Genomic DNA, 385,455 nt, shown 5'->3' with positions numbered 1-385,455 from the left:
CGGGCGCCGTGCACTGGGGCACGACCGAGATGCTGCTCAGTCAGCTCGGCATCGCCTCGATCGACGAACTGCCCCCGCTCTCTCCACTGCTCGCCGATGCCGACGGGATCACCGATGTCCTCTGACCGAACCGCCTCACCCCCCGCTCCGCCGTCGGCGTCCGACGGCGAACTCGCCGACGGTCCCTCCGGCGTCCGCCTGCAGAAGGTCCTCGCCGCTGCGGGTGTCGCCTCGCGTCGCGTCTGCGAGGACATGATCGGCGCGGGCCGGATCTCGGTCAACGGCACGATCGTGACCGAGCTCGGACGCCGGATCGATCCCGAGAACGACCTCGTGGCGGTCGACGGCGTGGCCGTGCAGCTCGACACCACGCGCCGCTACGTCATGCTGAACAAGCCGACCGGCATCGTCAGCTCGCTGCGCGACGAGCAGGACCGTCCCGACCTGCGCCGATTCACGGATCGCTACGAGGGGCGCCTGTTCAACGTGGGCCGGCTCGACTCGGACACCTCGGGGCTGCTGCTGCTCACCAATGACGGCGCCCTCGCGCACACCCTCGCCCACCCCTCGTTCGGCGTCTCCAAGACCTACATCGCCCTCGTCCGCGGGCGTGTGGCGCCCAAGGCCATCGCCCAGCTGACGGCGGGCATCGAGCTCGACGACGGCCCGATCGCCGCGGACCGCGCCCGACTCCTGCCCGATTCGCGGCAGAACGCCGAGCGCAGCCTGGTCGAGATCACCCTGCACTCCGGCCGGAACCGCGTCGTCCGGCGGATGCTGGATGCGGTCGGACATCCGGTCGTCGAGCTGGTGCGGCGCCAATTCGGCCCCCTGCACCTCGGATCGCTGGCCGTGGGCGAGCTGCGCGATCTCACTAAGGTAGAACTCGGCCAGCTGCTGACCCTGTCGCGGGGGAGCAGCTCCGCCCCGTGATCGCCGCCCGGCAGGAGACCTGAGTGACCGCCCGTACTGCCGGCCCCGTCCTCATCGTGGGCAGCGGGCTCCTCGGCGCCAGCATCGGCCACGCGCTTCGAGCCCTCGATGTCGACGTCGCCCTCGAGGACTCCTCGCCCTCCACCCTCGATCTCGCCATCGACTACGGCGCCGGTCGACGCGCCGAGTCGGATGAGAAGCCGGCCCTCGTGGTGGTCGCGGTGCCGCCCGATCAGCTGGCCGCCGTCATCGGCGCCGCACTCGTGCGTTTCCCCGACGCGCTGGTCACCGATGTCGGAAGCGTGAAGGTCTCGCCGCTGGCCGAGCTGGTCGAGAACGGAGCGCCCATCGAGCGCTACCTCGGCTCCCATCCGCTCGCCGGACGCGAACGCGGCGGAGCCATCTCGGCGCGCGCCGACATATTCCTGGGCAGACCGTGGGTGATCACGCCCCACGCGCAGACCACGTCGGCTCAGATCCACGCGATCGAGGCGCTCGTGCTCGACGTCGGCGCTGCACCGGTCCAGCTCAGCCCCGAGGAGCACGACCACAGCGTCGCGCTCATCTCGCACGTCCCGCAGCTCGTCGCCTCGCTGATGGCAGCGCGCCTGGTGGATGCGCCGTCCGCGGCGGTCGCCATCGCCGGACAGGGCGTGCGGGATGTCACCCGCGTGGCCGCCAGCAGCCCCGAGCTGTGGGTGCAGATCCTCACCGCCAACGCCGCGCAGGTCGGTCCTGTGCTGTCCGCCATCCGCGACGACCTGGCGACCCTCGAGGCCGCGATCGTCGCCCACGGTGCTCCCGGCGCGAGGCGGACCATCGCCGAGCTGCTGCGCTCCGGCAACACGGGCGTAGCTCGGCTGCCGGGCAAGCACGGCGGCGACGCCCGCTTCGCTCAGCTGGTGGTGCTCATCGACGACCGCCCCGGCCAGATCGCGAAGCTGCTCACCGAGGTCGGAGAGCTGGGAGTGAACCTCGAGGACCTGCGGCTCGAGCATTCGCCTGGCGCTCAGATCGGCATCGTCGAACTGTCCATCGTGCCCGAGGCACGCGACCGGCTCGAAGAGGAGCTCACGACACGAGGCTGGAGGATCGCCGGATGAGCGCCCACGAATCGACCCAGGAATCGACCCGAGAAGCGACTCAGGAGTCCGCACCGGTTTCGACGGGCGCGTCGCGCGCTTCGCTCGGCCACTGGACGCGGGTGGTCGTCGCCATCGACGGACCGGCCGGCAGCGGCAAGTCGAGCGTGAGCCGCGCCGCGGCGCGCGCGCTCGGCTACGAGTTCCTCGACACGGGAGCCGGCTACCGCTCGCTCGCCTGGCTCGGCCTGGAGCGGGGCACCGACCTGGAGGACCCTGAGGCAGTCGTCGGGCTCCTCGACGGCTTCGACTACGCCATCGGCACCGACCCCGACGACGTCCGCGTGCGCGTGGGCGACGTCGATGTGACGGCAGCCATCCGCGAGCCGCGAGTCAGCGGCGCCGTGAGCTCGATCGCCCGGGTGCCGCAGGTGCGGGTGCACCTCAACGATCTCTTCCGCAGCCTGCTCGACGCCCCCGGACGACCGGGGATAGTGGCCGAGGGGCGTGATATCACCACCGTCGTGGCCCCCGACGCCCCCGTGCGGATCCTGCTCACGGCCGACGAGATGGCGCGCCTCGCCCGCCGCGCGGGAGAGCTCGACGGGCAGTCCGACGCCGATGTCGCGAGGCAGGTTCTCGAGCGCGACCGACGCGACTCCCAGGTGGTCGACTTCATGACGGCCGCTGACGGAGTGCTCACTCTCGACTCGACCCAACTCACCTTCGACGAGACTATCGACGCGGTCGTCTCCCTGATCAGAGCTGCAATCGACTGATTTCGACGCCGGCTGGCGCTCGGCGCATCGGCGTGTCGGCGCTGACATTTCACCCCCGTGGGGGTGGTCTCCGACGGACCCCGCCGCCTAGCATGAAATCAATGGAGCCAGCGGCATGGACGACACCGTGACGACTCCCGACGCCGAGCGGGTCGTTGACACGGCAGCCGTCAGCGTGCCGCTTCGAGGCAGATACCACCTCGTCCAGCGCATCGGCCGCGGGGGCATGGCCACCGTCTGGCGGGCCCACGACGAGGCTCTCGATCGCGACGTCGCGATCAAGGTGTTCGCGCCGGGAGAGATCGGCTCCGAGGACATCCGCAAGCAGGAGGCGGAGGCCAAGATGGTCGCCCACCTCTCCCATCACGGCATCGTCACCCTCCTCGATGCGGGTGTCGATCACGCGGACCGACTGCGTCCGCGCATCTACCTGGTGATGGAGCTCGTCGAGGGGGTCGACCTCAAGCGCGCGCTCGAGGCGGGTCCGATGCCGCTCAAGGACATCGCCTACATCGGCCACGACCTCGCCGAGGCGCTGGAGTACGTGCACCACCAGGGCGTCGTGCACCGCGACATCAAGCCGGCCAACGTCATGACCATCGATTACGGCGGATGGAATAGCCGGCCCCGTGGCAAGCTGACCGACTTCGGGATCGCCATGCCGCTCGACCGCGTCGTGGGCGACGAGAACGGCACGACAACCGGCACCGCCGCCTACCTGAGTCCCGAGCAGGCCAATCTGCAGCCTGCCGTGCCGGCCAGCGACATCTACTCGCTTGGACTCGTCCTGCTCGAATGCTTCACCCGGACCGTCGCCTTCCCCGGCGACGCCGTCGGCTCCGCCGTCGCCCGGCTGCTCAACGATCCATACATCCCCGAGGATCTCGATCCCGACTGGCGGCTGCTGCTCAAGGCGATGACCGCGCGCGATCCCGCCGAGCGGCCGACCGCCAGCGAGGCGATGATCGCCCTGCGCGACCTGGTGATAGCCGCCATCAGCGGTCGTCACCGCACCAAGGAGCAGAGCGCCGGAGCGATCGAGGCCACCGAGGCCACTCGGATGGCCGCGGTCCGCGATCTCGGCATCCTCGACACTCCCCGTGAGGAGCGGTTCGACCGGATCACCTCGCTGGCCGCCCGAGTGCTGGCGACCCCCATCGCGCTGATCACCATCGTCGATGAGCAGCGGATCTGGTTCAAGTCGACGCACGGGCTGGCGCTGGAGCAGATCACCCGCGATCCCGGTCTGTGCTCGTCGGCCATCCTTCAGGACGACCCGTGGATCATCGAGGACGCACGCCGCGACGCACGCGCCTCCTCCAATCCGCTCGTCGCCGGAGAATTCGGCCTGCAGTTCTACGCGGGCGCCCCCATCATGGCCCCCAGCGGAGAGCGGATCGGCACCCTGTGCGTGCTCGATTTCGCGCCCCGCGCGATCACCGAGGACGAGGTGGCCACGCTGGTCGACCTGGCCGCGATGGCGTCGAGCGAGCTCGTGATCCGGGAGGCGGCCAGGAGCGCCTCACGCTCCTCGGTGATCGCCAGCGCCTGAGGCCGTTCGTGCAGGAATAGCCCCTGCGCCGCCGCGACGGCGGTCCTACGGCAGACTAGGGGCACCATGATTGACGACGACCGCGACTACGACACCTCTGACGACGACCTCGCGGCCCGTCTCGCCTCCCTCGACGACGACGCTGCTGCCGGCCGCGCGGCCAGCCTGCGGATCGGGCTCGGGGACTACGACCTCGACGACGAGGACCTCGACATCCTCGACCAGTCGGTCGAAGACCCCGACGAGGTCCGGTATCTCCCGGCCCTTCCCGTGCTCGCGATCGTCGGACGGCCGAACGTCGGCAAGTCGGCGCTCGTCAACCGCATCCTCGGGCGTCGCGAGGCAGTCGTCGAGGACACCCCCGGAGTCACCCGGGACCGCGTCTCGTACCGCTCGGAGTGGAACTCCCGCTTCTTCACCCTCGTCGACACCGGCGGCTGGGAGCCTGACGCCAAGGGCATCGACGCGTCCGTCGCCGCGCAGGCCGAGGTGGCGGTCGACCTCGCCGACGCCGTGCTGTTCGTCGTCGACGCCATCGTCGGCGCCACCTCGACCGACGAGCGGGTCGTGAAGATGCTCCGTCAGAGCGGCAAGCCAGTGATGCTCGTCGCGAACAAGGTCGATGACGCCGTCCAGGAGCCGCTCGTCGCCGAGCTCTGGTCGCTCGGCCTCGGTGAGCCGCACCCCGTCTCGGCCCTGCACGGCCGCGGCGTCGCCGACCTCCTCGACACCGCTCTGCGCGTGCTGCCCGAGGTGTCGGCCGTCGCGAAGGAGGAGGTCAACGGGCCGCGCCGCGTGGCGATCCTGGGGCGCCCGAACGTCGGCAAGTCCAGCCTGCTCAACAAGACGGCGGGGGAGGAGCGGGTCGTCGTGAACGAGATGGCCGGCACCACCCGCGATCCCGTCGACGAGCAGGTCGAGCTGGGCGGCAAGGTCTGGCGGTTCGTCGACACCGCCGGCATCCGCCGCCGCGTGCACCTGCAGCAGGGCGCCGACTTCTACGCATCGCTGCGCACCACGGCCGCGTTGGAGAAGGCGGAGGTCGCTGTGGTCGTGCTCGATGTCAGCGAGCCGATCAGCGAGCAGGACGTTCGGATCATCGACCTGGTCCTCGAGTCGGGGCGCGCGCTCGTGCTCGCGTTCAACAAGTGGGACCTGCTCGACGACGACCGTCGCCGCTACCTCGAGCGGGAGATCGAGCAGGACCTCGCTCACGTCGCCTGGGCGCCGCGGGTCAACATCTCCGCCCGCACCGGCCGGCACCTCGAGAAGCTGGTGCCCGCCCTCGAGCTGGCTCTGGAGAGCTGGGACACCCGGATCGCCACCGGCAAGTTCAACGCCTTCCTCGCCGAGCTCGTGGCCGCGCATCCGCACCCGGTGCGCAGCGGCAAGCAGCCGCGCATCCTGTTCGGCACCCAGGCCTCGACCCGTCCGCCGACCTTCGTGCTGTTCACGACCGGCTTCCTCGACCCGGGCTATCGCCGCTACATCCAGCGACGGCTGCGGGAGATCTACGGCTTCGAGGGCACCCCGATCCAACTCAACATGCGGGTCCGCGAGCGCCGCAAGCGCACCTAGACCCCGGACTTCACTCGGTGGCTGAGGAGGCCCCGCCGAAGGCAGGCCGTCTCGAAGCCCGGTTGCCGGAGAACGAGGCGGCCGGGCTTCGACGCGGACGCTTCGCGTCCGGCTCAGCCACCGATGGTCATTCGACGCGTCAGTCCTTCGGACCGCCGGCGACGTAGAGGACCTGGCCCGAGACGAACGACGCAGCATCCGAGCAGAAGAACGAGGCCGCGGCAGCGATGTCGGCAGGCTGGCCGACGCGGCCGACCGGGATCTCCTTGGCTGCGCCCGCCAGGAAGTCCTCGAACGGCACTCCGATCCGCTCGGCGGTGGCGCGGAGCATGTCGGTCGCGATGAATCCCGGCGCGATCGCGTTGGCCGTGACGTTGTAGCGCCCGAGCTCGATCGCGAGCGTCTTGGTGAAGCCCTGCATCCCCGCTTTCGCGGCCGAGTAGTTCGCCTGGCCGCGATTGCCGAGCGCCGAGGTGCTCGACAGGTTGACGATCCGCCCCCACTTCGCGGCGACCTGATGCGCCTGGACCGCACGCGTCATGAGGAAGGCGCCGCGCAGATGGACCCCGAGCACGGCGTCCCAGTCGTCCTCGGTCATCTTGAAGATGAGATTGTCGCGCAGGATGCCGGCGTTGTTCACGAGCACCGTCGGCGCCCCGAGCTCGGCTGCGACGCGACCGATGGCACCTTCGACGGCGGCGGCATCAGAGACATCGGCGCCGATGCCGATCGCCCGTGCACCGGTGGCGCGGATGGCTGAGACCGTATCGGCGGTGGCGGACTCGTCGAGGTCGATCACGGCGACGTCCAACCCGTCCTCCGCCAGCCGGACGGCGATCGCGGCGCCGATCCCACGGGCTGCTCCGGTGACGACGGCGACGCGTTCACGACTTGTTCTCTCGGGCATGCAGGGAGCGTAGTACCCGGGAATCAAGTCGGCGTGAGTAGCGTTGCACCCACTATGCCAACCACGACTCTCACCAAGGACACCCACGACGACGCCATCGCCGACGGCATCGTCCTCATCGACTTCTGGGCCGCCTGGTGCGGACCGTGTCGCCAGTTCGGTCCGATCTTCGAGGACCAGAGCGAGAAGAACCCCGACATCACCTTCGCGAAGGTGGACACCGACGCCGAGCAGGACCTCGCAGGGGAGTACGGGATCCGCTCGATCCCGACCCTCGTCGTCTACCGCGACGGCATCCCGGTCTTCGGCCAGCCCGGCGCACTCCCGGCCCCCGCACTCGAGCAGCTCATCGAGCAGGTCCGCGGCCTCGACATGGATGACGTCCGCGAGAAGTACGCCGCCGCCAAGGCAGCTCAGTAGGACCTCGCCTTCGGGCACACGAAAGGCGCACGGGCACGCGGAACTCCGCGTGCCCGTGCGCTTTTGACGTGCCCCGGCGGATGCTAGGCCGTGATGCGCTCCGCGTACACGATGCGGTTCGACACGTAGCTCGCGGCCGCCGTGTCACGAAGCGCCTTCCTCTCGGTGGCTGAGCCGGGCGCTTCGCGCCCGTGTCGAAGCCCACGCGAGCGGACCCGAGAACTCACCTCTATCAATAGTTGAAACTTGCCTCCGATCAGCCTGAATAGGCCCTTCCGATGTCGGTGGCTGGTGGTTGAGTGCAGGTATGGACGAGATGGCGGACAGCGGCTGGGATGACGCTCATCTCGCCCTGCTCGCCGACGACTTCGTCACCCCCGTGCAGGAGAGCGACGAGGAATTCTTCGTCTGGCTGGAGTCAAACCCCTTCCCGGTCGATGACCCGACCGACGAGGCAGTCGAGGTAGCCCCGCGTCGTCGGCGTCAGCAGTTCCTCGAGGGCATCAACCTCCTCAAGCTCGACGAGCAAGCCCTTCAGGTCGAGCGGATCAAGTGGATCGCAGCCGAGGCGGCAACCTACGCCCGGCAGGCTCCGAACCCGATCCAGGAGAACATCCAGGACCGGGTGTTCATCGCCGAGGTCGCGTTGACGTTGGGGTTGACGGAGTACAGCGCTCAGGCGTTGATCGCGCGGGCGAAGATCCTCACCACCGACCGCCGCGCCACCCTCGCCGCCGTCGATTGCGGCCGGATCACCCTCCGGCACGCGGAGTACATCGCCGACGAAGGGGCCGGGCTTACCGACGACCTCGGCACCCGCTTCGAGCGGGCTGCGCTGATCATGGCCGAGGGCATGACCCCGGCGAAGCTGAAGAGCGAACTCGGCAAGCTCCGCGAGCGCCTGCAGCCTGAGGACTCCGCCGAGCGGCACGCCGACGCGCTCCTCGACCGTCAGGTGCGGATCGCCCCGAACCGCGACGGAATGGGTGAGCTCTGGGCAAGCCTCTCGGGTGAGGACACGGTCGCGATCGACGCGAAGCTCGACGCCTGCGTCCGCTCCATCAAGAACGCCGGCGGAGAAGACGGCCGCACCGCCGCCCAGCTTCGCGCGGACGTCCTGGTCGACCTGATCCTCAACGACGAGTCCGGTGTCCGCAGCATCCGCCCCGTGGTCTTCCTCACCGCACCGGCCGCGACCGCTGTCGGCGGCGATCAGCCTGCCGAGCTGCAGGGCCAGGGTCCTATCGATGCGGACACCGCACGTGCCCTGATCGAGATGGCATCCGGCTTCTATCGCGTACTGGTCAGCCCCACCACCGGCAAGGTCGTCGACATAGACACCAGCGCGCGGCACATCCCGGAATCAGTTCGGCGCCTCGTCACCCTGCGCGACGGAACCTGTCGTTTCCCGGGCTGCAACCGCACCGCGGTCGGCCTGGAGTTGGACCACGTCGAGGACTACGCACGTTCCGGGTACACGGCGGCCGACAACCTGATCGCCCTCTGCCGCAAGCACCACAAGCTTCGCCACCTCGGCAACTGGACGGCCATGCTGCTCGCCGACGGCGACCTCACCTGGACCAGCCCATCCGGCCGGATCGATGTCACCCACCCGGCGAACCCGGTCAGCGTCCCCAAGCCGACGTCCATCCGCAAGAAGGAACGGCCACCGCAACCGCAGGCCCCGCCTCTCTGGGCGGGGTCGGTCTGGAACGTGCCACCGAACAGCGATACTTACACCCGCTTCATCGGACCCCAGCCCTTCTGACCGCTAGGCCTTCAGACCAAAGAGCCGCAGTCCCGCCGCTGACGGTCCGATCCAATCTCGACCTCAGCGGTGGCGCGGCGAACGGCGGCGTGCAGGTAAGCTATCGGAGGTCCTGGGCGCGTCCGCGCGCCACGGATCGGTATCGGGATGTGGCGCAGCTTGGTAGCGCACCTGACTGGGGGTCAGGGGGTCGCAGGTTCAAATCCTGTCATCCCGACAGATAAGCCCTGGTAGAAGGAAACTTCTACCGGGGCTTTCTTCGTTCCCGACCGCCTCGCCCGCTCTTTGAAGTTTCCGAAGCGTCGCGGGGTCAGCCGGGAACGGACTCAGGGTGTCTGCGCGCGGTGACCCGACCCTGCGGCCGTTGGCCCGGATCGGATCGCGTGGCAGAGTCCACGACTGTGAACCCAGCCGTGTCGAGAAGGTCAGTCAGCGCCTGCACCGACCATGAGTAGGCGGTGATCACGCTGTGGTCGAAGGCGACTCCCGCCGGTCCGTCGACGAATCCGATCACGAGGCTGCCGCCCGGCCGCAGGCAGCGCGCGAACTCCTCGAGGGGGCGGCCGATCATGTCGGGAGCGGTGTGGATGAGCGAGTACCAGGCGAGGATCCCTCCGACGCTCGCCTTCTCGACTTGAAGGTCCTCGGCGCGACCCACTCGGTAGCGCGACTCCGGGTAGCGGGTCCTGGCTCCTTCGATGAACACCGCGACCGGGTCGATTCCCTCGACGGCGGCTCCCCGCTCGTGCAGATGACTCGTCCACTGTCCAGGTCCGCAGCCGACATCGAGGATCGGGCCGTCGATTGCATTCGCCCACGCGTCGATGTAGGCGACGTCGCGTGAATCGGCGTGCTCGATGCTGCCCACCACGTCGATGTACTCCGTCGCGCGAGCGGTATAGGCGTCACGCACCTGATCGATCGTCACGCCACCCCCCCCCGACTCGGCATTCTGGCGACGTCAGGCTCGCAGGACCTTCTCCATCTTCTTCCCCTTCGCCAGCTCGTCGACGAGCTTGTCGAGATAGCGGATGCGCTGCATGAGCGGATCGTCGATCTGCTCGACTCGGACGCCGCAGATGACGCCGGTGATGAGGGAAGCCTTCGGATTGACCTCGGCGTCGGCGAAGAAGCCTCGAAGCTGGTGCCCTCGTCGAGATGACCCTGGAGGGCGGCCTCATCGAAGCCGGTCAGCCACTCGATGACCCGATCCAGCTCGCCCTGGGTGCGGCCCTTGCGCTCGAGTTTGGCGACGTAGAGGGGGTACACCGACGAGAAGCTCGTGCCGAAGATCCTGCTCACGTCACGAATGTACTGCTCGGGTCGGACAGCGCAACGGACGGAGATCCAGCCCGCCGACCCCCTGTCTCATGCACGAAGCGGTCACGGAGACAAGGGGTTTCGGCCGCATCTCAGAGGAACGTAGGAATGGTGGGAACACGGGGAGGCACCAGGTAGTTCACCTATGTGAGCTATACGCTGGGTATATAGCCCAGCTATGCGAGCCCGAGCTGTCCTCAAAAGGAGCATCAATTGTCCGACCTCAAGACCGACCAGATCGCGGACCAGATCACGGACTCGAGCGCGAACTCCGGTACTGGGGAGAGCAAGTGGACCCCCCGGCGTCGCGGCGAGAGCCGGGTGCGGGACATGCGCTGGCACCGAACCTCGTCGACGGATGCGTTCCCCGCCGAGCCCGAGTCGTTCACGGTGAGCGAGCTGCCCTCGCAGTCGTCGTCCGCTCCGACCGCCCGTCACGCGGTCGCCTCGGAGGAGAGCATGCGCTCAGGCGGCGTCAACGAGCTGATGGCTCCGCAGAACAACGTCCAGCGCATCATGTCGACCGGCACCGCCTGGTTCGCCGTCGCGGTGGGATCGACGGCTCTCGCGATCGCTCCACTGGTGTCCTCGGGATGGCGACCCGCCGGTCTGCCCGAGCCCATCCAGATCCTCTGGTGGGTCGGCGCGCTGGTCGTCACGCTGAGCATCGGGCTGATCGGCTGGTCGGGCTGCCCGATCCTCGAGGTGGACGTTCCCACCGCCGACCGCAACAAGACACGCACGATGCAGGTCGGGACCATGCTCTTCATCCTCGGCGGGGCGGCTTCCCTGCTCGCGGTGCTGCTCGGCCCGGTCCAGTAGCCCGAGCGCACGGCTCCAGCTGCGTCCTGCCTGGGGGCGACGGTCCCGGGGAATCCATGCTGTGTTTCGTTGCGTGACGCCCCAAATGGGACGCCGACGGAGCCCTGGTTAGCCTCGAACAAGCCGAGGAACCGTCCGCCCCTGTGCCACTGCGCACCGGTCCTGGATGGTCTCCTGGCGTGCACAGCGTCCACCGCGGCCGCGATCCCCGTCAGCAGGGACGCGCGCTGTCGAATTCCCAGAAGAGGCCCGCATGACGAAGTTCCGCACCGTGCTGATCGGAGCTGCCACGGCAGCCCTGCTCCTGACCACCGCCGCCTGCAGCAGCGGCGCCGACTCGAGCAGCTCCGCGACCGGTTCCGACAGCACCTCATCGGCGGCCCCGTCGAAGACCGACATCAAGATCGGCTTCAACCCCGGCCCCTACAAGGAGATGTTCGAGGGAGGCATCCTGCCGATCCTCGAGGCGCAGGGCTTCGACGTCGAGGAGGTCGACTTCACGGACGGCATCGTGGTCAACGCGGCCGTGGACTCCGGCGAGATCGACGCCAACATCATGCAGCACCCCGTCTACATGGACTTCGTCAATGCCCAGGAGGGCATCGACAACGCGGCGCTCGTGCAGGTGCCGACGCCCAAGATGGGCCTGTTCGGCGGCAAGCTCTCCTCGCTCGACGACGTCAAAGACGGCTCCACGGTCACCGTGCCGAACGCGCCGTCGAACCTCTACCGCGCTCTGCTGATCCTCCGCGACACCGGCTGGATCGACTTCGAGGACGTCGACGACCCCAACACGGCGGACCTGTCGATCATCACGAAGAACGTGCACAACCTGAACATCACGCCGATCGAGAACGCCCAGCAGGTGCCTGCTCTGCAGGACGTCGACTACGCCGTCATCCAGGGCAACTTCATCGTCTCGGGCGGCCTCGACTACGACGACGCCCTCGCCGTCGAGGATCAGCCGACGGAGTTCTCGAACATCGTCGCTGTCCGCTCGGCCGACGTCGACTCCGACTGGGCGCAGGCCGTCAAGGCGGCGTACGAGTCGCAGGACTTCATCGACTACATCTCGGGGGACGCCGCCTATGACGGCTACCAGCTTCCCGAATGGTTCAGTTGAGCTCTCGACAGCAGAGCGTCTCGACCCAGGCCCGCGCCGGCTCGGATGAAGGACGGATCGTCTTCGAGGGCGTCTCGAAGACGTTCACGCGAGGGGTCGCCCAGACGGCGGCCCTTCGCGGCGTTCAGCTCGAAGTGGCGCCGGGTTCGATCTTCGGCGTGATCGGCTACAGCGGAGCCGGCAAGTCGACCCTGATCCGGCTCGTCAACGGCCTGGAGAAGCCGACCTCCGGCCGGGTTCTGGTCGACGGCATCGACATCGGCGCGCTCAGTGGACGCGGACTCCGCGACGCGCAGAAGCGCACTGGGATGATCTTCCAGCAGTTCAACCTCCTCGAGACCGTCCGCGTGCGCGACAACGTGGCCATGCCGCTGCGCCTCGACGGAATCTCCCAGGCTGCCGCGCGCACGAGAGCTGACGAGGTACTCGACTTCGTGGGCCTGTCCGCCAAGGCGGACAGCTTCGCGGGCGAGCTCTCGGGTGGGCAGAAGCAGCGCGTCGGCATCGCGCGCGCCCTCGTGCGCAATCCGCGCATCCTGCTCTCCGACGAGGCCACGAGCGCCCTCGATCCCACGACCACCACCCAGATCATCGACCTGCTCCGCAGCATCAACCGGGAGTACGGCACGACGATCCTCGTGGTGACCCACGAGATGGATGTCATCAAGGACCTCGCAGACGAGGTCGCGGTCATGGCCGACGGGGAGGTCGTCGAGCAGGGCTCCGTGCTCGACACCTTCCTGCATCCGCGGACCGCGATCACGCGGGACTTCGTCACCACGGTGGTGCCTCAGGGCCTCCCCGACAGAGTGCTCGCCCATCTCGGCGGCGAGGGGCTCTGGAGGCTGCTGCTCGTGGACGACGAGGTCACCCAGCCCCTGATCTCCGACCTCATCACCGGGCTCGGCGTCTCGGTCAACATGCTGCACGCCGACATGACGGAGATCCAGGAGCACACCGTGGGCCAGATGATCATCAAGGTGACCGGCCCCGCCGAGAAGGTCACGGCAGCGCGTGCCTTCCTCGCCGAGCGCGTCGTGCACATCGAGGAGGTCGCCCAGTGAACCACGACAGATGGACCCTGATCACGCCGGACCTGTTCGGCACGGCGCTCCTGCAGACCCTTCAGATGCTCGGCGTCGCCCTGGTGCTCGGATCGATCCTCGGCGTCGCGATCGGCGCCGTGCTCGCGCTCACCCGTCAGGGCGGAGTGCTCGAGAACCGGCCGGTGAGCATCATCCTGGCGGCCGTCGTGAACGTGCTGCGATCGCTGCCGTTCATCATCCTGCTCTTCGCGATCATCCCCTTCACCCGCCTGGTGGTCGGCACAAGCATCGGCGTGGCCGCCGCGATCGTGCCCCTCACGGTGATGATCGCCCCCTACATCGGGCGACTCGTCGAAAACTCGCTGCTCGAGGTGCCCCGTGGGGTGATCGAGGCGGCGCGGTCCATGGGGGCAACGCCGTGGCAGATCTTCACCCGCTTCATGCTGCCCGAGGCGCGCGGATCGCTGATCCTCGCGGTGACCATCGCCTCGGTCGGCCTGCTCGATGCCACTGCCATGGCAGGCACGGTCGGCGCGGGCGGCATCGGCGACCTGGCCGTCTCCTACGGCTATCAGCGGTATGACGGCTTCGCCATGCTGATCACCGTGATCACTCTCGTCATCATCGTCCAGGGCATCCAGTTCCTTGGCACGAATGTCGCCCGACGGTACAGGAGGCGATGAGGATGGCGGTCTTCGGACCATCGCAGCGGGCGGCCGCACTGCCGCCGAATTTCTTCGGCACCATGGATCTCGAGATCCTGCGTCTGTCCGCCCAGCCCGGCCCGCGGATGATCGACGTGTCAAAGGGCAACCCCGATCTGCCGACCCCGTCGCACATCGTCGCGGCGATGCAGCGCGAGGTAGCCGAGCCGATTAATCACCGCTACCCGTCCTACGCCGGACGAGCGAGTCTCCGCGAGGCGATCGCCCTGCGCTACCGCGACGACCATGGGGTCGAGATCGACCCCGACCACCAGGTGGCGATCTTCCACGGCTCGCACGAGGGCATCATGGCGGCGATCCTCGCGCTGACCGATCCCGACACGAACGTCGTCCTGCCCGATCCCGGCTACCCGATGTACACGTCGGCGGTCGGACTCGCGGGCGGCCGGACAATCGCCCTGCCGCTGCTCGAGCCCGACTACCAGCCCGACTACGCGGCCGTGGATGCGGTGGATGAGGCTCGCGTGCTGCTGCTCAACTACCCGAACAACCCCACCGGTGCGCTCGCGAGCCGCGTGACGTTCGAAGGCGCGATCACGTTCGCCGAGCGGGCCGGTGCAGCCTTCCTGCACGATTTCGCGTACTCGTCGCTCGGCTTCGACGGTCGGGCGCCGCTCTCTGCCCTTGCTGTCGACACCGATCTCGACGTCACCGTCGAGGTGCAGACGCTGTCGAAGACCTACAGCATGGCCGGATGGCGCGTGGGCTTCGCGGCCGGCAACACCTCGATCATCGCCGCCATGAAGAAGTATCAGGCGCATGCGTTCAGCACCATGTTCGGTGCATCGCAGGAGGCGGCGGCAGTCGCGCTGTCCGGCGATCAGACCGTCGCCTCGGACCTCGTGGAGGTCTATCAGCGGCGACGCGACCTCGTCGTCGACGGATTGCGCGCGATCGGCTGGGACGTTCACGCGCCTGCAGGAACGTTCTTCGTCTGGGTGCGCATCCCCGGCGGCGGCGACGCGGTCGAGTTCGCCGGCCGCCTGCGCGAGGAGCAGCGGGTGGCCGTCGCTCCGGGGAACGGCTTCGGGCCGCGGGGGAGCGGGCACATCCGCCTCGGCCTCGTCCGCGACGAGGCCGATCTGCAGGAGCTGATCGAGCGCCTCGACACCTTCAGCCGGTCTCTGAGCCCGGGCAGCCGAACCACACGATGAAGAGGAACTGATGGCCGAGATCGAGAGCTTCACCCTGGACCACACCGCCGTGCTGGCACCGTACGTGCGCCAAATCGGCGTGGAGCACGGCCCGGGCGGCGGGACGATCACCAACTTCGATGTGCGCCTGGTGCAGCCGAACGTGCAGGAGATCCCGACGGGCGGACTGCACACCCTCGAGCACATGCTCGCCGGGCTGCTCCGCGACCGGATCGACGGCGTGATCGACATCTCGCCGTTCGGCTGCCGCACCGGTTTCCACCTGCTGATGTGGGGCGAGCCCGAGATCGCCGACGTGGTCGCCGCCCTCGCCGGCAGCCTGAGCTTCATCGCGGAGGAGGCGGCCGAATCGGACATCCCCGGCGTCTCGGCGCTGGAGTGCGGAAACTACCGCGATCACTCCCTGCATTCGGCCCGCGAGTGGGCCGCCGTCGTCCTGGACCGCGGCATCAGCCTGGACGCCTTCGAACGCGTCGGCGTCTGACTCGAACGGGACCCAGCGGATCTCGTTGGTCGAGTAGACGCGCCAGCGCCGTATCGAGGCCGGCCCTTCCACGTCAAGGTTCGCAACATTCGGACGGGCTCACAGCCGTCTGCCTAGTGTCGAAGGCATGACGAACACGCCGATCCCCGTCCTCGACCTCTCCCTGCTCGATCAAGGTCCCGAAGCCGTCGAGCGCTTCCACGACGAGCTGCGGCGCGCGACTCACGAGGTCGGATTCTTCACTCTCGTCGGACACGGCATCCCCGCCGAACTGCAGCAGCGACTGCTGAGCACGGCGCGTTCCTTCTTCGCGCTGCCCGATGAGGACAAGCTCGAGATCGAGAACCTCAAATCGCCGCATTTCCGTGGCTACGCACGGGTCGGCGGCGAGCTGACGAAGGGCAAGGTCGACTGGCGCGAGCAGATCGACATCGGCCCTGGCCGTGAGCCCCGCGAGCTGGGCGCCGGCGACCCGGCCTATCTGCGCCTCGACGGCCCCAACCAGTGGCCCACCGCCCTGCCCGAGCTGCAGCCCGTGATCGAGGAGTGGGAGGCGCGCCTCGGCCAGATCGGACGCCGACTGCTCGCCGCTTGGGCCGCCTCGCTCGGCGCCGACCCGGCTGCGCTGCTCGACCTCTTCGCCGATCAGCCCTCTGTGCACATTAAGGTCGTGCGCTACCCCGGGGTGCCCGACGACGCCGAGTCGCGCCAGGGGGTCGGCAGTCACAAGGATGCGGGGGTGCTCACGCTGCTCTGGATCGAGCCGGGGGTCGGCGGGCTGCAGGTGGAGCACGCGGGGGAGTGGCACGACGTGCCGCCGCTCGAGGACGCGCTGATCGTCAACATCGGCGAGCTGCTCGAGTGGGCGACGGACGGCTACCTGCGTGCCACGGTGCACCGGGTCATCGCACCGGCGGAGGGCAACGAGCGGATCTCGGTGCCGTTCTTCTTCAACCCGCGCCTGGACGCCTCCGTTCCGCGGCTCGACATCGATCCCGAGTACCGCGCCGAGGCGCGCGGAGTCGAACAGGATCCCAGCAACGTCATCCGGGCGACCTACGGCGAGAACGTGCTCAAGTCGCGCCTGCGCGCCCACCCCGATGTCGCCGCCATCCACCACCCGGACCTGCTCGCTCCCGCCGCGGCGCCCGTCGCCGGCTGAGAGCACCTCTCATCCGCGCCGATCCGATCCGGTGCGCGCGGTAGCTGCGTCCTCGCGCGGTATGCAGACCTGCCGCGCCAGGACGCCCGTACCGCGCGACCGGCTCGTGAGGACTGGGAGACTCGACGGATGTCCCTGATCCGCCTGAACGACGTCACCGTGAAGTACGAGAGCACCCAGATCCTCCGGGAGGCGTTCTTCCGGCTCGAGACCGGCGACCGCGTCGGCGTGATCGGCCGCAACGGATCCGGCAAGACGACCCTGCTCAAGCTCGTGCTCGAGCAGGTCGCCCCCGAAACCGGCACGGTGACGGTCGAGTCGGGTCTACGGATCGGCTACTTCTCCCAGTTCTCCGAGCTTGATGGAACCGCCACGATCGCCGAGGTGCTCGATTCGCTCTTCGTCGAGGTGCACGCGGTCGAGGACGAGCTGGCCGCCATCGACGCCGCCATCGCGGCGGACTCGTCGGCGAGCGCCGAGCTCGACCGCCTCATCGACCGCCAGTCCGAGCTGTTCGGCGAGATGGATCGGCTGGGCGGCTGGGACTACCACCGGCTCATCGATCAGGCGCTGACCACCCTCGGCTTCGCGGACGAGCATCGGACGATCCCCATCGACGACCTGTCGGGCGGATGGCGCAACCGGGCGGCCCTCGCAAAGATCCTGCTCGAGGCGCCCGATGTGCTCCTGCTCGACGAGCCCACGAACTACCTCGACGTCGCCGGAGTGGAATGGCTCGAGAACTGGTTCCGCGACTTCCGGGGCGCCGCGATCATCGTGTCCCACGATCGCAAGTTCCTCGACGCGGTCGTCACCCGCATCGTCGAGGTGGAGAACTTCCACCTGCACGAGTACGCCGGCAACTTCGACGAGTACGTCATCCAGAAGCAGTTCCGGCTCAAGACCCTCGAGGCGCAGTTCGTGCACGAGTCCGAGCTTCTGGCGTTCGAGGCGGAGGGCATCGCGGATCGACGCGAGGCCGCCAAGAACGCGGGCAAGGGCCTCGGCAAGCAGCTCGCGGGTATCAAGAAGAGCCGCGCGCCGCGGCCGGTGGACGAGATCATCACCGAGATCTACGGCGGCCTGCACGTCAAGGACGTGCTCTGCCGTGTCTTCGGCCTCGCCAAGTCCTACGGCGAGCGCACCCTGTTCAGCGGACTCGACCTCGAGATCAACCGCGGCGACCGGATCGCCGTGATCGGCTCGAACGGAAGCGGCAAGAGCACCCTGCTCACGGTGCTGACGGGGGAGCAGCAGCCCGACTCCGGACGCGTCGCGTGGGCGGCCGGCGCCAAGGTCGTCTCGTACAACCAGATCCTCGACGGGCTGGACCTCGACGACACCGTCAGCCACTCGGTGAACGCGATGCCCGACAGCCTGGCGCTGACCGCGACCCGCAAGTCCGTCGGCCGGTTCCTCGCCATGTTCCAGTTCTCCGAGGCGGACCTGAAGAAGCGCATCCGCGACCTGTCGGGCGGCCAGAAGGCGCGCGTCGCGATGGCGCAGTGCCTCATCTCCGGCGCGTCCGTGCTGCTGCTCGACGAGCCGACCAACCACCTCGACCTGCCCAGCGCCCAGGTGATGGAGCGCGCGCTCGTGCACTTCCCCGGCGCCGTCGTCGTGGTCAGCCACGACCGGTTCTTCACCGACAAGATCGCCACCCGCCGCCTCGTCTTCGGCGCGACGGGTGCGACCCAGGGTGAGATCCAGGTCAGCGCCGCCTGAACGGCGAGCCTTTCAGCCGTCGATCCGCCGGTACCGGTGGTCTTTGACCTGCTCGCTCAGCCGTCGCCAGGAGTGCGGGGCGAGCAGGGCCTCGAAGAGATCGGCGGGCACGTCGTAGTAGTCGTACAGACCGCCGTTGCGGAAGGCCACCCGCAGCGTGCCCGTCCCGTGGTCGTACCCGACAGCTCGGAGGCTGTCCGACTCGACCCGGACCATGTCCACGGTCAGCGCGTCTCCGGCGGCCTTCGCAGTCCGCGGAGCCACGAGCCGAATCGGGCGGTATGACGATCCGTGAATTCGTTGGCCAGGGCGAGGGTCTCGGCGAACATGTCGCCGCCGCTGTGGATCGACCAGAGCATGTCGTCGGCGCGCTTCTCCTGCTCCGCCGCCCGTTGGCGACGCTCTTCGGCATCCATCCTCTCGAGCCTAAGCCTCGGTCCGCCGCGAGGAGCGTTCCGGCCGGTTCCCTACGATGGACGGGTGACGATCACCGCTGCAGCAGACGGATCCGCCCTCGGGAATCCGGGCCCGTCCGGCTGGGCCTGGTACATCGACGACGACCGCTGGGCCGCCGGCGGGTGGAAGCACGGCACCAACAACATGGGCGAGCTCAAGGCCGTGCTCGAGCTCTTCCGGGCCACCGAGGGCGCCGGCGAGGATCTCCTCGTGCTCTGCGACAGCCAGTACGTCATCAACTCCGTCACCAAGTGGATGCCCGGCTGGAAGCGCAAGGGCTGGCGGAAGGGCGACGGCCAGCCCGTCATGAACCTCGACCTCATCAAGGAGCTCGACGAGGCAATCACAGGCCGGAAGTACCGCTTCGAATGGGTCAAGGGGCACGTCGGCCACGAGCTCAACGAGGCCGCGGATGTGCGGGCCCGTGCGGCGGCGGAGGCCTATCAGCGCGGGACGAGCGTGCCGGAAGGGCCGGGATTCGGCGTCACGCCCACCTCGCCGGAGCGCGCGACCGTGCCACCCGCCACAGTCGCGAAGGCGGCCAGCAGGGCGGAGGAGCGGGACGAGCCGGCGTCGCTGTTCGACTTCGACGAGCCTCAGCTGCACGAGCTGACGCTGCAGCTGACCTCCGAGGAGCACGGCCGGCTGCTCCGACGCGCCCGCGCCGAGGGCCGCAGCCCGGAAGAGCTTCTGCGCGGCCTCATCTAGACAGCGTCGCCTCCGCTTTCCGCCGCCGGCGAACAGGCTCGCGGATCGCATCGACAGGGAATGTTCGGAGCTCCTCAACGTTGACTTGAGTCGTAGGCACTCAAGTTTCAACCAGGAGGTCTGAATGCCCGAATACTCTGGACCCACGAACGGCAGCGAGTCGTTCGACGCGTTCCTCGCTCGCATCCTCAACGGCCAGCGCGCCGGTGCATCCGCGCGCTCGTTCGACCTCTCGCGACTGCTGAGCAGGCGCACGCAGGAGGTGCTGTCCCAGGCAGGCGACTACGCCGCGGCGCACGGTCACCCCCAGCTGGACTCCCTCCACCTCGTACTGGGCCTGCTGCACAGCGAGCCCACGGTCGCGTTGATCCAGCGCGTGGGCGCCGACGTCGAGACGATCGTCGCCGCCGTCGAGTCCCACCTGCCCGCCGATGGCGAGGCCGCCACCGAGCGTCCGTCCCTCACGGCGGCCGCTCAGCGCTCACTGTTCCAGGCGGCCCAGGTCGCGCAGGGCACCGGATCGACCTACGTCGACCCCGAGCACCTGCTGTTCTCGCTGACGCTCAACCAGGCGTCGGCCGCAGCCGCGCTGCTCGCGGCCTCGGGAGTCACCCCGATCTCGCTGCAGCACGCGGTGATGTCCGCCGCTTCCGGCGAGGGTGCAGCCGATGCGACCGCTGACGAGTCGGACACCCCGACTCTCGACGCGTACAGCGTCGACCTCACCGCCAAGGCCCGCGCAGGTCGGCTCGATCCCGTCATCGGCCGCGCCGAAGAGGTCGCGCAGACGGTGGAAATCCTGCTGCGCCGCACCAAGAACAACCCCGTCCTGATCGGCGAGCCCGGCGTCGGCAAGACCGCGATCGTCGAAGGACTCGCGCAGAGCATCGCCGACGGCGACGTCCCCGCGCTGCTCCGCGGAAAGCGCGTCGTCTCGCTCGACCTCTCCGCCATGCTCTCCGGCACCCGCTACCGGGGTGACTTCGAGGAGCGCATGACCAAGCTGATGGACGAGATCTCCGAGCACAGCGACGAGCTGATCGTCTTCATCGACGAGCTGCACACCGTCGTCGGCGCCGGCAGCGGCGGCGAGGGCGGAATGGACGCGGGCAACATCCTGAAGCCCCGCCTCGCACGCGGAGAGCTCCACCTCGTCGGCGCGACCACCCTCAAGGAGTACCGCCGGATCGAGAAGGACGCCGCGCTCGAGCGCCGCTTCCAGCCGGTGACCGTGGCCGAGCCCAGCATCGAGGACGCCGTCCTCATCCTCGACGGGCTGAAGGAGAGCTACGAGCAGCACCACGGCGTCGAGTACACGGCGGACGCCATCCGCGCCGCGGTCGAGCTGTCCGCCCGCTACGTCAGCGACCGCTTCCTGCCGGACAAGGCCATCGACCTGATCGACCAGGCCGGAGCGCGCCGTCGGCTGAGCTTCGGCTCCGGCCTCGACCTGGCCGCCCTCGAGGAGCGCATCGCCGACCTCGAAGCGGACAAGACCCGCGCCGTCGCCGAGGAGCACTACGAGGAGGCGTCCCGCCTGCGGGATGAGATCGAGGCGGCCCAGGTCCGTCTCGCGGAAGCCCGCGCGCTCGACTCCGCGAACGCCGCGGCGCAGCCCTCGTCGGTCATCGAGCGGGACGACATCGCCGAGATGGTCGCCCGCGCCACCGGGATCCCCGCGGCCCGCATGACGACAGAGGACAAGGTCCGCCTCGCCGACCTCGAGCACGAGCTGCACTCGCGGGTCATCGGCCAGCACGACGCGGTGGCGAGCGTCGCCCGCGCGGTGCGGCGCAACCGCACCGGGCTCTCGGACCCGCGTCGGCCCGTCGGCAGCTTCCTGTTCCTCGGCCCGACCGGTGTCGGCAAGACCGAGCTCGCGAAGTCCCTGGCGGTCTCCCTGTTCGGCGACGAGAACGCGGTGCTCCGCTTCGACATGAGCGAGTACGGCGAGCGGCACACCGTCAGCCGGCTCGTCGGTGCCCCTCCCGGATACGTCGGCTATGACGAGGCGGGGCAGCTGACCGAGCGGGTGCGGCGCAACCCGTACTCGATCGTGCTGCTGGACGAGATCGAGAAGGCCCACCCCGACGTGTTCAACCTGCTGCTGCAGGTCCTCGACGACGGACGGCTGACCGACGGTCAGGGTCGCACGGTCGACTTCCGCAACACCATCGTGATCATGACCTCGAACCTCGGCTCCGAGTTCCTGGCCAGTCGCAGCGGGGCGCTCGGGTTCGTCGGCGCGAGCGAGGCGTCTGCGGGCGGATACTCCTCCGAGAAGGACCTGCGCGACCGGGTGATGGGCAAGCTGCGCGAGGCGATGCGTCCCGAGTTCCTCAACCGGATCGACGAGATCGTGCTGTTCCGCAAGCTCGACCGGGTGCAGCTGCGCTCGATCGTGACGCTGCTGCTCGACGCCACGTCGGCGCGCATGCAGCGCCAGGGCGTGCAGCTCGAGATCACGGATGCGGCGATCGACTGGATCGCCGACGCGGGCTACGAGCCGGAGTACGGCGCCCGTCCGCTCCGTCGGGTGATCCAGCGCGAGGTGGACGATCGGATCGCCGACCTCATGGTGACCGAGCAGCTCGCGTCGGGCGATCGGGTGATCGTCGACGTCGAAGGTGGCGCGCTCACCGCGGCGCGTCAGCTCGACCGTGCGCTGATCGCGGCGTAGTCCGCACCAGCTCCCGGATCAGGAGGGCCGCCCATCGGGCGGCCCTCCCGCATCTCCCGCAGGTGCACGCAAGCGGAGATGCGGCTGATTCCGCGTGTTCGAGGGCGCTATCCGCGCACAGTCCGCTTGCGCGCATCGCCGCGGTGTGCGCACGTCCCATGCCCCATCGCGCGACGATCTGAGGACCTGATCTCGGCCTTCTTTCCACCTTCTCCGCCCCCGAAGAGCGCGGTGCCGGGAAGCGGGTCGGGCGGCTACCCTTATGGGATGCCTTCTTCAGAGCACGCCGAGCATGACGAGGCATCCACCTCCTCCGAATCTCCGCAGTCAGACACCCCCGAAACCACCGCAGTCGACTCCGACTCCACCGAGTCAGCCTCCGCCGCTGCTCCGTCCGCCGCTGCTCCGTCCGCCGATGGGGACCAGCTCACCTTCAACGACCTCGGCCTGAGCGACTCCGTCCTCAAGGCCCTCAAGGATGTGGGCTACGAGACACCGTCCGCGATCCAGGCGGCGACCATCCCGCCGCTGCTCGCGGGTCGCGACGTGATCGGCCTGGCCCAGACCGGAACCGGGAAGACCGCGGCCTTCGCGCTGCCCATCCTGTCCCGCCTCGACGTCTCCCAGAGCACCCCTCAGGCACTGGTGCTCGCACCCACCCGTGAGCTCGCGCTCCAGGTCTGCGAGGCCTTCGAGAAGTACGCGTCGCACCTTCGCGGGGTCCGGGTGCTGCCCGTCTACGGCGGCCAGGCCTACGGCACGCAGCTGTCCGCCCTGCGTCGCGGCGTGCACGTCGTCGTCGGCACGCCCGGCCGGATCATGGATCACCTCGACAAGGGCACCCTCGACCTGTCCGAGCTCAAGTACCTCGTGCTCGACGAGGCCGACGAGATGCTCAAGATGGGCTTCGCCGAAGACGTCGAGACGATCCTCGCCGACACCCCCGTCGACAAGCAGGTGGCCCTCTTCTCCGCCACGATGCCGGCCGCCATCCGCCGCATCTCGGGTCAGTACCTGCGCGATCCCGAAGAGATCACCGTCAAGAGCAAGACGACGACCTCCGCCAACACGACCCAGCGCTACCTGGTCGTCTCGTACCAGCAGAAGGTGGATGCCCTCACCCGCATCCTCGAGGTCGAGAACTTCGAGGGGATGATCGTCTTCGTCCGCACCAAGAACGAGACCGAGACCCTGGCCGAGAAGCTGCGCGCGCGCGGCTACACCGCCGCGGCGATCAGCGGCGATGTGGCCCAGGCCCAGCGCGAGAAGACCGTCAACCAGCTCAAATCGGGCAAGCTCGACATCCTCGTCGCCACCGATGTCGCCGCCCGCGGCCTGGATGTCGACCGGATCAGCCACGTCGTCAACTTCGACCTGCCGATCGACACCGAGTCGTACGTGCACCGGATCGGTCGCACCGGCCGAGCAGGACGCACCGGCGACGCGATCAGCTTCGTCACGCCGCGCGAGCGACGCATGCTCACCTCGATCGAGCGCGCCACCCGGCAGCCGCTCACTCAGATGCAGCTGCCGAGCGCGGAGGACGTCAACGCCACCCGGCTGAGCCGCTTCGACGACGCGATCACGAGCGCCCTCGAGCAGGGCGAGCGGATCGAGCGCTTCCGCGGGATCATCGCCCACTACGTCGAGCACCACGACGTGCCCGAAGCTGATGTTGCCGCGGCGCTCGCCGTCGTCGCACAGGGCGAGACCCCTCTGCTGCTCTCGCCCGAGGACGAGCGCTCGCAGCGCTACGAGCGCCTCGACCCCGATCGCGACGGCGGGCGCGACCGCGGCGACCGGCCCGAACGCGAGCGCCGCAGCCGCGGCTCCGACTCGTCGCGCGTCACCTACCGGATCGCGGTGGGTCGCCGGCACAAGGTCGAGCCTCGCCAGATCGTCGGCGCCCTGGCCAACGAGGGCGGCCTGCAGCGCGAGGACTTCGGAGCGATCGACATCCGTCCCGACTTCTCCCTCGTCGACCTGTCGGAGCTCTCGAGCGACCAGCTGAACCGGCTGAGCGGCACGCGGATCAGCGGCCGACTCATCGAGCTGCGTCCCGATCGCGGTGCACCCGGCAAGCGTCGCGACAGCGGCGACCGGCCGGATCGCGCTCCGCGGCCGGACCGCGACGATCGCCCGCCGCGCAAGCCGCGGCACGGCTCGTAGTCGAGCCGCGCAACTGGTCGGTCAGGCGGCTTCGCAGAGAGGCCGCCTAGCGTGACGGGTATGGCCCGCCGCACCCCTGAGCCCGTCTACGTCGTAGCGATCGGGATCGGGCGCGCGTTCTTCGCGGGGCTGAGGCTGAAGCGCCGGGCAACCGGTCTTGCGCACATCCCCTCGACGGGCGGCGCCGTATTCGCGATGACCCACTTCGGCTACCTCGAGTTCGCGCTGGTGGAGTGGCAGACCTGGCTGCACAACCGCCGTCGGGTGCGCTTCATGGCCACCAAGCGCGCCTTCGACAAGCCGCTCGTCGGCTGGCTGCTGCGGGGCATGAAGCACATCGAGGTCGACATGAAGGCCGGTGGAGATGCGTACGCCACCGCCGTCGAGGCGCTGAGGCGCGGCGAGATCATCGGGGTGTTCCCGGAGGCCGGCGTCAGCGCGAGCTTCACCGTCCGCGAGCTGAAGTCGGGCGCGGTCCGGCTCGCGGCCGAGGCCGGGGTGCCGGTGATCCCGGTGGCGGTCTGGGGCGGACAGCGTCTGCTCACCAAGAACCGTCGCATCCGACTCCGCGACCGGATCGGCGTCGAGGTCGACTTCGCGTTCGGTGCGCCACTCCTCGTTACCCCCTCGGACTCCGTCGCCGAACGGACGGCGGAGCTGCGCAGCACCCTCCAGGAGCTGACCGGCGGGCTCCAGCGCGACTACGCTCAAGACGGCACGGGTCAGTGGTGGCAGCCGCGCGAGCTGGGAGGAACCGCACCCACGGTCGAGGAGGCCGCGGCCGCGGATGAGGAACGCGATCGGCGCCGGGCGCTCGCGGAGTCGGAACGGGGCTGATCGCCGCCGTGCCGTTCGTGGTGCTCTCGTCGGACGGCGCGACGACGACGAACGGCGCCGGCCGCCGTTCGAGAACGGGGCCGACGCCGTCGGGTGAACGTGACGAGCCGGTGGGCTCGAAGCCGATCAGGAGGTCGCGGTGACCGCATCCCACGCGCGGTGGGTGGGCGACTCCTCGTAGCGTCCGAGGATCGCATCCATCTCGGCGCGATCCGAGGCCGAGCTGTAGCTGCGGAGCATCAGCTCGAGCTCGTGCTGCTGGGCGCGGGCGGCGCGGAGCACCCGGCGCTCGGCGCGGAATTCGGCGATGGCGGCGGGGAGCTGTGCGAGCCCCTGGAGGCCGTTGACTGGAAGCATTGTGTGTCCCTTTTCTGTATGTGTGAAGCGCCGTATCCAGTGTGACGAGCAATGACTCATGCGTCCAATGCCTAGTTGGCATGCAACATATGCCGTAGAGTCATGGATATGGACACGGATGCATTGCGCTGGTTCCAGCAGGTGGCGGACGGAACCACCGTCACCGAGGTCAGCGAGCTGGAGGGCCTGACCCAGCCCGGGGTCTCACGAGCGCTGGCCCGCCTGGAGCGCGACGTCGGCGCGCCCCTGCTGCAGCGAACCGGTCGAACCCTGCGGATGACCCGCGCCGGCGCGATCTTCAAGCGCTACGTGGACGTCGTGCTGCACGAGCTCGACGACGGGCTCTCCGCCGTCAATGACGAGATGTCACCCGACAGCGGCACCGTGGTCATCGCCTTCCAGGGCTCGCTCGGCACCTGGCTCATCCCCAATCTGCTGGCCTCGTTCCGCGCCGAGCACCCCGACATCCGCTTCGAGCTGAACCAGATCCGCGATGAGATCGCCGCGCCGAGGCTCCTCGCCGAGGGCGCAGACATCCTGATCACGACCACCTCTCCGCGCAGCGACGACGTCGGCTGGCGGCCTCTGATGGTCGAGCCGCTGCGTCTCGCCACCCACCGCGACCACCCGCTCGCCGAGCAGGAGTCGATCGCGCTTCGCCAGGCCTCGGCTGAGTCGTTCGTGACCCTCAGAGCGGCCTACCGGCTGCGTCGACTGACGGACGCCCTGTGTCAGGCCGCCGGCTTCGAGCCGCAGGTCGCGTTCGAGGGCGACGACGTGCCCACCCTCCTGGGACTCGTGGCCGCCGGGCTCGGAGTGGCCATCGTGCCCGCTCATCACACCGATGTGCTCGAGCGGCCGAGCGTGCGCTATCTCGAGCTCACCGACTCGGCGGCCTACCGCACGGTGAGCATCGGCTGGTCGACCACCCGACGGCTTCGCCCGTCGGCGGAGCTGTTCCGTACCCACGTGATCGCCACCGCCCGCCAGTCCTCCTGATCCGGGGGAGCTGCGGCGGGTCTGCGGCGGCCTCGACATCGGCCGCCGCCCTGAGCAGAACGGGGTGCGACCCGCACGACTCCTGACGGATACTCGTCCGATGCGGATCCTGATCCTGGGCGGCACCGAGTTCGTCGGTCGAGCGCTCGTCGCCGAGGCCGTCGCGGCGGGACACGACGTGACGATGCTCAATCGCGGCACGAAGCCGGCTATCGACTCGAGGGACGCGCAGATCACCACTCTGGTCGCCGACCGACGGGACGCGGCAGGTCTGAGGAGCGTGCTCGAGGGCGCGGGGGCCGGCTGGGACGCGGTGCTCGACACCTGGTCCTGGGAGCCGTACGCCGTGCGGGACACCGCCCGCATCCTGGAGCCGTTGACCGAGCGCTACCTCTACGTCTCGACACGGTCGGTCTATGCCGACCCGCTGCCGGCGGGCGCCGATGAAACGGCACCCGTCGTCGCGGCTTCCGCCGACGACGGCGACCCCGAAGGCTCTGACCCGGACCGGCTGACCGCCGTGGACCCGTCCCGCGACTACAGCCGGGTCAAAGCCGGCGGCGAGCGCGCGGTGCTCCAGTCCTTCGGCGAGCGCGCAACGCTGCTGCGCGCTGGGCTCATCCTCGGGCCGCACGAGAACATCGGCCGACTGCCCTGGTGGCTGGCCCGCATGGCCCGCGGCGGGGAGGTGCTCGCGCCAGGACGCCCGGAGTACGGCATCCAGTACGTCGATGCGCGCGACCTCGCCGCCTTCGCACTCCTCCTCGCCACGGCCGAGAACGCCGGAGGCGCGTTCGACGTCGTCTCTCCCGCGGATCGGTTCAGCATGGGGGAGCTGCTCCAGGCATGCATCGCTGCGGCCGCGCCGACCGACCGACCGACGCGTCTGCGTTGGGTCGACGAGGACCTGCTGCTCTCTGCTGGGGTGGCCCCGTGGATCGAGCTCCCGATCTGGCTGCCCCAGGGTGAGGATCATCAGGCGATGCACGAGAGCGACGTCAGCACGGCGGTCGCCGCGGGGCTGCGCCATCGTCCACTTCAGGAGACGGTCGCCGACACCTGGTCCTGGCTGCGATCGATCGGCGGGGCCGCTCCGCAGCGGATGGATCGCCCGGTGCTGGGCCTGGATCCCGAAAAGGAAGCCGCCATCCTCCGATCCCCGTGAGGTCGATTCCGACGCCTGAGCGGCCTCGCTCGTTCTTGGCGGACGCATAGCCTCGCTGATCCGATGGCCAGCCGTCGCAGTCTCGGCGCTTAGGGCTGCCGCCGATGCTCGGGGGATGAGCACAGACCCGACCTCGCCGCCCCGTGCGTCCGACGCGCCGTCGAGCGACATCACTCCAGCCGACTCCGAAAGCGACCCGCGACGTCGCCGACCACGGATCCGGGTGCGTCGCGCGGTCATCGCCAGCGCCACCGCCTTCGCGCTCGCTCTGGGAGGTGGAGCCTGGTGGGCACTCGAGCGATTCGTGATCCCGCACGTCGAGGTCACCGACGCCTCCGCCTACGAGGCCGCCAACTCCACGGTGGAGGCCGCATCGACGAGCGATGCAGACGCCGTCACAACCGCGACGAGCTACTCGTCCGATTACGCCGACGTCACCATCTCGACGGTGACGACCGGCTCGGGCGACAGCACCGTCACCTACTACGTCGCCGACGTCACCCTGAGCGATGCCACCGTGCTCCGCTCCGCCTTCGCGAACGACACGTTCGGCGAGAACATCACCGAGAACACCTCGGACATCGCGGCCGACAACGACGCGATCTTCGCCATCAACGGCGACTACTACGGCTTCCGGAGCACCGGGATCGAGATCCGCAACGGCGTCGTCTACCGCGACGAGGGTGCCCGCGAAGGGCTCGCCTTCTATACCGACGGCACGGTGCAGGTCTACGACGAGACCCAGACGACCGCGGCCGAGCTGCTCGCGGCGGGGGTCTGGAACACGCTGAGCTTCGGCCCCGCGATCGTCGAGGACGGGGCGGTCGTCGACGGCGTCGAAGACGTCGAGGTCGACACGAACGTCGGCAACCACTCGATCCAGGGCGAGCAGCCGAGGACCGCTGTGGGCGTGATCGACTCCAACCACCTCGTGTTCGTCGTCGTCGACGGCCGCAGTCCCGGCTACAGCGCGGGCGTCAGCCTTCCCGATCTCGGCGAGATCATGATCGGCCTCGGCGCCACCACCGCCTACAACCTCGACGGCGGCGGCTCCTCGACCATGTACTTCGACGGGGAGGTCGTGAATCAGCCCTCGAACGGCGGCGAGCGCGGCACCTCCGACATCCTCTACATCGCAGCGTCGAGCAGCTCGTGATCGTCCTCATCCCCGCCTACGAACCGGATGTGCAGCTCGTCCGACTCGTCGACCGGTTGCGCAGCGCGGACGATGCCGGTGCCGTCATCGTGGTCGACGACGGCAGCGGGCCCCGTTACAAGGCGGTGTTCCGAGCGGTCCAGCTGCTCGGCGCCGAGCTGATCACGCTCCCCGTCAACCAGGGCAAAGGCGCGGCGCTCAAGGCCGGGATCCGGCATGCGATCGAGCATCACCCCGGGCACGGCGTCGTCACGGCCGACAGCGACGGCCAGCACACGGTGGTCGACATCCTCCGTGTGGGCAGCCGCCTGCACGATGAGGCCGAAGCACGCGGATCCGGCGGTGCGCCGGATCCCATCGTCCTGGGCGTGCGCGCGTTCGCCGGAACCGTGCCCGCCCGCAGCCGGTTAGGCAATGCCGTCTCCGCCTGGATCTTCCGGCTGGCCAGCGGGTTCGCGGTCAGCGACACCCAGACGGGACTTCGCGGACTGCCGGCCTCCGCGCTGCGGTGGGCGCTGAGCGTCCCCGGCCGGCGCTTCGAATACGAGCTCGAGATGCTGCTCGGCTCGAAGGACGCGGGGATTGCGATCGTCGAGCTGCCCATCGAGACGGTGTACCTCGAGCGCAACGCCTCGTCCCACTTCCGACCGCTGCGCGACTCCGTGCGGGTGATGCGACCCATGCTCCGATTCGCCGCTTCGTCCCTTCTGAGCTTCGGAATCGACACCGTGCTCGTCCAGCTGATGTTCTGGCTCACGGGATCGCTGCTCGCGTCGGTGGTGCTTGCCCGGATCGGCAGCGGAGGCGTCAACTTCGCCCTCAACAGGGCCGCCTTCGGCGCACGAGGGGCGTCGCTGCGACGGGCGCTGACCTCGTACATCGCGCTCGCCGCTGTGCTGCTGGCGGCCAACTACGCCTGGCTCATCCTGCTGACGGGTGCCGGCCTGGCGCTCGTGCCGGCGAAGATCCTCACCGAGATCGCGCTGTATGTCGTGAGCTTCGCGGTTCAGCGCTGCGTCGTGTTCGCGCGCACGGCGAGCGGGAGAGGCCTCTCGAGGCGCTCCGCCCGATCCATGTCCGTGTCATCGACGGCTCATAGGAAGTCGAAAGCACCGGATGGCGGAATGGAGCTCGCGACCGGCGCTCGGACGCCCGTGCGGCCCACGATCCGACCCACCGTCCGGACGACCGCGCCAGCCGCCGCCCAGACCCTCGTACCGACAGCCACCAACCGGAGGATCCACCCATGACCGCAGAACTGACCGCCACCCTGATCATGATCGCTCTCGACCTGATCGCGATCGCCGGCCTCACCTCGCTCTACTTCCACCGGCACCGCCGTCGCGATCTCGTCGTCGCCTTCCTCGGCGTGAACATCGGCGTGCTCGCGGTGTCGCAGGTGCTCGCGACGACCGAGGTGGGCCTCGGCATCGGCCTCGGACTGTTCGGCGTGCTGTCGATCATCCGCCTCCGGTCGTCCGAGATCTCGCAGCGCGAGGTCGCCTACTACTTCTCCGCCCTGGCGATCGGCCTGATCGCCGGTCTCGCGCCCCTGGGCTGGGAGGCCGCCGCCCTCATCGCCCTGATCGCCGTGGTCATGGCGGTCGGCGACTCGCCCGCACTGCTGTCGCGCTACCGGCACCAGACGATGCGCATCGACCGGGCCATTCCCGACGAGGGGGAGCTGCGCGCCGTGCTGGAGTCGATGCTCGGCGGCACCGTGAAGTCGATGATCGTGCAGAACGTCGACCTGGTCGACGACACCACCGTCGTGGATGTCCGCTTCCGGGTGGGCGGCGCACCGTCCACCCCGCTGGACGACCGCCTGCCCGCCGGCCAGCGGTCCGCCGGAGCGCTCCGATGATCGGCGACCTGCGCTTCAGCACGGAGCGTCGGCTCGACAGCATCGATCTGGACCAGCTGGTGGCCGCGGCCGCCCTGCAGACCCGCGTGGACCGGAAGTACCTGCTCGGCGCCGCCGAGGCCGATCGCGTCCTCCGGACGCTGGCCGACAGCGAACCTGAGGCGAAGGTGCTCGAGATCGACGGCGAGCGCGAATTCGGCTACGAATCCGTCTACTTCGACACCCCCGACCTGCTCAGCTTCCGGATGGCCGCCACCGCGCGGCGCCGCCGTTTCAAGCTGCGCACCCGCAGCTACCTCGACTCGGGCGACACCTTCCTCGAGCTGAAGACCCGTGGTGCGCGCAGCGCGACCGTGAAGGACCGCATGCCGTACGAGCCGGAGCGCCGGGACGTGCTCACCCCGCACGCCCGGGACTACGCCGACAGCGGGCTGGCCGAGATCGGCATCGCTGATGCGGACACCCTGGAGCTGCAGCCCACGTTGATCACCCGTTACAGCAGGACGACGATCTACCAGCCGAGGAGCGGGAGCCGTGCCACGGTCGATACCGACCTGCGCTGGGAATCGGACGGCGGCGAGGTGCTCAGCCGCCCGCGGCTCGTGATCATCGAGACGAAGTCGGGTTCGCGGACCTCGGAGACCGACCGCATCCTCTGGTCGCTCGGACATCGACCCGCCACCGTCAGCAAGTACGGCACCGGGCTCGCCGCCATCCGCCACCTCACCGCCAACAAGTGGAACCGCGTGCTCCGCCGCTACTTCGACGCCGAGATGCCGCTCTCCAGGCAGCTCTCGGCGCACACCTCCGCCGCCGCCGTGCAGCCCCGCCATCCGATCACCGCCCGACCAGCGACCGCCGTCGCCTGACCCGAGGACACAACCATGCTTGCTCGACCAGGATCCACCAGAGCGGCGCTCACCGCCGCCGCCATCATCGCCACCGGAGGCCTCCTCGCCGGATGCACCGCCGTGGCGACCAGCACAGGAAGCACGAGCGCCGAGACCACCAGCGACGAGACCAGCACCGTCGTCGCCGCCGGTGACGTGACCGCGTCGGCCACCGCAGAGCAGGTGATGGCGGAGAACGAGGACGCCACCACCACCAACGACGACGAGTGGAGCACCGACGGCGCGACCACCATCGCGCTGACCGGGACCTCGGCGACGATCACCGGCGAGGGTGCGACCGTCGACGGATCGACCGTCACCATCACCGCGGCCGGCACCTACGTGATCAGCGGCGACCTCGACGGGCAGGTCGTCGTCGCGGCGGGGGAGAGCGACCTCGTCGCCCTCGTGCTCGACGGCGCCGACATCGCGAGCAGCTCGTCCGCGGCGATCTCCATCACCTCGGCCGACGACGTCGCGGTCTACCTGGCCGCCGGCTCGGCCAACAGCCTGAGCGACACCTCGAGCTACGCGGAGGACGCGGACGTCAACGCGGCCCTGTTCAGCGAGGCCGACCTCACCATCTCGGGCACCGGCTCTCTCGCGGTCACCGGAAACGGCAACGACGGCATCACGAGCGAGGACGACCTGGTCATCCTCTCCGGCGACATCACCGTGACCGCAGCCGACGACGGCCTCCGCGGCAAGGATTCGCTGACGGTCGAGGGAGGCACCATCTCCGTCGATGCGGGAGGCGACGGACTGAAGTCGGACAACGACCAGGAGGCCACGCGCGGCTGGATCGAGCTCACCGGCGGCGACATCAGCATCGAAGCGGCCGGAGACGGAGTGGCGGCGAAGACCGACCTGGTGATCACCGGAGGCGCCCTCGACATCACCGCCGGCGGTGGAGCGGACGCCGCTCTCGCTGACGACGCCTCGGCCAAGGCCGTCAAGGCGGGCGTCTACCTCGTCATCGAGGGCGGCGAGCTCATCTCCAGCTCCGCCGACGACGCCATCAACTCCAACGGCGTCGTGCACATCTCGGGTGGCACCCAGACGGCCTCCAGCGGCGACGACGGCATCCATGCCGATGTGGCCATCCTGCTCGACGGCGGCGGCGTCACCATCGAGCAGTCCTACGAGGGCATCGAGTCGGGCGACATCACGGTCTCCGCGGGGACGGTCGACGTGACCTCCGATGACGACGGCATCAACGGCTCGGCGAGCACCACGACGTCGACGGACGCCGGCGGCATGGGAGGAGGCGGCCAGGGCGACAGCGGCGAGCTGGTCACCATCTCGGGCGGCGACGTCACCATCCACGCGGAAGGCGACGGACTCGACTCGAACGGCTCCGCGGTCGTCAGCGGCGGAACCCTCACCGTCTACGGTCCCACCGGCAGCGGCAACGGGGCGCTCGACGTCAACGGCACCCTCACGGTGTCGGGTGGCACCGTCCTCGCCATCGGAAGCTCGGGCATGGCGGTATCGCCCGACTCCTCGTCCGCCCAGTCGTGGATCTCCGCGACCGCCAGCGGCTCAGCGGGAGACGCGGTGCAGATCGTGGCCGCGGACGGCACGGTGCTCGACGAGTACACCGCCGAGAAGTCGTTCTCATCGCTTGTCTACTCGTCCGCGGGCCTTGCGGACGGCGGCAGCTACACGGTCGTCGTCGACGGCACGACGGCCGCCACCGTCACGGAGGGCACAGCCGCCGCAGGTGGCGGAATGGGCGGAGGCGGAAACGGTGGCGGCGGCCCCGGTCGCTGACCGTACCGACTGCACGAGCTGCCCAGTTCTGCCGCATCCGGAGCCTCCGGAGCGGCATAACTGGGCAGCTCGCTGTCATCCAGTCGGTGAGGCGACCTACTCGGCGCGGCGCTTGGCGTCGGCCTTGTCGCGCTTGGCGGCCTTCTTCTCCTTGGGAGTCTTCGAGGCGGCAGTCTTGCCGGTCGACTTCTGGTTCTGGGACTTGTCTGCCACGGTGCGACCGCCTTCTGGAGCCGGACGGCTCGTCGGTTCGAGCGTAGCCCGAATCGTGTCGGCGGCCCGATCTAGGGTGATCCCTGTGAACGACTCGATCGAGCACTTCCAGCCGCAGGCCGACGCCTCCGAACTCGACGATCTGCGGTCGCGTCTGCGGGCCACCCGGTGGCCCGACGCGCCCGAGGACGCAGGCTGGGGGCTGGGCGCCGACCTCGACTATCTCCGGGAACTCGTCGACTACTGGATCGAGGAGTTCGACTGGCCGGCCCAGGAGGCGCTCCTCGCTCGGCTGCCCCGCTTCCGCACAGTGATCGACGGCCTCGGCATCCATTTCGTGCATGCCCGGGCCGTCGCACCCACGCGAGCGCCGCTCGTCCTGATGCTCAGCCACGGATGGCCCGACTCGTTCTGGCGCTATTCCAAGGTCATACCGCTGCTGACCGATCCGGTCGCCCATGGCGGGGATGCCGACGATGCCTTCGACGTGATCGTGCCCGACATGCCCGGCTTCGGGTACTCCGACCGTCCGACCGGAGCTCCGCTCGACTCCATCGGGGTCGCGGGCATGTGGACCCGGCTGGCGAACCGGCTCGGGTACTCCCGGTTCGGCGCGGCCGGCGGCGACATCGGAAGCGGCGTCAGCCGATTCCTGGGGCTCGATCACTCGGACAGCGTCGTGGCGGTGCACCGGACGGATGGGGGCCTGCCGCCGCTCGCCGCCGATCGCTCCGCCTTCTCCCCGGAGGAGCAGGCGTGGTTCGCGGACGTGGGGGCCTGGTCGGCATCCGAGGGTGCGTATGCCGCGATGCATCGCTCCAAGCCGCAGACCGCGGCCTTCGGGCTGACCGATTCGCCGGTCGGTCTCGCGGCATGGATCGTCGAGAAGCTGCGTTCGTGGAGCGACTGCCACGGGGACATCGAGAGCCGCTACTCCAAGGACGAGATCCTGACGAACGTCACGATCTACTGGCTCACCCGCACGATCGGGTCCTCGATGCGGATGTACAACGCGAACGCGCAGATCCCAGTCGAGCAGCTGCTGCGACGGGTGGAGGTGCCGTCGGGATTCGCGCTGTTCCCCGCAGACATCCTGCGCCCGCCACGGCAGTGGCTCGACCGGACCGCCGACACCGTCCGGGTCACCGAATTCGATCGGGGCGGACACTTCGCCGCGTTCGAAGAGCCCGAGGTCTACGCGCAGGAGCTGCGCGAATTCTTCCGGCCCTACCGGTAGCGCGAGCAGCGCCGAGGGCCGCCGCCTCGTCGTCGTCGCAGCGGGAGCGCGACGGACGGATAGCCTCGCCAGATGAGCGAGGTGCAGCGGACGGGAGGTCCCGGGGCCATCCGCCTGCTGGCTCGCCGCTTCCGAACTCAGCTCGCCGCGCAGCTCGGCATCGCCGCGGTCGTGCTCATCGTCTGCATCACCGGAGTGATCACGTCGATCGGTCTCGATCTCGCGTCGGCCGTCGGGGGCCGCGAGCTGCTCCGCGATGCGCCCGCCTCCCAGGCGTCATTGGCGGTCCAGACGGGACTCGCCGCCGATGGCTCCGCCCAGGACGCGGCCATGCGATCGGTCTTCGCGCAGAGGTTCGCCGGCATCCCGATCCAGATCACGCGCACCGTGTCGGTCCCGCCCGCCGATCTGATCTCTGGGGGAAACGGGACCGGTTCCGTTGATCCAGCCGCGCCCCGCGTGCTGCTCGAAGCCGATCCCGATCTGCTCTCCGCGGCGCGGGTCGTCTCGGGGGAGTGGCCGGCGGTCGAGCAGTCGACCGTGCCGGGGCCCCTGGCCGCGGCGGTCCAGGCGGATGCGGCCGAGCTGCTCGGCATCGGGGTGGGCGATCCGCTGGTCGTCGCGATCTCCTCCCGATCCGTCAGCCTGCTGGTCAGCGCGCTCTGGGAGCCGCGTGACCCGGCGGCGAGTCGCTGGCACGGCGATCCGGCTCCGGCATCGGGCTCGACGCTCGACGGCGTCGGTCCGGTGATCCTCGAGGAGAACGACCTCGTGACGGTTCCCGTTCCCGCCACCGTGCGGTGGGTCGTCGCACCGCGGATCGACGCCATCGAGCCCGGCGCCATCGATCGGCTCGCGCGTGCGTCCGACGCCGATGGAATCTCGGAGGACATCGATCGAAGCGGCGGCATCGGGGTGGGTGGGGTGAGCGTCGACGGCGGGCTCGCCGACAGCGCAGCCGCGACCGGTCAGGCTCTTGCCGGTGCCCGCGGCATCTCCGGCATCCCGCTGGCCCTCGTCGCTGCGTTGGCGATCGCCGCCCTGGTCCAGCTGGGCGGACTCCTCGCGTCGTCGCGCTCCACGGAGGCCGTCGTCGTGCGCGCCCGGGGCGCCTCGTCGCGCCAGCTGCTCGCCGCCGCGGTCCTGGAAGCGGCCGTCGTCTGTCTGCCCAGCGCCGCCGTCGGCGGCCTGCTCGGCGGAGTCCTGGGAGTGCCGGCGGCCGCAGCCATGCTGGGGACCGCGCACTCCGATCCGTCGTCGTCCGCGCTGGATTCGTCGCTGGGATCGGCGCTGGGACTGTCGATCGGACTGTCCGCGGCGATCGGTGTGCTCAGCGTCGTGGTGGTGGTGGCCTCGACGGGGGCTGGCTGGTGGTCGCGCTCGACGGGTGCCGCACGGGGCGTGCCCGCAGGCCGCGGACTCGCCATCGCCACCGCGCTCGCCGTGCTCGTGGCCGGTGTCGCGGTCGCCCAGCTGGTCGGCGCAGGACGGGATGCGGCGGGCGCGGTGGCGGCGGGCGCTCCGGTGCTGGCAGCCGTCGCGGGGATCCTGCTGCTGATCATCGCGGTCCGCCCGCTGGCGGCGGCCGTCGCACGTCGTGCAGCGGGGGCACGGGGTCTCGATGTGGTGACCGCTGCACGCCTGATCGCTCGTCAGGCGGGGGCGTTCCCGGCGATCCTGTTGATCGCGGCGCTCAGCTCGGGCGCGATGACGATGGGCGCCGGCATCATCGGAACGGCGGTGTCACTGGACACCCGCACCGCGGATGCGCTGGCCGGCGCCGATGTCCGCGCCTCCTACGCGGTCCAGGGCACGGTGTCGGATCGCAGCCGGCCGATCACCGCGGGAGCCGCGGGCGAGCTCGACGGCGTGCGCTCCGCCACCATCGCCCTCTCCACGACCGCGACGGTGGGGCCCGACACCTTGCAGCTCATGGCCCTGCCCGCACGCGCTCCGGCTTCCGGCAGCGGTCTCCGCGCGCTGGATGCCGGCACGCCGCTGACCGAGCTCCGGATCCTGGTGCGCACCGACGCGCCTGCCGAGCGCCCCGGCGCGGTGGCCATCTCGGCCTGGCTGGCGGACGACGACGGGGCGCTCGCCCGGGTGCCGCTCGGCGCCGCCGTGCTGTCCCTGACCCGGACGGCCGGAGTCGAGCTCTCGGCGCCCCTTCCGGCGGCATCCCCGCACTGGCGCCTGCTCGCGCTCGATGCCGAGCTGCAGGCGTCCCCGGGCGCGGCGCCGGTCGAGGTGACGCTGACCTCCTCCGATCTCGCCGTCGGCGAGATCGGCGCGGTCCACCTCTCCTCCCCGAGACCCTCTGCCCGGGCGCTCGTCCTCTCATCCGCAGTCGCCGAGCTGCCGGTCCGACTGAGCCGAGCCGCCGCAGCGCGCGCCGGGCTGCGAGTGGGAGACGGCTTCGAGGTCGCGCTCAGCACCGGCGCACGCATCCCCGCGCGTGTCGAGGCCCTCGCCGATCAGATCCCCGGGACGTCGAGTCCGCGTGCCGCACTCGTCGACCTCCCCACCCTCGATGCGGCCATGCTCGCCGCCACCGGGCCGATCCTCCAGGCCGCGGAGGTCTGGGTCGGCACCGACAGCCCCGACGCCGTGGCCGGCGCGATCGTGCGCAGCGCAGATCAGCCCGTCGACGTCGTGACGCGCCGCACGGCGTCGGTCGGGGCGGTCCTCGATCCGACGCTCGACGTGCTGCTCATCGGGATGCTCGCGGCAGGTGCGATCGGCGGCGTCGGCTTCGGCGCGGCGACCCGCATCCGCGCACGCCGCTCAGCAGAGGAGGGTCGGATCCTCGTCGCCCTGGGCCGCAGCCACCGGTCGGAGCGACGGTCGAGTGCGGCCCTGATCGCCGTCGTGACCGGCTACGGCCTGCTCGCAGGATCGATCGCGGGCGCCGCGGCCGCCGCGATCTGCGGGCCGGTGATCGCGCGATTGGCGGTTCCCGTCACCGCGCTGCCCGGGTCGGTGTCCTTCGCCGCGTCCGGCCTCGCCGGCGTCCTCCTCCTCGTCGTGCTGACCGCGCTGATCATCGTCCTGCAGTCGGGGGACGCCCCATCATCGGCGCGAGGTGGTCGGCGCGGGCGGCCGGCCACGGCGGGTCCATCATGAGCGGCGCCTCCTCCTTCGGATCCCTCTCGCTCGCCCGACGGATCAGCAGACGCGCGGCGGGACCGCTCGTGGCCATCGCCCTGCTCGCCCTCGTCGCCTCGGCAGCAGCGACCGCGGGCGTCCTCGTCGTCGGCTCGGCCATGACCGCCGCCGTGCGCTACGACCTCGACACCGATGCGGCACCGGCCGAGCGACAGCTCACCGCGACGGCTCTCGGCGGTCCGCAGTCCGGCCCGTCCGCCGATCCCGAGGCCAGCGGACTGGCACCCGCGGTGGATGCCGTGTGGGGAGACCAGCAGGATCGGCTGGCCGAGATCCGCGACTCGATGCCGTCTGCACTCCGTCAGGTGACCGATGAAGTCGAACAGACGACCGTCTTCCCCGAGGTGGCCGCCGCGATCCTCCCCGGGGCGCGGCCCGCAGTGCCGACCGAGCTGGCCCTCGGCGTCGACCCGCGGCTCGATCAGCGGGTCGAGCTGGTCGATGGCGAGTGGCCCGCGCCCTTCACCACAAGCGAGGGAGTGGACATCGTGCTCTCGGTCGCATCGGCGAACGCGGCGCGATGGCAGATCGGCGACGTGCGCAGCCTGTCCGAGCTCGGCGGGATCCCCACCACGGTCCGACTGTCCGGCATCTTCCAGGCACGGGATGCGGCCGACCCCTACTGGACGAACACGTCGAGCGTGCTGGAGCCGTCCTTCCGACTGTCGCCGGACGGCGGCACGATCGTCATCGCCCAGGGGTACGTTGATGCCTCGTCCTGGCCCGTCATGCCGACCTTCGCCGGTGTCGCCTCCACGAGCGTCTGGTTCGGGATCGACCGGAGTCGGATCACCACCGACGCGGTCCCGGCGATCCAACGGGATATTCGCCGCTTCACCGGTCAGGCCTGGCAGATCGCCCCCGCGACGGAGGAGCTCGACTCCTCGACGGTGCGGCAGCTGCGCTTCTCGACGGATGCCGCCGACCTCTTCGACCGCTCGCTCGCCCGGAACGCGGTCACGGCCGATGCGCTGGCCCTGCTCGGATCGGGGCCATTCGCCGCCGCTCTCGCCGCGCTGTTCCTCGCCGCCCGGCTGCTCGGCGTCCGACTCGCACCGTCTATAGCTCTGCTGCGCGCGCGCGGAGGCAGTCTGCTGCGCATCCGCGGGACGGTGGCGGGAGCGATCGCGCTCTGGGTGCTGCCGGCCACCGTCGTGGGTGTCGTGGCGGGCGCGCTGTTCGGCGACTCGTTCGCCGCCCGCGCGGCTCCGTCCGTCGGAGCCGGCGCGGAGGTGCTGGGCGAGGTGCTCGGCGGCGTGCCGGTCGAGCACATCGGTCCGGTCGCCGGTATCGCCGCGGGCATCGCCCTCGCGGTGGCGCTGGTCACCTGCCTGGGCTCGGCCGCGGTTCTGCCGATATCGACGGTGGCGGGCTCGTCGAGAGGGGCGCGGGGTCGGGTGCTCGTCGAGGTCGCCATCGTGCTGCTGGCCGTGCTGCTGCTCGTGCTCACCGGCCTGACCGGATCGCCGGTGTCCGGCAGCTCGCCGACGCTCGATCCGCTGCTCGCGGTGCTGCCCGTCTCGCTCGCCTCGGTCGCCGTAGTCCTCGCACTGGGAATCGGTCCGGCGCTGCTCGGCGGGCTTCTGCGGGCGGGCCGTCGCCGTCGTGGGCTGTTCGGACTGCTCGGCGCGGCCCGAGCGGTCCGCGGATCGGTCGCCGTGTCGGCCGGACTCGCGGCGCTGGTGATGGGCATCTCGGTGGCGCTGTTCTCCGGCGCCCTGCTCTCCACTCTCGAGTCGGGCATCGACGAGGAGGCCCGGGCGACCGTCGGCGCGGACATCGCCGTAGCGGAGCCGGCCATCACCCCTGACGGCGTGGCCGAGCTCGCCGAGCTTCCCGGCGTGGCCTCCGCCGCCGGGGTGGCATCCGTGCGGAGCCAGGAGCTCGCGGTCGGACAGTCGACCGAGAGGATCACCGTGCTGGTGGTGCCCGTCGCAGAGCTGCAGCGCGTGCAGCGGGGTGTGCCCGGCGCGGTCGGACTGCCCGCTCCGCTCGCGATCCCGGCGGGGGCCGAGCAGGCCGTGCCGGTGCTGCTGTCCGATCGAGCGGCGGATCTCGTGGGCGACGCGCCCCTCGCTCTCGGCGGCCGGACGCTCGACGTGCTCGGGGTCGTGCCCGGCGTCTCCCCGCTCACCTCGAACGAGACGTGGATCCTCGTCGACGCCGTCAATGCGGACGCGATCCTCGGCCAGGTCCGCAATTCCGACCGTGTCCTCCTCCGGCGGACCGACGCGGATGGCGGTACCGATAGGGCCGTGGATGGCGACCTGCTCGCTGCGATCGCCGACGCGCGGCCGAATGCAACGGTCAGCTACCCCGCGGAGCTGACTGCGGCTCGCCGGGGGAGTCCGCTCGTCGCGGCCCTGCAGACGGCCGTGCTGTCCGCCGCGCTGGGAGCGGGCCTGCTGTGCGCGGCGGCCGTGGTGATGACGCTCGCGCTGGGTGCCGGCGCGCGTCGCCGGGTGTCGTGGATCGTCGGCGCCTTCGGAGCTCCCCGAACCGCCGCGGGAGCGCTCGCGGCCTGGGAGGTCGGCCCGTCGGTCGCTATCGGACTGCTCACCGGCGTGCTCACCGGGGTGGCGCTGCCCTACCTGGTGCTCCCGCGGGTCGGCCTGCGACTGTTCACGGGGGGCGTCGACGAGCCGGCGATCGCACTCGACCCGTCCGTCACCGCCGCGATGGTCGGCGGCTTCGCGCTGCTCGTCGGAGCGACCGTCGCGATCGCCGCATGGACCGCAGGACGTCGGCAGGCTCGACCAGGAGGGCCGCCCGATCCGACCATGGGCGCGGCCGACTGAACCGGACTCCGAGGACGAAGCACGACGTGTCGGCGGACGGGTTCAGTCGTCGCTGTGCTGGCCGTCGATCATGTCGGCATCGTCGCCGTCCTCGCCGGCAAGCGCTTCGGCGCCGCGGCGCTCGTTGCTGATCCGCTCCTTCTCCTGGCGCACGCCGGCCTGAGTCGCGCGCTCGGTGACGAGCCACTTCGGCCGGTTGGTGAGCAGGTCGCTGATCTCGGCGGTGGTCAGCGGATCGTTCACGCCCGCTCGGGCGAGGCCCGATGTGGAGACGCCGAGCTTGGCCGCGACCACCTGGCGGGGGTGCGGGCCGTTCGCGCGCAGGTCGAGCAGCCACTGGGGAGGGTCCGCCGACAGCTCGGCGAGGGTGTCGCGGGAGATGACGCCGTTGCGGAACTCCTCGGGCGCCGCATCGGCCAGGATGCCGAGCTTCTTCGCCGCCGTCGCCGGCTTCATCGTCTGGGACGACTTCGACTTCGTCGTCTTCTGCGGCTTGTCGGCGGGTTCCGGTGCGGACTCGGGGGCTGTGGAGCTCATCCCGGAAGCGTACCGCCGGGCCCGGGCGCGAGGCGGCCATAGCCGGGCGGATACCCTGAAGGCGGTGCGGATCCTCCGCCCCCAGGGCTTCCGAGCCTCGGCCGGGTGGATCGGATCACGATGAGCGAGGCCGCGGGAATCGATGCCGACGATGATCCGCGGGATGATCCGCGGGCCGATCCGCAGACCCTCCGCTGGTTCATCGCCGTCACGGAGTCGCCCTCGTTCAGCAAGGCCGCGGCCGAGCTGGGCATCGCTCGCCAGAAGCTCAGCGCGGCGATGCTCGCGCTGGAGAGCGGTCCTGCGCTGTTCGATCGCGAGGTAGGCGGCACCGCGCTGACCGAGGCAGGTCGAGCGCTGCTCGGTGCCGCTCGCATCCGCGTGGCGGAGGCCGAGGCCCAGGCCGCCGCCTCTGCGGCCGAAGCGGTCGAGCACGCGCAGGCGCTCGAGACCGCGCCGTTCCCGATCACCCTTGTCGCCGGTGTCACCGTCTCGAAGTGGACCACGCGATGGGATGAGCGCAATCCGGCGCACCCGGTCGCCGTGATGCTCGTCGACGACGCCGCCCAGGCCCACGCGGTTCGCGACGGCACCGCCGCATGCGCCTTCGTCCGCCTGCCGATCGTCGCCGGCGGGACGCGCGACTCCGAGGTGCGACTGCACAGCATCCCGCTCTACTCCGAGGATTCCGTCGTCATCGCGGCGAAGGGCCACCTGATCGAGGCGGCGGACGTCCTGGAGCTGACCGACCTCGTCGACGAGCGCCTGCTCAGCCCGCCCCAATCCCTCCCGGGCTGGTCGGAGATCGCCAAGAATCCTGGAACGCCCGAGCAGCGCGACCAGCTTCTCGGGCTGACGCCTGCGCAGCTCATCGAGGTCGTGGCGACAGGGGCGGGGATCGCGGTGCTGCCGGCATCCATCGTGCGCACCTTCGGCCGGAAGGACGTCATCGCGCGCCCGCTGACCGGAGCCCCCCAGAGCACGGTGGCGATCGCCTGGCGCGCCGACGACGACTCCCGCGAGACCGAGCAGTTCGTCGGCATCGTCCGCGGACGGACGGAGCGCAGCTCGCGGGCCGAACCCACGCCACCGACCGAGCGCAAGAAGGCTCCGGCCGTCCGTCAGCGCAGCGCGTCCTCCCACGCCGCGCGCCGCAAGCGCCGCTGACTCGCCCGCCTGATCAGCGGCGGCGGCGGGTGCCGAAGATGCCCTCGACTACGCCGGTCAGGATCGTCTTGGTGACGGGCGAGCGGAGGATCTCCTCGATCGGCGACTTCTGAGTGCGCGAGCGCGACGAGGCCGAGGTGGTCCGGGTGCGTCCGGTCGTGCGGCTGGTGGTCTGGCCGCGCCTCATCTCGCGCTCCCATTCCGCCTGGCGCTGCTTCTTCTCCTTGGCGCGTTGCTTCTCCAGGGTGTCCCGCTGCTTTGCGAGCGCAGCATCCGCCTTGGCCCGATCGATCGCCGCCTGCTCGGCGGCGGCCGCCTCGTGGGCCTTCTCGAGCTTGGCAGTGAGGATCTCCCGCGCGGAATCCCGATCCAGCGCCGTCCCGTACTTCGCGAGCAACGGAGACGCAGCTACGGCGGCGTCGATCTGCGCGTCGGGCGTGGGCGACATCGACCCCTGGGGCGCGCGCAGGCGGGTCCAGGCGACCGGGCTCGGGGCTCCTCGCTCGTTCATGACGGTGACGATCGCCTCGCCCGTGCCGAGGGTGGTGAGGACCTCCTCGAGGTCGTAGCCCGAGTTGGGGAAGGTCGAGACGCTGGCCCGCAGCGCCTTGGCGTCGTCGGGTGTGAAGGCGCGCAGCTGGTGCTGCACCCGTGAGCCGAGCTGGGCCAGCACATCGCTCGGCACGTCCTTCGGGGTCTGGGTGATGAAGAAGATGCCGACGCCCTTGGACCGGATCAGGCGGACCGTCTGGGTGATCGAGGTGAGGAAGTCCTTCGAGGCGCCGGCGAACAGCAGGTGCGCCTCGTCGAAGAAGAAGACCAGCTTGGGCTTGTCGAGGTCGCCGACCTCCGGCAGGTCGTTGAACAGGTCGGCGAGCAGCCACATCAGGAACGTCGAGTAGAGCGCGGGCTGACTCTGCACCCCGGGCACCTCGAGCAGGCTGATGACGCCCTTGCCGTCCGCATCAACCTTGAGGAACTCGGCGGTGTCGATCTCGGGCTCGCCGAAGAACACGTCGGCACCCTGGTCGGCGAAGGTGATGAGCTCGCGGAGGATCACGCCGACGGTGGCGCTGGAGAGCCCGCCGAGGGTGGCGAGCTCGGCCTTGCCCTCGTCGCTCGTGAGGTAGCTCAGCACGGCGCGGAGGTCGGTGAGGTCGAGCAGTGGCAGTCCGGCGGAGTCGGCGTAGTGGAAGACGAGGCCGAGGCTCGACTCCTGGGTGTCGTTGAGGCCGAGCACCTTGCTGAGCAGGAGCGGGCCGAAGCCGGCCACCGTGGCGCGGATCGGCACGCCCTTGCCGCGTCCGCCGAGCGAGAAGTACTCCGTCGGGAAGGAGTCGCCGGTCCAGTCCTGGCCGATGCCTCTCGTGCGGGCGAGCAGCTTGTCGCTCGGGGCGCCGGCGGTGGCGACCCCGGAGAGGTCGCCCTTGATGTCGGCGGCGAAGACGGGGACGCCGTGGCTGGAGAGCTGCTCGGCGAGCACCTGCAGGGTGCGCGTCTTGCCGGTGCCGGTCGCGCCGGCGACGAGGCCGTGGCGGTTGGTCATCGCGATGGGGATCCGGACCGGCACGTCGGGGAGGGCGTCGCCGTTGACCAGCGCGCCCATCTCGAGCGCGGGTCCGTCGAAGGCGTAGCCCGCCCGGATCGCCTCGACCCGCTCGGCGGTCAGGGGGCCCGGCTTGCCGGTGGGTGCGGCGGCCGACGGCGTGGGCGGCGCGGACTGTGCCGGCGCTGGCTGAGCGCTCGGTGTCACTGTCGGTGTCGCTGTCGGTGCCTGCGTCCCGGCGCCCACTGCCACGGTCGCCGTCGCTGCGGCGGTCGCGGCGGCGGTGGCAAGCTCGCGGGCTCTGGCGACGGCGGCCTCCGCATCGGCCTGGGCCTTCAGTGCGGCCGCCAGTGCGGCCTCCGCCTCGGCCTGCGCTGCGCGTACCGGGTCGGGCTGGGGGTCGCTCATGGCCTGGATCCTATTCCCGTCGGGGTGTGCACGGATCCGGTACGGGGGCGCCTCCGATGCAGCAGAACTGGGCGGCTCGCGACATCCACGCCCCCGAATCCGCGTTCCTCCCGGATCCGCGCAACATCTCCTGATCCGTGAAAGTGGCAGGTAGGTCAGCGGGCGCGGCGGAGCTGGGCGAGCAGGTCGACTCCGCGAGCGTCGAGCACGCGACCGCCGATCCGGATTCCCACCGACACGAGCACCAGACCGAGGGCGACGCCGACGACCAGCGACGCCCAGCCCCACACGACGTCGCCGGTGATCAGGTTGACGATCGTGAGGGCGAGTTCGGGCAGGACGAGCAGGATCAGGATGCCCCAGGCGACGAAGGTCGCGAGGGAGTTCGTGAGGTTGGCCCCCTGGGGCGACTTGAAGGGGCTGTCCCCGGCCGCGGGCACCGGGAGCACGAGCCGCGCGGACGTGACGCTCGATACCCCGAGGCCGGTGAGGAACGTGCCGAGGGAGATGCCGAGCGTGGCCGGCACGGCAGCCCAGGTGTCCGAGATGAACGCGGTCACGAGGATCACCACGACGATGGCCGGCAGCCCGAACACGGCGAGCGCGACCGCGCGTCCCAGGCGATCGTCGGCGCCTCGCACTGCGGCGGCCAGGTGGGTGGCGAAGGCGGTCCCGTCGAAGGAGATGTCGGCGAAGATCGACAGCGACAGCAGGAACGCGACGACGGGGCCGGCGATGATCAGCAGGCCCGGGTTGTGGAAGATGTTGCTGTAGAGCACCAGCAGCGCCGGGATCAGCGGGATGAGGATCAGCTGGCGCAGGTAGCGCGGGTCGCGGAACCAATAGATCAGCGATCGCGCGGCGATCGCGCCCCAGACCGTGGCGGGTGCGATGCCGAGCAGGCCGGTGCTCCTGTGCCGCTCCGAGCGGGTGGCGGCGTGCGGCGGAGTGATGAGGGCGACGGCCAGGCTGAGGCGCCAGGCGAAGACGAGCACCACGAGCGTGGCCGCGCCGATGAGCGCGTGCAGGGCGGCGCTCGCCGCGTCGCCTCCGGCCAGATCGGACGGCACGGCCCAGATGGCGCCGAGTGGCGTCCAGGCGAGGGTGTCGGCCACTCGCGGCAGCGCATCGGCCGCGGTCCGGATGCCCTGAGCGGCCGAGCTGATGATCGGTCCGAGCAGGATCAGCGGGATGAGCACCAGCACGCCGGCGACCTCGCGGAATCGGCGACCCGACGCGACCGTCGAGGCGATCGTGGACACGGTGCGCGACGCGGCGATGCAGGTCAGGGCGCCCACGAGCCCGCAGAGGATGGCGACGACCGCGACGCCCGGCTGACGCCACCAGGTGCCTGCAGTGGCGATGCTGGCGAGCACCGTGATGATGCCGGGGATGCCCAGGATGGCGCTGGCCCCGAGAGCCGCGAGCAGGGTGTTGAGGGGGATCGGGAAGGTGACGAGACGGGACGTGTCCAGGGTCTGATCGATCCCCGCGGCGAACATGGGCACCAGGATCCAGGCGAGCACCACGACAGAGCCGGCGATCACGACGACTGTCCGGGCGATCTCCAGCGGTGCTGCGCTGAGGGCGAGGAGGCCGAAGCCGATCCCGGTGAGGGCGCCGAGGCCGTAGAGCACGCCGAAGATGAAGGCGACCAGCTGCCAGGGCGAGCGGCGGAGGCCGTTGCCGAGGACGAGGAAGCGCAGCCTTACGAGAGTCGCAACCATGCGGGTCCCTCGGCGTGATGGCGCCCGCCGACCAGGTCGACGAAGCGGTCCTCGAGCTCGGCGCCGTCGCGCACCTCGTCGATGGTGCCCGCCGCCAGCACGCGGCCGGCGGCGATGATCGCGACGTGGTCGCACATCCGCTGCACGAGGTCCATCGCGTGGCTCGAGACGATGACGGTGCCGCCGGAGTCGACGTAGCCGTGCAGCAGATCGCGGATGTTGGCCGCCGAGACGGGATCGACGGACTCGAACGGCTCATCCAGGACCAGCAGCCGCGGGGCGTGGATGAGCGCGCAGGCGAGGGCGATCTTCTTCGTCATGCCGGCGGAGTAGTCGACGACGAGGGTGCTCGAGGCCTCGGTGAGGTCGAGCAGGCGCAGCAGGTCGGCGGCGCGCTCGGTGACCGTCTCGCGGCTCATTCCGGAGAGCATCCCGGAGTAGCTCACCAGCTGCTCGCCCGTCAGCCGGTCGAAGAGCCGCACGCCGTCGGCGAGGATGCCGATCAGCCGCTTGGCCTCGAGCGGCTGCTGCCAGACGTCGACGCCGTGCACCAGCGCGGTGCCCGCGTCGGGGCGGAGCAGTCCTGTCGCCATCGAGAGGGTCGTCGTCTTGCCCGCGCCGTTCGGCCCGACCAGGCCGTAGAAGGATCCCGACGGCACCTCGAGGTCGACGCCGTCGACGGCCACCTTGCTGCCGAAGACCTTGCGCAGGCCGCGGATCGACAGCGCGCTGCCGCCCGGGGCAGCGGGTGCGGGAGCGGGTGCCGCGAGCGGGGCGGCGGCGAGCGGGGCGGCGGCGAGCGGGGCCGAAGTGCCCGCCGCGTCCGCTCCGGAACTCCGATCGGGAGAACTCGAGCCGGATGGGAACGACTCTTTCTCGGCCATGCACAGTCTCCTCATCGCATCGGATGCCGGGGTGGGGCCCCAACCTAACCGATCCGGCTGGTCGTCCGCGCTCCCGATCGGCGATCCAGGATCAGGAGTTGAGCAGGTTTTCTGCTGATCAGGCCTGATTTCCGCATTCGGCCGCTGTCATACTGTTCCCGTGCTCACGCCCTTCTCTCCCGATGCGATCGGCCTCGCCGTCGGCATCGGCGTCGTCGTCGTCATCCTGCTCATCGTCGTCATCTCCCTGCTGCGGGGCATCAAGGTCGCCAAGCCCGACGAGGCGATCATCGTCACCTCGCGGCAGCGCGTGGCGAAGGTCGGCAGCGAGGCGGGGGAGAGCGCCGGGCAGCGCGTCGTCTTCGGGTCGCGCGTCTTCGTCAAGCCGATCATCGAGGCGTACTTCAAGCTCAGCCTGCGCAGCCGCCAGCTGAACGTGCAGGCCACGGCTCAGACGCGCGACGCGATCACCATCCGGGTGAACGCGGTCGCGGTGGTCAAGGTCGGCGGCTCCGAGGCCATGGTGCGCGCGGCCGCCCAGCGCTTCCTCAACCAGCAGGATCAGATCGAGTCCTCCACCGAAGAGGTCCTCTCGGGTTCGGTCCGCTCCATCGTCGGCCAGCTCACGGTGACCGAGATCATCACCAACCGCTCCGCCCTGCAGGGTCAGGTGCTCGAGGCGGTCCGCGAGTCCCTCGACGTCCAGGGCCTGCAGATCGACACGCTGCAGATCAAGGAGATCGACGACGACAACGGCTACATCCGCGACCTCGGCCGTGGTGAGGCCGCGCGGGTCAAGCAGGTCGCCGAGATCGCGGAATCCGTCTCACGCCAGGCTTCCGAAGAGGCGCGGATCAACGCCGACCAGGCCGTCTCCGAGGCGCAGCGCCGACTCGACCTGCGTCGGGCGGAGATCCAGAAGGAGACGGACAAGGCGCGCGCAGAGGCCGCCGCCGCCGCCCCGCTCGCCGAGGCGATCGCTCAGCAGGCCGTCGTCTCCCAGCAGGAGGTGACCGCCGGCAAGCGGGTCGGCCTGCGCAAGCAGGAGCTCGACGCCGAGATCCGCGCGGCCGCCGACGCCGATGCGTATGCCGTGCAGAAGCGCGCCGAGGCGACCGCCGCGGCGTCCATCGCGAACGCCAACGCGGCTCGAGACGCTCGCAAGTCGGCCGCCGAGGCCATCGAGGCCGAGGGCATCGCGGACCGCAACCGTCGCAGGTCGGCCGCCGAGGCCACCGAGGCGGAGGGCATCGCCGACAAGAACCGCCGTATCGCCGCCGCCGAGGCCCTCCGAGCGGAGGGTGAGGCTGAGGCGGATGCCACTCGTGCGACAGGTGCTGCGCTCGCCGACTCGTCCCGTGCGCAGGCGGAGGCCCTCAGCGAGCGCTCCGTCGATCTGCTGCGTCAGCAGATCATCGCGAAGCTGCCCGAGATCGTCCGCGCCGCCGCCGAGCCGCTGGCAGGCATCTCGAACATGACCCTGATCTCGACGGACGGCAATGCGACCGGGCAGCTCAATCAGAGCGTCGCCGGACAGCTGGCCTCGTCGACTCAGCTGATCAAGGACCTGGTCGGCATCGACATCGCCGATCTCGTCAACGCCCGGGCGGCGGGCGACGCGGCGGGCACCGCCTTCGCCGCCTCCGACTCGGCCAAGGGCCGCCGAAAGCCAGCCACGCCGACCGAGGGAACACCGGCGAGCTGACCCTCTCCGCTGAGCTGCCCGATTCTGCCGCTCGGATCGCATTCCCAGCGGCAGAAGTGGGCAGCTCGACGGAACGGTGACGACATCGAGGGAGGGACGATGGCCGAGGCTTCCGAGGCGACGCGGGACAGCCGCTCGCCGTATCAGCTCGTTCTCGGCGATGAGCTCCCCGGGCTGCATCCTCGGCTCCGCGCCTACTTCGGCGCCATCCCCACCGGGCACGTCGGTCAGGGTCGCGGGCGGTTCAGCCGGGTCGGCACGCCGCGGCGCATCCTCTGGCCGATCCTCGCGATCCTGCAGGCGGAGGGCATCCTCTTCCCGGTCTGGCAGAGCGATGTGCTGTTCTCGGTCACCAACCGATCGACGACAGATCCGAACGGCAGCGCCGCGGTGGCGGCGAGCAGGACCTTCGAGCTCAAGGGCGGGAATCGCACGATGGTCGATGCCATCACGGTCGAGGGCTCAACGCTCGTCGACTACCTCGGAACCGGTCGCCGGTTCCGCGCCGAGCTCGTCGCCTCGGTGCAGGACGGAGCGCTCCGCCTGCGCTCCGATCGGATGGCCGTCCGCCTGGGTGGCCGCTATCGGCCGGTGCCCGAGATCCTCGCGCCCACCGTCCGCCTCACAGAGCGCTTCGACGAGGCCACCGATCGCCAGCACGTCTCCGTTGTGCTGGAATCGAGATGGCTGGGTCGGATCTACGAGTACAGCGGATCGTTCGCCTACGAGGTCGTGGCCGAGCGTGCGCAGCGTTCCGCGGGGGCAGGCAGCGGCTCAGCCGTCGGAGCCGGGACGGACACGGCGATCGACAGGGCGAGCCTGATCAGGGGGAGTGGCGATGAGTGAACGAGCACCGGTCGATCGGGTGGTCCTGGCGGGCGCATCCGGCTTCATCGGCGACTACCTGTACGCCGCCTTCCGGGCCCGCGGTGCAGATGTCGCGCGGATCGGCCGTCGCGGACCCGATGCCCGCTGGGGCAACACCGCCGCCCTCACCGACGTGCTCGACGGCGCGGACGTGCTCATCAATCTGGCGGGCAAGAGCGTCAACTGCCGCTACAACGACGCCAACCGGGCAGAGATCCTGCGCTCGCGCGTGGCGACGACCACAGAACTGTCGCGGGCGATCGCCGCATGCGACGAGCCGCCGCCGGTCTGGCTCAACTCGTCGACGGCCACGATCTACCGGCACGCCGAAGACCGGCCGATGACCGAGTCGACCGGCGAGATCGGCACAGGATTCTCGGTCGGCGTCGCCACCGCGTGGGAGGAGGCCCTGTTCGCCGCCAGCCTGCCCGGCACCCGACGGGTCGCGCTGCGGATGGCGATCGTGCTCGGCGACGGCAGCGCCCTGCTGCCGCTTCTGCGGCTCGCCCAGTTCGGCCTCGGCGGACCCCAGCTCGACGGGCGCTGGTTCGCCACCGAGTCGCGCCGGCGCAACGGCACCTTCCATGAGTTCCGGGCTCACGGCGGCGCGCAGAAGTTCAGCTGGGTGCACATCGCAGACGTGCTGGGTGCCATCGACTTCCTGCGCGTGCATCCCGAGCTCGACGGCCCGGTCAACGTCACGTCGCCTCACCCGTCCGATGGGCGCACGGTGATGCGCACCATCCGGGAGCTGGTCGGCGTTCCGATCGGCGTCCCATCGCCGCGATGGCTGCTCGAGATCGGCGCCAAGCTGATCAGCACCGAGACGGAGCTGATCCTCAAGAGCCGGTGGGTGGTCCCCGAGCGCCTGCTCGCCGCGGGGTATCGCTTCGAGTATCCCGACCTCGAGCCGGCCCTTCGCCAGATCATCGAACAGCGCAAGGCGTCGAGCTCCGCCGCCTGACCTGCCGATCGAGAATCGACAGCGCGCGTGCGCTCGGCCACCTTTCCGTTGCGTTCGGCCACCTTTTCCGCCGACGGCACGGGTTCTAAAGGTGGCCGTCACGGCGAAAGGTGGCCAAGTACAGGGAAGAGGTGGCCGACAGGTGCGCCGTCGAGCGCGGGTAGGCTTGAGGCATTCGAACATGAGGCCTGGATTTGGGCTTCACCGCACTCTGCGTGAGTGCCCGCATCCCTTCTCTCAAGGCGCTGTCATGGTCGAAGCATCCGCACAGTCCTCCTCTGATCAGCACCCGTCCGCCGGGTCCGCTCCCGTGGTCGTCGTGCGCGACGCGCTGTTGCGCCTCGAAGCGGGCGATCCCGTCTCCGAGGCCGATGCGACCATCCTGTTCAGCGCGCGCGGCCCCGAGCTCGAGCGCCTGCTCACGGTCGCCTCTGCGCTGCGCGATGAGGGATTGGATCGGTCCGGACGCGAGGGGATCATCACCTACTCGCGCAAGGTGTTCATCCCGGTCACCTTCCTCTGCCGCGATCGCTGCCACTACTGCACCTTCGTCGAGACCCCGGGGGGCCTCGCGATGCACGGCAAGCCGACCTACATGGAGCCCGAGGAGATCCTCGAGGTCGCCCGTCGCGGCGCCGAGCTCGGCTGCAAGGAGGCGCTCTTCACCCTCGGCGACCGTCCCGAGGATCGCTGGCCGATCGCCCGAGCCTGGCTCGACGATCACGGCTACGAGTCGACGATCGACTACATCCGCGCGATGGCGATCCTCGTGCTCGAGGAGACGGGACTGCTGCCGCACCTCAACCCGGGGGTCATGTCCTGGTCCGAGCTGCAGCGCCTCCGACCGAGCGCGCCGTCCATGGGCATGATGCTCGAGACGACCGCCGGCCGACTCTGGTCGGAGAAGGGCGGCGTGCACTACGGCTCGCCCGACAAGGACCCCGCCCTCCGACTCCGGGTGCTCGAGGACGCCGGTCGCTCCCGCGTTCCGTTCACCACCGGCGTGCTGCTCGGCATCGGCGAGAACGACGCCGAGCGCGCGGAGTCGCTCTTCGCGATCCGCGCCTCGCACGAGCGCTGGGGGCACATCCAGGAGACGATCGTGCAGAACTTCCGCGCCAAGCCGCGGACGGCCATGCAGAACGAGGCGGACCTCGCCCTCGAGGAGTACATCGCCGCGGTCGCCGTGGCCCGCGTGGTGATGGGCGCCGATGCCACGATTCAGGCCCCGCCCAACCTCACCGACGCGAACGAGCTCGGCCTGCTTCTCCGCGCCGGGATCGACGACTGGGGCGGCGTCAGCCCGCTGACCGCCGATCACGTCAACCCCGAGCGGCCGTGGCCCGACCTCGACGACCTCTCCGCCCTGACCGCGCTGAGCGGTTTCGAGCTGCGCGAGCGGCTCACGGCGCACCCGCAGTACGTCATGGCGGGGCAGGAGTGGGTGGATCCGCGCCTCCGCCCGCACCTCGACGCGCTCGCCGCCCCGTCCGGTCTCGCGGATGAGCAGGCTCCGGTCGTCGGCCGGCCGTGGACGACTGCACCGGCACTCCTGCCCCGCGAGCCCTCGGGTGATCGGCAGCTCGACGATGCGCTGGCCCAGGCGGCGGTGGATCCTGCCGGGCTCGCGGATGCCGGCTACGTCGCCCTGCTCGGCGCCCGCGGCGACGACATCGAGCGGCTGACCCGTCTGGCCGACGAGCTGCGCGCCCGGACGGTCGGCGACGCGGTGACCTACGTCGTCAACCGCAACCTGGACGCCGCGCTGCTCGTGGACGACGCGGTTGCTGAACCATCGACCGAGCGCACGAATGGATATCGTGAGTTCACACTCGAAGCGATGGCGGAGCTCGCCGCCGAGGCGTGGGAGCTCGGCGCCACCGAACTCTGCCTGCAGGGCCAGATCCCAGCGGGTGTTCGCGCCGGTCAGCTGGATGTCATCCGTGCCATCCGCGCCCGCACGCCGGACATCCACCTGCACGCCTTCCGGCCGGCAGAGCTCGCCGAGGGCGCCCGTCGTCGCGGAGTCGGGCTCGAGCGGCATCTGGCCGAGCTGCGGGACGCCGGGCTGGACAGCGTTCCGGGCACCGCGGCCCGCATCCTCGACGACGGGGTGCGCGCAGCGCTCACCGCAGGGACGGACATCCCCGTGCGCGACTGGATCGGCGGGATCGTCGCAGCCCATCGTGCCGGCCTGGGGTCGACGGCGACGATGGTCTACGGCCACCTCGAGACGCCCGCCCAGCAGGTCGCCCACCTGCGGACCCTCCGGAGCATCCAGGAGCAGACGGGCGGCTTCACCGAGTTCATCCCCATGCCGTTCCTGCCTCAGGAGTCGCCCGTCCAGGTGCCGGGTCTCAGCCGATCGGGCCCATCGGTCGACGAGAGCCGCGCCCTGCACGCCGTGGCGCGGCTGATGCTGCACGGCAGCATCGATCACATCCAGGTGGCATGGACGAAGCTCGGGCTGCACGCCGCGCAGCTCATCCTCCAGGGCGGTGCCGACGACCTCGGCGGACTGCTGATCGATGGCGCCCTCCGCCCCGAAGCGGGCGCCGAGGCGCACCGGACGCTGACGATCGCCGAGGTCGAACGGCTGGCCGCGGACATCGGCCGGCCCACCCGTCAGCGGACGACCACCTACGGTGAGCCCCCGGTGGAGCGCCTCGCGGCCGCCCGTCGACCCCGCCAGTCCGACACGGCCGCGTTCCGGCTGACCCGCTGCGCTCGCGCCGGCCGGCCGGCCCTGCCGGTGACGGAGCGATGATCGAGCGCTCGGGCTGGGGCCGTCCGGATCCGGTCGTCACCCGGATCGCCGGATTGGTCGCGCTGACGGTCGGCGAGGAGACGGCCCCGCACCGCGTGCCGCTCGTGCTGCTGCCCGGCGAGCTCGCCTCATCTCAGGATGAGTTCGGCCTGCTGCTTCCCCTGCTCGCCCGCACCCGCCGGGTGATCGCGCTCGACTGGGAGGTGCCCGCGGAGAGCGCCTCTGCGGAGTCCCAGTCCCAGTCCCGCGATGGGGCGATCGACGGCGCGGCCGACCAGGTGATCGCGGCCCTCGAGGCCATCGCTCCGGGCCGCCGGGTCGATCTGGTCGGCGTCTCCCTCGGCGCAACGATCGCGGCTCGGGTCGCCGCGCGCGATCGGGTCGCCCGTCTGGTGCTGATCGGCGGTTGGCTCGACGTCACGGAGCGCCAGCGCCGGTTCGCTCGGCTGCACGGCGCGGCGCCCGCCGCGCTGCGCGATCAGCTGCTCGGCTACGCGGCCTTCAGCTCGGCCGGTCTCGATGAGACCGCCTCGCACAGCATCGCCGGTTCAGCCTGGTCGGGCGCCCGGATGGCGCTGCTCGCCAGCGTCTCGCTCGCCGACGTCGTCGCGGGAGTCCAGACGCCGACGCTCGTGATCGGCTGCGCAGACGACGCCATCGTGCCTCGCGAGCAGAGCCGAGCGCTCTTCGCCGCTCTCGACGACTCGCGCTACGCGGAGCTCGACAGCGGTCACGCCGCGCTCGCCGAGCGCCCGATCGAGGTGCTGCAGCTGATCGAGGAGTTCCTCGAGGGCGACCCGCGCGGCACCGCGCGCCCTCAGCAGGCAGCTGCCGAGGGTGCTGTCGAGGGAGCACGGACGTGAATGCGGCGGCCCGCCCGCTCGGGTCTACGTCGCCGCAGGGATTCGTCGAGGTCGACACCCTCATCGTCGGTGCAGGAATCGCGGGCCTCGGCCTCGGCATCCGGCTCGCGCGCCGCGGGACGGCGTCGTTCCTGATCCTCGAGCGCGCAGACCAGGTCGGCGGCACCTGGCGGGACAACGTCTACCCGGGCGTCGCCTGCGACATCCCATCGCATCTGTACTCCTACTCGTTCCGCCCGAAGCCCGACTGGTCGCGATTCTTCGCTCCCGGAGCCGAGATCCAGGGCTATCTCGTCGAGGCCGCGCGCGACGAGGGGCTGCTGCCGCACCTGCGCTTCGGCACCGCGGTGCTCGGTTCCGAGTGGGACGAGGACGACGGCCGCTGGATGGTCCGCACCACCCGCGGCGACTACCGGTGCCGCGTGCTGGTGATGGCTGCGGGCCGGCTGTCGGAGCCGCGCATCCCCGACGTCGCCGGGCTCGACCAGTCCACCGGCAGGGTCTTCCACTCGTCGCGATGGGGCGACGCCGACCTGTCGGGCGCGCGGGTCGGCATCGTCGGCACCGGCGCGTCAGCGGTGCAGCTCATCCCTGAGGTGGCGGCTCGGGCCGAATCCGTCGTCGTCTTCCAGCGCAGCGCTCCGTATGTCGTTCCGCGGCAGGACCGGGAGTACACCGCCGCCGAGCAGCGGCTGTTCGCCCGCGCTCCCGAGTCGGCCGAGCGACTGCGCTCGCGGCTGTTCTGGTCGATGGAGCAGGGCTACGCCCAGCGGATCGGGATCTCCGGCCCCCTCGACGCACTGCGTCACCGCGCGCTCGCGCACCTCGGCGAGCAGGTGGGCGATCGTGGGCTCCGCGCCGCGCTCACTCCCGACTACGAGATCGGATGCAAGCGCGTGCTGCTCTCGGATGACTTCTACCCGGCCCTCAGCCGACCCACGGTCGTGCTCGAGGCATCCGCGCTCGAGTCGGTTCGGGGCGGCACGGCGGTGGCGGCGAGCGGGCGGATGCACGAGCTCGACGTGCTGATCCTCGCGACCGGCTTCGAGTCGACCGAGCCGCCGTACGCCCGCACCATCCTCGGACGTAATGGGGTCCCGCTCGCCGACCGCTGGGCGGACGGCATGGTCGCCTACGCATCGACCGCGGTGCACGGCTTCCCGAACCTGTTCATCCTCGACGGCCCCAACGCGAGCCTCGGCCACAATTCGGCGATCTATATGATCGAGGCGCAGATCGACCACATCCTCGACGCGCTGTCCGCGCTCGCCGACTTGACCGGCGGGGCGATGGCCGGCGGGGGCGGAGTGCTCGAGGTGACCCGAGCTGCGGAGGACGACTACATCGCCGAGCTGGACGCCGTGGCCGGTTCGACGGTGTGGCTGCGAGGGAAGTGCTCGAGCTGGTACGTCGACGAGCGCAGCGGCCGTCTCACCCTGCTCTGGCCCGACTTCGCATTCGCCTTCCGTCGGCGGCTGAGCCGGTTCGACGGCGCGGCCTACGGCATCGGCGAGTCAGTCGGCGACGGTGATGCCGATGCTGCTCGCGAGCAGCGGGGCGAGCAGATCGAGCTGGCCTGAGTCGACGATCGTGCCGCGCAGGTTCTGCACTCCCGAGACCTCGTGCAGCTCGACCCCGCGCAGATCAACGTCGAGCAGCTTCGCCTGACGCACGTCGAGCGAGCGGATGACGCATTTCTCGAAGACGATCCGCTGGGCCTCGGCACCCGAGAGGTCGAGCTCGTCGATGGTGCAGTCGGAGATGATCACGTCCGTCACTGTCGAGCCGCGGAAGTTGAGGTAGCCGAGCTTGCTGCTGGCGATCCGGATCGAGCGCCAGTTCGAGTCGTAGAGCTCGCCCGAGCCGATCCGGCTCTCGCTGATCCGCACGCTGCGCCAGGACGAGCGGGAGGCCCGCAGCACCGGGACGTCCAGCCGGTCGATGACCACGTCGGCGAGGCTGGAGCCGCGTAGCTGGAGGTCGCGCGACCGCGCTCCATCGAGGTGCACCTCCCGCAGGGTGACATTGGCCAGGTCATGACCCTCGAGGTCGACCTCGGAGAATCTCTGGCCGTCGGCGCCGCCGCTGTCGACGAGCTCGTCCAGCTCGCCGGGGGCGAGCGCGCCCAGCTTGAGGGAGTCGATTCTGGGCCGGCGGATCGTCGAGGAGGGCATCTCTCCCACGCTATCCCGCGGTGCGCCAGAGTGCCCCTATCCGAAGACCGTCAGGAGAGGATGCTCTTCGTCACGAAGCGGCTGTAGGCGAGGGCCCCGAAGACGATCACGTAGCCGAGCTGCAGGATCGCGTTGTCGCCGAAGCTCGACCAGAGGATCGGCTGGCGGAGCATGTCGACGACACCCAGCCAGTGATAGCTGAACAGCCATGGGTGCAACCAGGCGAGCTGGTCGAGCGAGCCGACCACCTGCGCTGCGACCGAGATGACGATCGTCGCGGCCATCGCGCCGACAGGGGTGTCCGTGAGGGTCGAGATGAACAGGCCGATCGCCGACAGTCCGATGAGCGAGACGCTGACGTAGGCCGACATGAGCAGCGCCCGCCCGAGCGACTCGCTGATCGACACGGTGTCGCCCGAGAGCAGGGTCACGTTCCCGAGTGGGAAGAGGATCGCGCCGATCACGGTGCCGGCCAGGACCACGACGAGCGGCGCCGCGATGCAGAACGCGACGGTGCCGAGGAACTTCACGATCAGCAGTCGCACCCGGCCCGCGGGGGCGACCAGTAGATAGCGCAGCGTGCCGTGACTGGCCTCGCCCGCGATGGTGTCGCCGGCGGCGACACCCACCGTCAGCGGCAGGAACAGCGGAATGCAGAGGATGAGGCCGGCGACACCGACGAACAGCCCGTTCTGGGTGATCTGATCGATGAACGCGGGTCCGCGTCCGCTCGAACCTGACGATGAGACGCGCACCGCGACGGCGATCAGGATGGGCACCGCTGCCAATGCCGCGAGCATGGCGATGGTTCGGGTGCGCCGGAACAGGATCGCCAGCTCGGAGGCGAGAAGGGCGAGCCCTAGCCCGCGGGGAGGACGGGCGCGGACCGAGGCCGTCTCGCCGGGCGCTGTGCTGGCGGACAGGGTGCTATCGGACACCGGGCTATCGGACACTGTGTCCCTCCGCGATGGCGAAGCCCTCGCCGGTGAGAGCCACGAAGCGGTCCTCGAGGCTGCTCTCCTCGACGGTGAAGCCGCGGACCGGCACGCCGGCGGCGACGAGCGCGGCGACGATGGCCTCGGGCTGGATGCCGCTCGTGCGGTGCCCAGGATCGGTCGCGGGAACCGGCGCGAGAACGACGCGCACGTCACCGTCCGCCGTGCTCTCGTCCGTTGCCACTGACGGCTCGAGGCCGAAGTCGGCGAGCACGCGGAGCGCACCGACCGGGTCCGTGGTCACGACTCGGATCCGTGAGACGTCCTGATCGCGGACGGCGTCGAGGGTGCCCTGCGACACGATCCGTCCGGAGCTCATCACCGCGACGTGCGAGCAGAGCTGCTCGATCTCGGCCAGCAGATGGCTCGACACGAAGACCGTGGTCCCGTCGGCGGCGAGTGATCGGATGAGGCTCCGCACCTCGCGGGTGCCTTGCGGGTCGAGTCCGTTGGACGGCTCGTCGAGCACGAGCAGATCACGCGGAGCGAGCAGCGCATTCGCCAGCCCCAGGCGCTGCTTCATGCCCAGGGAGTAGGCCTTGACCTTCTTGCCCGCCGCATGCCCCAGACCGACGCGGTCGAGCGCCTGAGCGACGCGGTCGCTGCGGGTGGCGCCGTCGACGGAGCGGTCGGCGGTGTCGAGGCGGTGAAGATTGGCGGCTCCCGACAGGAACGGGTAGAACGCGGGGCCCTCGACGAGCGCGCCGACCCGAGGGAGCACGGACGCCAGCGACGCCGGCATCGGCTGGCCGAGCACCGAGATGCTTCCGCTGGTGGCGCCGACCAGTCCGAGGAGCATCCGGATGGTCGTCGTCTTGCCCGCGCCGTTCGGCCCGAGGAAGCCGAAGACCGAGCCCCGCGGCACGGCGAGGTCGACGGAGTCCACCGCCAGGTGGGAGCCGAACCGCTTGGTCAGCCCGTGAGTCTCGATCGCGAGTGCCCCTGGGGCGAAGGCATTCGATCCGGCGTTCCCCGTCACGGGGTCAGTCGGCGGCCGCGGCCTGCAGCAGCGCGACGGGGACCGAGCCGGCCAGGATGCGCCCGTCGTCCGTGAGCAGGACGTTGAGGAGAGAGGTGCTGAGCACCCGCCCGCCGTCGACCTTCTCCGTGGCTGCGTCGAGGAGCGAGCTCGCCGATCCGCTCGGGTCGGCCGACTCCTCGGACGCTCCCGCAGCGAGATCTCCGACCGGGAGCTCGACGATCGACGCCCAGGCGTCGCCCGTCACCGTGACGTTCTTCGCAAGATCGCCGAGGTGCGAGTCGTGCTCGCCGTTCGCGCTCGTGCTGAGCGAGTAGGCGTGGGGGAGCTGCTCGTCGACGGTTGCTCCGGCAGGCGGAGTGAAGGAGAACAGGCTCGCATCGGGGGTGTCGAAGCTGATGTCGGAGAAGGCGACGGAGAAGGCGGCGGCGGACTGTCCCTTCGCGGTGACGGCGACGGAGAGCGGCAGACCGGTCTCCGAGTCCACGGCGATCGTGACGGCGGCGATCAGGGTGTCAGCGCTGTCCGGGGTGAGGACGAGATCGTAGGCGCTGCGTCCGGCGACGACCGAGGTGTTGTCGACGCTCACAGCAGTGCTCGGCTCGATCGCATCGAGGAAGTGCTCGGCCAGCGCAGCCGGGGTGGGGACCGTGTCGGTCGCGTCGCTCTGCGAGCCGTCCGTGCCCGCACTGCCGGTCGGGTCGTCGGGCAGCGCCAGGTGGGTCGCGGTGTCCTCGCTGGAGTCGTAGAACCACACGCCGTCGGGTCCGGCGATGATGTCACGCTCGGCCATGCTGTCGAGGATCTGCACGCGAGCGCCCTGTGCCTCGTCGAGGTAGACCCGCGCCGTGTGGCTGCCGGTCAGCAGCTCGAGAGCCGAACTGGCGCTGTCGCCGCCCGTCCCCGTGCCGGAAAGAGCCCCCGAGAGGTCGGGCAGGCCCAGCTCAGAGGTCTGGACGACGGTGCCGGAGAGCGCGGTGACCTCGTTCGAGCCGACCAGCTCGAGGACCTCCTGCGCGCTCTTCTCCGGCGGTACGCCGGCCGCGCCCGCGGTGAGCGGCACGGCGAGCGCGCCGCCGATCACGACGATGGGGGCGACGATGGCGGGGAGCCAGCGCCGCAGGGATCGATCCGCCATGAGCGCACCCTTCCGCTGATCTGCTGTGAAGGGCAAAGATACGCCCGAACCCTGACACTCGCCCTGGCGTGTCCGTTCCCGAGGTCGTAACGTCATCACTCTGTCTCCCACTCGAAGCCGCGCTTCAGTGCTGGATGACCGTGTCTCCGCACCTTCGGTGTCCGGATGACCGCAGAGGGTCGGAGCATCGCTCCGGCCCTCTCCTTCGTTCGGCGTCGAGGATGCTGTTCCATCTGCCGAGGTGGCGGAGCCGGTCCGTTACTCGATACGGCCCTGGCGGGCCTACTCGACCAACGAGTCGTCATGCCCGGGGTCGCCCGCGTGGGCTTCGACACGGGCGCTGCGCGCCCGGCTCAGCCACCGGAAAGTCGAGTGACTCGGTGGCTGAGCCGGCCGGAGGCCGCGTCGAAGCCCACTCGCGGGGGGGGCTTCGACACGGGCGCTGCGCGCCCGGCTCAGCCACCGGGAGCTCGAGTGACTCGGTGGCTGAGCCGGCCGGAGGCCGCGTCGAAGCCCGCTCGCGCCGGCCCTGCATCGCGGAGCGCCCGGCTCAGCCGCCGGCACCGCGTAATACGGCGACCACTGGGACATCCTCCAGGCTGATGCGCTTTAGGCTGGATGCGCTCGAAATCCGCTGCCGGAACGGACCGCGGATCCCCACTGTCGAAAACCGTTAGGCGCAGGCTCAAGATGGCACGCATCCACTCCTCGATCACCGAGGCGTTCGGCAAGACCCCTCTCGTCAGGCTCAACCGGGTCACGGACGGCGCCGGCGCCACCGTGCTCGCCAAGCTCGAGTTCTACAACCCCTCCGCCTCGGTCAAGGACCGTCTCGGCATCGCCATCATCGACGCCGCCGAGAAGTCAGGTCAGCTGAAGCCCGGCGGCACCATCGTCGAGGGCACGAGCGGCAACACCGGCATCGCCCTCGCCATGGTCGGGGCAGCGCGCGGCTACAAGGTCGTGCTCACCATGCCCGAGACGATGAGCGTCGAGCGCCGCACCCTGCTCAAGGCCTACGGCGCCGAGCTCATCCTCACCCCTGGCAGCGAGGGCATGAAGGGCGCCGTCAACAAGGCGGTCGAGATCGCCGGCGAGCGCGAGGGCGCCGTGCTCGCCAAGCAGTTCGAGAACGAGGCGAACCCCGCCATCCACTACGCCACCACCGGGCCCGAGGTCTGGGAGGACACCGACGGCGACGTCGACATCTTCGTCTCGGGCGTCGGGACGGGCGGCACCATCACCGGTGCAGGCAGGTACCTCAAGGAGCAGAAGGCCGACCTGAAGGTCGTCGCAGTGGAGCCCGAGGAGTCCCCGATCCTCAACGGCGGCGCCCCCGGACCCCACAAGATCCAGGGCATCGGCGCCAACTTCGTGCCGGCGATCCTCGACCGTGAGATCTACGACGAGGTCCTCGACGTCAACATCGCCCAGTCGGTGGCCATGGCCCGTCGGCTCGGCGCCGAGGAGGGCATCCTCGGCGGCATCTCATCCGGTGCCACCGTGCACGCCGCCGTCGAACTGGCCAAGCGCCCCGAGAACGCCGGCAAGACCATCGTCGTGATCGTGGCTAGCTACGGCGAGCGCTACCTCTCGACGGTCCTCTACGCCGATCTGACCGAGTAGGTGCCGCTCCGCGAAGACATCCAGACCGCTCGACGACGCGATCCCGCCGCGCGGAGCGGGTTCGAGGTGGCGCTGACCTACTCGGGCCTGCATGCCGTCTGGGGCCACCGCATCGCTCACCGGCTGTGGGTGGGCGGCTTCCGCCTGCCCGCGCGCATCGTCGCACAGCTGGTCCGCTGGCTGACGGGCGTCGAGATCCATCCCGGCGCGACGATCGGGCGGCGCTTCTTCATCGACCACGGCATGGGCGTCGTGATCGGGGAGACCGCGGTCGTCGGCGACGACGTGATGATCTACCACGGAGTCACCCTCGGCGGCACATCCTCGGAGCGGACGAAGCGGCACCCCACCCTCGAGGACCGCGTCGTGATCGGTGCGGGAGCCACGATCCTCGGCCCCATCACCCTGGGCGCCGACTCGGTCGTCGGTGCGGGCGCGGTGGTGGTGCGCGATGCGCCGCCTGCGTCGCTGCTCGTCGGTGTCCCGGCGGTCGCCCGCCGACAGAGCCACGACTACGCCGAATACTTCTACGACATCTGAGCCTTCTCCGACGCGTGCGCCCTCTACGACACGTGGGCTTGCAGGTCCTGCGCCTGCGAGATGCGCACGGTGTTGCCCGACGGATCGCGGAACGCGCAGTCGCGCGGACCCCACGGCTGATCGATCGGCTCCTGCAGCACCTCGGCGCCTGTCGCCCGCACCGTCTCGAAGGTGCCGTCGACATCGTCGGTGGTGAAGACCAGCAGGGGGAGGACCCCCTTGGTCAGCAGCTCCTGCATGGCGTCGCCGTCCTCCTGCGATCGCCCGGCGTGGGGCACCGAGAGCACGATTCCGAGGCCCGGCTGAGCCTCCAGGCCGAGGGTCACCCAGCGGTAGTCGCCGGAGCCGACGTCGTTCTGCACGGTGAGGCCGAGGGCGTCGCGGTAGAACGCGATCGACTCGTCGACGTCGTTGACGGTGATGTTGCAGTACTGGAGCGCGATGGTCATGCCATCGAGGCTAGGCCGCGAAGGAGCGAGCGGCTTCTCTGTTCCTGCTCGACTCTTCACGGCTCGACACCATCGTGCTGGAGTCGCGGCTGCCGGCCCGCACGGGGCGGGTATGCACCTTGGCGACGCAGGACGGCATCGCGTTGACGGCGTGATGCTCCCGTGCGCGATAGGCGGAGGGGCTCTCGCCGACGATCTCCGTGAATCGTGTGCTGAACGAGCCGAGCGAGGTGCAGCCGACCGCCATGCACGCGTCGGTGACGCTCGAGCCGGCGCGGAGCAGCGTCATCGCCCGCTCGATCCGTCGGGTCATCAGATACGAATACGGGGTCTCGCCGTAGAGGGCGCGGAACTGCCGGGAGAAGTGGGCAGGCGACATGAGCGCGGTCTGTGCCATCGTCGGCACGTCGAGCGGACGGGAGTACTCGCGGTCCATCAGATCGCGGGCTCTGCGCAGGAACACGATGCGCTGGAGCTCCTGCGGGGTCATGGGGGCGACGCTAGCAGGGAGCACCCCGTACGGCGCGCGAGCGGATGCGCCCGGCGCTTCAGGCGAGCGGCTCGAGGATGAACAGGGGGATCTGCCGGTCGGTCTTGGTCTGGTACACGTCGTAGTCGGGCCAGACGGCGGTGGCGCGCGCCCACCACTCGTCGCGCTCCTCGCCCGTGGCGAGGCGGGCACGGTAGTCGAGCGTGACCGGCCCGTCCTGCAGCTCCACGTGGGGCTCGGCGACGATGTTGGCGTACCAGGCCGGATTCTCGGCGGATCCGCCCTTGGACGCCACGACCGCGTAGTGGCCGTCGTGCTCGACGCGCATCAGCGCCGTCTTCCGGAGCTTGCCGGACTGCGCGCCGACCGTGGTGAGCACGATGACGGGCTTGCCGCGGAGCGTGTTGGCCTCGGCGCCGCCGGTGGCCTCGTACTTCTCCGCCTGGTCGCGGGCCCACTTGGAGGTGCTGGGCAGGTATTCACCGGTGAGGGGCATGCGTCCATTCAACCGGACTTGTCGCCCTGAACTTCCTGGGGAGCCGCTTCCTGGGGAGCCGCTTCCTGGGCGCGCGGCGCCCCCGTCGGCGGCATTGAGCAGTGTCACTCGGTGCGGCGGAACGCGTCCTGATACTCCAGGACGAATCCGTCCTCGTCGACCTGCACGGTGCGCCGGAAATCGCTGCTGCGCGACTCGTAGAGGTACTCGAGTTCGCCGGTGCGGGTGTACCGCTGAGCATCGAGCTCAACTCCGCGATCCGTCCCGAGCTCCGTGACCAGGACATAGGCGGTGACGATGTCAGCGGATTCGCCGATCGCGAGACCGAGCCGTCGGACCGGCAGGGTGTTGGTCATGGGCGTCGCGCTGATGTCCACGTCGACGGCGCCGTCTAGCCGATCGAGCGGCGCCCCGTCCGCGTCGATCCATCGGCCGTTCCCCTCGGAGCGCAGCTGCAGCGACCGACCCGTCTCGTCGTCGAACACGGTCACGGAGCGGGTCGTCCACCGCGCGTCCACCCGCACCTCGTAGCTGATGCGGTACACCGCCTCGTCGTCGCGGACGACGCTGCCGCGCAGCACCGCGCCCTCCTCGGCCATCTCGACCGTCGCCCGCTCGAGGCCGACCCCGTCCGTGGCGGTCCAGGCGAGGGACCGGACGGCGGAGGTCCTCACCGCCTCGTCGATCGGGTCGGTGCGCGGGTCCATCCACGCATCCAAGCAGACGCCGATGGGGGCGCTGTGTCGGAGCGGATGCCTACGATGGGACCACGCGGGGCCGGACGCACGCTCGACCCATGGCAGCCGGCTCTCCGGCCGCTGTGGGCGAGTCCTCATCACTCGACAGCACGAGGAGCAGTCCGTGTGGCATCCGATCCTCTCCGCGACCGAGGTCGAGCCGTGGCAGTGGCATCTGCTCGACTCCGGCTCGCGCCCGTACGCGATCATCGTCGCCCTGGAGATCAAAGGGGAGCGCGGCTACCGCGCGGTCACCTGGGCGCAGCATTCGAGCGAGCGGGAGCTCCTCGGCTACTACCGCTCCCTCAAGGCGGCCGTCGAGGGCGCCCACCGCAGCTACATCGCGGCGCACGCCCGTCAGGGTCCCGTCAACGGCAAGCGCTGATCGGGGTCGGATGCCGCTCGTCAGACCCGGCGGGCCAGGTGCTGGAGCAGGAACACGTCGGCGCCGGCGAGCCCCACGCAGATCATCCCGAGGCGATCGGATGGTGTGCTCCGCGGAGGTCGTCCTGCGAGCGCCGATGCAAGAGGGAGGATCTCGTCGCGGCGCCGTTCGAGGGCGGTCGGCAGCCGGTCGGCCTCCAGCTGCGCGGGGGAGTCGGTGAACAGGCGCTCCAGGTCGGCCAGCAGGCCCGGCGTCGGCACCGCAAGGACTCCGTCGATGGCGGGGACCGCATCGGCGAGCGCGATCACGGCGGCCCCCGGTGCCAGCGCGGACGCATCGATGGCGGCGTCGATGGCGGCGTCGGCGAGCGTCTCGGCGGTCAGGACCAGCACGATCGATGCCTGCGCCAGGGCGCCGAGGACCCCGTCCATATCCGCCCCAGCCACGGCGACCACCGCTGAGTCGGCGCTGGACGCGCGCAGATCTGCCGCCTCCGCACCGGCGTCGACGAGGCTGATGGCCGTGAGAGGACGGACCGAGGAGATGGCCGCGATCAGATCCGCGAGCTGAGGGTCGCCGCCGAGAACGGCGAGCGTCTCCGCGTCCGGTGCGGCCAGGGCGTCGACGGCGAGTGCGACGGTGGCGAGGCGGCGAAGCCGGGCGAGCTCCGAGCCCACCGCCATCGACAGCAGCTCGTCGGTCTCGCCGTCCCGCACCATCACGACCGAATCGACCGGTTCCCGCCCGCCCTGCGCACCGCTCGAGAAGGCGGCACCCTCGGTGGACGCGTAGCCGTACCAGCCGGCTCCACGGGCAACGCTGTGGATCGGACCTCGGCGAGGCCGACCCTGATCCGAGTCGGAATCCGCGTCCTCGTGCACACGTGCGGGGGCGATGAACGTGCCCGCCTCGGCATCGAGCATCGAGCGTCGGACCACCTCGAGCGCGGACCCGAGCGGCAGTCGACTCCTGATCTCCTCATCCGACAGCGAGACGGTCGTGCGTGAAGCTGCCTTCGGCGACGGGCGGGACATCTCGCCAGTCTCACGGACCCGGTCAGCTCGGCGGGCGAGCAGGCTCGGCGCGGCGGACGGCCGACCTTCAGGCAGGCGTCGAGGGTGCGCTGCTCACCGGATGGAGCGGAGCCCGGCGTGGGACGGCGCTGCCTCGGAGGCCGATCAGTCGCGCAGCGCCTCCACCAGTCGCTGCTTGTCGAGCCGTGAATAGCCGACCAGGCCTCGCTCCTTGGCCAGCGCGCGCAGGCGGACGAGCGTCCAGCTGAGGTCGGGGCCGTCGCCGGGAGGCGCGGGGAGTGGCGGTGTCGCTTCGACCGCGGTGAGGTGGGCGGGACTGGTCGGCTCGGCCGAGTCCGACGGCGAGGGGTTCGCGGCTGCAGCTTCCGCGGTGTCTGCGGGCTGCGTCGGGACGATCTCCAGAACGGGCGCGCTCGAGTGCTCGGGGGCGGAACCTTCCCCGTCCGCCGGGTCGGCTGTCGATCCAGCGGCTCGTCCGTCGGTCTCTCCATCGGCGGCCGGTCCGTTCACGGATCCATCGGCAGCCGGGTCGGGAACGAGGTCCGGCACGGCGACGAGCGTCGGCGCATCCGACGTCGCCTCGTGGGACTGGGCGTCGCCGGCCGTGGTGGAGGCAGTATCCGAATCGTCGGACTCGACGATGCTCAGCACCGGTGCGGACTTCGCCTCGAGCGCCGAGGCGGCAGCAGCCCGCTGCGACTCGGCCGCCTTCTTCGCCTTGCGCGCGGCCTTCGATGCCTCCGCCTTGGCCTTGACGGCTTCCGCCTTGGCCTGTGCCACGGCCTTGGCGGCGGCGGCCTTCGCGGTCTTCGCGGCGTGCTTGGCGATCTTCGCCGCCTTGCTCCGAGCCTTCTCCGCCGAGCGCTTCGCCTCGGCCGCGGCCTTCTTCGCGCGCTCCTTCGCAGCCTTCACATCCGCCTTCTTCAGCTCGTTCTTCCTGCCGCCCGGCTTCTTGTCATCCGGCTTCCTTGAGGCCGGCTTCTTGTCATCCGGCTTCTTCGCATCCGACTTCGCCATGGGGGAGTCCTTCGCTCGAGTTCACGGTCCGCGAGCCCGACAGGAGCTCGTGAGCGTCGGAATACGAGCCGACGGTCGCGGGACCTCTCATCGTAGAGGCGGGCTCCCCGCCATGGCAGAGAGCCTCGTCACGATCCGACGCCCACCGGCTCCCATCACGGGTTCGGTCCGCACCTGGGCCGATCGGTATCGTGACGGCATGGCGCGTGCGAAGCGACCCTCAGGCGTCGCGACCCCGGCGGTGGCCGAGCTGCTCCGCCTCGGCGTATCCCACTCCACCCACAGCTACGAGCACGATCCCGCACACCCCAGCTACGGGTTGGAGGCGGCCGAGGCACTGGGCGTCGATCCCTCGCGCGTGTTCAAGACGCTCGTCGTGCAGGCGGATGGCGAGCTGGCCTTCGGCATCGTGCCCGTCCCGTGCCGACTCGACCTCAAGGCGCTGGCCTCCGCCCTGGGCGCCAAGAGATGCGAGATGGCGCCGCCGGAGCTCGCCGAACGCCGCACCGGGTACGTCACCGGCGGGATCAGTCCGCTCGGCCAGAGGAGCAGGCTGCGCACGGTGCTCGATGCGAGCGCCCTCGAGCACGGCACCATCCATGTCTCGGGCGGCCGCCGCGGCTTCGAGGTCGAACTCGCGCCGGCCGACCTCGTCCACGCGCTCACTGCGTTCGTCTCCGTCATCGCCCGGGATTGACCGGATTGCACCGGCGATCGGCGGCGCGTCCGGACGCTCGGACCGGGCGGAACCGTCCGGCGCAAGGACCTGCGTCGGCGTGCATCCAGCCGCTAGGGTGAGGGCCATTCCGGACGGTCCCGAGCTCGAATGATCAGGGGCCGGAACGCCGGGCGATCCTCGATGGGCGGCGTCGAAGTGCACAGGACAGCTCGCGGCGCGGGCGGGATGGCGATGCTGCCATCCCTTGGAGCCCCCGTATCCGTGTCGGATCGCGACCAGTCTCCCGACATCATGCTCAAGTGGACGGGTTCGGGGGCGTCCATCGCGTACTTTGGTCTGGAGACCGATGACCCGAAGAATTTCGGTAGCGAGGTAGGCGTGGACTACAGCACCACGCACACATTCCCCTGTCAGAGCCGGCGCTACGCGCTTCTCGTCGAGGACGCGCACGGCGAATCGGTCACTCAATACGCAGACGTGGTGAACGAGGGGTACAAGGCATGAGCACTCCGGCAACGGACAGTGTGTTCGATGATTTCGACGACGCGCAGGACTACGTGATCGTGGCGCGCGTGGGAGACCGCGTGCGGATCGTGTCGAGCGGACGCCTCGAGGCGGTGTTCGTCGACCGCAGCGGCGCTCCCGGCGCCACGGTGCCCGAGGACGCGGCAGAGGTCGGCGTGATCGCGGCAGGCTTCGGCGGTGTGATCGTCCGGCCTCGCGGCCGCGGTGCGGCCGCCGCGACGCCTGCGCCCGAAGCTGCGGCGCCGGTGTCCGCGCCGACTCCCGCGCCCGCCGCTGCCGCTCCGCCGGTGACGCCGCCCGTCGCCCCGCCCGTGGTCGAAGCGCCGGCGTACTCGGCCTTCGTGCCGCCGTCGATCGACTCCAGCCTCATCGGTGCGCCCGCCCCAGAAGAGTCGGTCGGTGAGTCGGTCGGCGAGCCTGCCGGCCAGCCTGACGAGACGTACAACGAGACGTACAACGAGTCGTTCGGCGAGACGTACAACGAGTCGTCCGGCGATGCCGCCTCGAACGTCGGCCAGGATTCACGTCCGACGGACGTCCAGGAGAACTCGGCCGACGAGGATGACGACTTCTTCGACGAGTCCACCTCGTCGGGCATCGACTCCTCGACCCACGAGCGCATCCCCACCTTTGCGAGCGCGCCCGTCGCCGAGCCGCAGCTGCCCGCCGAGCGCGTGCAGTCCCTCGATGAGGTTCCCGACTTCGACGCGATCATGAACGGCGAGACCGTCATCGACCCGCGCGACGCGCAGCCCGAGGACGACGGGGTCAGCGCTCTCGCCGGACTGTTCGATCCGTCTCCCGCCTCCGCGCCCACTCCCGCGCAGTTCGACGCCTACGAGTCGCCGTACGACGCGGGGCCCGATGTGGAGGAGCCCGCCGACGACGACCTCGACGGCGAGTTCGGACCGGGCGAGACCGAGGCCTACGACCGGGCATGGAGCCCGAGCGTGATGCCCGGCGTCAGCGACTACACCCCGCTCGAGCGAGCCGAGCCCGCTCCGGTGAGCGATGACGAGGACCGGATCGAGGAGACGATCGTGCGCGGCGACCCGCTGCTGCGCTCGATCGCCGACGCGCCGGAGGAGAACCTCGCGGCGGCGACCCTCGTTCTCTCGACCGGTGAGCGCCTGCCCATCACGGGAACGATCCTGATCGGTCGCAGCCCCTCGATCCTCTACGCCTACGGCGACGAGCCGCGCCTGGTGACCCTCGATGTCGGCATGACCGACATCTCGCGGAACCACCTCGAGGTCCGCCTCGACGGCGATCAGGTGCTCATGCGCGACATGGGCTCGACCAACGGGACGCTGCTCACGCGGGCCGGCACACCGACCGTGCGGCTTCCGTCCGAGGCGCCGATCGTCGGCTTCCCCGGCGACGTCTTCGAGCTCGGCGGCGCCCTGACGGTCACCATCGTCGGAGTCTGACCGCCCCGCTCAGCAGTCGAGATGCCACTTTCCGTCCCCAAACCGCGGTTGTAGGGACGGAAAGTGGCATCTCGTGTCTGGCGTCAGCGCACCCGGTGCTGACGGGCTACTGGGCTGCGCTGGCCGTCGCGGTCAGGATGTCGACCACGAAGACGAGGGTCTCCCCGGCCAGGGCGTTGTCGCTGCTGCCCGCCTCGCCGTAGCCGAGCCCCGGCGGGATGACGATGAGCACCTGTGAGCCGATCGTCTGCCCGGTGAGGCCCTGCGAGAAGCCGGGGACGACGTTGGCCAGGGGGAAGTTCCGGACGCCGGTGGTCCACGACTCGTCGAACATCGTGCCATCCGACCACTTCTCGCCCACGTACTGGACATAGGCGGTCGCATCGGCGGTGAGGGCGGAGCCCGTGCCCTTCTTGAGCACCGTCACCTGCAGATCGGCGGGCGGGGCCGTGGCGGGGATCGCGATGCTCGGAGTGCCGTCCTCGGCGAGGCTGACGGCCGGCTGGCCTTCGACGACGGGCTGGTCGGCGCCGGTCGCGCGGATCGGCTTGACGTCGATCACCATGACGAGCGAGTCGCCTGGGCTGACGCCGAGGGTCTCGTTGCCCTGCTCGCCGAACGCCTCGGCGGCGGGCACCACCGACACGACACGGGTGCCCGTCGGCTCGCAGCCGAAGGTCTTGATGAGGCCGGTGAGGTAGGTGCTGGTGTCGACCGGGATGGCGGCCGGGTCGCCGCCGTCCATCCCGACCGTGTCCACGAGCTCGGCCGTCGTGCCGTCGTAGATCGAGTAGCCGATGATCGCCGTCTGGCCCGTCGTCATCTCGGGGCCGGTGCCGGTGACGATCTCGGTGCGCTCGGTGACATCCGCGGTGATCCCCGCGGCGAAGTCCACCGTGGGGGTGACGCCGAAGTCGCCGGTGACGGTCACCGACTCCGACGCGCTGCCCGAGGTCGCCTCGCACGCGTCGACGGCAGCCGCCGCGGTGGTCGTGGTCGTCGGCGTCGGCGCATCCCCTGACGAGCACCCCGCGAGGAGGGCGGCGACCGCTGCGACGGAGGCGATGGACAGGGCGGTGGAGCGGTGAAGACGCACGTATTCGCTTTCTGCTGAGGATGAGGGTGCCGAGGCACAGACTCGGACACACTAGGCGGGGTGTCTATGGAACGCCTGACCAGGCCCTGCCGGTCCGCAGGTCGGCGACGCTAGGCTGACGCCAGGATGAGCTTCTCGCGACGGACGTTCCTCGCCGGTGCGGCGGCCGGCTTCTCGGTGCTGGTGCTGACCGCCTGCGAGCCCGACCGCGTCACGCCCCCTCCGACGACCTCCGCCCCGCTGCCGAGCACGACTCCCACGGCCGTGCCGATCCCCGCCGACATCCTGCGCAGCGCATGGGCCGACGATCCGTTCTCCCGCGGCACCCACAGCTTCCTCGCGACGGGGTCGTCGCCCGACCAGCGGATCGCTCTGCGCCAGGCCATCGACGGTCGGCTCTTCTTCGCCGGCGAGGCCACCGACGACGACGCGCCCGGCACCGTGACGGGCGCCATCGCGTCCGGTGCGCGGGCCGCGAACCAGGCCGACGCATCCTCGCTGCCGAGCGACCGCATCGCCATCGTGGGAGCGGGCGCTTCGGGGGCCTCGGCCGCCGCCGTGCTGGCTGCGGCGGGCTACGACGTGACCGTCATCGAAGCCCGCGACCGGATCGGCGGCCGGATCCACTCGACGGCTCCCGACGGCTGGCCGGTCGGCGTCGAACTCGGCGCGGGACGCTTCGCCTCCGACCAGGACGCCGACGTGATCCGCTCCGTCGGCGACGGCGTGGCCCCCCTCTCCTCGCCGCCTGCGCTCTTCACGCCGACGGGGGAGACCGCCGAGGACCGAGACGCCGGCGCGTCCGCCATCGCCTCCGCCGCCCAGTGGGCGGCCGATCGGCCGGAGGACCTGGGTCTCGGCGACGCGCTCGACGGCTCCGGTGCGGGCAACCTCGCCCCGGGCGATCCACCGGCGCCGATCGACTACCTCACCGCCGAGCTGCGTCGGCGGATCACCGACTCCGTGGGAGCGGAGCCCGCCGATCTCTCGTCCTGGTACGGGCTCGACACCCTGCCTCCGGCCGCCGACACCGTCGCCCTTGGCGGAGTGTCCGAGCTGGTGACCGAGCTGCTGGGCTCGAGCGCCGTGTGGCTCTCGACCGCCGTGCTCTCGATCTCCCGCACCGACGACGCCGTGAGCCTCCGACTCGGCACCGGCGAATCGGTGACCTTCGATCGGGTCATCCTCACGGTGCCGCTCGGGGTGCTCAAGGCGCAGGCGATCGAGATCGAGCCTCCGCTGCCGTTCGATCAGCGGGCGGCGATCGCCGAACTCGGATTCGGCGACGTCGAATCCGTCTGGGTGCGCTTCGACGAGGCGTTCTGGTCGACGGATGCGGTGCAGTGGTCCGTGCTGGGCAGTGATTTCATCGTCACCGACTGGGTGAACCTGATGCCGATCACCGGATCGCCTGTGCTCATCGGCCTCGTCGGCGGCGAGGCGGCCTCGTCGATGTCGGCGCTGTCGGATGGAGAGCTGTCGGACGCTCTGATGACGGCCCTCGCGCCATTCGTCGGAGCCTGATCACCTCCAGCAGCGGGCGATGCCTGCTCGCGAGGATGAGCCCCGTGGCAACGGCCGCGAAGAGCGCGAGCGATCCGGCCGAGAACAGGAAGAACGTCCCGGGATACCCGGACTGGGCGGGGTCGAGGAAGAAGTACGGGTACCAGCCGACGAGCCTGCCGCGGATGCTGGTGATGATGCCCCACACGGTCGGATAGCCGATCACCAGAGACAGCACCCGCCAGCCCAGCCGGCCGCGTCCGGGCGAGAGCAGCCAGTCGAGGAGCGCGAACGACGGCAGCCAGAAGTGCAGAACCTGGTCGGACCATGGCACATCGATGCGGTAGCCCTGCGCGGGCCCCTGGGTGACGAGCAGGGCGAACACGATGCCGGCGACGATCACGAAGCACGTGACGGCGCCGCGTGCAGCCGTGAGAAGCCGGCCCTCATCCCGACCGCGGAGCGCGGTGACCCCCGCGATGGTGGCCACCACCACCGCGGCCATGTTGCTCTGCATGGTGAGGTAGCCGAAGAAGTTGACCGCGAAGAAGCTGCGGAATCCCAGCCCGTAGCCGAACCGCGAGACGAGGGCGATGACCCCGATCGTCGCCGCGAGGAGTCGGGCGATGCCGATCGCGCGCCGCGGGGACATGGTCGTCGAGAATACCGCGCGCTCGCACGGCGCTCTCTGGACACCCCCGCGCGCATCGACCGCGTCGACACGCTCGGACGCTCTTGCCCTTGATGGTCATTCGAACCTATATTCGAATCTCTCGCATCCATCAGCTCGGCAGCCGGAGGCCGATCGCCCGATCTCGGAGGTTCTCGTGAGCATCGAATCCGTGCGGTCCATCCCGTCCGCCGTCGAGGTGGCCGTATGGCTCGTCGACAATGTGCCCGTGCGACTGGTCTGGGATCAGGTGCGCTATCGGGTGACCGACACCCCGACCCCGCTCGCCGAGGACGCGTGGGCCGTGGAGCTCACCCATGCCGCCCGACGGGTCGTGGGATGGCGCTTCCAGGGCACCACATCGGGCGGCCACTCGCTGATGTTCGAGATCGCGGAATCCGAGCTGGACTCCGGCTGGGTCCTGATGCGCTGCTACGAGTAGCGCAGCGGACCAGCGACATCTCGCCCGCGATCTATGGGGTGGGCATGCCGCCGGTCACCGTGAGGGTGGTCCCGAGCACGAAGCTCGACTCCGGCGATGCCAGGAAGACGTACGCGGGGGCGAGCTCCGCGGGCTGGCCCGCGCGGCCGAGCGGCGTCTCGGAGCCGAATTCCGGCAGCTCCTCGGTGGGGACTCCGTCGGTGACCTGCAGGGCGCTCCAGGTCGGACCGGGCGCCACGACGTTGACCCGGATGCCGCGCGGAGCGAGCTGCTGGGCGAGACCCTTCGAGAAGTTGTTGATCGCGCCCTTGGTCGTCGCGTAGTCGATGCGCATCGGCGCCGGGGTGTAGGCCTCGAGCGAGGCGGTGTTGATGATGGTCGAGCCGGCGGACAGATGGGGCAGCGCCGCCTTGATGATCCAGAACATGGCGAAGACGTTGGTCTGGAAGGTCGCCTCGAACTGCTCGTCGCTCAGGTCCTCGAGTCGCTCCTGGACGATCTGCTTGCCGGCGACGTTGACGACGATGTCCAGTCCTCCGAGTCCCTCCACCGCGTCCGCGACGAGCAAGCGGCAGAACTCGGAGGTGCGGATGTCGCCGGGCAGGGGCAGCGCCCTCCGTCCCGCGGCCTCGATCTGCTCGACCACGTGGTCGGCGTCGGACTGCTCGGCGGGAAGGTAGGAGAGGGCGACGTCGGCGCCCTCGCGGGCGAAGGCGATCGCCACGGCCGCGCCGATCCCCGAATCGGCGCCGGTGATGAGCGCGCGGCGCCCGGTCAGTCGCCCGGTGCCGCGGTAGCTGTCCTCGCCGAGGTCGGGCACCGGCGTCATCCTCGATTGGAGTCCGGGCTCGTCCTGGTGCTGCTCCGGTGGGCTGATCCTCGGGTAGCGCGTCGTCGGATCGCTGAACACGTATTGATCGGGCGCTGTTTGATCGGGTGCTGTCTGGTCGCTTGCCATGTGTTCACCGTGGCCGCCTTTCCTGGGATCGGGGTGAGCGCCCCCGGCAGGGGGCCTTCCTGAATCGAACGTGACCGTCGGCCGTCACGAAGGCTGACCCACGGAGGGCGGACGGCCATCGTGCGTGTGACAGGCTGAAGCGTGAGCATTCCGTCCGACTCGGTGCTGCCTCAGGGCGCCCCGATGCCTCGACGCCCGCTGGGGTCGGGGGATGAGTGGGTGATGCTGCCCGACGGACGTCGATTCTGGGGTGCGTTCGGCGCCGCCGGACTCCTCGTGCACGCGCCCGATGCAGGAGTGCTGCTCCAGCATCGCGCCGGCTACAGCCACTTCGGCGGCACATGGGGACTTCCCGGCGGCGCGCGGCACTCGGACGAGTCCGCGGTCGAAGGCGCCATCCGCGAGGCCGCCGAGGAGGCGGGCGTCCCGGGTGACCGGCTCCGGGTGCAGTTCACCAGCGTGCTCGACCTCGACGTCTGGACCTACACGACCGTCGTGGCCTCGGTGGAGGAGCGCTTCGAGCCGGTGATCGGCGATGCCGAGAGCATCGCGCTCGCCTGGGTGCCCATCGACGAGGTCGACGACCTGCCCCTGCATCCGGGGTTCGCCGCCTCATGGCCGGAGCTGCGGGCTCAGCTGCGAGCAGCCCCCACGCTGATCATCGACGCCGCCAACGTGGTCGGCTCACGACCCGATGCCTGGTGGAAGGACCGGCCCGGTGCCGCGCAGAGGCTGGCTGCATCGCTCGAGCGCCTGGCAGCGCGGGGAGTCCCCGCTGCGCTGCTGGAGCTGCCAGGGCACACCTGGTGGCCGCGCCTCGTGCTGGTGCTCGAGGGCGAGGCGAAGCAAGCCACGATCCCATCCCCGAGTGCGTCCGGGAGCGCGGCGACTGGCGCATCGGCGGGCGGCGGCTCCTCCTCAGCGGGTCTGACCATCGAGCTGGCGTCGACGGATGGCGACTCGCGGATCCGCGAGCTGGTGAGCCTGGCCGCCGAGCACTCGGACTCCGTGACCGTGGTGGTCACGGCCGATCGTGCGCTCGCCGACTCGGTGCGGGCACTGGGTGCACGCGTCGTCGGCCCACGCGCGCTGCTCGAGCTGATCGACACGCTGGATAGCTGACAGCGTCCGGCACGCCACTCGCGTCCCGCATTCTCGAGGTGGCGCGGAAAACAGGATCAGGAAGGCCGACGGGTCCGGCATCTCCCACCAGGACCTGAACTCACCATGACGAATTCAGGACGAAGTGCCGTTCTCCGGCCATATCTTGTGAATCGACCTGCATTCCGCACTTCGGCCTGAATTCAGGAGACCCCACCCATCCGACGGCCACCCGACGGCCCAGGCTCGACGGCAGGCTCAGACGGAGGCGGGCTCCGCGACGGTCGCCTTCCAGGCGGCGAGACCGCGGACGACCTTGCTGCGATCGGCCGCCAGCAGCTGCATGGCGTCGTCGGGCACGAAGTAGTTGAGGGCGACCCAGCCGCGCACCTTCTCGCTCTTGTCGGCGGCGAGCTCGCGCAGCAGATCGCACGGGGTGGTCTCGTTGCGGGCGACGCATGCCCGCACACCCTCATCGGGATCGCGAGCGAGGAGCTCGAACAGGTCGGCGGGGGTGTTGCGGCTGCTCGCGACCGATTCGCGGATCCGCGGATTGGCGTTGACGGCGAGCAGGCGCAGGCGCTCGATCTTGCTCGGCGTCACGGCGGGGGAGAGATGCAGCAGCGCCGCGTCCCCGCTGGTGAGGCCCAAGCGCTGACCCTCGCGCATCTGGGCGCGCATGGCGGACGTGTTGAAGCGGATGCACGACATGCGTCGACGCTACCGGCGGCGTCCGACAGGGCGAAGGCATCGCGCGTGTCGAGCGTGTCGGCGGGGGGTCACGGCTCGCCGGCGCTGCGCGCGCGATCCACCAGCTCGCGCCATGGACCGTCGAGGTGGGAGTCGGGGATCGTCAGAGAGCGCCGCCCGCCACGGATCCGGTAGACGAAGCGATCGGCCGACCCGTCCGGTGCGGATGGTGGGGGAGGGGCTGCCGCGCTCACCAGCTCGCGCCACTCGGTCGCCTCCATCTGCAGGGTCCACTGGCGGCTGATGCCGGCGAAGCCGCCCGTGCGCGTGATGGTGATCGTGATCACGGCACGCCTCTATTCGGCCGGCTCGGGCAACGGGTGCGCCGGCTCGATGCCGACCGTGCGCCAGGCATCCACGACCGCCTCCCGCTTGAGGGATCCCTGCCCGAAGGCGGTCGTCGCGGCGGCGACGGTCTCACCCGCGAATGCGGCGAAGTCCGCGTCGGGCCGGAGAGTTGCGGACCGCAGCGCCGCCCACCAGACCGGACCTGCGCCGGTCCACGACGTGCCGCCGATCGCGGTCGCCGCGAGCTGGAACGCCCGGTTCGGGATGCCGGAGTTGATGTGCACCCCGCCGTCGTCGTCAGGCGTGTCCACATACTCGTCCATGTGGGCGGGCTGCGGATCCTTGCCGAGGATGTCGTCGTCGTAGGCCGTTCCGGGAGCTTTCATCGAGCGCAGCGCCACGCCCTCGACGCGGTCGGTGAACAGCCCGGCGCCGATCAGCCAGGTCGCCTGCTCGACGCTCTGACCCAGCTGGTGCTGCGCCACCATCGCCCCGAAGACGTCGCTCATCGACTCATTGAGCGCTCCTGACTGGCCCTGGTAGAGCAGCCCCGCCGTGAACTGGGTGACGCCGTGGGTGAGCTCGTGCCCGATGACGTCGATCGAGACGGTGAAGCGCCGGAAGATCTCGCCGTCCCCGTCGCCGAACACCATCCGCGTGCCGTCCCAGAAGGCGTTGTCGTACTCCTCGCCGTAGTGCACGGTGGCGTCGAGCGGCAGACCGCGGTCGTCGATGGAGTCGCGGTCGAACACCTCGTCGTACAGCGCGAAGGTGGCCCCGAGTCCGTCGTAGGCCTCGTCGGCCGCCGCATCGCCGACCGGCGCGGCTCCCTCGCGACGCACCACATGACCGGGCAGGGTCTCGGTCGACTCGGCGTCCGAGATCGTCCGCTGCGGGGATCGCGTGGCCGCCCTGAGATCTCTCCGCTCGGTGCCGAAGTCCCTGCCTCGGAACGCCTCGGGAGCGGCGTTCCGGGCGAGGCGGACCGGCATGCTCTCGACGAGCGCGCGTCGCGCAGCCCGTGCGACGACCGGCATCGCACGATCGTCGGCGCTCGCCGCGATCCGGGCCAGCAGGTAGGGCGGAACGATGCTGCATCGCATAAGGAGGACGCTAGTCCAGTCCTCCGACGACGCGAGAGCCACCGGCCGCCTGGCGTGCGCCCATCGAAACAGCGCCGCCCATAAGGTAGGGCATATGGATTCGGAGTCGAAGGCGGGCTCCGACGGCGATGCGGTGAAGACTCCCGCCGAGCCGGAGATCAGCAACCGGATCCTCACGGTCCCCAACGTGCTGAGCTTCTTCCGGCTCGCGCTCGTGCCCGTCTTCCTGCTCTACCTGGTCAACGGCAACGACTTCGTCGCGCTCGTCATCCTCGTCGTCTCGAGCCTCACCGACTTCCTCGACGGCCAGATCGCCCGTCGCTTCAACCAGGTCACCCGGATCGGCCAGCTCCTCGATCCGGCGGCCGATCGCCTCTACCTGCTCGCGACCCTGCTGGGTCTCGCATCCCGCGATCTCGTGCCCTGGTGGCTGGTCATCGTCATCGTCTCGCGCGACCTCCTGCTCATCGTGCTCGGCATCACGCTCGCCAATCACGGCTACGGTCCGCTGCCGGTCCACCACCTCGGCAAGGTCGCCACCTTCTGCCTCTTCTACGCGCTTCCGGTGCTCGTGCTCGGGCAGGCCTTCCCCGACATCCAGTTCGTCGCCAACCCCGTCGGCTGGGCGTTCGCCGCCTGGGGGGCCTTCCTCTACTGGTGGGCGGGAATCGTGTACGCCATAGAGACCGTTAGGGTATGCAGGATTCCCCGGGGCGAGTCGGTCTGACGGATCCGTTACCCTGGAGCGCAAAGAGGAGGTAGCCACATATGGTCGATCCGCGTGACAGGCAGAGCGGACCCGGTGCCGGTTGGCAGGGCGGTCAGCCCGGCCCTCAGGGGTCGGATCCGAGTGCTGGCGATCCTCGCAGGGCGTCACACCTCAGCACCGACACGACGGCGTCGTTCGGCGACGAGTTCCTCCAGCAGGTGGCCGCGCTGGATCAGCGCAGCAACACCGAGGAGCAGCAGGCGGTCGGAGCGCTCCCGTCGGGGTCGGCTCTCCTCGTCGTCCGTCGCGGCCCGAACACGGGTGCCCGGTTCCTCCTCGACGCCGACCTGACGGTCGCCGGTCGTCATCCGAGCGCCGACATCTTCCTCGACGACGTGACGGTCTCGCGTCGGCACGCGCAGTTCATCCGGCACGGCACCGTCTTCGAGGTCAAGGACCTGGGGAGCCTGAACGGCACCTACTTCGACGGCGTCCGCATCGACACCGCTCTGCTCACGGACGGGGCCGAGGTGCAGGTGGGCAAGTTCCGCCTCACCTTCTACGCATCGCGCCACGACCTCGCCGCTGCGGGAGCCCGCTGACCGTGTCGTCTCCGCTCGCTCGCTCGATCACGCCCGCTGCGGTTCCGCAGCAGCAGGCGCTGATGGGCATCGGGCAGGTGCTCGCGCGGCTCAAGCCCGAGTTCCCCGACCTCTCGCCGTCGAAGCTGCGCTTCCTCGAGGAGCAGCGGCTCGTCTTCCCGGCACGCACCGAGTCGGGCTACCGCAAGTTCTCCCCACGCGACATCGACCGGCTCCGCCTCATCCTCACGATGCAGCGGGACCACTACCTGCCGCTGAAGATCATCCGCACCCAGCTGGCCGAGCTCGACGCGGGTCGCGAGCCGACCATGCCCACGACGACGGCCGGGCCCTCGATGCTGAGCGGCGAGCGACGCTACCTGCGGGAGGAGCTGCTGCGCGAAGCCGGCGCCAACTCATGGCAGCTCGACGAGGCCATCAGCGCCTCGCTGATCGCGGCCGGCGACACCTTCAGCGACGATGCCCTCGGCGTCCTCCGCGCGCTCGTCGAGCTCGGCGACGTGGGAATCGAGCCGCGCCATCTGCGCGGCTTCCGCGCGTCGGCCGAGCGCGAGGTCGCCCTGCTGGAGACGGCCGTTCTGCCGATCATCAAGCGCCGGGACTCGTCGAGTCGCGCGCGCGGCGCGGAGCTGGCCCTCGAGCTCGCCGCGCAGCTCGACGTCGTGCGGGCGAGTCTGATCCGCAGCGCACTCGAGCGCATCGGCGGCTGAGCGCGCCCCCGATCGCGCAATCGTCGGTGTGAGCCGACGTCGCGTCGGCTAGGCTGGCCGAGCCCGAATTGGGGACACGAAAGCACCGCAGAAACGCGCGACACGCCCAACTCACAGGGCCGATGTCGTTGCCGGTGCCGCCTCGGGTCGATACCTTTGAGAAGTCCCCGGAAATGTGCGTAATCGCACGGAAGGCAGCTTCATGAGTGAACTCAGCCGTAGCGACGATCGCTACGACCTCGGGCTGCTGTTTACGGATGGCATGCCCGACCTCGATGACAACGAGGGCTACAGGGGAGCGATCGCGGCTCGCGCGGCAGGAATCAGCTACCGCCAGCTCGACTACTGGGCACGCACAGGACTGGTCGAGCCGACCATCCGCGGTGCAGCCGGATCGGGCTCGCAGCGCCTCTACGGCTTCCGCGACGTGCTCGTCCTCAAGCTCGTCAAGCGCCTCCTCGACACCGGCATCTCGCTCCAGCAGATCCGGACCGCCGTCGAGCAGCTGCGCGAGTCGGGTGTCACCGACCTGGCGCAGACCACGCTGATGAGCGATGGCGCGAGCGTCTACCTCTGCACTTCGAACGACGAGGTAATCGACCTCGTCAGCCGCGGTCAGGGCGTGTTCGGCATCGCCGTCGGCCGCGTGCTCCGCGAGGTCGAATCCAGCCTCGTCGAGCTCGACGCCCAGTCGGCCGATCCCAGTGACGAGCTCGCTGCTCGCCGCGCCAACCGCACCGCCTCATAGGCGCCGCCCCACAGATCCCACCCCGCGCATTGCGCGGCGCACCACCCGAGAGCGACGGCCCCAGCCGTCGCTTTCGGCGTTAACCGGGCGGCGCAGTCTGGAGTGCCCTGCTCGAAGACGATCGCTGGCGGTGGATCGTCGCTGGCCGACCCGATAGCGGCGGCCGACTCCGACACGGGCTGAAAGGCTGGACGCATGCCCCAGTACCGTGCCGTGTTCGATGCCGAGATCTCCTTCGTCAACGGCGGAGGCCTTTCGGCGCACGGCTTTCGACTCGACCTGCCGAGCGGGGACGTCGACCAGGCGCAAATCGGAGCACTGCTCGTGCAGCACCTAGGTCTCGCTCTCGTCGGATCGGTGAAGCTCTCGGGACTGCAGATCGTGGAGGAGGCGCACACGGGCAGCCGGGGCATCGTCGCTCAGGTCGATGCGCCCGCTCCGCGCCGACTCGTCGACCTCAGCCATGTCATCCGGGACGGGCTCGTCACCATGCCGGGGATGCCAGTGCCGCGGATGACCGCGCACCTGAGCCGCGAGGCTTCGCGCAGCGTCTACGCGGCGGGCACCGAGTTCGAGATCCCGCGGATCGAGATGATCGCGAACACCGGCACCTACCTCGACACCGCGTACCACCGCTATGCCGATGGAGGGGATCTGGCAGGCCTGCTGCTCGAGGGGGTGGTGGACGTGCGCATCGAGCTGATCCGCCTTCCCGGTGCGACCGAGCGGGGGATCCCCGCCGAGGTCTTCTACGACCGCGAGGTATCAGGAGCAGCGGTGCTGCTGCACACCGGGTGGGATCGTCACTTCGGCACCCCGGCGTACGGGGATCCTGCACCGTTTCTGACCGAGGCCGGCGCCCGATACCTGGTCGAGCAGGGCGTCGGACTCGTCGGCATCGACTCGATCAACATCGATTCGATGACCGCGGACGCTGCGGGGGAGCGGCCCGCCCACTCGCTGCTGCTCGCCGCCGGCATCCCGATCGTCGAGCACCTGACGAACCTCGGCGACGTCCCGCCTCGTGGAGCCACCTTCACCGCGGTGCCGCCGAAGGTCGAGGCCTTCGGCACCTTCCCGGTCCGAGCCTTCGCCACGATCCGCTGACCCACCCTTCACGGATCAGGCGATCTTCACGGATCAGGCGATTCCGCGACATCGAACACCGTTCAGGCGATTTTCGCCTGATCCGTGGTCGAAAGCCTGAACCGTGAAGATCACCTGAACGGTGGAAGAGGCGCCGAGCTGCTGGGCTAGCGGCGGGCCTTGGCCGGGGCTTCGCCGTACTCGCCCACGCGGCCGGTGCGCATCACGCGCTCGAGCAGCTGGTCGAACATCCGCGCCATGTCCTGCGCGCTCTCGCCCGGCCAGATGTGCAGGGGCTTCGCTGCGCCCTGGGCCTGCTGCAGCGAGGTGCGCTCGGGCAGCTGCGGGCTGAGCACGAGCGGCCCGAACATGTCGCGCAGCTCCTTGATCCGGAACTGGTGCTCGAGGGACTGCACGCGCGCCCGGTTGACGATGATGCCGAGGGGCTGCAGGCGAGGGGAGAGGCCGCGGCGGATCTCCTCGATGGCACGCAGGGCGCGATCGGCGGCGGCGACGGAGAACAGGCCGGGCTCGGTGACGACGGCGACGCGGTCGCTGGCCGCCCACGCGGTGCGGGTCAGCGCGTTGAGCGACGGGGCGCAGTCGATGAGCACGAGCTCGTAGTCCTGCTCGACGCCGGCGAGCGCCTCTTCGAGCTTCCAGATGTCGCGGATGCTCGGATGTGGGCCGTCGAAGTTGATGGCGGACGGACTGCCGATCATCACGTCGACCTTGCCGGCGCGGCCGCGGGTCCAGCCGCTCGGCGCGATCGCCGCCCGGACGACCTTCTCCTTGGGGGAGGCGAGCACGTCGGCGACGTTGAGGTGACCCTGCACCTGAATGTCCATGCCGGTGGACACGTCGGACTGCGGATCGAGGTCCACCACGAGCGTGCTGAGGCCGCGAGCGAAAGCGGCGGAAGCAAGTCCGAGTGTGACCGTCGTCTTCCCCACGCCCCCCTTGAGAGAGCTGACGCTCAGCACATGCACGGCCCCAACGATACCTTCAGTAGTCTGAGGAAACCTAAACCCCGACGGGCCAGCCGCGCACTCCGTTGAAGGTCGTCCGGGGACGACGAGAGGGCCCTCGTGTTCCGCAAGATCCTCGTGGCGAACCGTGGCGAGATCGCCATCCGGGCATTCCGCGCCGCGTACGAACTGGGCGCCCGGACCGTGGCCGTCTTTCCCTACGAGGACCGCAACTCGATGCATCGGCTCAAGGCCGACGAGTCGTACCAGATCGGCGAGCCGGGCCACCCGGTGCGCGCCTACCTCGACGTCTCGGAGATCATCCGGGTCGCCAAGGAGTCGGGCGCCGACGCCATCTATCCCGGCTACGGATTCCTCAGCGAGAACCCCGACCTGGCCCACGCGGCCAGAGACGCCGGGATCACCTTCATCGGACCCGGCTACGAGGTCCTCGAGATGGCCGGCAACAAGGTCGCCGCCAAGGAGTACGCCATCAAGGCGGGCGTCCCGGTGCTGCAGTCCACCCCTCCGAGCTCCGACATCGACCTGCTGCTCAGCCAGGCCGACGACATCGGCTTCCCCATCTTCGCCAAGGCGGTCGCGGGCGGAGGCGGACGCGGCATGCGCCGGGTGGACAGGAAGGAGGACCTGCGGGCCGCCCTCGAGGCCGCCATGCGCGAGGCGGACAGCGCCTTCGGCGACGCCACCATGTTCCTCGAGCAGGCGGTGCTGCGCCCTCGGCACATCGAGGTGCAGATCCTGGCCGACGCCGCCGGAACCACGGTGCACCTGTTCGAGCGCGACTGCTCGGTGCAGCGCCGCCACCAGAAGGTCGTCGAGATCGCGCCGGCACCCAACCTCACCGACGAGCTGCGGAACGCCCTGCACCGCGACGCCATCAAGTTCGCGGAGTCCATCCACTACGTGAACGCGGGCACCGTCGAGTTCCTCGTCGACACGGTCGGCGACCGCGCCGGCACGCACGTCTTCATCGAGATGAACCCGCGCATCCAGGTCGAGCACACGGTCACCGAAGAGGTCACCGATGTCGACCTGGTGCAGTCGCAGATGCGGATCGCGGCGGGGGAGACCCTGCAGGAGCTCGGCCTCGAGCAGAAGGACATCACGCTCCGGGGTGCCGCTCTGCAGTGCCGGATCACCACGGAGGACCCCGCCCAGGGCTTCCGCCCCGACACCGGCAAGATCACCACCTACCGCTCACCGGGCGGAGCCGGCGTCCGCCTCGACGGCGGCACGGTCGCATCGGGTGCGCAGATCAGCCCGCACTTCGACTCCATGCTCGCCAAGCTCACTTGCCGAGCGCGCGACTTCCCGTCCGCCGTCGCCCGCTCGAAGCGCGCGCTGGCCGAATTCCGGATCCGCGGCGTCACCACCAACATCCCCTTCCTGCAGGCCGTCCTCGACGATCCGTCCTTCGTCGCCGGCGACCTCAGCACGTCGTTCATCGACGAGCGGCCGAACCTGGTGCACGCCCGTCAGTCGAAGGACCGGGGCACCAAGATCCTCAGCTGGCTCGCCGACGTCACGGTCAACCAGCCGAACGGTCCCCGTCCGACCGGAGCGCATCCGGCCAGCAAGCTGCCCGACGTCGACCTCGGCCAGCCCGCTCCGGCCGGCTCCCGTCAGCAGCTGCTCGAGCTCGGCCCCGACGGATTCGCCTCCGCCCTCCGCGCCCAGACCGCGGTCGCGGTCACGGAGACCACCTTCCGCGATGCGCACCAGTCCCTGCTCGCCACCCGGGTTCGCACCCGTGACCTCGTCGCGGTGGCGCCCTACGTCGCTCGGCTGACGCCGCAGCTGCTCTCCGTCGAGGCATGGGGCGGGGCGACCTACGACGTCGCGCTCCGCTTCCTCGGCGAGGACCCATGGGAGCGACTGGCCAAGCTGCGTGAGGCGCTGCCGAACGTCGCCATCCAGATGCTCCTCCGCGGCCGCAACACCGTCGGCTACACCCCCTATCCGACCAAGGTGACCGACGCGTTCGTCCGCGAGGCCGCCGCGACCGGCGTCGACATCTTCCGGATCTTCGACGCCCTCAACGACGTCGACCAGATGCGACCCGCCATCGAGGCGGTCGTCGCGACGGGCACCGCCGTCGCCGAGGTCGCGCTCTGCTACACCGGCGACCTGCTCGACCCGGCAGAGGACCTGTACACACTCGACTACTACCTCGGCCTCGCCGACGAGATCGTGGCGGCCGGCGCGCACATCCTCGCCATCAAGGACATGGCGGGACTGCTGCGCCCGTATGCGGCGAAGCAGCTGGTCACCGCCCTGCGCGACCGCTTCGACCTGCCCGTGCACCTGCACACCCACGACACGGTCGGCGGTCAGCTCGCCACCCTGCTCGCCGCCAGCGAGGCGGGCGTCGACGCCGTCGACGTGGCCAGCGCGTCGATGGCCGGCACGACCAGTCAGGTCTCGGCCTCCGCGCTCGTGGCCGCGCTCGCCCACACCGAGCGCGACACGGGCCTCTCGCTGAAGGCCGTCGCCGACCTCGAGCCCTACTGGGAGGCGGTGCGCGCGCAGTACAGGCCGTTCGAGTCCGGCCTTCCGGGCCCCACCGGGCGCGTCTACCACCACGAGATCCCCGGAGGACAGCTCTCCAACCTGCGCCAGCAGGCGATCGCGCTCGGCCTCGCCGACCGCTTCGAGCTGATCGAGGACCTCTACGCCGCGGCCAACGGCATCCTCGGACGGATCCCCAAGGTCACGCCGTCGTCGAAGGTCGTCGGCGACCTCGCCCTGCACCTCGCCGCCGTCGGGGCGGACCCGAAGGAGTTCGAGGAGAACCCCGGGAGATTCGACATCCCCGACTCCGTCATCGGCTTCATGGCCGGCGAGCTGGGCGATCTGCCGGGCGGATGGCCCGAGCCGTTCCGCAGCAAGGTGCTCGAGGGCAGAACCGTCGACGTCTCGGTCGCCGAGCTCTTCGAGGAGGACAGTGCGGCCCTCGACTCCGACAGTGCGACGGTGCGCGCGACACTCAACCGGCTGCTGTTCCCCGGCCCGACGAAGATCTACGAGCAGATCCGCGAGCAGTACGGCGATCTCTCGGTCGTCGACACCGCCGACTACCTCTACGGCCTCGACCCCGAGCTCGAGCACACGGTGCGGATCGGCAAGGGCGTTCAGCTGTTCGTCGGCCTCGAGGCGATCGGCGAGGCCGATGCCAAGGGCATGCGCACCGTCATGACGACCCTCAACGGCCAGCTGCGTCCGCTCCCCGTGCGGGACAAGAGCATCGCGGTCGACATCACGTCGGCGGAGAAGGCGGACGCCGCCAACCCCGGGCACGTCGCTGCCCCGTTCTCCGGCGTGGTCACCGTCAAGGTGGCCGTCGGCGACGTCGTCACCGCAGGGCAGAGCGTCGCATCCATCGAGGCCATGAAGATGGAAGCGGCCATCACCGTCGGCGTGGCAGGAACGGTGAAGCGGATCGCCATCTCCACCACCCAGCAGGTCGAAGCGGGCGACCTGATCGTGGAGGTCGGTTCGGCCTGACGGCGCAGCGGTCGCCGAGGATCGGGAGCGGAGGATCGGGGCGGGAGCATCGGGGGCGGTGCATCGGGGGCATGGGTCCCGCGCGGCGGTATCACCCGGCACCCCATTTGATACCCCTCAGCGCGCGCCTAACCGCCTGTTGAGATAGGTGTTCTAGGCTGGCGTCGGGTCACCAACTCAACGTCTTCACGCATCAAGTTCTCTGGTCGCATCAACGGAGTAGGAACGGAAGGGCTGTCGCTGTCATGAACAGACGCAAGAAGCCTGAGGCCGCCGGGCAGCTGCTCGAGACCGAGAAGGCCTCCGCCGAGTTCGACGAGCTGGAGTTCGAGCGCCTGCACGGCGAGCTCGCCGAGGAGTCGGATGCCGCACTCGCATCGCGCCTTCCCGACAGCCTCACGGTCACCATCGACATGCCCGCCGAGATCGCCCACGTCGTCCCCGACGACGAGCGCGCCGTGAGCATCGACGACGTCGCCATCGCCCCCACCACTCTTCCCGCCACCCTCACCGGCGAGGTCAACCTGCGCGGCGCCCTCGAGTCGCAGGGACTGCCGACCACGAGCCTGCCCACCACCGGCGGACCCGAGTCGTCCGACGATGGCGACTCGACCCCGCCCGTCGATCCGTCCCCGCGCACCGCGCCGTTCCGTCGCACCGGCAGCGCCTACGACTCGCTGCTGGGCGGCCCGGTCTTCACGAGCCAGCTCGCCGCGACCGGCGAGGTCCCGCGGATGGACCGCCGCAACACCGGCGAGATCCCGCGCGTCGAGACCTTCCGCGCCGACCGCCGCCACAGCACCGGCGAGGTCCCGCGCCTCGAGCCGAGCACTCCGCCCGAGGGCAACCAGATCACCCGCCGCGACCACCTGCGCGGTGCCCGCCAGGAGGGACCCGAGTCGGCATCGATGCTGACCGCAGACCGCCTCATCACCGGGCACGCGAAGCGCCACCTGCCGACCGGTGGCTGGAACAAGTTCGTCTACGCGGTCACCTTCCACCAGCTGAACCTGGGGGATTCCGCCGCAGAGCGGGCCCGCAAGGAGCTCAACACCCGCATCGCCAAGCAGCTCGAGGGCGGCAGTCGCTTCGTGCCGATCCTCACCCGCAAGGGCGGCGTCGGCAAGACCACGGTCACCACCCTGCTCGGGATGGCGCTCGCCACCACCCGCGAGGACCGGATCATCGCGATCGACGCGAACCCCGACCGCGGCACCCTGTCCGAGCGCGTCACCAAGCAGACCCGCGCCACGGTGCGCGACGTCGTGCACCGCGCCGCCAGCATCACGGGATTCACCGACTTCAGCACGCTTGTGTCACGCGATGAGACGCGCCTCGACATCCTCGCGTCGGACACCGACCCGCTGCTGTCCGAGGCGTTCGACGAGAACGACTACAACGTCGTCGCCGACCTCGCGGCCCGCTACTACTCGATCGTGCTCACCGACTGCGGCACCGGCATCGTGCACTCCGTCATGCGGGCGACCCTCAACCGGGCCGACTCCGTGGTCATCGTCTCCGGCGGCAGCGTCGACGAGGCGCGGCTCGCCTCCGAGACCCTCACCTGGCTCGAGGCCAACGGCTACGGCGCGCTCGTCAAGAACGCGATCGTCGCGCTCAACACGGCGACCCAGGGCACCAACCTGGTGAAGCTCGACGAGATTGAGTCGCACTTCAAGTCGCGAGTCCGCGACATCGTCCGGATCCCGTACGACCCGCTGCTCGCGGCGGGCTCGGTGGTCAGCTACAAGGACCTCAAGCAGGTGACCAAGGATGCCGCGCGCACCCTCGCCGGTCTCGTGCTCGACGGTCTGCCCGCGCGCCGAGGTGCCTGAGCGGCCGATCCGGCTCTTCGGCGATCCGGTACTGAAGACGCCGTCGGCGCCCATCGGGCCGATCGACGACCGCGTGCGCGGCCTCGTCGCCGACCTCGTCGACTCGGTGCGGATCCCCGGCCGGGCCGGGGTGGCGGCATCGCAGATCGGCGTCAACCTGCGGGCGTTCAGCTACAACGTCGACGAGGTCGTCGGATACCTGATCAATCCGGTGATCACCGAGCTGAGCGGCGAGCCAGAGCTCGAGGGCGAGGGCTGCCTGTCCGTCCCCGGACTCTGGTACCCGGTGCTGCGGTATCCCACCGCCCGGGCGACCGGAATCGACCTCGATGGCAACACCGTCGAAGTGGTGGGCGAGGGCCTGTTGGCTCAAGCGCTGCAGCACGAGGTCGATCACCTCGACGGCAAGCTCTACCTCGACCGCCTCGACAAGGACAACCGCCGCGACGCCATGCGCGAGATCCGCGAGAGTGATTGGTTCTGACGGTCCCGGGACGCGCCAGCGTTCCAGGCCGTCATGCTGAGCGGTCGCGCACGCTTGCGCGACCGGACGAAGCATGGCCCGCGGACGCGCCAGCGTTCGCAGGCTCAATGGTGAGTAGTCGCGCACTGGGCCCACGGCGCACGCTTGCGCCGGGGATAGCGCGACGTATCGAACCATGGTCCCGGGACGCGCCAGCGTTCCAGACCGTCATGCTGAGCGGTCGCGCACGCTGGCGCGACCGGACGAAGCATGGCCCCGCGGACGCGCCAGCGTTCGCAGCCCTAGTGGTGAGTAGTCGCGCACGCCTGCGCGACGTATCGAACCATTGGCCGTGGTCCGGTCGAGCAGTCCAGCTGACGGACCGCAGATGGACGAATTCAGGTCAAGGGCGCTCTGGACGGTCCGTGGGACGTGCCGTCGGGTGAATCCGTCGCGTTCCCGGATGGCGTTCGTTGGTGACGTGAGGCGGATGGTGGGTGCGGCGCTGGCGATGTGACGCGAATGGTGGGTGCTCGGCGCGAACACCCACCATTCGGGTCAACTCACCGACTGCTCGCTCACAACGCGACGCTGCGGACAAAACGCGGGCGGGTACCAGCGCGTTTTGTCCGCAGCGTCGCGTTGAGTCCGCGGCGTCGCGGTCAGTGGGCGGCGGCTGCCTCGGGCTTGGCGGGCTTGTCGTCGTCCTTGTGGCCGCTGTAGAGCGCGTCGATCTCAGTCGCGAAGTCCTTCACGATAACGTGGCGCTTCGTCTTCAGCGTCGGCGTGAGGTGCCCGCTCGCCTCCGTCAGCTCGACCGGCAGCAGAGCGAACTTGCGGATCGACTCCGCGCGGGAGACGTGGCTGTTGGCCAGGTCGACGGCGCGCTGGATCTCGGCGAGCACCGCCGGATCCTTCGCCGCCTTCTCGAGCGACATCGATCCGTCGTGGCCGTTGTTCTTGAGCCAGGTGGGCAGCATCTCGGGATCGAGCGTCACCAGAGCGGCGATGAACGGCTTCTGGTCGCCGATGACGACGACCTGGCCGACGATCGGGTTGGCGCGGATCGGGTCCTCGAGCGCGGCGGGGGAGACGTTCTTGCCGCCGGCGGTGACGATGAGCTCCTTGCGCCGACCGGTGATCTTGAGGTGGCCGTCGGAGTCGAACTCGCCGATGTCGCCGGTCTTGAACCACTCGCCGTCGAACGCCTCGGCGGTGGCCTTCTCGTTCTTCCAGTACTCGCGGAAGAGGTTGATGCCCTTCGTCTCGATCTCGCCGTCGTCGGTGATCCGGATGGAGACGCCCGGCAGCGCGGGACCCACGCTGCCGATCTTGAAGCTGCTCGGCCGGCCGACCGTCATGGGCGCCGTGGTCTCGGTGAGGCCGTAGCCCTCGAGGATCTTCACGTTGAGGCTGCGGTAGAAGTGCCCGAGCCGCTCGCCGAGCGGCGCGGATCCGGACACGGCGAACGAGACCCGGCCGCCGAGCGTCGCCTTGAGCTTGCTGTAGACGAGGCGATCGAAGACCGCGAACTTGATCCGCAGGCCCAGGGGCACCGAGCCGGCATCGAGCGCCTTGGAGTGGGCGATGGCGACGTCGACGGCCTGGTTGAAGATCTTGCTCTTGCCGCCGGCCGCCGCCTTCTGCTCGGCGGAGTTGTAGACCTTCTCGAACACCCGGGGCACCGCGAGCAGGAAGGTCGGGTGGAACGAGCCCAGCGACTCGACCAGCTTGGTGGTGTCGGGCTGGTGGCCGACCTTGACGCCGCCGTGCACGCTGAGCACCGCGATGAACCGGGCGAAGATGTGCGCCGTCGGGATGAACAGCAGCGTCGCCGAGTTCGTGTTCACGACCTCAGGGATGGCGGCCGCGGCGTTGCGGCTCAGCTCGACGAAGTTGCGATGGGTGAGCACGCAGCCCTTGGGCGTGCCCGTCGTGCCGGACGTGTAGATGATGGTGGCGATGTCGGCCTCGGTGGCCGAGGTGCGGCGCTCCTCGAGCACCTCATCCGTGATCCCCGTGCCCGACTGGGAGAGCTTCGCGATGTCGCCGCGATCGATCTGCCAGACGTGCGTGACGTCGGGGAGCTCGGGGTGCACCTCATCGAACCGGGCGAACTGGTCGGGGCCCTCCACGAAGATCGCGATCGCCCCGGAGTCGCTGAGGTTCCACTGCACCTGCCAGGGGGAGGAGGTCTCGTAGACCGGCACGACCAGGGCTCCGGCGAACCAGGCGGCGAAGTCGATCAGCGTCCACTCGTAGCGCGTGCGCGCCATCAGGCCGATCTTGTCGCCGGGCTTGATGCCCGCGGCGATGAAGCCCTTGGCGAGGGCTCGGACCTGCTCGAGATAGTCGCGCGCGGTGACGTCCTCCCAGACGTCGCCCTTCTGGATGCCGAACAGCACGCAGTCGGGAGTCGCGGCGACCCGGTCGAGCAGGAGATCCGTCGCGTTGGCGGACGGCGTCTCTGCGGTCATGGTGGGCGCGTCGATCTGGCGCACGGCGACTCCTTCGTAACCGGATAACGGTGCACCGAGTCTACCGTGCGAGCATCCCTCGCGTCCGGAGGGCGCAGGAAGCATTCTCAGCGCCCATCAGGAGGTTAGGCTCGTCGCGTGCAAGCGATCGGGATCGATATCGGCGGAACGAAGATCGCCGGAGCAGTCGTCGATGAGCTCGGGGCCATCCTGATGGAGGACCGCGTGCCGACTCCCGCGGGAGACAGCGCGCTGCTCGAGGATGCCGTGGTCGCGATGGTGCAGCGGCTGAGCGCCGACCGGCAGATCGCCGCCGTGGGAGTCGCAGCCGCCGGCTTCATCGACGCGAGCCAGTCGCTCGTCTACTACGCACCGAACATCGCCTGGCGGCACGAGCCCTTCCGCGAGAAGCTCGAAGCGCGCCTGCACCTGCCGATCATCATCGAGAACGACGCGAACGCCGCCGGATGGGCTGAGTTCCGGTTCGGCGCAGGCCGCCTCTCGAGCGACATGGTCATGCTCACCATCGGCACCGGGGTGGGCGGAGCGATCGTGCACCAGGACCGCCTGTTCCGCGGAGGGTTCGGCGCCGCGGCCGAGCTCGGTCACATGCGCGTCGTGCCCGGCGGACTGCCCTGCGGCTGCGGCGCGCACGGCTGCATCGAGCAGTACGGCTCCGGCCGGGCACTGCTGCGGATGGCGGGCGAGATCGCCGACGCCGGCGGGATCGGACTGGGCCTCGCTGCCGCCCGCGAGCGGGACGAGGTGCTCACGGGATCCGCCGTCAGCGCCCTCATCCAGGAGGGCGATCCGGGAGCCCTCGCCGCGCTGCGGACGCTCGGCGGTTGGCTCGGAGAGGCGTGCGCCAGTCTCGCCGCCGTGCTCGACCCTCAGGTGTTCGTCTTCGGCGGAGGTGTCGCGCAGGCCGGCGACCTGCTGCTCGACCCCATCCGCGCCGCCTATCTCAACGTGCTGCCGGCGCGCGGCTATCACCCCGAGCCCGAGTTCCGGATCGCGGAGCTCGTCAACGACGCCGGCGTGGTGGGCGCCGCCGACCTCGCCCGCGCCCACTTCACCGTGCCGGGCGACCCCGACGCCTACTCGGGCGGCCAGGTCCTCTGACCCGCACCGCTCCGAGCCACCCCTCGGAGTGCGCGCTCCCGTAGGCTGGCGCGATGCTGGTCTTCTACTGGGTGCTGAAGAACATCCTCGTCGGGCCGTTCGTCAAGCGGACGTTCAACGCGTGGGTGGTCGGCCAGGAGAACGTGCCCAAGAAGGGCGCCGCGATCCTCGCGAGCAATCACCTCTCCTTCATGGACTCGATCGTCCTGCCGCTCGAGCTCAAGCGTCGGATCTCCTTCCTCGCGAAGTCCGAGTACTTCACGGGCAAGGGGATCAAGGGCTGGGCGATCCGCACCTTCATGCTCGGCACCGGGCAGCTGCCCATCGACCGCTCCGGCGGCCGGGCCTCCGAGGCGGCTCTCGACACAGGGCTCGCGGTGCTCGCGCGCGGCGAGCTGCTCGGCATCTATCCCGAGGGGACGCGCTCCGGCGACGGCAAGCTGTATCGCGGTCGCACCGGCGTCGCGCGGATGATCCTCGAGGGCCAGGTGCCCGTGATCCCCGTCGCGATGATGGACACGGAGAAGGCCATGCCCGTCGGCAGCAAGATCCCCAAGGTCCGCCGGGTTGGCATGGTCATCGGCAAGCCACTAGATTTCTCACGCTTCGCCGGGCTCGAGGGCGACCGCTTCATCCTCCGCTCCATCACCGACGAGATCATGTACGAGCTCGCCAAGCTGAGCGGCCAGGAATACGTGGACGTCTACGCCTCTTCTGTGAAGGGGACGCCGAAGGGCGCGACGGCGAAGGGAGCGGCGGCCACGAAGGCCGCCTCCTCCAGCGGACCGACCGCTCGCTGACGCAGCACCCCGATCCAGGCTCAAAGAGCACCCGCTGACGCGATCTCCGGTCAGCACCATCCGTCAGGACCCGACACCGGGTCCCACCGTTAGGACCACCGTGGCCCAGCCCACCGAATCGATCGTCTCAGCCAGCCCCGAGGTCCTCGCCGGACTCGACCACTGGCGGACGCTCCCCATCAAGCAGCAGCCCGACTGGGGCGACGGCACCGCGCTGGCCGCCGCATCGGAGGAGCTCTCCGTCCTGCCGCCGCTGATCTTCGCCGGTGAGGCCGATCAGCTGCGCAACCGGCTCGCCGCAGCGGCCGCAGGGCAGGCGTTCGTGCTGCAGGGCGGCGACTGCGCCGAGACCTTCGCCGGCGCGACAGCTGCCCAGATCCGCGAGCGGGTGAAGACCATCCTGCAGATGGCCGTGGTGCTGACCTACGGCGCCTCGGTGCCCGTGGTGAAGATGGGGCGGATGGCCGGCCAGTTCGCCAAGCCCCGCTCCTCGAACACGGAGACCCGGGGCGAGATCACCCTCCCCGCCTACCGCGGGGATCACGTCAACGGCTACGACTTCACCCCGGAGTCGCGCGCCGCCGACCCCGGCCGGCTGGTCAAGGGCTACCACACGGCGGCCAGCACCCTCAATCTCGTCCGCGCCTTCACCCAGGGCGGATTCGCGAGCCTCAAGGAGGTGCACAGCTGGAACAAGGGCTTCGCCGCCAATCCCGCCAATGCCCGCTACGAGGGTCTCGCCCGCGACATCGACCGCGCCATCCGCTTCATGGAGGCGGCCGGTGCCGACTTCGACGAGCTGAAGCGCGTGGAGTTCTACACCGCGCACGAGGGCCTGCTGATGGACTACGAGCGTCCGATGACCCGGATCGACTCACGCAACGGGACCCCGGTCGACACGTCGGCGCACTTCCTCTGGATCGGCGAGCGCACCCGCGATCTCGATGGCGCGCACGTCGACTTCTTCTCCCGCATCCGCAACCCCATCGGAGTCAAGCTCGGCCCATCGACGACGCCCGAGACGATGGAGCGGCTCATCGACAAGCTCGACCCCGACCGCGAGCCGGGTCGCCTGACCTTCATCGCCCGGATGGGCGCGGGCAAGGTGCGCGACGCGTTGCCGCCGCTGCTCGAGCATGTCAAGACGCTCGACGCGACCCCGCTTTGGATCACCGATCCGATGCATGGCAACGGCGTCACCACGCCGACGGGCTACAAGACCCGGCGCTTCGACGACATCGTCGACGAGGTCAAGGGCTTCTTCGAGGCGCATCGCGCGGTCGGCACCCACCCGGGCGGGCTGCACGTGGAGCTCACCGGCGACGATGTCACCGAGTGCCTCGGCGGATCGGAGCACATCGACGAGGCGACCCTCGCGACGCGCTACGAGAGCCTCTGCGACCCGCGGCTCAATCACATGCAGAGCCTCGAGCTCGCCTTCCTGGTCGCCGAGGAGCTCTCCGCCTGACCCCGCTCCGCACGGCGGATCCTTCGGTGGTCGAGTAGGGCGTTCACGCCCGTATCGAGGCCCTCGGATACTCGGTGGTCGGGTAGGGCGTTCACGCCCGTATCGAGGCCCTCGGGGATTAGAGAGTGGCGGTGAGGGTGACCGTGACGGTCGAGCCGCGGAGCACGGACTCGCCCTCGCCCGGATCGACGCTCGCGACCTGCACATTCGTCAGGCTGTCGGCGGCGGTCTGGTAGCTCGGCTCCAGTCCCGCGTCGATAAGCGCCTGCTTGGCGGTCACCCACGGGGTGCCGACGACCGCCGGGACGACGACCAGGTCCTGGCCCTTCGAGACGACGAGGGTGACCGATCCGCCGTCGGTGAGGACGACCGGGTTGCCGTCGGCGTCGACGGGGTCGTCCATCGAGATCACGTTGCCGGAGAGCACATCTCCGCTGTCGTCGAACTGGCGGGTGCGCTCGGTGGCGGTGATGCCCACCGCCGCGAGCTTCTGGATCGCCTCCGCGACCGGCAGGCCGGCGACATCCGGCACGGGGCCGAGCGAGACGCGGAGCCGCAGCGTGCCGTGGTCGGCGTAGTTGGATCCGCCCGGCACATCGGTCGTTCCCTGCGCGTCGAGGATCTGCAGGACGGTGCCCGCGGCGCTCGAATCGAACTGCTTGATCGACTCGCCGACGGAGAAGTCCGCGGCGAGCGACTTGTTCGCGGCGTCCTCGGACTGGCCGACGACGGTGGGCACGGGAAGCGGCTCGGGGCCCTTGGACACGATGAGGGTGATCACCGAGTCGCGGGCGCCGCTGCTGCCGGCGGGTGGATCGGTGCTCGAGACGGAGCCTGCGGGCACCTGATAGTCGAAGGCCTGCTGCTGCTCCGTGCTCACGGTGAAGCCGGCCTCGGTCAGCTCGGTCGTCGCCGCCTCCACCGTGCTTCCGGAGACGGACGAGACGGTGAGCATGGCCCCGGGGCCCGAGCCGAAGTACCAGCCGGTGCCGACGGCCGCGCCGACGAGCACGAGGACGAGGCCGAACAGCCAGAAGCCGCGCCGCTTCCCGCGGTGGGTCTCGGTCGCGAGCCGGTTGGCGGTCTCGAGGGCGATCGGCCCGGTCCGCCTGCTGCGGGTGAGGACGTTGGTCTCGGCGGCCTGCGCCGCGATGCTTCCGGTGCTCGCGGCGGCGCCGGAGGGGATGACCGAGGTGCGACCCGTCGCGGGGCCGGTGGGACGGCCTTCGCGGATGACGTTCTGGGTCTCGAAGAGCTGGTCGAGCATCGCGCGAGCGTCGCGCGGCCGGTGCTCGGGGTCGCGCGCTGTCGCCCAGAGCACCAGCTCGTCGAGCGCGGCGGGGACGGCGTGGTTCTTGCTGCTCGGCATCGGCACGGAGTCGTTCGCGTGCTGGTAGGCGATCTGCACGGGCTGGTCGCCCTTGAACGGCTGGTCGCCGACGAGCATCTCGAACATCATGATGCCGACGGCGTAGATGTCGCTGCGGGTGTCGGCGATGCCGCGGGTCACGAGCTCGGGGGAGAGGTAGGCGATCGTGCCGAGCAGTGCCTGGCCGCTCGCGGTGTTGGCCGTCGCGGCGCGGGCGAGACCGAAGTCGCCGATCTTGATGCGCCCGTCGTCGGCCAGCAGGACGTTCTCGGGCTTGAGGTCGCGATGCACGATGCCGGCCTTGTGCGCGGCGGCGAGGCCGGCGAGCACGGACTCCATGATGTCCATGGTCTGCTCGGGCGTGAGCTTGCCGTACTCCTTGAGCAGGTCGCGCAGAGTGATGCCCTGCAGGTACTCCATGACCAGGTAGGCCATGTCGGAGTCCTGGCCCTGGTCGAAGACGTTGACGACGTTCGGGTGCGAGAGGCGGGCGGCGGACCGGGCCTCCTGGATGAAGCGGTCGCGGAAGGCGGCGTCGTCGGCGAGGTGGCCGTGCATCACCTTGATGGCGACCCGGCGCTCGAGCCGCAGATCGGTGGCGAGGTACACCGTTGCCATGCCGCCGCGAGCGATGCGGGCACGGATCTGGTACCGCCCGTCAACGAGGCGGCCGACCATGGGGTCGATCTGGCTCGTGCTCACCTGATGAGTGTACGAAGCCCCCTCGGACACCGACCCCCGGCACGCCGCGTTGAGATGCCCGGCAGCCCGTATGGGGGTGGTCAGGCACGCGGATGCATCGAGAGTTCCCGGTTCATGGCATTGTTGTGGCGTGAGTTCGCCCAAAGACCGCGAATGGGTCACCCTTCCCGACCTCGCCGAGAGATTCTCCCTTCCGATCGGCAAAGTCCGTCGGCTGCTCGAGGAACGACATCTGATCGGTCTCCGCATCGACGGGGTGCTCCGCGTTCCTGTGGAGTTCCTCGACGACGAGGGGCCCCTCCAGGACCTGCGGGGCACGATCATCCTGCTCGGCGACAACGGCTTCTCCGACGATGAGGCGGTCGACTGGCTGCTCTCCGCGGAGGACAGCCTGGGCGGCGCGACGCCGGTCGATGCCCTGCGCGCGGGCCGCAAGGCCGAGGTCAGAAGGGTCGCCCAGGCCCTCGCCTGAGTCCCGCGGCGCGCAACGCGCCCGCAGGGACAAAACGCGCTGGCACCCGGACGCGTTTTGTCCGCAGCTCCGCGTGGTGTCCGCATCTACGCGTGGTGACCGGCCCGACTGACGCTGCCCGACCCGGCACTCACGCCATCCCCAGCCGCCTTGGACGCAACCACTTACCCAGGGCGACCCGCACGACCCACCAGGCTGCAGTATCGGGCCCGCCGCGGACCTCAGGAGGCGCGGTCGGTGGCGGCGCGCATGAGGGACGCCAGCTGCGCCTTGGCCGGTGCGGTCAGCGGGGCGCGTTCCAGGGCGAGGGACGCGCGAAGCACGTTGTCCTCGATCATCCGCTCGACCTTCTCGACGGCGCCGCTGCGGTGGATGCTCTCCTGCAGCAGCGCGATCTGGTCCTCCTCGAGCTCCCGATCGCCGAGCAGCTCGTCCATCAGGTGGCGGGACGTAGTCGGCATGGCGGTGCGGGCGAGGGTGATCAGCACGGTCCGCTTGCCCTCACGGAGGTCGTCGCCCGACGGCTTCCCGGTGATCGCCGCGTCGCCGAAGACGCCGAGCAGGTCGTCGCGCAGCTGGAAGGCGATGCCGAGCGGCACACCGAACTGGCGCAGCGAGTCGATCTGATGGTCGGTCCCTCCGCCGAGCGAGGCACCGAGCACGAGCGGCGCCTCCACGGAGTACTTGGCGGACTTGTAGAGGATCACCCGCTGGGCGCGGGGGAGGGCGTCCTCGTCGTCGACGGTCGGCCAGGCGCGCTCCTCGACGAGGTCGAGGTACTGGCCCGCGGTGACGTCGATCCGCATCTGCTCCCACTCGGCGCGAGCGGCGAAGGCTGCATCCCGGTCATCGGTGTAGAGCAGGCCCTCCGTCATCAGGTCGTCGCTCCAGGTGAGCAGCAGGTCGCCGAACAGGATCGCGGCCGCCGTGCCGAAGGAGACGGGATCGCCGGCCCATCTGCTCTCTTGATGCAGTCTCTCGAAGCGGCGATGCGCCGACGGCGCACCCCGCCGGGTGTCTGAGCTGTCGATCAGATCGTCGTGCACGAGGGCCGCGGCGTGGAAGACCTCGATCGCGCTGGCGAGCGAGACGATGCCCTCCAGCTCGACCTCCGACGGACCGTTCCCGAGCTCGGGCATCGGATCGAACGACGCCCCGCGGACCCCCTGCCAGCCCCAGTAGGCGAACAGCGCTCTGAACCGCTTGCCACCTCTGAGAAACTGCCGCGAAAAGGCCCCGAACGGGGCGACCTCCTCCGCGATTCCGGAAAGAATCAGAGAGCGGTCATCGATCAATCGATCCAGTCTCGACTGGACCAGGTCGACCAGGCGGGCGCTCTCGATCACACTGCCTAGCCTAGCCACGGCCAGGCGGCTACAATTTGGCTCTACCACGGGCCCGAACACCGGCAACAACGCCGACGGTGAGGAGCAGGACATGCCGCTCTCTGAGCAGGAACAGCGTCTTCTGGATGAAATGGAGCGAAGCCTCTACCAGAACGACGCGGACTTCGTCGCGTCTGTAGGAGGTGCAGCGCGAGGTCGGATGAGCTACACGTCCCTGGTCTCGGGCATCCTGCTCGCTGTCGGCGGCGTCGTCGTGCTCGTGGCAGGTGTCGTGTTCCGCCAGCCGTTCATCGGCGTCCTGGGCTTCGCGCTGATGTTCGCCGGCGTCCTCGTGGCCATCGGCTCGCCGCGCAAGTCCTCCACTCCGCACCACCTGCGCCCCGGATCGGGCCCCGCGCCCGCCGGACGTCGGTCGAAGTCGTCCTCCTCGTTCATGGATCGCCTCAACGAGCGCTGGGACAAGCGCCAGGGTGGCGGCCTGCGCTAGCCGGGAGCCCACTCCACTTCGCACCACTCTTCGACGAACAGCCGACCTTCGGGTCGGCTGTTCGTCATTTAACGACCGTTTTCCGCGACGTCATCGCCTGCCGCGGTCTGTCGATCCGGCATCGGTGCATTCCCGCGCTCCACTTCGCTCCCCGCAATACGGCGGGGCAGTTCCGCGGATTTCCGGGCGACGCGGCGCGCCACATCGTGCCTGACCCGCCCTCGGGGGGTACGCCCGCTATGGTGGGTGGACCGCAGTGGAGTAAAGTGGAGGGAGTTGGGGCACCAGGGATCGGTGGCCCGCACAGGCACCGCGGAGGGGATGGCGCTGGATGTTGCTCGGCACCTACACCCCGAAGCTCGACGAGAAGGGCCGCATCATCCTTCCCGCCAAGTTCCGCGATGAGTTCGAAGGCGGCGTCGTCATGACGCGTGGCCAGGAGCGCTGCGTCTACGTGTTCAGCGAGACCGAATTCGAGACGTTCGCCGATGGAATCCGCAGGGTGCCCGTCGGCAGCAAGCAGGGCCGCGACTTCCTCCGTCTGCTCCTCTCCGGAGCGCAGTCGGAGCAGCCCGACCGCCAGAACCGCATGACCATCCCGCAGAGCCTCCGCTCGTACGCGGGACTCGATCGCGACCTCGTCGTGATCGGAGCGGGCAACCGCGCAGAGATCTGGGACGCGCAGGCATGGGATGCCTACGTGACCGCCAACGAGGAGGACTTCTCGAACACCGCGGAGGAGGTGATTCCGGGACTTTTCTAGGCCACGCGCAGGATGCGCACGGCCTTCGCCCTCTCGCACGACCTCCAGCCGATCGATCGCCTTGACACACTTCCCCGGTGTCAAGTCGATCGAGCGGATGGGGATCGAGCGAGAGGGATCCTGGAGATCATGGAAGAGACTCCGCAGCACACCCCTGTCCTGCTCGAGCGCACGCTCGAGCTGCTGGCGCCCGGCATCGAGCGCATCGCAGCCACCGGCATCGTCCCGGTCCTGATCGATGGAACCCTCGGCCTGGGCGGCCATTCCGAAGCGATGCTCAGCCGCTTCCCGGACGCCCGCCTCGTCGGCATCGACCGCGACACCAGCGCCCTCGAGCTCTCCCGCGCCCGGCTCGCGCCCTTCGGTGACCGATTCATCGGCGTGCACGCCGTCTACGACGAGATCGGCGAGATCGCCGCCGAGCACGCCCCCGACGGAGTGGCCGGCATCCTGCTCGACCTCGGCGTCTCCTCGATGCAGCTCGACCTCGCCGAGCGCGGCTTCGCCTACTCCAAGGACGCCCCGCTCGACATGCGGATGGACACCACCCGCGGCATCACCGCAGCAGAGATCATCGCCGAGTACAGCGAGTTCGAGCTGCGCCGGATCTTCCAGGAGTACGGCGAGGAGAAGCTGGCGGGTCGCTACGCCCGCAAGATCGTCCAGCGTCGCGCGGAGCGTCCCTTCACCCGCTCTGCGGACTTCGTCCAGCTCATCGCCGACGCCACGCCCGCCGCCGTGCAGCGCGCCGGACATCCCGCCAAGCGGGTATTCCAGGCGCTCCGCATCGAGGTCAACGGCGAGCTGGCCGCCCTCGAGGCGGCCGTTCCCGCGGCCCTCGACTCCCTCGCGATCGGCGGCCGGATCGTCGTGCTCGCCTACCAGTCGCTCGAAGACCGCATCGTCAAGCAGGAGCTCCAGCGCCGCTCGTCCTCGACAGCACCCGCCGGCCTGCCCGTCGAGCTGCCCGAGCACCGGCCGGAGTTCAGCCTGCTCGTCCGCGGCGCGGGCCGCGCCACCGAGCAGGAGATGGCCGAGAATCCGCGTGCCACCCCGGTCCGGCTGCGTGCCGCCGAACGGCTGCGCATTCCGGAACGCGGTTCCGAACGGCGCTCGGACTCACGCTCCGACTCCCGCCCCGACGCGCGCTCCACGGATTCCGCCCGCGGCCGCCGACCCGCCCGCCCGCCGAGACCCGAGAGAGCATCATGAGCAGCAGCGTCGCCTACTCGCCCGTCCGTCGGCCGCTCGGCGCATTCGGTCAGACCGGGCCGGCTCTCGGAGCATCGGCATCCGGGCCTGCATCGGCGTCCGCCTCCGTCGCCTCCGGAGTCGCGGTCGATCTGCCCGGCCTGGACACGCTGCTCGATCCGTTCGTGCAGCCCATCCGACGCATCTCGATCGTCGCCGCACGCGCCAACCGCCGCGCGCGACCCAAGGTCTTCTACGCCGCCGTCATCGTGGCCGGCCTCGGGGTCGTCATGCTCTCGCAGCTGATGATGAGCATCGCCCTGTCCGACGGCGCCTACACGATCAACCGGCTGATGTCGGATCAGAAGTCGCAGGCCCGCTCGATCCAAGCGCTGACCGAGGAGCTCGGCACGCTCTCCTCTCCGCAGAACCTCGCCGCGAACGCCGAGTCGCTGGGCATGGTGCAGAACACCAACCCCGTCTGGCTCCGGATGTCGGATGGCGCCGTCATCGGCACCCCGACCGCGGCGGCCCCCGGGACGGGCGCCATCGGCGCCGCCGGCTCCCAGGTGCCCAACGAGCTGCTCACCGGCATCCCGCTGGTCACCGGGCAGTAGCGCGAGCGCACCGGCGCCCCAGACGGTGGCGAGGCCGACGGTGGCGAGGCTGATGGTGGCTCGGCGAGCGATGCGAGCCGCTGACGCCCCCTTCTCGACACCCCATCCCGGTTCCCGGCCGCTGGAGAGCCCGCCGGTACCGTGGAACGGCCGCCAGCTGCGGCGGACGGACGATCGGGGGGATCGGGCATGGCGATCTCACGCGGTCGTACTCCCGGCCGCACAGGTGGCGGGAGCACCGGACGCCGCTCCGTGCGGCGGCGGGCCGCCATGGCGATGGTCCTCATCGCCCTCTTCGTCGGCCTGTTCGCCGTTCGCCTGTTCGACCTGCAGGTGGTCCAGGCGCAGACCCTCAACGCCGCGGCGGAGGACAACCGCTCCGTCCCGCTGAAGATCCTCGGCATGCGCGGCGACATCTACGACGCCACCGGGGTCGTGCTCGCCCACAGCGTGCTCCGCTATGACATCACCGCGTCGCCCAAGGCCGCGGTCGGTCCGAGCGCGACGCCCGAGATCGCCGCAGCCAAGCTCGCCGAGACGCGGGCCGACGCGACGCGGATCGCCGCGATCACCGGCCAGAATCCCGACGACATCGTCGCCGCGCTCACCGATGCGGTCGCCGCCGACTCGGCGGCGGACTACGCCTACGTCGTCAAGCAGGTCGACGTGGAGACCTTCGAGGCCATCAAGGCGCTCGACATCCCGTGGGTCTACTACGAGGCCCATCCCGCCCGCACCTACCCCGACGGGGCGGTCGCGGGCAACCTCGTCGGCTACGTCGGCGCAGCCAACGAGGCGCAGGCGGGCGTCGAGCTCTCGGAGGACTCGTGCCTCGCCGCGTCGGACGGCACCGAGACGTACGAGCGCAGCGAGGACGGGGTGCGCATCCCGGGCAGCACCGTCGAGACGGTCGCCGCCGTCGACGGCAGCGACGTCGTGCTCACCATCGACGCGGATCTGCAGTGGTTCGTCCAGCAGACCCTGGCGAAGTACGCGCAGGAGTACGGCGCCGGCTGGGGCACAGTCGTCGTGCAGGAGGTCCGCACCGGCAAGCTGCTCGCCGTCGCGGACTATCCCTCCGTCGACCCCAACAACGTCGACGCGACCGCGGCATCGGATGCCGGATCCCGGGCCTTCACCGCGCCGTTCGAACCGGGGTCCACCTTCAAGACCCTGACGGCGGCCTCGCTGATCGATTCGGGCCAGGCGACCCCCTTGAGCCACGTCCTGGCGCCGTACCGGATCACCGACGACGGCGTCGACATCAACGACTCCGAATCGCACGGCACCTGGAGGCTCACCCTCACCGGCGTGCTCAAGGAGTCGAGCAACACCGGCATGTCGCGCCTCGGACAGCTGCTCAGCCCGCAGCAGCGCCTGGACTACATGACCGCCTTCCACCTCGGCACGACCTCGGAGGTCGGCTTCCCGGGCGAGGAGCCCGGCTACCTCGGCGACAACGCTCCCGACTGGAACGCGCAGACCGATTACGCCACGACCTTCGGCCAGGGCCTCACGACCACGGCCATCCAGACCGCCAGCATCTACCAGGCCATTGGCAACGGGGGAGTGCGGATGCCGGTCTCCCTCGTCTCCGGCTGCCGGGCCGCGGACGGCACGATCACGGACGCCCCGGCGACCGCCGGCAGCCAGGTCGTGTCCCCGCAGGCGGCCCGCGAGACGGTCGACATGCTCGAGAACGTGGCCACCAAGGGCTGGCTCGCCAGCCGCATCGCCATCCCCGGCTACCGCATCGCCACCAAGACCGGCACCGCCCAGCACTCCGACGGCAACGGCGACTACGCGGACACCTTCAACGTCTCGCTCGCCGGCCTCGCGCCCGCGGAGGACCCCCAGTACGTCGTCTCGGTCAGCCTCGGCGACCCGGTTAGGATGAACAACTCAGGCGCGACCGCGCCGATCTTCCGGGAGGTGATGGCACAGGTGCTCAAGCAGTTCCAGGTGATCCCGTCCGGTTCCAGCTCGCCGGACATCGACACCGACTGGTGACCGCAACCCTCCGCCCCGAGCACCCGGTGCCGCGTTCGCTGGCCCGGCTGGTCGACGACTTCGGACTGTCCGCCGACGGCGATGTCGACGACCTCGAGGTCACCGGCGTCACGATCGACTCCCGTGACGTCGCGCCCGGCGACCTGTACGTCGGACTCAAGGGCGCCCGCGTGCACGGCGCGAGCTTCGCCGAGCGGGCCCGAGAGTCGGGCGCCGTCGCGGTGCTCACCGACGAGGCGGGAGTGGAGTTCGCGGCCGCAAGCGGGCTTCCCATCGTCGTCACCGCCGACCCCCGCGCCGCCCTCGGCGACATCTCGGCGTGGGTCTACCGCAGCACCGAGCGGCCGCCGCTGCTCTTCGCGGTCACCGGCACCAACGGCAAGACGAGCGTCGTCTACCTGCTCGACGCCGTGCTCCGCCAGCTCGGCGTGAGCACCGGGCTGAGCTCGACCGCCGAGCGCCGCGTCGGCGACCACGCGGTCACCAGCGGACTCACCACCCCAGAGGCCACCGAGCTGCACGCCCTGCTCGCCCGGATGCGCGAGTCGGAGGTGCGGGCGGCCGCCATCGAGGTGTCCGCGCAGGCCATGAGCCGCGCCCGCGTCGACGGCATCGTCTTCGACGTCGCCGGCTTCACCAACCTCAGTCACGACCATCTCGACGACTACGCCGACATGGAGGAGTACTTCGCCGCCAAGCAGGTGCTCTTCGATCCGGATCGCGCCCGCCGGGCCGTCGTCTCCATCGACACCACCTGGGGCCGACGGATCGCCGACGAGTCGCGCATCCCGGTCACCACGCTGGCATCCGGCGGGCCGTCGTCGACGGTCGGCGCCGCGAACGGCGCTGCCGACTGGACCCTCACCGTCGGGCACGAGGACCGCCTCGAGACCGAGTTCACCATCACCGGCCCCGGCGGCCAGAGCCTCACCACGACCATTCCGCTGTTCGGCTGGTACATGGCCGCGAACGCCGCACTGGCGCTCGTGATGCTCGTCGAGGGCGGCTTCGAGCTCGCCGCCATCGATCACGCCCTGCAGCGCGACGGCGGCATCGACGTCTACATCCCGGGCCGCGCCGAACGCGTCTCGGGCGAGCAGGGACCCGCGGTCTACATTGACTACGGGCACACGCCCGACGCGTTCCTCAACACCCTCGACGCACTCCGTGCGCTCACGCCGGGCCGGATCATCATGGTGTTCGGCGCGGACGGCGACAGGGACAAGACCAAGCGGGACGACATGGGCAGCATCGCCGCCCGCGGCGCCGACGTCGTCGTCGTGACCGACTTCCATCCGCGCTACGAGGACCCGGCGGCGATCCGTGCCACCCTCGTGAGGGCGGCCCGGCGTGCGGTGCCCGACGGGGAGCTCTACGAGATCCCCGATCCCCGCACCGCGCTGCGGCATGCGGTGTCGCTGGCGGCACCGGGGGACTCGATCCTCTACGCGGGACCGGGGCACGAGGACTATCAGGAGATCGAAGGCGTGAAGTACGAGTACTCGGCACGGGATGACGCGCGGCTGGCGCTGCGCGAAGCGGGCTGGGACACCGACTCGTGATCGCGCTGACCCTCGCCGAGATCGCGGACGCCGTCTCGGGCAGATTCCTCCCGTCGGGCTCCGACGCGACCACTGAGACGATCGTCGACGGCCCCGTGGACACCGACTCCCGCGAGATGGTGCCCGGAGGGATCTTCGTCGCCAAGCCCGGCGAGGTCACCGACGGGCACCTCTTCGCCGACGCGGCCGTCTCGAACGGCGCGGCGCTGCTGATCGTCGAGCGCGAGCTCGACCTGCCCGTGCCGCAGATCGTGGTGCCCGACGCGGTCGCCGCCCTCGGCGCCCTCGCGACCTTCGTCGTGGCGCGGGTCCGTGCTCTCGGCCGGCTCAAGGTCGTCGCGGTCACGGGATCCAACGGCAAGACGACGACCAAGAACCTGCTGAAGACGATCCTCGAGCGCCGCGGCGAGACGGTGTCGGCGCGCGAGTCGTTCAACAACGAGGTGGGCGCTCCGCTCACCATGCTGAAGGTCACCGAGCAGACCGACTTCCTGGCCGCCGAGATGGGCGCCAGTGGGATCGGCGAGATCAGCCGGCTCATCCGGATGGTCCGCCCCGATGTCGGCATCGTGCTCACCGTCGGCCTCGCCCACGCCGGCGAGTTCGGCGGCATCGAGTCGACTCTGCGGGCCAAGACCGAGATGGTCCAGGATCTGCTGCCCGAGGACGTCGCCGTGATCAACCTCGACGACTCCCGTGTCGCAGGGATGGCGGCCGCGACCTCGGCGCGGGTGCTCACCTTCGGCCGCAGCGCCGCGGCTCAGGTGCGGGCGGACGACGTTGAATCCGATGCGACGGGCACGAGCTTCACTCTGCTGCTCCCGGACGACGAGCCGCGGCCCGTCCGCTTCGGCGTGCTGGGCGAGCACCACGTCACCAATGCGCTGGCGGCCGCTGCCGCGACCTGGGCGCTGGGCGTGCCGGGGGACGACATCGTGGCCGGGCTCGAGAGCGTCACCCGCGCCGAGCGCTGGCGGATGGAGGTGCTCCAGGGCCTCGACGTGACCGTCATCAACGACGCGTACAACGCGAGCCCCGACTCCATGGCCGCGGCGCTCAAGACGCTGGCTCAGATCACCCGCGGTCAGGGACGCGCCGTCGCCGTGCTCGGAGAGATGAGCGAGCTCGGCGAGCTGTCGGGTGAGGAGCACGACCGGATCGGGCTCCTCGCCGTGCGCCTCAACATCGACCAGCTCGTCGTCGTCGGCACGGGAGCCAAGCGCCTGCAGCTCGCCGCCGAGGCGCAGGGCTCGTGGGACGGCGAATCCGTCTGGGTCGAGACGCCCGACGAGGCCTACGAGCTGCTCGAGCAGACGCTCCGATCCGGCGACACCGTCCTGGTGAAATCGTCGAACTCGGCGCGGCTCCGCTTTCTCGGCGACCGACTGGGAGAATTGGCCTCGTGCAGGCGCTTCTGACCGCGGGGACCGTCGCTCTGGCGTTCTCGCTGTTCATGACCCCCGTCTTCATCCGGATCTTCAAGCGGTTGCACTGGGGACAGTTCATCCGCGACGACGGACCCGTCACCCACCACGCCAAGCACGGCACGCCGACCATGGGCGGACTGGTCGTCATCCTCGCGACGGTGATCGGCTACTTCGTCGGCAACCTGACCGCCGGCGAGAGCATCCAGATCTCGGGCCTGCTGGTGCTGTTCATGATGGTCGGGCTCGGTCTCGTCGGCTTCATCGACGACTTCCTGAAGACCCGCAATCAGCGCAGCCTCGGCCTCGGCGGCTGGGCGAAGATCGCCGGTCAGGTGATCGTCGCGACGGCCTTCGCGCTGCTCGCCCTGCAGTTCCCGAACGATGACGGGCTCACTCCGGCGAGCACCGCGATCTCACTGTTCCGGGACACTCGGTTCGACTTCGTGCTCCTCTTCGGCGCGATCGCCGGCGTGGTCGTCTACGTCATCTGGATCGCCGCGATCACCACGAGCACCTCGAACGGCGTCAACATCGCCGACGGCCTCGACGGCCTGGCCGCCGGATCGTCGATCTTCGCCATCGGGTCGTACATCGTGATCGGCTTCTGGCAGAACAACCAGTACCGCTTCTCCGAGAACCTCGATCCCGACGTCGTCTTCAAGGCGTACTTCGTGCGGGATCCGCTCGACCTCGCGATCGTGGCGGCGGCGATCGTTGGCGCGCTGATCGGCTTCCTCTGGTGGAACACGTCGCCCGCTCAGATCTTCCTGGGCGACACCGGCTCGCTCGGCCTGGGCGGCGCCCTCGCCTCCCTCGCGGTGCTCAGCCGCACCGAGCTCCTGCTCATCCCGATCGGCGGCCTGTTCGTCATCGTCGCCGGCTCCGTGATCCTGCAGCGGGCCTACTTCAAGATCAGCCGAGGCAAACGCATCTTCCTGATGAGTCCGCTGCATCATCACTTCGAGCTCAAGGGCTGGGCGGAGGTGACGGTGGTGGTGCGCTTCTGGATCATCGCCGGCCTGCTCGTGGCTGCCGGCGTCGGTGCCTTCTACCTGGAGTGGCTGAGCCGTGGTCCCGCAGCCTGATCAGGCTGCGCACCGACTGGACGGCCTGACCAGCTGGCGCGCGGACTGGGCAGGGCTGCGCGTGGTCGTGCTCGGACTCGGGATGACCGGGTTCTCGGTCGCCGACACCCTCGTCGAGCTCGGCTGCGAGGTGCTCGTGATCGCCGATCGTGCCACTCCCGAACGCACGCGGCTGCTCGAGGTGATCGGCGGCTCCCTCGTGCTCGATCCCGACGGCGCGACCGGGCCAGACGCCTTCGAGGACTTCGGGCCCGACCTCGTCGTCGTCTCGCCCGGCTATCACCCCGACCACCCGCTGCTCGCTCTCGCGGTCGATCGGGGCGTCGCGATCTGGGGCGACATCGAGCTCGCCTGGCGGGTGCGCGACAAGGTCGTGCGCGAGCAGACGGGCGAGCCCGCCGAGTGGGTCCTGGTGACCGGGACCAACGGCAAGACCACGACCGTCGGGCTCACCGTCGCGATGCTCCGCGCGGACGGCCGCCGCGCCGCCGCCTGCGGCAACATCGGCATCCCCGTCCTCGACGTCGTGCGCGACCCCAGCGGCTTCGACGTGCTCGTGGTCGAGCTCTCCAGCTACCAGCTGCACTGGATGGAGCCCGGCCCGGGGCGGGTGGCCCCGTGGGCCAGCGTCTGCCTCAACATCGCCGACGACCACCTCGACTGGCACGGCTCCGCCGACGCCTACGCGGCGGCGAAGGCCAAGGTCTACGAGGGCACCAAGGTCGCCTGCGTCTACAACATCTCCGATCCGGCGACCATGCGGATGGTCGAGGACGCCGATGTCGTCGATGGTGCGCGGGCGATCGGATTCAGCCTCGGCCCGCCCGGACGCAGCGAGTTCGGCATCGTCGACGGCATCCTCTGCGACCGCGCCTTCCTCGAGGACCGGATGAACACCGCCTTCGAGCTGACCACCGTGCACGAGCTCCGCGACGCGGGCCTCGGCGCGCCGCACGTGGTCGCGAACATCCTCGCCGCGAGCGCGCTCGCCCGTTCGCTCGACGTCGCCCCTCTCGTGATCCGCGATGCGCTGGCCGCCTTCTCCCTGGACCCGCATCGGATCGAGCTGGTCGCGGAGCGCGACGGGATCCGCTGGATCGACGACTCCAAGGCGACGAACGCGCACGCCGCGGATGCCTCTCTCGGGGCCTTCCCCTCCGTCGTCTGGGTGGTGGGCGGACTGCTCAAGGGCGTCGACATCGGCGCGATGGTGGCGGCCCGCAAGGAGCGGCTGCGCGCCGCGATCGTGATCGGCGTCGACCGCGCTCCGGTGCTCGAGGCGTTCGCGCGACACGCGCCCGACGTGCCCCTCCTCGAAGTCGAGGCGGGTCAGACTGAATCGATCATGCCGACCGTCGCCCGTCTGGCGGCCGGTGTCGCCCAGACCGGCGACGTGGTCCTGCTCGCCCCAGCAGCCGCTTCGATGGACCAGTTCACCGACTACGGCGACCGGGGCAGCCGGTTCGCGGCAGCCGTTCGAGACCTGCTGGCCTGACCCGCCGGGCTGGGTCCGGCCCGAGTCCGCTCGCCGGAGCCCATCCGATCCGCTTCGGCTCGGCCAGAAGATCCAGGAGAGGCAGCGCATGACCCGCACTCCTCCCGCGCCGCCTCGGGCCCGTCCCGATGGGCCGGACCTGCAGACGCCCGGCATCCGAGACGTGCAGCTGTCGACGGTCGGTCCGGAGTCCTCGACGGATCGCGAGACGTCGGACGTCGACGCGCGACCCGCGGGCTTCCGCGCCAGGATCGCACTGCCCGCCGCTCTGGCCGCGGACTCCAGCACCTACGTCCTGCTGGGCGGCACGACCCTCTTCCTCGTGGCGTTCGGCCTCGTGATGGTGCTGTCCTCGTCATCGGTCGAATCGCTCGCCAGCGGCAACACCTTCTTCGCAGCCGTCCTCACGCAGGGCATGGCCGCGGCACTCGGACTGCCGCTCATGCTCATCGCGTCCCGAGCGCCCACCCTGCTGTACCGCCGGATCGCCCCCTTCGCGATGCTCGTCGCCATGATCTTCCAGCTGCTCGTCTTCACCCCGCTCGGCTTCGGCTACGGCGGCAACCGCAACTGGCTCTCGCTCGGCGTCACCGACGTCCAGCCCTCGGAGTTCGCGAAGCTCGCTATCATCCTCTGGCTCGCCTCCACCCTGGCCTGGCACCAGCAGCGCCCGCACGGACCCGTCAAGCTGCTGATCAGGATCTCGCCCGTGCTGGTCCTGATCGGATTGGTCCTGGCGGGCAAGGACCTCGGCACCGTCATCGTCATGATGGCGATCACCTTCAGCGCCCTGCTCATCGCCGGGGTGCGCAAGCGCTATCTCGCCACCGCTCTCGTCGCGGCCGGCGCGCTCGCGGTGATCTTCTCGCGGCTGAGCGAATCCCGGATCAAGCGCATCGACTCGTGGCTCAACGGCTGCTCCAATTCGGCCGACTACCTCGACACCTGCTGGCAGGTCATCCACGGCCAGTGGGCCCTCGCAGCCGGGGGAGTGCTCGGCGTCGGGCTCGGCAACTCGAAGGCCAAGTGGTCCTGGCTGCCCGAGGCCGACAACGACTTCATCTTCGCGGTGATCGGCGAGGAGCTCGGCCTCATCGGCGCGGTCGTCGTGCTCGCCCTCTTCGTCGTGCTCGCGGTCGGGTTCGTGCGGACGATCGGCGGCACGTCCGACGGCTTCGCGCGCGTCGCCACCGGCGGGATCATGGGCTGGGTGCTCACCCAGGCCCTGCTCAACATCGGAGTGGTCCTCGGCATCTTCCCGGTGCTGGGCGTGCCGCTCCCGCTCATCTCATCAGGAGGGTCGTCACTGGTGTCCACCATGGTCGCCATCGGGATCGCGCTGTCCTTCGCGCGCCGGCTGCCGAGCAGGCTCGACGACCTGCCCCTGCCCGGTGCGGGCGGCGCTCTCCGCGCGTCCGGACCGATCCCGGGCGGTCGCCGATGACCACCTGGCTCCTCGCCGGCGGGGGAACCGCCGGGCATGTCAATCCGCTCCTCGCCGTGGCGGACACCATCCGCCGCCGCGCTCCCGAGGACACCGTGCTGGTGCTCGGGACCCAGGAGGGACTCGAGTCGCGCCTCGTTCCGGCGCGCGGCTACGAGCTGGTCGTGATCCCGCGTCTTCCGTTCCCCCGACGGCCGAACGGGGCAGCGCTGCGCTTCGCGCCCGCCTTCCAGCGCACGGTCGCCGCGGTCACCGAGACGATCACCGCGCGCGGCGTCGAACGCGTCGTCGGCTTCGGCGGCTACGCGGCCGCTCCCGGCTATCTCGCCGCTCGTCGCGCCCGCGTTCCGCTCGCGCTGCACGAGGCCAATGCCAAGCCGGGGATCGCCAACCGCCTCGGCAGCCGGCTCACCGCGGCCGTCGGAGTCGCGTTCCCCGGAACGCCGCTGCGAGGCGCACAGGTCGTCGGGATGCCGCTTCGCCGCGAGATCGAGACCCTCGACCGCGCCGCGAGCAGGGCCGAGGCGCTGGAGTACTTCGGGCTCGACCCCGAACGCCCCGTGCTGCTCGTCACCGGCGGATCGCTCGGCGCCCGTCGGATCAACGCGACGGTCGTCGGCTCCGCCGCTGCGCTGCTCGCGGCCGGCTGGAGCGTCCTGCACATCGTCGGCGGCAAGTCAGAGGTGAGCGATCCGAATCTCCCGCACTATCGGATGCTCGACTACTGCGACCGGATGGAGCTCGCGCTCTCCGCCGCCGACGCCGCGGTCTCCCGAGCGGGAGCCGCCACGGTGAGCGAGCTGACCGCGCTCGGCATCGCCGCCGTCTACGTGCCCTACCCCGTCGGCAACGGCGAGCAGCGCTTCAACGCCCGCGGAGTCATCGATGCGGGCGGGGGAGTGATCGTCGACGACGCGGCCTTCCTGCCCGGCTGGGTCGACAGCACCCTCGTGCCCCTGCTCGCCGATCGGCCCCGGATCGCCGCGATGGCCCGCGCCGCGGAATCGGTCGGTGTGCTCGACGGCGCGGACCGGATGACCGACCTCGCCCAGAGCGCGCGGGTCGGCTGATGCACTCGACCGCGGAACTAGGTTAGAGCGATGCCCCTCAAGCCCGACCCCTCCGTCCGCCTGCCCGAGACCATCGGCGCCGTGCACTTCATCGGCGTCGGCGGGTCCGGGATGAGCGGGATCGCCCGCATGTTCCTCGAGGCCGGGCACGCCGTCAGTGGCTCCGACAAGGCGGACGGCCCCTACCTCGACGGGCTGCGCGAGGCGGGCGCGGCCATCTCGGTGGGCCACGACGCAGCCCATGTCAGCGGGCTCTCCGCCGCGGCGCACGACGTCATCGTGGTCACCAGCGCGCTGTGGGTGGACAACCCCGAATACGTCTGGGCCAAGGAGCACGGCATCCTCGTGCTCCACCGCTCGCAGGCGCTCGCCTGGCTGGCCCGCGGCAAGCGGCTCGTCTCCGTCGCCGGCGCGCACGGCAAGACGACATCGGGCGGGATGCTCATCACGGCGCTGCTCGAGCTCGGCGCCGACCCCAGCTTCGTCAACGGCGGGGTGATCTCGTCCATCGGCCGCAGCGCGGGCACCGGCGCCAGCGACCTCTTCGTCCTCGAGGCGGACGAGTCGGATGGATCGTTCCTGTTCTACGAGACCTCCGTGGCGCTGATCACCAACGTCGACTCCGATCACCTCGAGCACTACGGCAGCGTCGGCGCGTTCGATGCGGCGTTCGGGATCTTCGCCGACCGGGCCTCCGAGTTCGTCGTGCTGTCCTCCGACGACTCGGGCGCGCAGCGGATCGCCGAGCTGATCACCAACCGACGCGTGGTGACGTTCGGCGAGAGCGCCGATGCCGACGCCCGGGTGCACGACATCGGCGCCGGCCCGACCGGCGTGGACTTCAGCATCGACTGGAGCGGCGTGAGCTACCCGGTCTCCCTCGCGGTCGCCGGCAGGCACAACGCCATCAACGCCGCGGGCGTCTTCACCGTCCTCGTCGGCATGGGGTTCGACGAGGCGGAGGTCGCACGCTCCCTGTCCGCGTTCGGCGGCACGAAGCGCCGCTTCGAGTTCAAGGGCGAGGAGCGCGGCGTGCGGGTCTACGACGACTATGCGCACCACCCCTCCGAGGCCGCGGCCGCCCTGGCCACCGCCCGCTCGGTGGTGGGGGAGGGACGCGTGATCGCGGTGCATCAGCCGCACCTGTTCAGCCGCACCCAGCTGATGTCGGCCCAGTTCGCCAGCGTGTACGAGGAACTGGCCGACTTCACGATCGTGCTCGACGTCGACGGCGCCCGCGAGGATCCGATCCCCGGGGTGAGCGGCGAATTCGTCTCACGCGAGTTCGTCGACCAGTCGAAGGTCGCCTTCCTGCCCGACTGGACCGAGGCGGCCGCCCGCGCCGCGGAGATCGCCCGCGAGGGTGACATCGTCATGACGCTCAGCTGCGGCGACGTCTACAAGATCGTGCCTCAGGTGCTGCGCTCCCTGTCGACGGTGCCCGCCGGCGGATGACCGAGTCGGAACTCGGCGGGGACGGGGGCGGGGACGGGGGAGACGGCACGGAGATCGACGCCGGCACGATCGATGGGGACGATCCGGGCGCTGCGCGTCAGGCCCCGCGCCGCGGGAAGTCGGGGACAGAAGGTCAGGGCCGCGATTCCGGCACCGGAGACACGGGCCCCGTGCGCGAACGGCAGCAGCAGGCGGCGGAGAGGCTCGCCAGCCAGGTGCAGGCGATCCGGCAGCGCACCGCCGACAAGGCGGAGGCCGAGGCCCAGGCGGCTGCCGACTCCCGCGCCGATGCCGCTGTCGCCCAGGCGGCGGCGGAGGCCAAGCGGTCACGACGCCCGGCCGCGGGGTCGTCCACCACCCCCGCCTTCTCGTCGAAGTCCTCGCCGCTGCCCGCTCCGACCCGCAGCCGACCGGATGGCGGGCTCGACGACGGCGCCACGGCGATCGTCACGGCTCGATCGGGCGGCTCGGCAGCCCGCGCCGCTGCGCCGACCAGGCCGCCTGCGGCGTCCGCTGCGCCGCCTGCCACGCCGTCGACCGCTACGCGGACAACCGCTGCGCCGTCGCCTTCGTTCGTTCCGCCGCCCTCTGCTGCTGCCCCTGCTGTCTCGACCGCGAGCTCTTCCCCGCGTGCGCCGGTGCGCTCCACGGCGTCGGCACCTGCTCGGAACGACGCTCTGCCGCCACCGCCGTCGAAGGCCCCGTCGACGGCCCCGTCGACGGCTGCGCCGTCCACGCCTGCGCGTGCTCAGAAGCGCGAATCAGCGCCGTCGCCTGCGCCCGGGGACGTCGAGACCGAGGTGGTCGCCGAACCGCTGCCGAAGGCGGGCCGCGCTTCCGGTCGGTCGCCGAAGCCGCCCACCATCCGCGCCGCGCGGTCACGCGGACGAACTGCCGCATCATCCTCCGCGACTCGTTCCTCAGCTCCCACCGATGACACATCGGCGACGACCCGCCAGCTCGATGGGCCCGAGACGGCGTCCGCCGACGAGGACGCGACAGAGGTCCTCGTCGAACGGCCGACGGTGCGGCCCGCTGATCGTCGTACGCCTGCTGCCTCGCCGCCGCCTCGCGTGCTCGCCCCCGACCCTACCTCCGACCCCGCCGCGGACGCCGATGCAGACGCCACCGAGCGCCTGGACGGACCGTCCACGGATGTCGGCGCGCTGACCGACCGCGAGGTGAGGGCATCGCTTCGAGCCGCCTCGCGCGCCCGCCGCCGAGTGGAACGGGGTGAGGTCCGACGCTTCACGCACACGGCCCGCCGTCGTCGCGCCATCGTGCTCGCGCTGACCGGTGCCGTCACGGCCGTTCTGGCGGTCGTCGCGATCAGCACGTTCTCTCCGGTGTTCGCGCTGCGCACCGTCGCGGTGGAGGGAGCCGCGCGGCTCTCCGCCACGGAGGTCGAGGCCGTGCTCGACGATCAGCTCGGCACGCCCATGCCGCTCCTCGACCGGTCGACGATCGCCGCCGACCTGGCCGGATTCCCGATCATCCGCAGCTACGTGCTCGAGAGCCGTCTGCCCGACACGCTCGTCGTCCGCGTGGTCGAGCGCACTCCCATCGGCGCCGTGCAGACCGCAGCCGGCTACGAGCTGGTCGATGCGACCGGGGTCACCGTGCAGACGACCGGCGAGCGACCGGCCGGCTTCCCGCTCATCCGACTCGAATCCGCCGGCAGCACCGGGACGACCGCGGTCGATCGGACCTCTGTCGGCTTCACGGCGGCGTCCTCCGTGCTGGCCGCGCTGCCTGTCGAGCTGCTCGGCCAGCTGGACTCGATCACCGCCCGGACGGTCGACGACGTGACGCTGCAGCTGAACACCGGCCAGCGCGTGGTCTGGGGGAGCGCCTCCGACTCCGCGACGAAGGCGGAGCACCTGACGGCCCTGCTGGCCCAGCACCCGACGACGGTGACCGAGTACGACGTCAGCTCCCCGGGCGTCGGGATCATCCGCTGACCGGTCCGGATCATGTGCACGAAAGCGGACGGATGTGCACGGAATTCCGTGCACATCGGGCAGGAACGTACACATGGAGGAGGGGAGGGCGCGACACACCACCCGCTCTTGGGGGACGTCGTCGGTCGGGGCGCGTAGCGTCAGCGGTGGGGGAAATGCATACCCGGCATAACTATAACCCTCAACTCAAACTTTAGGGTTATCGCTCCTTTCAGGTGCATACAGCGGAGGCCGCAATGACGAACAACCAGAACTACCTGGCCGTGATCAAGGTCGTCGGCGTCGGCGGCGGCGGCGTGAATGCGGTCAACCGCATGATCGAGCTCGGATTGCGCGGCGTCGAGTTCGTCGCCATCAACACCGACGCTCAGGCCCTGCTGCTCAGCGACGCCGACGTCAAGCTCGACGTCGGCCGCGAGCTCACCCGCGGACTCGGCGCAGGAGCCGACCCCGAGGTCGGGCGTCGTGCCGCCGAGGACCACGCCGAGGAGATCGAGGAGGCGCTCGCCGGCGCCGACATGGTCTTCGTCACCGCGGGGGAGGGCGGCGGAACCGGAACCGGCGGCGCCCCCGTCGTCGCCCGAATCGCCAAGGCCATCGGCGCGCTGACCATCGGCGTCGTGACCAAGCCGTTCAGCTTCGAGGGCAAGCGCCGTCAGTCGCAGGCCGAGCGCGGGGTCGACGCGCTGAAGAACGAGGTCGACACCCTCATCGTCGTTCCCAACGACCGACTGCTGGAGATCAGCGACCGCGGCATCAGCATCATGGAGGCCTTCCAGACGGCCGACCAGGTGCTGCTCGCCGGCGTCCAGGGCATCACCGACCTGATCACGACCCCCGGACTGATCAACCTCGACTTCGCCGACGTCAAGTCGGTCATGCAGGGCGCGGGCTCGGCCCTCATGGGCATCGGCTCGGCGCGCGGCGCCGATCGCGCCATCAAGGCCGCCGAGCTCGCCGTCGCATCGCCCCTGCTCGAAGCGAGCATCGACGGAGCGCACGGCGTGCTGCTGTCCATCCAGGGCGGATCGAACCTCGGCATCTTCGAGATCAATGACGCGGCCAAGCTCGTCCAGGAGGCCGTGCACCCCGAGGCCAACATCATCTTCGGCGCCGTCATCGACGACACCCTCGGCGACGAGGTCCGGGTGACGGTCATCGCGGCCGGCTTCGACGGCGGAGAGCCGCACCAGCAGCAGCACCGCGACGGTCGGCGCACCAACTTCGTCGAGTCCGCGTCGCCCGCCAGCACCGCTGCGGTCGCCGTCGCCACGGCCAACGCGCTCGCCGGAACCAACCTCACCGCTCCCGTGCTGACCGGTGCCGTCGCCTCGGGCCAGGGCAACGGCGGCTCGTCCAACGCGAGCAACCCCGACCCGGGCACGGGTTCGCAGGAGTGGGCGGCCGTCGCAGACGTCACCACCCTCACTCAGACCACCGAGATGGATCACGGCTACGACGAGGACGACAACGACCTCGACATCCCCGACTTCCTCAAGTAAGCAGGCACGGGAGTTGGAGCCCAGAAGCGTCGCCTTCGGAGATCGCGCGTCAGGCGCCCCTCTCCGGGATGACAGGATTCTGAGGTGACAGATCCCACCGCGCTGGCCGAGAGGCTGGCAGAGGTCCAGGAGCGGATCGCGCAGAGCGCGGTCCGCTCCGGCCGTTCCGCCGACGAGCTCACCCTCATCGTGATCACCAAGTTCCACCCCGTCGAGCTGGTGCGCGACCTCATCGACCTCGGCGTGCGGGACTTCGGTGAGAACCGCCACCAGGAGGCGCGCCAGAAGGCCGCCGAACTCGCCGCCGACCCCACGACGCCCGACGACCTCAGATGGCACTTCGTCGGGCAGCTGCAGACCAAGAAGGCCCGACAGGTCCGCGAGTACGCCTCCGTCATCCACTCAGTCGACCGGCCCGAGCTGGCCGACGCGCTCGGAAGGCGCACCTCCGATCGCGGCTCCGTGGAGGACGACACGCGGACGGACGTGTTCCTCCAGATCGACCTCGATGAGAGGTCCTCAGCTGACCCCAGTAGGGGTGGCGTGGCTCCCGCGGATCTGGCCGCGCTGACCGAGCGGATCGTCGCATCCGAGTCGCTCCGACTGCTCGGGCCGATGGCCGTGGCGCCGCTCGGAATGGAGCCGATCCGCGCGTTCATGCGGCTCCGGGAGCTCGCCGAGCAGATCCGCGCCGTCTCGCCCTCCTCGAGGTTCATCTCGGCGGGCATGTCCGGCGACTTCGAAACGGCCATCGAGGTCGGGGCGACACACCTCAGGGTCGGGACAGCCATTACCGGGTCCCGCCCGGCGCTCCCTTAATCTCGGGGAACACGCCACCCGGAGGAACCAGCTTCATGTCCAATCCCATCAAAAAGACGATGGTCTACCTCGGTCTCGCCGACGACGAGTACTACGACGACGAGCCCGATATCCCCGCCGCCCCCGCGGCGCCTCAGGCGGTGGCGCCGCTTCAACAGCGGGCTACCGTCACCGCGCTGCCCAAGCGAACGTCCCGCTCGGCACCTCCCGCCGAGATGAACGAGATCCTCACCGTCCACCCGCGTCAGTACCGCGACGCGCAGTCCATCGCGGAGAGCTTCCGCGACGGCATCCCGGTGATCATCAACCTCTCGCAGATGTCGGAGGCCGACGCCCGTCGGCTCATCGACTTCGCGAGCGGCCTCTCGCAAGGGCTGTTCGGAAAGATCGAGCGGGTCACCAACAAGGTGTTCCTGCTGTCGCCCGCCCACATCAACATCTCAGGAGACACGAACCCGGCCGACCCCGACCTCGACTAGCCCGCCTCGACCCGGCATCGCCCCCGCGATGCCACCGCGCCTCACGGGGCACCGTCCCTCTTCCCCGTCGGACAGCCCAACAGTCCGGTCGCCGTTTCCCCGACCGAGCTCCGCAGCATCAGCACCACCCCGCAGTACCGGCATCACCCGCTTCACGAACGAACAGCGCACGAGCAGTCCCGACAGGCAGTGACCGCGCTGAGCACCCCCTCCATTCCTGGAGACCCGCACCACCCGCACCACAAAATCCCCCCGACTTCCGGATGACGCAGGGCTGACGAGTCCCGCCGAATCCGAAGAGACGGGAAGGGCTGACGAGCCCTTCCCGTCTTCCTTCCCGACCACCGAACCGACCTCCGGCCCGTCGTGCTCCCGTCCTCCTCCTTCGGGCCTCGACTCGGTGCCGTTTGCCGCTTCCGGCGAGCGCTGTCCGGATCGCACCTGGTGAGCCCCGGATAATGGGCGGGTGACCTCAAGTGCGCTGGCGACCGTCGGCCTCATCCTCTACTTCGTGCTGCTGATCTACTTCTTCACGATGTGGGCCCGCTTCGTCCTCGACCTCGTGCAGGGGCTCTCGCGCGGCTGGCGCCCCCGTGGCGCCCTCCTCGTCGTCGCCGAGTACACCTACACCGTGACCGATCCGCCGATCCGATTCTTCCGCCGCCTCATACCGCCGCTGCGGGTCGGGCCGCTGTCGCTCGACTTCGGCTGGAGCCTCACGATGCTGCTCGTCATCATCGGCATGTACGCGGTCTCCTTCCTCCAGTGAGCCCGCGTGCGGCGCGCCCGGCACGATGATTTGTCGCCTCAATCCGTCGGCACTCAGGGCCGCTCCGATATCGTGTTCCTACGCGACCGCGGCCAAGGCGGATGATGTTCGAGAGACGGGGAGTCTCGCGAGGGGCAATCATCCGACGGCCGGATAGCGTCGCACCATCCCAACTTCATCCATTTCCTGCACTCATTCCCGCTTCCGAGCGAGTTCTTTCTAAGGTGGCAACATGGCCCTCACGCCAGAAGACGTCGTCAACAAGCGATTCCAGCCGACCAAGTTCCGTGAGGGGTATGACCAGGACGAGGTCGACGACTTCCTCGATGAGGTCGTCGTCGAGCTGCGCCGTCTCAACCAGGAGAACGAAGACCTCCGTCAGCGCCTGATCGCCAGCGAGTCCCGCATCGCCGAGCTGCAGCGCAGCGGCGGCGGCGGACCCGCCCCCATCACCGCCGAGCAGCCGGGAGCGCACATGCAGCCCGCCCCCGCACCGGCCGCCCTCCCGTACCCGACCGCCCAGGTCGACGCGAGCGCCATCGATCCCTCCAACACCAACAACCTCCTCCAGCTGGCCCGTCGCCTGCACGAGGAGCACGTCCGCGAGGGAATCGAGAAGCGCGACGCGCTCATCGCCGAGGGACACGCCACGGCGGCCCGCGTCGTCGCCGAGGCAGAGGCCAAGCAGCGTTCGCAGATCTCCTCGCTCGATCAGGAGCGCGCCCTGCTCGAGCACCGCATCGACGAGCTGCGCAGCTTCGAGCGCGAATACCGCCAGAAGCTCAAGGGCTACATCGAGGGGCAGCTGCGCGACCTCGACGCCTCCAACATCAACACGACCGGCAACTACGGCAACATGAACGTCAGTCAGCCGCAGAGCTACCAGGCCTTTGGGTCCTGAGGACGGCGCCGCTCCCGACGACGGCGGCGAGAGCCGCGACCCGATGAGCACGAGCCCGGTGGGCGACAGCTCTCTGGACAGCAGCCCCGCAGGCAGCAGCCCCGACACCGGATCCGGTGCCGGGGCTTCGGCTGTCCCCGGCGGCGATCCGGATCCAGCGGGCGGTTCGACCCGCACACGCGTCAGCCTTCGAGCCCTGCTCGTCGTCGCCCTCGTCGCGGTCGCCCTCTATGGTGCCGACCAGCTGAGCAAGGCGTGGGTGGTCGCCAATCTGGAGCCCGGCGTGCGCACCCCGGTTCTCGGCGAGATCCTGCAGTTCTTCTTCGTGCGCAACTCGGGCGCGGCCTTCTCGCTGGCGAGCGGATCCACCTGGATCTTCTCGATCATCGCCACCGCCGTCGCCGTGTTCATCATCTGGTTCGCGCGTCGGATCCGCTCCACCGGCTGGGCGGTCCTGTTCGGGCTGCTCCTCGGCGGCACCACGGGAAACCTGACGGATCGCCTGTTCCGCGATCCGGGCTTCGGCGTCGGGCATGTCGTGGACTTCATCAGCATCTACGGCTTCCCCGCGATCTTCAACGTCGCGGACATGGCCATCGTCGCCAGCATGGGCCTGTTCATCCTGCTCACCCTCCGCGGGATCGGGCTCGACGGCACTAGGGCCGCATCGACCCGTCGGCACCGCGGCGACGGCCCATCGGCGGCGAAGAGCGGCGCAGGCACGGGTGGAGCGCCGGAGCGCGCCGTCAGCCCCGAACAGCCGACCTCCGACGGCGTCTGAGATGGCAGAGGTCACCTCGTCGCGCAGCTTCCCGGTGCCCGACGGCCTCGAGGGCGAGCGGGTCGACGCGGGGCTCGCGAAGCTGCTCGGCTTCTCCCGCACCGTCTCGGCGGAGATCGCCGAGACCGGGGGAGTGCAGCTCGACGGCCGGGTCGTCGGCAAGTCGGATCGGCTGTCCGCCGGCTCCTGGCTCGAGGTGGAGTGGGTGGAGAAGCGGGCCGTGCAGATCGAGCCCATCGCCGTGCCCGACCTCGGCATCGTCTACGACGACGATGACATCGTCGTGATCGACAAGCCCGTCGGCGTCGCCGCGCATCCGTCGCCGGGCTGGACCGGTCCGACCGTGCTCGGCGCTCTGGCCGCCGCCGGCTTCCGGATCAGCACCTCGGGCGCCGCCGAGCGCGCCGGGATCGTGCACCGGCTCGATGCCGGAACGAGCGGGCTGATGGTCGTCGCCAAGAGCGAGCACGCCTACACCTTCCTCAAGCGCGCCTTCAAGGAGCGCGAGGTGGAGAAGATCTACCACGCGGTGGTGCAGGGACACCCCGATCCGACGGCAGGAACCATCGACGCGCCCATCGGACGCCACCCGCGATCCGACTGGAAGTTCGCGGTCACGGCCGACGGCAAGCCCTCGGTCACCCACTACGAGACGCTCGAGGCGTTCCGCGCGGCGACGCTGCTCGAGATCCACCTCGAGACCGGTCGCACGCATCAGATCAGGGTGCACATGGCCGCGCATCGTCACCCGTGCGTCGGCGACGCGATGTACGGCGCCGATCCCCGGCTGTCGGAGCGGCTGGGGCTCACGCGGCAGTGGCTGCACGCCATGCGACTCGGCTTCGAGCACCCGTCGACGGGGGAGCGGGTGCTCTTCGAGAGCACCTACCCTGCCGACCTGCGACACGCCCTGACCGTCCTCGAATCCGACTGAGCACTTCCACCGTTCAGGCGATTCTGGGATTTCGAACACGGATCAGGCGATTCTCACCTGATCCGTCGTCGAACGCCTGAACCGTGATAATCGACGCGCCGATGACGGTCGGAGGGGCCGCCGTCGGTGTCCGCGGCCCCGATTAGACTGCCCAGACTCCACCCGAACCCGACCCGTCCGCGTGCGCCCGAACACGCTCCCGTCGAGAGGAACCGCTGCTCCGTGGCCACCGGCACCGACTCGTTCGTCCACCTGCACGTCCACACCGAGTACTCCATGCTCGACGGCGCGGCCCGGGTGAAACCCCTGATCGATGCCGCAGTAGAGCAGGGCATGCCCGCCGTCGCGATGACGGATCACGGCAATGTGTTCGGCGCGTTCGACTTCTGGAAGACCGCCAAGGCCGCCGGCATCAAGCCCATCATCGGCACGGAGGCCTACCTCACTCCCGGCACAGCCCGTGGCGACAAGACGCGCATCCGCTGGGGCAACGGCGGCGAGGACGACGTGTCGGGTGCGGGCGCCTACACGCACATGACCCTGTTGTCCTCGACGACCCAGGGCATGCACAACCTGTTCCGCCTCTCGAGCCGCGCGTCGCTCGAGGGCTACTACTTCAAGCCCCGGATGGACCGCGAGCTGCTCAGCCAGTACTCCGACGGCCTGATCGCCACCACCGGCTGCCCGAGCGGCGAGATCCAGACCCGCCTCCGGCTCGGCCAGTACGAGGAGGCCAAGAAGGCGGCCTCCGACTATCGCGACATCTTCGGCCGGGAGAACTTCTTCGCCGAGATCATGGATCACGGCCTCGGCATCGAGAAGCGCGTGATGTCCGACGTCATCCGACTCGCCAAGGACCTCGACCTGCCGCTGGTCGCCACGAACGACCTGCACTACACGCATGCCCACGACTCGACCTCGCACGCGGCGCTGCTCTGCGTCCAGTCGGGCACCACGCTCGACGACCCGAACCGGTTCAAGTTCGACGCGGACGAGTTCTACCTCAAGTCCGCCGACCAGATGCGCCACCTGTTCCGCGACCACCCCGAGGCCTGCGACAACACGCTGCTCATCGCCGAGCGCTGCGACGTCGAGTTCGACCAGGACGCGAACTACATGCCGCGGTTCCCCTGCCCGGAGGGCGAGAACGAGGACACCTGGCTGATCAAGGAGGTCGAGAAGGGGCTGCAGTACCGCTATCCCGACGGAATCTCCGCCGAGGTGCGCGCCCGGGCCGAGTACGAGACCCGGGTCATCCTGCAGATGGGCTTCCCCGGCTACTTCCTCGTCGTCGCCGACTTCATCAACTGGTCGAAGAACAACGGCATCCGAGTGGGACCGGGGCGTGGATCGGGTGCCGGCTCGATGGTCGCCTACGCCATGCGGATCACCGATCTCGACCCGCTGCAGCACGGCCTGATCTTCGAGCGCTTCCTCAACCCCGACCGCGTCTCGATGCCCGACTTCGACGTCGACTTCGACGAGCGCCGTCGCGGCGAGGTCATCAAGTACGTGACCGAGAAGTACGGCAGCGACCGCGTCGCCCAGATCGTCACCTACGGCACGATCAAGGCCAAGCAGGCGCTCAAGGACAGCTCGCGCGTGCTCGGCTTCCCGTTCGGGATGGGCGACAAGCTCACCAAGGCCATGCCGCCCGCGATCATGGGCAAGGACATCCCGCTCACCGGCGTCTTCGACAAGAGCCACGAGCGCTACAAGGAGGCCATCGACCTCCGAACCGTCATCGAGACCGACTCCGATGCGAAGACCGTGTTCGACACCGCCCTCGGCCTCGAGAACCTCAAGCGCCAGTGGGGCGTGCACGCGGCCGGCGTCATCATGTCGAGCGAGCCGCTCGTCGACATCATCCCGATCATGAAGCGGGAGCAGGACGGCCAGATCGTCACCCAGTTCGACTACCCGGCCTGCGAGTCGTTGGGCCTGATCAAGATGGACTTCCTGGGGCTGCGCAACCTCACGATCATCGACGACGCGCTCGACAACATCCAGGCAAACCGCGGCCTCCGGCCCGACCTCGAGCACCTCGAGCTCACCGACCTCGACACCTTCGCGCTGCTCGCCCGCGGTGACACCCTCGGCGTCTTCCAGTTCGACGGCGGACCGATGCGCGCCCTGCTGCGCATGATGAAACCCGACAACTTCGAGGACATCTCCGCCGTCGGCGCGCTGTACCGACCGGGCCCGATGGGCGCCAACTCCCACACGAACTACGCCCTGCGCAAGAACAGGCTGCAGGAGATCGTGCCGATCCACCCCGAGCTGGAGGAGCCGCTCCAGGAGGTGCTCGGCACCACCTACGGGCTGATCGTGTACCAGGAGCAGGTCATGTCGATCGCCCAGGTGCTGGCCGGCTACTCGCTCGGCCAGGCCGACCTCCTGCGTCGCGCCATGGGCAAGAAGAAGAAGTCCGAGCTCGACAAGCAGTTCGAGGGCTTCAAGGGCGGCATGAACGCCAACGGCTACTCCGACGCCGCGGTCAAGACGCTGTGGGACATCCTGCTGCCGTTCTCCGACTACGCCTTCAACAAGGCGCACTCGGCCGCCTACGGGGTGCTCAGCTACTGGACCGCCTACCTCAAGGCGCACTACCCGGCCGAGTACATGGCCGCCCTGCTGACGAGCGTCGGCGACGCCCGCGACAAGCTCGCGATCTATCTCAACGAGTGCCGCCGGATGAAGATCCAGGTGCTCCCGCCCGACGTCAACGAGTCGATCGGCTTCTTCGCGGCCGTCGGCGACGACATCCGGTTCGGCCTCGGCGCCGTCCGCAACGTCGGCTTCAACGTGGTCGAGCAGATCAGGATCGCTCGCGAGGAGAAGGGCGCCTTCACCTCGTTCCATGACTTCCTGCGCAAGGTGCCGCTCGTCGTGGCCAACAAGCGCACCGTCGAATCGCTGATCAAGGCGGGCGCCTTCGACTCGCTCGGCGCCACCCGCCGCGGACTGCTCGAGATCCACGAGGACGCGGTCGAGGCGGCCGTCTCGATCAAGCGCAATGAGGCGAACGGCCAGGTCGACCTGTTCGGCGGCGTCTTCGACTTCGAGGACGAGCCCGACAAGGTGCCCGACCGCCCCGAGTGGGCCAAGAAGGACAAGCTCGCCTTCGAGCGCGAGATGCTCGGCCTCTACGTCTCCGATCACCCGCTCGCCGGGCTCGAGCTGCAGCTGGCCAAGCACGCCAGCAGCAACATCACCGACGTGCTGGCGGGCGAGACGGTCTCCGACGGAGAGACGGTCACCATCGCCGGGCTCGTCACCGAGGTCCAGCACCGCACGGCCAAGAACTCGGGCAATCAGTACGGGATGGTCGAGGTCGAGGACTTCGGCGGCACGATCACGGTCATGTTCATGGGCAAGGCGTACCAGGAGTTCGCGCCGGCCCTCGCCACCGACACCGTGGTGGTCGTCCGCGGCCGGGTGAGCCAGCGCGAGGACAGCATGAACCTCCACGCGTACAGCCTGTCGACGCCCGACATGGGAACAGGCCTCGGATCAGGGCATCTGACTCTCTCACTGCAGGACACGCGTGCCACGACCGACACCGTCAAGGCGCTCGGCGACGTCCTCATCCGGCACAGCGGGAACACCGAGGTGCGCCTGCAGCTGCTCGGCTCGGGCAACATGCGGGTCTTCGAGCTGCCCTACCGCGTCGACGTCTCCGCCGACCTCTACGGGGAGCTCAAGTCCCTCCTGGGCCCGGGCTGCCTGGGCTGAGGGGTGCGCGCCGGTCAACGACGCTTCTCCGGTTCGACCGGTCTCGAGACGGCCGTGAACGGCCTCCTCGACCAACGTCTGTGGCTGGGTGAATCGAGGCCGGTGATTCGCTCAGGCCCCCTCGTTGGTCGAGGAGTGCCGTCTACGGCGCGTCTCGAGACCGGTTGCCGAGTCCATGACGATGGCCGCTGGCGAGGGTTCGGCCGGTCTCGAGACGGGCGCGGGGCGCCCTCCTCGACCACCGAAAGGTGGCCACCCGTATCGAGGCCCTCGGGCGTCAGTCCAGCGGCCGCGGAGCGTGGTACGCGCGCTCGTGGTAGAGCAGCGGGGCGTCGTCCTCGCCGAGCGCTCCCTCTTCGATCTGCACCACGATCACCGCGTTGTTCTCCACCGGGACCCGTGCCACGATGCGACCCGCCATCCACGCGGTGGCGCCGTCGATGATCGGCAGGCCGTGCGGGCCCTCGTGCCAGTGGTCGCCGAGGAATCGCTCCTCTGCGGGGCCGGCGAGCTTCTGGGCGAGGTGCCGGCTGCGGGCGCCGAGCATGTGGATCGCCACCCACTCGGTGTTCTCGATCGCTCCGAACGTGCTCGCGATCCGCGCCATGTTGAAGCTCGCGAGCGGCGGGACCGCGGCGAGGGATGCCAGCGAGGTGGCGGTGAAGCCGACGGGCGTGCCGTCGGTGTCGCGTGCGGTCACGATGGACACCCCGGCGGCGTGCCGTCGGAAGGCCTGTTTGAAGGCGGCGACGTCGTCGGCCGCGAAAGTCTCGTTCATGTTCCTCGAAGTCAGCGTCGTTCGGGCCGTCCCTATTCCGTGCGGCTCCTCAAGCGTGTCAGATGCGCCGGTCCCGCGAGGATTCGTTACGCCCCGCTCGGGTCGCGAGCACAGAGGGGCCCGCAGCGCCCTCGGTAGACTGACCGCGCCATGATGCACTCCGTCGACCTCCGCGCGACCAGCTCCTCCAAGGCCGAGCTGGCTGCGATCATCCCTCGAGCGACAGTCGACCCCGCGTCGGCCGGAGCCGCGGCCGCCGCCCTCATCGACGATGTGCGCAGTCGGGGCGAGCTCGCCCTGCTCGACCAGGCCGAGCGCTTCGACGGCGTCCGTCCGACCCGGATCCGCATCCACGCGCGGGACATCGGCTTCGCCCTCGGCCAGCTCGACCGCGCCGTGCGCACCGCCCTCGAGGAGGCGATCGACCGGGTCCGCCGGGCGAGCGAGGCGCAGATCCCCGCCGGCGGCATCACGACCCTGGCGGAGGGCGCCGAGGTCGTCCAGCGCTGGCAGCCCGTCGGCCGGGTGGGCCTCTACGTCCCCGGCGGCAAGGCCGTCTACCCCTCCAGCGTCGTCATGAACGTGGTGCCGGCGCAGGTCGCCGGCGTCGGATCGATCGCGATCGCCTCCCCGCCGCAGCGGCAGTTCGACGGCTCCGTGCACCCCGTGATCCTCGGCGCAGCAGGACTCCTCGGGATCGACGAGGTGTACGCGATGGGCGGGGCGGGTGCGATCGGCGCCCTCGCCTACGGCGTGCCGGACCTCTCGCTCGATCCGGTGGACGTCATCACCGGCCCCGGCAACGTCTTCGTCGCGGCCGCCAAGCGACTGGTCCACGGCAGGGTCGGCATCGACTCGGAAGCGGGCCCCACCGAGATCCTGATCATCGCCGACGCCAGCGCCGATCCGCGGCTCGTCGCCATGGACCTCATCAGTCAGGCGGAGCACGACGAGCTGGCGGCCGCCATCCTCGTCACCGACTCGACCGAGCTGGCGGACGCGGTCGTCGCCCTGCTGCCCGAGCTGGCCGCCAGGACCGCCGCAGCGGAGCGGGTGGCCGTCTCGCTGTCCGCGGAGCAGTCGGCCATCGTGCTCGTCGACGACCTGACCGCCGCCATCGCCTTCAGCAACGCCTACGGGCCGGAGCACCTCGAGATCGTGACCGAGAGCCCCGAGCGGGTGCTCGACAGCATCGAGAGCGCCGGAGCGATCTTCCTCGGCGCGAACTCGCCCGTGAGCCTCGGCGACTACCTCGCCGGCTCCAACCACGTGCTGCCGACCGGGGGAGGGGCGCGCTTCTCGTCCGGGCTCGGTGCCTACACCTTCCTCCGACCGCAGCAGATCATCCGCTACAGCGAGAGCGCCCTCGCCGCGGTGCGCGACGACATCGTGGCCCTCGCCGATGCGGAGGGTCTGCCCGCCCACGGCGAGGCTGTGGCCGCACGCTTTCCGGACTGAGCGAAGGTTCGGTGCGGCCGGGTCCTTCGACTGAGTCCCGCTCCCGCTCTCGGTCCGATCGCTGGCGGTCCGAGACTCACCGACCGACCGTTCCGAGTGCTCGCTGAGAGCGTGACCGGCGCGCGGATCCCGCCGCCACCGGCTCGCCCGCGTCCCGTAGCCTGGTGGCACCATGCACTGTCCTTTCTGCCGCAATGCCGACACCCGGGTGGTCGACTCCCGGGTCAGCGACGACGGGCTCGCGATCCGCCGCCGCCGTCAGTGCCCCGAGTGCGGACGCAGGTTCAGCACCACAGAGACCGCCAGCCTCAACGTCATCAAGCGCAACGGCGTGCTCGAGCCGTTCAGCCGCGAGAAGGTCATGTCGGGTGTGCGCAAGGCGTGCCAGGGACGTCCGGTGACCGACAGCGACCTGGCCCTGCTCGCCCAGCGGGTCGAAGAGGCCATCCGCGCCACGGGCGCGTCGCAGGTCGAGGCGAACGACATCGGCCTGGCGATCCTCGCGCCGCTCCGGGAGCTGGACGAGGTGGCCTACCTGCGCTTCGCGAGCGTCTACCAGAGCTTCGACTCCCTCGACGACTTCGAAGAGGCCATCACCCTGCTGCGCGTCGAGCGCCCGGTGGGCGCCCCGCGCCCCGCCGAGCACGACTGAGCCCACCCTCCTACACCGCGGACGTCCGCGGCCTGACGACCTTCTGCCCCGGAGCTGATCGCGCCCGTGTACCGCCTGCTGTTCCGCCTGATCCTCGTCCGGATGGATCCCGAGCGCGCCCACCACCTCGCCTACGAGGTCATCCGGCTGCTGCCGCGCACCGGGCTCGGCTGGATCATCCGGCGTCTCTGCGCACCCGACGCCCGGCTGGCCGTCCGGACCCTCGGGCAGACCTTCCCGTCTCCGTTCGGCCTAGCGGCGGGCTTCGACAAGGATGCGCGCGCCATCCGCGGGCTCGGCCAGTTCGGCTTCGGCCACGTCGAGATCGGCACGGTCACCGCGCACGCGCAGCCGGGCAACCCGACTCCCCGCCTGTTCCGGCTCGTCGAAGACCGGGCGGTGATCAATCGGATGGGGTTCAACAACCACGGTGCGGAGGCCGCAGCCGAGGAGCTCGTCCGCACCCGCCGGGCCCCATCCCTGCCCGTGATCGGCGTCAACATCGGCAAGAGCCGTGTGGTCGAGGTCGACGACGCGGAGGCCGACTACCGGCGGAGCGCGAGGACCCTTGCGCCCCTGGCCGATTACATGGTGGTGAACGTCAGCTCGCCGAACACCCCCGGACTCCGCGGACTCCAGGAGCTCGACAGGCTCGAGCCGCTGCTCGTCGCGGTACGCGAGGAGATCGGATCGGTTCCGCTCCTCGTCAAGATCGCCCCGGACCTGCAGGACGAGGAGATCGTGCATCTCGCGCAGCTCGCGGTGCGACTCGGCCTCGACGGGATCATCGCGACGAACACGACCATCTCGCGCGAGGGACTCCGCAGCGATCCGAGTCGAATCGAGTCGGCCGGCGCGGGCGGTCTGTCGGGGCGGCCGCTCGCCGCTCGCGCTCTGGAGGTGCTCCGCCTGCTGCGCTCCGTGGTGCCCGCCGACCTGTGCCTGATCTCCGTCGGGGGAGTGGACACCAGCGCCGACGTCCGCGAGCGTCTCGCGGCAGGGGCGACCCTGGTCCAGGGCTACACGGCCTACCTCTACCGCGGCCCGTTCTGGGCGCGCGGCATCAATCGCGAGCTGGCGAAGTACGGCGAACTGACCCGCTAGGACGGGTCAGTCCATCGTCAGCTCGGGAACTCTCGGCGCTTGACCTGCGGCTTCGGCGTGCGAAGCCGGCGGAAGTACACGCTGCGCATCGCCGCGTAGAGGCCGAGGCCCTTGACGGAGACGTCGGCGCCGAACTTCTCCCGCACCTTGCGTCGCACCGTCACGGCCAGGATCAGCGAGTCGATGATCACGAGTATGAGGAACGCGTAGACCACGAAGATGCCGTAGAACTGCACCTCCTTGCTCGGGATCGCCGTCATGACGATGAAGATCAGCAGGACGGGCATGAACGCCTCGCCGATGCCGGTCCGCGCATCCACGTAGTCGCGGACGAAGCGACGGGTCGGACCCTTGTCCCGGGTCATCAGGTAGCGCTCGTCGCCGTTGGCCATGCCGATCCGCGCCTTGTCGCGCTCGACGGCGAGCTGGCTGCGCGACTGGCGACGCGCCTCCTTGCGGTCGGTCGGCACGAGCGGCCGCTTGTTGGCCGCCTCGCGCTCGCGGCGCGTGGGGGTGCGTACGCCCTTGCCGATGACCGGCTCGGCCGGTGCGGGAGGGGGAGTGTTGGACTGCTTGGGCACGGCGGGTTCCTCGAATTCTGGAGTACTGGAAGTTTACCAGCCAGCTGATCAGGTCTTTTGTGTAGCTAGCAGGGCCAAAACGGGGCTCCGTGCCAGATCTTTGCCAGATCTACGCGGTGTCGCGGTTCGTGTCATTCAGCTTCGCGGCTTGTGCGCTCATCTTCTCAGCCAGGGCTAGAACTCTTCACAGCTTGGCTCAATGCAACGTTCCCAACCGGTAGCTAGGGAGCCTCCTGTACCTCCTCTTGTAGCATCGCATTTGCCTGAAGGGCAGTGGCCACGGCTTCGAACTCTGCAAGGGATCGGGATCGGGGTCGGGGTCGGAGCCACTTCTTGGCTCTGGCTACAAGTGCTTCAGCTCGCCATGCGTCATTACAGAGCCCCCTATGTACTCCCGGCTAGGCGGATCAGAAGAACGACGCGATCCACTCCGGAGGCTGAAAGACGAGCTGGTCCGTGATGCGATCGAACAAAGCCTGCACGTCGCGCCTGATCTCTTTGGCGAGGCCTACCTCGCGTGCGGGCACTGTCCAGATCGCCAGCAGCAGCTTCTCGACCTCGAGCCGGTAGCCGGCGTTATCGTCTTCGTCAGTCCAGTCGTTCAGACGGTCAAAGAACCACAGGACGAGGTGATCGTCGGTAAGGGTCTCATCCTTCGAAACTGCGAAGTCGTCATCGTCCACGCTCTGAGCATGCAGGGTCAGTCGACCAACGCGAGGCAGTCAACGCCGGCGGGGTTCGTGATGGAGGCCAACGTGCCCGAGTACCAAGAGGTCGTGGGCTTGCAAAGCTCCCGGGTCCCAACGTCGCTCGTCTTAACCCACATCGCCTTCTTGTCGTAGTCCAGGATCAGCGTCTGGCCGGCTTGTTCTCCGATCACGTATCCGACCGTGGGCTCGCCCGCAATGGTGATCGCTTCGCGTGCCTGCCATGGCGTGTAGAGGGTGAAGAGGATCAGAAAACCGGCGAGGGTCGACATGATCCAGACCGGATTGAGCATGACTGAAGCTGGCTTCTTTGGGGGCTTCTCGCTCTTCCTCACCTTGCGCACGATGAACAGAGAAGCTGCGCCGAGGAACCAGCCGAATGCCACCGGGATGGACATTGAAAGCGCGACCAGGGGAGTGAGCGGTACCCAGATCAATGCTGTTCGGAGAGTCAGCAGAGGAGAGGCATCGTTCGAATTGCCGGCCCACAGCCATCGCCGAACGGCGGGCATAGTGAAGAGGAACGGCACGACTGTGGTGATGAAGTTGAACATCGTGGAGATCAGCACCTGCGTGCGGTTGGCCACCGAAAGTGTTGCAAGAGCAACCTGCACATCGAAGTTGCAGAAGTAGTAGACGCGAATCACCGAGAGCAGAACCAGGCCGGCTGATATCGCGAGAGCGGTGTTGCTGACAAGCAGCTTCTTTGAGACGGAATCGACTGTTTCCGCTCTGTGGGCGGGGGCTTCAGTGGACATCGGGACATCCTCACGGCTATGGGAACGCTATAAGGTGAAGCTAACGATGACCCCCGACAATGACTCGTTTCTCAGACCAGAGCGGCTGCCGATCCATCGTCATCCGGCTTCTGAGACTGCGCAATGATCCTGATCCATTCGCCTGCAGAGTGCTCATCTAGTAGCGAGGGGTTGCTCTCCAGGATCTGCATGACCGAGTCCTGGAACTGCTTCGGAGTGAGCTGATCAGTGGGCTTCGCTTCGAGGACGTTGCCTTCCTCGACGATCTCTGCTTTTTCAAGGATGCGGCGCTGCTGCTCGCTGAACTCTGCAGTACGAACCATCAGCCGGAAGCGCTCGTCCCATTCAGCGCGGCTCATGGTGACCTTGGCTTCAGAGATGGCGACCTCAACGCCGGTGCTCGAGGCAATGAACATGGCCGGCTCGACCGCAGCCTGGGGCTTAGCGGACTCCGCCTCTGTCGCCGGCCGCTTGATTGCCCTGGCCCATGCTTCCTTGATCTTGGGGATGCCCTTGTCGGTCATCCACTGCACGATGAGCGGCGTTACCTGCCGGACGATCTCCTGCACGAGCGCCTGGGTGATGGCAACAGCGATCTGCTGCTGCATCGGGCTTAGACGCGGCGCTGAATTGGACGCCGTACCTGGCGCAGAGGCAATGCGTTCTGATGGGGACGCCGAGTAAACAGGCATGAACACTGCTTGGTCAACGAGCTTGTGCGTTATGTCGCTATAGATACCACCGACGACGCCGCCATCGACGGTTCGTGAGACCCCGAAGTGGTGACCTTCTGGGACGTCTGCTTCGAACAACATGAGTCGACCCTATGAGCGCGGTTGCTCCGGGCACCATGCCTTACTTCTAGTGGGCCATGTCGGGTGCGCGATCGAAGCCACGTCGGTACGGTGCGGGGATGGCCTGGTCATACTGGCCTTGGATTCGGCGAGTGGAACCTACAAGCCGGCGATGATGGGAAGCCAGGCGTAAGGCGGTTCACCGACTTCGCTGGTAGAACGACTGTCGACCCGGCAGAGCCCTACCCGGGCATCCTGAAGATCAAAGTGCTGACTTACGGCAAGGAGGGCGGAGAGGTCTTCAGTCGCCTGGGTGCCAAGCTGCTCGATGGCCGGAAGTTCATCTGCAAGACCTCAGTGAACGGCACGGATCTTCCTTTCAGGATGATCGAGAAGCCAGTGAAAGCAGTTGCGACGTTTGCGCCTGATCGAGTCTCAGCTCTTGTAGAGGCCCTGCGGAACGGGGACCAGGCAACGAACGAGGCGGGTCCGCGCGTCTTCGAGGAATGGCTTCGTTCAAACAAGTATTGAGGCGGCCCGAGGTCAAGGTAGAGCGAGCACTCACGCGGAGCGGCGCAGGCCCCTCACCAGGGATCGCCCACAGCTTCGCTCTATGGCCTGGATCCTGGACTTGAAGTGCTCTCTGGTGACCTGGGCGTCGGGATGTGGCAGATCATGCAGCTCTCAGACAATGTCGTCTATATCGACAACGTCGGACTTCAGAATCAAGCAAGGAGGTCCGAGTCCCGGCCTACCATCGCACCACTACCTGTCGTCACCAAGCTGGAGATCATTACCCAAGAGGACGACCTGTCGGGGATTGCCGGCGGCAACCTCTTACTTAGGTCCAGCGGCGCCTACCTCGCGTCTAGATCCGGCACAACCGTCGGCCGTCTGCGGGTGCGCTTTGAGGACGGCCGCGTCCTCGTCATGAAGGCGAAAATGATTGTCTACGACAAGTTCTTAGCCAATCTTGTTGAAGCAGAGCAGGCGCCCGAGAGTGGCGAGCGCGATGACGTGATCGGGCTGATCACCAAGCTCGGCGCTCTACCTGCCGCTGGTGTCCTGACTGATGACGAGTTCTCGACCAAGAAGGCCGAGTTGCTCGCTCGGCTGTCAGTACGACTGGTACACCTGACGAGTGAAGAAGGCGTTCCTCCTCGGTGCTGGTGCCTCTGTCGATGCAGGCCTGCCCACCAGCGTGCAACTCACCCGCAGGATCTCAGATTCGATCGACGAAAAATACCAGTACCGAACGTTGGCGCGGGTTCTACATGTCGTCATCGGCGCACTCGTTCAACACGACACCGGGCTGGGTGGGAAGGCCTTCGATGGTGTTGATGTTGAACGTGTGTTTGCGGCCGTGCGTAGCCTCGAACACCGCCGTTCTCTCGATCTGGCCGCGTTCATTGGTAGCTGGAACCGGAATGTGGAAGCAATGTCGGACTCCTCCAGCATGCCGTCGGGATGGGGTCGCGAATTTATGAAGGCGCTGTCTGATCAGCACTTCGCGGCCCGAAATGTGGAGAAAGCATTTGTGGCCGGCGTGAAGGCGGTGACACAGGGCAGCAGCGATCGGACCTTCCAACGCCTCCAGGCCGCCATGCTCGACGCTCTGGTCGAGATCCTGCGAGTCGACCCCAACAGGGTGGACTATCTCAAGCCAATCGTGACCGCGAAGGACCTGGTCGGCATTGCCACGCTGAACTATGACCGGTCCCTAGAACTGGCCTGCGATGCCGCTGAAGTCACTCACGACACTGGCTTTAGCGCATGGAGGGGCGGTTACGACTGGAATTGGAACGGGATCCGGGATGTCCGCCTACTGAAGGTCCACGGGTCGCTCGACTGGACCATGTCGTCACTACAGAGAGATGGCATGCGTGTGAGGGGGGATTCCCTATCTCAGCTAGGAGAGTCGGCCAACGCGTCAAACGCGGTGAACGGTCAGCCGGCGGTTGTTTTTGGCCATGGATCCAAGCTGCGTGCGGATGGCCCATTCTTGGCGATGCTGGTCGAACTAGATCGCATGTTGGCGACGACCGAGTGGTTGACCATCATCGGCTACTCCTATCGAGACGACCACATAAATGCGGCCATTGCTCGCTGGCTGAATTCATCCGTTGCATCAAGGCTCACCATGATTGACAAGAATGAGAGGACCTGGGAATTCGTTAGCTATCCGCCGACGTTCGCGCGCGAAGTCTTGTCCGGCATCAAGGGTGGCGAACAGCTGGGTCAAAAGAAGCGGCCTCCACTGACGCACGACGTGATTGTCGAATCTGCCGCCGTAGGGCTATCTCAGATCGCCGCAGAGCTAGCTACCTAAATCAGTCCGAGTTGCTGAGCGAGTGCCGCGACTACGTTGAGCAGGTCTTCAAGCAAGTCGAACTCGGCTGCTTGCTCTTCTGTGGTCGGCCAGTTGTGCTTCATGCATCCAGGATCGAACCGACCTCGGACAGTGCCAGGCACAACCTTGTCCCTGCTAAGAGATAAGCCAGTCGTGCCTTCGGGCGTGCACAAGCAACGATGATTTACAGGTAATTGCGGCTCGTGGCGGTAACCAGTTTTAGGACCGCGTCGGCATGCAACCTGAACCTGACCAAGCAAGATGTGCGCGACGACAAGGTGTGGACAACCAGGGGAAACCGTTTTGAACAGCAGTTCCTCGAAATTCGTCGCCTTAGGATAACCCGTATGGCCAGTGACACCCCGGCAGCGGGCGGAGCCCGTCGCGCAGCAGCCCTCGAAGAGGCGGTCCTCTCGGGACTTCCGACCGCCATCGCCCAGCTGAGCGGCCTGGTGCGCATCCCGTCGGTCTCGTGGGACGGCTACGACCCCGCCTCGGTGGCCGCCAGCGCATCCGCCATCGCGGAGCTCGCGCGGGCGACCGGAGTCTTCGACTCGGTGGAGGTGCTGCGCGCCCCGATGACCGGACCGGAGGGCGGCGGTGAGCTCGGCCATCCTGCCGTGCTCGCGACCCGCGCCGCCCGCAACGGTCGCCCCACCGTGATGCTCTATGCGCACCACGACGTCCAGCCGCAGGGCGATGAGGCGCTCTGGGAGTCGCCGCCGTTCGAGCCGACCCTGCGCGGCGACCGGCTGTACGGTCGCGGAGCCTCCGACGACAAGGCCGGGGTCGCCACGCACCTCGCCGCCATCCGCGCGCTGCAGGAGGTGACCGGGGGAGACCTGCAGGTCGGCCTCGTCCTCTTCATCGAGGGAGAGGAGGAGTTCGGATCGCGATCTTTCCCCTCCTTCCTCGAGCAGCAGCGCGAGCGTCTGGCCGCCGACGTCATCGTCGTCGCGGATTCCGACAACTGGAGCACGACCGTTCCGAGCGTGACGGTCAGCCTGCGCGGCAACGCCGCGTTCAACCTCACCGTGTCGACCCTCGACCACGCCGTGCACTCCGGCATGTTCGGGGGAGCGGCGCCCGACGCCATGCTCGCCGCGATCCGCCTGCTCGCCACTCTCTGGAACGCCGACGGCACCGTCGCCGTGGACGGGCTCGCGACCTTCGACGGCATCGACGCGCCCGACTTCCCGGCCGATCGCTTCCGCGAGGAATCCGGACTGCTGGACGGAGTCCAGCCGATCGGCGGCCCCGACGGCAGCCGTTACGGCCAGATGTGGTTCGGTCCCTCCATCACCGTCACCGGAATCGACGCCCCCTCGGTGCGCGACGCATCGAACACCCTCGTCCCCACGGTCCGCGTGCGCATCTCGTCCCGCGTCGCTCCCGGCCAGCCCGCGGGCGAGGCATTCGCTGCGATCGAGCGGCACCTGCACGCCAACGTCCCCCTCGGAGCGCAGATCTCCATCGCCGACGTCGACAACGGCGAGGCGTTCCTCGTCGACACCAGCGGGTGGGCGTTCGCCGACGCCAAGGCGGCGCTCACCGACGGCTGGGGTGCGGAGGTCGTGGAGGCCGGCATCGGAGGATCCATCCCGTTCATCTCGGACCTGGTCCGCGTCTTCCCCGAAGCGCAGATCCTGGTGACCGGCGTCGAGGACCCCGACACCCGAGCGCACTCGCCCAACGAGTCCCAGCATCTGGGAGTGCTCCGGCGGGCGATCCTCAGCGAGGCGCTGCTGCTCTCCCGCCTCGACGAGCGCTCCTGAGACGCGCGACATTCGGCAGCCGGCACGGGGGCGGGGACATGCGGCCGACTCCGACAGCGGGTGAGCGCTCGTCGTTTACACTGATTCCCAGCAGTAGATGACTCCACCTCAGGCGTTTGCCCACATGGATTCCGACGAGAGGCACACAATGACCGACGTAGCGATCAGCGACCGTCCCGAGCTCGACACCCACAACGTCGGCCTGACCGACGGTGCCGCCGGCAAGGTCAAGAGCCTGCTCTCCCAGGAGGGCCGCGACGACCTGCGCCTTCGCGTCGCCGTCCAGCCCGGCGGATGCTCCGGCCTGATCTACCAGCTCTACTTCGACGAGCGCATGCTCGACGGCGACGTCACCCGGGACTTCGACGGCGTCGAGGTCGTCGTCGACCGGATGAGCGTCCCGTACCTCGATGGCGCGACCATCGACTTCGAGGACACCATCCAGAAGCAGGGCTTCACCATCGACAACCCCAACGCCGCAGGATCCTGCGCGTGCGGTGACTCCTTCCACTGATCTCCCAGTGACCGAGGGCCCGATCGTCTACGGACGGTCGGGCCCTTCTCGTACGGAGACACTGTGATGCGGACGGAACACTGCCGTGTGCGGCAGCGCTCCGTCCGCATGGCCGTGTTCTGCGCGCGCCCCCGTTCACAGGGAATCTGCGGGGGCGTCCAGCGAGCTCATAGGGGGCGCCACGCAGCTTCCGAAACGCCGCGTGTAGCGGCGGGGGCGCGAGCGACCAGATAGAGTTGCGGGTGTTCCAACTCCGTTTCTCGAGAGGTTTAGGGTGCGTTCGAGACGTCGACTCCGCTGGGTGACCATCCCGGTCGCGTCCCTGGTGATCCTGGCCCTGGCGGGCTGTACCCAGGCTCAGCTCCACGGGTTCCTGCCCGGCTTCCAGGAGGATCAGCCCGCCGTCACCAACCACGCCGATCTGGTGTCCGCCCTCTGGGTGAACTCGTGGATCGTGCTGCTGGCTGTCGGCGTGGTCACCTGGGTGCTCATCGTCGCCGCAGCGGTCATCTACCGCCGGCGCCGCGGACAGACCGGCCTGCCGGTCCAGCTCCGCTACAACATGCCGATCGAGGTGTTCTACACCGTCGTCCCGCTGATCCTCGTGCTCGGCTTCTTCGCGTTCACCGCCCGCGATCAGGCCACCATCGAGGCGCGCGACCCGAACCCCGACGTCACCATCGAGGCGTACGGCAAGCAGTGGGCCTGGGACTTCAACTACCTCGACGAGGACGTCTACTCCACCGGCATCCAGGGCCAGCCCAGCGAGGACACGGTCGGCAGCGGTGCCGGAGTCGTCCAGTCGCAGCTCCCGCTCCTCGTGCTGCCGGTCAACAAGTCGATCGAGATCCAGCTCAAGGCGCGCGACGTCATCCACTCCTTCTGGGTCGTCGACTTCCTCTACAAGAAGGACATGATCCCGGGCAAGACGAATTTCATGACCTTCACGCCGACGCGCGAGGGCACGTATTCGGGAAAGTGCGCCGAGCTCTGCGGCGACTACCACTCGCTCATGCTCTTCACGGTCAAGGTCGTCTCCGAGCAGGAGTACGAGGACTACATCCAGGGCCTCAAGGACGCCGGCTTCACCGGCCGCCTGGGCGACGACTACAACCGCAATCTCAACGAGCCCGGTGACGGCAGCTCCGAGGTTGTGGGATCCGACAGCTCGAGCACGGAGTAGCGAATGACATCGACTCTCAACCGGCCAAGCACCGGCATCCCCGCCGGCCAGGCCAAGGTCATGAGCGGACCCGGCGTCGGCCGCAAGGGCAGCGTCATCGTCAGCTGGATCACCTCCACGGATCACAAGACGATCGGCTACCTGTACCTGATCACGTCGTTCATCTACTTCCTGATCGGCGGCGTCATGGCGCTCGTCATCCGGGCGCAGCTGTTCGAGCCGGGCAACTCCTTCGTGCCGACGCACGAGCAGTACAACCAGCTCTTCACGATGCACGGCACGATCATGCTGCTGATGTTCGCGACCCCGCTGTTCGCGGGCTTCGCCAACGTGCTCATGCCGCTGCAGATCGGCGCACCCGACGTCGCGTTCCCGCGGCTCAACGCCTTCGCCTACTGGCTCTACTCGTTCGGATCGTTCATCGCGGTCGCCGGATTCTTCACCCCGCAGGGCGCGGCCTCGTTCGGCTGGTTCGCCTATGCGCCGCTGTCCAGCCTGACCTTCTCGCCGAGTCTCGGCGGCAACCTGTGGGTGTTCGGCCTCGGCCTGTCCGGCTTCGGAACGATCCTCGGCGCGGTGAACTTCATCACCACGATCATCACGATGCGCGCTCCCGGAATGACCATGTTCCGGATGCCGATCTTCACCTGGAACATCCTGGTGACTTCGCTGCTGGTCCTGATGGCCTTCCCGGTCCTCGCCGCCGCCCTGCTCGCTCTCGGTGCTGACCGCGTGTTCGGAGCGCACGTCTACGACGCGTCCAACGGTGGCGCTATCCTCTGGCAGCACCTCTTCTGGTTCTTCGGCCATCCCGAGGTGTACATCATCGCGCTGCCGTTCTTCGGCATCGTCTCCGAGATCCTGCCGGTCTTCAGCCGCAAGCCGATCTTCGGCTACCGCACCCTGATCTACGCGACGATCGCCATCGCCGCGCTGTCGGTGACGGTCTGGGCGCACCACATGTACGTCACCGGATCGGTGCTGCTGCCGTTCTTCGCCCTCTTCACGATGCTGATCGCCGTTCCGACGGGCGTGAAGATCTTCAACTGGGTCGGCACCATGTGGCGCGGATCGGTCACGCTCGAGACGCCCATGCTCTGGACCATCGGGTTCCTGATCACGTTCGTCTTCGGCGGCCTGACCGGCATCATCCTGGCGTCGCCGCCGCTCGACTTCCACGTCTCCGACTCCTACTTCGTCGTGGCGCACTTCCACTACGTCGTGTTCGGAACCGTCGTCTTCGCGATGTTCGCCGGCTTCTACTTCTGGTGGCCCAAGTGGACCGGCAAGATGCTCAACGAGCGGCTCGGCAAGATCCACTTCTGGCTGCTCTTCATCGGCTTCCACATGACCTTCCTCGTGCAGCACTGGCTCGGAGTGGTGGGCATGCCTCGCCGCTACTACACGTACCAGCCCGAGGACGGCTACACGTGGATGAACCAGCTGTCCACGGTCGGCGCCATGATCCTCGGCGCCTCGATGCTGCCGTTCCTCTACAACGTGTGGATCACCGCGCGACGTGCCCCTAAGGTGACCGTCGACGACCCGTGGGGCTATGGCCGTTCGCTCGAGTGGGCGACCTCCTGCCCGCCGCCGCGGCACAACTTCACGTCCATCCCGCGCATCCGCTCGGAATCCCCGGCATTCGACCTGCACCACCCCGAGGCGGGCATCCCGGTCGGGATCGGGCCGGCGAAGGATGCGCCCGATGCGCCGACCGTGGATCTGGCTTCAGGAAAGGTGAAGTAGCGACATGAAAGCGAATGTCCGCCTCTTCTTCATCCTCGGCGTCTTCTTCGTGGTGGCGTGTGCCATCTACACCGTGTGGACGATGCTCTACGACGCCCAGAACCTGGCGACCGACCCCTCGGGCGGCGCACCGCAGGCGCAGGTCGAGTGGGTCGGCACCGTCGGGATCGGCCTCACGGCGATCCTCGCGTTCTTCATCGCCTTCTACCTGAGCCGCTCGCACGCGGCGCAGGGCGGCGAGCTGCCCGAAGACCGCCTGGACGCGAACATCGACGACGGCGATCCCGAACTCGGCTTCTACAGCCCGTGGAGCTGGTGGCCCATGGTCCTGGCCCTGTCGGCGGCGCTCGGCTTCACCGGACTCGCGGTCGGCGTCTGGATCACCTTCATCGGCGTCGGCATCTTCGCGGTGGCGATCACCGGATGGGTCTACGAGTACTACCGGGGATACCACGCGCACTGACCCCATAGTCATGCACTGAAAGAGCGGCGGGGCCTTCGGGCACCGTCGCTCTTCTCGTCGAGACCGATCCGGTCAGTCGGCCGGGGTGATCACCCGTCGGTGCCAGGCGAGGACGAACGGCAGCACGACCAGCTCGAGCACCAGCGTGGCCTGGAAGACCGGGTGCGGGAGCCCACGGCGTGAGATCGACAGCAGGCGGGGAAGTCCGCCGAGGGCCGCGAGGGAGAGCACGAACCGCGTGATCTGCGCCCGCTGCTCGGGCGCACGGAGGGTCCACCAGAGCACGCCGCCGGCGGCCGCCCAGAACACGTTCACGAAGCGGTACTCGCTGTCGACGCTCGCCGTGGTCTCCGCGCCGCCGGGCGCCCGCTCCGGGCCGCCGAACATCCCGAGCGCCCCGGTGGCCACCGGGATGGCACCGAGTACCGCCAGAGCGGTCAGAAGGGTGGATCTCTCGCCGGCCTGCCGGCGTCGTCGCTCGCGTCTGCTCGTCATGACCTCACGCTAGTCCGGGAGGGCTGCGCTTCGTTCGACGTGCAGACGTCCGCGCAATCGCCCGTGCCGACCCCGTTCCCCCTGTCGGCGGTGCGCGCAGTGGGTGACAATGGGCGTCACGATGAGGAGATCGACGCGATGGAGCGGCGGTGCATCTTGGAGGATGCGGACCGCAGGCGCGGTCGGAGCCATGGCTCTGGCAGCGGCGGTCGCGTCGTGCTCGGGCGCTCCCGCAGCACCGATCCGGACGGTGATGGGAGGACCTCGGCCTGACGGCTCTGTGGAGTCCTTCGCACGGGTCATGACGTTTCCCCAGCTGCCGACGGCTTCGGTGCCGCGTTCCACAGCGGCCGAGCTCGACGCCGTGCTCACCTCCTCAGTGGAGCACGGGTTCCCCGCGGTGATGGCCGCGGTGATCGAGGCGGACGGACTGTGGTCGGGGGCCGCGGGCGCCGATGGTCCCGAAGGCCGGCCTGCTGCCGTCCATGACGAGTTCGCGATGGGAGGCATCACGCGGCTCTTCACTGCGGCGCTCGTCATGCGCCTGGCGGAGCGGGGCGAGCTGCAACTCGACGACCCGCTGTCGTCCTACCTGCCCGATGACATCGACAGCAATGGCGCGACCGTGCTGCAGGCGCTGCAGATGAGGTCGGGACTGCCGGACGGGTCACCGTCGAGCGGTGCGAAGCCGACCGCCGATCCCTCTCGTCCCTGGACTCGGGCAGAGCTGACAGCCGAGTTCCCTGAGCCGGCCGTTCCGGCAGGGAGGGAGTACATCCACTCGGACCCGACCTACACGATGCTGGGGCTGGCGGTCGAGACCGTCACGGGACTGCCGCTGGCGGAGGCGATCCGAACGTCACTGCTGGACCCGGCGGGGTCGTCCTCGTCGCTGCTGCTGCAGGGCACGGCCACGCCGACGCCGAGGCCGTGGGCGCTGCCGATCTCGGGGACGGACGAGCCCATCGCGACCTTCGGAGCGGGTGCCGCGCTGCCCAACCTGGCCGAGGCGACCTCGTCGCCGGGAGCCTCGGGGATGGCGGGAACCGCTCCCGATCTCGCCGAGTGGGCCTGGCAGCTGTTCGCGGGAAAGATCGTCTCGCTGTCGTCTGTGGACCGACTGATCGCGCTCGACGACGCAGGAACCGGGTCGGGCCTCGATGATCTGACCGACCACGGCCTTCCGGGTGCCTACGGACACATCGGGAGCATGGACGGCTACCAGTCGCTGCTGGCGGTCTTCCCGGGGGATCAGACCGTCATCGTCGTCTTCGCCACGCAGCGCGACGCGGCCGTGGAGGCGGTGGCCGCAGACCTCGAGGACGCACTCGGCCCCTGACACCAGAGGTCGTCGGCACCTCGAGGTCGTTGGCGCGGCTCACGGGTTCAGGGCCGCCAGCCGATCCAGGAACTCCGCCTGCGCGCTCACCAGCTTGTCGCGGGCGTCCTCGAGCAGGAACCATGCCACTCGATCCACCTCGGGAAAGGATGCGGTCCGCCCGGACCGCGGCGGCCACTCGAGCTCGAACTCGCCGAGCACGACGTCGGTCAGATCGGGGTCGCCCTCGACCGCCCAGACCTGCACGGTCTTGCCGCCACGCTGTCGGACGGTCCCGAGATCGTGCCTGATGCCGGCCGGCACGCCCAGGCCCAGCTCTTCGGTGAACTCCCGTGCGGCCGCATCGTAGGGAGTCTCGTCGTGCTCGATGAGGCCCTTCGGAATGCTCCACGCGTGCTCGTCCTTGCGCGCCCAGAACGGACCGCCCATGTGGCCGATCAGGACCTCGATGCTGCCGGCTGCAGACCGCCGGAACACGAGGACGCCCGCGCTCTGCACAGGATGCAGGGCGCGGGCGTCCGTCGTGTCGATCACAGGTCAGCTGCGGATGTGCGGGGCTCCACCCATCGCCTCGTCCTTGGCCTCGACCACGCCGTGGTCTCCATGGTCACCGTGGCTATGCGCGGCCTCGAGCTCAGTGCGGGTGACCGGAGCGATCCGGTCCTCGAAGAACCACCGGCTCACCGCGGCGCGGAGGCGCTGACTGGTCTTGATCTCGCCTCGGTCGTTCGGACGGAGCATGAGCGGCTGGTAGTCGTTGAAGCTGACCAGCTTCCAGCGCTCGTACGCATCGAGCTGGTGATGCACCTCGATGTACTCGCCGCCGGGGAGGCGGACGATGCGGCCCGACTCGAAGCCGTGCAGCGCGATCTCGCGGTCCTTCTTCTGGAGCGCCAGGCAGATCCGCTTGGCGATGAAGAAGGCGATGAACGGACCGATCACCGTCGTGAACTGGAGGATGTGGATCACGTGCTCCATCGCCATCTTGAAGTGCGTGGCGATGAGGTCGGAGGACGCCGCGAAGAACAGGCCGCAATAGAAGGTGATGCCGGCGGCGCCGATCGCGGTGCGGGTCGGAGCGTTGCGCGGACGGTCGAGCAGGTGGTGCTCGCGCTTGTCTCCGGTCACCCATCCCTCGAAGAACGGGTAGAGCAGGACGGCCACGATGAACAGTCCGAGCACGACGACGGGCAGGAACACGTTGAGCGAGAACGTGTAGTTGCCGAGCGTCCACTCCCATCCCGGCGGGATGAGTCGCAGGGCGCCGTCCGCGAACCCGATGTACCAGTCGGGCTGGGTGCCGGCGGACACGGGCGACGGGTCGTACGGTCCGTAGTTCCAGATCGGGTTGATGGTGAAGAACGCGGCCATCAGCATGATCACGCCGAAGACGATGAAGAAGAACCCACCGGCCTTGGCGGCATACACGGGGAGGATCGGGTAGCCGACGACGTTGTTGTTCGTCTTGCCCGGGCCGGGGTACTGCGTGTGCTTGTGCACGACGACGAACACCAGGTGCAGGGCGATCAGCGCGACGACGATCGCCGGCAGCAGCAGGATGTGCAGCGTGTAGAGGCGCCCGATGATCTGGGTGCCGGGGAACTCGCCGCCGAACAGCAGGTAGGAGATCCAGGTGCCGATGACCGGGATGCCCTTCAGCAGGCCGTCGATGATCCGCAGGCCGTTGCCGGAGAGCAGATCGTCAGGGAGGGAGTAGCCGGTGAAGCCCTCGCCCATCGCCAGGACGAAGAGCAGGAAGCCGATGACCCAGTTCAGCTCGCGCGGCTTGCGGAAGGCGCCCGTGAAGTAGATGCGCAGCATGTGCAGCACGATCGAGGCGATGAACAGCAGCGCCGCCCAGTGGTGCACCTGCCGCATCAGGAGACCGCCGCGGACGTCGAAGGAGATGTCGAGCGACGAGTTCATGGCCGCGGACATCTCGAGGCCCTTGAGCGGAACGTACGAGCCGTTGTAGACCACCTCGGCCATGGAGGCCTGGAAGAAGAAGGTGAGGAACGAGCCCGAGATGAGGATGACGACGAAGCTGTAGAGCGCGACCTCACCGAGCATGAACGACCAGTGGTCGGGGAAGATCTTGCGGCCGAACTCCTTGACGACGGCGGAGATGCTCGTGCGCTCGTCGAGGTAGTTGGAGATGGCGCCGACCGCGCCGCCCTGCGTTCCGGGCTGGACCTGTCCGGGCTGGACGGTGGAAGTCGGTGTCTCAGGCGTTGTCGTAGTCACTGCGACGCTCCCAGAATGATGGCCCTACGGGCTCGTGGAAGTCGCTTTGCGCGACCAGGTAGCCTTCGCTGTCGACCGCGATCGGCAGCTGAGGCAGGGGACGGTTCGCAGGACCGAAGATGACCTTCGCCTCCTGTGTGATGTCGAACTGCGACTGGTGGCAGGGGCAGAGCAGGTGATGGGTCTGCTGCTCGTACAACGCCACCGGGCAGCCGACATGGGTGCAGATCTTGGAGTAGGCGACGATGCCGTCGTACGCCCAGCCCACCTTCTCGGGAGAGGGGTTGAGGTCCTCGGGCTTGAGGCGCATGAGCAGCACGGCCGCCTTGGCCTTCTGCTCGAGCAGGTCCTCGGCGTCCTCGAGTCCCTCGGGGATGACGTGGAAGACCGACCCGATCGTCACATCCGACGCCTTGATCGGGATGCCCGTGGGGTCGCGGGTGAGGCGGGTGCCCTCCTTCCACATGGTGTGGGAGAGCAGCTCGGCGGGGTTGTTGCCGATGGGCGCCAGATCGCGGAAGAAGAAGATGGCGGGGAGCGGGAAGATCGCCAGCGCGCCGATCAGCGAGCCGCGGATCAGGCTGCGGCGGCCGAATCCCGACTCCTTGTTGGCCTGGTCGAAGATCTCGATGGCGCGCGCCCGGGTGGCGGCGGTGCCGCGGATGGGGTGACGGACGTCGACGCCCTCGTGGTCCATCATCAGGGCCTTGCCCCAGTGGACGGCGCCGATGCCGATGGTCAGCAGCGAGAGAGCGATGAACGAGCCCAGGAACAGGGTGTTCAGCCGGACCGATGCCGGGTCGTCCGGAACGATCGGGACCGCGAAGTAGGAGACGATCGCGCCGATGGAGCCGACGACCGACAGGTAGAAGAGCGCGGTGACGATCCGGGACGCGCGGCGCTCGGACTTCGGGTCGACGTCGGTGACGCGCTGGCGGTGCGACGGCAGCCCGGGGTTCTCGATGATGTCGCGGCTCACGACCGCGGTGCCGACGGGAGCCCCGTCGCCGTGCGATGTGGCAGTCGGAACGAGTTCGGTTCCGGAAATATCGGCAGCCATCTCGCGCCCCCTTTCGTCAGCCATCCGCGCCCCCTCAGTGTATGCCGGTTGCGTGCAGGACGGGGATGTTCAGTGAAGTCTCAGTTGTTGGATCGCCGGGAGTTCGAGCGACGGATCAGTTGGAGCGGGCGGTCAGCCAGACCGTCAGCGCGACGATCGTTCCGAGCCCGAAGATCCAGAGGAAGAGACCCTCGGCGACCGGTCCCAGGTTCCCGAGCTCGATGCCTCCGGGGGAGGGGTTGTCCTCGAGGTACTTGAGCGACGTGATGATGTCGCGCTTGTCCTCGGGGGTCAGGTTCGCGTCGTTGAAGACGGGCATGTTCTGCGGGCCGGTGACCATGGCCTCGTAGATGTGCTTGGCCGAGACGCCGGTCAGTGACGGCGCGTACTTTCCCTCGGTGAGCGCGCCGCCGGCTCCTGCGACGTTGTGGCACATGGCGCAGTTGATGCGGAAGAGCTCGGCGCCGTGGGTGGCGTCGCCGCCGCCGTCGAGGTACTCGGCCTCGGGCAGTCCCGGCCCCGGCGCGATCGAGGCGACGTAGGCCGCCAAGGCCGCGGTGTCCTCGGTGGTGAACTGTGCGGGCTTCTCAGGGGCCTGCGGTCCGGTGTTCTGCAGCGGCATGCGGCCGGTGCCGACCTGGAAGTCGACTGCCGCCGCTCCGACGCCGAGCAGCGACGGCCCCGCGCTGGTGCCCTGCAAGTTCATGCCGTGGCAGGTGGCGCAGTTGGCGGAGAAGAGCTTGGAGCCCCGGTCCACCTGGTCCTGCGAGGCGGCGACGGCCTCAGTGCCCGAGGAGGTGGAGTTGAACAGGGCGTAGGCGCCGCCGGTGAAGAGCAGGCCTATGGCGATCAGCGCGACGGTCGCGAGCGGGTGCCGGCGTCCGGTGCGGGTCGAACGTCGTCGACTCTTCTTCTGGGCTGCAGAGCTCACGGAGCGATTCCTACTTCAGGATGTAGATGACGATGAACAGGAAGATCCAGACCACGTCGACGAAGTGCCAGTAGTACGACACGACGATGGCGCTGGTCGCCTCGCGGTGGCCGAAGTTGCGCGCGGCGAAGCCCCGGCCGATCACCATGAGGAAGGCGATCAGACCGCCGGTGACGTGGAGGGCGTGGAATCCGGTGGTCAGGTAGAACGCGGATCCGTAGGAGTTGGTGGCGAGGGTGAGGCCCTCGCTGACGAGGGTCGCGTACTCGAGCACCTGTCCCGAGACGAAGACCGCGCCCATCGCGTAGGTGACGAAGAACCACTCGGTCATGCCCCAGTGGCGCGGGTTCCAGCTGGTCCGGTAGGGCTGGAGTCGCTCGGCGGCGAAGACACCCGCCTGGCAGGTGAACGAGCTGAGCACGAGGATGATCGTGTTCGTGGCCGCGTACGGCACATTCAGATCGCCTACCTGCTCGGCCCATAGGTCGGGGACCGATGATCTGAGGGTGAAGTAGATCGCGAAGAGACCAGCGAAGAACATGACCTCGCTGCCGAGCCATACGATCACGCCGACTGCTACGGAGTCGGGGCGATTGATGACCGGGGCGCTTGTCGACTGAAGTGCTGACGCGCTGCTCACATGTCCATTATGTCGGAAGAGGGGGCGGGTCACCGCGCTGTCCGCGCGTCGCGGCCCGCGAGTCGCCGCCGGGAATCGGACTGCTGCGTCGGTCGTGCGCCCCTGACTCATGAGTCGATCCGCCCCGTTCCGGGGATGCGCGCCTCGCGCCCCCGTAACGGGTGCATATCGTTCGCTCGGGCGGTGTGCAGTCCGCTCCCAGAAGCGCCATCGTCTTCCGCCGTTCAGCGACGCCGGCGAGGCCGGGAGGGTGCCGGCAAGGGCCACCGACGCGCTTCAGTAGCATCGGGAGCATGTTCCAGCCCCCCACCTGGCCCCTGCTCATCGGCACCCTCCTGGATGGACAGGATCTGAGCATCGCCGAGTCGACCTGGGCGATGCAGCAGGTGATGACGGGAGAGGCGACGCCCACCCAGCTCGCGGGGTTCCTGGTGGCACTGCGCGCCAAGGGGGAGACGGTGGACGAGATCGTCGGATTCCGCGACGCCATCCTCGACAACGCGACCCCGCTCTCGGTCAGCTCCGACGTCGTGGACATCGTCGGCACGGGCGGCGATCGGTTCAAGACGGTCAACATCTCGACCATGGCGTCGGTCGTCGCCGCGGCGGCCGGAGCCAAGGTGGTCAAGCACGGCAACCGAGCGGCGAGCTCCGCATCGGGCTCGAGCGATGTGCTCGCGGCACTGGGGATCGACCTGTCCCGATCGCCCGAGCGGGTGGCCGAGATCCTCGACGAGGTGGGCCTCACCTTCGTCTTCGCCGCGGCGTTCCATCCCGGCTTCAGGCACGCGGCCGTCGTGCGCGGCGAGCTTGGCGTGCCGACGGTGTTCAACTTCCTCGGCCCGCTCTGCAACCCGGCCCGCCCCGAGGCGAACGCGGTCGGCGTCGCGCGGCTCGAGGCGGTCGAGCTGATCGTGGGCGTCTTCCAGACCCGCGGAGCGACCGCGCTGGTCTTCCGCGGGGACGACGGGCTGGACGAGCTGTCGACCACCGGCCACTCGCACATCTGGGAGGTGTCCTCCGGTGCGGTCACCGAGCACGACATCGATCCCCGCGACCTCGGGCTGCCCCGGGCGAGCATCGCCGACCTGCAGGGCGGCAGCGCCGCCGACAACGCGGCCATCGCCCGCCGCGTGCTGTCGGGGGAGTCGGGTCCGGTCCGCGACATCGTGCTGCTCAACACTGCGGCCGCGCTCGTGGCGTGGGACCTGTCGCACGACCCGACCGAGGCCGACCGGCCGATGGTCGGGCGGCTCGCCGCTCGGATGACCGACGCGGCCACGGCCATCGACTCGGGTGCCGCGGCCGAGAAGCTCGACGCCTGGATCGCCGCCACCCGGCGCTGACGGACGCGCGAACTGCCCGGTTCTGCCGCTCGGACGCGCGTCCAGGCAGCAGAACTGGGCAGTTCGGCATCAGCCCCGCACCTCAGACGCGGGCTCGGACGATGTCCCGCAGTCGGCCGGCCAGCTCGATCGGGTCATCGAGATCCCGCGCGCCCACCTCGACGACCGTCCATCCCTCGGCCTCGAGCTTCGAGCGCCGCGTCAGATCCATGTGCCACTGCGCCGGATCGCGATGGTGGTCGCCCTGGTACTCGATGATCAGCCGCGCACTGCGCACCACCAGGTCCGCGCGGGCGAGGAAGCGCCCGTTGCGGTCGAGGATGTCGTCGTTCACCGTCAGCTCGTCCATGCCGGCCAGCATCAGCAGCGCCCGCAGCCGGGATTCCTGCGGAGACTCCGATCGAGAGTTGAGCAGCTGGCAGGCGGTGGCGAGCCGAGCGGATCCCCGCTGTCCCCGGCGCATCCGCACGTAGTCCACGAGCTCGTCGCGCTCCGGGCCGTCCGTGAGCAGGAAGTCGCCGGCCGCGACCAGGTCGTGGATGGCCAGCACCTTGCCCAGATCGAACCAGGTTCGGATCGGCGAGGTCACGGGCACGTCCCCCACCAGGATCCGCTCTCCGGGAGCGAGATCGAGGGAGTGGCCGCGGATGCCCCGCGCATGCGGCGCCCGCTCCGGACGCGGCAGGGCGACATCGACGTCGTCGGCGAAGGCGATCCGCGGCGGCAGGGGGATGCCGTGCAGCAGAGCGGCCGTCGCATGGCTGACGAAGGCCTGGCGGGGCAGCCGTTCGAGGTAGAGCCGGCAGCTGTCGAGCAGTGTCTGCGGCGGCTGCCGCGAGCGAACGCCCCACACCTCGCGGTGCAGGTCCCGCGCCCGCATCCGGGTGGGGCTCGCGCCGCGCCCGAGGGCTCGGGAGGTCGTGAAGGTCGAGTCGACGAGGTCGGGCGGGAGGGGCTTCGCGTTCGGCATGCGGGACACCGTGCCAGCGGAGGCGCCTGGAGCGCACGAGTTCTCCACAGGCCGGACGCCGAACTGCCCAGTTCTGCTGCTCGGACGGGCGTCCAGGCGGCAGAACTGGGCAGTTCAGGAGTGCTGATTGTGAGCAGCGGCTACTTCACGTCGTCGTCGACCCAGTCGAACGTCTTCGTGACCGCCTTCTTCCAGAGGCGCAGCTGACGGTCGCGCTCGTCGTCCTCCATGTTCGGAGTCCAGCGGCTGTCCTCCTGCCAGTTCTTGCGCAGGTCGTCGAGGTCCGCCCAGAAGCCGGTGGCGAGGCCGGCCGCATACGCGGCGCCGAGGGCGGTCGTCTCGGCGACGACCGGACGCACCACCGGCACGCCGAGGATGTCGGCCTGGAACTGCATGAGCGTGTTGTTCGCGATCATGCCGCCGTCGACCTTGAGCTCGGTGAGGTCCACGCCGGAGTCGGCGTTGACCGCGTCGAGCACCTCGCGGGTCTGGAAGGCGGTCGCCTCGAGGGCGGCTCGGGCGATGTGGCCCTTGTTCACGTAGCGGGTGAGGCCCACCAGTGCGCCACGGGCGTCGGAGCGCCAGTACGGCGCGAACAGTCCGGAGAACGCGGGCACGAAGTACACGCCGCCGTTGTCCTCGACCGTCTTGGCGAGCTCCTCGATCTCGGGGGCGCTGCTGATCAGTCCGATGTTGTCCCGCAGCCACTGGATCAGCGATCCGGTGACGGCGATCGAGCCTTCGAGCGCGTAGTGCGGCTTCGCGTCGCCCAGCTTGTAGCCGAGCGTCGTGAGCAGGCCGTTCTTCGAGTGGATGATCTCCTCGCCCGTGTTGAAGATGAGGAAGTTGCCCGTGCCGTAGGTGTTCTTCGACTCGCCGGTGTCGAAGGCGGCCTGACCGAACGTGGCGGCCTGCTGGTCGCCGAGGATGCCGGCGATCGGCACCTCGCGGAGCAGGCTCGACGACGATGCCGTGCCGTAGACCTCGGAGGAGCTGCGGATCTCGGGCAGCATCGATGCGGGGACGCCGAAGTCCTTGAGGATGCTCTCGTCCCAGCTGAGGCTCTCGAGGTCCATGAACAGGGTGCGCGAGGCGTTGGTGACGTCGGTGGCGTGCACGCCGCCGTCGGTCCCGCCGGTCAGGTTCCAGAGCACCCAGGTGTCGGTGGTGCCGAACAGCAGATCGCCGGCCTCCGCCTTCTCCCTGGCTCCGTCGACGTTCTCGAGGATCCAGACGATCTTGGTGCCCGAGAAGTAGGTGGCCAGCGGCAGCCCGACCTTCTTCTTGTAGCGCTCGACGTCGCCGTCGGCCAGGCGGTCGACGATCTTCTGGGTGCGGGTGTCCTGCCAGACGATGGCGTTGTAGACGGGCTCGCCGGTGTTCTTGTCCCAGACCACCGCGGTCTCGCGCTGGTTGGTGATGCCGATAGCCGTGATGTCGTGACGGGTGATGTTGGCCTTCGAGAGGGCCTGTCCGATCACCTCGCGGGTGTTGTCCCAGATCTCCTTGGGGTCGTGCTCGACCCATCCCGCCTGCGGGAAGATCTGCTCGTGCTCCTTCTGACCGGTGGAGACGATCGAGCCGGAGTGATCGAAGACGATCGCTCGCGTGCTGGTGGTTCCCTGGTCGATAGCGATGACGTACTCCGCCATGGCATAACTCCTTCGTTATTCGTCCGCTCGCTCGAGCGGCCTTGGGTGCGGGGCTCGGTTGGGTGCCGCATGGGTGTGTACGCGAGCCTTGCGCAGCAGACTGTGCGGCTGCAGGGCACGCGGAATGGAAACGGGCCGGGCGAATGCCCGGCCCGATGCCGTACTAGGGGAGGAGGACCAGCGACAGCCAGCCGGCGAGGAGACCACCGACGATGGGGCCGGCGATCGGCACCCAGGCGTAGGACCAGTCGCTGCCGCCCTTGCCCTTGATGGGCAGGATGGCGTGCGCGATGCGCGGCATGATGTCGCGGGCCGGGTTGATCGCGTAGCCGGTCGGGCCACCGAGGGACGCTCCGATCGCGACCACGAGGAGCGCGACGGGCAGCGCGCCGAGCGCGGCGAGGCCGGCAGGCGTGTTGGTGTCGGGATCGCCCGCCTTGCCGAAGCCGATGACCACGAACACCAGGACGAACGTGCCGATGACCTCGGTGATGAAGTTCCAGGCGTAGCTGCGGATGGCGGGGCCGGTCGAGAAGACGCCCAGCTTGGCTCCCGGGTCCTCTTCCGCGTCGAAGTGGTCCTTGTAGGCGAGCCAGACGAGCACGGCGCCGATGAAGGCACCGAGCAGCTGACCGAGCAGGTAGATGATCACGGTCACGAACACGTTGCTGCCTGCAGCCGCGGTGATCTTGCCCGCGGCGAGCAGACCGAACGTGACCGCCGGGTTCAGATGCGCACCGGATGCGTAGGAGACCGTGACACCGGCGAAGACCGCGAGGCCCCAGCCGAAGTTGATCAGCAGCCAGCCGCCGCCGAAGCCCTTGTTGCCCTTCAGGATCACGTTGGCGACGACACCGCCACCGAGCAGAAGGAGCATCGCGGTGCCCACGGTCTCTGACAGGAAAATGGTTCCCAGATTGGTATCCACTCCGACCTTCCTCATTGAGTCGTTGGATGCTCGCGCATCCGGCCGCGCCCTTGCGACCGTCTCACAGACTAGACCCGTATCGGGGGACAGGAAGCCCCTTGTGGCCGGTGGGTTGGGGTGTGGCGGCGGTCGGGCGTAGGTTGTGCTCGGCGGGCGTTCCGACGCCCGCTCCCCGCGTGTGCCGGGGAGCAGCCCCGGCAGACGACACGTCCCGATTCCGAAGCTCAGGAGCCATCAATGAAGAAGCTCATCAACGATCCCCGCGCGGTGGTCGACGAGGCGGTCGCCGGCATCGCGGCCGCCCACAAGGGCCTGCTCGTCGTGCAGACCGATCCCACCTTCATCGCACGTGCGGACGCGCCCACGAAGGGCAAGGTCGGGCTGGTCTCCGGCGGTGGAAGCGGCCACGAGCCGCTGCACGGCGGCTTCGTCGGCTACGGGATGCTCGACGCCGCTGTCCCGGGTGCGGTCTTCACCTCGCCCACTCCGGATCCCATCCTCGCGGCGACGAAGGCCGTCGACGGGGGCGCCGGAGTGCTGCACATCGTCAAGAACTACACCGGAGACGTGCTCAACTTCGAGACGGCCGCCGACCTCGCCTCCGCCGAGGACATCGAGGTCCGATCGGTGATCGTCGACGATGACGTCGCCGTCAAGGACTCGCTGTACACCGCCGGTCGGCGCGGGGTCGCCGGCACCGTGCTGGTGGAGAAGATCGCCGGCGCAGCCGCCGAGCGGGGCGATTCGCTCGATGCCGTCGCCGCGATCGCGGAGAAGGTGAACGGGCAGGTGAGGTCGATGGGGATGGCGCTGACCGCGCCCATCGTGCCGCACGCCGGCGAGCCGAGCTTCGACATCGCGGAGGACGAGATCGAGATCGGGATCGGCATCCACGGCGAGCCCGGTCGGGTGCGGATCCCGCTCGAGCCCGCCGACGCCATCGTCGATCGCCTGCTCGACCCGATCCTCGAGGACCTGCCGTTCCAATCGGGGGACAAGGTGCTGCTCTTCGTGAACGGAATGGGCGGCACGCCGCTCGTCGAGCTGTACATCGCCTTCCGTCGCGCTGCCGAGGTGCTCGAGGGCAAGGGCATCGAGGTGACCCGCACCCTGGTGGGCAACTACGTGACCTCGCTCGAGATGCAGGGATTCTCCATCTCCGTGCTCAAGCTGGACGACGAGCTGACCGAGCTGTGGGATGCGCCGGTGCAGACCGCCGCGCTGCGCTGGGGGCGATGACCGGTGGCACTGGGCACCGGATGGGTCGTCGACTGGGTGCGCGCGAGCGCTGAGGTTGTGAAGGAGCACCGCACCGAGCTGGTCCGGCTCGATCGTGAGATCGGCGACGGCGACCACGGCGAGAACCTCGACAGGGGATTCTCCGCGGTGGTGGCCAAGCTCGACGGGATCGAGGCGGACGCCACTCCCGGTGCCGTGCTGAAGCTCGTCGCGACGACTTTGATCTCCACGGTGGGCGGCGCCTCGGGGCCGCTGCTCGGCACGGCCTACCTCAAGGGCGCGGGTGCAGCCGGAGCGGCCACTGAGCTGGATGCCGACGCCCTGGTCGCGGTGCTGACCGCCGCACGGGACGGCGTCGTTCTGCGCGGCAAGGCGGAGTCGGGCGACAAGACCATGGTCGATGCCTGGACCCCCGCCGTCGATGCCGCAGCGGCTGCCCGCGACGCGGGCGGCTCGGAGGCCGAGGTCCTCGCGGCGGCCGCGGATGCCGCCGAGGCGGGGGCTGCTGCCACCGAGCCGTGGGTCGCCCGCAAGGGCCGTGCCAGCTACCTCGGCGAGCGCGCCATCGGTCATCGCGATCCCGGCGCGCAGTCGTCCTCGCTGATCCTCCGGGCCGCGGCGGACACGGCCGCCGCGCAGACCGCGGCAGCCACGGAGGGCTGAGCATGGCCGTCGGCATCGTCTTCGTCTCGCACAGTCCGAAGATCGCCGAGGGGCTCGTCGATCTCGCATCTCAGATGGCATCGAGCGCCCGCCTGATCGCCGCGGGCGGCACCGACGAAGGCGGGATCGGCACGAGCTTCGACACCGTCTCGTCCGCCATCGAACGGGCCGATTCCGGGGACGGGGTCGTCGTGCTCTGCGACCTCGGATCCGCGATCCTCACGGCAGAGACCGCGCTCGACTTCCTCGACGACGAGCTGAAGGAGCGCGTCCGGATCGCGGATGCTCCACTGGTCGAGGGGGGTGTGGCCGCCGCGGTCGCCGCGGAGGGCGGAGCCGAGCTCGCGGACGTCCTGGCGGCAGCCGAGTCGGCGCGGGGGAGCGCGAGGGAGGAGTCCGCCGTCGTCGGGGCCGCACCGGTGGCTTCCGGCTCGGTCCCTGCGGAGCATCCCGAGCCGGGCGGTTCGCTCCCGGACGCTCCGGAGGACCTGGTCGGCGACACCGTGTGGCTGGTCAACCGCGAAGGCCTGCACGCCCGGCCCGCCGCCGAGTTCGTCAAGCTCGCGGGCCGCTTCGATGCCGTGGTGACCGTGAACGGCGTCGACGCGAAGAGCCTGCTGCGCATCATGGCGCTCGGCCTCACCGAGGGCGACGCCGTCACGCTGTCCGCCACCGGCCCTCAGGCGTCGGACGCGGTCGCGGCGCTCGGAGATCTGGTCCGCTCGGGGTTCGGCGAGCTCTGACCCGCCGCCCCGGCGTCGCACTCGAAGACGCACGGGCACGTGATCTTCTCCGTGCCCGTGCGTCGTCGATGTGCCGTGCGGATCCCGCGGCTCGCTAGACGCTGGCCTTCTCCGCGGCGCGGAGGTCCTTCCGCAGGATCTTGCCCGAGGTCGACTTGGGGATCGCGTCGATGAAGGCCACCCGGCGCACCTTCTCGTGCGGCGCGACCCGCTCGGCGACGTAGGCGATGACATCGGTGTCGTCGAGGCTCTGCCCCGCCTGCAGCACGACGAACGCCTTGGGGATCTCCTGGCCGTCCTCGTCGAGGGCCCCGATGACCGCGGCGTCCGCGATCTTCGGGTGGGTGAGCAGCACCGCCTCGAGCACGGCGGGAGCCACCTGGTAGCCCTTGTACTTGATGAGCTCCTTGAGTCGATCGACGATGGTGTAGACGCCGTCCGCGTCGACGGTCGCGATGTCGCCGGTGTGCAGCCAGCCGTCCGTATCGAGGGTCGACGCGGTGGCCTCGTCGTTCCCGAGATAGCCCTTCATCACCTGCGGGCCGCGGATCTGGATCTCGCCGGGCAGGCTCAGCCCCGACTCCGGTGTCGGGATCACGGCCCCGGACTCGGGATCCATGAGCCGGCATTCGGTGTTGGGCAGCGGGATGCCGATGCTCTTGCGATCGATGTCCGCGCGATCGACCGGGACCGTATGGGTGACCGGGCTGGCCTCGGTCATCCCGTAGCCCTGGGTGACGACGCAGTCAAGTCGAGCGGCGACCGCGTTGGACAGCGCGCCGTCCAGCGGGGCCGCGCCCGAGAACACGACCTCGACCGAGGACAGGTCGTACTCGTCGACGAGTGGGTGCTTGGCGAGCGCGACCGCGATCGGTGGAGCGATGAAGAGCCAGCTCGTGCGGTACTCGCTGATGATCCGCAGGAACTCGGTCAGGTCGAAGCGGGGCATCGTGACGAGGGCGCTGCGCCCGGCGAGCGCGTAGTTGAGCAGCACGGTCATCCCGTAGATGTGGAAGAACGGCAGCACGGCGAGCACGCGGTCGTCGGCGCCGAGCCCGATCGCCTCGCGGCACTGGGCCACGTTCGAGACGAGGTTGCGGTGGGTGAGCATGACGCCCTTGGGGCGGCCGGTGGTGCCCGACGAGTAGGGCAGGACGGCGATGTGCTCCGCGGGATCGAACTGCACGTCCGGTGCCGGTTCGCCCTCGGACAGGAGGTCTCGGAGCGAGGGGTGGCCATCGGCACCGTCGAGGACGATGAGGTGGTCGGCGGCGAAGCCGAGACGATCGGCGGCGGCTGCGGCGTGGGGGAGCAGGGGCGAGACGGTGAACAGCCACGTCGCGCTGGCGTCGGTCAGCTGCGCGACGATCTCGTCGGCGGTGTACAGCGAGTTGATCGTCGTCGCGGTCGCCCCCGAGCGGAGGATCCCATGGAAGACGGTGGCGAAGGCGGGCACGTTCGGGCAGAGCACCGCGACGACATCGCCGACTCCGACCCCGCGTGCGGCGAGGGCGCCGGCCAGAGCGTTCACCTGGCCCACCAGCTGTCCGTAGGTGGTCTCCGCGCCGCTCGTCCCGTCGATCAGGGCGATCCGGCCGAGGTCGCTCTCATCGAGCGATCCGAAGAGGTAGTCGTAGACGCTGCTCGTCGGGATCTCGATCGCGGGCGTGGTGGTGGATGCCATCGGCTATCTCCTTCGATAGGCGCCCGTCGGATCGGCGCACCTCCCATGATGCCCCTCGCCACGGGCGAAAGAGGAACCGGTGGCCGCACGATTGCTGACAATCGACGCCGACTCAGCTTCGGCCGCAGGTCGTGCAGCGGGCGTGCAGCTGTTCGACGCGACATCGCGCACCGATGTTCGTGACCGGGCGGATCGTGCCGGCTAGTAGCCGATCCAGACGAACGGGATGAAGGCGGTGGCGATCGCGGTGACGAGGAAGATGGACATCCCGATGGCGATCAGGATCCACTGGGTGAGGGGTCGGCGCACGACCGCCGCGACGCCGAGCAGGAAAAGGGTGATCGCCATGAGTGCGGTGTAGAAGCCGAGCTGGTCGCCCTTGTCGCCGATGCCGTCGCCCTCCTTCCTCAGCTGCTCGGCCTCGTCGGACGCCGTGCCGTAGGTGCCGAACAGGGCCTCGCCGTACGCCTCGTCGGCCTGCGGGTCGTGCCAGAAGTCCGGCTCCGACGCGTCGAGTGCGGTCGCGGAGGTGATGGCGGCGTCGAGATCCTCGGAGACGCCGATGAAGTACAGCTGGTCGTACTGGGCGGCGGCATCCGAGGCGGTGACCGGATCCGCGCTCTGCTTGAGGACGTCGAGATCCGACAGTCGCAGGATGGTCTGGGTGTCCTGCACGTACTGCTGATTGCCCTCGAGGTAGAGCGACTCGGCCTCGGTGCCCTTCGCCTCGCTGCGGGAGATGCGGTCGTCGCTGGCTCCGCCGTAGAGGCCGGACTGGAAGGAGGTGTAGGCGGTGGCCACCGACACGATGCCGAGCAGGATCACGGTCACGAGCTCGACGTTGTCGAAGAGGCCACGACGCCGGGTCGCAGGTGCGGTCTGGGCCGCGGGGGAGGGGGCGAGCGGGAGCGGCAGCGGGTTGGTCTCGGGCGTGGGGGTGTTCGGAATGGACATGTGTCGTGGTCCTGTTGCTCGTCGGGAGGGCCTCGGAGGCGAGGGCCGCCCGAAGCGTATCGACGGACGGAGCCGCTGCCAGGCGGGTTCGATCCGGCGTGTCGCCGGACCTGAGCGTGAGGGCTCGGCGCCGCGCCGCCCGACCGCGGGGCAGCTCAGCCGCGGAGGAACCACTCCCGCAGCAGAGGGCTGATGGCCGTGGTCGCCACGTTGTGCATCTGGCCGGGCAGCTCGCGGAACTCGGCGTTCGGGACGGCGTCCGCGACGGCCAGCACGGCGGCGCGCATGTTCGGCTTCGCGCGGCCGCCGAGTGCGACGAGGGTCGGTTGGCCGATCGCTGCCAGGCGTTCAGCGGGGGCCACAAAGCCGTCCATGATGCGTGCGTCGTAGGGGATGGTGTGCCCGACGGCCTGCATCTTCCGCCAGATCCTCCTGTTGAGCTTCATGATGAGCCCGACGAACGCCGGCGCTCCGACCATCTTGGTCAGGAAGTACGTGACCGCATCACCCGGCCGCCCCGCTTCGACCAGCGCAGTGGAGTTCGCCACGTGGTCCGGCTCCGCCTCTGCCTTTCCGGTGGCGACGTAGGGCGGCTCCCAGACGGCGAGCCGGCTGATCGGCGCACCCGCCATCGCCGCCTCGAGAGCGAGCGCTGCGCCGGAGGAGGACCCGAAGACGAGGGACGGGCCACCGGTGACGGCGATCATCGCCAGGAGATCCTCGATCTCCCGCTGCACGGCGTACGGAGCGGTGTCGCCGCTCTCCCCGCGGCCGCGGCGGTCGTAGGCGTAGACGGTGAATGCATCCGAGAGCGCGGCGGCCACCGGACGCATCGGGCCGAAGTCGCGCGTGCACATGGCGCCGTCGACGAGCACGATCGCGGGGCCGCTTCCGGTCCTCTCGTACGCGATGGTCGTGCCGTCTGCCGAGGTCGTGGTCAGGGTCTGCGGAATGGTGGTCGTGTCGGTCATCGGAGGCTCTTTCGACGAGTGTGCGGGTCGGAGGGTGCAGGTCAGGGGAGTGAGGGGAGTGCGAGGTCGAGCTTCTCGAATGACTCGACCCAGCCGTCCTCGGTGAGGCGCTTGGCGGTCGGGTCGAACGGGCCCTGCCTCAGGGTGATCCGCGTGCGGTCCCCGTGGTCGTGGAACTGGATGCGCAGGCTGATCCGCTCCAGGACTCCGATGCCGGTGTCGGCGTGGATGGTCATCGCCAGCGCCTCGGGCGGGTCGTACTCGGTCAGCACTCCGTGGAATGCGTGCGCCCCGTCGGCATCGGCCATCGAGAGCTCGTAGCGGCCGCCGACCCGCGGCTCGACGGCCACGGAGTCGAAGGGCACGCTCACCCCGTGCGGCCCGAACCAGCGGGCGAGCAGGGCGGGCTCGCTGAAGAAGCGGAAGACCACCTCGCGCGGGGCGTCGAACGCCCGGCTGAGGAAGACCTCCCGGTCGGAGTGGTCGCCGGGGACGGAATCAGGGACGGAAGAGGGGTCGACGATGTTCATGGGTTCCTCGGATCGGCGGAGTCCGGTACGGCTCCAGCTGCGGTGCTCGAGTCGGACTCGGGTGCGGTGGGGGAGACGGATGCAGATGCGTCCGTCTGGAATGCGCGGAGTGCCTCGTCGAGGCGGTCGAAGCGGTCGGTCCAGAACCGTCGATAGCGGTCGACCCATTCGCTGGCCTCTCGAAGGCGATCCGCCTCGAGCCGGCTCATCCGCATGGTCGCGGACCGGCTGCGGGAGATGAGCCCCGCGCGCTCGAGCACCTGCAGGTGCTTGGAGATGGCCGGCTGGCTCATCGCGAACGGTGCGCCGAGCTCGGCGACGCTGGCCTCGCCCTGAGCGAGGCGCTGCAGGATGGCGCGTCGGGTCGGGTCGGCGAGGGCGCCGAAGACCTCGCTGAGGACGTCCTCTCGCGTATCCATAACCGAATAGTTATGTATGCGGGGAGCGATGTCAAGGCGCGCATGGCCGGGTGTCCCGAGCGCACCGGAGTCGGTCTCCGCCACAATCGGAGCGGTGAGCCTGATTCCCGACGCCCCCAAGCCCGTCATGGTCATGACACCCGACGGCATCTCGATCGCGACCTACGACTTCGGTGCCGGGAACATCGGCACGGGCGACTCCGGAGAGGGCGAGACGGGGGAGGAGCTTGGTGCGGACGCGCCGACCGTGCTCGCCGTGCACGGCTTCGCCTCCTCGGCGCTCGGCAACTTCCATGCCACGGGATGGGTGCGCGAGCTGCGCCGGGCCGGATACCGGGTGATCGCGATGGATCAGCGCGGCCACGGCTCGAGCAGCAAGCCGCGTGAGCCGACCGCCTACACGATGGAGGCGCTCGTCACCGACGTCCGGGTGGTGATGGACACCTATCTGCTCGACGACATCTCCTTCGTCGGCTATTCACTGGGTGCCCGGGTGGGCTGGCATGCGGCGCTGGCCTATCCCGTGGAGATCACCCGCGCGGTGCTGGGCGGCATCCCGGACGGCGATCCGCTGACCCGGTTCCGGGTCGACGAGGCGAAGGAGTTCCTCGCGACGGGGGTTCCCGTGCAGGACCGGCTCACTCAGGCGTACCTCACCATGGCCGGCCAGCTCGACAACGACCTCGTGGCCCTCGTCGCCCTGGTCGAGGGCATGCGCGGGGGAGCTCAGCCCGATCGTGCCAATCCGCCGGCGCAGCCGATCCTGTTCGCAGCAGGAAGCGAGGACGGCATCCTCGAGGCCTCACGGTCGCTCGCCGCCGCCACGCCCAGGGGCGAGTTCTTCCTGATCCCGGGCCGCAATCACTTCAATGCGCCGACCTCGCGGCACTTCCGCGATGCGGCGCTGGCCTTCCTCGAGGCGGACGAGCGGTAGGGCGATCGCAGGCCGCGCTCGTCGGTTTCGAGGCGTCGGGTCAGCCGGGGACGGGGATGGCGAGCAGCTGTGCGCGACGGGCGATGAGATCGCGAGCGTGCGCGTCGAGTCGGCGGTCCTCATCGGTCTCGAGCCGCATCGCCGGCACCGGAGCCGCCCTCCCGTCGACGCCGGGGATCACGAACACCGTCATGCACTGCGTGGTCAGCCGGCGCTCGCCGTCGATGAGGCTGCCCGCCCGGACGCGGACGCTGAGATGCATGCTGTGCGCACCGGTGTGGATGAGCCGGGCCTCCACCTCGACCAGGTCGCCGATGTGAACCGGGCTGTAGAAGTGGATGCCGCCGGAGTAGACCGCCACGGCATCGCGCCCCGCCCATGATGTGGCGCAGGCGAAGGCGGCCTCGTCGATCCAGCGCATGACGATCCCGCCGTGCGCATTGCCTCCCCAGTTGACGTCGGACGGTGCGGCGAGGAAGCGGAACAGCGAGCGCGGCCCCGTGCCCGCCTCGGTGTAGTCCTGCGCCTGCATCTCCTCGTGGATCGCTCGTCGAGCCTCGATGCGCTGGACCGCTCCACGGCTGAGGAGCTCGTCGTCGTCGTCGTGGGGGCTCCAGGGCGGCACCGCTCGCGAGGAGCCCGCGTCATCGACAGCCACGAACACCAGCAGGCAGTCCGTCGCGGCCGTGAACGAGCCGTCTCGGGCGTCGGCCGCGAGCACGGTCACCAGCACCTGCATGCTGCTGCGGCCGGTGTGGATGATCCGTGCGCGCGCCTCGATCAACTCGCCGGGCGCGATCGGGCGGGTGAAGTGCACGTTGCCGACGTAGGCCGTGACGCAGTACGAGGCGCTCCAGGAGACGGCGCAGGCGTAGCCGGCCTTGTCGATCCATTCGAGCACCCGGCCCGCCTGGACGGTGCGGCCGTCGGCGCCCGCATCGGTCGGAGCGGCCAGGAAGCGCAGAGTGATGCGGTCTTTCACGTCTCCACTGTGCAGGCGCGGAGCGGTCGGATTCCCGACAGCACGACGGCAAGAACGCCGGATCTTCGCGAGCGGCGAAGATTCAGCGGCGCGGAGCGGTGATCAGCTGGCGCGGCGCCGGGCCAGCGCGTCGCGCTCGGCCTTCAGCGAGATCGCGACCGGGGTGTCGAGACGCGGGTCGCGGATGTCGAGGAACGGGCTGTCGACGCCCGTCTTGGAGTAGACGAGCCCGGCGTATGAGTTCGCGGCGGAGCGCACGCGAGCGGAGGCCTTGTCGATGCGACCCTTGCTGACCTTCTTCTTGCCCGCGACCTTGGCGTGTGCGGTCAGCGCCTTCTTCAGCTCGGAGGCGGCCCGGTCGATCTTCTTGCTCATGGCTTCATTCTTGCGCATCGAGCCTTTCTCAGCTCCCCCCGGTTCGGGCCAGAGCGACACCTCGCCATTGCTCGGCCCGCGCCCGGCCGTTCGCTGGGCAGATGCTCCGTAGGCTCACGGGATGGCGCAGACCGTGCAGAAGTTCCTCGACGCGATGGCGCATCCTCGGCGGGCCGAGATTGATGCGCTTCGGGCGGCCATCCAGGGCGCCGCCGACGCGTCGGGATCGGTCTGGCCCGAGTCGGTGAAGTGGAACGCTCCGAGTTTCGCGACGGCCGGGGGAGAGCACTTCGTGACCTTCCGCATCCGTCCCGGATCCATCGTCCAGCTCATCCTGCACACGGGTGCGGCGAAGCGGACGGATCCGCTGCGGATCACCGTCGAGGATCCGCGGGCGCTGCTGACCTGGCTGGACGCGGATCGCGCCACCATCGCCTTCGCGAACGCGGACGAGACCGATGGCGCTCTGTCCGAGGTCGGCCGGATCGCCGGCGCGTGGGCCGCACAGCTCGGGCCGAGCGCGGCCGGATAGCCTGCCGCGGTGTCCCGAAAGTCAGCCTCCGCCGCCGTCGCCTCTCCGGTGATCGAGGACAAGACGTGCGCCTCCTGCGGGCGCCGGATCGAGTGGCGCAAGAAGTGGGAGCGGGACTGGGACTCCGTCCGCTACTGCAGCGCCGGATGTCGCCGACGCGGAGTCAGCGATCAGGACGACCGCCTCGAGCGGGCGATCCTCGACCTGCTCGCGGCCCGTGCGGCGACGGCCACCATCTGCCCGTCCGAGGTCGCCCGCGCCGAGGCGGGCAATGAGGATTCCGACGCATGGCGCGCCCTGATGGAGCCCGTCCGTCGCGCCGCTCGCCGACTGGTGGACCGCGGTGAGGTGGAGATCACCCAGCGCGGCTCCGTCGTCGACCCGTCCACTGCCAAGGGGCCGATGCGGATCCGCCGCAAGCGGCGCTGACCCTCACGCGGCGCTGCGGAGACGGCGGACTGCGGCGGACATATCGCGGTGCTGCGGACACAGCGGGCTGCTGCGGACAGAACGCGGACGGGCGCCGGCGCGTTTCGTCCGCAGCACCGCGTCACGGTGCCGAAGCGCGTCAGATCGAGCCGACCGACCGGACCGTTCTCCTCCAGTCGTCGAATGCGACGGTGCCGAGCACGGCGTCGGCCGCCGGAAGCAGGCTGCCGTCGCGCAGCGATCTGCCGAATCGACCCGGGAGGGCAACGGGGACCACCACCGCCGGTCGGCCGATCGCGGACAGATAGCGGCGCACCATGTCGGGCATCCGTTCGACCCTCGGCCCGGCGAAGTCCGGCGCGAGACCTCGTGGAGGTCCGGCGGCCAGGGAAGCGAGCGCGGCCGCGACCTCGGATGCCGCCACGGGCTGGGCGAGCATCGTCGGTACGGCCACGAGCGGCCCGAAGCTCATCCGGCCCACCATCTGCTGGGCGAACTCGTGGAACTGCGTCGTCCGCAGGATCGACCAGCCGACTCCGGACGAGGGATACGAGGAGGAGACCAGATCCTCCTGGACCCTCTTGCCCCGGTAGTAGCCGGCGTCGATCTGCCTCGCACCCACGATCGAGAGGGCGACGTGGTGGCGAACGCCGGACGAGCGCTCCGCCGCGAGCAGGTGATCCGTGGCCGCACGGAACCGTCGCATGCTCTCGACAGCGGAACTGGTCGCCGGACCGTAGGCGTCGATGACGGCATCGACTCCAGCCAGGGCCTTCTCCAGCCCGGCGCCGGATTCGATATCGACTCCGCGGGCCCGGCTGAGGACCACTGGTTCGTCGCCCTGAGCGCGAACCGCTGACACGATGTGCCGGCCGACCGTACCGGTCCCACCCGCGATGGCGATTCTCATCGCACGGGCCCTGTCGCCCCGCGCGCGGGGAACCCGCTTTCAGCCGTGGGTGGGCGCTCCGACTCGCGTCGCGGCGGGATCATCAGCAGGATTCCGAGCGCGAGGCTGATCCCGAGACTGAGCAGTGTGGCGATGCGATCCGTCGTGCCACCCTCGGGATGCAGGGCGTGGTAGCCGAAATGCAGGCAGCCGAACACGGTCCACCCGAGTCCCACCAGCCTGCCTGCGGCAGCCATGCGAGCGAAGAAGGCCGCGACGGTCAAGGTTCCGAGCGCCACGTACATCGCGCCGACATCACGGATCAGATGCTCGTTGAAGGGACCATCGATCGAGATCCAGGTGAAGCCGAAGCCCGGGAAGGATTCGTAGAAGCCCCTGGGGGCCACGGTGGCCCAGACGCCGACGTACGCGGCGAGGAGTGCGGTCGCGCCCAGTACACCACGACGCGCGGTGGTGTTGGGCCGGGCTGACGGGTGCGGCGAAGCATCCGGTGGGATTGCGGACGCGGGATCTGATGACTGGTGCATGCTTCTCAGACGACGCTGCTCGCCAGGATGTGAGGCGGCGCCTCACATCCGCGGGTACTGTCTCGTCGAATCGGTATGAACGGAGCAGGAGCGAAGGGCATGACCGGTCAGGATGTCGGGGACGCCATGGATGAAGCGGTCGTGCGCGAGCGTCGGCATCTGATGAGCCTCTGCTTTCGGATGCTCGGCACGATCGCCGAAGCGGAAGACGCCGTGCAGGAGACCTACAGCCGCTGGTATCGGATGAGCGCGCTCGAGCGCGACGTCATAGAGATTCCTCAGGCGTGGCTCACCCGGGTCGCCGGTCGCATCTGCCTCGACGTGCTCCAGTCGGCGCGCAGTCGGCGCGAGCGTTACGTCGGAGAGTGGCTGCCGGAGCCGCTGCCCGCGGCGACCTTCGGCGCTGCCCGCGCCGGCGCGACCGATCCGCTCGACCGGGTCAGCCTCGACGAGTCGGTGAGCACTGCACTTCTCCTCGTGCTCGAGTCGATGACACCGGCGGAGCGAGTCGCTTTCGTGCTGCACGACGTCTTCGCTCTGCCCTTCGACGAGATCGCGGAGATAGTGGGCCGGTCGCCTGCCGCCACGAGGCAGCTTGCGACCTCCGCTCGGCGGAGGATCAGCGGCGACCGGGCCCGGGAGGCGACCCGGAGCGAGCACGATGATGTGGTGCGTGCCTTCGCGATCGCCTGTCAGACGGGCGACATGGCAGCGCTGATCGCCGTGCTCGATCCTCGCGTCGCCGTTCGCTCAGATGGAGGCGGACGGGTCTCCGCCGCGCGTCGGCCGGTGCACGGGGCCGACGCCGTAGCGCGCTTTCTGTTCGGCATCCTCACGAAGCGACCCGGGATGCGCGTCAGCGAGCAGCAGACCGGGGACGGTCTCGCCTTCGCCATGTGGGAGGAGGGGCGGATCGTGGGAGTGGTCAACCTCGGAGTCCTCCACGGGGTGGTCTCGGAGGTGTGGATCATGCTGAACCCGGACAAGCTCACGATGTGGAGCGAGCTCAGCGATCCGTTCTTCGGCGCGAGTCCCACCTCTTGATGCGGCGGGCCGCCCGGTGGCAGGGTCGGAGGATGCCCATCGAAGTGCGCCCCGCCACGTCCTTCGCCGACGTCCGCACAATGGTGGGACCGAAGCGGCCGGACGCGGATGTCTGCTGGTGCCTCAGCTACCGGCTGAGTCCGAAGGAGAACACCGCTCTGCACCGGGAGCAGCGTGGCGCGCTGGTCGAGCGACTCGTGCGGCAGAGCGTTCCGCCCGGCGTGCTCGCCTACGACGGGGACGAGGTGGTCGGCTGGGCCGGGGTCCACCGCAGAGCCGACACCAGCTTCGCCACCAACCGGAGGATCCCGCACCTCGACGAGCTGGACGTCTGGTCGGTCTGGTGCATCAGGGTCCGGCCGGGACACCGCGGGACGGGCATCTCGCACCGCCTGCTCGACGGTGCCGTCGAGTTCGCGCGGAACCATCACGCTCCCGCCATCGAGGGCTATCCACTCGACAACAGGGGCGCCAAGGTCGATCTGACGATGGCCTACGTCGGCACGAAGAAGCTGTTCGAGGACGCCGGATTCGTCGAGGCAGCGTCCACGAACTCCGTGCTCAACGGCTTCCCGCGGATCGTGATGCGGAAGAGCCTGATGCGGATGGACCTGTCCTGAGCTCGTGACGCCGCCCCGAGCTAGCCGGCGGCGCGCCTGATGAGCTCGCCGATCAGCTTCTCGTCGTCCACGCTGAGCTCCGTCAGCGCGAAGGAGGTGGCCCACATGCTTCCCTCATCGAGACGGGCATCCTGCTGGAAGCCGAGTGTCGAGTAGCGGGTCGAGAACTTCGAGGCGCCCTGGAAGAAGACGATCACCTTGCCGTCCTTCGTCCAGGCGGGCTGTCCGTACCACGTCTTCGGCTGCAGCTCGGGGGCGACCTCGTTGACGATCTCGTGGATGCGCTCGCCGATCCTGCGCTCGGCTTCCGGCATCTCGGCGAGCTTCTCCCGGAGATCGGTCAGGCCGTCGACCTTGCCCTTCGAGCTGCGCGTCCTGCGCAGCTCCTTCGCCCGCTCCTTCATGGCGGCGCGCTCTTCGTCGGTGAAGGTGTCGGGTTCGTTGCTCATGCGGTTCTCCAGAGAGGGGAGCGGGCCGGGCAGGTCCGGTCGTCGAGCACAATGCTAGAGAGCGCCTGCACCGATCGCTTCTCCGTCTCGGATGGATCGTCGTTCGCCCGCTGTGTTCGCCCGATCCTTCGCTCACTCCGATCACCGCCGCCCGTCGTGGGCCTCATCGCTGTCCAGGAATCCACCAGATGACCTCGTCCCGCCGCATGGCGCTCGCCGCACCTCAGCTCGACGCCGTGGAAGCCGCACGAGAGATCGCCTCCGTAGGCGGCAACGCCGTGGATGCAGCTGTGGCGGCGGCAGCCGTTCTCGCGGTCGTGTACCCGCACATGTGCAGCGCGGGCGGCGACATGATCGCCCTCGTGCGCACGCCGGACGGCGAGGAGATCGTCGTCAACGCGTCGGGCGCCTACGGTTCGGCGCGGGATGTCGATGAGCTGTTCGCCGATGCGGCCGCCATGCCGATCGTGGGGGAGCGCACCGTCTCCGTTCCGGGTGCGGTGTCGGGCTGGGCAGCGCTGCTCGAACGGTGGGGGAGTCTGCCGCCGGCTCAGGTCCTCGCACCCGCCATCCGACTGGCGAGCGAGGGGATGCTCGTCGCGCCGGGCCTGGCCGATGCGCTGGAGGAGGACGCGGAGGCGCTCGCGGCGGACCCGGGGATCCGATCCGTCTTCTTCCCCGGCGGTCGGCCCGCACCTGTCGGCGCGCTCGTCCGCCAGCCCGAGCTCGCCCGAACGCTGCACGGACTGGCCACCGACGGTCTGGAATCGTTCTACGCGGGGCCGACGGCGCTCCGACTGGTCGACGGTCTCTCCGCGCTCGGCGTGCCGATCCGCGCCGAGGACCTTCTCGCGCATCGAGTCAGCCTCGAGGAGCCGCTGCGGGGGACCTTCGGACCGTTCACCGTCTCGACGGCGGGACCCAACTCGCAGGGCTTCTCGCTGCTGCGCACTCTCGGCGCACTCGAGGCGATCGGCCATGCGCGCGCGGATGTGGAGGCGGACGTGCTCGCCGAGCTGCTGCTCAGCGCAGACCGTCTGCGCGACGCCGAGCTCGCCGATCCGCACGTCGTCCCAGTGGACGTCGCGGGGATGCTCGACTCGCGGGCCCTGCGTGCGGCGGGGGAGTCGGCGATCGCTGCGGCCAGGGGAGGGGAGCGGCGGGACTCGATCGCGACCGCGCGGCCGGCAGGCGACACCGTCGCCGTCTGCGCCGTCGACGCGGAGGGACTCACCGTCTCGCTCATCCAGTCGGTCTTCCACTCCTTCGGAGCTCAGCTGCTCGAGCCGTCGACGGGGCTGGTGCTGCACAACCGGGCGGCGTTCTTCAGCCTGGACCCGTCCTCCCCGAATCGCGTCGCCGTCGGCAAGCGACCCGCGCACACCCTCATGCCGGTCCTCGTGACGCACTCCGACGGGACGATCGCCGCGCACGGGACCATGGGCGGCAAGGCGCAGGCGCAGATCCACGCCCAGCTGATCCTTCGTGTGCTCGAGGGGGCGACGCCTCTCGGCGCGGTGACTGCACCGCGGTTCGTCGTCGGCGGGATGGATGCGGGCAGCTCGGACGACCGTGTCTTCGCCGAGGCCGACCTGGAGCCCGAGCGCCTCGAGCTGCTGCGACGCGGTTCGATGGCCCTGGTCGTGGGGGAGCGCGGCGATGCGAGCGCCGGGCACTCGATGATCGCGCGGCGGACTCCCGGTGGCGTGCTCTCGGCCGGTGCCGATCCCCGCAGCGACGGGGGAGTGCTGCTCCTGTAGCGCGCTGTCGGAGGCAGTGACGATACTCGGGAGCACCCACCGACTCGAGAGAGGTCGCGCCATGTCCGGCATCGTCACCCCCGTCGACCCGCCCGAGCTGTTCCGCAGCCCGGCCTTCGCCCAGGGCATGATCGCTCCGCCAGGATCGCTGGTGTTCGTGGGTGGTCAGAACGGCACGAACGCCGAAGGCGAGCTGGCCGACGGACTCGGCCCGCAGACCGAGCAGGCGCTGCGTAACGTGCTCGCCGTCCTCGCGGCGGCCGGCACCGGCCCCGAGAACGCGGTGAAGCTGACGATCTACCTCGATCCGGCCGTCGACCCGAACGCCGCCTATGCCGCGTCTGCCGCGGTCTGGCGGCACCGGAGCAGTGTCACCGTGCTCGCGGTGGCCCCGGCGAAGCCCGGTGCCCTGGTCGAGATCGAAGCCGTCGCCGCTATCCCGCAGCCCTGACGGATCGGCGCGAGCCTCTTCGTCGTGACGCGGGCCCGAAGCTAACGGCCCCCCGCGCCCTCGAGCTCGCCGTGGAACGGATAGTCGGTGTAGCCGAGCGCGCCATCCGCATAGATCGTCTCGGGGACCAGCGAGTTCTGGGCGAGCTCCTCACGCCAGCGCCGTGCGAGGTCGGGGTTGGCGATCGCGGCGCGACCGACGACCACGGCGTCGGCGAGCCCGTCGGCCATGATGCCGACCGCCTCGTCGCGGGTGGTGGCCTCGGCGAAGCCGGTGTTCACGAAGAACGGACCACCGAACCTGGTCCGCAGATCCTGCACGAGGGATCCCGCCGGATCGGGGTGCAGGATGCTCACGAAGGCCAGGCCGAGCGGGGCGAGAGCGTCCATCAGGGCCCCGTAGACGGCCTCGACATCGGCGCGGTCGTCTTCGATCAGGCTCTGGATGTTGCGTTCGGGGGAGATGCGGATGCCCACCCGGCCTGCGCCGAGCTCGGCCGCGACCGCTTCGGCCACCTCGACCACGAGGCGGATCCGGTTCTCCGGGCTTCCGCCGTAGGCGTCGGTGCGCACGTTGGAGGTGGCGCCGAGGAACTCGTGCAGGAGGTAGCCGTTGGCGGCATGCAGCTCCACGCCGTCGAAGCCTGCATCCACCGCCTTCCGTGAGCCGTCCACGAAGGCGCGGACGATGCCCGGCAGCTCGTCGGGCTCCAGAGCGTGGGGGACCGGATAGTCGACCTTGCCGGCCGCGGTGCGGGTCTGGCCGTCGATGGCCAGCGCGCTGGGCGCCTCGACGGGCAGCCCCGAGATGTCGCTGTGCGTGGCCCGGCCCGCGTGCATCACCTGGGCGACGATGAGGCCGCCGGCGGCGTGCACGGCATCGGTGACCTTCCGCCAGCCGGCGAGCTGGGCGTCGGTGACGAGACCCGGCTGTCCGAGGAAGCCCTTGCCCGCGGGCGACGGGAACGTGCCTTCGCTCACGATCAGTCCGAGCGATGCGCGCTGCGCGTAGTGCTCGACCATCACGTCGGTGGGAACGCCGTGCACGTCGGCGCGGGTCCGAGTGAGCGGCGCCATGACGATCCGGTTGGCGAGATCGAGGTCGCCGGCGCTGAGCGGGCTGAAGAGGTCGGGCATGGAAGATCCGTCCGTCGAGCTGGAGCTGGTGGTGAGGTGATCGACGACGTCATCGGCGCTCTGATGCCAAGGAGCAGGGCGTCCCGGATATTCCTGGGGACCGGACGCAGTGTCTCGCTGGGTCGGTTCTCAGCACTCGACCTGACATAATGTGCATTATCGGACATCGGATTAGGCCGAGACGAGCGGGGTTCAGGCCGTGAGCTGACATAACGGCCGCGCTGCCTCTGATGCGCTGCGCAGGTCACCGATACGGTGAGCCATGGATATCGACCCCAACAATCCGATCGTCGGCTTCGGCCTGGTCGGCATCATCGCGATCGTCGCTTACGTGCTGGTGCTCGCCGGCATCGTCCTGATCGTGATCCGGATCGCCTACGCGGTGATCTGGCGTGCTGTGCGGCGCGGGCTCACCGAGTTCTACCGACAGCCGCCGCCAGCGGCTCCGTACGTCGCGAATCCGCCGATCGTGCCGCCGGGCCGCAGCGAGTGATCCATGCGCGGGCGACCACAGCCGGTCTCTCAGCCGCCACAATGATCTCGTGATGGATTCGGGCGCGGTCGGCACGATCATCTGGATCGTCTCATTCGTCGTCGTGACCGTGGCGGTCACCGGCTTCAGCGGCAAGCTCGGCTGGTCGGCGCCGGTCAGCCTCGTCGCCATCGGCGCCGTGGTGTCGTTCATCCCCGGCGTCCCGCATATCGAGATCGAAGCAGACCTCATCCTCTACGGGCTGCTCCCTCCCCTGCTGTTCGCGGCCGCCATCCGCACCTCGCTCATCGACATCCGCGCACGCGGCGACAGCATCCTGCTGCTCTCGATCGGCCTCGTCGCCTTCACCTTCCTCACGGTCGGCCTCACCGTCTGGGCCGTCGTGCCCGGCATCACTCTGGCGGCCGGGCTCGCCTTCGGCGCCGTCATCGCGCCGACCGACGCCGTCGCCGTGATGGCGATCTCGGGACGCCTCCGACTCCCCCGGCGGCTCGTCACCATCCTCGAGGGCGAGAGCCTGCTCAACGACGCCGTCGCGCTCGTGGCACTCAATGCATCGATCGCCGCCATCGTCAGCGTCGTCAACCCCGGCACGGTCGCCATCGATCTCGTCATCGCCGTCGTCGTCGGCGCGGGCGTCGGACTGCTGGTCGGATGGCTGTTCTCGGAGATCCGCAGACGGCTGAACTCCGCAGTGCTCGATACCGGCCTCTCGCTCGTCCTGCCCTACATCGCCTTCATCCCCGCGCAGCTGCTGCACGGCTCAGGAGTGCTCGCGGTCGTCCTCGCCGGGCTCCTCCTCGGCTACCGCTCCCCCGCCATCCAGTCCGCCGAGGCCCGGATCGCCGAGGGCATCAACTGGCGCACGATCCGCTTCCTGCTCGAGAACGCCGTCTTCCTGCTGATCGGACTCAGCCTCGCCGGCATCGTCGAGGCCGCGGTGAAGATCGCGCCCGATCTCTGGCAGATGATCCTGATCAGCATCGTCGTGCTCCTCGCCGTGCTGCTCTCCCGGGTGATCTGGGTCGGCATCTCGACGAGCATCTACCGGTTCGGCCCCGCTCGACTGCGCGAGCGCTCGTGGGGCTGGAACAACGGCATTGCGGTCGCCGTGGCGGGCATGCGCGGCGTGGTCACCCTCGCCGCCGTCTTCCTGCTCCCGGACGAGACGCCCGGTCGGGCACTGCTGCAGCTGCTCGCCTTCGTCGTGATCGCAGGCACCCTGCTCGGCGGCCTGTTCCTCCCCCGCATCATCCGACTGCTCAAGCTGCCGGCTCCCAACGCGATGCAGGAGCAGACCCAGCGACGGCTGCTGGTCGCCGAGGCCCGGGAGGCAGGCCTCGAGCGGCTGGAGCAGGAGCCGACGGACGACGACGACGATGCGGTCATCGAGCGGCTCCGGCTGGACTCGGAGTTCATCCGGGAGTCGGTGGACCTCCCCGAGGAGGGCTCGATGGATCGCCTCGCCTCCTACGCGCGACTGCGCCGATCGATGATCTCGGCGGAGCGGGAAGCGGTGCGGATCGCTCGGGCGGAGGGGCGCTACGAGGAGTACGCCGTGCGGGCGGTGCTCGCCTCCATCGACGCGGAGGAGCTCGCCCTCAAGGTGTCCTCTCCCCCGTCGCCGCCGCGCGAGAAGCTCATCACCCGTCCGCCGGAAGAGGCGCCTAGCCGTCGATCCGGCTCGGCTCGGGCACCCCGGGCTTAGAGCCCGGCCCCGGGACCGCAGGAGACGGCGCGACGCCTCGGCGTCGAAGCGATTCTCGGGTGAGCAGCTGAGCGAACGGCGCCCAGACGATCAGCGCCACCGCCGCCCCCAGCACAAGGCCGCCGACCGTGTCGGTGAGCCAGTGCGCACCGAGGTAGTTCCGGCTCAGCAGCATGGCCGCCGTCCAGATGACACCCGCGACCCACACCCACCAGCGCCAGAAGACGATCCCCAGGACGACCGCGAGGGTCGCCGCGTTCGCTGTATGCCCGCTCGGGAATGAACCGAAGTCGGCGGTCACCAGGATCTGCTCCGGACGGGGCCGGTCGACCAGGTTTTTGATCAGCTGCACCAGCCCTGCACTGAGCACGACCGCGCTCACGAAGTAGAGCGCGCCCCAGCGGCGCTTCAGCAGCAGGAGCAGCACGATGAGGGCGATCGGGACCACGAAGACTCCGACGATGCCGCCGCCCATGAAGTCGAACGCATCCGCCACCGCCACGAAGAACGGCGTGCGGTGCTCGTAGAGCTCGTCCATCCACTCGGAGTCGATGGCATACGGCACGACCTGGAACTGGCGGATGGCGATCAGCACCCCGCCGAGGATGACGAGCGCCACGGCGAGCAGCCCACTGATCAGCGGCCAGCGGCGCTGCACCTCGTGAGCGGTCCGATCCTGTTTCCTGAGCTGATGATCGGACGTCGTCGGTTCGGTGCCCGTCGGTTCGGTGCTCGTCTGATCCGTCATCCCCCGATCCTAGGAGGCGCCCCCTCTCAGGGGCATGCGACCCGGCTCATCCACGCGAACTGCCCAGTTCTGCTGCCTGCACGGCGTCTCGAGCGGCAGAACTGGGCAGCTCGGACGAGACCGAGGATGCGCTCTGACGGTCAGCGGGCGGCGAGTCGGCCGCGGATGAGGTCGAGCAGCTCGTCGGGCTCGATCAGGTCGGGGGTGCGCTCCAGATCCTCGAGCGTCCACCAGCGGTATTCGAGCACGTCGACCCGTTCGTCCTCGGTCCAGCCCTCGCGGGACGGATCGAATGCCTGCACCCGCAGCTCGTACCACTCATCGTGGCCGACCTCGTAGACGTGCCAGCGCTGGTCGGCCTCGAAGTCCCGACTCCAGAACGGCGGCGTGATCGAGTCGAGGACCAGCCCCGTCTCCTCGTGCATCTCGCGGATGGCCGCCTGGTCGTGATCCTCGCCGGGATCGACACCGCCGCCAGGGGTGATCCAGCGGGGTGGCACGTCGTGGGACTTGCCGTACTGCAGGAACAGCAGGATCCGGTCCTGCTCGTCGAAGACGAGCACCCGCGACATGGAACGGCTGAGACGGGGCACGGTGCGGCCCGTCAGGCGATCGGCGCGAAGCTGGACAGGTCGCCGACGTATCGGGTGTTGTCGGCTGGCACCGGATCGACGGCGGCGAGCGCCACCTCGGCGGCGAACTCCGAGACGTTGTAGAGGCGGCCTGCGGCCTCCTTGCGAGCACCGATGGCACCGGGCCGAGCACGCTCGAGCAGGGTGGCCGTCACGGTGCCCTCGATCATGTCGCCGGAGACGACGGTGAAGCCGATGCCGCGGGCGGCGAGCTCGCCGATGCGGGACCGCAGCGCATCCTCGCCGGCACGCTTGCTGCGTGCGACCGTCTCGTATTCGGGCATGGTCGGGGTCGTCGCGATGAAGTGCGCCTGGTGGCTGGTGACGAAGACGACGCGCGAGCCCTCTCCGAGCAGCGGCAGCGCCGTCTCGAGCACGCTGAGCTGCGCATCGCGGTTGAGCTGCAGCGCGTAGTCCTCTGCGGCACCCGACTCCATGCCTCCCGAGGCATTGAGGACGAGGATGTCCAGTCCGCCCCACGCGGCCTCGATCCGGCCGAACATCTCCGCGACGGCCGCGCGATCGGTCAGATCGGTGCCGATCGCGAGGGCGGTGCCACCCGCCGCCTCGATCTCGGCTACGAGCTTGTTGGCGCGCGGGGCCTTCTGGCGGTAGTTGATGACGACCGACGCGCCTGCCTGGGAGAGGTACCGGGCGGTGTCCGCTCCGATGCCGCGCGACGATCCGGTGACCAGTGCGCGCTTGCCGGCGAGAGACCCCGGTGCGAGCGGACCCCCGCTCGTCGTCGAGTCGGATGCTGCGTGCTGGGTGTCGGAGTCGCTGGCCACGGGATCCGACCCTAGCAATCAGCGGCCGCCCGTCGACAACCCAATCCTCATGCTCCGCGGCTGCACGGAGGATCGCTCGATTCTCCGGCGCATTTCGGGCCCTGAACAGGCCAGACGCGGTAGATTCGTTGCATGATGCCCGATCTCGTGCAGTACATGTGGATCGTCTGGCTCGTCTTCATCGTGATCTGCGTGATCATCGAGGTGATCACCCTCGAGTTCACCTTCCTGATGATCGCCATCGGCAGCCTCGGCGGCCTCGGCACACAGCTCGCAGGTGGCCCGTGGTGGCTGCAGATCATCGTCGCCTTCCTCTTCGCCCTGCTGCTGCTCTTCGTCGTCCGGCCGATCCTGCTCCGCGCGACGCGGAAGGGCGCCGACCTGACCCCCACGAACCTCGACGCGCTGAGCGGGATGGCCGGCCGCGTGGTGATCGAGCTCGGCGAGCACGGAGGTCAGGTCAAGCTCGCGAACGGCGAGACCTGGACGGCCCTGCTCGTTCAGGGTCACGACGCGGTGCCCCTCCCGATCGGCGCACGGGTGACCGTGGCGTCCATCAGCGGATCCACGGCCCACGTCCTGCCCGTACCTGTGGCATCCGCTCCGCCGCCTGACCCGAGCGGCCCCGTCACCCCGGATGTCGTCGCTCCGACTGCTGCCGCTCCAAATCCCGTAAACCCGAACGAAAGCAGTGCGACCTCATGATCGACATGGGTGGATTCATCCTCCAGCTGTTCCTGATCGCCCTGGTGGTGGTCGTGGTGATCTTCGTGATCGTCACTCTCATCAGATCGCTGCGGATCATCCCTCAGGCCTATGCGGGCGTCGTGGAGCGCCTTGGGAAGTACCACAAGACCCTCAGCCCCGGCTTGAACCTCTTGGTGCCGTTCATCGACCGGGTCCGGCCGCTCGTCGACATGCGCGAGCAGGTCGTCTCGTTCCCGCCGCAGCCGGTGATCACCGAGGACAACCTCGTCGTCTCCATCGACACGGTCGTCTACTTCCAGGTCACCGACGCCCGCGCGGCCACCTATGAGATCGCCAACTACCTCGGCGCCGTCGAGCAGCTCACCACGACCACCCTGCGCAACGTGGTCGGCAGCCTCAACCTCGAGGAGGCGCTGACCAGCCGCGACAACATCAACATGCAGCTGCGCGTGGTGCTCGACGAGGCCACCGGCAAGTGGGGCGTCCGCGTCGGCCGGGTCGAACTGAAGGCGATCGAGCCGCCCCTCTCCATCCAGGACTCGATGGAGAAGCAGATGCGCGCCGAGCGCGACCGTCGCGCGCTCATCCTCACCGCCGAGGGCACCAAGCAGTCCGCGATCCTCACCGCGGAGGGTGCGCGCCAGGCGGCCATCCTCTCGGCCGAGGGCGACGCGCAGGCCCAGGTGCTGCGCGCTGAGGGCGAGGCCAAGGCCATCAAGACGGTCTTCGACGCCATCCACCTCGGCGACCCCGACAGCAAGCTGCTCGCCTACCAGTACCTCCAGATGCTGCCCAAGCTCGCGGAGAACCCGTCGAACAAGCTCTGGATCGTGCCGAGCGAGCTGACGGAGGCTCTGAAGGGCATCGGAAGCGCGTTCGGTGGCTCGCTGGCCAGCGCGGCCGAGAACGCGTCTTCGCCTGTCCCGCCCTACACCCCGCCCGCCGCCGCGGCAGCCCCTCCGGCGACGCGCACCACGCCGCGCAGCGCCGAGTAGGTCGGGAGTGCGGGCCGCGCGTCGCGCCGGCAGGCCGTGGTTCGCCGGAGCGCTCCCGCGGGTGATCGCACACCGGGGGCTCGCCCTCGAGCACCCCGAGAACTCGATCGACGCCTTCCGGGCGGCGCTCGATGCCGGCGCCACCCACCTCGAGACCGACGCGCACGCCACCCGCGACGGCATCGCGGTGCTCGCGCACGACCGTGATCTGTCCCGCGTGACGGGCGACCCGAGACGGGTGGGTGACCTCACACGCGCCGAACTGCGCGGAATCCCCCGTGGCGGCGATGGGATTTGTACCCTTTTCGACGCCCTGCAGACCTTTCCGTCTGCCCGGTTCAACCTCGACGTGAAGGACCCGCGCGCTGTCCCTGGCGTCATCGATGCGATCCGCCGAGCGGGCGCCGAGGAGCGGGTGCTGGTCGCCTCCTTCCGCACAGCTCGACGGCGGAAGGTCGCGCGTGCGCTCGGCAACGTGCCGACGTCCGCGTCCTCGGAGCAGATCGTCCCCGCCGTGCTCGGAGCGTCACTGCATCTTCGTCCGCTCACCCGGGTCGCTCTCCGAGGGGTGGATGCGGTGCAGATCCCCAGGTCAGTGCTGGGTTTGCCGACCACCAGCCCGACTGCCATCGCCGCGTTCCACCGCGCAGGCGTCGAGGTGCACGTCTGGACGATCAACGACCCGGCCGAGATAGACGAGCTGCTCGAGCTGGGCGTGGACGGCATCGTGAGCGACCGCTGCGACCTCGTATTCGAGGCTGTGAAGCGCTTCCGCTAGCCGCGCGCATGCCCCTCCGAGCGCACTGGGAAGGTTCTGGGAATAGATCGGGCGGGAAGAATGTCCCCCGATTCCGGGTTCACTATAGGGAGAGATTCGCGAAGGGAGCGACACCATGGCAGATCGCAGTTTGCGAGGCATGCGGCTCGGAAGCCAGAGCCTGCAGAGCGAGGAGGGCGTCGTCTTCTCACCCCGCATCGTCGCCCAGTACCGCAGCAATGACGGAACCACGTTCGAGGTGACCTTCTCCGAAGAGGCTGAGGTGCCCCAGAACTGGACTTCCCCCAAGAGCGGCAAGGAGGGCGTGCTGCTCGAGGCCGACGGCACCCCGGTCGAGCAGGAGAAGGTGGAGCCCAAGGCTGCGCGCACCCACTGGGACATGCTGCTCGAACGGCGCACCCGCCCCGAGCTCGAAGAGCTTCTCGAGGAGCGCCTGACCTACCTACGAGCCCGTCGGGGCAAGCAGCGGGCCGCTTCTTAGACCAGGCTGAACATCGAAGGGCCGTCGCGGAAACGCGGCGGCCTTATTCATTGGTAGCTGCAATCGTTGGTCGAGTAGCGCCGGCCACGGCGCGTATCGAGGCCCTCGCCCCTCAGGCCACCGGTCGGCGACGCGGCCGCAGCAGTCCGGCCAGCAGGAGGGCGGCGAGCCCGAAGAAGGACACCAGCTGCTCCAGCTGTGCGCCGACCACCACCGCGGGGGTCTCCCCCGTGTGCAGATCGATCTCGTCGACGAGTGCCCCCGTGGTGAAGGTGGGCATCCGGTCCACCGTCGATCCGTCGGCGGCGACGATGGCCGTGGTGCCGACCGTCGAGGCGTTGACGACCGTGCGGCCCGTCTCGAGCGCCCGGATCCGAGCGATCGCGAGCTGCTGCACGCTCTCGTCGGTGCGGCCGAAGTCGGCGCTGTTGCTCTGCGCGAAGATCGCCTCGCCTCCGTCGGTCACGGACTGCCGCATGAGCGCATCGTCGACGATGTCGAAGCAGATGTTGACCGCCACCTGGACGTCGCGACCATCGACCGAGCCGAGATCGAACACGGGGTCGTTCGTGCCCGGCGTGTACTCGCGTCCGATCAGTCCGATCAGGTCGGGCGCGAAGGGCTCCCAGAACGCCCGGTCCGGCACGTATTCGCCGAACGGAACCGGATGGCGCTTGTCGTAGATGTCGGTGGCTCCGAGGGCGGGCTGCCAGAGCAGGGAGGAGTTGTAGATGGCGTTCTCGCGCTGGGTGATCGTGCCCAGGATGATCGGCGCTCCCGCCGCCTGACTGACGAGGTCGATCGCCTGCGCCGCGCCCGCGTCCTCGAGCGGATCGAGATCGGCGGCGCCCTCCGGCCAGACGATGACGTCGACGTCATCGCCGAGCACCGGGAGGGTCGCGGTGATGTGGCCGTCGAGGATCTCGCCCTGATAGCTGCGCTGGTCGAAGTAGCCGGACTTCGTGTTGCCCTGGATGGCGGCGACCTTGAGTGTGCCGTCGGTCGCCGTCTGCCAGTGCGGCACCGCCAGAAGCCCCGCCGTGGCGACACCCAGCGCGAGGAGGACGGCGAGCGCAGGGCCTGCCCTCCGCGCTCCGACGAGCCCGTGGGCGCCACGCGACGCGATGACGGCGGCGAGGATCAGCTCGATGGCGAATGCCACCAGCCAGACCATGGCGAAGCTCACCCCCGAGATGCCCAGCCAGGCGAAGAGGCCGGCGAAAGGGCTCTCGGACTGGGACATCGCGACACGACCCCAGGAGAACCCGCCGTACGGCCACACCGCGGAGATCGCCTCGCGCGCGGTCCAGAGGCCGGCGACGGCGAGCGGCAGCAGCCCGAGTCGCGCGATGCCCACCGAGCCCACCAGCAGTCGAGATCGGCGACCATCCCCCGGCGCAGCGCGATCAGGCCAGAGCTGCGGGATCCAGCGATAGGCGAGGGTGATCAGGATGCTGCCGACCCCCACGAAGAGCGCCTCGAGCGTCGAGAGAGCGAGCCACGGCACGATGCCGAGGAACAGCGTCGCCCACTGGATGTGCACGAGGTAGAAGCTGAGGCCGAAGACGAGGCCCACGAGGAAAGAGCCGCCGGCTCGCCGTCCGCGGAGCACGATCAGGACGAGGGCGATGCCCACGAAGGCGAGGGGCCAGACGCCGAGGTCGGGGAATGCTCCGTCCATCACCGGTCCGGCGAGCAGGGCGACGAGCACGGCGCCCCAGAGCGGAATGGGCGCGGGTGCGGCGGCCCGATCTCGGACAGGACGGCCCCGACGGGCCTGCGTCGTCGCCCGCGGATCGCGATCCACGGGCATGGTGACCGCCATCAGCTGACGCTCGAGTAGGCGACGATCCCCCGGCGGATGGCGTCGATCGCCTGACGCGCGGTGCGTGCCTGCTTGCCGTCCGCCACGACGGAGATCTGATCGAGCAGGTCGATGGTCTGCTTGGCCCAGCGCACGAAGTCGCCCGCCTGCAGATCCGCATCGCGCAGCACCAGGTCGAGGGCGCCGCCCTTCGCCCACATGAACATCGCCTCGGCGAGGCCGGGCGACGGCGGGTTGGAGCCGGGCAGACGGTTGTCCCGTTCGACGTCGTCGAGGCGGGCCCAGATGTCGCCGAGCTGCCCCCAGGCCTTGCGGAAGGGCCCTCGCGGCAGGAAGCGGTCGTTGGCGATGGCCTCCTCCCGTCTCGGCTCGAAGACCAGCGTGGTGGCGAGGGCGGCGAAGCTCGCGGGGTCGAGCTCGAGCCAGACGCCCCGGCGCAGGGACTCGGCGAGGAGCAGGTCGCGCTCCCCGTAGATCCGCTTGAGCATCACGCCGTTGCCCGTGAGCGTCACGCTGCCGTCCGCGCTCTCCTTGAGGTAGCCCTCGGCGAGCAGCACGTCCGTCACCCGGTCGAAGACCTTGGCGATGACGCCGGTGCGGGTCGAGATCTGACGGCGCAGGTCCTCGGTCTGCCGGTGCAGGCGCCACCAGCGCTCCGCCCAGCGCGACAGCTCCTCCCGACGTGGCGAGGAGTGCGCGGGATGCGACCGCATCCGCTTGCGCAGCTCGTGCAGCTGACGCTGCGACTTCTCCCGCTGATCCCGGGTGACATCGCGGTTGGACGCGTTGCGCTTCTCGAGCTCGCTGATCTCGCGCCGGATCGTGGCGTACTCGGTGACGTCGCCGCTCTGGCCCGACTCGTCCTTCATCGAGCGCTCGTAGCCGGCGAGCGACTCCTCCTGCTGGCGCACCTTGCGGGCGAGATCGACGACCGCTCGGTCCGCCTGGAACTGAGCGAAACTCGACTCCAGGATCTCGCGCGTGCGCTCACGGCCGAACTGCTCGATGAGATTGACGGCCATGTTGTAGGTCGGCCGGAAGCTCGAGTTGAGGGGATAGCTGCGTCGGGAGGCGAGCGAGGCGACGGCCTGCGGATCCATCCCGTCGACCCACTGGACGACCGAGTGACCCTCGACATCGATGCCCCGGCGCCCGGCGCGGCCCGTCACCTGGGTGTACTCCCCCGGCGTGATCGGCACCCGGGCCTCGCCGTTGAACTTCTCGAGCTTCTCGAGCACCACGGTGCGGGCCGGCATGTTGATGCCGAGCGCGAGCGTCTCGGTGGCGAAGACGACCTTGACCAGCTTGCGCTGGAAGAGCTCTTCGACGACCTCCTTGAACGCGGGCAGCATGCCGGCGTGGTGGGCGGCGACACCGCGCTGGAGCCCCTCGAGCCATTCCCAGTAGCCGAGGACGGCCAGGTCCTCGTCGAGCAGGGTGCGGCAGCGGTCCTCGACGATCTGGCGGATCTCATCGCGCTCGGCGGCCTCGGTCAGCCGGACGCCCGCGCGGAGCACCTGCTTGACGGCGGCGTCGCAGCCGACCCGGCTGAAGATGAAGAAGACGGCGGGCAGCATGTTCCGCTCGTCGAGCAGCCGGATGATCTCTCCCCGGTCCATCCGCCCCTGATCGGGCCGGCCGCCCTTGGAGTGGCGTCGGCCCACGTCCTGCGCCTGCCGCGAGGTGATGACCCGTCCGCCGTACTTGGCCATCTGCGCGAGCTCGGGATTGACCCGACTCGAGGCCGACGGACCGGTGGACCCGCCGGCGAAGAGGTCGACCAGCTTGGTGCGCATGAGCACGTGCTGCTCGAGCGGCACCGGGCGCTCCTCCGAGACGATGACATCGGTGTCTCCGCGGACGGCCTGCAGCCAGTCGCCGAACTCCTCCGCATTGGACACGGTCGCCGAGAGGGAGACGAGCCGGACGTTCTGCGGGAGGTGGATGATGACCTCCTCCCACACCGCCCCGCGGAACCGGTCGGCGAGGTAGTGCACCTCGTCCATGATCACGAATGACAGATCTCGCAGCAGGGCCGAATCGGCGTAGAGCATGTTGCGCAGCACCTCGGTCGTCATGACGACGATACGAGCGCCCGAGTTGATGTTGGTGTCGCCGGTGAGCAGGCCGACGTTCTCGGCGCCGTACTCGTCGACGAACTCGCCGTACTTCTGGTTGGACAGCGCCTTCATCGGTGCGGTGTAGAACACCTTGTCGCCGCGTGCCTGCATTGCGAGGTGGACGGCGAACTCGGCCACGACGGTCTTGCCGGCCCCGGTCGGGGCTGCGACGAGCACGCTCTTGCCCTTCTCGAGCGCTGCGCATGCGCTGATCTGGAAGGGGTCGAGATCGAAGGACTGGGCGGCGCGGAACGCCGCGAGTCCGGGGGCGTCCTGCCTCTGCCGAGCCATCGCGAATCGCTCGGCGGGACTGAGCTCTGTGCTCACTCCCCCATTCTCTCAGGCCCTGGCTGTGCGCAGGTCGCGTACTCGGCCTCGTCCCAGAGCGCGGAGGCGAGAACACTGCGCTGCGGACAGAACACTGCCCTAGACGACAGTGTTGTGTCCGCAGCGCAGTGCGCGACGATTCAGGCGACGAGCTCCGCGGTCAGTGCGGCCTCGCGTCGAGCGACCCTCCGGTCGTTGAGCACCGAGACGCCCGCCGAGGCCAGGTACAGCGCGACCATCGGCACCGCGAGGATGAACATCGAGAACACATCGGCAGCAGGCGTCGCGACCGCGCAGAACAGCACGATCACGAGGATCGCGACCCGCCAGCCCTTGAGGATCGAGATGCCGCTGATGACCCCGACCCGGTTCAGCAGGACGAGGAACACCGGCAGGATGAAGGCCACCCCGACGACGACGACCAGCTTGAGGATGAAGTCGAGGTAGTCGGACGCCGTGAGGAAGACGGTGTCCTCGATCGGCGCGAAGCCCACCATCAGGGTGACGATGTGCGGCCACACGTACCATCCCGCGGCGCAGCCTGCGAAGAACAGCGGAACGGCGGCGAAGAAGAAGCCGAACGTGTACTGCTTCTCCCGCTTGGTGAGCCCGGGCACGATGAAGCCCCAGACCTGCCACAGCCAGACGGGGGCGGAGATGATCACGCCGACGGTGATGGCGATCTGCAGCTTGAGGTCGAACGCCTGGGTGATGTTCGTGTAGTTGATCGTCGCGTTGTGATCCTTCGCGATCGCCACCATCGGCGAGCGCAGCAGATCCCAGATGATCTCGGACAGCAGATATCCGATGACGGCACCGACGATGACGGAGATCGCGGCGATGAACAGGCGTCGCCGCAGTTCGAGCAGATGTCCACCGAGCGACATCCGCCGCTCTTTGTCGGCGCCGCGAGGAACGCGGGCCATTCGCCTACTGCTTCGGGGTGGTGGTGCCCGAGTCCGTCGGCACCGACTGCGCCTGCGGCGTCACGTTGACGGCCGGCGGCTCCTCGGTGTAGACGACAGGCGTCTCGGCCTGGGCCTTGTCGGTCTCGTCCTTGTCGGTCTTGATCTCGGTCTTGAAGATCTTCATCGACGTCGCGATGCTCCGGGCGAGGGCGGGCAGCTTGGGGGCTCCGAACAGCAGGACAACGATGAGGAGGATGGCAATCAGGTGCCATCCGGTGAATGCGTTGCCGAAGATTCCCATGGGAATTTCTGTCCTCTCAAATCTGCTGACACGAGCACTCTACCTCTGGCCAGGCGATTCTCCCGGCGAGACTGCTTTCTCTCAGCTGAACGCCGCCTATGAGCAGCCACCTCGTCCTGCACGTCCTGGAACGGGCGGAGGATGCTCGGCACGAAGGAATCGGGTTCGAGGTCGCGTGCGGCATCGCCGAGGGCGGCCGTCTTGTCGCTCAGCTCGCCGAGCGCGTCGAGGGCCTTCATGGCCTTCTTGAACAGTCGCCAGCCGAGCAGGGCGAGCGTGCCGAGCAGGATCAGAACGAGCACGACCCAGATCAGCACCCACGACCACCACGGCATGATCCGACCCTACTTGTCGGCGGAAGAGCTGGAGGCTGCGTCCGACGAGGCTGCGTCTGTCGAGGAGGCGGTATGTGTGTACTGATCCAGCCCGCGCTGAGCCCAGTCGGCCACCGCGGCCCGCGCCTCGGGCGGGTCGAGCACGGTCGCGACCCCGGAGAGCAGTGCGATCAGGCGCTTCAGGCCGTGGAAGTGTCCCACTCGCAGAGTCGCGATCACCAGGTCGGCCGAGCTGCCCGGCGCGGTCCGGGTGCCGTCCGGCAGGTACTCCCCCAGCAGCGTCAGTGCACTCTCCGGCAGCTCGACCCGGATGGTGAGGTTGTCGGGCGAGGTCTCGAAGAGCGCATCGGACAGCTGCACGTCCGCGGCGACGGTGGACGAATCCTCGTCGGTGACGGTGAGCGCGCTCATCCGGTCGAGGCGGAAGATCCGCACCGCACCGCGGGAGTGATCCCAGCCGCGCAGGTACCAGCTCTGGTTCTCCGAGTCGATGCGCAGAGGGTCGACCAGTCGGCGCTCACGGTCGCCCTGGGCGCTGCGATAGTCGAAGGAGACGCGGCGCCGTGCCAGGAGCGCCTCGCGCAGCGGTGCCACGCGGGCATCTCCGCCGTCTGCCGATACGGCGACGGCTGCCGGTCCACCGGTCGAGCCGCTCGCCAGCTTGGCGGTCAGCGACGCAAGAGCGGCGCGGTCCGCGTTCTCCGGCAGCGACGACAGGTACTGCAGACCCGCGATGAGCGCGGCGGCCTCGCGGGAGGAGAAGCGGGGTGAGTCGTCGATCGCCACGTGGTGGGTGATCGAGATGCGGTCGTCCTCTTCGAACTCGTCCCAGTCGATGTCGAAGAGGTCGTCCGGGCCGTACTGGCGGCTCTCCCCCGGGACTCCGGAGATCGCGATCAGCCGCACGGCGGTGCGCATCTCCTCGGGGGTGACGCCGAAGCGGGCGGCGGCATCGGTCACGCTCACGCCGTCGTGCTCGATGAGGAACGGGACGAGAGACAGGAGGAAGGCCAGCTTGTCCTGAGCCTGCATCGGCCGGGCGCTCATCGGGTCGTCCTCGCGGCGGCCTGCCGCCGGCTCGCACGGGCGGACGTCGGTGCCGCGGGCGTCAGCGGAGATGCGCCGGGCGCTCCTGCAGCCTCGTCGCGCGCGGCGCTGTGCGCCTCCGCCACGGCGCGCAGCCGGGCGATCACCTGGTCGCGCATAGCGACGGGCCGGATCACGCGGACTTCCGGTCCGTACGAGGCGAGCTCGTCGGCCATGAGCACCTGGTCCGAGTAGTTGAGCGTGTGGGTCGGGAGCTCGCCGTCGGCTGCAGCGGTCGAGGCGATGGCGCGCGGAACGAAGCGGCTCTCGGCGTCGGAGCCCGGCTCCACCGCGATGACGACGGTGTTCAGCTGCAGCACGCGATCCAGCTCGGCGAGCGCCGCGGCGGCGGAATCCACCCCCGCCGGACGCTCGAACACGGTCCGAGTGGTGGTGACAGGCCCGACGATGCGGCTGAGCAGGAACGTCCGCGGCTCGTCCCGATCGCGGTCGATGGAGGACAGGTGCCAGCGTCCCTGATGCTGGACCAGGGCGAGGGGCGCGACGGTGCGCAGCAGCGCGGTGCGCTCCCCCGGCTTGAAGTACGGGAACTTGACGACCAGCTGCCGCTCGATCGCAGACGTGAGAGGTCCGAAGGCGGGTTCGCGCACCCTGACCCGCGGCGCGTAGCCGATGGTCGGATCATCGACGGCGATGCCGAGCGAGGCCAGCTTGAGCAGCGCTCGGTGCGACTCGCTGGACAGCGATCCCTCGCGCCACACCTCTCCGGCGAGGTTGAGCAGGGTCACCTCTTCGGGCGTGAACGAGACCTCGGACGGCAGGTCGTAGGCGCCCTTCGGGATCCGGTAGCGGAGGTTCTGGTTGTTGCCGGCATCCTGCGGCGACTCGATCGTCTCGAGGGGCACGCCCAGCTCGCGGATGTCGTCCTTGTCGCGCTCGAACTGCCGCTCGAGGCTCGCGTTGTCCCCGCGGACCTCGTAGCGCTGGCGGTAGCCCTGCACATTGGAGAGGATCTCGGCCTTGGTCAGGCCGTGCTCGGTCGCCACGAGCGCCAGCACCAGGCTGAACAGTCGCTCCTCGACGGAGATGGCATCGGCCGCCATGGACGCTCTAGCCCACGACCCCGAGGATGTCGATCACGAACACCAGGGTCGATCCGGCGGGGATGCTGCCGCTCGCCGTATCGCCGTAGCCCTCGCTCGGCGGGATTACGGCCAGCACCTGCGATCCGACGTGCTGCCCCACCAGCGCCTTCACGAAGCCGGGGATGGCCTGTCCGTCGGTCGCGGTGATCGCGATCGGCGTGCCCTTCTCCCATGAGGAGTCGAACACCTCACCGGTGTCCCAGAGCACTCCGGTGTAGTTGACGATGACGCTGTCGCCGTCCTTCACCACCTGGCCCTTGTCGCCCGTGATCAGGTCGACGATCTTGAGCGAGCTGGGCTTCGGGGAGGTCGGGATCTGGATGCCGGGGCGGCCGTCCGGGGCGCGGACGACCGCGGGCAGACCTGCGGTCGCGAACTGCAGCGTGCCCTCGGCCTTGGCCAGGTACGCGGCGGTGATGTCGACGACGATCACGATGGAGTCGCCGGCCGCAAGGCCGGTGGGCCGGTTGTCGTCGGTGAACGCCTCATCGCCGGGAATGGTGATGGCGATGCGCGAATCGACCCTGGCGCACTCCATCCCCTTCTTGAAGCCCTCGATGCCGAGCTTGTCGATGACGAAGGACGCGGCGTCATCGGCCGTATAGGTCGACTGGGTCAGCACGCTGCCATCGGAGCCGTTGAGGATCGTGAGGAAGGTGCTCACGTACTGACCGTCGCCGAGGGGCTTGCCGGTGCCTTCGATGAGGGTGCTCACCTGCGTGGTGTCGGGACGGAGCGGGGTCGGGAAGGACACCGTCGGCTGCGTGCCGAACTGCTCGGTCGCGGTCACCGTGTCGGAGGCGGCGCCCGACGTGGCGGCGGGATCGCAGGAGTCGCTGCTGGCGCTGCCCGTCGAGCACGCGGCGAGGCCCGCCGCGAGGGTGGCCGCCGTCAGGAGCGCGGCGACGGTGCGCGCGAGGCGCCGTGTCTTCGAGGTCATCGAGGGCTGCAATCCCTGGTTCGGTCGGCCGAGGCGGTGAGGCGCTGGCGCATGGTGCGAGAACGAGTGGTGAGGCGGAGTCGCGGATCCCTGCTGGGCCCGTTTGACCGTAGGGCAGTCTACTGGTCGTCGTCCTCGCCGGCTGTGCGGGAAGGCGCGTCGTCGCCCGTCCCATCCTGGGGGCCGTCGGCAGGGTCGATGTCATCGTCGATGCCCTCGTCGGCCGCATCCCCACCCCGCGCCAGGCTTGCTGCGGCGCCCGCGCGGGCTTCGCGGACGCGGCGGCGGAGGTTCTTCGCGCTCGTGGTGCGCTCCCCCACCGCCCCGGGGGTCCAGATCTCGACGTCGGAGTCGTCGTAGTCGGTCTTCGACAGGCGGCGCGGCGGCTGCGGCAGCACGGCGTCGGGCGCGAGACGTCGGGCCGTGATGAGGAAGCCGGTGTGCCCCACCATGCGATGGTCCGGCCGCACTGCGAGTCCCTCGACGTGCCAGCCGCGCACCAGGGTCTCGGTGGACTCGGGGTCGGTGAACCGCTCGGAGTCGCGGATGGCCTCTGCCACCCGCGACAGCTGGGTCACCGTGGCGACGTAGCAGAGCACCACGCCGCCGGGCGTCAGGGCGTCTGCCGCCACGTCGATGCACTCCCACGGCGCGAGCATGTCGAGCACGATCCGATCGACGGATCCCGGCTCGACCGCGCTGGGCAGCGACTCGACGAGATCCCCGACGACGACGTCCCAGTTCTCGGGCTCCTCACCGAGGAAGCCGACGACGTTGCCGCGTGCGACGTCGGCGAACTCCGCCCTGCGCTCGAAGGAGGTGAGCGAGCCGGTCGGGCCGATAGTGCGCAGCAGCCACAGGCTGAGCGCACCGCTGCCGACGCCGGCCTCGACCACTCGCGCACCCGGGAAGATGTCCGCCTTGCCGATGATCTGAGCCGCGTCCTTGGGGTAGACGATCGCGGCGCCTCGAGGCATGGACATGACGAAGTCGCTGAGCAGCGGACGCAGCGCGAGATAGCGGATGCCGACGGAGTTGGCGACGACCGAGCCGTCGGGCAGCCCGATCAGGTCGTCGTGACGGAGCACGCCCTTGTGGGTGTGGAACTCCTTGCCGGCGGCCAGGGTGATCGTGTTGAGCCGGGACTTCGGGCCGGTCAGCTGGACTCGGTCGCCGATCTGGAACGGACCGGAGAAGGTCATGACTGCACTCCCGCGCGGGTATCGGCGGCACCTGTCTCGGCGGCGCTTTCGGTTTCGGCCTCACGGTGGGATCCCGCTGCCCGTCCAGCCGACAGCACCTCGGCCAGGTCGGCGACGGTGCGACCCTCGAGGGTGTCCCAGACCGTCCAATGCGCCGCCGCGTCGTCCGGATCGGGCAGCGGCAGCACGAGCGGGATGCCGATCGAGCGCGCGCCGGACGCGACGGCGGCCGCCAGCCCGGTCGGCGAATCCTCGATCGCGATGCAGTCCTCGGGCGCCACGCCGAGCTGGGCGGCCGCGCTGAGGTACGCCTCGGGGTGCGGCTTCGAATTGGCGACGTCGGAGCCCGACACGATCACATCGAATGCGGCGTGGCCGTCGAGCGAGCTGATCGCGTCGGCGACGAGCTCAGCCATCCGGCGGATCGACATGGTGACCAGCGCGGTGGGCACGCCGGCCTCGCGCACGGCGGAGAGCAGCTCTCGCGCACCTGGGCGCCACGGGAGTGCGCCGCGGATCCGCTCCATCACGGAGTCGGTCAGGTGATCGATGATCTCCTGCGAGGTCCACGGCACCCCCGCGCGCTGCAGGACGGTGGCCGAAAAGTCGAGGCCCTGTCCTACGAGGGTCAATGCCTCCTCGTGAGTCCAGGTGCCGCCGAAGCGCTGAACGAGGAGCGTCTCCTCCGCCATCCAGTACGGCTCGCTGTCGATGAGGGTCCCGTCGAGGTCCCAGAGCACGGCGGCCGGTCGGTCTGCAGTCACGGGAAGCCAGTCTAGGAGCGGCCGGCGCGGCGCCGCGGCGCGCCCGCCGGGCGCGGGACGCTCACTCCGCAGTGCGGCTCCGGCAGGCGATGACCCGCGGAGTTCTATCCTTGAGGTCGTGTGCCGTCGGCGCACGACACGATCGGAAGGCGGCATTGCCCGTGGCAGAGAAGCGATTCGGCGAGGGCCGGATCCTCGTCGTCGCCTTCGAGGGCTGGAACGACGCGGGCGAGGCGGCCTCCGGTGCCGTCGCCATGCTGCGCGACGCCCTCGACCTCGAGGCGATCCACGACGTCGATCCCGAGCAGTACTTCGACTACCAGTTCACCCGCCCCATGGTCTACTCGGACGACGACGGGGTGCGCCGGCTCAAATGGCCGCAGGCGACCATGTACGGCCCCCAGGCCACCCGCGATCTCGCCGGCATGCCGTTCGGCATCGAGCTGCACCGGGTGCCCGAGACGGACGAGATCGTCGCCGAGCTCGTTCGCGCGGTCGAGCTCGACGAGGACGTCGACATGATCGATCCCGAGCTGATCGAGGATCTCGACGCGGTGGACGAGGTCGACGAGACCTCCGAGACCGAGTCCGACGACGAGACGGACGACGAGTCGGACGACGCTCGCCTCGAGCGGATGAGCGCCGAGAACATCTACGTGCTGCTCGGCAGCGAGCCGTCCCGCAGCTGGAAGAGCTTCACCGCCGAGATCATCGACAAGGCGCTCGCCGCCGACATCAGCGGCATCGTCGTGCTCGGCGCCATGCTTGCCGACGTGCCGCACACCCGGCCGATCTCCGTCTTCTCCTCCAGCGAGAGCGCCGACCTGCGTGCCGAGCTCTCTCTGGAGCGCAGCACCTACGAGGGCCCCGTCGGCATTCTCTCGGTGCTCGCAGATGTGGCCGAGGTCGTCGGCATCCCCACGGTGTCGATCTGGGCATCCGTGCCGCACTACGTGCACAACGCGCCGTCGCCGAAGGCCACCCTCGCGCTCATCGAGCGTCTCGAAGAGGTGCTCGGCACGCCCATCCCTCGAGGCGATCTCGAGGACGAGGCGACCGCGTGGGAGGCGGGGATCGATGCGCTCGCCGGCGAGGACGAGGACATGGCGGCCTACATCGAGCAGCTCGAGCAGGCGCGTGACACCGTCGACTCCCCCGAGGCGAGCGGCGAGGCGATCGCCAAGGAGTTCGAGCGCTACCTCCGCCGCCGCGGCGATGGGCGCGACGGCTTCGCCGACGGCCGGGACGGCTCCGTCGGCTGACCCGCGACTCTGACCCGCGACTCTGCCCGGCCGGCGTTCAGCCGATCGTCCGGCCGATCGTTCAGCCGACGAGGCTCGAGAGCAGCTCGGAGGTGGGCCGGTCGCGCAGCGACGCCCACTCGGGGTGCTTGGTCAGGTAGGCCGTGACGAACGGGCAGACGGCGACGATCCGCTTGCCCTTGTCGCGAACGTCTTCGAGGGCAGCCTTGATCAGCCGGCTGCCGAGCCCGTGTCCCTCGAACTTCTCGTCGATGACGGTGTGGATGAAGACGACCTGGTCGTTCCGGAGGACCACCTGGCTGAAGCCGGCGTAGGCACCGCCGAGTTCGATGATGTAGCGATTGGTGTCGGCGTCGAAGCGCACGGTGCTGTCCGCGGGCACACCGGCGGCGGCGTTCGAGGTGCTGTCGTGCGCGGTGGTGTCGTGCGCGGTGGTGTCGGTCATGGGATCTCCTTCTGAAGCGTCATTGCAGGGGACGGAGGCGGTGGGTGGAGGGCGGGGGCTGAGGGACGAGCTGAGGACGGGGCGTGGTCATCGGCGAGCACGCAATCGGACGGACGGCAGTTCGGGGGCGGGTAGGACCCGTGTCCAGGTCGAGGGGAACTCGCCGAAGCCCTCCGTCGGGAAGGCCTCCGCGTCGCCGGTCTGGATGGCGGCCGACGTCGCGGCCGCATGGCGGGCGACTTCTGCCTGCCAGTCGTCGCGGAACGACACGATCTCCTCGTGGCTGCGGCCGATGAAGTTCCACCACATGACGATGCTCTCGCCGAGCGGCTCCCCGCCGATCAGCAGCAGCCGCGCGCCACTCTCCCGTGTCTCGAACGCGAGCGGAGCGGCCAGCGGCGCCCGGTAGAGCAGATGCGCGGGCTCGCCGAGCTCGCCGTCGACCCACACGGGCCCTGCGTCCACCAGCACTCCGTGCTCGAACGTCGGATCCACCTCGAGCTCGAGCCGCGAGTGCGGGGGCAGCACGATCTCGGCGCCCAGCGTCGGGGTCCAGGTATGCACCGGCGAGCGCTGGTCAGCGAGATCGCCGAGGAACACGCGGACGTCCGCATCCCCGATGCGGACCTGCGGCGCGGCGTAGTTCTGGAACGTGCGCTGTCCGGACCGCTGGTCCTCGGGCAGGGCGATCCAGAGCTGGGCGCCGTGCAGTCGGGTGGTGCTGGGCGTCGAGTACTCCGAATGCGCGATGCCGGAGCCGGACGTCATCAGATTGACCTCGCCGGGACGGATGGTGAGCACCGTGCCGAGGGTGTCGCGGTGCTCCACCTCGCCCTCGAACATCCACGTCACGGTCTGCAGGCTCGTGTGCGGGTGTCCGTCCACCCGCATGCCGCCGGAGAGCGAGACGTCGTCGGGGCCGTAGTGATCGACGAAGCACCAGGCGCCGATCAGCGACCGCTCCCGCTGCGGGAGAGTGCGACGCACCGTCATGGCGCGCGGGCCGCCGAGGGGTACATCCCGGGGTGTGAGCACGTCGATGCGACGAGCAGGGGGCGCGTCCTCCTCGACCAGGAGGAGCCCGGGATCCCTGTCGAGATTGCTCACTCCCACATCATGGCATCGCAGGCGCCGCGATGTCATGCGGGGGTAGACGAATCGTTCTGACGTCCCCCATCGGGGCACGAAATACCCCGCTGGTCACCGATCGATCGGACTACTTCAGGCCACCCGAGCCATGTTCAGGCGGCGATCGCCCCTGTCGAGAGCAGAACGATCAGCGCGATCCCGAGCAGGATCCGGTAGATCACGAAGGGCAGGAACGAGCGTCGCGAGATGTAGCGGAGGAAGAAGGCGATGACCACCAGGCCGACCACGAACGCGACGACCGTCGCGAGGCCGGTCTCGAGCCCGCCGTACAGCTCGGGCAGGCACCCCGTCGCCGCTGCGGCGGCCGCGTCGCATGGCTCCTTCACGACCTTGTAGAGCTGGTACAGGCCGCTGCCGAAGACCGCGGGGATGGCGAGCAGGAACGAGTAGCGTGCCGCGGCCTCGCGGGTGTAGCCCATGAACAGGCCCGCGGTGATGGTGCCGCCCGACCGGGAGACGCCGGGGATGAGGGCGAGGGCCTGGGCGAAGCCGAAGATGACGCCGTGGGGCACAGTCAGCTGGTCGAGGGTGCGCACCCGCTTGCCCACGAGGTCGGCGATGCCGAGCAGGACGCCGAAGCCGATGAGCGTGCAGGCGACGATCCAGAGCGAGCGGAAGGTCGTCTCGATCGCATCCTGCAGGAGCAGGCCGAGCACCACGATGGGGATCGATCCGAGGATGATCAGCCATCCCATGCGGGCGTCGGGGTCGCTGCGGCGGACCCTGCGGCGTCCGTTGGGGCCGCGCACCTTGAAGAGGGCGAGGAACCAGCGGGAGAAGATCCGGACGAGGTCCTTCCAGAAGTAGACGAGGACTGCGGTCTCGGTGCCGAGCTGGGTGATGGCGGTGAACGCGGCTCCGGGATCGCCCTCTCCGGTCAGCGTCCCGATGATGCGCAGATGCGCGCTCGAGGAGATCGGCAGGAACTCGGTGAGCCCCTGCACGAGTCCGAGCAGCAGCGCGGAGAGGATCGACATGCCGCCTCCTTCGTTGGTCTTCCGCAGGAGGTGACCTGCCGCAGGAAGCCTATCGGCGCGCTTGCGCTCCTTCCGGACGCCGGGCGTGCGTCGTCGTGAACGTCGGCCCCGAGGGCTCGCGAGTTGGGCCCCACGGCGCACGCTTGCGCCGAGGGAACCGGTTCTGCCGCACGGACGGCCCTCCGAGCGGCAGAACTGGGCAGTTCGACCGCGGGAGCGCTACTCGAGCAGGCGCTTCAGCGTCGCCAGATCGGCCGCGATCGCAGCGGCGTCCGCTTCGTAGGCCGCGTCGTCCACTCCCGGGAGCCGGAACAGCGAGAAGACGACCTCGCTCCCCCGCTCGTTGGGCAGCACCCGCAACGGGTTGAGGCTGCGTGTGCCGTCGGGAAGGGTCACGGTGTGGTCGAGCACGCCGAACTCATTGTCGGGAGCCATCACGACGGTCACGGACCCCATGGGCGACTCGGCCACCCATTCGCCGTCGAGGAGCTCGATGGAGCCACCGAGTCCCGCTGCCCACCGGGGCAGGTTCGCGGGGTCGTGCGCGAAGTCGTAGACGTCGGAGGGCGCCCGATCGATGCTGATCCCGATGTGTCGGACCGGATTCGTCATGCGTCCAGTCTGCGACGGATGCAGCGAACTGCCCAGTTCTGCCGCTCGCGCGCCCGTTCAAGCGGCAGAACTGGGCAGCTGGTCAGGCCGGATTGCCCCCTCATCGGGGCGCTTGTCCTCCGAATGGAGGACACCTAGGGTTCGGCTATGAATCTCCCGAGAGTGGGCCGAACACTTTCAGGCGCCGTCGCGGCTGCTGGAGTGCTCATCGCGCTAGCGGGGTGCGCATCAATCAGTGCTCCGTCGGTGAACGCACCCACGGTCACTGCGCCGACTGGGTCCCCCGCTCCCACGACCGCGCCGTACGACCCGACCGAGCAGGTTTGGTTCTCGGGCCCGTTCGAGCAGGAGGACGACCAGGCCGCGGAATCCTCCGACCTGCTCGCGCCCGGTGAGCCCGCGCCGGACGGCAGCGAGGTGGTCGATCTGCCGGACGGCAGCACCGCAGGCGTCGCCGCAGGAGATCCTGTGCTCGACGCCGACGCACCCGGCGATGCGATCGTTATCGACCCCTGCCGACTGCTTCCTCTTGACGAGTGGTCGGCCTGGTCGGGAGACAACGGCGCCGATCGACTCGCACTCGATGCCGACGAGAGCTGCATCTATCTCACAGCAGACGATCTCGTCCGTGCCACGGTCACCGCTCTGCCCGATGCGGCCGGCCTCTCAGCCGACATGTTCTATGGAGCCGCGATCAGTGCCACGGCTTCCGGGGATGCTTCCGTCGTCGCCGGGTTCCCGACTCCATTCGCCTCCACCGCCTTCAGCGATGCCACCGGCACTCGCATCCTCGTGACCATCTACAGCCGCGATCCCGCGCGAACGGTCGACGACCTCGTCGACCAGGCAGCCGCCTGGGTCGCTCTCGGGGCAGGACGGCTCTGATGGCCGCGACTGAGGGGCGATTCCGTCGTCGCGTCGCTCGCGTCGTAGTGGCCGGCGCCGTGCTGGTTGCCGCAATGGGCGCGATGTTCGCCGCGCCAGCCGCGCCGGCGAACGCGTACGGCTCCGCGGCGCAGTTCCAGGTGTGGCTGACCTCCGGTCCGATCGTCACCAATACGAACACGACCGGCGATCTCTGCACCGTTTCCGCCAGCGTGCGAACCCAGGAGTTCGGCGCCAATCACGTCACAGGCTTCAAGATCAAGTACGAGCTGCGCTCGGCCTACGACCCCGGCTACCTCATCACCCGCGACTCGACCGGGTACACGAACTCGAACACCTTCCCGAACGACGCCCGCAGCTTCCGATGGGCGATGGGGCTCAACCCCGGCACCTTCGTCTACGGCGCGGACAGGGACTTCCACCTCTGGGTCAAGGTCGTGGCCGACCGCGGATGGCGCCGCGACTACACGGGCCACTTCGACCTCGGATCAGTCCTCTGCGCCACTGAGGTCGACGAGGACACCGGCAACGAGCAGCCGTTCTCCGAAGGGGGCTTCTGACCAAGGTTCCGGCTCGCTCCGGCACGCATCGGCTGTCAGTAGCTGCGGAGGAGCTCCGTCAGCACCCGGTGCCCGAAGTCGAGGGCGGCGAGCGGCACGCGCTCGTCGACGCCGTGGAACATGGCCGGGAAGTCGAGGTCGGGTGGCAGCTGGAGCGGAGCGAATCCGTAGCCGCGGATACCCAGCTGATCGAGGGCCTTGTTGTCGGTGCCGCCTGACATCAGGTACGGCAGGACGGTGGCTCCCGGATCGTGCTTCTGCAGCAGGCCGACCATCGTGTCGACGAGCGGACCGTCGAACGGCGTCTCCAGCCCGATGTCGGTGTGCATGGTCTGCAGCTCGACGTCAGGGCCGATCAGCTCGCGGACGCGGGCGAGAGTCTGCTCCTCCTCCCCCGGCAGGCAGCGGATGTCGATGAGCGCGCTGGCCTCTTCGGGGATCACGTTGTGCTTGTAGCCCGCGGTCAGACCCGTCGGGTTCGTGGTCACGCGGAGGGTGGCGAGGATGAATCCGGCCGCGGTGCCCGTGCGCAGGATGAGCTCGTCAGGGCCGACCTGCTCGGGGTCGACGCCGAGGATCTCGCCGACCCGGGCGAGCAGCTGCCGGGTCGTGTCGGTGAGCTGGATGGGCCAGTCCTCGCGCCCCAGCGCGACGACCGCCTCTGCGAGTCGGGTGACGGCGTTGTCGCGGATCAGTCGTGAGCCGTGCGCGGCGGGGGCGCGGGCGATCAGCTTGATCCAGATCAGCGCCTTCTCGCCGGTCTGCAGCAGGTACGAGCGCTGGTCGCCGAAGCTGACGGAGTAGCCGCCGACCTCGCTGATCGCCTCGGTGGCTCCGGCGAACAGGTGCGGGTGGTTCTCGACCACCCACTGCGATCCGCGGACGCCTCCGGCCTCCTCGTCGGCGAAGAACGCCACGACGAGATCCCTCGCCGGTCGCTCCCCCGCGCCGAGGATCTCGCCGAGCGCCGTGAGGATCATGGCGTCCATGTTCTTCATGTCGACGGCGCCCCGACCCCAGAGCATCCCGTCGCGGATCTCGCCCGCGAACGGATCGACGGTCCAGTTCGTCGGGTCGGCGGGCACCACGTCGAGGTGACCATGCACCACCAGCGCATCCGTGCCGGATCCGCTGCCGTCCACCCGCGCGATCACGGAGACGCGACCGGGCTCGGGCTCGAACAGCTGCGGCTTCAGGCCGAGGGCCGCGAGCTTCGCCTCGACGTACTGGGCGGCTTCGGTCTCGCCGTCGCTGCGCCCCTCGCCCCAGTTGACGCTCGGGAACCGGATGAGCTCCTGCGCGATGCGTGCGGTCGCGCTGAGCGCAGTGCTCGAGTCTGCGCTCGAGTCGGGGCTCGAGTCGGGATGGGACGGAGAACTGGCGCTGGCCTGGTCGGTCACCCGTCCACCGTACAAGGCGCTTCCGACGGTCGGTCTCGCGGCCGGATCAGCTCTGTCAGAGGGTGCCCTCGATGTGCGGGATGGCGATCAGCGCGTCATCGGCGTCGACCAAGCGCGAGATCTCGCTGCGCACGGTGGTCGAATCGAACCAGTGGAACCAGCCCGCGGTCTCCAGGAGGGACATGAGGGCGTCGCCGTCCGTGTCGACGTCGACCTGCCAGACGGACACCCAGCTGTGCGCCGAGCTGTGCGGGGCCTCGGCGTCGATCTGTCCCCAGCCGAGCGACTCGACTCCCGGGACCGCCGCGATCGAGCTGCGGATCTGAGTGATCGCCTCGGCGCGCTTGATCGGAGCGGCCTCGAAGAACGCCATGGTCGGCGTCCACAGCTGGATGACGAGATTCATGACTCGAGTCTGCGCGGTGGCGCCCCCGCTGGCTAGCGCTCGGCTCCGACAGCTCCGCGCTCGCCGGCGTCCCACCAGTGGAACAGTCCGTCGGGATCGTACCTCCCCTGCACCCCGGCGATCCGGGATGCCTTCTCATCGGACCACGCCGCGAGGGGGTGGCGCGCTCCGAACTGGTCGCCGGTGAAGTTGATGTTGGTCTCCGGCGCGAGCCAGGGTTCGAGCCGATCGAGCAGTGCATCCGCTGCAGAGGGCAGGTCGGCGAACCGCGTCGGATTGAAGCCGCCGAAGCCCATGGCGATGTGCACATCGCGACCCCCCACCGCCGAGTCGACGGCGGATTCGACGAGAGCACCGCCGTAGTGCCGCAGTTCCAGCATCGTGTACGGCGCGTCCGGCGCGGTGAAGGTCTCGAGGAGGATCGAGGCCGCTTCGGCGGGCAGCGCGGAGAGGAAGGCGCCGCGCAGCCAGCTCGGCCCTGGATCGGTCGGGTCGTTGTGGATCTGCCCGAGGTCCGTGCTGGCCAGAGGCCGGATGGCGTCCTGCTCGGCGGTCGCCAGGGCGCGGAGCGGGGCGGCCAGCCGCGCGCCCTCGTCGGGATCTCCGGGGTAGGCGAAGCGGAGCATGGCGACCTGACGCCCGCGCAGGAACGGCGGCAGGAGATCCAGATCCGGGAACTTCGCCACCAGCAGGCTGGTGGTGACCGCATCGGGAGCGCTCAGCGTCCATTCGGCCCAGCCGCGCAGGACCCGCTCGATGTCGTCGGTGCCGAACAGCAGCGCCCCGCCGTAGATGGTGCTGAGCTCGATGAGCCGCACCCGGATCTCGGTGACGATGCCGAGCTCGTACTTGCCGCCCCGGATCGCCCAGAACAGATCGGGGTGCGCGTCTGCGCTGACCTCGAGGATCTCGCCGGTGCCGCTGACGACGGTGGCGCCGACGACGTAGTCCGAGCTGTAGCCGAAGCTGCGAGCCAGTGGCCCGAGTCCGCCGCCCATCAGGTAGCCGACCACGCCGACGTTCGGCGAGGAGCCGGTGATCGGCAGGAGCCCGTGCTCGGCCGCAGCGGGGACGACAGCAGCCCACCGGACTCCCCCACCGATCCGCGCCACCTTCGCCTGGGCGTCGATGTCGACGGCGTCGAGCCGTCTGGTCGAGATGAGGATCTGGGCGTCGATGGGGTGCATCGCACCGTGTCCGGTGGTCTGCACCGCGACCTTCCAGCCGTGCAGTCGCGCGACCTGAACGACGGTTGCCACGTCCTCGGCATCGAGAGCCCCGACGGCCACCAGAGGGTGCTGGCTGACTGCCAGATTGAAGGCGGCCACCTCTGCGGCGTAGTCGGGGGCGTCGGCGGTGAGCACCGGCCCTCGCACGGAGATGCCGAGCTCCTGCGCGATGTCCTCGGCGGTTATCTGCACGGTCATGGGTTCTCCTTCGATGGAGCGCGGGCGCGATCTGCGTCGCCTGCTGGCGGGGCGGCGGCACCCAGCATCGTCCGGTCGGGGCTCCGGCTCAAGGGGCGGCTGCCCCAGCGTCGGATGCGCGCAATATCCTCCGGACATGATCGAGCGAGACAGAGCGGACGGGCCGGAGCTGATCCTCCGCCCATGGAGCGACGGGGACCTCGGATTGCTCCGACGGATCAATGCGCCCGAGATGACGGCGCACCTCGGCGGTCCCGAGACCGAGGAGAAGCTGCTCGCCCGGCACGCGCGCTACGTGGGCATCGAGGCGGCGGGCGAATCGCACATGTGGCGGATCGATCGCCTGACGGACCCGGGGGCAGCCGACCTGGGAGCAGCCGATGCGCGCAGCGTCGGATCGATCGGCATCTGGCCGTCCGACTGGCAGGGCGACCCGGGGTGGGAGACCGGGTGGAGCATCCTGCCCGAGTTCCAAGGGCAGGGCCTTGCCAGCGCGGCCGCGCGTGAGGTCGTGCGGCGCGCGCGAGGCTTCGCCCGCTTCGAGTGGCTCTACGCGTTCCCCGGGGTGGGCAACGTGCCCTCCAACGCCGTCTGCCGCAGTGCGGGCTTCGAGAAGGTCGGCGAGGAGGACGTGGAGTACCCGAAAGGCAGCCTCATGCGCGCCGGAGTGTGGCGGATCCGAGTCGGCTGAGCCGCTCACAACCTCCAACCGCCAGGTCGACGCGCCGACAGGATCCGTTTTTCGCGGCGCGCCGATCGATCGGGCGGGCGCGTCGCCCGCGCCAGGAATACATTCCCCCGCATGACTGTCACCGAAGATCCCCGATCGGTACCGGACAGCGACACGTCCGAACCGTCGACAACACTCGCATCCCTCTCCGCCCACCCCACCGAGCTCTCCGGCGAATGGGTCGTCCGCCCCGCGGCTCCCGTCGACACGGGCATCGCCGCCTTCGCCTGCATCCGCGAGGAGACCGGCGGGTACTTCCTCTACCCGAGCCTCCCCGGATTTCCCCGAAGCGGGCCGTTCGAGGCCATCCCCGATGCGCTCATCGAGCTCGCCGAGCTCCTGACCTCGGCCGGTCTGGCGGGAGACCCGCCGCGCTCCTGATCGGCCGACGCACGCAGGCGGCCGTGTCCGAGAGGGCATGCCGCTTCGTGATAATGTCTCTGTCGGCCCTGGCGATCCCGGGGCCCACTCGTCCGGGTGGCGGAAATGGCAGACGCGCTAGCTTGAGGTGCTAGTGCCCGTATAGGGCGTGGGGGTTCAAGTCCCCCCTCGGACACATCGGCTTCAGCAGAGGCCACACGAACTGGTTGAGACAGTGCAAAGGCTTCAGATCGGCGGAATACCCGAGGATCTGTGGCCTTTTCCATTTCCTGTTGGCTAACGATGTGAACGAGTTTGGCCACATTTTGAACACATTCGAAGAGGCCACTACCTGATCCAGGCGTGCCACTACGGACTCCAGATCCCGCTGCACTGCCTTCACGTTGGCGCCAGAGCTGATCGCGAGTGATGCGTCATTTCGTGACCTCTTGAAGCGCCCAGGAGTTGTCGTCGGGATCGGAGAAGTAGGCGTAGCGGAGACCGCCTCCCATGTCGCTGATATACGACACGTCGACCCCACTGCTCAGTAGCAGTGCTGCAAGCTAGGGCGAGATCGTCTACCACGAGATGGAGGCCCTGCGCCGGCGACGCGTTGCTGCCGAGCATTCCGGTCCCGATGACGATCGAGCGCGCTGAACCTGGCGGCGTCAGCTGGACGACGCGCATTCCATCGCCTGGCTCCACATCGTGATCGAGGTTGAATCCGACTTCGTCCACGTGAAAGGCCTTGCTGGGGGCGATGTCCCCCACCATCAGCGGAGTGAGTTCAAGGCGCATGTAAATGGCGACGCAATCCGCCTCTTCAACGGCGTGTGCTGGTTGAGCAGTGCAGTGTCGCACAGCAGAAAGGCGGGTCCCGCTGGCGACGCGATGTGGTTCCTTCATTGGTCACTACGTCGCCATGCCCGTCTCCGAGGGTGGGATGTTCAGGACGACTGTAAGCCCGTCACCCGGCCGGTTGTCGAGCGTGACGCTTCCGCTCGCTCTCGCGACGATTGCGGCAACGATGGCCAATCCGAGGCCAGCTCCTTCGCGGCGGGCACGCGCGTCATCGGCACGGGTGAAGCGCTCGAGCGCGAGCGGCGCGAATGCCGGATCAAGGCCCCCGCCGGTATCCTCAACGGATAGCTCCAGGCCCTCCGAGGCGAAGGAGATCCGCACCCTAATCTGGCCGGATCGGCCCAGAGCGGCGATGGAGTTGCTCAATAGGTTGTCGACCAACCGCCCGAAGTCTTCGTCCTGCACACCGTAATGTGTCGCGAGGTCCAACGCCTCACCTATTGCGTAGTGGACGACGATTGCTGAACCCGTAGTGCGGAACCGTACGCGCTCGACGGCCTCGGAAACTTCGCGCTCGAGGGAGACGCCCGTAGCTGAAGCAGCGGTGGAGGCCGCGGACTCGATCGTTGACAGCACAAGGAGCGAATTAACGAGCGACTCAAGCCGGGCAGCACTTCGCTCCGCGCCTTCAATATCGGCGACGAGCTGCTCGATCGACAACGCCTCAGTTCTCGCCAGTTCGAGCTGAGTTCGCAAAATCGCGAGTGGGGTGCGCAGTTCATGGCTCGCGTCCGAGACGAGCTGTCGTTCACGATCCGCCGAAGCGCGAAGCCGTTCGATGAGCTCGTTGAGGGTGCGCGCGAGCTGCGCGATCTCGTCGTTCGCCGCACCCACGGGAAGAAGATCCGATCCTGGCCCGGTGCTTAGAGTCTGCGCACTCTCGCGGAGGCGCCCGACGGGCGCGAGCGCGGCGGACGAAAGCAGCCAGGCAGTACCGCCCACAGCGAGGTCGATCACCGCGAGCAGGACGAAGAGGAGGTTGCGCAGCTGATCCGTCACCGTGTCCTCTTCGCTGGCCGCGCGCGCGGAGATGACCGTCCAGGTTCGGCCCGCAATCTGCACTTCCGTCGTGTACACCACATACTCATCGCCGGCCGCGAGCGTCGTGCTCGTCCCGTCGGCGACGTCCTGGTGGCGCACTGCCTCGCTCAGCTCTTCGGGAAGCGTGTCCACTTGGGCGACGCCGGCAGGATCGATGACGGCGACCAGCTGCCCAGGTCCTGCCGCATCGAAGCTATCTCCCGGTTCGTTCTGCAGCGCGACCACGAATGGAGCGGCGTCGCTCACGAGTACTTGAACCGTGCCGTCACGAGCGATTCGCTTGATCTGAGCGTTGACGATGATGCCCGCGATCACCGACAGCAGGATGGCGATTATTAGACTGCCGCCGGCGATCCGAGTGCGGAGTCCGACGCGACCGAACAGTGGCGTCCGACCGGACGTCGGCGCTCCTGCCGTCATGCTTCGGAGGTGACGAGCGAGAACCCCACACCCCGCGCCGTCACGATTCGCACGTCCGCGCCCGAGGCGTCGAGCTTGCGGCGCAGGTAGCTGACGTACTGGTCGACGATGTTCGGATCGATGTTTTCGGTTGTCCCCCACACCTCGCCGAGCAGTTGGGCCCGGCTCACCGTCTCTCTCACCTTCTCGGCGAGCACCCGGAGGACGTCGAACTCGGTGCGACTGACGGGTAGGTCCTTCTCCCCGCATCGAACGCGATGACGGCGGAGATCGATGACGACGGTCCCGACCTCCATCCGGGCGGGCGCGCTGAGAGCATCCCGGCGACGGACCGCGCGGACACGGGCAGCGAGCTCCGCGAAGGCGAACGGCTTGATCATGTAGTCGTCCGCGCCCGCGTCGAGGCCGCGGACCCGATCGTCGACTGCGTCACGGGCAGTCAGCAGAATGACTGCGGTGGTCTCGTCCCTCTCTTTGATCCGTCGGCAGAGTTCGAAGCCCGACATTCCGGGGAGCATGACGTCGAGAACGGCTAGCTCGAACGGGGATTCCAGCACCTCGCCGAGGGCAGTAACCCCGTCATGGGCGGAGACGACGTCGTGTCCTTCGCTGGTCAGTCCGCGTGAGACGAGGGCGGCCATCTCCGGTTCGTCATCGACGACGAGGATGCGCATGGCTGCTCCCTTCCGAGCGGACATCTCGCATCCTAGGTCGACGCCTCAGACCGTCGCCGCCGCCGCGGCCGCCGACCCTTGAACCTGGCGCCGCTGTGCTGCCAACCGCACCGATAGGTGGGCGACGAGGGCGACGATCACCGCTGCGAGGACGACACTCGTGATGGTGTATCCAAGACCGAGGCCACCATCTGCGGTCGGTGCGGACGTGAGGTCGCCGATCGAGGCTCCGAGGGGCCGGGTCATGATGTACGCCGCCCAGAAGCAGACCACCGCGTTGGCCTTGAAGACGAAGAACGCAATGGCGATCACACCGAGGTTGTCGGTGATCAGAGTGCCCACGAGGCTGATCAGGACCACGGTCAGCCAGTACACGACGGGCGCGTACCGCCTGGTGGCGAACTGCACGGCAAGGGCGATGGGGAAGAGCGCGCCGACGATGATGGTGGTCAGGGAGAGCCCGAAGCCGACCCAGAACAGGACACTGATCTGCGGCACCTTGGATGTCAGCAGAGCCGGCGATCCGCGCCCCGAGGGCGCTATGGGTTCAGACATCGTCTCCACCCTCTTGTGCCAGAGCTGAGAGCCACACCTCGAGGTCGGCGTGTGGGGTGAACCATTCTTCGGAAAGCGGCCGATCCGTCTGGACGCGCTGCGCGGTCGAATCGCATGGGGACGGACAGCTGGGCGTTGTTCCGCTGTCGATCGCCGATGGCGAGACTGCCGACGGCACCCCCGCAGCACCCGCTGGCCGACTCGCTAGCCGGGATAGCCCGCGTGCTCGAACGCGTTCGCGGGGCCGTTCACTTCGCGTCTGCGTACGCGGTGCACCGACCAGAAGATCACGATCGAGATCGAGGCGCCGAGCAGAAGGCCAGCAACGGTGTCGGAGAGCCAGTGCACCAGCAGATATGTGCGGCTCCAGGCCAGCAGCACCCCCCAGACAATCGCTAGCACCCACACCCACACTCTTCGGACGACGAGCGCGATGCCGACCGCCAAAGCCGCGGCCAGCGCGCTGTGACCCGACGGGAAGGAGTCGCCGCCCGCCGCGAGGATGGCGTCAAGGGGCCGTGCGCGACCCACGATCGCCTTGAGCGAGTCGAAGGCGATCAGCGACACTAGGAAGCTCGTCACCATCGATATGCCAATTCGCCATTCGCGCCGCGCGAAGAAGATGACCACCAGCACGACTACCACGGCCGTCACATCCAGCGTTCCGCCGACTGCATTCAGTGTGCCCGCCAAAGAGTCGGCGAACGGGGTCCGGATACTTGCCATCAGATCGTGCCACGACTGATCCGGTCCGACGGGTCCTCCCGCAGCCGCGAACCGGATGGCCAGTCCTGCTGTTAGGACCAGCAGAATCGCCAGGAAGGCAGCGCACACCGCCCTGGGGTGAATCTCGCGTCCAAATGGAACCATGCGTCGCGTCCTTTTCTCAGAACGCCAACGCTAGGAGGCCGGCTTGCGCCGATCGCTCGATAATCGCCCGCTGGGATGAGAGAACTCACACGATTCGATGCTGCCCAGGCGGTTGTCCCGAGATCCGATGTCCGCGTCCATTCGCATGGCCCTCTGCCTCTGACGGCGTTTCGCGCAAGCCTGCTTCCATGTCCGCCACGTCATCTGACATACGCGAATGCGCCCTCACCAACCCCCGCAATACCCGAATCGTGGAACCTATCTGGACACAATCCGGACACAAGCGAAGGCAGAAGTACCTGATCGAGCCGATTTTTGCTCAGCCAGAAAGGCTGAATGACGCGATCGCCCGGGTGTGGCCCGTTGGCATGGGACCGTGGGGGTGCTTCAAGTCCCCCCCTCGGACACATTGGCTTCAGCAGACGCCACAGGAACTGGTCGAGACAGCATCCGCTGACAGTGAAGAAGGCCCCGTCCGCATCGCGGCTCGGGGCCTTCTGCCTTCCCGGTGAGGGGCAATGCCTCGGGGACACAGCGTCAGTGGCCGATGCGGTCGCTGTCCACGCCCGCGTCCGGACCGTGCGAGATCGTGGCGATCTGGGTGAGGTCGTCGGCACTGAGCTCGAAGTCGAAGATGGCCGCGTTCTCCGCCATCCGCGCCGGATTCGCCGACTTGGGGATGACGATGAGGCCGTTCTGCACATGCCAGCGGAGCACGATCTGAGCCGCGGTGCGGCCATGAGCGTTCGCGATCTCGACGATGAGCGGATCGCGGGTCACCTGGCCCTCCTCGCCGCCGAGAGGCGACCACGACGAGGTGCGGATGCCGCGCGCCTCCCCATACGCTCGCTGCTCTTCCCGGGGCACGTACGGGGTCAGCTGGATCTGGTTGACCGCCGGCGTGACGTCGGTCTCCGCAGCGAGTGCGGTGAGGTGCGCCGCGGTGAAGTTCGAGGTGCCGATGGCACGGGTGCGTCCGTCGGCGAGCAGCTTCTCGAATGTCCTCCAGGTCGAGACGAACTGTCCGCGCTGAGGGAGCGGCCAGTGGATGAGCAGCAGGTCGACGTAGTCGAGCCGCATCCGGTTGAGCGCGGCGTCGAGACCGGCGATCGCCCGGTCATCGCCTTGAAACTCGCCGTCGAGCTTGGTGGTGACGAAGAGCTCCTCGCGCGGGATGCCCGTGCGTCGCATGCCCTCGGCGACCCCCGCCTCGTTCCCGTAGGCCGTCGCCGTGTCGAAGTGGCGGTAGCCCAGGTCGGCGGCTGCGGCCACGGCTTCGGCTGCCTGGTCGTCGTCCATCGGCCAGGTGCCCAGTCCGAGCTGCGGGATCGAGGTCCCCGAGTTCAGCGGGAGGAGCGGGATCTGATCCGTCGACGACATGTCACCAGGCTAGATGCAGCTCCCGAGACGATCACGGGCTGTCGCATCCCCTCCCGATCAACTAAGTTGACAAGCGGTCGGCGTCGACATCGGCGCTGACAGCCGAGATCGGAGACCCCATGGCAGAACCCCGCCCGCTCACCGCCCAGACCTCGATCGGCGACTGGCTCGATCACCCCGAAGGCGGCGCCATCATCCGTCAGCTCCTGGGCGCCGGAGGCTTCGACGAGGGCGCCCTCGCGCCGGTCCGCGGACTCGCCCTGCAGCAGCTCGTGGCGCTCAGTCAGGGACAGATGCCTCAGAGCGCGATCGACGACCTGGTGAGGGCCGCCAATGGCGGAGTCCTCCCCGTGGACGACTCACCGACCGGCTGGGCCGAGCGGATCAGCGCCGGCCGCTTCCAGGGCCAGACCGTCATCGTGACCGGCGCCGCGTCCGGCATCGGCCGCGCCACCGCCTCTCGGGTGGCCCGTGAAGGTGGACGGGTGATCGCCGTCGACATCTCCGGCGAGCGCCTCGCCGAATTCGCCGCCTCGCTGCCGGAGGCCGAGATCGTCTCGGTCGCCGGTGACATCACGAAGCAGGCGGACATCGACGCCATCGTGGCGGCGGCGGGCGACCGGATCGACGGGCTCGCGAACGTCGCGGGAATCAACGACGACTTCTCCCCCGCTCACGAGACGTCCGACGCCACCTGGGATCGCGTGATCGCGATCAACCTCACGGGCGGCTTCAAGCTCATGCGTGCCGTGCTGCCCGCGATGCTCGCGGCCGGCGTCGGCTCCATCGTGAATGTCAGCTCCGAGGCGGGCCTGCGCGGCGATGCATCGGGAAACGCCTACACGGTCTCGAAGCACGGCGTCATCGGCCTCACCCGCAGCGCCGCCTTCATGTACGGACTGCAGGGCATCCGCGTGAACGCCGTCGCGCCCGGTGGCGTCGCCACCGGCATCCCCTTCCCCGCCAACGTCTCGGAGGTGGGATCCGCCCGGCTCGGCCCGTTCCAGGCGACCATCCCGACGATCGCCACCGCCGAGCAGCTCGCGGCCTCGATCACGTTCCTGCTGAGCGATGACGGCGTCAACATCAACGGTGCGGTGCTGCCATCGGATGGCGGCTGGTCCGTGCAGTAACGGGCTGAGATACCGTGCGCCGGCGGCGGTGACCTCCTCCAGTTGGGGGCTTCGCCGCCGTCGGCCTATCCGCAGAATGACACGGAAGGATCGGCGGATGACCGCTTCGCAGACCATCGCCCGGATCGGACTCGGCGGCGCGCTCGTCTTCGCCGGCATCGGTCACCTGACCTTCGCCCGCGATGACTTCCGTGCCCAGGTCCCCCGCTGGGTGCCGCTCAGTGAGGATGCGACGGTGCTCGCCAGCGGCGTCGTCGAGATCGTGCTCGGTGCTGCGATCGCCTCGGGCATCGCGCACAAGCGGGTCGGCCGGTTCGCCGCCGCGTTCTTCGTCGCGGTCTTCCCGGGCAACCTCTCGCAGTGGCGCAATCACCGGGATGCCTTCGGCCTCGACTCGGATCTCAAGCGTCTGCTGCGGCTGCCGATGCAGGTGCCGCTGATCGCCGTAGCCCTGTGGTCGACGGGGGCGCTCGACGACTGAGTGGCTTCGCCGAGAGTCGCTGCAGGAGCTCTGCCCGCTAGAGGAGCTGTCCGCTCCCAGGGAAGACCTCGGGGGTCGCTCGGCGTCCGAGGTTGCGCACGAACGCACTGCCGGCGCCCTGAGACGCCTGCGAGTTCGGTCCGTGGGAGACCGGCACCCAGGTCAGCCCGGCGGCCGCGACATCCCACGGCGTGAAATCGTCGTGCTGCACCGGCTGCTGCTCGATCCGCTCGATCCGCTGCGCTTCGGCATGCTCGACAGGAGTCGGAGTCGCCTCCTGCGGCGCGATCTCATCGCGGCAGTCGAGCATGCCGACACGCATCTGGCGCTCGGTGTAGGAGCTCGGCGGCCGGTAGACGTGGATGGGCCACGGCATGGTGCTGCCGATGGATGCCGGAATCGGCATATTCGCTCCCCCCGTCGAATCGGTCCGTCCTGAAACGATAGCGATCGCGCAGGGCGATGTCTTTCCCCTGTTCAGGTGCCTCTATCGAGGCCGTGGCGGACGCGGCCGACGTCGCAGAGGCTGATCAGGCGGCCGCGATCGATCGCAGAGTCAGGAGGGCGGAGCGGATGGAGTCGCCGAGGCTCGACGGGATGTCGACAGGCTCCCCGCTGCCGGTCGGCTCGTCCGCGATCCAGCGCTCGAAGCCGATCTTGAAGACGGCGACCCCGGCCTCCGCGGCGAGGCTGGCGGTGGGCTCCCCTACTCCGCGATCCCGCAGTGCGTGCGCGGCCGCTGCGGCCAGGGCGGCGAGCTTGAGCAGCTCACGCTCCTGCAGGCTGGCATTCGCCGCGATGGCAGTCTGACGCAGCTGCGAGTACTCGCGTCGCTGCCCGATGATCTCGCCCGTGGCCGCCATGGCCTCGCCGACGATCTCGAGGGCTGTGAGATCCATGGCCGCCGAAGCGATGTGCTCGACCACGGTCGCCTGGAGGACTGCGGTCCCCTCGAAGAGCACCTCTCGCTTGTCCGCGAAGTAGCGGAAGAAGGTCCGCTCGGTCACGCCGGACCGCGCGGCGATGTCGGCGACGGTGGTCTGCTCGTAGCCATGCTCGACGAAGAGCTCCAGCGCGGCGGCCTGGAGGCGTCCCTTCGAGTCCGGCTCCCAGCGTCCCATCCCTCGATCCTATCGAGCGCGGGAACGCCGATGACAGCCCCTGACATGGGGTGATAGCGTGATGTCATCTTCTGACATGGATGAGAGAGGTCGGGAGCATCCCGGCACTGCGAGAGGACACGAACATGCGCGTATTCGTCACCGGAGCATCTGGCTGGGTAGGCGCTGCGACCGTTCCCCATCTGCAGGCCGCCGGCCACACGGTGACCGGACTCGCACGCAGCGATTCGTCGGCGAGTGCGCTCCGCGCCGCCGGGGTCGAGCCGATCCGCGGCAGCCTCGATGACACGCACGGTCTGGCGAAGGCGGCCGCGGAGTCGGACGGCGTTCTCCACCTCGCCTTCATGCACGACTTCTCCGACTATGCGGCATCTGGCCGCGCGGAGCATGCCGCCGTCACCGCCATGCTCGAGGCCTTGGAGGGGTCGGACCGACCCTTCCTGCTCGCATCCGGCATCGCGGGTCTGACCCGGGGGCGCGCGGCCACGGAGCAGGACCGCTCCCCCGCCCGCGGACCCGAATCTCCTCGTGGCGGCAGTGAGAACCTCGCCCTCGACTACGCCGAACGTGGTGTCCGCACGGTCAGCCTGCGCTTCGCACCGACGGTGCATGGTGAAGGCGATCACGGCTTCATGGCTACGCTGGCCGGCATCGCCCGGGAGACGGGGGTCGCGGGCTACATCGGCGACGGCTCGAATCGGTGGGCTGCCGCCGCGCGGGACGACATCGGACGCATGAACGCCCTCGCCCTCGAGTCGGCTCGCCCAGGAACAGCCATGCACGGCGTAGCGGAGGAGGGTATTCCCACTCGCGAGATCGCCGAGGCGCTCGGCCGCGCGCTCGGCGTGCCCACTCGATCGATCCCCGCACAGGATGCCGAAGCCCACTTCGGCTGGATGAGCCGATTCTTGGGCGGAGACCTGGTGGCATCGAGTTCCCAGACTCAGCGGCTGCTCGGCTGGAAGCCGAACGGACCGAGCCTGTTCGGTGACATCGAGGCAGGCTTCTATACGCCGTGAGAGTCCGGGATCCTGAGGATGAGCTCCCTCTATCAACTCGATCCGCTGTGCACTAGCCCTGCCGTTTCGTCGGAGTTATCGTTAAAGAGACGCCCCCAGACCCCGGGCTCGCCCATCGGTAAGCGGGATCAGAACGGGGTTGTGGTGGATCGCATTCATGTCGGCGCAGGGTTCTCCTTCGTCACCGCGGAGCGGGTGGCGCTCGCGGTGCTGGAATACTCTCGGAGGCTCTCGGAACGGGGCATGTTCGAGACTCTCGACGTCCCCATCCGTCGCGAGGACGGTCGCCGCGGCAGAGTGTCGATCCTGCTCGGCCCCACCGTGCCGCTCGTCTGCGAGTCGATCGAGCCGGCGATGCAGCGGGTCGATGAGGACGACTGGACGTCGATGCTGGAGCAGGAGACCGCGGACCTGCGCCACCTGTCTCCCGCCGAAGCACTGGACCTCGACGGACCCGACCACGTCATCAGAGATCTCGAGAACCTCTTCGACCTCTGAGGTCGTCGCGCCGGCCGCCCTGTTCGCGCGGTGGCCTGGATCGGATCAGAAGATGAGCGTGCGGTCCACGAGTCCCTGGGCGACCTCGCGCAGGGTGAGCCGGTTCGATCGGGCGTAGCGCCGCAGAGTCGCGAACGCGTCGTCCATTCCCAGATCGTGGGTGTGTGCGAGCACGCCCTTCGCCTGCTCGATCACCACCCGCGAGTCGAGGGCGTACTGCAGCTGCTGCCGCACCGCGTCCCCCTCACGCAGACTGCGCTCGTGCAGGATGCCGATGGCGGCCATATCTGCCATCGCCTGCGCCGCACGCAGGTCACGCCTGTTGAGCTCGCCTGGCTCGCGACGGAAGAAGTTGAGGGAGCCGATCACCTCGTCCCGAAGCCGCAGAGGCACCGCGATGGTCGAGAGGAAGCCTGCGTCGATGGACGCGATTCGGAACTCACCCCACGCGTCGGCGTCTGTGCGGAGGTCGGGCACCGCGACGATCTTGCCGGTCCGGAAGCTCTCGATGCAGGGACCGGACTCGGCGCTGAGGGCGATGGTCTCGATGAGAGCCCCCGCCTCACTGGTCGACGCGAGCAGGTCGAGCTCTCCCCCGTCGTCGGCGAGGAGCAGTCCGGCGTCATCGACGTCGAACAGCGAGGTCGATGTCTCGACGAGCATCTGGACGAGATCCACGACGTCGTAGCCGACCACGAGGGTGTCGGCGAGCGTCGCGAGGGCGTCCAGCAGGATCGCCTCGCGGGAGACCTCCGTCACGCGGGGTCCTCCGCCACATCGGATCCGTCGTCGCCCAGACGATCGTTGCCGGTGGAGCCGTCGGCGGACGGATCCGCGCGGGGGACCTCCGACTCGGCCGGCTCGGCGGAGGGAGACTGGGCGCGCGCGGATTCCCCGCGTGAGCCGGCGGGGGGCGCATCCGTGGAGCGATCCTCGATGAAGCCGGAATCCATGGAGAACACGGTGCGGCGCTCCACGATGTCGGTGGCCACCTCGGTCATCGGGCGGTTCTCGGAGAATGCCTGGCCCTGGATCAGCAGCTCCGCATCCTCTGCCGAGACGCCGAGCTGCGCGATGACGAAACCGGTCGCCTGGTGCACGATGCGCCGTGAGAACCGGTCGCCCTCAGCGGGTTCTGCGATCCCGGCCGTGCGGATGGCGCGACGGAGAACGTGGCGGCTGACGACAGCCGCGAGCTGCTCGGCTCGGGCGGCGTCCTCCCGGGCCAGCTCGCCGGCAGCGTCGCGGTAGAGGTCGATCGCGCCGAAGCGGAGCGGACCGACCATCAGCGGAAAGGCGAAGAGGGCGGCGACGGGCTCGCGCTGCATGGCGCCGAGGAAGGCCGGCCAATGCCGCACTGGCCGCCCCAGCAGGTCGGGCTCGAGGATCGGACGAGCGGATTGGATCGCATCCCAGCAGGGACCCTCGCCGAGATCGAACTGCAGCTCGTCGATCCGGGCGGCACGGCGATCGCTGGCATCGAGGGTCCGCGTGCCGAGCAGCGAGCCGATGGTGGACACCGATGCGCCTGTGACGGGAATGGCGTCGAGGAGCGGAGCGGCCAGACCGACGCTGTCATCTGCTATTGCGGCGATCGCCTTGGCGGCGGCCGCGAACCGGTCAGGCACCGAGACTCCGTGTGCACCTCATCGCTTCAGGATATCCACTCGCGCCCCCGCCGCCAGTTCGACCGTCCGCCGGAGGTGCGCATGCCGCCCCCTTCCGAGCCGCTGTCCTGACGCCGAGCCGCTGGGCGGGGCGTCAGTGCCAGAAGTCCTCGTGGTGCACACGCGCCTCGTGGGCGATGGACGGGCCCGCCACCTCCACGGCTCGGCTCCCCCGCGCGAACACCTCCCGGCTGGGCAGCAGCAGGGTCGGATTGTCGGGGTGCGAACCGGTGATCTCGTAGAGCTCCTCCTCCGACATGGCGTAGACCATGCGGCCGATGCCCGCCCAGTAGATCGCGCCCGAGCACATCGCGCAGGGCTCGCAGCTCGTGTAGAGGGTGCTGCCGCGCAGCTCTTCCGCGGTGAACCGCTGGCTGGCCGTGCGGACGAGGTTGGTCTCGGCGTGCCCGGTCGCATCGGACAGGGTGTTCACGGTGTTCTCGGCGTCGAGCACCTGCGTGCCCGTCGCATCCACCAGCACCGCCCCGAAGGGATGGTTGCCGTTCGCGACGGCGCTCCCCGACAGCGCGATGGCGGCCCTCAGGAACGTCAGATCGGATTCGGTCACGTTCGGGTCGGTGGGAGCCATGCGTCCATTGAACAGCACCTCACCGATGGGCTCAGCGGCGGGCCGGCTCAGCGAGCGGGATGCTCAGCGGCTCGCGTGGCTCTCCACCTCGGCGGCGAGCGCCTCGATCTCGTCATCGTCGAGGAAGATGTCGAGGGCGAGCAGCCGCTCCTGCAGCACCTCCGAGACGTCGGTGTCGACGCGGCCGAACTGGATGTCCTCGCGGAGCTCGGTCAGCACCGCCTGCAGCCGAGGATCGCTGTGCACCTGGGCGCGCTCTCCGGTGGCGGTCCGGGGGAAATCGGTCATGGCCGATTGTCCCGCTCGGGTCGGCGACGCGCTACAGCACGGTCGGTTCTCTCAGCCACCGGATCCATCCCCGCCCGCCATGACGTCCACGGACGTCGCGGATCCGCTCGCGGGGTCGGGGTCGGCGACGAGGTGCGTGCTGAGGAAGCGCACCATGGAGCCGATGAGCAGCGCTCTGCTCTCTGCGCGCCGGTACTCGTGGCCCTCGCCGGCGAGCTCGAGGTATTCGACCGGCCGGCCGCGCTCCTCGAGGGCGGCGACGATCTGGTGCGCCTCGCCGATCGGCACGTTCGTGTCGTACTGCCCGTGCGCGACGAGCAGAGGCACGTCGATCGCGTCGACCTGCGACATCGGCGAGATGCGCTCCAGGAGGGCGCGGTCGCGCTCGGGGTGCCCGTACTTCGACACGGCGGCCGCCGCGATCCACGGCTCCGTATCCCGGTAGAAGGTGACGAGGTCGGACATCCCGCAGATGTCGATGCCCGCCGCGAACTCGCCGGGGAAGAAGGCCAGCGACGCCAGCGTCAGGTAGCCGCCGTAGGAGCGGCCCGTGACAGCGATCCGATCCTCCGCGGCGATGCCCTCCTCGACGAGGAACTCGCGCGCGGCGAGCACATCGTCGAAGGCGTGCTGACGGAGGTCGACGTCGTCGGCATGCACGAAGTCGCGGCCGAAGCCCGAAGAGCCCCGGATGTTGGGGGCGAACACCGTTATTCCCGCGGCCGCGATCGCCTGATGCTGCGGTGCGAAGACCGGCCGCTCCTGAGACTCGGGGCCACCGTGCAGGCTGAGGATTCCCGCACCCGGCTCCTCGCCCTCGGAGCCGGCGGCACGGTAGAGCCATCCGGTGAGCTCCAGGCCGTCCCGTCCGCTGAACCGCTCGAGGGTCGGCACGACGAGCTCGTCCTCCGGCAGCGGGGCGACATGCGTGACGGGCGTCCATTCCTGGCTCGCGGTGTCGAGCAGCCACAGCTCGCGCGGACGCTTCGGGCCTTCGACGCCGAGCAGGACGGATCGGCCGTCGCGGCTGAGCACGGGCGTGGTGGCCACCAGCCCGGGAAGGCCGGACACCGGCGTGCGGACCCGGGTGGCGGTGTCTACGAGTTCGAGCTCGCTGGACCCGGCCACGTTCCAGACCAGCAGCAGCAGCCGACCCGCATCGTCGGCGTCGACCGCCTCGAGCTCCGCGTCGTCGCGGGCGGCCCAGGTGCGCGGCTCGCCGCGGTAGCCGTTGGGGCCGAACGGCACCCCGATCAGCTGGCGGCGCGGGAGCCCGACATCGGAGGCGAGGTAGACGAAGAGCGGGCTGGTGTCGCCCTCGGGTGCCGGGCGGATCAGCGCGGTCTCGGTCGACCCGGTGGCGCCGTGCGGAAGGAGCAGGAAGTGCTCGTCGGCCAGCCGGTCGACGACGGAGCAGAACTGCTGGCCCCGCTCGCCGTCGCAGACGACGATGAAGCGCTCCTCGAGCGAGAGGTCGAGCACGTGGATGAGCTCCCCCGCTGCGAGCGGATCCAGCCGTCCCGTGGCGGGGTCGGCGAGGAAGGAGCGCGCGGTCGGCGCATGCTCCGTCGGCGGGAAGGTGACGACCACCCGATGGCCGCTGCGAGCCCACGGGCCGAGCTCGGCGTGCTCGTGCTGGTCACCGGCGATCCGCCGTGCCTCGGTGCCATCGGGGTGCACGACCCAGACCTGGGTGCGCACGCCGCCGTCGGTCGCGACGGTGCAGGCGAGCCAGCGGCTGTCGGCCGACCAGGAGACGTTGATCACCGGATCGCCGTTGAGCTCGATCATCCGAGCCTGCAGCGGCTCTCCCGCCTGGTCGGCGGCCGATTCGTCGCGCTCGTGGATGTGATCCAGCTCCTGCACCCAGAGCTGCGGCACTCCCGTGCGGTCGCTGATGAACGCCACCCGGCGTGCGTCCGGAGTCATGGTGGGGCCCCAGCTGCCCCAGGCGGCGGCTAGGGTCGCGCCGAGCGCGGAGGCGCGCGCGTGCGGGGCTGCATTTCCGTGCGGCCCGCCGGCACGAATATCGGTGCCGTTCGCCTCGATGTCGTTCGCTTCGGTGGCTGCCTGCACCTGGCCCGTCAGGGTCGGTGCGGCGGGAGTCGTCGTCAGGGTCACAGCCATGGGTGGGTGTCCTCCTTCGTGATGTGGGCCCGAGCCGGCGATCGGCGTCTGCTGGTGGGCGTCAGGCGATCGGCGACGGCAGGGGCCGCGGATCAGCGGATGTCGTTGGCCTGCAGCCACATCTCCAGCAGGGCGAGCTGCCAGAGGGCGTTGGAGCCGAGGTTGGTGCGCGTCTCATTCGGCAGGGCCAGCATCGCCTCGATGGCGGCCGGCTCGAAGATGCCCCGCGCGACCGCCGCAGGATCCGTCAGCGCCGCGGTGACCCGATCGAGATAGGGGCCCTCGAGCTGACGGATGGCGGGCACCGGGAAGTAGCCCTTCGTCCTGTCGATGACCTCGTCGGGCACGATGCCGCGGCTGGCGCGCTTGAGCACTCCCTTACCGCCGTCCGACAGCTTCAGCTCGGGCGGAATGCGCCCGGCCAGCTCGACGAGCTCGTGGTCGAGGAACGGAACGCGGGCCTCGAGCCCCCAGGCCATGGTCATGTTGTCGACGCGCTTGACCGGGTCGTCGACGAGCATGATCGTGGTGTCGTTGCGCAACGCCGCGTCGACGGCGGTCGTCGCACCCGGGCGACCGAACTGCTCGCGGATGAAGGCGCTCGGCGCATCGTCCGCGATCAGCCAATCGGCGGAGACGAGCCCGCGCAGCTCGGAGAATCGCCGATCGAAGAACACCCGCGAGTACGCCTCCACAGCATCCGCGCGCGGCTGGTCGGCGAGCGGCGGATACCAGTCGTAGCCGCCCAGCACCTCGTCGGCGCCCTGACCCGACTGGACGACCTTGACGGTCTTGGCGACATCCTCGCTGAGCAGATAGAACGCTACGGCGTCGTGACTGACCATCGGCTCGCTCATCGCGGCGACCGCGCCGTCGATCCCCGGAAGCAGGCGGGAGCTGTCGATCTTGATCCGATGGTGATCGGCGCCGAAGCGCTCGGCGACCAGCGTGGAGTACTCGAACTCGTCGCCCGACTCCCCGCCTGCCGCGTCGAAGCCGATGCTGAAGGTCTTGAGGTCCGTCTGGCCGAGCTCGGCCAGCAGCGCCACGACGAGGCTCGAGTCGATGCCGCCCGACAGCAGCACGCCGACCGGCACATCGGCGACCATCCGGCGCTCGACCGCAGTCCGCAGGCTCGCGAGAAGGGCGTCCTCCCAGTCCCTCGAGGTCCAGTCGCTCTTGGACTCGTCGCGGGTGAACTCCGGCACCCAGTACACGTGGTCGCGGCTGCTGCCGTCTGGCTCGATCATCCGCACCGTCGCCGGCGGCAGCTTCTTGACCCCGTTGAGGATGGTCCGCGGGGCGGGCACGACCGAATGGAAGGTCATGTAGTGCGCGAGGGCCTCGCGGTCGATCGAGGTGTCCGTGCCACCGCCCGCGAGCAGCGCGGGCAGCGTCGACGCGAAGCGCAGCCGATCCCGGGTCTCGTCGAGGTAGAGCGGCTTGATGCCGAGCCGATCCCGGCCGAGGATCGCCCGGCCGCTGGCCTGCTCGACGATGACGAAGGCGAACATGCCGATGAAGTGATCGACGCAGTCGGTCCCCCACTCGGCGTAGGCCTTGCCGATCACCTCGGTGTCGGAGTGCGAGAAGAAGGTGTGGCCCTTGGCCTGCAGCTCGGTGCGCAGCTGCTCGTAGTTGTAGATGCAGCCGTTGAACACGACGCTGAGGCCGAGCGGGGCGTCGATCATCGGCTGCGATCCTGCCGCGCTGAGGTCGATGATCGACAGACGGCGGTGGCCGAGACCGACCGGCCCATGGGTCCAGATGCCGTCGCCGTCGGGGCCGCGGTGCACCATGCAGGCGCTCATCCGCGCGATGTCGCCGGCGTCGACGGATCGTCCGTCGAAGCGCAGCTCTCCAGCGAGTCCGCACATGGCTCAGGCTCCGTCCGGGTTCGTGGTGTCGGCGTGCTGCGCAACGTCGGAGAGGATCCAGGTGTCCTTGGCTCCGCCGCCCTGGGAGGAGTTGACGACGAGGCTGCCTTCCGGAGCGACGCGGGTGAGTGCGAGCGGAGCCAGCTGAGCCTGCCCCTCCCCCGTTCCGGTGAGGAAGACGAACGCGCGCAGGTCGACGTGGCGCGGGCCGAGCAGCTGGCCGCTGAAGGTCGGCAGCGAGGACAGGGTGACCACCTCCTGCGCGATCCAGTTCTCGGGATGGTCGGCGATCTCCGCACGGCGGGCCGCGACGGTCGCCGCCGTCGCGGCGGGGCCGATCAGCACCCCGCGACCGCCGTAGCCGTCCACGGGCTTGGTGACCAGCTCCCCGACTCTCTCCAGCACTCCGCGGCGCTCGGCCGCGTCGCTCGTGCGGTACGTCGGCACCGATTCGATCAGCGGCCGCTCGTCGAGGTAGTAGCCGATCAGCTCGGGCACGTAGCAGTACATGGCCTTGTCATCGGCGACGCCGTTGCCGGGCGCGTTCGCGAGCACGACTCCCCCCGCCGCGGCGACGTCCATGATGGCCTCGCCGATCCGCATCCCGCTCTTCGTGCCGATGTCGACGAGCTCGCCGTCCAGCCGCAGGTAGAGCACGTGGATCCGCTCGCGCGTCCCCGCATGCCGCACCACTCCGCCGTCGGCGAGCAGATCGTCGGGGCCGACCAGCAGCAGGTCGGCGGTGTTGGCCAGCGTCCGATGCTCGAACCAGGCGGGCGTGCCGACGCCGTCGGAGAAGAGTGCGACCACCGGCTCGGAGCTGCTGTCGCTGCCTCCTGTGCGGTCGGCGTGCGCGACGAGCGTCTCTCGAAGCGACAAGACGGCCAGGTCGGGGTCGATCAGCCCGGCGGGCCGCGGCAGATCGGGCAGGACCGCGTCCATCAGGTGCCGGGTCGCCGTGGCGAAGGCGAAGCCGCTCGGTGTGCGGACGTTGTCCTCGAGCACGCGCCAGCCGCCGAACTCGTTGCGGATCAGGTCGAAGCCCATGATCGGAGCTCGAACCGCGCCGCTCGGGAGTCGGGTCGCCTCTTCGCGCCACCCTGTGCCGCCGACCACCTGATTCTCGGGCACGATGCCGTCTCGGACCGCTCGGCGCTCGCCGTAGACGTCCTGCAGGAACGCCTCGATCGCCCGCGCGCGCTGGGTGAGGCCGGCTGACAGCTCGTTCCACTCGTATGCGCTGATCACGCGGGGCATCAGGTCGACGGGGAAGCGCAGCTCCTCGCCGTGCACGGTGAACGTCATGCCGTGCTCGTCGATCCAGCGGTCGCGCTCGCGCTGCTTCTGCTCGATGCCGCTGTAGCCGAGCTGCCGCCAGTAGGCGACGAGGTCCTGGTAGGCGGGGCGCGGCTGCGCGCCGGGGCCGACCGCCTCGTCTCCGGCGCGGACGGCATAGCGCGTGAGGGCCGGGATGGCGGGAGGCGGGCCCGAGGCGGGCCCGTGGGTCTCGCGGACGACGTGCTCGACGACGTCGTCGAGTTCGCCGCGCTCCGCGAAGATCGCCCTCTGCCGGTCGGCCGACGAGCCGCGTGCGAGCACGGCCCCGGCGAGCTCGGAGACCTCCTCCCAGTCCCCCAGCTCCTCGAGCTGCGGGCGGAGGCGGTCGAGGGTCGCCTGCACGGCCTCGGCGGCGACCATGGGTTTCGGGTGATCCGAGGCGTCGAGCAGCTTGCCGCGAAGCCCGCTGCGGGCCGCCTGCCACATGGCCGCCCGATGGATCGGCGCGGGCAGCGGCAGATAGGGCCGACCTGCCTCGATGTCGAGCTCCGCCGCGCGTACCGCCGCACGGAAGACTCCGGCGATGAGGATCGCGTCGTCGACGATGGGGCAGGCGTCGCAGACGCGCAGTTCGAGGGTCGGCGCATGGGACGACGGTCGGATGTCGAAGTAGGCCATCTTCGAGTCGGCGATGACGCCGGTCCCGATCAGGTCGGAGAGAAGCTCGTCGTAGGCGGCCGCGGAGGCGAGCGGCCCGGTCGCGCCGGCGCTCGGCCAGCGCTGCCAGATCAGGCTGCGGATGCTGGCGTAGCCGGTGTCGCTGCCGTTCCAGTACGGCGAGCTGGTGGAGAGCGCGAGCAGCACCGGGAGTTCGCGCTCCACCCGCTGGGCGATCTGCACGGCGACCTCACGGTCGGCGACTCCGACGTGGATCTGCAGCCCACAGATGAGCTGCTCATCCACCAGGAGTCGGTACTGCTCCTGCATCCGGCCGAAGCGGCCCGTACTGGTCAGCTCGAAGTCCGCGAAGACCGACCGCGGGGCCGTTCCCACCGCTGCGACGCCGAGGCCGACGGGTTCGGCCACGTCCACCACGCCTTTGCGCAGGCGGAGCAGCTCGCCGCGGAGCGCGTCGAGGCTGCGGACGACCTCGGTATTGGTCTCGACCGTGGTGCGCTGCAGCTCCGCGCCGTACGACTCGGGAGGCAGCTTGGCGAGCAGCTGAGGTGCCCGCGCGGAGAGCTTCCAGCTCTCGAGGTCGATGAGGTGGAGCTCTTCTTCCGCACCGAGGGTCAGTTCCGCGCTCACATTTCAACCCTAGGTGCGCCCCCTGGGCGCTCCGCGGCTGGGCCGTTCTCTTCACGCGGTCGTAACAAACCCCACACAAATGCCGCCAACCCGCCTCGGTACCTGAGCCGGGCGCGAAGCGCCCGTGTCGAAGCCCTCCGCCGAGGGTCGCCTCAGTCTTCCAACCAGTGCGGTCGACCGCGGCGCATCTCCCATGGCGCCTGGCCGCGCCCGTTCGGATTGGCTGAGCCCGGGTCCTGCACCGACGGGCGGTAGCCCTTCCGGCTCTGCGCAGGGAGGCCATCGAAGCGACCGTCGATGATCGCCTTCTTCTTCGCCCGAGACCATCCCTGTACCTGCTTCTCGAACAGATACGCCTCTTCGACATTGTCCGATTCGAAGGATGCGACGAGTGTGACGGGCGGGCGGGTCTTCGTGTAGGCGGCGCCGAGGCCGCGTTCATGATCGAAAAGGCGCTGGTCGAGATCGCGGGTGCTGCCGACGTGGTAGCTGCCGTCGGAGCACTCGAGGATGTGGGTCCAAGCCATGGGGCCGAGTGTGCTCGACGACCAGAGCTGCGGGGTGCCGGAATCCGGATCGGTGGACAACTTCGTCGTACGCGCAGGTGTGAGCGCCGGCGGTCTTGGTCGGCTGGGCTTCGACACGGGCGCTGTGCGCCCGGCTCAGCCACCGGGGCGTGTGGGAGTACTTGCTCCTTCGGTGGCTGAGTAGTGCCCCCGCCGGAGGCAGGGCCGTATCGAAGCCCGGTTGCACGGGGAGATCGGTGGGTGGGCTTCGACACGGGCGCTGTGCGCCCGGCTGCGGGAGTACTTGCTTCTCCGGTGGCTGAGTAGTGCCCCCGCCGGAGGCAGGGCCGTATCGAAGCCCGGTTGCACGGGTGAAGCGGTGGGTGGGCTTCGACGCGGGCGCTGTGCGCCCGGCTCAGCCACCGGGGCGCGCGGGCGTGCGTGCTTCTTCGGTGGCTGAGTAGTGCCCCCGCCGGAGGCAGGGCCGTATCGAAGCCCGGTTGCACGGGTGAAGCGGTGGGTGGGCTTCGACACGGGCGCTGTGCGCCCGGCTGCCGGAGTACGCACTTCTTCGGTGGCTGAGTAGTGCCCCCGCCGGAGGCAGGGCCGTATCGAAGCCCGGTTGCACGGGCAAAGCGGTGGGTGGGCTTCGGCGCGGGCGCTGTGCGCCCGGCTCAGCCACCGGGTGTGCAGGAAAGCACCTCGTCATCTCGAGGCCGGCACGGCCACCTGGGACCGAGGTTCGGAGGTTCCGCGGCGCTCGATGACGAGCGTCGCGGACCCGATCCTCCGGTGAGCTCCCGACGGGAGGAGCGGGGCCGGTGAGCGGGACCCGACGCCTCGCTCACCTGGGGAAGTACCTGCGGCCCCGCGGGCTCACGGGAGATACTCTGCCCCGGCGGGCTATCAGGACGGCAAGAGCAGTCGAAGATGGAGCCATGAGCTCAGATGCCGCAGTCCACGACGCCGACCGCCGCATCCGACCGGCGCTCGCGGCGACTCGGCGCCAGCTCATCGTCTCCCTCGTCATCGCCATCCTGCCCGGGCTGTCGCTGTCACTCATCGGCCTCACCCATCCGATGTACCTGACGGACGACAGCGCGATGCAGTGGCGCGGACTGCACGTCGTGACTCTCCCGCTCTTCCCGCTGCTCGCGCTCGCCCCGTGGTGGATCGCGCGGACGCACTCTCCCGTCCTCGCCGTGGTGACCGGCCTGCTCGGCTACGTCTTCGCCGCCGGCTACACCGCCCTCGATGTGCTGGCGGGGATCGGTGCGGGCGGACTGCAGCTCGACAACGGGGGCTCGGGCAAGGGCGTGCTCTACGACCTTGCCGATGCTCTCGCGACGCCCGGAACCATCGCGCTGCTGCTCGCGGCGATGATTGCGGCCAGCGTCGTGCTCTTCCGCGCCCGATCCACGCGCGCGCGGCTGCTCGGCGTGCTCGGCGGCGTGCTCGTCGTGCTGGCCGCGATCTCGTTCGTAGACAGCCACATCTACTGGCCGCGCGGTGGACTCACCATGCTCGCCTTCGCCGTCGGCTGGGCGCTGCTCGTGCTCGCCGAGCGGCCACGCGCTTCGGAGCCCGCGGCGTGAGGACCCCCTACCCTCGACGGCCCCTGTCCTACTCCCCCGTCGGAGCGACCCGATCCGCCGACTTCGAGAGCAGCTCGATCCCCGGGTACCGGTCGATCGCGCGCACCGCGCGCGTCGGCTCGGGGCAGGCGGATTGGGATGAGGCGAGGCGGCAGGTCTTCGCCTGGGCGCTGCAGACACGGGCCGGCATTCGCCTGCGAGGTCCGCTCGGCGCACCGCGTATTCCGCTGCAGGACGGCGACCTCATCCAGCTCCGGTTCGGCGTCGGACGCCTGGCCTTCCGCTTCCCTGCCGTGGTCGTCTGGACCGTGGACGAGCCGCACCTGGCCGGCTTCGCCTACGGCACCCTGCCCGGCCACTCGGAAGCCGGAGAGGAGGCGTTCCTCGTCGAGCGCCGCGCCGACGACTCGGTGTGGGTCGTGATCAGGGCCTTCTCCCAGCCGTCGAACCTGTTCTGGAAGCTCGTCGATCCAGCCCTCCGCATCGTGCAGCGGATCTTCACCGATCGCTATCTCCGCGCGCTGAGGCGCTAGCTGGAGAATCGCCGTCGCGGAGTTCGACGCACCTGGGGCTCAGGACGGCAGTCGCTTCCAGCGCGAACCTGGGCCCTTGGTGATCCACCACTCCGTCACCTCGGCGCTCGCCGCCGTGCTGGCCGCGACGTGCTCGCCGATCTGCCGTGCGAGATCGTCCTCGTCCGCCGAGAATCGGACAGTGATCCGCGCCTGCCCGCCGACCAGGTTGACGCTCGAGGCTTCCAGCGTCGTCAGAAGCGCTGCCGCGTCCGCTGCTCGCGGCTCCAGCTCGTCGGGGCGCACTCCCGGTGCGAGGCGGCCGATCGCCATGATGACCCGGTAGGACGGCACCGCTGTCGCATTCCCCTCGGCGTCAGCCGGCGATGCGTGCGGACGACGCCGAGACCGGCCCGGTGGGCAGCAGCGCGGCGGCGCCCGGCGCGGCGAGGGTGAGCACGGCGCGGACGATCCTGTGGCTCTCCTGCAGCCGCTCTTCTAGCGCGTTCAGCCGGACGGCGACATGGACCTCGTCGTCATTGCCCGCCAGGTCGATCGCCGCGACGACGAAGACCCTGCTCGGCCCGACGTACTCGATGTGCAGGTAGCTGACGAGGACGATCTCCTCCATGTCCAGGAGCCGAGTGAGCGCGGCGTTGCGGACGCGCGGGTCCACGGCCTCGCCCACGATGAACCGCTGGTTCTGGCGGATGAGCACGATCGCGATGACCGCGAGCAGCAGGCCCACGAGGATCGACGCGACTGCGTCCGGCACACCGGAGCCCGTGAGCTGGTGGAGCAGGATGCCGACGAACGCGATCACGAGGCCGATCAGGGCGGCGGCGTCCTCGAAGAAGACCGCACGGACCGTGGGATCCGAGGTGTTGAGCACGAAGTCGAGCACCTCGGAGTCGGTGTCGGTCGCGCCAGATCGGACCTGCCGAAGAGCCTGGAGGAAGGAGACACCCTCCAGGACGAAGGCGATGCCGAGCACGATGTACGAGACCGCGAAGTCGCTCGCCGGCTCCTCGTCGACGAGCTCCTGGATGCCGTGCATGATCGAGACGATCGAGCCGACGGTGAACAGCCCGAACGCCGCGAAGAGCGACCAGACATAGGCGTCGCGCCCGAAGCCGAGCGGATGCCGCTCATCCGACGGACGCACCGCGCGCTTCCCGGCGATGAAGAGGAACACCTCGTTGCCGGTGTCCGCCCAGGAGTGCGCCGATTCGGCGACCATCGACGCGGAGCCGGTGATCATCGCCGCGACGGTCTTGGCGACCGCGATCAGCGCGTTGGCGGCGAGCGCGATCAAAACGGTGAGGGTGGACTCGCCACCCGCGGACTTCTTGTCGTCAGCAGAGGGGGCGGCGGTCGTCACCCTCTCAGTGTGGCCCCTCGTCGGATCACTTCTTGCGGATCACTTCTTGCGGAGCGACTTCGCCGAGGTGGTCCGGTTCGCCTTCTTGATGGCGGTCACCAGCTGCGGCTTCTTCATGGTCGTGCGCCCCTTGATGCCGAGCCGCTTGGCGACCTTCACCAGGTGGTCCTTCGACGCATTGGCGTCGACCCCCTCGGCGGACTTCGCCTTCGTCGAACGCCCGCCGGCGGCCTTCTTGTCGGAGGGGCCCTTCTGGAACTTCTTCTCCCAGTGGTCGCCGACCTTCTCGAAGCTGTGCTTGAGCGAGGCGAGGGCGGTGCGGTGGGCGCGCTCGCCGTCGCCGTACTCCTTGACCGCGGACTTCAGCGTCTCTGAGTAGGTGTCCTGCGCCTTCTTGGGCGACCGGCGGATAGTGGAGGGGAGCTTCTTTCCAGGCATGAGACCAGCTAACTCCTGGTCAGAGGGCTGATCAATGGAGATTTCCTGAGAAGCGCGGCGGCTCCGCTGCGCTCAGCGGCTGCTCTTGCGGCCGAAGATCGCGCCGTAGATGAGCAGGACGATGATCGAGCCGCCGATGGCGAGGGCCCAGGTCTGCAGGGAGAAGAAGTCCTCGAGCGGTGCATCGAACAGCAGTCCGCCGAGCCAGCCTCCGAGGAAGGCGCCGAGCACGCCGAGGATGAGGGTGACGAACCACCCTCCGGCCTGCCTGCCCGGGATGATCAGCTTGGCGATGGCGCCGGCCAGCAGGCCGAGGATGAGGAAGCCGAAGAAGCCCATGGTGTTCCGTTCGTCAGGAGCGCGCCGGCGCGATCGTCGCCGACAGCTGCGCGCTCGGGTGGTCTCCCCCGAGCCTGGCATTCATTCCGGATCGCTCAGCGCCGCCACGCCTTGGGCCGCCACGCCTTGCGCCGCCTCGCCATGCCCCGGTGCGGCGAGAGCGGTGATCCGCCGCTGACGCATCGCGAGGAACAGCGGGAACATGCAGGCGAACGCGGTCACGCCGGACAGGACGATGTACAGCCAGGCGTGACGCATGCCCAGCCGGCGCGCTTCGAGGACGATGAACGCGCTGCCCGCGACAGCCGCCACGAGCAGATCGACCGTCAGCGATGACACCGATGGTCCGCTGTTCACCCAGTCGCCGACGAAGTCGCGCATCTGCACGATGGCGAGCGCGTTGAAGCTCCAAGTGCCGACGAGCCCGATGATGCTGAGGACCAGGAAGACGACGGCTGCGGGACTCCAGTGCTGCTTCCAGCTGTTCGACATGCCCCAGTGTCCCTCAACGATGTCCGCAGCAGTGTCCGCAGCCGTGTCCGCAGCACTGTGCGCACCGAGGTCTCGGTTCGAACCGGACGATTCAGGCGGTGAGGTCTCGACGCTGGACTGCCCAAGTCGCCACGGCGATCAGGGCGGCCGCGATCGCGGTGAGCACGCCGATGTCGGCCCATGCACCGCCCAGGTCGTCGGCCGGGAACGGGACTGTCGGCACGTGTCTGATCGGGCTGGCCTCCAGCGCCGCGTCCGGCAGCTGAAGGAGATCGCCGAAGAGTCCGATGACCACTCCGATCGCGAAGAGCGCCCAGGTCGCCGCGATCGAGATCCGCGGCAGCACCGCGAGCGCGACTGCCCCGATGCTGACGAAGACCATGGCCATCGGCAGCTCGACGAGCGCCTGACCGATCGACTGCGCGCCGAGGCCCGGCTCCCGCATTGCAAGGAACGCCGCCCATGCGGTCAGGCCGGTGACGACGATCACGACCGTCGTGGAGGCGGTGGCGACGCCGGCGGATGCGAGCAGCCAGCCGCCGCGCCGGGGTGGACCGCTGAGCAGGAGCTCCGCCCGGCCGCCGGTCTCCTCATCGCGCAGCCGGAGCATGGCCTGCAGCCCGGCCGCGGCCGCGAGGATGCCGACGAGGCTCATGATGGCGGCGATGAACGCCGTAACGACATCGTCCCGACTCGTATGGGCGAGGCTCTGCAGCACGTCGTTGATCGCCGAGTTCTCGAAGGTCGCCGAGCCGACGGAGTTCGCCAGGGCGCCGCTGACCGCGCCGAGCACCGCGGCTCCGACCGTCCAGCCGAGCAGCGATGGCCACTGCAGGCGCCAGGCGAGGCCCAGCGTCGACCCGAGCAGCCGTCCGGCGGAGGCGGGCCTCCGGCGCTCGGGCAGGAGGCTGGCGCCGAGGTCGCGGCGTGCGGCGATCACAAGCGCTGCGCCGCCGGTCAGCACGGCCAGCGCCAGCGACAGGGTCAGCGGACGCAGGTCGTCTGCGGTGAACGCGAAGGCCTGCTCGCCCCAGCCGATCGGTGACAGCCAGCTCGGCCAGGCAGCCGAGAGCGTGAGGCGGTCCAGGTCGGGCGTGCCGAGCGCATCGCCCGCCCCGCGGAGGGCGTAGGCGATGAGCACGAGGGTGGCGCCCAGGCTGTTCGCGGCACGCGAGCTGGCGGTGAGCTCGCTCGCCAGCAGGCCGACGCCGAGGAAGGCGAGACCCGCGGCGACGAGCGCCGCAGCACCGACGAGAGAGCCGCCGAGGGGCAGCCCGGCGGCGGCGAAGCCGGCCGTCGACAGCACGCCCAGGAGAAGGTTCGCACCGACCCCCAGGATGATCGTGCTGAGTATCGGCGTCATCCGACGAACGGGCGCAGCCGTGATCAGCTCCCTCTGGCCCCGCTCCTCCTCGGCACGACCGTGCCTTGTCGCCAGAAAAGTGTTCATCAGTCCCACCGCCACGGCGAGGAACGCGTAGACCTGGAAGTAGACCGCCGAGCCGAGCTCCACCCCGTTCGGCACTCCGCGCAGCGCGATCAGTGCCGGGGTGGCGAGAGCCAGCTGCAGGATCTGCCTCCGCCCGGCTTCATCGCCGAAAGTCGTGCTGACCGATGCGGCGCTCGCCGTGAGCAGGAGTGCGATCCCGAAGATCCAGATCGGCAGGATCACGCGGTCGCGGCGGATCCGCAGTGCCAGCAGCTGGATCATCGGGCGTCCACGGGAACGGCGGGGGCATCCGGCTTCGGATCGCCGTAGTGCCGGAGGAAGAGCTCTTCGAGTGACGGTGGGGTCACGGTGAGACTGGTGATGCCCGCCGCGGTGAGCGCAGCCAGCACACCGGTCATCGAGTCGGTGTCGACGTCGAAGACGAGCTGGCCCGCCTCGGTGGCGAGGTCGTGCACCCCAGGCAGGCGCGCGATGTCGTCGGCCGCCGCAGCCGTGCCGACATGGAAGCTCGTGCGGGTCAGGTGGCGCAGCGAGGCGAGCGTGCCGCTCTCCACCGTGCGGCCCGCCCGGATGATCGTGACCCGCTCGCAGAGCTGCTCGACCTCGCTGAGGATGTGACTGGACAGCAGCACCGTCGCGCCATCCCGCGTGACCCGCTCCACCTCGGCGCGGAAGACGGACTCCATCACGGGGTCGAGGCCGCTCGTCGGCTCATCGAAGACGTACAGCTCCGCGCGTCGGGCGAAGGCGGCGATGAGGGCGACCTTCTGGCGGTTGCCCTTCGAGTAGCTGCGCGCCTTCTTCGTCGGATCGAGCTGGAAGTCCCCCAGCAGTCGCGTGCGCAGCGCGGCGTCGGCTCCCCCACGAAGCCGGGTCAGCAGGTCGATGATCTCCCCGCCGCTCAGATTGGGCCACAGGCTGACATCGCCCGGGACATAGGCCAGGTCGCGATGGATGGCGACCGAGTCGTCCCATGGATTCCGGCCGAAGACGGAGGCGGATCCGCCGCTCGACCGCAGCTGGCCGAGCAGCACCCGGATCGTGGTCGACTTGCCCGCGCCGTTCGGCCCGAGGAACCCGTGCACCTCGCCCGTCCGCACCGTCAGATCCAGGCCGTCGAGTGCGCGGGTGCTCGACCTGCCGCGGCCGAAGACCTTGACCAGCCCCAAGACCTCGATGGCGTCCATGGTCCGCAATCTACGCCTGCATCCACTGGCTCGGAACGCGCTCTGCGACCTTCGTCCGGAGGCCGATCGGGGCAGGCTCACCTGCCCGCGCGGCACGTGCCCTGGCACCCGCTCGCCATCCTGCGGGTGCCCTCACCCCGGTCGTCAGACCGGACTTGCGGGTGACACGATGAGGCGATGGATGATCAGCAGCGCGACTTCATCGAGACCTTCCGGGTCTTCCTCGACCAGATCAACAGCACGCCGCGCAGCGCCGGCGGGCTCACCCCGTTGGGGCGGGTGGTGCAGGAGCACCTCGGCATCGAGGTCGACAGCATCCCGCTGGTCGCCGAGACGATCGCGTCGCACCGGCTGGTCGACGCGGACATCGCCCTCGACGAGCTGGCCGCCGAGGGACGGATCATCGGCGCGACGGGCGCCGCTCAGCGCGCCAACGAGCCGTTCTCCGAACTGCTGCGCGAGACGTTCATCGCCACGGGCGTCGGCCCGGTCGACTATGCGACCGCCGACACCGGCCCCGACTCGACGAGAACGGTGATCGCCTTCGGCATCCGGCTGTTCGCCTTCCGAGGGTCGCCGGTCGCCGTGCTGCAGCGCGGCGCCAAGCCGGAGTACGGGCGCGAGGCGGCACTCCTGGAGGTCCTCGCCCCCGATCCGCAGCTCTCCGCGGCGCTGCTCGCCGAGATCCGACGGCTCATGCGCGAGCGCAGTGTGCTGCGCGGCCAGGTTCTCTCATTCACCGGCAATCAGCACGGTCATGGCTCAGCCGGCATCACCTTCCTGCCCCGCCCTTCTGTCGCGGCTGAGCAGGTGATCCTCGCGCCCGGCGTGCTCGACACGATCACCCGGCACGTGGTGGACATCGGCGCCAATCGTGAGCGGATGCTCGCCCAGGGTCAGCATCTGAAGCGCGGTGTGCTGCTCTACGGTCCTCCCGGTACGGGCAAGACGCTCACCGTCCGTCACCTGCTCGCCCGGACGCCCGGCACGACCGCCATCCTGCTGACGGGTCCGAGCATCCACTACATCGCCCAGGCCACCGAGCTCGCACGAGCGATGCCGCCCGCCCTGGTGGTGCTCGAAGACGTCGACCTGATCGCCACCGAGCGCGGGATGTACGGTCCGCAGCCGCTGCTGTTCGCGATCCTCGACGCGCTCGACGGGCTGGACGGCGACGCCGACGTCACCTTCCTGATGACGACCAACCGGGTGGACCTGCTCGAGTCCGCCCTCGCCGAACGCCCCGGCCGGGTCGACCTCGCCGTCGAGGTCGCCCTGCCGGACGTCAGGGCGCGGCGCGCGCTGTTCCTGCTCTACGCGCGCGGGCTCGGCCTGACGGACACGGTCGTAGAGGCCGCCGCCGACCGGGCGGAGGGGGTGACCGCGTCCTTCGCCAAGGAGCTCATGCGTCGCGTCGTGCTGCTCGCGGCCGAGGAGGATCGCCCCGTCGTGGATGCGGATCTCGACGCGGCGCTCGACGGACTGCTCTCGGCCCGCGAGACGCTCACCCGCAGCCTGCTGGGCGGTCAGCGCGAGGTGTGAGCGATCGCGGAGATCAACCGGCGTTGAGGAGGAGGAAGAGGGAGACCCCCGCCCCCCACAGGACGCCGACCAGTGCGATCGCGATCGCGCTCATCGGCATCCAGCGTCCACTCGATCCCTTCTCCATCAGGCGGAGGGTGCGGACGGCGAGGATCCCGGCGGCGACGGAGAGGATCAGGCAGACCGGCGGGAAGGCGAAGAGCAGCAGGGCCACGAGGCTGAGCACGAACGAGGAGCGCCGCCCCGGCACGTCGAGCGGCGCAGGCGCCTCGAGCCGCGCAACGGGCGGGGTCCCGTCGGAGCGCGGATTCGTCCCGGGCGCCCCGGAGCCCTCGTCTCCCGGTGCGCTCATCCGTTCAGGCTAGATGAACTGCGCCGCGCCCTCGCCGCGAGGGTGATCGACGGGTGGACCCGCCGCACCGACCTCGCAGGATTGTGTCAGGCTCGGTCCGGCGCATTCGCAGCCGCGGGCATGAGGGGCTCGGAGCGCGGAACGCCGGGAGGCGGCCCCAGATGAACGGACTCGAACTCGTCGTGCTGATCGGCGCGATCATCCTGCTCGGCGGCTGGCTCGCGGGCAGGCTGCGGATCAGCGCCCCCCTCGTCCTGCTCGGCCTCGGCGCGATCCTCGGCTTCATCCCCGTGCTCGGCGACGTCGAGCTGCCGCCCGACCTCGTGCTGCTGCTCTTCCTCCCCGCGCTGCTCTACTGGGAGTCGCTCAACACCTCGGCACGGGAGATCCGGCGCAACCTGCGCGTCATCACCCTCAACGCCGTGCCGCTCGTGCTCGTCACGGCGGGGGTCGTCGCCCTGATCGGCCATGCGTTCGGACTCCCGTGGTCCGTGGCCATCGCCCTCGGAGCGGTCGTGGCGCCCACCGATGCGACCGCCGTCGCCGCGGTCGTGCGGCACATGCCGCGGCGCACGCTCACCATCCTGCGCACCGAGAGTCTGATCAACGACGGAACCGCGCTCGCCGTCTACGGTGTGGCCGTGGCCGCCGCGGTGATGGAGCGCGACATCGACTTCGGCGAGGGCACGCTGCGCTTCCTGCTCTCCTACGCGGGCGGCATCCTCATCGGGCTCGCCGTCGCCGCCCTGGCGATCGGTCTGCGCCGGCTGGTCCGCGGCAACAGCCTGCTCGAGAACACCGTCAGCCTGCTGACGCCCTTCCTCGCCTACCTGCCGGCCGAGCTGCTCGACGTCTCGGGTGTCGTCGCCGTCGTCGCAGCAGGACTGACGCTGTCCCGCTTCGGGCCGCGGATCGTCTCGGCCGCGACCCGGTCTCAGTCGACCTCGTTCTGGCGGCTGGCGACCTACATCCTCAACGGCTCGCTCTTCGTCCTGGTCGGCTTCCAGCTGCTCGCGGTCATCGCCGACATCGACGGCGACTGGCAGAACGCGATCGCGCTCGGGCTGCTCGTCTCGCTCGCCGTCATCGTCGTGCGGCTGGCCTGGAGCAATACGACCCCGTACGTCATCCGTGCGCTGGACCGCCGACCGATCCAGCGCACCATGCGGGTGAGCGCCCGTCAGCGTCTTCCGAGTGCCTGGGCGGGGTTCCGCGGAGCCGTCTCGCTCGCCGCGGCCCTTGCGCTGCCCGAGACGACCGCGAACGGCTCGCCGTTCCCCGGCCGGGACCTCATCATCGCCGCGACGATCTGCGTCATCCTCGTGACCCTCATCGTGCAGGGCTCCACCATCGCCGCGGTCGTCCGGTGGGCGCAGCTGCCCACCGACCCCACCGAGCAGGAGGAGGAGAGGCTCGCCCAGCTCGCCGGGATCGAGGCAGCGGCCGCGGCGATACCCGGAGAGGCCGAACGACTCGGGATCCCCCAGGAGGTGCGGGAGATACTCCAGCGGGAGTATGCGGAACGGCTCGAGAACGTGCGCAGCGCCCAGGACGACGACCCCGAGCGGGTGGCCCAGCGTGAGGCGACCGACCACGAGGGCGAGCTGCGACTCGCACTGTTCCCGCACAAGCGCGAGGCGATCATCCGGCTCCGCGACGAGGGGAAGATCGACGATGTCGTGCTTCGACGGCTCCAGGCGCACGTCGACATCGAGGAGATCCGACTGAGTCCCATCCGCCAAGAGGAGTGACGCCGCGCTGTCCCTAACGCGCCGTCGATAACGCGAAACGGCCCTCCCGCTCCAGAGAGCGGGAGGGCCGTCGGCCGGTGTGCGAGCGCGGGCTCAGTCCGTGGCGAACCAGGACGGGTCGTACTCGAGGTGGTCCGGCAGGTCGTAGGCGTCGATGCCGATCATGTCGACCTGGTCGGTGTCAGCCGGGCTGCTCGTGTGGGGCATTGCTGTCTCTCCTTCATCTCAGGTCGGCGGTGTCGGTTCGGCGATGTTCGTTCACCACTGTCCGTTCGGCACTGCCCGATGAGGATGACTTTCGACTCCGTGCATATGACTGGCCGATGAGACATGCCAACAATGCCTGAGAGGTCGGATTCCCCGGGAGATCGGGGCGATCCGGTGATCAGTCGGTGGCGAACCAGGACGGGTCGTAGTGGTCTCCGTCGATGAGGATGTCGTCATCGAGCGAGGCGTAGCAGTTCATGACGGGCGCGTTCATGTCCTCTGCAACCTGGACGCAGTCTGGAATGTTCCCGGATGCGCGCCCCACTGCGGGGACCTGCGGCGTAGCGTTCGGTCATGGACAAGAACAGCCCGCAGAGCGGGAGCATCAATGGTGATGGTGGCGACGAGGCGATCGCTCAGCCCTTCGACCAGACGAACGGCACCGTGAGCGGTCTCGAAGGAGACTCTGACGGCACCGAGGAGAGCGACACGACGAGCGAGGCCCTGCGCGGGGCCGATCGGACCGCTACGCCCGTCGGGACCGACCCGCTGCTCAGCAAGGACTGACGCTGGCGACCGGGTTCTCCGGCACCGATTCACCGAAGGACGGGTCCTCCGGCGATGATCTGATCGCCATCGCCGACGAGCTGTACGGGCTGGCCGCGGACCGGTTCACGTCCGAGCGGAACGCGCGCGCCAAGGAGGCACGCGGCGGCGGTGATCGCAAGCTGGCCGACGAGATCACCGCTCTGCCGAAGCCATCCGCATCGGCCTGGCTCGCCAACGCGATAGCCCGCGCTCATCCGGACGAGATCGATCAGCTCGTGGACATCGGCGAGGCTCTGCGCACCGCGCAGGAGAGTGCACCGGATCGGGCCAAGCTGCGAGAGCTGTCGACGGCGCGTCGGCAGCTGGTCGGTGCCATTGCCGATCTCGGCACCACCCTCGCCGAGGAAGCGGGACGCAGCGTCAGCGCCTCCGTGCGCGACGAGGTGGAGCAGACGCTGGGCGCCGCGCTGGCCGATCCGTCAGCGGCCGACGCCCTGCGGACGGGCCGGCTCGTGCGGGCGCTGAGCACGGACGGCCTCGATGCCGTCGATCTCGATGGCGCCGTGGCGGGCGGACCCGGAACGCGCTCCCCGGCTCGCGGGTCGTCTTCCGGTTCCTCGACCAGAGGCGGATCCAGAACCTCGAAGGGGACGGCCTCGAGCGATCCCGAGGACCTGGATGCCCGCCGACGCCGGAAGGATGCCGAGAAGGCTCTTGCCGAGGCGGAGGAGAACGCTCGGGCGGCCGCGAAGGCGGCAGAGGAAGCAGCCCGGGCCGAATCCGCGGCCGAGGACTTGGCCGAGCAGGCCGAGCAGCAGCGCTCCGACCTCGCTGATCAGGTGGAGGACCTCAAGCGCCGATTGACGGAACTCCGAGACCGCCTCGACGACGCCACGGACGAGGTGGACACGGCGACGCGCGATCGACTGGCCGCTGCCCGGAGGCGTGTCACCGCCGACCGAGACGTGGCGTCAGCGGACGCAGAGGTGGAGCGGCTCCGCGAGCGTCTCGAACGCCGGTGATCGTTTCCACCGGTTCCCGGTGAGGACTCGTGGACGCACGCTGCGACGGCGAACTGCCCTCACCTGCGAAGGCGTGTTCTATGGGGCCGAGCGTCAGCTGGCGAGCTGAAGCTCCCACGGCGCCTGTTCGATGCCGTATGCGTCCATGGCCCGCTTCGCCACGATGTCGAACGCCTCGCACATGCGGCGACGCGAGCTCGCCTCGGTAGGGGCGAAGCCGCCGTGAGCGGAGTCGTAGGCCTCGAGCCGGGCTTCGAGGCGGCTCATCGCTCGGCGCAGTGCCGCCATGGCCGCGGGATCGCCCTTGCCGGCGAGACGCCGACGGCCGTCGCTGCTCGCGCTCACCTGGAGCGCGAACACCGCCGAGAGCAGCAGCTGAGCGGGCTCGCCCTCAATCAGGAAATGCCGGCGTGCGGGAGTCTGGAGAGTGCTGGCGCGCTCTGCGGACTGGCGGGAAGCGTTGGACATCTGCGGCTGGCGGCGGGTCATATCTGGAGACTAGGACGAGCCTCCGACATCGCGAGATTCGTCGGTATGTTCGAATCCGGATCGTTATCTTCGACGTCCACGAGGCGGCTCAGAGCGGCTTCCACACGGTCGCTCCGCGCCCGGCTCAGGCACCGGGGGTTCGCTCAGGCGGCGGGTGCACCCGAGATGTTGACCAGCCACTTCGTGCCGTACCTGTCCGTCAGCATGCCGAAGCTGTCGCCCCATGGCGCCTTCTCCAGCGGCACCGTCTGAGTGCCGCCCTCCAGCAGGGCGTTCCAGTAGCCGGTGAGCTCCTCCTCCCCCTCCGGACCGCTGCTCAGCGAGATGGACACGTTGCTGCTGTCCGGCAGCTCCATGTACGAGGGGGTGTCCGAGCCCATCAGAAGGAAGCCGTTCGGGGTCGACAGCTGCGAGTGCATGATGTGGTTCGACTCCTCGGGCGGCACCTCCATGCCGTAGTCGGAGAAGCGGCTCAGGGTGAGGTCCCCGCCGAAGACGGACTGGTAGAAGGTCATGGCCTCCTCGGCGACCTGCCGGAAGTTGAGGTAGGGGCTGAGATTGCTGACCATGAGGTGCTCCTCGGATGTGGATGTCGGGTACCGGATCGCCCGATCGGGCGGTGCTGCCTCGATTATCGACCTCCGCCGCAGGAGTGCCTATCCCCGATCAGTCGAGCAGAGCGCGCAGGTCGTCGGCGCTCAGTGTGCTGACCTCCGCATCCTCCGCGTCGAGCACATCGGCGAACAGCTGCGCCTTGCTCGCCTGAAGCGACATCACCTTCTGCTCGATGGTGTTACGGGTGACGAGCCGGTAGACCATGACCGACTTCGTCTGCCCGATCCGGTGCGTGCGGTCGATGGCCTGCGCCTCGGTCGCGGGGTTCCACCACGGGTCGAGCAGGATCACGTAGTCGGCCTCGGTGAGGTTGAGGCCGAAGCCGCCTGCCTTCAGCGAGACGAAGAAGACCGACGCCTCTCCCGCCCGGAAGCGGTCGATCTGCTCGCCGCGGCGCGCGGTGGTGCCGTCGAGGTAGGCATAGCTGAGACCGACCTCCGCGGCGAGGTCGCGCGCCTTGCCGAGAAAGCGGGTGAACTGGCTGAAAACGAGCACCCGGTGCCCCTCCGCGGCAGCCTCGACCAGCAGCTCGAGGAGCATGTCGAGCTTGGCGGACGGCACTCCGACCGCGGTCTCGTCGACGAGGGAGGCGTCCAGCGCGAGCTGGCGCAGCATGGTCAGCGACCGGAAGATCTGGAAGCGGTTCTCGTTCGAGTCGGCGGCGAGGCCCAGCACCTTCTGGCGCTCACGCTGCAGCCGCACGTCGTAGATCCGGCGATGCGCGGCATGCAGGTCCAGCTCGAGCACCTGCTCCTGCTTGGGAGGCAGGTCGCCGGCCACCTGGTCCTTGGTGCGGCGCAGCAGGAAGGGGGCGATCCGCCGCTGAAGCGTGGCGAGCTTGCCCTGCTCCCGGTCGCGCTCGATCGGCTGGCGGTAGAACTGGGTGAAGTGGGTGGCGCCTCCGAGCAGTCCAGGGCAGGTCAGGGAGACGAGCGACCACAGCTCGAGCAGATTGTTCTCCAGCGGGGTCCCGGTGATGGCGAGCTTGAACGGCACCTCCAGCAGGCGGGCGCAGCGGTAGCCGCGCGAGGTGTGGTTCTTGATCAGCTGCGCCTCGTCGAGCAGGAGCCCGGACCAGGCCAGATGCCGATACTCCTCGAACTCGATCCGGAACAGCGCGTAGCTGGTCACCACGATCTGCGCGCCGGCGGTGGCCTCGGCGAGCGTGCTGCGTCGGCGGCTCCCCGTCTCGGTGATCGCGACCGCCCGCAGCGCGGGAGCGAAGCGCTCGGCCTCGCTCACCCAGTTGCCGACGACGCTCGTGGGTGCCACGACGAGGAACGGCGCCATCGCCTCGCCCTGCTCCTCGTGCGCGAGCGCCATCATGGCGAGCGCCTGGACCGTTTTGCCGAGCCCCATGTCATCGGCGAGCACGCCGCCGAGGCCGTTGGTCCGCAGGAAGTGCATCCAGGCGAGCCCGCTGGACTGGTACTCCCGCAGCTCGGCGGTGAAGGTGGGCGGCGGCGTGACGGCCTCGAGCATCGCGCTGTCCGCGAGCAGCGCGACGGCCGCCTGCCACTCGGCGGCCTGCGCCTCGACGATGCCGAGTTCGACGAGCTCCTGCCAGAGGTCGACCTGGTACCTGCTGACCCGCAGCCGTTCCAGCGGCCGGTCGTTGAGCGTCTTCGCCTCGTCGATGACCGCGCGCAGCCGGTCGAACTCGGGACCGGTGATCGGGAAGTAGGTGCCGCTCGGCAGCAGGAAGACGGGGTCGCCGATGCTGAGCGCCGCGAACAGGGCGCCGAACGGCACCTTCTCCCCCTCGACCGTGACGCTCACATCGAGGTCGAGCCAGTCCCGCGGACCGAGCCCCGCCTCGTCGCCCGGATCCGCGCTGACGTCGATCCCGTCGATGTCGGTCCGGATGGAGACGACGGGCTGCTCGGCGGCGAGGCGGTAATCGATCGCGTCGCCGTTCTCGGCGATCCGCAGGTCCGGCACCTCGCGCAGGCGCGGCAGAACCTCGGCCATGAACACGGCGGCGTTGGCGCCCGGCAGGACGCGTGGCGGGAACGGCGGACCGGACGCCGGTTCCTCGAGCGTCGCCGTACCTGCGGCATCCGGACCGACGACGAGGGGCAGATCGAAGCCGATCGCCCAGCTCACCGCCGCTGCGATCTCCGACTCGACGGCCCGATCGCGCAACGGTCGGCTCGTGCCGTAGGCCCACGCCCAATCGAGGCTGATCTGCAGGCCCTCGTGCTGGATGGTGAGCGCCAGGGAGGGGCGGGCGGGCGGCGGCGGGACGTAGCTGGCATCCGAGGACCGGACCGGTGCCAGGCGCTGCAGGCGCGGAAGGTAGTCGTTCTCGAACTGCTCGATCTGGGCGCCCGCGATGCTCAGCGGCTCGGGCCGGCCGAGGACATCCCGCACCGCCGAGGCGATCGGCACGTCGGTGCGGGCGATGACCAGGTCGGCGCTCGCGGTGCCCGCGTCGATCCATGCCACGCCCACGGCGGGCGATCCCAGGAACCCGACGACGCCCGGCACCGTCTCGCCGTCGATCTCGACCTCGGCGCCGACCTTGAGCCGCCCGCGCGCGAGCGTCATGTCGAACCGGGCAGTGGCGGTCCGGTCGTCGAAACGGACGAGCGGTTGCGACTTGCTCGAATGGACGATGGGGATGCCCGCTGACCGCACGGCGTCGATCAGCGACCAGAGCCCGCGGGATGGCAGCGAGTCGAGCGGCATCCAGTCGGGCGACGCCGACCAGGTGTAGCGGGAGTACTCCTGCCCGTCGGTGCTCGCCCGATACAGCGCGACGAACTCGCGGAGCACGTCGAGCTGCTCGGCGTGGATGGGCGCGTCGTCGAGCCGCGACCAGGTGACGGCGCTGCGGATCCAGCTGCCGCGCGTCCCGCGGGTCGCCGGCCGCGCTGCCAGATAGGCCGTCTTGCGCGGCCGCGGCGTCGACCAGCCGCCCTTGCCGCTGTCGTCGTGCAGCTCCACCAGCAGCGCGGCGCTCTCGGTGTCGCGACGGCCCGTGCCGAGCGATGCGGCGAGCGCGCGCTCCCAGGGCGGCGGCTTGGCGGGGGCGCTGCTGCTGTGCCGGGCCGCCTCGACGATGGCCGGCGCCAGTGCGGTGGGCGGGGCGAGGTCGGCCACGCCATCCGCCGACTGCACGCGGACCGTGCGGGCGGCCAGTGCGAGCAGGACGGCCGCGACGTGCTCGCATGCGCTCGGTGCGGTGCAGGTGCAGCCGGCCTCGAGGTTGGTCCGGCCGTACACGCTCTGGACCGTGAGCTGCACGGTACGCAGCTCGCCCGTCGGCAGGCTCACCTCGGCGACCAGGTAGTCGGTCTCGTCGATCCGACCCGTCTCCTGGATGTCGACCGCGTCGCGAGCCACGTATGGCACGGCCGCGGAGAACGCGGCGGATGAGGTGAGCGCCAGGATGTCGCGCTGCGAGAACACGAAGTCCATCGGATCGATTCTGTCAGGACGGGGCTGCTTCGAGGTCGCGCCCGAATGCACGGATCAGGGGATGTCGCGCGGATCAGGGGTTTGCCCCCGAGGAAGGCTGATGTTCGGCCCTGGACGCCCCCATCGGGCTCGGATCCCCTGATCCGTGCAGCCTGGACTCCTGCGGCGCTACTCGTCGAGGAGGCTGCGGATGTCGTCGGCGGTGAGCTGGGTCGGCACGGCGTCGCCCTCGCCCGACATGACTGCGCTGAACAGCTCGGCCTTCGACTGCTTGAGGGCCATCATCCGCTGCTCGATCGTGTCGGCGGCGACCAGGCGGTAGACGTGCACGGTGTTGGTCTGCCCGATCCGATGCGCTCGGTCGATGGCCTGGGCCTCGGCGGCCGGGTTCCACCAGGGGTCGAGCAGGATGCAGTAGTCCGCCTCGGCGAGGTTGAGGCCGAAGCCGCCCGCCTTGAGGCTGATCAGGAAGACCGGCACCTCGCCGGAGCGGAACAGGTCGATCTGCTCGCCGCGCTTGCGCGTGCGCCCGTCCAGGTACGCGTACTTGGTGCCCGAGGCGTCGAGGCGGTCCTTGACCTTGCCGAGGAAGCGGGTGAACTGACTGAAGATCAGGACACGGTGGTCCTCCTCGAGGGCATCGGCCAGCAGCTCCTCGAGCACGTCGAGCTTGGCGGACGGGATGTCCGCGTTGAGGGCCGCGCCCTCCTCGTCGTCGAGCTCGTGGAGGCCGCCCGAGCTCCCGCCCTGATCGATCAGCGAGGCATCGAGCGCGGCCTGCCGCAGCAGGGTGAGCGCGCGGAAGATCTGCATCCGGTTGCGGGAGAACTCGTCCATCAGGCCGAGCACTCGACGGCGCTCGCGGGCGAGGATCGTGTCGTAGACCCGACGCTGCTCGGGCCCGAGCTCGAGCTCGAGCACCTGCTCCTGCTTCGGCGGGAGCTCGGATGCGACGTGCTCCTTGGTGCGGCGCAGCATCAGGGGCCGGATCCTGCGGCGCAGCTGCGCCAGTCGGCCGCGGTCGTTGTCGCGCTCGATCGGCGCGAGGTAGAGCTCGGTGAAGGTCGGGATGCTCGGGAAGAGCCCGGGGGCGACGACGGCGAGGATCGACCACAGGTCGGTCAGCGAGTTCTCCAGCGGCGTTCCGGTCAGCGCGAACTTGACCGGAGCGCGCAGCTCGCGGGCCACCCGGTGGATGATCGAGCGCCGGTTCTTGAGGAACTGCGCCTCGTCGAAGAGCACTCCGCGCAACGGCAGCTGGGCGTACTGCTCCTCGTCGAGGCGGACCAGTGCGTAGGAGGTGACGATGATGTCGGCGTCGTCGACCTGGGTGGCGAGCGGCACCCCGCTCTTCGCGGAGGTCGCATCGATCATCGCGACCGTGAGGTTGGGTGCGAAGCGCTTCGCCTCGCTGACCCAGTTCGGCAGCACGCTGGTGGGCGCGACGACGAGGAACGGCCGCGGCGGGCTGCCCCGCTCGGCGGTGTCCTCCGCCTCGAGCTCGGCGGTGTGGGAGATCATCGCGAGCGCCTGCACCGTCTTGCCGAGTCCCATGTCGTCGGCGAGCACGCCGCCGAGACCCGCGTCGTAGAGGAAGCTGAGCCAGTCGAAGCCGGTCTGCTGATAGCCGCGCAGCTCGGCGGTGAAGCCGGCGGGCAGTGGCACGGTCGGAGGCTCGCCGCCCGAGAGGGCGCGCACGCTGTCCTGCCAGGCCTTGGCCTGAGCGCCGAGCACGCCGACCTCGGCGAGGTCGTCCCAGAGAGCGGTCTGGTAGCGGTTGAGGGCGATGCCCTCTCCCCCGGTGTCGTCCAGGCGCTTGGCCTCGGAGATCAGCTCGCGGAGCCGGTCGAAACGCGGTCCGGTGAGGGGCGCGTAGACGCCGCCCGGCAGCACGAGGTAGTCGTCGCCCCGGTCGAGCGCGAGGAAGACCTCGGCGAACGGGATCTCCTCTCCGTCGACGAGCACGGTGATCTCGAGGTCGAACCAGTCGCGGTCGTCCGGCCGCTCCACCGTCGTGAAGGTGACCTCGGGCGGCGCCTCGGCCGCCTTGTAGTCGGTCGGCTCGCCGATGTCCTCGACCTCGGCGATCGTCCGGATCACGGGGAGGGCCTCGGCGACGAAGCTGAGCGCGCTCATGCCCGCGTAGAAGGCGGTCGATCCCGGGCCGTCCAGCGGACCCTTGGGCAGCCATCGGCCGAGGCCGCCGGGCAGCTCGCCCCACAGCTTCGCCTCGGCGCGGCCGTCTCGTCCGCTCGTGGCGTCGAACGAGACGCGCTGGCGGTCCACAGCCCCGTTCGCGTCGGCGTCCGTCGCGTAGATCCAGTGCCAGCTGACCCGCACGTTGAGGCCGACCAGGTGCTCGACGGTGACGCCGAGGCGGGGACGGCGCCGCTCGGGGAGGGTGAAGGTGTCGTCGCTGGAGGTGAGGGCGATCGTCTCGGAGAGCCGCGTGCCGATGGTGTCGGTGAACTCGGCGACCTCGTCGGCGGGGATCTCGACCGGGGTCGTGAGATCGGTCAGCGCTCGCTCGGCGCTGCTGAGCGGGCGCTCGAACGCCGCGAGCGTGATTTCGCTCGGGGTGGCGGCATCGCCGTTCCAGGTGTACAGGCCGGAGGTCGGGAAGCCGACGAGTCCCAGCTGGCGCGGACGGAGCTCGTCGCCGGCGAGGGTGATGCGGGTGCGGGCGGCCAGCCCGGACGAGGTCGTCGCGACGTCGAACTCGATCTTGGCGAGCTCGTCGCTGAGTCGCACCGGGGATTGCGCCGCGTCGCTCGCGATGAAGACCACGCCGGCATCGCGGGCGGCTCGCAGCGCCTGCCATGGACCGGGAGCGGGAACGTCCTCGAGGGCGAGCGGCGCGCGGTTGCTGCTGCCCCACCCCGGCTCGTTCTTCTGCAGCGCGCGGCGGATGGCGAGCATGGCGTCGACCTGCCAGGGCACGTACGACGAGTGGGCGTTCTGCAGATCGGCCCAGTTGATGTTGCTGCGCACCCAGAGACCCCGCTCGCCCATCCGAACCGCATGCGCCAGCAGGCTGACGAACGCTCGACGGGTGCCACGGGCCAGGGTGGAGTGCAGCTCGAACTGCACCCCCAGCTCGCCGCGCGCGGTCGGGGCGGCCGTCTTCTCCAGCAGCGGCTCGAGCTGCCGGCGCCAGGTCGACACGGTGGCCGCCCGTGCCTGGGCCGCCTCGTAGATCTGCTGCATCTGCGACGGCGTGCTCGTGGCGGCGGAACCGAGTGCTCCCGGGAGGGTCTCGGGCGGGTAGCCCAGCCGGCGCGAGGTCAGCAGCAGTCCGGCGACGTGCTTGCATCCCGAGCCCTGGGGGCAGGAGCAGGTGGATCGCGTGGGCACCAGCGAATCGGACCGGCCCTCGAAGTTCACGGTGGTCCGATAGAACTTGCCGTGCGAGCCCTTCGAGCGGCCGAGCAGGCGCCGCCGCGGCTCCTCCCACTCGATGTCGTCGAAGTGGCCCTCGCGGGCGTAGGTCTCGCCGCGCGCGAACGCGCCACTGCCCGTGAGGGCGCGGATGTCGGCATCGGTGAACACGATCTTCCAGCCTAGGCGGGCGGAGCACCCGCCGCGCGTCGCGAAGCGGGTCCTCACCCGATCCGAAGCTGAGGAATGGTCACCCAAGCGACGCGCCCCGGTCGGTGAATTCCCAGGTCACGAGTCGATTTGCGGCCGTACCCTTGTCATGCGGTCGACGATGATCGCACTGGAAGAACGAAGGCACCAATGACCCAGGTCAAGCCAGCAGGTCCCGACTACTTCACCTGGGAGCCCTCTGCGGCTGACCAGTCCGGCCAGGCCGCGTCTCCGGTGCGGACGGCCAGCGGCGACAAGCCCACGAAGCCCAAGCAGGAGAAGCACAAGCACCGCCGCGGAGCCGACCAGGGCCACTGAGCGCCCTACCCCCTACGCCCTGTGCGGCCAGCTGCCGCTCTAGGAGCGCGAGCTGCGCATCGCCTTGAGGTGCGCGACGTCGGCAGACTCCCGCAACCGGTCGTACTCGGGTGATCCGAGCGGCACGACGGCCACTCGTCCGTCGCCGTCGCTGTGAACTCCCCAGCCCCATCGCTTGCCGAGTGGCGAAGCACGGAGGCAGGCGCGACCGACGGAGAAGTACTCCTCCCGGGCGGCGGGTCGCTGGTCGGCCGGGATCCCCGCGCGCTCGGCGAATACCTCGAAGATGACCTCGTCGGAGGTGAACGCGTACGGATGGGCCGCGATCATCTCGAACTGCATGGTGGCGATGCTCGGAGCGGAGCCGCGGTCGACGGGCACGGTCGCCTCGGGGACCGGGCAGTCGTCGGCGACCTCGATGAAGGTGGCGTCGTAATTCGTGGTGTGGATCCCGTCCCTGATGGCCATGTCTTCCCTTCCGCCGAACCGTTAGCGTCAGCATAGGCAGGAGGTCCGACATGCGTCCCGAGGGGATCTCGTATCAGGTCGCGCCCATGACCGACGCCGATGCGGGCGAGGTGCTGACGCTGCAGCGAGCCGCCTATGCCACGGAGGCCCAGCTCTATCGCGACGCCTTCCTGCCGGCGCTGACCCAGTCGCTCGGTGAGCTCCGCCTCGAGATCATGAGCGGCGCCGGATTGGTCGTCCGGTCCGGTGACGGCCGAGAGCGCCTGCTCGCCGCGGTCCGCACGAGCACCCATGACGATGTGCTGCACATCGGCCGGTTGACAGTCGCCCCCGATCTGCAGGGGCGCGGCCTCGGCTCCCTGCTGCTGCGTGAAGTGGAGGAGCGCTCGACCGAGACCTGGGCCGAGCTGTTCACCGGTCACCTCAGCGAGGGCAACCTGCGTCTCTACGAGCGCCGCGGCTACGAGCGCACGCGCACGGAGCCCCTGCACGATGGCGTCACCCTCGTCTACCTCCGCAAGCGCCTCCGCTGACCCTTCCTACGTTCCGGCCGAATGTGCACGTAATTCCGTAGGGAAGCGCCGGTTTCGAGCACATGGTCGTTCAGCGACGGCGCGTCAGCGCCCTCCCCTACGCACGAGCCGAGATGCGACGGCCGCGACCACGGCGGCGATCTTGGCGAAACTGCGGATCGAGGCCAGCGTGCCGGCGGACCCGATGGAGGCGATGCTTCCGGCCGATCCGATGGAGGCGATGCTTCCGGCCGATCCGATGGATGCGATGCTGCCCGCCGAGAACGCGGAGCCGATGCTGCCGGCGGAGAACGCCGACCCGATGCTGCCCGTCGAGTGGGTGGAGGCGATGCTCCCGCTGGAGAACGCCGAGGCGATACTGCCGACCGAGCGGAACGACGCGATGCTCCGCGCCTCTGCCACGGCGTGACGCCGTGCCCGGACGCCCCTGGCCAACCGCCGTTCCGCCGCCCTGCGTGCCCTGTGGCTGTTCGTCATGCACCCACACTCGCAAGCGTCCCGGCGGAGCGCATCCACCACCCGGTCGACCTCGGGATCCACCGGACCGACGGGGCAGCCGCGGGCGCCCTACTTCTTCGCGGCTGCCTTGGCGGCGCGCTTGGTCTCGCGGACCTTGGTCAGCGACTCCGCGTCGACGATGTCGGCGACGGATCGATAGCTGCCCTCGTCGCCGTACGCGCCCGCGGCATCGCGCCAGCCGCTTGCCTCGAGTCCTCGCTGCTTGCCGAGCAGGGCGAGGAAGATCTTGGCCTTCTGCTCCCCGAAGCCGGGCAGCGCCTTCAGCCGTCGCAGCACCTCGACGCCATCCGGGCTCTGCCCATCCGATCCGGCCCGAGTCCAGATCGCGGACGCGTCCCCGCCCCACTCCTCCTCGATCGCCTGTGCGAGCGAACGGGTGCGCGTCGCCATCGATCCGGGATACCGGTGGACGGCGGGCGGGGTGCGGAAGACCTCGGTGAGGTGCTCCTCCGACTCCCCCGCGAGAGTCGCCGCGTCGAAGGCGCCGAGCCGATCGCGGATCTTCGCGGGTCCGGCGAACGCGGTCTCCATCGGCACCTGCTGGTCGAGCAGCATGCCGGTCAACAGCGCGAGCGGGTCGGACGACAGCAGCTCATCGGCCTCGGCGTCGCCGGTGATGTTCAGTTCGGGCATGCGCCCATTCTCACGGACCGGAACGGAATCGAAGGATCAGCGACGTCCGATCGGCGATGTCCGATCGGTGCAATCGGATCGGCGAAGTCGGATCAGCGATCCTCGGCACGCGGCAGTGCGGCCAGCACGAGCGGCGCCCAGTGCTCCGACTCCCCTACCGGGACGCCGACCCAGTCCTTGAACGGACGGCCCTTGCCCGATGGATCGAACAGCGCTGCGCCCGCAAGCTGAAGCGCGTCGGGGAACTCGGCCGAGCCGCTCATCAGCCGGATGCCGAGGACGTCTCCGTTGAGGCAGGCGACCATCCGCCCGCCGATCGTCACCGAGGGGCGGCCCATCATCCGACCGCGCGCCACCTCGGGCGGCAGCGCGTCGAACAGCGCGTCGAACTCATCCAGCGCCTGGCTCATCCGCGGCTCCCCATACGCCCGCCTGGCAGGTCCTACGAGCGCCGGAGCCGACGGCGACGGCGGGCCGCCGGAGAGTTCTCATCGGTGCTCGGTGCGCTCACGGATGTGGCGTGATCCGGATCGCCGACCCCGTCCGCAGACGCGTCGGTGGCCTCGCTCGACTCGTTGCCCATCGGCAGGCCGCCGGTGAAGGTCGGGATGGCGTCGGTGATCGTCGGCACGGAGGGCACCATGAGGGTGCCGTCCTCGCGGCGGTAGTTCGAGCTCCAGCTCTCGGCCGGCGAGCCGTGCAGCACGGGTCCCTGGTCGGCGAGCGTGATGGTGATCGGCGTGCCCTCCGACACCTCGTAGCTCACGCCCTTCACCGTGAACTGCACCGGTGCGCGGGTGTCGGGCGCTGGGCTGCCGTCGTCGGTGACGTCGAGCTGGGAGTTGATCTCGTTGTCGAGGGCGGCGCCGCTTTCCCGCTCGATGACCTCGAGCGTCATCTCGTGCCGGGTGAGGGTGATCAGCATCCGCACGCCGTGCCAGATCAGCCGGTAGCGGAGCATCGGCCATGAGTCGGGCAGACGGGGATCGAAGGTCAGGACGCCGTCATGGTCGCGCATGCCGCCGAAGCCCGAGACGAGTCCGGACCAGACCCCGCCGGTCGACGCCACGTGCACGCCGTCGGAGGTGTTGTTGTGCAGGTCGGCGAGGTCGACGTAGAGGCTGTGCAGGAAGTAGTCGAGCGCCAGCTGCTTGTAGCCGATCTCCGCCGCGATGATCGACTGCACGACGTTGGACAGCGTCGAGTCGCTGGTGGTCAGCGGGTCGTAGTAGTCGAAGTCGGCGAGCTTCTCCTCCTGGCTGAAGTGGTTGCCGTGCAGGAACAGCGCGAGCACGACATCCGCCTGCTTGAGCACCTGGAAGCGGTAGATCACCAGGGGGTGGAAGTGCAGCAGCAGCGGCTTCTGGTCCTCGGGGGTGTTGGCCAGATCCCAGACCTCGCGCTCGAGGAAGTGCGAGTCCTGGGGATGGATCTGCAGCGCTTCGGAGTACGGGATCGCCATGGCGTTCGCCGCCCGCGCCCACTCGCGCACCTCCTCGTCGTGCAGGTGGATGCGGCTGACCATCCGCTCGTAGGCCTCGGGCTGGTCGCGCTTCATCTCCCGCACCGAGCTGACGGCGTAGCGCAGGTTGAACCGCGCCATCACGTTCGTGAAGAGGTTGTCGTTCACGACGGTCGTGTACTCATCGGGCCCGGTGACCCCGTGGATGTGGAAGCTCTCGTCGCCGTTGCTGCGCCGCCAGAAGCCCAGCGTCGCCCACATCCTGGCCGTCTCCACGGCGATGTCGATGGCGCCGTTGGCCAGGAATCCGACGTCGCCCGTGGCGTAGATGAACTTCGCGAGGGCATAGGTCACGTCGGCGTTGATGTGGTACTGCGCAGTGCCTGCCGCGTAGTACGCGGAGGCCTCCTCGCCGTTGATGGTGCGCCACGGGAACAGCGCGCCGTCCTCGTTGAGCATCCTGGCGCGCTTGCGGGCGAGCGGCAGCATCTGCTCGCGCTGGCGGAGCACGTTCCGCGCCCAGAGCGGGTTCGTGTAGGCCAGGTAGGGCAGGACGTAGATCTCCGTGTCCCAGAAGTAGTGACCGCCGTAGCCGCTGCCCGAGACGCCCTTGGCCGGGATGCCGAGCCCGTCCGCTCGCGCGGACGCCTGGGCGAGCTGGAAGAGGTTCCAGCGGATCGCCTGCTGCAGGTCGTCGTCGTCCTGCACCTCGATGTCGGCGCGGAACCAGTACTCGTCGAGCCAGGCGCGCTGCTTCTCGTACTGCCGGTCGATGCCCTCGAACTCGGTGCGGTCGAGGGTGCGGCGGCCGCGGTCGATCAGCTCGCGGGTGGGCGTCGTGCGGCTGTCGTGGTAGGCGACGACCTTGGTGATCCGGGTGGGGACGCCCTTGCGCGCCTGCACGTTGTAGACGTTCTTGGCGATGTCGGGGTTGATGATCCGATTGAGCCGGTACTCGTTCTCGGTCTCGATGATGTGGTCGGCGAGCACCGCCACCCGCATCCCCGAGTTCGCGACGCGATAGCTGAGGGCGCTGCGATCGCCCTCCTGCCAGTACTCCCCCGGGATGAGCACGCGGCCGGTGAAGCCTTCGGCCTTGCGCGGATCGGCCATGGGCGGGGCGCCCTTGGCCGCAGCCGCAGCGGCGGGTGTCGCGCCGCCGTACTCGTCTTCGCCGTCCTGCCGGTTCAGCAGCTGGCATGAGATGGTGACCGGGGCGTCCGCGTCGAGCACGGTCACCTCGAAGGTCAGCACGGCGAGGTGCCGCTCGGGGAAGGACACCATCCGGGTGGAGCTCACCTTGACCTGCTTGCCGGCGGGCGTCAGCCAGAGCAGATCGCGGCGGAGGACGCCGGTCTTGAAGTCGAGCGTGCGTGAGTAGTCGAGTAGATCGGCGTCGCCGAGCGAGAGCGGCTCATCGTCGACGTAGAGCCGCATCACCTTGGCGTCGGGAGCGTTGAGGATCGTCTGGCCCACCTCGGCGAAGCCGTAGGCCTGCTCGGCGTGGTGGATCTTCCACGTCTCGTGCAGGCCGTTGATGAACGTGCCGTGGGCGTGGGCGCGCCGACCCTCTGCGCTGTTGCCGCGCATGCCGAGGAAGCCGTTGCCGACGGCGAACAGCGTCTCCGACAGGCCCATGTCGTCGGGGTTGAACTTGGTCTCGGTGAGTGCCCACGGATCGACCGGATAGCGGTCGCGATCGAGCTGCGGACGGTTCTCCGTGGGAAGGTCGTCGGACTGCTCGGTGATCTGCTCGGAGTGCTCCGCGTTGCTCGCGGAGGCTTCGGGGCTGAGGGTCATTCTGCCTTCCCAAAGGTGGTGACGCCGGTGCTGGTCACGTACTCGTCGAGGTCGTCGATCACGCGGTGGGCGCCCGCGTCGAGGAGGTTCTGCGCGCCGGTTCCGCGGTCGACGCCGATCACGAGGCCGAAGGCGCCCGCGTGGGCGGCGGCGACCCCGGAGGTCGCGTCCTCGAAGACGACCGTCTCGGCGGGCGGGATGTCGAAGTATTGGGCTCCGGCGAGGAACATGTCCGGCGCGGGCTTGCTCGCCAGTCCTTCGTCCGCGGCGACCACGCCGTCGATGACGACCGGGAAGTAGTCCCGGATGCCGGCGGCCTCGAGCACCCAGACCGCGTTCTTGGAGCTGGAGACGACGCCCATCGGCATCCCCGCATCGGCGAGCTGCTGGACCAATGCCAGCGACCCCGGATAGGGCTGGATCCCGTCGGTTCGCAGTACCTCGGTGAACACGTCGTTCTTGCGGTTGCCGATCCCCCAGACCGTGTCGAGGGTGGTCGGGTCGTCGGGGTGGCCGAGCGGCACCGTGATGCCGCGGGAGGCGAGCAGGCTGGCCACCCCGTCGTCGCGCTTCTTGCCGTCGAGATAGCGGAAGTAGTCCTCGTCGGCGTAGGGCTCCTCGACGCCCTTCTCCGCGAAGAGCTTCGTGAACATGGTCTTCCAGGCGAGCATGTGGATCTCCGCCGTCGGCGTCAGCACGCCGTCGAGATCGAAGAGCACCAGACGATACGGATCGAGATCGGGTTGCACGGCGCCACCCTATTCGATGCGATGAGCAAAACGATTTCGCCCCGGTAACGCCCGTGCGGCGATTCGCGCGGAGGCTCGGAACCTCGGCTGCGGCTACTGCCCAGCCGCCGCCTTGAGCTCGTTGTAGATGGCGATGACCTCTTCGTCGGTGTCCTTCATCTCGCTGTACTCGAGCTTGGACATGATCTCGTCCGAGATGAAGATGAGGTCCGGCCTGTCGACCCCGGCCTCGGTGGCGGCCTCCTCGATCCCTTCGATGCCCGTGTTGTAGCCGACGTAGGTCAGCTCCTTGAGCGACACCTCGGGATCGAGGATGTAGTCGATGAAGGCGTAGGCGGCCTCCTCGTTGGGGGCGCCCTTGACGATGGCCCAGTTGTCCTGCCACAGGTTGCCGCCCTCGGCGGGCCAGACCCACTTGTACTTGTCGGGGTCGGCGTTGTTGAGGATGCCGAGGCGGGCGTCGCCGTTCCAGCAGTGGGCGAGCGCTCGGCCGTCCTGCGCGACCGTGGTGCTGACGTACGACTCGAATGCCTGCACGTGCTGCGCCATGCCCAGGATGAACTCGCGGTAGGCCGCGATGTCGGCCTCGTCATCGGTGTTCATGGGGATGCCGTTGGCGAGGAAGTAGGCGAACGAGACCTCGCCCTGGTCCTCGAGCAGCGAGAAGCTGCCGGAGGCCTCGTTGGCCGCCGCGTCCCAGAAGTCGGCCCACGAGGTGAGCTCCCGCTGGATGATGCTCGTGTCGTAGACGAAGCCCGTCGAGCCCCAGTCCTTGCAGACCGAGTAGACGTTGCCGGGGTCGAACGCGGTGTCGAGCACGGCAGGGGTGAGGTTCTTCATGTTGGGCAGCTTGGAGTGATCCAGCTCGGCGAGCAGGCCGGCGGTAACCATCTGCTGGATGGCCGAGTGGGTCGGCACGCAGATGTCGTAGCCGCTCGTGCCCTTCGAGGCGGACAGCTTGGCGATCATCTCGGGATTCGAGCCGTAGCTGTCGATGGTGATCGCGGTGCCGTCTTTGGTGGTGAAGGCCTTGATCACATCCGGGTCGTCGTATTCGCCCCACGTGTAGATGTTGAGCCCGGCGCTGGAGCCGCCTCCGCTGGTTCCCGGCGCGCAGGCCGCGAGCAGGGCGGTGGCGCCGAGGGCGGTCGCGCCGCTGAGGAAGGCGCGACGGCTGACGTGCTTGCTGAATGCTTCGGGGACGAGGAGGCGCACGGGCTCGAGCTGCGGCATGGGATCTTCTCTCTTCGGAACGGATGAGGCAGGAAGGCGGTACCGGAGGTGCTGGTGCTGGTGCTGGTGCTGGTGATGCGGGAGGAACTGGTGCTGGTGGAACTGACGCTGACGCTGACGGGACGGGACTGGGCTCAGGAGGCGGTGAAGACGACCTCGCCGCGGACGATCGTGCAGCTCACGGTGGCGCCGCCGACCTCCGAGGCGGGGTTCTCGAAGATGTCGCGGTCGAGGATGGCGATGTCCGCCGCCTTGCCGATCTCGATGGTCCCGGAGCGTGCCTCGTCGTGGTTGAGGTAGGCGGTGCCGAGGCTGTGGGCGACCACCGCGTCGGCGAGCGAGAGCGCCTGCTCGCCGAGGAACGGCAGGGCGGCGTCCCCGGTCGCTCCGTGGTGGTTGCGGTTGACGGCGGTGTGGATGATCTCCAGCGGGTTGGCGGTGCTGACCGGCCAGTCGCTGCCTGAGGCGAGGGGTGCGCCCGCGCGGGCGAGCGAGCCGAAGGGGTACTGCCAGCTGGCGCGGGGCTGTCCGAGGAACGGCACGGTCAGCTCGTCCATCTGCGGCTCGTGGCGGGCCCAGAGCGGCTGCATGTTGGCGACGACGCCGAGAGGGCCGAACCGGAGCACGTCGTCGGGGTGCACGACCTGGATGTGCGCGAGGGTGTGCCGCAGGTCGGAGTCGCCGTTCGCGTGGCGCGCGGTCTCGATGGCGTCGAGGGCCTCGCGGACGGCCCGGTCGCCGAGTGCATGGAAGTGGAGCTGGAAGCCCAGTGCGTCGAGCTGTGTGGCGACCTCGTGCAGCAGCACGGGGTCCACGAAGCTCTTGCCCGAGTTGTGCGAGGGGCAGCCGCAGCCGTCGAGGTAGGGCTCGAGCATTCCTGCGGTGAAGTTCTCGGCGACGCCGTCCTGCATGATCTTGATGCTCGTGGCGCGGAACGTCGAGGCGCCGAGGGCGGCGGCGCGCTCCCGCTTGGCGACGAGCTCGTCGATCTGCTCCAGGCCACGACTGCGGTCCCACCAGAGCGCACCGACCACCGTGGCCTTCAGGGTGCCGGCTGCCGCGGTGTTGAGGTACGCGTCGAGGGTCTCGGGCACGTCGTTGGTGCCGCCGACGATGGCGTCCTGCCATGCCGTGATGCCCCAGGAGAACAGCCGGTCCTGGGCCAGGAGCAGCGCCTGCTCGAGATCGTCCTGGGTCGGCATGGGGATGAGGCGGGCGACGGGCGCCATGGCGCCCTCCTGCAGGGTGCCGATCGCGTGGCCGTCCGCGTCCCGCTCGATCCGTCCGTCGGAGGGATCGGGGGTGCCGTCGTCGATCCCTGCGAGCTCGAGCGCTCGGCTGTTCACCCAGGCGCCGTGGCCGTCGCGGTTCGGGAAGTAGGCGGGGCGTCCGCTCGTGACGGCGTCGAGCGCCGTCGCCGTCGGCAGACCGCCGGGGAAGGCGTCCATCGACCAGCCGCCGCCGCTGATCCAGTCGAGCTCGGGGTGCTCGGCGGCGTAGGCGCCGATCCGGTCGAGGTACGCATCGGCGGTCGTGTAGGGCGTCAGATCGCAGGACAGCATGTCGAGCCCGGCGTGGATCGGGTGCACGTGCGAGTCCTGGAAGCCGGGCAGGACCGTGCCGCCCTTCGCGTCGATCACCGTCGCGTCGTCGGCGTCGAGGGCCGCTCCGCCGATCGCCGTGATGACGCCGTCGCTCAGCAGCACCGGCTCGGAGACGACTCCGCTCGGCAGCAGCACGCGGCCGCCTTCGATGAGCAGGCGCTGGGGGGAAGAGGCAGACATGGAGGGGGTGGATCCTTACGGTGCTCGGGAGTGCGGAGGAACGGTGCGGTGCTGGGCGAGCTATGCCAACGGTGCAGCGCCGACTGGATTACAGGTAGGGCTCGGCGGGTGGTGTGAGGTGGGAGCTGATCCACATCACCGACGCGGTGACCGTGCCGACGTTCACGGCTCGATGCGGCGTGGTGCTGAGGTACTCGAGGCTGTCCCGCGGGCCGAGGGCATGGCGCTCGCCGCCGACGGTCACCTCCACGTGGCCCTCGAGCACGTAGAAGATCTCCTGCGCGTTGTCGTGGCTGTACGGCTCGTCACCGGTGCTGCCGCCGACCTCGATGGTGGCGTCGTAGACCTCGAGCTGGCGGATCGGCATCCGCGAGAGCAGGAGCTTGGTGACCCCGTCCTCGCCGGAGAAGACGGGGCGCTCGTGGGCGCGGAGCACCTGACGGGACGCGGGCGGGTCGTCGGCCAGCAGATCCGCCGCACTGATGCCGAGCGCGGAGGAGATCCGCTTGAGACTCGCCACGGAGACGCCGGAGCGGCCGGTCTCGACCTGGCTGATGAACCCCGCACTGAGGCCGGCGCGGGCGGCGACGTCGCGCGTGCTCATCCGGGAGGCTTCGCGGGCGGAACGCAGCCGCTCCCCCACGATGCTGCGCATCTCGCGGTCGATGACCGCCGCGGCGTCGAAGAGCTCGTCGACCACTGATCCTCCACCGTGCCTTGCTAAGCGATTTGCTTAGTCAGAAGCTAGGCGTGCTCGATGGGCAGGGCAAGCGATGTCGACAAGTTGTAACGCGCCGGACATGAACGAGCGCCGAAGTGCCGAAGACGACAAGAGCGCGGCGTCCGGATGGACGCCGCGCTCTCGCGGTGGTGCTGTGCTTCAGATGCTCACGATCAGCTGCGGCGGCCGCGGACGCGCAGGTAGATGACGAGCGCGATGATCGCGCCGATGACGGATCCGATGATCCCGGCGGGCTGCAGGAAGCCGTCGCCCGAGTCCTTCGCGAAGATCAGGTAGCCGAGGAAGCCGCCGATGAAGGATCCGACGATGCCGAGCAGGATGGTCATCCCGATCGACATGTTCTGCTTGCCGGGGACGATGAGGCGAGCGAGCGCGCCTGCGATCAGTCCGATGACGATGATGCTGACGATGGTTCCGATGACACCCATGGGGGCCGCCTTACTTGTGAGCCCGGTATCCGGGTCGAGTGTCGACGCGTGTGCGTCGATATGTACAGTCAACCACTCCTTGAGGGTGAATACCTCACCCTTCGGGGTAGAGTTGTCTTGTGGCGAATGGTGAAGATTTCTCAAAGAAGGGCGGGCCCCTCAGGGTCGCGCTGCTGGACGACTACGAAGTCGTCCTGATCGGTCTCGCCAACATGTTCGACGACTACCAGGATCGCGTCGTCGTGACCGAGATCGATGCCAACGCAGATCTCGTCGACGTCGTCGACATCGTGATGTACGACTCCTTCGCGCAGGCCGAGGCGGACAGCGAGCAGCTCGGCGAGCTGGTCCGCAATCCTCGTGCGGGAAAGGTCGTCGTCTACACCTGGAACTTCGCGCCCGAGCTGATCATCAGCGCACAGGATCAGGGCGTGCACGGGTACCTCTCCAAGACCCTGCCGGCCCGGGAACTCGTGGCTGCACTCGAACGGATCCATGCTGGCGAGCGGATCGTCACAGAACCCGCCGGACGCGTCGGGGTGGCTCTGGCGCTGGATTGGCCGGGACGCAAGGAGGGCATCACGGACCGCGAGTCCGAGATCCTGGCGCTGATCACTCAGGGCAAGAACAACTCCGAGGTCGCCGCCCTCACCTACCTGAGTCCCAACACGATCAAGACGTACATCCGATCGATCTACCGCAAGATCGGCGTGACGAGCCGCACGCAGGCGGTGCTCTGGGGGGTCAAACACGGCTTCACACCCGACTTCCATCGAATCGACAGCTGGCGCGGAGTCAGCTAGGTCGATCCGACCGCTGGCGTCAACGCGCCCTCGACGAGCTTCACGAAATCCTGCCGGCGGAGCAGTCGGAGGATCCGCTGCTGGGTGGCGCTGAAGGCGGCGATCCCGACCACGGCGTCGACCGGCTCGAGCGCGACCATGCGATGCTCCACTCCGTGCCAGAGGATCACGCAGCCACCGGCCGCCCGGATGTTGCGGAACCAGTCCACGTTCGGCCCATAGGTCAGCTCGATCATGAACCCGTCGGGCAACGGTCGGGCGATGATCGGCGTCTCGAAGCTGCGGCCGCTCCTGCGTCCCGCGTGGCGCACGATGGCGAAGGGCCCGCGCGTGCTGCGTGCGATCCGCAGGGTGAGCGGATTGAGGGTGTGCTTGAGGATGCGGCCGATGAATGGACGTCGTGCCGCTGCGCCGCTCATTCGACTGCTTCGCCCGCGTCGGTTCGGGACACCGGCTCGAGCTATCGGCCCGGGCCTGCGCCATCCACCTCGACAGGCTCGTAGTGCGGGTTCTGGATGAGTCCGACCAGACCGAGCGCGGGAACCTCGAGCGTGACGGTGCGGATTCCGCCGCCGACGTCCTGGACGGGCGTGCGTGTGGTCGCTCCCCTATCGGAGAGGTCGAGCATCGCCACCTCGATGTCCGAGACGCCCCAGTAGGTCACCGGGCCCTCGCCCGGGTCGAGGTTGGGATCTAGGCCCAGCTCGTATCCGGCGGCGCTGAAGCCGACGTAGAACGCCTCGTCGAAGTAGGGCTGCACCCCGAGCAGGGCGGTGGTCGCGGCCTTCGCCGCTTGGAGGTCGGGGGCGGGATAGATGACCGAACGCAGTCCGAGGAACATGCTCGTGACGCTAGTCCTCACCCCGGACGGCGGCCAGCGTGATCTCGGATGGCTGGGCCGATTGCTAAAGCGTCGCGGCGAACGCCGTCACCGCGATGGTCCAGAGCGCCACCCGCTCCCGGTGGATGCTGTGCCCGCTGCGGATCACCGAGACGACCGACGGGTCGAGCCGATCGAGGATCACGCTTCGCGCGGGTTCGAACAGCGCGGAGCCCGGGAAGGTCGCCGCGAGCAGGTGCAGCGGGATCGGGCAGTCGGCAATGAGCTGCGGCAGGTCCCACGTCTGCCGGTCCACGAACCGCGCCGCCGCGTCGAGATCGACCGCGCCGCGGTTGGCTACGGCGTGCTCGGCGTCCAGACGCGACCACAGCGGGTTCTCCGAGAGGACCTGCAGCATCACCCCCGGCGGATCGGCCAGGGCCGCGTCGTGCTCCGCGGCGAGGTCGCCGACGAGATCGCGCACGCTGCCTCCCTCGGGAATCGACGGCGGATCCTCCAGGAGCACCCCGCGCGCAGCCTCGGGATGACGGGCCACCAGTGTCAGGGCCACCAGCGAGCCGAGCGAGTGCCCCACGATGAGGTCGATGGGCTCGTCCTCGAGCTGGAGCAGCACATCGTCGGCCATGGTCGCCAGGTCGGCGGACTGATCGGCCCCGACGATGCGTCCGCCGTGCCCGAGCAGGGTGGGCGTGTGCACCGTCCAGCCCAGATCCTCGAGGTCGGCTCGCGCCTGCCACCAGGTGGTGCTGCTCGACTGGATCCCGTGGATGAGCGCGATGGAGGGCATGCGCCAAGCCTACGGAGGGCACGGCACACGCCCCGCGACCTTCCCCCATGCGCCCGGGCGTAGCGTGACACCCATGCGCTTCGGATTCCACTTCCTCGACTTCTCCATGCCCGGCGAACCTGCCTCCATCCCCGGTCTGCTCAAGGACTCGGCCCGCGCGGCCGAGGAGACCGGCGCCAGCTGGTTCACCGTGATGGACCATTACTTCCAGATGGAGCAGTTCCGAACTGCCCATGACCCGATGCTCGAGGGCTACACGAGTCTCGGCTACCTCGCCGGGGTGACCTCGAGGGTCAAGCTCGGCACCATCGTCACCGGCGTGACCTACCGCCACCCCGGGCTGCTCGCCAAGATCGTCACCACCCTCGACGTGCTCTCCGAAGGACGCGCCTTCATGGGCATCGGCGCCGCCTGGTACGAGCGCGAGCACCTGGCCCTCGGCGTGAACTATCCGCCGATCAAGGAGCGCTTCGAGCGGCTCGAGGAGGCGCTCCAGATCGCCCTGCAGATGTGGAGCGACGACGAGGGTCCCTTCGACGGCACGCACTACCAGCTGAAGGAGACCATCTCGGTCCCGCAGTCGATCACGAAGCCGCATCCGCCGATCGTCATCGGCGGCAGCGGCGAGAAGAAGACGCTCCGCCTCGTCGCCCAGTACGCCGACGCCTGCAACCTCATCGCACCCGATGCGGAGACCATCAAGCACAAGCTCGACGTGCTCCGCGGCCACTGCGACGACCTCGGTCGTGACTATGACTCCATCGAGAAGACCGTGATGGGCCCGCAGGTCGATCCGCTGGCCGACCCCGATGCGTTCCTGCGCACCATGGAGTCGTACGCGGCCCTCGGCGTCGAGCACGTGCATCTACGGGCGCCCAACCCCGATCCTGCCGGCGCGATCCGCGCGTTCGGCGAGAAGATCGCGCCGCGGCTGACTCACCTCGGCTGACCCGATATCCAGTTGACCCGAATCGCCCTTATCCGCATCGGATAGGGGCGATTTGCGTCATCTCGGCGAGGAATTGGGCGGGCGAATTGCGGGAGATGGCACGACGCCCACTGTGGGGGTGGAATGCCTGTTCACGCGCCCAATAGGCTGGGCATTGGAAAGTGTTGGAGCGCGATTCCGCAGGGGGCCTGAATGCAATGAGCATTCGGGCCCTCTTCTGTTACCACCCCTTCTCCAGCGGGGTCAGTGAGTGAATCGACCAATCGCGTTTCACCCCTATAGGGGCCGCCCGCTCTGGGGGGTGGAGGGATTAGTGGAGAATTCGTACGGTGTTCCTATCAACGTGATGAGGGGATCACCAAGATGAACAACGCAGCCACTGCAACCGCGGCCCAGTCCGCCACACCGTCCGCTTTCGAGTCCGCGACGCTCTTCGCGCCGACCGATGCCGAGCATTCCGACGTCCGGATGCGCGATCGCATCGCCGGCCAGGACGACATCGAAGAGGTGCTCTCGCACCAGTCGGAGACCCGTGCCCGTGGGCGCCTCTCGCGCATCTTCGGCATCTCGCCGATCAGCGCGATCGGCATGCCTTGGTACAACAGCGCGCTCGGCGAGGTCGAGGTCGGCGAGGAGCTCGCCAAGCTGCCGGAGGGCTGGTTCTACTTCCACGCCCTGCCGATCGGCCTCAAGAGCCCTGACATCGACCACGTCGTCGTCGGACCCGGCGGCGTCTTCGTCATCACCTCGCGCCGTCACCGCGGCCGCAAGATCACCGTCGACCGGTCGGACGTCCTCGTCAACCGCGAGGTGTCCCAGCACGTGTCCCGCGCCGTCGCCGACTCGCTGCGCCTCGAGAAGATGCTCGCGTTCAACGGCTTCACCGGCTTTGCGGTCCGCCCGGTCATCGCCGTCGTCGAGGCGCGCGAGATCACCTACAAGGAGCACCCGACCCGGTTCGACCTCCGCGACGGGCACTCGCTCGCCAGCTGGCTGAGGAAGCGCCCGGAGCTGCTCTCCCCGGCGAAGGTCGCGGAGATCGTCGCCAAGCTCGACGAGCCCGTCCGCTGGCGCAAGGGCATCGTGCCGGAGGCGACCCTGCTGAACGACTTCGAGCAGCTGCGCGCCGAGGTCGAGCGCGCCGCCAACGTGCAGCGCATCTGGGTCCTCAGCGGTCTGGCAGCCGCTGTCGGCGTCGTCGCGCTGTCGATCCCGACCCTCGCGGGAATCCTCGCGCCGATCTTCGGCTAGCGAGCACCCCTCGGGACCGCACCGGTCCCGCCACCGACCGGCCCGGTCGTGTCCTCCCTCGACGCGACCGGGCCATCTCTCTGTCATCCCGGAAAGCTCCCCGGCTGCTGCAGATCTGCGCCGCCCTAGGGTGGCGTCATGGTCGACCTCCAGCCCATCTCCCGCATCGCGCCCGCTCTGGCAGGCCGTGCGGTGATCGCGCAGCGCTGGACGGAGGCCACCTTCCTGCACTGGAGGGTGGACGCGGAGCGGGTGGCCCCTCACCTGCCGCCGGGTACCCGACCGGATGTCTTCGACGGATCCTCGTGGGTGGGGCTGATCCCGTTCCGGCTGTCGCACAGCAGCTTCTTCGGCGGGCCGCCGGTGCCCTACTTCGGCACCTTCCCCGAGATCAACGTGCGCCTCTACTCGGTCGACGAGCTCGGACGGCGGGCGGTGGTGTTCGCGTCCCTGGAGGCGTCCCACCTGGCCCCGGTCCTCGTCGCGCGGGCGGCCTTCGGCCTGCCGTACCAGTGGGCACGGATGTCGATGGGCGCGCGGGGAGACCTTCGCGCCTACCGCTCGCACCGCATCTCCCGCCCCCGGCGCCTTGCCCCCGGTGGAGCCCTGCTGGACGGCCCGCGCAGTCACGTCATCTCTCGGGTGCTGGGCGAGCCGGTCCAGGACGATCCGCTCGCCGACTTCCTCACCGCCAGATGGAGCTTCCACCAGTCGCACCGCGGGCGCACCTGGTTCGGCGCGAATCAGCACGAACCGTGGCCTCTGCAGCGTGCCGAGCTCGTGCACCTCGACGATCAGCTCCTCGCCGCCGCTGGCTTCCCCGACCTCGCCGAGCGCGCACCCGACTCGGCGCTGTTCTCGCCCGGGGTCCGCACGACTTTCAGCGCACCTGGCGCACTCCCCCGCGCGCTTCCCCGCTAGCTCGAGATGTCCTTGCGGCCGAAGTGCCAGGCGGCCCAGACGCCGAAGATCAGGGCGTAGAGCAGCGAGGACAGGACCGAGTTCGCGACGAGATCCCAGTTGGTCGGACTCGCGAACAGCTGACGCCAGGATCCCGAGAAGTGGGTCGGCAGCAGATAGCGGAAATTCCCGAGGTTCGGGATGGCATCGAGGATGTTGGACAGGATCGTCGCCAGCACCACACCGCCCGCCGCGCCGAGGGGGGTGTCGGTGACCACGGTCAGCAGGGTGCCGAGCGCGGCCGCCCAGAGCAGGTGGAGGAAGAGGAAGCCGATGGCTCCCGCGATCCGGGCGATCGATGCGCCGAAGCTCAGCTGCGGTCCTTCCGGAACCTGCAGGCCCGCGTTGCCGTAGGAGAGCAGGCCGACGATCAGTGCGACGCCGGCGAGCAGCACGAGGCCCGTCGCGAAGACGACGAGAGAGACGCCGATCTTCGTCGCCAGCAGCCTGCCGCGCGAGACGGGGATGGTGAGCAGGTACTTGAGGGTCGAACGCGATGCCTCGCTGGCGATCATGTCGCCGAAGAGCAGCGCGACGACGAGGGTGAGCAGGAACCCACCGGTCACCGACAGGGTGAAGGTGGCGAAGAGGACCCCGCTGTCCTGCGCGGTGTCGGCCAGCGTGAGGGTCTGATCGGTCGTCGTGGAGCCGTCGTCGGGCTGGGTGCCGATCAGGAAGGCGATCCGGATCGCGATCGGCAGCAGAGCGAGCACGAGCAGCAGTCCTCGGATCCGCCACTGGGTGAACTGACGGGCGAGCTCCACCCGGAAGGGCAGCGGAGTGCGTGCCGCCGTGCTGGCTGGACGCAGCGGTCCCGGAGACCAGGTCTCGGGATCTATCGGCTGCTGCTGCTCCGATGCGGTGCCGCTGGTTGTCTCGGTCATCGCTGCTCCCCCGTTCCGACGAGCTCGAGGAAGGTCTCCTCCAGGTGCCGACCCGAGCGGATTCCGCGCACCCCGACGCCTGCCGCGACGAGAGCGCTGACGATGGTCTCGACGCTGGTCTCCCCGGGCAGCAGGCGCAGAGAGGTCGGGCTCAGCACTTCGATGGCCGGCAATCCGAGAGGCTCGAGTGCCGTTCCGCCCTGCTCCGCGTCGGTCACCTCGATGGTCACCTCGCTGACCTCGCCGGCCAGCTCTGCCACGGTCCCCGAGGCGATGAGCCGGCCACGGGCCATGACGACGACGTGACTGCAGGTCTGCTCGACCTCGCCGAGCAGGTGCGACGAGACGATGACCGTCCGGCCCGAGTCGGCGTAGCGGCGCAGCACCCCGCGGAGGGCGTGGATCTGCGGCGGGTCGAGCCCGTTGGTGGGCTCGTCGAGGATGAGCAGCTCGGGCATGCCGAGCATCGCCTGGGCGATCGCCAGCCGCTGGCGCATGCCCTGGCTGTAGCCGCGGACGGAGCGCTCGATCGCGGCGCCGAGATCGGCGATGGCGAGCGCCTCGTCGATCCGAGAGCCCTGCGGCGCACGGCCGGATGCCGCCCAGAACAGCTCGAGGTTGCGGCGTCCGCTGAGATGCGGCAGGAATCCGGGTCCTTCGATGAAGGTGCCGACACGGGTGAGCACGGCGGCGCCCGGCACGATCCGCTCGCCGAAGATCTCGGCGTAGCCGGCGTCGGGCCGCAGCAGCCCGACGGCCATCCTCAGGGTCGTCGTCTTGCCTGCCCCGTTCGGTCCGAGCAGTCCGAGCACCTGTCCGGTCTCGACGCGGAAGGAGAGCTCATCCACGGCACGCTGGCCGTTGCGGAAGTTCTTCACGAGCCCGGTCAGCACGAGCGGCGCGGCCGACGCGGAGGTCTCCGCGACGGTCGGCAGGGTGCCGGCCGCGGCGGCAGCGACTCCGCGGCGTCGGCCTCTGATCATGGCGGCGATGCCGAGCCCGATCGCGACGAGGAGCACGGCGGCGATGCCGCCGAGGGCGAGCGGGGATGCGACGCCCCGCGATTCGGTGAGGGCCGACTGCGGCACCGTAGGCAGGGACAAGGTGCCACGCACATTGACCCTCCACCCCGCCGCGTCAGGCGAGGACTGGTACAGCGCGTCGGTCGTCGCGACCCATAGTTCGATCCGACTGCCCGCGCTGAACTGCCATGCCGCGGCGGGGAGCGCGACCTCGACATCGACCGGGCTCCCGTCCGCCGGCACATTGCGGACGCGGACGGGTGCGACGGTCCCGCCGACCAGGGTTCGACTGTCGCCGTTCACCGAGTAGAGCGCGGCGTACAGCACCGCGTCGTTCGGCTGCTCGGTGACCCCCTCGACGGCGTCGTCGCCGACCGGGCGCGCGACGCTCATCGTGAACGTCGGCGAGCCCACCATCGTCGTGCTCTCGCGGAGTGATCGCGAGAAGCCCCAGGTCGTCTGACCGTCCTGCGGCAGCGAGATGGCCGCCGTGCTGCCCAGCGTGCCGAGCAGAGCGCCGAGCGCCGGCAGCGTGGTGATCGCTGCGGGCAGGCCGCCCGGCGGGTTGACGATCGTGCGCGGCCGGCTGCGGATCTCGATCTCCGTGCTGGTGACGGCGTCGGCGGCGTCATCGATTCCGGGATAGGAAGTGGCTGCGAGGGACTGACCAGAGGCCGTCGCCCCACCCGGGACCGTGTAGCTGAACTGCGGGTCGGGTTCGGGACTGAGCGGCGGCCCGGTCGAGCTGTGCGTGAGCGGCAGGTGCTTCGCGAGGAACTCCTCGATCGTCGGCTCGATCGAAGCCTGACCGCTCGACGCGGCCGCTCCCGAATCGTGCCCGCCGGAGAACCAGACCACATCCACCGGTGCGCCGGCGGCGGCGATCTGGCGCGCGTTGGCGTCGGCCTGATCCAGTCCGAACAGCGAATCGCGGGTGCCCTGCAGCAGCAGGGTCGGGGCGCTCATCCGGTCGAGCACGGAGGATGGCGACGAGTCGGCGAGCAGCGCCTCGTCGTCAGGACTGAGCGGGTCTCCGGCGACCAGCCGGCTGTAGAGAGCGCAGAGCTCGGCGGTGAACTCGCCGCATGCGCTGTCGGATCGGAAGGTGGCCTGCCCGAACAGCTGGCTCGCCCATGCCTCCTTGAAGACGCCGGGCTGGGAGTCGAGCAGAGGAGCCGGGCTGGAGCGGTCGTCCCCGGCTGGGACGACGCTGTTGGGCACGAGCGCCGACTCGAGGTCGTTCCAGGTGATCGCCGCGACCACGGCGTCGACGCGCGGATCCGTCGCACCGAGCATCAGTGCCAGAGCGCCGCCGTACGAGCCGCCGACGACCGCCACCTCCGGCCCGCCACCCGAGTCGGCGACGAAGTAGCCCTGGTCCACGACGTAGTCGATCAGTCCGCTGGCGTCCGCCACCTCGTGATCGACGGAGTCGAGCGAGATCTTGCCGTCGGATCGGCCGAATCCGCGTGCCGAGTAGGTGAGCACGACGTAGCCGAGGTCGCGAAGGGTCCGGGCCTGCCGATTGAGGTCATCCTTCGATCCGCCGAAGCCGTGGGCGAGCAGCACCATCGGCGCGGGGATGCTCTTCGGCAGGTACAGGCTCGTGTCGAGGTGGACCTCTCCGTCCTCGCCCGGACCGGCGGGCAGCGGCACCATGGCCTCGATCGGCTCATCCGTGATCGTCGGAGGAGTCGGCGCGATCGACGAGTCCTGCGCGTTGGCGGGCTCGAGACCGGCCGGCCCCGTGCCGCCGAGCAGAGCCAGGAGGGCGATTGCGGCGGACGTTGCGACCAGCGCACGCGGGCGGCGAGGCCCGAGTGGCGCTCTTCGTTCGGTCCGCACGCCACCTCCGTTGTCGTATCCGAATGCTCGTGCATGAACCTGAATGGTTGACGCGACACGCAACTCGCCCTACGCCGAGGTGCCGCCGCCGGATCGACCGTCTCGACCCCTGCCCGGCCAACCGGTCGAGTGCCAGGCTTGATCGCATGGTCGTCACCCTGTCTCCCATGCCCGACGAGCGTTTCGCCGCCTGGATCCTCGCGAAGACGCTGCAGTACGCCGAATCCCGCGAGGCGGCGGGCGAGACGCCCGCACAGGCGCGCGCCACCGCAAGGGAATCCGAGGCGGTCAACTTCCCGGACGGGCGTCCGCTCGAACTGCACCGGGTCTTCGAGATCATCGCCGACGGCGATCCCGTCGGATCGCTCTGGATCGGACCGCACCCGCAGCACCCCGATGGGGTCGACTGGTGGGTCTACCAGATCGAGGTGGATGAGGAGTCGCGCGGCAACGGCTACGGCAGGCAGGCGATGCTGCTCGCCGAGCGCGAGGTCGCGGCGCTCGGAGGGGTCACCCTCGGACTCAACGTCTTCGGCTTCAACACCGTGGCCCGTGAGCTGTACGCCTCGCTCGGCTACGAGGTCACCTCGCTGCAGCTGCGCAAGCCGGTGGCACCCGCAGACGACGAGAAGCCCGAGTGAGCGCCGGATCTCTGCCAGCGTTCAGCATGGGCGGAGTTGGATGAGGCTCATGGCTGAGCAGTGGATCGCGAACGATTTCGGCGGACTCGACGTCCTGGAGCTGCGGGAGGTCGACGTCCCGGATCCGCAGAGCGGCGAGGTGACGATCGACGTCCTGGCGATCGGGGTGAATCCCACCGACTACAAGGGGATCTCCGGCTCCTATGGGGTCGATCGCTCGCGACTGCCGTTGATGCTCGGCTACGAGGTGGCGGGCATCATCAGCGCGATCGGGTCCGACACCGAGATCGCCAGCGGAGGCGGAGCGGTGGGCGACGAGGTGATCGCCTTCCGGATCTCCGGCGGCTACGCGACCTCGCTGACGGTTCCGGCGAAGGACGTCTTCGCCAAGCCCGAGTCCCTCGACTTCCCCGAGGCCGCGAACCTCATGCTGGTCGGCGCGACGGCCCTCGACATGATCCGCGTGGTCCCGTGGCAGGAGGGTGAGACGGTCCTCATCCACGGAGCCTCCGGCTCGGTCGGCGTCGTCCTGCTGCAGCTCGCCCAGCTGCAGGGCGTCCGGGCGATCGGCACCTCCAGCGAGTCGGCGTTCGGAAAGGTGCGTGGCTTCGGCGGCGACCCGATCGCATACGGCGACGGCCTCGAGGCCCGCATCCGCCAGCTCGCACCCGGAGACGTCGACGCCTCGTACGACTGCGTGGGAACCGATGAGGCGGTCGACGCCTCCCTCGCGCTGACCAAGTCGAAGGACCGCATCGTCACCATCGCCAATCAGGGTCGCGCCAAGAGCGACGGCTTCGCCGCCGTGGGCGGAGGCAACCCCGAGAGCTCCGCCTATCGCGACACGGTTCGAGCGGATCTCATCGATCTGGCCGGCCAGGGGAAGCTCACGATCCCCGTCGCGAAGACGTTCCCATTCGCCGAGGCCGTTGCGGCCCTGGACCTCGTCAAGTCGGGCCACCCGGGCGGCAAGGTGGCCCTCCTCCCCTAGCCCCGCCCGATGCCCGGTGGCTGAGCCGGCGCACAGCGCCGAGTCGAAGCCCTGCTGCTACGCCGCGACCTCAGCGGCACGAGGTCCGGCGACCCGCAGGAAGTCGAGCTTCTCGGCGTCCGGCGTGCCACCTGCGACCGTGTACACGACTATCCGCAGGTCGACGCCGGGCACCTGGAGCACGTCGCAGTCCATGGTGATCGGTCCGACCACGGGGTGCAGCACCGTCTTGCGGTCGGTGCCGTGCATCCCCGCCGCGCCCGAGGCCCACATCTCGGCGAACTCAGGGCTGGTCTCCTGCAGCTCCGCGATGAGCGACTGGAGTCCCGTGTCGTTCGGATAGGTGATGCAGGCGAGCCGGAGGTCGCCGACGAGCGCGCGCTTCAAGGCGTCTACCCCGTTGTCCGACTCCATCGGCCAGAGCGCGAGCCGCTTGCGGTCGTCATCGCTGAAGCGGGCGCGCACCAGGTTGAGGTTGGTCCCGGGCACCCCTGACGGATCGCCGAGGAGCGCCGACCAGAGCGGCGTCCACTTCAGCAGGGTCCAGTCGGCCGAGAACACGGCGAGGGGAACCTCGCCGAGTCGCGCGATGATCCGCTGCACTCCCGCCGGAAGCAGGGTGTCGATGAGACGGTCGGCCGGTGGCTGCAGCCCAGCGAGACGGTAGAGGAAGTCCCGCTCGTCCCGGCTCAGCTGCAGGGCGCGCGCGAGCGACCCGGCCACCTGAGCGGACGGCGTGCGCGCCCGACCCTGCTCGAGCCGGATGACGTAGTCGACGGAGAGTCCGGCGAGGGCCGCCAGCTCCTCCCGCCGCAGGCCGACGGCGCGGCGGTCGCCGCCCTCGGGCAGTCCGACGTCGCCGGGCGAGAGCCGGTCCCGCCAGCCGCGCAGCGCATCTCCGAGGGCATTGCAGTCGTCCGTCACTCCCCCATCCTCCCCTGGTCCTCCGCGCACTGGGTGGTACGGCCAGTCCCACCGTCGAGCCGTCCCTGGCTGCGCTCACCGAAGCCGACGACAGTGGAGCCATGACCATCACCTTCATCACCGGAGCCAACAAGAGCCTCGGATACGAGACCGCCCGCCGCCTCACCGAGCTCGGCCACACCGTGCTGCTCGGCGCACGGGACGCCGCACGGGGCGCGGAGGCCGCACAACGGCTCGGCGTGCGCTTCGTGCAGCTCGACGTCACCGACGAGGCATCGGTGGCGGCCGCCGTCGCCGACGTCGAGGCGCACGAGGGACACATCGACGTCCTCATCAACAACGCCGGCATCACCGGGCCGCAGACCCCCGCGGATCAGATCACGGCCGATGCGGCGATCGCCACCTACCAGGTCAATCTCTTCGGTCCGATCCGTGTCACCGCAGGCTTCCTCCCCCTGCTGCGCAGATCCGACAACCCGGTCGTCGTGAACGTCGCGAGCGGTCTCGGCTCGGGCGCCTGGACCCACGACCCGGCGCACGTCGAATTCGGGGTCACCGCACCGCTCTACACATCGTCGAAGTCGGCCCTGATCATGCTGACCACCCAGTACGCGAAGGGCATCCCCGACGTGAAGTTCAACGTCGTGGATCCCGGCTACACCGCCACCGACCTCAACGGGCACAGCGGACACCAGACCGTGACCGAGGGCACCGACGCGATCGTCGCCATGGCCTCCATCGGCACCGACGGCCCGACCGGCACATTCACCGATCGCACCGGTGTGGTGCCCTGGTAGCGGATCCGTGGCCTTGTGGGAGCCGCTCTATCCGAGCGGCTCCCACAGGCGTAGGTTCAGCCGCATGACCGGAGCGGATCCGACGGTGACCGACTCGAAGCACTATCGGACGATGTGGGAGAATGACCACGTCCGAGTGCTCGAGTACACCGATCTGCCGGGCGAATCGACCTCTCCGCACGACCATCCGAACAGCGTCATGATCACGCTGAGCGGCTTTCAGCGGCTGCTCTCCTCCGGCGGCGCGACCCGCGAGGTGCAGCTCCCCGCGAATCAGGCGGTCTGGCTGCCGGCCCAGTCCCATTCGGGCGAGAACATCGGCGCCACTCCGACCCACACGATCATCGTGGAGCTGAAGGGCGCGTCCGCCGGCACTCCGTCCGGAACCATCACCCTCGGTCCGTCAGCCGACGGACACTGACCGCATGCGGCTCAGCCGCCGAGGCTACCCACGGCCGACAGCGCGTCCTGCACGACCTCGCTGCTGCCGTCGTCGGTGACGCGGATGCGCACCTTGGCGGGGATCTGCTCCTTCATCGTGTTGACGTGGCTGATCAGTCCGATGGTGCGACCACCCGACCGCAGGGAGTCGAGTGTCGACATCGCGATGCCAAGGGTGTCCTCGTCGAGCGACCCGAACCCCTCGTCGACGAACAGCGTGTCGAGGGTGATCCCACCGGCCTGACTGCTGACCACCTCAGCGAGCCCCAGCGCCAGCGCGAGCGAGGCGAGGAAGGTCTCGCCGCCGGACAGCGAGTGGGTGGCCCGCGCGCGGCCGGTGTGCTGATCGAGGATCGACAGTCCGAGCCCCGACCTGGTGTTGCGGTACTGCCTGCTGTCGTCGTGCTCGAGCGCGTACCGACCGCTGGTCATCGTGCGCAGGCGCACATTGGCAGCGGAGACGATCTCTTCGAGCTCCGCGGCGAGCACGTACGTCTCGAGGCGCATGCGCATGGAGTTGGGCTCGTTGCCCTGCACGACCGCGGCGAGCTCTCGCACCTGGTCGTACTGGGCGCGGAGCTCGGCGGTATCGGCCTGCTCGGCGCTGAGCTCATCGATGAGCGAGGCCAGCTGATCGCGCCGACCGCTCACCGCGGCATGCGCCGCCAATGCCATGTCGCGCTGCTGTCCGGCGACGCGCTTGGCGGTGCCGAGGTCGGCGATGCTCTCCGTCTGCTCGGGCAGGTCGACCAGCTCGGGATCGCTGAGGGCCGCGGAGGTCGCGGCCTCGGCGGCATCGAAGCTGCGCACCTGATCGGCCAGCAGAGCGATCTGGCGATCGGTGCGATGGGCGGCGTCGACGTCGTCCTCGGAGCCGAAGCCCTTCTCCGCGAGTGCGGCGGTGAGCTGCTGCGATGCGTCGAGCGCGGCGGTGCGCGCGTCGTCGACCGCGGTGATCGATTCGATCAGCGCCACCGCAGCGTCGTGCTGACCGCGCAGGCGTTCGAGCTTGGCCGCAATCGACGGGTCGTTCCCGCGCGCCGCCTGCAGTCTCGCAATCGTGTCGTCGAGTCGGGCCGCGGTGCTGGCCGCAGCCAGCTGCGCCTTCTGGAGATCGCTGGCGCGCTGGCCCTGGAGGGTCTTGGCGTCGTCGAGCTCGCGCCTCACCGCCGCGGATTCCCCCTCGAGCCGCCTCACGTCGGCGACGGCTGCGAGGCAGGCTCGCTGGGTGGAGCGGGCGGACTCGAGCTGCGCGGCGAGTTCGTCGAGCGGGACCTCGCCTGCTCGAGTGCGCTCGACGGCCAGGAGCTCGGACCCGTCGCGTACCGCTGCCGACGCCGCCGCAAGCGACGCGGTGGCCTCGGCCACCAGGCGTTCGCTCCGGGCCAGGTCTTCGGCGGAAACGGCATCGGCGTCGAGCGCGGCGGGGGCGGGATGCTCGAGCGAGCCGCAGACCACGCACGCCTCGCCCGGCGCCAGGTTGGCGGCGAGCTCCGCGGCATGCCCGGCCCAGCGGCGTGCGAGCAGATCGGCGTGCGCGCGATGCAGGCCGGACAGCTGGGTTCCGGCGAGCGCCTCGCGATCCTGGAGCTGTCGGAGATCGGTCTCGAGTGCGGTCACTCGGGCCGAAGCGGCGTGCGCGGCGTCGAGCCGTGCCACCTGTGCGTCGGCAGCCGGCCGGGTGGCTGCACGGTTGCGCACGGCGATCAGGTCGAAGTCGATCGTCTCGAGACGGAGCGGCAGGTCGTGCAGCAGCAGGGCGTCCGCCTGCAACGTGACCTCGAGCGCGGCGATCGCGCTCCGCTGCGCATCGAGCGCCCCCCGCAACCCGGGCAGCCCCTGCTCATCGGCCAGCACGGCGCGCAGCGCGCCCATCTCGTCGCTCAGCGCGTGCCTCAACGCTCTCGGATCTGGAACCGCTGCGAGCCCTCGGCACAGCTCGTCGAAGGCGAGGCGAGCGGTCTGCTCTGCTGCGACCGCACGGTCGGCAGCGCTGCGGGTCGCGCGACTGCGTTCGACATACGGCCAGACGGTCGAGGCGCGCACCGCGGCATCATGTTCGGCGCGGGCAGAGCTGATCGTGGGCCGCAGCGCCTCGAGCTCGAGGGCAGCCGCGGCGGCGGCCTCGCGCCGCCGGTGTCGGCCCGCCAACAGCTCCGCCGCGCGCAGGGCGCTGTCGGCGGTGGTGAAGGCGAGGTCGGAGTCCGATGCCTTCTGGGCCGCGTCGGCAAGCTCGGCATCGAGGATCCCGCTCAGCTCGGCGAACCAGGCGTCGCCCACCTCGGTGGGCAGATCGAGCGAGCCATCGGGTTCGGCGAGGCGCGCGGCGCGGGCGGCCTCGCGACGCACGAATTCGGCCGAGGTCTCGAGCTCGGCCTGCAGCGCCTTGGAGCGAACGGTGAGCTCCTGCTCGTACTCCTCGAAGCGCCGGGTGCCGAAGAGGCTGCGCAGCACCGCCTGCCGGTCGTCGTTGCCCGCTTGGAGGAACCGCTGGAAGCGGTTCTGCGCGAGCAGGATGACCTGGAGGAACTGGTCCTTGCGGAGTCCGACGACCGTGTCGAGCTCGTTGCCGACGTCGACGGCGCGTGCGGCGACGCCGACCCACTCGCCGTCGCGCTGGATGAAGAGCTCGGCGCTGGCCGGGGTCTTGGTGGTACCCGCTCCGCGCTTCTTGGGGCGCTCGTATTCGGGGCTGCGGGTCACCAGGTAGCGGTGCTCCCCCGCGGTGAACTCGAGTGTCACGTAGGTGGGGTCGTCGGGCCCGCAGTGATCGCTGCGCAGGTGCGCCTCGGTCTTCTCGTAGCGGGGCGCCGAGCCGTAGAGCGCGAAGCAGATCGCATCGAGGATGCTCGACTTGCCCGCACCGGTGCGGCCTTCGATGAGGAAGATGCCGTCGTCGCGGAACGCGTCGAAGTCGAGCTTCTGCACCCCGCGGAACGGCCCGAAGCCCGCCAGTTCGACGCGGTTGATCCTCAAGCGACGACCTGACGGGCCGCGCTCGTGTTGATGACGTCGGCGAGCACGGCCCACTCGCTGTCGGTCGGGCCCTTGCCGTTGCGGACGTGCTCGAGGAATCCGCCGAAGACGTCGTGGTCGGTGCGGCCCTTCACCCGCTCGCCATAGCTGGCGCCCTGCGCGTCTGCGGTGACGGCGGGGCGGTGCTCGAGCTGCGCCGCGAAGGGGAAGCGGGTCTGCAGACGGCGCATTCCGTCCATGGGCCGCACCTGATCGGTGAGGATCGCACTCACCCAGTGGCCCTCGTGCTGAGCGAACTCGTCAGCGGTGAGGAGCTCATCGAGCGTGCCGCGGAGAATGCCGAGGTCGCGTGGGATGGCGAAGTCGATCCAGGACACCTCGGACAGTCCGGCGGCGTCGAGTTCGACGATCCAGCCGCCGCGCGGCTTTCCGGCCTCGGAGAACGAGTAGTGCAGCGGAGCTCCGGAGTAGCGCACGCGCGGGGTCAGCTGCTGACGTCCGTGGATGTGGCCGAGCGCCACGTAGTCGGGGCCGTCGAACACGCTGGCCGGGACGACGTCGACGCCGCCGGATGAGAGGTCGCGCTCGCCCGCGTCCTGCAGCTCGGCTGTGACATCCCCCGCGGCATCCTCTGCGGCGGCGGTGAAGTCGCTGGCGAAGCAGTGCGAGATGGCGATCGACCTGCCGCCGCGTTCGGCCCGGTCCGCTTCGATGCGGCCCATCGCGTGCCGCAGCACCTGGGTGTGCGTGCGCAGCTCGACCTCAGGATGCAGGTGGCGCACCAGCGCGGGCTCGAGGAAGGGGATGCCGTAGAAGTGGACGGGTCCGTGCTCGTCGGAGATGGTGACGGGCTCGACGCGCTGGGCGTCGGTGAGCACGTGGATGCCCGACAGGCTCGCGAACTCCGACTGGAAGCCGAGGCGGGCGGGGGCGTCGTGATTGCCGCTCGTGATGACGATCCTGGCGCCGGTGGCGTGGAGCTCGGTGAGGGCCTCGGTCAGCAGACGGAAGTGGTCGGCGGCCGGAGTGGCGGAGTCGAACACATCGCCGGCGACGACGACCACATCGATCGACCCGTCGCGGACGACCCGCGCCAGATCGGCGAGCACGATGCGCAGGCTGTCGACGGTGGAATGCCCGTGGAAGGTCCGGCCGATGTGCCAGTCCGACGTGTGCAGGATCCTCATGACTCAGACCGTAGAGGCCTCCTCCGACATCGCGCTCGTCCGCCCCCGCGGGTCGCCCCACGCTCTCAGCGGACACCCGGGATGTCGCCGGACATTCACAGCCCGGGAGTACCCGCCGTCGTGGGCCGTGAACGTCCTCAGCGCCGCAGGAACTCCGCCGCGCGCGCGCCCCATCCGCGGATCTGCTCCACTGTCGTCGCCACCTCGAGGCTCGACCCCGGGATGGCCGCGTAGAGCCGCTCCGCCGTGGAGACCGGGTGACCGGGGTCGGTCGCCCACGGCAGCAGCAGCGTCGCCTGCTCGATCGAGGTGATCCGCTCGATCGGCGGCAGGTCGCTTCCGCCGGCTCCGCGCATGACCGTCGAGATGAGCTCGGGCCGGATGTCGGGCGCAATCCCCCACTCCGCGAGACCCTCGAAGATCGGCGGTGACGGGGCGGCTGCCATCGTCCGAGCCACGAGCTCCCAGCCCTGCGAGTCGATCATCGCGGCCAGCTGCCGGTAGATGTCGCCCTGCGCCGCACGGGTGTTCCAGGCGGTCGGCGGGGCGGTGAGCACCAGCTCATCGAACCGCTCCGGCCGCGCGGTGACGGCGTGCAGGATCGTGCCCGTGCCCATCGAGCAGCCGATCGCGCTGACCGGCTCGTCGGGCGAGAAGTGATCCGCGAACGCCAGCAGATCGAGGGCGAGCCGATCCCAGCGGTAGTCGTCGGGCGCGAGCGATCCACCGCTCTCGCCGTGGCCGCGGGCGTCGTAGGAGATCAGCCGACGGCCTGCCGCGGCGACGGCATCGAAGGTCGCAAGTCCCGAGGCATGGTCGTTCGAGCGGCTCGAGGTGAGCCCGTGCAGGTTGAGGACGAGCGGTCCCGCACCGCTGTCCGAGTAGGCGAACCGATTCCCGCGCAGCTCGATGTACCGGGTGTCGAGCAGGGCCGGCACGGTCGATGTCATGCCTCGGGTCTACACCCTCCCCCTGGTGCGAGCTGTCCGGTGGCGGGCCGGTGGAGTGCTACTGGACCTCCCACGGCAGCGCGGCCACCTCGGGTCCCTGCGGCACGACGAGCACGGGGATGTGCTGGCGGTGCGCGAGACGGGCGGCCACGGAGCCGCGGAGGAACTCGTTCATGGTGCCGCGGAACCCCGGCTTGCGGGTGCCGACGACGATCATGATCGCGTTCAGCTTCTTGGCCACCTGCCCGAGCCGATCGGCCGGGTCGCCCGCGGTCGCGACGGTGCGCCACTGCACCTCGCCGCGCAGGGCCGCCTCGATCCGCTCCGCCGTGCCCTCGTCGAACGTGCAGTCGACGTTGTCGTTGGCGGTCACCGGCAGATACGGACCGCCGTCGAGCGAGGCGGGGAGCCGGATGCGGCTGACGGCGGTGCCGTCCGGATGCTCCTCGACGAGCACGCTGTCCGAATCGACCGACACGCAGACCAGTTCCGCATCGAGCCGCCGGGCGAGGGTCGCCGCCGAGTGCAGCACGGCGTCGGACATCTCGGGCGCGATCCCGACCACGATCGAACTGCCGTTGGGTGAGTACATCTTCGTCTCCTCAAGGGTTCCAGCTGACCTCCAGTATCCTCCTGACCAGGTGAAACGCGTACATCTGGCCGGTCATGCCCCGACGTGTCCGCGCAGCCCGCTAGCGTCTATGCCGGGCGAGCACGCAGCGGCGGCGCCTCCGGACCACAGGGAGCCCATTGACCGCCTCGGCCAGCACCGGCCCCACCCGCGACGAGCGCCGCGCGCGCCTCGCCGTTGCCGCGTTCTTCTTCGCGAACGGCGCCAGCTATGCGAACGTCGTGCCGCGGCTGCCCGAGATCAAGGACGCGCTCGAGCTGAGCAACACCCTCTACGGGCTCTCGATCGTGGCGTTCCCGGTCGGCGCCCTGATCTCGGGCCTGTTCGCCGGCAGCCTCATCCGCCGGCTCGGCTCTGCGCGCCTCGCCGCGATCGGCTCCATCGCGCTTCCGCTGGCCATCCTCCTTGTCGGCATCGCGCCGGTGCCCGCGATCTTCGCGCTCGGCATGCTCCTCGCGGGGATGATCGACTCCCCCACCGACGTCGCTCAGAACGCGCACGGGCTGCGGGTGCAGAAGCGCTACGGCCGCTCCATCATCAACTCGTTCCATGCCATCTGGTCGCTCGGCGCCGTCGTCGGCGGGCTGATGTCGGCCGGCGCGATCGCGCTCGGACTGCCGATCGGCCTGCACCTGATCATCAACGCCGCGCTGTTCGCGACGGTCGCCCTGATCGCCTACCGGCTGCGCCTTCGCGGGCCGGATGAACCGGAGATCGATCCCGAGACGGAGAACGCCCTCCCCGCGGCCTCGGAGGTAGCGCAGCGCGCCCGCGTCTCGCCCGCTCTGATCGGCACCTTCGCTGCGCTCGCCCTGATCGCCATCGCCGCCACGGTCGTCGAGGACGTCGGAAGCTCCTGGGCCACGCTGTACATGAGCGACGGGGTGGGAGCCGCGGCCGCCATCGCACCGCTCGGCTACATCGCGCTGATCGGATTCCAGTTCGTCGGTCGGCTGGTCGGCGACCGGATGGTGGACCGACTCGGCCAGCGCACGGTGGCCCGGATCGGCGGGGCGCTGGTGCTGATCGGCATGGGGTCCGCCCTCGCCTTCCCATCCGTGCCGGGCACCTTGCTCGGGTTCGCGGCCGCCGGCTTCGGCGTCGCCACCCTCGTCCCCGCCACGATGCAGGCAGCCGACAGCATCCCCGGCCTGCGCCCCGGCACCGGGCTGACGCTGGTCACCTGGCTGATGCGAGTCGGCTTCCTGCTCTCACCGCTCGTGATCGGCATCGTGTCGGACGCGACCGACCTGCGGATCAGCCTGCTGCTCGTGCCGCTCGTCGGCCTGCTCGTCCTCGCGCTGAGCGGTGTCCTCGATCGTCGCAAGCCCGCTCTCCCGTCGAGCTAGGCCTCCTGTCGCCCGAGCGCAAGCCCTACTGCGCGGACCCGGACAGGCGTTGTCTGAGGGAATGGCCAATCGACCCATCACCCCAGAACTGCACTCGCTCATCGACTACGGCTTCGCAGCCGGCAACCTGCTGCTGCCCAAGGTCCTCGGCCTCAGCGCGAAGGCGAAGACCCTGTTCGCGACCTTCGGCGTCATCCAGGGCACCCTCAACGCGCTGACCATCCAGCCGTACGCGGCGCAGAAGATCCTGCCGTTCGCCCTGCACGGACTGCTCGAGAAGAGCAGCCTCCCCCTCTACATCGCCGCCCCGCTGGTCACCGGTGTCGCGAAGCAGCGCGGCGCGCGCACCTACTGGATCGCCCTCGGTGTCGTGCTGATCGCGGTCTACAACCTCACCGACTGGGACGCGTCGAAGACCGGCAAGAAGAAGCGCCGCTGACCTGCGCTACCGGCTCTCGAGGGCCAGCCGCCCCGCGAGCAGCACGTAGGTGGCCGCGAAGGTGCGTCGCATCCAGGCCACCACGCGCGGTCGCCGGAGCACCCGGTTGCGCATCGTCGCCGCGAACACCCCGTAGAGCGCGAAGACGACGAATGTGACCAGCATGAAGACGAGGCTGAGCACGACCATCTGCAGCGTGCCGTCGGGATCACCCGCCGGCACGAACTGGGGCAGGAACGCGAAGAAGAAGATCGTCAGCTTGGGGTTCAGCAGGTTGATAACCACCGCCGTGCGGATCACCCTCCACGCGGACACCGGAGTCGCCGTCTCGTCGACCTGGATGGCCGAACGGTCGCGGATCGTCTGCCAGGCGAGGAAGAGCAGGTAGCCGACACCGAGCCACTTGATGGTCTGGAAGGCGATCGCCGACGCGTTGAGGATGGCCGCCAGACCCGTGATCGCGGCGATCATGTGCGGCAGCACTCCGAGCGTGCAGCCGAATGCCGCGATGATCGACGCCCTCGTTCCGCGGGAGAGGCCGGCAGCGATCGTGTAGACGGCCCCGGTGCCGGGAGTCGCCACGACGACCAGCGTCGTCAGCAGGAACGCGATGCTCATGCGGGCGACAGTAGTCGGATCGGCGTTCGCCGCCTAGCTGCGCCGGCGCGACCTGCCCACATGAAGAGGCGGTGAACATCTAGCTCACCATCCGCGCCGGCGACGCCGTCCGGCTACAGTCCCCGCATGGACGAATCCATCGAAGCCTTCGTGATCATCGGGCTGATGTTCGCCCTGCTGATCTTCACCGTCTTCATCGGAGTCCTGGCCGCCCGATCCCGCCGCTAGCGCCCGCTCCTCGTCCGGCTGCTCAGATCCGGACGAGCGCCTCGGGGCCCAGCTCCCCCACGCTCCGGTACCCGCTCAGGCCCAGCATCAGATCCAGCTCCGCGACGAGATTGCGCAGGACCTCCCGCGCCCCGTCGGCGCCCGCCACCGCCAGACCGTAGACGTAGGGCCGGCCGATGAGGACCGCTCGTGCTCCGAGCGCCAGCGCGACGAAGGCGTCCGCCCCCGATCGCACCCCGCTGTCGAACAGCACGGGTGCACGGCCGTCGATCCTGTCCACGATGCCAGGCAGGGCGTGGAGCGATCCGATGGCCCCGTCCACCTGACGTCCACCGTGGTTGGAGACGATGACGCCGTCCATCCCCTCGTCCAGCGCCCGGGCGGCGTCGTCCGGATGCTGGATCCCCTTGAGCAGGATCGGCAGCCTGGTCCGCTCGCGGAGGAAGGCGAGGTCGGGCCAGGTGAGCGACGGTCGGGAGAACACGTCGAGGAAGGTCTGCACCGCCACCCGCGGCACCATGGAGCGGACGTTGTCGGCGAACGCTCCCGGATGATTGCGGGACAGGTCGATCAGCGTCGCCACCGACGACGGGGTGATCCGCTGCTTCCCGGCGGGCCCCGCAGCGGCCGCGCGCTCGGCCACCATCCGCTGGAACACGGGATCGCTCGTGTACTGGGCGATCCCCCGGCCGTGCGCGAACGGCAGATAGGCGAGGTCGAGGTCCCGGGGACGCCAGCCCAGCGTGTGCGTGTCGAGGGTGACGACGATCGCCGAGCAGCCGCTCCTCTCGGCCCTGCCGACCAGGCTCGCGACCAGCTCGTCGGAGCTGCTCCAGTACAGCTGGAACCAGCGGTCGGCCGCATTCATCTCGTCGGCCACGTCCTCCATCGGCACGGATGCCTGGTTGGACAGCACATACGGGATGCCGAGATCCGCCGCGGCCCGCGCGATGCCGAGGTCGGCGCTCGGGTGAGCGAGGTCGAGCACTCCGACGGGCGCGGCGAGGAACGGCGTCGGATGACGGATGCCGAACAGCTCGATGCTCAGATCGCGCTCCGCGGTGCCGGCGAGCATCCGCGGCACGATCTTCCACCGCCGGAACGCCTCGAGGTTGGAGGCCGCGGTGTGCTCGGATCCGGCGGAACCCGCGACGTACGCCCACGCCTTGGCGCTCAGCTTGCGTCTGGCCGCCTCCTCGAGCGCCGACGCGCTCACCGGCACGGCCGGCTTCGTGCCGGCCACCCCCGCGAGGTAGATGGCGGACTGGGTGGTCCGTCCGAATGTGTCAGCCATGCGTCCTCCCGGGGCTCAGCTGCCATCCTGCCCTGCCGACCCCGGCAACGAACCCGACAGCCAACCGGAGGTCGGCTAGCCCAGCAGCCAGCCGCGCTCCTCGGCGATGCGGATGGCGTCGGCGCGATTGCGCGCGCTCGTCTTTCCGATCGCGCTGGAGAGGTAGTTGCGCACGGTTCCCTCGGAGAGGTGCAGGCTGAGCGCCATGTCGGCGACCGAGCCGCCCGTGCGCGCGATCGAGAGCACATCGGTCTCGCGCTCGGTGAGCGGCGAATCACCGCTCGACAGCGACTCGGCGGCGAGCGTCGGATCGACCACCCGCCCGCCCGCAGCGACGGTGCGCACCGCGGCGGCGAGCTGGCGGGCAGGGGTGTCCTTGACCACGAAGCCGCTGGCGCCCGCCTGCATCGCCCGGCGCAGGTAGCCGGCGCGACCGAAGGTGGTGACCATGAGGATCCGGCATGTCGGGAGAGCAGCGCGGAGCGCGGCGGCCGCGGCGATGCCGTCGAGACCGGGCATCTCGACGTCGAGCAGCGCCACGTCGGGAGCGGAGTCGAGTGCGGCCGGCACTACCTCGTCGCCGCGCCCGACCTCGGCGACGACCTCGATGTCCGCCTCCAGGCCGAGCAGTGCGGCGAGCGCGCCGCGGACGAGCGCCTGATCGTCGGCGATGAGCAGGCGGATCACGCGCTCACCCGCAGCCGGAAGCCGCCGCTCTTGACCGGCTCCGCCTCGACTCGCAGGCCGGCGGCGCCCATCCGATCGCGCAGCCCCGCGAGGCCGGACCCCTGGCCTGTGCCCAGCGCGCTCCCGGTCGTCGCGCCGTCGTCGCGGACCTCGACGAAATCCGCGCCGAGCGTGATCGTGTACGACGTCGCGCGAGAGTGCCGGAGCACGTTGGTGACGCCCTCGCGCACGGCCCAGCCGAACGGCTCCCGATAGTCGGACGGCACGTCGTCGACGCTGCCCGGAAGCTGCGCGGATATGCCCGCCGAGCCCAACGCCGAGCGGGCTGCGGCCAGCTCGGAGGCGATGCTCACTTCGCGGAACCCGGAGACGGTCGAGCGCACGTCGGCCAGGGCGCCGCGGGCGAGATCCTCGACCTCGCCGATCTCCCGAGCTGCCCGCACCGGATCGGATTCGACGAGTCGCCCCGCCAGCTCCGCCTTGACCGTGATCACGGTGAGCGAGTGGCCGAGGATGTCATGCAGGTCCCGGGCCACGCGGGTGCGCTCCGTGTCGACGGCGAGCCGGGCCAGCTCGTGCTGGGTCGCCCGCAGCTGGTTCATCGCGTTGATCACTCGCGCGAAGGCGGCCATCATCAGCGACACCGACGCGATGATCGCCGGCAGGTAGAAGAGCTGATCCCCCGTCTCGCCGGCGAGCGACGCGAACCAGACCGCCACGCCGGTGAGCACGATGACGAGGCCCAGGATGACTCGGAACTCCAGCAGGCTCATGGCCGCGACGACGCCGACATAGACCCACAGTGCGTAGACATCGAAGCCGAGCCACGGCACGAAGGCGAATGACAGGGCCAGCAGCCCGAGCGGGAGCAGCAGGCGGTAGCGAGCGGCGACGCTCCAGTTGAGCGGCGGGATCACCAGGTAGGCGGCCCCGTAGGCGATGAGCAGCGCGACCACGACGACCCGATCCGTCGTCGACGGCACCGCGCCGAAGATGTCGAAGCCCGCGTTGACGAGCCAGGCGAGGCCGACGAGCCCGCCCGCGTACCAGCGCCGGGCGCCGCGGCCGGTCAGCCCGACGCGGAGGGATGACGGGGCGCCGCCGATCCGCTGCACCTCCTGCACCTCTTGGTGCACCCCATCCTGCTCACTCACGGTCGCGAGGATACGCGTCAGACGCGCTTGGTATCGCGGCGGAACGCGAGCGCGGCACCCAGGGCGAAGATCGCCAGCCAGACCACGATGTTCACCACGGCGAGCATGTCGAAGTCGGCTCCGGTCAGGGGCGCCCGGGCGATCTCGCCGAGTCCGTAGACGGGCGTCCACCGGGCGATGTCCTGGATCACCTGCGGGAACTGGTCCAGCGGGGTGAACAGCCCGCCGAACAGGGCCAGGACCGCGAGGATCGGGCCGAGGAACTGCATCACGTTCTCGGTCGGCACGAGGTAGCCGATGAACAGCCCGAGCGCCGTGAAGACGAGCGAACCGAGCCACGCCACGAGCCCCGACAGGATCCAGACCTGCACCGGCATCTGCACGCCTGCGATCAGCCCGGCGGCGAAGGTGGCCACGACGGCGAGCAGACCGAGCACGAGCGATGAGACCACCTTGGTGGCGATGTAGGCGACCGGGTTGAGCGGGGTCAGGCGCAGCTGCCGGCTCCAGCCCGTTGCGCGCTCCACGGCGACCGCCCCTCCGGCCGACGTCGACGCGACCATCGCGCCGTAGACCGCCATCGAGATGAGGATGTACGCCGCGACGCTCAGCCCGCCGTCGGCGATCGACTGCGAGGTGAGCGGGGTGTCCTTCAGCGGGAGGCCGACGAGCAGGAAGAGTGCCACCGGCATGACGACCGTGAAGGCGAGAGTGCGCCGGTTGCGCAGCCGACGTCGGAACTCGATCGCGAGGAACGTCAGGTTGAAGCCGCCCAGCGGCGGTGTCGAGCGGGTGAGGCGCTCGGCGGATGTGGCGATGGTGCTCATGCGTTGCTCCTGATGGGTTCGGAAAGCTCTGCCGTGTCGTCGGCCGAGTCGGCCGAGTCGGCGGCCGCGTCGTCGGAGGTGAGGGCGAGGAAGGCATCCTCGAGGTTGTGCGAGGTGATCTCGACGTCCTTCGCGCTCGTCTGGGTGAGCAGGTAGCGGGCCACCGCGTCGGAGTCGCCCGCGCGCACAAGCACGCTGTCCTGCCGCACCTCGACCGAGTTCACGCCGACGATGGCGCGGAGCGCGGCCTCGTCGGCGTTCGGCAGCGACGCACGGATCGTCCGTCCGGACGCCAGGTTCTTGATGGCGGCCGCGGTGCCGTCGGCGACGATCCTGCCGCGTCGGACCAGGATGATCCGGTCGGCGTAGGCGTCGGCCTCCTCCAGGTAGTGGGTGGCGAAGATGACGGTGCGGCCCGACTTCGCGTCCTCGCGGATGGCGTTCCAGAAGTCGCGGCGTCCTTCGACGTCCATTCCCGTGGTCGGCTCGTCGAGGATCAGCAGTCCGGGGTCGGAGAGCAGGGCCATCGCGAAGCGCAGTCGCTGCTTCTGGCCGCCGGAGCACTTCTTGACGTTGCGATCGCCGATGTCGAGGATCCCGGCGCGCTTCAGCACCTCGTCCGCCGGGCGCGAGTTCGGGAAGAGGGACGCCGTCAGCTGCACGGTCTCGCGTACGGTGATGTCCTCGAGCAGCCCGCCCGTCTGCATGACGGCGGAGACCAGGCCGTGCGCGATGGCGCTGCGCGGGCTCTGCCCATAGACCTGCACGGATCCGGCGTCGGGCTTGGCCAGGCCGAGCAGCATGTCGATGGTGGTCGTCTTGCCCGCGCCGTTCGGGCCGAGGAAGGCGACGACCTCTCCGGGCTGGACGGTGAGATCGATGCCGCCGACAGCCGTCACCCTGCCGTATCGCTTGGTGAGTCCGACGGCATGGACGGCCGCGGTCGCGGCCTGCGGGGCGGATTGGCTGATCGTCATGCGTCGATTCAATCCGTCGACGCTCGGCACGGGCAGTCCTGCGAGTCACCGGCACGGCATGACTTTTGTCATCCGGTCCTCGAGCGCCCACGTATTTCGATCAGGTGAACTGACTGCGACAATCGGCCGCCCATCAGCGAGTCCGCATCCGAGCACGAGTACCGTCGGGCAGATGGCCCGCCGCAAGAGATCCCACTACGACAAGGCGCCCTGGTACAAGGCGTCGGTCGGCGGTGCACCCGTCTGGCTGCTCGCAGGAGTCGTCGCGTTCGTCGCCGTGGTCGTGGTCCCCGCGGCCATCCTCCGCTGAATCGCACCTGGCGCCGCTTGCTCCGGGCGGTGAGAAGCCGAAAACTGCGGCTATTCACGACCCATTCCCGCACTTTTCGGCTTCTCACCGTCGCCGCAACGCCGCCATCCGTCTCGGCTCCCTCATCCTCGCGGCGGAGCGCCCGAGACCAGAGGCTGATGTGGCCCATCCCTCCGACTTCTAGCGTCGGAGCATGACCACTCCTCCCCCGGCCAGCGGGCTCGTCGCTCGCGTCGAAGGCCTCACGAAGCAGTACGGATCCACCGGCAACCGTGTGACGGCGCTCGACGACGTCAGCCTCGGCATCCGCACCGGCGAGTTCACCGCCATCATGGGCCCGAGCGGCTCCGGCAAGTCCACCCTCATGCACATCATGGCGGGCATGGACTCCGCGACTTCCGGATCGGCCTGGCTCGGCGAGACCGAGATCACCCACCTCGGCGACACCGAGCTCACCCTGCTCCGCCGGCGTCGGGTCGGCTTCGTCTTCCAATCGTTCAACCTCGTTCCGACCCTCGACATCGAGGGCAACATCCTGCTGCCGTTCGAGCTGGACGGCCGTCGGCCATCGGCCGAGGAGCGCGCCTGGATCGATCAGCTGATCTCCTCGCTCGGTCTCGGCGACCGGCTCCGCCATCGTCCGCACGAGCTGTCCGGCGGACAGCAGCAGCGCGTCGCCATCGTCCGCGCCCTCGCCACCCGGCCCGATCTGGTCTTCGCCGACGAGCCGACCGGCAACCTCGACTCCCGGACCAGCCGTGAGGTGCTCGCCTTGCTGGCGACAGCGGCCCACGAGTACGGACAGTCGATCGCGATGGTCACCCACGACCCGATCGCCGCGAGCTACGCGGATCGCATCCTGTTCCTCGCCGACGGTCGCCTGGTCTCCGACCTGCCTCGGTCGAGCGCCTCCGACATCAGCCGGTTCATGCTCGAGATGGAGGCCGCCCAGTGACCCGCCGCAGCCGGTTCAGCCCGCGCGAGCACGCCTCGAGCCTCATCGTCACCGCTCTCAGCTCCGCATTCGGGGTGACGCTGCTGCTCGCCATCGATGCGCTCGCCACGTCCCTCCGGGCGGATGACGTCACAGGCTCGAGCGAGACGGTCTCCTACCTGCTGGCCGTGATCGCCTGGGTGTTCATCTCCATCGCCGTCTACGTGGGGGCCGTCGTCACCGCGAACACATTCGCGACGATCATCGCCGGACGCACCCGGACCATCGCGCTGCTCCGCCTGATCGGGTCGAGCGCGGCCACGCAGCGCCGTCAGGTCGCCCGCGAGGGGCTGGTCGTCGGCGTGATCGGATCGGTGCTCGGCGGTGCTCTGGGCATGGGGATCACGGCGGGGCTGGTGGGCATCGCGGTGTTCACGGGCGTTCTGCCCGACATCGCCTACAGCTATCTCGACCCGACGATCCTCCTGCCGATGCTGGCCGTGGCGCTATCCACCTGGCTCGCCTCGTGGATCGGGTCGCGCCGCGTGCTCACCGTGTCCCCGATGGCAGCGACGGGGGCCGCGCAGGAGCTGACCATCGAGCAGGCCCGGTCGCGCCGCGGTCGCAACGGAACGGCGATCACGCTGTTCGTGGCCGGGATCGGCATCCTGCTGGCCGGGGTCGGCATCGGCCTGGTCACCCCACTCGGCGTGCTGGTCGGCATCGTCGGCGGACTGCTGTCCTTCACCGGTCTCGTGCTGGGCGCGCATCTGGTGATGCCGCCCGTGCTGATGCTCGTGGGCCGCGCATTCGGCGGGAGTGCGCCATCCCGGCTTGCCGTCGAGAACGCGCTCCGCTATCCGGAGCGCAGCTCGAGGACGACGATCGGCCTCGTCATCGGCGTCACCCTCGTGACGATGTTCGGCGTCGCCCTCGAGAGCTACAAGCACATGCTGATCTCGGCAGTGCAGGACGATCCGGTCTACTACGCGGGCATCGAGCAGTCCTTCAACACGACCATCGCGGTCTTCACCGTCATCACCGGCTTCAGCGCGCTGATCGCCGCGGTCGGGATGGTGAACAACCTGTCGCTCAGCGTGCTGCAGCGCACGCGCGAACTCGGACTGCTCCGCGCGCTCGGCTTCACCGCACACCAGGTGCGCTCGATGATCCTCGCCGAGAGTGCGCAGCTGACCGTCGCCTCGGTGCTCATCGGGCTCGTCCTCGGCACGTTCTACGGCTGGGCGGGCGCGCAGTCGATCCTCGGCTCCATGAACGGGATCGGCACCCTGGTGCCGCCGTCCATCCCGCTCCCGCTGTTCCTCGTCCTGATCGGCGCGGCCGCAGCTCTCACGATCGGAGCATCGCTCGCCCCATCGCGCCGGGCGACGCGGGTCTCCCCCGTCGCCGCCCTCGCGTTCGACTAGCCAGCCCGCCGGTGAGAAGCCGAAAAGTGCGGTTATCGGGCCCCGATTCCCGCACTTTTCGGCTTCTCACACGTGGGCGAGCGCGAAGGCGGCGGTCGCTGAGGGTGCAGAATTCCATGCATGGGGATGCGTGCGGAGGATCGTGCCGCACGAGCAGACGATCCAGCGGATCGCACCGCCTCGAACCGCACCGCCTCGGACCCCGCCCTCTACGACCAGATCGTCGGTGCCGTCCGGGCGGGAGAGCTGGATGCGGACGAGGCCGCCGACCTGCTGATCGCCCGCCTGACCGATGCCGAGCTGCTCGGCATGCTCGACGGTGACTCCCCCCGCCGACTGCTGCCGTTCATCCCACTGCTCCTCGGCCGTCGCCCCTTCGTGGCCGGCGAGGTCCCCCGCCTCGGCATCCCGGGCATCCGGTTCAGCGACGGCGCTCGCGGCGTGGTGATCGGGTCCTCCACCGCCTTCCCGGTGACCATGGCGCGGGCGGCGACCTGGAATCCCGCGCTCGAGGCGGAGGTCGGTCACGCCATCGGCCTCGAGACCCGTGCCCGAGGAGCGAACTACTCCGCCTCCGTCTGCGTCAACCTGCTCCGCCATCCCGCGTGGGGTCGGGCGCAGGAGTGCTACGGCGAGGACTCCGTGCTGACCAGTCGGATGGGATCCGCGATGACCCGCGGCCTGCGTGCGAACGTGATGGCCTGCGTCAAGCACTTTGCGCTCAACTCGATGGAGAACGAGCGCTTCGAGGTCGACGTCTCGGTCGACGACCACGCGCTGCACGAGGTCTACCTGCCGCACTTCAAGGCGGTCGTCGATGCGGGCGTCGACTCGGTGATGACCGCGTACAACAGCGTCCGCGGCGAGTACATGGACGTGAACGCGCCCCTGCTCACCGATGTGCTCCGGAACGAATGGGGCTTCTCCGGCTTCGTGACGAGCGACTGGGTGTTCGGCACGCACCACGCGGTCGCGAGCTTGAGGGCGGGGATGGACGTGGAGATGCCGCTGCGCCTGCTCCGCGCTCGCGAGCTGCCGAATGCACTGCGATCAGGGGTTCTGGAGCGCTCGACCGTGCTGCAGTCGGCGCACCGCATCCTGCGCACCACCGTTCTGCACGCGGCCACCCGCGACGAGTCAGAACCCGGCACGGAGGTTGTCGCCTCCCCCGCGCACCGCGATCTCGCCCGGCGGGTCGCCGCGGAGTCGATCGTGCTGCTGAAGAACGAGCTGGTCGGGGATGCGCCGCTGCTCCCCCTCGATTCGTCGATCCGGCGCCTCGCCGTCGTCGGCCGCCTGGCCGCGCGGGAGAACATCGGCGATCACGGCTCCTCGCGCGTTCGCCCTCCGTCCACCGTCTCCCCCCTCGATGGGCTGCGCGAGGCACTGCCGGATGTCGAGATCCTGACGCCGTCGCGCTCGGACGCCCGAGCCGCCGCAGGGGTCGCCGCGGAGGCGGACATCGCGGTGGTCGTCGTCGGACTCGATGAGCACGACGAGGGCGAGTCCGTCATCAACGGCGGTGTCGAGGTCGGGGTTCTCAGCGGCGCTTTCCGGTCCGGCCCGCTGCGGGCGCCGCTCGTGGCCCTCGCGCATCTCGCGTCGCAGTTCGTTCGGGGCGGCGACCGCAGCTCCATCGATCTCCGCCCCGCCGATGTGCAGCTCATCCGGGCCGTCAGCGCCGCCAACCCGCGCACCGTCGTCGTGCTCATCGGCGGCAGCGCGATCATGGTCGAAGCCTGGCGGGACCGGGTGCCGGCGCTGCTGATGGCCTGGTACGGCGGGATGGAGGGCGGCCACGCGCTCGCCGATGTGCTCACCGGAGCGGCGGAGCCGTCCGGCCGTCTGCCATTCGTCATCCCGACCGATGTCCGGCACCTGCCTGCGTTCGACAGCACCGCGAAGTCCGTCGTCTACGACGACCGCTGGGGTCAGCGGAAGCTCGATGCCGACGGTCACTCGGCCGCCTTCCCGTTCGGCTTCGGCCTCGGCTACACGAGCATCGAGCACACGCTCCTCGACCACCGGTTCGACGAGGCGGGCGGCAGCGCCAGGGTCTCGGTGCGCAACACCGGAGACCGCGAGGGCTCGATCGTCGTCCAGCTCTACGCCGCCGACCTCTCCCTCGAGCGGCCGGTGAGTCGGCTGCTCGGCTTCCAGAAGGTGACCGTGCCGGCGCAGGCCGAGACGGTGGTGGAGGTCGCACTCGATGCCGGCCCGACCCTGCAGCGCGATCCTCGGACGCATCAGTGGTCGCCTCGACCGGGGAACTGGGTCGTCCTCGCCGCGCAGCACAGCCCGAGCAGCTGGGACGGAGCTCGCCCGCTACGCCGCACCGCGGTTCAGGACGAAGCCCTCGACGACTAGTCGCGGAGCGCTGGCTCGCCGCATGCGGCATTCAGCGGATCAGTGGGCCTCGACGGAGCGAGACGCGCCTTCAGCCAGGGGTTCCAGTCGGACCGCGAGCCGCTCGTCGCCTCGCAGGACGCTTCTCAGCACCCGCCGCGCCTCCCACCGGAACGGCGCCCGAGAGTCGTCCTGCTGGAGCACCACGTTCCCGGCGCTGTCGGAGTATCGGCGCTGCAGATCCACAACCTCTTCGGCTTGCAGCAGGGCGACCGTGCTGCCGGACTCCTGATCGATCAGTCGGACCAGCGAGGTGGGTCCCGTGACATCGCTGGCGATCAGACGCTGCTCGCTCGTGGCGAGGATCGACTTCTGTGCCGCCCGCGTGACGACGAGTGGCCGAGCCGAGCCGTCGAGCAGCCCGTTGAGCACGTCGTGTGCGGCGTCGGGGCGGCCGATCCGCTGCGCCGCCGCCTGCATCCGCTGAAGGCGGCCGGGCTCGCGCAGCACCTCGTCGATCTTCCAGCCGATGGTCGCCGGAGTGTTGCAGCGCACGGCCGCTCCCTGCTCCATGAGGTAGTCGCCGTTGCGCACCTCTTGGCCCGGTATGGGATTCACCAGCACCATCGGCAGCCCCGCCGCCATGCACTCCGACGCCGACAACCCGCCCGGCTTTCCGACGAACAGGTCTGCCTCGCGAATGAGTCGCGGCATCTCCGTCGTGTATCCGAGCACCCGGAACCGATCGCCGGCGGGTGTCACCAGCTGCTCGATCCGCTGGCGCAGCTCCGTGTTGCGTCCGCAGACCACCGTGGCGGTGAACGGCGATCGGATGTGCATCGTCTGCCGCACGACGGCGGTGGCGTAGTCGCCGCCCGCCGCGCCCGCAGAGATCAGCAGCGCGGGCGGCGTGGCTGGATCGCGCACCGGGGCATGCTCCTCGGGCGGGGCGATCGGGATGCCAGTGACGGTCACCCGGTCGGCGGGCAGGCCGAGCGCCATCAGCTGCACCCGCCCTTCTTCGCGTGCGACGAACAGCGAGTGGAACGCGCTCGTCAGCCACAGGCCCTGGAAGTCGTAGTCCGTCGTGACCACGGCCGTCTTCGCATCGATGACGCCCCGCTGGATGAGGGACGCCACCAGCTGGGCGGGCAGGAAGTGCGTGCACACGATCGCCGTCGGCCGAAACCGCTTGATCTCGCTGATGGTGGGCATCGCATTCGCCCGCGTCCACGGGTCGATCGGACCCCGGCGGCGGAACGGCGGATCGCTCACGTCGTAGCCGAGATCGACCAGCCACGGGGCCGCTTCGACCAGCGCGAAGTATCCCTTGCCGAGCAGATCACGGTAGAGGGTGCTGCTCTCCTGCAGCACATCCATCACGAGCACCTCGGCGATGTCGGAGCGTGCACGGCAGGCCTGCTGCAACGCGGCCGCGGCGCTGTTGTGTCCCGATCCGACTCCCGCAGAGAGGATCAGCACACGCTCGCCGTCGGCGGTGGGAGAGGTCGGTGCTGACGCCCTGCGCATGGTCCAGATGCTAGCGGCCCTGCTCCCGACGAGCAGAGGAACCCTCAGCTCCCGCGGATGCGCAGCAGGCCTCGATACGGCGCGGGGCGCCTACTCGACCACCGATGCGGGGCTTCGCTGGTCGAGTAGCGCCTGGGCCAGGCTTGGGCCAGGGACTACGGCGCGTATCGAGGCCCTCCCACGCTCACCCTGGCCCGACGCGAACCCGCCGATACCGCTCGTAGACGACCCGCGACGCGAACGTCCTCGTGTCGATCAGCTCCAGCTCGAACGGCCCGACGTCCGTGGGAAAGTACGGCGTGCCCCCGCCGAGGAGGATCGGATGCCGGAACAGGCGGAACTCATCGACCAGATCCCGCCGAATGGCCTGCGCGGCAAGCTCCGCTCCCCCGATCGAGACGTCCCGTCCCGAGGCAGCCAGCTCGTGCGCTTCTTCGTCCAGCGACCGTGTGGCCAGTCGGGCATTCCCCTGCACAGCGGTGAGCGTGCGGCTGAACACCACCTTCGGCAGGGCGGTCCACACGTCGGCGAACGCGGCGTTCGCCTCCGTCTCCCGCATGGCGGGATCCGTCTCGAAGACGAGCATCATCTCGTAGAGCCTGCGGCCGAGCAGGTATCCGCCGAGCTCCCCGACCTGCTCGAGGGAGAACAAGGACTGCTCGGCGCTCGATCCGCCCCAGTCGATTCCGCCGTTGCGATCCGTGATGTAGCCGTCGGCGGAGACGCCCATGGACATGATCAGCACGGGCTAATCCTCGACGAAGCTCCGCAGGCGCTCAAGGGCAGAGTCCCACGCGGTGGAAGCTGCCTCGAGGCGACTTCCCGCCGCTTTCAACACGACCGGATCCACGGCCCAGATCTGCTCACGGCCCGTTCGCCGACCCACGACAATTCCTGCGGTCGCGAGGACGGCGAGCTGCTTGCCGATCGCTTGACGCGTGATCGGCCGTCCGACGGCCAGCGCTGACGCGGTGCTCGGGCCCTGTTCGCCGAGCTCGATCACCAGAGCCATTCGGGTCGGATCACCCAGCGCCGCGAAGAGTGCCGTCGAATCAGAGAGGGCGGTCGTGGGCGCGGGCATCAGGAATCGGCAGCGACGTAGCGCGCGATCAGACTGGTCTGCGCCTCCCAGCCGCCCTCGTTCCCCTCGCGAGTGCTCTGGCGCACCGTTTCCGGCAGCTCGTCGAAGCCCTCCTCGGTGATGATGAGAACGACGCCATCCTCGTGGGGACGCAGGGTGAACGTCACCGTGGTCTGGACGTCAGTGTCCGGCGATGCCGCCCAACGGAATGCGAAGCGCGTGTGCGGTTCGATCGCCACGATGTCGAGGTTCAGATCAGATCCGCGATGCGGCTCCTGCATAGCCGCCACCTCGGCATCGACCGACGTCGGCACGATTCGTCCGTGAGTCGTCTGACCGAGCACGAATGGGCCGTCGAACTCGGCGCCGAACCAGGCGCCGAACTGGCGGCTGTCCGCGATGGCGGCCCATACCCGGTCGAGATCTGCATGCAGCACGATCTGCTTCTCGATGCGGTCCTGAATCGCCACGAGCTTCCTCCAACGCGAAACCAGCGAGTTGCACGTTACCCATCCATCGCCGTGTTTTCAAGCGAACCGAGACCTGGACCTGCGGAGTGTGACGGCGTGTGTCGTCCGTCAGGAAGGTCGGAGGGAGCCCGCCCTAGCGTCGGACCATGAGCACAATCGCGGATCAGGTCACCGACTTCAATGTGGGCTTCAACGAGCAGATCGGTCCGCGCCTCGCGGGTGTCTTCGCCGACGAGCAGGCGGGTCTCACGGCGGGTGGCGTGCCGTCCGACGCCGTGTCGCAAGGGTCGATCATTCCGGACGCTCGACTGGTCGATGCGGCGGGTGCCGAGGTGTCGCTGTACGACGCGATCGGCGAGGCCCCGGCCGTTCTGGTCTTCTATCGCGGCGCCTGGTGCCCGTACTGCAACATCACGCTCAAGCACTATCAGCGGACGCTTCTCCCCGGGCTGAACGATCGCGGCATCGCGTTGATCGCGATCAGCCCCCAGACGCCGGACGGGTCGTCGGCCGCGGTCGCGAACGGTGAGCTCGCCTTCACCGTCCTGTCGGATCCGTCCAACGTGCTGATCGAGCAGCTGGGCATCAAGACCGAGCCGAACGCGGCCGCCAGGTCCGCGCACACAGATCTGGGCTTCGATGTCGCGGACTCGAACGCCGACGCCACGGCAGATATCCCGTTCCCGACGGTGCTGGTCATCGATTCCGGGCGCTCAGTCACCTTCGCTGATGTGCACGTCGACTACACCACCCGCACCGAGGTGGCGACGATCCTCAGCGCGGTCGATTCGCTGGCGCGCGTCTCCGCTTAGTCAGGCGCCGCCGATCAGAACGGGATGATGCGGTCCCTGATCGGTCTCGGCCGACGCATCGGATCGCTGGCGGCCGACGGGATGATGACCCGTCGGCCGTCGCGGACCTCGATCGTCCACCTGCCCTGATCCAGCCACCAATGGTGGAAGGGACAGAGCAGCAAGCCGTTCAGCAGGTCGGTCGTGCCGTTCACCCACCAGCCTTCGACATGCGCGGCTTCGAGCAGGCCGTCACAGGCGCAGCCTTCGATGCCGCACCCGCCGCGCTGCTGAACAACCATCGCGATGCGCTGCGGCTTGGAGAACAGTCGCTGGCTGCGTCCGAGGTCGAGGACCTCGCTCGGCCCGCCGAGCACCACGGGGATGATCTCGGCTCTGGAGAGGAGCCGGCGGACGGTGCCCGCACTGATCGGCTCGTCGATTCCCACGATCTGGGCGGGAACGCGATCATCGATGATGCCCTCCTCCTTCAGCAGTACGACGACGGTGGTGTCGATGCCGCCGAGCTGGCCGTCGTCGGCGCCGAGAGCGAGCCGGCAGGCGGTGGCGAGTGCGTCGAGGTTCTTCCGCGGCAGGCTGCGGGTGTCGACGATGGGATCACTGAGCTCATCGCCGGCGTCCGAGGTGGCAGCGAGCCGGCCATCGACGTCGTTGCGGTCGGCCGCGTCGCCTTCGCCTTCGCCCCCTTCGCACTCGTCGTCGCCCTCGCCATCGGCTGTGTCGTCGTCCAAGTCGACCGACGCGCGAGGACTGCTGAAGACGTCGATCGCCTTCTTGACGAATCCCGCCGTGAGCGGATCCATCCCGCCCTTGATGCCGATGAGGCCGTCGCGGCGCTGGAAGAAGGTGATGCCCGCCCTCTCGATGAGCTCACGCTCGCGCGGCTCGACTCCGTCGGGATCGAGGTGGCCATTGGCCTGCGCAGCCATCTCGGCGAATTCCTTCACCGTGTACTCGGCAGCGCATTCGGTGAGGGTGGCCTCGAGCTCGGCGAGGGCCTCGAGCGCCATGACCCGCTCCGCCCGCTCGAGCACTTCGATCGCCTTGAGGGCTGACTCGACCGGCACGCTGCCGGCATCGAGCGCGGCGGCCAGCAGCGGGAACCGTGCGGGCAGGCGTTCGCCCAGGAGCGACGTCCGCGGCCGGAACGCCTGACCGACCTTGCCCAGCGCTGAGGCCGAGCCGAGGGGCATCCGTCCTCTCACCGCGAGTAGGGGCGTTGCGCTGCCGTGCCCGTACTGACGGGCCAGCGGAACCGCCAGCTCGCGGCCGGAGCGGTACGCGATCTCTCCGGCGGTGCGCGCCTGCACGGCGGCTACCAGCCGTGTGAGCTGGGCGGTCGATTCGACCAGATCGAGCAGCGAGGGGTTACTGGCATTCGCCAGGGCGCACTCCAGCGATTCGGCCTCATCGGTGACACCGAGAGCCTCGAGTTGAGAAGAGAGTGCTTCAGCACTCTCGAGAACGCGCCGGATGATCGTCCCCTTTCGGAAGATTCGAACGAGCTGCTCCGGCACGAGCTACGACCATGTTCGCACCACCCTCCGACATCGCTGTCCGGACGGCAGAGAGACGGTGAATCGCCTCTTGCGCGTCGCGACGAGCCGTCGTAACCTACAACCAAATGGTTGTACGACAGGAATTGCCCGACGCTGACGTGGATCGAATCTTCCGCGCTCTGGCCGATGCCACCCGACGTGACATCGTGCGCAGGACGCTCGTGGACGAGGTTTCCGTCTCGCAGCTCGCCGACGCGTACGCCATGTCGTTCGCGGCTGTGCAGAAGCACGTCGCCGTACTGGAAGGGGCAGGTCTCGTGACCAAGGAACCCCGCGGCCGGGAGCGGATGGTTCGGGGCGACCCCGAGCGCATCCGTCAGGCGCAGCGACTGCTCGATCAGTTCGAGCAGATCTGGCGCTCGAGGATCGACCGCCTCGACGCCCTCCTCGAAGAGGACACCAAGTAGCTCCACGAACCACTGGCTCCACAAGACACCGGCTTCACCTCACCGAATCACTCCACGAATCAGGAAGGCACCCTCATGCCCGTCACCTCCGTCGAGAAGGACCTCGACAACCTCACCATCACGATCGTCGCCGACTTCAGCGCCCCGGTCACCCGCCTCTGGGACGCCTACGCCGACCCGCGGCAGCTCGAGCGCTTCTGGGGACCGCCGACCTACCCGGCGACCTTCCTCCGCCACGATGCGGCGGTCGGAGGGCGCAGCGTCTACAAGATGACCGGCCCCACCGGCGACGAGCACTACGGCTGCTGGGAGTGGACGGATGTCTCCGCTTCTGCCTCCTTCGACATCATCGACTGGTTCGCCGATGAGACGGGTGCTCCAAACACGGCGCTTCCGCCGACCCGCGCCACCTTCGCCTTCGAGGCCACTGAGACAGGTTCTCGCCTCACCACGACCTCCCGGTTCGACTCGCTCGAGCAGCTGCAGCAGCTGCTCGACATGCAGATGCTGGATGGCACGAAGGAGGCGATGTCGCAGATCGACGCCGTGCTCGCCGATCTCTCCGCATTCGCCACGGATCGGATCGCCGAGGCGCAGATCCTCAGCGACACCCAGGTGCGCGTGGCCCGCGTCATCCGCGGCTCTGTCGAACAGGTCTGGCGCGCGCACAACGACGCCGAGCTGATGAAGCAGTGGCTGCTCGGCCCCGACGGCTGGACGATGCCGGTCTGCGAGATCGCGACGAAGGTCGGCGACAGCTACCGCTACATGTGGGCGCCCGAGGGCGGCGGAGACGGCTTCGGCTTCACCGGAGAGCTGCTCGAATCCGAGGCGCCCTACCGCGCCGTCACCACCGAGGCGATGATCGGCATGGACTACCCGGCCGCGCTCAACGAGCTCACCCTGACGCCCGTCGAAGGCGGCACGCTGCTCTCGCTGGTCATCACCTACGCCAACTCCGAGATGCGCGACGCCGTGCTCGCCACCGGCATGACGACCGGCATGGAGACGAGCTACGCCCGCCTCGAGGACCTGCTGGGAGCCAGCGTCAGCGCATAGCGGCTCGGTTCTCGTTCTCCACGAACTGCCCGAATGCTCAGCGCATTCGGGCAGTTTTCGGATAACGAGGAGGCGGGGCGAGCGCCGCCCGGCTCGCAGCTTGTCGTCCAGCGCGCCTGGCTAGAGTCGGCGCCATGCCTCGCGCGCTCGACTCGGACATCGACATCCGCCGGGTGCGGCCCGACGACGGACCTAGCCTGCGGGCGCTCCGGCTGCAGGCGCTCGCCGACCCGGTAGCGAGGATCGCGTTCTTCGAGACGATGGATCAGGCACTGGCCCGTCCGGCTGAGGAGTGGCGAGAGCGAGCGGAGCGCGGCGCGACCGCATCCGACAACGCCGGATTCGTCGCGGTGCTCGGCGATGAGCTCGTCGGAACGGTGGGAGTCCTCGTCCGTCGCGCCGACGAACCCGACTACCTCCAACGGGTCCCGATAGTCGACACCGCGACACTCGTCGGCGTGTACCTGTCGCCCTCCGTCCGCGGCCGTGGCGTGATCGATGCGCTCATCGAGGCGGCTGCCGACTGGAGTCGGGACGCCGGCTACCTCGAGCTCACGCTCGACGTCCATGAGCGCAACGTGGTGGCGATCGCCACCTACGTGCGCGCGGGCTTCGAGTTCGTCGACGAGCTGGTCGGCGACGACGGCCGCGAACTCGCCATGAGCAGGCGGCTGTAGGACGGCGTATCACGAGTTGACAGTCGTGGTGAGTGTCGGATCGCTTGCACCCGCCACTACTGTCAACTCGCGCGCGGACGCCGCCGTCGGAGCCCGCCGGTATCGTCGAGCGCATGGCTGAGCCCGATCCCGCCCAGCCCGACAGCGCCGAGACCAGCGCCGCTGCCGACGCCGTTCCCGACTGGCGCAACGCCGTCGAAGCGCTCACTGCTGGTCGCCCCTCCGGGTCCAGGAGCAGGCGCGCGCTCATCCCCATGGCGCTGCACTTCGAGCTCCGCCAGGTCGTTCCGTCCCGCGGCTGGTGGCAGACACCGACCGCGGACAGCGCCATCGCGCCTGGCCCGAATGCCAACCTCCGGCTCGCCGCGCGCCCCGTGGTCCGCAGCCCCGCAGGCAATTGGACGCGCAGCAACATCGGCTGGAACAACGTCGGCTTCCACACCACCCGGCTCTCGCTGAACCCCGAGCACCAGGGCTGGCTCGCCCAGTTCCTCGCCCTGGCCCGGTCCGCCCGCGAGACACTCGGATTCAGCGAGCAGAACTGGATCTACCTCGACGACCTGACGAGCCCGACCCTCTGGCCGTTCCTGGCCACCGCCTCCGAGGCCGGCGTCCAGCTGATCAGCGGAAAGCAGGCGGCGCCCGTCGCCGTCGGTCGCGACGCCACGATCGCCATCGAGATCCGCACGGTGAGCAGCACCGACAGCGCCAGCAGCAGCGACGTCGGCAATCCGGGCGACCTGCACGTCTCCCCCGCTGTACGGATCGACAGCAGGATCCATCCGGTCACCGCGACGCGGTTGATCGGCGACCACGGCGTCTACTCCTGGACGATCGAGCGGAACTCCGACACTGCAACGAGCCGTATCGTGATCGCCCCGCTCACCGCCCAGGTGACCGACGAGCAGCGCCGCCTGCTCGCCAGCCCCGAAACCGTCATCGTGCCGGCCGCAGACGCCGACGAGTTCCTCAGCACCTACTACCCCAAGCTCCGCCGGACGATCGATGTCAGCAGCCCCGACGCGTCCGTCGCGCTTCCGCGGCAGATCCCGCCCGTGCTGCTGCTCTCGCTGAGCTACTCCCCCAAAGATGTCCTGCGACTGGAGTGGCACTGGCAGTACCCGGAGGGCACGGTCGGCGTACCGATCACCACCGCGGACGACGAGACCTTCCGCGATCCGCGCGCCGAGCAGCGCATCCTCGAGACCCTCCCACCCGAGATCAGCGCCCAGGCTCATCTGCCGCCGCAGACCCTCGAGGGCATCGCGACCGCCGAGTTCACCGCGGTCGAGCTGCCGAGCATCCGCCGGATCGACGGCATCCGCATCGAGTCCTCGGGAAAGCACCCCGACTACCGCGAGATCACCGACGAGCCGAAGCTCGTGATCTCCACGGTCGAGAGCCACAAGCGCGACTGGTTCGATCTGGGCGTCATGGTCACCGTCCAGGGACGGACCATCCCGTTCCAGCCGATCTTCAAGGCGATGGCCAAGGGCGCCGGCAAGCTCAAGCTGACCGACGGCTCGTACCTCTCCCTCAAGCAACCGGTCTTCGACCGCCTCCGCACCCTCATCGACGAGTCCGTGTTCCTCGGTGAGTGGGAGACGGGCAAGGTGCAGGTCAGCAAGTACCAGGCCAACATCTGGCGCGACTTCGAGGACCTCGCGGACGAGACCGATCAGGCCGTCGCCTGGAAGGAGGCGGTCCGCACTCTCGCCCAGCTCGAGGCGCCGGCCGACACCGAGCCGACCGCCCTGCCCATCGGACTGGACGCCACCCTGCGCCCCTATCAGCACGAGGGATTCAGCTGGCTCGCCTTCCTCTGGAAGCACCAGCTCGGCGGAGTGCTCGCCGACGACATGGGCCTCGGCAAGACGATCCAGGCCCTCAGCCTCATCGCGCACGCGATCGAGACCCGCGACCCGGACGACGCCCGCCCCTTCCTCGTCGTCGCGCCGACCTCGGTGACCTCGAATTGGCTGGCCGAGGCCGCCCGCTTCGTGCCGCAGCTCACCACGGTCGGGATCACCGAGACCGAGCGCAAGTCGGGCACGAAGGTCGTCGAGATCGCCGACGGCGCGGACATCGTGGTCACCTCGTACGCACTGTTCCGCCTCGACTTCGCCGGCTACCAGAAGGTCGGCTGGAGCGGACTCATCCTCGACGAGGCGCAGTTCGTGAAGAACGCGGACACCAAGGCCCACGAGAACGCGGTGGCCCTCGACACCTCGTTCAAGCTCGCGATCACCGGCACGCCGATGGAGAACAGCCTCACCGACCTGTGGTCGATGTTCCGGATCACCTCACCAGGACTCTTCCCATCGGGCCGCAAGTTCCGGGAGGAGTACGTGCGCCCCGTCGACGCCGGACACGGCGCCCTGCCGCTCGCCCGGCTGAAGAAGCGGATCCGTCCGTTCATGCTCCGCCGCACCAAGGACGTCGTCGCGAAGGATCTGCCCGAGAAGCAGGAGCAGGAGCTCTTCATCGACCTGACGCCCGAGCACCGGCGCCTGTACGACACGTTCCTGCAGCGGGAGCGGCAGAAGCTGTTCGGCCTCATCGACGACCTCGACCGCAACCGGTTCATCGTCTTCCGCTCCCTGACCCTGCTGCGCCTGCTCGCTCTTGACGCGTCGCTGCTCGGCGACGAGTACAGCGACATCCCCTCATCCAAGCTCGACGCCCTGCTCGAGCAGCTCGAAGACGTCATCGGCAACGGTCACCGCGCGCTCGTCTTCAGCCAGTTCACCGGCTTCCTCGGCAAGGCGGCCGATCGCCTGAAGGCTGCGGGCATCCCGTTCGAGTACCTCGACGGATCCACCACCCACCGCCCCGAGGTGATCGACCGGTTCCGGAACGGCGACGCTCCGGTCTTCCTGATCAGCCTCAAGGCCGGAGGCTTCGGCCTCAACCTCACCGAGGCCGACTACGTCTTCCTGCTCGACCCGTGGTGGAACCCGGCCGCCGAGGAGCAGGCCATCGACCGCACCCATCGCATCGGCCAGACCCGGTCGGTCAACGTCTATCGGATGGTGGCGACGGGCACCATCGAGGAGAAGGTGATGGCGCTCAAGGAGCAGAAGGCCCGTCTCTTCGACGCGGTCATCGACGACGACGAGATGTTCAGCTCGTCTCTCACCGCGAACGACATCCGCGGCCTGCTCGACGACTGACCGCACCCATTCCGGTGGCTGAGCCGGGCGCCCCGCGCCCGTGTCGAAGCCCGCGCGCCGTCTATCACCGCCCGCCCCGCCCCTGCGATCCACCAACCTGATCCACGCCCCCGTCCAGCACTTCGGGGGCGCCCCAGCGACCATGGGTACGGCCTTGGATCACGGAGGGCGTACGGTCAGCGCTATGCGACCCTCCGAGCACGGCTATGCCTGGCTCGGCCACCTGTGGATCTGAGACTCGAAGACAAGATCGCCGTCATCACGGGCGCGGGCACGAGCGTCGGTCTCTCCGTGGCACGGGCGCTTCTGTTAGAGGACGTATTCGTCGTCGCAGGCTCGCCCGTGGGATCCCTCGGGCTCATCCAGCTGGCCGAGGAGTACGGCCTCATCCCCCTCATCGTGGATCTCACCACACCCGACGGAGCGTCGACTCTTCTGCAGTCGGCGAAGCGCGCCTACGGCGGGATCGACATGCTGGTGAACGCCATCGGGATCTCGGCTGCCCAAGGCGCTTCTTCGATGGTCGTGCCGCGCGAGCGATGGCAATCGACGTTCGATCAGGCCTTCGTCATCGCCCGGAGCTCGATTCGAGCAGCCATCCCCCTGATGATCGCGCGCGGCGGCGGGACCATCTTGACCGTGTGGTCCGCCGAACCCGGCTTCTCGCTCGTCGATCATGGCGATGCGAAAGCGGTGTTCCGATCACTCGCCAAAGCCATGGCTGCGGAGTTCGCGACCGACGGTGTCCGGTTCAACAGCATCGGGCAGGGGCCTGCCGCAGTCGACCCGTGGCACAGCCAGCTCGGCATCGTGGCGACCGCCGCGAAGTTCATGGGCATCGACATCGCCCAGTCCAAGGCACGCATGGTCGATTCGCTCGGCGAGTCCCCGACGGGTCGGATCGAGGAGCCCGGCGAGGTTGGAGACCTCGTCATCCTGGTCGTCAGCAAGCACGCGGATCACACGGCGGACATCGACTTCTCCCTCGACGGCGACACGATCAACGTGGGCTGAGCAGCTTCCATGGTTCGAGGCAGCTGCACGCGTCTTCGCTAGCCATCGATCTGCGAATGGCATACGTTTGTATACCGAGCCGATCGAGAGGGCCCATCATCAAGCGGGAGCTGTATCTCACCTACGCACTGAATGCGGCGTATGCGCTCAGCCTCGGCATCTCCGGGGTCATGCTGACCTTCATCGCTCTGGATCAGGGCCTCGACATCGCCCAGATCGGGCTGCTCAGCACCCTGTCCGCCGCCGCGCAGATGGGAGCCCGGCTTCCGTTGGGCTTCGCGCTCCGGTTCCTGTCCGACCGCTTCGTGCTGCTCGTGGCGCTGTCGCTCTTCGCGCTCTCGATGGTTTTCGTCCTGATCATCCCCGGGGTGATCGGTCTCGTGCTCGCGCACTTCCTGCAGGGCGGCTCGCGCGCCGGCTTCTGGACGGCCAGCCAGACGCACGTGATCCGAGCGAGCGGTACCGCCGCGCGGGGCCTCGCCCGCAGCAACATCATCACGAGCACCTGCTCGCTGATCGGACCCCTCATCGCCGGATGGCTGGCAGGCATCGACCTCGTGATCGGTGAATGGACGGTGCTCGCCCTCGCGCTGGCCGGCTTGGCCATCGTGCTCGCGATGACGGCGTTCCCGGTCTTCAATCCGCCGAAGAATCCCGAAGCAGGCCAGGTTCGGAGCCGATTCGGAGTGCGCTTCGCCTCGCTCGGAAGCCTGGCCGGTGGGGCATGGGCGGTCATCTCGGCGACCTACGTGCCCATCGTCTTCACCGCGGCGGACTGGAACGAGGTGGCGATCGGCGCCGTCATCGCGCTGGCCAACGGCGCGCTTCTCGCCTCGAACCTGTTCTGTGGTCGTCTCGCGATCGAACGGTTCGTGCCTGTGCTGCGCATCGGCTCCGTGCTCGTCGGTCTGGGCATATCCGGCCTGGCGCTGATCGGGGTCGCGCCGGCCGTCAGCGTCGCCCTGCTGATCCTGTCCGGGGCGGGTATGGGCACCGTCATGACCATCGGTCCGGCTCTCGCGGCCGAATCCGTGCACCCCGAGGAGCGCGGGCAGGCCATGGCGATCACGGGCTCCTATCGAGCCGGCGCGCTGCTCGGCGTGCCCCTGGTGGTGACGGCTGCCTCACTCGTGCTTCCGATCGCGCCGATCCTCCTCGTGCTCGGGATCGCCGTCGGCGGGCCCGCGGCATTCTTCGGCGCGACGAGGCCTGCGCGCGGTCCGATCGCGTCGTCGGAAACGCACTCGTAACACGCTCTTTACGTTCGGCTGTATCCCGCTGTATACGAGCGAGCTAGGTTGAAGACACGGCCTCCTCCGGAGGCCGCGAGCAGATGATCTCCCCCTCGGGATGTCGTCCAACCCGCTCGTCACCGTGACGTCAAGGAGACCCATGACAACGCCGAAGCCCTGGCTCGATCTCATTCCGAGCGATGACGTGAGCAGCTTCCAACGCGGCTTCGATGGCGCGAGCCGTCCGATCACGGCAGGCAGCAAGCCCGCTCTCGTGATCGTCGACATGACGCTCGCCTTCGTCGACTCCGCCTACCCGACGGGTCACAGCGAGACCGGCTGGCCCGCCGTCGACGCCAACGCCGAGCTGCTCGCCGCCGCTCGCGCTCGCGATATCCCCGTCTTCTTCACCAAGGCATACGCCGACCCCGCGCACGAGGTGCACCCGCTCGAGCGCGGTCGCTGGAAGACCCAGGGCGCACCCGCTGCCCCGAGCGAACTGCCGCCGGGTGACGTCATCGTCGATGCCCTCACACCTATCGCCGGCGAGATCGTCATCAACAAGGGCTCCAAGCCGAGCGGCTTCTTCGGGACACCGCTCGCCTCCTACCTCGTGCAGGCCGGGGTCGACACCGTCATCGTCACCGGCATGACGACGAGCGGCTGCGTACGGGCGACGGTTCTCGACGCATTCATGAACAACTTCCACGTGATCATCCCGTTCGAGGCATCGGCCGACCGCAGCCAGATCTCCCACAAGGTCAACCTCTTCGACATGCACATGAAGTACGCCGACGTCATCAGCGTCGAGGAGACGGTCGAGTACCTCGACTCGGTCACCGCGGCAGCCGCCGTCCCGGCCTGATATCCCCGCCTTCCCCCGAACCCGTTCGACCGCACGCAGGAGCAGCAATGGAAAACGACCTCTACAGCTATTCGCCCATCACCGAGCGCGAGCCCATCGTCTGGCCCGAGGGCAAGAAGATCGCCTTCTACCTCGGTCTCAACATCGAGCACTTCCACGTCGGCGTCCCCGCGACGAGCTCCTCTCCGCTCACGGCGGGCTTCTCCCCCGACCCGATGAACCACGGCTGGCGCGACTACGGCACCCGCGCGGGGATCTGGCGGATGATCGACCTCCTCGACGAGGTCGGCCTGCGCGCCAGCGCCATCACGAACTCCGAGGTGCTGACCGCCTACCCGCAGATCGTCGAGGCGGCCGTCGAGCGCGACTGGGCCTGGATCGCTCACGGCCAGACCAACTCGATCCTGCACACGGGGATGGGCGAGGAGGAGGAGGCCGCCTTCCTCGAGACGATGATGGCGACCTGGGACGCGCACCTTCCGGCCCGCCCGCAGGGCTGGCTCGGCCCCGCGCTCACCGAGACCTTCGCGACCCCTCGCCTGCTCCAGGAGCGAGGCGTGAAGTACCTGCTCGACTGGACGGCGGATGACCGTCCGTTCGCCCTGAACGTGCCGGGAATGATCTCCGTGCCGTACTCGATGGACGTCAACGACATCGGCCTGTTCGTCGGCAAGGCGACCACCGGCTCGCAGTACGAGGAGATGGTGATGGACCAGTTCGAGGTGCTGCTGAGCGAAGGCGGCAACGTCATGGCGCTTCCGGTGCACCCCTTCGTGGTCGGTCAGCCCTTCCGCTTCAAGTACCTCTCGCGGGTACTGAAGGCGATCACCTCGCATCCCGATGTCTGGGTGACCACGAGCACGGACATCGCCGATCACTTCCTCGCCGGGGAAGCCGCGAAGTCCGAGCCGGCCGCCGCGGCCGCCTGACCCTGCGTCCGACCACGTGCCGAGAGACAGAGAGATCCGATGCCGACAGCGCCCATGATCGACGCGCCGACCGCAGACCAGGCGGGCGCAGAGGACGGGACCGTGCATCTTCTGCACTTCGAGGATGTGGCCCTGACCTTCGCGAACGGCACCACCGCCCTCTCCGGGGTGAACCTCACCGTCAATCCCGGGGAGTTCGTCACGGTGGTCGGCCCCTCGGGCTGCGGCAAGAGCACGCTCCTTCGCATCGCCTCGGGGCTGGAGCAGGTGACCTCGGGTGCCGCCCGGATCGACGCCAGCAGGATCGGCTACGTCTTCCAGGACGCCACGCTGCTTCCCTGGCGGGATGTCCAGTCGAACGTCCAGCTGCTTGCCGAGCTGAACGGGGTCTCGAAGAAGGAGCGGGCGGCCCGGGCGGCCGAGGCGATCGAGCTCGTCGGGCTCAGTGGCTTCGAGAAGCACCTGCCGAAGATGCTCTCCGGCGGCATGAAGATGCGCGCCTCACTCGCCCGGTCGCTGACACTCGATCCGCAGCTCTTCCTGTTCGACGAGCCCTTCGGAGCCCTCGACGAGATAACCCGTGAGCGGCTGAACGACGAGCTGCTCCGCCTGTTCACCGAGCAGCAGTTCGCGGGCCTCTTCATCACCCACTCGGTCTCGGAGGCGGTCTACCTGTCGACCAAGGTCGTCGTGATGTCGGGCCGTCCCGGCCGGATCGTCGACGAGTTCCCGGTCGACTTCCCGTTCCCCCGCGACCCCGAGCTGCGCTTCACCCCCGAATTCGCTCACCTGAGCGGCCTGGTATCCCACGCCCTGCGAGAAGGACACTCATGACTACGGTTCTCTCCCCCACCGCATCGGCCGGGGAGACGGCAGTCGATCCGGTCGCGTCGATCACCCCGGCCACGTCGCGTACGACGTCGAAAGGTCGCAGCACGGCCCGCTGGGCCCGGCCCACTGCGGTCTTCGGCATCGTGCTGGCGCTCTGGTATCTCGCGAGCTACGTGATCCTCGATGAGCAGAAGCGCTTCCTACTTCCACCGCCGCACGCCGTCTTCACCGACGCGTTCTTCCAGCCGGGCGTGTTCAGCGAGATCACCCAGGCGCTCGGCCGCACCGCGCTGGTCGCCCTGGTCGGGCTGACCCTCGCGATCGTCATCGGCGTCGCCTGGGCGGTCGCGATGAGCCAGGCGCGCTGGATCGAGGAGGCCCTCTTCCCCTACGCGGTGGTGCTGCAGTGCATCCCGATCCTGGCGCTCGTCCCGCTGATCGGATTCTGGTTCGGCTTCGACTTTCCGGCGCGTGTGATCGTCTGCCTGATGATCGCCCTGTTCCCGATGGTCTCGAACACCCTGTTCGGGCTGCTCTCGACGGACAAGGGCCAGCGCGAGCTCTTCCGGCTCCAGCACGCGAGCAAGCTGACGATCCTGATGAAGCTGCAGTTCCCCGCCGCTCTGCCCGCGATCTTCGGAGGGCTGCGGATCTCAGCGGGGCTGGCCGTCGTCGGTGCGGTGGTCGGCGACTTCTTCTTCCGCCGAGGCGCCGCCGGGCTCGGCGCGATCATCAGCAACTACCAGTCGCGGGTGCAGTCCGCTCCGCTGTTCGCCGCGATCGTGGCGGCCTCGCTCTTCGGGGTGGCGATCTTCCTGCTCTTCGGCTGGATCGCCCGCCGCGCCATCGGCCGCTGGTACGACTTCTCGGCCACCTAGACCGACAGCCTCGCGGCGCTCGAGCCGCCTCTGTTTCCCTTTCGGGCCATCCGGACAGGCCGCCTCCGCAGCGGTTGCCTCAGCACCTCTCCGATCGATGCCCCGCGCCCGGACGCTTGTCCCCTTGCCGCCCCAGCACGGCCACCGCTCTGCCCCGGCATGCCTCTGCACGGCATTCGTCATCCATTCCGCACCTGCCCTTCGCACCTCCCGTCCGCACCTCCCATCCACCGCACCCCACCATCACCAAGGAGATCCCATGCCCCACAACCGGCGCCGACGCATCCTCGCGCTGGGGCTGACGGCGGCCACCGCCATCAGCCTCGCCGCGTGCAGCACCTCCACCGACACCGCATCGGAGAGCGACACCGACCTGACCATCGGATCCACGGACCTCTCGGGTGTCTGCCCTGCCACGATCGTCTACCAGGACAGCTGGTTCCCGCAGGCCGAGATCGGCTACCTGTTCCAGCTGCTCGGCAGCGACTACACGGTCGACACCGACAAGAAGTCGGTCTCCGGACCGCTCATGGCGGACGGCGAGTACACCGGCGTCAGCCTCGAGCTGCGCTCCGGTGGACCGGCGATCGGCTTCCAGGCGCCGTCGAACGTCCTCTACACCGACCCGGACGTGACGTTCGCGCCGGTCGGCCTCGACTCGGCACTCCAGCTGTCCAAGGACTTCCCGACCGTCTCGGTCTACGCGCCCCTCGACAAGAGTCCGCTGATGGTCATGTGGGACCCGGCGACCTACCCAGACGTCTCGACGATCGCCGATCTCGGCCCTGCGCTCGAGAAGAAGGGCGGGTATCTGCGCTACTCCGAGGGCACGGCGTTCATCCAGTACCTGACGGACGACGGCCAGGTGCCCGAGAGCGTGCTCGACGGCAGCTACGACGGAACGCCGGGCACCTTCGTCGCATCGGCCGGGACACTGGCCCAGCAGGGCTATGCCAGCAATGAGCCGTACGTCTACGCCAACGAGCTGCCCGAGTGGGACAAGCCGGTCGACTACCAGCTGCTCGCAGATGCCGGGTGGGACTTCATCCCCGCCACGCTCGCCGTGCGGCAGGCCGACCTCGAGAGCCTGAGCCCCTGCCTGGAGAAGCTGATCCCCGTCATCCAGAAGGCGGAGGTCGCGTACTACGACGATCCGTCGACCGCCAACGCGATCATCCTCAAGCTGGTCGATGAGTACCAGTCGGGTCAGGTCTACAGCGCCGACACCATCGACGCCGCCATCACGGTGCTGAAGGACGAGGATCTCGCGAGCAATGGCGCCGATGACATGGTCGGCAATTTCGACGAGGACCGGGTCTCGGACTTCTACGACACGGCCGCGCCGATCTACGCGCAGCTCGGCAATCCGCAGCCCGACGGCCTCACGCCTGAGGACCTGTACACGAACGAGTTCGTCGACAGCTCGATCGGCTTCTGAGCCGCTCGCACTGACGGACTCCGGAACGCCGACTCCCGAGCTGCGCCCATCCGAGACCGCTGGCCCGCTATCCCTCAGCTGGCCAGCGACTCGGGTGGGCGCCTTCGGCGTTCGCGCGGCGCGGCCGGATGAGCGGACGGATGAGCGGACGGATGAGCGGACGGATGAGCGGACGGATGAGCGGCCGATCAGACGGGAGTGGCGACCGAGCCGAGATCGGCGGTGACGCCTCGGTTGCGGTCGTGCCACATGCGGATGCGCACGTCGCGGACGTCGGCGATGTGCGCCGAGGCAAGTTCGGCAGCCCGGTCCGCGTCGCGCACTTCGATCGCGTCGAGCATGGCGGAGTGGTGAGCGAGCACCTTGTCCCACTGGCCGGGCATCGAGAGGGTGGACGACCCGCCGAAACGCACGTGCGGGGTGCCGAGTCGTTCGAGGGTCTCGGCGAGCGACTGGTTGTGGCTGGCCCGCCAGATGGCGCGGGCGAACTCGAGGTTGGCCGTAGTGATCGCCGCGATGCTCCGGTCGGTGATGGCGCGGGCGTCGGCGGTCAGGTGGGTGATGTTCGCGAGGTCGAGATTGGTGCGCCGCTCGGCCGCGAGGCGGGCGTTGGCGGTCTCGAGGATCCCGCGCGTCTCGTAGATCTCGTAGATGTCGCCGGGCGTCGGGTCGGGAACGGTGAGGCCGCGTTCGCCGCGCACCAGGAACTGCTCCATCTCGAGCCGCTGCACCGCTTCGCGGATCGGCGTGCGACTGACGTTGCAGAGCGCGGCGAGCTGGCTCTCCGAGATCACCTGTCCCGTGGTCAGGTCGCCGGCGATGATCGCCCGCTTGATCTGCTCGTAGGCAAGATTGGACTGGCCCGCAGTGGCACCCACGTGCGCCTCGCTTCTCTGATCGACGCTATGACCGTCGAGTCGTCCGCATACGTCAGTCGACATGCGTACACCGTCTTCGTCTCCGGAAGCCTATCAAGGCGGATCCCAGCGCCGGTTGAGCCGCACGCCGTGCGCGCTCCATCGGACGAACGCCTCGGGCGGCCCCACCAGCCACCCGCGGCCCGCGTCGAAGCCCGAGCCGAAACTAACCCGCGACCAGGCAATCCCCTCCATCGGGGGCTCGCACCGCGGGCGAAGTCGGAGGATCTTGATTCGCATGCCTCTTGCCCTTCGGACCCACGATGATGTGCGCCACCTCGCCTGCGACGCGTGCGGATGGTCCTCCGCCGACCTGACCGCCTGCAGCCTGCCCAGTCAGGTCTGGCACGCGTTCGAGCTCGACCACGACGACGCCGCCTCCGGCTGCGCTCCGATCGTCGGCGACCCTCAGCTGCGTGCGCGCTACGAAGAGGCGTTCAGCGGCTGGTCCGCGGTCTACGCCGACCGAGAGACCCTGCCGCTCCCCTACGTGCACCGCCTCCGACTGGCCAGCTGACCAGAGCTGGTCAGGCGTCCACTCGAGCGAGCGAGGACAGCGCCCGCTCCTCCGCCGAGCCGGGTTCGCCGTAGCTCGTGACGAGCAGGTACCCCGGATACCCGGGGATCGCGAAGTTCTGGCGCTTCAGCTCGATCGAGCCGTAGCCGTCGATGTAATGCATGTTCGTCCCCGACGTGAACGCGCGCACATCGTGCCGCGCCCACAGCCGGAGGAAGTCCTCGTCGTCCCTCAAGGACGACACCAGTTCCGACAGCCGCGGATCGCTCGGATCGCCGCTGCTCCGCAACGCAGCCACCGTGTCCGACGCGAGCTGCTCCCAGCCGGGCGCGAACGCTCGGGTCGACGGATCGAAGACGCTGATCACCAGGTTCGCCCCCGCGACGAAGGCGGTGGGCGACACGGCCTTCGCCAGCTCTGTCGCCGCGACGACGTCCAGGGTCGGATTGATCACGATCGCCGCTGCGTGCGCCCAAGGATCGAGTAGTCGCTGGGCGGAGACCGCATCTATCCGCCCGTGACCGGCGGAGACCTCTGCAGGCAGGGCGATCCGCTGCAGGTAGGCCGACGCTTCGACGTCGAGCAGCAGCGCCCGGGCGATGGCGCCGAGCACCTGATGCGAAGGGTGCCGCTCTCTGCCCTGCTCGAGCCGGAGATAGTAGTCGGCGCTGATTCCCGCGACGAGGGCGACCTCGTCCCGACGGAGTCCGGCCACTCGACGATGACGGGTCACGGGCAGGCCGACGTCCTCCGGATGGACGAGCGCACGACGTGCGCGCAGGTATTCGCCGAGCGGCGTTCCGTCCATGAGTAGAAGGTAGACCCGAGGGAACCTCGGGATGCGCCCCAGATGCCGTGGTCATGGGGGCTTCCTGGGTGCAGCACACCCACGCTCACCGGACCCGTCCGGTCCTAGATTCAGCGGCATGACACCAGACGACCCATCCCTGTCCGAGTCGCACAGCTGATGGATCTGGGGTTACGGGACAAGGTCGCCGTCGTCACGGGCGCGAGCAAGGGCATCGGACTGGCGGTCGTGCGCGGCCTGATCGATGAGGGCGCCTACGTCGTCGCGGGCTCGCGCTCCGGCTCTAATGACCTGGACGAGCTGGCCGAGGGCGGGCGGCTCCGCTCCGTTCTCGTCGACCTGTCCGATCCCGCGGGTCCGGCCGAACTGGTCGCCACGTCGAGCGAGTTCGGCGGCCTGGACGTCCTGGTGAACAACGTCGGAGCGGTCACCATCCGCCCCGACGGCTTCCTCTCCATCACGGACGAGCAGTGGGCCGCCACCTTCAATCTCAGCTTCATGGCGGCGCTGCGTTCGGCGAGAGCCGCGATCCCGCTGATGCTCGCGCGCGGCGGCGGCAACATCGTGACCATCGGCTCGGTCAATGCCTTCCTGCCTGATCCGCCGGTGATCGACTACAGCGCCGCCAAGGGCGCGCTCTGGAACCTCAACAAGTCGCTGTCCAAGGAGTACGGGGCGCAGAACATCCGCGTCAACAGCATCAGCCCCGGCCCGGTCGCCACGGATCTCTGGCTCGGCAAGGACGGTGTCGCAGCGACCGCGGCTAAGGCGATGGGCGTCGACTTCGAGACCGCCAAGGCGCGGGTCGTCGAGTCGCAGGGCGGCTTCTCGACGGGCAGATTCACCCAGCCGGGCGAGGTCGCCGACCTGGTCCTCCTGCTCGCCAGCAGTCGCGCCGGCAACGTGACGGGCGCCGACTTCCTCATCGACGGCGGTCTCATCAAGACCCTCTGATCCGCCGCTTCTCCGTTGGTCGAGGAGGCGCCCGCCCCTGCAATCTCGTTGGTCGAGGAGGGCGCCCCGCGCCCGTCTCGAGACCGGCCGAACTGGTCCATCCCCCAAGAACTCCACCCGCCCCACCCCCGAACCCCCACAACAAGGAGACACACAATGGCAACCTCCGACATCCCGGTCGTCTTCATCCACGGCCTCTGGATCCATTCCGCCGCGTGGAAAGACTGGATCGACCTCTTCGCCGAGCACGGCTACAGCGCGACCGCGCCGGGCTGGCCGGGCGACGCCGACACCGTCGAGGGCACCCGCGAGAACCCGGACGCTCTGAACAACGTCGGGATCCAGGCGATCTGCGAGCACTATGCCGGCCTGATCGAGGCGATGCCGGTCAAGCCGATCGTCGTCGGCCACTCCTTCGGTGGGCTCATCGCCCAGGAGCTGCTCGCCCATGGCTATGCGGCGGCGGCCGTTGCCATCGATCCGGCGCCGATCAAGGGCATCAAGCACCTGCCGTTCTCGCAACTCAAGTCGGGCCTGCCGGTTCTCGGCAATCCGGCGCACAAGAAGGGAACGGTCGCGCTGACGGCGAAGCAGTTCAAGTACAGCTTCGGCAACGCGCTCAGCGAGGAGGAGTCGAACGCCCTGCACGCCGCGTGGACGATCCCTGGCCCGGGTCTGCCGCTGTTCGAGGATGCGGGTGCCAACTTCTCCCGCAACTCCCCCGCCGCGGTCGACACTCACCTGGCGATCCGCGGACCCCTCCTGCTCACCTCGGGCTCGGTGGACCACACCGTCCCGCTGGTCGTGACGAAGGAGGCGTACGAGCTGTACCGCAAGCACACCTCGGCGCTCACCGACTTCCACGAGTTCGAGGGCCGCGGCCACTCCCTCACGATGGATGCGGGCTGGAAGGACATCGCGACGGACGTCCTCGACTGGCTCGACTCCCACGCGACGGAGATCAAGGCCGGCGCAGACCTGGCCCTGGCTCCGCACTGATCCGAACCGCGGCTTCCGGTTCTCGCCGCGGTAGAAAGCGTCTCCCCGCGGGTGAAATTCCCCTAGCGGTGACCCACTTTCACCCGCGGCGAGCTCCCGGTGAACGAAGTCGAGGCTCGCGCAGCTCGTTGGTCGAGGAGGCGCGCCAGCGCCGTCTCGAGACCGGCCTAAATTCCGTTGGTCGAGGAGGCGCGCCAGCGCCGTCTCGAGACCGGCCGCACTACAACACTGCCGTCCGGCCTTCCCCGCCCCGTTTTGGGAGTGCCTCACGCGACGCCCAGCTGGCTACGGTGAACCCATCGCCCTGGGGAGGTTCGATGTCGACGACTACGCCCGTGTCCGCTCGTTTCGCGGGTCAATCGGTGATCGAGCAGCTGTTCGCCGTTCATTCGACACGTCCACCGCGTGGCCCGGTCGCTCGCTTCTTCGGCGTCCGCCCTCTCGGAGACGACGCCACGCCGTGGTACATCGGGGCTCGCGGCGAGCTCGCTGTAGGCCGCATCCTCGATCAGCTGCCGCAAGGGTGGACCGTCCTGCACTCGCTGCCGGTCGGAACGAAGGAGTCGGATATCGATCACCTCGTGATCGGTCCGGCGGGCGTCTTCGTCATCAACACCAAGCACCACGCGTCGAAAACCATCTGGGTGGCCGGCTCGACAGTGATGGTCGGCGGCTTCAAGCACCCGTACATCCGCAATTCAGAGCATGAGGCGAAAGCGGTTGGCAAGGTGCTCGCCAGCGTGGGTCTTGATCATTCAGTGATCCCGATTCTCGCGTTCGTCGATCCGACGCAGATCACAGTCAAAGAGAAGCCGGCGAGCGTGGCGGTGCTCCACGCCCGCGGTCTTCTCAAGTTCTTCGCGCGCAGGCCGCAGACTCTCACCGCGGATGAGGTGACTCAGACCGTGGCCGTGCTCGGCGATCCGCAACGCTGGCGCTCGTCCGCTGAGGCGCCAGCTGGACTACTCGATGACTTCCACGCGCTCGACAGAGAGATCCGAACTGCCCGGACAATCCGCGTTGCATGGGCGGGCGCACTGCTTGCATCACTCGGCGGGACATCAATCGTCCTCGCGCCACAACTGATGAGCTCGCTGTTCTCCTTACTGATCCACTGACCTCATCACCCGGTCTAGAGACGCGCGGCAGACGGCGCTCCTCGACCAACGGATGAAGATCCATCGAGACCGGCCTACCCCTCGTTGGTCGAGGCGCGCCAGCGCCGTCTCGAGACCGGCCGAGTCCGCCGCCGCTCCTCGCCGCGGTAGAAAGGGGCTCCCCGCGGGTGAAAGTTCCCTAGCGGGGAGCCACTTTTACCCGCGGCGATCGTCCATCTCGATCGTGTGAACTGAGCGGATGCACTACTTCGGCATTGACCTCGCGTGGGCCGAAGGCACCGCGACGAGGCGCGCCAACGAGTCCGGTCTCGCGCTGATCGACGAGTTCGGCGCCGTGCTCGACGCAGGCTGGGCGCGTGGACTCGACGAGGTCGTCGACTGGATCGCCACCCGAGCCGCGCCCGGTGCCGTCATCGCAGTGGACGCACCGCTCGTCGTGCACAACGCCCCCAAGACCATGAGGCGAGCCGAACGCGAGGTCGGCGTCCGCTACGGCCGCTGGGGCTTCTCCGCTTATCCCAGTCACACCGGTCTGGCCTGGCTCGCCGGCGTCACTCTGCGCGAGCGACTCGAGTCGCACAGCTTCCGCTACACGGACGGCCTACGGCGCAATGTGCGCGGTGAGAGTGTGATGTTCGAGTGCTACCCCAGCACGACCATCGTCGGCATGGAGGAGCTCGGCTACGACGTCGCCAAGCCGCGCTACAAAGGCCGCGACCCGAAGCTCCGTCCAGACGCGAGCCGCGCGGCGAGAGCGGTCATCGCCGATGAGCTCATCGGGCGCCTCGGGTCGCTCGCACGGGCGGACCCGCCGCTCGACCTGCGATCGCACGAGCTAACCCGGACCCTGCTCGACGAGCCCTCTCCCACGGCCGATGCGCCGTACAAGCATCGCGAGGACCTGTTCGACGCGGTGATCTGCGCCTGGACCGCATCGATCTGGCACCGTCACGGACTGGACCGGGTGCAGATCCTCGGCGCGGACGATGAGCCGGACGAGAAGGGTCGGATCGCGACCATCGTCGCGCCTGCCCGACCAGAGCATCGGGGCTTGCCAGGCGTCTAATCTGGCGCGATGAGACTCGGCTTGTCGCAGCTGATCGACTCGCGCTTGCAGCCACTCATCGGGCCGACCCGCGCGTTCTACGAGCAGCGCGGCACCGGCCGAGGACCAGCGGACTGGACCGAGCTGCAGGCGACCCGCGCTTCGCTCAGCCGCCCGGCCTCATCGAACCCCCGACCGCGGGTGGAGTGGATCGACGCTGGCGACCACTCGCTGGAGATCCGGATCCACGAGCCGCTCGCCGAACCGCGAGGCGTGCTGCTCAACCTGCATGGTGGCGGCTTCTATGTGGGATCCGCCGCGGCGAGCGACGTCCGGAACCGCGATCTGGCGGACGCTCTTGGCATCGTGGTGATCGGCGTCGACTACCGGCTCGCACCCGAGCATCCATGGCGTGCGGCGCCTGACGACTGCGAGACCGCCGCTGTCTGGATCACGGAGCAAGCAGCCGAGCGCTTCGGGACGTCCCGCCTCGTCATCGGCGGCTTCTCGGCTGGCTCGACCCTGGCCATGACCACGCTTCTCCGTCTGCGCGACCGCGGCCTCACGCCGTTCAGCGGAGCGGTTCTGCAGTTCGGCACCTACGACCTCAGCGGGCAGACGCCCAGCGGTCGTCTGATCGCGGACGAGTACTTCCTCGACGCCTACGCAGGCGCGCTGGCCGACCGGACCCACCCCGATTTCTCTCCGATCTACGCGAAGCTGTCAGGCCTGCCGACGGCTTTGATCGTCATCGGCGAAGAGGACATCCTCCTCGGCGACAACCTTGCGATGGCCGGTCAGCTCGCGGCCTACGGGGTGGAGGTGGATCTCAGGATCTACCCCGCCGCCCCACATGGCTTCACCGGGCATCCGACACCGATGGGGGACGCAGCCCTCGACGATGTGAAGACTTGGTTGGGCGAGCGACTCGACGAGCCGCAGGAGCAGAAGCAGCGCGAGTCGAACTAGCGACGGGTCAGGACGCCCCGGTCAGTACGCGGGTGCCTGCGTCGTCGCGCTTGGTGCTCGGCATCGCCGGTCGACGCACGGCGGCGACCTCGGCTGCACCGCCGGCCGCGAACAGTCGGTCCCGCACGCGAGGAGCGGCATAGACCAGCACCGACAGCGCAATCGCGATCGGCAGGATGTAGGACGCGGCCGTCAGCATCCCGGCCTCGAAGTTCGTCGGAACGCCGGGCATGGTGACGGCGAAGTGCCAGATCCCGAGACCGACGACGACCGCCGCGATGGCCCCGACGGACGCGAAGGCGAATGGGCGGATGTCGCTGGAACGTCGGGCGATGAACAGTCCCTCGATGGCGACGGTCACCAGGAAGGGCGCCGCCGTGCACAGCAGAAGAACGTTGCAGTAACCCACGGTGATCCACATGAATATGGCCACGGTGAAGGATTCGCTAGGCAATCGTTCCCCCGAACAGAAGCAGTCGGCTTGACCGTACGGCCTGCCACCGACACGCGGGATCCCCCCTTCGGGCGGTCACCGCGAGATTCCGCGGACGTTGCCCCCTTCTGGGGTCGCCGTGGGGCTGCACCGGATGCTGAGGGGAAGCGAGAGGGTGGTTCAAGCGTCTCTCTAGCCAGTCGCGGCGAAGCGGGCAGAGACGTTGTGAACACTGAACGGACTCCTCAACCAGCAGGCCGTGGTCCCAGATGCGCCTCCGGACAGCCGCCCAACGGTGCTAGGAGGTCGAGACCATCCGATCCCCGACTATCAAGTGTCGACGGGGACCATCCGCATCTCCGTCGAGGCGTTCGAAGAGGAGCCGCGCCGCTGTGCGGCCCAGTTCTCGTGGATCACTTCCGTAGACGCGGACAGGAACCCGCAGGAGCCCGGCGAGTTCCAGATCGTCGAAGGCAGCGAGAAGAGGCAGCTCATCGGCAGACGCACCAGCATCGAGCCGCCGTCGGAATTCGGCGAGGACGCCTACCGAGATGCGATTGTTCGCGCTGATGATGGCGGTCGGCGGATGTGCGAGATCGAGGAATGAGCGAGCGTGGGTGCGGGCATCCTCGACGTCCGCCGTTACTCCTCGCACGAGACGCTTGTCTACCGCGGCACCTCCGTTTCGCATGGTCGACTCGAAGCCTTCATATCTGTGGCGGTGGGCGGAGACCGTGACGATGTTGCCGATGAACGCGATCCGTCGATGTCCTTGCTGCAGGAGATCTTCCGTCAGCCGTCGTCCGGTGCTCAGATCATCCATCAGCACGGTGTCGACGTCCGCGTCCGGGAGCTCGCGGGCAGCGACGACGATGGGAACGCTCCCGAGCCGGCGCACCCAGCGCCGCGGTGCCGGTTCGCCGGCCGGGATGACGATGAGGCCCTCCACGCGGCGGCTCAAGAAATTGCCCACGAGGTCGCTCTCCCGCGAAGCGCTCTCTGCTGTGCTGCCGAGGAGGATGTACCGACCGCGTTCCGCCACGACCTCCTCGACTCCCAACGCGAAAGTGCCGTAGAACGGATTGCTCAGGTTAGTGATGGCCACGCCGATCAGACCGCTTTGCTGGCCAGGCCGGAGGTTTCGCGCGTTCTCATTCGGCAGATAGTCGAGCTGGCGGACAGCGTCGATGACGCGTTGCTGGACATCAGGACGAACGTTCTTTCCTCCCGCAAGCGTCCGAGAGACTGTTATCGGGCTCACTCCGGCGAGGAGGGCGACATCCTTCTGCGTCGGGATGGCGGGCGTTCCGCCGACCGTCGTGTCGTTATGCGCCGGCAAGCTTTCCCCCATCGACCATCAGTGCGGTACCCGAGCAGAAACTAGACCGACCTGATGCCAGGAAGAGCACTGCGTCGGCAACCTCGGCCGGAGTCCCCATCCTGCGGAGAGGCGTGCGGAGCGCCGCGGCGTGACGATCCTGTCGCATCTGCTCGTCGGCGTCCACATATGCACCCGGAGTCTCGATCAAACCGGGGCAGACCGCATTGGCCCGGACACTCGGCCCGTAGTCCACGCAGAGGGAGCGGGTGAAGGCGACGACGGCGCCCTTCGACGTGCTGTACGCCGCAAGACCCCGACCTGATTCGAACGCGGCGCCCGAGGAGCAGTTGACGATTACTCCTCCCCCGGCCTGAAGCATCCCCGGCAAGAAAGCGCGACAGGTGAGGAACATGCTGGTGACATTCGTCCGCTGGATGCGCTCCCATTCGTCGTACGACTGCGTCTGCACGTCGCCGCGTCGGATGATGCCCGCCTGATTCACGAGCACATCCAACGATCCGCTCGCCGAGACGCTGCGTTCGAGGTCGGCGACCGCAGCCTCGTCGCTCAGATCGATCACATGGCTGGTCACGTCAGCGCCCACAGCCTTCGACTCCGCGATGACACTCGACAGCCCGGCAGCATCCAGGTCCACGAGGACGAGCTCTGCGCCCTCTCTGGCGAAGCCTGACGCTATGGCACGCCCGATTCCGCTGGCGGCTCCGGTCACCAGGACGCGCCGCCCGGAGAACTCTCCCGAGCTCACGCGGCCGCCCCCTGCGCCGACGGTCTGGCCACGTGCCGAAGGCGCCCCAACGATTTCGGCGCAGGAATGGAGGCAGCGTCGAGCAGCGCCCACGCGAGCGCCGAGTTGCTGGATACGACTGGCAATCTGAGTTCGGCCTCCAAGGCACGGATGTTTCCCAGCGTGAGCCAATTGGTACAACTAACGAACACCGCGTCAGCGTCTCCCAAAGGAAGAGCGCGCACAGCGGCGGCACTGGCGGAGAGCGGCAGCCGCCCCTTGGGCAGATTGCCGACGATTCCGAGCCCTGAGGCGGCGACGACGCGGATGCCGACCTGGTCGAAGTAGGCGATCTCCTTCTCGTTGACCGCGTCGAGGTACGGCGTCACAAGTGCCACCTTCGCGGTCCCGAGTGCCGCGAGAGCCTGGCTGACCGCCCTCGACGCGGTCAGGAACGGAACTCCCGTGGCCACCGAGAGCCGCTCGCACAGCTCGAGATCGGAGCGCAGGCCGTCGAGGAAGCTCGCAGCCGTGCAGGCGAAGCCGATCGCGACGGGCCCGAGCCCGGTGAGCCGGGCGCACGCGCTGTCGAGTTCGTCGCGCATGGCCAGCACCGTGTCGATCTTCGCCGCCGGATCTTCGGTCTCGACCTGAAGGACGCGGGTCGCGAACCAGTCCGCGTCGCTAGGCAGGCGGGTGACCTCGCGCTCGACCGTCGTGTTGGTCGAAGGGATGACGATCCCGATGCGCGTCGGGTCGACCACCGACGCCTCAGACACCTGCGGCGATGGCGATCGGAGTGCCATGTGCGTCGAGTGAATTCAGATAGGCATCACGGAGGCGTTCCGTGATCGGGCCCATCGAACCGTCTCCCACGGTCTGCGTCTCGAAGGTGATGACCGGCATGAGCTCTGCGCCCGATCCGCATAGGAAGACCTCGTCCGCGGCATGGACGTCGTAGGTGGTGAGGTCCTTCTCCCGGGCGGGGATGCCGAGCTCCGCCGCGAGCTCCAACAGCAGGTTGCGGGTGATGCCGTCGAGCGTGGAGATCGCGAAGGGGGTGGTCAGCTGCCCGTTCTTGACCAGGAAGATGTTGGACGCGCTGCACTCGGCTAGGCAGCCCCGGTTGTCGAGGACGATCGCGTCGTCGGCGCCGCGACGGACCGCGTCGAGTTTGGCGAGGACAGCGTGCAGATAGCTGAGCGACTTGATCTTGCTGTCCACCGAGTCCGGGCCGTGGCGGCGGTATCGGGAGACGACAAGATTGATGCCTGTCGTCGGCGTTCCGGAGATCGCCTGCCCGAGCACGACGACAGTGGCGGGGCCCGAGGCGAACCTGGGGTCGACGCGGGGCGGCGTGCGGATGCCGCGCGTGATGATCGGCCGGAAGTGGAAGTCGTGGTCGATGTCATTCGCACGTAGCCAGGTGAGGATGTCGCGCTTGAGCTCGTCCTGCGTCATGGGCGGCTCGATGAAGGCGGCGGCTGCGGAGTTGTAAAGGCGTTCGATGTGCTCGTCGAGCATAAGGACGCGGCCGTTGTAGACGCGCATGCCCTCGAACACCCCGTCGCCAAAATTGAAGCCGCTGTCGAACACGGAGATGCTCGCGCTCTCGACGGGGACGTGCTCGCCGTTGATATAGACGGTGGTGAGCTGATTGGTCATGGGGGATGGTTCCTTTCAGGGGTGGATCAGATTGCGGATGCCGCGGCCGGGTCCGAAGCGAGCTCGGGCCGGTGCAGCTCCTCGGCAAGCCAGGGCGCGAGTCTCCCGTCGACCAGAACAGTCGCGCCGTCGAGGACGAGCGTCGGGTCGTGCAGGACGCCGTCGAGGTGCACGGGTGAATCGACCGAGCCGCCGAGCGACACGTTGTGGCCCAAAGCGACGTGCACGGTGCCGAAGAGCTTGTCGTCCTTGTGTCCGGTGATGTCTCCTCGGGGAACCGTGCCGATGCCCAGCTCGGCGATGTTGCGCGCAGTAGGACCTTCTGCCTTGAAGATGCGGCGCAGTTCAGCGGCGGACTCGCCCCCTGCGACCGAGGTGACAGCACCGTCGACGACGTCGACGATGATCGGCTCGTCGACCTTGCCAATGAAGGCGACGCTGCCGTCGTAGACGATCCGCCCGGTCGCTGTGCCTTCGACGGGCGAGGTCTCAGCGTCTCCCCAATCCGGGATGGTGGCAGTTGCGCCGCGTTCGTGCAGGATGCTGTGACACGAGAAGCCTGTGCGTCCCGCGAGCGACATGCGGAGGTCTGTGCCGGCCGCGGTGGTGAGGTGCGCATCGGATGCAGCGTCCAGCAGCTCGGCGAGCCGGTCAGTGAGGGCCTTGGTCAGATCAAGATCGCCCGCCTCGATGTCCCAATGGGCCGGCGGGAACAGCAACCCGACGCGGGCACCGTCCGCGCTCGCGTCCATCCTGCCCCGCGTGTGCCAGAACTGGCACGCGTCCTCCGGTTCGAAGACGACGACCAGAACGTCGCTGCCGCGGAGTCGCGTTGCGGCCTCCGGCGAGACATCCTTCTCCCCCAGGCGACGTTCCGGCACACCGACGAGGCGGGGTACCGCGCCGATCGACGCGGCGTACTCGCCGAGCGCCTGTGCATCGTCCGCGTGCTGGGGATCGTGCAGGACGGTGACCACCTCGCCGGCGCGCACCGCGAGGCAGGTGTCGAGCAGGAGGGAGGAACGAGCGTTGTCGAGACGGAGCACGTCAGGCCTTTCGGGTTTCTGGAGAGCGAACGCCCGGGGTCACGAAGACCCCGGTGGGCGCTCCTACGAGTTGGGAGTCGGCGACCTGCACCCGGCCGCCCACGATCACGTCGCGGATGCGTGCACGCACCCGCGTGCCGGCGAAGGGCGTCGAGTGCCCGCGGCTTGCGAGAGCGCTGCGGTCGAGCACGCTGGCGGACTGCTCGACGAGGACCAGGTCGGCGTCGGCGCCGACCTGGATGACGCCCTTCTTGCCTCTCCAGCCGAGCATCGTCGCGGGCCGCGTGGACATCGCGTCGATCGCGCGCGCGAGGGTGAGGCGACCCTCCAAGGCCTCGGTGAGCATCAGCGGGTAGGACCACTGCACTCCGACGAGGCCGGTCGAGATGGCCAACGGCGCTCCAGTCTTGTCGTCGTCGGTGTGCGGAGCGTGATCGGTCGCCACCGCGTCGATGGCGCCGCTCGCGAGGCCCATGTGCAGGGCGCCCCGGTCCTCCTCGGTGCGCACTGGCGGCACCATGATGAGGTCCGCGCCGAGCAGGGCATAGCCCTTCTCGTCCAGGAGGAGGTGCTGTGGGGTCGCCTCGGCCGTGACGATCTGTCCGGAACGCCGGGCTCGCTCGATGAGAGCGAGAGAGCGTGCGCTCGAGAGGTGGCAGACGTGCAATAGCGCACCGGCTTCGCGGGCGAAGAGGATGGTCCGCGCGACCGCCTCCTCCTCGACCAGAGCCGGGCGTGATCGGAGGTGCGCGCTCCAGTCGCCGCTGTCGCGCTCCCGTGCGCGACCCGCCTTGACGAGGCTGTCGTTCTCCGCGTGCACGTGCGCACGCACTCCGGTCTCCGCGACGGCGCGGAGCAGGTCGAGCAGAGTCGCGTCATCGAGGATGCCTGCAGGCGGTGCATCGCGTCGCTCGTAGGTGAAGAACTTGAACGCGGCTGCGCCAGCTTCGGCGAGGCGTGCGATGTGAGCCTGGTTGCTCGGGTCCGCCGCCGCGATGAGCCCGAAATCGACGAAGGATCTGCCCGAGACCGCGGTCCGCTTGGCGGTGAAGGATGAGGCGTCGAGGACGGCGGGCTTCGTGTTCGGCATATCCAGCACGGTGGTGACCCCGCCGAGAGCCGCGGCGGCCGAGCCCGTGCCGAAGTCCTCCTTGTGAGGGGAACCCGGATCGCGGAAGTGCACGTGCATGTCCACGGCACCGGGGATGAGCATGGCACCTGCCGCGTCGAGGACCGTGTCGGCTTTCCCTGGGTCACGCGCCAGCGCAGCGATGCGGCCGTCCTCCACTCGTACGCCGCCCTCGAAGAACCGGCCATCGGCCCACACGCGGGCATTGTGGATGCTCAGCGAGGTCACGCCCGGACCACCCGGCGATCGAAGTCGTCGAGCACGACGCCGGGAGTCCGTGCGAGGAAGCGCCCGCGGTGTGCGTCATCGACGATGCGCTGCTCACGCGCGACCACGGATCCGGACGCGATCGTGGCGACGGGCATGCCCCACAGCTCGAGGTCCTCATAGATCGAGTAGTCGATGTCGCTGTTGAGGTCGCTGGGGGCGGTACCGAATCGTCGATCCGGATCGAACAGGACCAGGTCTCCATCCTTGCCGAGTGATACGGATCCCTTGCGGTCATCGAGACCGAAGATCCGTGCCGGATTCAGGCTACAAATCCGAGCGAGATCGCCGATCGTGAGGCGACCCGAGCGGACGCCGAGCGTGAACATGACGGGCAGCAGAGTCTCGACACCCGGCACGCCGTTGGGAATTCGGCGGAAGTCGGTGTGTGCGTTCTCGTCTTTGAAGTCGCGCGGATACGGGCAGTGGTCCGAGCCGACCGTCGAGAGGCGCCCATCCATGATCCCTTCCCAGAGTTCTACCTGATCCTGAGCCGATTTGATGGGCGGTGACATCACGTAGTGCGCTCCATCCGGACGGGAGTAGACGTCGGCGGTGAGCGCGAGGAACTGTGGGCAGGTCTCGGCGATCACCGGCACGCGCCGCCCCGTGTCGAGCAGTGCCGCCTGCAGGCCGTCGCCAGACGACAGGTGCGGAATGTAGAAGGCCGACCCGGCTGCATCTGCGAGCCTGACGGCCCGAGCGATGGCCTCGGCCTCGACGAGCGGCGGACGGGCTGCCGAGTGCCCGGCGGAGGTGACGACGCCGTCGGCGATGAGCTTCTCCGCGAGGTGACCGATGACCTCGTCGTTCTCGCAATGCGCCATCGACAGACCGCCGAGCTCGGCCACCCGCTGCATGATCTCGAAGAGCGTGCCGTCGTCCACTCCGAGACCGCCGCTGTGCTGCGAGGTCATGAACATCTTGAAGCTTGTGACGCCCGCCTCGACGACGCGTCCCATGGCCTCGAGGGTGGCCGGGGTGCTGTCGCTCACGATGGCGTGCAGCGCGAAGTCGCACGCGCTCCGCGCTCCCCAGTCCTTCCAGGTCTGGACGACGTCCTCGAGCCTCTCGCCCGGGAACTGCACGGCGAACTCGATGAAGGTCGTCACTCCTCCGGCGATCGCCGCCCGCGAACCTGTGGCGAAGTCGTCGGCTGCGCCCGGCCAGCCGACGTGGACGTGAGGGTCGATCATCCCGGGCAGCACGATGAGGCCTGTCGCATCCTCGACGGCCACACCCTCGGGAGCATCGAACGCGCCGATCGCGGTGATGATGCCGTCTTCGATCAGCACATCGGCGTCGACGAGGTCGTCCCCCTGCAGCACACGTCCACCGCGGACGACAATGGATGCGCCGGTTGTCATCGAGAGGCTCCTGCAACATCGGCGCCCGACGCGGGCCGGACCCGTGCGGAGGCGGTCGCGGCGTCCCGCTCGACGATCGCGCCGTAGAGATCGGGACGGCGATCGCGGAAGAAGCCGCGGGCCCGCCGCACGCGCTCCGCGGCTGCCGGCTCTATCTCGATGACGTCGATGCCCGGCTCCGCGCCGAGTCGGGACAGCTCGTCGCCCCCAGGGTGGACGACGAGGCTTGCCCCCATGAACACCTGCTCCCCCTCGAGCCCGGTCCTGTTGGTGGCAGCGACGAAGAGGCAGTTCTGGATGGCCATGGCGCCGAGCTCCGTCCGCCAGGTGGCGACCGGATCAGCGGAATCCGGGATCCCGCGGGAGGTCGACGGGACGAGCAGCAGGTCTGCGCCTTGGAGGGCAAGGGCGCGGGCCGCCTCCGGGAAGTGCCTGTCGTGGCAGATCAGCACCCCGACGGCGACGCCGTTCCAATCGACGACGCCGTACTGCTCGTGGCCTTCCTCGAAGTAGTACTTCTCGTCGACCTCGATAGTCCCGTTGCCCGCCGGGACCTGTACCCGTGGAATGTGCACCTTCCGCCAGAGACCGAGGATATCGCCGTGCTCGTCGACGAACGCCGCGGTGTTGAAGTAGCGACCGGAACCCGCTCGCTCGAACCACGGGACCAGCACGGCGATGCCCCGACGCGCAGCGAGTTCGCGGAACGCCGTGACGGTAGGGCCGTCTACTGGCTCGGCGAGGTCGAAGTAGGTGTCGGAGATCGGGAACGCGGGAAAGTACTGGGTCGCGACAAGCTCGTGAGGCAGGACGAGGCGCGCGCCCGAGTCGGCCGCGGCTTCGGTCATCGAGAGGGCGGTTGCCCGATTGAGATCTGGGTCTGCGGAGGCCGTGAACTGGATCAGGCCGATGGTGGTCGTGGTGCTCATTGCTCCCCCTCAGGGATGGTCGTCGCGGTGCTGACTGCCGGGTGCGCCCCAGCGGCTTCGTTGGCGAGGGCGGTCAGCGAGGATCGGAGCACGTCGGTGCCGGCGACTGCATCCGCCCACGCGATGTGCTCGTCGGGTGAATGGCTCCGCCCGGAGTCGTTGCGGACGAAGATCATGCCGAGGCGCGGGTGTCCGGCGAAGCTGCCCGTGTCGTGTCCGGCGTGACTCGGCATGCGCTTCGCCGGAAGCCCGTTGTCACGCAGGGCAGACAGGGTCACGTCGATGACGTGCTCGCTCATCGCGATCGGCGCAACATCGCGGATGACCCCGATCGTCGCTTCGACCCGGCGAGTCTGCGCGATGTCGGCGATGGCGGCTCGAATCCCCTGCTGCGCTGCATCCATGGTGGCCGCGTCGACCGACCGGATGTCGACGGTCAGCTCGGCCAATCCGGGTACGACGCTGACAGCACCCGGCTCGACACGGATCGCCCCCACGGTGAGGACCAGGTCGTCGTGGGGATCCGCCTTCGCGATGCGCTCCGCCGCGAGGACGATCTCCGAGGCGGCGGCCAGCGCGTCACGCCGCGCACTCATCCGAGCGGCTCCGGAATGGTCCGCCTGGCCGACCACGGTCACACGTAGGCGGCAGGAGCCGGTGATGGCGCTGACTGCCGACACGGGAAGGCCCGCCTGCTTCAGCAGCAGTCCTTGGTCGATGTGCAATTCCAGCAGCGCGTGGAACTGGGAAGGCGGCACGAACGCATCCGCGACGAGCCGCGGATCCATCGCGAGGGCCTGCATTGCGTCGGCCAGGGTGATGCCACCGTCGTCGACGAGCCTGTACACATCCTCGCGGTCGATCCGCCCAGCGATGGCTCGGCTGCCGAAGCGGTAGGCCGACTGCGCGAAACGCGGTGACTCTTCGCTCGCAAAGGCGATCAGGCTGATCGAGCGAAGCGGAGATTCGCCCTCGGCAAGCTGCAGGAGAGCCACTGCCCCGCTGTAGACACCCAGCGCGCCATCCCAGGCGCCGCCGTGCGGCACGGAGTCCAAGTGAGATCCGGTCAGAACCGGAGGCAGCCGTGGCTGTCGACCGATGAGGGTGATCCAGCGGTTGCCTGCTTCGTCCACCTTGGTCGAGAACCGACCGGGCGCATGCCCGGCGAAGCGAGCTGCCAGTACGTCGTGCGCGCGGCGCTCCTCGGCGCTGTAGGCGAGTCGATGGGTGGCGCCGTCGTCCAGCATCCCGATAGTGGACACTTCGTCGACGATCGAGCGCAGCAGGGCATCGGTGTCCGAGCGCCCAAGCGAACCGGCAGGGGTCATCACTTCAGTCCCGACGACGCAAGACCCTGCACGATGTGCCGCTGGGCGAAGAGGAAAATGAGAATCAGGGGGAGCGTGGCGATCATCGCGCCGGCAAAGGTCTCGCCCCAGTTCGGCAGTTGACCCGGGGCAGCGGACTGTGCGACCGCGACCTGGATGACCTGCTGCGCGCTCGAGCTGTTGACGACCAGTGGCCACAGGAAGCTGTTCCACGAGAACAGGAACACGACGAGACCGCAGCCGACGACAGTGGAGCGAACGCTCGGCAGGATGACGCTCCAGAACACCCGAAACGGCCCCGCGCCGTCGATGTAGGCCGCTTCGTCGAGCTCGGTGGGGATCTCTTCGAATGCCTGTCGCAGCATGAAGAGCGCGAAGGGGCTCGCGATCCACGGGAGGAACACCGCGACCAACGAGTTGCGGAGGTGGAGATCGCCCATCCACGCGTAGAGCGGGACGACTAGGGCCTCCATCGGCACCAGGAAGGTCACGAGGATGAGTCCGAACAGCAGCCCACTCCCTCGGAACTTGATCCGGGTGAGGCCGAAGGCGGCGAGCGAGCCGAGGACGAGGGTGAAGATGACCTGCAGCACGGCGATTATCACCGAATTGAGCATGGCCCGACCGACGTTCTTCGTCTCGATGGTGCTGAAGTAGTTCGCGAGGGAGCCCTCTGTCGGCCAGAAGGTCTTCCAGCTCAGAGGGGACACGTCCGAGAAGATGGTCGACTGATCCTTGAACGAGGAAGAGAGGATCCAGAGGTACGGGAGGAGGAAGGCGATCACAACGATGGCGATCACGGCGACGGTCACCGCGGCGCGGCTGAGGCGGAAGACGCCTCGACGGGCGCGGACGGCCATCAGTAGCTCCACTTCGTTCGGAGGAACAGCGATTGGATCCCGCTCAGGACCAAAGCGATGAACATGACGGCCACAGCGAGGGCCGACGCGAAGCCGGGATCCTGCAGCTTGAAGGCTGCGTTGTAGATGGCGTAGACGACGAGACTCGTGGAATCCTCCGGACCTCCGCTCGTCATGAGGAATGCGGGAGCGAAGGCCTGCAGTGAGAAGACGGTCATCGTGATGACCACGAAAAGCGTCGTCCGGCTCATCAGCGGAAGGATGATCGAGAAGATGACGCGGGCGCGGCTGGCCCCGTCCACCCGAGCAGCCTCGATCACGTCGTCTGGAACCGACTGCAAACCGGTGAGGAACAGCACCGCGGCGAAGCCGATCTGCTGCCAGGCGCTCATGACGATGATGCTGATCAGCGCCCACGGGATGCTGGTGAGGAAGGCGACTGGCTGCAGGCCCAAGCCAGTGATGGCGGAATTCACGAGGCCGCCGTTCTTGGTCAGCATGAAGAGCCACATGGTTGACGTCACGGCCACCGAGGTGACCACAGGCAGGAAGACGATCGTCCGCACTATCGAGCGCCCGGGGAAGCGACCATTGAGGAACACCGCGACGAGGAACCCGAGCGGTACGACGAGCACGAGGACGCCGAGGGCGAAGAGAAGGGTGACGCCGAAGGTGCTGGTGACGGACGGGTCGGCGAGGATCCGTTCGAACTGGCCTAGGCCGACGAACTTCTGGTCGTCCGGGCGCAGCAGCGTGTAGTCGAAGAAGCTGTTGCGCACGAGCATCCCGATGGGGATGTACTGGAACACGATCAGGAAAAGCAGGAACGGGGTGACGAAGGCCATCCCGATCCGGGCCGAATGAGCGGGACCGGCCCCGTTCCGGGAACGTCGCCGTGCCGTGCGCCCGACCGATTGGCCGGGCACACGGGCGGAGATGGGGTGGGAGCTGGTCATGGATGAGGTCAGCGCGCGAGCGCGTCGTCCACCTTCGACACGGTGTCATTCAGCGCCGATGCAGGGTCTGCGCCGAATGCGATGTCACGCAGTCCCTCACTGACGAGCTGGTCGTACTCCACGAAATGCGTGGACGGCGGACGCGGCTGTCCCCATTCGACGAGCTCGTCGTTGAGGATCGACAGCGGCGGATCCTTGAGGTAGTCGAACTGCGAGTCCGTCGTGGTGATCGACGGGAACGACTTGTTCGAGGCGACCCACGCGAGCCCTTCCTCGCCGATACCGAGGTCGATTGCAAACTTCGCCGCCGCCTCGGGGTGTTCCGTCTTGGACGAGACAGCGAGCACCACGTCGCCGGTGTGGACGATGGGCGTCGTTATGTAAGGGACGGGGGTGATGCCCCATTCGAAGTCCGGCGGGGTTGCGGCCAGGTTGCCCGCGAGATAGGAAGTCTGCAGGTCGAAGCACGCCTTGCCGTCGGCGAACGCGTTGGGCAGCCCTTCGTTGGAGGTCACCTTCGTCGATCCCTGGTACATGGACTGGTAGACCTTTGCTGCGCTGATGGCCTCCGGGGTGTTGAGGTAGCCATCGACCGTGTCGCCCTCCGGGGCGATCGCCCAGTAGGTGTTGTACGCCGACGAGCCCTTCGCTGCGGTCGGATCACCGGCGCTGCGGAGAATCACCATGTCGCGGTAGGCATTGCCGGCCGTTCCGTTCCCGAAGGCAGACGGGGCGAGACCGAACACATCGGGATTCTCGGCGTCGCCCACCTGGCACTGCTGCATCACCTTCAGGGCCTCATCCCAGGTCCAGGCGTCGTCGAGGGTGGTCGGCGGAATGATGCCGAGCCCATCCAGCATGGTCTTGTTGTAGTAGAGGCCGAGGGTGGTCTGTGCCATGCCAGTCGAGTACGTCTTGCCGTCATAGCTGAGCTCTGCCACGGAGGCGGCGACCGCTTCGTCCGCGTAGCCGTCTGGAAGGTAGTCGTCGATGGGGAGCAGGAGCCCTGCCGCCGCGAACGTCTGAGTGTTCGGTCCGTCGACCTCAAGGATGTCTGGACCGCCATCCTCGCTGCCGATCAGCTGCGTCTTGGTGGCGAGTTGGTCGAAGGGCACCTCGTCGACGGCGATCTTGTAGCAGGAGTTGGCCTTCTCCCACTGCGCGATGAACTCGTCCTTCGGGGGATTGTTCTCGGCGCGCAGCAGCGTGAGTGTGGTCACCCCGTCGGGGCAGTCGGCGGTGGCTTCGCCACCGGAGTCGGACGAGCAGGCGGCGAGCGTCGCGGCGAGCGCGAGGATGCTCGCGCCAGCGAGTGCCCTTGTCAGTTTCACTGTGTCTCCTTGAGATGGGTGGAGCGGGGCGGTGATGAGGTGGTGCGATGTGGCGAGCGAACTGCTGATTGGAGCTGCGTGGTGAAGATGCGAGGTGGATCAGTGCTCAGGCGCGAAGGCGTCGAGGAGGATGCGTACGAACTTCTCCGGGTCGGAGCCAACCGCGACGCGGGCGTTGGGCGCCTGCTTTCCGCGGAAGTGGGTGTCGATCACGGTGCGACCGAGGGTGTGCCGGCCCTGCGTCTCGATGGCGACGTGATAGTCGCGCAGCTCGATGACACTCGGGTCGAGCAGGTACGCGACGCACAGGGCGTCGTGCACTGGCGCTGATTGCGGGATCTCCATGGGCTGTCCCATGTCGTAGGCGTCGATCCGACGCTCGATGAACCGGGCTGATGCCTCGCCAGCCGGTGAGCCGAGGGCTCGGAGCTGAGCCGCGTGATCGAGTGAGACCAGGGCTTGATGCGTTGCCTCGAGGGGCACGAGGGTGATCTTGGCGAACCCGGCCTGGAAGACGACGTCTGCCGCCTCGGGATCCACCCAGATGTTGAACTCTGCCGCGGCGGTCGTGTTCGAGATCTCATGGCCGCCTCCCATGATCACGAGCTCGGGCACGCGATCCACGAAGCCGGGATCCAGCTTGATGGCGAGTGCGATGTTCGTCAGAGGGCCGACAGGTACGAGGGTGATCGGTTCGGTGGCAGATCGGTAGGTTTCAATGAGGTATTCGACGGCGTGGGCGCTCTGCTTGACGGAGGTCGGCTGAGGTATTGGCAGCTCGAGACCGTGACTGTCCGCCTCGGACATCCGATCCTTGCGAGGGATCGGCAGATCCTTACGCACGATGGCCTCTTTGGCGCCCTCATAGACCGGGATCTCGGGATGCCCGATGTAGTCGAGGACGCGAAGAGTGTTGTTGGTGCAGTACTCGACCTCGATGTTGCCGTTGACAGTGGTGCAGCCGAGGAGATCCAGGTCGGGATGGAGTGCGGCCAGCATGATCGCGACGGCGTCGTCGGTTCCTGTGTCCACATCGAGGATCAGCTTGCGAGGGGTCATGCAGTCGCGCTCCTAGATCATCGGAACATCGAATCCTCGTCCCGTGAGACCCATAAAACCCCCCTCTGGTTACGTAATCAATCCGCGGGTGTTACGTTCTGGTTACGTAACCATTCCACGAGTCGTTTGGCTGAAGGAGCGTCGAGAACGGGGTGGATCTGCCGTTCATCAGCGTTCCTGGCGAGTGGCCGAGCACGGCCTGGCATGGGAAATCCTCTTCTGAACAGGTCCTCCGCCGTGTGGGCACCACAACTCGACCATGTAACGATCCCGTGCGCAGGGGCTGAGGATTCCTAGACTCCAGCTATGAGCGTTCTCTGGAGTCGCAAGGTGGCGGAGCAGCTGCGCCTCACCACGGTCTGCCCGCGTTGCGCCACAGTGCTCACCAACGGCCAGTTCTGCCCCAAATGCGGTCTCGACCTCACCAGCCCCGCCACCCGCGAACTGCTCGACGAGAGCTTCGAGCTCGCCACCCGCTTCGACCAGCGGGCCGAACTGCTCGCGGCCATCCCCGTCCATCCGGACTTCGCAACGGCCAAAGCGGCCCAGGACGCGGAGAGAGTGGCGGCGCCTCTCGCCACTCAGAAGAACCGGAGCGTCACCGCCGGAACCCTCTACGCCCCGTACACCCCTTCGTCGCGCCCGGACCGCCCCGAGACCGAATCCGTCAGCGTCCAGTCCGTCCTCGCCGTCGTCGGTGCCGCCCTGGTCGCCATCGCCGCGATCGTCTTCACCTTCTTCAACCCCGACCTGCGCGACGCAGGCGTCCGCACGCTGATCATCGCGATCGTCACCCTCGTCTTCCTCGGCAGTGCCGCCCTCATGGCCCGCACCCGCCTCCGATTCTCCGCCGAGGCGGTCGGCGCGCTCGGCGGGGTGTTCCTCGCGATCGACGTCTACAACTTCGCCAGCCAGGCCTTCCCCGGAGTCTCGGTCTGGGCACTGGCAGGCATCGGCACCATCGTCGGGGCCGTCGCCCTAGGCGCGGCCGGCCTGCTCGCCCGCATCCGCACCTGGCTGTGGCTCGGCATCGTCGGCGTCACCATCACGCCCGCGATGTTCGGCTACGACACCTCCGAGGCGTCAGGGCTCAACCAGTCGGGTGCCGCACCGAGCGGCGTCAGCGTCTGGGGTCCGATCGTCGGCCACCTCGGCGTCGCCGCGCTCGCGCTCCTCGTGCACTTCGTCACCCCTCGCCTCGCCACCCGCTTCGACGGACGCCTGCGCGCCGATGAGGGAACCGCCACCACGATCCAGCTGCTGATCATCCCTGTCGTTCTCATCCAGCTGATCGCCATCTCCGGAATCGACGGCACCGCGCAAGCCTTCGGCTCGACGCTGGTCATCCTCGTTCTGGCGGCCTTGGCCGCGCTCAGCACCCGGCACGCGATCCCGGCCGTCTGGAGCATCCTCGCCGGACTGCTCACCGTCGTCGCCATCGCCCTGCTGCCGCTCACACTCACCCTCGAGAACTCCACCTGGCTGATCGTCCTCGTGCCTCTGGCAGCAGCGATCGCCGTCGCCGTCCTCGCCGCCCTGCCGAGCCTGAAGACCGTGCACCGCACGCCGCTGCTCGCTGGAGCTTGGACGGTCCTGCTCCTCGTGGCCCAGGCACCTGCTGCTCTCGGATTCATCTCCGCCTTCGACAGCTCCGAGTTCGCCTCCCCCGGAGACGTCAGCGACACCGCCTCGATCCTCGGACTGCTCGCCATCGCGGCCGGCAGCGCCGCCCTTTGGGCGTTCGGCCGCCGCTCCGCAGACACCAGGGTCCTCGCCCGCGTCGCACTCGCGGCAGCCCTCTGGATCGCCGGCCTCACCGCCCTCGACCTCATGTTCTGGTCGCGCCTGCTCCCCGCCGGCCAGGCCGCCTTCGGACTCGCGATCGCACTGCTCCTCGCACTCGCCCTCATCCGACTGCCGCGGCTGCAGCGTGCCCACCTCAGCGCCCGCATCCCGCTCATCGCCACCGCGCATCTGCTGCCGATCGTGGCCGCCTGCCTCGCCGCGACCGACGAGGCGATCCTCGTTCCAGTCGGCATCGCCGCACTCGTCGTGTGGGTGCCGGTCGCGTTCACGCTCCCAAGCGTCGTCCGCCCGCTGCACACGACGATCGGCTACGCCTACGCGCTCGGCCTCTTCACCGCCGCCCTCGCGAACGCCGGCGTCGAGACGGACGCCGTACTCTGCTTCGTCACCTCGCTCGGCTCCATCGCGGCCCTGGTCGCCACACTGACCCGTCGAGTCGAGAAGCGGCACTGGTGGGCGGTGCTCGCCGTGACGAGCGTGCCGTTCCTCATCGGCATCGCGTCGGTCATCGGAGAGCGCAGCGGCTGGACCGGGGTCTCCACCGCCGTCACCTTCGCGCTCGGCCTCACCCTCGTGCTGACCCGACGACCGGGCCTCACCATCGTGGTCCGCGGACTCGCGGCCGCCCTGCTCGTGCCGGCCCTAGCGGTCGTGGTGATCAGCTTCGGCGCCGAGTTCCTCGAGACGAGCGGCTCCCCCGTCACCCTGCCGATCATCGCGGTCATCGTCGCGATCGTCCTGCCGCTGGTCACGCGCATAGAGGAGGCTCTCGAGCGGCACGGCATCACGGTCACCGAGGCGCGCGTGGTCCGGTCCGCGATCGAGGCGTCGTCGCTGCTCACCGGAGCGATCGCCGTCCTGCTCGCCCTCGTCCGCTCCGCTGCCGGCGTCGGCACCACCTTCGTCGTGCTGGTGATCCTCGGCATCGGCGCCGCCGCGACCGCTCTGTTCGCCCGCCGCTTCTACGGCTGGCCGCTCTCGTTCATCAGCTTCACGGGAGCCCTCTGGTGCTTCCTGTTCCTCAGCGACGTCGACGTGCTCGAGCCGTACGTGCTGCCGCCGACCCTCGTCGCCGCGCTCATCGGCGCGATCCTTGTACTCCGCGACCGGGAGCGCACCCGTCGCCCCGCGCTCTGGCTGTACTGGATCGGACTCGGCGTCGCCCCGCTGCCCACCCTCGGACTGCTTGCCGTCTGGGGATCGGATGGCGCGCTCGGCCAGGCCTGGCGGACGCCCGCCCTCCTCGTTGGATCGGGCGCGCTGCTGGTCCTCGCGATCGCCTGCACGCGTGCGGAAGGTCGGATGGCGTCAGCCCGCAGCCTGGTGCTCCCGACCCTCGTCGTCGCGCTGGTTACGGCGTCCGCCGGAACGATCCAGGCACTCCGCTACGGCCGCGAGCTCGACGAGAGCTACGCCGGGTTCGGCGAGGCGATCATGACGCCGATCCTCGGCCTCAGCCTCGTCTCATTCGCCCTCGCGGCGGTCGCCGGTTGGCGGCTGGCTCGCCTGCTCGCGGACGCACCCTCGTTGATCGCCCCATCCTCGTTGGTCGAGGAGGAGCGAAGCGACGTCTCGAGACCGGCCGATTCGTTGGTCGAGGAGCGCCGAAGCGACGTCACCAAGCCCGCCAACTCGTTGGTCGAGGAGCGCCGTCTACGGCGCGTCTCGAGACCGGCCGAGCGGCCCGACGGCTTCCTCACCCGCTGGTACTACCTGCCCGCGCTGGTCTTCCTCGTCGCAGGCCCGATCAGTGGCGTGCGCAAGGGCTGGTTCCCGATCTGGACGCTGTGGGGCCTCGCCGTCGCGCTGCTGATCTTCATGCTCGTGATCGTCGCTCAAGCGCGGCACCGACGGGTGACCCTGCCGCCGGTCTGGACCGTCTACGCGATCGCCTGGTTCACCGCCGTCGCCGGGTGGAGCATCCGCGACCTGCGGGTCGAGGCGTTCTCCCTCCCCCTCGGACTCGCCCTGCTCGGCGCCGGCGTGCTCGCCATGAAGCCGGCGGAGGGCGACGCACTGGTCGGCCGCGCCACGCTGAACAGCTGGCCGATCCGCTTCACCGGCTCCTGGCCACTGCTCGCGCCGGGCATCATCGCGACCCTGCTCCCGTCGATGCTCGCAACCGGAACCGACCCGCAGACCTGGCGGGCCATCACCGTGCTCGGTCTGGCGCTGGTCGCCATCCTGATCGGGTCGCTGCGCAAGCTGGGCGCCCCGTTCCTGCTGGGCATCATCGCCCTGCCGATCGAGATCGCGATCGTGTTCGCCGTGCAGATCGGAACGACCATCAGCGCGACGTGGTGGTGGATCACGCTGGCGACCGCAGGTGCGGTGCTGCTGGTGATCGCGACGACGTATGAGCGGCGGAGCGGTGGGGACAAGGGGCTCGCGGCGCGGATGCGGGATCTGGCGTGAACCCGTCCCAAGTTGCACACCCCTTCGCGCGGTAGTTATGTCCGAACGCGGTAGGTAGACCTACCGCGTTCGGACCTACCGACCGCGTGAGGCCAGCGCGACGTCAGGGTTACCGCGAGCGCACGTTCCAGAGACAGCGCGGTTCGGCCGCGTCACCCCAGCCGGAACACCCGGATGCAGACGAACCCGGGCTCCGGGCGCGCGTAGCCCACGAACTGCGCCTCCGTGAGCCAGCGATGCGCCTCGGATCCGGTCTGGAACGCGAACGCGGTGCGGTAGTACAGCTCGTCCTCCCCCACGGCCTCGCCGCCGAAAAGTCGCTTCTCTAGCTCCGGCCCGGCGTGCCAGTAGCCGCGGTTGACGACGTCGATGGCGGACCCGTCCTCGGCCTCGATCAGATAGCGCGCGTCGAGCTGGGTGGTCGCGCCGCGCGTCACCCACCAGTCGGCGCCGACGCCGAGCACCTTGCCGCGCAGCCGCGGGCCGTCGATGGTTCCGCCGACGATCGGCGTGACGTTGAGGTCCTCCGATGCGGTCCGCCCCACCCGGATCGGCTCTGAGACCTCCACCCGGAGCTCGAAGACGAACTCCAGAGTCGGCTCGAGCAACCCGTTCGACTCGGCCATCAGGAGACCGCCACCCGCACCTCAGGGCGCACATGCCCGAGGACCGCCTCGACGTCCCGCGCCGCCGCTAGGGCAACGTGGTCGCCCGCCCGCGGGCCGATCAGCTGCACGCCGGTCGGCAGGCCGTCCTCGTCCAGCCCGGTCGGCACGGCGACGGAGGGCAGGCCGAGGAAGTTCACGGCGACGAGCAGCGCGTGCGCGCGGAACAGCTCGGTCGTCGCGGCAGGACCCTCCAGGTCGAAGCCGATCCGCGGCATCCGACGGCCCGAGACGGGGCCGAGGATGATCGGGTGCTGCGCCTGAAAGGCGTGCCATGCCGCGGCGATCGCCACACGGCGGCCCCAGGCCATGGCGTACTCCTCGATCGATGCGAAAGGCGCGACCTCGGACGCGTTGTCGAGAAAGTAGGAGGTGGAGCCGTCGCTCAGCGGCTCGGGCAGCCCTCCGGGCAGGAATGCGCCCACCATCTCGGCAGTCGAGAGCTGGCGCCAGAGCTGCGCCGCCTCCTCGAGCAAGGGCGGTTCGGCGTCGACGACCTCCCAGCCGCGACCGGCGAGCGCATCCGCCGCACGGGCCACCGCATCGGCGACCTGCGGGTCGACTCCCCATCCCACGGGGTCGCGGACGACGGCCACCCGCCGAACCCCGTCGTAGGTCGACGGGTGCGGCAGGCTGAGCGCCAGCGGATCCCGGCCATCGCCGCCCTGCATGAGGGAGAAGGCGGTGTCGAGGTCGTCTACCGTCCGGGCGATGGGACCGTTGACGGCGAAATGCTGCAGCGTCAGCGACACCGGCTCGGCCGACGAGACGACGGGGGCGGGAATGCGATTGGCCGTCGGTCGAAGCGCGCACACACCGGCGGCGTAGGCCGGCAGGCGTAGCGAGCCGCCGTAGTCATTGCCGAGGCCGAGCGGCGTCATGCCGGTGGCCACGGCGACCGCGTCGCCACCGCTCGATCCGCCGGGCACCCGCTCCGCATCCCACGGGTTGATCGTGCGGCCGAAGAGGTCGTTGTCGGTGTCCCAGCGCAGCCCGAAGTCGGGCATGTTGCCGCGGCCGATGGGGATGGCCCCGGCCGCGAGCAGCCGTTCGACCATCGTCGCGTCGCCAGAGGGCACCGCGTTCGCGAGGAAGCTCCACCCGCTCGTCGTGGCCGACCAGCTGAGGTCGATGTTCTCCTTCACGGTGAACGGCACCCCTGCCAGCACACCCGGGTCCCTTCCAGCGGCGAACGCCGCGTCGACGTCGTCGGCGAGGGCGCGCGCACGGTCGGCGAAGACCACGGTGAGGGCGTTGAGCGTCGGGTTCACCTCGTCGATGCGGTCGAGGTGCGCGTCGATCACGTCGCGCGCGTAGACCTCGCGGGATCGGATCGCGGCGGCGAGCTCACGCATGCTGCGCTGCCACAGGGGCTGGTAGGTCGGCTGGTCGGTCATCTGTCTCCCTCGAGGGCGGTGATCGGGGCTGAGGTCGAGCTGCCGGATGCGGCGCCCGTCGAGTCGTCGGGCACGCTGACCCGTGCCGGGATGCGGCGCCGCGGCACCCACCCCTCGCGCGGGATCGAGTCGAGCAGCAGTCGGGTGTACTCGGCCTGCGGGTCGTCGAGCACGTCCGCGATGGGACCGTGCTCCACGATCCGACCCGAGCGCATGACCACCACCTGATCGCACAGCCGGCGGACGGCGGCGAGGTCGTGGGAGATCATCAGCAGGGCGACTCCGGTGTCGCGTCGGATGGCGTCGAGCAGGGTCAGGATCTCCACCTGCGTGGTGACATCGAGCGCGGAGACGGCCTCATCGAGCACGAGGATCTCCGGATCGGCGGCGAGGGCGCGGGCGATCGCGACCCGCTGCCGCTGACCTCCGGAGAGCGAGCGCGGCCGCCGGTCCGCGAGCGTCGGATCGAGTCGCACGGAGGCCAGCAGCTCGTCCACGCGAGCACGCAGCTCGGCGCGCGAGGCGGACCTCCGATGCACCGCCACCGCCTCGGTGAGGCACTGCCGCACGGTCTGCCGGCGGTCGAGCGAGAGGTAGGGATCCTGGAAGACCATCTGCGCGATCCGGGCTCGTTGTCGGCGACCGCGGGCGCTGCGCGCGGGCGTCGTCCAGTCCTCGCCCTTCACCGAGACGGTGCCGGCATCGGCGCTCTCGAGTCCGCAGATGATCCGGGCGGTCGTCGACTTGCCGGATCCCGATTCGCCGACGATGCCGAGCGATCCGCCGGGCGCGAGCGCGAAGCCCACATCATCGACGGCGACGAACACCTCGCGGCGGCCGCCGCGCGCGGAGCGCACGTGGAAGGTCTTCTGCAGCCCGTCGACCACCAGGATGGGCTCGGCTGCGGTCTGCCCGCTGAGCAGGTCGGCGGGAAGCACGGCCGAGAGCAGCCGCTGGGTGTACGGCTCGCGGGCGTCGGCGCGCATGGTCGACGCGCTCAGTGTCTCGACGATCCGCCCGTCCTGCATGACCGCCACCCGGTCGCAGACGGCCGCGGCGAGCGCGAGGTCGTGGGTGATGAACAGCACGGCGAGCTGCCGGGTGCGGCGGAGGTCGGCGAGCACCGCCATGACCTCTTCCTGGGTGGTGACGTCGAGCGCCGTGGTGATCTCGTCCGCCAGCAGGATCGGCGGATCCATGGCCAGCGTCGCCGCGATCATCACCCGCTGCAGCAGGCCGCCGGACAGGTCGCCGGGGCGCTGCCGCATCCGCCGCTCGGGGTCGGGGATGCCGACCTCGGCGAGCAGCTCCATGGCGCGACGCGCGGCAGCATCCGCCGACTCTCCCGCCACGGTGACGAGCGCCTCGGTCATGAAGTCGCCGATGGTCCGCAGCGGGTTGAGGTGCGCCCGCGGGGTCTGGAACACCATCCCGAGCCGGCGGGCGCGAATGTCCCGCAGCCGCTTCGCGGGCAGCTCGGAGATGTCCTGCCCGTCGATCCGGATCGCGCCCTCGACCGTGAACCCGTCGGGCAGCAGTCCGGCGACGGCGCGGACGGACATCGTCTTGCCCGATCCCGATTCGCCGACGAGGCCGAGCACCTCGCCGGGCGCCACCTGGAGCGTGCAGTCGTGCACGAGCGTGCGCGGGCCGTCGGCTCCGGGCGCTGTGATCGAGACGTGCGCGAATTCGAGGACGGGGTCGGTCATGCGTCCGCACGCTCCGCCCACGCGGTGACCCGCGCGCCGAGGATGTTGACGGACAGCACCGTCAGCACCACGAGCAGCGCCGGGAACAGCGACTGCTCCGGGGCGCCGTTCAGCAGTGACGGCTGGCCGCTCGAAATCATGACGCCCCAGTCGGAGGTGGGCGGCTGGGCGCCGAGGCCGAGGAACGAGATGGCGGCCAGGTCGAGCATCGCGTAGCCGAATCCGATCGTCGACTGGGCGAGGATCGCGGGCAGCAGCGCCGGCAGCAGGTGGCGGAACGAGATCGCGAGCGAGCCGACGCCCTGGATCCGCAGCGCCGCCATGTACGGCTTGCCGAGCTCGCTGCGCGCTCCCGCGCGGACCAGGCGAGACACGACGGGCAGGTAGGCGATCGACAGCGCGAGCACGGGAGCGATCAGCCCCTTGCCGAACATCGAGACCGCGAGGATGGCGAGCACCAGGCCGGGGATCGCGAAGACGACCTCGGTGATCCGGGTGAGCACCGCATCCACCCAGCCGCCGTACCAGGCCGAGAGGATCGCCACGGTCGAGCCGAGCACCGTCGACAGCACCACCACGACGACCGGTCCAAAGACGCTGGCGGCTCCCCCGGCCAGCACCCGGGACAGGATGTCCCGACCCAGGTCGTCGGTGCCCATGAGGTGCACGACCGATGGCGGGCTCAAGACCGGACCGACGTACAGCTGGTTCGGGTCGTACGGGGTGAGCAGCGGCCCCAGCACGGCGAGCAGCACGATCGCCGCCATCACGACGCCCGCGGCTATGAAGAGCGGATCGCGCTGTGCGACCCGTCGCGCGACCGGCGAGATCCTGCCGCCCGCGAGTTGGCCGATGCTCATGCGGTCCTCCTCGATCGGGCCGAATCGGGATCGATGAAGGCGATGACGACGTCGACCACCGCGTTGAGCACCACGAACAGCGCCACGAGCAGCAGCGAGAGGATCTGGACGACTGGCAGGTCCTTGCGGGCGGCCGCCTCGGTGAGCAGAGATCCGATACCGCCGATGCCGAAGGCCTGCTCGGCGATGGCGGAGACCGCGAACAGTCCCGCGATGGTGGTGCCGGAGATCGCGAGGATCTGCGGGGACGCGTTGAGGAAGACGTGGTTGCGGAAGATCCGCTCGCTCGGGATGCCGCGCACCCGCGCTGTGTCGACGTGCTCCGAGTGCGCCTGCGCAACGATCGCGCCGCGGGTGATCCGGCTGACGTAGGCGATGTAGAGCACGGACAGCGAGATCGCGGGCAGCGTCAGGTGGTACAGGTTGTCGAGCAGGCCCTCCCCCGCGCCGAACACGGGGAACCAGCCAAGCAATCTGCCGAAGATGAAGATCAGCAGGATCGCGACGACGAAGGTGGGCATCGCGACGCCGACCGAGGTGCCGACGAGCACCGCCTTCTCCGCGGCCCCGCGGCGGCGGGCGGCGAGGATGCCCGAGCCGACTCCGAAGACCACGATGAGCAGCACCGTGTAGAGCACGAGCAGCAGTGTGATCCCGAACCGCGATCCGATGAGGTCGACGACGGGCGTCTTGTAGACGAACGAAGTGCCGAAGTCACCGGTGAGGACACCGCCCACCCAGTAGAGGTACTGGATCCAGACCGGCTGGTCGAGGTGGTGCTCCGCCTTGATCACCGCGATCAGCTCGGGCGTCGGCCGCACACCGCCGGCCAGCGCCACGACCGGGTCGCCGGGGGTGAGCAGGATCGCCGAGTAGATCACGACGCTGGCCAGGAAGAGAGTGAGGAGCAGCGCTCCGAGCTTGCCGAGCACTCGCCTCAGAACACCTGTGGTCATATCCGCACTCTCCTCCCGTCCGACGTCATGGTCATCTATTCGACTGAGCTGAATTCAGTCAGCGATCCGGCTCAGGTACCCATCCGGCCTCACTCGCCGCCGAGGTGCAGAGCCCAGGGGCTCGCGTAGGCGGCGACCGAGGTCACCGCCCCGGTCAGGCGGTTGTTGAGGAAGGTCGTCTGGTATGCGCCGGCCAGGGTGATCTGAAGCAGGTCGGGTGCGAAGACCTCCTGCGCCGCGACGTACGCCTTCGCGGCCTCAGCCGGATCCGGCGTGGTGCGCGCAGCCTGCACGTCGGCGATCGCCTCGGGGTCGTCGTAGCCCGACCAGTTGAAGATTCCGCCCTGGTCCGGCGAGAGGATGAACAGCTGCGGGTAGGTCAGCACGCCCGGCGTCTCCTGGTAGCCCGTGGTGGCGACGAAGTCGACGCTTTCACGCGGCCCGGGATCGGCCAGGAAGATCGCGCCGAAGTCGGCGGCCTGCCGCTCGTCGATCTCGACGGTCAGTCCGATCTGCTGTGCCGCGCTCTGGATGATGGCCGCGGTCTGCGAGAGCTCGGTGCTGCCGGCCGGGATCGCGATCTTGATCGGCACCGAGGTGTCCTCCCCCGAGTCCTCCACCAGCTTCTTGGCGGCGTCGAGGTCGACCTTCGGCGCGGGCAGCGCGTCATAGGCGTCCTGGTAGACGTCCGCTTCGGGCGAGCCCGCCCAGTTGAACGGGGCGACGAAGGTGCTCTGCACCTCGCCGAGCCCGTTCAGCACGGTCTGGATGTACTGCTCGCGGTCGATCGCCATGCTCAGCGCCTGGCGGATCTTCACATTGGCACCCAGCCCCGTCGAGCGCGTCGGGCCGAACGAGAACGAGGCGGTGGACGGGCCGAGGACCAGCCGACCCTGGTCCGACGACTCGAATGCAGCGCGGCTTGCAGGCGGCACGTTGAACGCTCCGTCGACCTCGCCCTCGAGCAGGGCGTTCGTGAGCGTCGTGCCATCCGGAATGAACTTGAAGACGATCTTCTTCACCAGGGGCGCGCCATCCCAGTAGTCGTCGTTGGCGGCGATGGTGATGTCGGTGCCCGGGGTCCAGCTGTCGAGCGTGTACGGCCCGGCGCAGAGGATGTCGCCGCCCGAGGTGCCGAGTGCGTCGCCCTGCGCCTCGCTGAACGACTGGCTGAGGATCGCACCGGCGCCGCCGGTGAGCGCCTCGCGGAAGATCGAGTCGGGGGCGTTGAACTTGATGGTGACCTGGTTGTCGCCGGTCGCCTCGATCGAGGAGACGAGCACGAATGCGCCGTAGTAGGCCGACGTGACGTCGTTGCGGCTGCGGTCCAGGCTGTAGACGACGTCCGCGGGGGTGACCGGTGATCCGTCGGAGAACGTCAGGTCGGGGCGGAGGTCGATCACGAAGGTGACCGGGTCGACGAACTCGGCCTTCTCGGCGAGGGCCGGGCCGACGCTGAAGTCGGGATTGACCCGCAGCAGGCTGTCGCAGATGTTGGGCCAGACGAAGTTGTAGTCGGCGCCGGGAACGAGCGAGCGGGGCTCCCCCTCGACCAGGCCCCAGGTCACCTCGTCGACAGCGGTCTTCCCCGCAGGCATCGAGGCGACCAGGTCGGCCGTATCGATGGGAGTCGCGGATGGGGCGGGCGCCGGTGCGGCGCAGCCGGTGAGAGCGAGTGCCGCGGCGATTCCGACGAGCGCGATGCTGCGCACACGTCGGGTGGTTCGCGCGCCGTGACCGGTGGTTCTCATGACGTGTCCTCTCTCAGGGGTCGCGTACCGGTCCGTCACCGGTGACGTCAACTGCTCAGGTACTGTAACAGCGTTGTACATCAATGTTGCACATGTGTTTCGGGCGTGTATAAAGTTGCGACATGCCTCGTGAGGTCGACGCCGAGCAGCGCCTCGCCGACATAGCCGACGCCACCGTTCGCGTGGCCAGGGCGACCGGCGCGCAGTCGATCACGATCCGATCCGTGGCCCGGGAGCTCGGCGGATCCACGACACTCGTGACGAACTACCTGCCCACCCGAGCCGCCCTGATCAGCAACGCGCTCGATCATGCGCGCGACCGCTGGCGCGGAGAACGGGACCAGGCGGGACAGGAAGCGCCCGCCGACCCGCTGGGCGCGCTTCTCGAATCGGTGCTCACCTCGACGAACGACGATCCCGTGCTGCGCACCCTGATCCTCGAGATCGCCGCCAACGCCCCGGTGGAGCCCGAGCTGCGCGAGGGCCTCCGCCGCGAGTCGACCCTCTTCCAGGACGAGCTCGCCGACGCCGCCGGCGAGTCGGGTCATCCCGATGCCCGGCGCAGCGGCCAGATCGCCTACCTGCTGCTGCGCGGCGCGATCATCGCCACCGCCGAAGATCCTCAGCTGTGGAACGAGGCGCATCTGCGCGACCTCATCATCGGGGCGGTAGCCGCGCTCGGTCATGCCTCCTCCGCCCAGTAGACGGGCTCCCCGCTGAGGCGGGTCTCGCGCACGTTGACGGTGTAGATGTCGGCCGGCGAGATCTCGAACGGATCGGTGTCGAGCACGACGAGGTCGGCCAGCAGTCCGGTCGTCAGTGCGCCGGTCGAGGCGGAGCGGCCGTTGGCGCGCGCCGATCCCGCGGTGTACGCCGAGAGGGCGGTGGCGAGGTCGATGGCCTGAGTCGGGTCCATCCGCGGATCGGGCTGAGCACCGGGTGCCGCCCGGTTCACGGCGACATGGATGGCCTGCATCGGGTCGGCGGTCGAGACGGGCCAGTCCGATCCGGCGGCGAGCACGGCGCCGGAGTCCCGCAGCTCGCGCAGCGGATAGTGCCGGGCGATCAGCTCCTCGGCGATGAACGGGAACGTCAGCTCGTCGAGCTGATCGTCGACCGCTGCCCACAGCATCTGCAGGTTGGCGGTGGCACCGAGCTCCGCGAACCGCGCGACGTCGTTGCGCTGGACGATCTGCAGGTGGGCGAGCTGGTGGCGCAGGCCGGTCGGTCCGTTGGCCCGGCGAGCGGCCGCGATCGCGTCGAGCGACGCGGTGACCGCCCGATCGCCGAGCGCGTGCAGATGCACGCTGAAGCCGGCGTCGTCGAGGGCGACGAGCGCCTCCTCCAGCTGCACCGGGTCAAGGAAGGTGAGGCCGCGCTCCCCTGTGCTGTGCCCGTGCGGGTCGCGGTATGGCTGCGACATGGCCGCGGTGAAGTTCTCCGCGACGCCGTCGACCATGATCTTGACCGCGTCGGCCAGCAGGACGTCGGATCGGCCGAGGGACGCGACGCGCTCCCGCTTCTGGATGAGCTGCTCGAGCTGGCCGAGGCCCTCGCCGCGCTTCCACCAGAGTGCCGCGGTGATCCGCGCCTGCAGTGATCCGTCCGCGACGGCGGCGAGGTAGGTCTCGAGCAGATCGTCGACTCCGGCGGTCGCGCCGACGTAGGCGTCCTGCCAGCCGACGATGCCGAGCGCGAAGAAGTCCTCCTGGGCGCGCAGCAGTGCACGCGCCGCGAGCTCGTCCGGCACGGCGGGGGCGATGCCATCGAGCAGGCGCATCGCACCCTCGTGCAGCACGCCGGACGGCGACCCATCGGCGTCGCGCTCGATGCGTCCGTCCGCCGGGTCCGGGGTGTCCTTGGCGATGCCCGCCGCCTCAAGGGCGCGCGAGTTGACCCAGGAGCCGTGGTGGTCCCGGTTCAGCAGCACGACCGGGCGGTCGGGCACGATCGCGTCGAGCAGGGTCCGGCTCGGGGTGCCGCCCGCGAAGTGCGACATCGTCCAGCCGCCGCCCCGGATCCACGGCACGTCGGGGTTCGCCTGGGCGTAGGCGGCGATCCGGTTCAGGGTGGACTCCGCATCGGGCTCTCCCGAGACGTCGCAGAGCAGCAGCTCGATGGCGCCGGCGATCGGATGCGCGTGCGCGTCGTGGAAGGCGGCCAGCACCATCCCGCCGCGCAGCTCGACGACCTCTCCCCCACCGGCCGCGCGCAGTTCGTCGTCCTGGGCGATGGCGGCGATCCGTCCGTCCCGCACGCCGACGCCCAGCGGTCGGGATCGCTCCCAGCCGGCCGTGAACGCGCTGCCGCCGACGAAGATCGCGTCGAACTTCGGGTCAGGCATCGTGCTGGACGTCGGATCGGTCATCAGCGCAGCACGAAGACCCGGACGCAGACCTGGCCGTCCTCGTCGCGGGCGAGGCCGATGAACTGGTGCTCGGCGAGCCAGCGGTGCTGTGGGGCGTCGGTCTGGAACACGGGAGCGGTGCGGAAGTAGTACTCCTCCTCTTGTACGTGCTCGCCCGCCTCGACGCGGGCGATGACCTCGTCCGATGCCCGGTAGTAGCCCCGGTTGAGGATGTCGATGACCGCGCCGTCGTCTGCGCGCAGCAGGTAGCGGGCCTCGAGCTGCGCCGTGCCGCTGCGTTCGACCGCCCAGTCGCCTCCGCCTGCCAGCACCTCGCCGGTCAGCAGCGGGCCGGCGACGGTGCCGCCGGTGATCGGGGTGAAGCTGAGCTGCTCGTCGGCGCCGCGCCCGATGGGCAGATGCGGGGCGATGTCGACGCGGACTTCGAAGGCGAACTCCAGGCGTGGCTGCATCATGGGGTGTCTCCATCGCTGGGGTCGAAGGCGGAATCGAGGGTGGTCACGGTGATCGCGAGGCCGTCGGGTCCGCCGATCGCGATGGACTGCCGGTTGGTGCGCAGGGTGGTGGCGGACCAGGGATCCTCGCCGGTGCCGGGCTGCGGCAGGAACTCCGGGGAGTCGGTGCTCGCGACCTGCACGCCGAGCCGGTGGCCGGCGGCCAGTCGGTAGCCGAGATGGCCGAGGTCGAGCTCGATGTTCGTGGCGACGGAGGCGTCGACGAGCTGGCGCTGCCCGCGGGCAATTCGGAGCGCCGAGCCGTCCTCCGAGACATCGAGCAGTCGGACGAACAGGTCCATGACCGGTCCGTCGGAGCTGATTTGAGCACGAGCCCGCACCGGGCCGACGAGGTCGATCGGCTGCTCCACGGGCTGGCCGGTGAAGGTCAGCACATCGTCGCGCTCGCCCAGCGGTGCCTCATCCGGCTTGTCCAGGAGGAAGGCGAAGGCGTTGCGCGCGCTCGACGGCACAGAGTCTGCGGGGTCGTGCGTCCAGCTGACGATCTGCTCGGCATCAGTGCCCTCGGCAGATCCTGAGGCGAGGCCCCCATCGATGGTTGCGTGCAGCTCAAGCTCTCGCGTCCCCGCCGGCGGCCACGACGCGCTGGTGCGCACCTCATCCGTGCCGGATAGTGCCCAGCTCACCCGCGGGATGTCGCTCGCCGACCCGTTGTCGCGCACGAACACCTCGAAGAAGTCGAGCGCGGCGTCGAGCATGCGGGGCAGCTCGCTGCGGATCTGCTCCTCCGGACGCTCCTCGACGCGCTGCTCGACGGAATCGTTGAGGTAGAAGGACTCGTGATCCATGGGCTCAAGCCGCAGGAAGTGATTGAGCGCCCAGGCAGGCCGGGCCTCGATCTCGGCGACGTCGGCCCAGGACTGCGGTGCGCAGTTGTCCCAGTACCCGATCGTCTGCAGCGTCGGCACCGGGCGGGCGTCGAAAGGGTGGCCGTCGGGGAACCGGCGCAGGTGCACGGGCCGCGGGAACCACTGGTCGTACGAGATGGATCGTGATCCGATGGCCGCCATCGCGTCCTCGGCCTGCTCGCTGAACGGGCGGCGCTGCGGGTCGAGCTCCCAGAAGAACGCGTCCTGCGAGTGGAAGTAACTGAGCGGGTAGAGGTAGGTGATGCCCATCTCGACGCCGCGGGTGATGTCGCCGGCGTTGCGGTGCACGGGCTCCCCCAGCGTCGTGCCGGTGACGCGCGGTGCGATGGCCTTGAGCGCGGGGTGCTGGGTGGAGACGGCGGCCCACTGGGTGTAGCCGTAGTAGCTGTCGCCCCACATGGCGACCCGGCCGTTGGACCAGGGCTGCTGGGTGATCCACTCGATGGTGTCATAGCCGTCACGCGCCTCGTTGACGAAGAGCAGGGTCTCCCCCTCGGAGCGGAACTTGCCCCGCACGTCCTGTGCGACCACGCGGTAGCCGCGGGTCATGAAGTACTCGGCGATGAGCGGGATGAAGGTGTACTGGCCGCTCTTGTCGTAGGGCAAGCGGATGAGGATCGTGTCGCCGGGTACGTCCGCGGCGGCCGCGCTCATGCCCTCCGCGGAGGCTCCCCCACCATCGCCCGTTACCTCGGTCGTGGGGAGGTAGACGTCCGTCGCGAGACGGATCCCGTCGCGCATCCGCACCCGTGCCTCGCGCGCCAGCGGGCTCCCCGGAGCCGCTCCCACCCGTACGATCTCTGTCACGCTCGTCCTCTTCGCCTTGCCGATGCGGACACGTTAGGGCGGGTGATAGTTTCTAGTCAAGTAGGACTAACAAACTGGGAGACAGATATGGGCCGGCCGAGTGTCGCCGACGCTCGTCGTCGTCAGATCTTGGAGGCGGCCATCCGCTGTCTCGCCAACAACGGCCTCGCCGCAACCACCCTCGACGGCATCGCGGCGGAGGCTGGCATGGCGCGAGGGCATGTGCGCCACTTCGCGGGCAACCGCGACGAGATCCTCGCCGCTGCCGCGACGCTGCTGTACCTCGGCGAGGTCCCTGGGCCCGATGCGGTCGCTTCGGGAGAGCCCGTCGGGTCATTCCTTCCGGCAGGCACCACCACCGTCGAGGCGGCTCTCGACTACCTCTTCGGCGGCTTTGCGGAGCCGGGTCCAGAGAACGTCGCGGCATTGGCGTTCATCGATGCATCTCGCTCGAACGAGCGCATCCGCGAGGTCGTGACGGGTGCGTATCTGACGTCACTCATGGAGCTGCAGCATCTGCTTACGGCCGCCGCGCCTTCCGTTGAGGCCGATCGCGTGAATGCGGTCGCCTACGGAGTGCTCACTGTCGCGCTCGGCAACGTGTTCATGGCGGATCTCGAGGTCTCACCGGCGCGTACTGAGTTGGCGCGGAAGAATGCGGAAGCGCTGATCGCGGCGGTGGTGCAAGGCCTGTAGCTCTCGGCACGAGATTTGCAGCGCGCCAAATACGTACTCCACATTGCCCGCCGGTGAACCACGGGGCCACCGTGTGGGCATGCCGGGCCTGTGGGAGCTCCAACTAGGCGAGCAAGCGGGCGTCCGCAGCTCGGCAGCCGCGATACTGGTTGGAGGCTTGTCGATCGTCGGCACCGCCGCGACCCGCGGGTGGCGGCCGCTTCTGTCCGCGGCTTGATCGCCGAACGCGAATTGACGTGCGCCGCGATACGTGGACTGCTCGTCTACTCGCTGCCGCCACGGGCGGCGTCGCGGCGATCGGCATCCGGACGGCACCGGCGCTGCTGACCCGAATCGGTGCGACCCTTTCTGCCCAGTGTGGCCGTCGGGGCGCGCAAGTTGGGCGCTTCGTTCCTGCTGGTACTCGCGCCGACGCATGAGGTTTGGAGTGGCGGAGGGTCGCATCGCGAATGGAGGGCCATCTGTGCCGAATTGAGACGAGGGCCTCTCGCTAGGTCCCTTGTCGTACGGCCCGTGGTGCAATAGGTGAGCACAAGGGGGTGGCGCAGCATTATGAACAGGTTCTTCGGGACACCCGACGGGGTGCGCATTGGTCAGTTATTCGTCGACCGCGCAGAAGTCGCCTTCTTCAATGTGCACGCCCCGTACATGGCAGGCATCTCGGGAACGGGTCGAGAAGGAGCTGACTCAATCGTCCTGTCCGGAGGGTACCCGGACGATGAGGACTACGGCGATTCGCTCATCTACACCGGTCACGGGGGCCGGGATGGCAATCGCCAGGTCCGGGATCAGTCGCCGGACGACTCTGGCAATGCTGGTCTCATCACGAGCTGGGTTCAGGGTTTGCCGGTTCGTGTGACTCGCGGGGAAGGGCACAAGTCTCCTTATTCGCCACCAACCGGATATCAATACGCGGGGCTGTTCCTAGTAACCGACTACTCAATTTCTCGGGGACGGGAAGGGTTCTTGATGTTGCGGTTCCGACTGGACCGTGTGCCTGAGCAAGCGGCCCTTGTGACCAGAATTGAGCCCGACACAGACCCTGCCTTTGCGATCGCGACCGTCACTCGCCGTATTCGAGACACTGCTCTGTCACGCAAGATCAAGGCCAATTACGGATTTCGCTGTCAAGTCTGCGGGACAGCGATCGAGGCTCGTGGCGAGCGCCTCTATGCGGAAGGTGCGCACGTGCGTCCCCTCGGACGCCCGCATCTCGGGGGCGACACCTTCGACAACTTGCTATGCCTCTGTCCCAACCACCACACACAGCTGGACCTGGGCGGGATTGTGATCCTGGATGACTTTCGTTTAGCCAGACCCAGCGGCGGACAACTTGGTCAGCTGACGTTTGTCGGCGCTCACTCGGTGAACCTGGAGAACGTTAGGTATCACCGTCGAATGTGGCTCGACCCGGCCTAATTTCGCAATGATCCAATTCCGTCTCGAGTTTCGAGAATGTGCCGTCTGATCGCGCGGGTCGGCGGCCGGCTCGCATTCGACGGGCTTGGCGAAGGACGTAGAACTCAAGACGGCAGCGTTCGAGTTGCGGAGTCGCTGGGACAAAACTGTCTTGTGGCAGGATTTCGCGCGAGCCCGAGCCGCTCTGACCGCGGAGGACAAGGCGCAGCTTTGCCAGGTGAACGCCGAGCTTGTCCACCAGGTACGGGATGCGGCGGTCGACGCGTATGAGCCCGATCTCACCATGTGACGGCAGGAATTCCGGCAGGCGAAGCCAGATGACGCGATCGGGTCACTGGCGGGGCGTCCTGCATCGTACTCAGCGGCCTTCGATCGGGTAGCGGCGCTGTTGCAGCTCGTGGTCGAGGCGGGGTTGAACTACTTGGTTGAGTTCGAGCGCCCCGAGGAGGTCCTGGGACGTTTCGACATCGAAGTCGATGGGGAAGAGGTCCAGTTTTCGACGTCGGGAATGATCCGCGACGGTCTCATTTTCGCGCACGATGTCGCGATCGGGGAGGTCGGCACGGTGATGTCCAAATCGATGGCTTACGCCGAGGGAATCTTGCGCACGCGGGTTCGGGTCCGAGTGCCACCTGGTGCACGTCGTGGCTTGGGCTGTAGGTCGCCTGTCGCCCAGGTGCCCCTCGGTCGCCGACAGTGGCGCAGGAGTCTCGGGACCCCGCATCGGTCGCGGGGGCTCGCCCCTCGTCTCGAAGGGCCAACTGGCACGTCACCGCCGGCCCCAGTCCTCGTTACGTTGATCGTGACGTACGGCGTATGGCGTATGGCGTATGGCGTATGACATATGGCGTATGACATATGGCGGGAACGACGACCGGAAGGCATCTGCAATCGTGCTCCTGCCAGAAAGAAGCGGCCACGGAGCAGGATCAGAGCGCGGTCATCGGACGCGCACGAACGCACTCGCTTCCGTCCGGGCGAGGGATTGGCCCCCCTCGCTCGAAACACCTCGCCGTCGACGGCCCCTCAGCATGAAGGAGCAGCATTGGCGAGGCTCAGCCGATGTCCCAAGCGAGGTGCATCTCCGATGCCTCTAGAGAGGTGATGGAGGGTGAGAAGTGGCCCGGTTTGGGAAGTGTCTCGAAGTAGTCCCGCACCCGTTGCAAGCCAGGGTAGAAGTGACCGAACACGAACCGCACGAACTGGGCGAGGCTCACCGGCCCTACGCACGCGATCCGTACGTCGGACGAGTTCAGCGTGAGATGTGACGCTGGATGCCCCAGCTTCGCCGCTCTCGGGTCGTAGTCGAATCGCACCGCCGTTTCGAGACGAGCGGACGCAAGCCCCACAGCTTCGTAGTATTCGATGAAATCATCGAGGCCCAGTTGCATGAGCACCTGATCCGCGTCTTGGTATGGGCAAGGCACATACGCGAGCCGGTGCCCGACAATTACTTCATCCCTCACCTCGAACGCGATTTGGAGCAACGCTCCATCGAAAAGCATCACCGTGAACACACCGTTCCGCGCCCACGACTTCCAATTAGTGATCGAGTGATGCTCGCGCGTTTCTAGAAACTTGCGGTCAGGATCGCGTCTGTGCCAGCTCACCTGGCTCTCGTCGTTGTGCAGGAGAACCGGGCTCACCGCTACTGCCAAATCCTCCTCGACGAGAAAACTAGAGAAGTTTTCAATCTGTTCTTTGAGAGTGCGCGCGGCCGGCATCGCGCTATTGCTCGCCCAACTGCCGCAGGAGTCGCTCGCGCGCGTCGACCGGTAGGTCCGCCACTTCGATCTCGCCTCGTTCGAGTTGATCCAGCAGTGAGTACAGATTGTCGGACACTCGCTTCACGCTGCGCGAGGGAGCGGACGGACGGTCCCTGTGTACCCGGCGCAGAAGCGCAAGCTCGTCTGCCGTGGGCAGAGTGAACACGAGCTCGAATGCCTTCTCCTGTACGGCCTTCACCTCGCGCTGCACGATGTCCATTCCCGTGCCGTGCCCAGTGATCCGAACCCAAGCCCGGCTCCGAGTGATCGCGGTGAACAATATATTTCTGCTGTGGACAAGGCTCGTCCCACGCGTTCCGTATTGAGCATCAAGGACGTAGACCATCGGGGCTTCGTTACCTTTGGCCCGGTAGATCTGGGTCATCGCGACTGAACCCGGGAGGAAGACTTCCTCAGCCGAGGTGTTCACTCCAACATTGTGAGAAGGGATATTGCGCCGCGCGAGCGCCAACGACAGCCGCGCCGCCCTCTTTTTTGCCGTATAGGTGTCAGGGATAACAACCAGGATGTCGTCGTGCTCTAGCTCGTCGACCGTGAGATTCCTCTCGATCTCGCGCGCCACCCACGCGTCCTCGGCCGCCTCGTTCTCGAAGGAGCCGAGAACCACCGCGTCGGTCGAGTCGAGATGTTCGGCGAAGTACGGCGGGTAACTCGCCGCGGATCGTCTTAGAGTGACCGAGGCACCCTCGCGTAGCGCCCCGTGAACTACTTCATACCCAATCTGTGCCCACAACTCGTAGTCGTCGAAATGCTGTACCAGGCCTGCATCTCGGTATATACCAAACCCCAAGGCGTGCGCCGTGGCCAATGCCCAGGGAGTGTTCCGATAGCAAACTTCGAGGACAATGTCCTTCCTAGCCTCGCCGGTCCGGTTCTCGATGTTGACCAGTGGTTCTCCTGAATCCCCCTCACCAAAAAGTTCGAGTGTGGATGGCATAGCGGAGTCCGAGAGGCGTTGCAGTTCGTCATAGGCCCAAACGATGCGCTTTGGCTCACTTGTGAAGCGATAGATGAGGCGGAAGAACTCGCTGGGCAGATCCTGTGCTTCATCAATGAGCACGGCATCAAAAATCGGTTCGACGGCCATGTCCTCGGTGTAGTCGAGCAACTCGCGACAGATCCCACGGAACGCGTCATCCATGCCATAGAGACCGCTCGCGTATTGGAAGTCTCGTACAGGCGCCTCGACTGCTCGTGCCATAGTCGTATACAGACCGGGGTTGCCGCCGCCGCCCCAGGAATGAAGGACACGGAGTCGGTCGGGATCGGGCGGCTCATAGCTGTGTTCGAACGAGAATCGCGTCACAAGACCAGAAATCTGTTGAGATAGGGACCGCGAATAGTACGTGATTGCGATATTCCAGTCAGGATGCTGGGCATGCAGGTAGGCAGCCTTCAAGGCCAGCACCACCGTCTTCCCTGACCCGGCGAGCCCACGTATGCGCTGAGGGCCATCGGGCGTCTCTATTGCGGCCTTTTTCTGCCATCTATCGAGGTTGGCTATACCTTTCTCAATCTTCTTCATGATGGCACCACGGGAATCCTCCCGAGTCACGCCGTTTCTCTTCTTGATCGGCTTGATGTTGGTGACCCGCTCTAGCGCAGACCGCAAACTCACGTATAGCGGAAAGTCGAGTGGAGCTACGGCGGCGACAAAGTCGTGCAATTGCTCCACGCTGAGATAGGCACCCTCCGCATCCGCTGGGCTCATCACCGGGTCCGGAAAAAGAGTGACAGTGACGACGTCGAAGGCTAGGCCACGCCGCCTACGGAGCGCGTCATGCCGCGACAGATGACCTTCCAAGATTGCGTAGAGCCGGTCCTGGCTGTCGATCACCTCCTGCCAGGCGCCGTCGTCGATGGGCCGGTCATCCGCGTACTGAAAGGCGATGAGGCCCCGTTCCAACGACACAAGCAGGGCGTCCACCTGTACCCGGGTGTCCGCGGTGGTCAAGACCGGGTAGCCAAGGTAGAGGGTGCCTTCGGCAACAAGCGGTCCCAGCGCGTCGACCAGCGCTTCGTTGGCCGCTTTCTGCCTCTGATCGCCGTATACAACTTCCATAGTTGAGCCTCCAAAGCAAGCCTAGGGCCGTCGAATACGGTTCCAGCTCCGCTTTAGCTGCCGCTCCGCGGCCCTCAGTCGCGGAATGACCGCGAACTCTCCTTGCTGATACTGCTCACCGAACTCCAACTGCAGTTTGCATGTACTGACCAGCAGCACGATAGTGACTTCGTTTTGACTATGGCGGTTCGAAGAACGAATAATCCCGGTTGACCAGGGATTTTGTGGTGGGCGATACTGGGACCTAAGGAGAATTGGGTACCCTGATGGGACCGGCGCATTAGCGCCGAAAGTGCAGATCAGGGGCTGATTCATACACGGAAACTAGTGGAATCCAGACGCGCTTTGGCCCTCGCGATCTCGTGCGCGTCGGATGCGTCAGCCAGAATCTGAGCGTCAGCCCAGACGGGGTCCCGACCCTTCTTCTGATCCTTCGCTCCGATGCTTTGACGGTGACGGTGACGGTGACGGTCATGGGACCAAACTCGGACTTGACGGACTTGAGCACATCCGAAGGCTTCGACCCGCGCTTCTTCAGAGCGTCGGCACGATTCGTGTGCATCTTGACCTCGATCTGCGACACCTCGGAGGACTCCTTCAGCAGCTGCTGCACCTCGTGGGACACCATGACCTCGGTCTCGATGACCAGTCCGTTACCCAGCAACCTCAGACCGTTCAGCCACTCCTCGAACGCTCGCGGCGTTGGAGCGCTGGTCGAGCCTTGGATGAAGCCGATGACGTTGCCGTAACTAAGGAACGCGACGATTGAGGTCTCAACGAGCTGGCCCTTCTCCCCCAACGAAAGTTCGTCGATGGATCCGGCCTCGGGGTCGTATACATCCAGCTACGCGTCCTGGTCTCGGACCACCATCAACTTGAGATGCAGCTCCCCGTCGACCGAAAGGACTTCACCGATCAAGGTGCGAGTGGCGCTGGTCACAAGCCGGGTCTTGAGAGGCTTGCCCTCGATCGCCTTCAAGATGGATTGCCAGTCGGCGTGCTTCATGCGTTTGTTGACGGACTGATTCTTGAACTTGACGATCTGATAGAAGTTGATCGTTCGTTCGCGCGCCTTGCCGGCCGGGCCGGCTCCAACCTGTGCCATCGATTCGCCCTCGTCCTTCGTGTGTGCTGAATCCATTGGTCCCCCGCCGCAGCCCGCGGAACTATCGCCCTGTGACGCCGCTCAAGAACTCGACCACAGACCAGCGACGCTGATCATTCAGCGGATCGGAGCGCGGGTGGACGCCCCGCCGTTGGTGCAACCGGCCGCGCGAGCGTCGGCGCTCCTACGATGAGGCTCGATGACCGATGACATCCTCGCCGTGCAGTCGAAGCTGTGGGCTATTGCCGACGACCTGCGCGCCAACTCGAATCTGAGCCAAATCAACTACAAGACACCGGTGCTCGGGGTGATCTTCCTGAGGCACGCAGAGCAGCGGTTCGCCGAAGCCGAGGCAGAACTCTCCGGTGGCTCCTCTGGCCGTCGTGCCATCGGTAAAGCCGACTACCAGTCGCGGGGCGTGCTTTTCGTCCCGCCCGAGGCTCGATATGGCTTTCTCAAGGACTTGCCGGAAGGTGCCGACCTGGGCAGAGCGATGAACGACGCGATGCGTGCCATCGAGCGAGAGAACGATGAGTTGCGTGGCGTGCTTCCGCTGACATACGCCACCCTGGGAAACCCCATCATCGTCGGCCTATTGCGACAGGTTGACGAGCTTATGACCGGCATCTCGGGCGACGCCTACGGCAAGGTTTACGAGTACTTCCTGGCGAAGTTCGCGATGGGCGAGGGACAACGGGGAGGGCAATTCTTCACTCCGACGCCGTTGGTCCGCCTCATTGTCGAGGTCATCGAGCCGCATGGGGGTCGCATCTTGGATCCAGCGGCAGGCTCTGGCGGCATGTTTGTCCAGAGCGCCGGTTTTGTCGAGGGCCATCGCGAGGCTAGCAACCAGGTCTTGTCCATATATGGGCAAGAGAAGGAGCGCGACACCGTGCGACTGGCAAAAATGAATCTCGCCGTGAACGGACTGGCTGGCGACATCGCCGAGGCGAACAGCTTCTACGAAGACCCGCATCAGATGGTCGGCGCTTTTGATTTCGTCATGGCAAATCCTCCGTTCAATGTGAATGGAGTCGACAAAACCCGTTTAACCAACGATGCTCGCTTCCCTTTCGGGCTTCCCAGCTCAGATAACGCCAATTACCTATGGGTGCAGATGTTCTACGCTGCACTCAACGATGCGGGTCGAGCAGGATTTGTTATGCCCAACTCTGCGGGCGACGCTCGAGGCTCGGAGCTCGAGATTCGCCGACGCCTCCTCGAAACAGGCTCGGTCGACGTGATTCTTGCCGTTTCGACAAACTTCTTTCTTACGGTGACTCTCCCCTGCACGCTTTGGTTCTTCGACCGCGCAAAGGAACGCGATGTGATGCGTGCCGATCAAGTTCTTTTCATCGATGCCAAGCAGATCTTCACTCAGATCGATCGAGCACATAGGACGTTCAGCGAAGAGCAGCTGGAGTTTCTAGCCAACATCGTTCGGCTTCATCGGGGAGAGCTTCCACTCGACTCGGCAACGCATCGGGATGAATCCGATGAGACCGCATCACTGACAATCGAGCACTTCCCTGAAGGCGCCTATCGCGACATTCCGGGGCTATGCGCTCGAGTAACCATGAACGAGATTGAGGAGAAAGGCTGGAGTCTAAACCCGGGGCGCTACGTCGGCACGACCATTGCGGGCGACGATGGCGTCGATTTTCAGGTGCATCTCGAGGAGCTCGCTGAGGAGTTCGCGTCGCTGACCAGTGATGCATCGGCGCTTTCGGACGAGGTGCAGGCGAACCTTGCAGTGTTGCTGGGCCCCGCGAATGACTGAACTCCGAAGCATCACCACGGGAATCTACGACTGTGAGCACAAAACAGCCCCGCAAGCGGCTATTGGCCACCCGCTAATCAGAACTCCCAACATCGGGCGCGGACGCTTCCTATTGACGGGGGTTCAACGAGTCTCTGATGACACCTACAGCCAGTGGACTCGACGGGCGGTTCCGCGCGGCGGAGACTTGATTCTCGCAAGAGAGGCGCCGGTAGGGGGCGTCGCGCTTATCCCTGATGGGTTGAATCCCGTTCTGGGCCAGCGCACCGTCCTCATCCGTCCTCATCACACGAAGGTCAGTGCCCACTTCCTCAACTATGTCCTGAACGGCCCAGAAGTTCAGTCCACGTTTGCCGGGCAAGCCGGAGGGTCGACGGTCCCTCATTTGAATCTCTCTGATATTCGCGCGCTGCGGTTCAGCTCACTGCCTGACCTCAAAACGCAGCGGAAGATCGCAACCATATTGTCTGCGTACGACGATCTCATTGAGAACAACCAGAGACGGACAGCGATCCTCGAGCAGGCGCTCCGCGCTTCCTTCGATCATTGGTTCGACTGGGACACCGCCGCTGATCTGGCCCAAGCCATCGGTCAACGGGTTGGCGATGTGGTCACGGACGTTCGACAATCCGTCCTTCCAGGCAGCGTTGACGAGGGAACGCCTTACCTCGGCTTAGAGCACCTTCCTCGTCGACAGCTAACCATTGAGGAGGCTGGTGACCCGCGATCCGTCTCCAGTACCAAGCTTCGATTCGAAAAAGGGGACGTGCTGTTCGGAAAGATTCGGCCCTACTTCCACAAGGTTGCCCTGGCCCCTTTTGCTGGAATCGCCTCCTCCGACATCATCATCTTGCGCCCACGGCTCTTGCGTCAATCCGCGTTCGTGGCCGCTCTTCTCTCGTCGGACAAGCTGGTTGCCCACGCCGTGGCTACATCGCAAGGAACGAAGATGCCTCGGGCCAATTGGGATGTGGTGGCGCAGTTGATGCTTCCGGCCCATTCCGCGAAGAGGGTCAGCGAGTTCGAGGACCTTATGGCTCCGAAGCTGAGGACCCTCGAAACTCTCGCAAGCATGAATCGGTCCCTGAACTCTCAACGCTCACTTCTCCTGCCAAAGCTCGTTGCCGGCCAGATCGAGTTGGCAGATATCAACGTCGACGCGTCTCGCGTGGAAGAACGCGAGCTTGCCTGGCAACAAACCGGCATCGCAAACCAAGGAGGACTGTGAGCGTCGTCCGCTTCACCGAGGACTCCGTAGTCGAACAACCCGCTATCGCTTTGCTCGGGCAACTTGGCTGGACGACCATCAACGCATACACGGAGGTGCTTGGGCCCGAGGGAACGTTGGGTCGGGACAACCAGAGCGAGGTCGTTCTGACGACCCGGCTACGCGCGGTGCTCGCTCGCATCAACGCACATCTCGACGACGAGATCCGTGACGCAGCCATCGAACAAGCAATCGACACTGTCGTAGCTGATCGCTCGCTCATGGACCGAACCCGCGCAAATCTCGCCGGGTGGCAGCTTCTGCGGGACGGTGTCAAAGTGACCGTCTGGCGGGGAAGCGGAGCGAGCGACGTCGCCACCGTTCGGCTCGTCGACTGGGACACTCCACACAACAACGACTTCCTTGTAGTTTCTCAGCTTTGGGTGGTGGGCGACCTCTACCGCAGGCGCACTGATCTCGTGGGATTCGTCAACGGCATCCCTCTCTTATTTATTGAGCTTAAAGCAAGTCACCGCGATCTTCGGCATGCCTACGATGACAACCTGCGTGACTATAGGGACACCGTTCCGCGCCTTTTCCAGCTCAACCAACTCGTCGTTCTCTCCAACGGCCGAGAGAGCAAACTCGGCACGATCACCTCGAAGTGGGAGCACTTCGCGGATTGGCGCTATGTCGACACCGAGAACGAGCTCGGTGCGGTGGTATCTCTCGAGCGGATGCTGCGCGGAATTGCGACTCCGGAAAGGCTGCTCGATCTATGCGAGAACTTCATCGTTTTCCAGGAGAAGGAACATGGGCTCGTCAAGCTCGTGGCCAAGAATCACCAGTACCTCGGTGTCAATGCCACGATTGCACGCCTTGATGGAATGACCGATGCCGATGCCGATGCGGGGCGCCTGGGCGTCTTTTGGCACACGCAAGGTAGCGGCAAGACCGTGTCGATGATGTTCCTCAGCCAAAAAATTCTGCGGAAGAAGCCCGGCAACTGGTCATTCGTTGTGGTCACCGATCGTGATGACCTCGACAAGCAAGCCTACCGGGAGTTCCTACAGGCAGGAGTTGTTACCGAGGCCCACGTCCAGGCCACCAGCGCCGAGCACCTGAAGATCCTTCTCGGAGAGGACCATCGCTACGTCTTCACTCTGATTCACAAGTTCCGAACAGAGCGAGGCGGCATTTATCCACAGTTGTCCGCTCGCGACGACGTAATTGTGATGGTCGATGAGGCGCATCGCAGTCAATACGACACTCTTGCCCTCAACATGCGGAACGCGCTCCCGCGTGCGCGCTTCGTGGGATTCACTGGCACGCCACTCCTTGCTGGTGAGGAGCTCACGCGCGAGGTCTTCGGTGACTACGTGAGTGTGTACGACTACCACGAGTCAATTCGGGACGGGGCCACCGTACCCCTCTACTACGAGAACCGAACTCCAGAACTACAGCTTGCAAACGACAATTTCGGCGAGGAGTTTCAAGCGATCGTCGAGCAGGCCACGCTCGACGAGGAGCAAGAGGGGGCCCTCCGACGGCATTTCGGCCGCGAGTACCACCTGATCACGCGCGACGAACGGCTTGAGCGTGTCGCGGACGATCTGGTGGAACATTTTCTCGGGCGCGGTTTTTTCGGCAAGGCGATGGTCGTCAGCATCGACAAGGCGACGGCCGTCCGCATGCACGACAAGGTGCGTGCGAGACTCCGAGCTCGTTCGACAGGTATCGAGCTACGCCTGCAACAGCAGGATATGGACGCGGCCGAGCAGGATGCTCTGATGGCGCAACAACGCCTGTTGGCTACCACGGATCTGGCGGTCGTCGTGTCGCAGGCACAGAACGAACTCGCCGACATGCGCGACCTCGGTCTCGATATCGTCCCGCATCGGAAGCGGATGATCGAGGAAGACCTTGAGTCCAAATTCAAGGATCCGGCCGATCCGCTTCGACTCGTGTTCGTTTGCGCCATGTGGTCGACCGGCTTCGACGTGCCGTCGTGTTCAACTATCTACCTTGACAAGCCGTTGAAGAATCACACGCTCCTGCAGACGATCACTCGAGCCAATCGCGTGTATCCCGGCAAGGAGAACGGACTCATTGTCGACTATGTCGGGGTGTTCAATCGGCTCCGGGAAGCCCTAGCCCTGTACACGCCTCGACGCGACAACGGAGAGGGTGCGGATCCGATCCAGGGAAAGGAAGAGCTGGTTGCCCTCCTGACCCAAGCCGAGGCCGGCGCCATCGCGTTCTGTAAGCAGATCGGCGTCGACCTTGAAGCGCTGATCAAGGCGACGGGCTTCGACGTGATGACCCAGGCGGATGCCTGTATTGAACGAATCCTCATCAACGACGCGACCAGAATTGAGTTCCTGACTCACGAGCGGGTCGTCAATCAACTCTTCAAAGCGGTCCTGCCAGACTCTCGGGCAACCGACTTCGGACCAACGCGAGCTGCTCTGCATTACCTGTCGAAGGAGCTGACGAAGGACGAGCCTGCGCCTGATATCAGTGACGTTGTGCAGCAGATAGACCAATTGCTTGACCGATCCGTCGCAGCCAATGCCTACGTCATCCGAGCGCCTGAGCAGCAGCAATCACGTCCAATCAATCTCTCTGACATCGACTTCACAGCTCTGATTGCCAAATTTGCGAAGAGCAACACGAAGCGGGCCGAGATTGAGAGGCTGAGGGCGATCATCGAGCGACGCATTATTGCCCTCACCGAGCTCAACCCCACGCGACAAGACTGGCTTGACCGCTTTCAACAAATGATCGATCGCTACAACGCCGGTTCGTCGAACATCCAGCAGTTCTTCGACGAGCTTGTCCAGTTGTCACGTTCCCTGCTCGAGGAGGAGCAACGTGCTGTCCGAGAGGGCCTGACGGAAGAGGAGTTGGCAATTTACGACTTGCTGCTACAACCTCCGCCCACGCTCAACCCAGCTGAGGAGCAAGCGCTCAAACTCGGAGGCCGGGAACTTTTGGCGGCCATCAAGCGCGAGCGGCTCGTGATCGATTGGCGCAAACGTCAACAGTCAAGAGCGGCAGTTCGCGTGGAGATCGAGTCCGGACTCGACCGCATCCTGCCTGAGGCTTATACCGCCGAGCTGTACCGCGCGAAGTGCGACGCCGTTTACCAGCACATGTTCGAGAGCTACTTCGACGATGGGACGAGCGTCTACGACGCCGCGGCTTAGGTCACGCACGGTGGCCGCTATTTACCGTTCACGGGGCCTCGCGGAGCGTGGGCGAGTACGTAGTGCCGGTGAATCAGGTCTACGGCGTCTAGGAGCGTCCTGGTGTAGCCGAGAAGGATGCCTATGCGGTTTTGCACCATGTAGTCGCGCGAGTCGCGCCGCATGGTAATTAGCCCGTAGTCCTTGCCTTGCGGGTTGACCATCGTGAACGTCCATGGCGGCCCCTCGCGAGCCGCCAGGATCGGATGCCAGGTCTCGTCGCGGCGCACGGTGCTCCCGAACTCGAGCGGCCGGCCCCGCACCTAACGGCCGCCGTACGCGACCGACGGTTCAAATCGTAGATGAAACGTCCGTCACCGTCTCGACTGCCAGTTTCGAACCCGTACCGCTCGTCCATCTGAAGAGATACCTAGCCCGAGTTGCGCCTGAGATGCTGTTATCCGATTGGTGGTTCGGAACGAAGTAGTAGCTTGCGAACTCGACTCGCCAGCCGAGAGCCTCGATCGATTCGAGGTCAGCCGCATCGTCTTTTGCATCCCGGTCGAACTCAAGTTCGAGGAGTCTTCGGCCCTCCCGCGCTGCCGCAGTAGCCTTACCGATGGGAGATGCAGCCCACCTCGCCTCTGCCTTCCGCGATTGAGCCGCGTCGCGTTCTTCGGGTGACTTGAAAAGTCCCATGGCTCCATGATGCGAGATCAGAAGCGAGCCGCTTATCAACCGCACCGTAGGCCTCGGACTCCTAGCCAATGTCTGGCAGGCTCACCGCATGGTGCACATCTCCAAGTGGTGGCTGAAGCTCGACGAGGCGACGCGGGACTACCTACGCGAGCACATCTGCGAGGAGCTGCCGGCCGATATCCGGGCCAACGTGCTGCTTGCGGGCGGACCTGACTTTGGACCAGAAGGATTCTGGCCATTCAGCGATGACGATGGACCGGCCGTGTTCATAACCCCCAAGAAGCCGCAACCGCCGTTTTAGCCGTGATCCTCGGCGGTCAGATGTACAGCTTGCGGGCTCAGTCGTCTACGAGCGAGTTGCACGTCTGAGCAAGCTGAAGCGCAGCCGCCTTCATCGCATCGCCGGCCTCCGTCACCTGCTGCGCGTCCGTCGTCTCCAGGTAGGAGGGCGTGTGGAACGGGTCGCCCCCGCTGCCTTCGTCCCGCCAATTGGTTGCGCCTGACGACTCGACGATATCCGGCGGCACGAAGCGCCTACCTACGTTGGCGACCCAGCGGGTCTGTTCAACCAAGCGGTTCTTGTCAGCGGAAAGCTGTGCGGGCACTGACACGTAGTAGATGTCAGTCGCCAAATCTTCAAACGCAGCCCATCGGAGCTCATCGGTGGAGGTGCCGACGTAGGAGCCCGAAGCGAGATAGTCCTGCAGGGCCTCGGTCTGGGAATTGTTCGCCGCGATCACGTCGGCAATCTCCGTGCATGCCAGCTCCGCTTTGCTCGGCCCCGTCGCGCAGCTTGCCAGCGACGCGACTGCGATGAACGCGACGCCAACGACGAGCAGACGATGATGTCTCATGCCAGCACGGTAAGCGCTGGTGGTCAGCCACTAGGAACCCCTCACCGAGTGACTCGCCATCTGGGTATTTCCGCCTCAATCGATGCTCGAGCGGAGGAGCTTAGATGGCCGTCCGCACGCGACGACCTGAGCTAGGCAGCGTCTCTGAAGATTTGGCGCTGCATCTCCAAATAGCCACGCAAGCTCACCACCGAATTGGCTCGAGGGGCTATGGCTGCAGGCAGCTGCACCGCATTCGCGACGGCAAGCTGCCGTGTGTAGTCCGCAATTAGGTTGACCAAAGTATCCGATCGCTTGGTCGACAAGCCGAGCGTGACCTTGCCACCTGCAGCGGCCGCTATGACGGCGTCGAGGTCAGCGATCAACCGCTCGATGGAGCTTTGTTCAAGCGCGCCCCCTTGTGCAGCTTCCAGATATGCGGCGAACGAGGCGTTGTAGCGGTCAACCAGGGACTGTGCTCTCCTGTGCTTGCGCAGCACTAGGCCCGCAATGCCAGAGATGACCACCACGCCTAACCCCGCGGCAGCGAGCACGTAGGGATTCCTGACGGTGCCCGACATACGACGCGCAGTCTCCCGTCCACTTTGAGTGAGCGGGACTTCTTTCAGGTGTATGACCAGTTGGCCGGCAATGTTCCGGACGACGCCGCCGTAACGGATCAGATCCCCGGTGAGCAAGCCCGCCTGAATCTCGGGGGGAATGACGAAAGCGACTGAGTGAACGGGCACTAGTTCCTCTTTCCCAGGCTCGGCAAACCGCCGGATATGGTCCAGACACTCCCGCCGCCTTTGGTCTTCTTACGCTTCCGCCGATCGGTTCTTGTGAGGCCGTCGATCTTCTGTTTGAGCTGGAGCTTGTCACGAAGAGCCTTGTCGGCCTGCGCCCGCTTCTTGCGAAGTTCCTTGGACCGCTTCTCGCGTTCCTTCGCCGCGGCTTCCTGCACCTTTAGCAGCGCACGCCGCTCTTGGAGTGCCTGCCGCTTTACTGGGTCGGCGAACGGGTTCTCCTGGCCGACAGAGGCACTGCTCGCGGTACGGACGAAGCTGCAAAGGGCGCCACCAATGCGATGGACCTTCACGTGACCATCAGGCAGTAGTCGGACCTCAGCACCGCAGGTCGGGCAGGTGATCAGCACTGGCATGCCCAGATGCTAGGTGAGCCGAGGCCTTAATCTGCGGACCGCCAGCATCCGGTTTGCGGTTCTCGGTGAAAAAACCCATGCGGAAGTTGAAGTGGAAACGGGCGCTAAATGGCACCTAGGTGGCATGGAAACACAGATGGGGCCGGAATCACCAGCCCCATCAGGGTATTTGCAAGTGGGCGATACTGGGATCGAACCAGTGACGCTTGCGTGCCAACGCTCTCGCTCGGCGCGGTTGCGGCGCTGGGTGAGCTTCCAATCGCGAGGGCGGCGCTTTTGTGACCGTAGGCCTGACAAATGGCGGCCCGCGGGCAGGACCTGTGTCCGCCTGTGCTGGCGTGAACTAGACAGTCTCGGATCAGGCATTTTGTCGCCCGCCCTGGGGGTCGACCACCTGTCCGCCCACCCATACGTTGAATTGATCAACGAATTCGGGGGAATCGACGCATGACAGAACAGCTCGCTGTGGCACCCGGCTGGTACCAAGACCCACGCGACGCCGACCTCATCCGCTGGTGGGACGGCGCGGCCTGGTCTCGACAGACCGAGCCCAGGCCGGCTGAGGTCGAGAATCCTGTTGCCACCGGATACGTGGCCCCTACCCAGACGCCCGCGTACCAGGCGCCTGCCTATCAGGCTCCGGGGTTCGAGCTGCCCGCCTACGCCCCTGAGCAAGCGGCCGCCGCTGCGGCGTACGTTCCGATGCAGGTCCGGGTGCCCACGCACGCCCTGTATCAGCGTCCGGCGAAGCGCGGCGACCGCGACCGTGAGGTCCGTCGAGCGAACCCGTTGGCCTGGACCGGCATCGTCCTAGCTCTGGTCGGCATGATCTTCAGCGGCTGGTTCATTCCATCGATCGTGGGCATCATCTTCTCGGCGATCGGGCTGAGCAAGAGCAGCACGCTTGCGCGCACCCGCGGCTTTCCCCTCGGTCGAGGTCACGCCATCGCCGGCCTGATCGTGGGCGGAGCGACGATCGTCCTCGGCGTGATCTTCATCAGCGTCGAGGTCGCCCGACGGCTGCAGTAGCAAGATGCGCGCGGCTCGCGCGTACTCAGCGACGCGCACATCTGATTGGTGCGCGCTGGCATTGCGAGGGAATGTCGTAGGTCCGCTGTTCAATGGGTTTCCTCGAAAAGGAGACCCATGCGCGCGATCGACGAGCCCCGCGACCTCTGCGACGTGTGCGACGTGTGCGGAGCAAACGACTGGATTCCGATCGTCTACGGCTTCCCCGCGGGAGAGCTGTTTGAGAAGGCGGGCCGGGGCGAGGTCAGCCTCGGTGGGTGCATGGTCACCGACGACCAGCCGAGTCTGCGGTGCGGAGTCTGCGGAGCTGACCAGTGAGCGTCCGCGTCGTCCCCGTCGTCGATGCGCCATGGGACGACGTGCGGACAGTATTCGGGACTCGTGGCGACCCATCGAGCTGTTGGTGTCAGTTCTTCAAGGTCGACGCCGCGAACTGGAAGGCAGGTGACCGCACGAGCTTTGAGCGGTCGCTGTGCGACCAGGTCGACGAGGCGCGCGCGGCCAAGGGGGCCGGACCCGGACTGCTGGCCTACTCGGACGATGAGCCCGCCGGCTGGGTGGCGATCGAGCCGCGGGCGGCATATCGGCGGATCGTGACCAAGCCAGCTGTCGCGGATGTCGATCCATCGGTCGGGGCAGACGACACCTGGGTGGTGTCGTGCTTCGTGGTGCGGGTCGGGCAACGGCGGAAGGGCATCGCGTCGACGCTGCTCGCGGGGGCTGTGGAGCATGCACGGGCGAATGGTGCGCGGGTGATCGAGGCGTTTCCCGTCGAGGCGGGGGCCGGGGTCACGAGCGCCGAGTTGTATCACGGACCGTTGTCGGTGTTCGAGGCGGCGGGGTTCGAGGTGCTGGCGCGGCCGAGGGAGCGGCGGGCATTCGTGCGGCTCACTCTGTAGGCGGGCTTCGACGCGGCGCTTCGCGGCCGGCTCAGCCACCGATACCCCGCGAAACGGCAGGGCCATTCACTTCGTGGCCGCGGAGTGACATCGTTGCTGCGTGCAGACGCTTTACGAAGCAGCGGGTGGCAAGGACGGTCTCGTCGCGCTCGCGCGTGCCTGGCACGCGCGAGTGATGGCCGACGAGGTGGTCAGTCACGCTTTCAGCCACGGCTATCACCCGGAGCACGTCGAACGGCTGTCGGCCTACTGGGCCGAGGCGCTCGGCGGTCCCGCGACGTTCTCCGAGTCCGTCGGCGGCGAGACGTCCGTGGTCCGCATGCACAGCGGCAATGGCGAGCACCAGGAAATGGACGAGCGGGCGATCGCCTGCTTCGACCAAGCGCTGACCGATGTGGGAATCGACGAGGACACTCGTTTGCATCGAGTGCTGCGCGACTACTTCAGCTGGGCGACGACGAGCACCATGGCTCGGTATCCGGATTCACCCGATGCGGTGCCGGATGGGCTCGCGATCCCGCGGTGGTCGTGGGACGGGCTGGTCGGCGGGTCTGGGGCGCGCGAAAGCTGAGGACTTCGGACCGCGGGTGGGCGGGCTTCGACACGGGCGCTGCGCGCCCGGCTCAGCCACCGGGTGGGTGCGAGGGCCTCGATACGGGCGCAGGCGGTCCGCTCGACCAACGAGGTGGGGCGCGGGGTCTGGGATGATGAGGGCGTGCTTGAGGATGCGGAACTCGCCTCTGCGATGACGCAGAACAGCGACGCCGTGCTGTGGCTCGAAGCCACCAGCGGCACCGAAGCCTCGTTCGCCGCACTCTTCCGGCGCCATCAGACGCGGGTCTTCCGCAAGGCATACGCCCGCGTGCAGGACGTCGCGGACGCCGAGGACATCGTCGCGATCGTCTTCCTCGAAGCGTGGCGTAATCGTGCCAAAGTGCGCATCGTCGAGGGATCGATCCTGCCCTGGCTGCTCACGGTCACCACCTACGTCACCCTGAACACCGCCCGTTCCGCCCGTCGTTACCGGCGGCTGCTCCACAGCGTGCACGACTCGACGAAGACGGCGGATCCGACGAGCGCCGTCGACGAGCGAATCGACCGCGAGCTCATGGGTGCCTCCATAAGTCGAGCAATGCAGAGCTTGTCGAGGAATGATCAGATAGTCCTCGAGCTGTGCCTCGTCGAGGAGATGCCGCTGGCCGCGGCGGCCGCTGTGCTCGACATCCCCATCGGCACGGTCAAGTCCCGCCTGCATCGCGCTCGCGAGAGGCTACAGAAGCATCTGCAGTCCAGCCCCGATTTCGCCCAACACGCCCTCATCAACCTGGTGCCGGAGGAGAACGCATGACCCGCTCCCCCGAATCCGGGCCCACGATGCGTCCGGACCGCGTCGACGCCATCGAGGCGATGCTGCTCGAGAACGTCCGCACAAGCCCACAGACCGAATCGCACACGCGTCGACGCCGGATCGCCATCGTGTCCGTGCTCGCAGGCTCGCTCGTGCTTGCGGGGACGACCGCCGGTGCAGTGCTGCTGAACGGGCAGACCGTCACCGACAAGACCATCGTGCAGTGTGCCAGCAGTGCGGAGCGGAATGCCGACGGGAGCCTGCCCGGGTCTGCCAGCGCTATCAGCGCAGACAGCGTCGGGGCCGGCCGGATCGATGACGCGATCGCCGTCTGCTCCGACATGTGGCGGCAGGGCGTGCTTCAGCCCGGGTTCGACCCGGTCGCCACCCCTAATGGGTCTGGAACGGTGCCGGACGACCTCACGGTGTGCGTGATGTCCGATGGAAGCGCCGCCGTGGTCCCTGGTCGGGCCGGCATCTGCGAATCGATCGGGCTCGCACCAATCGAGCCGTGAGGTCGTCCGGGCGCTACCCGGGCGGGCTTCGATACGGCGCTGCCTTCGGCGGGCGCCTACTCAGCCACCGAATGGGCGGCGGCCTCCGCTGACGAACTCAGCCGTACAGGCCGGTCTGACGGAAGATGATCGACTTGACCTGATCGTTCCAGGAGCCGATGCTGGCGCAGTTCGGGGTGCAGTTCAGCCTGCTGCCCCCGTAGCTGGTCGCCGTGTAGAGCGTGAGCCAGCAGGTCGAGCTGCCCTTGGCGGAGCTGATGCTGTTGTCCCAGCCCGACGAGAGGGTCGGAAACCCGTGCGTCGTCCCGTTGCAGTCGCTGCTCGCGAACAGGGTCAGGCTGCTGCCGCCGTAGTTGATGTCCTTGTAGACGACGCCCAGAACGACCGAAGCGGCGGCGACCGAGGCTCCCGATCCGCGCCCGGCATTCGCGGACTCCTCGATGTACGCCTCGACCTCCTCCTCGGTGAAGAAGCAGACGGGCTGCAGGTCGGCGGTGTCGGAATCCGTGGTTGTCTCAGTGTCGTCGGACGGGACTTCGATTGCGCAGTGCTCGACGGTTCTGGTGCGATCCGCGACCGCCGCTGTGGCCGGTGCCGCCACCAGACTCAGCTGGATCAGCAGGACCGCCGCGGTCGCGGCGATCATTCGTGTTCTTTTCACGTGCATCCCTCTCATCGGTGGAGGCGAGAGGTTCGCCTCCAGCAGAGGGATGTCCGAGCGGGCTGACGCGGTTCCGGAAATGCCGTGCGACAGACGGCTTTTTGCGGGGCTGCGGCGTGTTCCGAGAAAAAGGGAACCCGACCGCTTCAGCCGGACATCTCCGTGGTGAGGGGTGCTGTGGCTGTTCCCGAACAGGGCGGAGTCGTTACCCCTCGACGGGACGCGGGCACCCTCGCGTTGGACCTGAGAGGCGGAGCATGCACTACATCCGATACGCGGGCGAAGACCTCCTCGTCACCGACGAGGTGGCGGTGGCGCTGATGAACTACGTCCTCACGCTCTCTCGCATGGGGAGGTCGGACGTAGTGAGCGTGCCTACGCTCAGCACCACGGGGAGCACTCAGACGGTGAGCATCCATCTGCACCCGACGGTCGACATCTCGAGTCGGCGGGTCGAGGAGCCGGAAAGCGAGCTGCACCCCGCGCCGGACTTCGTGGCGGAAATGCTGCTGCGGTCGGCTGGGGTGGATGGGGGCAACGAGGTCACGGGAGGGTGAGGCGGGCGTCTAAGGGCCGTTTTGAAGGCCGGCCGCGTGAGCTCGGTGCTTCGGCAGCCGGTCTCGAGACGGCCCTGCCTTCGGCGGGGGCCTCCTCGACCAACGAAAGAGGCGGGGGCCTCCTCGACCAACGCAACTCCGGTGGCTGAGCCGGGCGCGCAGCGCGCCTGTCGAAGCCCGGCCGAGTGGGCCTCGATACGGCCCTGCCTTCGGCGTGGGCCTACTCGACCAACGAAAGAGGCGGCGGGCATCCTCGACCAAGGCAACAACACCGGTGGCTGAGCCGGGCGCGTAGCGGCCGTGTCGAAGCCCGGTTGCCGGGGTTGTACTTGCGGCAACCGGCCTCGATACGGCCCTGCCTTCGGCGGGGGCCTACTCGACCAACGGGTGGGGTGGAGCTACTTGCGAGGGGCGAGCGCGGAGCGCAGGTCGGCCTTGCGGATCTTGCCTGTGGCTGTGCGTGGGAGTTCGTCCACGACCAGGACGTTGCGGGGCAGCTTGTAGCGGGCCAGTTTGCCGTCCAGGTGGGCCCGGACCGACTCCGTGGTCGGCACCGAGTCGCCGACAACCGTCAGCACGGCCCACGGGACCTCGCCCCATTGGTCGTCGGGCACGCCGATGACGGCGACACCGGTCACGCCCTCGATGTCGTTGATGAGGTTCTCGACCTCCGCCGGATAGATGTTCTCGCCGCCCGAGATGATCATGTCCTTCAGCCGATCGGAGATGAATAGGTAGCCGTCCGAGTCGAGGTAGCCGAGGTCACCCGATCGGTACCAGCCGTCGGGCGAGAACGCGGCCGCGGTGGCGTCCGGCAGCCCGTGGTAGCCGGAGAAGACGTTCGGACCGGTGATCTCGATCTCCCCCACCGTCCCCACCGGCGCCGGGGTGCCGGTTTCATCCGTGACCCGCACCGAGGTGAAGAAGTGCGCCAGTCCGACGCTGCCCTGCTTGGCCCGCGTCATGGTCGGCGCGAGTGACGTGGCACCCGGGGAGGTCTCGGTCATCCCGTAGCCCTGCGAGAACGACAGGCCGCGCTCCTCATACGCGTTGAGGATGCGCGTCGGGACCGCAGATCCGCCGCAGGTGAGCTTCGCCAGGGTGGACACATCGGTGGTGGCCCAGTCGGGATGATCCGCCATCAGCTGGTAGGTCGTCGGCACTCCGCTCAGCATCGTGACGCCGTAGCGCTGGATCAGTCCGAGCGCCCGGCCGGCGTCGAAGCCGCGCTCGAGCACGAGCGTCGCGCCCTTGAGCACTGCCGGCAGCAGGCCCATGCCGAGCGAGGCGACATGGAACAGCGGCGAGATCATGAGTGCGACGTCCGTCGAGACGATGTCGTAGTCGACCAGGGTGTTGAGTGCGACCCAGGTGAGGTTCTGGTGCGAGAGGACGGCGCCTTTCGCTCGACCCGTGGTTCCGGAGGTGTAGATGATCGCCGCGGGATCGCTGAGCGACCGACCGGTGACCGCCGGGGCCGGACGAGCGTCGACGAGAAGCTCGTTCAGGCCGGGCCGGCCATCCTGACCATCTCCGGTGACGATGGCGGTCAGCTCGGCGGATGCCGCGATCGCGGGTTCGACCCGTGCGAAGAAGTCGGGCTCATGGATGAGCAGCCGTGCTCCGGAGTCCGAGATGACGTGCGCGACCTCGGGCGGTGCGAGGCGGGTGTTGATCGGCACGAAGACGGCACCCACCTGCATCGCACCGAACAGCACCTGGACGAACTCGGGGCTGTTCTCCCCCATGAAGGCGACGCGGTCCCCCGGGTGGATGCCCGAAGACCACAGCAGACCCGCCACCCGATCGGCGCCGTCGGCGAGCTGGCCGTACGTCATCGACGAGCCCTCGCCGAAGATCAGCGCGATCTTGGCGGGCGTCTTGGCGCGGCGGGTGGCCATCCAGCCACCGAGTCCGTCGTCATACATGGGTCCTCCTCGTCGAGGGTTGCGAGAGTGGCGCTCAGCGCTGTGTGCGCAGGTTCGTCAGGCGTGCCGCGCCAGTCGGGCGCGGGCGGTCAGGCGTAGAAGCGGTACAGGCCGCGCGCGACGAGGGCCGGCTTGCTGCCGCCCTCGATCTCGATGGTCTGGTCGACCGCGAACTGGTAGCCGCCCTTGACCTCGGTCACCTCGGCGATGACCGCGGTCATCCGTACCTTGGATCCGACCGTCACGGGCGAGACGAAGCGCACCTTGTCGAGGCCGTAGTTGACCTTAGTGGTGACATCGGTGAGGTCGAACAACTCGGACCAGAACTTGACGGCCAGCGACAGGGTGAGGAAGCCGTGGGCGATCGGGGTGCCGAAGGGGCCGTCCTTCGCGCGCTCGGGGTCGACGTGGATCCACTGGTGGTCGTCGGTGGCGTCGGCGAAGAGATTGATCCGGTCCTGGGTGACCTCGAGCCACTCGGTGTAGCCGAGTTCGGTGCCGGCGAGGCCCGCGGCGTCGGAGTAGGCGATCGTGGTGGTCATGGTGTGCCTTTCGGGGTGAGGTTCGAAGTAGGTGAGAGCCTGCGGCTCACGTGAGTCCGAGCAGCCGGGCGGCGTTGTCCCGCATGATGCCGGGCATCACCTCGGGCTTGAGCGCGGTCTTCGCGGCGTCGTCGATCCAGCGGTCCGGCGTCAGCATCGGGTAGTCCGAGCCGAACAGCACGCGCCGCTTGAGGATGGTGTTGGCGTAGCGCACCAGCTCGGCCGGGAAGTACTTGGGGCTCCAGCCAGAGAGGTCGATCCAGGTGTTCGACTTGTGGGTCGCGACCGAGAGGGCCTCCTCCTGCCAGGGCACGGAGGGGTGGGCCATGATGATCTGCAGCTCGGGGAAGTCCGCCGCGACCGGGTCGAGCAGGATCGGGTTCGAGAGGCCGAGCCGGAAGCCGTAACCGCCGGGCAGGCCCGCGCCGATCCCCGTCTGACCGGTGTGGAACAGCGCGACCATGCCGAGCTCCTGCAGCGCCGCGTACAGCGGGTAGTAGGTCTCGTCGCTCGGGTCGAAGCCCTGCACGGTCGGGTGGAACTTGAAGCCCTTGACGCCGCTCTCCCCCACGAGCCGGCGTGCCGACTCGATCGCCGCCGCGCCCTGCAACGGGTCGACGGAGCCGAATGGGATCAGCACATCGTTGTTGCGCAGGGCACCGGTCGCGATGTCGGCGCTGGAGATGGCGGGGTGGCCGAGCCGGGTGGTCGCGTCGACGGTGAAGACCACGGCCGCCATCTTGCGCTCGCGGTAGTAGCTCGCGACGCCGTCGAGGTCGGTCTGCAGTCCGCTGGCGCTGAAGTACTTCGCGGCGGCCTCGCGGAGCTCGCCCGGCAGGGAGGAGTGCCCGTGATCGTCGGTCTCGATGTGCACGTGGACATCGATCGCGGTGAGCGAGTCGACGTCGATCGCGGCTTCGTAGCGAGTCATCGGCGGCGGGGCTCAGGCCGTGGGTGCGGGGCGCTGGAGGTCGTCGGGCAGGGGCGGGAACTTCTCCCCCACCGTCTGCAGCTGCGAGCCGAACTCGACCGGGAACGACTCCTCGAGAGCCTCGGTGCTCCAGCCGCCGTCGTGGTACGCGGTGACCACTGCCTCGGGGTGCGACCAGAGCTGCAGGCGGTCGCCGCCCACGCCGATGGCCTGGCCGGTCACGTCTGCCGCGGCGTCGGAGGCGAGGTAAGCGACGAGGCCGGCGACGTCGTCGGACGTTCCGAAGCCCAGGTCGTGGCGGAAGAAGGCGGGCATGGCCTCACCCGCGGCGTCCGCCTCGACGGCCGCGGCGAAGTACGGCACGGTGGCCGTCATGGCCGTGGCGGCGACGGGGATGACGGCGTTGGCGGTGATGCCGGCTCGCTTGAGCTCGAGCGCCCAGGTGCGCACCATGCCGACGATGCCGGCCTTGGCGGCCGAGTAGTTGGTCTGGCCGAAGTTGCCGCGCTGACCGGTGGGCGATCCGATGCAGATGATCCGTCCGCCGCTGTTCTGCTCGCGCATCTGCAGCACGGCCTCGCGGACGGCGGTGAAAGTGCCCCGGAGGTGCACGTTGATCACGGTGTCGAAGTCGTCGTCGCTCATCTTCCAGAGCACGGTGTCGCGGAGGACGCCGGCGTTGGTGACGAGGATGTCGAGGCGGCCGTAGTTCTCGACGGCTGCCGCGACGAGCGCCTTCGCGGTCTCGGTGGATCCGACGGGCGCGACGACGGCGACGGCGCGGCCTCCGGCGGCTTCGATGGAGGACACCGCGTCGGCGGCGGTCTGCGCGTCGACGTCGTTGATGACGACGGCAGCGCCCTGTCGCGCCAGCTCGGCGGCGTAGGCCAGCCCGAGGCCGCGGCCCGATCCTGTGACGATCGCGACCTTGCCATCCAGCGCCATGAGCACTCCTTCGTGTGTGGTTCTCGCCCGTGGAAATGGGGCGGGTGGATCAGTTGTCCAGGGACGGCGGGCATCTCGCTGCCCGCCGCGATTCATTCCTACGCACAATCGTTGAACAAGTCAATGATTTAGTTCGGCAATTCATCTAGGATCGCCCCGTGAAGAGCAGCCGGGACGTCGCAGGTGATTCGGGCGCGTCCGCGACGGATCGGATGCGGGCATCCGCGCTGAAGGACGACGTCAGCTTCCTCCTCGCGCGGGCCAACGCGCTGTCGCTGTCGGCCGGTCACGCGGCGCTCGCTCCGTTCAATCTGCGGGTGCGGTCCTACTCGATCCTCGCTCTGGTGGCGGATGACATCCGTCCCTCGCAGCGCGACATCGCCGAGCATCTGCGGCTGGATCCCAGCCAGGTCGTATCGCTGATCGACGACCTGCAGACCCGCGGGCTCGTCAAGCGCGACCCCGATCCCACGGACCGCCGCACCAATGTCGTCGTGATGACGGACGAGGGCCGCGAGCTGTTCCGCTCGGCCCACGACGCGGTCCGGGCCGCCGAGCGGGACCTGCACTCCCACCTCTCCCCCGACCAGCGCGAGCGCTTGAGCGAGCTCCTGCTCCTGGTGGCCTTCCCGGACTGAGGCTTCGCCCTGCTCCCATCACCCGTTGGTCGAGTAGGTGGCGCAGCGACCGTATCGAGGCCCGTGCGACCGCGGGCTTCGACGCGGGCGCTTCGCGGCCCGGCTCGGCCACCGGACATCTCCCCGTCGGTCGAGTAGGTCGCCCCGCGACCGTATCGAGGCCTTTAGACCGAGGGCTTCGACGCGAGCGCTTCGCGGCCCGGCTCAGCCACCGGACATCACGCCGTTGGTCGAGTAGGTCGCCCCGCGACCGTATCGAGGTCCCTGCGATCCAGGGCCTCGATACGGGCGCTTCGCGGCCCGGCTCAGCCACCGAACATCTCCCCGTTGGTCGAGTAGGTCGCCCCGCGACCGTATCGAGGCCCTTTCGATCGTGGGCTTCGACGCGGGCGCTTGCGGCCCGGCTCAGTCACCGGAGCGCTTCGTCCGCTCGGTTGGACGTGCCGTTCAGGCTCGAGAGGCAGGCTGGATATCCCGAATCCTCAGAGCAGGGAGTGCAGATGCCCAAGGCAGTCCGATTCAGCAACTACGGCGGAGTGGAAGTCCTCGATGTCGTCGAGGTGGATGACGCACCGGTCGACGATGACTACGTGAAGGTCTCCGTCGTCTCCGCCGGGATCAACCCCGGTGAGATCGGCATCCGCGAGGGTGCGATGGCCGACCGCTATCCGGCGACCTTCCCGTCCGGGCAGGGCAGCGACTTCGCGGGGATCGTCGCGGCGGTGGGCGCCAACGTCACCGATGTCTCGGTCGGCGACGAGGTGATCGGGTTCTCCGACTGGCGCAATTCGCAGTCCGAGTTCGTCGTCGTGCCGAGCGACCACGTCATCCCCAAGCCGGCCGCGGTGGACTGGGATACCGCCGGGTCGCTGTACGTCGCCGGAACCACCGCGATCGCGTGCATCAAGACGGTCCAGCCGAAGGCGGGCGAGACGCTGGTGGTCGCCGGAGCGGCAGGAGGCGTCGGCGTGCTCGTGACGCAGCTGGCGTTGAATGCGGGAGCGAAGGTCATCGCCACCGCCGGCGAGTCCAATCATGACTACCTGCGCCAGCTCGGCGCCGTTCCGGTTACCTACGGCGATGGCCTGGAGGATCGGATCCGGGCGGCCGCGCCCGATGGGATCGACGCGTTCGTCGATGCGCACGGATCGGGCAACGTGCAGCTGGCCGTCGACCTCGGGGTGACCCGGGACCGGATCAATACGATCGCCGACTTCGCCGCGATCGAGCAGCTCCGCGTCAAGGGGAACGGGATGGCGACGGTCGATTCGCGATCCGCCCTCCTCGACCTCGCGGAGCGGTTCGCCGCGGGAAAGCTGACGCTGCCGGTGTACGCGCGCTATCCGCTGCGCGAGGTGCGCGCGGCGTATGCGCGACTGGCCGAGCGGCACGGGCTCGGCAAGATCGTCCTCGAGGTGCGTCCGCCGCTGTGATGCGGCAGGAGGGCTTCGACGCGGGCGCTTCGCGGCCCGGCTCAGCCACCGGGATTCCAGGAGGGCTTCGACGCGGGCGCTTCGCGGCCCGGCTCTGCCACCGGAAGTTCCGTTGGTCGAGTAGGTCGCTCTGCGACCGTATCGAGGCCCTGTGATCGAGGACATCGATACGGCGCTCGCCCGCCTACTCGACCAGCCGAATGGGCGCTAGGCGGTGAGGTTGGCCTCGAGGTCGTCGAGGAGGCTCAGGTGGGTCGGCGTCCAGCCGAGCTGAGCCTGCGTGTAGGCACTCGATGACGGCTGGTCCGTGGCAAAGATCTCCCCCAGCGGCCCGAACGACTCCTCTGGAAGCTGCTGAACAGGCAGCCCCAGCTTGCGTCCGATGACCGCCGCGATGTCCTTCACCGCGTCACCCTCGTCGCCGACGGCGTGCCACGAGGTTCCGGCCGGCGCCTTCTCGAGAGCGAGACGGAACAGTACCGCCGCATCGAGCGCGTGGACGGCCGGCCAGCGCTGAGCGCCGTCGCCCGGGTAGCCCGAGACGCCCGACTGACGGGCGATCTGCGTGAGCAGGCCGGCGAATCCGCCCGTTCCGTTGTTGTGCACGGTCCGCGGCATCCGAATCGCAGACGTCCGCACGCCTCGCTCGGCCAGGGCGAGGGTCGCGGTGACGGTCCGTCCGCGTCCGCCGACGATGCCGTCGGTGGGCAGCGGATCCGACTCCGTCGACGACCGACCCGGAATCCATGGCGTGCCCGAGACGACCGCGAAGGGCCTGTCGCTGCCGGCGAATATCTCGCCGATGGCCGTGATCGCGTTGGTCTCCTCGACGATCGACGCGGTGACGGCCTCGGTGCTGCTGAAGTCGTTGCTGAACGCGAGATGGATCGCCCCGTCGGACTGCTCGACTGCGCGGCGGATGACGTCGAGCGCGCTGAGGTCGCCGCGGACGACCGAGGCTCCGGCCTGCTGGGCCGCTGCTGCCGATGAATCGGAACGGGTGAGGGCGAGCACGGAATGGCCGGCGCCGAGAAGCTCGGCGGTGACGGCCGAGCCGATGAGACCGGTGCCGCCGGTGATGAAGATCTGCATGGGGAACCTCCGGGGAGTGATGGGACTGTTGTCTCATCACGCTAACACCTGATGGGACTTGTGTCGCATCACCTAGGATGGGACGCATGGGACGCTGGGAGCCGGACGCGCGGGGACGACTCGTGCTCGCCGCCGTCGACCTGTTCACCGAGCAGGGCTACGACGAGACGACGGTCGCGCAGATCGCCGAACGCGCCGGCGTGACCCGGAGCACCTTCTTCCGCCACTTTCCCGACAAGCGCGAACTGCTGGTCGCCGGGCAGGAGACGCTGAGCCGGCTGCTGGCCGACGGCATCACCGAAGCGCCCCCGGAGGCCAGCGCGCTGGACGCCGTGACTGCTGGCTTGATCCGCGCGTCGGAGGCGATGGGCCCCATGAATCACGAGCTCGGTCCGCGCATCACGGCGGCGGTCGCATCGAGCACCGAGCTGCAGGAGCGCAGCATGCTCAAGAGCGTCGGGCTCGCGGAGGCGATGGCCGATGCGTTGAGGTCGCGAGGAGTTCCGGACGCTGTCGCCCGGCTCGCGGCGGAGATGGGCGTCCTCGCCTTCCATCATGGCTTCGAGGAGTGGTCGGCGAGCACGGACGACGACGGCGCCTCGCTCGTTCGCCGGACCACGGCTGCACTCGACGAGCTTCGAGCGGCCGCCGCGACGCTCAGCTAGCTGCGCATCCCTCGTCCTCTCGCAGCGCGGGGCCAGCGGCCAACCTACGCACGCTCCTGCTCGACAGCGCCACGAGCGTTGCCGATCCGATGAGACCCGCACAGCCCAAGAGCGTTCGCTCTGATCCGACCAGCTGGGCGATCGGGCCGACGACCGCCTCGCCGATCGGGACCGCGATGAACGAGCCGACCATGTCGTACGAGTAGACCCTTGCCAGCACCTCGCGTCGGATGTTGCCTTGCAGCGATTGATCCCAGGCGATCGCGAATATCTCGATCGCGACTCCTCCCAAGGCGAACGTCACGATCAGAGCCGGTAGGGCGGGGAGGACTCCAAGCGTCGCCACCGGGATGCCGGTAACAGCCATGAGGCCGACCGCGATGCCGAGGGGCCGAGAAGGTCGCCAGCGGAGAGCGAGAACCGCCCCCAACACGAGACCGGCGGTCTGTGCGGCGACGACGAGGCCCCATGCCGCCCGCCCGAAGGTCCGGTCGGCGACGACGGGACCCAATACCGTCGTCGCTCCGACGAATGCGGCGTTCAGGACGGCGAACTGCGCCACGACGATCCAGACCCACCGTCTGCTCGAGAACTCGCTCCACCCTTCGACGAGATCGGAGAGCACCGAGGATCGTGGACCGGCGGTCTGCGGCGGTGTTGCAGAAGCACGCATCCGAGAGAAGAGCGCACCTGCAAGGGCGAAGCCGGCGGCATCGACGACCAACCCCAGCCGGGACCGACGAGCCCGACAAGGGCGGCCCCCAGCGACGCTCCTACTATCGTTCCTGCGTTGAGGCTGAGGCGGAGGAGAGCGTTGGCTGGGCGCAGCAGTTGCGGCGGTACGGTGTCGGGGATTAGGGCCGCCGATGCGGGCAGGCTGACGGCGGCGACCGCTCCGTTCAGCACGCTCAGCACGACGAGCCCCGGGATGGTGGCCGAGCCGGTGAGCACCAGTGCAGCGACGGCGAACTGGGTTGCAGCGGCCGCGATCGAGGTTCCCACGAGGATCAGGCTGCGCGGGAGCCGGTCGGCGATCACTCCCCCTAGCAAGAGGATGGCGACGCTCGCGACGGATCGTGCGGCGACCACCAATCCCAGATCGGCGGGCGATCCGGTGAGGTCGAGCACGGCGAACGCCAACGCGATCGGCGCGGCGGCGTTGCCGAGTACGGCGGTCGTCCGGGCAGCGAGCAGCCATCGGAATGCGGCATGGGCCAGCGGTCCTCGCGCCCCTCGTGTCCGATTCGTCCTCTCGGTGCTCGACCGGCCGGTCATGGTCGCCGCAGGGCGAACAGCGCCGCAGTCATCGACACCGGCTGAGTTCCGGGCGTTCGCGGTGGCTTCGCCGCTGCATGCAGCAGGGCCGACGCGTCGCCTACGTGCTTGACGACGCGTCGCCAGATCTCCGGATCTACCCAGAGCTCCGCGTCGGTCGAGACCTGCGGGCCATCGATGCGATGCGGTGCCCGGCGCCTGAGCTCCTCGACGATGGCGTCGATGTTGGCGGCGTTCTCTTCCTCGGTCTCCGATCCAGGCGGCCGCGACGCGTCGACATCGAATGGGTGAGCGGACGACCGGTGCCGATAGCGCTTCGCATCGCCCCCGCGCAGACGGACGGTCTCCACCACCGTGACGAGACCGACCCTTTCGAGCACGCGGAGGTGATAGCTGGCGCTCGCCTGGGAGAGCCCGAGTTCGCGGCCGGCCTCTGCCGCGCTCATGGCCGCGCCAGTCAGGAGCGACAGGAGCCTCAGGCGAATCGGGTGCGCGGTGGCGCGAAGGTCATCCAAGGTCGACATCGCGCCATGCTCGCATCGTTCGGCTCATCCATCAAAGGTGTCTTTGGGGGTGAGTGCGTTCGGAGCTTCGTGCACGCGTGGCAGGCTTCGTCAGTCGCCCGATCTGCCGTTCGTAGGTTCTCACAGTGAATCGTCGAAAACTCTGTTTTGCCGAGGCCGGTGAGTTGCCCACTTCTGCTGCTCAAGCCGCTTCATCAGCGGTTCCGATGTCGGAGGGTGGGTGTTCGATGTAGTCATGAGCGAAGCACCGACCGGTCCCGAGGAGTCCCCCGCGGACGCCTCTGGTGAGTCCGGTGCGGCGGCCCGCAGTCGCTCCGCTGAGAACGGAATCCCCGTCCGGTCGTCGTGGTTGCCTTCAGCCGACCCGCTCGACCAGAAGCTCGAGATGGTGATCTGGGCCTCGCACAGCAGGCACTCGGCCGCCGCGTTCGAGCTGCAGCAGATGGATGAGTTCCGCAAGGCGTGGCAGGAGCGCTACGGCCTGATCGACGGCGACGAGAGCGACCCCAAGTGGCGCTCGCTGATCTGGCAGCTCTCGGCGGAGTTCAACCTGCCCAAGAGCACCGTCGAGAACAAGCTCGGCATGGCCAAGGTGCTCCTCGCATTCTTCCCGTCGACCTTCACCAGGATGCGATCGGGCGTGGTCACCGAACAGCACGCCAAGGTGCTCGTCGACTACCTCGGCGGTCTGCCCGACCAGGTGCGCATCGACCTCGAGGCGCAGTTGCTTCCTCATGCCGAGAAGCTCACCCTCCGCAAGTTCGAGAAGAAGGTGCGGAACGCAGTCGAGATCCGCGAGCCCGAGAAGATGGAGGAGCGACACGAAGAGGCGATGAAGGACCGGGACTGCTGGGTCGACGACCAGCGAGACGGCATGGCCACCTTCTCCGTGACGATGTCCGCCGTCGACGCCTACGCCGCGTTTGACGTCACCAACGCGCAGGCGCAGGCGCTCAAGGCGAAGGCTGGCGACGAAGAGGCACGGGGCGTCGGCGAGATCCGCTCTGATGTGGTGCGCGACATGCTCCTCGATCGCGATGCGCAGCTGTCGGTCACCGAAGAGGGTGACGAGGTCCGCGATGTGAAGCGGTCCGCACGCGGAATCGTCCCCACGGTCTCGATCACCGTTCCGGTCCTCACGGCAATCGAGCTGGCCAAGGGCGGCGACACGGCCGGAAAGCGGCTCACCCCAGCGGTTCTCGAAGGATACGGACCGATCGCCCCCTCGATGGCGGTCAAGATCGCCCGCGCCACGTCCGGATTCACTCGGATCCTGACCGACCCGCACTACGGAACGCCGATCTCGATCGGCACAGACCGATATCGGCCGCCCGCCGAGATGCGGGCCGCCGTCATCTGGGCCGACGGCACCTGCCGAGCAGTCGGCTGCAATCGTCGCGCCAAGGACTGCGACCTGGACCACACGACTCCGGCCAGCGAGGGCGGCCCGACCGAACTGGCGAACCTCACCGCGCTCTGTCCACCCGATCATGAGCTCAAGCACCATGGCGGCTGGACGATGATCCCTGCGCCCGATTACAGCCGCAAGATCTACTGGGTCTCACCACTCGGCCGGATCTACGACACCGAGCCCGAGTACCTGCTTCCGCTCGAAGACCCGGCGACCACTCTCACCTGCATGGACCCCGCGTGGGTGCACGACGACCACGACACCAACGCCGTCGCCGACCCCGACTTCATCCCGTTCTAGGCGGTTCCGTCAAGGTTCAGCGGTGAGACTGCCTACGCCTCGAGCTCGCTCGACTGGAACCAGGGCGGGTAGACGGCGAGCTTGGGCGCCGCTCCCCCGACCTCGCGGATCATGTCCTTGACCTTCGACTTGACGGGCTCGTTCGGCAGGCCGATCAGCACCACGTCGCTCAGCGGATACGAGCCGGGTGCGAACACCTCGGGCTGCAGCAGATCCGGATCCTCGCTCATCGTGCGACGAGTCAAGGCCGATCCGGCACTGACCCCGACGCCGATGCGAGCCAGCACATGGGTGACATCCCGATCGCTGAACACGATTTCGGGGCCGATGGCTCCGATGGTCCCGACCAGCACGACGAATTCGGTGAGTGAGGCCTTGCGGGCGGCGGGCGACCAGCGAGCCTGCGAGGCGCCGGTGCGGATCTCCTCCCACCACGCGGCATCCGGCGAGAGCGCGAACGGCACGAAGTTGCCGAGCGGCTCGCCGGGGACGATCTCCATGGTGCCGCGAATCTCGCGATCCTCGGGGCGGAGCAGATCGAGGTCGGGCTTGGCGCCCGCCTTGATGGCGCCGTCGTGCAGGATCGACTCGAGGTTGCTCAGGTGGGTGACGTGATAGACCCGACGGTTCTGGAAGGTGACCGGGTCGACGGGAGTCGTGGCACGGCCGGTTCCTGCGGCCCGAGGCTTGACCGTCGAGCGGCGAACGGGCGCCTTGACGGCGCCGACGAGCAGCGACTCAGGCACGACCCGCGGGAAGCAGATGTCGCAGAAGCCGTCTTCGAAACCGTGGATGCACTCCGCCAACTGCGATCTTCCCCTTTGCGGTGCCTATTGCACCTCTTCCACGTTACGGGAGTTGCGGGCACCTGGCGCACTTCAGTTGGGAATCGTTGACGGGTTGTCACCTAATCCGCGCGGTCCGTCCGATCAGTTCTCGCAGCCGACCCCGCCATCGTCCGAGTCGAGTCCATAGATATCGGAGCCGACGACCTGAAACGGCCCCTGCGCATACGAGGGACCGTTGCCGCTGCCTCCCGCGCAATCGACGTCCGTGTCGATGGGCACGCACGCGCCCTCGTAGTTCGGATCACAGCCGTCGTTGGCCGTAGGCGGCGAAGCGGGAGCCTCCGCGACGGGCGGTTGAACCACGGGCGCCGCGACCACTGGGGCGGGCGCGACATAGGAGCCGATCGCGGTCACCTGATCGATCGGCGACGTGGTGATGGTGTCGCTGACCAGCTCGCGCGACGTCTCCTTCCCGTCCAGGTACATCACTCGGAAGCGCTGCGTCCGCACTCCGTTCACTCCGGTCATGAGGACGGTCGTCGCTCCGACCGCCAGATTCGGGTCGTCGACCTCCGACGACGAGAACGGGATGCCCTCCGTGACGTCGACCATCTCCACGCTCGCCACTGGAGTGGACGTCGAGCGCGGGGTGGGGGCAGACGCGGCGAATCCAATGGGCTCGTCGTCGCCCGCGACAGATGCGAGCCCGTTGCCCGAGTTGACTGCGGCGTTCGCGACGGCGCTGATTACCAGGATCGCCGCCGCTCCCCCGACGACGGAGAGGATGAATCGCTTGCTGGGACGTCGGGTCGGATCGCGTCGATGCTCGGAGCGCTGCTCAGGTGTGGTCGCCGAAGCCGTCACCGGTGCGATCGATGCCACCGACCGTGAGCCCGCGAGCGAAGCGGCCTGCGCCCGGTGCGCATTCGGCGACCTCGCCGACTCGGGCTCGATCGGAAGGACCGGCTCTGCTCGCGCAGGGGCGACCGGTCGGCTCGCTTCCGGGATCTGAGGCGACTCCGGCACCGCGATGTGCGCGGTCCAGTGCGCGCCGCTCCACCAGCGCAGGTGCGCAGGATTCTTGGGATCGGTGTACCACCCGGCGGGCACGGTCACTGCCGCTCCTCATCGAACCTCTTGGGGACTGCGCCCAGAGTGGCGGACGGGCTATCCGCGCGGCAAGGGGATCGTGGAATACGGCGGCGCGGCAGCCAGAACTGGAGCAGTCCCACGCCTAATCGGCCTAGGCGCTATCCCGGGGAGGGCATGAAGGCGGCGTCAGGCGAACGCCCTACGCTTCCGACTCGTGATCATCCTCTTCGGCACCCGAGCGAGCATCGTCAATCTGCTGGTGGTGACCTTCGTCTGCAACTTCTGCGGCCAGAACGTCCGCCAGCAGGTCTACAAGCGGGTGAACAGGTTCACGGTCTTCTTCATCCCGCTGTTCCCGCTGTCGACCAAGCACTTCGTCACCTGTTCGAACTGCGGCGGCACGACCGCGCTCACGCCCGAGCAGGCGAACAACGCACTGAGTAGGGCGGGTCAGCAGGGCGCGATCTGACCCGTCGCAATCCCGTCGGGGTTCAGCGGCGATGCTCCTCCGCCACCGAGTTGCCGCCGTCGATCACGACGAGCTGTCCCGTCACGTACGAGGCGCCCGGTGTGCAGAGCCAGCTGATCGCCGAGCCGACCTCTGCCGAGGTGCCGCTGCGGCCCATCGGGACGAGGGTCCCCTCGATCGCCTCCGTCTCGAGCTGCGACGCGGTCGCGATCCACCCCGGCGCGACCGCATTTGCGGTGATGCCGTGGGTGGCCTCGTCGACGGCGAGTGCACGAGTCAGGCCGAGCAGCCCCGCCTTTGCGGCCGAATAGGCCACATCTCCGCGGAGCGCCTGTACGGCGCCGGACGTGCTCGCGACATTGACGACGCGGCCCCATCCCCGTTCCCGCATCGCCGGTATGCAGAGCCGCGTGACGAGGAATGCGCTGGTCAGGTTCATGGCCAGCCCGCGCTGCCACTCATCGGCGCCCATCGTGATGTCGCCCGACGCCATGCCATCGTCGTCGCCGACCATCACCATTCCGGCGTTGTTGACGAGGATGTCCGGGCGCAGGTCAAGCCGATCCAGTTCGGAGGCGAAACGGTCGACCAGCGATGCCTCTTCCAGGCGGGCGATCACGCCGGTCGCCGAGATGCCCGCCGACTCCAGCTCGGCCACGCGATCCTGGATGCGATCCGTGGTCGAGGTGATGATCACGTGTGCCCCCAGCTCCCCGAGCGCGGTCGCCGTGGCGAAGCCGATCCCCTCTGCGCTGCCCGCTCCGGTGACCAGAGCGACGCGGCCGGTCAGGTCCATGCTCGAGGGAAGATCCACCTCGTCACGCTATCGGCAGGGCGCGCGGCACCCCACCGAATCGAGGCGCAGTCCTAGGGTGGGGATTCCGTCGGCACCCCGCCGACGATCACAGATCGGCTGGGCTCATGTCGAAGAACCCCCTCAAGCACCCGTCTCAGGACCGCGGCTCCAAGCACAAGCCGCACGGCAAGCCGCGCAAGCGCGTCAACAAGTTCGTCTATGAGGCCGACCTCGAGCGCATGCAGGTCGAGCTGGTCAGCATGCAGCAGTGGGTGCAGAAGACCGGCGCCCGCGTGCTCGTGATCTTCGAGGGCCGTGACGCAGCCGGCAAGGGCGGAGCGATCAAGCGGGTCATGGAGCACCTCAACCCGCGCTCGGCCCGCATCGTGGCCCTGCCCACCCCGAACGACCGGGAGAAGGGCCAGTGGTACTACCAGCGCTACGTCGAGAAGCTGCCGACGACGGGCGAGATCGTGCTGATGGACCGCTCCTGGTACAACCGCGGCGGCGTCGAGCACGTCCTCGGCTACTGCACCGAGGAGCAGTACGAGCGCTGGCTGGTGCAGACCCCAGTGCTCGAGCGGATGCTCGTCGACGACGGGATCATCCTGATCAAGCTCTGGTTCTCGGTCTCAGACCGAGAGCAGGAGGCGCGGTTCCGATCGCGGCTCAACGATCCGATGCGGCGCTGGAAGCTCTCGGAGACAGACCTGCTGTCGATCACCAAGTGGGAGGACTACTCCCGGGCGAAGGACGCGATGTTCGCCGCCACCGACATTCCCGAGGCGCGCTGGTGGACCGTCGAGAGCGAGGACAAGCGGGCCGCCCGGCTCAACTCGATCAACCACATCCTGTCCCAGGTGCCCTACGAGCACCTCGATCCCGAGCCGGTGGAGTTCCCCGATCGGCCCGAGGCGGAGAACTACGTGCGTCCGCCGCGCGAGGAGCAGAACTACGTCGAGGATCACGCGGCGACGCTCAAGCACTGAGGCGAAGAGCGCCTCCCCGCCGGAGCCGGCCGCGAATGTAACCAACGTGTGAAGTTGCAACGAGACCCCTACCGGGGGCGCGCCCGCAGTGCCAGCGTGAGCACACCGATCCACGGATCCCTCCGCGTGACGGACTTCGGCTCGGAGGCGACAACGTGCGCGTAAAGGATCTGTTCGTCACTCGATCGGTCAGCGACCTCGTCGCCGATTCGGAGGGCGAAGGCGAGAAGCTTCGGCGCAGCATCGGCCCTGTCGCCCTCACCGCACTGGGCGTCGGCGCGATCATCGGGACCGGAATCTTCGTGGTGATCGGCGAGGGCGCCAAGCTGGCGGGCCCCAGCCTGTTCATCGCCTTCATCATCGCCGCCGTCACCTGCGCGTTCTCGGCCCTCTCCTACGCTGAGCTCGCCTCGAGCGTGCCCGTCTCGGGCAGTGCCTACACGTTCTCCTACGCGACCCTCGGCGAGCTCGTCGCCTTCATCATCGGCTGGGACCTCATCCTCGAGTACGGAGTCTCCGTCGCGGCGGTCGCCGTCGGCTGGGGCGGCAACGTCAACGAGTTTCTCAAGGCGACCTTCGGCTTCGTCCTGCCGGACGCAATCTCGAAGTCGCCGTCCGAAGGCGGTGTCTTCAACATCCCGGCGGTCTTCATCGTGCTGCTCATCAGCGTGCTGCTCACCCTCGGGACCCGTGAGAGCGCCCGGCTGAACGCGATCATGGTCGTGATCAAGATCCTGATCCTGCTCTTCTTCATCGTCGTGGCGTTCACCTCGTTCCACTCCGGCAACTTCGAGCCTTTCGCCCCCGAAGGGTTCGGTGGCATAGCCTCGGCGGCCGGCGTGATCTTCTTCGCCTACATCGGCTTCGACGCGGTGACCACCGCATCCGAGGAGTCCAAGAACCCGAGCCGCGACCTGCCGATCGCCATCATCGGATCGCTGGTCATCTCCACCGTCCTCTACGTGCTCGTGGCAGTCGCCGCGGTGGGCGTCGCCCCTGTCGACACTCTCTCCGGCAGCGACGCCCCTCTAGCCGCGGCACTCAACGAGGGCGCAGGCATCCCATGGGCGGGCGGCCTGCTCGCCGCCGGCGCGCTGATCGCCATCACCAGCGTCGTGCTCGTGATCATGTACGGCCAGACCCGCATCTTCTTCGCCATGTGCCGGGACGGGCTGCTCCCCCGCCGCCTGGCCAAGGTGCACCCCCGCTACGGCACCCCGGCGCGGCTCACCCTCGGCTTCGGAGTGCTGATCGCCATCCTCGCCGCGCTGGTGCCCCTCGACGAGATCGTCAAGCTGGTCAACATCGGCACCCTCTTCGCGTTCGTGCTCGTGAACGTGGGCGTCATCGTGCTGCGCCGCACGCGCCCCGACATGCCCCGTCCGTTCCGGGTGCCCGGGGTGCCCGTCATCCCGATCATCGGCATCCTGCTCTGCGGCTACCTCATCGCGCAGCTGCCGTGGGAGACCTGGCTGCGGTTCGTCGTGTGGCTCGTGATCGGGCTCATCATCTACTTCGGCTACTCGATCCGGCATTCGCGCGTGCGCCTCGGCGAGAAGGCCGACGCTCCATCCGTGGAAAAGGCCTGAGCGATGCCCGGGCCGATCATCGCGGCGTTCAAGGGAGCCGCCGGACCCGACGTGCTGGCCTTCGCGGCACCGCTCAGTCGAGCCAGCGGTCGCCCGCTGATGGTCGCCGCCGTCTACCCGGGCAGGGCACCGGTCGGCCTCGGCAGGGTGGACGCAGAGTGGGTCGCCTACAACCGCGACGAGGCCGATTCGCTGCTCGACGAAGCCCGCGGCCTGCTCGGCGATGAGCCCGGAGTCGACTACCGATCGGTCGCCGCCGACTCGGCGTCGCACGGACTGCACGACCTGCTCGAACAGTCCGGTCCGACCGCGGTCGCGGTGCTCGGCTCATCCAATGCCAAGGGCACGCGCCGCACCGTCGTCGGCAGCACGGCGGATCGGCTCCTTCAGGGCGCACCGGGGCCGGTCGTCATCGTGCCCTGGGCCTACGAGGAGTACGCGGCCGCCGCTGTGACGCGGATCGCGGTCGCCTATGTCGCCACGCCCGACGGGGCGGCGGCCTTGGCATTCGGGCAGGCGCTTGCGGCTGAGCTGGGCGCCTCGCTGTCCCTGATCAGCGTGCTTCCGGACACCCAGGTGCGGCCCTCGCTCGGCGATCGGACCGGCTTCGCCGCCGAGCAGCGCGCGGCTTTCCGGGCAGCGGTCGAGCAGGCAGCGGCATCGGCCGGCGGGAGCTCGACTCTGCTCGAGGGGCCCGTCGTCGATGCGCTCACCGGGCTGCAGCCGACCGACGTCGACCTGCTGGTGGTCGGATCCCGAGGGTACGGACCCGCTCGCCGAGTGCTCCTGGGCGGCGTCTCATCGCGCGTGCTCAAGCAGGCAAAGGTGCCCGTGCTGGTCGTGCCCCGTGGGTGAGCTCGGTCGGCAACGCCGGATCCAGCTCGCATCGAAGACTGCGTAGCAGGGCTGGCACGAGCGAGGAGCAGGCGGCATGGCATCACGAAACGAGACAGCGGCACGAGCGCTCTCCGGCCACCGCTTCGGCGACGCGTTCCCCTTCCTCGCGCAGGACGTGCAGTGGGACGTCGTCGGGATGGGCCTCGTCGACGGCAGGGATGAGGCGATCGCGGCCTGCACGACACTGCAGACCGAGCTGGTGGGCACTGAGGTCGAGTTCGACAGCTTCCGGGCCATCGAGGACGGCGACACCGTCGTGGTCGACAGCGTCGCCACCTACACCGACCAGGCCGGTGGCTTCTCGAAGGTCTCGTCCTGCGACATCTACGACTTCAAAGACGGACTCATCGTCTCGATCCGCAGCTACAACGTCGAGCTCGAGGCGACGATCGACGTCGAGGTCGCCGACTAGAGCCGTTCTGCGACGCGCGGCGGCGCTCGGCGTCGTTGGTCGGATAGCCGCTATCTCGTTGGTCGAGTAGGCCGCCCGCGGCCGCATCGAGGCCCCTGCGTCTGCCTTCGCGGACCCGCCAAAGGGCCTCGATACGGCGCTGGCGCGCCTACTCGACCAACGGGTCAGGCGCCGAAGCGGCCGGTCAGGCGGCGGTGGAAGCCCGCGCTGCGGTCGTCGAGACCCTCGATGGTGACGGTCGCGTGGTGCTCGCGGTACTTCGTCTCGACCGAGTCGAGCGCTGCGACGGTCGAGGCATCCCAGATCTGCGCCTGACGCAGGTCGATGGTGACGTGCTCGGGGTCGTCCGCGTAGGAGAAGCGGTCGACGAGGTCGTTGCTGCTGCCGAAGAACAGCGGCCCACTCACCTCGTAGCGGACAGCGACGCCATCCGATCCGACGATCCGCTCGACGTTGATCACATGCGCCACCCGCCGGGCGAACAGCACCATCGCCAGGATCACTCCGACGAGCACGCCGATCGCGAGGTTGCCGGTGGCCACCACCACGACGATCGTCGTGACCATCACGGCGGTCTCCGACAGCGGCATCCGGCGCAGGGTGGACGGTCGCACGCTGTGCCAGTCGACGGTGGTGATCGCCACGATCATCATCACCGCGGCGAGGGCGACCATCGGGATCTGCCCCATCACCGAGCTGAGCCCCGTGATCAGGGCGAGCAGGAAGACGCCCGCGACGGTGGTGGAGATCCGGGTCCGCGCTCCCCCTGTCTTCACGTTGAGCACGGTCTGACCGATCATCGCGCAGCCAGCAATCCCGCCGTAGAGGCCGGAGAGGATGTTCGCGACGCCGAGAGCCCACGACTCCCGGCCCTTGTGCGACGGGGTGCCGGTGATCTCGTCGACGAGCTTGGCGGTGAGCAGGGTCTCCATGAGACCGACGAACGCGACGCTCAGCGCGGTTGGCAGGATCAGCATGAGCGTGTTCAAGTTCAGCGGCACGAGCAGAGGCGTGATCCCGGGCAGCGCGCCGGTGAGCGGCCCCTCGTCCGCCACGTTCGGCACCGCGAGCCCGCCGATGACCACGATCGCGGTGACGATCACGATCGCGACCAGCGGGGATGGGACGACCTTCGTGAACCTCGGGAGGATCAGCACGACCGCGAGCGTCAGCGCGAACAGCAGGTAGGCGACCCACGGCACCGCGATGAGATGCGGCACCTGCGCCACGAAGATCAGGATGCCGAGCGCGTTGACGAAGCCGATCATCACCGACCGAGGGATGAACCGCATCAGACGGGCGAGCCCGGTCAGGCCGAAGACGATCTGGATGATCCCGCCGAGGATGACCGCGGGCAGCAGGTACTCGACTCCTTCACTCCGCACCAGAGGAGCGACGACGAGCGCCACCGAGCCGGCGGCGGCTGTGATCACGCCGGGGCGGCCACCCAGGAGCGACATCGTCAGGGCGAGGACGACCGAGGCGATGAGGCTGACCATCGGATCGACGCCCGCGACGATCGAGAACGAGATGACCTCGGGCACGAGCGCCAGGGTGGTCACGATGCCGGCGAGCACCTCGCGGGAGAGCTGGCGCGGAGACCGGAGCGCACTGCGCACGGTGAAGGTCGTCCGGGTGGAGGCGCGCCCGATCGTCTGTGCGCTGGGCGCAGGGGGTACGGCATCGCTCACGACAGGACTCCACGGGAAGCAGGCTGGGCTCGCCGAGGCGAGCTATGGACAGCGGATGGGCGCACCCTTGCGCGTGTGCCCACTCCGCTCGCTGCGGTTCCGGAGTGGATGGCCGGGCATGCTGAACGCCCAGGGCCAGAGCAAACCTATCCGGCATGTGCTCCACGGGTGGCCGAGGAAGCGTGCGAGGGCCTCGATACGGCGCTGGCGCGCCTACTCGACCAACGAGTAGGCGCGTTCCGTCGCCGATCCGCCAGAGTGATCGGCGCTGGCGCGCCTACTCGACCAAGGAATAGGCGCGTTCCGTCGCCGATCCGCCAGGGTGATCGGCGCTCGCGCGCCTACTCGACCAACGAGTAGGCGTGTTCCGTCGCCGATCTGCGAGAGTGATCGCATTCTGCCGGGGCATGTCGAAGGAGACGGTGGCCATGGAGTCGTGCTGGAAACCGATGACCATCTGCGCGGGCCTGGAGCTCAGAACGTGAGCGGGGCGCCGACTCCGATCGTGCTGTGCTGCCTGCTCTGGGCGAAGCCGGGCGAGCGAGCCGGCCTGCGGTCCTACGAGGATGCTGTGATCCAGCTGCTCGGCGACCACGGCGCCGAGATCCTCGAGAGGCTGGTGAGCAACGTCGCGCCGGGCCAGCCCGACGAGGTGCAGGTCTATCGCTTCCCCAGCCAGGAAGCGTTCGACTCGTTCCTCGCGGACCCGCGCCGGCTCGAGCGCGCCGCCGAACGCGACCGGGTCGTCGCCCGGACCGAGCTGTTCCCCGTGCGACGGCTGCTCGAATGAGACGCTGGCGACGAACGCGGCGGACCTACTGGGCGGTGTAGCCGCCGTCGACCAGGTGGTAGCTGCCGGTGATGAAGCTCGCGGCGTCGCTGACAAGGAATGCGGTCAGGTGGGCGACCTCCTCCGGGGTCCCCAGTCGTCCGAGGGCGTGCTTGCCCTCGAGGAAGGCGAGGGCGTCGGCGTCCAGGTTCGACTCCACCAGCGGGGTCCGGATGAAGCCGGGGCCGACCGCGTTGACCCGGACTCCCTGGCTCGCGTACTCGAGCGCCGCGTTCTGGGTGAGTCCGACCACGCCGTGCTTGGCGGTGACGTAGGCGCTGGAGCCGGCGAATCCGACACTGCCGAGGATCGACGCCATGTTCACGATCGCTCCCCCGCCCGCGGCGATCATCGCCGGAACCTGCGCCTGCACCCCGTACATGACCGAGTTGAGGTTGATCTCGATGACCTTGCGCCACGCGCTCAGGTCGTACTCGGCGACCGGCGCCGACGGGCCGCCTATCCCGGCGTTGTTGACCGCGATCTTCAGCGGGGCGAGCTCGACCGCCTTCGCGACCGCCTCGAGGTTGTGGGACGGGTCGGAGACGTCGCCGGCGACGCCGATCGCCGTGCCTCCCGCGTCGGTGATCTCGGCCACGACCGCGTCGATCGCGTCGGAGTTGAGATCGGCGACCACGACGGACGCGCCGTTCGCGGCGAGCAGCGTGGCGATCGCCCGTCCGATGCCGGACCCGCCTCCCGTGACGATGGCGGAGCGGTCGGAGACGTCATAGCTGGGCATTGCAGTTCCTTTCGAGCGGCGCAGGGCTCTGTTCGTCCTGCGCGAGAGCGGACGGCGAGGTGGGCGCGAGGCCTGATCAACCGTCCCTCTCAGGCCTACACCGCGAAACTGACCACCCCCTCACCGGCGTTTCGGCATCGGGGCAGCGGATCGCCGTCGCGTTGGCGCGTCGCCACGCGCTGAGCATCATGGGAGAGCGCCAGAGAACGCCAGAGAACGCCACCATGAGAAGGGACGGGTCGTATGGGCCAACGCGCCACCGCACTCGAAAAGCTGCTCGTGCACGCCGGGCTCGAATCGACAGGGGCGTCCGCCTCGTTCCGGATGTCGGATTTCCGAGAGGGCCAGCGAGATCTCGCCCACCGCATCTTCGTCTTCCTCGGCGGAGTCGACGAGCGGTTCGAGGCCATCACGGGTCCTGGGCAGTGGGACCTGACCTTCACGGGAGGGATGGTGATCGAGCTCGACGAGGAGCAGCACTTCAATCGCTACCGTCTCGAGACGCTCACGCTGCTGACTCAGCTCGGCCTGCCGTGGGAGGACGCCTACGAGTCGTACTGCATCGCGATGGAGGGCCGGTGCGCGCGATCCGGCGGCTGGTGGTCGAACCCGTCCGCCGAGCGCCTCTTCGGCCCGTCGGACGAACCGGGCACCTTCGCCGGGCTCGGTGCGGCCCGCTGGAAGCAGCGCGCCTTCAACGACGCCCTCAAAGACATCCACGAGACCCAGTTGATCTCCCGGGTCTCGATCTACGACGAGATCGAGGGTCGCCGTCTCGATTCCATCCTCAAGGCCGAGGACTTCGAGTGGGCCGATCGGGTGCTGGCCTTCGTGCGATCTCGCCAGAAGCGCGCGGCGGTATGGGAGCAGCTCGAGGAGCCCGAATTCGTCTGGAATCCCGAGAACTACGACTCGCCCGCCTAGGCGGAGGACGAGCGGGAGCGCCTGCGGATCGCGCCGATCCCGAGGAGGATCGCTCGCCAGCCGAGCAGGAAGACCGCGAGGGTGATCGTGGTCACCACGATGAAGCCGAGTGCGACGCCGTCTCCGGTCGCCGCCCGCAGGAGGAGTCCGAGCACGACCGTGGTCGCCCAGATGATGAGACCCGACCAGCGGATGCGCTCGGCGGAACGTCCCGAGCGGAGCAGCCAGCCGACCTGCAGCGCCGCGAAGAACGGCAGAAACGTCGTCACCGTGCCGGCGATGCCCTCGTCGTGGCTTGCGCGGCCGATGAGGATGAACGCCAGGACGAGGACGGTGTCGGCCAACCAGCTGAGCACGGCTGAGCGGTGGATCGGCATCCGTCCACGCTAGCGGGATACACCCGAGGATCCTGGGGGAAGCGGACGGGCGCCAGCCGGGCTTCGACACGCGCCTTCGGCGCGGATCACCCACCGATGGATCCGGACCCTGCCGGGTGGCTGAGCCGAGCGCTCCGCGCTCGTGTCGAAGCCCACTCGGGCGCCAGCCGGGCTTCGACGCGCGCCTTCGGCGCGGCTCAGCCACCGATGGATGCGGACCCTGCCGGGTGGCTGAGCCGAGCGCTCCGCTGGGCCCACGGCGCATGCTTGCGCCGGGGATCGTGTCGAAGCCCACTCGGGCGCCAGCCGGGCTTCGACGCGCGCCTTCGGCGCGGCTCAGCCACCGGAGGATCCGGACCCTGCCGGTGGCTGAGCCGAGCGCCCCGCGCTCGAGTCGAAGCCCGCGTGAGTCGGCGCGAGCGGCGAGGCAGCCGCGCGGAGCGCCCGGCGTGTCGGACACTTCTGCCGTGACGGATCTTCGAGTGGCGCTCAGCGGGTATCGGATGCCTCCGCGCCTTCGCATCGTCTTGACCGTCCTGCTCGCGTTCATCGCCGTCGCCGGACTGGCGGCAACCAGCTTCGTCGCGGCATCGGGAACCTCCCCCGGCCCCGCCGACTACGACCTGTTCGGTGCCGCGGGCGCCGACATCCTGACCGGCAACTGGGGCGAGGTCTTCGTCGACCCCGCCCTGCAGGCTGGTCCGTGGCAGTTGCTCTTCTGGGGCATCCCCGCAGTCCTGGGGGTGCAGGGGGCGGCCGGCTGGACCTCGTTCTACCTGATCGCCGGAGCGCTCATCGCGGGGGCAGTCGCTCTCCTCGCGCACCGGATCACCCGCCCCATCATCCCGTCGGCTGCACCGCTGATCGCCATCGCGGCCGCCGCACTCGCCTCGGCCTCGGGTGTGATCAGCGCGTCGATCGCAGCCGGACATCCCGCGCAGAGCGTGATCCCGCTCCTCTGGATGAGTGCCGCGCTGTCGGCCCGACGAGGCAGCGCGTTCTGGGCCGCGGCGCTGATCGGCGTCGCCACCGGGTGGGAGATCTGGGGAATCCTCGGCGTCCCAGTCCTGCTGCTCCTCCCCCGCATCGGACCGCGCGCGGTCGGCCGGGCAGCACTCGGCGGACTGGCCGCCCTCGCGGTCGCCTACGGACCCTTCCTGCTCGCCGGCCCGGTCACCATGTTCGGCTTCGCCTGGCCCATCTACGACGGCAGCCTCTTGCACCTGCTGCTGCCCGACGGCGCGTCCTTCAGCTGGCCGCTCCGCGCGGCGCAGGGACTGCTGACGGTGGCCGCAGGAGCCGCCGTCGCGCTCTGGACGCGCGGCTCCCGAGACGCGATCTGGCTCGTTCCACTCGCCGTCTGCTCCGTCCGACTGCTGACGGATCCCGTGCTGGCCGGCTACTACTTCACGCCGGTCGTTCTCGCCGGGGTGCTCTGCTTCGCCCTCGCGGTCGCACGGAGGTCCCTGCTTAGCGTCGCCGTCGCGCTCGTGACGATCAACGTGGCGAACGGTCTGCAATCGACCGGCTGGATCGCCGCCGCGGTGCTCGTGGCCATCACCGCTGTCGGCGTCATCGTCGCCCGTCGCGCCGACCGCGCCTCGCGCTCCTCCGACAGCTCCTCTGCCCCGGCGCCCGTCGTCCCTACCGAGCAGCGGGTTCCCTGAGCCCACCGCGGGCGGCGCTTCCTGCTCTCGGCGACTCACCTGGCGAACCGGCTAGTGTGCCCGGATGAGCGAGCCTGAGCACGACGCGCCCCCTGGGATCGGTGCCACCAAGTCCTTCGTCGGCGGGTCCAGCGGAGACACGCTGACCTTGTTCCGTCGCGATCAGGATCTGCTCGAGATCCGCAGTGAGAGCGCCCCCGACGACCTGAAGCTGGTCGTCATGGAGGGCAACCTCTACCACCTCGGCGGGGACGACGAGGCGGGCGAGCCCGTGCTCAGCACCTGGGACGAGCTGCTCGACGCCCTGTGACTGGCTCGCGCTCATAGCGACCTGATGGGCCCTGCACGGCGGGCGTCCATTCCGACTGGTTGAATCGTCGGAACCGAAGGAGCGCCATGATCGATCCCATCGTCCTCGCGGTCGGCTTCATCGCGATCATCGTCGTGGCCGCCGCGTTCGGGCGGAAGTTCGACATCGCCGCTCCGCTGATCCTGCTCGTGGTCGGTGTCGTCATCGGCTTCCTTCCGTTCGTGCCGCCCATCGAGATCGAGTACGAGGTCATCCTCACCGGGGTGCTGCCGCCCCTGCTGTACGCGGCGGCGATCAAGGTGCCGATCAGGGATTTCCGGCGCAACCTCGCGCCGATCGCCGGACTCTCGGTGACCCTGGTGATCATCAGCGCCGTCGTCTGCGGCGTGATCATCCACTGGCTTCTGCCCGGACTCGGCCTGCCGATGTCGATCGCCCTCGGCGCCGTCATCGCCCCCACCGACGCCGTCGCCGCCACCTCGATCGCCAAGCGCCTCGGTCTTCCGGACCGTCTCGTCACCGTGCTCGAAGGCGAGAGCCTGGTGAACGACGCCACCGCCCTCGTCCTCCTGCGCACGGCCATCGCGGCGGCGGCCGGCAGCTTCGCGCTCTGGCCCACCATCGGCACCTTCGTCTGGGCCGTCGTCGGCGGCATCGTCTCGGGCGTCATCGTCGGCTATCTGGCTTCGCTGATCAGACGCAAGCTGCGCGATGCGGTGCTGACGACCACGGTCTCGCTCGCGGTGCCCTTCATCGCCTACCTGCCGGCCGAGCACTTCGGCGCCTCGGGCGTGCTGGCCGTGGTGGTCGCCGGCCTGATCGTCGGCCACAACGGTGCCCGCGGGCTGACGGCGCAGCAGCGCTTCACCGAGCGCAACATCTGGGAGACGGTCCAGTTCATCCTCGAACAGGGCGTCTTCCTCGCCATGGGGCTGCAGCTGTTCGGCCTCGTGGAGGAGCTCGACAACACCGGTGCCGCTCTGCTGCAGCCGATCCTCATCGGCCTGCTGCTGGTCGCCGTGCTGATCGTGCTGCGGACGATCTTCGTCGGATATCTGCTCTGGAGCCAACGTCGCAACGACCGACGGGCTCTGCAGCGCGGCGAGCAGCTGCCGCTCTTCGAGGAGCGGATGAAGAGCATGCCCGAGGCCACCGGGGAGCGCGAGCAGAAGCGCAATCGCCTGATCCGGCGCCGGATCAACTCCTACACCGCCGATCTCGAGTTCCTCCGCAAGGAGGGCCTCAACCGTCGAGGCGGACTGGTGCTCAGCTGGGCGGGGATGCGCGGAGTCGTCACGCTCGCCGCCGCGCAGTCGCTGCAGATCGACGACGTGCTGACCCCGAGCGAGCAGGCCACCGTCGTCATCATCGCGTTCACCGTCGCAGCGGTCACCCTGTTCGGGCTGGGCGGCAGTCTCGGGCCGATCATCCGTCTCAGCAAGGTGCAGCGCGACGACGAGGCCGAGAAGCGGGAGGAGTTCCGCTCGCTGATGATGGAGCTCAACAAGGCGCAGCTCGCGGTGCTCGACGACCCCGAGGCCACCAAGGTGCAGGGGCGACCTGTATCGCCCGAGCTGATCGAGAACCTCCGCCGCGTCTACTCACGGACAGTGCCGTCGGCGGACGAGGTCGAAGAGGCCGAGCAGGCCTCGCAGGCGCTGGCGATCGACGAGCGGATCGCGGTCGAGCAGCGGATGCGGCTTGCCGCGCGGGACGCGCTGCGCGAGGCCCAAGCGGTGGGCACGTACTCATCGAAGACGCTGCAGACGGCCCTGGATCTGCTGGACATCGACGACGCCCGCACCTCGAGGATCACCGGCGACTGAGCCTCGCCCGGTGGCTGAGCCGGGCGCTCAGCGCCCGTGTCGAAGCCCTCGCGAGATGGCCTCGATACGGCCGCGGGGCGCAGCCCCACTCGGTGGCTGAGCCGGGCGCTCTGCGCCCGTGTCGAAGCCCTCGCGAGATGGCCTCGATACGGCCGCGGGGCGCAGCCCCACTCGGTGGCTGAGCCGGGCGCTCTGCGCCCGTGTCGAAGCCCTCGCGAGATGGCCTCGATACGGCCGCGGGGCGCAGCCCCACTCGGTGGCTGAGCCGGGCGCTCTGCGCCCGTGTCGAAGCCCTCGCGAGATGGCCTCGATACGGCCGCGGGGCGCAGCCCCACTCGGTGGCTGAGCCGGGCGCTCTGCGCCCGTGTCGAAGCCCTCGCGAGATGGCCTCGCGGGGTGTAGCCCTACTCGGTGGTCGAGTAGGCGCCCTGCGCCGTATCGAGGCCCTCGCACGACAGATCTACGGCAGGTAGGCCATCCACCAGATGCCAAGGGTGCCGAACGACGGGCGCAGCACGAACAGGGCGATCACCGATATCGCGGACAGGGCGATGAACAGCCAGCGCCTGCCCTTGTGATTCGCGATGCCGAGGCCGAGCAGCACCGGAACGGCGATGCCGAGCGCGGCGACCAGCAGCGACAGCAGCACGAAGACGAGCGCGCTGGGGTCGGTCAGCGAGCTCGTGACCTGCGCCAGGCTCGGCAGGATCGAGATCAGCACGCTCAGTCCGCCGAGGATGGCGACGGCGTAGCCGATGATCACCACGACCGTCGGGGACTTGCTCGCGGTGCGGGCGACGGCCATCAGATCAGTTCCAGGTCGGGTGCCATGCCTCGACGGTACGCAATGGGTCGGACAGCGACTCGAGGGCGCGCGGCGAACCCTTCAGTACGCTGAGAATGACGGCATCTGGATGCCGTCACACGAGGCACATCGACCGCGTACCGGCACCGACCATCGGAGTGGCATGGCACACCGCATCGTCCGACTGAAATCCGGCCGTCAGCTCGGGCTGACCGGCATCGGCAACGCAGAAGCGACGCGATTGGCGCTCTTCCTCCATCCGACGCCCGGAGCAGGCGGCTTCGATCCCGATCCGATCGCCAGCAACAGGCACGACCTGCACATCATCACGATCGACCGGCCCGGCTACGGCAGCTCTGCTCCCCTGCCGGGCAGCGATGATCGCGCGAGCGACCCGACCATCGATGGCTTCGTGACGGACATCACGGAGTGGCTGCAGACCTCCGAGCTCATCGCGCGCGCATCGTCGGGCATCTCCTACGGCTCGGTCGGCGTCATCGGCTGGGGCTCGGGAGGGCGGTACGCGCTCGCCCTGGCCGAGCAGCATCCGGGACTGGTCGACCGATTGGTGATCGTGGGCACTCCCGCACCAGCGGGCGATCCCGATGAGCTGCCGGGCATCCTCGACACCGTCGCGGTCGCCGACGACGTTTCGCTGGCCGACGTGCTCCACCAGCTCGACGGCGCGGACCTGACCACGCCACGATCCCTGGGCATCAGCGCCGACGACAGGATCCTCGAGGCGCCAGGACTGGCACTGCGCCTCAGCCGCATGCTCGATGACGCAGCCGTCCAGGGTGCGGTGGGCGTGGCCGGCGACCTCGTCGCCAAGCGGGACTCCGCATGGACCTCACGACTGGGCGACGTCACCGCGCCCACCCTCCTGGTCTATGGCAGCGACGACCCGATCGCCGGGGATGCGCACGCCGCATGGTTCGCCGAACGCATTCCGAACGCGGAGGTGGACCTGATCGCCGATGCGGGCACCCTTGTGGTCGCCTCCCGGTGGAATCGCATCCTGGACTTCCTCTCGCCCGACGACGATCCCGACGACGGCCCTGGAGGCGACAGCGCTGAGGACGGCAGCGACGTGAGCAACCCGCGCGGCATCGCCGACACCGACTGAGCCACGACTGAGCCGGGACTGACGCGCGGTCTTACGCGGGCGTCTCCGTCTGGGTGGATGAGGCCGTGGCGCCTGAGGCATCCGATGCGATCGAGCGGAACCGCTGTTGAGCGCCCTGTTTGCTCAGGCCGTAGAGCGCTCCGATCTCCTTCCAGGTGATCCCCGCCGCGCGTGCCGCGCGCACCGCGGCGTCTTCCAGCGCTTCGAGCTGCTCGCGGGACAGACGCACCGCGTCGACGCGATCGAGCGGGTCGGCGATCTGCTGCAGCGACTCGATCGCGCGATCCACGCGGCTGCGGGAGGAGGAGTGTGCCACGGCGCAAGGTTACCGAACATCGCGACACGGTCAACATGCAGTTGCCTCCTCCGTCAATTTTTGGTTGACTCCCGTGTCAATGGTCGATTGACCGCCGAGCTGGTTCGCCATCCGGTTGAGGAGTTCGGGGAGGAGGCGTCATGGCAAAGGGCAAGAAGGACAAGAAGAAGGACAAGGACAAGAAGAAGAGCAAGAAGAAGTAGCCCTTCTCGGGTCGCCCGCCTCACCGCCTGTGAGCATGATGCTCAGCGCACGTGGGGCGGGCACCCGGAAGACTGGAATCGGCACCGAGCGTCGGAATCGAAGATCCGCACCGACGATC

Annotated in this window: 369 protein-coding genes, 2 tRNA genes and 2 pseudogenes; 188 read left to right on the top strand and 185 right to left on the bottom strand. The window is 68.8% G+C overall.

Annotated elements, in window-relative coordinates; genetic code table 11:
• Positions 1 to 114 precede the first annotated feature (114 nt).
• From E6C64_RS04240 to der, 5 genes are all read left to right on the top strand, one after another.
• Positions 115 to 933, top strand: a complete 819-nt coding sequence (locus tag E6C64_RS04240) for a pseudouridine synthase (protein ID WP_136426332.1) — start codon at positions 115 to 117, stop codon at positions 931 to 933.
• A gap of 23 nt (positions 934 to 956) precedes the next feature.
• A complete protein-coding gene (locus E6C64_RS04235) occupies positions 957 to 2,036 on the top strand; it encodes a prephenate dehydrogenase (RefSeq protein WP_136426331.1) in 1,080 nt (359 codons plus the stop codon).
• Entirely contained in the window at positions 2,033 to 2,794 is a 762-nt protein-coding gene (gene cmk, locus E6C64_RS04230; protein WP_136426330.1) for a (d)CMP kinase, read from the top strand. Before E6C64_RS04235 ends, cmk begins: the two co-directional genes overlap by 4 nt.
• Before the next feature lie 115 nt (positions 2,795 to 2,909).
• Positions 2,910 to 4,346: a protein kinase domain-containing protein gene (locus tag E6C64_RS04225; protein ID WP_136426329.1), complete on the top strand. Its 1,437-nt coding sequence runs from the start codon at positions 2,910 to 2,912 to the stop codon at positions 4,344 to 4,346.
• Positions 4,347 to 4,412: 66 nt separating this feature from the next.
• Positions 4,413 to 5,924 carry a ribosome biogenesis GTPase Der gene (der, locus tag E6C64_RS04220; protein ID WP_136426328.1) on the top strand — a complete coding sequence of 504 codons (1,512 nt, stop codon included), beginning with the start codon at positions 4,413 to 4,415 and terminating at the stop codon, positions 5,922 to 5,924.
• A gap of 139 nt (positions 5,925 to 6,063) precedes the next feature.
• On the opposite strand, the gene fabG is transcribed toward der, so the two are convergent.
• The gene (fabG, locus tag E6C64_RS04215) at positions 6,064 to 6,831 is read right to left on the bottom strand and encodes a 3-oxoacyl-ACP reductase FabG (protein ID WP_136426327.1); all 768 of its coding nucleotides are present in this window, start codon (positions 6,829 to 6,831) and stop codon (positions 6,064 to 6,066) included.
• 54 nt (positions 6,832 to 6,885) lie between these two features.
• Between fabG and trxA the strand changes: the two genes are divergently transcribed.
• The 3 genes from trxA (at position 6,886) to E6C64_RS04200 (ending at position 9,236) form a co-directional block, all read left to right on the top strand.
• On the top strand, positions 6,886 to 7,251 hold the full coding sequence (gene trxA / locus E6C64_RS04210; protein WP_136426326.1) for a thioredoxin: 366 nt from the start codon (positions 6,886 to 6,888) through the stop codon (positions 7,249 to 7,251).
• A gap of 307 nt (positions 7,252 to 7,558) precedes the next feature.
• Positions 7,559 to 9,019: an HNH endonuclease signature motif containing protein gene (locus tag E6C64_RS04205; protein ID WP_136426325.1), complete on the top strand. Its 1,461-nt coding sequence runs from the start codon at positions 7,559 to 7,561 to the stop codon at positions 9,017 to 9,019.
• Positions 9,020 to 9,162: 143 nt separating this feature from the next.
• A tRNA-Pro gene (locus tag E6C64_RS04200) sits at positions 9,163 to 9,236 on the top strand.
• A 93-nt stretch (positions 9,237 to 9,329) separates the two neighbouring features.
• Here E6C64_RS04200 and E6C64_RS04195 read toward each other — a convergent pair.
• Both E6C64_RS04195 and E6C64_RS04190 read right to left on the bottom strand, forming a co-directional pair.
• Positions 9,330 to 9,947: a class I SAM-dependent methyltransferase gene (locus E6C64_RS04195; protein WP_136426324.1), complete on the bottom strand. Its 618-nt coding sequence runs from the start codon at positions 9,945 to 9,947 to the stop codon at positions 9,330 to 9,332.
• A 51-nt stretch (positions 9,948 to 9,998) separates the two neighbouring features.
• Positions 9,999 to 10,321: pseudogene (locus E6C64_RS04190) on the bottom strand (DUF2200 domain-containing protein); the annotation flags it as partial.
• A 231-nt stretch (positions 10,322 to 10,552) separates the two neighbouring features.
• On the opposite strand from E6C64_RS04190, the gene E6C64_RS04185 reads away from it, so the two are divergent.
• From E6C64_RS04185 to E6C64_RS04150, 8 genes are all read left to right on the top strand, one after another.
• Positions 10,553 to 11,161 carry a hypothetical protein gene (locus E6C64_RS04185; protein WP_136426323.1) on the top strand — a complete coding sequence of 203 codons (609 nt, stop codon included), beginning with the start codon at positions 10,553 to 10,555 and terminating at the stop codon, positions 11,159 to 11,161.
• 253 nt (positions 11,162 to 11,414) lie between these two features.
• A complete protein-coding gene (locus E6C64_RS04180) occupies positions 11,415 to 12,284 on the top strand; it encodes a MetQ/NlpA family ABC transporter substrate-binding protein (RefSeq protein WP_158437734.1) in 870 nt (289 codons plus the stop codon).
• Complete coding sequence (locus tag E6C64_RS04175) at positions 12,281 to 13,348, top strand: methionine ABC transporter ATP-binding protein (RefSeq protein ID WP_199240943.1); 1,068 nt, start codon at positions 12,281 to 12,283, stop codon at positions 13,346 to 13,348. The genes E6C64_RS04180 and E6C64_RS04175 overlap by 4 nt, the downstream gene beginning before the upstream one ends.
• Positions 13,345 to 14,013: a methionine ABC transporter permease gene (locus E6C64_RS04170; RefSeq protein ID WP_233255440.1), complete on the top strand. Its 669-nt coding sequence runs from the start codon at positions 13,345 to 13,347 to the stop codon at positions 14,011 to 14,013. Before E6C64_RS04175 ends, E6C64_RS04170 begins: the two co-directional genes overlap by 4 nt.
• A gap of 2 nt (positions 14,014 to 14,015) precedes the next feature.
• Positions 14,016 to 15,209, top strand: coding sequence for an aminotransferase class I/II-fold pyridoxal phosphate-dependent enzyme (locus E6C64_RS04165; RefSeq protein ID WP_158437733.1), 1,194 nt, complete (start codon positions 14,016 to 14,018; stop codon positions 15,207 to 15,209).
• A 10-nt stretch (positions 15,210 to 15,219) separates the two neighbouring features.
• On the top strand, positions 15,220 to 15,693 hold the full coding sequence (locus tag E6C64_RS04160) for an S-ribosylhomocysteine lyase (protein WP_136426319.1): 474 nt from the start codon (positions 15,220 to 15,222) through the stop codon (positions 15,691 to 15,693).
• A 127-nt stretch (positions 15,694 to 15,820) separates the two neighbouring features.
• A complete protein-coding gene (locus E6C64_RS04155; RefSeq protein ID WP_136426318.1) occupies positions 15,821 to 16,855 on the top strand; it encodes an isopenicillin N synthase family dioxygenase in 1,035 nt (344 codons plus the stop codon).
• A 129-nt stretch (positions 16,856 to 16,984) separates the two neighbouring features.
• Positions 16,985 to 18,580 carry an ABC-F family ATP-binding cassette domain-containing protein gene (locus E6C64_RS04150; protein ID WP_136426317.1) on the top strand — a complete coding sequence of 532 codons (1,596 nt, stop codon included), beginning with the start codon at positions 16,985 to 16,987 and terminating at the stop codon, positions 18,578 to 18,580.
• Positions 18,581 to 18,592: 12 nt separating this feature from the next.
• On the opposite strand, the gene E6C64_RS04145 is transcribed toward E6C64_RS04150, so the two are convergent.
• Positions 18,593 to 18,844: a KTSC domain-containing protein gene (locus tag E6C64_RS04145; protein ID WP_136426316.1), complete on the bottom strand. Its 252-nt coding sequence runs from the start codon at positions 18,842 to 18,844 to the stop codon at positions 18,593 to 18,595.
• Positions 18,805 to 18,996: a hypothetical protein gene (locus E6C64_RS04140; RefSeq protein ID WP_136426315.1), complete on the bottom strand. Its 192-nt coding sequence runs from the start codon at positions 18,994 to 18,996 to the stop codon at positions 18,805 to 18,807. Before E6C64_RS04140 ends, E6C64_RS04145 begins: the two co-directional genes overlap by 40 nt.
• A gap of 64 nt (positions 18,997 to 19,060) precedes the next feature.
• On the opposite strand from E6C64_RS04140, the gene E6C64_RS04135 reads away from it, so the two are divergent.
• The 4 genes from E6C64_RS04135 (at position 19,061) to E6C64_RS04120 (ending at position 25,430) form a co-directional block, all read left to right on the top strand.
• Positions 19,061 to 19,744 (top strand): ribonuclease H family protein, encoded by a 684-nt coding sequence (locus E6C64_RS04135; protein WP_136426314.1) that lies wholly within the window; start codon positions 19,061 to 19,063, stop codon positions 19,742 to 19,744.
• Positions 19,745 to 19,868: 124 nt separating this feature from the next.
• Complete coding sequence (locus E6C64_RS04130) at positions 19,869 to 22,424, top strand: ATP-dependent Clp protease ATP-binding subunit (protein WP_136426313.1); 2,556 nt, start codon at positions 19,869 to 19,871, stop codon at positions 22,422 to 22,424.
• 267 nt (positions 22,425 to 22,691) lie between these two features.
• Complete coding sequence (locus tag E6C64_RS04125) at positions 22,692 to 24,593, top strand: DEAD/DEAH box helicase (RefSeq protein ID WP_136426312.1); 1,902 nt, start codon at positions 22,692 to 22,694, stop codon at positions 24,591 to 24,593.
• A gap of 60 nt (positions 24,594 to 24,653) precedes the next feature.
• Positions 24,654 to 25,430: a lysophospholipid acyltransferase family protein gene (locus E6C64_RS04120; protein ID WP_136426311.1), complete on the top strand. Its 777-nt coding sequence runs from the start codon at positions 24,654 to 24,656 to the stop codon at positions 25,428 to 25,430.
• A gap of 126 nt (positions 25,431 to 25,556) precedes the next feature.
• Here the strand turns inward: E6C64_RS04120 and E6C64_RS04115 are convergent, their stop codons facing one another.
• A complete protein-coding gene (locus tag E6C64_RS04115) occupies positions 25,557 to 25,787 on the bottom strand; it encodes a hypothetical protein (protein ID WP_136426310.1) in 231 nt (76 codons plus the stop codon).
• A 108-nt stretch (positions 25,788 to 25,895) separates the two neighbouring features.
• On the opposite strand from E6C64_RS04115, the gene E6C64_RS04110 reads away from it, so the two are divergent.
• The 10 genes from E6C64_RS04110 (at position 25,896) to E6C64_RS04065 (ending at position 41,047) form a co-directional block, all read left to right on the top strand.
• On the top strand, positions 25,896 to 26,786 hold the full coding sequence (locus E6C64_RS04110) for a LysR family transcriptional regulator (protein ID WP_136426309.1): 891 nt from the start codon (positions 25,896 to 25,898) through the stop codon (positions 26,784 to 26,786).
• 100 nt (positions 26,787 to 26,886) lie between these two features.
• Positions 26,887 to 27,951 (top strand): NAD-dependent epimerase/dehydratase family protein, encoded by a 1,065-nt coding sequence (locus E6C64_RS04105; RefSeq protein ID WP_136426308.1) that lies wholly within the window; start codon positions 26,887 to 26,889, stop codon positions 27,949 to 27,951.
• A 115-nt stretch (positions 27,952 to 28,066) separates the two neighbouring features.
• Positions 28,067 to 29,107, top strand: coding sequence for a phosphodiester glycosidase family protein (locus tag E6C64_RS04100; protein WP_136426307.1), 1,041 nt, complete (start codon positions 28,067 to 28,069; stop codon positions 29,105 to 29,107).
• Entirely contained in the window at positions 29,104 to 30,357 is a 1,254-nt protein-coding gene (locus E6C64_RS04095) for a bifunctional glycosyltransferase family 2/GtrA family protein (protein ID WP_136426306.1), read from the top strand. Before E6C64_RS04100 ends, E6C64_RS04095 begins: the two co-directional genes overlap by 4 nt.
• Complete coding sequence (locus E6C64_RS04090) at positions 30,354 to 30,971, top strand: DUF4956 domain-containing protein (protein WP_136426305.1); 618 nt, start codon at positions 30,354 to 30,356, stop codon at positions 30,969 to 30,971. Before E6C64_RS04095 ends, E6C64_RS04090 begins: the two co-directional genes overlap by 4 nt.
• Positions 30,968 to 31,840, top strand: a complete 873-nt coding sequence (locus E6C64_RS04085; RefSeq protein ID WP_136426304.1) for a polyphosphate polymerase domain-containing protein — start codon at positions 30,968 to 30,970, stop codon at positions 31,838 to 31,840. The genes E6C64_RS04090 and E6C64_RS04085 overlap by 4 nt, the downstream gene beginning before the upstream one ends.
• Positions 31,841 to 31,855: 15 nt before the next feature.
• A complete protein-coding gene (locus tag E6C64_RS04080; RefSeq protein WP_136426303.1) occupies positions 31,856 to 33,634 on the top strand; it encodes a carbohydrate-binding domain-containing protein in 1,779 nt (592 codons plus the stop codon).
• A 298-nt stretch (positions 33,635 to 33,932) separates the two neighbouring features.
• Complete coding sequence (locus E6C64_RS04075) at positions 33,933 to 35,084, top strand: epoxide hydrolase family protein (protein ID WP_136426302.1); 1,152 nt, start codon at positions 33,933 to 33,935, stop codon at positions 35,082 to 35,084.
• 72 nt (positions 35,085 to 35,156) lie between these two features.
• Positions 35,157 to 38,207, top strand: coding sequence for an FtsX-like permease family protein (locus E6C64_RS04070; protein WP_136426301.1), 3,051 nt, complete (start codon positions 35,157 to 35,159; stop codon positions 38,205 to 38,207).
• Positions 38,204 to 41,047: a proline dehydrogenase family protein gene (locus E6C64_RS04065; protein WP_136426300.1), complete on the top strand. Its 2,844-nt coding sequence runs from the start codon at positions 38,204 to 38,206 to the stop codon at positions 41,045 to 41,047. Before E6C64_RS04070 ends, E6C64_RS04065 begins: the two co-directional genes overlap by 4 nt.
• Before the next feature lie 42 nt (positions 41,048 to 41,089).
• Here the strand turns inward: E6C64_RS04065 and E6C64_RS04060 are convergent, their stop codons facing one another.
• Positions 41,090 to 41,503 carry a DUF5997 family protein gene (locus tag E6C64_RS04060; protein ID WP_136426416.1) on the bottom strand — a complete coding sequence of 138 codons (414 nt, stop codon included), beginning with the start codon at positions 41,501 to 41,503 and terminating at the stop codon, positions 41,090 to 41,092.
• A gap of 186 nt (positions 41,504 to 41,689) precedes the next feature.
• Between E6C64_RS04060 and E6C64_RS04055 the strand changes: the two genes are divergently transcribed.
• Positions 41,690 to 42,751, top strand: a complete 1,062-nt coding sequence (locus E6C64_RS04055) for a LysR family transcriptional regulator (RefSeq protein ID WP_136426299.1) — start codon at positions 41,690 to 41,692, stop codon at positions 42,749 to 42,751.
• Between the two features lie 13 nt (positions 42,752 to 42,764).
• Here E6C64_RS04055 and E6C64_RS04050 read toward each other — a convergent pair whose 3' ends face one another.
• From E6C64_RS04050 to E6C64_RS04040, 3 genes are all read right to left on the bottom strand, one after another.
• The gene (locus E6C64_RS04050; protein ID WP_136426298.1) at positions 42,765 to 44,705 is read right to left on the bottom strand and encodes a helicase HerA-like domain-containing protein; all 1,941 of its coding nucleotides are present in this window, start codon (positions 44,703 to 44,705) and stop codon (positions 42,765 to 42,767) included.
• Positions 44,706 to 44,860: 155 nt separating this feature from the next.
• Entirely contained in the window at positions 44,861 to 46,432 is a 1,572-nt protein-coding gene (locus E6C64_RS04045; protein WP_136426297.1) for a transporter, read from the bottom strand.
• Positions 46,414 to 47,316, bottom strand: coding sequence for an ABC transporter ATP-binding protein (locus E6C64_RS04040; RefSeq protein ID WP_199240942.1), 903 nt, complete (start codon positions 47,314 to 47,316; stop codon positions 46,414 to 46,416). Before E6C64_RS04040 ends, E6C64_RS04045 begins: the two co-directional genes overlap by 19 nt.
• Before the next feature lie 160 nt (positions 47,317 to 47,476).
• Between E6C64_RS04040 and E6C64_RS04035 the strand changes: the two genes are divergently transcribed.
• The 6 genes from E6C64_RS04035 to E6C64_RS04010 all read left to right on the top strand — a co-directional run bounded on the left by E6C64_RS04035 (position 47,477) and on the right by E6C64_RS04010 (position 56,062).
• Positions 47,477 to 49,021 carry an SPFH domain-containing protein gene (locus tag E6C64_RS04035; protein ID WP_136426295.1) on the top strand — a complete coding sequence of 515 codons (1,545 nt, stop codon included), beginning with the start codon at positions 47,477 to 47,479 and terminating at the stop codon, positions 49,019 to 49,021.
• 99 nt (positions 49,022 to 49,120) lie between these two features.
• A complete protein-coding gene (locus tag E6C64_RS04030) occupies positions 49,121 to 49,867 on the top strand; it encodes a DUF4166 domain-containing protein (RefSeq protein WP_136426294.1) in 747 nt (248 codons plus the stop codon).
• Positions 49,860 to 50,852, top strand: coding sequence for an epimerase (locus tag E6C64_RS04025; protein WP_136426293.1), 993 nt, complete (start codon positions 49,860 to 49,862; stop codon positions 50,850 to 50,852). The genes E6C64_RS04030 and E6C64_RS04025 overlap by 8 nt, the downstream gene beginning before the upstream one ends.
• Before the next feature lie 250 nt (positions 50,853 to 51,102).
• Positions 51,103 to 53,619 carry a 7,8-didemethyl-8-hydroxy-5-deazariboflavin synthase CofG gene (gene cofG, locus E6C64_RS04020; protein WP_136426292.1) on the top strand — a complete coding sequence of 839 codons (2,517 nt, stop codon included), beginning with the start codon at positions 51,103 to 51,105 and terminating at the stop codon, positions 53,617 to 53,619.
• Positions 53,616 to 54,482, top strand: a complete 867-nt coding sequence (locus E6C64_RS04015) for an alpha/beta fold hydrolase (RefSeq protein ID WP_136426291.1) — start codon at positions 53,616 to 53,618, stop codon at positions 54,480 to 54,482. Before cofG ends, E6C64_RS04015 begins: the two co-directional genes overlap by 4 nt.
• The gene (locus E6C64_RS04010; RefSeq protein WP_136426290.1) at positions 54,479 to 56,062 is read left to right on the top strand and encodes a flavin-containing monooxygenase; all 1,584 of its coding nucleotides are present in this window, start codon (positions 54,479 to 54,481) and stop codon (positions 56,060 to 56,062) included. The genes E6C64_RS04015 and E6C64_RS04010 overlap by 4 nt, the downstream gene beginning before the upstream one ends.
• On the opposite strand, the gene E6C64_RS04005 is transcribed toward E6C64_RS04010, so the two are convergent.
• The 4 genes from E6C64_RS04005 to E6C64_RS03990 are packed head-to-tail and all read right to left on the bottom strand — an operon-like array spanning position 55,997 to position 59,768.
• Entirely contained in the window at positions 55,997 to 56,656 is a 660-nt protein-coding gene (locus E6C64_RS04005; RefSeq protein ID WP_136426289.1) for a pentapeptide repeat-containing protein, read from the bottom strand. The genes E6C64_RS04010 and E6C64_RS04005 overlap by 66 nt on opposite strands.
• Before the next feature lie 50 nt (positions 56,657 to 56,706).
• Positions 56,707 to 57,594 carry an ABC transporter permease gene (locus E6C64_RS04000; protein WP_233255439.1) on the bottom strand — a complete coding sequence of 296 codons (888 nt, stop codon included), beginning with the start codon at positions 57,592 to 57,594 and terminating at the stop codon, positions 56,707 to 56,709.
• A 4-nt stretch (positions 57,595 to 57,598) separates the two neighbouring features.
• A complete protein-coding gene (locus tag E6C64_RS03995) occupies positions 57,599 to 58,630 on the bottom strand; it encodes an ABC transporter ATP-binding protein (protein ID WP_136426287.1) in 1,032 nt (343 codons plus the stop codon).
• Positions 58,631 to 58,634: 4 nt separating this feature from the next.
• A complete protein-coding gene (locus tag E6C64_RS03990) occupies positions 58,635 to 59,768 on the bottom strand; it encodes a LolA family protein (protein ID WP_136426286.1) in 1,134 nt (377 codons plus the stop codon).
• 690 nt (positions 59,769 to 60,458) lie between these two features.
• Between E6C64_RS03990 and cysK the strand changes: the two genes are divergently transcribed.
• Positions 60,459 to 61,394, top strand: coding sequence for a cysteine synthase A (gene cysK, locus E6C64_RS03985; RefSeq protein WP_136426285.1), 936 nt, complete (start codon positions 60,459 to 60,461; stop codon positions 61,392 to 61,394).
• Positions 61,395 to 61,934 (top strand): serine O-acetyltransferase EpsC, encoded by a 540-nt coding sequence (epsC, locus tag E6C64_RS03980; RefSeq protein WP_136426284.1) that lies wholly within the window; start codon positions 61,395 to 61,397, stop codon positions 61,932 to 61,934.
• A gap of 23 nt (positions 61,935 to 61,957) precedes the next feature.
• Here the strand turns inward: epsC and E6C64_RS03975 are convergent, their stop codons facing one another.
• The 4 genes from E6C64_RS03975 to E6C64_RS03960 all read right to left on the bottom strand — a co-directional run bounded on the left by E6C64_RS03975 (position 61,958) and on the right by E6C64_RS03960 (position 64,076).
• On the bottom strand, positions 61,958 to 62,383 hold the full coding sequence (locus E6C64_RS03975; protein WP_136426283.1) for a VOC family protein: 426 nt from the start codon (positions 62,381 to 62,383) through the stop codon (positions 61,958 to 61,960).
• 10 nt (positions 62,384 to 62,393) lie between these two features.
• Positions 62,394 to 62,873, bottom strand: a complete 480-nt coding sequence (locus E6C64_RS03970; RefSeq protein WP_136426282.1) for a helix-turn-helix transcriptional regulator — start codon at positions 62,871 to 62,873, stop codon at positions 62,394 to 62,396.
• 58 nt (positions 62,874 to 62,931) lie between these two features.
• The gene (locus tag E6C64_RS03965; protein ID WP_136426281.1) at positions 62,932 to 63,369 is read right to left on the bottom strand and encodes a nitroreductase family deazaflavin-dependent oxidoreductase; all 438 of its coding nucleotides are present in this window, start codon (positions 63,367 to 63,369) and stop codon (positions 62,932 to 62,934) included.
• Positions 63,370 to 63,473: 104 nt separating this feature from the next.
• Positions 63,474 to 64,076, bottom strand: coding sequence for a putative glycolipid-binding domain-containing protein (locus E6C64_RS03960; RefSeq protein WP_136426280.1), 603 nt, complete (start codon positions 64,074 to 64,076; stop codon positions 63,474 to 63,476).
• Between the two features lie 154 nt (positions 64,077 to 64,230).
• Here E6C64_RS03960 and E6C64_RS03955 point away from each other — a divergent pair, with 154 nt between their 5' ends.
• Complete coding sequence (locus E6C64_RS03955; RefSeq protein ID WP_136426279.1) at positions 64,231 to 64,491, top strand: hypothetical protein; 261 nt, start codon at positions 64,231 to 64,233, stop codon at positions 64,489 to 64,491.
• Between the two features lie 20 nt (positions 64,492 to 64,511).
• Here the strand turns inward: E6C64_RS03955 and E6C64_RS03950 are convergent, their stop codons facing one another.
• Positions 64,512 to 65,525 (bottom strand): hypothetical protein, encoded by a 1,014-nt coding sequence (locus E6C64_RS03950; RefSeq protein WP_136426278.1) that lies wholly within the window; start codon positions 65,523 to 65,525, stop codon positions 64,512 to 64,514.
• Between the two features lie 144 nt (positions 65,526 to 65,669).
• Positions 65,670 to 66,542: a Rho termination factor N-terminal domain-containing protein gene (locus tag E6C64_RS03945; protein WP_136426277.1), complete on the bottom strand. Its 873-nt coding sequence runs from the start codon at positions 66,540 to 66,542 to the stop codon at positions 65,670 to 65,672.
• A gap of 199 nt (positions 66,543 to 66,741) precedes the next feature.
• On the opposite strand from E6C64_RS03945, the gene ybaK reads away from it, so the two are divergent.
• The 3 genes from ybaK to E6C64_RS03930 all read left to right on the top strand — a co-directional run bounded on the left by ybaK (position 66,742) and on the right by E6C64_RS03930 (position 69,176).
• On the top strand, positions 66,742 to 67,239 hold the full coding sequence (ybaK, locus tag E6C64_RS03940; RefSeq protein WP_136426276.1) for a Cys-tRNA(Pro) deacylase: 498 nt from the start codon (positions 66,742 to 66,744) through the stop codon (positions 67,237 to 67,239).
• 162 nt (positions 67,240 to 67,401) lie between these two features.
• Entirely contained in the window at positions 67,402 to 67,725 is a 324-nt protein-coding gene (locus E6C64_RS03935; protein ID WP_136426275.1) for a hypothetical protein, read from the top strand.
• Positions 67,722 to 69,176: an FHA domain-containing protein gene (locus tag E6C64_RS03930; RefSeq protein ID WP_136426274.1), complete on the top strand. Its 1,455-nt coding sequence runs from the start codon at positions 67,722 to 67,724 to the stop codon at positions 69,174 to 69,176. The genes E6C64_RS03935 and E6C64_RS03930 overlap by 4 nt, the downstream gene beginning before the upstream one ends.
• 106 nt (positions 69,177 to 69,282) lie before the next feature.
• Here E6C64_RS03930 and E6C64_RS03925 read toward each other — a convergent pair whose 3' ends face one another.
• Positions 69,283 to 70,272 (bottom strand): FKBP-type peptidyl-prolyl cis-trans isomerase, encoded by a 990-nt coding sequence (locus E6C64_RS03925; protein WP_136426273.1) that lies wholly within the window; start codon positions 70,270 to 70,272, stop codon positions 69,283 to 69,285.
• A 126-nt stretch (positions 70,273 to 70,398) separates the two neighbouring features.
• Here E6C64_RS03925 and E6C64_RS03920 point away from each other — a divergent pair, with 126 nt between their 5' ends.
• The gene (locus E6C64_RS03920; RefSeq protein WP_136426272.1) at positions 70,399 to 71,796 is read left to right on the top strand and encodes a flavin monoamine oxidase family protein; all 1,398 of its coding nucleotides are present in this window, start codon (positions 70,399 to 70,401) and stop codon (positions 71,794 to 71,796) included.
• Here E6C64_RS03920 and E6C64_RS03915 read toward each other — a convergent pair.
• On the bottom strand, positions 71,690 to 72,427 hold the full coding sequence (locus E6C64_RS03915; protein WP_136426271.1) for a Pr6Pr family membrane protein: 738 nt from the start codon (positions 72,425 to 72,427) through the stop codon (positions 71,690 to 71,692). The two genes, E6C64_RS03920 and E6C64_RS03915, sit on opposite strands and share 107 nt — an antisense overlap.
• Positions 72,428 to 72,602: 175 nt before the next feature.
• On the opposite strand from E6C64_RS03915, the gene E6C64_RS03910 reads away from it, so the two are divergent.
• Positions 72,603 to 72,887 (top strand): hypothetical protein, encoded by a 285-nt coding sequence (locus E6C64_RS03910; protein WP_136426270.1) that lies wholly within the window; start codon positions 72,603 to 72,605, stop codon positions 72,885 to 72,887.
• A 31-nt stretch (positions 72,888 to 72,918) separates the two neighbouring features.
• On the opposite strand, the gene E6C64_RS03905 is transcribed toward E6C64_RS03910, so the two are convergent.
• Positions 72,919 to 73,845, bottom strand: a complete 927-nt coding sequence (locus E6C64_RS03905) for an SDR family oxidoreductase (RefSeq protein ID WP_136426269.1) — start codon at positions 73,843 to 73,845, stop codon at positions 72,919 to 72,921.
• Positions 73,846 to 73,986: 141 nt separating this feature from the next.
• On the opposite strand from E6C64_RS03905, the gene E6C64_RS03900 reads away from it, so the two are divergent.
• On the top strand, positions 73,987 to 74,967 hold the full coding sequence (locus tag E6C64_RS03900) for an NUDIX hydrolase (protein ID WP_332908214.1): 981 nt from the start codon (positions 73,987 to 73,989) through the stop codon (positions 74,965 to 74,967).
• Positions 74,968 to 75,204: 237 nt separating this feature from the next.
• Here the strand turns inward: E6C64_RS03900 and E6C64_RS03895 are convergent, their stop codons facing one another.
• The 3 genes from E6C64_RS03895 to E6C64_RS03885 form a co-directional block, all read right to left on the bottom strand.
• Positions 75,205 to 75,657: a hypothetical protein gene (locus tag E6C64_RS03895; RefSeq protein WP_136426268.1), complete on the bottom strand. Its 453-nt coding sequence runs from the start codon at positions 75,655 to 75,657 to the stop codon at positions 75,205 to 75,207.
• A gap of 68 nt (positions 75,658 to 75,725) precedes the next feature.
• Positions 75,726 to 75,983, bottom strand: coding sequence for a protealysin inhibitor emfourin (locus tag E6C64_RS03890; protein ID WP_136426267.1), 258 nt, complete (start codon positions 75,981 to 75,983; stop codon positions 75,726 to 75,728).
• A gap of 9 nt (positions 75,984 to 75,992) precedes the next feature.
• Positions 75,993 to 77,087, bottom strand: a complete 1,095-nt coding sequence (locus E6C64_RS03885; protein ID WP_136426266.1) for a M4 family metallopeptidase — start codon at positions 77,085 to 77,087, stop codon at positions 75,993 to 75,995.
• Positions 77,088 to 77,181: 94 nt separating this feature from the next.
• On the opposite strand from E6C64_RS03885, the gene E6C64_RS03880 reads away from it, so the two are divergent.
• The 5 genes from E6C64_RS03880 (at position 77,182) to E6C64_RS03860 (ending at position 80,963) form a co-directional block, all read left to right on the top strand.
• Positions 77,182 to 77,814 (top strand): CDP-alcohol phosphatidyltransferase family protein, encoded by a 633-nt coding sequence (locus tag E6C64_RS03880; protein WP_136426265.1) that lies wholly within the window; start codon positions 77,182 to 77,184, stop codon positions 77,812 to 77,814.
• A gap of 41 nt (positions 77,815 to 77,855) precedes the next feature.
• The gene (locus E6C64_RS03875; RefSeq protein WP_136426264.1) at positions 77,856 to 78,398 is read left to right on the top strand and encodes an FHA domain-containing protein; all 543 of its coding nucleotides are present in this window, start codon (positions 77,856 to 77,858) and stop codon (positions 78,396 to 78,398) included.
• A 62-nt stretch (positions 78,399 to 78,460) separates the two neighbouring features.
• Complete coding sequence (gene ftsR, locus E6C64_RS03870) at positions 78,461 to 79,108, top strand: transcriptional regulator FtsR (RefSeq protein ID WP_136426414.1); 648 nt, start codon at positions 78,461 to 78,463, stop codon at positions 79,106 to 79,108.
• 202 nt (positions 79,109 to 79,310) lie between these two features.
• Complete coding sequence (locus E6C64_RS03865; protein WP_136426263.1) at positions 79,311 to 79,856, top strand: MerR family transcriptional regulator; 546 nt, start codon at positions 79,311 to 79,313, stop codon at positions 79,854 to 79,856.
• A 195-nt stretch (positions 79,857 to 80,051) separates the two neighbouring features.
• Complete coding sequence (locus E6C64_RS03860) at positions 80,052 to 80,963, top strand: cyclase family protein (RefSeq protein ID WP_136426262.1); 912 nt, start codon at positions 80,052 to 80,054, stop codon at positions 80,961 to 80,963.
• Positions 80,964 to 81,109: 146 nt separating this feature from the next.
• Here the strand turns inward: E6C64_RS03860 and E6C64_RS03855 are convergent, their stop codons facing one another.
• Positions 81,110 to 81,931 (bottom strand): ParA family protein, encoded by an 822-nt coding sequence (locus E6C64_RS03855; protein WP_136426261.1) that lies wholly within the window; start codon positions 81,929 to 81,931, stop codon positions 81,110 to 81,112.
• Positions 81,932 to 82,030: 99 nt separating this feature from the next.
• Here E6C64_RS03855 and E6C64_RS03850 point away from each other — a divergent pair, with 99 nt between their 5' ends.
• The 3 genes from E6C64_RS03850 (at position 82,031) to E6C64_RS03840 (ending at position 87,754) form a co-directional block, all read left to right on the top strand.
• The gene (locus E6C64_RS03850; RefSeq protein WP_136426260.1) at positions 82,031 to 85,435 is read left to right on the top strand and encodes a pyruvate carboxylase; all 3,405 of its coding nucleotides are present in this window, start codon (positions 82,031 to 82,033) and stop codon (positions 85,433 to 85,435) included.
• Between the two features lie 245 nt (positions 85,436 to 85,680).
• Positions 85,681 to 87,270: a MinD/ParA family ATP-binding protein gene (locus tag E6C64_RS19335; protein WP_233255438.1), complete on the top strand. Its 1,590-nt coding sequence runs from the start codon at positions 85,681 to 85,683 to the stop codon at positions 87,268 to 87,270.
• Entirely contained in the window at positions 87,263 to 87,754 is a 492-nt protein-coding gene (locus E6C64_RS03840) for a peptide deformylase (protein WP_136426412.1), read from the top strand. Before E6C64_RS19335 ends, E6C64_RS03840 begins: the two co-directional genes overlap by 8 nt.
• Positions 87,755 to 88,395: 641 nt before the next feature.
• Here the strand turns inward: E6C64_RS03840 and E6C64_RS03835 are convergent.
• Positions 88,396 to 90,234 carry an AMP-dependent synthetase/ligase gene (locus E6C64_RS03835; protein WP_438941832.1) on the bottom strand — a complete coding sequence of 613 codons (1,839 nt, stop codon included), beginning with the start codon at positions 90,232 to 90,234 and terminating at the stop codon, positions 88,396 to 88,398.
• A gap of 114 nt (positions 90,235 to 90,348) precedes the next feature.
• Here E6C64_RS03835 and E6C64_RS03830 point away from each other — a divergent pair, with 114 nt between their 5' ends.
• The 3 genes from E6C64_RS03830 to E6C64_RS03820 all read left to right on the top strand — a co-directional run bounded on the left by E6C64_RS03830 (position 90,349) and on the right by E6C64_RS03820 (position 93,600).
• Positions 90,349 to 91,332, top strand: a complete 984-nt coding sequence (locus E6C64_RS03830) for an ROK family glucokinase (protein ID WP_136426259.1) — start codon at positions 90,349 to 90,351, stop codon at positions 91,330 to 91,332.
• Positions 91,333 to 91,385: 53 nt separating this feature from the next.
• Entirely contained in the window at positions 91,386 to 92,132 is a 747-nt protein-coding gene (locus E6C64_RS03825) for a lysophospholipid acyltransferase family protein (RefSeq protein WP_136426258.1), read from the top strand.
• A gap of 100 nt (positions 92,133 to 92,232) precedes the next feature.
• Positions 92,233 to 93,600 carry a class II 3-deoxy-7-phosphoheptulonate synthase gene (locus E6C64_RS03820; RefSeq protein WP_136426257.1) on the top strand — a complete coding sequence of 456 codons (1,368 nt, stop codon included), beginning with the start codon at positions 92,233 to 92,235 and terminating at the stop codon, positions 93,598 to 93,600.
• A gap of 118 nt (positions 93,601 to 93,718) precedes the next feature.
• On the opposite strand, the gene pknB is transcribed toward E6C64_RS03820, so the two are convergent.
• Positions 93,719 to 95,671: a Stk1 family PASTA domain-containing Ser/Thr kinase gene (gene pknB / locus E6C64_RS03815; protein ID WP_136426256.1), complete on the bottom strand. Its 1,953-nt coding sequence runs from the start codon at positions 95,669 to 95,671 to the stop codon at positions 93,719 to 93,721.
• A 130-nt stretch (positions 95,672 to 95,801) separates the two neighbouring features.
• On the opposite strand from pknB, the gene E6C64_RS03810 reads away from it, so the two are divergent.
• Positions 95,802 to 96,143, top strand: a complete 342-nt coding sequence (locus E6C64_RS03810; RefSeq protein ID WP_136426255.1) for an Rv2175c family DNA-binding protein — start codon at positions 95,802 to 95,804, stop codon at positions 96,141 to 96,143.
• 221 nt (positions 96,144 to 96,364) lie between these two features.
• On the opposite strand, the gene E6C64_RS03805 is transcribed toward E6C64_RS03810, so the two are convergent.
• On the bottom strand, positions 96,365 to 97,489 hold the full coding sequence (locus tag E6C64_RS03805) for a polyprenyl synthetase family protein (RefSeq protein WP_136426254.1): 1,125 nt from the start codon (positions 97,487 to 97,489) through the stop codon (positions 96,365 to 96,367).
• 91 nt (positions 97,490 to 97,580) lie between these two features.
• Here E6C64_RS03805 and E6C64_RS03800 point away from each other — a divergent pair, with 91 nt between their 5' ends.
• The 12 genes from E6C64_RS03800 (at position 97,581) to murC (ending at position 112,095) form a co-directional block, all read left to right on the top strand.
• Complete coding sequence (locus E6C64_RS03800) at positions 97,581 to 97,976, top strand: SCO2097 family morphological protein (RefSeq protein ID WP_136426253.1); 396 nt, start codon at positions 97,581 to 97,583, stop codon at positions 97,974 to 97,976.
• Between the two features lie 331 nt (positions 97,977 to 98,307).
• A complete protein-coding gene (gene mraZ, locus E6C64_RS03795; RefSeq protein WP_136426252.1) occupies positions 98,308 to 98,739 on the top strand; it encodes a division/cell wall cluster transcriptional repressor MraZ in 432 nt (143 codons plus the stop codon).
• Positions 98,740 to 98,868: 129 nt separating this feature from the next.
• Entirely contained in the window at positions 98,869 to 99,951 is a 1,083-nt protein-coding gene (gene rsmH / locus E6C64_RS03790) for a 16S rRNA (cytosine(1402)-N(4))-methyltransferase RsmH (RefSeq protein WP_136426251.1), read from the top strand.
• Positions 99,948 to 100,547, top strand: coding sequence for a cell division protein FtsL (gene ftsL / locus E6C64_RS03785; protein WP_136426250.1), 600 nt, complete (start codon positions 99,948 to 99,950; stop codon positions 100,545 to 100,547). The genes rsmH and ftsL overlap by 4 nt, the downstream gene beginning before the upstream one ends.
• A 189-nt stretch (positions 100,548 to 100,736) precedes the next feature.
• Entirely contained in the window at positions 100,737 to 102,557 is a 1,821-nt protein-coding gene (locus E6C64_RS03780) for a peptidoglycan D,D-transpeptidase FtsI family protein (RefSeq protein ID WP_136426249.1), read from the top strand.
• Positions 102,554 to 104,119, top strand: a complete 1,566-nt coding sequence (locus tag E6C64_RS03775) for a Mur ligase family protein (RefSeq protein ID WP_233255437.1) — start codon at positions 102,554 to 102,556, stop codon at positions 104,117 to 104,119. The genes E6C64_RS03780 and E6C64_RS03775 overlap by 4 nt, the downstream gene beginning before the upstream one ends.
• Entirely contained in the window at positions 104,116 to 105,537 is a 1,422-nt protein-coding gene (locus E6C64_RS03770) for a UDP-N-acetylmuramoyl-tripeptide--D-alanyl-D-alanine ligase (RefSeq protein ID WP_136426247.1), read from the top strand. Before E6C64_RS03775 ends, E6C64_RS03770 begins: the two co-directional genes overlap by 4 nt.
• Entirely contained in the window at positions 105,522 to 106,631 is a 1,110-nt protein-coding gene (gene mraY, locus E6C64_RS03765) for a phospho-N-acetylmuramoyl-pentapeptide-transferase (RefSeq protein WP_136426246.1), read from the top strand. The genes E6C64_RS03770 and mraY overlap by 16 nt, the downstream gene beginning before the upstream one ends.
• Complete coding sequence (murD, locus tag E6C64_RS03760; RefSeq protein ID WP_136426245.1) at positions 106,615 to 108,126, top strand: UDP-N-acetylmuramoyl-L-alanine--D-glutamate ligase; 1,512 nt, start codon at positions 106,615 to 106,617, stop codon at positions 108,124 to 108,126. Before mraY ends, murD begins: the two co-directional genes overlap by 17 nt.
• A gap of 88 nt (positions 108,127 to 108,214) precedes the next feature.
• Entirely contained in the window at positions 108,215 to 109,570 is a 1,356-nt protein-coding gene (locus E6C64_RS03755; RefSeq protein ID WP_136426244.1) for an FtsW/RodA/SpoVE family cell cycle protein, read from the top strand.
• Positions 109,567 to 110,640, top strand: a complete 1,074-nt coding sequence (locus E6C64_RS03750; RefSeq protein WP_136426243.1) for a UDP-N-acetylglucosamine--N-acetylmuramyl-(pentapeptide) pyrophosphoryl-undecaprenol N-acetylglucosamine transferase — start codon at positions 109,567 to 109,569, stop codon at positions 110,638 to 110,640. Before E6C64_RS03755 ends, E6C64_RS03750 begins: the two co-directional genes overlap by 4 nt.
• 30 nt (positions 110,641 to 110,670) lie before the next feature.
• Positions 110,671 to 112,095 carry a UDP-N-acetylmuramate--L-alanine ligase gene (gene murC / locus E6C64_RS03745; protein WP_136426242.1) on the top strand — a complete coding sequence of 475 codons (1,425 nt, stop codon included), beginning with the start codon at positions 110,671 to 110,673 and terminating at the stop codon, positions 112,093 to 112,095.
• A 133-nt stretch (positions 112,096 to 112,228) separates the two neighbouring features.
• Here murC and E6C64_RS18885 read toward each other — a convergent pair whose 3' ends face one another.
• Positions 112,229 to 112,831, bottom strand: coding sequence for a hypothetical protein (locus E6C64_RS18885; RefSeq protein ID WP_158437731.1), 603 nt, complete (start codon positions 112,829 to 112,831; stop codon positions 112,229 to 112,231).
• A 337-nt stretch (positions 112,832 to 113,168) separates the two neighbouring features.
• Here E6C64_RS18885 and E6C64_RS18880 point away from each other — a divergent pair, with 337 nt between their 5' ends.
• From E6C64_RS18880 to dnaE, 9 genes are all read left to right on the top strand, one after another.
• A complete protein-coding gene (locus tag E6C64_RS18880) occupies positions 113,169 to 114,056 on the top strand; it encodes a cell division protein FtsQ/DivIB (protein ID WP_158437730.1) in 888 nt (295 codons plus the stop codon).
• Between the two features lie 236 nt (positions 114,057 to 114,292).
• Positions 114,293 to 115,558, top strand: a complete 1,266-nt coding sequence (gene ftsZ / locus E6C64_RS03735; protein WP_136426240.1) for a cell division protein FtsZ — start codon at positions 114,293 to 114,295, stop codon at positions 115,556 to 115,558.
• Positions 115,559 to 115,642: 84 nt separating this feature from the next.
• Entirely contained in the window at positions 115,643 to 116,377 is a 735-nt protein-coding gene (locus tag E6C64_RS03730) for a YggS family pyridoxal phosphate-dependent enzyme (protein WP_136426239.1), read from the top strand.
• A 35-nt stretch (positions 116,378 to 116,412) separates the two neighbouring features.
• Positions 116,413 to 116,856, top strand: a complete 444-nt coding sequence (locus tag E6C64_RS03725; RefSeq protein WP_136426238.1) for a cell division protein SepF — start codon at positions 116,413 to 116,415, stop codon at positions 116,854 to 116,856.
• 481 nt (positions 116,857 to 117,337) lie between these two features.
• Positions 117,338 to 117,625, top strand: a complete 288-nt coding sequence (locus E6C64_RS03720) for a YggT family protein (protein WP_136426410.1) — start codon at positions 117,338 to 117,340, stop codon at positions 117,623 to 117,625.
• Between the two features lie 232 nt (positions 117,626 to 117,857).
• Positions 117,858 to 118,526 carry a DivIVA domain-containing protein gene (locus E6C64_RS03715; RefSeq protein WP_136426237.1) on the top strand — a complete coding sequence of 223 codons (669 nt, stop codon included), beginning with the start codon at positions 117,858 to 117,860 and terminating at the stop codon, positions 118,524 to 118,526.
• 43 nt (positions 118,527 to 118,569) lie between these two features.
• A complete protein-coding gene (gene lspA / locus E6C64_RS03710; protein WP_199240941.1) occupies positions 118,570 to 119,307 on the top strand; it encodes a signal peptidase II in 738 nt (245 codons plus the stop codon).
• 1 nt (position 119,308) lies between these two features.
• Positions 119,309 to 120,241, top strand: coding sequence for an RluA family pseudouridine synthase (locus E6C64_RS03705; RefSeq protein ID WP_136426236.1), 933 nt, complete (start codon positions 119,309 to 119,311; stop codon positions 120,239 to 120,241).
• A 222-nt stretch (positions 120,242 to 120,463) separates the two neighbouring features.
• Complete coding sequence (gene dnaE / locus E6C64_RS03700) at positions 120,464 to 123,976, top strand: DNA polymerase III subunit alpha (RefSeq protein ID WP_136426235.1); 3,513 nt, start codon at positions 120,464 to 120,466, stop codon at positions 123,974 to 123,976.
• Positions 123,977 to 124,253: 277 nt separating this feature from the next.
• Here dnaE and E6C64_RS03695 read toward each other — a convergent pair whose 3' ends face one another.
• Complete coding sequence (locus tag E6C64_RS03695) at positions 124,254 to 124,754, bottom strand: flavin reductase family protein (RefSeq protein WP_136426234.1); 501 nt, start codon at positions 124,752 to 124,754, stop codon at positions 124,254 to 124,256.
• Between the two features lie 150 nt (positions 124,755 to 124,904).
• Here E6C64_RS03695 and hisD point away from each other — a divergent pair, with 150 nt between their 5' ends.
• The 3 genes from hisD to E6C64_RS03680 all read left to right on the top strand — a co-directional run bounded on the left by hisD (position 124,905) and on the right by E6C64_RS03680 (position 127,968).
• Positions 124,905 to 126,212 carry a histidinol dehydrogenase gene (gene hisD / locus E6C64_RS03690; protein WP_136426233.1) on the top strand — a complete coding sequence of 436 codons (1,308 nt, stop codon included), beginning with the start codon at positions 124,905 to 124,907 and terminating at the stop codon, positions 126,210 to 126,212.
• Between the two features lie 172 nt (positions 126,213 to 126,384).
• Complete coding sequence (nrdR, locus tag E6C64_RS03685) at positions 126,385 to 126,864, top strand: transcriptional regulator NrdR (RefSeq protein WP_136426232.1); 480 nt, start codon at positions 126,385 to 126,387, stop codon at positions 126,862 to 126,864.
• Between the two features lie 66 nt (positions 126,865 to 126,930).
• Positions 126,931 to 127,968, top strand: a complete 1,038-nt coding sequence (locus E6C64_RS03680) for a quinone-dependent dihydroorotate dehydrogenase (protein ID WP_136426231.1) — start codon at positions 126,931 to 126,933, stop codon at positions 127,966 to 127,968.
• Between the two features lie 17 nt (positions 127,969 to 127,985).
• Here the strand turns inward: E6C64_RS03680 and E6C64_RS03675 are convergent, their stop codons facing one another.
• The 4 genes from E6C64_RS03675 to E6C64_RS03660 all read right to left on the bottom strand — a co-directional run bounded on the left by E6C64_RS03675 (position 127,986) and on the right by E6C64_RS03660 (position 130,829).
• Entirely contained in the window at positions 127,986 to 128,549 is a 564-nt protein-coding gene (locus E6C64_RS03675) for a DUF3043 domain-containing protein (RefSeq protein WP_136426230.1), read from the bottom strand.
• A gap of 407 nt (positions 128,550 to 128,956) precedes the next feature.
• On the bottom strand, positions 128,957 to 129,232 hold the full coding sequence (locus E6C64_RS03670; RefSeq protein WP_136426229.1) for a hypothetical protein: 276 nt from the start codon (positions 129,230 to 129,232) through the stop codon (positions 128,957 to 128,959).
• Positions 129,233 to 129,249: 17 nt separating this feature from the next.
• Positions 129,250 to 130,014, bottom strand: coding sequence for a hypothetical protein (locus E6C64_RS03665; RefSeq protein WP_136426228.1), 765 nt, complete (start codon positions 130,012 to 130,014; stop codon positions 129,250 to 129,252).
• A 71-nt stretch (positions 130,015 to 130,085) separates the two neighbouring features.
• Positions 130,086 to 130,829, bottom strand: coding sequence for a hypothetical protein (locus tag E6C64_RS03660; RefSeq protein WP_136426227.1), 744 nt, complete (start codon positions 130,827 to 130,829; stop codon positions 130,086 to 130,088).
• Between the two features lie 63 nt (positions 130,830 to 130,892).
• Between E6C64_RS03660 and E6C64_RS03655 the strand changes: the two genes are divergently transcribed.
• The 7 genes from E6C64_RS03655 (at position 130,893) to E6C64_RS03620 (ending at position 138,842) form a co-directional block, all read left to right on the top strand.
• Positions 130,893 to 131,339: a hypothetical protein gene (locus E6C64_RS03655; protein ID WP_136426226.1), complete on the top strand. Its 447-nt coding sequence runs from the start codon at positions 130,893 to 130,895 to the stop codon at positions 131,337 to 131,339.
• A 610-nt stretch (positions 131,340 to 131,949) separates the two neighbouring features.
• Positions 131,950 to 133,137, top strand: a complete 1,188-nt coding sequence (locus E6C64_RS03645) for an SIR2 family protein (RefSeq protein WP_158437729.1) — start codon at positions 131,950 to 131,952, stop codon at positions 133,135 to 133,137.
• Between the two features lie 368 nt (positions 133,138 to 133,505).
• Positions 133,506 to 134,933 (top strand): dipeptidase, encoded by a 1,428-nt coding sequence (locus E6C64_RS03640; RefSeq protein ID WP_136426224.1) that lies wholly within the window; start codon positions 133,506 to 133,508, stop codon positions 134,931 to 134,933.
• Positions 134,934 to 135,081: 148 nt separating this feature from the next.
• The gene (locus E6C64_RS03635; RefSeq protein WP_136426223.1) at positions 135,082 to 135,447 is read left to right on the top strand and encodes a HesB/IscA family protein; all 366 of its coding nucleotides are present in this window, start codon (positions 135,082 to 135,084) and stop codon (positions 135,445 to 135,447) included.
• Between the two features lie 274 nt (positions 135,448 to 135,721).
• Positions 135,722 to 136,630: an aa3-type cytochrome oxidase subunit II gene (ctaC, locus tag E6C64_RS03630; RefSeq protein WP_136426222.1), complete on the top strand. Its 909-nt coding sequence runs from the start codon at positions 135,722 to 135,724 to the stop codon at positions 136,628 to 136,630.
• A gap of 3 nt (positions 136,631 to 136,633) precedes the next feature.
• Positions 136,634 to 138,379 carry an aa3-type cytochrome oxidase subunit I gene (gene ctaD, locus E6C64_RS03625; protein WP_136426221.1) on the top strand — a complete coding sequence of 582 codons (1,746 nt, stop codon included), beginning with the start codon at positions 136,634 to 136,636 and terminating at the stop codon, positions 138,377 to 138,379.
• A gap of 4 nt (positions 138,380 to 138,383) precedes the next feature.
• Positions 138,384 to 138,842 (top strand): cytochrome c oxidase subunit 4, encoded by a 459-nt coding sequence (locus tag E6C64_RS03620; protein WP_136426220.1) that lies wholly within the window; start codon positions 138,384 to 138,386, stop codon positions 138,840 to 138,842.
• 72 nt (positions 138,843 to 138,914) lie between these two features.
• On the opposite strand, the gene E6C64_RS03615 is transcribed toward E6C64_RS03620, so the two are convergent.
• Positions 138,915 to 139,337 (bottom strand): DUF4345 domain-containing protein, encoded by a 423-nt coding sequence (locus tag E6C64_RS03615; RefSeq protein WP_136426219.1) that lies wholly within the window; start codon positions 139,335 to 139,337, stop codon positions 138,915 to 138,917.
• Between the two features lie 301 nt (positions 139,338 to 139,638).
• Here E6C64_RS03615 and E6C64_RS03610 point away from each other — a divergent pair, with 301 nt between their 5' ends.
• Complete coding sequence (locus tag E6C64_RS03610) at positions 139,639 to 140,676, top strand: serine hydrolase domain-containing protein (RefSeq protein ID WP_158437728.1); 1,038 nt, start codon at positions 139,639 to 139,641, stop codon at positions 140,674 to 140,676.
• A 39-nt stretch (positions 140,677 to 140,715) separates the two neighbouring features.
• Here the strand turns inward: E6C64_RS03610 and E6C64_RS03605 are convergent, their stop codons facing one another.
• From E6C64_RS03605 to ctaE, 5 genes are all read right to left on the bottom strand, one after another.
• Positions 140,716 to 141,210, bottom strand: coding sequence for an NUDIX hydrolase (locus E6C64_RS03605; RefSeq protein ID WP_233255436.1), 495 nt, complete (start codon positions 141,208 to 141,210; stop codon positions 140,716 to 140,718).
• Between the two features lie 3 nt (positions 141,211 to 141,213).
• Positions 141,214 to 142,920, bottom strand: a complete 1,707-nt coding sequence (qcrB, locus tag E6C64_RS03600; RefSeq protein WP_438941831.1) for a cytochrome bc1 complex cytochrome b subunit — start codon at positions 142,918 to 142,920, stop codon at positions 141,214 to 141,216.
• On the bottom strand, positions 142,901 to 143,980 hold the full coding sequence (gene qcrA / locus E6C64_RS03595; RefSeq protein ID WP_136426217.1) for a cytochrome bc1 complex Rieske iron-sulfur subunit: 1,080 nt from the start codon (positions 143,978 to 143,980) through the stop codon (positions 142,901 to 142,903). Before qcrA ends, qcrB begins: the two co-directional genes overlap by 20 nt.
• A gap of 115 nt (positions 143,981 to 144,095) precedes the next feature.
• Positions 144,096 to 144,911, bottom strand: a complete 816-nt coding sequence (gene qcrC / locus E6C64_RS03590; protein ID WP_136426216.1) for a cytochrome bc1 complex diheme cytochrome c subunit — start codon at positions 144,909 to 144,911, stop codon at positions 144,096 to 144,098.
• A 10-nt stretch (positions 144,912 to 144,921) separates the two neighbouring features.
• A complete protein-coding gene (gene ctaE / locus E6C64_RS03585) occupies positions 144,922 to 145,551 on the bottom strand; it encodes an aa3-type cytochrome oxidase subunit III (RefSeq protein ID WP_269846366.1) in 630 nt (209 codons plus the stop codon).
• Positions 145,552 to 145,844: 293 nt separating this feature from the next.
• Between ctaE and trpD the strand changes: the two genes are divergently transcribed.
• A complete protein-coding gene (gene trpD / locus E6C64_RS03580; protein ID WP_136426214.1) occupies positions 145,845 to 146,897 on the top strand; it encodes an anthranilate phosphoribosyltransferase in 1,053 nt (350 codons plus the stop codon).
• Between the two features lie 82 nt (positions 146,898 to 146,979).
• Here trpD and E6C64_RS03575 read toward each other — a convergent pair whose 3' ends face one another.
• The 3 genes from E6C64_RS03575 to E6C64_RS03565 form a co-directional block, all read right to left on the bottom strand.
• A complete protein-coding gene (locus E6C64_RS03575; protein WP_136426213.1) occupies positions 146,980 to 147,867 on the bottom strand; it encodes an endonuclease domain-containing protein in 888 nt (295 codons plus the stop codon).
• A gap of 140 nt (positions 147,868 to 148,007) precedes the next feature.
• Positions 148,008 to 149,519 (bottom strand): glycerol kinase GlpK, encoded by a 1,512-nt coding sequence (gene glpK, locus E6C64_RS03570; protein ID WP_136426212.1) that lies wholly within the window; start codon positions 149,517 to 149,519, stop codon positions 148,008 to 148,010.
• Between the two features lie 163 nt (positions 149,520 to 149,682).
• Complete coding sequence (locus tag E6C64_RS03565; RefSeq protein ID WP_136426211.1) at positions 149,683 to 150,462, bottom strand: MIP/aquaporin family protein; 780 nt, start codon at positions 150,460 to 150,462, stop codon at positions 149,683 to 149,685.
• 222 nt (positions 150,463 to 150,684) lie between these two features.
• Between E6C64_RS03565 and dhaK the strand changes: the two genes are divergently transcribed.
• Genes dhaK through dhaM form a run of 3 tightly spaced genes read left to right on the top strand, consistent with a single transcriptional unit; the run spans position 150,685 to position 153,092 of the window.
• Positions 150,685 to 151,686, top strand: a complete 1,002-nt coding sequence (gene dhaK, locus E6C64_RS03560; protein WP_136426210.1) for a dihydroxyacetone kinase subunit DhaK — start codon at positions 150,685 to 150,687, stop codon at positions 151,684 to 151,686.
• A gap of 3 nt (positions 151,687 to 151,689) precedes the next feature.
• Complete coding sequence (dhaL, locus tag E6C64_RS03555) at positions 151,690 to 152,349, top strand: dihydroxyacetone kinase subunit DhaL (protein ID WP_136426209.1); 660 nt, start codon at positions 151,690 to 151,692, stop codon at positions 152,347 to 152,349.
• 2 nt (positions 152,350 to 152,351) lie between these two features.
• A complete protein-coding gene (gene dhaM, locus E6C64_RS03550) occupies positions 152,352 to 153,092 on the top strand; it encodes a dihydroxyacetone kinase phosphoryl donor subunit DhaM (RefSeq protein WP_136426208.1) in 741 nt (246 codons plus the stop codon).
• A gap of 94 nt (positions 153,093 to 153,186) precedes the next feature.
• On the opposite strand, the gene E6C64_RS03545 is transcribed toward dhaM, so the two are convergent.
• The 5 genes from E6C64_RS03545 to E6C64_RS03525 all read right to left on the bottom strand — a co-directional run bounded on the left by E6C64_RS03545 (position 153,187) and on the right by E6C64_RS03525 (position 157,650).
• The gene (locus tag E6C64_RS03545; protein ID WP_136426207.1) at positions 153,187 to 154,776 is read right to left on the bottom strand and encodes an AMP-binding protein; all 1,590 of its coding nucleotides are present in this window, start codon (positions 154,774 to 154,776) and stop codon (positions 153,187 to 153,189) included.
• A gap of 201 nt (positions 154,777 to 154,977) precedes the next feature.
• Positions 154,978 to 155,730, bottom strand: a complete 753-nt coding sequence (locus tag E6C64_RS03540; RefSeq protein WP_136426206.1) for a hypothetical protein — start codon at positions 155,728 to 155,730, stop codon at positions 154,978 to 154,980.
• A 155-nt stretch (positions 155,731 to 155,885) separates the two neighbouring features.
• Positions 155,886 to 156,701: an alpha/beta fold hydrolase gene (locus E6C64_RS03535; RefSeq protein WP_136426205.1), complete on the bottom strand. Its 816-nt coding sequence runs from the start codon at positions 156,699 to 156,701 to the stop codon at positions 155,886 to 155,888.
• Between the two features lie 41 nt (positions 156,702 to 156,742).
• Positions 156,743 to 157,231, bottom strand: coding sequence for an SRPBCC family protein (locus E6C64_RS03530; protein WP_158437727.1), 489 nt, complete (start codon positions 157,229 to 157,231; stop codon positions 156,743 to 156,745).
• Entirely contained in the window at positions 157,228 to 157,650 is a 423-nt protein-coding gene (locus E6C64_RS03525) for an ArsR/SmtB family transcription factor (RefSeq protein ID WP_136426203.1), read from the bottom strand. Before E6C64_RS03525 ends, E6C64_RS03530 begins: the two co-directional genes overlap by 4 nt.
• A 94-nt stretch (positions 157,651 to 157,744) precedes the next feature.
• On the opposite strand from E6C64_RS03525, the gene E6C64_RS03520 reads away from it, so the two are divergent.
• Positions 157,745 to 158,584: an alpha/beta fold hydrolase gene (locus E6C64_RS03520; RefSeq protein ID WP_233255435.1), complete on the top strand. Its 840-nt coding sequence runs from the start codon at positions 157,745 to 157,747 to the stop codon at positions 158,582 to 158,584.
• Positions 158,585 to 158,624: 40 nt separating this feature from the next.
• Here the strand turns inward: E6C64_RS03520 and E6C64_RS03515 are convergent, their stop codons facing one another.
• Together E6C64_RS03515 and E6C64_RS03510 are read right to left on the bottom strand one after the other, a co-directional pair.
• Positions 158,625 to 159,566 carry an acyl-CoA thioesterase gene (locus tag E6C64_RS03515; RefSeq protein WP_136426202.1) on the bottom strand — a complete coding sequence of 314 codons (942 nt, stop codon included), beginning with the start codon at positions 159,564 to 159,566 and terminating at the stop codon, positions 158,625 to 158,627.
• 102 nt (positions 159,567 to 159,668) lie between these two features.
• Positions 159,669 to 159,941 carry a hypothetical protein gene (locus E6C64_RS03510; RefSeq protein ID WP_136426201.1) on the bottom strand — a complete coding sequence of 91 codons (273 nt, stop codon included), beginning with the start codon at positions 159,939 to 159,941 and terminating at the stop codon, positions 159,669 to 159,671.
• A gap of 121 nt (positions 159,942 to 160,062) precedes the next feature.
• Here E6C64_RS03510 and E6C64_RS03505 point away from each other — a divergent pair, with 121 nt between their 5' ends.
• Positions 160,063 to 160,473, top strand: coding sequence for a DUF1801 domain-containing protein (locus tag E6C64_RS03505; protein WP_136426200.1), 411 nt, complete (start codon positions 160,063 to 160,065; stop codon positions 160,471 to 160,473).
• Between the two features lie 9 nt (positions 160,474 to 160,482).
• Entirely contained in the window at positions 160,483 to 160,902 is a 420-nt protein-coding gene (locus tag E6C64_RS03500; protein WP_233255434.1) for a DUF2256 and DUF3253 domain-containing protein, read from the top strand.
• Positions 160,903 to 161,041: 139 nt separating this feature from the next.
• On the opposite strand, the gene E6C64_RS03495 is transcribed toward E6C64_RS03500, so the two are convergent.
• Together E6C64_RS03495 and E6C64_RS03490 are read right to left on the bottom strand one after the other, a co-directional pair.
• Positions 161,042 to 161,812, bottom strand: coding sequence for an SDR family oxidoreductase (locus tag E6C64_RS03495; RefSeq protein WP_136426199.1), 771 nt, complete (start codon positions 161,810 to 161,812; stop codon positions 161,042 to 161,044).
• The gene (locus tag E6C64_RS03490) at positions 161,809 to 162,339 is read right to left on the bottom strand and encodes a hypothetical protein (protein ID WP_233255433.1); all 531 of its coding nucleotides are present in this window, start codon (positions 162,337 to 162,339) and stop codon (positions 161,809 to 161,811) included. The genes E6C64_RS03495 and E6C64_RS03490 overlap by 4 nt, the downstream gene beginning before the upstream one ends.
• 99 nt (positions 162,340 to 162,438) lie before the next feature.
• Here E6C64_RS03490 and sigJ point away from each other — a divergent pair, with 99 nt between their 5' ends.
• Both sigJ and E6C64_RS03480 read left to right on the top strand, forming a co-directional pair.
• A complete protein-coding gene (sigJ, locus tag E6C64_RS03485; RefSeq protein ID WP_233255432.1) occupies positions 162,439 to 163,383 on the top strand; it encodes an RNA polymerase sigma factor SigJ in 945 nt (314 codons plus the stop codon).
• A 32-nt stretch (positions 163,384 to 163,415) separates the two neighbouring features.
• Entirely contained in the window at positions 163,416 to 164,003 is a 588-nt protein-coding gene (locus E6C64_RS03480) for a GNAT family N-acetyltransferase (protein ID WP_136426198.1), read from the top strand.
• Between the two features lie 20 nt (positions 164,004 to 164,023).
• Here E6C64_RS03480 and E6C64_RS03475 read toward each other — a convergent pair whose 3' ends face one another.
• Positions 164,024 to 164,452 (bottom strand): iron chaperone, encoded by a 429-nt coding sequence (locus tag E6C64_RS03475; RefSeq protein ID WP_136426197.1) that lies wholly within the window; start codon positions 164,450 to 164,452, stop codon positions 164,024 to 164,026.
• 188 nt (positions 164,453 to 164,640) lie between these two features.
• Between E6C64_RS03475 and E6C64_RS03470 the strand changes: the two genes are divergently transcribed.
• Both E6C64_RS03470 and E6C64_RS03465 read left to right on the top strand, forming a co-directional pair.
• On the top strand, positions 164,641 to 166,212 hold the full coding sequence (locus tag E6C64_RS03470; protein WP_136426196.1) for a gamma-glutamyltransferase family protein: 1,572 nt from the start codon (positions 164,641 to 164,643) through the stop codon (positions 166,210 to 166,212).
• A 61-nt stretch (positions 166,213 to 166,273) separates the two neighbouring features.
• Complete coding sequence (locus E6C64_RS03465; protein ID WP_136426195.1) at positions 166,274 to 166,663, top strand: RidA family protein; 390 nt, start codon at positions 166,274 to 166,276, stop codon at positions 166,661 to 166,663.
• A 41-nt stretch (positions 166,664 to 166,704) separates the two neighbouring features.
• Here E6C64_RS03465 and E6C64_RS03460 read toward each other — a convergent pair whose 3' ends face one another.
• Positions 166,705 to 167,799: an alkene reductase gene (locus E6C64_RS03460; protein WP_136426194.1), complete on the bottom strand. Its 1,095-nt coding sequence runs from the start codon at positions 167,797 to 167,799 to the stop codon at positions 166,705 to 166,707.
• A gap of 262 nt (positions 167,800 to 168,061) precedes the next feature.
• Here E6C64_RS03460 and E6C64_RS03455 point away from each other — a divergent pair, with 262 nt between their 5' ends.
• Positions 168,062 to 168,292, top strand: coding sequence for a hypothetical protein (locus E6C64_RS03455; protein ID WP_136426193.1), 231 nt, complete (start codon positions 168,062 to 168,064; stop codon positions 168,290 to 168,292).
• A gap of 52 nt (positions 168,293 to 168,344) precedes the next feature.
• Positions 168,345 to 170,000: a cation:proton antiporter gene (locus E6C64_RS03450; protein WP_136426402.1), complete on the top strand. Its 1,656-nt coding sequence runs from the start codon at positions 168,345 to 168,347 to the stop codon at positions 169,998 to 170,000.
• Here the strand turns inward: E6C64_RS03450 and E6C64_RS03445 are convergent.
• The 3 genes from E6C64_RS03445 to E6C64_RS03435 form a co-directional block, all read right to left on the bottom strand.
• Positions 169,960 to 170,748, bottom strand: coding sequence for a phosphatase PAP2 family protein (locus E6C64_RS03445; protein WP_233255431.1), 789 nt, complete (start codon positions 170,746 to 170,748; stop codon positions 169,960 to 169,962). The genes E6C64_RS03450 and E6C64_RS03445 overlap by 41 nt on opposite strands.
• Positions 170,749 to 170,888: 140 nt before the next feature.
• Positions 170,889 to 171,341, bottom strand: a complete 453-nt coding sequence (locus tag E6C64_RS03440) for an NUDIX hydrolase (protein ID WP_233255430.1) — start codon at positions 171,339 to 171,341, stop codon at positions 170,889 to 170,891.
• Positions 171,342 to 171,352: 11 nt separating this feature from the next.
• Positions 171,353 to 172,168, bottom strand: a complete 816-nt coding sequence (locus E6C64_RS03435) for an SDR family oxidoreductase (protein WP_136426192.1) — start codon at positions 172,166 to 172,168, stop codon at positions 171,353 to 171,355.
• 132 nt (positions 172,169 to 172,300) lie between these two features.
• Here E6C64_RS03435 and E6C64_RS03430 point away from each other — a divergent pair, with 132 nt between their 5' ends.
• The 4 genes from E6C64_RS03430 (at position 172,301) to E6C64_RS03415 (ending at position 175,130) form a co-directional block, all read left to right on the top strand.
• A complete protein-coding gene (locus E6C64_RS03430) occupies positions 172,301 to 172,873 on the top strand; it encodes an NfeD family protein (protein ID WP_136426191.1) in 573 nt (190 codons plus the stop codon).
• Positions 172,870 to 173,871, top strand: coding sequence for an SPFH domain-containing protein (locus E6C64_RS03425; RefSeq protein WP_136426190.1), 1,002 nt, complete (start codon positions 172,870 to 172,872; stop codon positions 173,869 to 173,871). The genes E6C64_RS03430 and E6C64_RS03425 overlap by 4 nt, the downstream gene beginning before the upstream one ends.
• Positions 173,872 to 173,932: 61 nt before the next feature.
• The gene (locus E6C64_RS03420) at positions 173,933 to 174,649 is read left to right on the top strand and encodes a glycerophosphodiester phosphodiesterase family protein (protein WP_233255429.1); all 717 of its coding nucleotides are present in this window, start codon (positions 173,933 to 173,935) and stop codon (positions 174,647 to 174,649) included.
• Positions 174,650 to 174,764: 115 nt separating this feature from the next.
• A complete protein-coding gene (locus E6C64_RS03415) occupies positions 174,765 to 175,130 on the top strand; it encodes an RNA polymerase-binding protein RbpA (protein ID WP_136426188.1) in 366 nt (121 codons plus the stop codon).
• 112 nt (positions 175,131 to 175,242) lie between these two features.
• On the opposite strand, the gene lnt is transcribed toward E6C64_RS03415, so the two are convergent.
• From lnt to E6C64_RS03365, 10 genes are all read right to left on the bottom strand, one after another.
• Positions 175,243 to 176,955: an apolipoprotein N-acyltransferase gene (gene lnt / locus E6C64_RS03410; RefSeq protein ID WP_233255428.1), complete on the bottom strand. Its 1,713-nt coding sequence runs from the start codon at positions 176,953 to 176,955 to the stop codon at positions 175,243 to 175,245.
• The gene (locus E6C64_RS03405; protein WP_136426398.1) at positions 176,955 to 179,366 is read right to left on the bottom strand and encodes a DEAD/DEAH box helicase; all 2,412 of its coding nucleotides are present in this window, start codon (positions 179,364 to 179,366) and stop codon (positions 176,955 to 176,957) included. The genes lnt and E6C64_RS03405 overlap by 1 nt, the downstream gene beginning before the upstream one ends.
• Before the next feature lie 176 nt (positions 179,367 to 179,542).
• Positions 179,543 to 180,328 carry a twin-arginine translocase subunit TatC gene (gene tatC, locus E6C64_RS03400; RefSeq protein WP_332908213.1) on the bottom strand — a complete coding sequence of 262 codons (786 nt, stop codon included), beginning with the start codon at positions 180,326 to 180,328 and terminating at the stop codon, positions 179,543 to 179,545.
• A 4-nt stretch (positions 180,329 to 180,332) separates the two neighbouring features.
• Complete coding sequence (gene tatA / locus E6C64_RS03395; protein WP_136426187.1) at positions 180,333 to 180,611, bottom strand: twin-arginine translocase TatA/TatE family subunit; 279 nt, start codon at positions 180,609 to 180,611, stop codon at positions 180,333 to 180,335.
• Positions 180,572 to 180,946, bottom strand: a complete 375-nt coding sequence (locus E6C64_RS03390) for a hypothetical protein (protein WP_136426186.1) — start codon at positions 180,944 to 180,946, stop codon at positions 180,572 to 180,574. Before E6C64_RS03390 ends, tatA begins: the two co-directional genes overlap by 40 nt.
• 9 nt (positions 180,947 to 180,955) lie before the next feature.
• Positions 180,956 to 181,993 carry a helix-turn-helix transcriptional regulator gene (locus E6C64_RS03385; protein WP_136426185.1) on the bottom strand — a complete coding sequence of 346 codons (1,038 nt, stop codon included), beginning with the start codon at positions 181,991 to 181,993 and terminating at the stop codon, positions 180,956 to 180,958.
• Entirely contained in the window at positions 181,990 to 183,096 is a 1,107-nt protein-coding gene (locus E6C64_RS03380; RefSeq protein WP_136426184.1) for a helix-turn-helix transcriptional regulator, read from the bottom strand. The genes E6C64_RS03385 and E6C64_RS03380 overlap by 4 nt, the downstream gene beginning before the upstream one ends.
• A 7-nt stretch (positions 183,097 to 183,103) precedes the next feature.
• On the bottom strand, positions 183,104 to 184,078 hold the full coding sequence (locus tag E6C64_RS03375; protein WP_136426183.1) for an FKBP-type peptidyl-prolyl cis-trans isomerase: 975 nt from the start codon (positions 184,076 to 184,078) through the stop codon (positions 183,104 to 183,106).
• 119 nt (positions 184,079 to 184,197) lie between these two features.
• Positions 184,198 to 185,280 (bottom strand): tRNA (adenine-N1)-methyltransferase, encoded by a 1,083-nt coding sequence (locus E6C64_RS03370; RefSeq protein WP_136426182.1) that lies wholly within the window; start codon positions 185,278 to 185,280, stop codon positions 184,198 to 184,200.
• Positions 185,277 to 186,044 carry an HAD family hydrolase gene (locus E6C64_RS03365; protein ID WP_136426181.1) on the bottom strand — a complete coding sequence of 256 codons (768 nt, stop codon included), beginning with the start codon at positions 186,042 to 186,044 and terminating at the stop codon, positions 185,277 to 185,279. Before E6C64_RS03365 ends, E6C64_RS03370 begins: the two co-directional genes overlap by 4 nt.
• Positions 186,045 to 186,205: 161 nt before the next feature.
• Here E6C64_RS03365 and E6C64_RS03360 point away from each other — a divergent pair, with 161 nt between their 5' ends.
• The gene (locus E6C64_RS03360; protein WP_158437726.1) at positions 186,206 to 187,306 is read left to right on the top strand and encodes a PAC2 family protein; all 1,101 of its coding nucleotides are present in this window, start codon (positions 186,206 to 186,208) and stop codon (positions 187,304 to 187,306) included.
• 61 nt (positions 187,307 to 187,367) lie between these two features.
• On the opposite strand, the gene E6C64_RS03355 is transcribed toward E6C64_RS03360, so the two are convergent.
• The 4 genes from E6C64_RS03355 to E6C64_RS03340 form a co-directional block, all read right to left on the bottom strand.
• On the bottom strand, positions 187,368 to 187,751 hold the full coding sequence (locus tag E6C64_RS03355) for a GNAT family N-acetyltransferase (protein ID WP_136426179.1): 384 nt from the start codon (positions 187,749 to 187,751) through the stop codon (positions 187,368 to 187,370).
• Between the two features lie 87 nt (positions 187,752 to 187,838).
• Positions 187,839 to 188,858 carry a pirin family protein gene (locus E6C64_RS03350; RefSeq protein WP_136426178.1) on the bottom strand — a complete coding sequence of 340 codons (1,020 nt, stop codon included), beginning with the start codon at positions 188,856 to 188,858 and terminating at the stop codon, positions 187,839 to 187,841.
• Positions 188,859 to 188,992: 134 nt separating this feature from the next.
• A complete protein-coding gene (locus tag E6C64_RS03345) occupies positions 188,993 to 189,877 on the bottom strand; it encodes an undecaprenyl-diphosphate phosphatase (RefSeq protein WP_136426177.1) in 885 nt (294 codons plus the stop codon).
• A 219-nt stretch (positions 189,878 to 190,096) separates the two neighbouring features.
• Positions 190,097 to 190,489, bottom strand: a complete 393-nt coding sequence (locus E6C64_RS03340) for an SRPBCC family protein (protein ID WP_136426176.1) — start codon at positions 190,487 to 190,489, stop codon at positions 190,097 to 190,099.
• 246 nt (positions 190,490 to 190,735) lie between these two features.
• Between E6C64_RS03340 and E6C64_RS03335 the strand changes: the two genes are divergently transcribed.
• On the top strand, positions 190,736 to 191,374 hold the full coding sequence (locus E6C64_RS03335) for a hypothetical protein (RefSeq protein ID WP_136426175.1): 639 nt from the start codon (positions 190,736 to 190,738) through the stop codon (positions 191,372 to 191,374).
• The gene (locus E6C64_RS03330; RefSeq protein WP_136426174.1) at positions 191,374 to 191,934 is read left to right on the top strand and encodes a hypothetical protein; all 561 of its coding nucleotides are present in this window, start codon (positions 191,374 to 191,376) and stop codon (positions 191,932 to 191,934) included. The genes E6C64_RS03335 and E6C64_RS03330 overlap by 1 nt, the downstream gene beginning before the upstream one ends.
• Before the next feature lie 35 nt (positions 191,935 to 191,969).
• Here the strand turns inward: E6C64_RS03330 and E6C64_RS03325 are convergent, their stop codons facing one another.
• From E6C64_RS03325 to E6C64_RS03315, 3 genes are read right to left on the bottom strand one after another with little or no spacing between them, the layout of a single operon-like run.
• Positions 191,970 to 193,334, bottom strand: coding sequence for a M20/M25/M40 family metallo-hydrolase (locus tag E6C64_RS03325; protein WP_136426173.1), 1,365 nt, complete (start codon positions 193,332 to 193,334; stop codon positions 191,970 to 191,972).
• A 55-nt stretch (positions 193,335 to 193,389) separates the two neighbouring features.
• Positions 193,390 to 193,740, bottom strand: a complete 351-nt coding sequence (locus tag E6C64_RS03320; RefSeq protein WP_136426172.1) for a DUF6616 family protein — start codon at positions 193,738 to 193,740, stop codon at positions 193,390 to 193,392.
• Between the two features lie 32 nt (positions 193,741 to 193,772).
• Entirely contained in the window at positions 193,773 to 195,167 is a 1,395-nt protein-coding gene (locus tag E6C64_RS03315; RefSeq protein ID WP_158437725.1) for an FAD-binding oxidoreductase, read from the bottom strand.
• Between the two features lie 136 nt (positions 195,168 to 195,303).
• Between E6C64_RS03315 and E6C64_RS03310 the strand changes: the two genes are divergently transcribed.
• From E6C64_RS03310 to E6C64_RS03300, 3 genes are all read left to right on the top strand, one after another.
• Positions 195,304 to 195,858 carry a GNAT family N-acetyltransferase gene (locus tag E6C64_RS03310; RefSeq protein ID WP_136426170.1) on the top strand — a complete coding sequence of 185 codons (555 nt, stop codon included), beginning with the start codon at positions 195,304 to 195,306 and terminating at the stop codon, positions 195,856 to 195,858.
• A gap of 111 nt (positions 195,859 to 195,969) precedes the next feature.
• On the top strand, positions 195,970 to 196,278 hold the full coding sequence (locus tag E6C64_RS03305) for a hypothetical protein (RefSeq protein ID WP_136426169.1): 309 nt from the start codon (positions 195,970 to 195,972) through the stop codon (positions 196,276 to 196,278).
• 90 nt (positions 196,279 to 196,368) lie between these two features.
• Positions 196,369 to 196,453 (top strand) — tRNA-Leu (locus E6C64_RS03300).
• Between the two features lie 716 nt (positions 196,454 to 197,169).
• On the opposite strand, the gene E6C64_RS03290 is transcribed toward E6C64_RS03300, so the two are convergent.
• The 5 genes from E6C64_RS03290 to E6C64_RS03270 all read right to left on the bottom strand — a co-directional run bounded on the left by E6C64_RS03290 (position 197,170) and on the right by E6C64_RS03270 (position 202,058).
• Positions 197,170 to 198,474 (bottom strand): sensor histidine kinase, encoded by a 1,305-nt coding sequence (locus E6C64_RS03290; RefSeq protein WP_158437724.1) that lies wholly within the window; start codon positions 198,472 to 198,474, stop codon positions 197,170 to 197,172.
• A gap of 101 nt (positions 198,475 to 198,575) precedes the next feature.
• A complete protein-coding gene (locus E6C64_RS03285; RefSeq protein ID WP_233255427.1) occupies positions 198,576 to 199,277 on the bottom strand; it encodes a response regulator transcription factor in 702 nt (233 codons plus the stop codon).
• Between the two features lie 21 nt (positions 199,278 to 199,298).
• Positions 199,299 to 199,808, bottom strand: coding sequence for a COG4705 family protein (locus E6C64_RS03280; RefSeq protein WP_136426167.1), 510 nt, complete (start codon positions 199,806 to 199,808; stop codon positions 199,299 to 199,301).
• 204 nt (positions 199,809 to 200,012) lie between these two features.
• Positions 200,013 to 200,501 carry a phosphatase PAP2 family protein gene (locus E6C64_RS03275; protein WP_233255426.1) on the bottom strand — a complete coding sequence of 163 codons (489 nt, stop codon included), beginning with the start codon at positions 200,499 to 200,501 and terminating at the stop codon, positions 200,013 to 200,015.
• A gap of 714 nt (positions 200,502 to 201,215) precedes the next feature.
• Positions 201,216 to 202,058 carry an aldo/keto reductase gene (locus E6C64_RS03270; RefSeq protein WP_136426165.1) on the bottom strand — a complete coding sequence of 281 codons (843 nt, stop codon included), beginning with the start codon at positions 202,056 to 202,058 and terminating at the stop codon, positions 201,216 to 201,218.
• A gap of 119 nt (positions 202,059 to 202,177) precedes the next feature.
• On the opposite strand from E6C64_RS03270, the gene E6C64_RS03265 reads away from it, so the two are divergent.
• Complete coding sequence (locus E6C64_RS03265) at positions 202,178 to 203,191, top strand: SDR family NAD(P)-dependent oxidoreductase (protein ID WP_136426164.1); 1,014 nt, start codon at positions 202,178 to 202,180, stop codon at positions 203,189 to 203,191.
• A gap of 97 nt (positions 203,192 to 203,288) precedes the next feature.
• On the top strand, positions 203,289 to 203,672 hold the full coding sequence (locus E6C64_RS03260; protein ID WP_199240940.1) for a DoxX family protein: 384 nt from the start codon (positions 203,289 to 203,291) through the stop codon (positions 203,670 to 203,672).
• A gap of 37 nt (positions 203,673 to 203,709) precedes the next feature.
• On the opposite strand, the gene E6C64_RS03255 is transcribed toward E6C64_RS03260, so the two are convergent.
• Together E6C64_RS03255 and E6C64_RS03250 are read right to left on the bottom strand one after the other, a co-directional pair.
• On the bottom strand, positions 203,710 to 204,078 hold the full coding sequence (locus E6C64_RS03255) for a hypothetical protein (protein WP_136426162.1): 369 nt from the start codon (positions 204,076 to 204,078) through the stop codon (positions 203,710 to 203,712).
• A 124-nt stretch (positions 204,079 to 204,202) separates the two neighbouring features.
• The gene (locus tag E6C64_RS03250) at positions 204,203 to 204,793 is read right to left on the bottom strand and encodes a TetR/AcrR family transcriptional regulator (RefSeq protein ID WP_136426161.1); all 591 of its coding nucleotides are present in this window, start codon (positions 204,791 to 204,793) and stop codon (positions 204,203 to 204,205) included.
• 125 nt (positions 204,794 to 204,918) lie between these two features.
• Here E6C64_RS03250 and E6C64_RS03245 point away from each other — a divergent pair, with 125 nt between their 5' ends.
• Positions 204,919 to 205,812, top strand: a complete 894-nt coding sequence (locus tag E6C64_RS03245; RefSeq protein WP_136426160.1) for an SDR family oxidoreductase — start codon at positions 204,919 to 204,921, stop codon at positions 205,810 to 205,812.
• Between the two features lie 243 nt (positions 205,813 to 206,055).
• The gene (locus E6C64_RS03240) at positions 206,056 to 206,310 is read left to right on the top strand and encodes a hypothetical protein (protein WP_136426159.1); all 255 of its coding nucleotides are present in this window, start codon (positions 206,056 to 206,058) and stop codon (positions 206,308 to 206,310) included.
• Positions 206,311 to 206,355: 45 nt separating this feature from the next.
• Here the strand turns inward: E6C64_RS03240 and E6C64_RS03235 are convergent, their stop codons facing one another.
• From E6C64_RS03235 to E6C64_RS03200, 8 genes are all read right to left on the bottom strand, one after another.
• Positions 206,356 to 207,069, bottom strand: a complete 714-nt coding sequence (locus E6C64_RS03235) for a GAF and ANTAR domain-containing protein (RefSeq protein WP_136426158.1) — start codon at positions 207,067 to 207,069, stop codon at positions 206,356 to 206,358.
• A complete protein-coding gene (locus E6C64_RS03230; RefSeq protein ID WP_233255425.1) occupies positions 207,066 to 207,938 on the bottom strand; it encodes a GAF and ANTAR domain-containing protein in 873 nt (290 codons plus the stop codon). Before E6C64_RS03230 ends, E6C64_RS03235 begins: the two co-directional genes overlap by 4 nt.
• 133 nt (positions 207,939 to 208,071) lie before the next feature.
• Positions 208,072 to 208,566, bottom strand: coding sequence for a nucleoside deaminase (locus tag E6C64_RS03225; RefSeq protein ID WP_136426157.1), 495 nt, complete (start codon positions 208,564 to 208,566; stop codon positions 208,072 to 208,074).
• Between the two features lie 63 nt (positions 208,567 to 208,629).
• Positions 208,630 to 208,854, bottom strand: coding sequence for a hypothetical protein (locus tag E6C64_RS03220; RefSeq protein WP_136426156.1), 225 nt, complete (start codon positions 208,852 to 208,854; stop codon positions 208,630 to 208,632).
• 51 nt (positions 208,855 to 208,905) lie between these two features.
• Positions 208,906 to 210,981 (bottom strand): S9 family peptidase, encoded by a 2,076-nt coding sequence (locus E6C64_RS03215; protein ID WP_136426155.1) that lies wholly within the window; start codon positions 210,979 to 210,981, stop codon positions 208,906 to 208,908.
• 92 nt (positions 210,982 to 211,073) lie between these two features.
• The gene (locus E6C64_RS03210; protein WP_136426154.1) at positions 211,074 to 212,858 is read right to left on the bottom strand and encodes an N-acetylglutaminylglutamine amidotransferase; all 1,785 of its coding nucleotides are present in this window, start codon (positions 212,856 to 212,858) and stop codon (positions 211,074 to 211,076) included.
• A gap of 3 nt (positions 212,859 to 212,861) precedes the next feature.
• Positions 212,862 to 215,444 carry a carboxylate--amine ligase/circularly permuted type 2 ATP-grasp protein gene (locus E6C64_RS03205; protein ID WP_199240939.1) on the bottom strand — a complete coding sequence of 861 codons (2,583 nt, stop codon included), beginning with the start codon at positions 215,442 to 215,444 and terminating at the stop codon, positions 212,862 to 212,864.
• 152 nt (positions 215,445 to 215,596) lie between these two features.
• Complete coding sequence (locus E6C64_RS03200; RefSeq protein ID WP_136426153.1) at positions 215,597 to 215,971, bottom strand: GIY-YIG nuclease family protein; 375 nt, start codon at positions 215,969 to 215,971, stop codon at positions 215,597 to 215,599.
• Between the two features lie 917 nt (positions 215,972 to 216,888).
• Here E6C64_RS03200 and E6C64_RS18875 point away from each other — a divergent pair.
• Entirely contained in the window at positions 216,889 to 217,545 is a 657-nt protein-coding gene (locus tag E6C64_RS18875; RefSeq protein ID WP_158437722.1) for a hypothetical protein, read from the top strand.
• Positions 217,542 to 218,078 carry a DUF1990 domain-containing protein gene (locus E6C64_RS18870; protein ID WP_158437721.1) on the top strand — a complete coding sequence of 179 codons (537 nt, stop codon included), beginning with the start codon at positions 217,542 to 217,544 and terminating at the stop codon, positions 218,076 to 218,078. Before E6C64_RS18875 ends, E6C64_RS18870 begins: the two co-directional genes overlap by 4 nt.
• 39 nt (positions 218,079 to 218,117) lie before the next feature.
• Here E6C64_RS18870 and E6C64_RS03190 read toward each other — a convergent pair whose 3' ends face one another.
• The 7 genes from E6C64_RS03190 to E6C64_RS03160 form a co-directional block, all read right to left on the bottom strand.
• On the bottom strand, positions 218,118 to 218,390 hold the full coding sequence (locus E6C64_RS03190; protein ID WP_233255424.1) for a hypothetical protein: 273 nt from the start codon (positions 218,388 to 218,390) through the stop codon (positions 218,118 to 218,120).
• Positions 218,391 to 218,433: 43 nt separating this feature from the next.
• Positions 218,434 to 219,438, bottom strand: coding sequence for a cation diffusion facilitator family transporter (locus tag E6C64_RS03185; protein ID WP_136426151.1), 1,005 nt, complete (start codon positions 219,436 to 219,438; stop codon positions 218,434 to 218,436).
• A 39-nt stretch (positions 219,439 to 219,477) separates the two neighbouring features.
• On the bottom strand, positions 219,478 to 219,876 hold the full coding sequence (locus E6C64_RS03180; protein WP_136426150.1) for a ChaB family protein: 399 nt from the start codon (positions 219,874 to 219,876) through the stop codon (positions 219,478 to 219,480).
• Between the two features lie 72 nt (positions 219,877 to 219,948).
• Complete coding sequence (locus E6C64_RS03175) at positions 219,949 to 220,215, bottom strand: GlsB/YeaQ/YmgE family stress response membrane protein (RefSeq protein ID WP_136426149.1); 267 nt, start codon at positions 220,213 to 220,215, stop codon at positions 219,949 to 219,951.
• Between the two features lie 81 nt (positions 220,216 to 220,296).
• Entirely contained in the window at positions 220,297 to 220,707 is a 411-nt protein-coding gene (locus tag E6C64_RS03170) for a DUF2834 domain-containing protein (protein ID WP_136426148.1), read from the bottom strand.
• A 91-nt stretch (positions 220,708 to 220,798) separates the two neighbouring features.
• Positions 220,799 to 222,418, bottom strand: coding sequence for an ABC transporter permease (locus E6C64_RS03165; RefSeq protein WP_136426147.1), 1,620 nt, complete (start codon positions 222,416 to 222,418; stop codon positions 220,799 to 220,801).
• Entirely contained in the window at positions 222,415 to 223,344 is a 930-nt protein-coding gene (locus E6C64_RS03160) for an ABC transporter ATP-binding protein (RefSeq protein WP_136426146.1), read from the bottom strand. Before E6C64_RS03160 ends, E6C64_RS03165 begins: the two co-directional genes overlap by 4 nt.
• 177 nt (positions 223,345 to 223,521) lie before the next feature.
• Here E6C64_RS03160 and E6C64_RS03155 point away from each other — a divergent pair, with 177 nt between their 5' ends.
• A complete protein-coding gene (locus E6C64_RS03155; protein WP_136426145.1) occupies positions 223,522 to 224,886 on the top strand; it encodes an AAA family ATPase in 1,365 nt (454 codons plus the stop codon).
• A gap of 13 nt (positions 224,887 to 224,899) precedes the next feature.
• Here the strand turns inward: E6C64_RS03155 and E6C64_RS03150 are convergent, their stop codons facing one another.
• Complete coding sequence (locus tag E6C64_RS03150) at positions 224,900 to 225,238, bottom strand: hypothetical protein (protein ID WP_136426144.1); 339 nt, start codon at positions 225,236 to 225,238, stop codon at positions 224,900 to 224,902.
• 161 nt (positions 225,239 to 225,399) lie between these two features.
• On the opposite strand from E6C64_RS03150, the gene E6C64_RS03145 reads away from it, so the two are divergent.
• From E6C64_RS03145 to E6C64_RS03135, 3 genes are all read left to right on the top strand, one after another.
• Positions 225,400 to 226,989 (top strand): Na+/H+ antiporter, encoded by a 1,590-nt coding sequence (locus E6C64_RS03145; protein ID WP_136426143.1) that lies wholly within the window; start codon positions 225,400 to 225,402, stop codon positions 226,987 to 226,989.
• A 561-nt stretch (positions 226,990 to 227,550) separates the two neighbouring features.
• The gene (locus tag E6C64_RS03140) at positions 227,551 to 227,763 is read left to right on the top strand and encodes a hypothetical protein (RefSeq protein WP_136426142.1); all 213 of its coding nucleotides are present in this window, start codon (positions 227,551 to 227,553) and stop codon (positions 227,761 to 227,763) included.
• Between the two features lie 257 nt (positions 227,764 to 228,020).
• Positions 228,021 to 228,767, top strand: coding sequence for a hypothetical protein (locus tag E6C64_RS03135; RefSeq protein WP_136426141.1), 747 nt, complete (start codon positions 228,021 to 228,023; stop codon positions 228,765 to 228,767).
• Between the two features lie 93 nt (positions 228,768 to 228,860).
• On the opposite strand, the gene E6C64_RS03130 is transcribed toward E6C64_RS03135, so the two are convergent.
• The 4 genes from E6C64_RS03130 to E6C64_RS03115 all read right to left on the bottom strand — a co-directional run bounded on the left by E6C64_RS03130 (position 228,861) and on the right by E6C64_RS03115 (position 236,843).
• Positions 228,861 to 229,256: a hypothetical protein gene (locus E6C64_RS03130; protein WP_136426140.1), complete on the bottom strand. Its 396-nt coding sequence runs from the start codon at positions 229,254 to 229,256 to the stop codon at positions 228,861 to 228,863.
• Between the two features lie 143 nt (positions 229,257 to 229,399).
• A complete protein-coding gene (locus E6C64_RS03125) occupies positions 229,400 to 229,825 on the bottom strand; it encodes a VOC family protein (RefSeq protein ID WP_136426139.1) in 426 nt (141 codons plus the stop codon).
• 97 nt (positions 229,826 to 229,922) lie between these two features.
• Positions 229,923 to 233,294: a DEAD/DEAH box helicase gene (locus tag E6C64_RS03120; protein ID WP_136426138.1), complete on the bottom strand. Its 3,372-nt coding sequence runs from the start codon at positions 233,292 to 233,294 to the stop codon at positions 229,923 to 229,925.
• Between the two features lie 168 nt (positions 233,295 to 233,462).
• Complete coding sequence (locus E6C64_RS03115) at positions 233,463 to 236,843, bottom strand: DEAD/DEAH box helicase (RefSeq protein ID WP_158437720.1); 3,381 nt, start codon at positions 236,841 to 236,843, stop codon at positions 233,463 to 233,465.
• Positions 236,844 to 237,032: 189 nt separating this feature from the next.
• On the opposite strand from E6C64_RS03115, the gene E6C64_RS18865 reads away from it, so the two are divergent.
• A complete protein-coding gene (locus tag E6C64_RS18865; protein ID WP_158437719.1) occupies positions 237,033 to 237,200 on the top strand; it encodes a hypothetical protein in 168 nt (55 codons plus the stop codon).
• Between the two features lie 39 nt (positions 237,201 to 237,239).
• Here the strand turns inward: E6C64_RS18865 and E6C64_RS03110 are convergent, their stop codons facing one another.
• Entirely contained in the window at positions 237,240 to 237,668 is a 429-nt protein-coding gene (locus tag E6C64_RS03110; protein ID WP_233255423.1) for a DUF6157 family protein, read from the bottom strand.
• 50 nt (positions 237,669 to 237,718) lie between these two features.
• Between E6C64_RS03110 and E6C64_RS03105 the strand changes: the two genes are divergently transcribed.
• Both E6C64_RS03105 and E6C64_RS18860 read left to right on the top strand, forming a co-directional pair.
• Positions 237,719 to 238,201 carry a GNAT family N-acetyltransferase gene (locus tag E6C64_RS03105; protein WP_136426136.1) on the top strand — a complete coding sequence of 161 codons (483 nt, stop codon included), beginning with the start codon at positions 237,719 to 237,721 and terminating at the stop codon, positions 238,199 to 238,201.
• Between the two features lie 142 nt (positions 238,202 to 238,343).
• Positions 238,344 to 238,610 carry a hypothetical protein gene (locus E6C64_RS18860; RefSeq protein ID WP_158437718.1) on the top strand — a complete coding sequence of 89 codons (267 nt, stop codon included), beginning with the start codon at positions 238,344 to 238,346 and terminating at the stop codon, positions 238,608 to 238,610.
• Between the two features lie 158 nt (positions 238,611 to 238,768).
• Here the strand turns inward: E6C64_RS18860 and E6C64_RS03095 are convergent, their stop codons facing one another.
• The 8 genes from E6C64_RS03095 to E6C64_RS03060 form a co-directional block, all read right to left on the bottom strand.
• On the bottom strand, positions 238,769 to 239,353 hold the full coding sequence (locus E6C64_RS03095; RefSeq protein WP_136426134.1) for an HhH-GPD-type base excision DNA repair protein: 585 nt from the start codon (positions 239,351 to 239,353) through the stop codon (positions 238,769 to 238,771).
• A 92-nt stretch (positions 239,354 to 239,445) separates the two neighbouring features.
• On the bottom strand, positions 239,446 to 239,763 hold the full coding sequence (locus E6C64_RS03090) for a hypothetical protein (RefSeq protein ID WP_199240938.1): 318 nt from the start codon (positions 239,761 to 239,763) through the stop codon (positions 239,446 to 239,448).
• A gap of 32 nt (positions 239,764 to 239,795) precedes the next feature.
• Entirely contained in the window at positions 239,796 to 242,615 is a 2,820-nt protein-coding gene (locus tag E6C64_RS03085) for a glycoside hydrolase family 65 protein (protein ID WP_136426133.1), read from the bottom strand.
• A complete protein-coding gene (locus tag E6C64_RS03080; RefSeq protein ID WP_136426132.1) occupies positions 242,612 to 243,364 on the bottom strand; it encodes an HAD family hydrolase in 753 nt (250 codons plus the stop codon). Before E6C64_RS03080 ends, E6C64_RS03085 begins: the two co-directional genes overlap by 4 nt.
• 93 nt (positions 243,365 to 243,457) lie before the next feature.
• Positions 243,458 to 244,597: a polyamine ABC transporter substrate-binding protein gene (locus E6C64_RS03075; protein ID WP_136426131.1), complete on the bottom strand. Its 1,140-nt coding sequence runs from the start codon at positions 244,595 to 244,597 to the stop codon at positions 243,458 to 243,460.
• A gap of 134 nt (positions 244,598 to 244,731) precedes the next feature.
• On the bottom strand, positions 244,732 to 246,381 hold the full coding sequence (locus E6C64_RS03070; RefSeq protein WP_136426130.1) for an amidohydrolase: 1,650 nt from the start codon (positions 246,379 to 246,381) through the stop codon (positions 244,732 to 244,734).
• A gap of 88 nt (positions 246,382 to 246,469) precedes the next feature.
• Positions 246,470 to 247,081: a helix-turn-helix domain-containing protein gene (locus E6C64_RS03065; protein WP_136426129.1), complete on the bottom strand. Its 612-nt coding sequence runs from the start codon at positions 247,079 to 247,081 to the stop codon at positions 246,470 to 246,472.
• Between the two features lie 194 nt (positions 247,082 to 247,275).
• Complete coding sequence (locus E6C64_RS03060; RefSeq protein WP_136426128.1) at positions 247,276 to 247,551, bottom strand: GlsB/YeaQ/YmgE family stress response membrane protein; 276 nt, start codon at positions 247,549 to 247,551, stop codon at positions 247,276 to 247,278.
• A gap of 119 nt (positions 247,552 to 247,670) precedes the next feature.
• Here E6C64_RS03060 and E6C64_RS03055 point away from each other — a divergent pair, with 119 nt between their 5' ends.
• A complete protein-coding gene (locus E6C64_RS03055; RefSeq protein WP_332908212.1) occupies positions 247,671 to 248,354 on the top strand; it encodes a response regulator transcription factor in 684 nt (227 codons plus the stop codon).
• Here the strand turns inward: E6C64_RS03055 and E6C64_RS03050 are convergent.
• The 3 genes from E6C64_RS03050 to E6C64_RS03040 form a co-directional block, all read right to left on the bottom strand.
• On the bottom strand, positions 248,351 to 248,773 hold the full coding sequence (locus tag E6C64_RS03050) for a PNPOx family protein (protein WP_136426127.1): 423 nt from the start codon (positions 248,771 to 248,773) through the stop codon (positions 248,351 to 248,353). The two genes, E6C64_RS03055 and E6C64_RS03050, sit on opposite strands and share 4 nt — an antisense overlap.
• A gap of 41 nt (positions 248,774 to 248,814) precedes the next feature.
• Positions 248,815 to 249,195 carry a VOC family protein gene (locus tag E6C64_RS03045; RefSeq protein ID WP_136426126.1) on the bottom strand — a complete coding sequence of 127 codons (381 nt, stop codon included), beginning with the start codon at positions 249,193 to 249,195 and terminating at the stop codon, positions 248,815 to 248,817.
• Between the two features lie 64 nt (positions 249,196 to 249,259).
• The gene (locus E6C64_RS03040; protein ID WP_136426125.1) at positions 249,260 to 249,982 is read right to left on the bottom strand and encodes an alpha/beta fold hydrolase; all 723 of its coding nucleotides are present in this window, start codon (positions 249,980 to 249,982) and stop codon (positions 249,260 to 249,262) included.
• A 73-nt stretch (positions 249,983 to 250,055) separates the two neighbouring features.
• Between E6C64_RS03040 and E6C64_RS03035 the strand changes: the two genes are divergently transcribed.
• The 3 genes from E6C64_RS03035 (at position 250,056) to E6C64_RS03025 (ending at position 253,103) form a co-directional block, all read left to right on the top strand.
• Positions 250,056 to 250,931, top strand: coding sequence for an LLM class F420-dependent oxidoreductase (locus E6C64_RS03035; protein ID WP_136426124.1), 876 nt, complete (start codon positions 250,056 to 250,058; stop codon positions 250,929 to 250,931).
• A 363-nt stretch (positions 250,932 to 251,294) separates the two neighbouring features.
• Positions 251,295 to 252,182 carry an NERD domain-containing protein gene (locus tag E6C64_RS03030; protein ID WP_136426123.1) on the top strand — a complete coding sequence of 296 codons (888 nt, stop codon included), beginning with the start codon at positions 251,295 to 251,297 and terminating at the stop codon, positions 252,180 to 252,182.
• Positions 252,183 to 252,320: 138 nt separating this feature from the next.
• Positions 252,321 to 253,103, top strand: a complete 783-nt coding sequence (locus E6C64_RS03025) for a YqjF family protein (protein ID WP_199240937.1) — start codon at positions 252,321 to 252,323, stop codon at positions 253,101 to 253,103.
• On the opposite strand, the gene E6C64_RS03020 is transcribed toward E6C64_RS03025, so the two are convergent.
• Both E6C64_RS03020 and E6C64_RS03015 read right to left on the bottom strand, forming a co-directional pair.
• Positions 253,100 to 254,026, bottom strand: a complete 927-nt coding sequence (locus tag E6C64_RS03020) for an ABC transporter permease (RefSeq protein WP_136426122.1) — start codon at positions 254,024 to 254,026, stop codon at positions 253,100 to 253,102. The genes E6C64_RS03025 and E6C64_RS03020 overlap by 4 nt on opposite strands.
• A complete protein-coding gene (locus tag E6C64_RS03015; protein WP_136426121.1) occupies positions 254,023 to 256,893 on the bottom strand; it encodes an alpha/beta fold hydrolase in 2,871 nt (956 codons plus the stop codon). The genes E6C64_RS03020 and E6C64_RS03015 overlap by 4 nt, the downstream gene beginning before the upstream one ends.
• Before the next feature lie 146 nt (positions 256,894 to 257,039).
• On the opposite strand from E6C64_RS03015, the gene E6C64_RS03010 reads away from it, so the two are divergent.
• Positions 257,040 to 257,534 (top strand): GNAT family N-acetyltransferase, encoded by a 495-nt coding sequence (locus tag E6C64_RS03010; RefSeq protein WP_158437717.1) that lies wholly within the window; start codon positions 257,040 to 257,042, stop codon positions 257,532 to 257,534.
• A gap of 49 nt (positions 257,535 to 257,583) precedes the next feature.
• On the top strand, positions 257,584 to 258,525 hold the full coding sequence (locus E6C64_RS03005; protein WP_136426119.1) for an NADP-dependent oxidoreductase: 942 nt from the start codon (positions 257,584 to 257,586) through the stop codon (positions 258,523 to 258,525).
• A gap of 57 nt (positions 258,526 to 258,582) precedes the next feature.
• Here the strand turns inward: E6C64_RS03005 and E6C64_RS03000 are convergent, their stop codons facing one another.
• Positions 258,583 to 259,449: a helix-turn-helix transcriptional regulator gene (locus tag E6C64_RS03000; protein WP_136426118.1), complete on the bottom strand. Its 867-nt coding sequence runs from the start codon at positions 259,447 to 259,449 to the stop codon at positions 258,583 to 258,585.
• 101 nt (positions 259,450 to 259,550) lie between these two features.
• Between E6C64_RS03000 and E6C64_RS02995 the strand changes: the two genes are divergently transcribed.
• Both E6C64_RS02995 and E6C64_RS02990 read left to right on the top strand, forming a co-directional pair.
• The gene (locus E6C64_RS02995; RefSeq protein WP_136426117.1) at positions 259,551 to 260,246 is read left to right on the top strand and encodes an SDR family NAD(P)-dependent oxidoreductase; all 696 of its coding nucleotides are present in this window, start codon (positions 259,551 to 259,553) and stop codon (positions 260,244 to 260,246) included.
• A gap of 64 nt (positions 260,247 to 260,310) precedes the next feature.
• Positions 260,311 to 260,667: a cupin domain-containing protein gene (locus E6C64_RS02990; protein WP_136426116.1), complete on the top strand. Its 357-nt coding sequence runs from the start codon at positions 260,311 to 260,313 to the stop codon at positions 260,665 to 260,667.
• A gap of 11 nt (positions 260,668 to 260,678) precedes the next feature.
• On the opposite strand, the gene E6C64_RS02985 is transcribed toward E6C64_RS02990, so the two are convergent.
• The 4 genes from E6C64_RS02985 to E6C64_RS02970 all read right to left on the bottom strand — a co-directional run bounded on the left by E6C64_RS02985 (position 260,679) and on the right by E6C64_RS02970 (position 266,392).
• Positions 260,679 to 263,663: an AAA family ATPase gene (locus tag E6C64_RS02985; RefSeq protein ID WP_136426115.1), complete on the bottom strand. Its 2,985-nt coding sequence runs from the start codon at positions 263,661 to 263,663 to the stop codon at positions 260,679 to 260,681.
• Positions 263,660 to 264,850: an exonuclease SbcCD subunit D gene (locus tag E6C64_RS02980; RefSeq protein WP_136426114.1), complete on the bottom strand. Its 1,191-nt coding sequence runs from the start codon at positions 264,848 to 264,850 to the stop codon at positions 263,660 to 263,662. Before E6C64_RS02980 ends, E6C64_RS02985 begins: the two co-directional genes overlap by 4 nt.
• 137 nt (positions 264,851 to 264,987) lie before the next feature.
• The gene (locus tag E6C64_RS02975; RefSeq protein WP_136426113.1) at positions 264,988 to 265,800 is read right to left on the bottom strand and encodes an alpha/beta fold hydrolase; all 813 of its coding nucleotides are present in this window, start codon (positions 265,798 to 265,800) and stop codon (positions 264,988 to 264,990) included.
• Between the two features lie 58 nt (positions 265,801 to 265,858).
• Positions 265,859 to 266,392: a universal stress protein gene (locus E6C64_RS02970; RefSeq protein ID WP_136426112.1), complete on the bottom strand. Its 534-nt coding sequence runs from the start codon at positions 266,390 to 266,392 to the stop codon at positions 265,859 to 265,861.
• A 158-nt stretch (positions 266,393 to 266,550) separates the two neighbouring features.
• On the opposite strand from E6C64_RS02970, the gene E6C64_RS02965 reads away from it, so the two are divergent.
• Both E6C64_RS02965 and E6C64_RS02960 read left to right on the top strand, forming a co-directional pair.
• Positions 266,551 to 267,780 (top strand): MFS transporter, encoded by a 1,230-nt coding sequence (locus E6C64_RS02965; protein WP_136426111.1) that lies wholly within the window; start codon positions 266,551 to 266,553, stop codon positions 267,778 to 267,780.
• A gap of 61 nt (positions 267,781 to 267,841) precedes the next feature.
• On the top strand, positions 267,842 to 268,219 hold the full coding sequence (locus E6C64_RS02960) for a hypothetical protein (RefSeq protein WP_136426110.1): 378 nt from the start codon (positions 267,842 to 267,844) through the stop codon (positions 268,217 to 268,219).
• A 6-nt stretch (positions 268,220 to 268,225) separates the two neighbouring features.
• On the opposite strand, the gene E6C64_RS02955 is transcribed toward E6C64_RS02960, so the two are convergent.
• From E6C64_RS02955 to E6C64_RS02930, 6 genes are all read right to left on the bottom strand, one after another.
• Positions 268,226 to 268,837 carry a LysE family translocator gene (locus E6C64_RS02955; protein ID WP_136426109.1) on the bottom strand — a complete coding sequence of 204 codons (612 nt, stop codon included), beginning with the start codon at positions 268,835 to 268,837 and terminating at the stop codon, positions 268,226 to 268,228.
• Between the two features lie 250 nt (positions 268,838 to 269,087).
• Positions 269,088 to 270,359: a lactate 2-monooxygenase gene (locus tag E6C64_RS02950; protein WP_136426108.1), complete on the bottom strand. Its 1,272-nt coding sequence runs from the start codon at positions 270,357 to 270,359 to the stop codon at positions 269,088 to 269,090.
• A 75-nt stretch (positions 270,360 to 270,434) separates the two neighbouring features.
• Positions 270,435 to 271,046 carry a response regulator transcription factor gene (locus E6C64_RS02945; RefSeq protein ID WP_136426107.1) on the bottom strand — a complete coding sequence of 204 codons (612 nt, stop codon included), beginning with the start codon at positions 271,044 to 271,046 and terminating at the stop codon, positions 270,435 to 270,437.
• Positions 271,043 to 272,200: a sensor histidine kinase gene (locus E6C64_RS02940; RefSeq protein ID WP_136426106.1), complete on the bottom strand. Its 1,158-nt coding sequence runs from the start codon at positions 272,198 to 272,200 to the stop codon at positions 271,043 to 271,045. Before E6C64_RS02940 ends, E6C64_RS02945 begins: the two co-directional genes overlap by 4 nt.
• A gap of 17 nt (positions 272,201 to 272,217) precedes the next feature.
• Entirely contained in the window at positions 272,218 to 273,027 is an 810-nt protein-coding gene (locus E6C64_RS02935) for an ABC transporter permease (protein ID WP_136426105.1), read from the bottom strand.
• On the bottom strand, positions 273,024 to 274,004 hold the full coding sequence (locus E6C64_RS02930; protein ID WP_136426104.1) for an ABC transporter ATP-binding protein: 981 nt from the start codon (positions 274,002 to 274,004) through the stop codon (positions 273,024 to 273,026). The genes E6C64_RS02935 and E6C64_RS02930 overlap by 4 nt, the downstream gene beginning before the upstream one ends.
• 172 nt (positions 274,005 to 274,176) lie before the next feature.
• Here E6C64_RS02930 and E6C64_RS18855 point away from each other — a divergent pair, with 172 nt between their 5' ends.
• The 4 genes from E6C64_RS18855 (at position 274,177) to E6C64_RS02915 (ending at position 279,042) form a co-directional block, all read left to right on the top strand.
• Positions 274,177 to 274,314, top strand: a complete 138-nt coding sequence (locus E6C64_RS18855) for a hypothetical protein (protein ID WP_158437716.1) — start codon at positions 274,177 to 274,179, stop codon at positions 274,312 to 274,314.
• A 193-nt stretch (positions 274,315 to 274,507) separates the two neighbouring features.
• On the top strand, positions 274,508 to 275,269 hold the full coding sequence (locus tag E6C64_RS02925) for an ABC transporter ATP-binding protein (RefSeq protein ID WP_136426103.1): 762 nt from the start codon (positions 274,508 to 274,510) through the stop codon (positions 275,267 to 275,269).
• Positions 275,266 to 276,675: an ABC transporter permease gene (locus E6C64_RS02920; RefSeq protein ID WP_136426102.1), complete on the top strand. Its 1,410-nt coding sequence runs from the start codon at positions 275,266 to 275,268 to the stop codon at positions 276,673 to 276,675. The genes E6C64_RS02925 and E6C64_RS02920 overlap by 4 nt, the downstream gene beginning before the upstream one ends.
• A 120-nt stretch (positions 276,676 to 276,795) precedes the next feature.
• Complete coding sequence (locus E6C64_RS02915; RefSeq protein WP_233255422.1) at positions 276,796 to 279,042, top strand: beta-glucosidase family protein; 2,247 nt, start codon at positions 276,796 to 276,798, stop codon at positions 279,040 to 279,042.
• Positions 279,043 to 279,081: 39 nt separating this feature from the next.
• On the opposite strand, the gene E6C64_RS02910 is transcribed toward E6C64_RS02915, so the two are convergent.
• The 4 genes from E6C64_RS02910 to E6C64_RS02895 all read right to left on the bottom strand — a co-directional run bounded on the left by E6C64_RS02910 (position 279,082) and on the right by E6C64_RS02895 (position 282,102).
• The gene (locus E6C64_RS02910) at positions 279,082 to 280,551 is read right to left on the bottom strand and encodes an MGDG synthase family glycosyltransferase (RefSeq protein ID WP_136426101.1); all 1,470 of its coding nucleotides are present in this window, start codon (positions 280,549 to 280,551) and stop codon (positions 279,082 to 279,084) included.
• Between the two features lie 184 nt (positions 280,552 to 280,735).
• Positions 280,736 to 281,287: a dihydrofolate reductase family protein gene (locus E6C64_RS02905; RefSeq protein WP_233255451.1), complete on the bottom strand. Its 552-nt coding sequence runs from the start codon at positions 281,285 to 281,287 to the stop codon at positions 280,736 to 280,738.
• Positions 281,288 to 281,299: 12 nt separating this feature from the next.
• Positions 281,300 to 281,632 (bottom strand): ArsR/SmtB family transcription factor, encoded by a 333-nt coding sequence (locus tag E6C64_RS02900; protein WP_136426099.1) that lies wholly within the window; start codon positions 281,630 to 281,632, stop codon positions 281,300 to 281,302.
• Complete coding sequence (locus E6C64_RS02895; RefSeq protein ID WP_233255421.1) at positions 281,632 to 282,102, bottom strand: SRPBCC family protein; 471 nt, start codon at positions 282,100 to 282,102, stop codon at positions 281,632 to 281,634. Before E6C64_RS02895 ends, E6C64_RS02900 begins: the two co-directional genes overlap by 1 nt.
• Positions 282,103 to 282,248: 146 nt before the next feature.
• Between E6C64_RS02895 and E6C64_RS02890 the strand changes: the two genes are divergently transcribed.
• The gene (locus tag E6C64_RS02890; protein WP_136426097.1) at positions 282,249 to 282,914 is read left to right on the top strand and encodes a peroxiredoxin-like family protein; all 666 of its coding nucleotides are present in this window, start codon (positions 282,249 to 282,251) and stop codon (positions 282,912 to 282,914) included.
• A gap of 14 nt (positions 282,915 to 282,928) precedes the next feature.
• On the opposite strand, the gene E6C64_RS02885 is transcribed toward E6C64_RS02890, so the two are convergent.
• Positions 282,929 to 284,431, bottom strand: coding sequence for a DUF222 domain-containing protein (locus E6C64_RS02885; protein WP_136426096.1), 1,503 nt, complete (start codon positions 284,429 to 284,431; stop codon positions 282,929 to 282,931).
• Between the two features lie 107 nt (positions 284,432 to 284,538).
• On the opposite strand from E6C64_RS02885, the gene E6C64_RS02880 reads away from it, so the two are divergent.
• From E6C64_RS02880 to E6C64_RS02830, 11 genes are all read left to right on the top strand, one after another.
• Positions 284,539 to 284,880 carry an ArsR/SmtB family transcription factor gene (locus E6C64_RS02880; RefSeq protein ID WP_136426095.1) on the top strand — a complete coding sequence of 114 codons (342 nt, stop codon included), beginning with the start codon at positions 284,539 to 284,541 and terminating at the stop codon, positions 284,878 to 284,880.
• Positions 284,881 to 284,955: 75 nt separating this feature from the next.
• On the top strand, positions 284,956 to 285,939 hold the full coding sequence (locus E6C64_RS02875; protein WP_136426094.1) for an SRPBCC family protein: 984 nt from the start codon (positions 284,956 to 284,958) through the stop codon (positions 285,937 to 285,939).
• A 134-nt stretch (positions 285,940 to 286,073) separates the two neighbouring features.
• Positions 286,074 to 286,616, top strand: coding sequence for a GNAT family N-acetyltransferase (locus E6C64_RS02870; RefSeq protein WP_136426093.1), 543 nt, complete (start codon positions 286,074 to 286,076; stop codon positions 286,614 to 286,616).
• A gap of 113 nt (positions 286,617 to 286,729) precedes the next feature.
• Positions 286,730 to 289,789 carry a DEAD/DEAH box helicase gene (locus tag E6C64_RS02865; RefSeq protein WP_136426092.1) on the top strand — a complete coding sequence of 1,020 codons (3,060 nt, stop codon included), beginning with the start codon at positions 286,730 to 286,732 and terminating at the stop codon, positions 289,787 to 289,789.
• A 225-nt stretch (positions 289,790 to 290,014) separates the two neighbouring features.
• Positions 290,015 to 290,803, top strand: coding sequence for an SDR family NAD(P)-dependent oxidoreductase (locus tag E6C64_RS02860; protein WP_158437715.1), 789 nt, complete (start codon positions 290,015 to 290,017; stop codon positions 290,801 to 290,803).
• Between the two features lie 56 nt (positions 290,804 to 290,859).
• Positions 290,860 to 292,053 (top strand): MFS transporter, encoded by a 1,194-nt coding sequence (locus E6C64_RS02855; protein ID WP_136426090.1) that lies wholly within the window; start codon positions 290,860 to 290,862, stop codon positions 292,051 to 292,053.
• A gap of 142 nt (positions 292,054 to 292,195) precedes the next feature.
• Entirely contained in the window at positions 292,196 to 292,900 is a 705-nt protein-coding gene (locus tag E6C64_RS02850; RefSeq protein WP_136426089.1) for an isochorismatase family protein, read from the top strand.
• Positions 292,901 to 292,947: 47 nt separating this feature from the next.
• Positions 292,948 to 293,829 carry a polysaccharide deacetylase family protein gene (locus E6C64_RS02845; RefSeq protein ID WP_136426088.1) on the top strand — a complete coding sequence of 294 codons (882 nt, stop codon included), beginning with the start codon at positions 292,948 to 292,950 and terminating at the stop codon, positions 293,827 to 293,829.
• Positions 293,830 to 293,868: 39 nt separating this feature from the next.
• A complete protein-coding gene (locus E6C64_RS02840) occupies positions 293,869 to 294,663 on the top strand; it encodes an ABC transporter ATP-binding protein (RefSeq protein ID WP_136426087.1) in 795 nt (264 codons plus the stop codon).
• On the top strand, positions 294,660 to 295,538 hold the full coding sequence (locus E6C64_RS02835; RefSeq protein ID WP_136426086.1) for an ABC transporter permease: 879 nt from the start codon (positions 294,660 to 294,662) through the stop codon (positions 295,536 to 295,538). Before E6C64_RS02840 ends, E6C64_RS02835 begins: the two co-directional genes overlap by 4 nt.
• A gap of 259 nt (positions 295,539 to 295,797) precedes the next feature.
• On the top strand, positions 295,798 to 296,976 hold the full coding sequence (locus E6C64_RS02830; protein WP_136426085.1) for an ABC transporter substrate-binding protein: 1,179 nt from the start codon (positions 295,798 to 295,800) through the stop codon (positions 296,974 to 296,976).
• Positions 296,977 to 297,164: 188 nt separating this feature from the next.
• On the opposite strand, the gene E6C64_RS02825 is transcribed toward E6C64_RS02830, so the two are convergent.
• Positions 297,165 to 297,917 (bottom strand): GntR family transcriptional regulator, encoded by a 753-nt coding sequence (locus E6C64_RS02825; protein ID WP_136426084.1) that lies wholly within the window; start codon positions 297,915 to 297,917, stop codon positions 297,165 to 297,167.
• A 214-nt stretch (positions 297,918 to 298,131) separates the two neighbouring features.
• Between E6C64_RS02825 and E6C64_RS02820 the strand changes: the two genes are divergently transcribed.
• Positions 298,132 to 298,410, top strand: coding sequence for a hypothetical protein (locus E6C64_RS02820; protein WP_136426083.1), 279 nt, complete (start codon positions 298,132 to 298,134; stop codon positions 298,408 to 298,410).
• 10 nt (positions 298,411 to 298,420) lie between these two features.
• Here E6C64_RS02820 and E6C64_RS02815 read toward each other — a convergent pair whose 3' ends face one another.
• Positions 298,421 to 299,218: a helix-turn-helix domain-containing protein gene (locus tag E6C64_RS02815; protein ID WP_136426082.1), complete on the bottom strand. Its 798-nt coding sequence runs from the start codon at positions 299,216 to 299,218 to the stop codon at positions 298,421 to 298,423.
• A 159-nt stretch (positions 299,219 to 299,377) separates the two neighbouring features.
• Between E6C64_RS02815 and E6C64_RS02810 the strand changes: the two genes are divergently transcribed.
• The 5 genes from E6C64_RS02810 to E6C64_RS02790 all read left to right on the top strand — a co-directional run bounded on the left by E6C64_RS02810 (position 299,378) and on the right by E6C64_RS02790 (position 304,303).
• Complete coding sequence (locus tag E6C64_RS02810) at positions 299,378 to 300,172, top strand: SDR family NAD(P)-dependent oxidoreductase (RefSeq protein ID WP_136426081.1); 795 nt, start codon at positions 299,378 to 299,380, stop codon at positions 300,170 to 300,172.
• A 156-nt stretch (positions 300,173 to 300,328) separates the two neighbouring features.
• On the top strand, positions 300,329 to 301,171 hold the full coding sequence (locus tag E6C64_RS02805) for an alpha/beta hydrolase (protein ID WP_136426080.1): 843 nt from the start codon (positions 300,329 to 300,331) through the stop codon (positions 301,169 to 301,171).
• A gap of 362 nt (positions 301,172 to 301,533) precedes the next feature.
• The gene (locus E6C64_RS02800; RefSeq protein ID WP_158437714.1) at positions 301,534 to 302,289 is read left to right on the top strand and encodes a nuclease-related domain-containing protein; all 756 of its coding nucleotides are present in this window, start codon (positions 301,534 to 301,536) and stop codon (positions 302,287 to 302,289) included.
• Between the two features lie 238 nt (positions 302,290 to 302,527).
• The gene (locus E6C64_RS02795; protein ID WP_136426078.1) at positions 302,528 to 303,355 is read left to right on the top strand and encodes a DUF429 domain-containing protein; all 828 of its coding nucleotides are present in this window, start codon (positions 302,528 to 302,530) and stop codon (positions 303,353 to 303,355) included.
• Positions 303,356 to 303,364: 9 nt separating this feature from the next.
• Positions 303,365 to 304,303 carry an alpha/beta hydrolase gene (locus E6C64_RS02790; RefSeq protein WP_136426077.1) on the top strand — a complete coding sequence of 313 codons (939 nt, stop codon included), beginning with the start codon at positions 303,365 to 303,367 and terminating at the stop codon, positions 304,301 to 304,303.
• 7 nt (positions 304,304 to 304,310) lie between these two features.
• Here the strand turns inward: E6C64_RS02790 and E6C64_RS02785 are convergent, their stop codons facing one another.
• From E6C64_RS02785 to E6C64_RS02720, 15 genes and pseudogenes are all read right to left on the bottom strand, one after another.
• A complete protein-coding gene (locus tag E6C64_RS02785; protein WP_136426076.1) occupies positions 304,311 to 304,736 on the bottom strand; it encodes a hypothetical protein in 426 nt (141 codons plus the stop codon).
• A 298-nt stretch (positions 304,737 to 305,034) separates the two neighbouring features.
• Positions 305,035 to 305,841, bottom strand: coding sequence for a substrate-binding domain-containing protein (locus E6C64_RS02780; RefSeq protein ID WP_438941836.1), 807 nt, complete (start codon positions 305,839 to 305,841; stop codon positions 305,035 to 305,037).
• Positions 305,842 to 305,901: 60 nt separating this feature from the next.
• Positions 305,902 to 306,087 (bottom strand): annotated as a pseudogene (locus E6C64_RS19585) (LacI family DNA-binding transcriptional regulator); the annotation flags it as partial.
• Complete coding sequence (locus tag E6C64_RS02775; protein ID WP_158437713.1) at positions 306,062 to 306,823, bottom strand: SDR family NAD(P)-dependent oxidoreductase; 762 nt, start codon at positions 306,821 to 306,823, stop codon at positions 306,062 to 306,064. The gene E6C64_RS02775 and the pseudogene E6C64_RS19585, both read right to left, overlap by 26 nt.
• Positions 306,820 to 307,608, bottom strand: a complete 789-nt coding sequence (locus tag E6C64_RS02770) for a maleate cis-trans isomerase family protein (RefSeq protein WP_136426073.1) — start codon at positions 307,606 to 307,608, stop codon at positions 306,820 to 306,822. The genes E6C64_RS02775 and E6C64_RS02770 overlap by 4 nt, the downstream gene beginning before the upstream one ends.
• Positions 307,574 to 308,467: an aminotransferase class IV gene (locus E6C64_RS02765; protein WP_136426072.1), complete on the bottom strand. Its 894-nt coding sequence runs from the start codon at positions 308,465 to 308,467 to the stop codon at positions 307,574 to 307,576. Before E6C64_RS02765 ends, E6C64_RS02770 begins: the two co-directional genes overlap by 35 nt.
• Positions 308,468 to 308,493: 26 nt before the next feature.
• Positions 308,494 to 309,513 carry an aminopeptidase gene (locus tag E6C64_RS02760; RefSeq protein WP_136426071.1) on the bottom strand — a complete coding sequence of 340 codons (1,020 nt, stop codon included), beginning with the start codon at positions 309,511 to 309,513 and terminating at the stop codon, positions 308,494 to 308,496.
• A gap of 1 nt (position 309,514) precedes the next feature.
• Positions 309,515 to 310,870, bottom strand: a complete 1,356-nt coding sequence (locus tag E6C64_RS02755; protein WP_136426070.1) for a dihydroorotase — start codon at positions 310,868 to 310,870, stop codon at positions 309,515 to 309,517.
• Positions 310,867 to 312,276, bottom strand: coding sequence for a dihydropyrimidinase (gene hydA / locus E6C64_RS02750; RefSeq protein ID WP_136426069.1), 1,410 nt, complete (start codon positions 312,274 to 312,276; stop codon positions 310,867 to 310,869). Before hydA ends, E6C64_RS02755 begins: the two co-directional genes overlap by 4 nt.
• Positions 312,273 to 313,205 (bottom strand): carbon-nitrogen hydrolase family protein, encoded by a 933-nt coding sequence (locus E6C64_RS02745; RefSeq protein ID WP_136426068.1) that lies wholly within the window; start codon positions 313,203 to 313,205, stop codon positions 312,273 to 312,275. Before E6C64_RS02745 ends, hydA begins: the two co-directional genes overlap by 4 nt.
• Positions 313,202 to 314,533, bottom strand: coding sequence for a Zn-dependent hydrolase (locus tag E6C64_RS02740; RefSeq protein ID WP_136426067.1), 1,332 nt, complete (start codon positions 314,531 to 314,533; stop codon positions 313,202 to 313,204). The genes E6C64_RS02745 and E6C64_RS02740 overlap by 4 nt, the downstream gene beginning before the upstream one ends.
• Entirely contained in the window at positions 314,533 to 315,393 is an 861-nt protein-coding gene (locus E6C64_RS02735; protein ID WP_136426066.1) for a carbohydrate ABC transporter permease, read from the bottom strand. Before E6C64_RS02735 ends, E6C64_RS02740 begins: the two co-directional genes overlap by 1 nt.
• The gene (locus E6C64_RS02730; protein ID WP_158437711.1) at positions 315,393 to 316,238 is read right to left on the bottom strand and encodes a carbohydrate ABC transporter permease; all 846 of its coding nucleotides are present in this window, start codon (positions 316,236 to 316,238) and stop codon (positions 315,393 to 315,395) included. Before E6C64_RS02730 ends, E6C64_RS02735 begins: the two co-directional genes overlap by 1 nt.
• A 119-nt stretch (positions 316,239 to 316,357) precedes the next feature.
• Positions 316,358 to 317,680, bottom strand: a complete 1,323-nt coding sequence (locus E6C64_RS02725; protein WP_158437710.1) for an extracellular solute-binding protein — start codon at positions 317,678 to 317,680, stop codon at positions 316,358 to 316,360.
• A 99-nt stretch (positions 317,681 to 317,779) separates the two neighbouring features.
• Entirely contained in the window at positions 317,780 to 318,739 is a 960-nt protein-coding gene (locus E6C64_RS02720) for a nucleoside hydrolase (RefSeq protein ID WP_136426063.1), read from the bottom strand.
• A 306-nt stretch (positions 318,740 to 319,045) separates the two neighbouring features.
• Here E6C64_RS02720 and E6C64_RS02715 point away from each other — a divergent pair, with 306 nt between their 5' ends.
• Positions 319,046 to 322,960: an SCO7613 C-terminal domain-containing membrane protein gene (locus E6C64_RS02715; RefSeq protein ID WP_136426062.1), complete on the top strand. Its 3,915-nt coding sequence runs from the start codon at positions 319,046 to 319,048 to the stop codon at positions 322,958 to 322,960.
• 152 nt (positions 322,961 to 323,112) lie between these two features.
• On the opposite strand, the gene E6C64_RS02710 is transcribed toward E6C64_RS02715, so the two are convergent.
• The 6 genes from E6C64_RS02710 to E6C64_RS02685 all read right to left on the bottom strand — a co-directional run bounded on the left by E6C64_RS02710 (position 323,113) and on the right by E6C64_RS02685 (position 330,298).
• Positions 323,113 to 323,586 (bottom strand): DUF3237 domain-containing protein, encoded by a 474-nt coding sequence (locus E6C64_RS02710; protein WP_136426061.1) that lies wholly within the window; start codon positions 323,584 to 323,586, stop codon positions 323,113 to 323,115.
• On the bottom strand, positions 323,586 to 325,022 hold the full coding sequence (locus tag E6C64_RS02705; RefSeq protein WP_136426060.1) for an amidase: 1,437 nt from the start codon (positions 325,020 to 325,022) through the stop codon (positions 323,586 to 323,588). Before E6C64_RS02705 ends, E6C64_RS02710 begins: the two co-directional genes overlap by 1 nt.
• Positions 325,019 to 326,731, bottom strand: a complete 1,713-nt coding sequence (gene nikE / locus E6C64_RS02700) for a nickel ABC transporter ATP-binding protein NikE (protein ID WP_136426059.1) — start codon at positions 326,729 to 326,731, stop codon at positions 325,019 to 325,021. The genes E6C64_RS02705 and nikE overlap by 4 nt, the downstream gene beginning before the upstream one ends.
• On the bottom strand, positions 326,728 to 327,591 hold the full coding sequence (locus tag E6C64_RS02695) for an ABC transporter permease (RefSeq protein ID WP_136426058.1): 864 nt from the start codon (positions 327,589 to 327,591) through the stop codon (positions 326,728 to 326,730). Before E6C64_RS02695 ends, nikE begins: the two co-directional genes overlap by 4 nt.
• Positions 327,588 to 328,547 (bottom strand): ABC transporter permease, encoded by a 960-nt coding sequence (locus tag E6C64_RS02690; protein WP_136426057.1) that lies wholly within the window; start codon positions 328,545 to 328,547, stop codon positions 327,588 to 327,590. The genes E6C64_RS02695 and E6C64_RS02690 overlap by 4 nt, the downstream gene beginning before the upstream one ends.
• 89 nt (positions 328,548 to 328,636) lie before the next feature.
• Entirely contained in the window at positions 328,637 to 330,298 is a 1,662-nt protein-coding gene (locus E6C64_RS02685; protein ID WP_136426056.1) for an ABC transporter substrate-binding protein, read from the bottom strand.
• Positions 330,299 to 330,420: 122 nt separating this feature from the next.
• Between E6C64_RS02685 and E6C64_RS02680 the strand changes: the two genes are divergently transcribed.
• Positions 330,421 to 331,002 (top strand): TetR/AcrR family transcriptional regulator, encoded by a 582-nt coding sequence (locus E6C64_RS02680; protein ID WP_136426055.1) that lies wholly within the window; start codon positions 330,421 to 330,423, stop codon positions 331,000 to 331,002.
• Here E6C64_RS02680 and E6C64_RS02675 read toward each other — a convergent pair.
• The 3 genes from E6C64_RS02675 to E6C64_RS02665 are packed head-to-tail and all read right to left on the bottom strand — an operon-like array spanning position 330,981 to position 334,857.
• Positions 330,981 to 332,666: an amidohydrolase gene (locus tag E6C64_RS02675; protein WP_199240936.1), complete on the bottom strand. Its 1,686-nt coding sequence runs from the start codon at positions 332,664 to 332,666 to the stop codon at positions 330,981 to 330,983. The genes E6C64_RS02680 and E6C64_RS02675 overlap by 22 nt on opposite strands.
• Entirely contained in the window at positions 332,666 to 333,121 is a 456-nt protein-coding gene (locus tag E6C64_RS02670; protein WP_136426054.1) for a DUF3237 domain-containing protein, read from the bottom strand. The genes E6C64_RS02675 and E6C64_RS02670 overlap by 1 nt, the downstream gene beginning before the upstream one ends.
• On the bottom strand, positions 333,118 to 334,857 hold the full coding sequence (locus tag E6C64_RS02665) for a CocE/NonD family hydrolase (RefSeq protein WP_233255420.1): 1,740 nt from the start codon (positions 334,855 to 334,857) through the stop codon (positions 333,118 to 333,120). The genes E6C64_RS02670 and E6C64_RS02665 overlap by 4 nt, the downstream gene beginning before the upstream one ends.
• A gap of 87 nt (positions 334,858 to 334,944) precedes the next feature.
• Here E6C64_RS02665 and E6C64_RS02660 point away from each other — a divergent pair, with 87 nt between their 5' ends.
• Positions 334,945 to 335,553 (top strand): TetR family transcriptional regulator, encoded by a 609-nt coding sequence (locus tag E6C64_RS02660; protein ID WP_136426053.1) that lies wholly within the window; start codon positions 334,945 to 334,947, stop codon positions 335,551 to 335,553.
• A 552-nt stretch (positions 335,554 to 336,105) separates the two neighbouring features.
• Complete coding sequence (locus tag E6C64_RS02655) at positions 336,106 to 336,972, top strand: YDG/SRA domain-containing protein (RefSeq protein ID WP_136426052.1); 867 nt, start codon at positions 336,106 to 336,108, stop codon at positions 336,970 to 336,972.
• A gap of 358 nt (positions 336,973 to 337,330) precedes the next feature.
• Here E6C64_RS02655 and E6C64_RS02645 read toward each other — a convergent pair whose 3' ends face one another.
• From E6C64_RS02645 to E6C64_RS02625, 5 genes are all read right to left on the bottom strand, one after another.
• Positions 337,331 to 337,510 carry a hypothetical protein gene (locus E6C64_RS02645; protein ID WP_136426050.1) on the bottom strand — a complete coding sequence of 60 codons (180 nt, stop codon included), beginning with the start codon at positions 337,508 to 337,510 and terminating at the stop codon, positions 337,331 to 337,333.
• A 517-nt stretch (positions 337,511 to 338,027) separates the two neighbouring features.
• On the bottom strand, positions 338,028 to 338,696 hold the full coding sequence (locus E6C64_RS02640) for a DUF2290 domain-containing protein (protein WP_136426049.1): 669 nt from the start codon (positions 338,694 to 338,696) through the stop codon (positions 338,028 to 338,030).
• A gap of 4 nt (positions 338,697 to 338,700) precedes the next feature.
• Positions 338,701 to 340,821 (bottom strand): DEAD/DEAH box helicase, encoded by a 2,121-nt coding sequence (locus E6C64_RS02635; RefSeq protein WP_136426048.1) that lies wholly within the window; start codon positions 340,819 to 340,821, stop codon positions 338,701 to 338,703.
• Between the two features lie 280 nt (positions 340,822 to 341,101).
• Positions 341,102 to 341,620, bottom strand: coding sequence for a hypothetical protein (locus E6C64_RS02630; protein ID WP_136426047.1), 519 nt, complete (start codon positions 341,618 to 341,620; stop codon positions 341,102 to 341,104).
• Between the two features lie 45 nt (positions 341,621 to 341,665).
• Complete coding sequence (locus E6C64_RS02625) at positions 341,666 to 341,962, bottom strand: hypothetical protein (protein WP_136426046.1); 297 nt, start codon at positions 341,960 to 341,962, stop codon at positions 341,666 to 341,668.
• Positions 341,963 to 342,125: 163 nt separating this feature from the next.
• Between E6C64_RS02625 and E6C64_RS02620 the strand changes: the two genes are divergently transcribed.
• From E6C64_RS02620 to E6C64_RS02610, 3 genes are read left to right on the top strand one after another with little or no spacing between them, the layout of a single operon-like run.
• Positions 342,126 to 343,706, top strand: coding sequence for a type I restriction-modification system subunit M (locus E6C64_RS02620; RefSeq protein WP_136426045.1), 1,581 nt, complete (start codon positions 342,126 to 342,128; stop codon positions 343,704 to 343,706).
• Positions 343,699 to 344,934 (top strand): restriction endonuclease subunit S, encoded by a 1,236-nt coding sequence (locus tag E6C64_RS02615; RefSeq protein ID WP_158437709.1) that lies wholly within the window; start codon positions 343,699 to 343,701, stop codon positions 344,932 to 344,934. The genes E6C64_RS02620 and E6C64_RS02615 overlap by 8 nt, the downstream gene beginning before the upstream one ends.
• Positions 344,931 to 348,122, top strand: coding sequence for a type I restriction endonuclease subunit R (locus E6C64_RS02610; RefSeq protein WP_136426043.1), 3,192 nt, complete (start codon positions 344,931 to 344,933; stop codon positions 348,120 to 348,122). Before E6C64_RS02615 ends, E6C64_RS02610 begins: the two co-directional genes overlap by 4 nt.
• A 330-nt stretch (positions 348,123 to 348,452) precedes the next feature.
• On the opposite strand, the gene E6C64_RS02605 is transcribed toward E6C64_RS02610, so the two are convergent.
• Positions 348,453 to 348,800, bottom strand: a complete 348-nt coding sequence (locus tag E6C64_RS02605) for a hypothetical protein (protein WP_136426042.1) — start codon at positions 348,798 to 348,800, stop codon at positions 348,453 to 348,455.
• Between the two features lie 88 nt (positions 348,801 to 348,888).
• On the opposite strand from E6C64_RS02605, the gene E6C64_RS02600 reads away from it, so the two are divergent.
• Positions 348,889 to 349,101, top strand: a complete 213-nt coding sequence (locus E6C64_RS02600; RefSeq protein WP_136426041.1) for a hypothetical protein — start codon at positions 348,889 to 348,891, stop codon at positions 349,099 to 349,101.
• Positions 349,102 to 349,138: 37 nt separating this feature from the next.
• Here E6C64_RS02600 and E6C64_RS02595 read toward each other — a convergent pair whose 3' ends face one another.
• From E6C64_RS02595 to E6C64_RS02585, 3 genes are all read right to left on the bottom strand, one after another.
• Positions 349,139 to 349,654 (bottom strand): hypothetical protein, encoded by a 516-nt coding sequence (locus E6C64_RS02595; protein ID WP_136426040.1) that lies wholly within the window; start codon positions 349,652 to 349,654, stop codon positions 349,139 to 349,141.
• 131 nt (positions 349,655 to 349,785) lie between these two features.
• Entirely contained in the window at positions 349,786 to 350,382 is a 597-nt protein-coding gene (locus tag E6C64_RS02590) for a hypothetical protein (RefSeq protein ID WP_136426039.1), read from the bottom strand.
• On the bottom strand, positions 350,382 to 350,795 hold the full coding sequence (locus E6C64_RS02585) for a hypothetical protein (RefSeq protein ID WP_136426038.1): 414 nt from the start codon (positions 350,793 to 350,795) through the stop codon (positions 350,382 to 350,384). Before E6C64_RS02585 ends, E6C64_RS02590 begins: the two co-directional genes overlap by 1 nt.
• 447 nt (positions 350,796 to 351,242) lie before the next feature.
• Between E6C64_RS02585 and E6C64_RS02580 the strand changes: the two genes are divergently transcribed.
• From E6C64_RS02580 to E6C64_RS02555, 6 genes are all read left to right on the top strand, one after another.
• Positions 351,243 to 351,824, top strand: a complete 582-nt coding sequence (locus tag E6C64_RS02580; protein WP_136426037.1) for a DUF2510 domain-containing protein — start codon at positions 351,243 to 351,245, stop codon at positions 351,822 to 351,824.
• A 117-nt stretch (positions 351,825 to 351,941) separates the two neighbouring features.
• Positions 351,942 to 352,142: a hypothetical protein gene (locus E6C64_RS02575; protein ID WP_136426036.1), complete on the top strand. Its 201-nt coding sequence runs from the start codon at positions 351,942 to 351,944 to the stop codon at positions 352,140 to 352,142.
• Complete coding sequence (locus E6C64_RS02570; RefSeq protein WP_136426035.1) at positions 352,139 to 352,723, top strand: GNAT family N-acetyltransferase; 585 nt, start codon at positions 352,139 to 352,141, stop codon at positions 352,721 to 352,723. The genes E6C64_RS02575 and E6C64_RS02570 overlap by 4 nt, the downstream gene beginning before the upstream one ends.
• 100 nt (positions 352,724 to 352,823) lie before the next feature.
• The gene (locus tag E6C64_RS02565; RefSeq protein WP_136426034.1) at positions 352,824 to 353,294 is read left to right on the top strand and encodes a group II truncated hemoglobin; all 471 of its coding nucleotides are present in this window, start codon (positions 352,824 to 352,826) and stop codon (positions 353,292 to 353,294) included.
• Positions 353,295 to 353,438: 144 nt separating this feature from the next.
• Positions 353,439 to 354,071 (top strand): RNA polymerase sigma factor, encoded by a 633-nt coding sequence (locus E6C64_RS02560; RefSeq protein ID WP_136426033.1) that lies wholly within the window; start codon positions 353,439 to 353,441, stop codon positions 354,069 to 354,071.
• On the top strand, positions 354,068 to 354,586 hold the full coding sequence (locus tag E6C64_RS02555; RefSeq protein ID WP_136426032.1) for a hypothetical protein: 519 nt from the start codon (positions 354,068 to 354,070) through the stop codon (positions 354,584 to 354,586). The genes E6C64_RS02560 and E6C64_RS02555 overlap by 4 nt, the downstream gene beginning before the upstream one ends.
• Before the next feature lie 97 nt (positions 354,587 to 354,683).
• Here the strand turns inward: E6C64_RS02555 and E6C64_RS02550 are convergent, their stop codons facing one another.
• On the bottom strand, positions 354,684 to 355,232 hold the full coding sequence (locus E6C64_RS02550) for a peptidase inhibitor family I36 protein (RefSeq protein ID WP_158437708.1): 549 nt from the start codon (positions 355,230 to 355,232) through the stop codon (positions 354,684 to 354,686).
• A 272-nt stretch (positions 355,233 to 355,504) separates the two neighbouring features.
• Between E6C64_RS02550 and E6C64_RS02545 the strand changes: the two genes are divergently transcribed.
• Complete coding sequence (locus tag E6C64_RS02545; protein ID WP_136426030.1) at positions 355,505 to 355,804, top strand: hypothetical protein; 300 nt, start codon at positions 355,505 to 355,507, stop codon at positions 355,802 to 355,804.
• A 398-nt stretch (positions 355,805 to 356,202) separates the two neighbouring features.
• On the opposite strand, the gene E6C64_RS02540 is transcribed toward E6C64_RS02545, so the two are convergent.
• The 4 genes from E6C64_RS02540 to E6C64_RS02525 form a co-directional block, all read right to left on the bottom strand.
• On the bottom strand, positions 356,203 to 357,732 hold the full coding sequence (locus tag E6C64_RS02540; protein ID WP_136426029.1) for an acyl-CoA synthetase: 1,530 nt from the start codon (positions 357,730 to 357,732) through the stop codon (positions 356,203 to 356,205).
• 89 nt (positions 357,733 to 357,821) lie between these two features.
• Entirely contained in the window at positions 357,822 to 358,274 is a 453-nt protein-coding gene (locus tag E6C64_RS02535; protein WP_136426028.1) for a MaoC family dehydratase, read from the bottom strand.
• 46 nt (positions 358,275 to 358,320) lie between these two features.
• Positions 358,321 to 359,205 (bottom strand): amidohydrolase family protein, encoded by an 885-nt coding sequence (locus E6C64_RS02530; RefSeq protein ID WP_136426027.1) that lies wholly within the window; start codon positions 359,203 to 359,205, stop codon positions 358,321 to 358,323.
• Positions 359,206 to 359,217: 12 nt separating this feature from the next.
• Complete coding sequence (locus tag E6C64_RS02525; protein ID WP_136426026.1) at positions 359,218 to 360,150, bottom strand: SDR family NAD(P)-dependent oxidoreductase; 933 nt, start codon at positions 360,148 to 360,150, stop codon at positions 359,218 to 359,220.
• Positions 360,151 to 360,308: 158 nt separating this feature from the next.
• Here E6C64_RS02525 and E6C64_RS02520 point away from each other — a divergent pair, with 158 nt between their 5' ends.
• Together E6C64_RS02520 and E6C64_RS02515 are read left to right on the top strand one after the other, a co-directional pair.
• Entirely contained in the window at positions 360,309 to 360,788 is a 480-nt protein-coding gene (locus tag E6C64_RS02520) for a MarR family winged helix-turn-helix transcriptional regulator (protein WP_233255419.1), read from the top strand.
• Between the two features lie 500 nt (positions 360,789 to 361,288).
• A complete protein-coding gene (locus tag E6C64_RS02515) occupies positions 361,289 to 362,221 on the top strand; it encodes an NADP-dependent oxidoreductase (protein WP_136426025.1) in 933 nt (310 codons plus the stop codon).
• A gap of 207 nt (positions 362,222 to 362,428) precedes the next feature.
• On the opposite strand, the gene E6C64_RS02510 is transcribed toward E6C64_RS02515, so the two are convergent.
• On the bottom strand, positions 362,429 to 363,313 hold the full coding sequence (locus E6C64_RS02510) for an SDR family oxidoreductase (protein WP_136426024.1): 885 nt from the start codon (positions 363,311 to 363,313) through the stop codon (positions 362,429 to 362,431).
• Between the two features lie 86 nt (positions 363,314 to 363,399).
• Here E6C64_RS02510 and E6C64_RS02505 point away from each other — a divergent pair, with 86 nt between their 5' ends.
• Entirely contained in the window at positions 363,400 to 363,978 is a 579-nt protein-coding gene (locus E6C64_RS02505; RefSeq protein ID WP_136426023.1) for a TetR/AcrR family transcriptional regulator, read from the top strand.
• Here the strand turns inward: E6C64_RS02505 and E6C64_RS19330 are convergent.
• Genes E6C64_RS19330 through E6C64_RS02495 form a run of 3 tightly spaced genes read right to left on the bottom strand, consistent with a single transcriptional unit; the run spans position 363,971 to position 365,777 of the window.
• Positions 363,971 to 364,540, bottom strand: coding sequence for an MFS transporter (locus tag E6C64_RS19330; RefSeq protein WP_233255418.1), 570 nt, complete (start codon positions 364,538 to 364,540; stop codon positions 363,971 to 363,973). The two genes, E6C64_RS02505 and E6C64_RS19330, sit on opposite strands and share 8 nt — an antisense overlap.
• Complete coding sequence (locus E6C64_RS19325; protein ID WP_233255417.1) at positions 364,519 to 365,253, bottom strand: MFS transporter; 735 nt, start codon at positions 365,251 to 365,253, stop codon at positions 364,519 to 364,521. Before E6C64_RS19325 ends, E6C64_RS19330 begins: the two co-directional genes overlap by 22 nt.
• Positions 365,250 to 365,777: an ArsR/SmtB family transcription factor gene (locus tag E6C64_RS02495; RefSeq protein ID WP_136426022.1), complete on the bottom strand. Its 528-nt coding sequence runs from the start codon at positions 365,775 to 365,777 to the stop codon at positions 365,250 to 365,252. Before E6C64_RS02495 ends, E6C64_RS19325 begins: the two co-directional genes overlap by 4 nt.
• Before the next feature lie 235 nt (positions 365,778 to 366,012).
• Between E6C64_RS02495 and E6C64_RS02490 the strand changes: the two genes are divergently transcribed.
• The gene (locus E6C64_RS02490; RefSeq protein WP_136426021.1) at positions 366,013 to 367,488 is read left to right on the top strand and encodes an HNH endonuclease signature motif containing protein; all 1,476 of its coding nucleotides are present in this window, start codon (positions 366,013 to 366,015) and stop codon (positions 367,486 to 367,488) included.
• 32 nt (positions 367,489 to 367,520) lie between these two features.
• Here the strand turns inward: E6C64_RS02490 and E6C64_RS02485 are convergent, their stop codons facing one another.
• Together E6C64_RS02485 and E6C64_RS02480 are read right to left on the bottom strand one after the other, a co-directional pair.
• Complete coding sequence (locus E6C64_RS02485; protein ID WP_136426020.1) at positions 367,521 to 368,294, bottom strand: DarT ssDNA thymidine ADP-ribosyltransferase family protein; 774 nt, start codon at positions 368,292 to 368,294, stop codon at positions 367,521 to 367,523.
• 123 nt (positions 368,295 to 368,417) lie between these two features.
• Positions 368,418 to 369,392 (bottom strand): G5 domain-containing protein, encoded by a 975-nt coding sequence (locus E6C64_RS02480; RefSeq protein ID WP_136426019.1) that lies wholly within the window; start codon positions 369,390 to 369,392, stop codon positions 368,418 to 368,420.
• Between the two features lie 190 nt (positions 369,393 to 369,582).
• On the opposite strand from E6C64_RS02480, the gene E6C64_RS02475 reads away from it, so the two are divergent.
• Positions 369,583 to 369,837 (top strand): zinc-ribbon domain-containing protein, encoded by a 255-nt coding sequence (locus tag E6C64_RS02475; RefSeq protein ID WP_136426018.1) that lies wholly within the window; start codon positions 369,583 to 369,585, stop codon positions 369,835 to 369,837.
• A gap of 22 nt (positions 369,838 to 369,859) precedes the next feature.
• Here the strand turns inward: E6C64_RS02475 and E6C64_RS02470 are convergent, their stop codons facing one another.
• A complete protein-coding gene (locus E6C64_RS02470; protein ID WP_233255416.1) occupies positions 369,860 to 370,651 on the bottom strand; it encodes an SDR family NAD(P)-dependent oxidoreductase in 792 nt (263 codons plus the stop codon).
• Between the two features lie 107 nt (positions 370,652 to 370,758).
• Between E6C64_RS02470 and ppk2 the strand changes: the two genes are divergently transcribed.
• The 4 genes from ppk2 (at position 370,759) to E6C64_RS02450 (ending at position 374,520) form a co-directional block, all read left to right on the top strand.
• Entirely contained in the window at positions 370,759 to 371,622 is an 864-nt protein-coding gene (ppk2, locus tag E6C64_RS02465; protein ID WP_136426017.1) for a polyphosphate kinase 2, read from the top strand.
• A 155-nt stretch (positions 371,623 to 371,777) separates the two neighbouring features.
• On the top strand, positions 371,778 to 373,211 hold the full coding sequence (locus E6C64_RS02460; protein ID WP_233255415.1) for an amino acid permease: 1,434 nt from the start codon (positions 371,778 to 371,780) through the stop codon (positions 373,209 to 373,211).
• Between the two features lie 3 nt (positions 373,212 to 373,214).
• Positions 373,215 to 374,066 carry a universal stress protein gene (locus E6C64_RS02455; RefSeq protein ID WP_136426016.1) on the top strand — a complete coding sequence of 284 codons (852 nt, stop codon included), beginning with the start codon at positions 373,215 to 373,217 and terminating at the stop codon, positions 374,064 to 374,066.
• A gap of 76 nt (positions 374,067 to 374,142) precedes the next feature.
• The gene (locus E6C64_RS02450; RefSeq protein ID WP_136426015.1) at positions 374,143 to 374,520 is read left to right on the top strand and encodes a nuclear transport factor 2 family protein; all 378 of its coding nucleotides are present in this window, start codon (positions 374,143 to 374,145) and stop codon (positions 374,518 to 374,520) included.
• Positions 374,521 to 374,684: 164 nt separating this feature from the next.
• Here the strand turns inward: E6C64_RS02450 and E6C64_RS02445 are convergent, their stop codons facing one another.
• Complete coding sequence (locus tag E6C64_RS02445; protein ID WP_136426383.1) at positions 374,685 to 376,172, bottom strand: SulP family inorganic anion transporter; 1,488 nt, start codon at positions 376,170 to 376,172, stop codon at positions 374,685 to 374,687.
• A gap of 520 nt (positions 376,173 to 376,692) precedes the next feature.
• Between E6C64_RS02445 and E6C64_RS02440 the strand changes: the two genes are divergently transcribed.
• Positions 376,693 to 377,001 (top strand): hypothetical protein, encoded by a 309-nt coding sequence (locus E6C64_RS02440; protein ID WP_136426014.1) that lies wholly within the window; start codon positions 376,693 to 376,695, stop codon positions 376,999 to 377,001.
• A gap of 25 nt (positions 377,002 to 377,026) precedes the next feature.
• On the opposite strand, the gene E6C64_RS02435 is transcribed toward E6C64_RS02440, so the two are convergent.
• Positions 377,027 to 377,782 (bottom strand): SDR family NAD(P)-dependent oxidoreductase, encoded by a 756-nt coding sequence (locus E6C64_RS02435; RefSeq protein ID WP_136426013.1) that lies wholly within the window; start codon positions 377,780 to 377,782, stop codon positions 377,027 to 377,029.
• A gap of 243 nt (positions 377,783 to 378,025) precedes the next feature.
• On the opposite strand from E6C64_RS02435, the gene E6C64_RS02430 reads away from it, so the two are divergent.
• Entirely contained in the window at positions 378,026 to 378,706 is a 681-nt protein-coding gene (locus E6C64_RS02430; RefSeq protein ID WP_136426012.1) for a DUF7255 family protein, read from the top strand.
• Here E6C64_RS02430 and E6C64_RS02425 read toward each other — a convergent pair.
• Positions 378,703 to 379,083, bottom strand: coding sequence for a DUF3054 domain-containing protein (locus E6C64_RS02425; RefSeq protein ID WP_136426011.1), 381 nt, complete (start codon positions 379,081 to 379,083; stop codon positions 378,703 to 378,705). The genes E6C64_RS02430 and E6C64_RS02425 overlap by 4 nt on opposite strands.
• A 467-nt stretch (positions 379,084 to 379,550) precedes the next feature.
• Here E6C64_RS02425 and E6C64_RS02420 point away from each other — a divergent pair, with 467 nt between their 5' ends.
• The 3 genes from E6C64_RS02420 (at position 379,551) to E6C64_RS02410 (ending at position 382,886) form a co-directional block, all read left to right on the top strand.
• Positions 379,551 to 380,750: a hypothetical protein gene (locus tag E6C64_RS02420; RefSeq protein WP_136426010.1), complete on the top strand. Its 1,200-nt coding sequence runs from the start codon at positions 379,551 to 379,553 to the stop codon at positions 380,748 to 380,750.
• A gap of 64 nt (positions 380,751 to 380,814) precedes the next feature.
• Entirely contained in the window at positions 380,815 to 381,060 is a 246-nt protein-coding gene (locus E6C64_RS02415) for a hypothetical protein (RefSeq protein WP_136426009.1), read from the top strand.
• Between the two features lie 86 nt (positions 381,061 to 381,146).
• A complete protein-coding gene (locus E6C64_RS02410) occupies positions 381,147 to 382,886 on the top strand; it encodes a cation:proton antiporter (RefSeq protein ID WP_136426008.1) in 1,740 nt (579 codons plus the stop codon).
• Between the two features lie 460 nt (positions 382,887 to 383,346).
• Here E6C64_RS02410 and E6C64_RS02405 read toward each other — a convergent pair whose 3' ends face one another.
• Positions 383,347 to 383,691, bottom strand: a complete 345-nt coding sequence (locus tag E6C64_RS02405; protein WP_158437707.1) for a hypothetical protein — start codon at positions 383,689 to 383,691, stop codon at positions 383,347 to 383,349.
• A gap of 163 nt (positions 383,692 to 383,854) precedes the next feature.
• Here E6C64_RS02405 and E6C64_RS02400 point away from each other — a divergent pair, with 163 nt between their 5' ends.
• Positions 383,855 to 384,817 carry an alpha/beta fold hydrolase gene (locus E6C64_RS02400; RefSeq protein ID WP_158437706.1) on the top strand — a complete coding sequence of 321 codons (963 nt, stop codon included), beginning with the start codon at positions 383,855 to 383,857 and terminating at the stop codon, positions 384,815 to 384,817.
• A 31-nt stretch (positions 384,818 to 384,848) separates the two neighbouring features.
• Here E6C64_RS02400 and E6C64_RS02395 read toward each other — a convergent pair whose 3' ends face one another.
• The gene (locus tag E6C64_RS02395; protein ID WP_136426005.1) at positions 384,849 to 385,133 is read right to left on the bottom strand and encodes a hypothetical protein; all 285 of its coding nucleotides are present in this window, start codon (positions 385,131 to 385,133) and stop codon (positions 384,849 to 384,851) included.
• Positions 385,134 to 385,455 lie beyond the last annotated feature (322 nt).

This window comes from Naasia lichenicola, from assembly GCF_004801885.1.
Taxonomy (GTDB): domain Bacteria; phylum Actinomycetota; class Actinomycetes; order Actinomycetales; family Microbacteriaceae; genus Naasia; species Naasia lichenicola.
The sequence above is the reverse complement of the archived record's forward strand: the minus strand, read 5'-3'. Positions and strand labels throughout refer to the sequence as shown.

Bases quoted from the DNA above. Each gene is read 5' to 3' on its own strand.
- E6C64_RS02950 (WP_136426108.1), bottom strand. From the start codon at position 270,359: ATGGCTGACACATTCGGACGGACCACCCAGTCCGCCATCTACCTCGCG.
- E6C64_RS03075 (WP_136426131.1), bottom strand. From the start codon at position 244,597: ATGCCGCAGCTCGAGCCCGTGCGCCTCCTCGTCCCCGAAGCATTCAGC.
- E6C64_RS03530 (WP_158437727.1), bottom strand. From the start codon at position 157,231: ATGAACATCGTCGACCCCTCTTCCGTCCCTGATTCCGTCCCCGGCGAC.
- E6C64_RS03460 (WP_136426194.1), bottom strand. From the start codon at position 167,799: ATGCCCGACCTCTTCAGCCCGCTCAGCGCCGGCGACCTCGATCTCGCC.
- tatC (WP_332908213.1), bottom strand. From the start codon at position 180,328: ATGGCCCGCGTTCCTCGCGGCGCCGACAAAGAGCGGCGGATGTCGCTC.
- E6C64_RS03640 (WP_136426224.1), top strand. From the start codon at position 133,506: ATGGCCAGTGACACCCCGGCAGCGGGCGGAGCCCGTCGCGCAGCAGCC.
- E6C64_RS02620 (WP_136426045.1), top strand. From the start codon at position 342,126: ATGACCGATGACATCCTCGCCGTGCAGTCGAAGCTGTGGGCTATTGCC.
- E6C64_RS03165 (WP_136426147.1), bottom strand. From the start codon at position 222,418: ATGATCCAGCTGCTGGCACTGCGGATCCGCCGCGACCGCGTGATCCTG.
- E6C64_RS03145 (WP_136426143.1), top strand. From the start codon at position 225,400: ATGAACGGACTCGAACTCGTCGTGCTGATCGGCGCGATCATCCTGCTC.
- E6C64_RS02405 (WP_158437707.1), bottom strand. From the start codon at position 383,691: ATGGCCGTCGCCCGCACCGCGAGCAAGTCCCCGACGGTCGTGGTGATC.
- E6C64_RS03200 (WP_136426153.1), bottom strand. From the start codon at position 215,971: ATGGCTTGGACCCACATCCTCGAGTGCTCCGACGGCAGCTACCACGTC.
- E6C64_RS02910 (WP_136426101.1), bottom strand. From the start codon at position 280,551: ATGCGCAGGGCGTCAGCACCGACCTCTCCCACCGCCGACGGCGAGCGT.
- nrdR (WP_136426232.1), top strand. From the start codon at position 126,385: ATGCACTGTCCTTTCTGCCGCAATGCCGACACCCGGGTGGTCGACTCC.
- cmk (WP_136426330.1), top strand. From the start codon at position 2,033: ATGAGCGCCCACGAATCGACCCAGGAATCGACCCGAGAAGCGACTCAG.
- E6C64_RS02900 (WP_136426099.1), bottom strand. From the start codon at position 281,632: ATGCCCGCGCCCACGACCGCCCTCTCTGATTCGACGGCACTCTTCGCG.
- E6C64_RS03990 (WP_136426286.1), bottom strand. From the start codon at position 59,768: ATGGCGGATCGATCCCTGCGGCGCTGGCTCCCCGCCATCGTCGCCCCC.
- E6C64_RS02490 (WP_136426021.1), top strand. From the start codon at position 366,013: ATGAGCGAAGCACCGACCGGTCCCGAGGAGTCCCCCGCGGACGCCTCT.
- hydA (WP_136426069.1), bottom strand. From the start codon at position 312,276: ATGACAACCGGCGCATCCATTGTCGTCCGCGGTGGACGTGTGCTGCAG.
- E6C64_RS03280 (WP_136426167.1), bottom strand. From the start codon at position 199,808: ATGTCTGAACCCATAGCGCCCTCGGGGCGCGGATCGCCGGCTCTGCTG.
- E6C64_RS03285 (WP_233255427.1), bottom strand. From the start codon at position 199,277: ATGTCCGCTCGGAAGGGAGCAGCCATGCGCATCCTCGTCGTCGATGAC.
- E6C64_RS02855 (WP_136426090.1), top strand. From the start codon at position 290,860: ATGGCATACGTTTGTATACCGAGCCGATCGAGAGGGCCCATCATCAAG.
- E6C64_RS03930 (WP_136426274.1), top strand. From the start codon at position 67,722: ATGAGCACTCCGGCAACGGACAGTGTGTTCGATGATTTCGACGACGCG.
- E6C64_RS02975 (WP_136426113.1), bottom strand. From the start codon at position 265,800: ATGACATCGACCGTGCCGGCCCTGCTCGACACCCGGTACATCGAGCTG.
- E6C64_RS04155 (WP_136426318.1), top strand. From the start codon at position 15,821: ATGACGAACACGCCGATCCCCGTCCTCGACCTCTCCCTGCTCGATCAA.
- E6C64_RS03510 (WP_136426201.1), bottom strand. From the start codon at position 159,941: ATGAGCAAGAAGATCGACCGGGCCGCCTCCGAGCTGAAGAAGGCGCTG.
- E6C64_RS18875 (WP_158437722.1), top strand. From the start codon at position 216,889: ATGAGCTCAGATGCCGCAGTCCACGACGCCGACCGCCGCATCCGACCG.
- E6C64_RS02685 (WP_136426056.1), bottom strand. From the start codon at position 330,298: ATGAGAACCACCGGTCACGGCGCGCGAACCACCCGACGTGTGCGCAGC.
- E6C64_RS03305 (WP_136426169.1), top strand. From the start codon at position 195,970: ATGACTGTCACCGAAGATCCCCGATCGGTACCGGACAGCGACACGTCC.
- E6C64_RS03885 (WP_136426266.1), bottom strand. From the start codon at position 77,087: ATGCGATGCAGCATCGTTCCGCCCTACCTGCTGGCCCGGATCGCGGCG.
- E6C64_RS03025 (WP_199240937.1), top strand. From the start codon at position 252,321: ATGGTCGACCTCCAGCCCATCTCCCGCATCGCGCCCGCTCTGGCAGGC.
- E6C64_RS02495 (WP_136426022.1), bottom strand. From the start codon at position 365,777: ATGTCGACCTTGGATGACCTTCGCGCCACCGCGCACCCGATTCGCCTG.
- E6C64_RS03060 (WP_136426128.1), bottom strand. From the start codon at position 247,551: ATGGGTGTCATCGGAACCATCGTCAGCATCATCGTCATCGGACTGATC.
- E6C64_RS02410 (WP_136426008.1), top strand. From the start codon at position 381,147: ATGATCGATCCCATCGTCCTCGCGGTCGGCTTCATCGCGATCATCGTC.
- E6C64_RS03390 (WP_136426186.1), bottom strand. From the start codon at position 180,946: ATGCCGTGGTGGTCGTGGGTGCTGATCTGGGTCGTGCTCGTTCTGATC.
- E6C64_RS03945 (WP_136426277.1), bottom strand. From the start codon at position 66,542: ATGGCGAAGTCGGATGCGAAGAAGCCGGATGACAAGAAGCCGGCCTCA.
- E6C64_RS03330 (WP_136426174.1), top strand. From the start codon at position 191,374: ATGGCCGCGACTGAGGGGCGATTCCGTCGTCGCGTCGCTCGCGTCGTA.
- E6C64_RS04180 (WP_158437734.1), top strand. From the start codon at position 11,415: ATGACGAAGTTCCGCACCGTGCTGATCGGAGCTGCCACGGCAGCCCTG.
- E6C64_RS03490 (WP_233255433.1), bottom strand. From the start codon at position 162,339: ATGCACCAGTCATCAGATCCCGCGTCCGCAATCCCACCGGATGCTTCG.
- E6C64_RS02430 (WP_136426012.1), top strand. From the start codon at position 378,026: ATGGGCCAACGCGCCACCGCACTCGAAAAGCTGCTCGTGCACGCCGGG.
- E6C64_RS03495 (WP_136426199.1), bottom strand. From the start codon at position 161,812: ATGAGAATCGCCATCGCGGGTGGGACCGGTACGGTCGGCCGGCACATC.
- E6C64_RS03970 (WP_136426282.1), bottom strand. From the start codon at position 62,873: ATGACCCCGCAGGAGCTCCAGCGCATCGTGTTCCTGCGCAGAGCCCGC.
- E6C64_RS02450 (WP_136426015.1), top strand. From the start codon at position 374,143: ATGGCATCACGAAACGAGACAGCGGCACGAGCGCTCTCCGGCCACCGC.
- E6C64_RS02555 (WP_136426032.1), top strand. From the start codon at position 354,068: ATGACCCGCTCCCCCGAATCCGGGCCCACGATGCGTCCGGACCGCGTC.
- E6C64_RS03315 (WP_158437725.1), bottom strand. From the start codon at position 195,167: ATGACCGTGCAGATAACCGCCGAGGACATCGCGCAGGAGCTCGGCATC.
- E6C64_RS03085 (WP_136426133.1), bottom strand. From the start codon at position 242,615: ATGACCCTCAGCCCCGAAGCCTCCGCGAGCAACGCGGAGCACTCCGAG.
- E6C64_RS04050 (WP_136426298.1), bottom strand. From the start codon at position 44,705: ATGAGCGACCCCCAGCCCGACCCGGTACGCGCAGCGCAGGCCGAGGCG.
- E6C64_RS04150 (WP_136426317.1), top strand. From the start codon at position 16,985: ATGTCCCTGATCCGCCTGAACGACGTCACCGTGAAGTACGAGAGCACC.
- E6C64_RS04040 (WP_199240942.1), bottom strand. From the start codon at position 47,316: ATGGCCGAGAAAGAGTCGTTCCCATCCGGCTCGAGTTCTCCCGATCGG.
- E6C64_RS02720 (WP_136426063.1), bottom strand. From the start codon at position 318,739: ATGACCCCTCGCAAGCTGATCCTCGATGTGGACACAGGAACCGACGAC.
- E6C64_RS03190 (WP_233255424.1), bottom strand. From the start codon at position 218,390: ATGGCGATCGGCCGCCTCGCACCGGGAGTGCGCCCCGACGAGCTGGAG.
- E6C64_RS02790 (WP_136426077.1), top strand. From the start codon at position 303,365: ATGAGACTCGGCTTGTCGCAGCTGATCGACTCGCGCTTGCAGCCACTC.
- E6C64_RS03465 (WP_136426195.1), top strand. From the start codon at position 166,274: ATGTCCGGCATCGTCACCCCCGTCGACCCGCCCGAGCTGTTCCGCAGC.
- E6C64_RS02995 (WP_136426117.1), top strand. From the start codon at position 259,551: ATGACCATCACCTTCATCACCGGAGCCAACAAGAGCCTCGGATACGAG.
- E6C64_RS03370 (WP_136426182.1), bottom strand. From the start codon at position 185,280: ATGACCTTCTCCGGTCCGTTCCAGATCGGCGACCGAGTCCAGCTGACC.
- E6C64_RS02640 (WP_136426049.1), bottom strand. From the start codon at position 338,696: ATGCCGGCCGCGCGCACTCTCAAAGAACAGATTGAAAACTTCTCTAGT.
- E6C64_RS03045 (WP_136426126.1), bottom strand. From the start codon at position 249,195: ATGTTCCTCGGACTGCGTTCGGTCATCTATCCCGCCCCCGACCTCCAA.
- E6C64_RS02845 (WP_136426088.1), top strand. From the start codon at position 292,948: ATGGAAAACGACCTCTACAGCTATTCGCCCATCACCGAGCGCGAGCCC.
- E6C64_RS02695 (WP_136426058.1), bottom strand. From the start codon at position 327,591: ATGAGCATCGGCCAACTCGCGGGCGGCAGGATCTCGCCGGTCGCGCGA.
- E6C64_RS03920 (WP_136426272.1), top strand. From the start codon at position 70,399: ATGAGCTTCTCGCGACGGACGTTCCTCGCCGGTGCGGCGGCCGGCTTC.
- E6C64_RS04025 (WP_136426293.1), top strand. From the start codon at position 49,860: ATGAGTGAACGAGCACCGGTCGATCGGGTGGTCCTGGCGGGCGCATCC.
- E6C64_RS18855 (WP_158437716.1), top strand. From the start codon at position 274,177: ATGGCCCGCCGCAAGAGATCCCACTACGACAAGGCGCCCTGGTACAAG.
- E6C64_RS04110 (WP_136426309.1), top strand. From the start codon at position 25,896: ATGGACACGGATGCATTGCGCTGGTTCCAGCAGGTGGCGGACGGAACC.
- E6C64_RS02675 (WP_199240936.1), bottom strand. From the start codon at position 332,666: ATGACCGATCCGACGTCCAGCACGATGCCTGACCCGAAGTTCGACGCG.
- lnt (WP_233255428.1), bottom strand. From the start codon at position 176,955: ATGGCGGTCACCATGCCCGTGGATCGCGATCCGCGGGCGACGACGCAG.
- E6C64_RS03800 (WP_136426253.1), top strand. From the start codon at position 97,581: ATGCCGCTCTCTGAGCAGGAACAGCGTCTTCTGGATGAAATGGAGCGA.
- E6C64_RS03575 (WP_136426213.1), bottom strand. From the start codon at position 147,867: ATGCCGAACGCGAAGCCCCTCCCGCCCGACCTCGTCGACTCGACCTTC.
- E6C64_RS04120 (WP_136426311.1), top strand. From the start codon at position 24,654: ATGGCCCGCCGCACCCCTGAGCCCGTCTACGTCGTAGCGATCGGGATC.
- E6C64_RS03210 (WP_136426154.1), bottom strand. From the start codon at position 212,858: ATGTGCGGACTCGCTGGAGAGCTGCGCTTCGACGGACGATCCGTCGAC.
- E6C64_RS04090 (WP_136426305.1), top strand. From the start codon at position 30,354: ATGACCGCAGAACTGACCGCCACCCTGATCATGATCGCTCTCGACCTG.
- E6C64_RS03155 (WP_136426145.1), top strand. From the start codon at position 223,522: ATGGATGATCAGCAGCGCGACTTCATCGAGACCTTCCGGGTCTTCCTC.
- E6C64_RS04030 (WP_136426294.1), top strand. From the start codon at position 49,121: ATGGCCGAGGCTTCCGAGGCGACGCGGGACAGCCGCTCGCCGTATCAG.
- E6C64_RS02585 (WP_136426038.1), bottom strand. From the start codon at position 350,795: ATGCCAGTGCTGATCACCTGCCCGACCTGCGGTGCTGAGGTCCGACTA.
- E6C64_RS02680 (WP_136426055.1), top strand. From the start codon at position 330,421: ATGCCTCGTGAGGTCGACGCCGAGCAGCGCCTCGCCGACATAGCCGAC.
- E6C64_RS03915 (WP_136426271.1), bottom strand. From the start codon at position 72,427: ATGTCCCCGCGGCGCGCGATCGGCATCGCCCGACTCCTCGCGGCGACG.
- E6C64_RS18865 (WP_158437719.1), top strand. From the start codon at position 237,033: ATGACCCAGGTCAAGCCAGCAGGTCCCGACTACTTCACCTGGGAGCCC.
- E6C64_RS02635 (WP_136426048.1), bottom strand. From the start codon at position 340,821: ATGGAAGTTGTATACGGCGATCAGAGGCAGAAAGCGGCCAACGAAGCG.
- E6C64_RS03875 (WP_136426264.1), top strand. From the start codon at position 77,856: ATGGTCGATCCGCGTGACAGGCAGAGCGGACCCGGTGCCGGTTGGCAG.
- E6C64_RS03480 (WP_136426198.1), top strand. From the start codon at position 163,416: ATGCCCATCGAAGTGCGCCCCGCCACGTCCTTCGCCGACGTCCGCACA.
- E6C64_RS02670 (WP_136426054.1), bottom strand. From the start codon at position 333,121: ATGATGCAGCCACGCCTGGAGTTCGCCTTCGAAGTCCGCGTCGACATC.
- E6C64_RS02840 (WP_136426087.1), top strand. From the start codon at position 293,869: ATGCCGACAGCGCCCATGATCGACGCGCCGACCGCAGACCAGGCGGGC.
- E6C64_RS03660 (WP_136426227.1), bottom strand. From the start codon at position 130,829: ATGTTGTTCGAAGCAGACGTCCCAGAAGGTCACCACTTCGGGGTCTCA.
- E6C64_RS03425 (WP_136426190.1), top strand. From the start codon at position 172,870: ATGATCGACATGGGTGGATTCATCCTCCAGCTGTTCCTGATCGCCCTG.
- E6C64_RS02980 (WP_136426114.1), bottom strand. From the start codon at position 264,850: ATGAGGATCCTGCACACGTCGGACTGGCACATCGGCCGGACCTTCCAC.
- E6C64_RS03385 (WP_136426185.1), bottom strand. From the start codon at position 181,993: ATGAGCGCCCGGCCGATGCAGGCTCAGGACAAGCTGGCCTTCCTCCTG.
- trxA (WP_136426326.1), top strand. From the start codon at position 6,886: ATGCCAACCACGACTCTCACCAAGGACACCCACGACGACGCCATCGCC.
- E6C64_RS03180 (WP_136426150.1), bottom strand. From the start codon at position 219,876: ATGCCTGGAAAGAAGCTCCCCTCCACTATCCGCCGGTCGCCCAAGAAG.
- E6C64_RS03450 (WP_136426402.1), top strand. From the start codon at position 168,345: ATGGATTCGGGCGCGGTCGGCACGATCATCTGGATCGTCTCATTCGTC.
- E6C64_RS03035 (WP_136426124.1), top strand. From the start codon at position 250,056: ATGCGCTTCGGATTCCACTTCCTCGACTTCTCCATGCCCGGCGAACCT.
- E6C64_RS02850 (WP_136426089.1), top strand. From the start codon at position 292,196: ATGACAACGCCGAAGCCCTGGCTCGATCTCATTCCGAGCGATGACGTG.
- E6C64_RS03105 (WP_136426136.1), top strand. From the start codon at position 237,719: ATGCGTCCCGAGGGGATCTCGTATCAGGTCGCGCCCATGACCGACGCC.
- E6C64_RS02550 (WP_158437708.1), bottom strand. From the start codon at position 355,232: ATGATCGCCGCGACCGCGGCGGTCCTGCTGATCCAGCTGAGTCTGGTG.
- E6C64_RS02455 (WP_136426016.1), top strand. From the start codon at position 373,215: ATGCCCGGGCCGATCATCGCGGCGTTCAAGGGAGCCGCCGGACCCGAC.
- E6C64_RS03130 (WP_136426140.1), bottom strand. From the start codon at position 229,256: ATGACCCGCCGCCAGCCGCAGATGTCCAACGCTTCCCGCCAGTCCGCA.
- E6C64_RS03750 (WP_136426243.1), top strand. From the start codon at position 109,567: ATGACCACCTGGCTCCTCGCCGGCGGGGGAACCGCCGGGCATGTCAAT.
- E6C64_RS03125 (WP_136426139.1), bottom strand. From the start codon at position 229,825: ATGGTCAGCAATCTCAGCCCCTACCTCAACTTCCGGCAGGTCGCCGAG.
- hisD (WP_136426233.1), top strand. From the start codon at position 124,905: ATGATGCACTCCGTCGACCTCCGCGCGACCAGCTCCTCCAAGGCCGAG.
- E6C64_RS04240 (WP_136426332.1), top strand. From the start codon at position 115: ATGTCCTCTGACCGAACCGCCTCACCCCCCGCTCCGCCGTCGGCGTCC.
- E6C64_RS02955 (WP_136426109.1), bottom strand. From the start codon at position 268,837: ATGAGCATCGCGTTCCTGCTGACGACGCTGGTCGTCGTGGCGACTCCC.
- E6C64_RS03895 (WP_136426268.1), bottom strand. From the start codon at position 75,657: ATGTCGTGCATCCGCTTCAACACGTCCGCCATGCGCGCCCAGATGCGC.
- E6C64_RS03030 (WP_136426123.1), top strand. From the start codon at position 251,295: ATGAACAACGCAGCCACTGCAACCGCGGCCCAGTCCGCCACACCGTCC.
- E6C64_RS02765 (WP_136426072.1), bottom strand. From the start codon at position 308,467: ATGACCAATCAGCTCACCACCGTCTATATCAACGGCGAGCACGTCCCC.
- E6C64_RS04125 (WP_136426312.1), top strand. From the start codon at position 22,692: ATGCCTTCTTCAGAGCACGCCGAGCATGACGAGGCATCCACCTCCTCC.
- E6C64_RS02525 (WP_136426026.1), bottom strand. From the start codon at position 360,150: ATGGCGCTGGATGGCAAGGTCGCGATCGTCACAGGATCGGGCCGCGGC.
- E6C64_RS02930 (WP_136426104.1), bottom strand. From the start codon at position 274,004: ATGACGATCAGCCAATCCGCCCCGCAGGCCGCGACCGCGGCCGTCCAT.
- E6C64_RS03540 (WP_136426206.1), bottom strand. From the start codon at position 155,730: ATGTCCATTCCGAACACCCCCACGCCCGAGACCAACCCGCTGCCGCTC.
- E6C64_RS02415 (WP_136426009.1), top strand. From the start codon at position 380,815: ATGAGCGAGCCTGAGCACGACGCGCCCCCTGGGATCGGTGCCACCAAG.
- E6C64_RS03110 (WP_233255423.1), bottom strand. From the start codon at position 237,668: ATGGCCATCAGGGACGGGATCCACACCACGAATTACGACGCCACCTTC.
- E6C64_RS03255 (WP_136426162.1), bottom strand. From the start codon at position 204,078: ATGCCGATTCCGGCATCCATCGGCAGCACCATGCCGTGGCCCATCCAC.
- E6C64_RS02505 (WP_136426023.1), top strand. From the start codon at position 363,400: ATGGGACGCTGGGAGCCGGACGCGCGGGGACGACTCGTGCTCGCCGCC.
- E6C64_RS02425 (WP_136426011.1), bottom strand. From the start codon at position 379,083: ATGCCGATCCACCGCTCAGCCGTGCTCAGCTGGTTGGCCGACACCGTC.
- E6C64_RS03040 (WP_136426125.1), bottom strand. From the start codon at position 249,982: ATGCCCTCCATCGCGCTCATCCACGGGATCCAGTCGAGCAGCACCACC.
- E6C64_RS03120 (WP_136426138.1), bottom strand. From the start codon at position 233,294: ATGGACTTCGTGTTCTCGCAGCGCGACATCCTGGCGCTCACCTCATCC.
- E6C64_RS03780 (WP_136426249.1), top strand. From the start codon at position 100,737: ATGGCGATCTCACGCGGTCGTACTCCCGGCCGCACAGGTGGCGGGAGC.
- E6C64_RS03270 (WP_136426165.1), bottom strand. From the start codon at position 202,058: ATGTCGTCGACGGATCAGATCCCGCTCCTCCCGCTGAACTCGGGGACC.
- E6C64_RS03545 (WP_136426207.1), bottom strand. From the start codon at position 154,776: ATGGCATCCACCACCACGCCCGCGATCGAGATCCCGACGAGCAGCGTC.
- E6C64_RS03470 (WP_136426196.1), top strand. From the start codon at position 164,641: ATGACCTCGTCCCGCCGCATGGCGCTCGCCGCACCTCAGCTCGACGCC.
- ybaK (WP_136426276.1), top strand. From the start codon at position 66,742: ATGGCGCGTGCGAAGCGACCCTCAGGCGTCGCGACCCCGGCGGTGGCC.
- E6C64_RS02655 (WP_136426052.1), top strand. From the start codon at position 336,106: ATGAACAGGTTCTTCGGGACACCCGACGGGGTGCGCATTGGTCAGTTA.
- E6C64_RS03215 (WP_136426155.1), bottom strand. From the start codon at position 210,981: ATGGCTGTGACCCTGACGACGACTCCCGCCGCACCGACCCTGACGGGC.
- E6C64_RS03905 (WP_136426269.1), bottom strand. From the start codon at position 73,845: ATGGCAAGCGACCAGACAGCACCCGATCAAACAGCGCCCGATCAATAC.
- tatA (WP_136426187.1), bottom strand. From the start codon at position 180,611: ATGGGAATCTTCGGCAACGCATTCACCGGATGGCACCTGATTGCCATC.
- E6C64_RS03005 (WP_136426119.1), top strand. From the start codon at position 257,584: ATGGCTGAGCAGTGGATCGCGAACGATTTCGGCGGACTCGACGTCCTG.
- E6C64_RS04130 (WP_136426313.1), top strand. From the start codon at position 19,869: ATGCCCGAATACTCTGGACCCACGAACGGCAGCGAGTCGTTCGACGCG.
- E6C64_RS03860 (WP_136426262.1), top strand. From the start codon at position 80,052: ATGCCCCAGTACCGTGCCGTGTTCGATGCCGAGATCTCCTTCGTCAAC.
- E6C64_RS04065 (WP_136426300.1), top strand. From the start codon at position 38,204: ATGAGCGGCGCCTCCTCCTTCGGATCCCTCTCGCTCGCCCGACGGATC.
- E6C64_RS03240 (WP_136426159.1), top strand. From the start codon at position 206,056: ATGTTCGAGACTCTCGACGTCCCCATCCGTCGCGAGGACGGTCGCCGC.
- cofG (WP_136426292.1), top strand. From the start codon at position 51,103: ATGGTCGAAGCATCCGCACAGTCCTCCTCTGATCAGCACCCGTCCGCC.
- E6C64_RS02905 (WP_233255451.1), bottom strand. From the start codon at position 281,287: ATGTCCATGGGCGTCTCCGCCGACGGCTACATCACGGATCGCAACGGC.
- nikE (WP_136426059.1), bottom strand. From the start codon at position 326,731: ATGACCGACCCCGTCCTCGAATTCGCGCACGTCTCGATCACAGCGCCC.
- E6C64_RS03250 (WP_136426161.1), bottom strand. From the start codon at position 204,793: ATGGGACGCTGGGAGCCGGACTCGAAGGGACGCCTCCAGGCCGCCGCG.
- E6C64_RS04060 (WP_136426416.1), bottom strand. From the start codon at position 41,503: ATGAAGCCGGCGACGGCGGCGAAGAAGCTCGGCATCCTGGCCGATGCG.
- E6C64_RS02535 (WP_136426028.1), bottom strand. From the start codon at position 358,274: ATGACCACCACGATCGCCTACTCCGACGCCGCGGGCCTCGCCGGCACC.
- E6C64_RS02820 (WP_136426083.1), top strand. From the start codon at position 298,132: ATGCCTCTTGCCCTTCGGACCCACGATGATGTGCGCCACCTCGCCTGC.
- E6C64_RS03950 (WP_136426278.1), bottom strand. From the start codon at position 65,525: ATGTCCCGCCCGTCGCCGAAGGCAGCTTCACGCACGACCGTCTCGCTG.
- E6C64_RS02595 (WP_136426040.1), bottom strand. From the start codon at position 349,654: ATGAGACATCATCGTCTGCTCGTCGTTGGCGTCGCGTTCATCGCAGTC.
- rsmH (WP_136426251.1), top strand. From the start codon at position 98,869: ATGGAAGAGACTCCGCAGCACACCCCTGTCCTGCTCGAGCGCACGCTC.
- E6C64_RS02915 (WP_233255422.1), top strand. From the start codon at position 276,796: ATGGGGATGCGTGCGGAGGATCGTGCCGCACGAGCAGACGATCCAGCG.
- E6C64_RS02880 (WP_136426095.1), top strand. From the start codon at position 284,539: ATGGTTGTACGACAGGAATTGCCCGACGCTGACGTGGATCGAATCTTC.
- E6C64_RS02510 (WP_136426024.1), bottom strand. From the start codon at position 363,313: ATGCAGATCTTCATCACCGGCGGCACCGGTCTCATCGGCTCGGCCGTC.
- E6C64_RS03140 (WP_136426142.1), top strand. From the start codon at position 227,551: ATGGACAAGAACAGCCCGCAGAGCGGGAGCATCAATGGTGATGGTGGC.
- E6C64_RS03705 (WP_136426236.1), top strand. From the start codon at position 119,309: ATGGCAGAGGTCACCTCGTCGCGCAGCTTCCCGGTGCCCGACGGCCTC.
- E6C64_RS03960 (WP_136426280.1), bottom strand. From the start codon at position 64,076: ATGGACCCGCGCACCGACCCGATCGACGAGGCGGTGAGGACCTCCGCC.
- cysK (WP_136426285.1), top strand. From the start codon at position 60,459: ATGGCACGCATCCACTCCTCGATCACCGAGGCGTTCGGCAAGACCCCT.
- qcrA (WP_136426217.1), bottom strand. From the start codon at position 143,980: ATGGCTGCCGATATTTCCGGAACCGAACTCGTTCCGACTGCCACATCG.
- E6C64_RS04140 (WP_136426315.1), bottom strand. From the start codon at position 18,996: ATGGATGCCGAAGAGCGTCGCCAACGGGCGGCGGAGCAGGAGAAGCGC.
- E6C64_RS03320 (WP_136426172.1), bottom strand. From the start codon at position 193,740: ATGAATCTCGTCATCCAGCTGTGGACGCCGACCATGGCGTTCTTCGAG.
- E6C64_RS02605 (WP_136426042.1), bottom strand. From the start codon at position 348,800: ATGGGACTTTTCAAGTCACCCGAAGAACGCGACGCGGCTCAATCGCGG.
- E6C64_RS03415 (WP_136426188.1), top strand. From the start codon at position 174,765: ATGGCAGATCGCAGTTTGCGAGGCATGCGGCTCGGAAGCCAGAGCCTG.
- E6C64_RS03935 (WP_136426275.1), top strand. From the start codon at position 67,402: ATGGGCGGCGTCGAAGTGCACAGGACAGCTCGCGGCGCGGGCGGGATG.
- ftsR (WP_136426414.1), top strand. From the start codon at position 78,461: ATGGGCATCGGGCAGGTGCTCGCGCGGCTCAAGCCCGAGTTCCCCGAC.
- E6C64_RS03715 (WP_136426237.1), top strand. From the start codon at position 117,858: ATGGCCCTCACGCCAGAAGACGTCGTCAACAAGCGATTCCAGCCGACC.
- trpD (WP_136426214.1), top strand. From the start codon at position 145,845: ATGTTCCAGCCCCCCACCTGGCCCCTGCTCATCGGCACCCTCCTGGAT.
- mraZ (WP_136426252.1), top strand. From the start codon at position 98,308: ATGTTGCTCGGCACCTACACCCCGAAGCTCGACGAGAAGGGCCGCATC.
- E6C64_RS03565 (WP_136426211.1), bottom strand. From the start codon at position 150,462: ATGAGGAAGGTCGGAGTGGATACCAATCTGGGAACCATTTTCCTGTCA.
- E6C64_RS03070 (WP_136426130.1), bottom strand. From the start codon at position 246,381: ATGTCTGCCTCTTCCCCCCAGCGCCTGCTCATCGAAGGCGGCCGCGTG.
- E6C64_RS02890 (WP_136426097.1), top strand. From the start codon at position 282,249: ATGAGCACAATCGCGGATCAGGTCACCGACTTCAATGTGGGCTTCAAC.
- E6C64_RS02705 (WP_136426060.1), bottom strand. From the start codon at position 325,022: ATGACCGACCAGCCGACCTACCAGCCCCTGTGGCAGCGCAGCATGCGT.
- E6C64_RS03355 (WP_136426179.1), bottom strand. From the start codon at position 187,751: ATGACCGACACCACCGCGCACGACACCACCGCGCACGACAGCACCTCG.
- E6C64_RS02625 (WP_136426046.1), bottom strand. From the start codon at position 341,962: ATGGATTCAGCACACACGAAGGACGAGGGCGAATCGATGGCACAGGTT.
- E6C64_RS02400 (WP_158437706.1), top strand. From the start codon at position 383,855: ATGGCACACCGCATCGTCCGACTGAAATCCGGCCGTCAGCTCGGGCTG.
- E6C64_RS03345 (WP_136426177.1), bottom strand. From the start codon at position 189,877: ATGTCGATCCTCTCCGCGCTGCTGCTCGGACTCGTGCAGGGGCTCACC.
- E6C64_RS02600 (WP_136426041.1), top strand. From the start codon at position 348,889: ATGGTGCACATCTCCAAGTGGTGGCTGAAGCTCGACGAGGCGACGCGG.
- E6C64_RS02770 (WP_136426073.1), bottom strand. From the start codon at position 307,608: ATGGCACTCCGATCGCCATCGCCGCAGGTGTCTGAGGCGTCGGTGGTC.
- E6C64_RS03825 (WP_136426258.1), top strand. From the start codon at position 91,386: ATGCTGGTCTTCTACTGGGTGCTGAAGAACATCCTCGTCGGGCCGTTC.
- E6C64_RS02690 (WP_136426057.1), bottom strand. From the start codon at position 328,547: ATGACCACAGGTGTTCTGAGGCGAGTGCTCGGCAAGCTCGGAGCGCTG.
- E6C64_RS03265 (WP_136426164.1), top strand. From the start codon at position 202,178: ATGGCAGAACCCCGCCCGCTCACCGCCCAGACCTCGATCGGCGACTGG.
- E6C64_RS03050 (WP_136426127.1), bottom strand. From the start codon at position 248,773: ATGAGCGGCGCAGCGGCACGACGTCCATTCATCGGCCGCATCCTCAAG.
- E6C64_RS02970 (WP_136426112.1), bottom strand. From the start codon at position 266,392: ATGTACTCACCCAACGGCAGTTCGATCGTGGTCGGGATCGCGCCCGAG.
- E6C64_RS02795 (WP_136426078.1), top strand. From the start codon at position 302,528: ATGCACTACTTCGGCATTGACCTCGCGTGGGCCGAAGGCACCGCGACG.
- E6C64_RS03965 (WP_136426281.1), bottom strand. From the start codon at position 63,369: ATGCCCCTCACCGGTGAATACCTGCCCAGCACCTCCAAGTGGGCCCGC.
- murC (WP_136426242.1), top strand. From the start codon at position 110,671: ATGCCCCTCAAGCCCGACCCCTCCGTCCGCCTGCCCGAGACCATCGGC.
- E6C64_RS02730 (WP_158437711.1), bottom strand. From the start codon at position 316,238: ATGGCCTTCGTCACCCCGTTCCTGCTTTTCCTGATCGTGTTCCAGTAC.
- E6C64_RS03380 (WP_136426184.1), bottom strand. From the start codon at position 183,096: ATGGCGGCCGATGCCATCTCCGTCGAGGAGCGACTGTTCAGCCTGGTG.
- E6C64_RS03445 (WP_233255431.1), bottom strand. From the start codon at position 170,748: ATGACGGATCAGACGAGCACCGAACCGACGGGCACCGAACCGACGACG.
- E6C64_RS03150 (WP_136426144.1), bottom strand. From the start codon at position 225,238: ATGAGCGCACCGGGAGACGAGGGCTCCGGGGCGCCCGGGACGAATCCG.
- E6C64_RS03225 (WP_136426157.1), bottom strand. From the start codon at position 208,566: ATGGCTCCCACCGACCCGAACGTGACCGAATCCGATCTGACGTTCCTG.
- E6C64_RS02925 (WP_136426103.1), top strand. From the start codon at position 274,508: ATGACCACTCCTCCCCCGGCCAGCGGGCTCGTCGCTCGCGTCGAAGGC.
- E6C64_RS03095 (WP_136426134.1), bottom strand. From the start codon at position 239,353: ATGCCCGAACTGAACATCACCGGCGACGCCGAGGCCGATGAGCTGCTG.
- E6C64_RS03620 (WP_136426220.1), top strand. From the start codon at position 138,384: ATGAAAGCGAATGTCCGCCTCTTCTTCATCCTCGGCGTCTTCTTCGTG.
- E6C64_RS03090 (WP_199240938.1), bottom strand. From the start codon at position 239,763: ATGAGCCAGGCGCTGGATGAGTTCGACGCGCTGTTCGACGCGCTGCCG.
- E6C64_RS03610 (WP_158437728.1), top strand. From the start codon at position 139,639: ATGACGTTTCCCCAGCTGCCGACGGCTTCGGTGCCGCGTTCCACAGCG.
- E6C64_RS03695 (WP_136426234.1), bottom strand. From the start codon at position 124,754: ATGAACGAGACTTTCGCGGCCGACGACGTCGCCGCCTTCAAACAGGCC.
- E6C64_RS02745 (WP_136426068.1), bottom strand. From the start codon at position 313,205: ATGAGCACCACGACCACCATCGGCCTGATCCAGTTCACGGCCTCCGCA.
- ppk2 (WP_136426017.1), top strand. From the start codon at position 370,759: ATGTCGAAGAACCCCCTCAAGCACCCGTCTCAGGACCGCGGCTCCAAG.
- E6C64_RS02515 (WP_136426025.1), top strand. From the start codon at position 361,289: ATGCCCAAGGCAGTCCGATTCAGCAACTACGGCGGAGTGGAAGTCCTC.
- E6C64_RS02575 (WP_136426036.1), top strand. From the start codon at position 351,942: ATGCGCGCGATCGACGAGCCCCGCGACCTCTGCGACGTGTGCGACGTG.
- E6C64_RS02865 (WP_136426092.1), top strand. From the start codon at position 286,730: ATGGCTGAGCCCGATCCCGCCCAGCCCGACAGCGCCGAGACCAGCGCC.
- E6C64_RS04070 (WP_136426301.1), top strand. From the start codon at position 35,157: ATGAGCGAGGTGCAGCGGACGGGAGGTCCCGGGGCCATCCGCCTGCTG.
- E6C64_RS04205 (WP_136426325.1), top strand. From the start codon at position 7,559: ATGGACGAGATGGCGGACAGCGGCTGGGATGACGCTCATCTCGCCCTG.
- E6C64_RS04100 (WP_136426307.1), top strand. From the start codon at position 28,067: ATGAGCACAGACCCGACCTCGCCGCCCCGTGCGTCCGACGCGCCGTCG.
- E6C64_RS03010 (WP_158437717.1), top strand. From the start codon at position 257,040: ATGGTCGTCACCCTGTCTCCCATGCCCGACGAGCGTTTCGCCGCCTGG.
- E6C64_RS03220 (WP_136426156.1), bottom strand. From the start codon at position 208,854: ATGACCGATTTCCCCCGGACCGCCACCGGAGAGCGCGCCCAGGTGCAC.
- sigJ (WP_233255432.1), top strand. From the start codon at position 162,439: ATGACCGGTCAGGATGTCGGGGACGCCATGGATGAAGCGGTCGTGCGC.
- E6C64_RS04225 (WP_136426329.1), top strand. From the start codon at position 2,910: ATGGACGACACCGTGACGACTCCCGACGCCGAGCGGGTCGTTGACACG.
- E6C64_RS03525 (WP_136426203.1), bottom strand. From the start codon at position 157,650: ATGGATACGCGAGAGGACGTCCTCAGCGAGGTCTTCGGCGCCCTCGCC.
- E6C64_RS03020 (WP_136426122.1), bottom strand. From the start codon at position 254,026: ATGACCGAGACAACCAGCGGCACCGCATCGGAGCAGCAGCAGCCGATA.
- E6C64_RS03405 (WP_136426398.1), bottom strand. From the start codon at position 179,366: ATGGCTCGGCAGAGGCAGGACGCCCCCGGACTCGCGGCGTTCCGCGCC.
- E6C64_RS04160 (WP_136426319.1), top strand. From the start codon at position 15,220: ATGGCCGAGATCGAGAGCTTCACCCTGGACCACACCGCCGTGCTGGCA.
- E6C64_RS03535 (WP_136426205.1), bottom strand. From the start codon at position 156,701: ATGACCGACACGACCACCATTCCGCAGACCCTGACCACGACCTCGGCA.
- E6C64_RS03340 (WP_136426176.1), bottom strand. From the start codon at position 190,489: ATGACGAATCCGGTCCGACACATCGGGATCAGCATCGATCGGGCGCCC.
- E6C64_RS02815 (WP_136426082.1), bottom strand. From the start codon at position 299,218: ATGGACGGAACGCCGCTCGGCGAATACCTGCGCGCACGTCGTGCGCTC.
- E6C64_RS02990 (WP_136426116.1), top strand. From the start codon at position 260,311: ATGACCGGAGCGGATCCGACGGTGACCGACTCGAAGCACTATCGGACG.
- E6C64_RS02580 (WP_136426037.1), top strand. From the start codon at position 351,243: ATGACAGAACAGCTCGCTGTGGCACCCGGCTGGTACCAAGACCCACGC.
- E6C64_RS04045 (WP_136426297.1), bottom strand. From the start codon at position 46,432: ATGGTTGCGACTCTCGTAAGGCTGCGCTTCCTCGTCCTCGGCAACGGC.
- E6C64_RS04165 (WP_158437733.1), top strand. From the start codon at position 14,016: ATGGCGGTCTTCGGACCATCGCAGCGGGCGGCCGCACTGCCGCCGAAT.
- E6C64_RS03865 (WP_136426263.1), top strand. From the start codon at position 79,311: ATGAGTGAACTCAGCCGTAGCGACGATCGCTACGACCTCGGGCTGCTG.
- E6C64_RS02435 (WP_136426013.1), bottom strand. From the start codon at position 377,782: ATGCCCAGCTATGACGTCTCCGACCGCTCCGCCATCGTCACGGGAGGC.
- E6C64_RS03635 (WP_136426223.1), top strand. From the start codon at position 135,082: ATGACCGACGTAGCGATCAGCGACCGTCCCGAGCTCGACACCCACAAC.
- E6C64_RS02825 (WP_136426084.1), bottom strand. From the start codon at position 297,917: ATGTCGACTGACGTATGCGGACGACTCGACGGTCATAGCGTCGATCAG.
- dhaK (WP_136426210.1), top strand. From the start codon at position 150,685: ATGAAGAAGCTCATCAACGATCCCCGCGCGGTGGTCGACGAGGCGGTC.
- der (WP_136426328.1), top strand. From the start codon at position 4,413: ATGATTGACGACGACCGCGACTACGACACCTCTGACGACGACCTCGCG.
- E6C64_RS02835 (WP_136426086.1), top strand. From the start codon at position 294,660: ATGACTACGGTTCTCTCCCCCACCGCATCGGCCGGGGAGACGGCAGTC.
- E6C64_RS03755 (WP_136426244.1), top strand. From the start codon at position 108,215: ATGACCCGCACTCCTCCCGCGCCGCCTCGGGCCCGTCCCGATGGGCCG.
- E6C64_RS03475 (WP_136426197.1), bottom strand. From the start codon at position 164,452: ATGAGCAACGAACCCGACACCTTCACCGACGAAGAGCGCGCCGCCATG.
- E6C64_RS02715 (WP_136426062.1), top strand. From the start codon at position 319,046: ATGAGCGTTCTCTGGAGTCGCAAGGTGGCGGAGCAGCTGCGCCTCACC.
- E6C64_RS04085 (WP_136426304.1), top strand. From the start codon at position 30,968: ATGATCGGCGACCTGCGCTTCAGCACGGAGCGTCGGCTCGACAGCATC.
- E6C64_RS03175 (WP_136426149.1), bottom strand. From the start codon at position 220,215: ATGGGCTTCTTCGGCTTCCTCATCCTCGGCCTGCTGGCCGGCGCCATC.
- E6C64_RS03505 (WP_136426200.1), top strand. From the start codon at position 160,063: ATGGCGCAGACCGTGCAGAAGTTCCTCGACGCGATGGCGCATCCTCGG.
- E6C64_RS19335 (WP_233255438.1), top strand. From the start codon at position 85,681: ATGAACAGACGCAAGAAGCCTGAGGCCGCCGGGCAGCTGCTCGAGACC.
- E6C64_RS03455 (WP_136426193.1), top strand. From the start codon at position 168,062: ATGGATATCGACCCCAACAATCCGATCGTCGGCTTCGGCCTGGTCGGC.
- E6C64_RS02935 (WP_136426105.1), bottom strand. From the start codon at position 273,027: ATGAGCACCATCGCCACATCCGCCGAGCGCCTCACCCGCTCGACACCG.
- E6C64_RS02710 (WP_136426061.1), bottom strand. From the start codon at position 323,586: ATGGCCGAGTCGAACGGGTTGCTCGAGCCGACTCTGGAGTTCGTCTTC.
- E6C64_RS04080 (WP_136426303.1), top strand. From the start codon at position 31,856: ATGCTTGCTCGACCAGGATCCACCAGAGCGGCGCTCACCGCCGCCGCC.
- glpK (WP_136426212.1), bottom strand. From the start codon at position 149,519: ATGGCGGAGTACGTCATCGCTATCGACCAGGGAACCACCAGCACGCGA.
- E6C64_RS03375 (WP_136426183.1), bottom strand. From the start codon at position 184,078: ATGACCTCGAAGACACGGCGCCTCGCGCGCACCGTCGCCGCGCTCCTG.
- E6C64_RS03880 (WP_136426265.1), top strand. From the start codon at position 77,182: ATGGATTCGGAGTCGAAGGCGGGCTCCGACGGCGATGCGGTGAAGACT.
- E6C64_RS04015 (WP_136426291.1), top strand. From the start codon at position 53,616: ATGATCGAGCGCTCGGGCTGGGGCCGTCCGGATCCGGTCGTCACCCGG.
- E6C64_RS03615 (WP_136426219.1), bottom strand. From the start codon at position 139,337: ATGACGAGCAGACGCGAGCGACGACGCCGGCAGGCCGGCGAGAGATCC.
- E6C64_RS02810 (WP_136426081.1), top strand. From the start codon at position 299,378: ATGGATCTGGGGTTACGGGACAAGGTCGCCGTCGTCACGGGCGCGAGC.
- E6C64_RS03975 (WP_136426283.1), bottom strand. From the start codon at position 62,383: ATGACCATCGCGCTCCAGTACTGCAACATCACCGTCAACGACGTCGAC.
- E6C64_RS02875 (WP_136426094.1), top strand. From the start codon at position 284,956: ATGCCCGTCACCTCCGTCGAGAAGGACCTCGACAACCTCACCATCACG.
- E6C64_RS03170 (WP_136426148.1), bottom strand. From the start codon at position 220,707: ATGTCGAACAGCTGGAAGCAGCACTGGAGTCCCGCAGCCGTCGTCTTC.
- ftsL (WP_136426250.1), top strand. From the start codon at position 99,948: ATGAGCAGCAGCGTCGCCTACTCGCCCGTCCGTCGGCCGCTCGGCGCA.
- E6C64_RS02870 (WP_136426093.1), top strand. From the start codon at position 286,074: ATGCCTCGCGCGCTCGACTCGGACATCGACATCCGCCGGGTGCGGCCC.
- fabG (WP_136426327.1), bottom strand. From the start codon at position 6,831: ATGCCCGAGAGAACAAGTCGTGAACGCGTCGCCGTCGTCACCGGAGCA.
- E6C64_RS02540 (WP_136426029.1), bottom strand. From the start codon at position 357,732: ATGTATGACGACGGACTCGGTGGCTGGATGGCCACCCGCCGCGCCAAG.
- E6C64_RS04105 (WP_136426308.1), top strand. From the start codon at position 26,887: ATGCGGATCCTGATCCTGGGCGGCACCGAGTTCGTCGGTCGAGCGCTC.
- E6C64_RS02545 (WP_136426030.1), top strand. From the start codon at position 355,505: ATGCACTACATCCGATACGCGGGCGAAGACCTCCTCGTCACCGACGAG.
- E6C64_RS02830 (WP_136426085.1), top strand. From the start codon at position 295,798: ATGCCCCACAACCGGCGCCGACGCATCCTCGCGCTGGGGCTGACGGCG.
- ftsZ (WP_136426240.1), top strand. From the start codon at position 114,293: ATGACGAACAACCAGAACTACCTGGCCGTGATCAAGGTCGTCGGCGTC.
- ctaD (WP_136426221.1), top strand. From the start codon at position 136,634: ATGACATCGACTCTCAACCGGCCAAGCACCGGCATCCCCGCCGGCCAG.
- E6C64_RS03430 (WP_136426191.1), top strand. From the start codon at position 172,301: ATGATGCCCGATCTCGTGCAGTACATGTGGATCGTCTGGCTCGTCTTC.
- E6C64_RS03725 (WP_136426238.1), top strand. From the start codon at position 116,413: ATGTCCAATCCCATCAAAAAGACGATGGTCTACCTCGGTCTCGCCGAC.
- lspA (WP_199240941.1), top strand. From the start codon at position 118,570: ATGAGCACGAGCCCGGTGGGCGACAGCTCTCTGGACAGCAGCCCCGCA.
- E6C64_RS02740 (WP_136426067.1), bottom strand. From the start codon at position 314,533: ATGACCCCTGCCGGTTCGCTTGGGCGCTCGGACACCGATGCCCTGCTG.
- E6C64_RS03160 (WP_136426146.1), bottom strand. From the start codon at position 223,344: ATGGACGCCATCGAGGTCTTGGGGCTGGTCAAGGTCTTCGGCCGCGGC.
- E6C64_RS04115 (WP_136426310.1), bottom strand. From the start codon at position 25,787: ATGCTTCCAGTCAACGGCCTCCAGGGGCTCGCACAGCTCCCCGCCGCC.
- E6C64_RS02530 (WP_136426027.1), bottom strand. From the start codon at position 359,205: ATGACTCGCTACGAAGCCGCGATCGACGTCGACTCGCTCACCGCGATC.
- E6C64_RS03260 (WP_199240940.1), top strand. From the start codon at position 203,289: ATGACCGCTTCGCAGACCATCGCCCGGATCGGACTCGGCGGCGCGCTC.
- E6C64_RS02735 (WP_136426066.1), bottom strand. From the start codon at position 315,393: ATGGCCGTCCGCGCCCGTCGAGGCGTCTTCCGCCTCAGCCGCGCCGCG.
- E6C64_RS04005 (WP_136426289.1), bottom strand. From the start codon at position 56,656: ATGCCCTCCTCGACGATCCGCCGGCCCAGAATCGACTCCCTCAAGCTG.
- E6C64_RS02960 (WP_136426110.1), top strand. From the start codon at position 267,842: ATGGCCAATCGACCCATCACCCCAGAACTGCACTCGCTCATCGACTAC.
- E6C64_RS03245 (WP_136426160.1), top strand. From the start codon at position 204,919: ATGCGCGTATTCGTCACCGGAGCATCTGGCTGGGTAGGCGCTGCGACC.
- E6C64_RS19325 (WP_233255417.1), bottom strand. From the start codon at position 365,253: ATGACCGGCCGGTCGAGCACCGAGAGGACGAATCGGACACGAGGGGCG.
- E6C64_RS02660 (WP_136426053.1), top strand. From the start codon at position 334,945: ATGGGCCGGCCGAGTGTCGCCGACGCTCGTCGTCGTCAGATCTTGGAG.
- E6C64_RS02615 (WP_158437709.1), top strand. From the start codon at position 343,699: ATGACTGAACTCCGAAGCATCACCACGGGAATCTACGACTGTGAGCAC.
- E6C64_RS02805 (WP_136426080.1), top strand. From the start codon at position 300,329: ATGGCAACCTCCGACATCCCGGTCGTCTTCATCCACGGCCTCTGGATC.
- dhaM (WP_136426208.1), top strand. From the start codon at position 152,352: ATGGCCGTCGGCATCGTCTTCGTCTCGCACAGTCCGAAGATCGCCGAG.
- E6C64_RS03310 (WP_136426170.1), top strand. From the start codon at position 195,304: ATGATCGAGCGAGACAGAGCGGACGGGCCGGAGCTGATCCTCCGCCCA.
- E6C64_RS03665 (WP_136426228.1), bottom strand. From the start codon at position 130,014: ATGTCCACTGAAGCCCCCGCCCACAGAGCGGAAACAGTCGATTCCGTC.